This is a genomic window from Paenibacillus provencensis, from assembly GCF_042678545.1.
GTDB lineage: Bacteria > Bacillota > Bacilli > Paenibacillales > Paenibacillaceae > Paenibacillus > Paenibacillus provencensis.
Map to the genome: position 1 here is coordinate 57,672 of NZ_JBHTKX010000003.1, position 343,008 is coordinate 400,679.

306 protein-coding genes, 1 rRNA gene, 4 pseudogenes and 6 riboswitches are annotated in these 343,008 nt (G+C 47.3%); of the genes and pseudogenes, 213 read left to right on the forward strand and 98 right to left on the reverse strand.

Annotated elements, in window-relative coordinates; genetic code table 11:
* Positions 1-49: 49 nt before the first annotated feature.
* Together ACFQ3J_RS18980 and ACFQ3J_RS18985 are read left to right on the forward strand one after the other, a co-directional pair.
* On the forward strand, positions 50-2,422 hold the full coding sequence (locus ACFQ3J_RS18980; RefSeq protein WP_251583698.1) for an Ig-like domain-containing protein: 2,373 nt from the start codon (positions 50-52) through the stop codon (positions 2,420-2,422).
* A 250-nt stretch (positions 2,423-2,672) separates the two neighbouring features.
* A complete protein-coding gene (locus tag ACFQ3J_RS18985; protein WP_251583699.1) occupies positions 2,673-3,077 on the forward strand; it encodes a hypothetical protein in 405 nt (134 codons plus the stop codon).
* A gap of 137 nt (positions 3,078-3,214) precedes the next feature.
* Here the strand turns inward: ACFQ3J_RS18985 and ACFQ3J_RS18990 are convergent, their stop codons facing one another.
* From ACFQ3J_RS18990 to ACFQ3J_RS19000, 3 genes are read right to left on the reverse strand one after another with little or no spacing between them, the layout of a single operon-like run.
* Entirely contained in the window at positions 3,215-3,766 is a 552-nt protein-coding gene (locus tag ACFQ3J_RS18990; protein ID WP_091159337.1) for a chromate transporter, read from the reverse strand.
* 3 nt (positions 3,767-3,769) lie between these two features.
* Entirely contained in the window at positions 3,770-4,357 is a 588-nt protein-coding gene (locus ACFQ3J_RS18995) for a chromate transporter (protein ID WP_091159339.1), read from the reverse strand.
* 15 nt (positions 4,358-4,372) lie between these two features.
* Positions 4,373-4,873 carry an Lrp/AsnC family transcriptional regulator gene (locus ACFQ3J_RS19000; protein WP_251583700.1) on the reverse strand — a complete coding sequence of 167 codons (501 nt, stop codon included), beginning with the start codon at positions 4,871-4,873 and terminating at the stop codon, positions 4,373-4,375.
* Positions 4,874-5,216: 343 nt separating this feature from the next.
* On the opposite strand from ACFQ3J_RS19000, the gene ACFQ3J_RS19005 reads away from it, so the two are divergent.
* Both ACFQ3J_RS19005 and ACFQ3J_RS19010 read left to right on the forward strand, forming a co-directional pair.
* Positions 5,217-6,458: an MFS transporter gene (locus ACFQ3J_RS19005; RefSeq protein ID WP_251583701.1), complete on the forward strand. Its 1,242-nt coding sequence runs from the start codon at positions 5,217-5,219 to the stop codon at positions 6,456-6,458.
* Positions 6,459-6,710: 252 nt separating this feature from the next.
* On the forward strand, positions 6,711-6,845 hold the full coding sequence (locus tag ACFQ3J_RS19010; RefSeq protein WP_251583702.1) for a helix-turn-helix domain-containing protein: 135 nt from the start codon (positions 6,711-6,713) through the stop codon (positions 6,843-6,845).
* Between the two features lie 117 nt (positions 6,846-6,962).
* Here the strand turns inward: ACFQ3J_RS19010 and ACFQ3J_RS19015 are convergent, their stop codons facing one another.
* The 6 genes from ACFQ3J_RS19015 to ACFQ3J_RS19040 all read right to left on the reverse strand — a co-directional run bounded on the left by ACFQ3J_RS19015 (position 6,963) and on the right by ACFQ3J_RS19040 (position 10,915).
* Positions 6,963-7,118 carry a hypothetical protein gene (locus ACFQ3J_RS19015; protein ID WP_170862497.1) on the reverse strand — a complete coding sequence of 52 codons (156 nt, stop codon included), beginning with the start codon at positions 7,116-7,118 and terminating at the stop codon, positions 6,963-6,965.
* A 164-nt stretch (positions 7,119-7,282) separates the two neighbouring features.
* Positions 7,283-7,576, reverse strand: a complete 294-nt coding sequence (locus tag ACFQ3J_RS19020) for a hypothetical protein (protein ID WP_251583703.1) — start codon at positions 7,574-7,576, stop codon at positions 7,283-7,285.
* Between the two features lie 155 nt (positions 7,577-7,731).
* Complete coding sequence (locus ACFQ3J_RS19025) at positions 7,732-8,385, reverse strand: amino acid ABC transporter permease (protein WP_091159346.1); 654 nt, start codon at positions 8,383-8,385, stop codon at positions 7,732-7,734.
* 31 nt (positions 8,386-8,416) lie between these two features.
* On the reverse strand, positions 8,417-9,142 hold the full coding sequence (locus ACFQ3J_RS19030) for an amino acid ABC transporter permease (protein ID WP_091159347.1): 726 nt from the start codon (positions 9,140-9,142) through the stop codon (positions 8,417-8,419).
* A 136-nt stretch (positions 9,143-9,278) separates the two neighbouring features.
* On the reverse strand, positions 9,279-10,151 hold the full coding sequence (locus ACFQ3J_RS19035; protein ID WP_251583704.1) for a glutamate ABC transporter substrate-binding protein: 873 nt from the start codon (positions 10,149-10,151) through the stop codon (positions 9,279-9,281).
* Positions 10,152-10,186: 35 nt separating this feature from the next.
* Positions 10,187-10,915: an amino acid ABC transporter ATP-binding protein gene (locus ACFQ3J_RS19040; protein WP_139236994.1), complete on the reverse strand. Its 729-nt coding sequence runs from the start codon at positions 10,913-10,915 to the stop codon at positions 10,187-10,189.
* A 353-nt stretch (positions 10,916-11,268) separates the two neighbouring features.
* Here ACFQ3J_RS19040 and ACFQ3J_RS19045 point away from each other — a divergent pair, with 353 nt between their 5' ends.
* From ACFQ3J_RS19045 to ACFQ3J_RS19090, 10 genes are all read left to right on the forward strand, one after another.
* Positions 11,269-12,870 carry a glycoside hydrolase family 28 protein gene (locus ACFQ3J_RS19045; RefSeq protein ID WP_251583705.1) on the forward strand — a complete coding sequence of 534 codons (1,602 nt, stop codon included), beginning with the start codon at positions 11,269-11,271 and terminating at the stop codon, positions 12,868-12,870.
* A 94-nt stretch (positions 12,871-12,964) separates the two neighbouring features.
* Complete coding sequence (gene nikR / locus ACFQ3J_RS19050; RefSeq protein ID WP_251583867.1) at positions 12,965-13,405, forward strand: nickel-responsive transcriptional regulator NikR; 441 nt, start codon at positions 12,965-12,967, stop codon at positions 13,403-13,405.
* 112 nt (positions 13,406-13,517) lie between these two features.
* Positions 13,518-13,733 (forward strand): hypothetical protein, encoded by a 216-nt coding sequence (locus ACFQ3J_RS19055; RefSeq protein WP_251583706.1) that lies wholly within the window; start codon positions 13,518-13,520, stop codon positions 13,731-13,733.
* 249 nt (positions 13,734-13,982) lie between these two features.
* On the forward strand, positions 13,983-15,611 hold the full coding sequence (locus ACFQ3J_RS19060) for an ABC transporter substrate-binding protein (RefSeq protein ID WP_251583707.1): 1,629 nt from the start codon (positions 13,983-13,985) through the stop codon (positions 15,609-15,611).
* Complete coding sequence (locus ACFQ3J_RS19065) at positions 15,611-16,624, forward strand: ABC transporter permease (RefSeq protein WP_251583708.1); 1,014 nt, start codon at positions 15,611-15,613, stop codon at positions 16,622-16,624. The genes ACFQ3J_RS19060 and ACFQ3J_RS19065 overlap by 1 nt, the downstream gene beginning before the upstream one ends.
* Positions 16,624-17,484, forward strand: a complete 861-nt coding sequence (locus tag ACFQ3J_RS19070; RefSeq protein WP_251583709.1) for an ABC transporter permease — start codon at positions 16,624-16,626, stop codon at positions 17,482-17,484. The genes ACFQ3J_RS19065 and ACFQ3J_RS19070 overlap by 1 nt, the downstream gene beginning before the upstream one ends.
* Before the next feature lie 21 nt (positions 17,485-17,505).
* A complete protein-coding gene (locus tag ACFQ3J_RS19075; protein WP_251583710.1) occupies positions 17,506-18,501 on the forward strand; it encodes an ATP-binding cassette domain-containing protein in 996 nt (331 codons plus the stop codon).
* Positions 18,491-19,093, forward strand: coding sequence for an ABC transporter ATP-binding protein (locus ACFQ3J_RS19080; RefSeq protein WP_251583711.1), 603 nt, complete (start codon positions 18,491-18,493; stop codon positions 19,091-19,093). Before ACFQ3J_RS19075 ends, ACFQ3J_RS19080 begins: the two co-directional genes overlap by 11 nt.
* 113 nt (positions 19,094-19,206) lie before the next feature.
* Entirely contained in the window at positions 19,207-19,671 is a 465-nt protein-coding gene (locus ACFQ3J_RS19085) for a cupin domain-containing protein (RefSeq protein WP_091159364.1), read from the forward strand.
* A gap of 238 nt (positions 19,672-19,909) precedes the next feature.
* Positions 19,910-21,160 carry a DUF445 domain-containing protein gene (locus ACFQ3J_RS19090; RefSeq protein ID WP_251583712.1) on the forward strand — a complete coding sequence of 417 codons (1,251 nt, stop codon included), beginning with the start codon at positions 19,910-19,912 and terminating at the stop codon, positions 21,158-21,160.
* A gap of 154 nt (positions 21,161-21,314) precedes the next feature.
* Here ACFQ3J_RS19090 and ACFQ3J_RS19095 read toward each other — a convergent pair whose 3' ends face one another.
* Both ACFQ3J_RS19095 and ACFQ3J_RS19100 read right to left on the reverse strand, forming a co-directional pair.
* Positions 21,315-21,971, reverse strand: a complete 657-nt coding sequence (locus ACFQ3J_RS19095) for a response regulator (protein ID WP_091159367.1) — start codon at positions 21,969-21,971, stop codon at positions 21,315-21,317.
* Positions 21,968-22,810: a sensor histidine kinase gene (locus ACFQ3J_RS19100; RefSeq protein ID WP_251583713.1), complete on the reverse strand. Its 843-nt coding sequence runs from the start codon at positions 22,808-22,810 to the stop codon at positions 21,968-21,970. Before ACFQ3J_RS19100 ends, ACFQ3J_RS19095 begins: the two co-directional genes overlap by 4 nt.
* Before the next feature lie 269 nt (positions 22,811-23,079).
* Between ACFQ3J_RS19100 and ACFQ3J_RS19105 the strand changes: the two genes are divergently transcribed.
* Positions 23,080-23,250, forward strand: coding sequence for a hypothetical protein (locus tag ACFQ3J_RS19105; RefSeq protein WP_170862498.1), 171 nt, complete (start codon positions 23,080-23,082; stop codon positions 23,248-23,250).
* A gap of 93 nt (positions 23,251-23,343) precedes the next feature.
* Here the strand turns inward: ACFQ3J_RS19105 and ACFQ3J_RS19110 are convergent, their stop codons facing one another.
* The gene (locus tag ACFQ3J_RS19110) at positions 23,344-25,206 is read right to left on the reverse strand and encodes a bifunctional diguanylate cyclase/phosphohydrolase (protein WP_251583714.1); all 1,863 of its coding nucleotides are present in this window, start codon (positions 25,204-25,206) and stop codon (positions 23,344-23,346) included.
* Between the two features lie 243 nt (positions 25,207-25,449).
* A complete protein-coding gene (locus ACFQ3J_RS19115; protein ID WP_091159372.1) occupies positions 25,450-26,052 on the reverse strand; it encodes a DUF5317 domain-containing protein in 603 nt (200 codons plus the stop codon).
* Between the two features lie 334 nt (positions 26,053-26,386).
* On the opposite strand from ACFQ3J_RS19115, the gene ACFQ3J_RS19120 reads away from it, so the two are divergent.
* The 3 genes from ACFQ3J_RS19120 (at position 26,387) to ACFQ3J_RS19130 (ending at position 29,561) form a co-directional block, all read left to right on the forward strand.
* A complete protein-coding gene (locus tag ACFQ3J_RS19120) occupies positions 26,387-26,746 on the forward strand; it encodes a metal-sensitive transcriptional regulator (RefSeq protein ID WP_280142870.1) in 360 nt (119 codons plus the stop codon).
* A 71-nt stretch (positions 26,747-26,817) separates the two neighbouring features.
* Entirely contained in the window at positions 26,818-27,018 is a 201-nt protein-coding gene (locus ACFQ3J_RS19125; protein WP_091159373.1) for a copper ion binding protein, read from the forward strand.
* 113 nt (positions 27,019-27,131) lie between these two features.
* Entirely contained in the window at positions 27,132-29,561 is a 2,430-nt protein-coding gene (locus ACFQ3J_RS19130) for a heavy metal translocating P-type ATPase (RefSeq protein WP_251583715.1), read from the forward strand.
* Between the two features lie 162 nt (positions 29,562-29,723).
* Here the strand turns inward: ACFQ3J_RS19130 and ACFQ3J_RS19135 are convergent, their stop codons facing one another.
* Positions 29,724-30,692 (reverse strand): hypothetical protein, encoded by a 969-nt coding sequence (locus ACFQ3J_RS19135; RefSeq protein ID WP_251583716.1) that lies wholly within the window; start codon positions 30,690-30,692, stop codon positions 29,724-29,726.
* Positions 30,689-31,246, reverse strand: coding sequence for an RNA polymerase sigma factor (locus ACFQ3J_RS19140; protein ID WP_311287251.1), 558 nt, complete (start codon positions 31,244-31,246; stop codon positions 30,689-30,691). The genes ACFQ3J_RS19135 and ACFQ3J_RS19140 overlap by 4 nt, the downstream gene beginning before the upstream one ends.
* A 370-nt stretch (positions 31,247-31,616) precedes the next feature.
* Here ACFQ3J_RS19140 and nfsA point away from each other — a divergent pair, with 370 nt between their 5' ends.
* Positions 31,617-32,360 (forward strand): oxygen-insensitive NADPH nitroreductase, encoded by a 744-nt coding sequence (nfsA, locus tag ACFQ3J_RS19145; protein WP_251583717.1) that lies wholly within the window; start codon positions 31,617-31,619, stop codon positions 32,358-32,360.
* A gap of 182 nt (positions 32,361-32,542) precedes the next feature.
* Here nfsA and ACFQ3J_RS19150 read toward each other — a convergent pair whose 3' ends face one another.
* On the reverse strand, positions 32,543-33,487 hold the full coding sequence (locus tag ACFQ3J_RS19150; protein ID WP_251583718.1) for an AraC family transcriptional regulator: 945 nt from the start codon (positions 33,485-33,487) through the stop codon (positions 32,543-32,545).
* 215 nt (positions 33,488-33,702) lie between these two features.
* On the opposite strand from ACFQ3J_RS19150, the gene ACFQ3J_RS19155 reads away from it, so the two are divergent.
* On the forward strand, positions 33,703-35,316 hold the full coding sequence (locus tag ACFQ3J_RS19155; RefSeq protein WP_251583719.1) for a glycoside hydrolase family 43 protein: 1,614 nt from the start codon (positions 33,703-33,705) through the stop codon (positions 35,314-35,316).
* A 149-nt stretch (positions 35,317-35,465) separates the two neighbouring features.
* Here the strand turns inward: ACFQ3J_RS19155 and ACFQ3J_RS19160 are convergent, their stop codons facing one another.
* From ACFQ3J_RS19160 to ACFQ3J_RS19205, 10 genes are all read right to left on the reverse strand, one after another.
* Positions 35,466-36,344, reverse strand: a complete 879-nt coding sequence (locus ACFQ3J_RS19160) for a carbohydrate ABC transporter permease (protein ID WP_251583720.1) — start codon at positions 36,342-36,344, stop codon at positions 35,466-35,468.
* Positions 36,345-36,357: 13 nt separating this feature from the next.
* Entirely contained in the window at positions 36,358-37,239 is an 882-nt protein-coding gene (locus tag ACFQ3J_RS19165) for a carbohydrate ABC transporter permease (protein ID WP_047911374.1), read from the reverse strand.
* A gap of 93 nt (positions 37,240-37,332) precedes the next feature.
* Entirely contained in the window at positions 37,333-38,616 is a 1,284-nt protein-coding gene (locus ACFQ3J_RS19170) for an ABC transporter substrate-binding protein (protein ID WP_251583868.1), read from the reverse strand.
* 156 nt (positions 38,617-38,772) lie between these two features.
* Complete coding sequence (locus ACFQ3J_RS19175) at positions 38,773-39,564, reverse strand: response regulator (protein ID WP_251583721.1); 792 nt, start codon at positions 39,562-39,564, stop codon at positions 38,773-38,775.
* A complete protein-coding gene (locus ACFQ3J_RS19180) occupies positions 39,539-41,317 on the reverse strand; it encodes a cache domain-containing sensor histidine kinase (RefSeq protein WP_251583869.1) in 1,779 nt (592 codons plus the stop codon). The genes ACFQ3J_RS19175 and ACFQ3J_RS19180 overlap by 26 nt, the downstream gene beginning before the upstream one ends.
* Before the next feature lie 340 nt (positions 41,318-41,657).
* Positions 41,658-42,464, reverse strand: a complete 807-nt coding sequence (locus tag ACFQ3J_RS19185; protein WP_251583722.1) for a TatD family hydrolase — start codon at positions 42,462-42,464, stop codon at positions 41,658-41,660.
* Between the two features lie 25 nt (positions 42,465-42,489).
* A complete protein-coding gene (locus ACFQ3J_RS19190) occupies positions 42,490-43,308 on the reverse strand; it encodes an ABC transporter ATP-binding protein (protein ID WP_091159390.1) in 819 nt (272 codons plus the stop codon).
* A gap of 50 nt (positions 43,309-43,358) precedes the next feature.
* A complete protein-coding gene (locus tag ACFQ3J_RS19195) occupies positions 43,359-44,132 on the reverse strand; it encodes an ABC transporter permease (RefSeq protein WP_251583723.1) in 774 nt (257 codons plus the stop codon).
* Positions 44,129-44,422, reverse strand: a complete 294-nt coding sequence (locus ACFQ3J_RS19200) for an MTH1187 family thiamine-binding protein (protein WP_091159394.1) — start codon at positions 44,420-44,422, stop codon at positions 44,129-44,131. Before ACFQ3J_RS19200 ends, ACFQ3J_RS19195 begins: the two co-directional genes overlap by 4 nt.
* 28 nt (positions 44,423-44,450) lie before the next feature.
* Entirely contained in the window at positions 44,451-45,476 is a 1,026-nt protein-coding gene (locus tag ACFQ3J_RS19205) for an ABC transporter substrate-binding protein (RefSeq protein ID WP_091159396.1), read from the reverse strand.
* Between the two features lie 209 nt (positions 45,477-45,685).
* Positions 45,686-45,805: riboswitch (TPP riboswitch) on the reverse strand.
* A gap of 136 nt (positions 45,806-45,941) precedes the next feature.
* Here ACFQ3J_RS19205 and ACFQ3J_RS19210 point away from each other — a divergent pair.
* The 4 genes from ACFQ3J_RS19210 to ACFQ3J_RS19225 all read left to right on the forward strand — a co-directional run bounded on the left by ACFQ3J_RS19210 (position 45,942) and on the right by ACFQ3J_RS19225 (position 50,712).
* The gene (locus ACFQ3J_RS19210) at positions 45,942-46,106 is read left to right on the forward strand and encodes a hypothetical protein (RefSeq protein WP_251583724.1); all 165 of its coding nucleotides are present in this window, start codon (positions 45,942-45,944) and stop codon (positions 46,104-46,106) included.
* A 75-nt stretch (positions 46,107-46,181) separates the two neighbouring features.
* On the forward strand, positions 46,182-47,477 hold the full coding sequence (gene serS / locus ACFQ3J_RS19215; protein ID WP_091159397.1) for a serine--tRNA ligase: 1,296 nt from the start codon (positions 46,182-46,184) through the stop codon (positions 47,475-47,477).
* Between the two features lie 157 nt (positions 47,478-47,634).
* Positions 47,635-48,051, forward strand: a complete 417-nt coding sequence (locus ACFQ3J_RS19220; RefSeq protein ID WP_251583725.1) for a pyridoxamine 5'-phosphate oxidase family protein — start codon at positions 47,635-47,637, stop codon at positions 48,049-48,051.
* Positions 48,052-48,462: 411 nt separating this feature from the next.
* Complete coding sequence (locus tag ACFQ3J_RS19225; protein WP_379293652.1) at positions 48,463-50,712, forward strand: bifunctional 2',3'-cyclic-nucleotide 2'-phosphodiesterase/3'-nucleotidase; 2,250 nt, start codon at positions 48,463-48,465, stop codon at positions 50,710-50,712.
* A gap of 170 nt (positions 50,713-50,882) precedes the next feature.
* Here the strand turns inward: ACFQ3J_RS19225 and ACFQ3J_RS19230 are convergent, their stop codons facing one another.
* Positions 50,883-51,968: a hypothetical protein gene (locus ACFQ3J_RS19230; RefSeq protein WP_251583726.1), complete on the reverse strand. Its 1,086-nt coding sequence runs from the start codon at positions 51,966-51,968 to the stop codon at positions 50,883-50,885.
* A 407-nt stretch (positions 51,969-52,375) separates the two neighbouring features.
* On the opposite strand from ACFQ3J_RS19230, the gene ACFQ3J_RS19235 reads away from it, so the two are divergent.
* Entirely contained in the window at positions 52,376-52,714 is a 339-nt protein-coding gene (locus ACFQ3J_RS19235; protein WP_091159402.1) for an RNA polymerase sigma factor, read from the forward strand.
* Positions 52,666-52,929, forward strand: a complete 264-nt coding sequence (locus ACFQ3J_RS19240) for a hypothetical protein (RefSeq protein ID WP_251583727.1) — start codon at positions 52,666-52,668, stop codon at positions 52,927-52,929. The genes ACFQ3J_RS19235 and ACFQ3J_RS19240 overlap by 49 nt, the downstream gene beginning before the upstream one ends.
* A gap of 223 nt (positions 52,930-53,152) precedes the next feature.
* Here ACFQ3J_RS19240 and ACFQ3J_RS19245 read toward each other — a convergent pair whose 3' ends face one another.
* The gene (locus ACFQ3J_RS19245; protein ID WP_091159404.1) at positions 53,153-54,190 is read right to left on the reverse strand and encodes a LacI family DNA-binding transcriptional regulator; all 1,038 of its coding nucleotides are present in this window, start codon (positions 54,188-54,190) and stop codon (positions 53,153-53,155) included.
* Between the two features lie 591 nt (positions 54,191-54,781).
* Here ACFQ3J_RS19245 and ACFQ3J_RS19250 point away from each other — a divergent pair.
* The 4 genes from ACFQ3J_RS19250 to ACFQ3J_RS19265 all read left to right on the forward strand — a co-directional run bounded on the left by ACFQ3J_RS19250 (position 54,782) and on the right by ACFQ3J_RS19265 (position 60,139).
* Positions 54,782-56,074 carry a sugar ABC transporter substrate-binding protein gene (locus ACFQ3J_RS19250; RefSeq protein ID WP_244533398.1) on the forward strand — a complete coding sequence of 431 codons (1,293 nt, stop codon included), beginning with the start codon at positions 54,782-54,784 and terminating at the stop codon, positions 56,072-56,074.
* 149 nt (positions 56,075-56,223) lie between these two features.
* On the forward strand, positions 56,224-57,564 hold the full coding sequence (locus ACFQ3J_RS19255) for a carbohydrate ABC transporter permease (protein ID WP_091159779.1): 1,341 nt from the start codon (positions 56,224-56,226) through the stop codon (positions 57,562-57,564).
* Positions 57,561-58,403, forward strand: a complete 843-nt coding sequence (locus tag ACFQ3J_RS19260; RefSeq protein ID WP_091159406.1) for a sugar ABC transporter permease — start codon at positions 57,561-57,563, stop codon at positions 58,401-58,403. The genes ACFQ3J_RS19255 and ACFQ3J_RS19260 overlap by 4 nt, the downstream gene beginning before the upstream one ends.
* Before the next feature lie 5 nt (positions 58,404-58,408).
* Positions 58,409-60,139 carry an alpha-amylase family glycosyl hydrolase gene (locus ACFQ3J_RS19265; protein ID WP_251583871.1) on the forward strand — a complete coding sequence of 577 codons (1,731 nt, stop codon included), beginning with the start codon at positions 58,409-58,411 and terminating at the stop codon, positions 60,137-60,139.
* Positions 60,140-60,253: 114 nt separating this feature from the next.
* Here the strand turns inward: ACFQ3J_RS19265 and ACFQ3J_RS19270 are convergent, their stop codons facing one another.
* A complete protein-coding gene (locus tag ACFQ3J_RS19270) occupies positions 60,254-61,153 on the reverse strand; it encodes a LysR family transcriptional regulator (protein ID WP_251583728.1) in 900 nt (299 codons plus the stop codon).
* A gap of 322 nt (positions 61,154-61,475) precedes the next feature.
* On the opposite strand from ACFQ3J_RS19270, the gene ACFQ3J_RS19275 reads away from it, so the two are divergent.
* From ACFQ3J_RS19275 to sdaAA, 6 genes and pseudogenes are all read left to right on the forward strand, one after another.
* A complete protein-coding gene (locus ACFQ3J_RS19275; protein ID WP_091159409.1) occupies positions 61,476-62,423 on the forward strand; it encodes a phosphate ABC transporter substrate-binding protein in 948 nt (315 codons plus the stop codon).
* 159 nt (positions 62,424-62,582) lie between these two features.
* A complete protein-coding gene (gene pstC, locus ACFQ3J_RS19280; RefSeq protein WP_091159411.1) occupies positions 62,583-63,515 on the forward strand; it encodes a phosphate ABC transporter permease subunit PstC in 933 nt (310 codons plus the stop codon).
* Complete coding sequence (gene pstA, locus ACFQ3J_RS19285; protein ID WP_091159783.1) at positions 63,515-64,411, forward strand: phosphate ABC transporter permease PstA; 897 nt, start codon at positions 63,515-63,517, stop codon at positions 64,409-64,411. Before pstC ends, pstA begins: the two co-directional genes overlap by 1 nt.
* A gap of 39 nt (positions 64,412-64,450) precedes the next feature.
* Positions 64,451-65,209 (forward strand): phosphate ABC transporter ATP-binding protein PstB, encoded by a 759-nt coding sequence (gene pstB / locus ACFQ3J_RS19290; protein ID WP_091159412.1) that lies wholly within the window; start codon positions 64,451-64,453, stop codon positions 65,207-65,209.
* A 626-nt stretch (positions 65,210-65,835) separates the two neighbouring features.
* Positions 65,836-65,947: riboswitch (glycine riboswitch) on the forward strand.
* A 202-nt stretch (positions 65,948-66,149) separates the two neighbouring features.
* Positions 66,150-66,842 (forward strand): L-serine ammonia-lyase, iron-sulfur-dependent subunit beta, encoded by a 693-nt coding sequence (sdaAB, locus tag ACFQ3J_RS19295; protein ID WP_251583729.1) that lies wholly within the window; start codon positions 66,150-66,152, stop codon positions 66,840-66,842.
* Positions 66,832-67,729: pseudogene (gene sdaAA, locus ACFQ3J_RS19300) on the forward strand (L-serine ammonia-lyase, iron-sulfur-dependent, subunit alpha). The gene sdaAB and the pseudogene sdaAA overlap by 11 nt, the downstream one beginning before the upstream one ends.
* A 172-nt stretch (positions 67,730-67,901) precedes the next feature.
* Here sdaAA and ACFQ3J_RS19305 read toward each other — a convergent pair.
* From ACFQ3J_RS19305 to ACFQ3J_RS19320, 4 genes are all read right to left on the reverse strand, one after another.
* Positions 67,902-68,924, reverse strand: a complete 1,023-nt coding sequence (locus ACFQ3J_RS19305; protein WP_251583730.1) for an LLM class flavin-dependent oxidoreductase — start codon at positions 68,922-68,924, stop codon at positions 67,902-67,904.
* A gap of 337 nt (positions 68,925-69,261) precedes the next feature.
* Positions 69,262-71,844 (reverse strand): FAD-dependent oxidoreductase, encoded by a 2,583-nt coding sequence (locus ACFQ3J_RS19310; RefSeq protein WP_251583731.1) that lies wholly within the window; start codon positions 71,842-71,844, stop codon positions 69,262-69,264.
* The gene (locus tag ACFQ3J_RS19315; RefSeq protein WP_076314842.1) at positions 71,841-72,131 is read right to left on the reverse strand and encodes an ArsR/SmtB family transcription factor; all 291 of its coding nucleotides are present in this window, start codon (positions 72,129-72,131) and stop codon (positions 71,841-71,843) included. The genes ACFQ3J_RS19310 and ACFQ3J_RS19315 overlap by 4 nt, the downstream gene beginning before the upstream one ends.
* Positions 72,132-72,352: 221 nt before the next feature.
* Positions 72,353-74,095: an alpha-glycosidase gene (locus tag ACFQ3J_RS19320; RefSeq protein WP_251583732.1), complete on the reverse strand. Its 1,743-nt coding sequence runs from the start codon at positions 74,093-74,095 to the stop codon at positions 72,353-72,355.
* 321 nt (positions 74,096-74,416) lie between these two features.
* On the opposite strand from ACFQ3J_RS19320, the gene ACFQ3J_RS19325 reads away from it, so the two are divergent.
* The 5 genes from ACFQ3J_RS19325 (at position 74,417) to ACFQ3J_RS19345 (ending at position 78,948) form a co-directional block, all read left to right on the forward strand.
* Positions 74,417-75,094: a response regulator transcription factor gene (locus tag ACFQ3J_RS19325; RefSeq protein WP_091159422.1), complete on the forward strand. Its 678-nt coding sequence runs from the start codon at positions 74,417-74,419 to the stop codon at positions 75,092-75,094.
* Complete coding sequence (locus ACFQ3J_RS19330; protein WP_251583733.1) at positions 75,091-76,536, forward strand: sensor histidine kinase; 1,446 nt, start codon at positions 75,091-75,093, stop codon at positions 76,534-76,536. The genes ACFQ3J_RS19325 and ACFQ3J_RS19330 overlap by 4 nt, the downstream gene beginning before the upstream one ends.
* A 62-nt stretch (positions 76,537-76,598) precedes the next feature.
* A complete protein-coding gene (locus ACFQ3J_RS19335) occupies positions 76,599-77,510 on the forward strand; it encodes an ABC transporter ATP-binding protein (protein ID WP_091159426.1) in 912 nt (303 codons plus the stop codon).
* Complete coding sequence (locus tag ACFQ3J_RS19340; protein ID WP_251583734.1) at positions 77,507-78,223, forward strand: ABC transporter permease; 717 nt, start codon at positions 77,507-77,509, stop codon at positions 78,221-78,223. The genes ACFQ3J_RS19335 and ACFQ3J_RS19340 overlap by 4 nt, the downstream gene beginning before the upstream one ends.
* Positions 78,224-78,225: 2 nt before the next feature.
* On the forward strand, positions 78,226-78,948 hold the full coding sequence (locus ACFQ3J_RS19345; protein WP_251583735.1) for an ABC transporter permease: 723 nt from the start codon (positions 78,226-78,228) through the stop codon (positions 78,946-78,948).
* A 341-nt stretch (positions 78,949-79,289) separates the two neighbouring features.
* On the opposite strand, the gene ACFQ3J_RS19350 is transcribed toward ACFQ3J_RS19345, so the two are convergent.
* Complete coding sequence (locus ACFQ3J_RS19350) at positions 79,290-80,258, reverse strand: L-lactate dehydrogenase (protein ID WP_091159427.1); 969 nt, start codon at positions 80,256-80,258, stop codon at positions 79,290-79,292.
* Positions 80,259-80,739: 481 nt separating this feature from the next.
* Between ACFQ3J_RS19350 and ACFQ3J_RS19355 the strand changes: the two genes are divergently transcribed.
* Together ACFQ3J_RS19355 and map (ACFQ3J_RS19360) are read left to right on the forward strand one after the other, a co-directional pair.
* Positions 80,740-81,384 carry a hypothetical protein gene (locus ACFQ3J_RS19355; RefSeq protein ID WP_091159429.1) on the forward strand — a complete coding sequence of 215 codons (645 nt, stop codon included), beginning with the start codon at positions 80,740-80,742 and terminating at the stop codon, positions 81,382-81,384.
* A gap of 151 nt (positions 81,385-81,535) precedes the next feature.
* Positions 81,536-82,282, forward strand: a complete 747-nt coding sequence (map, locus tag ACFQ3J_RS19360) for a type I methionyl aminopeptidase (protein WP_076314834.1) — start codon at positions 81,536-81,538, stop codon at positions 82,280-82,282.
* Between the two features lie 259 nt (positions 82,283-82,541).
* On the opposite strand, the gene ACFQ3J_RS19365 is transcribed toward map (ACFQ3J_RS19360), so the two are convergent.
* The gene (locus ACFQ3J_RS19365) at positions 82,542-83,036 is read right to left on the reverse strand and encodes a CcdC family protein (RefSeq protein ID WP_251583872.1); all 495 of its coding nucleotides are present in this window, start codon (positions 83,034-83,036) and stop codon (positions 82,542-82,544) included.
* Between the two features lie 281 nt (positions 83,037-83,317).
* Between ACFQ3J_RS19365 and ACFQ3J_RS19370 the strand changes: the two genes are divergently transcribed.
* The 6 genes from ACFQ3J_RS19370 to ACFQ3J_RS19395 all read left to right on the forward strand — a co-directional run bounded on the left by ACFQ3J_RS19370 (position 83,318) and on the right by ACFQ3J_RS19395 (position 90,264).
* Positions 83,318-84,484: a hypothetical protein gene (locus ACFQ3J_RS19370; protein WP_091159431.1), complete on the forward strand. Its 1,167-nt coding sequence runs from the start codon at positions 83,318-83,320 to the stop codon at positions 84,482-84,484.
* Positions 84,485-84,789: 305 nt separating this feature from the next.
* Positions 84,790-85,227 carry an RrF2 family transcriptional regulator gene (locus tag ACFQ3J_RS19375; RefSeq protein WP_091159432.1) on the forward strand — a complete coding sequence of 146 codons (438 nt, stop codon included), beginning with the start codon at positions 84,790-84,792 and terminating at the stop codon, positions 85,225-85,227.
* A gap of 169 nt (positions 85,228-85,396) precedes the next feature.
* On the forward strand, positions 85,397-87,313 hold the full coding sequence (locus ACFQ3J_RS19380) for an RNA polymerase sigma factor (RefSeq protein ID WP_251583736.1): 1,917 nt from the start codon (positions 85,397-85,399) through the stop codon (positions 87,311-87,313).
* A 148-nt stretch (positions 87,314-87,461) separates the two neighbouring features.
* A complete protein-coding gene (locus ACFQ3J_RS19385) occupies positions 87,462-87,671 on the forward strand; it encodes a hypothetical protein (protein WP_091159435.1) in 210 nt (69 codons plus the stop codon).
* A gap of 101 nt (positions 87,672-87,772) precedes the next feature.
* Positions 87,773-88,243 carry a hypothetical protein gene (locus tag ACFQ3J_RS19390; protein ID WP_251583737.1) on the forward strand — a complete coding sequence of 157 codons (471 nt, stop codon included), beginning with the start codon at positions 87,773-87,775 and terminating at the stop codon, positions 88,241-88,243.
* A gap of 44 nt (positions 88,244-88,287) precedes the next feature.
* Positions 88,288-90,264 carry an RNA polymerase sigma factor gene (locus ACFQ3J_RS19395; RefSeq protein ID WP_251583738.1) on the forward strand — a complete coding sequence of 659 codons (1,977 nt, stop codon included), beginning with the start codon at positions 88,288-88,290 and terminating at the stop codon, positions 90,262-90,264.
* Here the strand turns inward: ACFQ3J_RS19395 and ACFQ3J_RS19400 are convergent.
* A complete protein-coding gene (locus ACFQ3J_RS19400) occupies positions 90,261-91,244 on the reverse strand; it encodes a LacI family DNA-binding transcriptional regulator (RefSeq protein WP_251583739.1) in 984 nt (327 codons plus the stop codon). The two genes, ACFQ3J_RS19395 and ACFQ3J_RS19400, sit on opposite strands and share 4 nt — an antisense overlap.
* 172 nt (positions 91,245-91,416) lie before the next feature.
* Entirely contained in the window at positions 91,417-92,856 is a 1,440-nt protein-coding gene (locus ACFQ3J_RS19405; protein WP_251583740.1) for a glycoside hydrolase family 1 protein, read from the reverse strand.
* Positions 92,857-93,073: 217 nt separating this feature from the next.
* Between ACFQ3J_RS19405 and ACFQ3J_RS19410 the strand changes: the two genes are divergently transcribed.
* Both ACFQ3J_RS19410 and ACFQ3J_RS19415 read left to right on the forward strand, forming a co-directional pair.
* Positions 93,074-94,144, forward strand: a complete 1,071-nt coding sequence (locus ACFQ3J_RS19410; protein WP_251583741.1) for a lactonase family protein — start codon at positions 93,074-93,076, stop codon at positions 94,142-94,144.
* Positions 94,145-94,369: 225 nt separating this feature from the next.
* Positions 94,370-102,220, forward strand: coding sequence for an Ig-like domain-containing protein (locus ACFQ3J_RS19415; RefSeq protein WP_251583742.1), 7,851 nt, complete (start codon positions 94,370-94,372; stop codon positions 102,218-102,220).
* A 46-nt stretch (positions 102,221-102,266) separates the two neighbouring features.
* Here ACFQ3J_RS19415 and ACFQ3J_RS19420 read toward each other — a convergent pair whose 3' ends face one another.
* Positions 102,267-103,196 (reverse strand): class I SAM-dependent methyltransferase, encoded by a 930-nt coding sequence (locus tag ACFQ3J_RS19420; RefSeq protein WP_170862501.1) that lies wholly within the window; start codon positions 103,194-103,196, stop codon positions 102,267-102,269.
* Between the two features lie 303 nt (positions 103,197-103,499).
* On the opposite strand from ACFQ3J_RS19420, the gene ACFQ3J_RS19425 reads away from it, so the two are divergent.
* From ACFQ3J_RS19425 to ACFQ3J_RS19450, 6 genes are all read left to right on the forward strand, one after another.
* Positions 103,500-105,362: a rhamnogalacturonan lyase gene (locus tag ACFQ3J_RS19425; protein WP_449290102.1), complete on the forward strand. Its 1,863-nt coding sequence runs from the start codon at positions 103,500-103,502 to the stop codon at positions 105,360-105,362.
* A gap of 203 nt (positions 105,363-105,565) precedes the next feature.
* Positions 105,566-105,709, forward strand: coding sequence for a hypothetical protein (locus tag ACFQ3J_RS19430; protein ID WP_170862503.1), 144 nt, complete (start codon positions 105,566-105,568; stop codon positions 105,707-105,709).
* Between the two features lie 15 nt (positions 105,710-105,724).
* Positions 105,725-106,768 (forward strand): sulfate ABC transporter substrate-binding protein, encoded by a 1,044-nt coding sequence (locus ACFQ3J_RS19435; protein WP_251583743.1) that lies wholly within the window; start codon positions 105,725-105,727, stop codon positions 106,766-106,768.
* 101 nt (positions 106,769-106,869) lie between these two features.
* The gene (cysT, locus tag ACFQ3J_RS19440; RefSeq protein WP_091159452.1) at positions 106,870-107,706 is read left to right on the forward strand and encodes a sulfate ABC transporter permease subunit CysT; all 837 of its coding nucleotides are present in this window, start codon (positions 106,870-106,872) and stop codon (positions 107,704-107,706) included.
* Positions 107,707-107,718: 12 nt separating this feature from the next.
* On the forward strand, positions 107,719-108,582 hold the full coding sequence (gene cysW, locus ACFQ3J_RS19445) for a sulfate ABC transporter permease subunit CysW (RefSeq protein WP_251583744.1): 864 nt from the start codon (positions 107,719-107,721) through the stop codon (positions 108,580-108,582).
* Between the two features lie 101 nt (positions 108,583-108,683).
* Positions 108,684-108,938 carry a YezD family protein gene (locus tag ACFQ3J_RS19450; RefSeq protein WP_251583745.1) on the forward strand — a complete coding sequence of 85 codons (255 nt, stop codon included), beginning with the start codon at positions 108,684-108,686 and terminating at the stop codon, positions 108,936-108,938.
* An 85-nt stretch (positions 108,939-109,023) separates the two neighbouring features.
* Here ACFQ3J_RS19450 and ACFQ3J_RS19455 read toward each other — a convergent pair whose 3' ends face one another.
* The gene (locus ACFQ3J_RS19455) at positions 109,024-109,836 is read right to left on the reverse strand and encodes a hypothetical protein (RefSeq protein ID WP_139236998.1); all 813 of its coding nucleotides are present in this window, start codon (positions 109,834-109,836) and stop codon (positions 109,024-109,026) included.
* Positions 109,837-110,157: 321 nt separating this feature from the next.
* Here ACFQ3J_RS19455 and ACFQ3J_RS19460 point away from each other — a divergent pair, with 321 nt between their 5' ends.
* The 4 genes from ACFQ3J_RS19460 to ACFQ3J_RS19475 all read left to right on the forward strand — a co-directional run bounded on the left by ACFQ3J_RS19460 (position 110,158) and on the right by ACFQ3J_RS19475 (position 114,747).
* On the forward strand, positions 110,158-110,559 hold the full coding sequence (locus ACFQ3J_RS19460) for a GNAT family N-acetyltransferase (protein ID WP_091159459.1): 402 nt from the start codon (positions 110,158-110,160) through the stop codon (positions 110,557-110,559).
* A 316-nt stretch (positions 110,560-110,875) separates the two neighbouring features.
* On the forward strand, positions 110,876-112,108 hold the full coding sequence (locus ACFQ3J_RS19465; RefSeq protein WP_091159460.1) for a threonine synthase: 1,233 nt from the start codon (positions 110,876-110,878) through the stop codon (positions 112,106-112,108).
* Positions 112,109-112,356: 248 nt separating this feature from the next.
* Entirely contained in the window at positions 112,357-112,989 is a 633-nt protein-coding gene (locus ACFQ3J_RS19470) for an NAD(P)-dependent oxidoreductase (RefSeq protein ID WP_251583746.1), read from the forward strand.
* Positions 112,990-113,061: 72 nt separating this feature from the next.
* Positions 113,062-114,747 (forward strand): NAD(P)H-hydrate dehydratase, encoded by a 1,686-nt coding sequence (locus tag ACFQ3J_RS19475; RefSeq protein WP_251583747.1) that lies wholly within the window; start codon positions 113,062-113,064, stop codon positions 114,745-114,747.
* A 147-nt stretch (positions 114,748-114,894) separates the two neighbouring features.
* Here the strand turns inward: ACFQ3J_RS19475 and ACFQ3J_RS19480 are convergent, their stop codons facing one another.
* Positions 114,895-115,341: a hypothetical protein gene (locus tag ACFQ3J_RS19480; protein ID WP_091159465.1), complete on the reverse strand. Its 447-nt coding sequence runs from the start codon at positions 115,339-115,341 to the stop codon at positions 114,895-114,897.
* Between the two features lie 365 nt (positions 115,342-115,706).
* Positions 115,707-115,884: riboswitch (cyclic di-AMP (ydaO/yuaA leader) on the forward strand.
* A 135-nt stretch (positions 115,885-116,019) separates the two neighbouring features.
* On the opposite strand from ACFQ3J_RS19480, the gene ACFQ3J_RS19485 reads away from it, so the two are divergent.
* The 10 genes from ACFQ3J_RS19485 to ACFQ3J_RS19530 all read left to right on the forward strand — a co-directional run bounded on the left by ACFQ3J_RS19485 (position 116,020) and on the right by ACFQ3J_RS19530 (position 125,050).
* Positions 116,020-116,178 carry a hypothetical protein gene (locus ACFQ3J_RS19485; protein WP_251583748.1) on the forward strand — a complete coding sequence of 53 codons (159 nt, stop codon included), beginning with the start codon at positions 116,020-116,022 and terminating at the stop codon, positions 116,176-116,178.
* A complete protein-coding gene (locus tag ACFQ3J_RS19490) occupies positions 116,169-116,459 on the forward strand; it encodes a hypothetical protein (RefSeq protein ID WP_251583749.1) in 291 nt (96 codons plus the stop codon). Before ACFQ3J_RS19485 ends, ACFQ3J_RS19490 begins: the two co-directional genes overlap by 10 nt.
* Positions 116,460-116,547: 88 nt before the next feature.
* Positions 116,548-116,625, forward strand: a complete 78-nt coding sequence (gene kdpF, locus ACFQ3J_RS19495) for a K(+)-transporting ATPase subunit F (RefSeq protein ID WP_211753671.1) — start codon at positions 116,548-116,550, stop codon at positions 116,623-116,625.
* 68 nt (positions 116,626-116,693) lie between these two features.
* On the forward strand, positions 116,694-118,364 hold the full coding sequence (kdpA, locus tag ACFQ3J_RS19500) for a potassium-transporting ATPase subunit KdpA (protein ID WP_379293672.1): 1,671 nt from the start codon (positions 116,694-116,696) through the stop codon (positions 118,362-118,364).
* A 116-nt stretch (positions 118,365-118,480) separates the two neighbouring features.
* Positions 118,481-120,505 carry a potassium-transporting ATPase subunit KdpB gene (gene kdpB / locus ACFQ3J_RS19505; protein ID WP_251583751.1) on the forward strand — a complete coding sequence of 675 codons (2,025 nt, stop codon included), beginning with the start codon at positions 118,481-118,483 and terminating at the stop codon, positions 120,503-120,505.
* Between the two features lie 15 nt (positions 120,506-120,520).
* Entirely contained in the window at positions 120,521-121,096 is a 576-nt protein-coding gene (gene kdpC / locus ACFQ3J_RS19510; RefSeq protein WP_251583752.1) for a potassium-transporting ATPase subunit KdpC, read from the forward strand.
* A gap of 21 nt (positions 121,097-121,117) precedes the next feature.
* Complete coding sequence (locus ACFQ3J_RS19515) at positions 121,118-123,424, forward strand: histidine kinase (protein ID WP_251583874.1); 2,307 nt, start codon at positions 121,118-121,120, stop codon at positions 123,422-123,424.
* A 125-nt stretch (positions 123,425-123,549) separates the two neighbouring features.
* Positions 123,550-124,104: an NADPH-dependent FMN reductase gene (gene ssuE, locus ACFQ3J_RS19520; RefSeq protein WP_091159789.1), complete on the forward strand. Its 555-nt coding sequence runs from the start codon at positions 123,550-123,552 to the stop codon at positions 124,102-124,104.
* A 196-nt stretch (positions 124,105-124,300) separates the two neighbouring features.
* Complete coding sequence (fosB, locus tag ACFQ3J_RS19525; protein ID WP_091159476.1) at positions 124,301-124,717, forward strand: metallothiol transferase FosB; 417 nt, start codon at positions 124,301-124,303, stop codon at positions 124,715-124,717.
* Between the two features lie 165 nt (positions 124,718-124,882).
* A complete protein-coding gene (locus ACFQ3J_RS19530; protein ID WP_251583753.1) occupies positions 124,883-125,050 on the forward strand; it encodes a hypothetical protein in 168 nt (55 codons plus the stop codon).
* 17 nt (positions 125,051-125,067) lie between these two features.
* Here the strand turns inward: ACFQ3J_RS19530 and ACFQ3J_RS19535 are convergent, their stop codons facing one another.
* Positions 125,068-126,318, reverse strand: coding sequence for a helix-turn-helix domain-containing protein (locus ACFQ3J_RS19535; RefSeq protein ID WP_251583754.1), 1,251 nt, complete (start codon positions 126,316-126,318; stop codon positions 125,068-125,070).
* A 141-nt stretch (positions 126,319-126,459) separates the two neighbouring features.
* Between ACFQ3J_RS19535 and ACFQ3J_RS19540 the strand changes: the two genes are divergently transcribed.
* The 17 genes from ACFQ3J_RS19540 to ACFQ3J_RS19620 all read left to right on the forward strand — a co-directional run bounded on the left by ACFQ3J_RS19540 (position 126,460) and on the right by ACFQ3J_RS19620 (position 144,378).
* Positions 126,460-126,714 carry a hypothetical protein gene (locus ACFQ3J_RS19540; RefSeq protein WP_251583755.1) on the forward strand — a complete coding sequence of 85 codons (255 nt, stop codon included), beginning with the start codon at positions 126,460-126,462 and terminating at the stop codon, positions 126,712-126,714.
* A 205-nt stretch (positions 126,715-126,919) separates the two neighbouring features.
* Complete coding sequence (locus ACFQ3J_RS19545) at positions 126,920-127,915, forward strand: 3-oxoacyl-[acyl-carrier-protein] synthase III C-terminal domain-containing protein (RefSeq protein WP_091159481.1); 996 nt, start codon at positions 126,920-126,922, stop codon at positions 127,913-127,915.
* Complete coding sequence (locus tag ACFQ3J_RS19550; protein ID WP_170862504.1) at positions 127,872-129,269, forward strand: ATP-binding protein; 1,398 nt, start codon at positions 127,872-127,874, stop codon at positions 129,267-129,269. Before ACFQ3J_RS19545 ends, ACFQ3J_RS19550 begins: the two co-directional genes overlap by 44 nt.
* Positions 129,266-130,552 (forward strand): diaminopimelate decarboxylase, encoded by a 1,287-nt coding sequence (gene lysA, locus ACFQ3J_RS19555; protein WP_251583756.1) that lies wholly within the window; start codon positions 129,266-129,268, stop codon positions 130,550-130,552. The genes ACFQ3J_RS19550 and lysA overlap by 4 nt, the downstream gene beginning before the upstream one ends.
* A 29-nt stretch (positions 130,553-130,581) precedes the next feature.
* Positions 130,582-130,842: an acyl carrier protein gene (locus ACFQ3J_RS19560; RefSeq protein WP_251583757.1), complete on the forward strand. Its 261-nt coding sequence runs from the start codon at positions 130,582-130,584 to the stop codon at positions 130,840-130,842.
* A 4-nt stretch (positions 130,843-130,846) separates the two neighbouring features.
* Positions 130,847-131,677 (forward strand): hypothetical protein, encoded by an 831-nt coding sequence (locus ACFQ3J_RS19565; protein WP_251583758.1) that lies wholly within the window; start codon positions 130,847-130,849, stop codon positions 131,675-131,677.
* 28 nt (positions 131,678-131,705) lie between these two features.
* Entirely contained in the window at positions 131,706-132,644 is a 939-nt protein-coding gene (locus ACFQ3J_RS19570; protein WP_251583759.1) for a 3-oxoacyl-[acyl-carrier-protein] synthase III C-terminal domain-containing protein, read from the forward strand.
* 14 nt (positions 132,645-132,658) lie between these two features.
* Entirely contained in the window at positions 132,659-133,369 is a 711-nt protein-coding gene (locus ACFQ3J_RS19575; protein WP_251583760.1) for a hypothetical protein, read from the forward strand.
* Positions 133,370-133,385: 16 nt separating this feature from the next.
* Entirely contained in the window at positions 133,386-134,543 is a 1,158-nt protein-coding gene (locus tag ACFQ3J_RS19580) for an acyl-CoA dehydrogenase family protein (RefSeq protein ID WP_251583761.1), read from the forward strand.
* On the forward strand, positions 134,536-135,699 hold the full coding sequence (locus ACFQ3J_RS19585; protein ID WP_379293678.1) for a hypothetical protein: 1,164 nt from the start codon (positions 134,536-134,538) through the stop codon (positions 135,697-135,699). The genes ACFQ3J_RS19580 and ACFQ3J_RS19585 overlap by 8 nt, the downstream gene beginning before the upstream one ends.
* On the forward strand, positions 135,614-136,981 hold the full coding sequence (locus tag ACFQ3J_RS19590) for an MATE family efflux transporter (protein ID WP_251583763.1): 1,368 nt from the start codon (positions 135,614-135,616) through the stop codon (positions 136,979-136,981). The genes ACFQ3J_RS19585 and ACFQ3J_RS19590 overlap by 86 nt, the downstream gene beginning before the upstream one ends.
* Positions 136,982-136,992: 11 nt before the next feature.
* Positions 136,993-138,120, forward strand: a complete 1,128-nt coding sequence (locus ACFQ3J_RS19595; protein ID WP_251583764.1) for an arginase family protein — start codon at positions 136,993-136,995, stop codon at positions 138,118-138,120.
* Positions 138,110-139,090: an LpxL/LpxP family acyltransferase gene (locus ACFQ3J_RS19600; protein WP_251583765.1), complete on the forward strand. Its 981-nt coding sequence runs from the start codon at positions 138,110-138,112 to the stop codon at positions 139,088-139,090. Before ACFQ3J_RS19595 ends, ACFQ3J_RS19600 begins: the two co-directional genes overlap by 11 nt.
* Positions 139,091-139,124: 34 nt before the next feature.
* Positions 139,125-140,501, forward strand: coding sequence for an insulinase family protein (locus ACFQ3J_RS19605; protein ID WP_251583766.1), 1,377 nt, complete (start codon positions 139,125-139,127; stop codon positions 140,499-140,501).
* 4 nt (positions 140,502-140,505) lie between these two features.
* Entirely contained in the window at positions 140,506-141,771 is a 1,266-nt protein-coding gene (locus tag ACFQ3J_RS19610) for a M16 family metallopeptidase (protein WP_251583767.1), read from the forward strand.
* A gap of 26 nt (positions 141,772-141,797) precedes the next feature.
* Entirely contained in the window at positions 141,798-142,478 is a 681-nt protein-coding gene (locus tag ACFQ3J_RS19615; RefSeq protein ID WP_251583768.1) for a 4'-phosphopantetheinyl transferase family protein, read from the forward strand.
* A 91-nt stretch (positions 142,479-142,569) separates the two neighbouring features.
* Positions 142,570-144,378: a S9 family peptidase gene (locus ACFQ3J_RS19620; RefSeq protein WP_251583769.1), complete on the forward strand. Its 1,809-nt coding sequence runs from the start codon at positions 142,570-142,572 to the stop codon at positions 144,376-144,378.
* A gap of 111 nt (positions 144,379-144,489) precedes the next feature.
* Here ACFQ3J_RS19620 and ACFQ3J_RS19625 read toward each other — a convergent pair whose 3' ends face one another.
* Positions 144,490-145,521 (reverse strand): ribonucleotide-diphosphate reductase subunit beta, encoded by a 1,032-nt coding sequence (locus tag ACFQ3J_RS19625; RefSeq protein WP_091159506.1) that lies wholly within the window; start codon positions 145,519-145,521, stop codon positions 144,490-144,492.
* Between the two features lie 15 nt (positions 145,522-145,536).
* Positions 145,537-147,873: a ribonucleoside-diphosphate reductase subunit alpha gene (locus ACFQ3J_RS19630; protein ID WP_251583770.1), complete on the reverse strand. Its 2,337-nt coding sequence runs from the start codon at positions 147,871-147,873 to the stop codon at positions 145,537-145,539.
* A 694-nt stretch (positions 147,874-148,567) separates the two neighbouring features.
* Here ACFQ3J_RS19630 and ACFQ3J_RS19635 point away from each other — a divergent pair.
* From ACFQ3J_RS19635 to ACFQ3J_RS19650, 4 genes are all read left to right on the forward strand, one after another.
* Positions 148,568-148,867 (forward strand): MTH1187 family thiamine-binding protein, encoded by a 300-nt coding sequence (locus tag ACFQ3J_RS19635; protein ID WP_091159509.1) that lies wholly within the window; start codon positions 148,568-148,570, stop codon positions 148,865-148,867.
* Positions 148,868-149,004: 137 nt separating this feature from the next.
* Entirely contained in the window at positions 149,005-150,267 is a 1,263-nt protein-coding gene (locus ACFQ3J_RS19640; RefSeq protein WP_379293679.1) for a sulfatase family protein, read from the forward strand.
* Positions 150,268-150,330: 63 nt separating this feature from the next.
* The gene (locus ACFQ3J_RS19645) at positions 150,331-150,519 is read left to right on the forward strand and encodes a hypothetical protein (RefSeq protein WP_251583772.1); all 189 of its coding nucleotides are present in this window, start codon (positions 150,331-150,333) and stop codon (positions 150,517-150,519) included.
* 197 nt (positions 150,520-150,716) lie between these two features.
* Positions 150,717-150,941, forward strand: coding sequence for a hypothetical protein (locus ACFQ3J_RS19650; protein WP_251583773.1), 225 nt, complete (start codon positions 150,717-150,719; stop codon positions 150,939-150,941).
* Positions 150,942-151,028: 87 nt separating this feature from the next.
* Here ACFQ3J_RS19650 and ACFQ3J_RS19655 read toward each other — a convergent pair whose 3' ends face one another.
* The gene (locus ACFQ3J_RS19655) at positions 151,029-151,226 is read right to left on the reverse strand and encodes a hypothetical protein (RefSeq protein WP_091159514.1); all 198 of its coding nucleotides are present in this window, start codon (positions 151,224-151,226) and stop codon (positions 151,029-151,031) included.
* 292 nt (positions 151,227-151,518) lie between these two features.
* Positions 151,519-151,716, reverse strand: coding sequence for a hypothetical protein (locus tag ACFQ3J_RS19660; RefSeq protein WP_091159515.1), 198 nt, complete (start codon positions 151,714-151,716; stop codon positions 151,519-151,521).
* Between the two features lie 122 nt (positions 151,717-151,838).
* On the opposite strand from ACFQ3J_RS19660, the gene ACFQ3J_RS19665 reads away from it, so the two are divergent.
* The 6 genes from ACFQ3J_RS19665 to ACFQ3J_RS19690 all read left to right on the forward strand — a co-directional run bounded on the left by ACFQ3J_RS19665 (position 151,839) and on the right by ACFQ3J_RS19690 (position 156,381).
* Positions 151,839-152,435 carry a hypothetical protein gene (locus ACFQ3J_RS19665; RefSeq protein ID WP_251583774.1) on the forward strand — a complete coding sequence of 199 codons (597 nt, stop codon included), beginning with the start codon at positions 151,839-151,841 and terminating at the stop codon, positions 152,433-152,435.
* Positions 152,436-152,511: 76 nt separating this feature from the next.
* A complete protein-coding gene (locus ACFQ3J_RS19670) occupies positions 152,512-152,643 on the forward strand; it encodes a YjcZ family sporulation protein (RefSeq protein ID WP_211753669.1) in 132 nt (43 codons plus the stop codon).
* Positions 152,644-153,370: 727 nt separating this feature from the next.
* Positions 153,371-154,783 (forward strand): HD-GYP domain-containing protein, encoded by a 1,413-nt coding sequence (locus tag ACFQ3J_RS19675; protein ID WP_251583775.1) that lies wholly within the window; start codon positions 153,371-153,373, stop codon positions 154,781-154,783.
* Positions 154,784-154,908: 125 nt separating this feature from the next.
* Complete coding sequence (locus ACFQ3J_RS19680) at positions 154,909-155,109, forward strand: CsbD family protein (RefSeq protein WP_091159519.1); 201 nt, start codon at positions 154,909-154,911, stop codon at positions 155,107-155,109.
* Positions 155,110-155,248: 139 nt separating this feature from the next.
* Positions 155,249-155,926 (forward strand): oxidoreductase, encoded by a 678-nt coding sequence (locus ACFQ3J_RS19685; protein WP_251583776.1) that lies wholly within the window; start codon positions 155,249-155,251, stop codon positions 155,924-155,926.
* A gap of 74 nt (positions 155,927-156,000) precedes the next feature.
* Positions 156,001-156,381: a RidA family protein gene (locus ACFQ3J_RS19690; protein WP_091159522.1), complete on the forward strand. Its 381-nt coding sequence runs from the start codon at positions 156,001-156,003 to the stop codon at positions 156,379-156,381.
* Between the two features lie 80 nt (positions 156,382-156,461).
* Here ACFQ3J_RS19690 and ACFQ3J_RS19695 read toward each other — a convergent pair whose 3' ends face one another.
* The gene (locus tag ACFQ3J_RS19695) at positions 156,462-156,611 is read right to left on the reverse strand and encodes a hypothetical protein (RefSeq protein ID WP_251583777.1); all 150 of its coding nucleotides are present in this window, start codon (positions 156,609-156,611) and stop codon (positions 156,462-156,464) included.
* A gap of 264 nt (positions 156,612-156,875) precedes the next feature.
* On the opposite strand from ACFQ3J_RS19695, the gene ACFQ3J_RS19700 reads away from it, so the two are divergent.
* From ACFQ3J_RS19700 to ACFQ3J_RS19725, 6 genes are all read left to right on the forward strand, one after another.
* Entirely contained in the window at positions 156,876-157,757 is an 882-nt protein-coding gene (locus ACFQ3J_RS19700; protein ID WP_091159524.1) for a carbohydrate ABC transporter permease, read from the forward strand.
* A gap of 1 nt (position 157,758) precedes the next feature.
* Positions 157,759-158,595 carry a carbohydrate ABC transporter permease gene (locus ACFQ3J_RS19705; protein WP_251583778.1) on the forward strand — a complete coding sequence of 279 codons (837 nt, stop codon included), beginning with the start codon at positions 157,759-157,761 and terminating at the stop codon, positions 158,593-158,595.
* A gap of 51 nt (positions 158,596-158,646) precedes the next feature.
* Positions 158,647-159,912 (forward strand): ABC transporter substrate-binding protein, encoded by a 1,266-nt coding sequence (locus ACFQ3J_RS19710; protein ID WP_091159527.1) that lies wholly within the window; start codon positions 158,647-158,649, stop codon positions 159,910-159,912.
* Between the two features lie 209 nt (positions 159,913-160,121).
* Complete coding sequence (locus ACFQ3J_RS19715; protein WP_251583779.1) at positions 160,122-163,301, forward strand: DEAD/DEAH box helicase; 3,180 nt, start codon at positions 160,122-160,124, stop codon at positions 163,299-163,301.
* 30 nt (positions 163,302-163,331) lie between these two features.
* Positions 163,332-164,066 (forward strand): hypothetical protein, encoded by a 735-nt coding sequence (locus tag ACFQ3J_RS19720; protein ID WP_251583780.1) that lies wholly within the window; start codon positions 163,332-163,334, stop codon positions 164,064-164,066.
* A 106-nt stretch (positions 164,067-164,172) separates the two neighbouring features.
* Positions 164,173-165,159 carry a M15 family metallopeptidase gene (locus tag ACFQ3J_RS19725; protein WP_251583781.1) on the forward strand — a complete coding sequence of 329 codons (987 nt, stop codon included), beginning with the start codon at positions 164,173-164,175 and terminating at the stop codon, positions 165,157-165,159.
* Positions 165,160-165,223: 64 nt separating this feature from the next.
* Here the strand turns inward: ACFQ3J_RS19725 and ACFQ3J_RS19730 are convergent, their stop codons facing one another.
* The 3 genes from ACFQ3J_RS19730 to ACFQ3J_RS19740 all read right to left on the reverse strand — a co-directional run bounded on the left by ACFQ3J_RS19730 (position 165,224) and on the right by ACFQ3J_RS19740 (position 167,317).
* Positions 165,224-166,315: a copper amine oxidase N-terminal domain-containing protein gene (locus ACFQ3J_RS19730; protein WP_251583782.1), complete on the reverse strand. Its 1,092-nt coding sequence runs from the start codon at positions 166,313-166,315 to the stop codon at positions 165,224-165,226.
* Positions 166,312-166,482: a hypothetical protein gene (locus ACFQ3J_RS19735; RefSeq protein ID WP_251583783.1), complete on the reverse strand. Its 171-nt coding sequence runs from the start codon at positions 166,480-166,482 to the stop codon at positions 166,312-166,314. Before ACFQ3J_RS19735 ends, ACFQ3J_RS19730 begins: the two co-directional genes overlap by 4 nt.
* Before the next feature lie 538 nt (positions 166,483-167,020).
* Positions 167,021-167,317 carry a hypothetical protein gene (locus ACFQ3J_RS19740; protein ID WP_251583784.1) on the reverse strand — a complete coding sequence of 99 codons (297 nt, stop codon included), beginning with the start codon at positions 167,315-167,317 and terminating at the stop codon, positions 167,021-167,023.
* Positions 167,318-167,977: 660 nt separating this feature from the next.
* Here ACFQ3J_RS19740 and ACFQ3J_RS19745 point away from each other — a divergent pair.
* Complete coding sequence (locus ACFQ3J_RS19745) at positions 167,978-168,499, forward strand: hypothetical protein (protein WP_251583785.1); 522 nt, start codon at positions 167,978-167,980, stop codon at positions 168,497-168,499.
* Between the two features lie 284 nt (positions 168,500-168,783).
* On the opposite strand, the gene ACFQ3J_RS19750 is transcribed toward ACFQ3J_RS19745, so the two are convergent.
* The 4 genes from ACFQ3J_RS19750 to ACFQ3J_RS19765 all read right to left on the reverse strand — a co-directional run bounded on the left by ACFQ3J_RS19750 (position 168,784) and on the right by ACFQ3J_RS19765 (position 171,926).
* Positions 168,784-168,990, reverse strand: coding sequence for a hypothetical protein (locus ACFQ3J_RS19750; protein ID WP_091159538.1), 207 nt, complete (start codon positions 168,988-168,990; stop codon positions 168,784-168,786).
* A gap of 805 nt (positions 168,991-169,795) precedes the next feature.
* Positions 169,796-170,326 carry an SMI1/KNR4 family protein gene (locus ACFQ3J_RS19755; RefSeq protein ID WP_091159540.1) on the reverse strand — a complete coding sequence of 177 codons (531 nt, stop codon included), beginning with the start codon at positions 170,324-170,326 and terminating at the stop codon, positions 169,796-169,798.
* A gap of 31 nt (positions 170,327-170,357) precedes the next feature.
* On the reverse strand, positions 170,358-171,326 hold the full coding sequence (locus tag ACFQ3J_RS19760; RefSeq protein WP_091159541.1) for a hypothetical protein: 969 nt from the start codon (positions 171,324-171,326) through the stop codon (positions 170,358-170,360).
* Positions 171,327-171,773: 447 nt separating this feature from the next.
* Entirely contained in the window at positions 171,774-171,926 is a 153-nt protein-coding gene (locus ACFQ3J_RS19765; RefSeq protein WP_170862507.1) for a hypothetical protein, read from the reverse strand.
* A 46-nt stretch (positions 171,927-171,972) separates the two neighbouring features.
* Between ACFQ3J_RS19765 and ACFQ3J_RS19770 the strand changes: the two are divergent.
* Positions 171,973-172,611, forward strand: a pseudogene (locus ACFQ3J_RS19770) (alpha/beta hydrolase); the annotation flags it as partial.
* A 31-nt stretch (positions 172,612-172,642) separates the two neighbouring features.
* On the opposite strand, the gene ACFQ3J_RS19775 reads toward ACFQ3J_RS19770, so the two are convergent.
* The 3 genes from ACFQ3J_RS19775 to ACFQ3J_RS19785 form a co-directional block, all read right to left on the reverse strand.
* Positions 172,643-175,093, reverse strand: a complete 2,451-nt coding sequence (locus ACFQ3J_RS19775; RefSeq protein WP_251583786.1) for an Ig-like domain-containing protein — start codon at positions 175,091-175,093, stop codon at positions 172,643-172,645.
* Positions 175,094-175,354: 261 nt separating this feature from the next.
* Positions 175,355-175,717, reverse strand: coding sequence for a hypothetical protein (locus ACFQ3J_RS19780; protein ID WP_091159544.1), 363 nt, complete (start codon positions 175,715-175,717; stop codon positions 175,355-175,357).
* A gap of 113 nt (positions 175,718-175,830) precedes the next feature.
* Entirely contained in the window at positions 175,831-178,194 is a 2,364-nt protein-coding gene (locus ACFQ3J_RS19785) for a UvrD-helicase domain-containing protein (RefSeq protein ID WP_251583787.1), read from the reverse strand.
* 386 nt (positions 178,195-178,580) lie between these two features.
* Between ACFQ3J_RS19785 and ACFQ3J_RS19790 the strand changes: the two genes are divergently transcribed.
* A complete protein-coding gene (locus ACFQ3J_RS19790) occupies positions 178,581-179,333 on the forward strand; it encodes a zinc ribbon domain-containing protein (RefSeq protein ID WP_251583788.1) in 753 nt (250 codons plus the stop codon).
* Positions 179,334-179,385: 52 nt separating this feature from the next.
* A complete protein-coding gene (locus ACFQ3J_RS19795; protein WP_251583789.1) occupies positions 179,386-180,171 on the forward strand; it encodes a TrmB family transcriptional regulator in 786 nt (261 codons plus the stop codon).
* A 92-nt stretch (positions 180,172-180,263) separates the two neighbouring features.
* Here ACFQ3J_RS19795 and ACFQ3J_RS19800 read toward each other — a convergent pair whose 3' ends face one another.
* A complete protein-coding gene (locus ACFQ3J_RS19800) occupies positions 180,264-180,896 on the reverse strand; it encodes an NUDIX hydrolase (protein WP_091159550.1) in 633 nt (210 codons plus the stop codon).
* A gap of 186 nt (positions 180,897-181,082) precedes the next feature.
* Between ACFQ3J_RS19800 and ACFQ3J_RS19805 the strand changes: the two genes are divergently transcribed.
* Positions 181,083-181,370, forward strand: coding sequence for a hypothetical protein (locus ACFQ3J_RS19805; protein ID WP_091159552.1), 288 nt, complete (start codon positions 181,083-181,085; stop codon positions 181,368-181,370).
* On the opposite strand, the gene mscL is transcribed toward ACFQ3J_RS19805, so the two are convergent.
* Complete coding sequence (gene mscL / locus ACFQ3J_RS19810; RefSeq protein WP_251583790.1) at positions 181,367-181,852, reverse strand: large conductance mechanosensitive channel protein MscL; 486 nt, start codon at positions 181,850-181,852, stop codon at positions 181,367-181,369. The genes ACFQ3J_RS19805 and mscL overlap by 4 nt on opposite strands.
* Before the next feature lie 209 nt (positions 181,853-182,061).
* Positions 182,062-182,162, forward strand: a riboswitch (purine riboswitch).
* Between the two features lie 188 nt (positions 182,163-182,350).
* On the opposite strand from mscL, the gene ACFQ3J_RS19815 reads away from it, so the two are divergent.
* Both ACFQ3J_RS19815 and ACFQ3J_RS19820 read left to right on the forward strand, forming a co-directional pair.
* Positions 182,351-182,938, forward strand: coding sequence for a xanthine phosphoribosyltransferase (locus ACFQ3J_RS19815; RefSeq protein ID WP_251583791.1), 588 nt, complete (start codon positions 182,351-182,353; stop codon positions 182,936-182,938).
* Positions 182,938-184,284: a nucleobase:cation symporter-2 family protein gene (locus ACFQ3J_RS19820; RefSeq protein ID WP_251583792.1), complete on the forward strand. Its 1,347-nt coding sequence runs from the start codon at positions 182,938-182,940 to the stop codon at positions 184,282-184,284. The genes ACFQ3J_RS19815 and ACFQ3J_RS19820 overlap by 1 nt, the downstream gene beginning before the upstream one ends.
* A gap of 181 nt (positions 184,285-184,465) precedes the next feature.
* Here the strand turns inward: ACFQ3J_RS19820 and ACFQ3J_RS19825 are convergent, their stop codons facing one another.
* On the reverse strand, positions 184,466-184,804 hold the full coding sequence (locus tag ACFQ3J_RS19825; RefSeq protein ID WP_091159560.1) for a DUF4870 domain-containing protein: 339 nt from the start codon (positions 184,802-184,804) through the stop codon (positions 184,466-184,468).
* A gap of 225 nt (positions 184,805-185,029) precedes the next feature.
* Positions 185,030-185,308 (reverse strand): transposase, encoded by a 279-nt coding sequence (locus tag ACFQ3J_RS19830; protein WP_251583793.1) that lies wholly within the window; start codon positions 185,306-185,308, stop codon positions 185,030-185,032.
* Between the two features lie 506 nt (positions 185,309-185,814).
* On the opposite strand from ACFQ3J_RS19830, the gene ACFQ3J_RS19835 reads away from it, so the two are divergent.
* The 8 genes from ACFQ3J_RS19835 (at position 185,815) to ACFQ3J_RS19870 (ending at position 192,907) form a co-directional block, all read left to right on the forward strand.
* The gene (locus tag ACFQ3J_RS19835) at positions 185,815-186,003 is read left to right on the forward strand and encodes a hypothetical protein (RefSeq protein ID WP_091159567.1); all 189 of its coding nucleotides are present in this window, start codon (positions 185,815-185,817) and stop codon (positions 186,001-186,003) included.
* A 162-nt stretch (positions 186,004-186,165) separates the two neighbouring features.
* Entirely contained in the window at positions 186,166-186,915 is a 750-nt protein-coding gene (map, locus tag ACFQ3J_RS19840) for a type I methionyl aminopeptidase (protein ID WP_251583794.1), read from the forward strand.
* Positions 186,916-187,431: 516 nt separating this feature from the next.
* Positions 187,432-188,496, forward strand: a complete 1,065-nt coding sequence (coxB, locus tag ACFQ3J_RS19845) for a cytochrome c oxidase subunit II (protein WP_091159570.1) — start codon at positions 187,432-187,434, stop codon at positions 188,494-188,496.
* A 56-nt stretch (positions 188,497-188,552) separates the two neighbouring features.
* Positions 188,553-190,403, forward strand: coding sequence for a cytochrome c oxidase subunit I (ctaD, locus tag ACFQ3J_RS19850; RefSeq protein WP_379293745.1), 1,851 nt, complete (start codon positions 188,553-188,555; stop codon positions 190,401-190,403).
* A complete protein-coding gene (locus ACFQ3J_RS19855; protein WP_091159572.1) occupies positions 190,400-191,026 on the forward strand; it encodes a cytochrome (ubi)quinol oxidase subunit III in 627 nt (208 codons plus the stop codon). Before ctaD ends, ACFQ3J_RS19855 begins: the two co-directional genes overlap by 4 nt.
* Positions 191,027-191,029: 3 nt before the next feature.
* Positions 191,030-191,356 (forward strand): cytochrome C oxidase subunit IV family protein, encoded by a 327-nt coding sequence (locus ACFQ3J_RS19860; RefSeq protein ID WP_091159574.1) that lies wholly within the window; start codon positions 191,030-191,032, stop codon positions 191,354-191,356.
* Positions 191,357-191,457: 101 nt separating this feature from the next.
* Complete coding sequence (gene ctaG / locus ACFQ3J_RS19865) at positions 191,458-192,366, forward strand: cytochrome c oxidase assembly factor CtaG (RefSeq protein ID WP_251583795.1); 909 nt, start codon at positions 191,458-191,460, stop codon at positions 192,364-192,366.
* Between the two features lie 76 nt (positions 192,367-192,442).
* The gene (locus tag ACFQ3J_RS19870; RefSeq protein ID WP_091159577.1) at positions 192,443-192,907 is read left to right on the forward strand and encodes a DUF420 domain-containing protein; all 465 of its coding nucleotides are present in this window, start codon (positions 192,443-192,445) and stop codon (positions 192,905-192,907) included.
* Between the two features lie 213 nt (positions 192,908-193,120).
* Here the strand turns inward: ACFQ3J_RS19870 and ACFQ3J_RS19875 are convergent, their stop codons facing one another.
* The gene (locus tag ACFQ3J_RS19875; RefSeq protein WP_251583796.1) at positions 193,121-194,164 is read right to left on the reverse strand and encodes an aspartate-semialdehyde dehydrogenase; all 1,044 of its coding nucleotides are present in this window, start codon (positions 194,162-194,164) and stop codon (positions 193,121-193,123) included.
* Positions 194,165-194,302: 138 nt separating this feature from the next.
* Between ACFQ3J_RS19875 and ACFQ3J_RS19880 the strand changes: the two genes are divergently transcribed.
* The 6 genes from ACFQ3J_RS19880 (at position 194,303) to ACFQ3J_RS19905 (ending at position 199,681) form a co-directional block, all read left to right on the forward strand.
* Complete coding sequence (locus tag ACFQ3J_RS19880; protein ID WP_251583797.1) at positions 194,303-195,190, forward strand: LysR family transcriptional regulator; 888 nt, start codon at positions 194,303-194,305, stop codon at positions 195,188-195,190.
* A 161-nt stretch (positions 195,191-195,351) separates the two neighbouring features.
* Complete coding sequence (locus ACFQ3J_RS19885; RefSeq protein WP_091159583.1) at positions 195,352-196,071, forward strand: hypothetical protein; 720 nt, start codon at positions 195,352-195,354, stop codon at positions 196,069-196,071.
* 74 nt (positions 196,072-196,145) lie between these two features.
* Positions 196,146-196,553 carry a GntR family transcriptional regulator gene (locus ACFQ3J_RS19890; RefSeq protein WP_251583798.1) on the forward strand — a complete coding sequence of 136 codons (408 nt, stop codon included), beginning with the start codon at positions 196,146-196,148 and terminating at the stop codon, positions 196,551-196,553.
* Positions 196,550-197,470: an ATP-binding cassette domain-containing protein gene (locus tag ACFQ3J_RS19895; RefSeq protein ID WP_251583799.1), complete on the forward strand. Its 921-nt coding sequence runs from the start codon at positions 196,550-196,552 to the stop codon at positions 197,468-197,470. Before ACFQ3J_RS19890 ends, ACFQ3J_RS19895 begins: the two co-directional genes overlap by 4 nt.
* Positions 197,470-198,372 (forward strand): ABC transporter ATP-binding protein, encoded by a 903-nt coding sequence (locus tag ACFQ3J_RS19900; RefSeq protein ID WP_091159587.1) that lies wholly within the window; start codon positions 197,470-197,472, stop codon positions 198,370-198,372. Before ACFQ3J_RS19895 ends, ACFQ3J_RS19900 begins: the two co-directional genes overlap by 1 nt.
* Entirely contained in the window at positions 198,365-199,681 is a 1,317-nt protein-coding gene (locus ACFQ3J_RS19905) for an ABC transporter permease (RefSeq protein WP_251583800.1), read from the forward strand. Before ACFQ3J_RS19900 ends, ACFQ3J_RS19905 begins: the two co-directional genes overlap by 8 nt.
* An 816-nt stretch (positions 199,682-200,497) precedes the next feature.
* Here ACFQ3J_RS19905 and ACFQ3J_RS19910 read toward each other — a convergent pair.
* A complete protein-coding gene (locus ACFQ3J_RS19910; protein WP_251583801.1) occupies positions 200,498-201,586 on the reverse strand; it encodes an NAD(P)-dependent alcohol dehydrogenase in 1,089 nt (362 codons plus the stop codon).
* A 163-nt stretch (positions 201,587-201,749) separates the two neighbouring features.
* Here ACFQ3J_RS19910 and ACFQ3J_RS19915 point away from each other — a divergent pair.
* The 4 genes and pseudogenes from ACFQ3J_RS19915 to ACFQ3J_RS19930 all read left to right on the forward strand — a co-directional run.
* Positions 201,750-202,088: pseudogene (locus ACFQ3J_RS19915) on the forward strand (LysR substrate-binding domain-containing protein); the annotation flags it as partial.
* A gap of 95 nt (positions 202,089-202,183) precedes the next feature.
* Positions 202,184-203,173 carry a LacI family DNA-binding transcriptional regulator gene (locus tag ACFQ3J_RS19920; RefSeq protein WP_091159601.1) on the forward strand — a complete coding sequence of 330 codons (990 nt, stop codon included), beginning with the start codon at positions 202,184-202,186 and terminating at the stop codon, positions 203,171-203,173.
* 170 nt (positions 203,174-203,343) lie between these two features.
* Positions 203,344-204,840 carry a sucrose-6-phosphate hydrolase gene (locus tag ACFQ3J_RS19925; RefSeq protein WP_091159603.1) on the forward strand — a complete coding sequence of 499 codons (1,497 nt, stop codon included), beginning with the start codon at positions 203,344-203,346 and terminating at the stop codon, positions 204,838-204,840.
* A 2-nt stretch (positions 204,841-204,842) separates the two neighbouring features.
* Positions 204,843-206,258, forward strand: a complete 1,416-nt coding sequence (locus ACFQ3J_RS19930; RefSeq protein ID WP_170862510.1) for a sucrose-specific PTS transporter subunit IIBC — start codon at positions 204,843-204,845, stop codon at positions 206,256-206,258.
* 124 nt (positions 206,259-206,382) lie between these two features.
* On the opposite strand, the gene ACFQ3J_RS19935 is transcribed toward ACFQ3J_RS19930, so the two are convergent.
* From ACFQ3J_RS19935 to ACFQ3J_RS19945, 3 genes are all read right to left on the reverse strand, one after another.
* A complete protein-coding gene (locus tag ACFQ3J_RS19935) occupies positions 206,383-206,892 on the reverse strand; it encodes a DUF421 domain-containing protein (RefSeq protein WP_251583802.1) in 510 nt (169 codons plus the stop codon).
* A 186-nt stretch (positions 206,893-207,078) separates the two neighbouring features.
* Positions 207,079-208,704, reverse strand: coding sequence for an extracellular solute-binding protein (locus tag ACFQ3J_RS19940; protein ID WP_251583803.1), 1,626 nt, complete (start codon positions 208,702-208,704; stop codon positions 207,079-207,081).
* A gap of 52 nt (positions 208,705-208,756) precedes the next feature.
* On the reverse strand, positions 208,757-211,075 hold the full coding sequence (locus ACFQ3J_RS19945; RefSeq protein ID WP_251583804.1) for an AraC family transcriptional regulator: 2,319 nt from the start codon (positions 211,073-211,075) through the stop codon (positions 208,757-208,759).
* Positions 211,076-211,304: 229 nt separating this feature from the next.
* Here ACFQ3J_RS19945 and ACFQ3J_RS19950 point away from each other — a divergent pair, with 229 nt between their 5' ends.
* From ACFQ3J_RS19950 to ACFQ3J_RS19965, 4 genes are all read left to right on the forward strand, one after another.
* Entirely contained in the window at positions 211,305-211,430 is a 126-nt protein-coding gene (locus ACFQ3J_RS19950) for a hypothetical protein (RefSeq protein ID WP_285850263.1), read from the forward strand.
* A 39-nt stretch (positions 211,431-211,469) separates the two neighbouring features.
* The gene (locus ACFQ3J_RS19955; protein WP_251583805.1) at positions 211,470-212,819 is read left to right on the forward strand and encodes a jacalin-like lectin; all 1,350 of its coding nucleotides are present in this window, start codon (positions 211,470-211,472) and stop codon (positions 212,817-212,819) included.
* A gap of 152 nt (positions 212,820-212,971) precedes the next feature.
* A complete protein-coding gene (locus ACFQ3J_RS19960) occupies positions 212,972-213,232 on the forward strand; it encodes a hypothetical protein (protein WP_251583806.1) in 261 nt (86 codons plus the stop codon).
* Positions 213,233-213,630: 398 nt separating this feature from the next.
* Complete coding sequence (locus ACFQ3J_RS19965) at positions 213,631-214,173, forward strand: NADPH-dependent FMN reductase (RefSeq protein WP_244533425.1); 543 nt, start codon at positions 213,631-213,633, stop codon at positions 214,171-214,173.
* A gap of 523 nt (positions 214,174-214,696) precedes the next feature.
* On the opposite strand, the gene ACFQ3J_RS19970 is transcribed toward ACFQ3J_RS19965, so the two are convergent.
* Positions 214,697-215,968, reverse strand: coding sequence for a sensor histidine kinase (locus ACFQ3J_RS19970; protein ID WP_251583807.1), 1,272 nt, complete (start codon positions 215,966-215,968; stop codon positions 214,697-214,699).
* A complete protein-coding gene (locus tag ACFQ3J_RS19975; RefSeq protein ID WP_251583808.1) occupies positions 215,968-216,645 on the reverse strand; it encodes a response regulator transcription factor in 678 nt (225 codons plus the stop codon). Before ACFQ3J_RS19975 ends, ACFQ3J_RS19970 begins: the two co-directional genes overlap by 1 nt.
* A 295-nt stretch (positions 216,646-216,940) precedes the next feature.
* Here ACFQ3J_RS19975 and ACFQ3J_RS19980 point away from each other — a divergent pair, with 295 nt between their 5' ends.
* The 4 genes from ACFQ3J_RS19980 (at position 216,941) to ACFQ3J_RS19995 (ending at position 224,680) form a co-directional block, all read left to right on the forward strand.
* Positions 216,941-217,684 carry a polyphosphate polymerase domain-containing protein gene (locus ACFQ3J_RS19980; RefSeq protein WP_091159616.1) on the forward strand — a complete coding sequence of 248 codons (744 nt, stop codon included), beginning with the start codon at positions 216,941-216,943 and terminating at the stop codon, positions 217,682-217,684.
* The gene (locus ACFQ3J_RS19985; protein WP_091159618.1) at positions 217,677-218,363 is read left to right on the forward strand and encodes a DUF4956 domain-containing protein; all 687 of its coding nucleotides are present in this window, start codon (positions 217,677-217,679) and stop codon (positions 218,361-218,363) included. The genes ACFQ3J_RS19980 and ACFQ3J_RS19985 overlap by 8 nt, the downstream gene beginning before the upstream one ends.
* 252 nt (positions 218,364-218,615) lie before the next feature.
* The gene (locus ACFQ3J_RS19990; RefSeq protein ID WP_251583809.1) at positions 218,616-220,970 is read left to right on the forward strand and encodes a carbohydrate-binding domain-containing protein; all 2,355 of its coding nucleotides are present in this window, start codon (positions 218,616-218,618) and stop codon (positions 220,968-220,970) included.
* A gap of 503 nt (positions 220,971-221,473) precedes the next feature.
* A complete protein-coding gene (locus ACFQ3J_RS19995; RefSeq protein WP_251583810.1) occupies positions 221,474-224,680 on the forward strand; it encodes an Ig-like domain-containing protein in 3,207 nt (1,068 codons plus the stop codon).
* 46 nt (positions 224,681-224,726) lie between these two features.
* On the opposite strand, the gene ACFQ3J_RS20000 is transcribed toward ACFQ3J_RS19995, so the two are convergent.
* The gene (locus ACFQ3J_RS20000) at positions 224,727-225,488 is read right to left on the reverse strand and encodes an ABC transporter permease (RefSeq protein WP_251583811.1); all 762 of its coding nucleotides are present in this window, start codon (positions 225,486-225,488) and stop codon (positions 224,727-224,729) included.
* Positions 225,470-226,234: an ABC transporter ATP-binding protein gene (locus tag ACFQ3J_RS20005; protein ID WP_251583812.1), complete on the reverse strand. Its 765-nt coding sequence runs from the start codon at positions 226,232-226,234 to the stop codon at positions 225,470-225,472. Before ACFQ3J_RS20005 ends, ACFQ3J_RS20000 begins: the two co-directional genes overlap by 19 nt.
* A gap of 239 nt (positions 226,235-226,473) precedes the next feature.
* On the opposite strand from ACFQ3J_RS20005, the gene ACFQ3J_RS20010 reads away from it, so the two are divergent.
* The 3 genes from ACFQ3J_RS20010 (at position 226,474) to ACFQ3J_RS20020 (ending at position 229,123) form a co-directional block, all read left to right on the forward strand.
* Positions 226,474-226,941, forward strand: a complete 468-nt coding sequence (locus ACFQ3J_RS20010) for a macro domain-containing protein (RefSeq protein WP_251583813.1) — start codon at positions 226,474-226,476, stop codon at positions 226,939-226,941.
* A gap of 127 nt (positions 226,942-227,068) precedes the next feature.
* On the forward strand, positions 227,069-227,551 hold the full coding sequence (locus tag ACFQ3J_RS20015; protein WP_251583814.1) for a DUF456 domain-containing protein: 483 nt from the start codon (positions 227,069-227,071) through the stop codon (positions 227,549-227,551).
* 225 nt (positions 227,552-227,776) lie between these two features.
* Positions 227,777-229,123 (forward strand): amino acid permease, encoded by a 1,347-nt coding sequence (locus tag ACFQ3J_RS20020; protein WP_091159629.1) that lies wholly within the window; start codon positions 227,777-227,779, stop codon positions 229,121-229,123.
* Positions 229,124-229,219: 96 nt separating this feature from the next.
* Here ACFQ3J_RS20020 and ACFQ3J_RS20025 read toward each other — a convergent pair whose 3' ends face one another.
* Positions 229,220-230,080, reverse strand: a complete 861-nt coding sequence (locus ACFQ3J_RS20025) for a YitT family protein (protein ID WP_091159630.1) — start codon at positions 230,078-230,080, stop codon at positions 229,220-229,222.
* 382 nt (positions 230,081-230,462) lie between these two features.
* Here ACFQ3J_RS20025 and ACFQ3J_RS20030 point away from each other — a divergent pair, with 382 nt between their 5' ends.
* Positions 230,463-230,699 carry a DUF6953 family protein gene (locus tag ACFQ3J_RS20030; protein ID WP_251583815.1) on the forward strand — a complete coding sequence of 79 codons (237 nt, stop codon included), beginning with the start codon at positions 230,463-230,465 and terminating at the stop codon, positions 230,697-230,699.
* A gap of 73 nt (positions 230,700-230,772) precedes the next feature.
* Here the strand turns inward: ACFQ3J_RS20030 and ACFQ3J_RS20035 are convergent, their stop codons facing one another.
* The 3 genes from ACFQ3J_RS20035 to ACFQ3J_RS20045 all read right to left on the reverse strand — a co-directional run bounded on the left by ACFQ3J_RS20035 (position 230,773) and on the right by ACFQ3J_RS20045 (position 233,434).
* The gene (locus ACFQ3J_RS20035) at positions 230,773-231,897 is read right to left on the reverse strand and encodes a DUF4179 domain-containing protein (RefSeq protein WP_251583816.1); all 1,125 of its coding nucleotides are present in this window, start codon (positions 231,895-231,897) and stop codon (positions 230,773-230,775) included.
* Positions 231,878-232,420, reverse strand: coding sequence for an RNA polymerase sigma factor (locus ACFQ3J_RS20040; RefSeq protein ID WP_091159635.1), 543 nt, complete (start codon positions 232,418-232,420; stop codon positions 231,878-231,880). The genes ACFQ3J_RS20035 and ACFQ3J_RS20040 overlap by 20 nt, the downstream gene beginning before the upstream one ends.
* 144 nt (positions 232,421-232,564) lie before the next feature.
* Positions 232,565-233,434, reverse strand: coding sequence for a helix-turn-helix transcriptional regulator (locus tag ACFQ3J_RS20045; protein WP_251583817.1), 870 nt, complete (start codon positions 233,432-233,434; stop codon positions 232,565-232,567).
* A gap of 145 nt (positions 233,435-233,579) precedes the next feature.
* Here ACFQ3J_RS20045 and ACFQ3J_RS20050 point away from each other — a divergent pair, with 145 nt between their 5' ends.
* The 5 genes from ACFQ3J_RS20050 (at position 233,580) to ACFQ3J_RS20070 (ending at position 237,327) form a co-directional block, all read left to right on the forward strand.
* Positions 233,580-235,553, forward strand: a complete 1,974-nt coding sequence (locus ACFQ3J_RS20050) for a glycoside hydrolase family 127 protein (RefSeq protein WP_251583818.1) — start codon at positions 233,580-233,582, stop codon at positions 235,551-235,553.
* Positions 235,532-235,723 (forward strand): hypothetical protein, encoded by a 192-nt coding sequence (locus ACFQ3J_RS20055; protein WP_251583819.1) that lies wholly within the window; start codon positions 235,532-235,534, stop codon positions 235,721-235,723. The genes ACFQ3J_RS20050 and ACFQ3J_RS20055 overlap by 22 nt, the downstream gene beginning before the upstream one ends.
* Before the next feature lie 177 nt (positions 235,724-235,900).
* Positions 235,901-236,074: an Rrf2 family transcriptional regulator gene (locus ACFQ3J_RS20060; protein WP_311287385.1), complete on the forward strand. Its 174-nt coding sequence runs from the start codon at positions 235,901-235,903 to the stop codon at positions 236,072-236,074.
* 42 nt (positions 236,075-236,116) lie between these two features.
* On the forward strand, positions 236,117-236,359 hold the full coding sequence (locus ACFQ3J_RS20065) for an MFS transporter (protein ID WP_251583821.1): 243 nt from the start codon (positions 236,117-236,119) through the stop codon (positions 236,357-236,359).
* 56 nt (positions 236,360-236,415) lie between these two features.
* Positions 236,416-237,327 (forward strand): class I SAM-dependent methyltransferase, encoded by a 912-nt coding sequence (locus tag ACFQ3J_RS20070; protein WP_251583822.1) that lies wholly within the window; start codon positions 236,416-236,418, stop codon positions 237,325-237,327.
* A gap of 318 nt (positions 237,328-237,645) precedes the next feature.
* Here ACFQ3J_RS20070 and ACFQ3J_RS20075 read toward each other — a convergent pair whose 3' ends face one another.
* From ACFQ3J_RS20075 to ACFQ3J_RS20085, 3 genes are all read right to left on the reverse strand, one after another.
* Positions 237,646-238,692 carry an NAD(P)/FAD-dependent oxidoreductase gene (locus tag ACFQ3J_RS20075; protein WP_251583875.1) on the reverse strand — a complete coding sequence of 349 codons (1,047 nt, stop codon included), beginning with the start codon at positions 238,690-238,692 and terminating at the stop codon, positions 237,646-237,648.
* 172 nt (positions 238,693-238,864) lie between these two features.
* Positions 238,865-240,493, reverse strand: coding sequence for a response regulator transcription factor (locus tag ACFQ3J_RS20080; protein ID WP_251583823.1), 1,629 nt, complete (start codon positions 240,491-240,493; stop codon positions 238,865-238,867).
* A gap of 20 nt (positions 240,494-240,513) precedes the next feature.
* A complete protein-coding gene (locus tag ACFQ3J_RS20085; protein WP_251583824.1) occupies positions 240,514-242,247 on the reverse strand; it encodes a sensor histidine kinase in 1,734 nt (577 codons plus the stop codon).
* Positions 242,248-242,579: 332 nt separating this feature from the next.
* On the opposite strand from ACFQ3J_RS20085, the gene ACFQ3J_RS20090 reads away from it, so the two are divergent.
* The 4 genes and pseudogenes from ACFQ3J_RS20090 to ACFQ3J_RS20105 all read left to right on the forward strand — a co-directional run.
* Positions 242,580-243,524, forward strand: coding sequence for an ABC transporter permease (locus tag ACFQ3J_RS20090; RefSeq protein WP_251583825.1), 945 nt, complete (start codon positions 242,580-242,582; stop codon positions 243,522-243,524).
* A gap of 29 nt (positions 243,525-243,553) precedes the next feature.
* A complete protein-coding gene (locus tag ACFQ3J_RS20095) occupies positions 243,554-244,471 on the forward strand; it encodes a carbohydrate ABC transporter permease (protein ID WP_244533433.1) in 918 nt (305 codons plus the stop codon).
* Between the two features lie 74 nt (positions 244,472-244,545).
* Positions 244,546-246,162, forward strand: coding sequence for an extracellular solute-binding protein (locus ACFQ3J_RS20100; protein ID WP_379293748.1), 1,617 nt, complete (start codon positions 244,546-244,548; stop codon positions 246,160-246,162).
* Between the two features lie 274 nt (positions 246,163-246,436).
* Positions 246,437-246,595 (forward strand): annotated as a pseudogene (locus ACFQ3J_RS20105) (ArsB/NhaD family transporter); the annotation flags it as partial.
* Positions 246,596-247,071: 476 nt separating this feature from the next.
* Here the strand turns inward: ACFQ3J_RS20105 and ACFQ3J_RS20110 are convergent.
* Positions 247,072-248,622 (reverse strand): solute symporter family protein, encoded by a 1,551-nt coding sequence (locus ACFQ3J_RS20110; RefSeq protein ID WP_091159648.1) that lies wholly within the window; start codon positions 248,620-248,622, stop codon positions 247,072-247,074.
* Complete coding sequence (locus tag ACFQ3J_RS20115) at positions 248,619-248,969, reverse strand: DUF485 domain-containing protein (protein ID WP_091159649.1); 351 nt, start codon at positions 248,967-248,969, stop codon at positions 248,619-248,621. The genes ACFQ3J_RS20110 and ACFQ3J_RS20115 overlap by 4 nt, the downstream gene beginning before the upstream one ends.
* 284 nt (positions 248,970-249,253) lie before the next feature.
* Between ACFQ3J_RS20115 and ACFQ3J_RS20120 the strand changes: the two genes are divergently transcribed.
* Positions 249,254-250,153: an SDR family oxidoreductase gene (locus tag ACFQ3J_RS20120; protein ID WP_251583827.1), complete on the forward strand. Its 900-nt coding sequence runs from the start codon at positions 249,254-249,256 to the stop codon at positions 250,151-250,153.
* A gap of 432 nt (positions 250,154-250,585) precedes the next feature.
* On the forward strand, positions 250,586-251,047 hold the full coding sequence (locus ACFQ3J_RS20125) for an Lrp/AsnC family transcriptional regulator (RefSeq protein WP_091159653.1): 462 nt from the start codon (positions 250,586-250,588) through the stop codon (positions 251,045-251,047).
* 47 nt (positions 251,048-251,094) lie between these two features.
* Here the strand turns inward: ACFQ3J_RS20125 and ACFQ3J_RS20130 are convergent, their stop codons facing one another.
* Positions 251,095-251,526 (reverse strand): Rrf2 family transcriptional regulator, encoded by a 432-nt coding sequence (locus ACFQ3J_RS20130; RefSeq protein WP_091159654.1) that lies wholly within the window; start codon positions 251,524-251,526, stop codon positions 251,095-251,097.
* A gap of 173 nt (positions 251,527-251,699) precedes the next feature.
* Complete coding sequence (locus ACFQ3J_RS20135; RefSeq protein ID WP_091159656.1) at positions 251,700-252,332, reverse strand: NAD(P)-dependent oxidoreductase; 633 nt, start codon at positions 252,330-252,332, stop codon at positions 251,700-251,702.
* Between the two features lie 263 nt (positions 252,333-252,595).
* On the opposite strand from ACFQ3J_RS20135, the gene chrA reads away from it, so the two are divergent.
* The 14 genes from chrA (at position 252,596) to ACFQ3J_RS20205 (ending at position 267,980) form a co-directional block, all read left to right on the forward strand.
* Complete coding sequence (gene chrA / locus ACFQ3J_RS20140; protein WP_251583828.1) at positions 252,596-253,762, forward strand: chromate efflux transporter; 1,167 nt, start codon at positions 252,596-252,598, stop codon at positions 253,760-253,762.
* A 64-nt stretch (positions 253,763-253,826) separates the two neighbouring features.
* Positions 253,827-254,978 carry a metallophosphoesterase gene (locus ACFQ3J_RS20145; protein ID WP_251583829.1) on the forward strand — a complete coding sequence of 384 codons (1,152 nt, stop codon included), beginning with the start codon at positions 253,827-253,829 and terminating at the stop codon, positions 254,976-254,978.
* A gap of 421 nt (positions 254,979-255,399) precedes the next feature.
* Positions 255,400-255,879: an Lrp/AsnC family transcriptional regulator gene (locus ACFQ3J_RS20150; protein WP_244533436.1), complete on the forward strand. Its 480-nt coding sequence runs from the start codon at positions 255,400-255,402 to the stop codon at positions 255,877-255,879.
* A 111-nt stretch (positions 255,880-255,990) separates the two neighbouring features.
* Positions 255,991-257,547 carry an ABC transporter substrate-binding protein gene (locus tag ACFQ3J_RS20155; RefSeq protein WP_091159659.1) on the forward strand — a complete coding sequence of 519 codons (1,557 nt, stop codon included), beginning with the start codon at positions 255,991-255,993 and terminating at the stop codon, positions 257,545-257,547.
* A 176-nt stretch (positions 257,548-257,723) separates the two neighbouring features.
* Positions 257,724-258,674, forward strand: coding sequence for an ABC transporter permease (locus ACFQ3J_RS20160; protein ID WP_090725592.1), 951 nt, complete (start codon positions 257,724-257,726; stop codon positions 258,672-258,674).
* A 4-nt stretch (positions 258,675-258,678) separates the two neighbouring features.
* Complete coding sequence (locus ACFQ3J_RS20165) at positions 258,679-259,509, forward strand: ABC transporter permease (RefSeq protein ID WP_251583830.1); 831 nt, start codon at positions 258,679-258,681, stop codon at positions 259,507-259,509.
* Positions 259,510-259,528: 19 nt separating this feature from the next.
* On the forward strand, positions 259,529-260,497 hold the full coding sequence (locus ACFQ3J_RS20170) for an ABC transporter ATP-binding protein (RefSeq protein ID WP_091159663.1): 969 nt from the start codon (positions 259,529-259,531) through the stop codon (positions 260,495-260,497).
* A 1-nt stretch (position 260,498) separates the two neighbouring features.
* On the forward strand, positions 260,499-261,512 hold the full coding sequence (locus ACFQ3J_RS20175) for an ABC transporter ATP-binding protein (protein ID WP_251583831.1): 1,014 nt from the start codon (positions 260,499-260,501) through the stop codon (positions 261,510-261,512).
* A gap of 27 nt (positions 261,513-261,539) precedes the next feature.
* Positions 261,540-263,153 (forward strand): gamma-glutamyltransferase family protein, encoded by a 1,614-nt coding sequence (locus ACFQ3J_RS20180; protein ID WP_251583832.1) that lies wholly within the window; start codon positions 261,540-261,542, stop codon positions 263,151-263,153.
* A 330-nt stretch (positions 263,154-263,483) separates the two neighbouring features.
* Positions 263,484-264,098 (forward strand): copper resistance CopC family protein, encoded by a 615-nt coding sequence (locus ACFQ3J_RS20185; protein ID WP_251583833.1) that lies wholly within the window; start codon positions 263,484-263,486, stop codon positions 264,096-264,098.
* Positions 264,099-264,100: 2 nt separating this feature from the next.
* Positions 264,101-265,180: a copper resistance D family protein gene (locus ACFQ3J_RS20190; RefSeq protein ID WP_251583834.1), complete on the forward strand. Its 1,080-nt coding sequence runs from the start codon at positions 264,101-264,103 to the stop codon at positions 265,178-265,180.
* 159 nt (positions 265,181-265,339) lie between these two features.
* Complete coding sequence (locus ACFQ3J_RS20195) at positions 265,340-266,473, forward strand: phosphotransferase (RefSeq protein ID WP_251583835.1); 1,134 nt, start codon at positions 265,340-265,342, stop codon at positions 266,471-266,473.
* Positions 266,474-266,530: 57 nt separating this feature from the next.
* A complete protein-coding gene (locus ACFQ3J_RS20200; RefSeq protein WP_091159673.1) occupies positions 266,531-266,842 on the forward strand; it encodes an ArsR/SmtB family transcription factor in 312 nt (103 codons plus the stop codon).
* 154 nt (positions 266,843-266,996) lie between these two features.
* Positions 266,997-267,980, forward strand: coding sequence for a Gfo/Idh/MocA family protein (locus ACFQ3J_RS20205; RefSeq protein ID WP_251583836.1), 984 nt, complete (start codon positions 266,997-266,999; stop codon positions 267,978-267,980).
* Positions 267,981-268,041: 61 nt separating this feature from the next.
* Here the strand turns inward: ACFQ3J_RS20205 and ACFQ3J_RS20210 are convergent, their stop codons facing one another.
* Entirely contained in the window at positions 268,042-268,527 is a 486-nt protein-coding gene (locus ACFQ3J_RS20210) for a CarD family transcriptional regulator (RefSeq protein ID WP_251583837.1), read from the reverse strand.
* A 321-nt stretch (positions 268,528-268,848) separates the two neighbouring features.
* Positions 268,849-270,129, reverse strand: coding sequence for an ammonium transporter (locus tag ACFQ3J_RS20215; protein ID WP_091159677.1), 1,281 nt, complete (start codon positions 270,127-270,129; stop codon positions 268,849-268,851).
* Positions 270,130-270,811: 682 nt separating this feature from the next.
* Here ACFQ3J_RS20215 and ACFQ3J_RS20220 point away from each other — a divergent pair.
* Positions 270,812-271,972 (forward strand): AI-2E family transporter, encoded by a 1,161-nt coding sequence (locus ACFQ3J_RS20220; protein ID WP_251583838.1) that lies wholly within the window; start codon positions 270,812-270,814, stop codon positions 271,970-271,972.
* A 163-nt stretch (positions 271,973-272,135) separates the two neighbouring features.
* Here the strand turns inward: ACFQ3J_RS20220 and ACFQ3J_RS20225 are convergent, their stop codons facing one another.
* Positions 272,136-272,513, reverse strand: a complete 378-nt coding sequence (locus tag ACFQ3J_RS20225) for an ArsR/SmtB family transcription factor (RefSeq protein WP_091159680.1) — start codon at positions 272,511-272,513, stop codon at positions 272,136-272,138.
* 177 nt (positions 272,514-272,690) lie between these two features.
* Between ACFQ3J_RS20225 and ACFQ3J_RS20230 the strand changes: the two genes are divergently transcribed.
* Positions 272,691-274,880: a heavy metal translocating P-type ATPase gene (locus ACFQ3J_RS20230; RefSeq protein ID WP_251583839.1), complete on the forward strand. Its 2,190-nt coding sequence runs from the start codon at positions 272,691-272,693 to the stop codon at positions 274,878-274,880.
* A 119-nt stretch (positions 274,881-274,999) separates the two neighbouring features.
* Here ACFQ3J_RS20230 and ACFQ3J_RS20235 read toward each other — a convergent pair whose 3' ends face one another.
* Positions 275,000-275,308 carry a hypothetical protein gene (locus ACFQ3J_RS20235; protein ID WP_091159683.1) on the reverse strand — a complete coding sequence of 103 codons (309 nt, stop codon included), beginning with the start codon at positions 275,306-275,308 and terminating at the stop codon, positions 275,000-275,002.
* A 179-nt stretch (positions 275,309-275,487) separates the two neighbouring features.
* Between ACFQ3J_RS20235 and ACFQ3J_RS20240 the strand changes: the two genes are divergently transcribed.
* The gene (locus ACFQ3J_RS20240; RefSeq protein WP_091159685.1) at positions 275,488-276,918 is read left to right on the forward strand and encodes an aldehyde dehydrogenase family protein; all 1,431 of its coding nucleotides are present in this window, start codon (positions 275,488-275,490) and stop codon (positions 276,916-276,918) included.
* Positions 276,919-277,112: 194 nt separating this feature from the next.
* On the opposite strand, the gene ACFQ3J_RS20245 is transcribed toward ACFQ3J_RS20240, so the two are convergent.
* Positions 277,113-277,592: a GAF domain-containing protein gene (locus tag ACFQ3J_RS20245; protein WP_091159686.1), complete on the reverse strand. Its 480-nt coding sequence runs from the start codon at positions 277,590-277,592 to the stop codon at positions 277,113-277,115.
* A 139-nt stretch (positions 277,593-277,731) separates the two neighbouring features.
* Here ACFQ3J_RS20245 and ACFQ3J_RS20250 point away from each other — a divergent pair, with 139 nt between their 5' ends.
* Positions 277,732-278,016, forward strand: coding sequence for a hypothetical protein (locus ACFQ3J_RS20250; RefSeq protein WP_091159688.1), 285 nt, complete (start codon positions 277,732-277,734; stop codon positions 278,014-278,016).
* A gap of 147 nt (positions 278,017-278,163) precedes the next feature.
* Here the strand turns inward: ACFQ3J_RS20250 and ACFQ3J_RS20255 are convergent, their stop codons facing one another.
* Positions 278,164-279,156 (reverse strand): alpha/beta hydrolase, encoded by a 993-nt coding sequence (locus tag ACFQ3J_RS20255; RefSeq protein ID WP_251583840.1) that lies wholly within the window; start codon positions 279,154-279,156, stop codon positions 278,164-278,166.
* Positions 279,157-279,345: 189 nt separating this feature from the next.
* Between ACFQ3J_RS20255 and ACFQ3J_RS20260 the strand changes: the two genes are divergently transcribed.
* From ACFQ3J_RS20260 to ACFQ3J_RS20285, 6 genes are all read left to right on the forward strand, one after another.
* Positions 279,346-279,909: a GNAT family N-acetyltransferase gene (locus tag ACFQ3J_RS20260; RefSeq protein ID WP_091159691.1), complete on the forward strand. Its 564-nt coding sequence runs from the start codon at positions 279,346-279,348 to the stop codon at positions 279,907-279,909.
* A gap of 32 nt (positions 279,910-279,941) precedes the next feature.
* The gene (locus ACFQ3J_RS20265) at positions 279,942-280,709 is read left to right on the forward strand and encodes an energy-coupling factor transporter transmembrane component T family protein (protein WP_170862511.1); all 768 of its coding nucleotides are present in this window, start codon (positions 279,942-279,944) and stop codon (positions 280,707-280,709) included.
* 337 nt (positions 280,710-281,046) lie between these two features.
* Positions 281,047-281,583: an ECF transporter S component gene (locus ACFQ3J_RS20270; RefSeq protein ID WP_091159807.1), complete on the forward strand. Its 537-nt coding sequence runs from the start codon at positions 281,047-281,049 to the stop codon at positions 281,581-281,583.
* A gap of 13 nt (positions 281,584-281,596) precedes the next feature.
* Positions 281,597-283,090, forward strand: a complete 1,494-nt coding sequence (locus ACFQ3J_RS20275) for an ABC transporter ATP-binding protein (RefSeq protein WP_091159694.1) — start codon at positions 281,597-281,599, stop codon at positions 283,088-283,090.
* Positions 283,091-283,192: 102 nt separating this feature from the next.
* Positions 283,193-284,740 carry an MDR family MFS transporter gene (locus ACFQ3J_RS20280; RefSeq protein ID WP_285850264.1) on the forward strand — a complete coding sequence of 516 codons (1,548 nt, stop codon included), beginning with the start codon at positions 283,193-283,195 and terminating at the stop codon, positions 284,738-284,740.
* A 185-nt stretch (positions 284,741-284,925) separates the two neighbouring features.
* Positions 284,926-285,393: a hypothetical protein gene (locus ACFQ3J_RS20285; RefSeq protein WP_091159695.1), complete on the forward strand. Its 468-nt coding sequence runs from the start codon at positions 284,926-284,928 to the stop codon at positions 285,391-285,393.
* A 152-nt stretch (positions 285,394-285,545) separates the two neighbouring features.
* On the opposite strand, the gene ACFQ3J_RS20290 is transcribed toward ACFQ3J_RS20285, so the two are convergent.
* On the reverse strand, positions 285,546-286,808 hold the full coding sequence (locus ACFQ3J_RS20290) for a BaiN/RdsA family NAD(P)/FAD-dependent oxidoreductase (RefSeq protein WP_091159697.1): 1,263 nt from the start codon (positions 286,806-286,808) through the stop codon (positions 285,546-285,548).
* 241 nt (positions 286,809-287,049) lie between these two features.
* Here ACFQ3J_RS20290 and ACFQ3J_RS20295 point away from each other — a divergent pair, with 241 nt between their 5' ends.
* The 6 genes from ACFQ3J_RS20295 to ACFQ3J_RS20320 all read left to right on the forward strand — a co-directional run bounded on the left by ACFQ3J_RS20295 (position 287,050) and on the right by ACFQ3J_RS20320 (position 292,415).
* Positions 287,050-288,741 carry an ATP-binding protein gene (locus tag ACFQ3J_RS20295; RefSeq protein ID WP_251583841.1) on the forward strand — a complete coding sequence of 564 codons (1,692 nt, stop codon included), beginning with the start codon at positions 287,050-287,052 and terminating at the stop codon, positions 288,739-288,741.
* A 440-nt stretch (positions 288,742-289,181) separates the two neighbouring features.
* Positions 289,182-289,616 carry a BrxA/BrxB family bacilliredoxin gene (locus ACFQ3J_RS20300; RefSeq protein ID WP_251583842.1) on the forward strand — a complete coding sequence of 145 codons (435 nt, stop codon included), beginning with the start codon at positions 289,182-289,184 and terminating at the stop codon, positions 289,614-289,616.
* A 110-nt stretch (positions 289,617-289,726) separates the two neighbouring features.
* Positions 289,727-290,536 carry an ammonia-dependent NAD(+) synthetase gene (gene nadE / locus ACFQ3J_RS20305; RefSeq protein WP_091159701.1) on the forward strand — a complete coding sequence of 270 codons (810 nt, stop codon included), beginning with the start codon at positions 289,727-289,729 and terminating at the stop codon, positions 290,534-290,536.
* A gap of 123 nt (positions 290,537-290,659) precedes the next feature.
* A complete protein-coding gene (gene acpS, locus ACFQ3J_RS20310; protein ID WP_251583843.1) occupies positions 290,660-291,052 on the forward strand; it encodes a holo-ACP synthase in 393 nt (130 codons plus the stop codon).
* 29 nt (positions 291,053-291,081) lie between these two features.
* Entirely contained in the window at positions 291,082-292,236 is a 1,155-nt protein-coding gene (gene mutY, locus ACFQ3J_RS20315) for an A/G-specific adenine glycosylase (protein ID WP_251583844.1), read from the forward strand.
* 47 nt (positions 292,237-292,283) lie between these two features.
* On the forward strand, positions 292,284-292,415 hold the full coding sequence (locus ACFQ3J_RS20320; RefSeq protein WP_285850265.1) for a hypothetical protein: 132 nt from the start codon (positions 292,284-292,286) through the stop codon (positions 292,413-292,415).
* Positions 292,416-292,504: 89 nt separating this feature from the next.
* On the opposite strand, the gene ACFQ3J_RS20325 is transcribed toward ACFQ3J_RS20320, so the two are convergent.
* Positions 292,505-293,116 (reverse strand): superoxide dismutase, encoded by a 612-nt coding sequence (locus ACFQ3J_RS20325; protein WP_251583845.1) that lies wholly within the window; start codon positions 293,114-293,116, stop codon positions 292,505-292,507.
* Positions 293,117-293,632: 516 nt separating this feature from the next.
* Between ACFQ3J_RS20325 and ACFQ3J_RS20330 the strand changes: the two genes are divergently transcribed.
* The 7 genes from ACFQ3J_RS20330 (at position 293,633) to ACFQ3J_RS20360 (ending at position 299,028) form a co-directional block, all read left to right on the forward strand.
* Positions 293,633-294,058, forward strand: a complete 426-nt coding sequence (locus ACFQ3J_RS20330; RefSeq protein WP_091159708.1) for a GNAT family N-acetyltransferase — start codon at positions 293,633-293,635, stop codon at positions 294,056-294,058.
* A gap of 227 nt (positions 294,059-294,285) precedes the next feature.
* Complete coding sequence (lepB, locus tag ACFQ3J_RS20335; protein WP_091159709.1) at positions 294,286-294,870, forward strand: signal peptidase I; 585 nt, start codon at positions 294,286-294,288, stop codon at positions 294,868-294,870.
* A gap of 82 nt (positions 294,871-294,952) precedes the next feature.
* Positions 294,953-296,794 (forward strand): tRNA epoxyqueuosine(34) reductase QueG, encoded by a 1,842-nt coding sequence (queG, locus tag ACFQ3J_RS20340; protein ID WP_091159711.1) that lies wholly within the window; start codon positions 294,953-294,955, stop codon positions 296,792-296,794.
* A gap of 103 nt (positions 296,795-296,897) precedes the next feature.
* Entirely contained in the window at positions 296,898-297,158 is a 261-nt protein-coding gene (locus ACFQ3J_RS20345; RefSeq protein WP_076314651.1) for a YneF family protein, read from the forward strand.
* Positions 297,159-297,215: 57 nt separating this feature from the next.
* Positions 297,216-297,809: a GTP cyclohydrolase I FolE gene (gene folE, locus ACFQ3J_RS20350; RefSeq protein ID WP_091159712.1), complete on the forward strand. Its 594-nt coding sequence runs from the start codon at positions 297,216-297,218 to the stop codon at positions 297,807-297,809.
* A 139-nt stretch (positions 297,810-297,948) separates the two neighbouring features.
* Entirely contained in the window at positions 297,949-298,071 is a 123-nt protein-coding gene (locus ACFQ3J_RS20355) for a zinc ribbon domain-containing protein (RefSeq protein WP_285850266.1), read from the forward strand.
* 141 nt (positions 298,072-298,212) lie between these two features.
* Positions 298,213-299,028: a lipoate--protein ligase family protein gene (locus ACFQ3J_RS20360; RefSeq protein WP_091159714.1), complete on the forward strand. Its 816-nt coding sequence runs from the start codon at positions 298,213-298,215 to the stop codon at positions 299,026-299,028.
* A 137-nt stretch (positions 299,029-299,165) separates the two neighbouring features.
* On the opposite strand, the gene ACFQ3J_RS20365 is transcribed toward ACFQ3J_RS20360, so the two are convergent.
* Entirely contained in the window at positions 299,166-300,383 is a 1,218-nt protein-coding gene (locus tag ACFQ3J_RS20365) for a Fe-Mn family superoxide dismutase (protein WP_091159716.1), read from the reverse strand.
* A 183-nt stretch (positions 300,384-300,566) separates the two neighbouring features.
* The gene (locus ACFQ3J_RS20370) at positions 300,567-301,559 is read right to left on the reverse strand and encodes an alpha/beta hydrolase (protein WP_251583877.1); all 993 of its coding nucleotides are present in this window, start codon (positions 301,557-301,559) and stop codon (positions 300,567-300,569) included.
* A gap of 351 nt (positions 301,560-301,910) precedes the next feature.
* Here ACFQ3J_RS20370 and ACFQ3J_RS20375 point away from each other — a divergent pair, with 351 nt between their 5' ends.
* From ACFQ3J_RS20375 to ACFQ3J_RS20390, 4 genes are all read left to right on the forward strand, one after another.
* Positions 301,911-302,660 (forward strand): IclR family transcriptional regulator, encoded by a 750-nt coding sequence (locus ACFQ3J_RS20375; protein WP_091159719.1) that lies wholly within the window; start codon positions 301,911-301,913, stop codon positions 302,658-302,660.
* A gap of 115 nt (positions 302,661-302,775) precedes the next feature.
* Positions 302,776-302,886, forward strand: a riboswitch (TPP riboswitch).
* 250 nt (positions 302,887-303,136) lie between these two features.
* Positions 303,137-304,927, forward strand: a complete 1,791-nt coding sequence (gene thiC, locus ACFQ3J_RS20380; protein WP_091159810.1) for a phosphomethylpyrimidine synthase ThiC — start codon at positions 303,137-303,139, stop codon at positions 304,925-304,927.
* Between the two features lie 159 nt (positions 304,928-305,086).
* Positions 305,087-305,566, forward strand: a complete 480-nt coding sequence (locus ACFQ3J_RS20385; RefSeq protein ID WP_251583846.1) for a pyridoxamine 5'-phosphate oxidase family protein — start codon at positions 305,087-305,089, stop codon at positions 305,564-305,566.
* 236 nt (positions 305,567-305,802) lie between these two features.
* Entirely contained in the window at positions 305,803-306,657 is an 855-nt protein-coding gene (locus ACFQ3J_RS20390; RefSeq protein ID WP_091159720.1) for a manganese catalase family protein, read from the forward strand.
* A 149-nt stretch (positions 306,658-306,806) separates the two neighbouring features.
* Here ACFQ3J_RS20390 and ACFQ3J_RS20395 read toward each other — a convergent pair whose 3' ends face one another.
* Both ACFQ3J_RS20395 and ACFQ3J_RS20400 read right to left on the reverse strand, forming a co-directional pair.
* Complete coding sequence (locus ACFQ3J_RS20395; protein WP_251583847.1) at positions 306,807-308,237, reverse strand: amidohydrolase; 1,431 nt, start codon at positions 308,235-308,237, stop codon at positions 306,807-306,809.
* Positions 308,238-308,340: 103 nt separating this feature from the next.
* Complete coding sequence (locus tag ACFQ3J_RS20400) at positions 308,341-309,579, reverse strand: MFS transporter (RefSeq protein WP_251583848.1); 1,239 nt, start codon at positions 309,577-309,579, stop codon at positions 308,341-308,343.
* A gap of 194 nt (positions 309,580-309,773) precedes the next feature.
* On the opposite strand from ACFQ3J_RS20400, the gene ACFQ3J_RS20405 reads away from it, so the two are divergent.
* Complete coding sequence (locus tag ACFQ3J_RS20405) at positions 309,774-311,858, forward strand: helix-turn-helix domain-containing protein (protein ID WP_251583849.1); 2,085 nt, start codon at positions 309,774-309,776, stop codon at positions 311,856-311,858.
* A 158-nt stretch (positions 311,859-312,016) separates the two neighbouring features.
* Here ACFQ3J_RS20405 and acnA read toward each other — a convergent pair whose 3' ends face one another.
* On the reverse strand, positions 312,017-314,725 hold the full coding sequence (acnA, locus tag ACFQ3J_RS20410; protein WP_091159726.1) for an aconitate hydratase AcnA: 2,709 nt from the start codon (positions 314,723-314,725) through the stop codon (positions 312,017-312,019).
* 278 nt (positions 314,726-315,003) lie between these two features.
* Between acnA and ACFQ3J_RS20415 the strand changes: the two genes are divergently transcribed.
* The 10 genes from ACFQ3J_RS20415 to ACFQ3J_RS20460 all read left to right on the forward strand — a co-directional run bounded on the left by ACFQ3J_RS20415 (position 315,004) and on the right by ACFQ3J_RS20460 (position 323,924).
* Positions 315,004-316,035, forward strand: a complete 1,032-nt coding sequence (locus tag ACFQ3J_RS20415; RefSeq protein ID WP_091159728.1) for an amidase domain-containing protein — start codon at positions 315,004-315,006, stop codon at positions 316,033-316,035.
* Positions 316,036-316,162: 127 nt separating this feature from the next.
* On the forward strand, positions 316,163-317,269 hold the full coding sequence (locus tag ACFQ3J_RS20420) for a D-alanine--D-alanine ligase (RefSeq protein ID WP_251583850.1): 1,107 nt from the start codon (positions 316,163-316,165) through the stop codon (positions 317,267-317,269).
* A gap of 107 nt (positions 317,270-317,376) precedes the next feature.
* Positions 317,377-317,697 carry a hypothetical protein gene (locus ACFQ3J_RS20425; RefSeq protein WP_091159731.1) on the forward strand — a complete coding sequence of 107 codons (321 nt, stop codon included), beginning with the start codon at positions 317,377-317,379 and terminating at the stop codon, positions 317,695-317,697.
* A gap of 83 nt (positions 317,698-317,780) precedes the next feature.
* Positions 317,781-318,776, forward strand: a complete 996-nt coding sequence (gene uvsE / locus ACFQ3J_RS20430; RefSeq protein WP_251583851.1) for a UV DNA damage repair endonuclease UvsE — start codon at positions 317,781-317,783, stop codon at positions 318,774-318,776.
* Positions 318,777-318,986: 210 nt separating this feature from the next.
* Complete coding sequence (locus ACFQ3J_RS20435; protein WP_285850267.1) at positions 318,987-319,850, forward strand: inositol monophosphatase family protein; 864 nt, start codon at positions 318,987-318,989, stop codon at positions 319,848-319,850.
* A gap of 68 nt (positions 319,851-319,918) precedes the next feature.
* Positions 319,919-320,170 (forward strand): hypothetical protein, encoded by a 252-nt coding sequence (locus tag ACFQ3J_RS20440; protein WP_251583852.1) that lies wholly within the window; start codon positions 319,919-319,921, stop codon positions 320,168-320,170.
* A gap of 162 nt (positions 320,171-320,332) precedes the next feature.
* Positions 320,333-321,601, forward strand: a complete 1,269-nt coding sequence (locus tag ACFQ3J_RS20445; protein WP_251583853.1) for a GDSL-type esterase/lipase family protein — start codon at positions 320,333-320,335, stop codon at positions 321,599-321,601.
* Positions 321,602-321,831: 230 nt separating this feature from the next.
* The gene (locus ACFQ3J_RS20450; protein WP_091159737.1) at positions 321,832-322,275 is read left to right on the forward strand and encodes a helix-turn-helix domain-containing protein; all 444 of its coding nucleotides are present in this window, start codon (positions 321,832-321,834) and stop codon (positions 322,273-322,275) included.
* 115 nt (positions 322,276-322,390) lie between these two features.
* Positions 322,391-323,506 (forward strand): rhamnogalacturonan acetylesterase, encoded by a 1,116-nt coding sequence (locus ACFQ3J_RS20455; protein ID WP_379293753.1) that lies wholly within the window; start codon positions 322,391-322,393, stop codon positions 323,504-323,506.
* Positions 323,507-323,534: 28 nt separating this feature from the next.
* Positions 323,535-323,924, forward strand: coding sequence for a sensory rhodopsin transducer (locus tag ACFQ3J_RS20460; RefSeq protein ID WP_251583855.1), 390 nt, complete (start codon positions 323,535-323,537; stop codon positions 323,922-323,924).
* Positions 323,925-324,015: 91 nt separating this feature from the next.
* Here ACFQ3J_RS20460 and ACFQ3J_RS20465 read toward each other — a convergent pair whose 3' ends face one another.
* The 5 genes from ACFQ3J_RS20465 to ACFQ3J_RS20485 all read right to left on the reverse strand — a co-directional run bounded on the left by ACFQ3J_RS20465 (position 324,016) and on the right by ACFQ3J_RS20485 (position 330,461).
* Positions 324,016-325,173: a Ger(x)C family spore germination protein gene (locus ACFQ3J_RS20465; RefSeq protein ID WP_091159740.1), complete on the reverse strand. Its 1,158-nt coding sequence runs from the start codon at positions 325,171-325,173 to the stop codon at positions 324,016-324,018.
* On the reverse strand, positions 325,170-326,627 hold the full coding sequence (locus ACFQ3J_RS20470) for a spore germination protein (protein WP_091159742.1): 1,458 nt from the start codon (positions 326,625-326,627) through the stop codon (positions 325,170-325,172). The genes ACFQ3J_RS20465 and ACFQ3J_RS20470 overlap by 4 nt, the downstream gene beginning before the upstream one ends.
* Positions 326,596-327,711 carry a GerAB/ArcD/ProY family transporter gene (locus tag ACFQ3J_RS20475; RefSeq protein WP_251583856.1) on the reverse strand — a complete coding sequence of 372 codons (1,116 nt, stop codon included), beginning with the start codon at positions 327,709-327,711 and terminating at the stop codon, positions 326,596-326,598. The genes ACFQ3J_RS20470 and ACFQ3J_RS20475 overlap by 32 nt, the downstream gene beginning before the upstream one ends.
* A gap of 176 nt (positions 327,712-327,887) precedes the next feature.
* Positions 327,888-329,201: a glutamate-1-semialdehyde 2,1-aminomutase gene (locus ACFQ3J_RS20480; protein ID WP_091159745.1), complete on the reverse strand. Its 1,314-nt coding sequence runs from the start codon at positions 329,199-329,201 to the stop codon at positions 327,888-327,890.
* 240 nt (positions 329,202-329,441) lie between these two features.
* Positions 329,442-330,461, reverse strand: a complete 1,020-nt coding sequence (locus ACFQ3J_RS20485; protein WP_251583857.1) for an LCP family protein — start codon at positions 330,459-330,461, stop codon at positions 329,442-329,444.
* 165 nt (positions 330,462-330,626) lie between these two features.
* On the opposite strand from ACFQ3J_RS20485, the gene bcp reads away from it, so the two are divergent.
* The 9 genes from bcp to ACFQ3J_RS20530 all read left to right on the forward strand — a co-directional run.
* Complete coding sequence (gene bcp, locus ACFQ3J_RS20490; protein WP_251583858.1) at positions 330,627-331,100, forward strand: thioredoxin-dependent thiol peroxidase; 474 nt, start codon at positions 330,627-330,629, stop codon at positions 331,098-331,100.
* A 302-nt stretch (positions 331,101-331,402) separates the two neighbouring features.
* Entirely contained in the window at positions 331,403-332,818 is a 1,416-nt protein-coding gene (locus ACFQ3J_RS20495; protein ID WP_251583859.1) for a polysaccharide deacetylase, read from the forward strand.
* Positions 332,819-333,161: 343 nt separating this feature from the next.
* Positions 333,162-333,983, forward strand: coding sequence for a TerC family protein (locus tag ACFQ3J_RS20500; protein ID WP_091159750.1), 822 nt, complete (start codon positions 333,162-333,164; stop codon positions 333,981-333,983).
* Between the two features lie 191 nt (positions 333,984-334,174).
* Positions 334,175-335,146 (forward strand): AAA family ATPase, encoded by a 972-nt coding sequence (locus ACFQ3J_RS20505; protein WP_251583860.1) that lies wholly within the window; start codon positions 334,175-334,177, stop codon positions 335,144-335,146.
* A 6-nt stretch (positions 335,147-335,152) separates the two neighbouring features.
* Positions 335,153-336,367: a DUF58 domain-containing protein gene (locus ACFQ3J_RS20510; RefSeq protein WP_251583861.1), complete on the forward strand. Its 1,215-nt coding sequence runs from the start codon at positions 335,153-335,155 to the stop codon at positions 336,365-336,367.
* Between the two features lie 28 nt (positions 336,368-336,395).
* The gene (locus ACFQ3J_RS20515; RefSeq protein ID WP_251583862.1) at positions 336,396-338,696 is read left to right on the forward strand and encodes a transglutaminase-like domain-containing protein; all 2,301 of its coding nucleotides are present in this window, start codon (positions 336,396-336,398) and stop codon (positions 338,694-338,696) included.
* Between the two features lie 143 nt (positions 338,697-338,839).
* Positions 338,840-340,378 carry a glutamine-hydrolyzing GMP synthase gene (gene guaA, locus ACFQ3J_RS20520; protein WP_091159756.1) on the forward strand — a complete coding sequence of 513 codons (1,539 nt, stop codon included), beginning with the start codon at positions 338,840-338,842 and terminating at the stop codon, positions 340,376-340,378.
* A gap of 249 nt (positions 340,379-340,627) precedes the next feature.
* Positions 340,628-340,728, forward strand: a riboswitch (purine riboswitch).
* A 165-nt stretch (positions 340,729-340,893) separates the two neighbouring features.
* Complete coding sequence (locus ACFQ3J_RS20525; protein ID WP_251583863.1) at positions 340,894-342,261, forward strand: NCS2 family permease; 1,368 nt, start codon at positions 340,894-340,896, stop codon at positions 342,259-342,261.
* 642 nt (positions 342,262-342,903) lie between these two features.
* A 16S ribosomal RNA gene (locus ACFQ3J_RS20530) occupies positions 342,904-343,008 on the forward strand; the annotation flags it as partial.

Below are 343,008 nucleotides of genomic sequence, written 5' to 3' on the forward strand. Positions count from 1 at the left end.
ACCGAAATAAGAGAAGATAAAACTTTTATTCATAATATGGGGGGAAATCATGATAAAGCATAGCTATGCAAAAGTGTTTACGGTATTTATGGCACTGCTCCTGATTCTGACGACGACAGGGCTGACTTCCATGAAGAGCGTCTCTGCTGCAGATGCTGAATTAAGCAAACTTGTGCTATCGACGAATACAGTGAGTCTGGAAATGGAAGATTCCATTACGCTCACAGCGACAGCTGTATACAGCGACGGTAAATCGAGCAATGTGACTGTGAATACGGATTGGACGAGTGAGGACAGTACAGTAGCTTCGGTATATAACGGAACGATCACAGCTAAGGGAGAAGGAACGGCAACCATTGTTGCTGCCTATGAAGGAGAATCCCAGGCGGTTGAGGTCAAAGTAACGAAGAAAGTAAAGGCATTGACGAAGGATAAACAGAGCTTGGATCTTCGCATCGGAGACAATGAGAAGATTGAGCTTACGGCAATCTATAGCGATAATACTTCCGAAGCAGTATCGAGTAAGGCGGAGTGGACGTCCTCGGATGGCAAAGTAGCTACGGTTATTAACGGAACCATCAGAGGCTTGTCTGCAGGTACAGCCACGATTACAGCCAAGCTGGGCAAGCAAAGCGTGTCACTGGATGTAAATGTAGAAGTTGTAAGACGCATTGAAATTAAAGATTACGCCAAGCTATCCCTGCTTCTAACAGAGGAGCAGACCGTGGAGCTGATTGCTACCTATCCGGACGGATCAACTAAAGATGTGACCACAGAGGCCGTATGGTCCTCCAGCAACGAGAAGGTAGCGGATGCTTACCAGGGCAAAGTGGTTGCTTACAAGGCTGGAACGGCTACCATTACGGCCGAGTATGGAACCAAGACAACAACACTGGAAGTGGATGTCGACAAGACACGCAAGCTGACCGTGAACAAGCCTAGCCTGTTTATGAAGATTGGTGATACAGACAATCTGAGCTTGACGGCGGTATACCCGGATGAGAAGGAAACGGTCGTTACCAATAGTGCGACTTGGACATCCAGTAATGAAAAAGTAGCCGATGTCATTGGTGGCAAAGTGTATGCCAATGCTTCTGGCTCTGCAACGATTACAGCCAAGTATGGGGATCGCAGCATCGAAATCCCGGTTGACGTTGAAGTTGCGAGACATCTGGATCTGGAGGAAGAAGAGCTTGGGATGATGGTAGGAGGCACGCATGCGTTTAAGCTGAATGCGACTTACCTGGATGGTACGACAGAAGAGGTTACAGGCAAAGCAGACTGGACTTCCAGTGATGCGGATTTCGTATATGTGTCCAAAGGCAATGTACATGCTTATAAATCAGGAAAAGCAACCATCAAGGCATCTTATGGCGGCAAAACCGTTGAAGTTGCCATCAGTGTCGATATCCCGACCAAGGTAGAGCTGCAGAATAAGAAGGGTGTATTACCTGAAGCAGGTACACTGCAGGCGAACTTGATCGCTACTTATGCGCTCGATGGAGATAACCGCGAGGTTGTCATTAATGAGGAAGCAGAGTGGAGCTCGAGCAATGAGAAGGTAGCCGAGGTTTCGTCTGAGGGGATGATTACGGGTGTTTCAACAGGTAAGGCAAACATTACGGCAAAGTATGACGGCAAGTCGTACACGATGTCTGTAGAGGTGGGTCTTGCGAGTGGCTTGTCCGCCGATGTACCTGTTGTTGCTCTATTGTCCAAAGAGACTTATCAAATCAAGCTGACGGCATCCGATCAGTATGGGAACGAACAGGATGTAAGCAGCGATGCAACATGGAAATCAAGCAGCTCTCGTATTGCCGATGTGAAGCAAGGGCTCGTTACTGCGTATAGCAAAGGCAAGTCCACCATTACGGCTGAATACGGCGAGCAGAAGATCACGGTATCAGTAGAAGTGGATGATATTGATCGGATTGAAGCTTCGGTGGACTCCCTGTCAATGAAATCGGGAGACAAAGCGGAGATTACCCTCACGGTGTTCCTTAGCGATGGTTCCTCCCGTGATGTCACCGACATCGCTGAATGGAAGGCAAGCAGCTACAAAGTAGCTTCGGTCAGCAAGGGAGAAGTAACAGCCGTAGGATATGGCAAGACCAAAATTACAGGCAAATACGGAAGTAAACTCGTCAGTATTCCGCTTGATGTTGATACACTCAAGTATCTGCAGACCGATGAGGTTGTATTGGAGCTGAAAAAAGGCAAATCCGCCAGCGTGATCGCAACAGCTACTTACGCAGATGGTACGGAAGCCAATGTGTCCAAGCCTGCCCTCTGGAAATCCTCCCGCATCACCGTTGCTACGGTGAAGGATGGCGTGATTAAGGCAACGGGTAAAGGCAAGGCAACGATTACGGTGGATTTTGCAGGAGAGAAGACGAAGGTCAGCGTTATCGTTACAGAGTAATTCATAGAACCCTACCCTGCAATGAAATAAATTAATTGTAAAAAAAGAGGCGTCTGCCGGAGATCTGCCCCATAGGGAGCAGGAGACCGGAGCGCCTCTTTTTTTAATTGTAAGCTTCGTAGAGGAAGTGTATAGCGTCGGTTTATTTCTCTAATTTACATCGATTTTTATCCAGCTGAGGATCATTTTCTTGTCTGGTTTGGTCTAATTGTTCAAGCTGGTATCTCAAACACGAAAGGGAAGAACTCAATTGAACAAAATCTTGCTCAGTATAGCCGCCGTTATTTGTATAGCTGTGATTGTCTCGCCGTTGCATGCTGCAAACGATTCTGTAGGGATGAACGAGAATAAGCGCGAGGTGATTGATCTTGAAAATATCAAAGATGAAGCACTAGAAAGCACGCTTGAAGACTATCCGGGCTATCAAAGAGAGGGATTTGAGAGCAGATGGGTAGAAGTTCTGGACTTGAAATTAAGCAAGGAGGGGCGAATTACGGTTAAGGATATTGAAACCGAGGAAGTGTTGATCCTGAGAGAGGAGAGTGAAGATCTGAATGAACTGGGCAAAGGAGAGCGAATGATTATTGTGACTAGAGTAGTTTGGATGCAATCAGCACCCCCTCAAAACGATCTGCTGAACTATATTCGAATATAAATCGAAATAAGAAAACCGCGATTCCATTTTGTACTCTGTCAGAAGGAACATAGTTTAAGGGAATTCTCCATCTGAGCTCACAGAAACTTTAGGGTAACCGCGGTTTGTTAGTTGATTCAACAACCTAATTCGCTATGTTATATCGTATGCGATATTACGAGTGCGCCATATGCAAAGGACGCCAGAATGACAAGCGCCGGGTGAATCTTGGTCTTGGTCAGTACCCATAGCGCGATAGCAGCGATAGCGAGTGTCTGCCACAAGTTAATTACCTCGACAGAGACGACACCCATCTCCCAAGTCAGCAGGATCATCAGCACAGCGATGACGGGCTGCACGAGCAGTGTCATACCTTTTACGACATTAGAGGTGCGGTATTTATTCAGGAGACTGAGCAGAAGGATCAGGGCTGCAGCTGAAGGGACGATGGTTGCGAAAGTCGCAATAATGAATCCCGGCCAGCTGGCCACTTGGTAACCTACAAATGCCGCTATTTTCGTAGCGATTGGACCGGGAAGGGCATTTCCGATCGCAAGAACATCGCCGAATTGTTCATTCGTCATCCAGTTGTAGTGATTGACGATTTCCTCCTGCATGAGCGGAATGGAGGCAGGTCCTCCGCCGTAACCGAGCACATTCGCGACAAAGAAGCCCCAGAATAGTTCCCACCATGTTTGCAAACGTTCCATCGCTTAAGACACTCCTTTATCGTTCTGTTTATTCCGCTTGTATTTCTGCACAAGATTCAAATGGAACATGCCGTACCCGAGGAAGAGGATGACGACAATACCCGGGTGAACCTGAAGCAGCTGCAGCAGGACAAAAGCGAGCACGCCGAATAATATCGCAAACCCTTTTCCGAGCCCCTTCCAGGCCTTCATCGCAAATTCATAAGCCATAATTCCGAGCATCACGACGATAACAGGACGTACGGCGGCAATCATGCCAGCTATGTATTTAGAGTCTTTGAGAGTATACATGACACCGAGTAGAGCGACGATCGCGATGCTTGAAGGCAAAATATGAGCAAGTACAGAAATGATCGCACCAAGCACACCCTTCTTCTTGTATCCAAGATAGGCTGCCATCTTGGTGGCGATTGGCCCAGGAAGCGCATTGGCGAGCGCGAGTGTCTCACCAAACTCCTCATCTTCCATCCATTTGTACCTGGTCACTGCTTCATAGCGGATGAGCGGAATAACGGACGGGCCGCCTCCATAGCCAAGCACTCCTGTTCTGGCCATCCCAATTGCAAGTTCCTTATAAGGCTGTAAGTCCATCGTAGGTGTTCCCTCCTATAAACGCATGCCCATGCGGCTCTTGTAGCGTTTGAGCAGCAGCTGGGACTCGACTTTGACGATCCCGGGCATTTTGTATAATTTCTCAAGCAGAAATTGCTCCATCTCTTCCATATCCGCAAAAATACCATGCATATGCAGTGTGCTCGGACCCGTCATGTGGTACAAGCTCGTTACAGCGGGCTCCTGATCAAGCCGTTCAGCGACTTCATCCAGATACATTGGCTCAATGTCCACATTAAAGAAGGCAGACACGGACAACCCCACCTTGACCGGATTAATGACAACCGTAAAGCGTTCAATAATCTCCTTCTCGGCGAGTGCATTAATTCGAGCTTGGACCGCGACACGCGATAGTCCAATCTGCTGCCCCAGATCCGTGTAGGAAATCCGGCTGTTCTGATGCAATGCAAGTAATATTTTGCGATCTATCTCATCGAGACTGTGCATATGCGGAATCTCTGTTGAGTTCTTTTTCACGTAAAAATCTTCACTCATTAAAAAAACCACCTTTCTTACATGATGTAAGTTGAACCGTCATATTTCATTTCACAACGAACTTTATGTAACCCACATTGCTTATTTAAAAACTTTTCGAAAGATAAGTCAATTATTTTTATGCGAAACGTTAATTTAACATTCTTAATACTTTCAAAACGTTGTTGACTACAATGAAATGAGCATGCTATTCTTTCAACATGTTAGTTTAAATAACACAAAATACTCATTTTATCATTTTTATTTATACTATTTTAATGAATGGAGGTATTTTTACGTAAATAGCTTTAAATATCAAAATTTATGGCATGAAACCTCACATAAACTATAGGGAGTGATTGTGATGAAATCTTGGAAGACAAGCAATCCGGTGGTACTTATCATTTTGTTTGCATTAGGCTGGACTTTTATGTATGCAGATCGCAATATTTTATCTCCGGTTATGGGTGTCATTGGGGAGGATTGGGGACTAAACAACACGGAGCTTGGGCTAATGTCGACCGTGTTTTTTATTACCTATGCTGCAATGCAGATCCCATCGGGCTATTTAGCAGACCGCTTCGGAAGAGTGAAGGTGCTTGTTGCAGGCTACATCTTGTTTGGGATCGGCACCATTCTCAGCGGATTTGCTCCCGGCTTTATTGTATTCCTCGTTATACGGGCGATTACCGGACTTGGGGAAGGTACCTATTACGGCCCTCAGTACGGTATTTCAGCCAATGCCATTCCCCAAAAATATCGGGGGGTGTCCTCGGCGCTGATCAATAGCGGCATGGCGCTCGGGATCTCCCTTGGCTTTATCGCCTCCAGTTATTTTACCTTCGAGCTCGGCATGAGCTGGCAGTTCACTTTCTATCTATTCGGCGTGCTGACAATCTTTGTGGCTATCGCAATTGCTGTGTTCGTCAAAGATGACCGCAACAAGGAAGTGGCTCCATCAGAAGATTCCGCACCGGTAGAGAAGGGGAACATCCGCGATTTGTTCACCAGAAATCACATTTTAACGTATATCCTCATCTTCTGCTCGTTATACGGCTTCTTCGGAATGATGACCTGGCTGCCGTTCTACCTGCAGGAATCACGCGGTCTTGAAGGCTCGGAGACGGGCATTATTGCCTCCCTGGTTCCATGGGCCTCTATTCCGGGAGCGATCTTGTTCGGTTATTTGTCCGATCGGGCGAAGAACAAGAAGCCCCTTATCCTCATCCTCGTATTCTTCGGTGCAATATGCCAATTCGTCATTCCTTACGTTGAGAATTATTCACTTATGATTGTTGGACTGATCATTTATGGTTTCGTAGGCAAGCTGGCGTTGGACCCGATTCTGATCTCTTTTGTCGCAGATAATACGAAATCTCATATGTATTCCAAGGCGTACAGCTTTTTTAACTTTGCAGGAATGCTCTCCTCTATCTTTGCTCCGTATATCACGGGGTACTTGTCAGACGTCACGGGTAATATTGAGGTTGGATTTTATCTATCCGGCGTTCTGCTGCTCATCGGTGGGGTGCTCTTCTTGTTCGTCAAAGGCGATGCGGGTGTCAAGAGCAAGGTAACTGCTCCTCAAATAGCAGCAACCAAGTAGTGGGTGGTATATGGCTTCTTATCGGATAACTCAGGTAACAAGCTGACGGAGGAAGAAGACAGAATGATACAGAAGAAGGACATGCTGCAAGAAGCATGTCCTTCAATCGTTTTATTTATTTGGAAAAGACACCGTAATTCTCGTGCCCTCGCCTATACTCGTCTCAATAGATAAGGCTCCGCCCGCACTTCGGGCACCCAGCTCAAGCTTCGCGATTTGCTAATGAACGGCAAGGCAGGAGCACTGGCATCAATGCTGGTGAGAGCGGGCAATAGTTACGGTAAAGCGACTCCGGAAGGAATATTAATTATGAAAAAGCTGAACCATGCCGATCTGGCCGAAATGATTGGGGCAACACGTGAGAACGTGACAAAGACGCTCAGATGAACGAAGGAGTTCATGTCCTTCCATATTAAAAAGACACCCGCGGCTTTGGAACGGATGTCTTCGAATTGAATGAGAATCGTGGGCAAGCTCTCGATTCTATTATAAGTTAAGTATGTGTTACTTCATATGGGCAGCGGCTTTTGCAGGATAAGTATAAGACAATTTGCGAATAATTTCCTTCTGCCATTTCTCGTCGCCAATGGACACCGCCAGATTAAGCAGGTCCAGATAATCATCAAGCTGTAGTGAGGTTTTGGTTACCGATGCTTTCATTCTGTCTTAGAGTCCCCTTTATATAGAAATTTGAAGTTTGTCATGAAGACAACCTACAACAATGATAATCATTATCAATGAGTTTATTATGCATGTTTTTTAATCAAATTGCAATTGTTAATCTGTATTTTGTTGGATTATTTTTTTGTGAGCCGTTATATTCGTCATTTCTTTTTGGACAGGAGAAAGTACGTAATGATGAGGAATGGAATGTAGATTCCGAGATAGGCGGCAGGAATGACGAACAGTGGATCGAGCAAGATGTGATGAATCTGGGTCGTGAAGGTCATGCCGCTCATATTCGTGTGATATACAGAGATCAGCAGACAAATCCCTGCAGCATAGAAGCAGAACAAGGCAATGAAGTGCAGCGCCCTCTGTATCGGTTTGAAGAGCAGTGAGATGGCGCTCAGAATGAAGGGAAGAATAAGAAACAGAGCAATAAGCAAGGTGTTCATTTCAAGACAGCCTCCTTTTGATTCAAGTATCGACATCTTCAAGACGATGCATACAAATGAAGCTGGTAGTCCTTATGAATAGGGTATTCATGTTCTGCACGAAAATGAGAAAAAGAGGCCGGAGCTTATCCGGCCTCTTCCCATTCTTAAAATGATTAAGCGTCGACCCTTGTCTCCAGACGTCGGGCAAAGAGTGACAGTGAATAATTGACGATAAAGTAGAGCATTGCTGCGAAAACAATCATCGGAAGGTAGAAATCAGGATTTTGACCTCCGACAATGCGCACATGGTTCATCAGCTCCGGTAAGGAGATGGCGACAGCAAGTGAGGTATCCTTCAGCAAAGATATGGTTTGGCTGAGCAGGGGAGGCACCATTCGGCGCAGGGCCTGCGGGAGTGTAATTAGACGAAGTGTCTGAAAATAGCTGAGACCCGATGATCGCGCTGCTTCAATCTGTCCTTTATCAATGGAATTGAGCCCGCCGCGCAATATTTCGGCAATCATACAGCCTTCAAATACCGTCAGTCCAAATACGGCAGCCCAGAATACAGACATATTGATGCCGAACTGAGGAAGTATCAAATACGACACCAGAATGATGAGAAAGAGCGGGAGGTTGCGGATCGTATCCACGACCACGGCAACAATCTGCGAAATAACAGGGAACTTTGTATATCGAAGAGTGCCTAGGATGATGCCAACAATAAAGCTGAGCAGGATGGCAACACCAGCGACCTGCAATGTCAGCATGAAGCCTTCCAGAAGAAACCGTATATAGGGCCAGGTATAAGCACCTGCAAAATCCATTTCGTCCTCCTCCTTTCATGTCGGAAAAAAGCTAGTTAAGCGGCCTGTCCACTCCTCTTGACAGTTTTGGTGAACGTGATTTTTTAGTTGTATTCCGGATCTCGCGCTGGTTCAAGCGTTTCTCCAAGTAATGCACAAGGAAGTTTAATGGAAGTGTGATAACGAGATATAGAATAGCAACAACGGTATAGACGGAAAGCGTCTGGAAGGTAGCCGAATTGACGCTGTCTGCAAAATACATCAGATCTAGTCCGGCAACGACAGCTAGTATGGAAGAATTCTTCACCAGATTGATGGACTGGTTCCCCATGGCCGGAAGCACGATGCGAACAGCCTGGGGCATAACGACATGCACCATTGTCTGGATGTAGCTGAGTCCCGAAGAGCGGGCTGCCTCAAGTTGCCCCTTAGGTACGGATTGAATTCCTGCCCGGATGGATTCGGCCACAAAGGCAGAGGTATAGATGGTCAGACCGAGTGTCCCGGATACGAAGCCATCCAGGTTGAGTCCTACAGATGAGAGCCCGTAATAGAAAAAGAAGATCGTAACAAGCAGTGGAATATTCCGTATGAATTCCACATAGGCCGCACCAAACCAGTTCAGCGGTTTAATGGGTGCAATGCGAAAGACAGCGATAACGGCACCGATCAAAAAGCTGCCGATCAAAGCCATGAGACTGATCTTCAGCGTATTCAGAAAGCCTGCCGAGAAATCATCCCAGTATCGCCATAGCACACTAATGTCAATTTCTGGCATAGGATTCACTCCTTCTTAGATCCCTGCGAATACCATTGAGCATAATTAAAGTTAGGCTGACCGCAGAGAATGTAAAGGTTCATTGCAAATAAAGAAGGGCGGCCGAGCCGCCCTTACGAAAGTATGCTTATACTGGTTACTCCGCGCTTGGCGGACTTGTTCCCAGCCATTTTTCATAGAGCTCATCGTATTCTCCGCTGTCTTTCATCTCTTGAAGCATTTCGTTGACGGTATCGACCATTTGCTGATCGCCTTTGCGAATCGCCATGCCATAAGGCTCGTCAGTGAAGATGTCTCCAACCATCTCGTAATTAGGATCATCCTGCATCATACCGAGGAGGATGGAGTTGTCTGTTGTAAGCGCGTCTCCTTTGTTTGCTTTCAGCGCAGTGAAGGCTTCCTGGTAGTTCTCGAATTCGAGTACTTTGGCATCCGGTGCTTTTTCTTTGATGTTAGTAACGGAGGTTGAACCTTTAACAGCAAGCACAGTCGTATCTGCATTCAGGCTTTCGATACCCGTGATCGGACTGCCCTTGGCTACAAGCAGAGATTGACCTGCATTAAAATAAACATCACTGAAGTCCACTTCCTTCATACGATCCTCCGTAATCGTCATCGTCGCGATAATGATGTCGATCTCACCGTTCTGAAGAAGCGGTGTCCGGGTCTTGGAAGTGACCTCCTTCAGCTCCACCTTTGTTTCATCTCCGAGTATCTTTTTGGCGAGAGCCTTGGCCATATCAATATCAAAGCCTTCGACATTACCGGATATTGGATCCTTCAGTCCAAACAGCCGGGTGTCGTATTTAACACCTGCAATGACCTTGCCGCGTTCTTTGATCGCTGCGATGGTATCCATATTCTCCGATGCTTCCTGACCGCCTGAAGTTCCTGAAGAGCCTGTGGCTGGCGATGCTTCATCATTGCCGCAGCCGGCGAGAATGATGACAAACATAAGCATGAATAAGAGCGAGAGCTTTGGACCTTTAAATCTCTTTTTCGTTTTCATAAATAAGAACACCCCTTTTTTTTATCATATTTGAATTAATGATGGATTAAACGACTGAGAAATTGGCGTGCGCGCTCTTCTCCTGGGTTAGAGAAGAATTGTTCTGCGGATGCATCCTCCACGATTTGTCCCTCGTCCATAAAGATAACCCGATCCGCTACTTCGCGGGCGAAGCCCATCTCATGAGTGACAATCACCATCGTCATCCCCGACTTTGCCAATGTTCGCATGACATCGAGGACTTCGCCGATCATCTCGGGGTCTAGTGCCGAGGTGGGTTCGTCAAACAGCATGATCTTGGGATCCATGGCGAGTCCTCTCGCGATGGCTACACGCTGCTGCTGTCCTCCGGACAGCTGGCTCGGATAACTGTCCGCCTTCTCTGCAATGCCGACACGGGATAAATATTTCATCGCTGTCTCAGATGCCGCGGCCTTGGACTCCTTCTTTACTTTGATGGGAGCCAGTGTAATATTCTCAATAACCTTCTTGTGGGGGTATAGATTAAAATGCTGGAATACCATGCTGATGTCTTTGCGGAATTTGTTGATGTCGATCTTGCGCTGATGCAGAGGAACGCCGCTGACATGCAGCTCTCCGCCGGATATCGTCTCCAGACGATTGATGCAGCGCAGCAAGGTGCTCTTGCCTGAACCGGAAGGACCAATGATCACGACGACTTCGCCTTCCTTGATCTGAAGGTCGATATTTTTGAGTACATGAAAGCTGCCGTAATGTTTGTTAACATTTTTGAACTCGATCAATGAAAGATCACCGCCCTTTTCTATTTCTATACATCCATTTAAGGAATATCAAGGAAATATGATTATAATGATACTATAAGACCAAAGAGTAGAGCAATCTTTTTGTCACGAAACATTACATAAGTAGCAAATTATCTAGTTCTTTTGTTGTACAAATGTAAGTTTCTTGTTAGGATTAACGAAATTTAAGTTCTGGTTTTGTATATAAAATGGGACTTAAAACATAAATAGCAATATATTTCAAAAATATGATCTTTTTTGCAAGGAATATGATAGAGAAGCTGCGAATATATCACGGGAGGAAGATGGAATCTTGAACTTCACCATATAAGTACAAAGGAGTTTTGATGCCTGTGAAGGAACTGAATGTGCATGAGATCGATGGGACGGAAGCTTCTCTGTATAATGTCGAACCTCCAAATATCCCGCAGCGTGAATTTCGAATTGTTGATTTTGGTGCCCTTGGCAATGGGCTATATGATAATACAGATTGTATTAACTCAGCGCTGGAGGCCTGTGCTCAAGCGGGCGGGGGCAGAGTTGTAATCCCTGCCGGTGTATGGCTGACAGGGCCGATTCTGCTTCAGAGCAGAACGGAACTGCATTTAGAGCAGGGGGCGCTTGTTCGGTTTAGCCGGGAATATACGGATTATCCGCTCATCCTTTCAAGCTATGAAGGACGTGAGACGATTCGTTCAAGGTCTCCGCTCGACGGAGAGAATCTCACGGATGTTGCTATAACCGGTGAAGGTATATTTGATGGCAGCGGTGATGCATGGAGACCCGTCAAGCAGAACAAGCTTACTGCTTCAGCCTGGGAAGCGCTCGTAGCCTCCGGTGGAGTCGTTAACGAGCGTGAAGGCGGGGATTCTATATGGTGGCCGTCTGAACGAGCGATGACAGGAGCTTCTGTCTCGGAAGCCTTGCATATGTCAGGCGTTCGGGATAAGGCAGCCTATGAGCCTGCACATGAATTTCTGCGTCCTAATTTACTCAGTCTGCGCCGCTGTAAGCGTGTGCTCTTGGAAGGAGTCACATTTCAGAATTCTCCGGCATGGAACCTGCATCCATGGGCCTGTGAGCATGTCACGATTCGTAAGGTAAACGTAAGGAACCCGTGGTATGCGCAGAATGGGGACGGGCTGGACCTGGATTCAGTAAGGCATGCGCTCGTCGAGTATTGCTCCTTCGATGTCGGAGATGATGCCATCTGTCTTAAATCAGGCAAAGACGCAGAAGGTCGTGAGCTTGGGCTCCCTACGGAATATGTAACGATCCGCCATTCTACGGTGTATCATGGACACGGCGGCTTTGTCATCGGCAGTGAAATGTCCGGAGGCGTTCGGCATATCCGAGTCTCTGATTGCATGTTTATGGGAACCGATATCGGTCTGCGCTTTAAGAGTACGAGAGGCCGTGGCGGTATTGTTGAGGATATTGTCATTGAGCGAATCCAGATGCTCGATATAGCAAAGGAAGCGATTTTATTCTCGCTGTTCTATGAGGGGAAGGAAGGCTCGGGCCGCGGAGATGAGAAAATCTATGCCGTGGACGAGGGGACACCGGTTTTTCGTGATATATCCATTCGTGAGGTGGTATGCAGCGGAGCCCAAACTGCGTTGTACATGAGCGGCCTCGCTGAAATGCCTATGGAAGATATAAGTGTGGAGAATTACAGCGTACAAGCGGTTAATGGCTTTGTATGCGCTCAGGCCAAGCATCTGAAGCTGACGAATATTGCAGCAAAGGTCGATCAAGGCTCTCTTGTCAGCCTGCATCAATGCCGCGGTGTAGAGCTGTCTGAGATCGAAGGTCTCGGAGCCGATGGACGGCTGCTCGTCGTAACGGGATCAGAGAGCACCGGAATTGTATACGGGGTCTCCCATGAGCAGGAAGGATGCCAAATATCTGCTGGCCCAGGTGTACGAAGCGGCTCTCTGATACGCAGAAGATGATGTGGCGAAGATGATTCATTTCTATATTTCATGCCAGGTCCTGTGTTAAACTTCTGTTCATATTATGCTTAAGTGAAGAACAGGAGGGTTAATGATGAGTGATAAGGATGAGCTGACTCGTTTTGGCGTAGCATTTCCAACGCCGCTGATTGAGCAGTTTGATAAATATATACTGGATCAGGGCTATAAGAATCGTTCAGAAGCGATTCGTGATCTGGCCAGAAGAACGATGCTCGAACCTTCGAGACTGCATTCGGACGAGCAGGTAGCCGGTGTCATTGTCATGGTCTTTGACCATCATGCCAGTGAGCTGCCGAGTAAGCTTATGGAATTACAGCATCATTATCATCAAGACATTATTTCGAATATGCACGTTCATCTAAACCATCATCAGTGTCTTGAAGTCATTGCCGTCCGCGGATCCGTCAGCAGTCTTCGTTCATTGCATCAACAGATTCAGGTTCAGAAGGGCGTACACTATGCTGAACTGTCTGTAACGTTTAATGATGATGCTAAGACCCATTCGCATATTTAAGCTGTCATCCCTCTTTACAGACTATATATAGGGGTATACAATAGAGTTTACCACTATCTGTTGTATTATATTGGTATTTCTGTGCTGCGATATTGAAATGGAGGAATATAAGATGAACCGTTATCTATTCGAATATGAATTACAATCCACTGGCTTCCGCGGTGAATTCAGCTGGGTAGAAGAGACTGAGGAGAAGGCGAAAGAGGCTGTTCGTGAGCGGATCGCTGATCTTGAATTTACAGAGCTTGAGGATGTCATCGTTGGTAAATTGCTTAAGACGATGGACGCATCTAATCGTTATTTTGAATGTGAGAACTGTGCTTCTTAAGGTATAAGGTATAACTACAGTTTATATATCAACAGAGGATCTTCAATTTGCCTAGGGGTAAATGCAGATCCTCTTTTTTGTTTTTCAAGTTGACTGTTTCATTTGAAAGGTTCTTATGTCAACTTTCTTCACGTGAAACCACTGTTTAATCCAAAATATGGTTGATGCTTCATTAAATATCGTGCTACAATTAGTGAAATTTGTAGCACGATACCCTAAAAAGAGGGAAAAATGGGGGAGAACTGTCCAATGAAGCATCGGTTAATGCAATCCATGTTAATTATGGCAACATTTTTATCAATCATCATTCTTGCAGGCTGTACCAATGGGAAAGAGACAACAGTCACACAAGGCAAAGATACAGTTCCTGAAGTGAAGGACGAGCTGATTCTAGCTATAGGCACAGAGACTGAGGCCGGGTATGACCCAACAACAGGCTGGGGGCAATATGGTTCTCCTCTTTTTCAGAGCACGTTACTTAAACGGGATGCTGAGCTCAATGTGGTTAATGATCTGGCTACCGGCTATACAGTAAGCAAAGATGGCAAGACCTGGACGATTACTTTGAGAGAGGATGTCCGGTTCTCGGACGGTGAGGCACTGACTGCAGAAGATGTAACCTTTACCTTCGAGACTGCCGCAAGGAGCGCATCCATCATTGATCTAACCAACATGGAGAAAGTAGAGGCTGCTGATGATACCACGGTGGTATTCACATTAAAGGAAGCACAGTCGACATTTATATCTCTTCTGACTACACTCGGGATTGTTCCTGAGCATGCATATGATAAGAGCTACGCCGAGCATCCAATCGGTTCTGGTCCGTATAAGCTGGTGCAGTGGGACAAGGGCCAACAGGTCATCGTGGAGCGAAATCCTGAGTACTATGGTGAACAGCCGTATTTCAACCGCTTGACCTTCCTGTTCCTGGAGGAGGACGCAGCCTATGCTGCGGCACAAGCTGGCACGGTGGATGTAGCTGCGATTCCGGCAGCTTTTACCAGACAAGAGATTTCGGGCATGAAGATTGAAGCAGTGAAGACCGTAGACAATCGAGGAATCGTATTTCCTTACAATTCGGCAGGAGGGACAACCTCGGAAGGGGTTATGACCGGTAATGATGTAACCGCTGATGCTGCAATCCGGAAGGCTGTAAACGTGGCGATTGACCGAGACGCGCTGGTGGAAGGTGTGCTGGAGGGATATGGGCGTCCGGCATACTCTGTGGCTGATGATCTGCCATGGGGCAGTGAGGAAGCGCGGTTTGAGGATGGCGATCCGACAGAAGCAAAGCGGATCCTTGCAGACGCGGGATGGCTTGACACAGACAATGATGGAATTGTAGAGAAAGGTGGGCTTGAAGCCAGCTTCCACCTGTATTATTTTGCCGGAGATATGACCAGGCAGTCTATTGCTCTGACTGTAGCCGATATGGTGAAGGAGGCCGGTATTCATATTGAGGTCGAAGGTAAGAGCCGTGAAGAAGTACAGAAGCTGATGTATGCGAATCCGGTGCTATTCGGGTGGGGAAGTCATGATCCGCTTGAAACCTACAATTTATACTCCAGTACCAAAAATGGGGTGGGATATTACAACGCCGGACAATACAGCAACCTTGAGGTTGACGCATGGATGGACAAGGCGATGAGGGCAACCGATGAAGAGGAAGCGTGGGGGTTCTGGCAGAAGGCGTTATGGGATGGAACAACAGGCTTTGGCTTTCAAGGAGATGCCCCTTGGGCATGGCTAGTTAACGTCGATCATATCTATCTGGTGCGTGAGGGGCTTAATATCGGGGAGCAGCAAATTCACCCGCACGGTCACGGATGGCCGATTACCTCTAATATTGAAGAGTGGTCCTGGGAAGGATCTCAGTAATGCAGGGCAGAGGACAGCGAGTATCGTTTAACAGCTGGATGTTATATCTATTGAAAAAAGTGCTGCGGCTGGCTTCACTGCTGGCCGCAGTCAGTTTCATCGCCTTTATGCTGATTGAGTACTCACCGATAGATCCGGTGATGGCTTATGTAGGTGCTGATGCTATCAAGGTAAGCCATGAGCAGCTGGAGCAGATCAGAGAGCGCTGGGGATTAAACGATGAGCCGCTGGTCAGGTATGGCAAGTGGTTGTCATCCCTTTTGCAAGGGGATTTGGGAACTTCCATGATATATCGTGAGCCGGTTCTGGATTTGATCCAGGACCGGTTTATGGCTTCTCTTGCACTGATGGGAACAGCTTGGGCAATCTCGGGTGTGCTCGGATTTACTCTCGGCTCGCTCGCTGCAATGAACAAGGGAAGCTGGCTGGATCGTGTAGTGAAAGGATATTGTTACGTGCTGGCTTCCACGCCTGCATTCTGGATAGCCCTTCTTGCGCTGATGGTATTTGGTGTTTGGCTGGGCTGGTTTCCCATTGGGCTTGGTGTACCCGCAGGGGTGCTCAGCAGTGAGGTTACCGTCATAGAACGGCTGCGACATATGATTCTACCAGCACTAACACTGAGTGTAGCGGGAGTAGCGAATATCGCACTTCACACGCGTCAGAAGCTGATAGATGTGCTGGATTCAGATTACGTGCTCTATGCGCGTGCAAGAGGAGAACAGGGATTCACGCTGTTCCGGCGTCACGGCTTCCGCAATATTCTGCTGCCTGCAGTAACGCTTCAATTTGCTTCCTTTAGTGAACTGTTTGGCGGGGCCGTACTGGCGGAGCAGGTTTTCTCCTATCCAGGATTGGGACAAGCGACGGTTGAAGCAGGACTTCGCGGCGATGTGCCTCTGCTCCTGGGTCTCGTTCTGTGCAGCACGCTGTTTGTATTCACCGGCAATTTCATTGCCGATCTGCTATACCGATGGATTGATCCCCGGTTTGATCATAAGGAGGCGGCGTAATGCAGCAGCTAGAACGTTCTTCTTCAACTCCCGGAGTCAGACGCTCCTTGAATACCCGAGGCAAAAATCTGATTCGGATCTTAATAAGTGCCGGGTTCTTGGCTGCAATCCTGCTCTTGGGTTCGCTCCTGCCAGAGCAGGCGGCCCATACGTCGTTATCGGAACGGAATTTGGTGCCGGGTGCCGGACATTTCTTCGGTACGGACTGGCTTGGGCGCGACATGTTTAACCGCACTTTAAAAGGACTTGCTTACAGCATACAAGTTGGGCTTACAGCGGCAGTCTGCTCCAGTCTTATCGCATTGCTGGTTGGCCTGCTTGCAGCCGCGGGCAGAAGAATGGATCAGGCGTTGTCCTGGTTCATTGATTTGTTTATGAGTGTTCCGCATCTGGTATCGTTAATTCTGATCGCCTTTGCCTTTGGCGGCGGCGCCAAAGGGGTGATTGTTGCAATCGCATGCACACACTGGCCCCAGCTGGCACGAGTGATCCGTGCTGATATGCTTCAGCTAAAGTCGGCTGATTATATACAGGTATCTCGGAGACTGGGTAAGTCTCGAGGTTATATTGCTCTGCATCATATGCTTCCACATTTGGTTCCGCAGCTGCTAGTGGGTCTGCTGCTCGTGTTTCCCCATGCTATATTGCATGAGGCGGCCATTACGTTTCTTGGTCTTGGATTATCACCTCAGCAGCCTGCCATCGGCATTATCCTGTCAGAATCAATGAAATATTTATCTGCGGGCATGTGGTGGCTGGCCTTCTTCCCCGGACTGGCACTGATGCTTACGGTGCTTGCATTTGATACTCTGGGTCACGGAATCAGAAGCTATAGCGATCCGATTAGACTTGAACGATAAAGAGAGGGGGTAAAGGTTCATATGGCTTTGCTCGAAATAGATAACTTGTCGGTCTCATTTGCGCGCAGCAAGGGATTATTCAAGGTGGAGGAGACGGAGGTAATCCATGGACTCAGTATGACAGTTGAGGCAGGCAGAATTACGGCAGTGGTCGGTGCGAGCGGATCGGGCAAAAGTCTGCTGGCCCATGCGATTCTGGGCATACTTCCATCCAATGCGATCACTCGTGGTACGCTTCATTTTAACGGTACACTGATGAATAACGCGGCTAAAGAGGAGCTTCGAGGCAGCCGTCTTGCGCTTGTACCGCAATCCGTACAATATCTTGACCCTCTTATGAAGGTGGGCGCACAAGTAAGCTACAGCTTTGAACGAAGTAAAGATCGCTATGAATCCATGAAGATGACAGGGCCTAACATCGCTCGGAGACATGAACGAAAGAACCTTGAGCGCGAGAGGCTTGATGACATACTCAGCAAATACGGCTTGGCAATCGAGGTAACGGAGCGATATCCGTTTGAGCTGTCCGGTGGTATGGCCAGGCGAGTGCTGTTATCCATTGCAACTGCAGGAGAACCGGACCTGATCATTGCCGATGAGCCGACGCCAGGCATTCATGTCGAGGCACTGTCCGAGACGCTTAAACATTTTCGCTCCATTGCGAATCAAGGAGCAGGCATCCTATGGATAACCCATGACATTGAATCCGCGCTTCAAATTGCAGACGAACTCGTTGTTTTTTACGCAGGAACCAATGTGGAGAGCGCACGCCCGGGTGATTTTACAGGCAGAGGGGAGCAGCTGAGGCATCCTTATTCGAAGGCGCTCTGGAACGCGTTACCGCATAATGGCTTCAAGATGCCTCCAGGACCTCAGCTGACACTGGACAGCAACCATCGTTCAAGAGGGTGCATGTATGCCCACCGATGTCCGATGGCAACATGGGAATGTACAGAAGTGCTTCCGCTGCTCCGGGAGCTGCGAGGCGGAGAGGTGAGATGCATTCATGCAACTTGAAGCGGAGAACCTCGGTTACCGATACGATCGTCGTCAGGATTGGTGTATAAGAGACGTCCATATGTCCATTTCATCTGGAGAAATTGTCGGACTTCGCGGTCCGAGTGGTGCAGGCAAATCAACACTGGCCAGGCTGCTGGCAGGCTATGTGCAGCCTGTTGAAGGAGAGGTGCTTCTGGATGACTCGCCGCTGTTAATACATAACGGGTATGCTCCGGTTCAGCTGGTCTTCCAGCATCCAGAATCCGCGATTAATCCGAGATGGCGAATGCATAAAGTGCTGCAGGAAGCCGGTCAGCATGATGCGAAGCTGCTGCATTCGCTTGGAATTGATGAAGCATGGCTTGCACGAAGACCGGGCGAGCTGTCAGGAGGCGAGCTGCAGCGTTTTTGTGTGGCCCGTGCACTCGGAGCCGGCACGCGATTTCTCATCGCTGATGAGATGACCACGATGCTGGATGCCGTGACTCAGGCTCAGATCTGGAATGTCGTTAAGGCCATAGCTGTGGAGCGCGAAATGGGTATACTGGTCATTAGCCATGAGGAGAGCTTGTTGTCCCAGCTGAGCAGCCGAATCATTGAATGGAAATGAAGCGGATTGTGGATGCTGTTTGTTTGAGAGCACTTAGGTTTTCTAGTATGATACACTCTATAGGATTAAGAAAGCTGTAAGAAATTATTGTATAAAAGGCAGGGTTAACTTATATGACAGAACGTAATCTATCACCGCTTGTTGCTGCGCTCTCTATGGAGCCTCATCCGGAAGGTGGCTGGTACAAGGAGATCTGGAAGGCGACTTACCAAATTCCTCAATCCGTGCTGCCAGGCGTGTATTCCGGGGCCCGCCCAGCGGCCACCTCGATTTATTTCTTGCTGCACCCAGGTGAATTCTCAGATTGGCATGTCGTTCACTCAGATGAGCTGTGGATGTGGCACTCCGGCAGTCCGCTCGAGCTTATTATTGGCGGCAGCGGCGAAGGAGATCCGAGTCAGACGGAATCCTTCATTCTGGGCCCAGACGTTGTAGCGGGTCAGCATCCGCAGGCACTGGCGCCAGGCGGACAATGGCAGATGGCAAGGCCGCTCGGAGATGAGCCGGTGCTTGTATCCTGTGTAGTAGCCCCAGGGTTCCACTATGATGACTTCCGGCTGATCCAGCGTGGAGAGTAGTAAGATGGAGATTTAAGCTGAGCGGAGCCATGTGCAGCTGCATGCGGCGCAACAGGTTCATGTAAGGTTCAGCTCTTTATACGGGTCGACAATAGGTCGGCCCGTTTTTTTTGCTTATCCAGATCCAGAGTTTGGAATAATACAATTGTGGTGATAAGATGAATATTAAACATAGCCTATTCCGCATGAAATAAACATGTATTGTACATAGATTAAGCAATTGAAGGAGTCAACCCAAATGGTTAAACAGACGAAAAAAGCCGCAGCATGGTCGCTTGTTATTATGGGTGCGGGGTTCGCGGCGTCGCTGCCCTTTCAAGATAGTACGGTCGGTAAGATGCTTGTCGGTTCCTTCGAAGCCGGACTTGTTGGCGGACTTGCCGACTGGTTTGCGGTAACGGCACTCTTTCGCCATCCACTAGGACTCAAAATCCCGCATACAGCACTGCTCCCGAAGAACCGTAAGAAAATTACGGAGGCTCTCGTATCTGCAGTGGAGAATAACCTGCTGAACAAAGACAGTATTGCTGCCAAGATTGCCGAAATGCCAGTGTCACATATGATCCTGGAGATGGCTGAGAAGGAGCTTCACACAGCAACTACACATGAGGCGATTGATAAGCTTGCCAAACGCATCGTTTCGTCACTTCCCTTGGAGAAGATTGCACCGCTTGTTGCAGAAGAGATCAAGCGTCAGGCGGAACGTGTAGAGATTGAGCCGCTGCTGTCCAAGGCAGAGCAGTACATTACGAGTAAGGGATACGACCGAATGGCTCTGGATTATGGGCTTGATCAGGCAGAAGCGTGGCTCGTTAAACCGGATACCCAATATACACTCGGCGAGATTGGTATGAGAGCGATGAACTCCCTGCAGGTTAACGGTCTGATGCAGTTCGCCCTGAATGCACTCATGGGATATCTGAATGAGGAAAGGCTTGGAGGTATTCTTCAGCGTTTCCTGTATGATCAGGTACAGGACTTGAAATATGAGGGTCACCCTCGCAGACACAGTGCATTAAATGCCATTCGTGGGCAGGTCGAGCGTTTAGCGCACAGCAAGAAAGTAACAAGCGGTCTTGAAGAGTGGAAGGATTCAGTGCTTAAGAACTGGGATGCAGAATCAGCTGTGCTAAACAAGCTGGTGGAGTTCCGTGACAAGATGCTGAGTTATATGGAGGATGGAAGTTGCGTAGAGAAACAGCTCATTCCGATCATTTCATCTCTCGTTGCAGAGGTAAAAGAGGATGCTGAACTTCTGGAACGCATCAACCAGAAGATCGTGGACAGCGTAACGACCTTGCTAGAACGAAATCACTCCAAGATCGGCCAGTTAGTACGTGAAAATATCGAAAAAATGGATAACAAAACGCTCATTGCGATGATGGAGGATAAGCTGGGTGAGGATCTGCAGTGGATTCGGATTAACGGTGCAGTGACTGGTTTTATTATCGGGATTGCTCTGACCGCATTGCAGCTTGCACTGGCTTGATCGACTTCTCAGAATATAACGAAAGAGCTGATCCCTGTACTTTAGGAAGCAGCTCTTTTTAATGTTTATTTGTACTATGTTCGCGTTAAGAAGAATGGACCCCCTGTTTGGGGCTCTGATTCTAGCAGAGCGATGCACGAAGAGACCTAGGGGTTCAGTTATCAAAATCACGTTCAATCCAGCCTTGCTCCAGGGCATACCTCGTGAGCTGTACACGATTCTCCAGCTGGAGCTTCTGCAAAATATTTTTGAGATGATTCTTCACCGTCTGATCCGATATTCCCAGTCGATCGGCGATCTCCCGATTGGTCTTGCCGGAGGCAACCCAATTCAGAATTTCTCGTTCTCTGGTAGTCAGCGGTGTGCTGCCATCGTCTGCCTTCTTGGTCTTTGGAAACTCCTGCAATATGCGATAGGCAAGCTCCGGGTTAACAGGGGCTTCGTCACTGACAACGGCCTTCAGGTATTCCAGCCAGGTGGAGGGGGATAAGTTCTTGAAGAGGTATCCTTGCGCACCTTGTTTAAGTGCTTCAAACAGATGCGTCACATCATCGGAGACGGTAACCATCACAATGATGACATAGGGATAGCGCTGCTTGATCGCTCGTGTCGTCTCCAGTCCATCCATTCCTGGCATGCGGATATCCATGAGGATGAGATCCGGCATCCATTCCTCGGTCAGCACCAGTGCTTCTTCACCGCTTGACGCGGTAGCTACAATCTCAAACATCGGTTCCTCCGATAATATCGATTCCATGGCAGCTCTGGCATGGGCTGAATCGTCGACTATAAGTACTCGTGTCATATTCATGAGGGGTCCTCTCCTTTGATAATCAGCATGCAAGTTCCGCTGTTCTCCATGTTGCTGAAATGAAACCTCCAGCCCATCTCCTCCGCGCGTCCTCTTGTTATACGAAGCCCGTACCGGTCTTTCCGCTGCTCCGGGTCGCCAGTAAAGCCAGTTCCGTCATCTGTAATGGACACCTTCCAATGCACCTTATTTCCTGTTCCTGTTACAGAGATCGTGCTGGCATTGGCATGCTTGCGGATATTTAGAATTGCTTCCCGAATACAGGCAATGAGCTCAACATGTTCTTTTGTCGTGAGCGCTTCATCCGAGAGATTCCATTGAATACGTGAATCATATCTGCCGTCTGCAACCATATCCTCAATCTGTCTGAGCAGCTGCTGCGGAGAGTCCGGGCTGTTCTCTTCACTGTGAGGAACTTTCAGCTGAGCGATGGCTTGTCTGGCGTAATGATGCACTTCGTGTACGGTTTGTCTAACTTCCTGCAGTTCTCCTTCGTTAGGGGTGCCGGTCAGTTTACGCTCGGCTTTATCAAGCTGGACGGACAGCAGGAACAACGACTGGGCTATGCCATCATGCAATTCCCGTGCCAGGTGCTCCCTGGCCTCCAGTGCAGATTTCGCTGCCTTCTCACGTTCCAGCTCAGCCTGCGATTTCTCCATCATCGTAAACAATTTATTCAATAAAGTGACGCTAATGAAATATATAATAACGGGTGTCAGCCAGTTTCCTGCCTCCATGGAGAGATAGGGCATAAGGAATTGGTGACGTACATATTCCCATAGACCAACGGTGATGGTAGGGATGAATAGGATCATCCATTTCATTTGTTTATAGCTCATCGCCAGCTCAAGTCTCCTTCTAGGCAGGTTGTGAAGATGTATAATTCATTTTATTATAACCTTTAATTCAGAGACGAACGAACTCTTTGTATTAAGAAGCCCAAGCATTCAAGAGGAATTGTATGGCTGCAGAAGAAGGTGTACGAAAAATGCGGACTTAGCACTTCTCACTAGATATTATCACAGAGAATCAGCCTTCCTTAAGGTAAGGTTACTTCGATATACTTGTGTAGAGACAGAGAAATGGATTGAAGGAGTGTAGTAAAAGCATGAGTCAAGCCGTATTGGAGCGTCGAAGTGAAATACTCAAGAAGAATATCGAACGGATGCTGATTAGAGAGAATCAGCGGGGCATTACAAGACAGCAGAGTATGTTTTTACAACAAATGATTAAAGAGCTTCATCAAACCTCTCATGAACTGGATGTAAAGAAATCATAATCCAAGCAAGAGCATGTAAAAAAACCTATGCGATTTCTACGGGTATCCGTAGGAACACATAGGTTTTTTGATATGAATAGGGAAGTGCTGATGTTAATTGGATAAGACGGTGGTATGTCCTGTTTCCATATATTCCGATCTCGGCATCTGCACTTGGATATAAGAGATGAACAACTCCACCAGCTCAGGATCAAACTGCGTGCCTGCACAGGCGCGAAGCTCGACAATGGCTTCCTCGAAGGTCTTTGTCTTCTGATACGGTCTTTCCGAAGTCATGGCATCGAAGGAATCGATAACTGTAAGCATTCGGCATAGCTTAGGAATCTCCTTGCCTTTAAGTCCGTGAGGATAACCTTTGCCATCATACCGTTCATGATGAAGCTCGATATAGGGGATCAGGTCCTTGAACCGATGATCCGTCATGGCAATTTTTTTGCCCCAGGCGACATGCTGTTTGACGGTTTCCCATTCCTCTGAAGTCAGCTTGCCTTTTTTGTTGAGTACGCCCCAGGGGATTTCGAGCTTCCCGATGTCATGAATCAATGCGCCGAGTATAAAATTACGCCTCTCATCCTTCTCCAGACCAAGACTGGTGCTCATATCAAGCGCATACTTATATACCCGCTTCGAATGCTTGAATGTATCAATGTCCTTGTATATAAACAGATTAAGCTGCTGCTCGATATAATGAATTTCCTGATCCAGATCAATGTCAGCTTCCATCTCGACATTACACCCGTAAGTATGCACGGTATTCTTGCCTTGTTTCTTCGCATAGTAGAGCGCTTTATCCGCATAATCGACTAGCTGGGATTTGTCATACAGTTCAATTTCATATTCGGCAATACCGGCAGAGAAGGATAAGCATTTATGAGGAAAAACTTCTACACCATCAAAAGGAGTATCGTTTAGTTTTTTTCGAATTCGATCGACGAATGAACGTGCTTCTCCTATGGGATATCCAGGCATCAGCAGGGTGAATTCTTCTCCGCCATATCTCGAAGCTATAATTGGAGTGTCTTTCGTTTCCTCCTTAAGCAGAGCACCTAGAAAGCTGATAAGTGTATCCCCTTTGAGATGTCCGAAGCTGTCATTGTATTTCTTAAAGTCATCGATATCAATCATCGCTAAAGTGAGCGGCGATTCGTTCTTGCGTGCATCGTCGATGCTCGTCTCCAGGGAACTCTCAAAATAACTGTGATTGTATAATCCGGTACGCTGATCCAAATTCGAACGATTCAGAATCTGATGATACACCAAAAATAGCTGACGAAATGCATAAGATAATAAAATAGCTAAGCCTAAGAAGAGAATGAGACCAAAAACTCCGTTATGCACGATGAGAACAACTAGAACAAGAGAAAGAATAAGCATACACAAGTAAACAAGCATGGTTTCTTTGACGAAACCTTTTAGAGCTGTATAAAGATCCTTCCTGTACAACAGATAATAGTAGAGAAAAAGTCCTATCGTGTTGATTGCAAAGTAAACGGCAAGAGAGATCATATAAGATGGCAGGTTCTGATCATAAACCGAACCCAATCTGCCATCAAGCAAGATAAATACTTCGTAGGATACAGAGATCATGATCGAATAGAGTGCAAAATTCGTTACATGCTTCCAACGAGGAACGTTTCTCTTATATATCAGATAGCAAATTAAGCACAAAAGAGAGACAGATAAGGTAAACGAGTTGCCATATATAAAAATACAAGCGAGGTAAACGGATGAGTCAAAGGACATTACATTTCCTTCAGGTGGAAGTCGAAAGGTTAGGCTGTTTAGAATAAGAGTTGCCCCGACCATGATGTAGAGATTGACCCATTGTTCGCTGGTATAATTAAAAAACTCTCCCTTATTGACGTAGCAGAAAGTGAGGATACCGCCTATCCATAGCATAAGAATATACCATTGGCTAATATCTACTTTTTTTATTTTGATTAAAAGTGTTGTCATGAAATCTAGATTCTCCTATTAATTTCATCGTATATGTTCATATTTTATCATGACATTAAACTATTAAAAATAAAGAAAAAAACAGGCTATGAGGCCTGTTTTGAGAAAATGTGAGACGAGAATAGCTCCTAGCCAAGTGCAAATCCAGAAGTCAATGCCACAACGACAGAAGCAACAATTACCCCGTTCATGATGATGCGGGCGATGTTAGATTTTTTCATGGTATGTATCCTCCTTTTCGTTTTAATTTGATGTATGTAAACTTGGTGCGAGATCTTGATCTTCAGAATCCTTCTTCGGGGGCACCATAATACTCTGGATGTACAGGAATATACCCAGGTTCATGACAACGTCCCCGATACTAATGACTTGGGTTCGAGGGTAAGGACTTGAGAGTGGGATAATGTCTCCCAGAAAAGATAAGTGAGTGGAGGCATCTAGCATGTAATGCTTATACACAGCGTCACCGCTGGTCAGAAGCTCTGTATAGTAAGGCCCGAGAACTTGGGCAGCTTCTAATGAGACAGGCATACGGCCGCCGTTGACAGCCATAACGATAAAGTTCAGGAATACGCCAATGAGAATGATCAGAAATCCCTTGTTCTGCCTATTAACCCATAGGAAGAACATTCCTACAATGTAGAGGAACATAAAGAAATATCCTGAAACCGGTGCAAGCCAAGCTGCGTCGCCTTGAAAGCGGAAGATGATAAACTGGATAAGCAGTAATATCGGGAAAATCAATCCGCCTCGTAGCTTGATCTGTCCAAACTGCATGAGACCATGCTTAAAGCCGCCTCTGAAAAGCCCTACGATAAGTCCTAGAATTATACCATCATAGACCATGTATCAATCTCCGTTAGTTTCAAATTTTTATCGTAATACTATTATTCGACTTCAAATTGGTAAATCCTTCATGAATTTAAAATTTTTTTTGATATTTTTTAATTAATTTGTCTGATATCAATTTTCTTGTCTGATTCTGAATTATTATCAAATATATCTTTACGACGAGTTATGGAGTGAACTCTCTTGCTAATTAACTATAAATTTCGTTCAAATACTGATCAACAGGTATATCGACCTAAGAATGATCTCGAGCAGGTAAGTATACTTAAGCGTATTGACATACCCATGGGGGGTATAATATATTAGGATAGAGTGGAAGGAGGTCATGTGAGTGGATGATAAGAAGACAGCTGTTGAAGGTGAGAACAGAGTACATTGCCATGATTCTCATTCAGACCATCATCAAGATGGAGTAAGGCACAGCCATCACTCCGATGAGATGAAGAATATTCTGACGACCCGTCTGAACCGGATTGAAGGTCAAATTCGCGGTATAAAGGGCATGATTGAGAGAGATACCTATTGTGATGATGTGCTCACGCAAATTGCCGCTATTCAGTCTGCGCTTAACGGTGTCGGGAAGCTTCTCTTAGAGGGGCATATGAAGAGCTGTGTTATTGATCGAATCCAGGCGGGCGAGCATGAAGTGATTGACGAGCTGCTGGTGACGGTTAAGAAGCTAATGAAGTAGTGTTATTGAATCCGTGGTGTTGGAAGTCCAGACGTATAATATAAAAAACCATCTAATAGGAGGAAATGAATATGAGCAGCGTAACATTGAATGTACAAGGGATGTCCTGTAACCACTGTGTGAAGTCTGTTGAAGGAGCGCTGGAAAGCGTCGGAGCTAGAGGCAAAGTGGATTTGGCCTCCGGTACGGTTAATGTAGAATATGATGAGCAGAAGGTAACGGTAGATCAAGTAAAGCATGCGATCGAAGATCAGGGTTATGACGTGGTTTAATATAGCTGCGGATGGATCATATTAAGTTAACAATGAGCGAAGAGCAGCCTGTTCAGGTCTGCTTTTTTTCAGAACAATAGTATACCCCCAAGGGGTATTAGGGGATGATATAAATGAATTCGCCTTCCGTAAGCAGCGAGAAGCATGCAAAGTTAAACATCACAGGAATGACCTGTGCTGCTTGCTCTGCCCGCATCGAGAAAGGACTTTCACGCATGGAGGGTGTACGCAGCGCGAATGTTAATCTCGCATTAGAGCAAGCAACTGTGAGCTATGACCCGGCCGTCCTAGAGGTCAGTGACCTTAGGAGTAAGGTCGAAGCACTTGGGTATGGAACCGTAACGGAACGGGTGGATCTGGATATTACAGGGATGACCTGCGCGGCATGTGCTACACGGATTGAAAAAGGACTAAGCCGAATACCTGGAGTGGCTAGTGCCAGTGTTAATCTCGCATTGGAAACAGCCCACGTTGAATACGATGCGAGTGAGACCACTCCCCAGGATATGGTCCGTAAGGTAGAACAGCTGGGCTATGGCGCTCTGCTGCAGAGATCGAAGGAGGATATCACAGAAATCAGACAGAAGGAGATGGCTCGCAAGAAGTGGAAATGGATCATATCTGCTATATTATCAATTCCGTTATTGTGGGCTATGGTGGGCCACTTCTCGTTCACTTCATGGATGTATGTGCCGGAGCTGTTCATGAATCCTTGGTTTCAGCTCATCCTTGCGACACCGGTTCAGTTCATTATCGGTTTTCAGTTCTATAAGGGTGCTTATGCAGCTCTTCGCAGCAAGAGTGCGAACATGGATGTACTCGTTGCCCTCGGTACGTCGGCGGCCTACTTCTATAGCTTGTATCTGACGATCAACTGGACCATTGAAGGAGGACACCATGGGGCCGAGTTGTATTATGAGACAAGTGCAATTCTGATCACGCTGGTGCTGGTGGGCAAATGGTTTGAAAGTGTGGCCAAAGGCCGATCCTCCCAGGCCATCCGCAGTCTGATGGAGCTGGCACCGCAGTCGGCATCTGTTATTCGTGACGGGCAGGAGATGATCATTCCGGCTACAGATGTTGTCGTATCCGATCTGCTTATTGTAAAGCCCGGTGAGAAGTTTCCTGTGGATGGAATAGTTGAGAAAGGGAGCTCCTCTGTAGATGAATCTATGCTGAGCGGCGAGAGTCTGCCCGTAGATAAGCAAGTCGGCGATTCCGTTGCGGGGGCGACGATCAATATAAATGGAGTGCTGACAGTTAGAGCAACCCGGGTAGGCTCGGATACAGCGCTTGCACAGATTATCAAGGTGGTTGAAGAAGCGCAGGGGTCCAAGGCACCAATACAGCGAATCGCTGATGTCATCTCTGGGATCTTTGTTCCTATCGTTGTAGGAATTGCGATTGTGACGTTTGTCGTGTGGTTCTTCTTCGTGGAGCAGGGTCAATTCGCGGCGGCTATGGAAAAAGCGATTGCTGTACTCGTTATAGCTTGTCCTTGTGCCCTCGGCTTAGCGACTCCAACCTCCATTATGGCAGGCTCGGGTCGGGCAGCGGAATACGGCATTCTGTTTAAAGGCGGAGAGCACTTGGAGCATGCTCAGGAGATAGAGACAGTTGTGCTGGACAAGACCGGGACGGTTACAGAAGGGAAGCCTAAGCTGACGGATGTAATAATGGCTGAAGGCCGATCTGAAGAGGAGCTGTTATCCCTTGTAGGAGCTGCAGAAGCGGCATCGGAGCACCCATTGGCAGGTGCGATCGTTACAGGGATCGGAGAGCGAGGCATCGCTGTTCCGGAGGCTGAACGGTTTGAGAATGTGCCGGGCTATGGGGTCAAGGCTGTAGTACAAGGGCATGAGCTGCTGATCGGCACTCGGAGATTGCTTGATGCACACAAGGTGGATAGTTACTCTGCTGAGAAAGGTATGGAGGAGCTTGAAGCCTCTGGCAAAACGGCTATGCTCATCGCAGTGGATGGCGTCTATGCGGGAATCATTGCGGTAGCGGATACGATTAAGGACACATCTCGGGCTGCTGTTCAGCGGCTGAAGGCGATGGGGATTGAAGTCATCATGATGACCGGGGATAACCGGCGTACCGCAGAGGCGGTTGCTGCTGAGGCGGGTATTGACCATGTGCTTGCAGAGGTATTGCCAGAAGGAAAGGCGGAAGAAATCAAGAAGCTTCAAGCCTCTGGCCAAAAAGTAGCGATGGCAGGCGATGGGATCAACGACGCGCCGGCCCTGGCGACAGCAGATACCGGCATGGCAATGGGTACAGGTACGGATGTTGCCATGGAGGCAGCAGATGTTACCCTTATGCGTGGCGACCTGAACAGCATTCCTGATGCCATTCTAATGAGCCGCAAAACGATGGGCAATATTAAGCAGAATCTATTCTGGGCGCTTGGGTACAATGTCATTGGCATTCCCATTGCGGCAGCCGGATTTCTTGCTCCGTGGCTGGCAGGAGCGGCGATGGCGCTCAGCTCGATCTCTGTTGTGCTCAATGCCTTAAGGCTCCAGCGAATTAAGCTGTAAGTAAAGATAGAAGATACCTGGCATCTCGTTGTGGAGATGGCCAGGTATATTTTTTTTGTTCGCTTAATTGTCACTTTGGAATTTATTTCTCTCTATAGTTGCTGACGCTGAGAAGAAACCAATAGATAAGCGAATAGCGGATTCATACCATTTGATCAGTGTTCACTTCTTGGCAATGGTTCTGAGCATATCTTTGAACTCTGTTAATTCCATATCTATGACGAACCGTGAGGTGCCGCTGTCTTTCTGCACAAGCTCTAACTCCTCTGTGCTTGGTTGCGATCCGACAGAGGATACTTTACCCTGCTGGACCATGTAATTTCCTTGATAGACTCCAGCAATATAATATGGATCTGAATTCCCGCCTTTTTTTAAAAACAGTATGGCATGGTCACCGCTCGTTAGCGGTGGATTGTAGCTGTCTTCGGCATGAGCGTTCTCTTGTCCTTGTTTAACACCAGTATAATTCAGTTTAATCTCCTCGCCAGGTGTAACCCCGGTTGTTGAGTAAAGAACATCCTTGACTTCGACCTCATAAGGGTCTGATTGGGCATCTAGGACTTCAATCTCGGCCGCCAGCACGGAATCAGCTAAGAGGTCCTCGAAGCTGGAATAGGAGACAGCAATGCTCTCGGCAGAGCCAGTTGTGCCAGTTGTTGCTGAGCCTTGCTGTGTGATGAGCTGCTCTTCCACATCCTCTGATGCACTGCCGGAGCGGTCTTCTGTCTCGGCCGCCGCTTCCTCCTTATGGGTGGATTGCTCTGAAGATGAGGTGGGAGAAGAGGCTTCTGAGCTGGCATTATAGTTGTTTTTTTGATTTGGGGATGTATCGAACTCAGTATCCATGGATTCAGTTTGACTGGTCTCAACTGCTTGATCGGATAAGCTCGCTATATTCTCGGTAACGGCACCATTAGGTATAATCCACCATACGGAAGCGAGCACCGCTCCGCTGATACCAAGAGTGAGCAGCATACGTCTCCACTGCCAAGGGCGGGGTTTATGCTGAGAATGAGGAGTCAGATTCTGTATCGTTTGGATGACTCGCTGCTTGTGCTCTTCTGTAAAAGGTTCCTCCTTAAAAGGCCCCTTTTTCAATCGCTCCTGCCAGTGTTCATGTTGATCGGTCATTCTTCGAGCCTCCTTAATTCTTTTTGTGCCTTTTGCTTGGCGCGGGACAGCCTGGATTTAACGGTGCCTTCCGAGATGCTCAGCAGCTCTGCCATCTCTTTTATTTTCATATCGTACTTTAGTGACAGCACAAGAACCTCCCTGAATTTGTCAGGAAGCTCCATGATGATGTCCCATATCGCATCGGCATATTGCTGTTCCATAACCTCAGTCTCCGCAGAAGGCATGGTGCTTGTACTGAGCTTTGCGGCGCTGCTGCCTTCCGCCGAATAATCCAGTGAAGAGACCCGCCCTCCAAGCAGGCCTTGTTTGAAGAAGCGGGATCTTCGATAGGAAAAAGCGGTATTTCTCGTAATCGTAAATAGCCATGTCTTCGTAGAGGCGTCTCCGCGAAATGTATGCAGCCCCTGATAGACCTTAATAAAGACCTCTTGGGAGATATCATCTGCGTGATCCCGGTTCCTCGTTAAAAAATAGGCGTAATTCCAAACGTCGTTGCCATACTCGTCCATGAGTTTATATAAAATCTGATGATCTGACTCCAAGTGCGTCACCTCTCTTACCATTAGACTTAGGAACAGTGCAAAAAGTTCCTTGTGCTCCTGGGCGCTCCTGTATTGCCTTCCACGCTCCGGGTTGTTTTGGGATGCGAGGCATGTCCCTGAAGTGTAATCAGAGCATCCATAGCCAAAAGTCGCTCTGAATGCAAAACACTCACTGGGTATGGGGAGATCTCAAGGGCAATACTCGCTCCTGTTTATTTCATTTTATTATTGCAAGTGGGTAAGAATATAGGGAGATATATGGAAAAAGAAGATTACAAATGAATAGACAAGGATCAAGGAGTGATTGATAGAAGCTCAGTGAAAGAGTAGACTTAATCCGTAAAGTAATTGTTATTTTAGAGAACGGAGTGAAAGAAGCGTGAATGATACAATCAATCTCTTGATGAACCATCGTTCGATCCGTAAATACAAAAACGAACCTGTCACCGATGAGCAGCTAAATACGATCATCGCTGCGGCTCAGATGGCTTCTTCATCCAGTAATGTGCAAGCCTACAGCGTTATCGCAGTCACAGATCCAGGATTGAAAGATGAGCTTGCTTCCCTTGCCGGCAACCAGGCATATATTCAGGAGTGCCCGGTCTTCCTCGTCTGGTGTGCAGATCTGTACCGTCTTCGCGAAGCGGCCTCTTCGCAGGCAGCTGGCGAAGAGACCTATGAGGATACGACAGAGAATTATACAGTGGCGACCATTGACGTCGCGCTTGCTGCACAAAATGCTGCGATTGCAGCAGAGTCGCTCGGACTGGGTATCGTATATATTGGGGGCATTCGCAATCAAATTGGCGAGGTCGCAGAACGGCTGGGTCTTCCTGAGCTGGTCTACCCGGTATTCGGCATGTGTCTTGGTGTTCCGGATCAGGAGCCGCTGCTTCGGCCGCGTCTGCCACTGCCTGCGGTGCTTCACAGGAACGGATACGACCGTGAAGAGACGACGGCACAGGTCAAGGAATACGACAAGACTCTATCGTCTTATATGCAAGAACGTTCATCCGGTAAACAGACCGCAACTTGGTCTGAAATGATGGCGAAGCGTCTGACTCAGCCGGCGCGATTGCAGCTGAAGCCGTTTCTTGAAAGCAAGGGCTTCATGAAGCGTTAAGTGAACGATCGAGCGATTCATAATAATGAACTATTCTTATAACGAGCAATTCATAAAAGAAGCAAAGACACCGTCCAAATAAAAACTGGACGGTGTCTTTTATAATGGGAATTTCTTTAGTGGCTAGAGATATTTCCTTAGTAAATATGAGTGCACCAATAGCTCAATAACCGCTTACTGTGCTATTTATGAAATCTCCCCCGGAACTGGCTGGGTGATTCATCCGTCCAGCGCTTGTATTGCCTGCTGAAATGAGCAATGTTCTTATAACCCAGCTTCATGGAAATCTCCTCGATGGATAGATCGGGGTCCATCAGCAGCAGCTTGGCTTTTTTTAGAATTAACATGGACATATACTGTCTCGGTGATAAGCCAAAAGCACGGGAGAACATTCGATTTACCGAAGATGTGCTATAGCCGACCTCCTGAGCAATGGACTCTACGGTCTCATGAGCGAGTGTCTCCCCATCCTCATTTTCAATATCTCCCACCATCTGTTCCAGCCTGGAGGCCACATAAGATGCAGTTGGGTTAATCTGCGAAGGCGTACTGTGTTCTTCCTGGGACAGCACATGACTGAGCGCTCCAAACAGCTCGAACAAGGCCGAGAGGATCATCATCCGTGATTGTACACGTACACCAGCTTCATCAAGGGTCAGCAGAATCAGTTTGTCCAGTGCAGGCCGGATCTGCTTGCTGAGTTCACTTCCCGCCTCAAAGAATGGCCTGCTTCTGGCACATAGCAGCTCTCTAAATGCGGGCTCATCCACATCAAAATGAATGCAGTAATAGGTCATCCCTTGAGGAGAAGCTGCGCAGCTCTCGTGCTCTTCACCGGGAATTAGCAGCATCAAGTCGCCAGGCTGCTGAAGGTAAGGCTGTCCATTTGCCCTCATCCGCTGAGATCCGGACAGGACGAGATTGACCTCGAAAAAGGGATGCGTATGAGCAGGGTAACTCCAATCGGAGTCTACGGTACGATAATGGGCGGCAAATACACGAAATGTAGAGTTCATATCAGGCAGCATAAATTCCGTGCGCTTGTGCTCGTCTTGATTAAGCTCTGTCCCAGGAAATTTCAACCGATGAATGGGCTGTTCATTTTTACGTTCGTTTCTATTGTTCACGATGGATTCACCTTCTTAACCCTTCTTATTGATCTGCTTTTTATTTGCTTGATTTGGATAAATTGTGACTTCTTCTGGATATGGGTAAACGCAATAAACCTTGCTATGATTATAGTATACTACTAAAAATATACGGGGTATATCATGCTGAATAAGTTGGGTAAATGATGGTCAAAGGAACAATAGCATGAACCGTAATGAGAAGGAGCATATTGATGGCTACGATTCAGAACCCGATCTTAACAGGATTTAACCCGGACCCAAGCATTTGCCGTGCCGGGGACGACTATTATATTGCAGTTTCGACGTTCGAGTGGTTCCCAGGTGTGGGAATCTATCATTCAAGAGATCTTAAGAATTGGAGACTTGTATCAAGACCCCTTAATCGCTTGAGTCAGCTGAATATGATGGGTAATCCCGACTCGGGCGGGATATGGGCGCCAGCTTTGTCCTATCATGATGACAAGTTCTGGCTCATTTATACGGATGTCAAAGTAACAGAGGGGCAATGGAAGGATTCCCACAACTATTTGGTAACCTGCGATACGATTGACGGGGAGTGGTCTGAGCCGATCCACTTGAACAGCTCCGGATTTGACCCGTCCTTGTTCCATGATGAGGATGGAAGGAAGTATCTGGTAAACATGGTGTGGGACCAGCGCGTCGGAAATCATCCGTTCTACGGCATTGCGCTTCAGGAATATGATCCTGAACAGCAGAAGCTTATCGGCACATCAGAGATCATTTTCAAGGGAACCGACATTAAGCTGACGGAAGCTCCGCATTTATACAAAATTGACGGCACTTACTTCCTGCTCACGGCAGAAGGCGGAACGAAGTATGATCACTGTTCAACGCTTGCCCGCTCGAAAGACCTGCGTGGTCCATATGAAGTACACCCGGAGAATCCGCTTATATCTTCCTTTGCTCATCCGCGGAATCCTTTGCAGAAGGCAGGACATTCCTCCATTGTGCATACCCATACGGATGAATGGTTCCTGATTCATCTAACCGGCAGACCACTCTCTAGAGAAGGACAGCCGCTGCTCGATCCAAGAGGATACTGTCCGCTCGGCCGCGAAACAGCGATACAGCGTTTGGAATGGAGAGATGGATGGCCTTATGTGGTCGGCGGTAACCATCCGTCGCTTCAAATTGAAGGGCCGAAGATGGAAGAAGTCGTTTGGGGTCCGGACTTCCCGGAGAAGGACGATTTTGTCAGCGAGGTGCTGAACCTGAATTTCCAGAGCCTGCGCATTCCGCTTGGAAGCGAGGTTATGTCACTCACAGATTGCCCGGGTCACTTGAGACTGTATGGCAAAGAGTCGTTCACGTCCAAGTTTACACAGGCATTTATCGCTAGACGCTGGCAGCACTTCCGGTTCACCGCAGAAACCAAGGTGGCATTTAACCCGACGACATTCCAGCAGTCTGCAGGCCTTAGCAATTACTACAACACACAGAACTGGACTTCCTGCCAGATCACTTGGCATGAAGAGAAGGGAAGAATACTGGAGCTGGTCGCTTGCGACAACTTCTCATTCTCCCAGCCTTTGCTGGGTAATGAAATTGTCATTCCAGATGAGGCAGAATACGTATACCTGCGTGTTGATGTGAAGTACGACATTTACGAGTATTCCTACTCTTGGGATGGACAGGACTGGACGACAATTCCGGTGCAATTCCAATCTCATAAGCTGTCCGATGATTATATCCAAGGGGGCGGCTTCTTCACGGGAGCATTTGTCGGTATGCGCAGTCAGGATACATCCGGACATAGCCTGCCGGCGGATTTTGATTACTTTATCTACAAGAGCAACGAAGCTTAATTCAAGATTCGAGCCATAGAAAAGCTCCGAACACCTCGCACGGGATGGACTCCCGTGCTGAAGGGTTCGGAGCTTTTTTCAATACAAGAGCACATTAGGCGACGGGTTAACTACGGAGAGCGTAGAATGATAATGGCTTATACAAGCTGTTACCCCTTAACTGCTCCTGCCGCCATCCCCTCAACGATTCGGTCGCTAAGGAACATGTAGGCAACGAGGATGGGCAGAATGCTGATCATCAGTGTTGCGCCGATGGCTCCCCAATCTGTCGTGTATTGTCCAATAAAGTTCTGGACTCCCACAGTAAGCGTTTTGTAATGATCTGAACTAATGAACGTATTTACGAATATGAACTCATTCCAGTTATAGATCATGTTAATAATGCCTGTCGTTGCAATGACCGAGCTTGTCATTGGCAGCACGATGCGGAAGAACATGCGGTTCACGCTGCAGCCGTCAATGATGGCCGCTTCTTCTACTTCCTTGGGAAGTGCATAGTAGAAGCCTAACAGAATCATGATGGTAATTGGCATATTGAATGCGACGTAGGAGAGAACCAGTGACAGCGGATGATCGGTTAAACCGACCTTGTTGAACATGCTGAACAACGGAATCAGCGTAGAGTGAACGGGAATCATCATGGCAACCATGAATAGGCCGAGCACGAGAGAGCTGCCTTTCCATTTCATCCGTGTAATGGCGAAGGTCACCAGGCTTCCAAGCACGACCGTGATGACTGTTGCCGCAACCGTTATCCATACACTGTTGAAGAAATAAACGTCGATATTGCCTGAATTCCATACCTTTGCGTAGTTTTCCCACTTCGGATTCGCCGGAAGGGATAGGGGAGGCAGGTTGAATACCTCCTGGTTATTTTTAAGCGAGAAGAGCAGCAGCCATAGCAGCGGAAACAGCTGAAATGCGGCCACGCCGATGAGAATAATGTACAGCAGCGCATAGCCGATTTTTCTCAGCATACTGGACCCGGACTTCGCGGCTCCGCCAATCTGAGCAGAAGTGTGCATCATGAAGGTTACCTCCTTATGAGTATTGAATCGTATCTTTCGTCGCTGTCAGTTTGCGAATGATCCAGGTTACGACAAGACAAATAATAAGCAGGAAGAAGCCGATGGCGCTGCCGTAGCCGAAGTCATAGGATTTGAACGCCTCACTGTACATATAGGAGGCCATAACTTCACTTGAACCATTGGGTCCGCCGCCTGTCATAACATAGATCAAATCGAAATATTTAAGTGAACCGACAAGAGAGAGCACGATGGTAACCTTGATGACTTCCATAATGAGTGGAAGCTTAATTCTCAGCGCAATCTGGATTCCTGTAGCACCGTCAATCTTGGCTGCTTCTTCAAGTGACGTGGGAATATTCTTCAGTGCAGAGTAGTAGATCAAAATATAGAAACCAGCATACTGCCACAGAATCGGGATGAAGAGCGCAATCAGTACAAGTGAAGGCTCTGCCAGCCATGCAGGAGGGTTATCAATGCCTATAGAGGTCAAGAAGCTGTTAATGACCCCGTTTGTTGGATGGTACATCCGAAGCCATAGCTGCGCGATTGCAACAGAGGACAGGAGCATCGGAACAAGATAAATTTTGCGGAACAGATTGGCTCCTTTGATGCGTCCTGCCACGACCATTGCTACTGCCAAATAGATAAGGAGGCTCAGGCCGGAGAATATCGCAAGCAGCAGGGAGTGCCAGGCGCTGTCCCAAAAAGTTTTATCCTGAAGGAGATTCGCATAATTATCGAATCCAATAAATTTCATGGCACCGATGCCGTTCCATTCATGCAGGCCGTAATAGCCGGTCAAGATGATCGGAATATATACAAGAGTCAAGATCAGCAGCAGGGCTGGAAGCACGTATAGTGCAATGATTTTCTTGTTAGACATCACTTTGTCCATAAGAATCAAACTCCTTTCCGTTATATAACGAGCTGACCCGGTACAGGACCGGGCCAGTTCACCTGTTATGTGATTATTCTGAGCTGTGTTTTGTTAGTTTCCGGAAATGGCTTTGTCATGCTCTTCCGCGAAGGCTTCAGGAGTCACCGCTTTGCCGAACAATGCCTGGATTTGATTTAGATGAGTCTCCGCAGCTGATGCCTGCATCTGCACATCGGCATACAAGGTGATGCTGGTTGCTTTGTTCATTTCATTGAACAGGTCGATGTACAGCTGAGGAAGCTCAAGTGATGCTGTATCTACCTTGGTTGCAGGAATAACGCCTGCGCCGGTTACCGATTGCTCTCCCCACTGGGATACAAAGTATTCAACGAACTTCTTCGCTTCATCCTTAACCCCGGAGTTCTCCGATACGAAGAGTCCAACCCCAGGACCTCCAACCCAGCTGTCGACATTTCCCTTACCGCCTTCGGCTTCAGGGAATTTGAAGAATCCAACGCTGTCGCGGAATTCCTGTGGTATTTCTTCATTGGTCGTAAAGTTAGGAAGCTCCCATGTGCTCATGATGTACATGGCTGCATTGCCGTTCAGGAACTCCGATTTGGCTTCTTCATTGGACAAGCCGTTAAAGCCTTTGATAAATGCATTGCTGTCTACAAGGGATTGTACTTCTGCCGCCGCTTTCGTCAGGCCTTCATCCGTGAAGGAGCCTTCTCCATTAATGGCGCTAGCGAGTGCCTCTTGTCCGCCAAAGCGTTCAGCGAGGAACATATAAATCAGTGACCCCGTCCATCGGTCCTTATTGCCCAGTGCGATCGGAGCTACACCGTTTTCTGTAAGGGTCGAGATTATAGCTTTTAGTTCTTCATAGGTCTGCGGAGTCTCGAGTCCATACTGTTCAAAGATCGCTTTATTATAGAAGACAGGTGTAATATTAAATTCCAGTGGAAGTCCGTACGTCTTGCCGTCAATGTTGAAGGCTTCGGTTGTTCCTTCGACGAACTTGCCGCTCAGCTCGCCGCCCAGCAGGTCATCAATAGGGGTGAACAATCCGCCTTCGACATAAGGAGTCATGAAGCCTGCTGCCCAAGTAATGCCGACATCGGGCAATTCATTGGAAGCAGAGAGGACCTTAAGCTTATTCTTGTATTGTTCGTTATCCAGAACCTCTGTCTTGATGGTGATATCAGGGTTCTCTGTTTGGTAATCTTCTATGATTTGATTAACGATCTTGTTCTGTCCGGCTGACACGCCTTCAGGCCACAGATGCATGAAATTGATCGTTGTTTTATCGCCGCCATCTGCTCCTTCGTCACTGCCTGATCCGCTGTTCCCACAGCCTGCAAGCGCAATGGCACAGCAGAGAGTCATGGTCATTAACGTCCACTTCTTTTTTGTTTTAAACACGTTTACATCCCCTTTGCTTTATGATCTAAGTCGGTTTTTTGAAACCGCTTTATTTGTCTCTATATTGAATTGTAGCAAAGCTTTTGTAAGCGCATAACGTAACAGGTTTTAGGTTAAATACCACTTTTATTGGATCTTTTCCTCTGAACCCTCCAGCATGTGCTGTCTATATCTCCCGGGGCTCACATTCTCGGCGGTTCGAAACACTTTTACAAAATATTTGGGGGTCTGGTATCCGACCATCTCCGATATTTCATTGATAGAGAGCCTGGTATTCAGCAGCAGCTCCTTGGCCCGTTGAAGCCTCTTGCGTGTCAGATAATCACTAAATGTAAGACCGGTCTGCTCCTTGAATAAGGCGCTTAGGTAGCTTGTGTTCATGTGTAGCACCTCAGATAGATCGCGCAGGGAGACAGGCTCATGCAAATGCTGCTCCAGATAATCGATCGCTTCCTGGACAGGGAGGCTATACTTGCGTTCTTCCTGCGAGGTAGCCATCAGTATCGGATCGACGAGCTTCTTCATCTTCTCAATCTGGTTCTGATCCTCATAACGCTGAAGAGCAAGCCCCACAGCAGAGACCAGCTTCTTCTTGTCGATGGGTTTGAGCAAATAGTCCACCACACCATATTTCAGCGCTCGCTGTGCATAGTCAAATTCAGCATGGCCTGAGATGACAATGACAATCGGAGAGAAGGGGGCGTTATGAATCTGCTCAATCAGATCAAGTCCGCTGATCTCGGGCATGCGAATATCAGTAATGACAAGATGCGCATTATTTATCTTAAGCCACTCAAGGGCTTCCACCGCACTGGCTGAGGTCTCAATCACATGCTGTCCGGATGACCAGGATTCCAGTGTTTTGCGAATCCCTTCTCTCGTTCTGGGCTCGTCATCCACGATAAGTATCTTTTTCATGATAAAAAGTACCTCCTGGTTCATTGGGTATCGTCATCGTAACAAGGGTACCTTTGCCTAAATCGCTGGCAATGTGAAGTCCGCTTCCTTCCCGGTTGTAGCTGAGCTTTAGTCTCCTGTAGATATTGGCAATACCGATGCCCGTTCCCTTAGAGGAAGGGGAATGGCCCTCCTCCATAGCCGTGTAGAGGGAGCGAATCTTCGCCTCACTCATGCCGGGTCCGCTGTCCTTGATGATGACATCGATATAACCCGAATGGCTGGAGGAAGTAACGAGCACTTCAATGCTTCCGGCACCGACTTGCTGTTCTAGCCCATGAAGAACGGCATTCTCCACGAGCGGCTGGATCAGCAGCTTGGGGATCGGCACCGACCTCATAGACGCATCACAAGCGATCTTCCAGGAGAGTCTGTCTCCCATGCGGATGTCCATAATCGTTAGATAGCGTTCTACATGGCTGAGCTCATCATCAATAGTTACCCACTCGTCATCATCGCCCCGGCTAATGACATATCGGAACAGACCGGACATCGCAATGACGACCTCACCAAGCTCTTCTTCTCCTTTTTCATCGAGAGCCCAGTACAGTGCCTCCAGCGTGTTAAACAAGAAGTGTGGATTAATTTGGGATTGCAGCGCTTTAAGCTCCGTGCGGCTCTGTAGAATCTCCTTCTGATATACGACCTCAACCAGCTCATTCATTCGATCCACCATTTGATTGTATGTGTTGCTGAGCTCTTGTATTTCAAGCGTAGCGGAAGTGACCTTGCTTGGTTTGAGCGTGCCGAATTTAGAGGTCCTCATCACCTTGATCATATTCAGAATAGGCTGCGTAATCATCGTCGACAGGAAGAAGGAGAGGATGACGAATAGCAGGGCCCCGCCGATAACGGAAATAATCATAACGGTGAGTAATAGGCTGATCCCCTCTGCCTGGTAATCGGCTGGAGACAATATGACCAAATTCCAGCCTGTCTTCTCGGATTGCCGTTCAACTGTGATGTACGGCTCGCCATCCAGCTCTACAGAGGACTGAAGCTCCCGTAGATGGATATCAGGACTTACACCAGGCATCGCTGCAAGGGAGATCGGCTTCCCCTCATCATCAAACAAATTCAAGAATTCGAGCGATGAACGGTTCCCGGAGTCGTTGTCTGTAAGCTGGAAAAAGTTCTTATCAATGCGAACAACGACATATCCTGCCGCCTGGTAGGACTGATTGATAATTCGAATATTACGAATCGCAACGACGCTTGCCGGATCCCTGGGATCTATGCCAAACCACACCAGCTGTCCTTCAGCCTCATCCGTCCTCGTAATCCAGCCTGCAGGCACACGATCATCAAGCTCCGCATCATCCAGAGGAAGCATTCTGCGATAATCGGCTGTGTATATTTCGATAGAACGAATCGATGTGGCATAAGCTTCAAGCTTGCGTACTTCCTCCTGCAGCTGTTGCCGCTGTGAGAAGCTGATGTGCTGTCCTGCTGCCTCTAGTGCCAGATCATGCTGAACTGTCGCATCGGTAGCGACCTGGGATGTCCAGTTCTCAATCTGATTCAGAAGGACATCCAGCTTGCCGGATGCCTGGACGGCGGTCTGCTGAATATGGCTCTCTGCGTTACTGCGCAGCAGTACAGATATTTGGTTATATACAATGAGTGCGATGGAGCCGAGAACGAGCAGCATAACGAGCAAAGAGCCAATAAATATTTGGTTGCGAAGTGTATTAAAGTAACGGGAACCAAACATATTATCCACGTTTCCTTTCATCCGTTGAAAGTGCTTACATTATTGAAGACAACAAATGGAATAGGGTCAGAATACGGTGACTGGAGCGCATTCTATACAGGGTTCCTTCCTTCGGCTGCCTCTGTGCCATTATCCTAGATGCTCTCAAATTTTAATTCTTTCCTGCGTATACGACAATAGTTCAAATAATGGCTGCATGAAAAGGGGAATTACGAGAACGAAATGGATAAAGAAACATATGAGATCATTGCGGCATTAAAGCTGAAAAAGCCCCTGAATCATCAGGGGCATCACTTGCGAAGCTGATATGTAAGATGCAAGGCTTATCTATACCTTGAAGTCAAATATCATAGAAGCATTTGGTATTGTTATAAAATAGCTCAAATGCTGCTTCCGGCTTGATTCCTGTAACATCACACCAGGCTCGGATCACGTCCTTCACCATTCGGGGATGCGTCTTATGCGCGGCAAAAGGGCCCTCAAAAGGCCACGGGCCATCGGTCTCCGCCATAATCTGATCGTGAGGATAGATACTGGCAAGATCCTGTATTTCTTTTTCATATACGATGTCGGGCGTAAAAGAAATATAGTATCCGTTTTTCGCCATGCGCAGGACCGTATGTTCTGCACCCTTGAACCAGTGGAAATGCGCTTTCTCATAGCGATGCTGCTCCAAGAGCTCGACCGCAATGTCTGCATCCTCATAAACTGCATGCAGAATGATGGGCTTATCGTGTTTCTTGGCAAATGCGATGAATTTGTCCAGCATATCGATGTAGGGCTTCATCTCCAGAGCTTTGCCTTCGACAGCTGTTTCCAATCTTGTGTAATAGGGCAGGCCAACTTCGCCTACGGCAATCATGCTGTCCAGATGCTCCTCCATCCACTCAAACAGCTCTGTCAGCTCCGGCTCAGAGGGGATAGCTTGCTCCGGATGATATCCATAAGCAGGATATATCAGCGAAGGAGAGGCAGCCGCCAATTTCTCCGTTCTCTGGCAGGAGGCAAGATGGGTAGATACAGCGATTACAGCCTCCACTTGATGCTGTGCAAACGACAGACGCAAGGGCTGCTTCTCGTCTTCATACTGGTCCAGGTGAATATGCGAGTCAATGACAGGCGCTAAATCCTCTTCAGACTGCTGCATTACGCTTATCACCTCCTAGCTTGGTTTACTTCATGTTCGGGTAAGGGCTGGAACTAACCGGCTGCTTGCGTCTTTCCTCCCGCATCCATTCGGATATTTCACGCTTCAAGCGAAGAAAATGAGGGTCCTCGGTCAACACTTCCTGTCTTGGACGAGCAAATGGGACCTTCACCTCATGGAGTACGGTCGCCGGTCGATTTGAAAATACATAGATCCGATCCGACAGCAGGAGTGCCTCTTCAATGTTATGCGTAATGAATAGCACCGATCGCTTCGATTGCTCCCAAATACCGAGCAGCCACTCCTGCATCTCGCTTCTCGTCAGTGCATCCAGCGCACTGAACGGCTCGTCGAGCAGCATAAGCTCCTGTGGACTCAAGAGTGCGCGCAAAAAGGCAGCCCGCTGCTGCATTCCGCCTGACAGCTTGTGTGGATACATATCTTCAAAGCCGCTCAGACCAGCCTTAGCCATCCATTGCTGAGTGGTTAGCTCGTAATCCGCTCCTTGCCTGCTGCGGAATCGAGCAGGCGCAACCTCGCTGCCGAGCTTGATGTTATCGGCTATTGTCCGCCATGGGAGCAGGGCTGGCTGCTGTGGCATATAGCTGATATTGCCACGGGTTCCTGTTACCACTTCTCCGTCCAGGCGGATTGTTCCTGCATGAGGCTGAAGAAGTCCGCCAATGATTTGAAATAAAGAGCTCTTTCCGCTGCCTGAGGGTCCGATGATGGAGACGAATTCACCTTGGCCGACCGTGAGTGATATGTGATCAAGGACATGAAGCTGCTGCTTTTTCTGACGAAATGATAAACGGATGTCAGACACTTCTAGTAAAGGATCCATAAGATTATCCTCCTCTCGTTACTGGATTCGATTCGATGGCTGCTGCCGTCTCATGAATTGGATTTTCTATGATCATCTGTCTTATAGCGGACGAGCGCTCTCTCCAGCATAGCGATGACGGCGAAGAGGAGCAGGCTCAAGAGGACGATGATGGCCATGGCGACGAATACCCGGTCTGTCCGATAGGCCGATTTTTGCAGCATCATATAATAGCCGATGCCTTTATCTGTGCCGATCCATTCGGCGATGACTGCGCCCATGACGCTGTAGGTTGCTGCGATTTTTAGACCAGAGAAAATGGACGGGAGCGCGTGAGGCACCTCCAGCTTGCGGAAGATTTGCCCTTTGCTGGCTCCGGCCATTCTCATGTAGCTCAGCATTGCGCGATCCGTTTGCATCAGTCCGTCCATGGCAGATACCGCGATCGGAAAGAAGCAGACGAGCGTAATAACGATGATCTTGGGCAGCAGGCCGAATCCGAACCAGATCATCAGAAGCGGCGCGAGCGCAATCGTCGGAATATTCTGGCTCAGGATGAGCAATGGATATAGGGCTGTTTTCATAAATGGAACCAGATGCAGCAGCATGGCCGTTAGAAGTCCGATCGCAGCGCCAATGCCGAAGCCGAGCAGGGTGAGCTGTACGGTCGCCCAAGTATGCTCCGTAAGACTTGCCGCCTGTGCAGCTGCTTCGCGGGTAATATCAACAGGACTTGGCAGAATCCACTTCTCAATGTGAAAAAGCGGCACGGCTATTTGCCATACCGCCAAAAAGAGGATGACCGCCGCGACAGGCGGCAGCACACTTCTTACAACACGTTTCATGATGGATACTTCTCCGTTAATCCTTCCATGCTGATTCCGCTTGGATAATGGGCAATCTTGATTTGTGAAATAATGCTCGGGCTGCCAGCCTCAATGAGTACCTCATGAACTCTTTGCACAATTTCGAGCAGTTCGGGAAGCTCGCCCTCCAGGGTCGTTTCGAGTGGATGAACCTGATATTTCACGCCGGATTGCTGTATCACTTCAATGGCACGGTCCACATAAGGAATCGAATCTTCTCCATTCGGTGTTTTTGGAATAACTTGAATGCTTAGTAATGTTTGAGCCATTTGGTTCACCAACGCTTTCCTTTAATAATTATTGATGTGGCAGAAATTCATTCGTAAAAGCCTTCTCGACATCCAGTGGCTGGTCTAGCAGCTCGTGCTCTACCATCCAGTCGGAGTAGTTTTGCCATACCTCTGCTTTTTGTTCGCCCCAGTGCGCAGCATCATCCTGATATTTCGGGCTGAGCCACTTCTGGCTCTCAAGCACAAGCTCTTTATCGAGGTCAGGTACGGCCTCGCTCAATATCCCTGCGGCTTCTTCCGGATGATCAATCGTATATTCATAGCCTTTGGTCGTTGCGCGCATGAAGGCTTTGACAAGCTCAGGATCCTCATCAATGGTTGCCTCATTCGTGATAAGTACAGGAGTGTAGTAATCAAGCTTCTCGGAATAGTCCTTAACGTAGAACATATCAATCGGCTCACCGCGGAGCTCGGCTTCAATACCCGTCCAGGCGTAGAATATCCATGCAAAATCAATGTCTCGCTTCGTTGCGGTAAAGAAGTCGGCATCGCCGATGTTCACATTATTCACTTTGCTTACATCCGCGCCTTCCATACCCATAATTGTATCCAGAACTGCCGAGTCGATGGGGTTGCCCCATCCTCCATAGGTTTTGCCTTCAAAGTCCTTCGGAGACTCGATGTTCCGGTCAGCAGGCGCTGCAAAGCCGGAGGTATTATGCTGAATGACGGCAGCAATGGATACGATCGGGACACCTTGTGTCCGAGCTTGGGTAACCCCTTCTTGGTAGCTTACGCCAAAAGGAACCTCACCAGAAGCGACCATTGTATCTGCACCGGCTTGGCCGGGCTGAATAATCTCTACATTCAGGCCCTCCTCCTCGTAGAAGCCTTGGCTGACTGCTGCGTATAAGCCCGTATGATTCGTATTTGGCGTCCAGTCCAGTACGACCTTGATGTCGCGGAGGCTTTCACTCGCTGCCGGTTCCTCCGAGCCTGCGCCAGAATCTTCATTCGCTGTGCCGCTGCTGCCGCAAGCAGTGACGATCGTCATGAGTGTAATGAGAAGCAGGATTCCTAACTTTTTGTACATGTTTCTCTCTCCTTTTAAATTACCCCTATTATTGACGAAATTTCCATTTCAACTTCTATAAGTTCAAGAGAGGCTTCCTTGAAAGCCATCCTGAAACGGGAGATCGTTAGAGTGGGAGTGCATTCTTGCGATCATAATAAAAAAAGCGTCCCAGATAAGGGACGCATGCAGACGTAAGGGCTAAGGGCTGTCTAAATATAGAACAGCACACTCGAAGTTCTCTCCATTCCTACGCTGGCATTACCCAGATCAGGTTTAAAGGGTACGTATCTAACACGCTTTCACGGATACTATCTCAGCCGGCTAACCCAGCACCCCTTGAGGTTAAATATGAAGTTTAGGACATTTCAGAAGCTAATTATAGCCCTCCTTGGCAGGAAAGTACAGCATATTCAGGAATAAAATCATTGTAATGTGGAAATGTCTAAACTATAATACCTTTAATTGAAAACGTGAAAAATGCCAATGAAGAGCATCCAACTCGGAGGTATTCTCGTCAAGGGAAAGTTTATACTGACCCCTAAGTTAATCGGAACCGCCCGTTATTGCGGAACCAAAGAGATTGAAGTGAGACTTAATGCTGACCGCATGAAGGCTGCTTCAATAAATTGGGTGGCACCGCGAGCATAGAGCGCTCCTCGTCCCAACGGATGAGGGCGCTCTATGCTTTTTTAGTATAACGAATTTAACTTAGGGGTGACGTGAATGCTGGATATGAAATGGATTAGGGAGCATGCAGAGCAGGTTCAGGAAGCAGCTAATTGGAAGAGAATAGACATATCCATAAATGAGCTGCTAATGTGTGATGATGCGCGTAGGGAGCTGATTACCGAAGTGGAGAAGCTCCGGCAACAGCGAAATGTCGAGTCGGAGAGAATAGGACAGCTGATAAGAGAGGCCAAACAGGAGGAGGCAGCGGCTGCCCGTGAAGCTGTGCGGCAGGTAAACGGACAACTAGAGGAAGCAGAAGCAAGGCTCGCCGAGGTGACGGAACGTTATAACAAGCTGCGGCTGCTTGTCCCGAATGTTGTATCCCCTGACACACCCCGAGGGCAGAGCGATAAGGATAATGTCATTGTAAGGAAGGTTGGAGAGGTCAGTTCGCCTCCATTCCCAGTCAAGGACCATATGGAACTCGGAGAGCTTCATGATCTCATTGACGCTCCACGCGGAGTCAAAGTTGGCGGCTCGCGCAGCTACTATCTGAAGGGCGACGGAGTTCTGCTGCACCGCGCCGTTCAGCAGCTTGCACTGGATATTGTGATGAAGCACGGCTTCGTACCGATGGAGGTGCCGATTATGGTCAGGGAAGAGGCGCTGGAGAACACCGGATTTTTCCCGAGCGGTCGTGACCAGACTTATGAGCTTGCAGGAGATGATAAGTTTCTGATCGGTACTTCAGAGGTTCCGCTCATCTCGTATTATGCTGGGGAAGTGATTGATGTGGCAGCACCGGTTCGTCTGGCGGCCGTATCGACAAGCTTCCGGAGCGAAGTCGGCTCTGCGGGACGTGACGTGCGCGGGCTCTACCGGGTGCATCAGTTTGCCAAAGTAGAGATGGTCGTCCTGACAGAGGCTGATCCGGAGGTGTCAGAAGAGATGCTCCAGGAAATTACGGGCTACGCTGAAGAGCTGCTACAGGCGCTAGAGCTTCCATACCAGGTGGTTGCAGTATGCACAGGTGATATGTCTCAAAAAACATATAAACAGTATGATATTGAGACTTGGATGCCTAGCCGGGGCAGCTATGGGGAGACGCATTCGTCGTCGAACCTGCATGATTTTCAGGCGCGCCGCTCCAATATCCGCTATAGGGGTACCGATGGTCAATTGAGGTATTGTCATACATTGAACAACACGGCCGTGGCCTCACCAAGAATCCTGATTCCTCTCCTTGAGAATCATCAGCAGGAGGATGGAATCGTTTATATACCGAAGGCGCTCCGCCCTTACATGGGAAATAGAGAGAGGCTGGTTCCTGTCCGGCAGAATGAGAATTAAAGAACCTGTTCGTTCTATCAGGCCAGCACTCAGATTCCTAGTGAATGACAAGCCCGGCAGGTATGGGGCGGTTTATGTTAAATATCCACGGGTTCAACTTTCAGGAGCAGGGTACACTAATAATAGAGTGTATTTTTGAAAGGAGACCTGAAGTGCTATGAATAAAACAGATCTTGAACAACATATTATACAAGCGATTGAGGACAATCCGTATTGCTCGCTGGCAACGGTGGAAGGCGGTAAGCCTAAGGTAAGATATATGGCTGTCTATAATGACGGTCTCAACATCTATATGGCGACCAACCGCTGCACCCACAAAGTGGAGGAGCTTGAGGATAATCCGAATGTCAGCCTGCTGCTCGGATACGAATCAGGCGGAACGAAGGACCTTCTGGAGATCGAGGGAACAGCAGAAGTGAGCCGTAATGGTGAACTCCGCAAGCAGCTGTGGAATGACCGTCTGGAGAAATGGTTTACAGGGCCCGATGATCCCAATTATGTCATCCTAGATATCACGCCTAAACGAATTGAGTATACAGGCAAGGGTCAGGAACTGCAGGTATGGGAAGCGTAATTTGTAGATCATAAGGATGATCAGATCAAGCAGTAGACGTCTAAGCTTAATGATGGAAGAGCAAGAGAGGCTTACCGAAGCTTCTCTTGCTCTTTTTTGTGTTTGATTGACGATGAAGGCCAGATGATTGCACAGACACATAATTCGAATAATCGACATCTAGATGTCAAATAACTTAACTTAATGGTTGTAAGGTAAAGTCATTTTTGTGTTTTTTCATAAAAATATGTTATAACGTTGTGCATTAATCAAAAACTTCTCTCTTTAACACTTCTAAATATTGATATAAAATAGCATTTAGAAATATATTTCTCCAAGGGAGGTCTTGGTGTCAGGCTAGATGACAGCGTAGATTCTACATACAAGGAACTGTGGCAAGGGAATGAAGGACCTAATACAGGAGGGGTACATTTGAAGAAGAGGAATACAATTTTGGCAGGAATGACAACGGCAGCACTGTTGTTTCAGCTCTTTGCAATTCCAGGACAGCCCGTGTCCGCAGAGGAAGCAGCCAAGGTTAAACTACGCATTCTCGAAACGACAGATATTCATGCCAATTTGGTAGACTACGACTACTATACGGATAAAGCGATTGAGACCTATGGTCTGGCACGAACAGCAACGCTGATCAAACAAGCACGCAGTGAGGCGAAGAACAGCATGCTGTTCGACAATGGCGATCTCATTCAGGGCAATCCGCTTGGGGATTATGTAGCCAAGGTTAAGCCGCTTAAGGGTGACGAAGTGCATCCGGTATATAAAGCAATGAATCTGCTTGATTATGATGCGGCAACGCCCGGGAATCATGAGTTCAACTATGGACTGGAGTTCTTTGACCAGGTATTAAAAGGGGCAGAATTCCCTTATGTGAATGCAAACATCTACAAGGATGACGGCGATGATGATGAGAGCAATGATGTGAACCATTATAAACCGTATGAGATTATCGAGAAGAAGGTAACGGACGAGTCGGGTAAGGAGCATACGCTTAAGGTCGGCGTTATCGGTCTCGTTACTCCTCAAATTATGCAATGGGACAGCGCATACTTGACAGGTAAAGTAATAACGAAGGATATCGTCAAAACAGCTGAGAAGTTCGTGCCCGAAATCGAAGCTGCAGGGGCGGATTTGATCGTAGCACTGGCGCACTCGGGTTATGATGAGAATCCACCAGCAGAAATGGCGGAGAACGCGGTTCTGCCACTTAGCCAGGTTGAAGGTATTGACGCAATCCTGTTCGGACATGCCCATAAGATTTTCCCTGGATCTGCTTTTGAAGGAATGAAGGGTGTTGACCTCGCGAAAGGAACCATTAATGGTGTTGCGGCTGTTGAGCCGGGAGCATGGGGAGATAATCTCGGAGTCATTGATCTGGAGCTTGCGCAGGTGGATGGAGAATGGGAGGTTGTCGACTCCACAGCAGTATCCCGCCCGATCTACGATTCAGCAAATGCCAAATCGATTGCAGCATTGGATGAAGAAATAGCGGCAGCGGTACAAGCGGAACATGAAGCAACCGTGGAATACGTGCGTGGTCCTGTAGGAGAAACTACAGCGCCAATTACGAGTTATTTTGCGCTTGTACAGGATGATCCATCCATTCAGATCGTGACCAATGCACAGAAATGGTATGTAGAGAACAAGTTGAAGGGCACAGAGTATGAAGGAATTCCAGTTCTGTCCGCGGGTGCTCCATTCAAGGCGGGCGGACGCATGGGTCCGGACTATTATACAGATATCCCGGCAGGTACAATCGCCATTAAAAACGTAGCAGATCTATATGTATATCCTAATACAGTTCATGCGGTTGAACTGACAGGAGCAGAAGTGAAGGAATGGCTGGAATGGTCCGCAGGACAATTCAATACCATTGATCCATCCAAGAGTGGAGAGCAGGAGCTCGTGAATGTTGACTTCCCGACGTACAATTATGATGTTATTGATGGTGTAACCTATGAGATTGATGTGACGGAGCCAGCGAAATATGACGGTAAAGGGAACGTCGTAAGTGCATCTTCCAACCGCATCAAGAACTTGAAGTATGATGGTAAGGCGATTGAGCCTGAGCAAAAATTTATTGTAGCTACCAATAACTATCGTGCAGGCTCCAATAAATTGGCGAATCCGGACGGCAAGCGCATCATTATGGCTGCTCCAGATGAGAGCCGTCAGGCCATTATTGATTATATCGCGCAAAATAAGACAATCAACCCAGCTGCGGATGGAAACTGGTCATTTGCCAAGATTTCCGGTACTCCGGAGATTATCTTCAATACCTCCCCTGCAGCCAGCAGTATTGTTACTGCCGATGCGGAGCTTAGCGGCGCGATGACCTATCTGGGTGAGAATGAGGATGGTTTTGGCAAGTATTCCTTAGACTTGTCCGGCGGCGCGGATACGGCAGCTCCAGAAGTCGAAGAACCGGAAGCAGAAGAGACGCCGACGGAACCAAAGCCGACAACTCCAGCAACGAAGCCGGACCCTAAGCCTGTCAAACCGGAGGCTGGCAAGGATCAGGTGTATGTCATCAAGAGAGGGGACAACCTGTACCGAATTGGCCTGAAGTACGGGGTTGATTGGAATGCGATTGCCAAGGCAAACAAAATAAGCAATGTACACAAGCTGCAAATAGGACAAAAAATCATCATCCCTGCATCCTAAGATGTAAGAACGAACAAAAGATCCGTACCCGCAAGGAGCCAAGAGGTGGCCAGCGGGTACGGATCTTTTGCCGTTTGCGGGGAAGATTTTTTAACGAGGAGAAGCAGGAGTTGAACGCTGCTCTGTTGATCGCTGTTCAGATGTGTCGATAGAGATGATCAGACAATGAACTAGACGATGGTGGTTACGTAGATGCCGAGCGGTGTGCTTGCACTGCCTGCAGTCATGTATTTGAAGCTATAGGAGCTCTCACCCGGTGGAACCGTAATATCCGCGATCGGGCTGAGCTGGGTGTTGTTGCGCAGAAGCGGAATTCCGTAGGTCTTGCCATCAATCAGGGCAGCTCCGGCAAAGGCTCCGCCTCTAGGATTGACGCGTATGCGCACGGCTGCTTCACTGTCGGTCTCATTCAGAATCGGAATCGTCACCTGATAGACTGCACCGAATTGTCCGCGGTTTGTCAGTGAGTTCGGCAGCGTACTGTTCTCGGCCGTAAATAGCAGGTCAACTGGCGGCTCCCCAGTGAGCTTGGTTCCTGCACATGTGCGGAAGTTTGCACTTTGTCCAACTCGGTATACAGGGGTAATGGCATCTGTTTCGGAGAAGGTCCAGCTGCCGCGAGGATGTGCTTGAGGTGCTGGGCGAGGCGGTACAGGCTCTGTCGTAATTTCACGCAGATCCTTGTCCAGCAGCTTCGATGCGACAGTACGAATTTCATAATCCTGACTTCCCTTTCCATCTGCATGCTCCACTGTAAACTCATAGATAAATCCTGCGAGTACATCCTCCTCTACAATAAATTCCTCGATAAGCGCCACACCAGTCCCGAATTTGTAATGATCAACAGGCTTGATCCGGTCAAGTGTTCCGCCAAGACAGGATTTGGCGATGCATTGACCGACATCAATAATCCAACTGACCGTAGACGGGCCGAGGATCAAATCTCTTTCGATATGACGTACTTCAATACGGTCCTTGTCTTTATTCTCAATCGTAACACCTAGCTTAACCGGAGCACCCGTGCGATTGTAATGCCAGCCAAAAATACGATGCTTCACGGAACGCTTCGATGTTTTGACGACGTCATGCCAGAGTGTTCCGTACTCGACCGGGAAGCTCTCAGCAGTCAGAGTCTCCGGGTTGTCGCTCACCATCAAGCGGCGTTCGTCTCCTCTTGAAGCAGAGGCCATATCGATATTGATGTTCCCCGGTACAGTTAAAGTTTCTACAGGCAGATTTGTTTGTTTGCAGCTCATTCAAGTTCATCCTCCTTGAATCGTTATTTTTTGTTGTTCACTTGAATCAATTTCATATTACCTTTAGCTGCTTAAATCAAGGGTATATATAGATCAAAACGATTTAATTTGTCTATATATAGTTTCGAAATCACCTTTTTAATGAGTTATGAAATTGATTCACTTATAAAGGAGTTTTAACCGTTCTTTTTACAACCTATTATCCAAAAAAAAATTTTAAAACATTTTTTCTACACCGAGGATTATGCGAAAAATCAAGAAAGAACAACCAAGCAGCTGTATGTTCTGGCGGTAGGAGATTAGAACTCTTTTTTTGGGACTTGGAAGAAAGAGGGGGATAGATTATAATGTGCATAAAAATAGGAACACACGTTCTTATTTTAATAAATATGAAAGGTGGAATGGGTATGGATCAGACAGTTCAGTATTATCAACAGGAGCTTAAACGTATCGCATGGCGTCTCGGGTATCGGGCCCGTTCGGAACGCCGCAGGGAGATTCCGATCATGCATGAGCATGTGCATTTGTCTGCAAGCTCTCTAGAGCAGGAGGTAGATTCTAAACTGTACGTTGAATATTTGCTGGGGCTGATTCCCTCAGAGACAGGAAAGCGAGTGGTTCGGCTCTTCTATATAGAAGGGCATAGTGAAGCAGAAATATCTAAACGAATGAATATAAGCCAGCAGGCGGTGAACAAATGGAAAAGAAAATCGATCCAGAGCATATCCCAGAGAATGAGTTCCTAAGGCTGGTAGCAGGCGTTAAGCAAGGAGACGAGGACAGTATGACCCGCATCATCGAAATGTTCGAAGAAGATATGCGGATTCTGAGCCGGTATATTCCGATGCCGAAGGAAGATGCGCTGCAGAGCATGAAGCTGGAATTAATTGAACTCATCAGGAACAGCACACTGTATAAAGAGGAGAATAACGAGAAGGAAGGGTCAGAAGAGAAGGAGTAGAAGAGGAAGTGTAGTCATTATGTTGGTTACAATGAAGCACGAACTACCCGCTGCCCGGGAGGACTGCGGGTACACTATTTTTTGCGCTACTACAGTAAAATAGTGCAAATGAGCATGCTAGCTCATAAGTTGATTTCAATATAGATCACAAGTTGTCAACACTAATGCAAACGTTTGAACTGATGTCGATTCCACGTGTAGAGGTTCATGTGTTTCGTAAAGCTTATGTGGTTCTCATCACGGTATGCATTGAAGATTGCCTAACCATTAAACGATGCGGAATGATGTGGCGCTTGCAGAATAGCGACTTATCATCTCCCTGAATGGCTTGGATGAGTGCCTGTGACGCTACATATCCAAGATGATATATTCCGATGTCTACACTGCTTAGTGGAGGACTGTACAGTTCTGAGACTGCATTATTGTTAAAACTGACAATACATAGGTCCTCGGGGACCTTATAGCCTAATTCATTTAACCCGCGAAGAACACCGAAGCTCACCACGTCATCAATGACGACAAGTGCTGTTGGGCGTTCGGGAAGCGTCATGTAAAATGACATGGCACGATACCCGCTCTCCTGCAGAAAATCATCTTCGACAATCCACTCAGATTTGGTAGAGAGACCGGCTTCATGCATGGCTTTTTTGTAACCCTTCATACGGTCTTTGGAGACAATCAGGTTCTTGGGACCGCTGACAAAGCCTATGCGTTCATGGCCGAAAGATATCAGATGCCGGGTTGCATCATAGGCGGCCTGTACATTGTCAGTATCCACAGATAATACATCCTGATACAGTTCATTCCGTCCCACAAGTACAAATGGGAAGTCTAGATTATGCAAATATTCTACAACGGGATCATTTTGCCTGGAGTGCAGCAGAACGGCGCCGTCAATTCGTCCACCATGGACCAGTCTTCCGACAGCTTCCACTTCCTCCTGCTCATTAGCTCCCGAGCTGATTACAATATCGTAGCCTGATTTGTTGGCCTGGGACACAATTCCACGAATAAGCTCCATAAAGAAGGTGTTAAGGAACAGCTCTTCAGCCGGTTTGGGCAAAATGACACCAATACTTTTGGTTGTCTTGGATACTAGGCTTTTCGCCATCATGTTCGGATGATAGCCCAGCTCCGTCATAATCGTACGAACCTTACTGGCTGTCTTCTGGCTGATTCTTGGATGCCCGGACAAAACACGGGATACCGTGGATGGTGAGACCCCTGCCATTTTTGCCACGTCTTTTATCGTTACCGCCATTTGTTTCACCTCCTCCGTGGAACCGTTTGCGTTTTACCGATTATGTTAATCCATGAATTGCATATTTGTAAATGAGATTTTTTGTCCGCTGATGAGAACTCCATCAAAAATGAGTTCATTTGGTTAAATGCCCTGAAAAAGGCTATAAATCACATTATATTCTTACCCTCGATCATAACTACATAAAAATTTTGGTATATAATACCTAGGATTTACAAGTGGCGAACTCAAAAACATGAGTAAATAGTAGCATAGAAACGGAAAACGGAGATATTAAGTGTTAATTTTATATAAATGGTCAATTATGGCTGAAAATGCTCTATGCAAACGTTTTAACAAATTTGAATTCTCGGTTATGATTAGCTTGCTGATAAAGCGCTTACTTAGCCTGATTTTTATCAATATCCTCTGTATTTTGATTCAAGTGCCTATCTAAAGAGGAAATACATCTAACTATTTGGACAAACGTTTGCACAATAGTTTCAAAAATATCATAAGCGCAAACATTTGTATGAAATCCAAATATTTCTGAACAGGAGCTTGATCGGGTTAAGCGCATGCAGAACAAAAAGGGGAAGGGATGATTTACACATGAAAAAAGGTAAAAAATTTAGTTTTATGACACTCTCGCTTGCCATGACGGTCTTTTTGGCTGCATGTGGTACGGGTAACAATGCACCGGCTGAAACTGAACCTGCACCTGGGGCAGAGACACCTCCTGCTGAAGTAGAGGAGCTGCTTCCTGAAGAAGGTGCTGAGCTTACCGTATGGGATGGCGGCGATCAGAAAGCATTTATTGAAGAAGTGGGCAAAGCATTTGAAGAGAAACATGGAGTCAAAGTAACCTTCACTGAGCTTGGAGCTGACAAGGCAATGAGCCAGATGGTAACGGATGGACCTGCCGGTGTAGGCGCTGACGTATTCGCAGGCGTGCATGACCAGATCGGTCAAGGGGTTACTGCAGGAGTTATTATGCCGAATGACTGGTTTGAAGAAGAAACCAAAGCGAGAAACAGCGAAGTTGCTGTTAATGCTCTGACATATGACGGAATTCTGTACGGTTATCCAAAATCGGTTGAAACAACGGCCGTATTCTATAACAAAGATCTGATTGAAGCTGTTCCTGCTGACTGGGACGGTGTGAAGGAATTCGCAAGCACCTTTAATGATACGAAGAGCAATAAATTTGCGATTATGTGGGATGTAGGTAATGGTTATAACGCATTCCCGTTCTTTGGCGGTTATGGCGCTTATGTATTTGGAAGTGACGGCACAGATCCTACAGATATCGGCTTGAACAATGAACAAGGTATCGAGGCAGCAACTTTTATGCAGAGCCTGAAAGAAATTCTGCCGCTCAATTCTTCCAACATTAACGGGGATATCCGCAAATCCTTGTTCACTGAAGGCAAGCTGGCTATGAACGTATCTGGTCCTTGGGATGTGGGTTCTCTGAAGGAAGGCGTAGCTAATCTCGGAGTTGGCGTGTATCCAAGCCTGCCTAATGGTGAGCCGATGAAGCCGTTCTCTGGCGTGAAGAGCTATTTTGTAAATGCAAATACGAAGTATCCGAATGCTGCTAAACTGTTCGCTGACTTTATTACGAATGCAGAGAACCAAACGAAGAACTTTGAAATGACAGGTGCACTTCCTGCAAATACAGAAGCTGCCGCAAGTGAAGCGGTGAAGAGCGATGAGATCGCTTCTGCCTTCCTTGCACAATTCGAGAATTCAATTCCGATGCCTTCCATCCCGGCTATGGCACAGTTCTGGTCCCCAATGGAAGCTGCTCTGTCCGAGCTGTGGAACAACGATAAAGATCCTAAAGCAGCTATGGACAGCATGGTAGAGCAAATGAAGAGCAACATTCAAACAGGTTCTTAATAGGTAGATTACGTAGATCAATATGTAGAAAAAGACAAGAGGCCATCGCGAGAGACTTTAGTAAAATAAGTTTCACGCGGTGGCTCCATACCATCTATCGGAAGGAAGGGCTGGGACCATACATGAGTAGAGGACAATCACCGGTAATGATGTCAACCGGGAAGCCGCAGTCGGCTTCGGGCAGCCATGCCCGCACAGGCGCTATTTTATCAGCTGTATTCATGGGGCTTGGGCAGTGGTATCACAGACAATGGGTAAAAGGCGCAATCTTTTTTCTAGTCGAAGTCATTAGTATATATTTGATTATTTCACAGCTGGGAGCCAATCTATGGGGGCTCGTAACACTGGGAGATTCACCTTCAAGAATGGAGAAGGTAGGACGTCTATATCAAAATGTGCCGGGTGATCATTCCATATTCATGATGATCTATGGGCTCGTGGCACTGATATACTTCGTGCTTCTTATTGCTTTTTACATTGGAAACATCAAGGATGCTCATCGTATCGGACAGCTCCGCGATCAAGGGAATCAGGCACCATCCTTCCGCCAAACGGTAAAGCAGCTGCTGGACAAAGGGTTCCCGTACCTGCTGCTGTCGCTCCCGACCATCGGTGTGCTCTTTTTTACTATATTACCGATCTTGTTCATGGTTCTGATGGCCTTCACGAATTATTCCGCTCCCGACCATATTCCGCCGAAGAACCTGGTGGATTGGGTCGGCTTCGATACCTTTAAGAATCTCTTTACGCTGACAGCTTGGAGCAATACCTTCTTTGGCGTATTGATCTGGACCATTATCTGGGCAATTGTTGCTACGGTAACGACTTATTTCGGAGGTATCCTGGTTGCGCTGCTTATTCAGCAGCATGGAATACGCTTCAAGACCATGTGGCGCACCATTTTTATTATTCCTTATGCGATACCGCAGTTCATCTCGCTGTTGATTATGAAGAACCTGTTCAATTCTCAATTTGGACCGATCAATCAGTATTTAGGCATGCTGGGACTCGGCGGGCTGCCGTGGCTCAATGACCCATTCATGGCCAAAGTCACCGTCATACTCGTCAATATGTGGATTGGTATTCCGGTATCGATGATTCTTGTGCTTGGTGTGCTTACAGCTATTCCGAAGGATTTGTATGAAGCGGCAGAGGTGGATGGTGCTTCCGCATTCCAGAAATTCCGCAACATTACAATGCCGTTTGTACTATTCCAGACTGCGCCAATTCTGATCATGCAGTTTGCGGGCAACATCAATAACTTTAACGTAATCTTCCTGTTGACCGGAGGTGCTCCGGCGAACGGTGACTATGCATTTGCGGGTAGTACAGACCTTCTCGTAACGTGGCTTTACAAGCTGACGCTGGATAATCAAAGGTACAACTTTGCATCTGCGATCGGTATTCTAATATTCATAATCATCGCCTCGTTCTCGATCTATAACTATCGCAGAAGCCGTTCGTTTAAAGAGGAGGATATGATTCAATGAAGAGAAAAAAACGGATTAAGCTCACCTTTAGTTATATTTTGCTGATTCTGATCGCCATCGTATGTATATATCCCGCCCTATGGATTATTATGTCTTCCTTTAAAGTCGGGGATTCCTTATACAGTGAAACGATCATACCTGAACAGTTTACATTGCAGCACTATATAGATCTGTTTATGCCGCAGGCAGACAAGGATATTCCTTTTCTCCAGTGGTACTGGAACACACTGAAGATTGCTGTCACGAGCATGGTGCTCGGAACGATTATCCAAGTGCTTACTGCATATGCGATGTCTCGCTTCCGGTTCAAAGGACGTCAGACGGCAATGTCAGTCATCTTGATTCTTGGGATGTTCCCAGGCTTCATGAGTATGATTGCTGTATACGTGATGCTGCTGCAAATGAATTTGCTCGATTCAGCATGGGCTCTTATCCTCGTATATACCTCGGGTGCAGCACTCGGTATGTTTGTAGCGAAGGGCTTCTTCGATACCATTCCGCGTGCACTTGAGGAATCGGCATTGCTCGATGGAGCGAGTCACATGAGAATTTTTGTTTCTATTATATTGCCGTTATCCAAACCGATTATTACGTATATTTCCCTGATGACATTCAGCGGAGCATGGGTTGATTTTATTTTTGCCAGACTGATCCTGCGCTCACGTGAAAACTGGACATTGGCTGTCGGCTTGTATGAGCTGGTAAACAGCTACACGAGTACCGAGTTTACACTGTTCGCGGCAGGTTCTGTTCTCGTAGCTCTGCCGATTACCCTCCTATACATGTTCCTGCAGCGCTTCCTGGTGGATGGCTTGACTGCAGGAGCAACGAAAGGGTGAGGCCTATGTCGCCGCGCTATCTGCAAGGGCTAAGCAAACGCTTTGCATATCCCGTCATTGTTCTCCTGATAGCTGGCATGCTGGGTGCGTGCAGTAGTGAAGGAGCCGGAATAGGACAGCAGCCGCATGGAGAAGAGCCCGTTACAGAAGATGCCGAAGCTGGGCAGAAGAATTCTGATGGGAGTGCTGCTGCCGAGGAAGCTGAAGCAGGAGGCCAAGGTAACGCTGAACTCGCCACCCTTGAACAGCCGTCAACCGTTTATTATGAGATCTTTGTTCGTTCCTTCTATGATTCAGATGGAGATGGGATCGGAGATTTGAACGGGATTACGCAGAAGCTGGACTACTTAAATGATGGTCAGCCTGGCGGACAGGATCTTGGCGTGGGAGGGATATGGCTGATGCCAATCAATCCCTCTCCCAGCTATCACGGATATGATGTGACGGATTATTACGATGTCCATCCCGATTATGGAACGAAGGATGACTTGAAGCGTCTGCTGGAAGAAGCACATAAAAGGGGCATCAAGGTCATCATGGATCTGGTTGTCAATCATACGAGTACAGAGCATCCATGGTTTAAAGAATCGAGTATATCTCCGGACAGTGAATACCGTGACTGGTACAGCTGGGCAGAGGACACGGGTGAGAATACTTCAGGGATGAGTGCCGCAGGCAGTGGGCCGGCTTGGCACGAACAGGAAGGCATGCATTATTTGGGGACTTTCTGGAGTGGAATGCCGGATCTTAACTTTGACAATGAAGAAGTTCGATCTGAGATGCTCAAGATCGGTCAGCACTGGCTGGAGTTTGGTTTTGACGGATTCCGGCTTGATGCAGCGAAGCATATTTACGAGGATGTGCAGAGTGACCGCAGCACAGAAACAACGGAGAAGAATGTCTCTTGGTGGCAGGAATTCAGAACGGCCATGAATCAGGTCAAGGAAGATGCTTATATTGTGGGAGAGGTATGGGAGAACTCCCCTGTCTCCGTAGCGCCTTACTTGGACAGTGCATTTGACTCGGGATTTAACTTTGGGTTGGCAGATCAAATCATTCGTACGGTGACCAGCGAGACGAACGGTGGGTTTACTGTACAGCTAGCCCGGAATTATGAGCTGTTTAATGAACAATCCGGAGGAGCATTTGTTGATGCAGTCTTTCTGGCCAATCACGATCAGAATCGCGTTATGAGTCAGCTAGGCGGATCGGAAGATCATGCAAAAATGGCGGCATCCATCCTATTGACCCTTCCCGGTAATCCGTTCATCTATTATGGTGAGGAGATCGGGATGGAGGGCGCTAAGCCGGATGAGCAGATTCGTGAGCCGATGCTATGGTATCAAGCGAAGGCTGGTGAGGGACAGACGACCTGGCAGACACCGAAGCATAATCTGGGCGAGGCTGCTGTAAGTGTCGAAGACCAGCTGCCGGACAGCTTATCCCTTCTGTCTCACTATCGTAAACTGATCGATTGGAGGAATGGAAGCCCAGCCCTCACAGATGGGACGATTGCCGATTTCGATCTGGATGACGATCAGCTGTTAGGGTATGTCAGGGCAGCAGAGGAAGAGCAAGTGCTGATCATTCATAACCTCTCTAAAGAGGAGAGACAGGTTGTCCTGAACGACTCAGAAGTGAAGTATACCGAGCTTGTACATGCTACAAATGCGGAGGCGAAGTGGGCAGATCAGACATTGACGCTGCCACCTTATACTTCAGCCATTTTAAAATAATTCACATATATTATGATGAAAGACCCTTTCTTGAGCGCTGAGTCAATCTCTCTGACCAGGTGCTAAGCAGAGGGCCTTTCTCATTGTAATGACGCCCATGTTCTTATATATGGATTAAAGAGCCTTTGGGTTCCTGTGGTTCTTACTTAGGAAAGACCAAAATTGTTGGCCTGCCGGTGTGAGCTCATTCATTTTAGATAATGTGATGTGCATAGTGACATCTTCCTTAGAGAGACCAGGGATCGAGAGCTTCACAACTCCTCTATTTTTCGAAAGTACAGCACTTGCCGGAAAAAAAGTAATCGCTTTGCCTGCAGCAACCATGTTTACAGCTGCTTCGGGTGTCGCAGCAAATACTCTCTCCCATAGATGGGCACCCGTGATCTGCGTAAAGCGCTCCATTCGATCGGATATCCATCCGCAGCTCTCATAATTAACAAACATATATTTGCTTAGGTCTCCAGGATGCAAAGTTGACTCGTGTGTAAAGGGATGGTTCTCGGGGACGAGGAGAATCAGCTCATCTGTATGGATCAAAACTTTGTCAGAAGACGCTTCTTCTAATGGTTTGCCCAGCTTGTCCAACCTGGCCGTAATAAAGTTCTCCTCGCTGCCTGGATCTATTACCTCATTAAACAAGCGGTTTGAAATACGAATACCAGGATATAGATCCGCGAATTCGGCGATAAGACCGGGAAGGTAATAGTTTGAGACCATGGGATCAGATTTGATCTGAAGACTTCCCTGATTCAGTTCACTGAACAGCTGTGCCGTTCGCCGTGCGGTCTGATCCAGATTTATCATTTGCTTGGCATAGGGCAGGATGGCTTTGCCCGCCTCTGTGAGCATGATTCTGCCCCTTGCTGCAATATATAGAGTGGTCCCCATATCCTTCTCAAGGCTCTTCATATGAAAAGAAACCGTCGGCTGCTTCATCTCAAGCTCCTTGGCGACATCCGTAACTTTGTTCCATTTATCTATTAACACGAGAATCTGAAATTTAATTAAATTCATTACGAGGTTCCTCCTTGCTTGAAGTTATCACTTTTGTAAACGAATTTTTAACATCTATATATAGTAATCTTGCAAAAATAGACGCAACATTTGGAATATAAGATCATAATTTAGTTCATTATAAGGAGGATTACAGGAAAAAAGGCGCACTTCTTTATATCTATCATAGATTTATTATATGCTTTAATAGATTTTGTGTATACATATTTAATACACATTTAACAAAGGATAAATTTTAAGATGATGCACCACCACTAAAATGAGTAATGTAAGTGGTGAACACAAATAAGACCACACACAAATTGGGGGAGGACAACCTAACATGTTCAAAAGAGTTAAGAAATTACCTTTAATGATGACTACACTAGCGATGACCGTCGTACTCGCTGCCTGCGGATCAGGTACAGATACGAGCGGATCTGGAAATACAGACCCAGCAGGGAGCTCTAATGGCAACACAGAAACAACACAGCTTAGCGGTTCCGTGCTTGCAGTAGGATCTACAGCGCTTCAGCCGCTTGTTGACCAAGCTGCACAAGATTTCATGACGATTGAAGGTAATGAGAACATTACAGTTCAAGTTCAAGGCGGCGGTAGCGGTACTGGACTTACACAAGTGGCTGATAAGCAAGCAGACATCGGTAACTCCGACGTATTTGCTGAAGAGAAGCTTGAGGCTGATCAAGCAGCACAACTCGTTGACCATCAAGTAGCAGTAGTTGGTATGGCAGCTGTAGTAAACAAAGAAGTAGGCGTGACAGATCTGACTAAGCAACAGCTGTCCGACATCTTCAATGGTAAAGTGACGAACTGGAGCGAAGTTGGTGGAGCGGATCAAGATATCGTGATTATTAACCGTCCTGCAAGCTCTGGTACTCGTGCTACATTTGAGAAATACGCGCTTGGCGCAGCGGCTCCTGACCTTGAAGGATCGATTCAAGAAGAATCTTCTGGTAACGTTAAGAAGCTTGTAACTGAAACTCCTGGTGCAATCGGCTACCTAGCATTGTCCTATCTGGATGATACACTGACTGCAGTTAAGTATGAAGGTATTGAAGCAACTGTAGAAAACATCGAGTCTGGTGAATATCCAGTGTGGGCTTATCAGCATATGTACACGAACGGTGAGCCAAATGAAGTAACAAAAGCATTCCTTGATTACATGGTTTCTGACGAAGTTCAGAACACTTATGTTGTAGAGCTTGGTTACATTCCAGTTAGCGGTATGCAAGTTGAGCGTGACGTAGAAGGTAACATCACTGAAAAATAATGCTGAATACGAATTAAGCGGTATGAAATCTAGGATTCCTCAATAATGATTTCATACATGACCTAATGAGAAGAGGCGGGCAAATTTGCCCGACCTCTTTCGTTCGGTTAACGGCAAGATATACAAATTATACTAAAATGATTCAAAAGGATGGTTTAGATGAGTCTAACGAAGAGGGAGCCGGTGCTAGAATCCGGTGAACAGTCTCGTCCCAAGCGGGAGAAGCATTTCTACGAGGATTGGATCGGTAAAATATATACTTCCATCTGTGTAGTTTTCCTTATCGTCGTCATTGTATCAATTGTTTTTTTTGTAGCCTCCAAAGGGCTTGCTACCTTCTTTGTTAACGGTGTAAGCGTCAAAGAATTTTTTACATCGGCAACATGGAACCCGACATCTGATCCGGCTTCTTACGGGGCTCTGCCATTCATTGTCGGCTCCTTCGCTGTTACAATTCTGGCAGCACTGATTGCAAGTCCATTAGCGCTCTGTGCGGCGCTGTTCATGACCGAAATAGTACCCGGTAAAGGCAAGCGAATTCTGCAGCCAGCCATTGAGCTCCTGTCCGGTATTCCATCGGTTGTCTATGGTTTTGTTGGTTTGAGTGTCATCGTTCCATTACTGCGTTCGATCTTTGGAGGTACAGGGGTTGGTATTCTTGCAGGATGCCTAGTCTTATCCGTCATGATTCTTCCGACAATTACAAGTATTATGGCAGATGCGATTACGTCTCTTCCTGGAGGACTCCGTGAATCCTCCTATGCTCTCGGAGCTACTCGCTGGCAAACGATTGCCCGTGTTGTCATTCCGACGATGCTTCCTGCGCTTCTGACGGGTGTCGTGCTCGGTATGGCGCGTGCATTTGGTGAAGCTCTGGCGGTACAGATGGTTATCGGTAACGCTCCATTTGTACCAACTTCATTACTGGAGTCAGCATCTACACTAACGAGTGTAATTACGCTTAGCATGGGTAACACTGCAATGGGTTCAGTTCACAACAATGCGTTGTGGAGTATGGCACTTGTGCTGCTGATCATGACCTTCTTGTTCGTCTTACTGGTGCGTTTGCTTGAAAGGAGAAACCAGGTATGATGAAACCAAAAACAGCCGATAAATTAGCCACTGGCATCATCATCGCTTTCGCTGTATTTATTATCGCGATCTTGGTGGGATTGATCGGTTATATTATACTTCGCGGCGTTAGCCATATCAGCTGGGACTTCCTTACCAGCCGGCCGCAAAATCTTCGGGGCGGAGGCGGAATTGGGCCGCAGCTCTTTAACTCCGTGTTCCTGCTTATCTTGACTCTAATCATTACCATTCCGCTCGGTTGGGGAGCCGGTATTTATATGGCGGAATATGCGAAACCAGGCAAGATTACTAACTTTATACGATTGGTTGTTGAAGTACTATCCTCTTTCCCTTCCATCGTTATCGGTTTGTTCGGTTTGCTATTACTTGTTAACACCTTTGGATTTGGCTTCTCACTCTTGTCCGGTGCACTTGCGCTCGCCGTATTTAATCTGCCGCTGATGGTACGTACGACAGAGCAGGCCTTCCGTTCCGTTCCGACGGCGCAGAAGGAGGCCGGTCTTGCACTCGGCTTGTCCAAGTGGAAGATCATTACTTCCATTTTGCTTCCGGTTGCGCTGCCTAGCATGATCACGGGTACGATTCTTGCTGCCGGACGGATCTTCGGTGAAGCCGCAGCGCTGATGTATACAGCCGGCATGAGTAGTCCGCCGCTTGACTTTACGGACTGGAATCCGTTCAGCGAAAGATCACCGCTGAATCCGATGCGTCCGGCAGAAACACTAGCCGTGCATATCTGGAAAGTCAACAGTGAGCAGCTTGCGCCTGATGCGCTTGAGATTGCGGCAGGAGCTTCGGCCGTTCTCGTTATCCTCGTTCTTATCTTTAACCTGCTTGCGCGCTGGCTTGGACGTGTTGTATATCGCAAGTTGACAGCGGCTAAGCGTATGAACTAGTAGAATCGGCTTTTTGTATATAGGGAGGTACTTTGAATAATGCCACAACAACCTTTTAGCACAGAGGATCTGAGTGTTTTTTACGGCGAGAAAGAAGCGGTGAAGGGAATCAGCATGGAGTTCCCCAAGAATACCGTAACTGCCTTGATTGGTCCTTCTGGATGCGGTAAATCCACGTTCCTGAGATCCTTGAACCGAATGAATGATGAGATTTCTGGGGCTCGCGTTACAGGTCATATATGGATGGACGGCAAAGACCTGAATGCGCCAGGCACAGATGTTATCAAGCTTCGGCAGAACATCGGAATGGTGTGGCAGAAGCCAAACCCGTTCCATAAATCGATCTATAACAATGTTGCGTTTGGTCCGAAATACCGCGGTGTCAAGAGGAAGAAGGATCTGGACGAAATCGTGGAAAAAAGCTTGCGTCGTGCCGCTCTGTGGGACGAGGTCAAAGATCGTCTTAACGATTCTGCCCTGGCCCTGTCGGGTGGACAGCAGCAGCGTCTATGCATCGCTCGCGCCCTGTCGGTAGAGCCGCAGATATTGCTGCTGGATGAGCCGGCTTCGGCACTAGACCCGGTATCCACAGGTAAGATTGAAGAGCTGATTACCGAGCTCAAAAAAGATCTGCGTATCGTTATCGTTACTCATAATATGCAGCAGGCAGCCCGGATTTCAGATTTTACAGCGTACTTCTACTTGGGTAATCTCATGGAACGTGATGTAACGGAGAAAATCTTCTCTAATCCGGAGAACCAATCGACTCAAGAATATATTATGGGACGTTTCGGCTGATCGGAGATTATCGAGAATTCATAATGATCAGATGAGCACAGCTTACGGCTTAAGAAGTCGAAGCTGTGCTTTTTTTGCATAGTGTCAGTTCTACAGGCTATTACAGAGTGGGATTCAGTAGATTCATACAGAAAAAGTATCGCTGTGCTCGGCGTATTTTACAGTATCGATCGTGCTTGTCCTCCTGTCGTTGGTGCTCTGGTTGATTAGTCTTCTCCGTTCGAGAAGTGGCTGTTTTGATGAAGCTAAGTCTATAGATCAGCCCAATGTAATTGCTCTATAATGACAGGTATAACAGGGTTAGATGTATAAGCGAATAACAAAGAATGCGCATAATATATCTTAAGAGAAGTGAATCAATTTTATATCATTTTGATCTATATATACTCTTGATTTAAGCAACTAAAGGTATTATGAAATTGATTCAACTCATTAGAAATAAATATAAATTGATTCAAGTAGTGAATAAATCTGAAAAAATCTTTATGGTGTGAGAAAAAGTAACATTATGCTGCTCTATATAAGGTTGGATCGTTACTTTTGTTGACATGTAGTCAGCTTATCGATTAATCTATTTATAGTGAGTTGGAAATTGATTCAGTACAAAAAAAGAATAGGACAGCGGATGAAGATCAATGGGAGAGATCACGTGGGAAACCATGTGACACCGAAGGAGCAAGCTGATAAGCACCCGGCTTATACAGCAGAATCTCTCAGGTAGAAGAACCTTGATTCGACGCAACTCTGGAGAGAGCCGATGCGCCGCCAAAGGGGTAAGTGAGAGTGAGGGCGATTGCTATGCGCCGGCCACTTCTGACGAAACTTTCAGGTACCAGGACAGAGAGAGGGGATGTACGCCCTTACTCTGTCCTTTTTTTGCGTGGAAGAACTGATATTTCTGCACAGAATAAGTTAGAACGATGAGAAATGGGGAGTTAAGATGACAAGGTTCAAGGATGTATTCTCAATTATCGGGCCGGCAATGACGGGACCGTCCAGCTCCCATACGGCAGGGGCCGTTAGACTTGGGCGTATCGCCCGGCAGTGGCTTGGGACGAGACCGGAGAAGGCGAAGATGATATTATACGGCTCTTTTGCCGACACTTATAGAGGACATGGAACAGATCTGGCGCTAATCAGCGGACTTATGAATATGGCTACCGATGATGAGCGAATTCCGGATGCAGAGGAGTGGGCTGAGAAGCTGGGAGTGGATTATGAATTCGTAACGAGCGGTCTTCCGGCGGCACATCCGAACACCGTGAAATTTGAGCTGTCAGCAGGAGAACGAACTTGCACGATGGTGGGAGCTTCCATTGGTGGAGGGAACGTTACCGTCTCTTTATTGGATGATTTTCGAGTGCAGCTGACAGGTGATTTTCCTGCGGTTGTGCTCAGGCATTCGGATAAAGCCGGAGTTATAGCTTCGGTAACAACAGCGATCAGTGAATCCGGCGTCAATATTGGGTTCATGCAAGTCGACCGCAAAGGCCGGGATGGTGAAGCGCTCACAGCGATGGAGACAGACACGGTACCGGCATCGGATGTACTCATGAGACTGAAGTCCCTGCCTCATATTTTTGATATCAAGGTCATTGATTTGAAGAAAGGGGACGATACGGATGCGGTTTAAGCATTTAAAGGATCTGAATGCGATCTGTACGGCTGGCTGAGCTGATGATTGAAGAGCAAGTGAAGGAGACCGGAACGCTAGAAATTGAGGTTGTGCAGCAGATGGCGGATTATTATCAGGTTATGAAGCAGGCTGTGCATAAAGGAATGAACGAGGATACAACATCGCGCAGTGGTCTGACAGGAGGAGACGGTCAGCGGGTGCGCCATTATTTGCAGAACAATCAGAGCTGTTCGGGTGATGCATCTACACTTGCTATGGCCTATGCACTTGGCGTGTCCGAAGTGAATGCTTCCATGGGAAGAATTGTAGCAACACCTACCGCGGGATCAGCAGGTATAATTCCGGGTGTATTCGTAAGTGCACAGGAGCGGTTTGGATGGGATGACGAGCATATGGTTAATGGTTTGTTCTCTGCAGGAGCGATTGGTTATGTCATTGCTAATAATTCCTTCATATCTGGAGCAGAAGGTGGATGCCAGGCAGAAGTCGGTTCAGCGATCGGGATGGCAGCGGGGGCAATGGTTGAGCTTCGCGGCGGAACACCGGAGCAGGTCGTGCATGCGGTCGGTTTAGCTCTTAAAAATACGCTTGGACTCATATGTGATCCAGTCGCAGGGCTGGTGGAGATTCCGTGCATTGTACGGAACGGACTCGGAGCGGTCACAGCGCTTGCAGCAGCAGATATGGCCCTCGCAGGAGTGCGGAGTGCGATTCCTTCTGACGAAGTGATCGATGTCATGCTCGAAGTGGGAAGCGCGATGCCAAGCCGTCATCGGGAGACGGCCCAGGGAGGACTCGCCCAGACGCCAACAGGCAAGAAGCTGACGAAACAGCTGGCAGACGCGAAGAAGGGGAAGACCGCGCCTAAGAAAGCAGCAGATTGAGAGCAATGCGGGGAACTGGCATAATGTGCGGTGTGCCAGAGGCATATGTTGAACTGCACAGTGGAATATCTCTTGTGTAACAATGAACGATGATTAAAGAAGCCAAGACGAATGCATAGGGAACTCGTGTGAATCCCTGTTTCGTCTTGGCTTCTTTATTGGGCGGGCGTTATTACGCTTGATTAAATATTTCACTAAGTAGTTTAATCGAGTGTAATCTTGCCTGATGGTCATAGATCGGGCTGGTTACAATGAACTCATTAGCGCCGGTTTGCTCCAGCATTTGATTCAGTTGATCACGAACACTTTTCTTGTCTCCCATAACGGAATAGCGGAGCTGCCCTTTCACAATCGCTTTCTCCTGCATATTCCAGTCCAGCTCGTCAACCGGAGGCTGCATGAGACCGAAGCGCCCACGGATCATATTCAAAAATTGTCTATGATGTGAAGTCGCAAGCTTGTGCGCTTCTGCATCTGTCTCTGCTACAAAAGCATTCAGAGCGACCATGGCATAAGGCTCCTCTAACACTTCAGAAGGCTGGAAGTTGTTATAGTAGTAATCCAGTGCAGGCAGCAGATAGTCTGGAGCGAAATGGCTGGCAAAAGAAAACGGCAGACCTTTGCGAGCCGCAAGCTCAGCGCTGAATCCGCTTGACCCAAGCAGCCAGATTGGTATATCCAGTCCACGCCCTGGATATGCATGCACCTGCATTGATGAGGTGGAAGTTGGTTTGAAAAAGTGCTGCAATTCTTCAAGGCGCTGCGGAAAGTCCTGACCGTCGCTTCCTGGTCCGCGGCGAAGGGCACGAGATGTCAGCTGGTCAGAGCCCGGAGCGCGTCCGAGACCGAGGTCAATTCTTCCGGGATACAGAGATTCGAGCGTGCCAAACTGTTCTGCAATGACAAGAGGAGCATGATTCGGCAGCATAATACCGCCAGAGCCGACGCGAATACGCTTCGTCCCGCCTGCAATATGGCCGATAACTACGGAAGTTGCAGAGCTTGCAATCCCCGGCATGTTATGATGCTCTGCCAGCCAGAAACGGTTATAACCAAGCTCGTCTGCATGCTGAGCCAGCTCAAGGGAGTTCTTCAGCGCACTGCTGATGTTAGAGCCTTCTGTTACCGTGGCCAGATCTAGAATGGAGAAGGGAATCTCCTGTAATTTCTTATGGGATGTAGATTCAGTAGTCATTGATTTGTAGTAAGCCTCCTTGTAGATAAAAATATATCGTTAATCTCTCGAGATGGGTACAAAAAAGAATAGCATTTTCATTATATCATAAATTATAGATATATGGATTTTGCATAAACCATAAAAAGAACAATCCATTGATTATTATGCAAAAATCCCGATACAGATGAACCAATATAGTAGCCTGGATTCATATTAGTTATGCGTAATTTAAGGTCATGGCATGCATGCAATAAAAAGCTGGCTCCATAGAGCGGAAAAAAGAGATGAAGTAGATAAAGAAAGGAGCAGATTTCTGGTTCTCTTCCCATGAATTCTGCTCCGGTTGTTGTATGATTTATATAAACAAATTGATGCCTGATTGATCGGCTTGTCCGAGATAGTATCCGACACCGCCGATCTTCACTCCATTAATCAGCTCTTCTTGCTGGATGCCCATTACATCCATCGACATCTGGCAAGCGACAAGCTCAACGCCCTGAGAGACTGCGGTGTCCATCAGCTCCTCAAGTGAGGAGATATTGTTATTCTTCATCACACCGCGAATCATCTTGGAGCCTGCACCCAGCATGTTCATACGGGAGAGTGGGAGCTTACGGCTTCCTCTTGGCATCATCATTCCGAACATACGGCCCATGAAATTCTTCTTCACATCAACCGGCTCGGTCTTCCGAAGAATATTTAGCCCCCAGAAGGTGAAGAACAGAGTAACCTTCTTGCCGCTCGCCGCAGCACCGTTTGCAATAATGAAGGAAGCGATCGCTTTATCCAGATCGCCGCTGAATACGACCATCGTTGTCCCTTCTGGTCTTGCGGCTGCCTGAGTCTCGGCTTGTTGTGAAGGCGAAGTGTTTGAATTCGCACCATCCTTCTGCAAACGAGCGCTAATTTCGCCGTTCGAGTGCTTGTCTACAGCGAGCACCGTATGACCTGACATGCGGGCAAAAGACTTCACATCCTCGTAAAATCCGGGATCGGTAGCGGTAATATGCAGGATTTGTCCTGCTTCCAATCGGTCCATCGCTTGCTTCGCTTCAATGAGCGGTCCAGGACAGGACAAGCCGCAGGCATCGAGCTTAATATCAGCATGGATGCGGCTTCCTTCTGGCAATGGACTTGTCTTATCAACAGACGGAACAGAGGCAGGGGATGATGTCACAGCGGATAACGAACCCGGTTCGGGTTCTAATCCAGTAGTCGAAGACTCAGTCTGCTGTCCAGTTGCGGTGAATGGCTCTTGTTCTTTTACTTCCTTTGCCCCTGATGACTCCGGCTTTTTGGGCTCAAATTTGCTCATCATATACGTCTTGTATCCTCCTGTCAGGTTACGTACCTTATATCCATGCTGCTGCAGGATGCGGGCTGATGTGTATCCCCGAAGTCCCACTTGGCAATACACCCAAATTTCTTTATTGCGGTCCAGCTCGGATAAACGATCTCTCAGCTCATCGACCGGAATATTAACGGAATCAGGGATGTGACCGTTCTGATGCTCAAGCTCCGATCTGACATCCACGAGAACTGTAGTCTCCGGATTTCGGTTCTGTAAATCTTCACTCACATATACCGCTGTATTCCCGGTTACTACATTCTCTGCGACGTATCCGAGCATATTGACAGGATCTTTGGCCGATGAGAAAGGCGGAGCATAAGCGAGATCTAGCTCGGTTAAATCGGTGACCGTGCCTCCAAAATGTAACACAGCCGCGATATCATCAATCCGTTTATCTACACCAGTACGGCCGATCGCTGAAGCACCCAGAATCTTGCCCTGCGGATCAAATAGCAGCTTCATGGTAAGGGGAGATGCCCCAGGGTAATATGCAGCATGAGCATTGGGATGGATATAAACAGCGTGATATTGTAGCCCGAGCGATTTCAATGTTTTCTCGCTTAACCCGGTTTGAGCTCCTGTCATATCAAACACTTTAATGATAGAGGTTCCTTGAGAAGCTCTATATGTCGTGCTTAAGCCTGCGATGCGGTCAGCCGCAATTCTTCCTTGCTTATTCGCCGGTCCGGCAAGAGGAATGGCCGTCTTCCCGTTACTCGAATGAATCTCGACAGCATCTCCTACGGCATAGACGCTTTCCACGTTGGTCTCAAGTGCTTCGTTCACCTGAATGTGACCCCGCTCACCCAGCTTGACGCCGCTTCCTGTCAGGAACCCTGTATCCGGTGCAACGCCTACGGCGAGAATGACGATATCGCTATGGAGCGTCTCGCCGCTGTCCAGTAGAGCCTCAACTTGAGTGCCGTGCTCCTTAAATGACTGCACCTTATCATTAACAATCAGCTGCACACCCTGCTCTTCCATTTCCTTTGCCAGCATACCCGCCATTTCCGGGTCAAAGGAATTCATGATCTGCGGCCCAGACTGCACGAGTGTCACTTCAAGACCAGCCAGCTTCAGGTTCTCAGCCATCTCCACACCGATATATCCTCCGCCTATAACTACTGCAGAGCGGGTGTCCGGGGAGATGACCTGCTGCTTAATCCGATCGGTATCCGGAATGTTGCGTACGGAATAGATATGCGGATGCTCTATGCCTGGAAGCTCCGGACGAATCGGTCTGGCACCTGGTGAGAGTACTAGTGCATCGTAGCTCTCCTCATAGGTTCCACGTTCTAAGCTTCTAACCGTTACCTTTTTGGCGGTCGGGTTTATCGAGATGACTTCACTTCGAGTGCGTATATCCAGATTAAACCGTTTGGTCATCGCTTCCGGTGTTTGTACAATCAGCTTGGAGCGGTCTTGAATCGTATTTCCGATATAGTAGGGGAGGCCGCAATTCGCAAATGAAATATACTCGTCCCGTTCGAACATGATGATATGTGCTGCTTCGTCCAGCCGCCGCAGCCGCGCAGCAGCCGAAGCGCCGCCAGCAACGCCACCAACGATAATTACCTTTTTATTCATTTCTCTTCCTCCTGAAAAAATACTTCAATAATCCCTTTAACTCTGGGATCTTTTACGGAATAAGTAACCTCGAGTCCATGACGTTCGGCCTCGACGATGCCAAGGCTCCGCAGCTTCTGCAGATGCTGGGAGACTGTCGATTGAGGCAGCTCCAGACACTCCTGCATGTAGCTGACGTTGCAGCTGCCCTTCTGAAGCAGTCCCCTTACAATACATAGCCGAACCGGATGGGCAAGCGCCTTCAGGCACTCGGCCATTTCGTTATATATTTTGATATTATTGTCCACTGATAACCGCCTCCTCGTAAGGTCTTCAAGATAATGACAATGTGTATACGAATATTTATATTTTCTGAGTCACTATATTGTTATATTACGATATATTGATATATAAATCAACCCTGAATTTAAATGCATAAAAAAGCCAGATGCTTCTCTCGAAGTGAAATTACTCAACAAGGAAAGAAACATCCGGCTATTTGACGGTTATTTAATTTTTTGAATAAAAATTATACAGATTTCAGAACCGCATAACCGAATGGAGGAAGCTCCAAGTTCAGCTTACCGTCCGTAACCGGCCATTCATTGCCGGACAGGAGATCAAGGTAAGAGGCTCCATCCACCTGAACAGCGAAGGATTCTGGATCCTCGGAAGTGCTGGTCAATATAACGATGGTTTCATTCTCGTCTGTCCGTGCGTATGCCAGCTTCTTGCCGTCCTGCTCGGCTTCAAGGAAGTGAATGCTGCCTGTACGAAGAGCAGGATGAGATTTGCGCAGTTCAATCAGATGCTGATAATAAGTGAACAGCTCACGGTCCTGTTTGGACTCATCCCATTCCATGCATTTGCGGCAGTCCGGATCTTGATCGCCATCCATTCCAATCTCATCCCCGTAATATATGCAAGGAGTGCCAATATAAGTGAACTGGAAGAGAGCAGCCAGCTTCATTTTGCGTTTGTCTCCCTTACTCAAGGTGAGCAGGCGAGGCGTATCATGACTGTCCAGCAGGTTGAAGGCCACCTCTGTCGCTTGAAGCGAGTAACGGGACAGCTGCCGCCCGATCGAATTGGCAAATTGATAGGCGTCGATCTCCTCCTTGATGAAAAAGTCGACGACAGCATTCGTGAACGGATAGTTCATCGCCGCATCGAATTGATCGCCTTGCAGCCAAGGTGAAGCATCATTCCACACTTCTCCAAGGATGTAGGCATCAGGGTTCACCTTCTTGACGGTGTGACGGAATTCTCTCCAGAATTCATGATCTACCTCATTCGCCACATCAAGACGCCAGCCGTCTACTCCGATCTCCTTAATCCAGTACTCTGCCACGTTTAGAAGATACTCCTTAACCTCAGGATTCTCGGTGTTCAGCTTCGGCATCAGCGGTTCAAAGGAGAACGTCTCATAGCTTGGAATGCCATCGACAACTTCAATCGGGAAGCTGCGAATATAGAACCAATCCTTGTATTTGGACTCTTCGCCATTCTTCTGCAGATCGAGGAAGGGTTTGAATGTACGGCCAGAGTGGTTAAAGACGGCATCAAGCAGCACTTTGATGCCGCGCTTATGGCACTGCTTCACCAGCCTCTTCAAGGTGTCGGCATCTCCAAAATGTGGGTCAATCCGCATGTAATCCTCTGTGTCATACTTGTGGTTGGTGGTCGCTTCAAAGATCGGAGTAAAATAGATGGCTGTTATTCCGAGCTCGCTCAAATAATCCAGGTGATCAATGACCCCTTGAAGATCGCCTCCAAAAAAGTTATCCCGCTCAGGCTTACCGCCCCAAGGCAGCACGCTCTCCGGATCATTGCTCTTGTCACCGTTGGCAAAACGCTCTGGGAAGATTTGATAAAATATAGCATCCTTAACCCAAGCCGGCGGCGTAAACACATCGACTCCATTAATATAAGGGAATTCAAACATACGGTCCGGGCTGTCCGGTTCTTCTTCAAGGAAGTTGTTCTCATCCATCCATATGCTTTCTTCCCCATCTTCCAGCAGGAAGGCATAGCGAAGTCGCCGGTAAGGCGGCTGTACTTCACAGCTGAAATAGTCGAACATGGAATCGGAGGTCATTTTGCTAAGGGGTATGTATTTTTTAGTTCGCTCCCAGTCGTATTTATCTCCGGTTAAGATGGAGACCTTATGAATGTCATCTCTCTTGGTGCGAATACGAATGATAATGGTATCCTTGTCATAAGCACAGGACCATTGCTGTTTAGGGTGATGGTAAATAGCTTCTAATTGCATCGTACTTCTCCTCCTTTGTATATTTGCCTCTATAGAAGATGAATTAATAAGAACCATGGAGCAAAGGTGTTTAGCCTGCTCGACCTGTCGTGATCATAAAAACAAAAGGCACAACCAAAGAGAGATAATATCCTCCGAGGTTGTACCTGTCCTTGATTCATCACAGATAACATGGCCTTTTAATTGTGAGTTAAAATGCTGGAAGTTATACTGAACTGTAGAACTTTACAGCAGATTAGCTTCGTTTTTGTTAATATACCATGCAGATCCTGGTTTCTGCAATGAAGCGCGTACATATATTATAAATGAGGTGTTACTGGAATGACAACGCTGCTCTATGTTGAGGATGATATCGAAATCGGAAATCTGGTGAGGTCGGATCTTGAGGACCGCGGCTATGATGTGCTCTGGTTAAAAAGCGGAGAGAATGCTGCCTCCATGGCACATGGAGCGCATCTTGCGATTCTCGATGTTATGCTGCCTGGACTTGATGGGTTCACCGTCGGCCAGCGGCTTAAAAAAGAACTTCCCGAATTGCCGATCTTAATGCTCTCTGCGCGAACGTCCATTGATGACAAGCTGCAGGGACTCGAATTTGCCGATGATTATTTGACCAAGCCCTTTCATCCGGATGAGCTTGCGGCAAGGGTAGAGGTACTGCTTCGGCGAAATGGACAGGCGCTGCCCCGTTCAGAGCACATCGTGCTCCATCATTTGAATGTCTATATGGACGAACAACGAATTGTTGATACGGCAACGAACGAAGAAATCGTGCTTACCGGCAAGCAGTTTCATATTTTTAATTATTTGCTGAGACATTTGGGTCAGATCAAGACGAAAGAGCAGATTTATGAATCCGTATGGGGTGAGCCTTATATGGAAGGAGACAAGACGCTTATGGTCCATATTCGTCATCTGCGAGAGAAATTGGAGAAGGATCCGGCTGAACCAAAAATTATTGAGACGATCAGGGGCGTAGGCTACCGGGTGAAGGCATGAGTTACAGAAGGAAGCTTCGAACAGACGAAGGAAGAATACGTTTCAAAAATTCGCTGATGTCGCGTTATCTGCTAATCGTCATTATCGCGATGGTGTTCCTGCCGATTGCCTTTATGTCGACGGGGCTTCTCTTCGGCATTCTATATCCAATTATAAATTCGGCTAATGACGATCATCTGCCTTACGGCAACTCCATTCAGATCGAATCAGACTGGCATGAAGAAGCGGAGAAGCTCAGCGGCTTGCCTGAAGACAGCGTCAGATCAAGGCTGGCAGAGCTCGGCGAGTATTATAAGGAATCAACCATTCTCTGGGTGGATAATTCAGGTGTGACAAGCTTCAAGAAGCCCGACACATTGCAGATTCAGTCCAGCTGGAAACCTTCCGATGCTGTAGAATACATGAAGAATGCACAAAACAATTTGCAAGTCTTTACTGTCGTTGCCTTTATTGGCGGTGGGCAGGAGGATCTGGGTGAAGGGTTTATCTCACTGGCACTGCCAAGGGAGGTTCTGAGCCGCTCTTCTGACACGGGAGGCTGGGCGTTCTATAACACACTTGCTATGATCATCATTCTCGGGCTGTTCATGCTCATTTCCTGGTCATTCTTTCGGCGCATCAGCAAGAGACTTACAAGGCTTGAGATTGCGGTGTCCACGCCTGGAGCTGATGGTATTCCGCTGCCGGTGGAAGTTAGACAGCCAGACGAAATTGGACAGCTGGAGAAATCTTTTAATGGAATGGTGCATCAGCTGAGAGACAGCCGGGGGAGACAGCAGGAGGAGGAACAGCTGCGTAAAAATCTGATTGCTGACCTGTCGCATGATTTGAGAACGCCGCTGACTGTCGTACGTGGGCATCTCCATGCGCTTCATAAAGAGCCGCTCACAGCTAATGGACGGGAATCGCTCCACCGAATAGAGGGAAAAATTGACGACCTTGGGGGATTGATCGACAACCTGCTGTCCTATAATTTACTGTCGAGCGGAAAGTATACTATGAAGCTGCAGAAGGCAGATGTAGTCCGGATTGTAAGAGAAAGCACAGCGGCTTGGTATCCGATATGGGAATCGGAAGACTTCATCATCGACATTGAGCTCAGCGAACAGCCATTGATATGGAACGTGGATATTCAAGGCTTCCATCGGGTACTGGACAACCTGTTTCAGAATATTGTGCGCCATGCCAAATCAGGCAGATATGTAAGAGTGGCAACAGAACAGTATCTTGGCGAGGCGTGCATTGTGATTGAAGATCATGGGCCCGGCATAAGCGGAGATTCCACGTCGGCCGGTGCAGGCATCGGACTTCGAATTGTGGATCTGCTGCTTGAAGGAATGGAGCTTACGCGCAAAGTTGAAAGCTCTGAACGGGGGGCGAGCATGATTATTGGGCCGCGTTCCGCCGATACCCGGAATAAGAGCAATTTAAACAAAACTTAAACTTCGTGCCTACTTCACCTTAAACCTGGAGCGTTATGATAGTTCCCGAGGTGATAAAACAAATGAATGAATGGATGATTGAAACAGCTGATGTCTGGAAGACTTACCGCGGCAAGGCAGCGGTAAAAGAGCTCAGCTTGCAAATAAAGAGAGGCGAAATTTACGGTTTCCTAGGACCGAACGGCGCTGGAAAAACAACGATGATCCGGATGCTGCTCGGACTTATTAAACCGACAAAAGGATATATTCGCATCTTCGGCAAGGATATCCGGAACCACCGCATGGAAATACTCCGAAAGGTTGGTTCCTTGGTCGAGTATCCATCCTATTACGGCCATTTGAATGCAGTTCAAAATTTGGAGACAAGCCGTCTACTGCTGGATGTCCCTAAATCGAGAATCGACGAGGTACTGAGTATTGTAGATCTGACGAAGGATGCCAAGCGTCCTGTAAAGGGGTACTCCCTCGGAATGAAGCAAAGGCTTGGTATTGCAAATGCGCTTCTTGGCAATCCTGAGCTGCTCATTCTGGATGAACCGACAAACGGTCTTGATCCTTCTGGAATTCAGGAGATTCGTGAGCTTATCAAACGAATGCCGCAGGAATACGGCATAACCGTGCTCGTCTCCAGCCACCTGCTCAGTGAAGTAGAACAGATGGCAAGCACCGTCGGTATTATCCGCGAAGGTCAGCTTGTATTTCAGAATACGATTGAGCGGCTGCACCAGGAGGCTGGAAGCACGATCCGCCTCACCGTATCTGATGCAGAAGATGCTCTTCAAATCGCCAGAGAGCTTGGACAATGGGGTCAGGTGGATGGGACAAGGCTGACTTTTAACCATATGGACGATCATATGATTGCCGCACTGGTCCGCCGATTGGTCGAGCAGGATCACAGCGTATACCGGGTTGAGGAACATAGACAATCTCTGGAGGACTTTTTCCTCGAAGTGGTTGGAGGGGTCGTTAAATGATGATGCGACTGTTAAATAGTGATCTTCTCAAAATACGAAAAAAAGGTTTATGGTTTCTCGTATTTCTTGCTCCTATTGGTCTGGTAGCGATGAATGCCCTCAATTTTGGCCTTCGCCTAGACTATTTGCAGGGGCTGTATGGTGAAGAGGGGATGTGGGATGGTCTGCTCTTCAACTTTGAACCGTTTGTGCCGCTTGCCGTTCTTCTTGGCGCTACCATACTGAGTTCGATGATGGCAGGGGTAGAGTATCAGCAGGGCTCCTGGAAGCAGCTGCTTGCCCTTCCGGTATCCAGATGGAAGGTGTATTTATCCAAATTCTCGGTGATATTGATGCTGCTTCTGAGCTCTTGTATATTGCTGTATATTGGCATTGTTCTGCTTGGGCTCACCCTTGGATTCAATATGCATATACCCTGGCTGGATCTGCTGAAGCTATGCTTCCTTCCTCTGGCCGCATCTTTGCCGATGATCGCGATTCTGTTTATGCTGACCATGACTCATGAGAATCAGGCATTGTCTGTGACCATTGGCATTACACTTGCTATCATGGGCTTGTTCAGTGCCCAGCTTCCAGAATTTGTTCCCCTATCCTGGCCGATGTTCAGCATCATGCTGCCGGATGGAGAGAAGCTGGCTTTGTTTGGTGTTGGTCTTGGCGCCGTACTGCTTCTAGCCGGAATGTCGTTATTCGGTAAAAAGGAGGTGGCTTGACCATGGGTGCCTACTTTCGTCTATTATCTGCGGAAAGACTTAAAATCATGAAATCGTGGGTGTGGCTGCTGGTGCTCGTCAGTCCAGCTATTGCTCTGCTGCTAGGCTTTATTGCGGAGCCAGCCGGTTATTGGGATCTGATGGCTTCCCAGGCTACTTTTCACGCGATGCTGTTTCTACCCATCTTCACAGGAATATTCGCTTCCTTTATCTGCAGGTTTGAGCATGCAGCGGGTGGCTGGAAGCAGGTATTGGTACTCCCGGTGAGCCGTTTCACATTCTATGCAGCCAAGCTGACGGTTATTATGGTGTTAATCCTGGTAATCCAGCTGCTTCTATTGCTTAGTTTGCTTGCAGCAGGTGCTTATCATGGAATGCATAGCGATATTCCTTGGGGGATGCTCCTCCAGAGTATCGGAGCGGGATGGCTCGCAACATTGCCCCTTGCAGCACTCCAGCTGCTCGTATCCTTGATGTGGAGCAGCTTCGGTGCTCCGCTCGGCATTAATTTTATGCTGACGATACCAAACCTGCTGATCGTAAACTCTAGCGACGTTGCTCCGTATTATCCGTGGGCACAGCCCTTCCTGCTCATGATGCCGAGGGAGGAATTCAGTTTTGGGGCATTTATGGTGCCAATGTCGACCATATTGCCTGTCGTTCTGGGTAGTGCGCTTCTGTTTATACTCCTCGGCGCCGTGTACTTTAGACAGAAGGAAATTTGACTGTGCTATGTTGTGCTCCTCCTCATAAAGGAGTGAGGAAGGGAAATCCCAATCGGCTTTTCTCAAAACTCAACTGACAGACCATGCTTCAAGTGCGATAATTCCTTTAAAAGGGCATCATTATCTTCATTGGACGAATTATTTAGAGATAAGCGAAGCGTTGCTGGAATTTGTAGAAAAGATTTAGAACGGTGACTTATAAAATGAACTATGTTCAGATGACCTTATAATAAGATATCAAGAATAAAACAAGCAGGGCTGCCTTTCGCTAATCAGCGATTAAGGGCAGCCCTGTATTTAATATATATAGATGTACATGTACACATCTTCAGAACGAGGTCTTAATGCAATGCAATATCGTCAATCTTTAGATTGTTGATATTATTTCTGAGAATTTGGCAAGAGTGCTTGAACTTGACCATTTCTTCCTGGCTAAGGTTTAATTCAAGCAGCTCCTTAATCCCGTCGCTCCCGATAATGGCCGGAACGCCGATGCACATGTCGGTCTCGCCGTACTCACCGTCAAGAATGGCGGACACCGCTATAATCTTATGATCATCCGTTAGAATGGAACGGGTGATAAAAGCGATGGCGCTGCCAATGCCAAACTGCGTAGAGCCTTTGCGGGTGAAGATCTCCCAGCCTGCGTCCCGGGTCTTTCGTGCAATATCCTCAAGATCCAGTGTTTTGAATCTCTCTTTATGCTGATCAAGAATATGTAGGATCGGCTTTCCTCCAATCGTGACATGGGACCAGGCGACAAATTGGGACTCTCCATGCTCGCCCAGCGCATAGCCGTGGACACTGCGCGGATCGATGGAGAACACTTCGGACAGAATCGTCTTGAGTCTTGAGGAGTCAATGGATGTGCCTGTGCCGATGACCTGATTCCGCGGCAGTCCTGACAGCTTCCATACCAAGTACGTAATAATATCCACAGGATTTGCCGCAACGACAAATACACCATTAAAGCCGCTCTCCATGATTGGCTGAACGATATCTTTAGTAATAATTTCTGCTTCTCCCAGAATATCAAGCCGGGTCTGGCCTGGCTTCACACTGGCTCCTGCCGTCAGGACGATGACATCCATATCCTTGCAGTCGGCATAAGTTCCGGCATGGACCTTGGTGCGCTGATACGTAAAATCCATGCTGTGGGACAAGTCGAGTGCCTGCCCAAGCGCCTTCTCATAAGTGCGGCCAATAAGCATGATTTCTCCTGCAATCGCCTGATTGATCATGGAATAAGCTGCGCTAGATCCGACAAGACCCGCCCCGACAATCGCCACTTTTCCTGTTCTATTTCGCATAACCTGCTTTCCTCCTGTCTCCATGTAGTTATCTGCCTAGCATCTATATTTGTATTGTATGCATATGCCTATTCAACGTTACATAAGATAACATAATTTTCTCTTGAATAGCAATGGGGATTCAGATCATACGGTAAATTAAGTGAACAATTATTACAAATAGATGACGTGCAATGAAACTCTTGTTCATTATCCCACGTGAAATCCGGCATAAAGTGTCGAACGGACGGGGAGGGGCGTCGTAATTCCACCCTGACAAAACTTCTTACGATCCCACATTCTTAGAAGAAATATGCCAAAGGATTTGAAGGGGAGAGAGGCGAATTGCTTATCTCACAGACAACTATTTCGCTGTTCCGCCCTGATCAAGCGGAAGAAATAGCGCTGTTTCCTAACAGGCAAGTGCATGGTATGAAGTTTGATTAATGTCGGCATACGTTAATGATTTATTAGACCCTAAAAAATTCGGGAGGGAATGATAATGAATATGCATTTGAATATGAATGAAGCAGGAGCTACCACGGAAACGGCTAAGGAATTGGGGATCGGCGCAAGCACACTCCGCAAATACGCGGCTGCGCTGGAGGAGCAAGGGCATCGTTTTGAACGGGCTGCGAATAAATCGAGACTATTTGGAACGCTTGAAATTGAGCGGATCAAGGAAATGATGAATTTGATGAGAGAGCAGAATCTGCCGCTGAATGATGCAGCCGTGCTCGTTATGGAGCTGAATCATGATATGGCTGCAGCGGCCAAGGATGACTCTGATATACAACAGGCAAGTGCACATTCACCACTAATTGAGCAGGAGAAGGTTCTTCAGAAGGCAGGAGTGGAGCAGGAGCAAGTCAAGCAGCTCAATATGGAATGGAAAATACTACAGGAACGCATGGCTGAGCTCGAACGTGAGCAAACGAAGCTGATGAAGCAAAATGAACAGCTGCAGGAGCAGGTAGAAGAACAGCGCTTATGGATTAAGGAGAAGCTTGATGAGGATCGTGACCGTCAGCTGATCACGAATTTGCGAAGCTATCAGGGGCGAAATCAGAAGCCAAAATCCAAGCAGAGGGGGCACTCACTGAGGATGCTGTTCGGATTGCTCCCAAAGAGTAGGAGGGAGGCGTGATGATGCGAAAATTCATCCGCTCCACTCTTCATCAAAAAGTGACGAATCAAGATACAGGACCGCCTAAAGCATAGGAATTTGTTTTTATTTTTACAGTATTAGAGTTACAATAGAAAGGAGTGATTGATAAAAGCGACAAGGAGAGCCACAAATGATTATTTTGAAGAGCAAAGATGAAATACAGTATATGAAGAAGGCTGGCGAGATTCTCGCCGCTTGCCATAGAGAGATTGCCGGGCTCATTCGCCCTGGCATTCAGACGCAAGAGATTGATGCTTTTGCAGAGAGCTTCATGAAGAAGCATGGAGCGACTCCAGAGCAAAAAGGCTACAACGGTTATCCATATGCCACCTGTGCTTCGGTAAATGACGTGATCTGCCACGGGTTCCCTGGAAAATACGCGCTGAAGGACGGGGATATCGTAACGGTGGATATGGTCGTTAATCTGGACGGCTGGCTGGCGGATTCCGCTTGGTCTTATGCGGTTGGTAATGTATCCGAGCAGGCTCAGAAGCTGCTGGATGTGACCAAAGAATCCCTGTATAAGGGTATCGAAAAAGCCGTTATTGGCAACCGGATCGGGGATATTTCCAACGCAATCCAGGTGTATGCTGAAGGCGAAGGATTCTCGGTCGTTCGGGAATTCATTGGGCATGGTATCGGTCAGGATATGCATGAAGAGCCGCAAGTGCCTCATTACGGACCAGCCGGACGCGGACCGCGTCTGAAGGAAGGCATGGTCATTACGATTGAGCCGATGCTGAATGTCGGTACCTTCCGCAGCAAGCTGGACAGCGACGGGTGGACAGCCCGTACACAGGACGGCGAATTGTCTGCACAGTATGAACATACCATCGCCATTACGGCAGATGGCCCGGTCATTCTAACCGAGCAATAATAGGAATGATCCTGCAGCATAGGACGCTTGCTGATCCAGGATCATTCAAGGCCACGGCCGCAATATAGAGAGCAGCATTCCTTCTATCCTCCATATGAAGGGATGCTGCTCTTTATTACTTGAAGGGAGCATATATCCCAAAAAAGCTCAGTACATGTGGGAGGAATTCATCCCGTGTACTGAGCCTTTTATATGAAATGGTGTTTATTATTGTAGCTTCTGAGCGAGCTTCATAGATCACGGTGTCTTACAGAAATCGTTATTGCTTAGCAGAAGGTTCAAATGCTGAACCATAAGTTTCGTTGTAGTGCTTCAGCATATATAGTCTCCAGTGGAGGAGCATGCCGAAGGCGAGAATGAAGAAGACGGCACCTGTCTGCACTACGGAAATATACTGATGAACGACTTCATGCAGCACAAGTCTGACGATCAGAAGACCGACCAGTATGAACATGAAGCTCTTGGAGCTGGTAACAAAGACCTTTCCGTCTCTAACTTCAAACTTGGTGCTCTTGATCAGCGGATATGAGAAGATAAACCAGCCGACCAGAAACGCAAGGAGTGCCCACAGCCACGGAATATGCGTGTCCGGCACAACAAACATAAGAAACCCCGTGCTCATGCCGAGCGGAGGGATGATGATTCTTTTCTTATTAATTGGCCGATTGGCTGCCTTCATACGAATGATGATAGCGCTCACAGCAATAAAGATCATGCCGATCGTTGCGGCGATCTGGAGAAATGAGGAGTTCATTGCCACGTAAAGGACCTCTCTCTAATAGAAAATCATTTTTCTTTAGTATATCATAGTTCCCTAGAAATACTGTAAGTATATCCCGTGAAATATGAAGTGTTATATAGAATGAGTTAAGCTCGAGTATGCATTGTTGTAGGAATTTGTAGAAAATTATCGAATGATCAAGAACTTTTCTTCCAATTTGCGGAAACAGGTCATATACTAGGAATGTACTTCTATATTTTTATGAAATAGTCATCTAAGTTATATAAATATTGAAGTGAAGGGGGAAGAGAGAAGTGAGGCCAAGGGAATGGAAGTTCAAGGCAGGACTTGCGATACTGGTTGGTGCATTGCTGCTTCTCACTTTCCCTTGGATTCAATGGAGAGCGGCGCCGAGCCGGGTTATTGATGTTGTGATTGTAGATAAAACTGTTCCTGACATTTCATACCGTGAGCATAAAGGGCTGATCTGGCTGCTCAATCAGCAGAAGATTGTGGATCAGAGTGGAGCGGGATATCAATATGATAAATCTTACTATGGATACCATCCGCACAAGACCGGAGATGAACGGATGAGGCGCTTGCCTGCTACGCTTCGTGGAGCCGATCTGATCTATCTTGCAGATTCTTACGGTATCTATAATTCTGTACATTCGAAGGAAGAAAGGGAGGAGCAAATCGAGGAATTGGTGTATGGCGGAATGAATTTGACAGATGTCCAGAAGATTCAGGCTGCTGCTATGACAGGAACAACAATTATTGCCGAACATAGTATATTGGCAGCTCCGACGGCACAATCGGTTAGCAGGCAGCTTCAGAAGATGCTGGGTGTGGAATGGAAGGGCTGGGCCGGGAAATACTATGAGAATTTATCAACAGAAGTTCCCCTACATATTATGGAGAAGTATACAGAACAGACTGGCAAGGAATGGTCTTATAGCGGGATAGGGATTGTACTTATACATCATGAAGGTGAAGTAATTGTGCTCGACAGACAAGACCTAAGGGAGTCCGGTATGTCCATCTCATTTTCCAAAGAGAACAGTGATAAATACAATGTCGAAAGATCAGCCCGCTATAATCAATGGTTTGAGGTTGTTGCTCCCAAGTCTGGTGCGGAGACTGTAGCGAATTATAAGCTTGAATTAACGAGCTCTGGCTCAGCTAAGCTGAGAAGGGCGGGAGTTCCTGCACAGTTCCCAGCCATTATTCAGTATGAGCAGAAGTCGCATCAATCATATTATTTTGCCGGTGATTTTGCAGAACGAACGGTCTCGCCCTTAATGGTTCAATATAAAGGCTGGGACAAGTTTGTCGGCAGCTTCATACCTGATTCCAGTCCAAATGCTTTTTACTGGAATATCTATATTCCTATGATGAAAACCATTTTGTCATATATTGAGAGCAGACAGGTTTATATATATGAGAGTGACGAAGAAGAGTCTATACAGAAGAGGGTGTAGGCTTTTTTTGTACAATTAAGCGAAGATCTCTCTTAACTTAACAAACGGAATTATGCAAAATCCTAGATGGATATAATAAAGAACACTCAGCCAATTCTGCTGAAGGAAAGTTATGGATTCGAGGGAAACTTGACAAACAAAACTGTTATCAATAGAATAACAGTTGCTAGGAAGTGAGTTTATCATACATGTAGATATATACGAATGATGAGAGTCAGAGATTAATAGACGATTTCAGGGCATAACTAATTTATAAGGTTACTGGAGACAGGAAGCTTTGAGCGCTAATACAGGAGGTCAAGGTAATGAACAGTGAGTTCACGATTGCAGTGCATTGCCTATTGTTTTTGGGTATCCGTGAAGGACGCATCGCAAATAGCGAGGACATTGCAGAGAGTGTATCGACGCATCCTGCCAGAGTACGGAAAGTGCTTAGTGTGCTGCGCAAGCATCAGTATGTAATGACAAAGGAAGGGGCTCACGGTGGTTATATGCTGAACAGCAAGCCAAATGAAGTGAGACTTGGTGATTTGTACCGCTTGTTTGCGTTAGGATCCTTTGGACCTCATTGGCGTTCGGGGGATGAGAGCTCCAGCTGCTTGGTATCCTCTAATATCAAGGATGTGATGGGTACCATTTATCATGATGGAGAGCATGTGGTGGAACAATACCTGGACAGTATTACCCTTGCAGAAGTGAAGCACCGTCTGGAGGATAAGTGGAAGAATAGGGATTTAACATAAAAGGCTTAACATAAGTAATATCATTGATTTAAAGATCTGGCATGATGGCTGGATCTTTTTTTGGTTTCCAGTAATAGTTAATAAAAGGATTATATTACCTTATTATGGTTTTTAATATACAATGAGTATGTCTTTAATTATTGAAATATTTACCGAGAGGGGGTGGACTATGAGAACAGGCATGGACTTATACGTACATTTGGATGATTCTGAATTGTCGATTGCTGCCTGCCAAGGTGATTTTGAAGCGTATGAGGAGCTGGTTCGGCGATATGGCAAAGAGCTCTATGCTTGGTCATATGTATACAGCGGTGGAGGCGAGGGTGCGAAGCGTTTACTCGCAGAATCGATCGCGAAGAGCTGGCAGCTGCGCAATCAGCTTTGGGACCAAGCTCAGCTTGTGAATTATATATTTAAGACGATGTATGCTGTTGCGAAGAAGCGACGATATGGAGCCGCAGCATGGGATGCAACACTTCCCCCTGTTCCGGCGGAATACGAGACCCCATTCCAAATGATAAGGGATACCGACCGATTGCTGTCACAGAAACTGAATAGTCTGCCGTTTGAAGAGCTTGCGATGCTATTAGCCACATACATACTAGACAAAACGCCTGCCGAGATTGGAGAGTATACGGGAATAGGGGAGAGGCTGGCCACCGCCAGTTTACAGCAAGCCAAGCAGGCAATGGATGGTTCACGAGCTGTGCTTGACGCGTTGTTCGAGAAGGATCGAAGGACCGTTTATTCAGATGAGTACTCTTTAGAAGACGCTGTTCAACAAGGGCTAACAGATGCTCGAGCAGGCAAATACGCCAAGCGGCTTCGAAGAAGATGGGGTATAGGTGCTGCTATATTCAGTTTCACAATGATATTGCTGGTGATTGGCCTGAATCCTTGGGAAGAGAAGGGGACTCATGACCCGCTTAACCGGGCGGGAACCCGAGTCGTGCCGGATGACAGCTACTGGCTTGGCACCATAAGTTCGAATCGCGTCGCCGAGAGAAGGCTGCAGGAAGGGAACGCTCAATATCTCGGCTATGTGGTTGAACAGAACGGACTAAAGCTGATTATTGATGGGATGATGACGCAAGGCGAATCAACCATGATCTGGTATACCTTAAGTACGAAGAACGGGCAAGTGATGCCGGATAAGTTAAGCGGCTATATGTACGGATACAGCAGCCCTATATCGCGTGATACGATGAGAAATTGGTCAGAAAATGAAATCTTGCAGACAGAAGATCCTTCAACTATACAGGGGATGATGGTATTTGATAGCCTGCATGATATCGTCAATCAGAGAGTCCCGGAAGAATGGATTGTAATCTTTAACGCAGCGGCTTCGGAGCAGCCTGAGTCGGTGACCTCTTTAAGTCTTACGGTTCCGTCCGTGCCAGCACAGGAGCCTGAGCTTATTGCAGTCAACCAGGAATTTGAGCTAAACAATCGTTCATTTGTGATTAAGGAGGTCGAGCTGGCAGAGAACTATACCAAGGTTAGGATTGTACCGGAAACCAGACACGAGGAGGATGCGGCACTTTTACACAATTTGAGGCTGAGGCTTGGTTCTGACGACCAGAGCTATTTGGGCTTGAACGGGCAGTCTATGAATTATGAGATTGACGAAGAAGGGCATACCACTCTGATATATCCTCCGGTGCACTACCTTGATTACAGTGGATTGTCGCTGGTGAAGGAAGGTGGACTTGTGACGATAACCGAAGAGTTTAAAGTGGATCTAGATAAGGGAAGGTTAGTTGGTTATCCAGATCATTTCAACGGTGATTTTAAAATGGAGAGATTAAGGGATGGTTCAGAGATCAAGCTGTACTTTAAGGATGCGGGATATATCAATGAAGAGGTGCTGAGCTCTCTAGAGGAAGTGCCGAACGGGCAGCTCTCATTTGAGTTCTATGATGCGGAGAACAATGTACATATGTCCAGCGGGACAAGTTACGAGGGAGAATGGCGCACTTATGCAATCCCAAACCTGGATTATAAGCAGCCGATTACTATACCTGTGAGTTATGAAAGAGTGGATAAGGAGACGTTAAATATTCCTCTCTTACTACAAAATAATTGAAAAGAGTTGAAGCTATGAGACCCTATATTGATCCTAATGATTCCGAATTGTCGATTGCTTTGCCAAGGAGATTTTGATCTATTGGGAAAGGACACTTAGGCAAGATCCCATATCCCGGCAAAGGCTGAAGGAAGGAGATTACGTCAAGATGGGGAAGGTGCTGCCTGAACAGAACGGCCTTCGCCTGTATGTAGACGGTGCGATGCAGACGAATGAAGGACTAATATTGTGGTACAGGCTTGAGAATACAGAAGGAACTGAAGCTCCAATCGCAGATCGAGTCATGCTGTGGAGTGATGTGTATCAGGTGTTTGGTTCTGAATTCGATCGGGACAACATGCGAATGAGGGGAGCCTGACGACCGATGCGACAATTGTTCAGTTGGAGGCAGATCCACCAATTATCATAACTATGGATCAATTAAACCCACCTATTCTGTTTGTGACAGAAGAGAGCTTTATGAGTTCAACGATTGAAGGAAAGGACTGGATTGAAGGACTCGGGAGTGCATCCGAATGGTATTTAGATTCGATGTATTATGATGATTATTCTGAGATCAGGCTAAGCATTCATAGTATAAGTGGAATGGAGTTGAACACAGACACAGGCGAGATCTTAGAAGCACCGGAAGTGTTTAACGGACATATTGAGCTTACGGATGTTGCTAGTGACTCTTTTTTCTACATCTTCTTCCCTTCATCAGAGGAGTCGGGATATACCATCAACAATCAATATTCGGATGCGGAGGGCGTACCCTACTTTACTCAAGGCATTGATCAAATTGATGGGAGACTTGCATATAAGGTGGCTGATTTTGACTACGCACAGCCTTTAACCTTCCAAATCGACACTATTGAGCAATTATCTGGAGGTGGGGATGAGATATTAGATAACGGCGACGTCATCAACTTGGCCCTGGTAAAAAAATAGGGGCAGAAGACCTCCACAATCTGATTTGAAAAAGAGGTGATTCGGTGCACGGTTTTGATGAGATGAACGATCGGGATTTAGAGACAACGGCGTTAAGTGGAAATTTCGATGCTTATGAGCATTTGACGAAACGTCATGCTGCTCATCTGTTTGTCACGGCCTATGCCCTATCCCGGAATAAGAATACCGCAGGTGTACTCGTAACAACCACGGTGTCCATCACCTGGCATCAGGTCAAAGCAGGGAAGCGGCGAGAGGATCTCGTGACTGCCTTGTTTCGTAATATGGTGCTCTACGCTAAACGGTTGAGGTTGGCGAATGGAGCGAGTGTTGCAGTAGAAGCAGCATTTGCAGTGAGTAAACCTGATGGGACTGCGGCAAGTTTAAAAAAGGTAGCTTACCCGGCTGCTGCATCTGGTGAGTATGTTCAGATGATGCGCAGCAACCAAACAGACCTGGTGGAGACACTCATCAGCCGGATGAGCTTTGAACAGAGTGTCATATTTCTGCTGACTTATATTGCAGAACAACCTATAGCTGAGATTGCCGAATACATATCAAGAACGGAGAAGACGGCTTCAAATCGGCTTGATGAGATGTTGGATGCTATGGCGAAAGAGATGGGGGAAGGCGAAGCGGCGGCGGTCTCGTCTTATATTCGCAGGCACTTCTCCAAGGAAAAAGAATACTTGAAGTCGGTGGAATTGAGTAACGACGCGGATGCAGCAGTGCAGAAGGGACTGCTCAATGCTCGAGAGGGCATCCTCCCTAAATGCAGTAACAAGAAGGTATGGAGCTGGGCGCTGGGTGTATCGCTTGGTGTAGTTGTCCTGGTTATCATTGTTCTAAACCCTTTCCGCGAGAAGGAGATTCATGCGTCTCTAAACTTCTCCGGCACAAGAGTCGTCCCGGATGAAAGCTTGATTCATCGTGATCCAACCAGCAATGAGTATCTCAGATCGCGAGTGGAAGATGGGGATTACAAGACGCTCGGATATGCGATGGAACTGAACGGTGGTTCGCGGCTTATTATTGATGGGGCTATAGATAATGGCAATGAAACTATCCTGTGGTATACGTTGGAGAAGGATGACGCGAAGATTACGAACTCAATCGTGGACGGATCTATTTTGGATCGATCAACTTTGCTGCTGTTAGGGTATTTACAGGATCAAGTCGTTCTGGAATCGACGGAGGACCACGAGAAGGGGATTGTCATATTTAATAGAACCAATTCGACGGTTACTACTGAAGGCGCATTGCTCCAATTTAATATTGAGGTGCAGGGGGATGAGCCTCATACAGTAACGCTGGAAACAGATTACCCTCATGAGGTTGAGCAGCCGGCCAAAGAGATTACACTGGATGAGAGCTTTACAATTGAAGGCCAGATATACTATATTACCGGGTTAGAGATCAGCTCGGATTATACGCGAGTGAAGATTAAGCCTGATATAAACAATGAAAAAGGGATAGAGAGCCTGAAGGATATTCAATTGGACCGGGTAAGAGAGAATTCGAGTTCTGGCAGCAGAGTCGCTGAAATTTCAGGTACGGACCTGATCTTTCCATCTATCTATTATGAAGATGATTATGAAGAGATCCAGCTAACGTTAGCTGAGGAGCTGTTCAACCTGGATACTCCTCTTGTAATTGATATAAATAATCCTGCGCTCGTCCAGTATCCTGCAGGGATGAAGCCTGAATCCTTCGGGATCACCTATGCAGAGCAGTCAAACCATCGTTATCATACGATTCAATTTCCTGTTTGGGAAGGGGTCCAATACAAAATTTCTGATCTTTATACAGATGCAGGAGGAAATGTTTATACAGCAGTAGCTAAAATAGCGGAAGCCGATAATCTTAACATGCTCATTCCCGATCTAAATTACGTGCAGCCCCTTACATTCTACTTTTCTGTTCATGATCAAGATAATCTAAACGATATCAAGGATCTGTCGAACTATGATCCGCGAGAAGGCCGTATCTCAATTACCCTCATGAAGAAACCACAGAATTAGACGCTGGATCTTTCAATCAATTCAAAGGGAATTGCAGTCTTGGGGCTGCGCCCGTTGTCCTTCACATCCGTATTCCTGCTATGGTAAAACGTGCGAAAGGCTTCTCTTCCAATCTCCTGCAAATGCTGGTCAATCGTCGTAAGACCGAGTGCCTCGGAGATCGGAAGATTGTCGAAGCCGATAATCGCAATATCCTCTGGAATACGTAGTCCGATGGCCTGAGCTCTCAGGATGACCCCGGCCGCGGCCTCATCGCCTGTAACGAGCAGGGCGGTCGGACGTTCCTCCATCGTCATGAGGGTATCAATGACGCGGATGCCGTCTTTAATCTCTGTACAATTGGTAAATATCCATTCCGGTCGTAAGACCTCCCCATGCTCGTGAAGCAGGGTCTTATAAGCAAGATATCGAGCCTGGCTGCTTGCACTGTCAGGTCGCCCTACACAATAACCGATAGCCGTATGACCGTGCTGAATCAGATACTGTATTCCCGTCTGAAAGGCTTCATAGTGATCGGTATAAACAGCTGCGATGCGCTCATGCTCTGTATACTCACAAGTAACGACTGGACCATACTTGGCGTAAGCGGCAATGGCTTCAAGCTCAAGTGCACGGGAGCAGAAGATGAGACCGTCAATCTGTTTGGTGGACAACAGCTGTAGTGCCTTATGTTCTTCATGCGTCTCATAACGAGATTGATAGAGCAGTGCACCGTAACCGGATTTAGCCGCTTCATCCATAATGCCCGACAATATCGTTTGAAAATAGGGATGGCTGCTCGGGACGATGACACCAACACTGTTTGTCTGCCCCTTGATCAAATGCACCGCACTCGAATTCGGCTGATATCCTTCCTTCTCCATAATACGCTGTACTTTCTGACGAGTGGCTTCATTGACGTATGGATGATTGTTCAGCACTCGGGACACCGTAGTTACAGATACGCCGGCCAGCTTGGCAATTGTTTTAATGTTGGCCAATGATGTAGCACCTCCTGATCTAACGACATTATACCCTTGTATACGGTTTATCGCGAAATGCATGTACAAAAAAAGCCCCTCGGAAGGGGCTTAGTAGAAGCGCAGTTACATTTAGGACACTTAGAGAATCCAGTGAATTGAGTAAACTCAGAAGATCCAGAGGAGGGAAAATCTAGATGTTTTCTCCGTTGGTCTGAATGACATCCTGGTACCAGAAAAAGCTGTCTTTCTTGATACGGCGTAGATCCTTGCCGCCTTCCTCATCCTGATTGACGTAGACGAAGCCATATCGCTTCTGATAGCCGTTCAGCCAGCTCAGCAGGTCAGTAAAGGACCAGCTGCAATAGCCAATCAGCTCCACACCGTCAGCGATCGCCTGCTTGCACTGATGAAGATGGGATTTAAGGTAGGCGATCCGGTATTCATCATGAATCCGGTCATCTGATTCGAGCTTGTCAAACTCGCCAAGTCCGTTCTCTGTAATAAAGATAGGGAGATCATAGCGGCTTGTGATCCGGCGCATGCCGATACGAAGTCCGATCGGGTCGATGTTCCAATCCCAGTTCGATTTCTCAATGTGAGGATTGTTCGCTGTCTTATACAGTCCTGGGACCCCGGTCGATTCATTGCTGCCTTTTTTGCCTGTGTTGTTCATTTTACCCGAAGAAACACCGCCTTGCAGCGGATTGTGCTCGTACGTGATGGTCTGATAATAGTTTACGCCTACGAAGTCCGGCATGCCTTGCTTAAGCAATTCCTGATCTCCTTCCTCAAATACGGGAGCGAGCCCCTGCTGCTTCAGATGGCGATACGGAATGCTGGGATATTCACCCCGGCAATATACGTCCAGCCACCAATAGCTTGTGAACTCCTCGGCATTCTCATATGCCAGCATGTCTTGCGGTGAGCTGGAAGCCGGATAGGATGGGGTATAGGCAAAGCTTGGTCCAATCTTCCCGTCGGGAACATATTTGCGGAAGGAGGCGATTGCCTGCGCGTTCGCAAGGAACATGATGTGGTTGGCTTCGTAGAACCGCTTGCGGTTCTTGACTCCCGGTGGATGCATGCCAAGCATGTAGGCGTGATTGGTATTATGATTCTGTTCGTTAAGTGACACCCAGTATTTCACCCGGTCTCCGAATCTTTTGTACAAGGTGATGCAGTACTGATTGAAGTCTTCGATGATTTCACGTGATTCCCAAGCACCGTATCGCTCTTGAAGTGCCTGAGGCACGTCCCAATGATACAGGGTCAGCACAGGCTCAATATTGTGGGCAACCAGCTCATTAATCAGGTTGTCATAAAATGTGAGTCCCTCCTCGTTCACCTCACCTGAACCATGGGGATAAATTCTTGGCCAGCTGACCGAGAATCGGTACGATTTAAGACCCATTTCAGCCATGAGCTGTACGTCTTCCTTGTATCTGTGATAGTGATCGACCGCGATATCGCCGTTGGTATCCTTATATGTGGTGCCTGGAACTTTGGTATACAAATCCCAGACAGAAGGTCCCTTGCCGTCTTCATTCCAAGCTCCTTCAATCTGATAGGCAGCAGAAGCAGAGCCCCAGAGAAAGCCCGCGGGGAATGGCGGCAATTTTTCATGTATCATTTTTATGTCCTCCTTGCAAGTTAAATCCATAATCACAGCTGACAATAGTTTTTACATAAGCATCTTAAGTTATGAAATGCATTTCAGAGCAATAGTCCTTTCGTGAAATTTTTGTAAACAGCCTTGTTTTTGAAGGGATGGACGTCATTTGTGGTTAATAGATTATTATCAATTCCAGTAGTCTATCCAGTGATTATTTGAATATAAGGAGCGATCGATGATGAACCCACAAGCGAAGAAATCAGACGAAGTTTGTTTTTATACGGGAACTTATTCCGCAGCCGCAGAGCCTAGTATCTATTTGGTGGCCGTGAACAAAGAAAGCGGAGAAATGCGAATCGTGAACCAAGCGACAGGAATAGAGCGCCCCTCCTTCTTGGCACTGCATCCGAATGGTGAAGTATTGTATGCTGTCAGCGAGACAGGGGAAGGCGAACTGTTTACTTATAAGATAGATCCGACGACGAGCGAGCTGCACCTTCTGGATCGCAAACCGACGGAAGGCGCCGACCCTTGTTATGTTTCGGTGGATCACAGCGGAAGTTATGTGCTTGTGGCTAACTATTCAAGTGGAAGTGTCAATGTATATAAGCTGGATGAATCCTCCATTCCTGCAGAAATGTCTGCGAAGATTGGGCATGTGGGCAAGGGCTTCCGAGAAGATCGGCAGGAAGGTCCGCATGCGCATTCCATCGTGCCGGATCCTGCAGGGGAGTATGCCATTGTATGCGACCTTGGACTAGATCAGATTATTGTGTACCGCATGCAGGAAGGCAAGCTGTCGACCCATTATGAACTGAAGCTGCCTGCCGGTTCGGGACCGAGGCACTTGGTGATCCACCCTAATGAGAAATTTGCTTATGTTGTTAATGAACTGAACAATACGGTTACGGCATTAACCTTCAACAAGAATCGCGGAGAATTCCAGATTACGCATCATATCTCAACACGGGGTGAAAAAGAACAGTCGGAAAATACAGGTGCGGATATTCGCATATCCTCCTGCGGCCGTTTCCTATATGTATCCAACCGTGGCGATGATTCGATCGCGCTGTTCCAAATTAATGAGGAGAGCGGTGAGCTGACAGCCGTGGAGTGCGTACCTACGGAGGGTAAGACGCCTAGAAACTTCAATCTGCTGGATGGTGGACTCCTGATCGCGGCAAACCAGGACAGTGACAACCTTGTTTCCTTCAAAATGAACAGTGAGACCGGACATCTCACGCCGACTGGGTATGAGCTTGAAATCCCTGCTCCTGTATGCATTGAACCATGTAAGAAGGGATAGTATTTATTCCGCGGAATTAATTTCATAACTCATTAAGGGGATTATGAAACTTGATTCATTCCATTATATAAATATTAAATGCCATGAATTATATAGATCTTGCGAGACATGATCCATAGCCCGGATCATGTCTTTTTGCTATTCCCGAAATTAATCTGCATAGTACAAGGCCGTGAACAATATATTGTATGGGATTTTATGCTTTTGGGAGGTGAAACGAGCAGAATGCCTTTTATATTAAGATTTAATACAACAATGAATGGCGGTATGACTTTTACAGGAAATACACTTGGGCTCAACAAGGTAACCAATCAGAATAATCAGGGAAATACAGGTTCAATCGGTGCTTTCAGCACTTTGAATACATCGGTTCGGGTCGGCAACTTCCCGCTTGGGACAACATTGGATTATACACAAAATGCTTCAACCGCTATTTTGGATTTGCCGAGTGGATCGACGGTGCAGTATGCCGAATTGATCTGGGCAGCCAGCTATAATACGGGGGGGAATAACGTCATTGGGCAGATCGGCAATCCTGTGTTATTCACTACGCCGGCAGGAACCTTCTCGGTTGCTCCTGATCCGGCAACAGCACGGAATACTGCGCCTACAGCGAATGATTATGTCAATTCGGCCAATGTAACGGCTCTTGTACGGCAAGGGGGAGCAGGTACCTATATAACAGGAGCCGTGCCCGGAACGGTAACAGCATCTAACAACAATGATAACTTCGCCGGATGGACACTTGCCGTCGTGTATGAGAATCCATTCCTCCCGTCAAGGAATATGAGCGTATTTGTTGGTGCAGAGGTCGTGAATCAGGCCCTCGGTACGGCAACAGCCACGATTACCGGATTCGCTACACCGGTTACCGGAGTCGTGAGCGGAAGACTGATGGTCAGCGCAGGAGAGGGTGATCCTCAGCTACTAGGAGATCAGCTGAGGTTTGGACCCACAGCAGCGACGCTTGTAGCGATTTCAGGTCCGAACAATCCGGTCAGCAACTTTTTCGGTTCACAGATTAACAATAATCTGGGACTCTTGGATACAAGAGGGACGTTCGGCAGTCTGAATAGTACACCAGGTAATGCGGTCATTGGTGCAAGACAAGGCTGGGATATTACCAATGTAGATGTCTCTTCCAGGCTCGTCAATTCACAGACTTCTGCTGTCATTCAGGCTACATCCCAAGGAGACGCTTATCTTGTAAATGCGTTAGGGCTTCAAGTCGATGTGAATGCACCTTTTTTTGTGTTCAATAAGAGCTCGAATGTGAGCAGTGCACTGGTCGGAGATGTGGTTCAGTATACACTCACCGCTGCCAATACAGGTACAGCCTCTGCTAATTTAGTGCTGCTGCAGGATACATTTCCTGCTTCCGGCGTGTTCGTCCCTGGCTCCTTCTCCGTGAATGGTGTTGTACAACCTGGCGCAGACCCCACTGTCGGTGTCAATCTGGGCACTGTGGCTCCAGAGCAGACGCTGACGATTATATATTCTGTTCAGATCGTATCCAGGCCACCTGGATCTGCTCAAACGAATGTAGCAAACCTGAACTACAATTATCAAAGTCTTCCGGGTGGACCGACTTTCCAAGGGATGTCGCAATCGAACGGTAACAGCATCGCGATCGGCAATCGGCCGCCGACGACACAGAGCTATTCCCTTGTCACCAATGAAAATATTCCAGTCGGCGGTCAGGTTACAGGTACCGATCCGGACGGAGACGCGCTGACCTTCTCTCTAAATGCGGTACCGACAAGCGGGACAGCAATCGTCAATCCAGATGGAACATATCAGTATACGCCTAACACAGGATTCGTAGGGAACGACTCCTTTACCGTCCTGGTCAGCGATGGCTTCGGAGGGACAGCGGTTTCGACAATCGCGATAACAGTGCTTAATCAGCCGCCAATTGCCAACAACCTGGATGTGTCCACCACGAAGAATGCTCCTGCAACAGGTCAAGTTACAGCGACAGATCCGAATGGAGATGTGCTCACGTTCAGTCTTAATTCATCACCGGCAAACGGTACGGTTGTACTCAATCCAGACGGAACCTTTCAGTATAATCCGAATCCTGGCTTTGCGGGCAACGATTCGTTCACCTATCTTGTAAGCGATCCGAATGGAGGCACAGCCATCGGAATTGTAACGGTTCATGTTCTTAATCAGCCGCCCGTGGCACAGAATTTAAATCTGATAACTCCAGAGAATTTGTTCATTACGGGTCAGGTCATTGCGACCGATCCGGATGGAGATTCACTGACGTTTACATTAAACGCATCTCCAGTAAATGGAACCGTAGTGGTGAACGCGGACGGAACGTTCCAGTATAATCCGAATCCTGGATTTATCGGGACAGATACCTTCACGGTTCTGGTCACTGATCCGAGCGGCGGCACTGCCATCTCTACCGTGACCATACAGGTAATCAATCTGCCGCCGGTGACAAGTAATCTGAGTGTGGCAACTACACTCGGCGTGCCTGCCGGAGGTCAAGTCGTTGCGACCGATCCGAATGGAGATCCGCTGACCTTCACACTGCAGACTGCCCCATCCAATGGTACAGCGGTGGTCAACCCGGATGGCACATTCACATATACACCGAATCCTGGCTTTATTGGAGTGGATAACTTTAATGTGCTGGTAAGTGATCCGAATGGGGGGACAGCGGTATCCGTTGTCACCGTTACCGTTATTAATCAGCCGCCAATTGTTCAGAATTTATCACTGTCTACCTTGGGCAATACACCAGCTGGAGGGCAGGTGATCGCGACCGATCCAGATGGGAATCCGCTGACGTTCAGCCTGAATTCGCCACCGCTGAATGGAACGGTAGCTCTCAACCCTGATGGAACATTCACGTATACACCGAACCCTGGCTTTGCTGGAGTGGATTCCTTTACCGTTCTCGTATCAGATGGCTTCGGCGGCACGGCGATTGGTACGGTAACGGTTAGCGTGCAAAACCTGCCCCCGGTAACCAGCGATGTATTGCTATCAACGCTTCAGAACCTCCCTGCCGGAGGTCAAGTCGTTGCAACGGATCCGAATGGAGATCCGCTGACCTTTTCTTTGTTGTCTATACCAGCTAACGGGAGCGTGGTGGTGAATCCGGATGGAACATTTACCTATACACCGAATACGGGATATGTCGGCCCTGATAGCTTTACGGTGCTTGTATCAGATGGGCTTGGCGGCACGGCAATATCCACGGTATTCATCACAGTGATAGATCAGCCGCCGATCGGGCAGACCCAGAATTTCAGCACGCTGCAAAATACACCGCTGCCGGGACAGCTGCTTGCAACCGATCCGGACGGTGATCCGCTGACCTTTACTCTTCAATCACTACCAGCGAATGGAACAGCAGTGGTGAATCCGGATGGGACATTCACATACACACCGGCAGTCGGATTTGTCGGTACAGATTCGTTCACAGCCCTAATCAGCGATGGCAAAGGCGGTACAGCTATAGGAACAGCCATCATCACCGTCATTGATCAGCCTCCGGTAGCACAGGATCTGACACTGACGACAAATGTCAATACACCGGTGGCAGGTCAAATCCCGGCGACAGATCCGGACGGAGATACACTGACCTATACCTTATCAATACCACCAGCAAACGGCACGGTGGTACTGAATCCGGACGGCAGCTTCACGTATACCCCAAATCTGAATTTCGTGGGTACAGATACATTTTCAGTGCTCGTCAGTGATGGCAAGGGAGGTACTGCGACCTCTAATGTTACGATCGGTGTGCCTGTCGATGGGCCGGTAACCTCAGATGTTACCTTGAATACGACCACAGATGTCCCGGTTGGGGGTCAGGTCATTGCGACCGATCCACAAGGCCAGACGCTGACCTATGCCGTGCTGGTTCCGCCAGCGAATGGTACGGTGCTGCTGAATCCTGCGGATGGAACGTTTACCTATTCACCAAATGTAGGCTTTATCGGTACAGATAACTTCACGGTCCGGGTTACCAACACAAGCGGCGTATTCTCTGATTCACTGGTTACCGTCAACGTCAGCAATATCCCGCCGATTGCAGGCAACCTGACGCTGGATACGTTCCAAAATACGCCGGTTGCCGGCCAAATTCCAGCGAGCGACCCTGACGGCAATCCTTTGAACTATACCTTGTCTGTACCGCCTTCACTTGGTTCCGTATTGCTAAACCCTGCTGACGGTACGTTTACGTATACACCTAATGCAGGCGTAGTCGGATTGGATACCTTCTCCGTGCTTGTCGATGACGGACGGGGCGGAACAGCGACTTCTGTCGTTACTGTAAACATATTGGATCGTCCGCCTGTAACCCAGGATGTAAGTCTAAGTACGCCGAACAGCACGCCAGTTGCTGGCGCTGTGACCGCAACAGATCCTGATGGTGACCCGCTTACCTTCAGTCTAAATGCCGCGCCGGTTTTTGGCACGGCTGTAGTCAATCTGGACGGTACATTCACCTATACGCCAAATTCGGGCTATGTGGGACCGGACAGCTTCACAGTTCTATTGGATGATGGCAAGGGCGGCACTGCCATTTCTACCGTGAGTATTTCAGTTACCAATGCTCCGCCTGTAGCAACAGGGACGAGTGTGACTACGCCGCAGAATACGCCAGTCAATGGTGCGGTCACTGCGGTGGACCCAGAAGGCAATCTGCTGACCTTCTCACAGCTCAGTTCACCGGTGAATGGAACGGTTGTTGTTAATACCGACGGTACATTTACTTATTTCCCGAATACCGGTTATGTAGGGCCAGACAGCTTCACCGTTCTTGTCAGTGATGGATTGGGAGGAACGGCTATTGCCTCGGTTGATGTTACCGTCACAAATAATCCACCGGTGACTTCGGATCTAAGTCTGTCCACCAATATTAACACGCCGGTATCCGGTCAAGTGACAGCTACAGATCCAGACGGGGATGCACTGACATTCAGCATCCTGTCACTTGCAGCAAATGGAATTGCAGATGTTAATCCGGATGGAACGTTTATCTATACGCCAAACACAGGTTATAGCGGAATAGACAGCTTCACCGTACTGGTGAGCGATGGGAAGGGCGGAAATGCAGTATCGACGGTCACGATCCAAGTCGTGAATCGTCCGCCCGTTGTATCGAACACGACATACGGTACCGTGCAGCCGGCACCCGTCTCGGGTGTTGTAACGGCAAGCGATCCGGATGGAGACCCTCTTAGTTATGTAGTAGATACACCTCCAGTGAGTGGAACGGTATTGCTTAACCCGGATGGTACATTTACCTATACACCGAATCCAGCCTTCTTCGGGACAGATTTCTTCACAGTGATGGTCAATGACGGACGGGGTGGAATCACCTTCGGGGTAATCACGATCGATGTTGCGATTAATCCACCGGTTGTCCAGGATTTGAGCATAAGTACGGGAGGCAATATACCTGTATCTTCGCAGGTTACAGTTACAGATCCCAATGGATTACCTGTGACGGTGACGATTCTGTCGCCGCCTCTGAACGGTACAGTTATTGTCAATCCGGACGGAACATTCACCTATACGCCGAATACTGGATTTATTGGCACGGACAGCTTCACGGTTCAGGCTGTGAATTCAGCAGGCGGATCGGGGGTGGGTACCGTGACAGTGACTGTATTGAACTTGCCTCCGACAGCCGATGGTGCGAGCTTGGCAACGATCCAAAATACACCTGTGTCAGGAGCAGTGACAGCCAGTGATCCGGACGGTAATCCACTGACTTTCACTTTGAATTCGACGCCTTCAAGTGGAACGGTAATCTTGAATGCGGATGGTTCATTTACGTACACACCGAACACCGGCTTTGTCGGCGCAGATTCCTTCACCGTTCTGGTCAGTGACGGGCTGGGAGGTACGGCAATTGCCCTGGTGACGATTACCGTTACGAGTCGCCCGCCCATTACACAGGATCAATCTATTGAAACGGGACCAAACACAAGTGTAGATGGACAGATTATTGCTTCTGATCCGGATGGCGATCCGCTGACTTATGTGATAGGATCTTTCCCTACGAACGGCACCGTTGTACTAAACGCAGATGGCAGCTTCACGTATACGCCGAATACCGGCTTTGTCGGTACAGATTCCTTTACCGTATGGGTGCTGGATGGAACAGGAGGGTCTGCCGTATCTACCGTCAGTATTACGATACCGAACCTGCCGCCAATTGTATCTGACTTTGCAACAAGCACACTTGTAGGCACACCTGTAACATCTCAAATTCCAGCCGTAGATCCGGAGGGCAATCCACTTACTTATGCGCTCGGCACTGCACCTTTGAGCGGTACGGTTATAGTTAACCCGGATGGAACGTTTACGTATACGCCGGATGTCGCATTTATTGGAACAGATACCTTCACAGTGGTTGTAACAGATCCATTTGGGGCTTCAACAACCGGTAGGGTGACCATTACGGTGTTCTCTGCTCCACCGGTGGCACCAGATATTTTCTTGACCACACCGATTAACACGCCGGTAAGCGGAGTAGTGCTTGCATCCGATCCGCAAGCAAGCACTTTGATCTACACCCAATACGTACCTCTACCGAGCAATGGTACGGTCGTGGTCAATGCGGATGGGACCTTTACGTATACGCCAAACCCGGGCTTTACGGGTGTTGATACCTTCCCGATCATTGTGTCTGACTTGTACGGGGAGAACGCGATTTCTCGGGTGACCATCGTTGTAGGTGAAGATGTGCCAATCGCCACCCCGGTGAATGTGGGAACCGCAGCGGGGCAGCCAGTAACCGGGTTTGTACCGGCAGAGGATCCAGCTGGATTGCCGCTGACCTTTACACTCGGGAATCCGCCGACGAACGGGACGGCTGTTGTGGGCCCGGACGGTACTTTTACGTATACACCGAATCCTGGCTTTACCGGTACAGATACGTTTAGTGTGATCGTTACCAACAGTGCAGGAATATCGGCAGTTGCACCTGTTACGATCATTGTAGGCGGCAATTCGCCGGTTGCATCTCCAGTGAATGTGAGAACAACAGAGGGTCAGCCTGTCAGCGGTAGGGTCATCGCGAACGACCCGAATGGACTCGCGCTGACGTTCTCGCTGGGGATACCACCAACAAACGGCATGGTGGTCGTCAATCCGGACGGCACGTTTACGTACACGCCAAATCCGGGCTTTGTCGGAACCGATACCTTTACTGTGATCGTGACCAACAGCGCAGGACTGTTTGCAGTGGCCTTCGCTACGGTAACGGTGTTTCAGGGAAGCTCTCCTTTCACAGCGGGACCAATCACGACAGATATCGGTATTGGAACAAATCAGGGTCAGCCGGTCACCGGGCAGATCCTGGCCAGCAGTCCAGCAGGGCTTGCATTAACTTACATGATCCTGCAATCGCAAGCTAACGGATCACTGGAGCTGAATCCGGATGGAAGCTTTATTTATACACCAAATCCAGGCTTTAATGGCACGGATACTTTTTCGGTTACAGTAACAGACAGCCAGGGGCGTACAGCCGTTTCAACAGTTACAGTCGTTGTATATCCTCCGGCAAATACGGGAGGAGAGACGACCATTCGAGTTCAGCTGACGACACCTAGGGGCAGACCTGTAAGCGGGGCAGCAGATGGTGGACCTGGAGCTGTATATCAGGTGTATACTCAGCCCGAGAATGGAAATCTGAGACTTCGTTCTGACGGCACCTATACGTATACGCCAAATCCAGGCTTTATCGGCAGCGATACGTTTACAATCCGATATACCGATTCCAGAGGAGCTGTCTATCTATATGTAGTTACCGTGAATGTAGTTGCGTTATCCAACACGGTGCTCATTGATCTAAGAACAGAGGAGAATACTTCCGTATCCGGGGATCTGAACTCTTTTGGACGATTGTCTACAGCACAGCTCGTGGATGCGCCGAATAACGGACGGGTCACACTAAATGCCAATGGCACCTTCACTTATATACCGGACCTCGATTATATTGGACCTGATCAGATTACGTTCATCGTTACTCTTGCTTCGGGCGAGACCTATACGGTCATCGTCAATATCAGGGTCGTTCCGGGTGGAGAGGAATAAGATGAAACAATAAAAAAAGCACAGATGAGAAAGCCCGGGGAATCAATTACTTTTTCCCGGGCTTCTTCTTGTGCGTCCTTGGTTTGTTTTTTGTAGTCCACTCATTTGATTTACTATGTGTGGAAACGTGAGATTTATTTGCCCTGATACTCCTTCTGGCTGCACGGGGACGTTTGGTATCTGAATGAATGGGATCAGGAGAAGGCTCAGCACCGTCCGGATGAGGGTCATGGGCGGAAGCAGCAGTGCTTCCTTCAAGTGAATGATGTGAATCTGCCGCGTCTAATATAGCAGAGAGGTGCTCTGTCTCTACCCATCGATCTCCATAGCGTAGATTTCGGAATGAGGCCCTCTGTTCCTTAACGTACAGCGGCTCTTCCAACTCGCAGGATCTCCACATTTCAAGATCCTGTGATAATTCGGGTTCTTTGATGACAAGAAAATGATACATAATTTGATAAGCTACATTTAATTGGCTCTGTCGAAGCAGCACGAGCTCCAGATCATCATACGCTCCGTATTCGGGGAAATAAAAAAATTCCATACGGATCAGTCTCAAGTCAATCGGAACAGCTCCCGGGAGGGGTTCAGCGAGGGACCATGTGTGCGGCCAGGAGAAGAAATGCTCCTCATCACCAATCAGCTTGTGGTTGTCTTGTGTCCAGTAGCGGGGGGAATGCTCGTTGAATTGCTGTTTATACAGCGGATTCACCATATTGGCGGTTACATGAGCATAAGGAGCAACGATACAAATCATTGCTTTGTGCTTGCATACCCGGTAAATCTCACGCATGACGGAGTCCAAATCATGAACATACTGGAGGCTGTGTGAGGCAATAAGAAATTCAGCGCTGTTGTCACTAAACGGAAGAGGATCATTTAAATTATGGACCAGATCGACCCCATCATAAGGAATGATGTCGATACCGATGCATCCGGGAAATTTCTGCTGTCCACAGCCTAGATCGATTCTCAAGAAAAATCCCCTCTTTTCTAACAGCCCTGCACAGGTCACAGGTCTTTGTTGGCTCTTCTTTTAGTTGTATTCCGGGCAAGGCAATCTCGTATAAGCATTCATCCCCTAATAGCTAAACTTGTGTCCTTCAATGGCCAAATAAATTTGTCTGCCAGAAAAGAAGTCGGATTTTTAAATATGATTTATGCTGAAGGACCTATTTATGGAAATCATTGTATAAAATATAATTCTACTCACAATATAAAGCGCTTACAATCAAATGCATTCGAAGCGAATAGTTATCTAATTAGAGGAGGCTATGTCATGTTAACCAACAAACGAAGCTGGCGGACCACGGGGCTGGCTATGCTCAGCGCAGCGATGATAGGTTGTTGCTTTGGCGTTTCGCCAGATAAGGCTGAAGCGGCGAATCCCAGACAAATGGAGTACCTGGATCGCGGCGTTGTTGCTGTAAAAACAGGCACAGGTGTATTCGTAAGCTGGCGGCTGCTCGGAACCGAAGGCTCTAGCATCGGATTCAATGTGTATCGTGATGGGACGAAGGTGAATTCATCGCCAATTACGAATAGTACGAATCTGCAGGACAATGCCGGTACAGCGAGTTCGAAATATACGGTAAGAGCCGTCGTGAATGGTACGGAGCAGACCGCATCTCCGGCTGCAAGCGTATGGGGAACCAACTATCTGAATGTGCCTCTAATGAAGCCTGCTGGCGGGACAACCCCTGACGGTGTAGCGTATACGTATAGTGCCAATGACGCGAGCGCAGGCGATCTGGATGGCGACGGCAACTATGAGCTGATCGTAAAATGGGACCCGTCGAACTCCAAAGACAATTCGCAGAGCGGCTATACGGGTGAAGTATTCATTGATGCGTACAGGCTCGACGGAACAAGACTCTGGCGGATTAGTCTCGGCAAAAATATTCGTGCAGGGGCGCATTATACTCAGTTCATGGTCTATGATCTGGATGGCGATGGCAAGGCTGAAGTTGCAATGAAAACGGCCGACGGTACCAAAGACGCTGCGGGCACGGTCATCGGTGATGGAAGCAAGGATTATCGGAACAGCAGCGGATATATCCTATCAGGGCCCGAGTATCTGACCGTATTTAACGGCCAGACGGGCAGAGCGCTCACGACAGTCAATTACGAACCGCCGCGTGGAACCGTAAGCAATTGGGGAGATAATTACGGCAATCGGGTCGATCGCTTCCTTGCAGGCATCGCCTATCTCGATGGGGAGAGACCGAGTCTGGTTATGGCAAGAGGATATTATACCCGGTCTGTTCTTGTAGCCTATGATTTCAGAAATGGTCAGCTCACCAAGCGATGGACCTTTGATTCGAATACGTCCGGGAATTCGGGGTATGCCGGTCAAGGGAATCATAATTTAAGTGTTGGCGACGTGGATAACGATGGACGGGATGAAATAATATATGGCGCAATGGCGGTTGACGATAATGGCAAGGGCTTGTATACGACAGGACTTGGCCATGGCGATGCCATGCACTTGAGCGACCTGGATCCGGATCGGGCTGGGCTTGAGGTATTTCAGGTTCATGAGGTCCCTTCGAATGCGGGTATCGAATTCAGAGATGCGGATACAGGTGCCTTAATCTGGGGAGTTCCCACGACCAAGGATATAGGCAGGGGAATGGCCTCAGATATTGATCCTCGTTACAAAGGCGCGGAGGTCTGGGCCAACGGAGTACTGTACACGGCGAAGGGGCAGGTTATTGTTAACAAGGTACCGTCTACGAATTTTGGAATCTGGTGGGACGGAGATCTGAGCAGAGAGCTGCTGGATAATAATCGGATCGACAAATGGAACCATGAGACATCCACAACAACGAATCTGCTGACCGCCACAGGAGCAGCGAGCAACAATGGAACGAAGGCGACTCCAAGCCTTCAGGCTGATCTGCTGGGAGACTGGCGAGAGGAAGCCGTCTGGCGGACAGATGACAGTACAGCCCTTCGGATCTATACAACGACCGCAGTTACAGATCAGCGGATCTACACCTTGATGCACGACCCAATCTATCGCCTTGGCATCGCATGGCAAAATGTGGCCTACAATCAGCCGCCGCATACCAGCTTCTACTTGGGCACGGGGATGAGCACGCCGCCTTCGCCGAATATCCGAGTGGTCGGAGGACCTTAATGAAGAACTAAATATCAGGTATCGAGGGACCGCATATTTTATGCGGTTCTTTTTTGCTTTTCCAATAAAATAGAGGGGATTACAACGGGATTTGGAAAAAAGAGAGCAGGTATCTTTTCTTAGTTATAATTGTTAAAAAATGTTTGACAGCGCTGGTCTGCGTTATTAAAATGTAACATAACATACTAAACAGGTAGGAATAAATGATTTATTATGAACCTACCGTAGGGCAGCGGATGAGCAGCGGCAGCATAGAACAGCAGACACGGACGATAACCGGTTTGACCCTTCTATCGCTGACCTGTCTCCTCCGTTTTTACTATTTAAGGGATGGGCAGCTTCTATAAGAAAGGATGTCTTCTATGAAAAAAGGTGTTCGTAACCGTCTGAAAATAGGTATTGGGGTATTGCTTGCTGCTTCACTTGCTGCGTCACTGACAGCTTGCGGAAGCGGAAATGCCGACAGCGGTTCTCTGAAGCTGCTGAACGTATCCTATGATCCTACTCGTGAGCTATATGAACAATACAATGCGGCGTTTGCTGCTTACTGGGAGAAGGAGAAGGGACAGAAGGTCACAATCAATGAGTCACACGGGGGTTCAGGGAAGCAGAGCCGGTCGGTTATCGACGGATTGAAAGCCGATGTGGTTACCCTTGCTCTAGGCTATGATATTGATGCCATTGAAGAAGCGGGACTCATTGATGCAGGCTGGCAGGATGAATACGAGCTCAACAGTTCTCCTTACACATCAACCATTGTGTTTCTCGTTAGAAAAGGGAATCCGAAGGATATTCAGGATTGGGATGATCTCATTAAGGAGGGTGTCGAGGTCATAACCCCCAATCCACAGACGTCGGGAGGAGCACGCTGGAATTATCTGGCTGCATGGGGATACGCACTGAAGCAGAATAACAATGATGAAGCTAAGGCTAAGGAATTTATCACCGAGCTGTTTAAGCACACACCAGTACTTGATACAGGAGCCCGGGGATCGACGACGACCTTCGTGGAGCGGGGAATAGGCGATGTTCTGCTCGCATGGGAGAACGAGGCTTTGCTGTCGATCAAGGAACAAGGTGCAGATAAATTCGATATTGTCTACCCATCGATCAGTATTCTGGCTGAGCCACCTGTAGCCGTGGTAGATAAAAACGTCGATAGGAATGGAACACGTGAAGCAGCGGAGGCTTATCTTGAATACTTGTACAGTGAAGAAGGACAGAAGATCGCTGCTGAGAACTTTTACCGTCCGACACTTCCTTCTGTAGCTGAACAATATACTGAGAGTTTCCCAGAGCTGGAGCTATTCACATTGAACGATGTATTTGGTACATGGAAAGAAACACAAGAGAAGCATTTTAGTGAAGAGGGAATATTCTCTCAGATCTATGTTCCAAGCAATTAAGCATTGGATTCACATTGCCATTCATATGGACACGGCATTGCAGCCATACAAGACTAGAGATGCCGACCGGGACGACTGGAGGCATGAAGGGATGAGTAAGCATGAGCAGGGCAGGAGCAGCTCGGATCAGAGTACTTCCGGGTTTTGGAATAAATATGGGATTTACGGTGCTGTATTTAAGTTTGGTTGTCTTAATTCCACTTGCAGCGCTGCTGTTTAATTCAACAGGGCTTACTTGGGCAAAGTTTGCGGATATGGCTACAGATCCACGAATTCTCGCTTCCTTCAGAGTCAGCTTTATGACCGCAGGCTTTGCTGCATTTGCCAACCTGTTTCTGGGGCTGCTGTTAGCCTGGGTGCTGGTCCGATACGAGTTCCCCGGCAAGAAAATATTTGATGCCATCATTGATCTGCCCTTTGCACTTCCCACGGCAGTTGCGGGAGTTGCGCTCACAGCGCTCTATGCTCCAAATGGGTGGATTGGTTCCATTTTTGAACCGCTGGGGATTCAGATTGCATTCTCGCAGCTTGGGATTACGCTTGCCCTGATGTTCATCGGCATTCCGTTTGTGGTACGCACAGTCCAGCCGGTACTGGCTGAACTGGAGAAGGATGTAGAAGAAGCGGCAGCTACGCTGGGAGCTGGACGCTGGCTTACTTTTCGGAAGGTTGTTCTGCCAGAGCTTATTCCTCCTTTGCTTACCGGATTTGCTCTTGCATTCGCGAGAGGAATCGGTGAATACGGCTCGGTTGTGTTCATTTCAGGCAATATGCCGATGAAGACGGAGATTGCTCCGCTCCTCATCATGACCCAGCTTGAGCGGTTTGATTATGCAGGGGCAACAGCCGTCGCACTGCTGCTGCTCATCGTCTCCTTTGTCCTGTTATTTCTTATTAATACATTACAGCGCTGGAGCCGGAAGACATCCCGCACATAGGAGGAATGCATTATGGCAGGAACAATACCTTTAGGAGCAAGTACGCGGACGAATGCGAGACAGTCACGGGCGACGACAGAAGCGCCCTGGGTGAAGTGGGTGCTCATAGGAGCGGCCATACTCGTTATGGGCTGGCTGCTTATTCTGCCGCTTGTTATTGTTATTGCAGAAGCGCTGAAGCAGGGGGTGGGAGTGTTTTTTGCTGCACTCTCGGAACCAGATGCATTGTCCGCGCTTAGACTTACGCTGCTGGTCGCTGTGATTACGGTACCGCTGAATACAGTTTTCGGGATCGCGGCCGCTTGGGTTATTACGAAATTCCAATTTCGCGGGAAGGGTCTGCTCATTACCTTAATCGATCTGCCCTTCTCCATTTCACCTGTTGTGGCCGGTCTGATGCTTGTCCTCGTATTCGGATCCCACGGCTGGCTGGGACCTTTATTAGAATCATGGAATGTGAGCATTATTTTTGCCGTTCCAGGTATTGTACTCGCGACCTTGTTTATCACGTTCCCTTTTGTAGCACGTGAGCTTATCCCGCTGATGGAGGATCAAGGAACACAGGAGGAAGAAGCGGCTGTGATGCTTGGGGCCAAGGGCTGGAGAGTATTCTTCCAAGTGACGCTTCCTAACATTAAATGGGGGCTGCTGTACGGTGTCATCTTGTGTAATGCCAGAGCGATGGGGGAATTCGGAGCGGTGTCCGTCGTATCAGGTCATATTCGCGGACTGACGAATACACTGCCGCTCCATGTAGAGATTTTGTATAACGAGTATCAGTTTGCTGCTTCATTTGCTGTTGCATCCTTACTGCTCGTGCTTGCCCTGATTACGCTTCTATTAAAGAGCTGGTTCACAAGAAAGGGTACGCATTAGAGCTTTCTGAAGTCAGGGTGTGTTCCTGCAAATTCGAGCTATAGGTTTGAATAAATAAGCAGGGTACGCTAATAGGCCCGATTTAATAGGAGGCGTTAATAATGACTAAACCGCTTAAAGTCGATGAAGTGTGGATGGATCGTATCGCCAGTTTGTTGAATGAAATGGAATTTGGTTCACTGTCCATCATTGTCCATGAAGGACAGATTGTACAGATGGAACGGACCGAGCGCAAACGTTATGAGAACACATCTTCAAATACCTCTAAATCGGGCAAATCTCGCAGTGCAGCGGCAGGAGTCGCTGATTCCCTATCAAGTGGTTCGCGCGCATTGCGCAAATCGGGGTCTTCATAAACATTCATAGCTTGTACGTTGAAATGAAAATAAGCAGCCCCTTTGTCTTCTATAGAAGCGTGAGGAACTGCTTATTTATGTTGTACTAACGATAGAGCTGTGAATCTTGATTATCCACGGCTGCGAATTGCCCAGCATAAGGCCGTTCTTTGCGGGAAGGTGGTTTACTCCATTTGAATCCGAGCAGGAACAAGATCAGCTGTCCTGCAAGAACGTAAGGTGCAGCAGCAAGCCCGATCAGATGGAACAATGCTGCCAAAATAATGGCCGAGGACAGAAGGTTGGTGATCACGCTTGCGGCTGTATGCGGCTTCATCAAGATGAGGATGTATACGTATGCGATCGATATCATTCCGGATACAAGTCTTGCGCTCAGCAATACCCATTCCCACACCGAGCTGCCCTCGGTGATATCTCTTGCTCCTGTCATGAATTGATACAACAGTACAGCGATACCTACCGCTGCAAGGGGAGCGAACAGAGGCTGGATAATCTGCCACAATGCTTGTCCCCATCTTGGGGAGTGCACGGAAGAGAACAATCGGTCTCGTTCGGCAGCCAGCCGGGTCATTTCCCTTTCAAGAGAACGTGAGAGTAATCGGAGTCCAGCTTCGTCTCCTTCTGCAAGGCAGGCCTGTATCTGTTCTCTCAGATGCGGCGTGAGGCAGGGCGCGGACTTGCTCTCTTGAAGCGCGAGGATAAGTGCCCCGTGCAGAGGCTCCCCGGGAAGACCGTCATTCTTCAGACCAAGGGTTAAATGTCCCGCAAGCTTGGAGTAGGTATAGAGCGTATCCTGAAGATCATCCATTCGTCGGTACTTGCCCTGTCGCAAGCTGGATGCATGATATATGTAGAGCCACAGCAGCAGCACGATCATGAAGGCGGCAATAGCAATCACCTGTGGGGACAGCGAGATGCCGTCAATTTGTACAATATAATTCAGGCTTCTCCCTCCTTTACACTAAAGCGGCGATACCTTCTCTCACTATTGCATAGGAACCGGGGGTTTTCAAGTCGAAAAGGGGGCGAAGAGAAAATTAAAGCGGAGAAGTGTGAAGGAATGGAACATGTGTTTTCTTTATTGCTATAAATATCGTAAACTAGTTCCATGGAAAGAGATCGAGTTAAGCAGCCATCTGAAATAATTAAGTCCCAATTGGGCAAATCTAGAAAGGAAGTATACTTGAATTAATTTCATCATACGGGGTGGACTATAAACATGGAAATTACATATCAAATTCCTTCGCCACAAGACTATTTAGACCTTCGAAAAGCTGCGGGTCTGTCCTTGATGAGTCTTGACGGAGCTCAAAAGGGGCTGCCGAATACGCTGTTCGCAGTGAGTTTAATAGAAGAGGGCGAGCTTATCGGCATGGGCAGAGTTGTTGGCGACGGAGGATTACAGTTTTTTATAACGGATATTGCTGTCAATCCCGAGTATCAGGGCAATGGATATGGCAAGACCATTATGCAAGAGATCCGCAAGTATCTGGATGAGCATGTCCCTGAGAAGGGCCTGGTGTCACTGCTGGCCGATATCCCGGCTGACCGATTATATGAGCAGTTTGGCTTTAGGCATTCGGCACCGGAATCCCAAGGCATGCATTGGAAACAAAAATAGAAATTATTGGAGATAAATTGTTGGTCGAATTGACAAATAAGTTCCACTATGAAAAGATTATAGATATATATTTTAACCGCGAAGGATTGCAAGTGGCCCCTGGTATTCTGAGATGGTTCAGAAGCAATAGGTGGCCATTTTTTCGGTCATCGGAACAATTTCAGATGGAAAGCTTCAATTGGAGTAGAGCAATAAACAGGCTGCATTAAGATATCGCTGGGTCCTCCTCTGAAACAGAAGGGTGAACACTTATTTACTGTTATAGTACCATTCACATCACTTAGGTCGTTAATAAAGTGAGGAGATGTATGCTTATATGGGACAGTACAGCTATTTGAGTCATTTGGAATGTCCAAAGTGCGGACTGATTTATCATACAACAGGCGTTCAACAGTTGTGCACTTGCGGATCTCCGTTAAATGCCCGATACGATCTGGATAGTCTTAAGAAAGAATGGAACCCTGAATCTTTAAAAGGCAGGGAAATGAACCTGTGGAGATACCATGAGCTGCTCCCTGTAAGGGAACCGGAGCATGTAATCACATTGGGTGAAGGGATGACACCGCTGCTTCGTATGCCAGGTCTGGGGATCGATATGGCGATCCCTCAGCTGTATATGAAGGATGAAGGCTTGACGCCGAGCGGATCTTTTAAGTCACGCGGTGCGGCCGTTGGTGTTTCCAAGGCCAAAGAACTTGGCGTTTCCAAATTTGCGATGCCGACTAACGGAAATGCAGGCGCGGCCTGGTCCTTATATGCTGCTCGCGCGGGTATTCAGGCAACCATAGTAATGCCTGTTGACGCTCCGCTGATTACACGCAATGAATGTATTGCGGCAGGTGCTGATTTGTACCTTGTGAATGGCTTAATCAGTGATGCGGGCAAGATTGTTACGGATAAGGTGAGATCAGAGGGGATTTACGATGCATCTACTCTCAAGGAGCCTTATCGAATTGAGGGCAAGAAGACGATGGGACTGGAGATTGCCGAACAGCTAGGTTGGCAGTTACCCGACGTTATTCTGTATCCGACAGGCGGCGGTGTGGGCTTGATCGGGATCTATAAAGGTCTGCTGGAGCTTCAGGAGCTGGGCTTTATAACCGGTCGTCTGCCGAAGCTGGTCGCTGTACAGGCGGCAGGCTGCGCTCCAATCGTTAAAGCATGGGAGCAGAATGCGACCGAATCGGAATTCTGGTCTGACTCGGAGACGATTGCCTTCGGCATTAATGTGCCCAAAGCGATCGGAGATTTCCTTGTACTGGACGCCATATATGAGACTGACGGAGCTGCCATTGCTGTAACGGAAGCGGAAATCCTGGCCGAACAGCGACTGGCAGCCCGGCTGGAAGGATCATTCATTTGTCCGGAAGGCGCAGCTGCTTTTGCTGCAGCACGCATACTTCGGGCGAACGGATGGATTCAAGATAATGAGAAGGTGATTGTACTCAATACGGGCTCGGGTATTAAGTATCCGGAAACGATATCCGGCGAAGTTCCACTGCTGAATCCGGGAGATACGATTCCCAATGCGCTACGTAATAGCACTTAAGGATAATATAAATCGTAGATAGCCATCTCGCTCCAGCTGGGCAGGATGGCTTTTCTTGTGAATATGGAATAGTGTATGGTGAGTAGGGGGGCGTCTCTAACATGCCTGGAGTATCTTTTTTGAATGAGAGATGCATAACTAAGCGATGAAGCATGAGATGTAAACAATTGACGTTTTAAGAGGGAGCGTACCTGATTAATATAGAGTGGGCACACGCTAGTATAGTACAGAAACGGGGACTGAATGATATGAATATAGCTTTATTTGGTGCAACAGGAACCATTGGACAAGCGATCTTGGAAGAAGCATTGGGAAGAAAAATGACGGTAACTGCGATTGTGCGGAATCGGTTTAAATTTAATGAGAAGCGCGAGGGGCTCACCATTGTAGAGGGTGACATTCTGAGACCTGAATCTGTTGCTGAAGCAGTGAAGGGACATGATGTGGTAATTAGTGCGTACGGTCCTGAATTCGGTAAGGAAGAGGAACTGGTCGAGGCAGCCCGGTCGCTCGTTGAGGGCATTCGAAACAGTGGAGTCCAGCGCTTCCTTGTCGTTGGCGGAGCAGGCAGTCTTCTGACAGATAGCGGAGTGCCGCTGATGGAGACTCCGGAATTTCCGGAAGAAGTTAGACCCCTGGCGCTCGCACATCGGGATGCATTTCATATTTACGAGGAGTCCGATCTGGACTGGACTTATTTGAGTCCGGCAGCAACCATTGAACCCGGTCGCCGTACAGGCAATTTTCGAATTGGCACAGATCGTCTTATTCTGGATGAAGCCGGGCAAAGCCGTATATCTGTCGAAGATTATGCAGCGGCTATGGTGGATGAAGCGGATGATCCGTATTTCAGCGGATCCCGATTTACTGTGGCTTATTAGAAGAGGGTTTATGGTTTATTTTAGCGAGCGAGGTATATATCCCTCGCTCTTTTTGATAGGAGGGGCTGGAAGATGTATGTTGTAACCGCGAAGCAGATGCGTGAGCTCGATAACATCGTAATCGAGAAGATCGGGGTTCCTTCGGCGAGTCTGATGGAGAATGCAGGCAAGGTGCTCGCTGAAGAAGTGGTGAAGCTATGTCATGAAGAGCAGAATTGCCGGATAGAACTGAGAACGCCGCGAAGAACGCCGCGAAACCCATTACAGGAAGATGAGGATGACAATCGCCGGATATTTGAAGACTGGCGTGGTGTGAGAGGTACGCTTCGTGCCGAGGAGATGTTACGTATCAATGACCGAAGCCAGGAGCACTGGTACATACTCATTGGAAAAGGAAATAACGGCGGCGATGGACTCGTGTGCGCCCGGCATTTGCAGGAGGCTGGCATGCAAGTAACGATTGTTTATGCTGTTCCGCCTTCAGTGCTTGAACAGGATGCTGCACTTCAAAGGGACGCGGCAGCAGCTTATGGGATCCCAGCGATTGTATATAAAGAGAATGAGCAGCTGTCATTTCAAGGCGTTACCGGCATCGTGGATGCGCTGCTGGGTACGGGAAGCAATGGGGCGCCGCGCAAAGCTTATGCAGCCTTGATCCGTGAGGCCAATGAGAGCGGACTCCCTATTGTCTCTGCTGATATTCCAAGCGGGTTAAATACGGATACAGGAGAACTCTTCGAGCCTCATATCCGGGCGAAGGTGACCGTGTGCTTCGCCTTGTTGAAACGAGGGCTGACCCAATATCCCGGGGCAGAGGCAGCAGGCCGCATCGTTGTGAGATCCATTGGGATTCCGCCTAAGCTCGCAGCGGATCGGGGCATTTCTGTTCGAGTCCTTACAGAAGAGGTATTGGAGGGGACGCTTGGCATGGATCTGGCGCTCCGAAGATCAGGCGAAGGGCATAAGGGGACCTATGGACATGTGCTGCTTACCGCCGGGACGCTTGCAATGAGCGGGGCAGGGCTTCTGAGTGCGCGTGCTTCGCTCAGATCAGGCTGCGGTCTGACCACATGGGCGCTGCCTTATGAGCTGATGCCGCATGTCATCGGCAAGGTGCCTGAGCTGATGCTCGCAGAGGCGGTGAGAGGGAATGACGGATCGTGGACGAAGGAATCAGCGAAGCGAGTTATACAGCTCGCGGAGGGCAAGGATGTGCTGGCCATTGGACCGGGGCTTGGCCGCTTTGAAGGAGATACACAGTGGCTTCGCCGGATTGTTGAAGCATGCGATTTGCCCATTGTAATTGATGCCGATGCGCTTAATATGGCTGCAGCAGGAGGCGAAGATTTCTTCCTGGGGATGTCCCGAACTGCACCGCTCATTATGACGCCTCATCCAGGAGAAATGGCCCGTTTGATCGATATATCCACTAAAGAGGTCCAGCGAGATCGAATCGCTCATGCGGCAGAATATGCAGAGAAAACAGGCGTTACCCTTGTGCTCAAGGGCTCGCGTACGGTCATCGCTGCACCTTCAGGCAGCATCTTTATTAATCTGACCGGACATCCTGGTATGGGAACCGGCGGGGCAGGGGACGTGCTGACCGGTATGATTGCGGGTCTATTGGCACAAGGATGGAGTGCAGAGCAGGCAGCAGCATATGGTGTGTATCTGCACGGACTCGCTGGAGAACGTGCTGCTTACAAGCGGCATAATCCTGGAGGAATTACCGCCGGAGACATTGTTGACGCATTGTAATATAGAGTATCAACAGGAAGCCTCTGGTAAGAAGGCGGCCAGATATCCAGTCAAGTTTAAGGACACAGGACACGCAGAAGCGTGTCCTTTTACAGTTTACAACTGAAGCTGAATCTCATCCATTCGCAGAATTTAGATAGACGGAATCTAGAAGGAATAATACGTTAGTCCATACTCCATCAAAAAGGAACGAACGAGCGACCTGGAGCTGATGATGCTATGCAGCTCTTCGTCCGCCTCCTGCATCAACTGCAGATCTGCGAGTGCTTCCTCGGCTATTCGGGTGCGTTCCATTCCCCAATCCTGTTCATGATCTGCAATGCAGGTCTTTGCCTGCTCTACTGTCAGCTCCTTAAGGACAGTAAACACAGAGATCCAGGTGATCAGATCTTCCGGAGCGCTCTCCTGTGGAAGGTCAAATTCGGCAAAACCGTGTGCCGTCCCACAAGTGATTTTAAACAATCCGCAGTAATGACGATTCTCCTCTGTCAGATAAGGAAGCCGGCGAGAATCATAACGTATGATTTCCATAGAGCTGATCGCTTCTGTCTGGTAAGCAGGTTCTGAATTGTTACCCATATAGGCGAGTGCCACGAGCCTTCATCCTCCATTATTCAACCTCGTTATTATGTTGATCATCATATAGCAAATGTCACAGACGAGTAAAATGACTCATTTTCTAAAAAAACCGGATTTTCAGCAAATAAGGCTGAATTGATGAAAGTAAGCGGTTAATTAAGAGATGATCTTCGCTTATTGGACCTTTATCTATCATTGTCAGCTTCTTACTCATAATTAAAGAGAATTGAATTAATAGAGAGAAACAAAGAGGAATTTGAAGATAATAAACATCTCCGTGAAGTCAATGATTTGAAATCCGCCTTATATGAGGAACGGACTTTCTTTACAGCAGAACCCGTCAGGATTATGATTCATTGCATAAAAGCTTTGCGCCATACAATTTCATATCGCTTAATCCTTTGATGAACTCAAGGGAGCGGGGGAACCAGTGAGGCCTGCATAAGCAGGCTACGAGGGGTGAATCCTAAAGAGCACAGGATATGTGCTTAGACAGGTAGGGCGACTCTCACGCCCGAATCCGACAGCTAACCTCGTCAGCGTATCTAGAGAGACTTTCTTATATCCGAGTTCTTATGTGGCAGCGGTCTATTTCCGTCTGCCCAAATAAGAAGCTGGGCGGAAGAGATTTCTCTTGCCTAGCTTCTTTTTTTTATGCTGGATGGAAGGGAGAAACGGAAGGGGAATGCACAGATGTCCGTTGATGACGATGACGTCATAATCGTTGCAGCCGGGAACAAGCCGGGCAGGTCCTTTATAGAGACATTGAAATCGAAGGGTTTGTCGTTTGCCATCATAGAGTCAGCTCTGAGCATGAGCGTAAAGAAATACAAGGGCTATACATGGAGCTGATCATTCAAGTGGACTTTGCCGAACAATCACCCGAGCTGCCTGAATTTCATGTGGGCAATGTCTATCTGTTCGAGGAAAGTCTGCTGCTCTGCTGCAAGTATATCCAGACCTGCCGGTCATGGACCTGTAATCCGATCTATGTCATTACAGAGCGAAGCAAGCCGCGGCTCATCTATAGAGGGCTTGGTGCGACACATGTTATCTACAGCCGCGGCAGCGACTTTTCTTCTTACTCTAAACCGGATAGGGAGGTGCTTAGCAAATGCTGGATTTCATCATGATCATATTAATCAGCCTGTTGACGCTTATATCAATTGGAGTTATCAAGGGCTCGGACAAAATCACTTCGGAAGGGAGTGAAGAAAAGTGATGTGGGTGCTGCTTGTTATTGCCGCTGCTGTATTCATATATTTGGTCTACGCGCTGCTTAACCCAGAGAAATTTTAAAGTCGTAATTAGGAACTAATTCTTGTAACAACAGATTCATGATATTCATAGGAGGATGATAAGTAGATATGTTAACCGTTATTTCCATCGGTGTGACCCTTGCGGTCGTGCTCCTGCTTGCTCGTCCGGCAGGTCTGTATATTGCAAGTGCATTTCGTTATGAACCCACCCGAATTGATCCTTGGTTCAAATGGATAGAGAGACCCATCTATGCTGTCAGCGGCATCAAGGAGACGAATCAGACCTGGAAGCAGTACGCGGCTTCCTTTGTACTCAGCAATACAGTCATGATCGTTCTCGTCTATCTGATCTTCCGGATACAGGCTCATCTGCCGCTGAATCCAAGCGGTGCTGCAAGTATGGAGCCGACACTCGCTTTTAATACCGCAATCAGCTTCATGACCAATACGAATTTGCAGCATTACAGCGGGGAATCCGGTCTCAGCTATTTATCACAGATGATCGCTGTTGTTTTTATGATGTTTACCGCACCGGCTTCTGCCTTCGCGGTGGCGATCGCTTTTATTAGAGGACTTATCGGCAAGCCGCTCGGAAACTTCTTTGTGGATGTCGTTCGAAGCATAACAAGAGTATTGCTTCCGGTTGCCTTCGTAGCTGCCATACTATTTGTAGCGGCAGGCGTTCCGCAGACGTTAAAAGCAACAGCAGCGGTAACGACGCTCGAGGGCGGTGTGCAGGAAATCGCAAGAGGCCCGGTAGGTTCCTTCTTGTCCATTAAGCAGGTAGGAAACAACGGCGGTGGTTTCTTCGGAGTAAACTCGGCTCATCCGTTCGAGAATCCTAACGGATTTACGAACTTTCTGCAGCTCGTACTGATGCTTCTGTTCCCGGTGTCCCTGCCATTCGCTTATGGCAAGATGGTGGGGAACAAGAAGCAGGGACGTGTCCTGTTTGTCTCGATGGCAATCATGTTTCTCGTGCTGATGGGGGTATCCCTCGGAGCGGAAGCAAACGGCAATCCAAATATCGAGGCCATGGGTATTCAGCAGGAAGGAGGCAGCATGGAGGGGAAGGAAGCCCGCTTCGGTGTGGCCTTGTCTTCTCTGTATTTGGTCGTGACGACAGCTTCCGAGACAGGGGCAGTCAATACCATGCATGATACACTGACACCGCTTGGTGGATTTGTCACACTGGCCAATATGATGCTGAATACGGTATTCGGCGGTATGGGTGCCGGATTCCTGAATGTGCTGATGTACGCACTTATTGCCGTCTTTTTGTCCGGTCTTATGGTGGGACGCACCCCGGAATTTCTCGGCAAGAAGCTGGAAGGCAAAGAAATCAAGCTGATTGCGATCAGCCTGCTGATTCAGCCCCTGCTCATTCTGGCTCCTACAGCACTGGCACTGCTCACCAATGCGGACACGATATCGAATCCCGGGTATCATGGTCTGTCGCAGGTGCTGTATGAGTACACTTCATCGGCTGCCAATAATGGTTCCGGATTCGAAGGATTGGGAGATGCAACACCGTTCTGGAACATTTCTACCGGAATTGTCATGTACTTGGGCAGATATCTCTCAATAGTGCTGCTGCTTGCTGTTGCAGGATCACTGGCTGGGAAGAAGAGCACACCTGTGACCTCGGGAACGTTTCGGACGGACACCTATCTATTTGCCGCGGTCTTTGTCGGTACGGTACTGATTGTAGGGGCACTGACTTATTTCCCGGCGATGGTGCTTGGACCGATTGCAGAGCATTTGACGCTGAACTGGTAGTCTTCGAACTATTATAGTAAGTTTCAATTTCATAACTCATTAAAAAGGTGAATTCGAATCTATATAGACAAACTAAATCAGTTGAAGTTCTTATTTGAATGGAGGAACATTCGTCAATGGGACAAAAAAAATCAATGCTGAACAAGAAGCTCGTGCAGCAAGCGATGCTTGAAGCCGTCTATAAATTGAATCCAAAAGTGATGCTGCAAAATCCAATTATGTTCGTCGTCGAAGTGGGCATGGTTATCACGTTACTGCTGACCCTGTTTCCGAATCTGCTCGGTACAGAGGGCTCACGGGGATTTAATCTGACGGTCACGGTTATCCTGCTTATAACCGTCTGGTTCGCCAATTTTGCAGAGGCGCTTGCAGAGGGGCGGGGGAAGGCGCAGGCCGACAGTCTGAAGCAGACCAAGCAGGACATTACAGCTAACAAGGTAGCTGGTGATCATATTAAGGTCGTATCCTCTTCAGAACTCCGCAAAGGCGATGTCGTATTTGTGAGAGAAGGTGAGCTGATACCGGGTGATGGTGAAGTGATTGAAGGGCTTGCTTCTGTCGATGAATCGGCGATTACGGGAGAGTCGGCACCAGTCATTAAGGAGGCTGGCGGAGATTTCAGCTCGGTGACGGGCGGAACAAGGGTTGTCAGCGACCGGATTAAGGTCCGGATTACGAGTGATCCGGGAGAGTCGTTCCTCGACCGAATGATTTCTCTGGTGGAAGGAGCCAAACGGCAGAAGACACCGAATGAGATTGCATTAAACACGGTACTCATGAGTCTCACGATCATCTTCCTGCTCGTTGTTGTCGCGCTTCCGTTCTATGCGGACTATCTGGAAATTCAGCTTGAAATTCCAATTCTTATCGCCTTACTGGTGTGTCTAATCCCGACAACCATCGGCGGCTTGCTGTCTGCTATCGGGATTGCAGGAATGGACCGGGTTACTCAGTTTAATGTGCTGGCGATGTCTGGTAAGGCTGTTGAAGCTTCGGGGGATGTGAGCACCATTATATTGGATAAGACAGGTACAATAACTTACGGTAACCGAATGGCAAGTGAATTTGTGCCGGTTGGGGATGAGACGCAGCAAGCGCTCGTTTACTGGTCGGCCGTCAGCTCGGTGAAAGACGAGACCCCGGAAGGACGATCTGTGCTGGAGCTAATGAGGAAGATGTCGATCGATATGGATGAAAGTGGGGCGGAAGGGGAGTTTGTGCCTTTTAAGGCGGAGACAAGAATGAGCGGAATGGATCTTCCCGATGGAAGACAGGTACGCAAGGGCGCAGTGGACTCCATCAAAAAATGGGTGAAGCAGCAAGGTGGGAGCATTCCGCATAACCTTGATGCGAACAGTGATGCCTTTGCAACTGCCGGGGGAACGCCGCTCGCGGTTGCGGTAGACAGCAAAATCTACGGACTGATCTACTTGAAGGATACCGTCAAGCCCGGAATGAAGCAGCGTTTTGATCAGCTGCGCGAGATGGGAATCAAGACGATCATGTGTACAGGTGACAATCCGCTGACTGCAGCGACCATTGCAAGAGAGGCGGGCGTTGATGATTACATCGCGGAAAGTACGCCAGAGGATAAGATTGCTGTGATTCGACGAGAGCAGTCGGAAGGCAAACTTGTAGCGATGACGGGGGACGGTACGAATGACGCACCGGCTCTGGCCCAAGCGGATGTAGGGATTGCGATGAACAGCGGTACTGTTGCTGCCAAGGAAGCAGCCAATATGGTCGATCTCGATTCCGATCCCTCCAAGATTATTGAGGTGGTCGCGATCGGGAAGCAGCTGCTGATGACACGCGGAGCGCTGACAACGTTCAGTATCGCGAATGATATCGCCAAGTATTTTGCCATTATCCCGGCGATGTTCATGCTGGCTATTCCTCAGCTTGAAATACTGAATGTCATGAAGCTGGGATCTCCGGCATCTGCTATCCTGTCTGCGCTTATATTTAATGCAATTATTATTCCGCTGCTGATTCCGCTGGCGATGCGGGGTATCCGGTATAAACCGATGAGCACGGCAGGCCTGCTTCGCCAGAACCTGCTTATCTATGGCGTCGGCGGCGTCATTGCCCCGTTTATTGGCATCAAAATCATTGACTTGATTGTACACATTTGGGTATAGGAGGAAGATACAGATATGCAAGTATGGACGATATCACTTAGGGTAAGCCTCGCACTGATGCTGCTCCTGGGACTGGGCTATAATCTGCTGGTCACCGGTATTGCACAGCTGATCATGCCCCATCAGGCAGATGGCAGTCTGATCTACGATGAGCAGCAAGAGCCAATTGGTTCAGAGCTGATTGGGCAGAATTTTACAGCACCAGCGTTTTTCCATGGAAGAATATCCAGCATCGAGTATAATGCTGCAGGCTCGGGATCGGGCAACTATGCCCCTTCGAATCCCGATATGCTTGCTCGTACGGAAGCCTTCATTCAAAAGTGGCAGACGGAGAACCCGGAAGTACCTATAAGCCAGCTGCCTGCAGATCTTGTCACCAATTCAGGCTCAGGACTTGATCCGCATATCAGCCCTGAGGCAGCAAGGGTACAGATTCCACGAATCAGTGCTGAAACAGGCATCTCTGAAGAAGAGCTTGCTCAAATGGTCGAACAGCATACGACGGGCAGACAATTCGGTTTCCTGGGGGAGCCGGTCGTTAGTGTCCTTGAGCTTAATCTTGAGCTTCAGTCGAAGCCTTCATACCAGTAAAGGAAGCGGGAGGGGAGCTGAATAGATACCTATCGCAGAAAAAAACCGGAAGAAATATTGGCAGCCATTCAGAAGCAGGGCTGTGGCAGATTGCACATACTGATCGGTGCGGCCAGCGGCACAGGGAAGACGTATCATATGCTGCTGGAGGGCAGATCGCTAAGTGAACAGGGAGTGCGTGTAGTGATCGGCTCCATTACAGCTTCCGACCGGGCAGAGACGTCCCAGCTCATGAACGGGCTGGATCGAGTTCCTGGAATCATCTGGAGCATAGGGGGGACAGAGACGGAAGATCTGGATGTCGAGGCGATTCTGTGCCGCCGTCCGGAATGGGTACTGGTCGATGAACTGGCCCATCGCAACCGTCCAGGTGCTGCCGCAAGAACACGGCTGGAGGAAGTTGAGCAGCTCCTTGCGCACGGCATCAGTGTGGTCACGACTGTCAATGTCTATGAACTGGAGGGAGTTCAGCACACAGCCAGTCAGCTGACAGGAATTAAAGCGGCGGAGGTTCTGCCTGGTCATGTGCTGCAGATGGCGGATGAGGTAAGGCTTGTAGATGTGACGCCCGAGAAGCTGCTCAGCCGGGTGGAGCAGCACAAGCTCCAGGTCGATCAGCACTCATCCGTCGTAAAAGAGGGGAATCTCTCGGTTCTGCGCGAGCTTGCCTTGCGGCTGGTAGCCGAAGGTGTGGGCGAATCCCTAATCAAGCTGCGGGAAGAACAGGGATATACAGGACCTTCCGGTACGGGGGAACGGATTCTCGTCTCGGTACAGTACCATTTTAACGGCTCCATCTATATCCGCAGAGGGCAGCAAATTGCAAGAAGGCTGAATGGTGATTTGCGTATTATTACGTTTGTTAACTCTAACCGGAAACGGACCAAGGAGGAGGCAGCATTTCGCAAAGCGATGATACAGCTTGCTGATAAAGTCGGGGCCAAAATTGAAGAACTGCCGATTCGGTCAAGACGAAGACTCTCGGATCAGCTGGTTGACTACGCCTTGAGAAATGGAGTGACACGCATCGTCATGGGTCATTCCAAGCAGAGCTTCATCCAGGAACTGCTGCAGGGCTCAGTCGTTAAGGACGTGCTTCGCAGGATCCGTCATGTGGATTTGTTTCTGGTCGCCGACCGGGCTGATCATGACGGGGAACGGATTCTGCCTACGAAATCCCTAAATTCAGCCGGGAGCTCGTCCGTAGTAGAGATGAAAGAACGGGACAGCAGCATCATCAGAGGACACTTCAAAGTATATATTGGAGCTGCACCTGGCGTGGGCAAGACATACACCATGCTGCGGGAAGGCAATGAGCTCCTGCACAGTGGTCTCGATGTCCGGATTGGCCTGCTCGAAACACATGGACGCCAGGAGACAGAGGACCAGATAGGACAGCTTCCGCTTATCAATCGGAAGAGAATAGCCTATCGGGGGACGGAGCTGACAGAGATGGACACAGAGGCCATTCTGCGGGAAGCACCGGATGTGGTGCTGGTGGATGAGCTTGCTCATACCAATGTCCCGGGCAGCCGGCTGAGAAAAAGGTACGAGGATATCCTTGAAATTCTTGAGGCTGGGATTTCTGTAATCTCGACTATGAATGTTCAGCATCTCGAGAGCTTGAATGATACGGTAGAGCACATCACTGGAGTTAGAGTACGAGAGACCGTCCCGGATTCCATCCTTCACCTCGCCGATGAGGTACAGATTGTGGATGTCGCGCCAAGGACGCTAAAGAAGCGGATGCGTGATGGAAAGATCTACGCTCAGGAGAAGGTCGATCAGGCTTTGCAGCATTTTTTCAAAGAGGCCAATCTGATTGCGCTAAGAGAGCTTGCACTTCGTGAACTGGCGGACGATGTGGATGAACGGCTGGAAGCCTGGGAGCGAAACAACTCCCTACGTGGACCATGGCGCCGGGAGGAGGTTATTCATGTCTGTGTGGATGTACAAGAAGATGCGGATCGTCTCATCAGGCGAGGATTTCGAATTGCACACCGGCTCAAAGCGACCTGGTATGTCAATCATGTACAGGTTACGGATCGGGAGGCCATGATGCGCAAGGAGTATAAGCATAGGCTGGATCAGTTGAAATTAATGACAGAGCGGCTTGGAGGGACCTTTCGCATCGTTCAGACAGATCACCGAAACCAGGTGCCGGAGCTGCTGATTCAATTGGCAGACCAGGATGCTGCGACTCAGATCATTACAGGCCAGTCCAAGTATCGCTACCGATTTGCATCATGCGGTAGAAGAGCGGTCATTCATCGTTTGGTGCGTGATGCCCGGCATATTGATATATTGATCGTGGCAAAGGATATGTAAGATACAGGATGCTTCATGTAAAGCAGGTTGACAGCGGAAAGGGGAATTATGTTACAATATACCAAGAAAATAAGTAGGAATTAACAATAGATATGGAATACAAATACTTGTCAGAGGTGAAGAACGTGGCCAAAATCGCTTTCATTAACGGAAGCCCTTCCCTGACTTCCCGAATCAACGCTGTCATTGAATTTGCAGAAAGCAGTCTTAGGGGAGCAGGATTTGAAGTAGAGCGTATTAATGTTGCTGAGCTCCCGCCAGGAGACCTGATTCATACGAAATTTGAAAGCGAGCCGATCGTGAAGGCTAACGGTATTGTGGCCGAAGCTGATGCGGTTATTATTGCGAGCCCGGTATATAAGGCGTCATACACAGGCGTACTCAAGACTTTCCTGGATCTTATTCCGGAACGAGGTCTTGCCGGCAAAACGATCCTTCCGCTCTTTATTGGAGGGAGCCTGGCCCACCTTCTGACCATGGATTACGCACTCAAACCCGTACTGTCCGTACTCGGGGCACGTCATATTTTGGCTGGCGTTTATACGGTGGATGCACAGGTTGCACGTAATGATCAAGGGGGCCTGGATATTGCTCCAGAGCTGGCTGAGCGTCTGCAAGCCGGAATCCAGGAATTTACCGAGGAAATCCATATTCGAGAGAACCAGAAGAGCCTTAAATAAGCTGATATTAACAGAGAAGTCCGGCTGAATGACATTCGCTGGATTTTTTTTGTAAAGAATTTCTATGCGCATGTGCGAAAGGGAGCAGTACCAGAAGCGTGATATTGAACGTTTTTGTCCTTAGGGTTAAGAGATAAGGCATGGTTAAATATGGTATTATAGAAGCATATCCTTTTTAACGGAGGTGAGCCATAGCTTGAATATCCAAGGTATTAATCATCTTTGTTTTTCAGTATCCAATCTGAGTCAGTCGATCAGGTTCTATGAAACTGTATTTGGGGCCAAAATTCTTCTTGAAGGACGCACGCTTGCCTATTTTGACCTGAATGGAATATGGATTGCATTGAACCAGGAGAATGTCCCACGCAATTATACGACACCGACCTACACTCATATCGCTTTTACCGTAAATGAACAGGATTTGAATGAGCTGCGGCAACGGCTTGCAGAGGTGAATGCCAAAGTATTGCCAGGCAGAGAACGGGATGCAAGGGATCAACAGTCCATTTATTTTCTTGACCCTGACGGGCATATGTTTGAGTTCCATACGGGGACGCTGCAGGACCGAATGAATTACTATAGGGAAGATAAGCCGCATATCAAGTTTTTTTGAAGCAGGCCTTCACGTTGAAAGAGACTTCTGAATGAACAGAAGTCTCTTTTTAGTCTCTTTATTTTCATTTTGCATCAGGTAAGAGGGGGTAAATCATCAATTACAACTTCATCACATCCACACTGCGTAATAAACTTAAGAAAAAAGAACAGGGAGCGATGAAAAATGAAAAAGATGAGATCACCTCTTTATTCTGTGGTATTAACCCTTATTATTGGATTAACTGCAAATACGGGCGCTGTGTTCGCTGATATAGAGGGTAGTTCAAAGGATCAGACGAATCCTCCCGGGACTGTAGAGCCGCAGGATCTGAACTCTCCAATGCCTAAATAACGAATTGAAGTGATTCTTCACTTAAGATACATCCGGTAATCATTATAATCCATACCGTCTTTACGCTCGCTGAGTGTCAGGAGCTTGTAGCTGGATTCGGCCTCACTGCCTGCATTCAGTCTTTTGAGCAGATCATAGCTCATTCTCAGGAAAAAATAGGCCTGTTCTGGGTTAGCCTGCTCATGGTAGACAGCGCCCATCAGCCTGTATAGGCGAGCTCGCTGTACGCCGTCGTCCGTTAGATCCAGCAATCGGATGGCTGTTTTGCAGGCCTTCTCTGCTTCGTCGAGATTGCCTTCCTCTAAATAGAGCTTACTCATTTCTTCAAATATAGAAGCTTTTTTGTCCGGCATGTTGCGTTCGTCGTAGATGGATGCACACTCATGCAGAAGGGGGAGAGCTTCTTTCTTTTTGTCTGTATGCAGCATGATGACGGCAAGATTATGGAGAGCAAAGATATAAGATTCGCTGTTCCCTTGTTTTAAGCAGTCTACAGACTTCTGAGTCCAGTAGAGACTTTCCTGCGAGTGAGGATCTGCCTTGTAATAGGCTTTGCCCAGTCCCATGGCAATTTCGCCATAAGACTCAGGGTTGCCCGCCATTCTTGCTTCATCCTCCGCTTTTAGGTAGGTATCGATGGCTTCCTGAATTTCACCGAGGAACATATGGGAGGTCGCGAGAAAGGTGAGGGCGGTAATATACTCATCCTGTAAATGCTTAAGCTTGCTGCTATAAGTGTAGGCTTGCTGATACTGCTTCCTCGCATGGATGTAGGATTCCATATAAATAGCCGCTTTGCCCATTTCTAAATAGAACTGTGTAATGAGCTTGCGATCTCCTGAACGGATAAACAAAAATTCGGAGGACTCCCCATATTCGGCTGCCCTGGAATACTGCTTCATCCGGTTGCAGCTTCTAATTATGAGCAAGTAGGCTTCTGCCTGTACGGGCTCAGGTATGGCAAGTGTCAGAAGATGTGTAGCGATTCGGATACAGGAATCGTCGTCTTCTGCCTTGAATCTCATGTATGCCTTGTCAAGTAAGGCTTCGGATACATCCTCGTGAATCTCTTTCTCTGTCTCGGTACCTAAGAAATATTCAATAGGCTTGCCCAGCCGCTTGGCAATAACTCGCAGCATACGTGAAGAAGGAACAGCCCTTCCTTTTTCAATCAGACTGATGTAAGCCCTTGTCATTTCCTCACCTGCAAGTTGTTTTTGTGACAATCCCTTCTGTTCTCTGGTTTCTCTAATTTTTTGTCCCAGCATGGCAGTCGAATAAGCTCCTTTCAACAAAAAGTAACTGTCAATTCATTTACATCGGATTAACGACGTTTACCCCCATTTACCGTTTAAAAAGGAAAATTAAGGTTGTAGAATGGGCTTATCACACGAAAGGAGGGATTGAAAATGGAAATCAAAGCGACACCGATTACACTGGAGCAATTAAAAGCTAAGGAGCAGGAGGTCGAAGCTCGCGCAGTTGAAGCTCGCGCAGTAGCAGCTCGCGCAGTTGAAGCTCGTGCAGTAGCAGCTCGCGCAGTAGCAGCTCGCGCAGTTGAAGCTCGCGCAGTTGAAGCTCGTGCAGTAGCAGCTCGCGCAGTTGAAGCTCGCGCAGTAGCAGCTCGTGCAGTAGCAGCTCGTGCAGTAGCTGCTCGCGCGTAAGCTCCTTACACGGACTAATCATTCTTATATTTTGAAATGGATAGATGAACAAAGGATGCTAGAAGGGATTACATAATTGACGAGAAACTTTAGTTCTTCTATCCGCCAGTTCTTTATTGCAGAGGAGGAGAGCGGGTGTGAACCAGAAGCTCTCCTGATCCTCCGCAATACATCCAGCCTTATGCTGCCGAGGTGATGACCTGTTATGCTTCACTTAAAGAACATTTGGACCTACATTCCGGGCAAAACATTAGAAGTCCAGCAGCTTAATACACATCTAGGATTAAAATCAGCACAGATCAAAGTGCTTGAAAAGATACACGGATTAAAAAAGATTCGACAGGAAGAGCAAGGAAATCTGTTCAATCTGCTTGGCAATCTGCTCGAGCAAGTAAGTAATGACCCTAATATCGATAGCTCGAAAATCAAGTACATCATCTACTGTCATACAATTCAGGATGTATCGCCGTATAATGTTAAAATTATCCATAAATTAAAAAATAAATATCATTTTGAGCATAGCATCGTGTTCTCGTTAACCCAGCAAAACTGTGCAACGGGAATTGTAGCTTTAGATATCGCAAAACGTCTGTTGCGGGCAATGTCAGATGATGAGTATGTACTGCTGCTCACGGGGGAGAAGACGTTCAGCCCAATCGTGCAGCTCATACCCAATACAACGGTTATGGGTGAAGCATCAACTGCCGTATTGCTCGGTACACATGGTGAAGGAAGCCAAATGGTGCATAGCAAGCATCATACCATCGGAAAGTTCTGCAACGTGCTTACGGGTGAAGAAGAGACACTGAAGGAGTTCCAAGAAATTTATGTCCCAACGTTATGCACAGTCATACAAGATACCTTGAAGGAGGCTGGAATGACTCTTCAGGACATTTCCTGGATTATTCCGCACAATGTCAACATTTCTTCCTGGAAAAAGGTTGCTGCGTCACTCGAATATCCTCTTGAACAGATTTACATACACAATATTGCTGAATTAGGGCACTGCTTCTGCTCAGATCCCTTCATTAATCTGCAAAAGGCAATATCCGAAAACAGGCTGAAGCCGAAAGAATATTATTTACTGGTTTCCGTTGGGCTTGGTGCAACATTCAGTGCAGCAGTTATGAAATATGAAAGTAAAGGTGGAAATGCAGATGAGTACAATGTCTCAAGCGTTAACGAACGACTTCTCGGTTAAGCTGAAGCAAGCGTTGACCGGCAGCTCTGAGTCCACTTTCATTTATATCAACAATTTTGAAGTGGAAGAGCAATGGAAGCAGGAGCATACACTAAAGCTGCCATCTCTCACTGTCGGTTCCTCTGTAGAGCTTGTGAATCGAATGGAGGAATTGGGTGTCTTTCTTGCAGGGAAGGGTGACTATGTATTGTTAAAAGAAAGTCCTGACCCAGAGATGATGACAGATGCCAAGTCGCTTGGATTCGGAAATTCACTGCTTCTAACAATGAGTAATAACGCACCTAAACTTAATATAACAGAAAATGTATTGGACTGCGAGTCCACGTTAAACCGACTTCGAGAAATCGCCCGGCAAAATAGCGTATATCTCGTTCCTTTTGGCGTCTCGACCAAGGAGGAGGAGCTATCGAAGCTTGTGGGTATTCCTCTTGCTGTTCCAAGTGCGGGGATTTTCCAAAAAGTGAATGATAAAGTTTATTCCCGCAGGCTGAATAGAGAGCTTGGAATACGTCAGATCAATGGCAGGGAATGCAGTACGATTGAGGAGCTGAAGCAAGGATTTGAAGAGATGTCATATTTGCTTGAAGCAGGCGGCACTCTGGTCCTGAAGGACGCGCTGGGCGTGTCGGGCAAGGGGATCACGGTAATCAATGACAGACAGCGGTTTGATAAAGTGCTTAAAATGCTGGAGCAGCAGTCTCGAAAAAGAGAGACCCGCAGTATCAACTATGTGCTTGAGCAGTGGATTAATAAAATCTGTGACTTGAATTATCAGTTTCTTATTGATCGAAATGGACAGGTTGAGTTTCTCTGTGTCAAAGAATCCTTGGTCGAGCAAGGTGTGCATCAGGGACATATGATGCCTTCGAGACTTACTGACGCTCAGATCGAAATGCTCAAGGACGCAGCAGAGTCGATCGGCAAGGCCATGTTTACAGACGGATATTATGGGATGGTCGGCATCGATGCCATTCTTGATCAAGAAGGACAGCTGTATCCCAATCTTGAGATCAATGCCAGATTTAACATGTCTACGTACCAGACCAATCTACAGGACCGGCTCATTGGACAAGAGCAGTGTGGACTTGCGAAGAAATATACCCTTACACTGAAACGCTATTTCCCATACTCGGAGCTCAAAGAACTGCTCTCAGAACTCATCTATAGTCCGCAGAACGGACAGGGTCTTATTATTAATAACTTTGCTACAGTAAACGCGGCTTATAAGGAGCCGGGCGTTCTATTTACAGGGCGGCTGTATGGTCTGCTTGTGGCAGATTCACGAGAAGCACTGCTCGAGCTGGATGTATCTATTGATAATAAGCTGAGGGAATGGGAGGCAGGAGTGAAATGAGCCAGGAATATGCCATTCAGAACTATGCAGTATCAAGTCTGACACGCGAGTATGGAACTCCGCTGTATATCTATGACGGAGACATCCTTGAGGAGGTTTACTCGGAACTCCGCCGGGTGCTCCATCAGGAGGTGGATATTTTTTATTCCCTGAAGGCCAACCCGAACATCTCAATCTATAACTATCTTAGAAACCTAGGGGCTCACGCCGAAGTCTGCTCCCTCTCTGAACTGATAACAAGTATAAGAGCCGGGACAGATCCAGACAACATTATTTTTCTAGGCCCGGGAAAAAGCGAAGAAGAAATCAAGGCTTGTCTTCATTACAACATTTACGCCATCGTTTGCGAGTCCTTTCAGGAGCTGGAGACGATTGATCGGCTGGCTGGAGAGCTCCATATTAAGGCGAAGGTTGCACTGCGGATTAATCCTGCTTTTTCGGTGAAGGGCTCTCGTCTTACCATGGGCGGCAAGCCGCGCCAATTCGGGATAGATGAGGCGGCTGTACTGAGCAGCACAGCATGGATGAATCAGTATGCTCACATTACAATCAGGGGCATCCATGTCTATATGGGCACACGCATGCTGGACATTGATCCGATTGTTCAGAACACCGGACACATTCTGGATCTCGCAATAAGGATCGAAGACACTCTTGGCATACGGCTTGATATGGTCGATGTTGGAGGAGGGCTGGGTGTACCTTATTTCGAAGGAGAGTCCTCCCTTGACGTGCATGGTCTTGCAGAGCAGCTGAATCCCTTGTTTGCGGCATTTAAAGAAGAGCATCCTGAGACACGGCTAATCATGGAGCTGGGGAGATATCTGGTGGGCCGTTCAGGATTATTAGTGAGCAAGGCGCTGTACGTAAAAGAATCGTATGATGAGACCTTTGTTGTGACAGACGGGGGAACCAATTGTCATATGGCAGCCGTAGGCGTCGGTTCCTATGTCAAACGGAACTTTCCAATCGCTCTGTTAAGCCGCTACGGTGAGCAAGCGGAAGGAGAGTATAACATCACAGGGCCTTTGTGTACTCCAAACGATGTTGTGGGCAAGAAAGTAGCTCTCCCCAAAGTGTTTCCGGGAGACTTGATTGGCATATTTAACTCTGGAGCCTATGGGCCGACAGCTTCACCAACGCACTTTTTAAGTCATGGATATCCCGCTGAAGTGCTCGTTGCTATGGGAGAAGCTCATTTGATCCGAGACAGGGATACACCGCAGGATCTTCTTGGCAAGCAGCATCTAATTGAAGTCAAGCCGATGATTCCGGCTCTATAAAAAATGAAATTCTAAAGGAGGAAATAGATATGACAACAAATATGCTATTGGAAGAAATCAAGGGTGCACTAGAAGAAGTGCTGAACACAAAAGAGGAGCGTCCAATTGGGCTGGAGACGTCCCTGTTCGAAGAGCTGCATCTGGATTCTACCTCGGTGCTTGAGCTGCTGATGACATTGGAGGATCGGATTGAAGGCTTGGAGATTGATCCTGATGAACTGGAGCCTGATGTGTTCAGTACTGTCGGGTCTTTGGCTGAATATATCGAAAGACAGCTTGTAGCGGTGTAAGCGGATGGCACTCGGAATCCAGCAGTTATTCGTAAAGGAATTCACGCAGAAGAGCCCTCCTTTTGAGCATCCGCAGTTAGAGCGGTATCATCATGATTTATTATCCGGCTTCGACATGATTCCAGACTATGAATGGCTTGAGAAGGGGAATAACAACTCCTACCACAATATGGCTGCAGAAATACTGGATGATGAGCGATGGAAGTATGAAATATCGAGGACAGATCTATTCATTCTGGCGTACAGCTTTCCGAATATTAGGCCGGATATTTCAATCGTCAATTATGTAATGGACCGTTATGGGGCAGGCTTTTTGAGTTTTGCCATTAATGATATGGGCTTTGCTGCTCCCTTTATGGGCCTTCATATCATCAATCAGTATTTGAAGGACCCGGGCTTCAGCCGGGCAATGCTGCTTGTAATGGATCAGACCTCACTGCCGTATAAGACAAAAGAGCTGCAGGAAGCCGTATGTGTGGACACCGGAGCTCTTCTGCTCATGGACAGGGTGCATGGAAGCTCGGGAAATATTGTAAACATCCGTATGAATTATATGCCATCGCTGAACGCGCAAGAGCTGAATGATCAGATGGATGAATTGTTAGACGAGAAGAGGGTGAAGCCGCAAAGGCTGCTCATCCTGGCCCACCCTTCACTTTGCGGCCTGCTTGATCCATCTCATGAAATCAGGAGCTATGACACATGTCGATGGAGTGCAGCTCCCTTCATGGCCTTGTCTTCTCTTCTAAGTGAGGGTCATTCCTATACCCATGTATGCGTGCTCCATTACGAGGAAGCGGAGGAGTACCTGTATCAATTGCTGCTGGAAATGTAAGAAGGACGCTTGAAGGGAGAGGGGATCGATGGGTCTTGGCATTAAGGATATCAGTGTAAGCATTCCGGAACGGATCGAGTCTCCCGCTGCCCTCCTCGAAGGACTTGGCTACAGTAAGGGAGAACTGCAGCTTCTAAGCAAATACCATAAGCTCAAAGGGACACCGGTATGGGACAACGACCAGATGCTGGATGAAGCTCTGATCCAGTGCATTCAGAGCTTGAAGGAGAAGCAGTCTCTGGATGAAGTCGACGTTGTGCTGTATGCCCACTCTGCCCATGTGCAGGTTCCAGGGGATTATGGCTTGCTGCACAAGGTGCTCAGTCCTTTCTCCATGGAGCTCATTCCGTGCTATGGCATTTCTCAGCTGAACTGTGCTTCGTCTATTGCAGCGCTGAATCTGGCGAAGCAGATGATAGAGCGTGATCCAGAGCTTCGTCAAATTCTGCTGCTCTGTGCGGACCAGTTCAACTTTTTACCCAATTCCTGGCGCTATATCCGCAAGTCTACAATGCTGGGGGATTCGGCCGTAGCACTGCTTCTGGAAAATGGCGGAGAGAGTCATGTTATTCAGTCGGTCTATCTATTTAACGATACGAGGTTCCATACGGGATATTATGCTACTGAGAAAGAGATGGGCATGTTTAACCAAACCTATGTAAGTCATATTATCAGTGGCATCGAGAAGGTGCTAAGCTCCTCAGGCATGGAGCTGTCGGATCTGGATTATATCTTGCCGCATAATGTGAACTGGACGACGTGGAAGGAATTCCTGCATCGGACCGGGTTCGCCCAGGAGCAGATATACCTAGATATGATTCCGAGCATTGGTCATACCTTCTCAAATGACGCGTTCATCAACTTATCGGAAGCCATGGCGAAGGGCTGGATGCGGAAAGGGAGCCATTATCTGATGACCAGCATTGGTCTTGGCAGCTTTTTTGGATTTGTGTTAATGAGACATTGAAGGGAGCCAGTAGAATGAACAGAGACGAGGAGAATCAAAGTGTCGCAACTGCTGACAACGGAATTGCGAGTGCCTCTGCTGATCTGGGAGCGGAGCGTCTTCTGGAGAAGTCTTTATTTCAGATTAAGGACAAAATGATCGTTCCGATCAATAGTAACGGCTATATTATGATAACTCAGCGGCTGCTTCAAGAGCTGGACTGCTTCCTGTACGACGGTAATGAGCTGTTTTCTATTGCAGAGCTGGAGAATCTCAATCTGATTCAAGATCCGATTCTGCATCTTGAGGGCCTTCAATTGCTGCGGCTTCCACAGCCGAAGAGCCTCCAGGAAGGCAAACAGGAGGATCCGCTCTACAGCGAGCTGCTTGAGAGAATGCTGCTGTATCGGGCAGATCTGTGTGCCGCAGGGCTTGAGCTTGTAAGACAACACCTCTCCTTGCGTATATCCGGAAACGGGCCGACGCTGCAGAATCAGCTGGTTAAAGGTAATTTCACAGATATATTGACGATTTTGGAGATGATCAAGAGCACGAGTAATGACAGGATTGAGTATAGCTGCAGCCCCGTGGACCGGGCATCACTGCGAGCTATGCTTCATCAAGAGCTGGACCGTGCTTTTGGTCTCCTTCAAAAGCTGGGTGGAGGACATGGCTACGTGAAAGGACCAATAATGTATAGCTTCTACATATCTCAGGCTGTTAAGAACATCTATTACATGCCCTAAAGGAGGGAGTATGAGCATGATTACCACCGATAAATTACGGGTCTTCGAGCAGGAAATGAAAGAGATCGGCAGTGATTTGAGGGAGGTGGGACTGTTGGTAGACGAGCAGCCTGAACGCTTGTCCCTATACACCAGCCGTCCTTCTCTGCAGCTTGCCAATCGGATGATGATTCCTCCTGAATATGGAGGAGAACCGATCGTGACGATCGGTTCGGAGAAATATTATGGACTTAGCTGTATCGAACGGGTAACAGCCATTGAGCAGCTGGCATATGGCGATGCAGGCACATTCTTGGGCTGTCCGGGCGCATCCATGTCCGGCATTATCATCAATGAGCTTGCGGATTCTGAGCAGAAGGAACGGTTCTACTCCCGATTTCTTAAGGCTCCCTCCTGGACATTCTTTGCTCTGTCTGAACCCAAGAAAGGTTCTGATGCGACCGGAATTGAGACGAGAGTTTATCCTGATCCGGATGGAGGCATGATTCTGAGTGGCGAGAAATATTTTATCGGTAATGGCTGCCGTGCAGATATGGGGCTTGTATTTGCGCAGACCAGCCATACACCGCTAGGCATCCAGGTCCTGTTGATGGATACCTCGATGGAGGGGTTTGGTGCTGTTCCGCTCGATACGATGGGCGTACGGGAAGTACAGCTTAGTCATCTTACCTTCAGCGGCTGCAAGATTGAAGAAGAGCAGGTACTCGGCAGACATTTGAGTAAATCCAGAAGGGGCTTCTGGGGAGCACTGCAAACCTTCCATCAGATGCGCCCCGGTGTAGCCGCGCTTGGTCTTGGTGTTGCCCAGGCAGCCTACGATTATCTGCTCGCAGAGCGCAAGCAATATAAGGAGAAGGAGCATCAGGAGCTGGAGCGGCTGTGGCTTCGGCTGGCAGCGACACGTTCGCTTATCCGCTATGCAGCAATGGAAATCGATGCAGACGGGCATAAGGGGTATCTTGCTTCACTGGGTAAGATCCGAGCGACCCAGCTTGCAGAGGAAGCGACTCAGCTGGCGGCAGATTATTTGGGTCCCGGATCGCTGTATGAGCATCCGCTATTGAATAAATGGTATAGGGATGCAAGAGCATTTGAGTTCATGGAGGGAACGACCAACATACAGAAGGTCAATGTGTTCCAGGCTTATATTACGGGGAAAATGAACTATGCATAACAGCTTAAGGATCCCCCCGTTGTTCGTCGACAGTATCCACTGGCTTACTCTGCCTGATCAAGATTATGTATTGGAAGCATCACCGGAAGACTATCATGCCCTCTCCCCCTACCTGTACGCGGAGAAAGCGTATCTAGGCACCCCCATGGATTCTGAAATTCGTGCATATATTCGAAACGGCAAGCGCGTGACCAGCGGGGATATGGCTTGTAAAGTACTGGAGCCCTTTCAGCAGGACAGCTGCTGGGATGCTATCGTACTCGCGCAGTCTTACCCTGACAGGTATGCTCTTAATCCTCCTCTGGCGCGGTTGCTTCATGAGGTTCCCCTTCACTTCGGAACGTATCTCGGTTTATCTCACCTAGGTCCGCTAGCCGCAGTAGAATTCATCCCTCTCATGCATTGGACCATGCAGCGTCAGGCACTCGTTGTCTTCTCCGAACAGCGGATTCTCCCTTGGAAGGAAGAAGACGTTGGCTTCTCAGAACAAGGGCTCTTCCTTCCTCGGAAGGAAGAAGACGTTGGCTTCTCAGAACAAGGGCTCTTCCTTCCTCGGAAGGAAGAAGACGTTGATTTCTCAGAACAAGGGCTCTTCCTTCCTCGGAAGGAAGAAGACGTTGATTTCTCAGAACAAGGGCTCTTCCTTCCTAGGAAGGAAGAAGGACCATATCCTCGAACGGATATGGCCGTGGCTATGGAGGTTAGACCGGCAGGAGGAGCGCTTGAGCTTCATTACGAGGGTAAGCATGAGTGGTCTCACTCAAACGCGGAGACGATCTTAGCATCACTCATTCGGAAGTACAGTCCGGATCAGATCTTTATCCAGTCTGCACTCCATCATGTGTTTGATTCTGATTCAGCGCCGGCTGTTCACCGCAGGGCAGAAGACGCACATAGCGGGGATGTCTGGATACAGCTTGCCGAATGGCTCAGCTTGAACCAGCCTGAACCCGGAACCAGAGTACTGCTCGCGGCAGGAGATGATCATCATCAGATGTCCGTCTGCTCTGTGACGGTGCATTCGATGCCTGCACTAAATTTGCTGACGTTTAGCGAAGGAGAGATATGTCATGAAGAGTCTGGATTATACGACAGGAAAGATCAGCGGACTGTTGCTCAAGACAGCAGTACCTATGCTTCTAGCCTCTCTCGTTAATATGATTACTCAGATGGCAAATGTGTTCTTTATGGGACATACAGGGCAGGATGTGCTGTATGTACTGTCTTTATATATTCCGATCTCGTTCCTCTTGATTGCACTCGTCGAAGCTCTCCAACTATCTACTCAGGTTACGATTTCTCGTAATCGCGGGAAGAACCAGACAGAAATTTCAAGCCTGCTGGCTCATTATGCTGCAGGCGGCCTTCTGCTGACGATAGCTGTCGGTCTGATCGTCATTCTGTGCGTACCGCTATTCCGCTACTATTATGGCATTGCAGACTCAGTCCATCCTCTCTTCTCAGGTTACGTAAGGGGGATGATGATTGCTGCCATCCCAACGGTTCTTGGGGCCATCGCGAGTGCTGCCCTGCGTGGACTTGGGATGGCGCAGCAGGCTTCCATCATAGCGGTGGGGACAGCGGCAGTGAATGTACTGCTTGTATACCTTCTGGTCCGTGTTATTGGCCTTAGCCTAAGTGGAATTGTCTACGCCAATATGATCAGCGGTCTGTTATCCCTTGCTGCTGCGGTTATTTATCTGATCCGCACGGGTCATCTCAAGCTTCCTCCACGTGTATGGAGGATGTCACAGTTAATTCTTTTACGGCATGTAGGTGTGCCTGTCTTTGTATCTTATTGTCTTATCTTCTTAAGCACGCTCTTCTACAACGGGATTATCAGCCCCTATGGTGAGAGTGTCATTGCCGGTTTCGGGGTAGGCTATCGAATTCAGACCATGGCCATCCTGCCAGGCATCGTGATCGGTTCAGCCATCGGAATTATCATTAATCAGAATATGGCTGAGAAGAAAGGCGAGAGAGCATACGAAGGCTTCAAGACAGGAATGCAGCACTCATATGCTGCCTATGTGCTGATCGCAGCCGGAGTATGGCTGTTCAAGGATTCAATCGTTTCCTTTCTTATTGTAGAGGAAGCAGCCCGGCAGGAAGCGGCACAGTATTTGAGCATAGTGGCACCATCTTACATACTGTTGGGTCCGTTAATGACGGCACTTCTGACGATGGAACAGACAGGTCAGGGGTATAGAGCGCTTCTGCTGAACTCAGTTTATTTTATCCTTATCGTAACGGCCGGTTTTGGCATGACTTCTCTCTTAGATCAGCCAGAAGCCTTCTATTGGTGTATATTCTTCGCTAATCTGGCGGGAGCCAGTGTCATAATTCCCACGTTTCGAATGTATAAGAAACGCTATGTCCAAGCAGCATCGGATCCAGATCACAGAGCTCAAGAGAAAGTATTCTCACCACAAGCTTAAGGAGGTGCGTCATGAATCCATACTACCTGATGCAGCGTTTGGGAGAATCATGGGTTGCTGCGGATGAAGGCTTTACACAGTTTTACGAAGTGCAGCCTGATTCCTGGAATAAGGATAGAGATACGCCGATTCTTCCGGGTGTTCGTCATCCGCCCATTCCCTATTTTAAATTCAGGCCGCTGCTTGGTCAGCCGAAGCCAAACTTTTATTTGCTGGGTATCCCTTATGCAGGAGGGACCAGCATTCATGATTCATCCGTCGGTTTATTCGAGGACAGCCTTAGGGCCGAATCCTGGAAAAGAACCGTGTACCCTGCCTTTGTATCACCATACACTTCTGGACTATATGACATTGGAACGGACCGGCGTCTTATGCAGGGGGTGATTCTGCAGGATTTAGGCTCATGCGTGAAAGAGCACTTTATCAGTGATGAATCGGGTGTGAGCTCGCCAGGAGTCTCAGAGGCAGTAAAGCTCTCGGTTACAGAGCAGGCAGGGCTATACAGTATAGGTGGAGATCATTCCATCACACACTCGCTCTTATCTGCATTTGTGGAGCAGATGAACAAGCCGATTATTTTGATAGAGTTTGATGCGCACCATGATTGCGGCATCGATGCGCTTCATCATGATCGAATCCATCATGCAAATTTTGTACGCCATCTGCTGGCACGGGATGAAATTGCAGCGGTCGTACAGCTGGGACTTAGAGGCATCCGATCCGTGGATCAAATGTACACCCATGATAAGCTCATTCAAATTTCAGGAGAACGTATGGAGCCGCAGACGATCCAGCGAATATTATCTGAACTGCGGATGAATTATCCGGAGGCAGTGGCCTATCTTTCCTTTGACATGGATTGTTTGGACCCCGGCACCTTTCCCTATGTTGACTTTCCGCTGAGCGGAGGCCCTTCCTGGCACGTCGTGCTGCAAGCGGTGGAAACGGTGCTTCGTTCCGACCTGTATTTTATTGGCGGCGATTTGGTTGAAGGTCAAGGTGTTGCCGCTTCTGATAGGGTGCCAGGACAGATGGAGCTTGCCTTGCGGCTGATGGTCCACATGCTCGAGGGACTGCATCAGAACCGAATGTCTCAGGATTGCAGTCTACATATAGGGGAGATCTGTCATGAATCTTAAAGAATCGTTTGAGCTTCACCGAAATGCAGTGCAGGTCGAGCTTGAGCAGCAGAGGGACGCCGGCATCAAGCTGGGCTACTTCTATGCTCTTATGAATATTGCGAAGGAAATGAGCCCGCTTGGCGGGCCAAGAACGGCTGAGGAGACATGGATTGATTATTTGTCCTTCTTGCGAACGGTGGAGGAGCATAAGAGATCACCGTACTCCTTTTTGGAATGGGATGAGGTTCATGGACGAGAGCACCTGCAGCACACCCTTCAGGAAGGAGGCGCTTTCCTCACTTTTCACTATGGGTTTGTCAGACACAATATGGTGACGATCGGACAAGAAATCCGGAAGGGTCATTACCGCGAAGGACTTCCTTTTTATTTGGTTGCGGAGAGGGATACCGTTATTCAGGAGAAGCAGCTCGATAAGTGGGAGTCTATTCGTAAATATTCCAGAGCCGAGATGCTGAACTCCCAGGATGAGCTGATCGGCATCAAGCTGTATTCTCATTTGAAAAAGGGCGGCTGCTTCAGCCTGTTCGTGGACGGGCAGACGGGTTATAACACAGACAATTATCAGCTGCAGCTGCCGTTTCTGACATCAAATATACGAACAAGAAGCGGGATATTCCGTATATTGTCCAAAGCCAAGAAGCCGGTGTGTCTGTATTTTATGACCATGACAACCGATTATAGGAGCCGTATCGTATTTCTTCCTCCGTTTCAGCCGAGTGAGGATGTACAGCAGATTGCAGAGCAGATCTATGAGCCTTTTCGATCTCAGCTGCTGCAGCAGCCGGAGCAGTGGCGATTCTGGGATCGTCATCATGAGCAGGTTCTATCCTGGAAGAGCGAGGATGAGACGACACATCATTCTTCTCATATCGAACTTCCCCGGCTTGATTGGATCAGCCGTCCTGTTGAAGGATTCGGTCAGCTTGGGGTGAATCTGCAGCAAGCTCAAATATATAACCTGGGCTAAGGTTCTTGGATTTTCATATTAGGGAGGTGACATCATGTCCCATCGTTTCATATCAACAAAGCGCGGTAACGTATCTCTTCATTTATTGCCTACGACCAAATACTATAACGCCTATCTAACAGTATCTATTGTAAATAACGGAGAAATTAATGAACAAATGTATTCCTTGCTCGGAAGATTACTCTGGACAGCAGGAGGCGCAGGCCTGAGCGAATCAGCGAAAAGAGAACGGTTATGTCAGCTGTACGGTGCAAGCTGTACTTATAACATTGAGCAGAAGGGATCGAATCAGATCCTTTCTTATACCATTAAGGTCCTGCAGCCCAGTGATTCAGAGGTAGGGAGCTCGCCTTCAAGGGAGGCGCTTAAGCTTCTATCCGAAATGATCATTAGACCTTCTGGGCTGAATTGTTTTGATTCAGAGCGACTGAGGGAGGAAGTAGATGGACTTAGGTATGCTGTAAATCAAGAGGCACATGATCCGAGCTCCTTATTAAAGAGCCGCTGTCTCTCCTATATCGGGTATGAATCACACTCAGCCGATAACTGTAAAGATGGTGAAGAGGCACCGTGGACCATAGAAGAGCACCATATATATGAAGCTTATGAAAAAGCCATTCGTTTACCCATGCACATTCACATTGTTGGCAATGTACTGCCCTCTCATTATAGGGATGATGTACTCTCCTGGTTTACACCTCCATCGCCCGCCGTACAAGAGCAAGGGGATGCGATTCTTATGCCTTCTGGGAACAATATAGCTTCCGGGAGCAGCATATCCTCCGAGAATCGTATACCTTCTGCAAGCAGCACACCTTACGCCCCTCTTTCAAGCGGGAAAGAGCATTCCCTCATGATCGAGCATGGGAATTTCAACCAATGTAAATTAAATATTACTTATATGACCCATGTGCCTTATGGTTCGCCAGCCTATGCAGCCCTCTTCGTATTTCATAAGCTGTTTGCCGCCGGTCCCATGTCCCGGCTCAATCGGGAACTGCGAAGACGGAACCAGCTTGTATATCAAGTCATGAGCGAGCTGGATCGTTTCCGAAGACTTATGCATATAAATACGGGCACTACGGTCGGAAATATGAGTGATATTCTCTCCATTATTGACAGAGAGCTGGAGCAGATCGCCGCAGGGAAGCTGGATGCGGCCGAAATCACGCAGGCCATTGAGGGAGTGCTTCATTTCATGAAAGTTGGCATTGATCTGCCCGAACAAGAGATTGATATCCATCTGGATCAATGCCTCACGGGAACAACGATGGATACGACAGACTTCCTTGCACATATCACAGCTGTAACGGCAGATGATATTGTACAAATTGCATTAAATCTTGAAAAAGCCGTAACATGGGTTCTTTTTCCGAATGAAACCCTGGACAGAAGCGGGAAGGGGGCATAGAAGCATGAAACTGACACTCGATCAGGATGTAATAATAGAGCACTGTCTGCAAGGAGGCATGCTTATTCGCATTCTCCCTAGACCTCAGCATACCCACACTTTCACTTCGCTCAGCGTATCCTACGGGGCTATTCATGATGGAACGGAAGTCTCTGATTTACAGATCAAATCCGCTTCTATTGATGCTCCTTATGGAACGGCACACTTCTTGGAGCACATGATGTTTTGCCAGCCGGGACCCTCAGTCAATCAGCGCCTGCGTTCTCAAGGTGCATCGACTTCGGCTCTCACGAGGTATGATGTAACAACCTATCAGATGGCCTCTACGGATCAGTATTACAGCAACTTGGCTTTGTTTATAAATCTTATCCTCACGCCTTATTTTCCCGAAGAACGAATTCAATTAGAGAGGTCGATCATCAGGCAGGAATTATCCGGTTATACAGATGAGACCGTATGGTTATGTATGCAGCAGCTCCTCTCCATGCTATATGGGGAGAACCATCCATTGGCAATGGATGTCGCGGGTACACCGGACAGTATTGAAGGGATTAATGCATCCGTGCTGCATGAGGTATATGGGCAGCATTATACACAGAACCGGATGGCGCTGACGGTAGCAGGCCCAGTTGAAGCAGACGCTGTCATTGATTATCTGGAGAGTGCAATACCTGCACCGGCTGCCATTTCTCCTGCTTCTTGTGAACAAGTCACATTATCCAGGAATCCCTCCACAGACATGTACCGCGAAACACAGAGGTTTCAGCCGATTCCGGTCGTTCAATTCGGCTTTGCAGCGGACCCTTGTGGTATGTCGGCAAGAGAGCACGTCATGCTAATGGTTGGACTAGAGGCTCTCTTTGGCGAAGCATCTCCGTTTTTTCAAGTGGCGGTTCACAACGGCTTGATCAATAAAAATGCAGGATGGGAGCATTATTATCGATCCTCATTTTCATTTTCCATTATGAGCGGGTTCTCGATTGATCCCAAGCAGCTGTATAACCAGGTTGTCTCTTGCCTCAAGGAGCTGCCGAATCAAGGCATCAGCGAGAAGGTGCTGCAGATGAGCCGAATGAAATGCATTGGCCGCCATTATGCGGAGCTTGATTCGCTCAAGCAGGCCTGCATGTATGTATCGGAGTCAGCACTGATGGATCTGAATTATATGAAGATGGGAGAAATGTTCCTCTTGCCTTCAGATGAGGATATTATGCACGTCTTGTTTGAATATGCAGTCCCTGAGAAGCTGCGGATGTCGGTCATTACCTAGCTGCTTATAGTGATGGGGGTGAATGTATGAGCTGCACGTTAGAGGTGTGGATTCATTACGCTTCCGCCCAGGGGCAGTATATACTGGGGCCTGAACTGCGGAATGCCTTGAACGACAGTGAAGTAAGAAGAATGCTTGGATACAGAACTGTGAGAGACAGGGCCCAGTTTGCCGCTTCAAGAGCTTTCTTGAAATACGTGCTCAGCCAGCACCTCGGATGTTCTCCTCAGTCTGTACAGCTGGATTATCATGCGAGTGGGAAGCCGTTCGTCCGCCAAGGCATTGAATTCAACCTGGCACATACTGATAACTTGACATGCGTTGCTATTTCAGGCAGCTGCCCGGTCGGTGTAGATGTGGAACGCATTCGGGACATGCTGAGAACAGAACGAATCGCTTCCCGGTTTCTGACTCCATCGGAACAGAAGTACTGTCTTGCAGCGGGTAATGAACGCGATCGAACAAGAATACTACTACAGATTCTGACGCGGAAGGAGGCGCTCGCCAAAGCGACGGGGTCCGGAATCGGAGGCCAGTGGCTTAAACTGAACACGCTCGCGGACGACCATACCTGGATTCGGCATTCACAATCGGAATCAGGGGAGTCCTATACGACTCGTCCGCTGTATCTCTCGAATGATTACATAGGATCGGTCTGTTATCAAGGCAAAGGCCCGATGAGCCTTAAATATCGTACAATACGTTAGAGTTAGCCCATTCCTTGTCTTGATTGAGAAGGGTGCGTAAATTATGATGTAGAGGAAGTGAGCAAACGAATATAAAGGAGGCTTTATCGCAATGATTAACTTTCCTGTCCCCGACGCGGCTCAATTTTTCCAAACGAGTGTGATTCGATACTTTACGATCACCAAGGATGAATCCAGACTACTGTTTAACAGCAACTTGAACAGTCAGCCGAACCTCTGGGCTATGGACCTGCCTGGCGGATTTCCTTATCCGCTTACATACGAGAATCAGTCAGGAAGCTTTATCAAGACAGACCCGCATGGCGAATATATATTGGCTGATTTTGACAAAGACGGCGATGAGAATCTGCATTTATATCTGCTGAAGCCTAGCGGCGGCAAGCCTGTTAAGATTGTGCCCGGCGAAGCGGACGAGAAGTTCTACTTCGTTAAGCTGTCGGAGGATGGTAAAAGAATATATTATGACACCTCCAAGGATAATCCGGTTTACTTGAATTCCAGATGTCTTGACCTTGAATCAGGGAAGGACGAGCTGCTTCATGAAGGAGTGGATAGACCGACTTATCATGCGGCCATAAGCCCGGATGAGAGACGCAGAGCCTATCTCAAGATGTTCTCTAACACCCATCAGTCCCTGTTCATTCAATCGGATGGGGAGGCTGAGGTGAAGTACGTATTCCCAGAAGATGAGGTTCAAGTCATTCGAAGCGTTACTTTTATCGATAACGATACTATGCTGTTTGTCACCAATCAAGGGAAGGAATTTGCTTACGTTGCTGAATATAACATCTCAACAGGTGAAATGAGAACAATTCAAGCCTTTGATCAGGAAGAAGTTACCGCTACCCAGTGGCATAAAGAGTCACAGACCATATATATCGGTACGAGTGTGGGAATTGAGAATCGAATGTATGCCGTCCGTTATGGAGACGAAGGGTATACCGAAGTCCCTCTGCCCGTCGATTTCGTAGAGCAGATATCGGTGGCCGAATCGGGTAATCTATATATTCTTGGCCGCGGGGCAGTGAAGCCCTTCAACATCTACCGCTATGTGAATGGAGCATGGGAGCAGCTTACGCATAACGTCGTTGTTGGTCTGACAGAAGAGGATTTGTGTTATCCGGATGTCATTAGATATAATTCCTTCGACGGGATGGAGATTGAAGCCTTGCTGTTCAAGGCAAAGCCGGAGGCCGCTAACGGCTATACGGTCTTCTGGCCGCACGGGGGACCACAGGCTTCGGAAGGCAAGTTTTTTAGACCGATGTTCCAGTTCCTGCTTGCCCGGGGATACAACATCTTCGCGCCAAACTTCCGCGGAAGCACAGGGTACGGGGCTACCTTCGTCAAGCTGGTCGAAGGAGACTGGGGCGAAGGGCCGCGACTGGACTGTGTAGCAGGTATCGAATGGCTGTTTGAACAGGGCATTAGCTCACCGGATCGTCTATTTATCGTGGGAGGCAGCTATGGCGGCTATATGACACTGCTGCTTGCCGGGCGTCATCCGGAGCTGTTCCGCGCAGCAGTGGACATCTTCGGACCGTCCAATCTGTTCACCTTCATTGAATCGGTTCCGGATTCCTGGAAGCCGATCATGGAGCAGTGGCTGGGAGATCCGGTAAAAGACCGTGAACGGCTGATCAAGGATTCGCCGATCACTTATCTGAAACAAATGGTGAAGCCGATGCTCGTCATCCAGGGGGCTAATGATCCACGTGTAGTTCAGGCAGAATCGGATCAGATCGTTGCGGCATTGAAGGAGCAGGGGACAGAAGTGGAATATATTGTTTTGGAAGATGAGGGCCATGGCTTCTCCCGGAAGGCGAACGAAATTCTTGTATATACCGCGATGGCCGATTTCCTCGATAAGCATCAAGCCAGTGTAGAGGTGCACGCCTAGCAGTCTGTTACCAAAATGTGTGTGAAATAGAACATTCAGATTTATAGCAAAAAAGCGATCTTCCCGTCGAGACAGGGAGATCGCTTTTTTATTACAGTTTATTCGTCGATATTACAGATCGTCAAATCCGTTATCATCTCCGACTTTGCCGTAGTTACGGGATTTGGCTTCGAAGAAGTCGGTCTTCGTTGCATTCAGCGCATCATCGGAGAACGGCTTGATCCAAGGCATACTGTTCACATCAACGCCTTCGTATGCTTTGTCCATGCCCATCAGGCGAAGACGCTTGTTCGCTGTGAACTTGATGTAGTCTTCAAGCTCTGGGAGATTGATGCCGCGTACTTTTTCCAGTGTGTAGTGTGCCCAATTGGTTTCCAGCTCTACTGCACGGTTGATCGTACGATAGACATAGTCCATGTTCTCTTTCGTGTTCAGCTCTGGATAGTCAGCCAGCAGCTGCTTGTAAACTTCAGCGAAGAAGTAGCAATGCTGGTTCTCATCCCGCTGAATGTAAGATATCATCTGTGCCGTACCCATCATCTTCTGATCCCGTGCCAGATTGTAGAAGAAGGCAAATGTACTGTAGAAGAAGATACCTTCAAGAATCATATCGGCAACAAGTGCTTCAAAGAACGTTTGCGGCGTAGCTTCGTCACGGAAGTTCTGATAAATATCCGCAATGAACCGATTCCGCTCCAGCAGGACTGGATCATGCTTCCAGTATTCAAAGATCTCCTTCTGCTCATCCCAGGAAACGAGAGAAGAGAGCACATAAGAATAGGATTGATTGTGCACGACTTCTTGCTGGGCAATGATAGCGGAGATCGCCTCAAGCGAGGAGTCGGTCAAATATTCTCTGACGTCACCGACAAACATCGTCTGCATGGAATCAAGCACGGCCAGCAGGCCAATGTTGATCTTAAACGTGCGCTGCTCTTCTGCATCCAGATGCGGGAACTGCTGTGCATCCTTGGACATTGGAATTTCGTCGGCGATCCAGTAATTCAGCAGCAGTACTTTGTACAATTTATACATATGAGGCATGCGAATGTCGTTCCAGTTCAGAATCCCGGAGTTCTCACCATTAATGATACGGGTGGATTTATTCGGTGCCGCAGTATTAAAAATCTTTTGCTCATTCATTCGGGTATTGCCTCCTTAAGATTCACATGATTCACATTCGTTCTCAATCGTAAGCGCACGGCTGCGTACGTAGTAAGTGGACTTGATGCCCGCCTTCCAAGCATGCAGGTGAAGATCAAGGAAATCTTTTGCACGGATATCAGGACGCACGTACAGGTTAAAGCTCTGTGCCTGGTCAATATGACGCTGGCGCGCAGCAGCCATATCAATGGACGCATGCTGATCGATATTAAATGCTGTCTTGTAGTACCAGATTGTCTTCTCGGACAGGTCCGGTGCCGGATTCGCAATCTTGTAAGTGGTCTTCTCTTCGTAAGACAGCAGCTCATAGAGCGGATCAATACTTGCGGTGGAACCGGCAATGATGGAAGTCGATGCGTTTGGCGCGATCGCCATCATCCATCCGTTGCGTACGCCATGTTCACTTACTTCTGCTGCAAGCTCTTTCCACTGCTCTGTGCTGACAAATTTGCCTTCACGGCTTCCGTCCATGTAGCCGCGGGATGCGAAGTAGTTGCCGTTCTCCCAGTCTGATCCAGCAAATTTAGGGAATCTTCCTTTTTCTTTTGCCAGCTCCATGCTGGATTTGATAGCAATATAGCTGATCTTCTCATACAAGTTGTCGTTGTAGGTTACCGCTTCTTCGGATTCCCAGCGAATGCCCTCAAGCGCAAGCAGGTGATGGAGACCGAAGGTTCCAAGACCGACAGCACGGTACTGGCTGTTTGTATATTGTGCTTGAAGTACTTCAATATTATTAATGTCGATTACGTTATCGAGCATGCGCATTTGAATCGGAACAAGACGATCTAGAACGCCATGTGGTACGGCGCGGGCAAGATGGATAGAGTTCAGGTTGCAGACTACGAAATCGCCCGGCTTCTTAGTAATGATGATGCGAGTTTCGCCGTCCTTGGTCACAAGCTCTTCCTGCTCAATCGTTGTAGCAGACTGGTTCTGCATAATTTCTGTACACAAGTTGGAAGAGTAGATCATTCCCTTGTGGCGGTTCGGGTTCGCACGGTTTACCGTATCACGGTAGAACATGTACGGTGTGCCTGTCTCCAGCTGGGATTTCATGACACGCTTCATGATATCGATCGCTTGTACAGTGATGCGGGACAGGTCAGGATGATTGGTCGCTTCCTCATATTTTTCACGGAAAGTGCCTTTGCCGAATTCTTCATCATAGAAGTCTTCAAGACCCAGCGCACGGCCATTCTCGTCCTTCCAGCCCATCACTTTCTTCACTTCATGCGGATCGAACAGATTCCACTCTCCGCGTCCCTCTACACGCTCAAGGAACAAGTCAGGCAGGCAGATGCCATGGAAGATGTCATGGGCACGCATGCGCTCGTCACCGTTGTTCAGCTTAAGATCAAGGAATGCCAAGATGTCTTTATGGAAGACGTCAAGGTATACCGCAATGGCGCCTTTGCGCGTACCAAGCTGGTCTACGCTGACTGCCGTATTGTTCAGCTGGCGAATCCAAGGGATAACACCGGAGCTTGTGTTCTTGTGTCCACGGATATCGGAGCCTCTGGAACGCACTTTTCCAAGGTATACACCGATCCCGCCGCCCATTTTGCTGAGGCGTGCTACATCTGTATTGGAATCAAAGATACCTTCAAGAGAGTCGTCAACTGTATCAATAAAGCAGCTGGACAGCTGGCCTGCTACCTTCTTGCCTGCATTGGACATCGTTGGGGTAGCTGCTGTCATGTAGAGATTACTCATCGCCCAGTAGGCTTCCTTGACGAGCTCAAGACGTCTGTCTTCAGGTTCTTTGTGCATCAGGTACATCGCGATAATCATGTAGCGCTCCTGTGGAAGCTCCATGACTCTACCGTCGAAGTCATTCGCAAGATAACGCTCAGCGAGCGTCAAGAGTCCGATGTAATCGAACAGAAGGTCATTCTTCGCTTCAATGGCGGCGCCGAGTTCTTCAATTTGCTCTTTTGTATAGCAATCGAGCAGCTCTTCGCGGTAGATCCCTTTTTTAACAAGTGTCGTGATCAGTGGATAGAATGCACCGTATGGCTCTTCCGGATATGCTTTGTAACGGCGGTTGTTAGCCGCTTTTTTATATAGAGAAGTGAGCAGTGAACGAGCTGCCGCAAATTTCCAGTTTGGCTCCTCTTTGGTAACCAGCTCAAGGGCAGACATGGAGAATGCATTGCTGATTTCTTCACTGGATACTTCGTCACGGCGCAGTTTAGAGGTTACACCACGAACGAGTTTTTCTTTATCAAGCATAGGCAGATCAGCAAGAATACGGTCTGCATATACAGAAATACGGATCTCGTCAAAAGCAAGCTGACGATTGTTAGGTTTATTAACCACTTGTGGCATGAAGAGCCCTCGCTTTCTTTGTGATAGTGATAGATAAATGGAGTGAAGCATTAAAAAAAGTAAGATCATCCTGCTGTGAATTTCGCTTCAAAAAAGTGGATTTTCGGGCTAGAGAATCGTACTTGAAGTAATCGTACATAGAAAAAGCATTTTCCGGCTTTCTCGCGGCCAGATAAATGCCATTTGCGTCCCCGCTTGCTGCTATGGTTATACTGTACGCCGGGGGAAACGCGAGTAAGGTGTGAAAATATAGGATTAATGGATAGCCCATATGTACCTGCTCAGTTCATTATCCCGTGACTTGGAGCTCTTAAATCTCTAGAATTGCCTATTGCCGGGCTAGATTAATTTCTACTAAAAAAAGCTTGACAGTTATAGAGATTCGTACAATGGTCGATTCTGTATCAACACTACATTTGGTTGATGTATTACAAGATTACCCCAATATGTTGTGTTTGTAAACACCACCTTCATGTTGAAACGCATTTGCGATTATAGCAAATATCCCAACATACCGCAAAGGAAAAGGGCTGGAAGAAGTAGTAGAATCTCTTAAATATTTTTTTTCTGTGAACATGGTCATGCTACAATGAGTATATCGTCAATAAAAGTCAGAATGCTGAATCATGTGCGGAGCCTATAGAGGCACAATTTATTAAAAATAGGAATTAAAACTTACTAGGAGGGGATATAAATGGCCATAGCTGAGGTCACGATTATTCCGATTGGAACAGGAAGCACAAGTCTAAGTCCTTATGTGGCAGAGCTGCAGCGTACGCTTGCTAAACAGCCTGGAATTCAATTTGAGCTTACATCCATGAGCACCATTATCGAGGGGGAACTGGACGATATATTTGCAGCCATTCGAGCGCTGCACGAGACCCCATTCGGTGCAGGAGCCCAGCGCGTCTCTACCTCGGTCAAGATTGACGATCGCCGAGACAAGCCTTCTTCTAGTGCTCAGAAGCTGGCATCGGTCAGGGAGAAGCTGTAGATTTGATATCTCATCTTTGAATTTGAACGTTCTGCCTGACTCAAGTCCGTATGTGGTATATATAATGACTGGGCTGTCTAAATGTTCCGTTTTTTGCCTTGAAGTTCTCGAAAAGATGAAGAGAGGATGAAGGGGAAATGCCGCAGAATAAACCCAATATTATCTTTTTTATGACGGATCAGCAGCGCTGGGATTGCATAGGGAAATTCAACGAGCATATACACACGCCTAATCTAGATCGTTTGGCTGACGAAGGCATTACTTACAGTCAGGCGGTTTGTCAGTCTCCGATGTGCGTACCGAGCCGGACCTCCATGATGTTTGGATATTATTCATCCCAGACGGGGGTGAGAACCAATTACGGCGGCATTTACGATGAGGACAGGCTGCCCTCTGATCCGCTCCCCGAATTGATGCGTAAGGCAGGATATCAGACAGCCGGATTCGGGAAAACGCACTGGAATCACAGCGAGCGGACGGAGATTCCTTCTGCCCGCGGGTTTGAAGTGAGGGCCGTAGGACTTGCACGGGACAGCGGTCATTATGAGGAAAATGCGATCATGATGGGAGATACCCACCCAGAGTATCTGGAAGCATACAGCAGAGAAACGATTCACTTTGGCAGTGGTGAGGAGAATATTCACGGATATATTGGTATGACCAGCCAGGTACCGATGGAGCAGCATCGCGACGGATGGGTTGCTGAACAAAGTCTCAAGTTCCTGGATGAGGGTGTAGATCCGGATCGTCCGCTTTTCTTCTATTTATCCTTCCTTAAGCCGCATGCGGGCTTTAACGTCCCCAAGGCATTCGAGGATTTGTACTCAATTGAGGATATCCCGGATATTCCCCAGCCTCCATGGCTCGACGAAGCGGATACTCACCTAGCCGCGTCAGATGAACTTAACAACCGAAGCAGGGAGTCCTATGTGGATAAGAAGAAGGCATTCCTTGCGATGAGTGAAGAGGAGCGCAGACGCACAACCCTCCGGTATTTTGCCAATTGTTCCTGGCTGGATCATTACTTTGGGTTGGCTCTTGAGAAGCTTGAACGGCTGGGAAGGCTGGAAGATGCGCTGATTGTCTTTGTTTCGGATCATGGAGAAATGCTCGGTGAACGGCAATTCAGGTTCTCGAAATATAATTTGTATGATGCGAGCGTCCGGGTACCGTTGATCTTATCGGGTTCGTGGATTGCAGAAGAAAAGCGGGGGACCATCGACGACCGCCCGGCAGAGCTTGTCGATCTCGTTCCTACGCTCAGCGAAGCTGCTGGATTGCCACGTAACCCCATGCTTCCCGGATTCGATCTGCTGGATGACTTGAGGCGACAAGGAACGTTCTGCGAGTTTCATGGAAAAGGAGTCAGTGCACCGCATTCCGCACCGGCCTACATGTAGCGGACGAAGGAATGGAAGCTGATCTTGTATATAGAGGGCTCAGCTCGGGATGCTGCCACGAGAGTGCAGCACACAAAGGGAGAGCTGTATGACCTTACAGCTGATCCTGGTGAGTGGGTCAACCTGTATGAAGAGGCGAAGCATGCGAGGATCAGAGAAGCACTAAAGACCGAGCTATTGATGCATCTTGCTGTTGCGTGGTCCAAGGGCCCGGTGTTATATGATAGGGGCGGCTTGGCGCCACTATCGTAAAATTGGGCTCTATTTTGGGCAGGTGCGGATTCACTTCGCCCGGACCATGGGCATATATCGTGTATAGATCATTTACTTACACGAAAGGATGTATCGTTCATGACCGTATATCTTTTACCTTCGAATTTCTTTCAGGATGAAATCAACAGAGGCCGAGTAGGGCATTATTATCGGTCGGTATCACAGGATATGGTCAGGTGACCTGGCAGCTCCTCGGCTACGCACCTCCTGTTCCTCCAGATACCAGCGGCATTGTAAGCTTGAACCTGGTTCTTCCGAACGGCTCTGTACAATTTATGCAGGTGAGCAATGTGGATATTATCGGCGCTCAGTATCTTGGACCGACTCCCCCTGCACCGGGTCCCGTATCATGCCAACCTATTATGGCTGCTAGCCTGCACATAAAGAGGCGAACGCTGTGATAGCGTTCGCCTCTTTGGTCGTATGAATTTGGAAGCTGTATGTAAATATCTTGTTGTAAAATTTTGTACAAAGATGTGAATCGAAACTTAGAAGTGAGCAGCAACGATGGTAGAGGAGTGTTTAATATCATGTATATTAGCTGATATTCGTCCTTGGTCACAGATAATGACCAGGTTCTCTGAATCAGGGCAGATTTCGATTTCACCAAAGTAGGATGTGCCGTTCTGCATAACCAAGCATACGCTGTATCCTTTATCTTCTGCGTATTTCAGTGTGTCAAGCATGAGAATCCCTCCATTCCAAAAATATTACATACTCTATGTATCGACTAGATGGTCGCAAATGATAATAATGGAACAAAAAAACAGTTAAGTAATTTGATTATACTTAAATTTAAGACAAAAAACATCCTCACTCTTCCTAAGGGCGAAAATGCGGGATAAGCTCGAGCCATATAGAACGAACTATAAAAACCTCGAAACTTTCCCGCTATTATTCGCTTTATAGTGAAATGACTGCCCATATCAATTGCTGAGGGTTCGCATAAGCTACTCTAGGTACTGTGAATACTCTACATCATGTGATAACCTCTGTCACGTACGGCAGGTACAGATCTTTCATTGCTATATACAGTCCAATGCCTGCGGCAATGAATGCAAGGATAGCGGCGATAAGGGCTAAGTGCTCGATTTTAGTTGTTTCAGCTTCCATATTGTTGCCATTATTGTTGCCATTATTGATTCTATTCTTGCTTGATGTGCTGCTTTTTTTCATCCATCTCACCCTCTTTACTCAAGATGCCTCCGTTCTTTCTTCTAGTTTATGAATACTCATAGGGAGGCGTTCTAAAAAAGGGTGCTTTCCCAAGTGATATGTGCCCGAAAGGAGAGAAGCCCATGAATAAACAACGAAACGGTACAAGAAAGAAAGTGTCTAAGGCTCCGATTCGAAAAAGGACAAAGAAGTCAGCAAAGAGCGAAGCTGCTTCTAATGCATTTTCTCTTTTGTCGCCAAAGCTGCTGGAAAATATGTCTTCAGAGCAATTCTTGGCCCTATGCAATACGTTATTGGAGATGAAGGATGGAGTTATCGACATCTTCAAAGATGTGAAGCCTGAGAAGAAGCACAAAATGCATAGTCTTATCGTGCAGTTTCTTGATCAATCCGACCAGCTCAATCTGCCGAAGAATTATAAGTCCGCATTGGGGGAGCTTGGGCAGAGATTGAAGCAAATGAATCTGGGTCATACCGCTCCTGCTGATATGAATCAAACAGTGCAAGCTTTGCCGCCGGGTCCCAATGACAAGACTGGCTCGCCTCCCGCGCAAGGTGTTGATACGAAATCCGGCCTACCTCATCCACATCACCCGAATGGACCAAATCCCCAAGCAGGACCTCAGCATCCACCGCATCCGCAGCACCCGCCTCACTGGCCCCGTCCTGGTTACAGGCCACCATCGCATTCTGGTTCAATGACAGTGGACAATAAATAAAAGACAATTAGCCCGGTCGCAATGCAGCCGAGCAACATATGGTATGAATGTAGTACACAGTAAAGGAGGAGTTACAATGAGCGAAGTAGGATACGGATATGGCGGCCAAGTAGGCGGCTTCGGCGGTTACGAAAGTGGCAAATCCATCGGTGCAATCTTGGTATTGTTTATTCTCTTGGTTATTATCGTTAAAGCTTTCTGCTGGTAATGATTTGACCATGATATAAACTTTGGGTCTGCCTGCTTGTATGGGCAGGCCTGAAGTTTTAGCAGAGATTACAACAAAGGGATCTAACTTCTCGAATTGTCGTACATCGTCATCTCTAAATAGCAGAGAGCGCAGCTCATAACAATGTGACTTCGATCAGTGCGAGTTATACATTCCATGAACGTTGGACAGCCCCCGTGCGACAAATGCTCGGGGGCTTAATGTTTGTGCTCCCAAGGTCGCCCTCGTTTCAATAATCAAAAGCGGCTTGGTTGAGCAATATATATTTAACCTAATATAATGCTGCTATTCGTAGTTAGCGTAGAAACTACAGCTGCACCTTATTCCTCTACTTAAATTTCATACAACAAAAGCCCTACCTCTCTTTTGTCCTTACGGCTCCGATGACCGCGCCAGTTTGAATGAAAACATAAATTCTCGTGTTTGGGTTATAACGCGATTACTCCATGGGGTTAAATAAGAGTTATCATGGTCAGGGTCAGATGCATTATTCTTATGTCAGCCGCGAATATATGCATGACCTACAAGAGGAATGTAATGGGGTTAAATATTCATAATATAATCTACTATATCATATATTACAGCAATTTACAAACACAGAGCTAATACAGGGAAAACAGGAAAAAGCTTATTCTCGAAATTGGGACTCCTCGGCTATAATATATATTGAGAACAAGCTTCTACGGAAAGCGAGGTTGTATTCATCTTGCAACGGTATCGAGCGCTGCGCAAAAGATTAGCTATAAACTACATCGTAGGCTGGGCTGCAACTTCTGTACTGGCGCTTCTGTCTATACTGTCTTCAACGCTTCATATGCGTGCAGCAGAGTCCTGTCTTTTGGCAGTGATCTTGACTGCAACATTACTTTTTACGCTGCTGATCGGAATATACCTTATCTTCAAACAGGTTAGACCGTACAGAGATATACAGCTTCAAGCTGAATCGGGCACTGATCTTCAACAAGCGTATGATTTCCTCCACAATCTGCCGACTTACGCCTTCTGTCGGATGCTGTTTCCGCATTATATTTGTTTGTCTTTGCCGGTCGTGCTGCTAACCACGATTCTGAAGCGATCAGATCTTCTCCATCTGTCATTTATACATACTTTATATATTGTAATAAGCCTTTTTTTTGTTTCTTACCTTCATGCAATCATTGAATTTATCACAACAACGAGAGTGATTGGACCTTACATATCAGCAGTTAGAAATAAAGCGGCAGCAAGCGGAACCAAGCTGTCTCACATCGGAAAGCTGCCGGCGTCTCTTGGTACCAAAATCGGAATGAGTATGATCTTTATCGCCATGTTTCCTTTATTGCTTGTGTTCCTTATAACTGAATTTCGTCTATTTTATTTCTCTGAAACGGTTATGATAGACTGCACCGGAATTGGAGCATGGTATCTGCTGCTTGGCATCGGCTTGTCTATGTTTGCAGCTCGCCTTCTTATACGAGATACGGCTCAGCCTGCAGAACAGCTGAATGCGAGCCTAACGAACTTAAGTCTTGAGCTGAAGCAAAGAGATGAGCTGGTGAAGCAGCTGCAGGACAGCTACTTTAGTACATTATCGGCAGCGCTGGACGCCAGAGATCCTTATACAGCAGGTCATTCCATGCGTGTAGCAGAATACTCGGTTATGATTGGCCGCAAGCTGGGGCTTGCGGAGGATGAGCTTGATATTCTCTACAAAACCGCGCTTATCCATGACATCGGCAAAGTAGGCATTCCCGATATGGTGCTGCTTAAGGAAGGTAAGCTGAGTGAAGAGGAATATCTGACGATTCAGCGTCATCCGGTGCTTGGCGAACATATACTTCAGCATGTACAGCCGGCGCAGTCCATTAAGCCTTTTCTGTCCGGAGTACGTTCCCATCATGAGCGTTATGATGGCAAGGGTTATCCGGATCAGCTGGCGGGAGAGAGGATTCCTCTATTTGGCCGGATTATCGCAGTGGCAGATGCCTTTGATGCCATGACCTCAGATAGACCTTACCGTAAAGGAATGAAGGATGAGGAGGCTATTTCTATCCTGGAGCAGGGCAGAGGAACGCAGTGGGACCCAATTATTGCAGGCATATTTGTAGATCAGTATCGTTGCAGACCATCCTGCTGTTAAGAACTTCATCTCATACCCTATCGATTCAACGACCCGAAATCGGGTTAAGAATATAACACGCTGGTGACATACTTTCTAGTCTCTAGGAGCTTGGGAATCACCATACAGACAAGGAGATGAGAAGAATGGATAACAACGTATTTAAAGGAAAATGGAATCAAGTGAAGGGCGAGGCCAAGAAGCAATGGGGTAAGCTGACAGATGATGATCTGGATGTCATCGCTGGTGAGAAGGATAAGCTGGTCGGCAAGCTTCAGGAGCGATATGGTCATTCCCGCGACGAAGCCGAGAAGGAATATGATAACTGGAGCAGAACGTACCGTTAATCATATATTTATTCTGTCATTTTATAATGAAGCTTTAATCGTTTTTTTCAAAATAAGAGAGCGCAGATCCGATAGAGGATTTGTGCTCTCTTTGCATGTTATGATAGGGAAAAGTAAGTTTGTCAGGAGGTAATAGCTCGTGGGACGACGAAAAGGATTAGTCATTGGGGCAACTGGATTGGTTGGCAAGCAGCTCGTATCACAGCTGCTTGGGCATGATGAATATGAACAGGTTACCGCGCTCGTGAGACAGGAGCTTCCGATATCCCACCCTAAACTGTCTCAGGTGATGGTCAATTGGGATGAGCTTGAACAGCATGAAGAGGCCTTCATCGGAGTGGACGAATTGTTCTGCTGTATGGGCACCACCATCAAGAAGGCGGGCTCACAGGCGGCGTTTCGCAAGGTTGATCTGGAATATCCCGTTACTGCCGCCAGGCTTGCGCTGTCTCATGGGGCGCGGCAGATGATTGCCGTCACATCCATGGGAGCCGACAGCACCTCACGTGTCTTCTACACCCGAACCAAGGGAGAGTTTGAGGACGACATCGCGAGACTGGGCTATCGCGGCATTCATTTTCTTAGACCCTCCTTGCTGCTTGGCGACAGAGAAGAGAAGCGTACAGGGGAGAAGATAGGTGAATGGGTACTGACGCTTGCCGATCCACTGCTTCGCAAAGGAAGAGGACGGGAGTACCGAGCTGTCCCGTGCGCTCATGTTGCAAAAGCAATGATTAGAGCTGCACTGCGAGATCAGAGCGGGGTGTACCGCCACTCGAACAAGGACATCTGGAAGCTGGCAGAACAACAAAAATAGACAAGCCTGCGTGCTTTGACTACAATGACTATAGAAATGCTTGGATAAACAAACATATAGAGGAGGAGATACATATGAGTAAGAACCCGATTTCCACAGAAAATGCACCTGGAGCCATTGGGCCATACAGCCAAGCGGTTGAAGCGGGCGGTTTTATATTTACGTCCGGACAGCTTGGAATTAATGCACAGACAGGTGAATTTGGTGATACGGTTGAGGAACAGGCGCGTCTGTCCCTTGAGAATGTGAAGGCCATTCTTGAAGCTGCAGGCGCAAGCTTGGACCAAGTGGTGAAGACGACGGTATTCCTGAAGGACATGAATGATTTCGCCCGTGTAAATGAGGTGTACAGCTCGTTCTTCAACCAGCCTTATCCTGCACGCAGTGCGGTTGAGGTAGCTCGTCTGCCGAAGGATGCATTGGTCGAAATCGAGACGATTACGCTGAAGAAATAACAAGCGTTTATACGTGAATATGGAAGCAAAATAAGAGAAGGACCACTTGCCCTGATTTGACATGGCAGACGGTCCTTCTCTTATTTGTGCCTGCTGTTAGCCCATACGAAGACAAGCAGAAGTACGGCGTCACGATAAGAGAAGCAGACCGCCAGCGCCACAATGGCTCTGATGATCAAGAGAAGGATCGCCCGCGTCTCATCACCAAGGCCAAACCCATCCGAGTACAACTCCGATCACGTTAAGCCATTTATAAGGATTCCGGTTAGTAGTGAGCAGCATGAAATCCCTCCTCGCAAGTATGATACTTGACTGTGGGGTTAATTAATATTCTTACCCAATAATTTCACATTCAAAATAAGTGTATGCAAATGAGCAGACATGTAATGACCTGCATCGAAAGTTTTAATTTTCCGTAATGTTCATTCATTTCCATTCATATGGGTTAAAGATAGTTAGAGATACAATAAAGCACTGAAAGGGGGCTGGCCAGCGTGATTAGCAAAAGGTCTTCACAGTGGCTGCAGCAGCTTGTCTTTGTAGGTCCTTCACTCGTGTTTTTCCTCCTCATTATTGTGGCTCCGTTCCTGCTGGGAATGTACTATTCCTTCACGAATTGGAATGGTGCAGCAAGCGAGCCCACATGGGCAGGCTTATCCAATTTTCAAAAGATATTTACGGATGATCCCGCCTTTCTAAAATCCTTTACGTTTACAGCTTGGTTCACACTTGCTGGTGTACTGCTGACGAACGTGCTCGGCTTTTTCCTTGCTTATTTCCTGACAAGGCCGCTCAAGACCAAAAATGTCCTGCGTACGATCTTCTTCATGCCGAATGTTATCGGCGGACTGCTTCTCGGATTTATCTGGCAGTTCATTTTTGTCCGCGGATTCGCATCCGTTGGGGAAGCGACGGGACTCGCCTTCTTTAATCTCCCTTGGCTTGGGGATGAGGCGACGGCCTTCTGGGCGATTGTCATCGTCTTTGTATGGCAGACGGCCGGATATCTGATGGTAATCTACATATCTTCGCTGAATAACATACCGCATGAAGTAATTGAGGCGGCTCAAATCGATGGCGCGAGCAAGGGACAGATTCTGAAGAGTATTATCGTGCCGCTCATTATGCCAGGGGTTACTGTATGTTTGTTCCTCGCCATCTCCTGGTCCTTCAAAATGTTTGACCTGAACCTGTCTCTCACGAAGGGAGGGCCATTCCGTTCAACCGAATCGGTGGCACTGAACATTTACAACGAGGCGTTCGTGAACGGCAGGTACGGACTCGGTACGGCAAAAGCTTTGATCTTCTTCATTATCGTGGCCATGATCACGTTCATCCAGGTTCGGTTGACGAAGAGCAAGGAGGTTGAAGCATAAGATGGAATCTGCAAAAAGCTATCGGATAAGTACCTTAATCACCGAAATTATAATGATTCTACTGGCTCTCGTGTTTCTTGTTCCTTTCTATTTCTTGTTTGTGAATTCTGTCAAAACCTTCGGCGATCTGCTGACCAACGCAGCCTCCTGGCCGCAAGCGTTCGAGTGGGGTAATTATCAAAGAGCATGGGAGATAACCAACTTTCCCAAGGTGCTCACGAATTCTCTAATTGTAACCGTTATCAGTAATTTGCTGCTTGTGCTGATCAGCTCGATGACTGCATATCGGATGGTTAGGCACAATACCCGATTCAATCGCGTGTTGTTTACACTGTTCGTTGCAGCGATGGTCATTCCGTTTCAATCGATCATGATCCCACTCGTCAAAGTGACAAGCATGGTCGGGATTATGAACAGCCATTGGGGGCTTATCATTTGCTACCTCGGCTTCGGGGTTCCGATGTCGGTATTCCTATTCCACGGATTTGTCAAATCGGTGCCTGTCGAGATCGAGGAGGCAGCAAGAGTGGATGGCAGCAACGCTTACGGCGTATTTTTCCGAATTGTCTATCCGCTCATGCGGCCGATGTATGTCACGATTATCATCTTGAATACACTGTGGATTTGGAATGACTACTTGCTGCCCTCCATTGTGCTGCAGGACGCTGAGCTGCATACGATCCCGATTGCAACCTACGCCTTCTTCGGTCAATACACCAAGCAATGGGATCTCGCGCTGCCTGCACTGGTCCTGGGGATCACACCGATCATCCTGTTCTTCCTCCTGATGCAGAAGCACATTATTCAGGGGATTACGGCAGGCTCGGTCAAAGGTTAGGCTTCGATTTCGTGAATCAATCACGTTAATTCATATGAGGAGGAATTCGTCTTGAAGAAAAAGGGACTGTTCTTGTTTACGTTGGTATTTGTATGTGCTGTCGTTCTATCCGGCTGCGGCGGAGGGTCAGGCAGCGGTGCTGAGGATGGAAAGACGACGATTAAGATTTTTCAATACAAGGTGGAAATTGCGGAGGCCTTCGATCGGCTTATTGCTGAATATGAGGAGGAGCATCCGGATATCAATATTGAAATTGAGACAGTCGGCGGAGGTAGTGACTATAGTGCGGCGCTGAAGACCAAGTTTGCAGGTACAGAGCATCCGGATATTTTCAACGTTGCCGGATATCGTGAGCTGGACACATGGATTGATTCTCTTGAGGATCTGTCAAATGAGCCCTGGGTAGATGATATCATCGAAGTGGCCAAAGAGCCGATGACAAAGGATGGGAAGCTGTATGGTCAGCCGCTCGGGCTTGAAGGCTATGGATTTATTTATAACAAGGATTTGTTCGAGCAGGCAGGCATTACCGAGCTTCCGAAGACGCTGACCGAGCTTGAAGCGGTGGCACAGCAGCTGCAGGATGCCGGCATCGTGCCATTCTCGAATGGCTATCAGGAATGGTGGGTGCTCGGGAATCACAATGCCAACGTTCCATTTGCACATCAGCCGGACCCGGTTGCTTTTATTGATGGTCTGAATGAAGGGACAGAGACGATTCCGGGCAACCCTATTTTTGAAGATTGGGTTAAGCTGCTGGATCTGACCCTTGCCTATGGGAATAAGAACCCGCTGACGACGGACTATAATACCCAGGTCACCCTGTTTGCTACTGGTGAGGCTGCAATGATGCAGCAGGGGAACTGGACACAAGTGCAGATTGACGGCATCAACCCGGATCTGAATCTCGGTATTCTTCCAATGCCAATCGGAGATGATGCCGAGGTGTATGATAAACTGTTTGTCGGCGTGCCGAACAACTATGTTATTAACAAGAACTCTGAGGTGAAGGAAGAGGCGAAGGACTTTTTGGAATGGCTCGTAACCTCGGATGCGGGTAAGCGGTATATGACAGAGGAATTCAAATTTATTCCTGCCTTTAAGAGTGTGACTGCGGATGGTGAGGTACTTGGAGATTTGGCTGCTGATATTATAGATTACAGTGATCAGGATAAGGTACTGAGCTGGAACTTCAACCGTTTTCCAGAAGGTGTACCGCAGGAGTATGGTGCTGTGATGCAGGCCTACATTGCAAATCCGGACCCAGCAAAGCTGCTGGAGGATATGCAGAAGAGCTGGGACAGCCTCAAAGAGTAAATGAAGCAAAGGTGTGGTTATTAAGATATAGAGAGATAGTAAGAGATAGCTTTGAGACGGCTCCGTAATTGAAGGGCTGTCTCTTTTTTTCTGGTATGAGTCAAGCAAACCAAGGGATCGCCCTTGAATTCGACTTAACAATTTTAAAAAGAGCGATTTTCGTATATGATGGAGAGTAACAATCTAAAGGGGCTAACGGGTGACTTACGATGAATCAACCACTTTATGGAATATGGCTCGGAGATGTGTTTTTTTGTTTTTCAGGGGAAACATCGGAACCAAAAGTCGATGCTTGGAGTCATTTAATAAGAAAAATGAAGATGAAGGACGGAACCTACCGTCCATTTCAACATGCCGCTCTGCGTCTTGCTGAGCTGAGATGGCAGAAGAAATCGGTTCAGCAGGAAGCAAGTGCAGGTTCGAGGAAGAAGCGGCCCGCATTTGGCCGGACGCTGGAAGGCTTGGCGCTTGCTCCGAGAGATGCGTTTGAGCTGCTGATTCGCTGGAACAAGGAAGAGGCAGAGCAGGCAGGCTTCGCTCCTGGCAGTGAGATGGAGTACTGGGCTAAAGCGGCTAGATTTGCAATGGAGCTGCTGATTCGAGGGCAAATTACCCCAGGCACAGCGCCTGTGAGCTCGGCCGGTGGAAGGCGCAGAGGCAATCAGTCTGCTGTAACAGCTGTGTGGCTTCCCAAAATAACAGACCCTATCGATACAGAACGATTCCTGAAGCTGGCTGAAACCATCCCTGCGATCTGTCTGACCGCATCCGGTGCGTACGCAGAATCCGAAGTCGGTACAGTGAAGGAAGCAGGAGCAGCTGTCTTATACTCTTTCCTCAGACAAACGATTCATGCAGCGGTATCTGCCGAGATTGCCTCTGTGGAGAGCAGTCTGTCTCGTTATCGGGCTAATTACAGAAGAGGGTATTCTCCGCTCACTGAATTGTGGTGGAACAGTCTGCTCACAGGCTCGCGTGAGCTGAGTGTGCAGGCTACTGTGCAAGAGATCGAGGAATTGACAGACAGCGTGGCTAAGGCTTCAGACAGCGCTCCCCCAGTGATCATAGGAGAATCCTCCGGTCCTGAGGATGGAATACTAAAGCTGAGCTTACGGCTGGAGCCGTCTGAATTGGAGCGCTCTTCTGCATGGAAAGTGAGCTTCTGGGCAGAGAGTGAGAACGAAGCTGATTTTCGGGTGCCAATTGAGGCCATATGGGCCTATCCTTCACCAGATGTGGATCGGGGGACGGTAAAATACAGCCGGGTCCAGGAGCAGATGCTCCTCGCCTTAGGCAAAGCATGTGAAGCTGCGCCTAGTTTGCGGCCGGCTATGGGGGCGTCTCCACATGAGATCGAGATGGATACGCAGCAATTTTATGAATTTATGTCTTCTTCTGTCCCCAAGCTGCAGCAGCTGGGAATTACCGTGCTAATGCCTTCCCGCTGGAGTCGGGAAGGGAAGCGGAAGACAGGGCTTCGGCTGAGAATGCTGCAGAATGGCGAGGCACCGGGTACACAGAAGGCGCCGACCCTTGGGATGGAGCAGCTGGTCAAGTTTGAGGCAGAGGCTGTCCTGAACGGGATGCCGGTAACGAAGGAAGAGCTTGCACAGCTTGCGGCATCTGCGATTCCGCTCGTGGAGTTCCGGGGAGAATGGATCGAGATTGATCCGAAAGAAATTCGCCAGGTGCTGCGCTTTATGAAAAAAAATGAGGAAGGCTCCATGGCGCTGTCCGAATGGATTCATCTGGCCGTTGATGAAGATGAGGAAACGAGCTGGAAAGGGATGTCCATTTTTGGCGCTGAATCGTTTGGCATGCTGTCCTTTCTTCTGGATGGCCAGGTGCTGAGTCGAACCCAAATCAGAGATACGCCGGCTTCACTTCATGGCAATCTGCGGCCTTATCAACAGCGGGGCTATCAGTGGCTTGCTGCCATGCGTGATCTTGGCTTCGGTGTATGCCTTGCCGATGATATGGGCCTCGGGAAGACCATACAGGTTATTACCTGTCTGCTGGATTCCAAGCTCGCGGCACGAGAAGCGAGGGAAGCAGAGCGAGAGCTGGACAGTCGTCAAGGCGATATACTGGAGGAGGATGAATTCGATATGGAGCATCCGGCCCTGATCATCTGTCCGACCTCACTGCTTGGAAATTGGCAGCGGGAAATTAAGCGTTTTGCACCCGACTTTAATCTATACATTCATCATGGTACACAGAGACTGCATGGAGAAGCATTTCGGAAGCAGGCTGGGGAGCATGATATTATTCTGACGACGTATCATCTGGCAGGCAGAGATGGGGCCGATCTGGCCTCGATCGAGTGGTCCTCTGTCGTGCTGGATGAAGCGCAATATATTAAGAATTATCGAACGAAGCAGGCGCAAAGCGTCATGAAGCTGTCTGCACCGCACCGGATTGCCATGACAGGAACGCCTGTAGAGAACAGGCTCAGTGAGCTGTGGTCCATTTTTCAATTTCTAAATCCCGGCTATCTGGGTACGGCTGCGTCGTTTAGACAGCGATATACGATAGGCGCTCAGGAAGAGACCGGGTCTTTGCGAGAGCTTCATCGTTTGGTATCTCCATTTATGCTGAGAAGGCTGAAGAGTGATCCGGATATTCGCAAGGATTTGCCAGAGAAGCTGGAGCTTAAATCCTACTGTTCACTTACAGTGGAGCAGGCGGCTATATACAAAGGTGTAGTAGATCAGCTGTTGACGGGCATTGAAGGACAAACTGGGTTTACACGCAAAGGCGTTGTATTATCCTCCTTGACCAAGCTGAAGCAAATATGCGACCATCCTGTACTGGTTGATCACAGCCGTAAGGATGCGGGGCGCGTAGAGGCGTCAGGCAAGCTTGAACGCCTGATGGAGCTGACAGATGCGATTCGTGATAACGGCGAGGCAGCCCTTATTTTTACCCAGTATGTGTCGATGGGAGAGGTTCTGGTTCAGCAATTATCTCAGCGGTATGATGAGAAGCCCTTCTTCCTTCACGGGGGCGTTTCGAAGGCGGAACGAGACGAAATGGTGGAGCAATTTCAGAATGGGAATGGCCCTTCCCTTTTCGTTCTCTCCTTGCGGGCAGGCGGGGTAGGATTGAACCTGACTCATGCGAGCCATGTCATCCATTATGATCGCTGGTGGAATCCTGCGGTGGAGAATCAGGCGACGGATCGCGTATTCCGCATTGGACAGAAACGAAATGTCCAGGTGCATAAGCTGATATGCCAAGGGACGCTCGAGGAACGGATTGACGAGCTGATCGAGAGCAAGAAGCAACTATCGGAGCAGGTGGTCGGTTCAGGCGAGACCTGGATTACAGAAATGTCCGATGATGAGCTGAAGGGCCTCGTCAGTCTTCAAGGTGAGATGTGGGTATAGAACACGGATTAAACAGGAGGTGAGGCTGCAGTGACCTATCAAGTAAACCATTTTGAACCGGAGCCTCACGGCTGGAAGGCAATGATTCAGAGCAGAGCGGAAGATGATCAACAAGCACGAGAACAACAGGTAGAGGTCAGAGGAATATATACGTTAACTAATGAAGAGCTAAAGTCAGAAATCCTTGAAGAGCTGGAAGAAAACGCCTATACCTTGTACTGCCTTCTTGCAGGAGGTAAGGCTGATATGATCAATTCGGGGCTGATTTCCTGGGTGAAAAATGCAGATGTAAGCTGCTCCTGTAATCACATCGTATGCCCTCATATCGAAGCAGCGAAGCAATCGGCGGTAGAATGGGCTGCTGCAAATACGCTGAAGCTGCTTGATATGCTTGGCCTAACACGCGAAGAGCTGCTTACTGAGGTGTTTCGTGGCTGGTCTCTTGAGTCGGTATCCACCAGCGCTTCTCAGGCAGCGTCGCTGCTGGAACGCAAGACTCAGCGTGCAGGCGGCAATACATCTGCTATTCTAGATTATATCGGCGAGGCAGCTGCGAATGGTTCACTTCACATGCCTGGTTATGAATTCGAAGGGATCAAAGTGAAGTTAACTCCACCTGAAGAGCTGACTCCTCCATCTTCAGGCATTGCTCAGCTTGTGCCGGCTGTTCCTGTGGAGGCAGCTTTAGAGGATATCCGCAAGCAAGTTTCGGAGAGAGCGTCCAAGTGGGCAGAGGGATTAGATCTTAAGGCCGTCAAGAAGTAACTTGGATATGTACCAGGATGAGGATTTGAAGCTCAATGTCGATAGGTCTATAATGAATGGGAGGAGATTTTAATAGCAATAACTTTGGGATAGGGGAAATAACAAGATGACAACTTCAACAACCAAGAAACCACGCTGGACCATTGTTCTGTTGACGGTTATGCTGCTGTCCGCCTTCGCGCTTGCAGGCTGCGGGAACGGGGAAGATCCGCAGGAAGATCAGAAGCAGACAACGCCGGAAACACCGGAGAATCCTTCACAGGAGGAAACGCCAGATGCGCCTGCGGACAACTCAGATGAGGATGCACCTGCGGATAACGATGCGAACGAGAACGGTGAAGAGAATAACGGCAATGAAGATAACAATGACGATAACGCCGAGGAGCCTTCGGAAGGTGCAGGGCAGGATGACGGTACAGGAAGTGCAGAGGAAGACAGCATTATGGCGCTTCGCGCTGCGAGCTCCCTGCAGAGCACGGTTGAAGTCGTTGGAGACAAGAATGTTGTTACTAACCCGGATGCGATTACGGTCATCGTTAACAAAGAACGGAGTCTGCCCGATGGATACGAGCCGACAGATCTCGTTGAGCCAGACGTTCCATTCTCATTCGATGAGCCTCATGAGAAGCGGCATCTGCGCCAAGAAGCTGCAGATGCGCTGGAGGAGCTGTTTGCCGCAGCAGAAGAGGATAATATCGAGCTTCGTGCGGTATCAGGATATCGCTCTTATGATCGTCAGGTTGCCGTATTCAACAGCAGTGTAGAGCGCAACGGCGAAGAATATGCGCTCCGTGTAAGCGCACAGCCGGGGAAGAGTGAGCATCAGACCGGACTGTCTATTGATGTATCCAGCCCAAGCGTAGGAAATGTATTGGAAGAAATCCTTGGCGACACCAAGGAAGGTAAATGGCTTGCAGAGCACGCACCTGAATTTGGATTCATTATTCGTTATCTGGAAGGACGAGAAGAAACGACAGGCTATATATACGAGCCTTGGCACATCCGTTATGTGGGTAAAGAACTGGCACCGGATATCGCTGCCAGCGGACTTACGCTAGAGGAGTACTTTGACGAAGCGAATATTAAGCTGTAAATAACATAAGCTGGAGATCCATAAAGATCTCCAGCTTATTTTTTCGTCATGTGTCTGTTGTAAATTATTCAGCTGGGAATGGCTTGATTGTCTCTGTCGTATCCGCTGAAGCGTCGGCTTCTGCAGTTTCTTCAGCAGGCTCTTCAGCTGACTGGCTGACGTCTACCGAATCAACAACAATCTTGATTGCATTGCCGATTGGAGGCAGGCTGCGGGTTAGAACGCCATTGTGGAAGCCGATTACATAATCCTCGTCCGTAATGGATGCAGGATCAACCTTCTCGCCTTTTGTATTCACGACCTGAGTATCCTCATTAATCTGCAGTACAATTTCAGACTGTGGGTTCGCTGCAAGCATTCCGCTTTGGATGAGGAGACTGTGGTCACCGTCATCATTTATACGAATATCACCGATTGTACCTTCAACGCTGTGGAGGTTATCTTCAGCCTGCTCTGTAACTGTAATTTTGTAGACGGCAGATTGAGGAGGCATGCTGAGTGCCATTGCGATGGAATGCTGTGCTTCCACCTGATCTCCGACTTGTAGATCTGTGATGCTTAGGCTGGTTCCACCCGCAAGCAGGTATTCTGTGTCCTCATTTGCATTCAGGATTAAGCTTTCTGGTCCGACTCCGTTAATATGAATTCTGGAATCGTCAGCATAAGTAACTACACCAACCGATGTTGTAAATTCCTGCACTTCTTCTGTTGTAATCGTTACTGAGGCTCCTTCCGTCTTGACATTGGCATGCAGTACTTCACTTGCGAAGTTTAAAGGAACGTATTGTTTGCCCTGGGCGATGACCGGTACTTGTCCAAGCTCGACGTACATGCGGTTCACATTATACTGATCTTTACCTGTTGCTATGGCAGTCCATACATTGCCTTTTGTTAATTCCGCTGTTTTGCTATCCTTCACCCATGTGAGCTCCATGCCAAGCGCCTCTGCAAGGGCACGAACAGGAATCATTGGATGCTCGGCATCAGCCAGAACATACCCTGCGTCAATAGCTTGTCCGTTGACTGTAATGCTTACCTTGCTTGCTGCTGAGCTTGAGACAGATACGGGGGCGTCGGCGTTAGCGTATACATATCCGCTGCTCAGGGCTGCGGTCAGTGCTAGTGCAGCTGCGCCGGTTTTCATTTTCTTGTTCATAAGATCTTAATCTCTCCTTCGTCTTGATGTAAGTGTTTACTCAGCCGTGAGAACATGCGATAGCTTCGGTAGTGATCATGGTGAAGCAGCATATTCGATCCAGCTGTCGACAAGTTCTTAGACGAAGTCATCGGAATGGAAGTTGCAATTCGCTCTAAATTGGTCACTTTGCCCCATCCACAACCCTCTTTATCTTCCGTGCATAGTCCATGGATGTTGCTGCCGCTTAAAAATACAATTAGAGGATATATGAATCCATTTCATTAATTTCATAATACCCTGTTTTAAGATAGCGAGGAGAATAGAGACAGATGAGAGAAACCTTCAAGCAAGAAAAAATCGGAGGGAGGGACGTGGACATATATCTGCCTCCATCCTATCGTCAAGGCGAAGGTACTTATGCTTTGCAAATAAACAATATTGGAACTACAACTGCTAGTGGATATGGATCAATCAATAATTAAGTAAAACAAGAAGGCCAAGAAGGAGCCATTGTCGAAAACAATGGCTCCTTCTTTATGAAATTACTATTTTGATAAACTTAACTTGATGGAACATCAGTATCAGTCGGGTTTTCATCTGTTTCATTTAAGAGTAACGAATTGGGGTACGATTCAAGAAATGTTGATTCATCTACTTTTAAAAGAAACTCGGCTTCAAAAATTAGTTGATTCGTATTAGGTCCGATTTGATCTAACTTTCTTGCTATCTCAGATTCTTTAAAGATACTCTGTTCATCTGCTCGCAAGAACATGCCATGAGGTGTATATAGTTGACTAAAATACCTTTTTGCGAGTTTTCTACGGATTCTACGCTTTTTACTGATTCTTCGGATTTTATGGATTTTACGTTATTTATTGAAAAATTAGTGTTAACAGGATTTTCAACTGTCTTATTTACGGTTTCCATTTCTGGATAGGTGTCTGCTTTTGAATTCGATATTAATGCCACTCCTGAAATAATAGTCACTGAAAAGGCTATTAAATATATTTTTTTAAACATAATATCGCCTCCCTTTCTAACAATTATTTCCTACTTTAAAACATTATATTCACCAAAATGTTGAACGAATCGATAAGGTGTAAAGGAAAAGATTAAACTATAAATTCACAAATCAAGCAAGTGGACCTGGAAATGTAGGCGGTTACGAAGGTTTCACTCTAGGTTTAAACAGACAAATTCTTACACATTCAACTAATGCATACGTTTATGATTACTGGGAAGGTGAGATTCAAGATGTTCAATTCTATGAAAATTATAGTAACTATGGACGTGCGTTTCGCTGGCAAGACCGATTATTTGCAGGAAGTGTAGAAAATTATAACTCCCATTATGGTGAGTTCTCTGTCTATTTTGAGTTTGTAACTGAACCAGGTTCTGGTGCAAAAACACAGCATTATGGTACGTATGCTCATACCTGGGACAAAACATCTATTAATAGCATCGGGATCGGTCCTTACTCTGCTTCAGTTGGATGGACAAATGCCGGTAGTCAGTGGACAGACGCTGACCAATGGATCTATACACACTAAAATTTTATTTTAATGATAAACAAAGCCTCTCTTTCAAAGAGGGCTTTGTTATCTTAAAATGATTTACAATAAGATTATTTGAATCGGTGGTGTGATTAGTTTTTAAATTCAATAAAAAGAAGGTGATTTCTTGAAACTAAAAAAAATAATCCCACTGATATTCATTGCATTCGCAGTCGGTTTTACTCTCCAGATAATCATTCAGCAAAATGAAACCATTGAAACTAAAATAGAGAGAAAGATAAAAATTCAGGACAGTACTTTACAAAAGTTAATTCACTATGAGATAAAAAACAATATTATTTATGCTTTCTATACCAACACAGTATATAATACTTCATCTGGACTTGGATTAAGTGTAATAGAAAATAATAAAGGCATGTCAACACATATAATAGGTGCAATAGAATTAGATTCAAAAAAAGGGCTTACATATGAAATATCTGAATCTAAACAACTAAATTTAAATGTTGTGTACGGTAGTATTAACAACTCTGAAATAAAAACAATTCAAATTAATGGTCATGATTGTAATATAGTTAATGCTACTGATTTAACTTTTTGGTATTATATTTCGGAGAATCCTATGCAAAGCACTCTAATTGAAGCTAAAGATCAAACAGGCAAGGTTATAATAAATGAGACTTTCTAACGTTTTATTGTCTATTATTTCCCTATTAAATCCGAGTCTGGCCAATCGGAATTAAAAAACCTGGCATTAATCATGCCAGGCTTCTTCAGGTTCAAAAATAAGTTCATTTTCGTTTTCATCCAAGTAATCACATTCTGAGATACAAGCAAATAAGTTGGGTTCGATTTCTACAAGCTCGTGACCACAGCCCGGGCAGACTCTTTGCAAGGGATACCATCTCCTTATACTCTATGAATCTATTTTTCCCGGATCCGGAATAACGTATACTTGTGTCACTCGAATAATTAAACTTTTTCCAGTTCCGACCAGGTATCGTTTATGGCTTTAACCGCTTTGTCCTCATCGTCACACACTTTGGTGTAGTGATGGTTGAAACCACCTGCAGCTGTAGCTACTGCCGCGAGAGATGCCATCCACTTTCCATTATCCAGTTCCCCAATTGCCCCTATAAATTCGCTACCTTTGATGATCCCTGTCCTTACAACTTTCATGTCGTCTTCACTCCTCATTTCATGATGGCTTGCCTTTTTACATTTTCGCCAAAAATGAATTTCGTATACTTTATTTAAAGAAGAAGTCCGAAATAGCTCCGCAATCTGTCCAGAGGAATCAATTAAATATCGTTAAAATTTTTTTCTTACATATTATATACCGGACAGATGAATTCTAACTTGTGAATCTGAACTAACTTGGAACAACTGAGTTGTTCTGTAGTGACAAAATTTTTTTATAAAATTTCAAACTGTGTTCATAGTGATGGTGTTCTTAGTATAAAGGGGATCCAAGTGTACATAACTCTATTTTTATAGCGTTCCCCGAGATGAAGCAAGGCAGTTTAACTCAAAAAAAATTTTAAGGAGTGAACTTACAGGTACAAAAATGGACAGATATAATAAGATTATTATTGTTTTATTATTGATAATTGCTATTCTTTTAGGATTAATCTACTTTGAGCTTAATGAAATAAATCGGCTACAAGAAATACAAATTACTTCTTAGATTTCTGACATGGAGCCTATATACATAGGCTCTTTTTATTAGGGGTATCCTCATTCAGCAGCTCACAGCAGCTCACTTTGGCCCGCTTCCCTGGATGCAGTCTAGCTGCAAATCATATTATCCATATACTCATGATTTGTTCAATAGCTGCATGCACGTGGATCCGGACCATTGAGACACCCTCGGGATTGAGCGATGACGACGGAAGATCGTCCGTTTCAGGGGCAATTTAAGGGGCTGTAAGTTCCTTCTTAACAACAAAAGAGCAGCCAATGATGGCTGCTCTAAGTTCATTTCTTATAACCAATCCCAATATTTATTTCCTTGGCAAACGATAAAGCGATCTAACCATGTTTGAAAGTCGCAATTTAAACTTCTCATATATTCTATAGGCGAATAACAATCATTAACATACATGTAGGTTGGTTTGCCCTCAGACACTTCTTTAAGATTAATGAAGATATAATCCTGTAGAATATAAGCAACATTTAGTAGTTCAGGTTTCTCATAGGTTGAGTCAATAATTTCTTTCTGTGTTAACACTTCATTTAAGCCATATATACCATCTTCAGATCCATATTGAGGTTGTTCAAAAAGACGACAACCATCAGTAGTACTTAGAAAATCCTCGTAATCAAGCGGTAGCTTAAATTCTAAGTTAACTAAAAGCTTTGAAGCGAGTATGTCAGTACTTACAGGGCTATTGAACTTAAAAGTGTACGTTTCTTCAATACCATCAATATTATAGATACTTTGACTATAATTGTTATTTTTTGTTCGAGTAATCAAACCTTTAAGCCCTTGGTTGAGAGTATTGTTTGTACTCATTAAGTCAACACCCTTTACATATTTAATAGATTTAATAAGCCACAAACCATGGGCTAACTACCGAAGTATGATGAGTATTTAAAATTGGTATTAAATTTGAATAGTCATTGGTACCGCCTAAGTTTCTAGGTCTCATATGATGGACATGATTCAAGGTCCAATCATAATTATTGGGATATTCCTTATTATACCAATCAATGTATTTGTTGCGATCACTAGTAGTCCATGAGATAGGAGTTGTTCTAGCCCAATCAGCCCTTGCTGGTTCTTTCATTACTTTAGCAGAAGCAACATCAGTGTATATAGGGTATAAATTCCCTTTTGTATTTAGCAAGATAGTTGAAGTATTAGTAGTATCTGTCCCAAGTACAACACCGAGTATATTTTTGGCCGTTATATCTGACACCACAGTGTAGAAACCGGTAACGGTTGCATCAAAGGAATGAGTGACTGTAGCTCCAACTTTAATTCCTAGTACTCCGGACAAAGTATAAGTAACAGATGATACTATGTTAGTGGTTGTTGATCGGGTCATTGATCTTCCGAGATTAAGTTTAAAATCTAATTTATTTGGTTTTGAACCGGTAATCGACATGATGGTAGCTTTGAAATTAGCTTTTCTTGCATCTTTTGCTCCCGCGTCAACTCTAGTGGAAACAGTGATACCATTCAAAGATGAAGGAGTTACAGCAGAAGAAGTTTCACTAGCAGCAGCATTTTGAAAGGCTTGTTGTTCACTTATTTCAGTAGTTACACTAGATCCATTCTCTTTATATTCGATAAAATAATAACGATCTTCTATTTCGTTCGGATTTTCATATTCTGTATACTCTTTAACAAAGTTCAATTTCACTTCTTGGCCAATATCTTCTTTGTTCTCTCCCAAAAACTGAATGGATGGTCCATTTTCTTCTGCATTTATTGTTGATCCCACAGGTGTCAGCGTTAGAATTAGAGCTACTACCATAAACATTGATAACAACCATTTAATTTTTTTCAACTCTTTCTTCCTCCTCTAGTATCAAGCATAAACCAAATTTGTACTACTGGTGGTGAAATTATGAACTTTGATATTTCTGGTTTAATCATTGCTTTCCTTCTCTGTTTGCCGATCATAGCTATAGTTGTTGTGGTGCGTAACATAAAGAGAAAATAGTTTACTAATCAAGTCAAAATCGTTTGATCTTAGTCAATCACACTCCTCTCCTTCTTCAATAAGAACACCTTAAACTTGTAAAAGGTTGCAAATTATTTTTATTTTTTAACTATACAAAAACAACATCCCTGAAGTATATCTCAGGGATGTTACTAAGATTTTTTATAAATCCAAGCGTGGCCAATAGGAATTAAAAAAACTGGCTACCTTGTTCTAAACTTTATAAAATCAAAAAGGCATAGATCCTCGTCATCTACACCTTTTTCAAAACTCAAAGTTCTTAGTATCATTCTATTTACTTACCTTTCGTGCTTGTCCAAACATTTTCCTCTCTATTTCTAAAGCTTTATCTGTTTCTTTTTTTGCCTTGTTCCATATACTGGGCAATACTTTTACAAATTGGGTTTCAATATTTTTATCTCGATCTGAATCATACGCATTCAATTGCAACACCTCCACAATATTGGTGTAATAAGCACGTTTCCCCGTTGTTTATATACCAGATGGATTAACAATGGTAAGAAATTGCTTGAATCTGCTTGAGCACATGCTTCGGGTCAAGGAGCTTCCCGAGATTATATTTGTGGGCATCGTACCTCTTCATCGGAATGATGAGTATACACCATGGCCTGCTCCGTCGTTAAATGGGAAGTCGGCGGATTTTGGCGGCATGGGGAAGGATTATATTGCGTACATTGCAGACATGCTGAAGCCTCATATAGACCATAGCTACCGTACCCTTTCCAGTCCGGAGAATACAGCAATGGTAGGAGCTTCTCTGGGTGGGATGATCTCGATCTATGCGGCATACCAGCGTCCGGATCTATTCGGAAGAATCGGCGCCATATCTGCCTCCATGTGGTATGAGGGGATGCTGGCTTTTATTCAAGATACGGAAGTGGCTTCTTGCGATCAGAGGCTGTATATGTCTGTAGGCAGCCTGGAAGGCGTATATAAGGAAAGTATCCAGCGAAATATGGTAGAGAATACGCACGAAGCCTACAGAGCACTGATCGACAAGGGCTTTCCTGAGGATAAGCTGAAGTTCACGGTAGAAGAAGGCGGAACACATGATGCCTTGTTTTTTGCCAAACATTTTCCCGAAGCGCTAAAGTGGCTGTTCACATAGCTGGCTCCGCCTTCTTCTTATTTGGCCCGATTTACGGTCCCCATGTGACACTCAGATAAGGCAGTTCATCATACCCGCTTGCCCAGTAATAGCCGGATGCCATAATGCGGCGGGGCAGGAAGCTGATCTCGCCGTCCGCCGCGGTAATGCTCTCAGATACTGCTTGAAAAAGTCCGTTCTCGTCCGTAGCGGCGGTAACATACTTGCCTGCCATGAGTGTAAATCTGCCACTGACCTTGGCAGGCACTGGTTCCCCGGTATCGCGGTCGATGACGCTGAAGGAGACGGCTGCTTTGCCGCCAGCAAATTCGATGTGCATATCACTGATGATCATTGGCTTTAATGCGGAAGAGCCGGTCGTTGCAGAACCGATGCTGCTCGGCGGACCTTCGTTGCCTTGAATATCCACAGCTGTCACTTGATAGTAATAGGTCGTATCCGGCAGCAGCCCTTTGTCTTCGAACGACAACCCCTTGGCTGTGCCTGCATACGTATCTGGACCGATATTAAATATGGCATCTGTGCTTCGATATATCCGATAGTCGTTGATGGCGGTATTATCATGTGCCATCCCGTAAGAGAGGTCGATCCGCTGGTGATCAAAAGTTACAGCCTGCACCTGCCCGGCAGGAGCAGTAGGTGGTTCGCTATCGGCTGGCGGTGACCATCTATATCCTCCCGGCCCCCATTGGCTAGGGAAATCAGTCAGTGAGGAATAATGATGGAGCGCAACACCGCCGAAGGCGGGATCATTCGTAAAGGCAGTGTAGACCTTGGCAAGCTCCTGTTCCATGTATGTCCTTCCTTCTTCATTAAAGCTAATCGTTTCCGGGTCACCACCATCGGCAATATCTTTCGTTTCTACTCCGATAATGACGGATTTGGGTTTGCCAATCGTATTCGCATAAGCAGCTTCCCCGAGAGCATGATTAATGATGCCTGCGCTTCCTTCCGCCTGATCACGGTAGTTCATAATAGAGATATAATCTGCTGTATCCTGAATATGCTCTGACATCCACTTGGTTGCTCCGTTCCAAGGAATATTGCTGGCATCCGCAGAGGTATCGTACCATCTCGGGATTGCTGCTCCGACGGGGAAGGTGAGGCCAGAAGCTGCCTTGCGTTCCATAAGTGCGGCGAGCATATCGAGATACTGAACCTGGACAGACGGTTTAGCTGTCTTAAAATCCGGAAGAATATAAGGCTCTGTATCGAGGTTAATTCCGTCAAACTGCGCTTCGGCTTCAGAAGCAATATTGTAATTCAGCACTTTTTCAAATTCCTGCACCGCTTGTGTACGGTATCTTGTATAGGCTCCAAAATAAGGCGGTTTGGTTCCGCCGGCAATAAGAGCTTCCACTCGAAACCCTGCTCCATGTGCCCAAGTAATAAACTGCCGGACTTCACTGCGGTAATCCTCCAGCATAGAGGCTCCATCATATTGGCCAACGCCTAAGTACAATGTAGTAATGGGCCGCTGATTGAAAGTCGTTGTATCTGATGCAAGCGAGGACAAGACAGGCCAGGAATTCGGATTCCGTACAAGATGATAGGAAGCGGTCTCCCATATCCATATCGCCCGATCCTGATCAGGAAGTGGAGCGGGCTCGGTCAGCAATTCCCCTAAATCATCCATGGATGAGTCTGGTTCATAAACACTGTCTGCCACCGAGTCCGATTCATATACACTGTCTACTACCGAATCAACCGAATCAACCGAATCAAGGGCCCTCTGTAATGACACATCGTCCTCTGCTTCAATCTCCATATCATTCTCCATATCATTCACCGAGTCGTTTAATTCCCCGGCACTTGAAATCTTCCTCGTGTCTGCATAAATCGTTGGACTGTATCCTGTATTCCCGTTCGCATCGGTCGCTCTTGCTTCAAGACTGTGAACCTTCTTCGCTTCCTTTCGAGTACTCCACGTATAGGAGTACCCGTCACGGCTGGATTCAACCGGAATCCACTCTTTGCCATCAATACGAAGCTCAACCTCTGTAATGTTGTTCTTGCTGTTAACCGTAATCTTGACCTCCTCTTTGGCTTTTAGCATCGTACGCTCGACCGGATCTGTAATAAGAACCTCAGGGATATGTGCTGCAGGGTTATCAACGACGAGCGTCATAAATGAGGACCAAATCCCATATCGGGTTCCGGTATCCTTCGACTTCAGGACAACCTCAATTGGACCATCCCACTGTGAAGTGTTGAGGGAATAAGACCAATCTCCGCTATCGTTGCCGTCAGGATCATCCATCTGAACATCAGTGACCATCTCGCCGTTCACAATCAGCTCCACTTCATAGACATCGGTATACGTTCCGTAGAGCAGGGTCAGGTCTGGGGAAATCGTCTGTCCATCATGATGCGAGTCAATCGTAATTCGGGCTGCTGCTGTAACAGATAAGGGAGGGACATGAATCAAGGCGAGTACCCATACGAGGCTCAAAAACCCACACGTTCGCAGAAAAGAAATCATGATCATCTCACATCCTTGTCAATATGATGTAAACATATTTGACGAGAAACGCTGCTGTGATCACTACAAAAACCGATCTACAAAATTTGGTGTCAGCTTGAAGCGGTTACTTTTAAATATTACGAAAAAACGGTGAATAGAACTGCTGCAGGGTTCATGTCAGGTTATTTTTGCTTAAATACGAAAAAACCAAATTCATTGATGCGAATTTGGTCTTTTCGAAGATGAAGCTTCCGTTACGGCGCTTCTTTTTCTACGATTTCACTTGTTCAAGGGTGAATTCTCATAGCCTTTATTGTCATAGTCGGTATGGTCCAGCTTGCCCAAAATTCGAAGCCTGCGGATCTCGGAACGGGTGTCATCCGTTCCCGCGTCGTAAATAAACTGGTACAGCTCTTTTAATTGAACTGTAAACTCATCGTTTGCATCATCGTGATCGGCTGATTTGTAAGGCACAGGGGTCCGCTGCAAAGTGTATCTGTCCTCTTGATCCATGGTTGTGAGCATATCCTGAAGAATACTTAGCTGTTCTTCATCTAAGTGTACTTCATAATCACTCGATTCTGAGGAATCTTGATGAATCAACTTTTGAGTGATGGATACATAATAGGGTTGTTTTCCCATTAGAGCACCTCCTCTTAAGCTGTCTACGGCATACCCAAATTTAGCTGTTTCGATAAATTCGCGTGACGCAGCACTTAAGAGTTCTTACACGGTTATCACCATGAATGAATCAATCATCTGTAATGCTTGGGTATGGCAGGGACCTCACGCATCGACTTCTCCATCGCCGACTTGCACAGCGGACAGGACGGTGGTTTGTTAGACGTCTTGTTTGTTCCTTGAGCAGGATGCTGTCTAATCCAGGCAGGACAGGAGCTGGAAGTACAGGACCATACGGGCACCGTTTCCATGCGCTGATGCGTTGCCCGTTCTGAACGGCTATGCTCCTTCTCCTTTGAACGAGGATGGTCTCTTGTATAAGATTTGCGCTCGCTCACCTTGCCTCGCTGATCTTGCGAATCATTGATGCCGAACGCCTCCAGCAGAAATCTCGACACGGGAGCCGGCTTGCCGTGCTGACTTGCCGGTGATGTGATATAGAGCTGCTTCTTGGCTCTTGTAACCGCGACATAGGCGAGTCTGCGTTCCTCTTCAAGCAGAGCCTCTTCGACCTCAGTGGTGGAAGAGGCTGAATTCAGGGCTGCCCTTCGATCCTCAGGCGCTTCCCTCGTGAGAGCAGAGCTGTGTGGCAGGATTCCTTCGCTTGCTCCGATTAAGTAGACGATAGGAAATTCAAGCCCTTTGGCACGATGGATGGTCATGAGTTGAACGGCATCGCTGTCGCTTGCTGCCTGCAGGCTTTCCATTTCCTTATGCCGCCTTGTAAGCTCATCTGCAAAAGCAACAAAGCTCTCGACCGTCTCAAAACGCTTGACTGCCGCTTCAAGCTCATCGAGTGTTTCGAGAATCGTCTCGCGATAATGGGTGTAGATGCTCGGATCTCCACTTTCCATGTAGGTATCGTAGAATTGTCTTCTCATCTCCTGAATGGCAGCAAGCGGCGTCATGGACTTTAGCATTTTGATCAGCTTAATTCGTTCCTTCACGGCCTCCTGCTGAAACGGCTTAAGCTGTTCCCAACGGGTAAAATGGATCAGTGGATACTTCTTGGGCTGCTGTTTCTCCTGTTGATCCAGATAGAGCAGTCCTGTATCCCTGGAAATGTAGAGAGGACCAAGTGTACTTGGAATGGCCTCAAAATTCCTGGGATTGAGAGACAGTCTGAGATGATCCATAAGCGGCTTGACCAAGCTCTGATCGTAGAAGACCGGCCCTGCACCGTGCTGTATAAAGGGCACATCCTTCAGTACAAGCTGTTCAAAAATCGCACGACTGCTGCTCGCGGTGCGATGCAGTATGGCAATATCCTTATAAGAATGCTGTCCGTTCTCAATCTGTTCCTGCAGATGTCCTACGATCCAGGAGGCTTCCTCTTCTGCTCCGGAAGGAGTCGCGTATAGGGGCTGAGAGCCTTGCTTGCCGGCAGAGACGAGCCGTTTATATCTGCGTTTCTTATTGTGCTTGATGATTTCGGTACCCAGCCCCAGGATGTGGGAGTCAGAGCGATAATTAATATCGAGCGTAATGACCGATGCGCCAGGGTACAGCTTATCGAACTCCAATATGACCTCCTGTTTAGCCCCGTTGAAGGTGTAGATTGTCTGGTCATCATCTCCTACAACCATCAAATTCCGGTGCGCTGCGGCCAGCTTGCGTACAATTTCGTACTGCAGTCCGTTCGTATCCTGAAATTCATCGACCATAATATATTGAAAGCGCTGCTGGAGCGGACGAAGGATGTCAGGGTCTGACAGCAGTCGGTTTGCGTGAAGCAGAATGTCATCAAAATCCATTTTGCGGCGTTCCTTTTTCCATGCCTCATAGCCGAGTAATATTTGCTTAGCTTCCCGTTCTTCACGGCTGGCATCTGGAAGCTCGTCTGCAGTCTTGCCCTCCATCTTCCAGGCGGATAGGGAGGAGAGCAGGCTCTCGGGCTGAAAGGCATCACTAAGTCCGTGCTTGCGTTGAATCATTTTGATGATTGTATGCTGGGCTTTGGTATCGCCAAAAATATCCTCCGTCATGCCGTAGTGACGAAGCAGCATCAGCGCAAAGGAATGGAACGTCCGTGCCTGGACAGCGCGTGCGGCTGCCGGACGAATGCCGGGAATGGCTGCAATTCTCGATTTCATCTCGCCGGCTGCCTTGCTTGTAAAAGTGACGAGCAGGATGCTCCCTGCCGGGACGTTAGCGACCTGAATGAGATAGCCTGTCCGGGAAGTAAGCACGGTTGTCTTGCCGCAGCCTGCGCCCGCAAGTGTCAGGAGTGGCCCCTTGCCGTGACGTACCGCCTTGATCTGAGGAGCATTCAGAAGGATGCCTGCCTGCTCAAGTGACCTGAAGAAGTCAGCATCCTTCTCCTTGTCAGAAACAAGCTCAATACTTGTTTGATCGGGAGCCGGTTTGGCTCGCGGAAGTCTCGAATTTCCGGTAACACCAAGCGGACGCAGATGAAAAATAGGGTTCACACTATACATAAAAACCGTACACCTCATCTAATTTCAAAGTAAATCATTGCCCTTTTCACAAGAGGGCTGTAAATTTGGTATGATAGAGTCACCTTAGCTACTGCAGCAGTACTAAGGAGCATCAGAGCATTATTATAATCACGCCTGAACCATCACAAAAATGGAAGCAAATAAGTATAAACAAACCGCTCTCTATTATACCTAAACGAACAGACTTCTGCGATGCATTCGGTATAATTTATCGGTAGACGAATCAATTTCATAATACCTTTTTAACGAGTTATGAAATTGATTCAGTTTTATCTTTTTGGGTCTTGGCTAAGTAATGAGTGAAGGCTTAGCTGCAAGTGAGTATACTTTCAGCTTGTCATGGGAAAGAGGAGGAAGAACCTAAGATGAATTTTTTACAGCGAATTAAAGACGGGGCAGGCCGTGCAACGGAGAAGGCACAGCATGCTGTGGAAATCAACAAACTAAACTCACAAATTGCGAATATCAAACACGAAATGTCCGTGAACTATACAGAAATGGGCCGTATCTTCTATGAAGGTTACCGTGCACAGGACATGTCGATCGCCGAACAAAAAATGATGGAGCTGTCAGAAGCTTGTGATGAGCTGCAGGAAGAGATCAATGAGCTTCGCGAGAAGATCGCATTACTTAAGAATGAACGGGTCTGTGTGTGTGGACATGTATCCGATCTGGATGCGAATTTCTGTCCGAAATGCGGTCGTTCGTTAACAGCTGCGAACGCGGAGACTTATACCCCTCCAGCTAAACCGGAAGCAGCAGCTGCGGAAGAAGTTGTGGTTGAAGAGGAGAAGGAGGAGCTCTTCCCTGATCTGATGCTGGATAACGATGAGCTGCCGCTGGATGAGGATGATTACGATCTGAAGGATTTCCTCCCCGAAGAGAAGGAAGAGTTTGACGCGGAGTGGGAACGCAGACGTCAGGAGGAACTGCAGCGGGAGCGGGAGAGACAGCAGGAGCTGGACGAGCGAATCCGTTATTGGAAAGAGAATAATGAGCACATGGATGAGCCTGTCAAAGCTGAGGTTCCGCGTGAAAGCGTGAAATGTCAAATTTGCGCCTCCGAGCTGCCAAAAGGATCGAAATGGTGTCCGCATTGTGGTGCAGAGCAGATCTAATTAAAGATAAAGGTACGCATGGGTTCCTTAACAGCATGGGAGGATAGTGACGATGGAGCAGTTGCTTGCGCATCTTAAGAATCTGGGCTTTACAGAGATGGAATCCAAAATTATGGTTGATCTGTCCAGACAAGGGGCTTCATCAGGATATGAGGTAGCTAAGCGTCTTGGCGCTTCACGTTCGAATATCTATGCCATGCTCCAGCGTCTGAATGCGGAGGGTTATCTTCATTGCAGCAAGGGGGAGCCGGCCAGATATAGCATGCTTACACCGGAGGAGCTGACAAGCAAGATTTCGGACAATGTGAGACAGTCCCTTCATTTCGTTGAGAGGTCCATGCCGAGGCACAATCCGGGTTCTCCCGGCTTCTATAACATGGAGGGAGAACGCCGGGTGCTGGACACATTACTATTCCAGGTTGCTCAGGCGCAGAAGGAGATCGTCATTGACATGTGTGCAGAGGAGGCTGCTCTGTTTCACGAGGAGCTGAGAGCTGCAGAGGAGCGGGGAGTTAGACTGCTCTGGTCTTACGATGGTGATTCAGGAGAGCAGTATTCTATGCTCCCATGGGATCCCTTCGAGCCATCAGCCGAGCTATGCGGACGGAAGTTTTCTTTTGTCATAGATCGGCAATGGTGCATGCTGGGAATTCGAGGGGAAGAATGCATGACGCAGGCTCTCGTAACAGAGCATCCGCTGATGGTCAAGCTGCTGCTTGAATTCTTTGCTCAGGAGTTAATACTGTACGAATTAGAGGAAGATATGGGCGAGGAGCTGGTGAGACGTTATGGCCGGCGCTTTGAGCATATGATGAACAAATATGTTGTAGAGAGGTAACATTGTACTGTATGTAGATTAAAGGTTCTCTGCCCGCGATGGTTTGCCTTGGTGCATTGTCGCGGCAGAGATCCTTTTTTTATATGGCTGCGTTATAGCTGCTGTAACTTTTTGAAGGCAGAAACGTAGTAGGAATAAGGCCTTGCAACAAACTGGGCTGGAAGAACATGCTCTGTAACCTTGATGTAACGGCCTTCTTCTGCGTGAAAAAGGATGCCTGTAGCTGTCACTTCACTTAGGCCGCCGAGGAACATATTGAGCATCTGTTCTAGGTCTGCTTCATACAATCCCGCAACTTCACTTGCTTGCAGCTTGTACTGAGTTAGCTCCCATGAACTAAGATAACCGTACACATGGCTGATCTCCCGATCGATGAAGGGCACACCGGAAACTTTGCCTCTCATTTCTTCTGTCACTTCAAACAGAGGGGTGAGCTGCTCGAATTCGGTACGAAGGCCAAGCTCTTCTTCAAGCTCTCTTGCCGCCTCTCGAACCGTTTCTCCCGCAGTAAGGTGGCCCGCAGCAGTGATGTCAAAACACGATGGGAAGGTATCCTTGCTGCTTGTCCGCTTCTGGAACAGAAGCGTTCTCCCCTCCGGGGTGTCGCGCACCAGCCAGCAATGAAAGGATTTGTGCCAGTAGCCTTCCTGGTGAACCTCAGAACGAGGTGCTGTACCGATGTGTGTCCCTGATGGATCGTAGATATCAAACATTTCTTCACTCATTGGGTATGACCTCCTGACAGCAGACGGGGCTGCTTAATACTTATCATATATTGTGATGATCTTATGTCAGCATCATTACATCTTTTTCAGGGGAAAATAGCTGTAATGAAGCTGTAAGGTTAAATTCAATCCTCGCACATTACATCAATGATGGATGTTGAGATAGAGAAAGGAGTTTTATAAACTATGGAATGCATTGTGAAATTTCAAGTGATCTACCAAAAAGATGAGCCTAAACCGTTAAGAGGACTTCTGCTCATGGATAATAATACCCCTCCCGGACCGGAGCAGCTTATCCCGATGTTTAAACGATTGGGTTATGAGGTTGCCACCGAGAATCCCGACGACCTGACCTTCAAACCGGTGAATCCTGGCGCAGATTACATTAGACTTCGTGTGACAGAGCTCGATACAGGTAAGGAAATCTATAAGGAAGATGCGAACCTGCGCAGAATTCTGGAGAATCTTCTCTAGGAAGATCTCTCCACTTCCAGCACGGAGGTGCAATGAGCGCAGCGCGTAGCGGCAAGCGGGATGTCCGAGAGACAGTAAGGACATGCCTTGGTCGTCAGCTCCGGCTGTGCGGGCTCCTCTTTTTTTCGTTTCAGCCGATTGATCCCCTTGATGAACAGGAAGATACAGAATGCCACGATCAGAAAGTCCAGTACGACGTTGATGAATTGTCCGTATCTCAGTACTGGAATGCCGGCTTCCTCAGCCATGGCGAGTGTCGCGTACTTGCTGCCTTCTGAAGTCAGAACGCCTCTCTCCAGCGGAACAAACAATTGCTCGAAGCTCCGGTTGCCCATCAGAAGTCCAATTGGCGGCATGAGGATATCATTGACGAACGAGGTTACGATTTTGCCAAATGCCCCTCCGATAATGACACCGACCGCCAGATCAATGACGTTTCCGCGAACGGCAAATTCCTTGAATTCATTCATGATTTTCTTCATATTAACTCTCCCAACATTAGCTCATATAAACGGTCAGCACTAGAACCATCCCCTCCATTTAAACATTGGCTCAGCCTCTTGAAAAGATCTTTGGAAAAGTTTCTTGAAAATAACACTTTATTTTGCAGCATCAATTCGTTATACTTCTAACATTGTCCTAACATGGGCGGAGGAGAGCACTAACAGGTGATTCGCTTACTTCGCTCAAGTCGTAATATATATTATTAACTCGTATATGTGCTGGAATGGGCCGGCATGTCTCTACCCGATCACCGGAAATGATTGGACTACGGGGGGAATATAAAGTGTGCACGTTAATGTGAAGGCCTCTGCTATACTGCTGCATGTGAGCTCGATAATTTTTACTGCCTCTTTATTCTAACCAGTACCCGTTCTAATCCATCCGTGTTCTTCGGCGGTTGATTTGGAATGGGTTATTTGCATTTTGCCCAGGTCAGACGTAATTAAGGAATATCGATACAGGAGGAGAGATACCACTTGAAGCTGCTTAAGGAAAAAGTGTTGAATGAAGGAATTGTGTTGTCAGATCAGGTACTCAAGGTGGATTCATTCCTGAACCATCAGATGGACCCGGTTCTAATGAAGGCAGTGGGCCGCGAGTTTGTAAGAAGGTTTGAGGGAGAGGACATTAACCGTGTGCTCACTATTGAATCCTCCGGGATTGCGCCAGGGATTATGACAGCACTTGAGCTGGAAGCTCCGCTGATCTTTGCCCGTAAACAGAAGTCTTTGACACTGCGTGATGATATTTTTGTTGAGAAGGTGTATTCCTTCACCAAGCAGGAGTCCAACGAAATTACCGTGGCTAAGAAGTTTATGAAGCCGGGGGACCGCGTACTGATTATTGATGATTTTCTTGCCAATGGGGAAGCGGCTTTTGGTCTTGCGCGGATTGTAGAGCAGGCAGGTGCCGAGGTCGTCGGCATTGGTATCGTCATTGAAAAAGCATTCCAGCCTGGCGGCCGTCTGCTTCAAGAACAAGGCTACCGTGTTGAATCACTGGTGCGAATTGCATCACTTGAGAATGGACAAGTTACATTTGCAGATGAAGAGGATGGAATCTAATGTCACGTGAACGCATATTTAACCGCAATCGTCACCCTTTAAAAACATTTTCACTCGGCATTCAGCACGTCCTCGCCATGTATGCGGGAGCGGTCATCGTTCCGCTGATCGTCGGAGGACCGAGCGGTCTGAATCTGCCGCCGGATCAAATCACGTATCTGATTGCGATTGACCTGCTGGCCTGCGGCCTGGCTACACTGCTCCAAGTATGGGGCGGGAAATACTTCGGTATCGGTCTTCCGGTTATGCTTGGCTGTGCCTTCCAGGCGGTTTCTCCGATGATACTGATCGGTAATCAATATGGTATTAGCGCCATTTATGGGGCCATTATTGCTTCTGGTCTATTCGTCATGATCTTTGGCGGTCTGTTCGGCAAGCTGATTCGTTTCTTCCCGCCTGTCGTTACAGGCTCGGTCGTTACCATCATTGGACTGACGCTCATTCCCGTAGCGTTAAATGATCTTGGCGGAGGTAACGGAGCAGCGGATTTCGGTGATCCTGTGAACCTCATGTTGGGCTTCGGTGTACTGTTATTCATTATTATATTAAACCGTTTGACCAAGGGATTTATCCAATCGATTTCGATCCTGCTTGGTCTTGTTGTCGGGACGTTTATTGCGGGACTGTTCTTTGGTAAAGTCGACTTGTCTCCTATGCTTGAAGCAAGCTGGTTCCGTGCACCGGAGCCGTTCCATTTCGGACAGCCTACCTTTAACTTGTCTGCTATCCTGACGATGATCCTTGTTGCGATCGTTAGTATCGCAGAATCGACAGGGGTATTTATGGCTCTGGGTAAAATTCTCGACAAAGAGATCGACTCCAAGGACCTGTCAAGAGGATACAGAGCAGAAGGGCTTGCTATTGTGCTTGGGGGGATCTTTAACTCCTTCCCCTATACAACATACTCTCAGAACGTAGGTCTGCTGCAAATGAGTCGTGTGAAGACACGGGATGTCATTGCAGTTGCTGGTCTGCTGCTCATTCTGATTGGATTTGTACCGAAGATTGCAGCAACGGCTCAAATGATTCCTCCATCCGTGCTTGGCGGCGCTACCGTAGCCTTATTTGGAATGGTTGTATCCTCAGGTATCCGGATGCTTGCTGATCAGGTAGACTTTAATCGTTACGAGAACCTGCTGATCATCGCGGTGTCCGTAGGGATGGGTCTCGGAGTTACAGTTGTGCCGAACCTGTTCTCACAGCTTCCTTCCGAGATCGGTATTCTGCTAAATAACGGAATCGTAGTCGGCAGCTTTACAGCAATCTTGCTGAATCTGATCTTTAATGGATTAGGTCCTAAACCGCAGAAGAAGGCTGAGCCGAGCAGGGCGAATGAATTGGTCTAATATTCTCATATAAAAAATAAATAAGCCGCTGGTTTTCCTGTCTAGGGGAATCAGCGGCTTATTGTATGCTGAGAAGTTGTGTAGGTGACCCGGTACCTGCAGCACAACACCCTAGAAGAGTAATCAAATCAAACACCGTAGGTGTAGCAAGCAGGTGCGGCTTTTAAGTGTGTGTGGAGTCTCAGAGCTTACGCATTTGCTTCTCCGCAAGGTCGCCTACCACAGGCAGCTTGAGCCATTTACCCTGCAGTGTTGCCGCGAGCATAATAACCCATATTGCCACACCGAGAAGAGATAGCAGCGAAGCGAGCAGGGGACCAAGCAAAGGGATTAAGCCACTGAGCACGTGACCAACGACAATAGCTCCGAAGGCAAACAAGGATTGAAGGGCATGAAACATAACGAAGCGGCTTCGCTTCTCAAGCGCAAGCAGCAATATGGCTCCGATAAAACCGAAGAAGTAGCACAGCGCACCTGCAATATTCTCATCTAGACCGGTCGATGATTTAAATGGGGACATCAAGTTCTTCCTCCTTTTGTCCAGCTCTCTTAAGCATCATATGAGGAAGATGTCCGGATTTGAACAACCTATCTAAATAAAAAAATCACTCTTCCTCGTGAAGGAACAGTGATAGGTATGCTGTGAATATTTTGCTGGAACGGGATCTGTGCGTTAACTGCAATCGGTTAAGCAGTAGTTAGGAGTAGTTTAGCAGCAATTAAGCAGCAATTAAGCAGAGTACCGTCAGCTCCCGCCTTGAAATTGGCGTCTTGGGCTTGTGATTTTGCCTTTTTTATTCTCGTCATCCTCTTTAGGAACCAGGCGCTCATCCGTTCTGCCTTCATGATGGTTCTCAAAAGCAAACTCCGTCAGCTCCCATTCTGTGGCTCCGTGTACCGGGTCCGGCGGAAAATGCTGTCCTCTGTACAGATGCTCTGTCAGCCCCCGTTCATTGGTATATACACCGTCTACCTCGACTTTTTCCCGCGTTATCGGGAGCATGTCCTTATCCTTACTGCTCATATCTTGAGCCTCCTTGAACTTATTTTAGTGAAAGAAATCAATGGATCTTAGGGAGTACAGCAACCATTGTATAAATTGCTTAAGCTCTAACTTCAGTAAGTTAGGTTATCCGTTTCAGCGTATAACTATCCGTGTTTACGGCATAATAAAGGTAATGTAAACGATTGGTACTCGCAAAAAGGACTAAAGCCGGGCTAAACCTCTGCCGATAAATTATATGGATGAATCATATTCATCATCGAAAGTGTTTTGAATTTGATTCTGATTTTACAAAATTGATATTTCTGGAAAGCTGTACGCATGCTTTGAATATGATACAATAGAAGTGTGGTTCAAAAAGAATCATTTCGGGTATTCAAAATGACAGGTACCTGTTTAAGTCAGGGTTTCCCGGCCTGAAGCTAATTATAGCTGCACACACTTCTTCATGGTATCACTTAGATCTTTTTTTCTACGGATTCTCTAAACGGAGCATTTACTTTTGAACGTTTTGGGAGGGAGTTATCATGGCAACAAAAGGTCATAATGAGGTCAAAGAAAGTTTACGAGAAATGACTCGGATTTTCAGGCCGAAGGATCCTAAAAAATTCGTGAAGGAGTATGTGAAAAAATACCGGATAACAGGAGGGTATGAAGAGGAGCTTACACTCGTTGTCGAGCGTGAACTGACAAGACTGGATTCCTCAGTCTCCTGATTCTTCTTTAAGTCACTACTGTAATCAAGCATCTGAATATACTGTTCTTATTTGAATAGAACCGCCCGCCTGTGAATGGAATGCAGGAGAGGCGGTTTTTTTTGTGCTCTATTATGCATATACATGGTGTTAGCGCCACAGCGGGAAGGGGCTGACCTGTAGATGTCTGTGATCCTGAAGTCGAAAGAGGAAATCGGGTACATGCGGGAGGCAGGGAGGATACTTAAAGCTTGCCATCGAAAGATCGAATCCATGCTTACGCCAGGAATAACGACCAAAGCAATCGATAACTTTGTAGAGGGTTTCCTTGCCGAACAGGGTGCAACGCCGGAACAGAAGGGATATAAAGGCTATCCCTATGCGATATGCGCTTCAGTGAATGAAGTTGTATGTCACGGCTTCCCTTCCAATAAGGCACTAGTGAATGGAGATGTAGTGACAATTGATATGGTGGTCAACAAGGATGGCTGGCTTGCAGACTCCGCCTGGACTTATGCGGTAGGGAAGACGGATTCCAAGACAGCGAGATTTCTGAAACGGACGGAAAAAGCAATGCACCGAGGGATTGCTGCAGCAATGCCGGGTAAGACCGTAGGCGACATCGGTTATGCCATCGAAAAATGCGTGAAGCCTTGGCGCTATGGGATTGTTAAGCCGCTCGTCGGGCATGGGATTGGACGCATCATCCATGAGCAGCCTGATATTTTTCCTTATGGCAAGCCAGGTCAAGGCATCCGGCTTGAAGAGGGGATGGTGATCACGGTAGAGCCTGTTCTGACCATGGGACCGACGGGTGCCGTGCACTGGGAGGACGACGGCTGGACAATTCGATCTGCAGATGGCAGTATCGGGGCCCAGTATGAGCATACCGTGGCAATTACGAAGGATGGTCCGCTTCTGTTGACCGACTGAGCGACACATCGCTTATCCTGTCATGGCAAGATAGCTTCTGCTTCTTAGAAACCCGCTTCTGTAGAGGAACGGGTTTTCTTTTGTGGTAAATGATGGATGGAATTAGAAATGAGATGGGATTTCATGTGCTGAGGTGGCAAAAAAGAGAGATGCATTCTATAAATGGATTGCTAGAGTTGTCAGTAATTTATTTGCACTAAAATACATAAAAAAGCAGATTGCCAAACTTGCTCGAAACCTCCCGTATTATCCGTAATTTGGAAGAAAACAATGAGATAACTCCCAACAATTTAGTCGTGTAATCGTTAACAAACATAATAATGACGCGGGTTCTTAGACTTTTTGAACAATTTGTGAACATATGTCTAAAGATTGACAAAAACAGGGGGGCGACTTATATTTAATAAGTGATTGTATTAATTTACAGGATTACAACAAAGGTGCTAGAGCAGGTAGAATACTCGCTTTTTGGAACCGGATGGTAATCAGCGAAATTGGGAAAAGTGGGGTAGATAGGTGATGAAAAGGTGGCGGCACGGAAAAAGAATCCTCCTATTGCTGGCAGCATTCTCATTGTTATTGTCCGCTTGCGGCCGTGAGGATTTGTCTGTATTGAGACCGCAGGGTCCCGTAGCACAGGGGCAGCTAGATTTAATGAAGCTTGCCATAACGATCATGGTCGTCGTGCTCCTTGTGGTGTTTGCGATTGCGGCCTTTGTATTGATCAAGTTCCGGCGGAAGCCAGGACAGAATGAAATTCCTGAACAGGTGGAAGGTAATCACAAGCTGGAAATTATATGGACCGTTATTCCTCTCGTGCTTGTCATTATACTGGCTGTTCCGACCGTTCAGCAGCTCTCCGCATTAGGCAAGGACTACACCAAAGACGAAAACGCCCTTCAGGTTAAAGTGACCGCTCACCAGTACTGGTGGGAATTCAGCTACCCTGATCTCGGTGTGACGACCGCACAAGACCTCATTATTCCAACCGATAAGACGATTTCATTTGTACTTGAAAGTAATGATGTAATTCACTCCTTCTGGGTACCGTCCCTGGCAGGCAAGATTGACACGAACTTTGACGGAACCCTGAACAAATTCCATTTTTCTGCACCGAATGAAGGCGTTTACCGCGGGAAGTGCGCTGAGCTGTGCGGACCCTCCCATGCATATATGGAGTTCAAGGTTAAGGCTGTCAGCCAAGAAGAATTTGATAATTGGGTGACCGCGATGCAGGCGCCGGCTGTTCTGCCTGAAGATGAGCAGCTTGCCGAGAAATTTAAGTCTGCCTGCCTTAGCTGTCATGCAGTGGGCGATCAAGGTGGTCCTCTGGGTCCGAATCTTACAGGGATCGGCGGCAGGGAATCCATTGCCAGCATGCTTCTGAATGAACGTGAAGGTCAGGAGGGAGCACCTGTAGAGGAGAACCTCAAAGAATGGCTTCATGATCCGCAGGCAATCAAACCGGGCAATGAGATGCCGTCTCCGGCAGAGCTCGGTCTCACCACCGAAGAGGTCGATGCTATAGCCGAGTATTTGGCTGATTATAAGCTGGATTATGAAACGAACAGTGCGGATTGAGAAGGAGGTACTTGAACTTGGCTCACGCTCATACGGTTAAACGGTATACAGGTATTATGGATTGGCTGACTACCGTTGACCATAAAAAAATCGCGATTCTTTACTTGACAGCAGGCGGCTTGTTCTTCGGAATCGGCGGGATTGAAGCCATTCTGATTCGTCTTCAACTGATCATTCCCTATAATGGAATGCTGTCTACCCAGACATTTAATGAAATGATTACGATGCATGGGACGACAATGATCTTCCTCGGCGTTATGCCGATCATATTCGCACTGATGAATGCAGTGCTTCCGCTGCAGATTGGGGCAAGGGACGTTGCGTTTCCATTCCTGAACTCGCTCGGCTTCTGGACGTTTCTGTTCGGGGGATTGCTTCTTAATCTGAGCTGGGTCATGGGCGGTGCTCCGGACGCAGGCTGGACCTCCTATGTTCCGCTCGCAAGCACGGAGTACAGCGGCACGCACGGTGTTGATTTCTACACCATCGGCCTCCAGATTGCTGGTCTTGGTACGCTGATCGGGGGAATCAACTTCCTTGCCACCATTATTACGATGCGTGCACCGGGGATGTCATTTATGAGAATGCCGATGTTTGCCTGGACGACATTTATAACATCTGCAATTATCCTGTTTGCCTTCCCAGCCATTACGGTGGGTCTTGTTCTATTAACCTTTGACCGTATTCTCGGAGCTAACTTCTTCGATGTTGCAGGCGGAGGTAACCCGGTATTATGGCAGCATATTTTCTGGATCTTCGGTCACCCTGAAGTATATATCCTGATTCTGCCGGCATTCGGTATCATTTCCGAAGTCATTCCGACCTTCTCCAGAAAGAGATTGTTCGGCTACAGCTCCATGGTATTTGCGACAATTCTAATTGCGTTCCTTGGCTTCATGGTATGGGCGCATCATATGTTCACCACAGGGATGGGGACAGTAGCGAATGCCCTGTTCTCGATCTCGACAATGCTGATTGCGGTGCCTACAGGAATCAAAATATTTAACTGGCTGTTTACGATGTGGGGCGGACAGATCCGGTTCACAGCAGCGAATATGTACGCTATTGGCTTTGTACCTACCTTCGTTATGGGTGGGGTAACCGGCGTCATGCTGGCCTCTGCACCTGCAGATTTTCAATTCCATGATACATATTTCGTTGTAGCGCATTTTCACTATGTCATTGTGGGTGGACTTGTACTCGGCCTGTTCTCCGGTCTGCACTACTGGTGGCCGAAGATGTTCGGACGGGTACTTGCTGAGGGACTCGGCAAGATCACATTCTGGATCTTCATTATCGGCTTCCATCTCACGTTCTTCGTTCAGCACTTCCTCGGTCTGATGGGGATGCAGCGCCGGGTTGCAACCTATGCACCGAATCAAGGCTTTGACATGCTGAACCTGATCAGTACCGTTGGTGCACTCATGATGGGTGTAGGCGTGATATTGTTCCTGGTCAATATTGTTAAGACTTCGCTCAAGCCAGCCGATGCTGGGAATGATCCTTGGGAGGATGGACGAACACTGGAATGGAGCATTCCTTCTCCTCCGCCGGAATACAACTTTAAACAGACTCCGCTCGTACGCGGGATTGATGCCTACTGGAAAGAGAAGATGGCAGGTCATTCAGAGATGACTCCGGCAGAACCGGTGGGACCGATTCATATGCCTTCAGCGACAATATTACCGTTCCTTATGTCCGTCGGTATCTTCATCGCGGGTCTCGGTCTGATGTTTACGAATGATGATTTCGGTAATGGAATTATGAATTTTATGTTCAATAACTATATTGTCGTCATTATTGGTCTGGGGATCACCTTTGGTTGTATGATTGTCCGCTCACTCTATGATGACCATGGATGGCATATTGAGCCTGAGGAACTGGAAGATAAGGGGGCAAAAGCATGACAAACCCACACGCAGAAACTGTAAATGGTCAGCTGCCTCATGAACCGGAAAAAGCAACGCTCGAGGGCCGCAACAAGATACTCGGCTTTTGGCTGTTCATGGGTGGGGAAGCGGTTCTGTTCGGTACGTTATTCGCGACCTTCCTGGCGCTTCGCAACCAGACATTGGATGGACCGACGGCAAATGATCTGTTTCATCTTCCTTTGGTTGCAGCGGCAACCTTCACTCTGCTGGTGAGCAGTTTGACGAGCGTATTTGCGATTCAGGCGATGCATAAGCATAACGTTAAGGCGCTCATTAGCTGGCTCGGCGTTACCATTCTGCTCGGACTTGTCTTTCTTGGTATCGAAATTTATGAGTTCTATGAATATGTGGTTCATAAGGAATTTGGCATGACAACGAGCGCGTTCAGTTCGGCATTCTACACGCTGGTCGGCTTTCACGGGGCGCACGTTGCCTTTGGTCTAGGCTGGATCGGACTTCTCATTGGACAGCTGTACAAAAAAGGATTAACGGTCGTAACTGCACCGAAGATTTACGTGTCAGCCATCTACTGGCACTTTATCGATGTGGTCTGGGTCTTCATCTTTACGGTCGTGTATCTGCTTGGGAAGGTGGTTTAATCCATGGCGGGTAATGGTCAATCAAGCTCGGGCTCGGAGGGTGTTAAGCATCGCCATCGTCCGGAGGGGCCGGAGAAGCATATTGTTGCCTTTATCTTCTCTATCGCGCTTACTTTAATTGCATTTGCTGCAGTGGCCGCTGGCGGCGTGAATAACACATTTACAATTATTATTTTGCTGGTCATGGCTGTGCTTCAGGTCATTATTCAGATGGCATATTGGATGCATATGAAGGATAAAGGGCATCTGATCCCGCTCATCTTTATGGCATTCGGATTCTTCGTGGCCTTTACGGCCATTATTACCGCCTTATTGTGGATGTGGTGGTAAGTAAGGCAAGAAGGCGGCGAATCTTTCGCCGCCTTTTCGAATTTTCGTAAAGCCAATCATTACCATTCTTCTACGCGGAGTAAGGCAAGGGGAGGAGAAGCATGCTCGGTCTACAATATTTCAGCTTTAATGATCTGTGGAGCCCGCTGTTCTTGGCTATTATGATTATGATGACAGCACTATACTTTGTTGTTATCGGCCCGATGGCCGAGAAGGCAAAGCTAAGCGAGAAGGCAACGACACAGCAACAAGTGATGTTTCTATGCGGGATGTTCATCTTGTATATGGCGCAGGGCGGCCCAATAAGCTTGTTTGGTCATACGATGTTTACTTTCCATATGCTAAGCATGGCGTTATCCTATATTGCAGCACCACCTCTAATTATGAGAGGAATTCCGGCATGGGTCTGGCGTAAATTGCTGGATTATCGTCCTGTCCGGTGGTTTTCTTTTCTCGCGAATCCGATTGTGGCGGCACTGCTGTTTAATGGATTATTCTCCTTCTACCACATTCCGGTGATCCATGATTATGTCATGCTGAATTTCGCTGTGCACCGGCTGTATTATGTCGTTTTGTTCGTCACAGCCATGCTAATGTGGGGATCGCTCGTGCATCCGATACCGGAGCGGGACAGGGGGTCGGGATTACACAAGATCGGCTATATCTTCCTCAACATGGTGCTGCTTACACCTGCTTGTGGACTGATCATCTTCGCCTCCGAATCCATCTATGAGACCTACAGCAATCCAAATGCTTGGGTGGCCGCGATGGGATACTGCGTATCACCAGAAACGCAGCTTCGTCTGCAGGGTCTCGGAGGACCTTCGTTCTTTAATTTTCTATCGACAGCACAGCAGGATCAGCAGGTCGGCGGCATTGTAATGAAGATGATTCAAGAGCTGATATTCGGCGTCATGCTGGCGTATGTGTTCTTTCAATGGTATCGGAAGGAAAGTCAGGAGGATGACGAGAATATTCCTTTACAAGTATCTGGCAGGACTGAAGTATAAAGGTATATAGGGCAGATTGATCACTGAGCATTTAAGTAACGACGACAAGCAGGTGAAGACTCGAGGGGGAAGAGACATGGACTTAGATTTCATACTGCCAACACTAAGCACCGCCTTTATAGTCATCAGCGCGGTGCTGGTAGGGATTGGCTGGTATCTCATCGTAAAGGGAAGAAGGCACGCACATAAGAACATGATGATTGCCGGGGCATGGGCAGCGATCCTGTTTTTTATCATCTATTCATCCCGTACCTTTATTGTTGGTAACACCTCTTGGGGTGGGCCAGATGATTTGAAGCTGTTCTATCATGTATTTTTGATTTTTCATATTATTTTAGCCACAGTGGCTGCTGTATTCGGGATCACAACCCTTGTCTGGGGCTTCAAGGAGAAATATGCGAAGCATCGTAAGCTGGGGAGAGTGACCTCGGTGGTCTGGTTTTTTACAGCCATTACCGGAGTTGTCGTCTATACGCTGCTCTATGTGATGTATCCGGGCGGTCATACGAAGCCTGTGTGGGAAGTCATTATAGGTGCTTAATGAAGAAATTAACTAGATTAAATATTCATATCTTATAGTATTTATCAGGTTAAACTTATACTTGTGATAGAACAGCATACCAATAACGTAAAGACGCTGTTGGTATGCTTTTTCTATAGTCGGATATTAAGAAGTTAGAAGTATGGATCATGCCAAAATCAACATTGTTTTATGGAGAAAATACTTATCGCATAAAATGCGAAGTGCATGCAATTATACAAAATCCTGATCCATCAAACTGTGGGCGATTTGAAGTGAATTCCACGCAGCCCCCTTCAGCAGGTTATCAGAAACAATCCACAGATGAAATCCATTAGATATATCGGGGTCCTTGCGGATTCGGCCGACGAATACATCGGGGCTTCCAGCCGCTTGTAATGGTGTGGGATACAGCTGCTCTGCAGGGTTATCCTGTACGACAACACCCGGTGATTGGGACAAGAGCTCACGCAGTTCGCTCACAGACGCAGGAGCTGCAAGTTCAATGTATACAGACTCCGAGTGGCCGGTGACGACAGGAACGCGGACGCAGGTTGCAGCCATTTTTAAGAAGGGCAGCTCCATGATTTTTTTCGTCTCATCCATCATCTTCTGCTCTTCGAAGCTGTAGTCATTGTCCGTAAATACATCGACTTGGGGCAGAACATTAAATGCAATTGGATAATGCTTCTGATCCTTCTTAGCAGGCAGGAGGTTGGCTTCAACAGGCTCTCCATGGAGAGAGGCTTGGGCTTGTGACAGCAGCTCCGTTATTGCCCCGACGCCTGAACCGGAAACGGCCTGATAGGTGGAAACGATAATGCGTTCGAGACCGTAATTACGAGCAATGGGTGCAAGAGCAGTTACCATCTGCAAGGCTGAGCAGTTCGGCACGGATACGATGCCTCGGTGGGTCTTCAGTACATGCGGATTGACCTCGGGAACAACTAACGGAACTTCCTTATGCATACGGAATTCACTTGTATTATCGATAACGATCGCTCCGCTTCTAACCGCAATAGGCACAAATACTCGCGACACCTCACCACCTGCACTAAAGAAGGCAATATCGACATCTTCAAAACTGGACTCTGTCAGCTCCTCGCATTGAAGTTCTTCCCCACGAAATGAAACAAGTTTGCCTGCAGATCTCCGAGAGGAGAGCAGCTTCAATTGGCTGATTGCAAAATGTATGTCTTGTTCAAGCAGTTCTTTAATTTTGGTTCCGACAGCTCCGGTTGCGCCGACGATGGCTACATGATACTCGGTTTTTTTCATGGATAAGTGGTCCTCCTCATCTCTTGATTTCATTCATTGTAATACAGCGGATGGTATAATGATCATCAGAAGATCCGATAAGGTTGTTCGTAAAGGATGAATAATCATCGTAAAGCTCGATAGATAAGGAGCACCACTATGGATATCAAGCATGTCAAAACATTTTGTGCCGTGGTCAAGCATGGTGGCTTCTCCAAAGCGGCAGAAGCGCTTAGTTATGCGCAATCCACCGTTACGATGCATATTCAGTCCCTGGAGCATGATTTGGATCTGCGTCTGTTTGACCGACTTGGCAAGAAGACGATTCTTACTGAGCCGGGGGAACGATTTTACCAGTATGCGATAGAGCTGCTTGTCATATATGAGAAGGCGAAGGAGATATCCAGAGAGAAGCATGAAGTAGCCGGAAGCCTGAGCATTACAGCTAATGAGTCGGTTGCTGTATATCTACTGCCCGGGATCCTAAAGAAGTTCAAAGAACGTTATCCGAAAGTGAACATCACCATCGAAGCTTCATCTGGCGTTAATGAGCTGCAAAGGCTGAGAGAAGGCGAGACAGATATTGTTTTTCGAATTGGAGAGCAGCTGGAATATGATGGGGTGAGGACCGTATTGCTTCGTCAGGAGGAATTTGGCTGGATCCTGCCTGAGGGTCATAATGACCAGAATTACAATCAATTGCTGCAGCAATATCCTTTTATATATACAGAGCCGGAGTGCAGCTACCGTAAGCTGGTTCACGGGGTTCTGATGGAAAATGGAGCCGCTCCTGAACGCACATTGGAGAGCTCGAGCATCGAGGTCATTAAACAATCCGTTATGGCTCATCTGGGAATAGCTATACTGCCGCATATGGTCGTGAAGGATGCAGAAGATAAAGGACAGCTTATCTACCGGGAGATCCAAATGCCAACGAATATATACAGTCAGGCCTATTATCATGGAAGCAGGTGGCAGTCACCAGTGCAGAGAGCATTTGTTGATGTGCTGCTGAGGGAATTTGCTGTGCTTGTGAGTGATGAGTAATATTGGCCGTAAACAAATGTAAAGAATGTGACGGGAGAGGCGTGCACATTCTTTTTCTTTTTTTCTATAAAAGAGGTTGACTTGGCATGAGTTTAGTTTGTATAGTGTGTATAAAGATATATACAGTAATCACACCTGTAATGGTGAGGGGGATATACAGCATGAGTACGAGAGTATGGAAGCAAGCTTGGTGGATGACGAGGAAGGAATTAGGACGTGATTGGTCTCATTGGATCTGGACTCTCTTGTTCACAGCTTATGCGGCAATCATGTGCGTCGCCTCCATGCATGAGGCTATGAAGGATAAAGGCTATACGTTAATGGGAGATAACTTTTTCCTTATTTTCGTCCCATTCTTAGGCTTTTTCTTCTCAAGAAGGTCCTTTCGTTATTTACAGGAGGATTCCTATACACAGATGCTGGCTTATATGAGACGGATACCTGTACCGGCGGACGCCATTCTCTTGAATCGAATCATTCAAATGCTGATTACGTTTGTTATTAATGGGACGGCATTCTTCAGCCTGATCTATGTGGCGGCACTTCGAGGAGAGGAATTTGGACTATCCGGGGTCCTGGCTTTTGCAATGATGTGGATTGGGTATGGGCTGTTTATTAACTCGATCTACATCTACTGGGAATTTAATGTTAGTGGCAAGCGATATTTTGTTCAAACGATGGCTCTAATGCTCTTCACTCTGCTTGTATCATTGGTTGCTGCGATGTTCGACTACAATTTGATTAAAATTACACTTCAGCAAAGTGCTGCTTATGGTTTATTATCGCCGATGATGTGGGGAATACTGCTCATCGCTGCAGCCAGTCTCACGATTAGCTTCAAGTTGACTCGCAGACGAATGTTAATACGGGATTTGAGTTAAGGAAGCAGGACGGAGAACGAACAAATGAGAACAATGATGAATGAATCTATACAGGCTGAGGGGGTGCGCCACCTGTGAATATACCAATTCAAATTAATGAAAACAGCGCGGAGCCCTTGTACCATCAGATTGAGAGTCAGTTACGTTCACTGATTATTTCCGGTCAGGTTAAGGAGGGAACACTATTGCCGTCTATTCGTGAATTTGCGGGCAGTCTTAGCTGCAGCGTGATTACGGTGCGAAGAGTGTATCAGGATTTGGAGAATGAAGGACTTCTCCGCACGAAGCAAGGCACCGGTACCTTCGTAGCTGAAGTCGGGATGAAGGAGCGGGATGAGTTCAAGCTGACAGCAGTCAAGGATGCGCTTGTCCAAGCGGCGAAGGTGGGCATCTCTGTTGGCAGTACGAAGGAAGAGATGACCGCATGGTTCAATGAGGTCCTCAGTGAGCTCTACGATAACAAGGAGGAGAAGCAGCCATGACCGAAGCTCCGGTAATATCGATGCAAGAGGTGTATAAGTCCCGCAAAGAGAAGACGATCGGCCCCATTAACCTGGAGCTGGAAGAGGGTTATATCTATGCCTTAGTAGGACATAACGGTTCGGGCAAGAGCACCCTGCTTAACATGCTGCAAAAGGTGGTCCTTCCCGATACGGGACGAATTCTCTGGTATGGAAGTGAAGTAGAAGGTGAGCTTCCGACAGAATTACGGGAGAAGATGAGTTCAGTAACCGAGCAGTCCATTCTGGATGAAGATCATATGACGGCCATGGAAGCGGCTGAATTTCGAGCTTATTGGTACCCCGATTGGAATCAAGCCCTGTTTGAAGAGCTGCTCAGTAAATTCGAGGTTCCTCGTAAATCCAAGCTGAAGAAGATGTCAAAGGGAGAGCGCAGGAAGTATGAATTAGCAGCGGCGCTTGCAGTACAGCCTAGACTGCTTATTCTGGATGAACCTTCTTCAGGACTGGACCCTTTTTCCTGGAAGCTAATGATTGCAGAGCTTCAGCGTTATATGGATCGAGGGAATACGACGGTTATTATAGCGACACATATTCTGGACGAAATTCGGCGTCTCGCTGACTATATTATTCTCATGCATAAAGGGCAGACACTCGGCATGGTGGAGAAGGATCTGCTGCTGGATAGCTGGAGAGAAATCTGGTACGAGGGTGATATAAAGCCAGGGCATCTGCCAGGCATTGTGGATTGGTCAGAGGAAACCAGTCGCCTGAGGAGAATTGTTACAACGCATACAAGCGATGTACTGGAGATTCTAGCGGAAACGGGGATATCACCGGTGAAGACCCGAATTCTCGAGCTGGATGAAATATTGGCTTACTGGATCGAAGGATACGGACCAGCAGGCTGGGAAACGAAAAAGGGGGAGGAAATATAATGAATCGACTTGAACTAAGCCAGGTAGTGAAGCAGTACGGTGACAAAACAGCTGTAAACAGGGTAACGCTGAACGTAGCAGAGGGAGAGATTTACGGGTTGCTCGGCGCCAACGGTGCTGGCAAGACAACAACCATGCGCATGGTGCTGGGGCTGATCTATCCGGATGACGGAGATATTCTGTACAACGGTAAGAAATACAATCCTGAATTGCAGCACATCATGGGTTATCTCCCGGAAGAGAGAGGGATGTATCCGAAGGTCAAGGTTAGTGAACAGATTAACTATCTGGGCAGACTGCGCGGTATGAATGCGAAGGATGCAGATCAGAGCCTGCGGTACTGGCTGGAGCGGTTTGAAGTCCCTGAGTACTACGATAAACGGATAGAAGAGTTGTCCAAAGGGAATCAGCAGAAGATGGGCTTTATCGCAGCAGTCGTTCACCGTCCGCAAATTCTGATTCTGGATGAAGCGTTCAGCGGACTTGATCCGGTTAACGTAGAGCTTCTCAAGGCGACGGTCAAGGAGCTTCGGGACGAGGGGACCTCGATTCTGTTCTCAACTCACCGGATGGAGCATGTAGAGGAGCTGTGCAAGAATATTACGATTCTTCATCGTTCCAACACCGTCGTGCAGGGGAATATACAGGAGGTCAAATCACGGTATCCGCGCGAGCATGTGCGTCTTGTAACAACGGATAGAGTGACTGGACTTGAGAACGTGGCAGGCGTAACTCGTGTTGAAGAAATGGAGAAGGGATATCTGATCACGATTGCATCCCCGGATGCGGCTCAGCTGATCCTGCAAAAGGCGCTTCAGGAATCGACGGTAGAGCACTTTGAGATTAAAGAACCTACGCTAAACCAAATCTTTATCAAGGAGGTAGGAACCGGACATGAATAAACTCGGGACGATTATCGGTTTTACATACAAGCAGAAGGCCAAGACGAAGGCTTTTAAAATAACGACATTGGTTCTAGCTATCCTGATGACCATCGGGATGAATATCCCTTATGTGATCGATATGTTTTCAGGTAATGATGGGGACAGTAGTGGAGGGAATGCTCCAGCCGATATCCCGGCTATTGGACTTGTCGTTGGTGAACAGCAGGAGTCGGCTCAGGCACTTGAGGAGTTTGTGGCCAGTCAGCAGGTTCCGGCTCTTCGCTTCCTATCCTATGAGCAGGCGGATGCGCCGGAACTGAAGACGGACCTCGCGGATGAAGTGATTGAGGGATATGTTGAGCTGCATGCTGCAGGAGACGGTACGTCACCAATGGCTACCTATTATTCAGAAGATGCGAATCCGTCCCCGGCAGTAATGACAACCATTCAAACCGGATTGCAAAATGCTAAGACGAAATCGATCGTGCAGGATGCGCTGAGTCCTGAGCAGATTGAGGCGATTAGCGTACCGGCTGTCGTTGATATTCAGGAAGTAAATGTGGAAGACGATACTGCAGCTGGTGCTGGAGCAGGTGCGGATGCAGAGAGTGCAGCTGTCGATTATGTATTCGTCTATGTTCTAATGATTCTGTTCTTCTTCTCTATTATTATGACCGGGAACATGATTGCATCTGAAATTACGGCAGAGAAGAGCTCGCGCATTATGGAAATTCTGATTACGAGTGTAGCCCCGCTGACCCAAATGTTCGGTAAAATCATCGGGATCTTCCTGTTAAGCTTGACTCAGATCGGAATCTTCGGGCTTGTGATCTTCGGAAATCTGATGCTGCCACACAATATCGAGCTGCTTCGCAGTATTGATATTGACTTGTCTGCCATGAATCTGGATGTACTGATCTACGGATTCTTGTTCTATATTCTTGGCTTCTTCCTGTACGCGGTTCTGTTCGCGGCGATCGGTTCCATCGTCAGCCGTACAGAGGAGCTGGGTCAAGCGCTAACGCCAATGACGATGCTATCTCTAGTCGCATTTTATATCGGAATCTTCAGCCTTGGAACGCCGAACAGCCTGCTGGTTCAGATCTCAAGCTTCGTTCCATTCACTTCACCTACGGTTATGATTCTGCGTATTGGAATGGGAGAAATTGCGGTATGGGAAATCTGGGTATCGCTCATCCTGCTGGTTGCCTCCATTCTGGTCTTCGGCTGGTTGTCGGCCAAGATCTATCGTACCGGGGTGCTGATGTACGGCAAACGCCCAAGCATCAAGGAGCTTAGAAAAGCAATGAAGGCATATAAGATTTAGTGGTGTCATAAGCAGAAGGCATAGATCCTAGATTGTCACCGTAAGTAAAGGTATGTTGAATGCAGCTAATAATTATTCAGACAGAGAATTTTCATTTGATGCTATCTCACAATATGAAGCCATAAATTCAAAGAATTTAATGGATTACTTAAATAACAAGATTAAGACTGTCAGGGATTTAAGTGAGAGGAAGTTAGAAGATGTTGCTGTAACTATTACATTTGATTCTCCTGTTGATTTTTCCATAAATAAAATAACTTATAGATACTAACAATTTGAATGTTTGCTCGTTGAGATCGAAGCCGTCGCAGTGAAGTAATGTTCTATTACTTCTTTTATGTCAAAGTAGTAACAGGGAAGAAAGATAACCAGGGAGCAGACTGCCGCGGGTAGCCTGTTCCCTTTTTTATTGAAGTAGGCGCCATATCGTGGATGTCGTTAAGTTAAACATTCCTGTTAAGGCTAAGAAATCGTCTTTGCCAAAAAGGAGCGCCCCGGTATGATGGATTTGTCCAAAGGTTCAAAATGCAACACCATTAAGGAGAGGAGCTCTTATCATGAAGTTTAAACAATCGCAAAAGCAAAATTAACGAATTGAACGAATCAGTACCTCTCATCTTGTCATAAGTATTGATATGGCAAAAGAGAGTTGTATTGGTTGGTTATCAAATGAATATGAGAGATGGCATAATAACAATTACATCCATCCTGGAAACAACGAATGACGCTCAAGCTTGAGCGTCATTCGTTGTTTCCAGAGTATTAATGGCGGCTATGGATACTCGGCACTCTGGGAGGCATAGGAGCCGCTCCGAGTTACTGAATTTTTAAAATCGGTTTAAGAACTTCGCCAGATTTTGAAGCGGCAAATGCTTCATTAATTTGATTAAAATCATAGAATTTAACTAATTTGTCGAAAGGAAATAATCCTTTTTTGTAGTATTCGATAAGTTGTGGGATAAAGATTTGAGGAACTGAATCACCTTCTATTACACCTATCATCGTTTTACCTTCAGCCATTAGATCATTATGAATATCAATATTCATTTCAGGTGTAACACCTACAATCGCTGCAATACCCAGTGAACGTAATGCTTTCAAAGATTGACGGATTACAGGCGGAACACCTGTTGTATCAACAGCATATTCTGTTCCTCCTTTTGTTATCTCTTTAATTTCTTTTACTATATCAACTTTTTTACCATTCAATAAATGAGTTGCACCGAGTTCTTTTGCCAGTTCAAGTCGATTATCGTACACATCTACAGCTATTATGTTTTTACATCCAGCAATTTTTGCGGCCATGATAGCACTTAATCCGACTGCGCCAGCGCCATAAATTGCAATAGACGCGCCAAATTTAGGTTGAAGTTTGTTTAGGACTGTACCAGCACCAGTTTGGATACCGCAGCCTAATGGACCTAATAAGACTAAATCAACATCCTCATCCACTTTTACTACATTTCGTTCGTGCGAGACGGCAAATGTTCCGAATGATGATTGACCAAAGAATGTTGATAATTCAGTACCATCTTTAGATAAGCGATGAGTATAGTCATCGTTAACGCCACCAAAATTAAGTTCATTAAATGTTTCACAAACTGACGGATGTCCGGTTAAACAGTTTTGACAATGACCACAGTGCGCGAATGATAATACTACATGATCACCGGGCTTGACATTTTTAACGTTATCTCCAATTTTTTCAACAATACCAGCTCCTTCATGACCTAAAACAGCTGGAAGCGGCGCGATTGCAGCATCACGAGCAACGGCGTCTGTATGACAAACACCGGTTGCAATGATTTTCACTAATACTTCATTAGACTTTGGTTCAGCAAGATCTATATCTTCTATAACAAACTCTTGACCTTGACCTTGTGTAACTGCAGCTCTTATCTTCATGAAGATACCTCCTTCAAATATTTATTTATATCCAATTTAGTATCTTCAACCCTAATTCATTTATTCAAGCAACTCATTTGTGTGTTATTCATACTTTAAACTGTCTATAAATGAGGTTACTCTTTTTACCACCAACAGCTGTTTCTATTGTCTGTGCTTTCCTGTTACGCTGTCAGAAGGGACGATATTCCGGGAGATTGTGCTGCAAGCGTGCAGTGAGATCGGGTTTACTCCCCATATTGCCTTCGAAGGGAATGATATTGACGCCTTAAAAGGATTGGTGTCCGCAGGACTTGGTGTTGCGCTAATGCCCGAGGTCACCTTGGTTGACAATATCCCGCATTCCACGGTAAAAATTTCTCTCGTCGATCCTGAGGTGACTCGGACTGTAGGTGTTATCATTCCAACACAGCGCAAGTTGCTGCCAACGGAGCAGTTGTTCTATCGTTTTCTTTCGGAATTTTTCGCATCAGCCGACCAATCGGGACACGATGATTGTTGAATGAACTAAGCAGGATTACCCGTCAAGTTCCCGTTTTTGTTCGTTCTTCTACACGTGTTATATTTAGAAGAAGATAAAGTGAAGGGGGGAATCACATGAAGAACACCATTGCAGATATTGCCAAAATTGTTGGAGTGGCTAAAAGCACGGTGTCCCGGTATCTAAACGGAGGGTCAGTCAGTGATGTGACCCGCCGAAAAATAGAGCAGGTCATCAAGGACACCGGCTATATTCCAAACTCTTTTGCCCAAAGCCTGAAAGCGAAGAAGACAAGCATGATTGGTGCCATTGTGCCGCGCCTCGACTCCTTTTCGGCTTCGCAAACCGTGACCGGTATGGATGAAGAGCTGAGACAGAACGGGTACCAGCTCCTGATTGTTAACACCAACCAGAATCTCTCCCGGGAAATCGAAGCATTATATGATCTGGCACGACAAAAAATATCTGGCATTATTCTATTTGCAACCGAAATTACGCAAGCCCATTTGACGGCGGTTGAAGAAATCGGAATTCCAGTTATATTTCTTGGACAGCAGCACCAGAAGGTATACAGCATTATATACAACGATTTCGCCGCAGGCTATGACATCGGACAGTATATTTTAACCAAGGGCCATCGTAAGATAGCGTACTTAGGTGTAACTGAAAAGGACGAAGCTGTAGGGCTTCAGCGGAAGCTCGGTTTCCAAAAAGCAGTGAAGGAACAGGAGAAGGCCGAGGTCGATTTTTTCGAGAGTGGATTCAGGATGTCGGCAGCTGTGGAGGCCGCTTCTGGCATATTGGATGGCTTGGACCGCCCGTCAGCAATCGTGTGTGCAACGGACAATATTGCCCTAGGCGTTATGAAGGCAGCCCATATGAGAGGGATTCAAATCCCCAAAGACCTTTCTGTAACAGGCTTTGGCGGCTATGAAGTAACTGAGATGATTCATCCCGGCCTTACGACCGTAAAATATGGGTATTGGGATGGAGGATGCTTGGCAGCGCGCCAAATTATAAGGCTTGTTCATGAGGAATCAGTCGACAGCCTCACCGTCCTGCATTATGAATTTATGGAGCGTGAAAGCGTTGACAACGTAGAGTAGCATCCCTTATACTGAAGATATAGGAACCGGTTCCAAAGAAAGTTTGACATGACTTTGGAACTGAGTTCATTATTTTCACTCTCAATTGGAACCGGTTCCAACATTTTTTAGCTGCAGCACAGATCTTCAGGTTGACAGGAAACAGATAGATTGAAAGGAAGGAGAGAGATATGGACAGAGAGCTGAAATACCGCCGTCTGGAACAGGCCCCCCCAGAAGAAATAGCAGAATTGCGAAAACGGGTTAAGGAGAGCGACTGGAGGCAGACATATCATATACAGCCCCTGACCGGACTATTAAACGATCCCAACGGATTTACCTATTATGCAGGGGAATATCACCTCTTTTATCAGTGGTTTCCGCTGGGAACCTATCATGGTCTCAAATATTGGTACCACACAGCCTCAAAGGATTTGGCATATTGGCGCAACGCTGGAATTGCTATTGAGCCAAATGAACCCTATGATTCGCTGGGAGCTTACTCGGGGAGCGGAATAGTGAAGGACGGAAAGCTTCATTTGATGTATACGGGAAACACCCGGGATGAGGACTGGAACAGACGTCCTTATCAGTGTATGGCTGTCATGGACGCAGACGGATATATTACAAAGCTCGATAAGCCCCTGATCGACCATGTGCCCGAAGGATACACAGAGCATTTTCGGGATCCGAAGGTGTGGAAAGTCGAGGATGGCTATCGATGCATTATTGGTGCCCAGAGGAAGGATCTCGCGGGAACTGCTGTTTTATATAAATCTACGGATCTAATAAATTGGCTGTTTGCAGGAGAGCTGAAGACAGAACTGAAGGATTTTGGTTACATGTGGGAATGCCCCGATTATTTTGAGCTGAATGGTCAGGGGGTCTTCATCTTTTGCCCGCAGGGACTGGAGGCAGAGGGAGACCATTTTCGAAACATTTACCAGTCCGGTTATATTTCAGGCATGCCCCTGAACTGGGAGACCCTTGAGTTTGAGCATGGCGTCTTTCAGGAGCTGGACCGAGGGTTTGATTATTATGCTCCCCAGACGATGGAAGATGAGCAGGGACGTCGAATTCTGGTTGCCTGGATGGGGCAGCCGGAAATCGGATATCCCACCGATACGCATGGATGGGCGCACTGCCTGACTTTGCCAAGAACACTAGAGCTTCGAAACGGCAAGCTCATTCAGAAGCCTGTAGAAGAGTTGAGGAAACTTCGGGGGGAACAAGCCGGAGTACAGGACACTTTAATCAGTGAGACCAAATCCTACAACGGGATAGAAGGAACTGCTTACGAAATGATATGTGAGTTTGAAGCTATTGATGCTGAAGCGGTCGGTTTAGAAATCCGCGCAGGTCACACTGAGCGCACTGTGATCAGATATGATGCGGCGCTTGGCAAGATAACGATGGATCGCTCAGCATCTGGTGAAAGGATTGACAGCGATTATGGAACCGTGCGTTCCTGCAGATTAGATGGAGAGAACGTCAAATTTCATCTGTTCGTAGACACCTCCTCAGTCGAGCTGTTTATAAATGATGGTGAAGAAGTGTTTACAAGCCGTATTTTTCCTCAGTCTGGCAGCAGAGGAATCTATTTTTTTGCAAATAATGGTAGTTCCGGCTTGAAGGTCGCTAAATGGGATTTGGCCCATGCCGTAAACGATAGAGAAGGGAAGGATTGAGTATGGCAGCAGATAACCGCGAAATCGCTAAGCAGGTAGTAGAAGCCATCGGTGGCAGGGAGAACATTGCTTCCTTTGCTCACTGTGCGACACGGCTTCGCATTATGGTTCATGACCAACAGAAGATCGACCAGAACAAAGTAGAGAACATTAACAAGGTTAAAGGTGCGTTCTTCAATTCCGGTCAGTATCAGATCATTTTCGGCACGGGCACCGTAAATCAGATTTTTGAAGCAGTGGAAAGTCTGGGACTGGAGAGTACAAGCAAGGAAGAGCTGAAATCAGAATCGAAAAAATCCGGAAATATGTTTCAGCGGGCCATCCGCACCTTTGGAGATGTATTCGTTCCGATTATTCCAGTATTGGTCGCAACCGGTCTGTTCATGGGTCTTCGCGGTCTGCTGACACAAGAGACAATCCTCGCCTGGTTCGGCATGACCCCGGATGATATCTCGGCAAATTTCCTCATGCTCACACAGGTGCTGACCGATACGGCCTTTGCGTTCTTGCCTGCACTTGTGGCCTGGTCCTCGTTCAAAGTGTTTGGTGGAAGTCCGGTGCTGGGTATCGTTCTCGGTCTGATGCTCGTCAACCCGGCGCTGCCGAATGCGTACAGCGTAGCGAACGGCTCAGCGGAGGCATTAGAAATATTCGGATTTATTCCGGTGGTGGGATACCAGGGCTCCGTTCTGCCAGCCTTCTTCATCGGCCTTCTCGGGGCAAAGTTTGAGCGATATTTAAGAAAGAGGATTCCAGAAGCGATAGACTTGATTGTTACCCCATTCTTAACGCTGCTAGTCATGATTATTCTCGGCCTGTTTGCAATTGGACCGATCTTCCATTCACTTGAAGAGGTCGTTCTTAATGCTACCACATTCTTGCTCGGCCTTCCGTTAGGCATTGCCGGCCTAATGATCGGTTTCTTCAACCAGATTATTGTGGTAACTGGTGTACATCATATCTTTAACTTTCTTGAGATTCAGCTGCTGGAGCAGACGGGAAGCAACCCGTTCAACGCCATTGTGACAAGCGCTATGGCCGCTCAAGGCGCGGCTTGTCTGGCCGTTGGTCTGAAGACCAAGAACAACAAGCTGAAGGCTTTGTCTTTGCCTTCCTCCTTTTCCGCCTTTCTCGGCATATCGGAGCCAGCTATTTTTGGAGTAAACCTGCGTTATGTGAAGCCCTTCATCATGGGTCTCATCGGAGGGGGAATCGGCGGCTTCATGGCATCCCTTTTCCAGCTGGAGGCAACGGGCATGGCCATCACTGTTATTCCAGGCACACTCCTGTATTTGAACAGCCAGCTTCCATGGTACATTGTGTGTAATCTAACAGCAATGGCGATTACCTTTTTGTTGACCTGGATGTTCGGATTTAACGACAAAATGCTGGATCAATTGAAGTCACAAGCCCAATAAAAACGAGGCGCCTATTACGAGGAATCCCGTGAGAGGCGCCTTTTTAAGCTGCTGCGAAATATCTTGGTTGGAGATCCTCGTTTTGTATTGCTTATCGGGACTAAGGAGAAGGGCAGGCGGAGTGTTACGGCTCGTGGACAGGCTGTAACGTTTCTGCTGATTCTCTCTCAGTGGCTTTCACAATGGATAGACTGCCGTTTGGTTCCAAAACAACAACAGCAACGGAGTCCATGCTGTCTAGTCCTTCGCTTCTCGCAGCCTGATATATATCATCTTTCTGGATACGGGTCTTCTTCAAGGCTTTACTCAAAAATTGCCCGTGGTAGAACAATAAATGAGGCTCCGACTTGATGAGTTTATTCACGGAGGGAAATTTCATAGACAGCCAGCTCACGACAAACTGTAGTCCAAGAAGGAGAAGGAAAGCGGCTAATCCTTCTGCCAAAGAGATGTTCGCATCCAAAATTACAGTAGCAAGAACTGAACCAACGGCAACCGATACAGTGAAATCGAAAGCATTCATCTGGGAAAGTGTTCGGTTGCTGGATGTGCGGAGCATCAGAATGAGCGCGAAATAGCTGAGCATGCCGACGATGAAGATACGGAATAGGGAATACCAGTTGTCAAAAAGCATAGCGGCCTCCTTTAGGAATCTAATATTCCTTACCCGTATTTTGCCCGTATCCAGCATCAACAGGAATATCTTCAATTCCAATGCGTTTTAGGAATACACTATAATAATGCCGAAAGCAATCCTCCTGCAGGGATTGCTTCCCTTTCTATGCACAGTTCACACAATGATTTTGATCACGATCATCAATCAACTCTCTGCATCCAGCTTCACCGCATGCTTGGAATACCAGTCATTGGCTTCCAGAATCACCTCTGTTCCGCCGGCTGCCATAAATTCTTTAACGAAGTCGTCAAAGTAATGGAGTGGCTTCTCTCCCGTAATAATTGAAATATAGGCCTTGTTTTTTAATTGAATCAGATCGGGTCCTTTAGCAGTCAGAGAAGGTGTTGCAACTTCCAATGCATTGTATATGCCATCCTGATCCAAGCCCAGCGTAGAGGCCCATTGCTCTCTTCGTGCTGAAGGCATGAGGGGCACGGTCATTCCGATGTTAGCGCCGATACTATTTTGATAGCTGAACATCTTGTCATAAGGAGGAAGCACAATGACATCCTCCTGTGTGGTTCCCGCCCAATTCCAATGCTTCCCCTGAACACCATGGATCATGGAAGTGTACTCATCCACATCAGGATTTGCGCTGACGTAGTCCAGAATCTTCAAAATCTCCTCCATTTTGCCGGGCTCTTTTGCAGCATCTGCACCAATAGCTGTGAAGCTCATCAGCATATCGTAGGCCTGGGAGCCACGCTTCCCATCCGGTCCGCTGAAGGGACGGCCGAAGACAATTCGAGCCTGCGGATTTTTGACGATTAATTCCTTCGCGTTAAATGCGGCCCCTACAGGCGTTTCCTCACCATATGCATTCAGTGTCATATAATCGCCGTCTTGAATCCAGTGATAATAATTGCCCATGGAGGTCATGCCGATTCTCCCATCAATAAAGGCATGAGAGAGATGCTTATAGCCCCCTTTATTCTCACCTGTAATAAACTCAGGATCAATGACACCGTCCTGGTACCATTTGCGAAGATACTGCAACGCTTCTTTCATCTCCGGCTCCAGTGCACCGACGACGAGCTGTCCATCCTTCTTGCCGAAGTAGAGCTGATCCGCGAAGACGATCTGACCGAAGGCACCGAAGACCACATTCATTCCTTGTCTGGACAAGCCGTAGGTATCCTTCAGGCCATTGCCATCCGGATCTCCGTTCGTAAACGCGTAGATGACCTGTTCGAATTCTTCCAGCGTATCCGGTACCGACAGCCCAAGCTTGTCAAGCCAGTCCTGACGGTAGACGACAGGCATGCGATAAATATTGGTGGGATTGATACCGGGAATACCGTAATATTTGCCATCAATCATACCATCATCCTGATAGTCCGGGGCATAGTCCTCGAGAGCCTTCATAATGTTTGGTGCATATTCATTCAGCATCTCCTCGGGAATTTCCGCGAGCAGTCCTTGCTGTTGATACCTTAGCAGGTCCTGCGGCTGTCTAACCCTGAACAGATCCGGAATTTCGTCTTCCGCTATCCTTTTATCGAGCAGTGCTTCATAGCGGTTGTTCTCTATATTCCAGATGTTCAAATCCACGTTGAACCGATCCTCCACCTGCTGAACCATCTCGGCATCCTCCGGCACCGGCAGATTCAGATGCATGGTCCATGAAATCTGGTAACGCGGTGTACTTGTGGAGGTGGAGGCTTGCTGATCTGCTGGGCCGGATCCTGCATCCGGCTTGATGTCACAGCCGCTGATTATGCTAAGCAGGGCAATAAGGAGGGCAAGAGACGGAATTGTCTTCATCATCATGTGAAAAACCTACCTTAAGCGAAGTTTGATCCTGAACTGGCTGCGTAGAGCATTATGCCTGCTCCGCCATGCTGCGCATGTAATTGCGCGGCGTACAGCCGTAAGTTTCCTTGAATTTCTTGATAAAATAGGCGGAGGTTCCATAGCCGACCGTACTTGCAACCTGCTCGATCGTCATATGGCTGCTTTCAATCAGCGTTTTCGCCTTTTCGAGACGCTGGGTGGTGACATATTCGGTATATGTGACCCCGAGCTCCTCTTTAAAGAGCCTGCTCAAATACTTAGGACTGATAAACACTTTCGCCGCCACGGCATCAAGGGACAGATCCTTCGATAGATGAAGGTCGATATACTGCCTGGCCAGCTCAATGCTGGATACGGCTCTTTCGCTGCTTCTTTTTTCCATCTGGGCAGTAAATGTGGCGATGGACTCGGTGAGCCATGCTCGAAACTTATGAATATCGCTTAGCTGAAGGTACTGCTGATATAGATCCACTTGCTCATCGACAGGAGGCTTATAGCGGATGCTCTTCAGATAATCAGAGTACATAAATACGATATTTGCCAGAATGAAATGGCAATAGTGAGCAGGATATGTTCCTTCCTGCAAAGTTCTGATCAATGTATCCACGGCGCCGATCATTTCTTCAGACTGCCGGGTCTGCAGCTTATCTCTAAACCTGCTCAGCATGGACTGTGGAATCTCTTCAAGACTATGCTCACGTGTGAGAATAAGACGGTCCTTCAGAATCGTCCGCTCCGGCAGGAAATATCCATATTTCATCAGCGTCACTGCCTCGCTATAGCTAAGGTGTATATCCTTCATCTCCTGCACCCAGCAGCCCCAGGATAATTGAATACTCAAATGGAACTGACTTCTGCCCGAAGACAGCAGCAGAGCTGCGATTTCCTCCAGCAAGGAATCAGCCGCTTGATTAGCGCACACGATTACCGCCATCTTATTGTCCGGGAGCTCCTCGGCAATTATATAATGCTCATGCAAGGAGCCGGCATTCAACTCGTTCATCATATGATGGGCAAACGATTCCTTGGCCTGATCAGACTCAGTGTCAGCTTCCCCTAGACTCAGCAGCAGGCAGCAGTAATACGTATATGGCCGCGGAATGCCGAGGAAGGACAGTTCTTCTGTCAATTCATCAGGGGTGTATGCGTTACGAAGCATGTTCAGCACCACATTATGCTTAATGACGGAGCTGTTCGCCATTAGTGTCTCTTCCAAGCTGCTCACCTTGTTGCTCAGCTTACTAAAAGCCGTATCAATAAGCCCGTATTCATTCTGAACCTGATCAGGTGCATGATCTGTAGAATCCTTGATCTTGTTCACGATGCGTTTGATCGGGTTGTAGCTGGCCATTGCCAATATGCCGGATAAAATGGTGCCGAGCAGAATGGCAAACAGGCAGATGCCGACAATCAGCTTCTGAATAAAGTCTGACTGCTCATAAAAGGTGCTGGCAGGCACTTCGCTGTAGATCTTCCAGCCGGTTGTCTCAAGCGTATGATAAGAAACGACATAGTCGGTATGATGAATTGTCTCCATAAACCTTCCCGATGAGGCGTCGGACATGAGCGCCCTGCGTACGCCGGAATCATAATCCCGGTAGACACCGATGCTTCCCTTGCTTGCATCACTTACCGTAATTCCGGACGAATCCAGAGTGTAGGTGTCCTTGTACTGAGACGGCATCATGCTCTGAATGATAGAGCTGACGGCGCTCTCCTTGACGTCGATAGCAATCAGTAGATCGCTCGCTTGTCCAGAGGACTGAACGGGATAGCTGTGTACATATGTAAATAGGGCATTAGCATTGCTATCCGGTAGACTGGAGTAGATATCCTGTGGGACCAGCCGGGTCGTAGTCCATAGGCTGCTGTCCTTGCTCACTCGCATGGCGTTGATCCAGTCTGCAAAATAGACAGAGCCGTTTCCCTGATCGGCGTTATAATTCAGCCCGTGGTTTGAAGATAGCATGATCCGTTCTTCCGGATAGTAGAGATGAACCGCATGCACAAGATCCGAATTATTCGTTACTTTGGACTTGATCAGCTCCTGCAGGTCTATGACCTTGCTGAGCTGGCCGGTGTAAGAAGGATCGGCAAATAAACGAAGATCTGCGCTCTTATCCAGAGAGATGTCGAGATAGATCTGTTCCACTCTCTTAAGCACGGTAGATTCAATCGTTTGGGCTGTGTTTTCCATCATAATCCTGTTCTTGTTATGAAGCTGCTCCTTGTAATTGTTCGTGAAAAATACATAGAAGGCAGAGCACAGCAACAGAACGATGACGAGAACGATGGATATATGAGAAATGGCCAGGTTTGCTAATACAGAATTCCACTTTTTCAACATCGACTCTCCTCCCACTCTTGAGCATAACCTATGCAATGGACAAGCTTCGACCTAATCATTCACGATTTTTATTAACACAATGTAAAATTACAGCTTCAAAAACACAAAAGTATCCAATTCCGCTTGGAAATATCCCATTTTTATAGAAGGTGGTAATTGTCATATTGCTGCGTGTTAGACCCCGATGCTAGATTTAGATCGATTCATATACGAACAGGAGAAGGAGGGTATGAGGAAAAATGACTTCAGGACACTGCTGATTCTGCCATTAAAGAAAGGATCGGCCCAAACGAACGTTGAAACAAACGCTGCGCTTTTCGGATTTTGTTTAGCCCATCAGCTTGTGGAAGGTTGAATCCCCAATTCAAAAAGGTATCTATTAGGAGGGTAAATAATGAATTCTAAATCCAAATGGCTGCGCAGCCTGCTGCCGGCACTTGTATTGTTCACTTCGGTTCCATTGGCTTCACAGCCCGCCGCTGCGGCGGAGGCTCAGATCAAGACAGGCTCCTTCGATGTGCTCAGCTATAACGTAGGCGGCCTGCCCGATATCTTCTCAAGCTCCAATCCAGAGGAATATACGGTGCAGATCTCACCGAAACTGAATGCATATGACATCATCAACGTTCAGGAGGATTTCAACTATCACGCAGAGCTGATCTCGGAGGTTACGCATCCGTACCTTACACCAAGCAGCGGGGTTGCGGGCTTTGGAAGTGGGCTTAACAGCCTGTCGAGATATCCCTATCGGGATCTGCAGCGCATCACTTGGAATGATCGGTATGGACTGTTTGACAGTGGAAGTGACGAGCTGACGCCAAAAGGATTTACATTCATGATTTATGAGATTGAGCCTGGCGTCAAGGTTGACGTGTATAATCTGCACGCCGATGCTGGCTCGGACGAACAGTCTCTTGCTGCACGGCGCAGTAATATAGAGCAGCTGTCGAGTTACATAGAGCAGCACTCGGAAGGCAATGCCGTCATCGTCTTCGGTGATACCAATACGCGGTACACCCGTGCTGATGATAATATCGAAATGCTGATGACGCGTAACGGGTTGAACGATCCGTGGGTAGATCTTGTACGGGGAGGCCAGATTCCGGCAGACGGAGAAGCATTGATGGATGAGTCCGATGTGAACGGACCTAATTTCGAGATCGTGGACAAAATATTGTACCGTGGAAGCAGCGCGCTTCAATTAAATGCAGAGTCCTTCCGGATCGAGGACAGTTACTTCCTGACGAATACGGGAGAGCAGCTGTCTGACCACTATCCGATTACTGCTGAGTTCGCCTATTCCACTTCTCCAGATGTGCAGATCAGCTCAAGCATTGGAGGACCGGGAGGAAGTGGATTTAATGACCTGGATCAGATCCCGGATTCCCGAATGAGCGCTGTTACGATCGACAGCGGCAGCAGAGTGGATGGACTATCTACCGTGTACGAGGATGGGACCGTGCTTGCTCATGGCGGAACTGCAACGCAGAATACACTCCAACTGGCGGAGAACGAATATTTGACCCAGGCTGTCATTGGTCAAGGCACGTATAATGATGGAAAGCGAATTTTCAATGTGCAGCTTACAACGAATCTTGGGAATACAGTATCTGGTGGGCAGGCGACCTCAGAACAGATGGTGCTAAATGCTCCAGAAGGATGGTACATTGCCGGATTCTATGGCAGAGCAGGGGATGAGCTGGATCAGCTTGGGGTTATTTATAAACCTTTGTCCTCAAGATAAAGGCAAGGCTAGTAATCTGCTGAGCATATAAATATATAAGCAGCAGCAAGGCCCCTCGTCATTCAAGGCGAGGGGTATTATTATTTGAGCTTTTTTTGCCGAAATATTGCTTAGAGATTGTAACTTAATTCACAATAGAAGCGTTGATCATATTGAATTTAAATTTTGAAAATAGTAGCTGTCATCGGTATCTGATTAAAGTCATTCACGCCAAAAGGTTGCTTGCCATCCAGAACGGTAAAAAGACGATCAGTTTAAGGGACCAGCAATTTCTCAAAGAAGCCAAGAAGCTGCTCTATGTTGAAATTGCCGTAGTCATGGTTTCTACCAAGGATGCAGTAAAGCATAAAATAGACAGCAGACTGGAGAAGGAATTCTCCGCTCATCTTGATGAGCATGAATTGGGAAGCTAGTCACGAGCTACAATTTATAAAAAAATATAGTTAGCAGCCTGGAGGGTCAGCAATGAATCTTTCAGGCTTTTTTTGAGCAATATAAAAGGGCAGCAGGAATGTTTCCTAACATCGACTACATACAATGGATAGAATGGTCAGATCCAAAATGCTTAATGAAACTGCTCATTAACAATGTGTGAGAACACATCCTTTTTATCTTATTTATTTTCTTACTTGACAATACATAATATAATTAATACAATAACTTACATAAAGTAACCTAGTGTTACTTAGTACAGCAGAACAAACGAAACAACTACAGAATAGATCATAGCAAGCGAAGGGTGGTGTGGGAGATGGGATTTTGGGATAAGTTCATTAACAAAAAAATGGAAGAAACCAAGGAGGAAGAGACAATGACAAAATTGAACATCGGAATTATTTTGGGAAGTACACGTGAAGGCCGCGTAAGTCCACAGGTTGGAGAATGGGTGAAAGGCATTGCAGAGAAACGCGGTGACGCGAACTATGAGATCGTCGATATTGCAGATTATAACCTGCCGTTCATAGGTACAACAGATGGCTCTGAGCCGGGTATTGCAGCATGGAACGATAAGCTGAACAGTCTGGACGGGTTTGTGTTCATCGTGCAGGAGTACAATCACGGCCTTTCTGGAGCGCTGAAGAACGCAATTGATTCCGCGCGTGAAGCGTGGAATAACAAGGCTGCTGGTATTGTAAGTTATGGTTCAACTGGCGGAGCGCGTGCAGCAGAGCATCTGCGCGGCATCTGTGGTGAACTATTGATTGCAGACGTCCGCATACACCCAACATTGTCCCTGTTCACTGATTTCGAGAACGGATCGGTGTTCAAGCCGCAAGAGCTGCATTTGGCGAACGTGAATGCCATGCTGGACCAAACGGTGGCTTGGAGCGGAGCACTAAAAACTCTGAGATAAGCAGCTACAATCGTTCTGCCTTACGACGGGGCGAGCTTCTCTAGGAAACAATTAATTGAAGAAGACGATCATACGGCATCACAATAACGCAGATATTTTCTATATGCAATCTCCCTCATAAGGGATGGCATCAGAAGATATCTGCGTTATTTTAGTTGCTCCTTCATAGAGGGGAGGAGAAAACATTATTCTCGAACCTGTACTGCTCGATCTTCTGAAGAACTTGCAATGGTCGCAGCTCCCCGCAGGCTTGTGTTGAACTACGTTCTGTTTAGGGGCGTGTTCGGTATCGTCGCATCACTGGGACCCTGGAAATTCTTGTATATGTCAAAGAGCCATGAGTTGAGGCTCTCCTGAATTCGCTGATCCATAGGTATGGCCTCCTTATTCTCCACATTTCAAGTTCGCTACAATAATCTCATTCCATTATATAAGGATTATTTTCTCAAGGAAAGATATCGGTTACTTACGTGATGAAACGTTAAGCAAGTTAAATGTTAATTTGCTAAGCCAAGCAGTAATGCTATGAGAGATGCACATAAAATGTGGTGGATTCCCCTACGGTGCTCTTGGCATAGATCTTGCCTTTATGCTGCTCCACAATCGACTTGGCAATAGCAAGTCCTAGTCCGTACCCGCCCTGCTTGCGGGCTCTCCCGGAATCCGTCCGGTAGAAACGGTCGAATATTCGCGACAAATGCTCTGGAGCAATACCTTCACCGGTATTTGTGACGGACAAAATGACCTCATGCTGTTGTTTTTTCAGAGAGAGAGTAACCGTACCACCTTCATTCGTGTATTTTATGGCATTATCGAGCAGAATCATGACCACTTGCTTGATCTGTTCACTCGCGCCGGTCACCTGGAGACCCGGTTCGATCTCATAGATGAGATGAACCTGCTTCTCGAACATGACCGCTTCCATCGTTAATAGTATATTTTCGACCGCCTCGCTCATATCAAATCTCGCATACAGGATGTTCGCACGGGAATCATCCATTTCAGTTAGGTACAGGAGATCATTGGTCAGTCTTGTCATCCGCTCGGTTTCGGACTTGATGTAATACAGCCACTTTTCCTGATTGCGAATCTGATCCTCACTGTTGGCCAGAAGTACATCCGTATTCGTATTGATAATGGTCAGAGGTGTCTTTAATTCATGAGAGGCATCGGCGATGAACTGCTTCTGCTTGTCAAAGGCTTCCTGAATCGGTGTAATGGACCGGTTGGCAAAGAAACGGCTCGTAAAAAAGATCACGATCAGCATCACGAGCGCAACAATCGCGAAGGTATAGATCAAATTCGTCAGGATGACCTGCTGTGAGCTGATGTCAAGAAATACGAGCATGTAGCCCGAGCTTGTCTGAAGGATCTCATAAGTCCAGTGGCTCCCGTCCAGTGTAAATTGTCCAGTCGCGCTGTTCTCAGCAACCGCTGCCTCCAGTGCAAGCGGATAGAACTCCTCCTCCAGTTCAAGCGTGGTCTCACGACCTGTAAGCGTAAGGTTACTATCTGTCTCCAGCATGAAGGAGATCGAACGTTTGGGCGGTGCTCCTTCGAATCCTAACCCATCATCGTCCGGTCCTCCCAAATTCAGATCTGCACCCGGACGATCTCCGTGCGGCAGATTGAAGTCCCGGGTATAGGATTCCGTTACTTTATTCAGCTCCATATGAATATTCCGCTGTACATCCCGATAAGTAATCGTATATATGGTGGTGAAGGCAACCAGCATAATGATCGAAATGATGACAAGGTTTAAGATCAGGAACCGGTTTCTAAGCTTCTTAAACATCAAGTATTCACCTCTAGCACATACCCAACGCCTCGAACGGTGCTGATGCGGACGGCAGAATTCAGGAAGTTCAGCTTCTTACGCAAAAAAGAGATATAAACCTCCACATTGTTGTGCTCGACATCAGAGTCAAAGCCCCAAAGCTTCTCAATAATCTGCTCCTTGGAGGTAATCGACTGCTTCCTCACCATCAGCAGCTCGAGGAGCTCATTCTCCTTTAAATTCAGCTTCATTTCCTTCCCGTTAACGGAAAGCTTCAGAGTCGAAGTGTTGAGCTCCATGTCCCCGAATTTAAGACCCTCCTCTGGCATGACCTCGCTTTTGCGCCGCAGCACGGCTCTGATTCGGGCCAGCAGTTCTCCGGAGGAAAAGGGCTTGGCAACGTAGTCGTCGGCACCATAATCCAGCCCGGTAATCTTGTCGTCGATTTCGCCTTTGGCCGTCAGCAGGATGACGGGGGTGGAAAGTCCTTCTCTGCGGATTTCTTTCAGGACGCTGATCCCGTCCATTTCCGGCATCATAATATCGAGCAGCAACAGATCATAGATCCCGCTGAGTGCATAATCAAGTCCGCTTCTGCCGTCATGGACCATATCTACGGAATAGTTCTGTTTTTTTAAGATTTGGGAGAGGGCCTCCGCGAGATGAAGCTCATCCTCCACAATTAATATTCTCATCGCTGTTCATCCTCTGTTTGGTATCTGTTGGTTTGCAGATTCTAATAGGCCTAGTATAGCAGGATTACCTTTAATCAACCTTAAGCTGTTTATTCTACCATCATACGAATGGATAACTTTCAGATCAATAATTAATGCCTATTATAGGAAGCTTCTTAATTAAAGATCAGAATTGTAAACGCAATGTAAATAATATTCTCGAAATGTAAAAGCATTTAAGATTCATTAAAGGTTTGGAGCTTACGATACATACATCACCACATGAGACCTACCAAACAGAAAGGATCTGAAGCACATGGCTATAGAGGTATTCAACCGCTATGAGAGCAAATATTTGCTCGACAGCAATTCGTACCGGAGGCTGTATCTCGATCTCATGGAATATATGGAACCCGATGAATATAACAAGCAGCATGAATTTTATTCCATAAGCAATCTGTATTTCGACACAGCGCATGATTCATTGATCAGAGCGAGCCTGGCGAAGCCCAAGTATAAGGAAAAGCTGAGGCTCCGAGCCTACGGCGTCCCGAACAAGGATGCGAAGGTATATCTCGAGATCAAGAAGAAGGTGTTCGGCCTGGTCAACAAGCGGAGAACAGCGCTGAAGCTGGACGAGGCTTATGAATTTGTCCGTACAGGACAGGCGCCGGAGCTGAAGGATTACATGAATGCTCAAGTTGTGAACGAAATCAGCTATTTCCTGCGGATGTACGATCTGGCACCCAAGCTGTACTTGTCGTATGACAGAAAAGCACTCTTTTGCAAAGACAGCCGGGATCTCCGAATTACGTTTGATACCAACATTCGCACAAGACGTTATGACTTGAAATTGGAAAAGGGAGATTACGGCGAGCAGCTGCTGGACGAAGGGCAGTGGCTTATGGAAGTGAAGGCCGAAAAAACTGTGCCCATGTGGCTGTCGGTCCTGCTCTCAGAGCATCAGCTGTATCGGACGAGTTTCTCCAAATACGGCAATGAATACAAAAAAATGATAAAAAACGAAAAACAGAAACAGGAGAGTATGCTTTATGCTTGATTCCCTATTAAATGCAGCCACAGACACAACTACAGAACTTACATTCATGAGCACAGTGCTCAGTATTCTCATCGCCATTTTATTAGGCGGTATGATCAGTCTTACCTATATGAAGACCAACACAAACGGGTATACCCAGAGCTTTTCCTTGACCATGGTCATCTTGCCGGCCATTGTAGCCATTATTATTCTGCTGATTGGCAGCAACATTGCACGAGCGTTTAGCTTGGCAGGAGCTTTTTCCATCATCCGGTTTAGAAGTGCGCCTGGTGACCCGAAGGATATTGCTTTTGTTCTGTTTACGATGGCAGCAGGTCTCGCCTGTGGCGTGGGCGCATTCGGATATGCGGTTTTATTCACCCTGATACTATGTATCCTGATGTTTGTCTTGAGTAAGTTCAACTTCGGTGCGAGAAAAACATTGCAAAGAACGCTGAAGATCACCATTCCTGAGAATTTGAGCTACGATGATGCCTTCGACGAGGTGTTCAAGAAATATAACGTACAATATGAGCTGAAAAAAATCAGAACAACCGAGCTGGGCAGCTTGTATGAACTCGTGTACGGCGTGACGATGAACCAGCTTACCAATCAAAAAGAATTCCTGGACGAAATCCGTTGTCGTAATGGCAACCTGGACCTGTCGCTTACGATGACCCCGAGCGTGGCAGAGTACTAATTCGTGATTGTATGAGCTTGATTATATGACTTAATTGTATGAACTTCATCGTTTGAACTATGGTTTTCGAACCGCAGTTTAAGAGCTTATTCACTCAATTTTGAAGGATCTTATGTACTCAGTGAAAATTTTAAACGAAGAAAAATTTGAGCCAAACATACTTAGCGAGGAATTTGGACGACGAACGACTTTTGGCGAAGCCAACCGGAGAGAGGCAGTCAAATTGCGAGCGCCTTGAAAGGAATGATAAAAATGAAAAAGGCAAGCATAGCGAACAGACTTAGCGTCGTATTCTTATGTGCAGCGCTGATGACGGCATGCAGCGATACATCTGCCGTAGACGATACAGGAACAGCCGAAGCTGGTACGGCGAATGAGGCCACAGCCGAGCTGGCGAGCTTAAAAATGGAGGATATGATTACATTCGACGAGGAGGACCGCAACACCGAATGGAGCGCGGAGAGCGCAGTTACGATTGAGCTGGATGGAGCAAACGCTCAGATTAACGGAACGGGTGCAGAAGCTGCCGACGGATCCGTGATCATTACGAGCCCAGGTACCTATGTCCTCAGCGGAACGCTCAGCGATGGACAAATCCTCGTGGATACCGCAGAAGAGGAGCTGGTGCATCTGGTTCTGAACGGTGTCGATATTACAGACAGCGACAGTGCAGCTATTTATAGCAAAGGTGCGGGGAAGACCGTCATTACACTGGCAGATGGTACCCAAAATAAAGTGACCGACGGCAAAACTTACGTATATGAGGACGAAGCAAGTGATGAGCCAAGTGCAGCCGTATTTGCCAAAAATGATCTGAGCATTAACGGTACAGGCAGCTTATCCATCACAGCAAATTATAAAGATGGGATCACGAGTAAGGACGACTTGAAAATAGTAGGAGGCACCATCAATATCGATGCAGAAGATGACGGTATCGTAGGTCGTGACCGGCTGGCTGCTGAGAACGGTACCGTTACAATCAAGGCCGGTGGAGACGGCATGAAATCGACCAATGATGAAGATGAGGATAAAGGGATCATTGCGATCACTGGCGGTACATTTGACATAGAAGCCGAGAATGATGGGATTCAATCGGAGAAATCGCTGCTGATTGATGGAGGTACGTATAACCTTGTAACCGGCGGAGGCAGCGCGAACGCTGAGGTGAAGACCGAGAACAATCCGATGGGACAGGGAAGAATGAATGGTAACGGCGGCATGATGCGAGGGGAGTGGAACGGAGAGTCTGCACCTACAGCGCCTTCGGGTACAGCTAATCCATCAGATGAAGCGAGCAACGATGAGGCAGCAGGCACAGCGAATACAACAAGTGCGAATATGACCAGTACTGTTGTCACAGCAGCAGTAACCAGCACGTCGGCAAGTACAACAACAGATACAGCCGCTTCCACTTCGGATGCTGACAATGCAGAGGACACAGCAGCTGCTGAGGATGAATCAACGAGTGCAAAAGGGATTAAAGCAGGCGGAGATATGGTCATTACTGGCGGTACGTTTACGATCGACTCAGCCGATGATGCGGTTCACAGCAACCAAAATATTTCGATTACAGGTGGAGAGATCGGCATTGCCTCTGGTGATGATGCGGTTCATGCCGATCTCCTGCTATCCATCTCTGGCGGAACAATGGACATTACCGCAAGCTATGAAGGACTCGAAGGAGCCGATATTACGATCTCCGGCGGTAAGACGCATGTCATCTCATCCGATGACGGTGTGAATGCATCGGGTACGGATACGACGAGCGGGACAACAGACACAGCTGCCGAAACAACAGAAACACCAGAAGCGACAGGAACAACAGCAGGGGAAGCGGGTGCTTCGGCATCAGGAACACCGGAAGCATCTTCTGCACAAGCTCCTGAAACGGGTGAAGCCCAAGGTACGGCAAGTGGAGAAGCGCCCGCAGCGGGCGAACGGCCGGCAGCTCCTGCCTATGGAGAAATGCCAAGCGGTCCCCCTCCGCAAGGCGGCTTTGGCGGCGGCGGCTTCGGTGGAGGAATGGAAGGTAATCAGAATGCGAAGCTGACCATCACTGGCGGACTTCTCACAGTCGATGCTGGTGGTGACGGTATTGACGCCAATGGTTCCATTACAATGACGGATGGCACGGTGATCGTTAATGGTCCAACGAATAGCGGAAATGGCACACTGGATTATGGCAGCACATTTGACATGAGCGGGGGTTATTTGATCGGAGCCGGCACATCAGGAATGGCACAAGCTTTATCCGATGATTCCACCCAGCTCTCGATCGCGATGACTTACCCAGAGACACAGGCTGCAGGAACTTTGGTGCATCTGGAAGATAGTGAAGGCAACACGATCGTTACTTTTGAACCATCCAAGGATTATCAATTTGTTGTGATCAGCTCACCGGATCTGGCAAAAGGAAAATCCTACACGCTCTATTCCGGAGGCACCTCGAGTGAGGATGTATCCGGCGGATGGTATAAGACAGGCAATTACGAAGGCGGAACAGAGGTCGTATCGTTTGAGCTTGGTGAGACAGCCACAACATGGCTGAATGAATCAGGCGTAACCACCGGAAATACGAACGGCGGCTTTGGTGGCGGCAGAAGGTAGGACGATCTTTAAGTAGGGCGATAGCCAAAGGAATACGGCTAGTTTAAACAGCCCAGGCAACTCCTGACATAATGGAGATGCCTGGGCTTCTGCATGGAGAGCGAAAGAGTTACTTATTAGATAAATTAAATTAGATATATTTAAGAAGACGGTCAAATACTTACCTTGACCGTTTCCACCCTGTGAGTACCCACAGGCTTATTTCGATTTACGATCAGTGAGCTGACTAAAGCTGGATGCTTATTTTTTTAATTGTGAAAGATAAATCCAAAGCACTAAATATCCAAGGTGTTAATTAAAACGGTACTATCAGCCTATTTTTTAAAGTTTACAAAATTATACATCCATATTTACATGAGGTTGATAGCATAACTGTGAAGTGAAGTTCGTTACATACTTACATGTTACATATAAAAGGGGGGAGAACCCGAAATTTCGTCTAGACTGGCAGTCAAATAATCGAATGGACCATTTGGACAATCTGATTAGAGGAGAGAATTTAAATGATCAAGCGGATGTACCTTCTTTTATCCATCAGTATCTTTCTATTATTTAATTTATTCTCAGATAATATCATTAACGCTACCGCGAGTGCAGATACGGTTAATGAAGCAGTTTATCAAAATGAAGAAGCAGATCAAGAAAGTGGGGAAGCAGGCGTACAGTCTTTAGCACATGAAGTTGGTTATGTATTAGGGACAAGCGGAGAGGCTATTTCCTTGAACGATATTGTATTGAATGCAGCCTACAATGACTTGACCGAAGGGCAAATTACAGGTGATAAGCTAACCTGGACTTCTAATAATGAGGCAATTGAGATGACAGAGGATACGATTACTGCTATACAAAAAGGAGTTTATCCATTAACTGCTGCATTAGATGGTGCTTCTGCCAATATACTTCTGGTAGTTAAAGGAGAAGAAGAGGAAGAATATGTCCTCTATGAAGAGGACTTTAATGATCTTTCAGATGGCAGTCTTCCTGAAGACTGGTCACAGCTTAGCAGTACAACGGATGAAGAGATTGGTGTTAAGTCCGGAGCCTTTGAGATTGATGGAAGAGGTAATAATAGTGGTGGCAAGGGCGTACTTCTTCCGGAATACTTGGGATTGTTCGGTAATTATAAAATAGAAGCAGATGTTACCCATTTAGCTGCAAATGATAGCAGCCGTTGGAATTCAATTATGTACAGAGTTCAGAACAATAGCTATCCTTACTATCAAATGGCTGTCCGTCAAAATGCAACAGCAGCGAACGGGATCGAATTCGCAGAAAGAACACCAGGTAATGCATGGAATGTAGCTGCCAAAAATTCATACAGTGAGGCAATCAGTGCGGATAAAATGTACCACTATACAGTGATTGCTCATGGTAATAGAGTTCAGGAAATGATAAATGATAATTTACTCATCGATACAGATCTTGCAACCAATTATTCAGAAGGAAGAATTGGATTTCAATCTGCAGGTAGTTTAACGAAGGTTGATAATATCAAAGTAACGCTTCACACAGAGGAGTTACCAGAGGTAGTCAAACCTGGTGATAACTTCACTCATGTAGAAGTACCGGAAACGAGCATCTCCCTTGCACCAACAATAGTTACAGAAGTAGACTCAAGCGAGGACCTGCAATCTATAGTGGAAGGCGCACGTCCGGCCACAGCAATTCTCCATGTCAACAGCAGCCTGCAAGTAACGGATGAAGCAGGAAACGTAATTGATGAGCTGCAATCGGTTATAGAAACGTTGGATCAGAAAGTAATTCCGGCCTTCGCGATTGAAGAAGAAGCGGTGATTGCTCCTCTAACAGCTTACCTAAGGAGTATCGACCTGGAGGATGCCTTTGTACTCTCCGAACATCCGGAGCTGGTGAAAAAGACAAGAGAAGCGTATCCTATTATTCGTGGTATTATTGAATATTCCGTCTCGGGTAAACTCAGCGAAGAACAATTAATGGACATTCGCAGGACAACGAACAGCCATTTGGCGAAAATTGTAATATTGCCGGAAAGTGCAGCAAGTATCCAAAATATTTCCTACTTACAGAAAAAGTTAATGACTGTATGGATAGAAGAAGATCGTAAGAAAGTTTCAACAAATGTAGATATTCATCGCATGATTACATCGGGTACGAACGGGATTGTTACGGATCAGTATAAAGAAGCTATTGATGCTCTATCATTCTATGATGAGAATATAACCCTTGTTCGTACACCTTATATTTTTGCACACCGTGGAATACCGGGACTTGCACCGGAAAATACATTAGAAGGTGCCCTTCTTTCTTATGAAAAAGGGGCAGATCATATTGAAAATGATATTTATCTGACCAAGGATGGTCAGATCGTCATCATGCATGATGAAACCATTGATCGGACAACGAATGGAACTGGAAGTGTGGAAAGTTATACTCTTGCAGAATTAAAGCAATTTCTTGCGAATGATCAGTTTCCGGAAGCATATCCTGACGCAAGGATTCCAACGCTAAGACAATTTTTTGAAGAATTTAAAGGCAAAGATGTCGAGCATATTGTTGAAATCAAAACTAGTAATCCAGCAATTATCGATAAATTGATTGCCCTTATTGAAGAAATGGGTGTGGAGAATCAAGTATCCGTTATTTCATTTCATGCATCGCAATTACAATTGCTGGCTGAGCAGATGCCGGGGATGTCCATCGGCTATTTAACGAGCGGATTTGCGAATGAAACAGACGTGTATCCATCTTTACGTTCTACTTTAAACACTATACAAAATCTGAATTCTACCTTTAATACAAGCTATGGTGGATTAGGTGTAAACTTTTTGGAAGCAGCAAAGCATCGAGGCGTAACCGTATGGCCTTGGACATATCGAGACGAGGCTCTATTTATAGACCACTTTCTACTGGGTATCTATGGCTTAACAACGGACTATGCTCATTGGGCCTCTGACTGGGCATCCCATGTTACGCCGGAACAAGCCGAGTATAAACTAACTGCAGGAGAGAGCATCGAAGTCAAGGCAATGATTGAAACCTATGATCGTCAAATAAAGGATATCACTCCTGACATCGTATTCATTGATGGAGAAGATAAAGTTGAAGTTAATGGAAATGTTGTAACCGCCCAAGCGGAAGGAACAGTTCATGCCATGCTGCGCTACACACAGCAAGTATCAACAGATAAATCATATGACATTTATACACAACCAATTACGATCACTGTTAAAGCGGATAAAAAGCCTCCTGCGAAACCTAGGGTTAACACAGTTGGAGACAATTCAACTCATGTGAGTGGTACAGCAGAGGCAGGCTCTACAGTTTATGTAAAAGCGGGTAGAACGTTATTAGGTCAAGCAATCACAGCTCCTGATGGCAGCTATTCCGTGGAATTAAACGAGAAGCAGCAGGCGGGGACCGTGTTAACCGTTTACGCAGTTGACCAAGCTGGTAATCATAGTTCGTCTGAGAGAACCAAGGTTACTGATAATACACCACCGCAAATGCCGGAGGTTAAGAGAGTAACATCAAAAATGATGAGTGGAAAAGCGGAGTCAGATTCTACCGTCTATGTGTACAATGGCAAAATATATCTTGGCAAAGCTTCTGTGGATAGAAAAGGGGATTTTTCGGTATCGATCAAGAAGGCGAAAAAGGGCGATGTGTTAACCGTCTATGCGAAAGATAAAGCGGGCAACGTTAGCCCGAAAAACAACGTAAAAGTTAGTTGATTCCAGAAAAAATAAGGCTTTTCGCCAGGTTTAACGGCGAAAAGCCTTATTTTTGTGAGAACAGATCACGAAGACGCATATCCTTCGTAAACCATTCACGATAAGTCAGCTGACTGAGCAAGATGCTGGTCATTGCCGCCGAGCTTGTGAAGGCAAACACGATCAGAATCTGATAGCGCACAGCCTCGATCGGATCTGCACCCGCGATGATCATTCCTGTCATCATGCCTGGGAGCTGGACGATTCCCACCGTCTTCATACCATCGATGGTTGGAATCATGCTGGATTTAACAGAACGCTTAAGGGCATCCTGGATTGCTCGCTTGGGCGCAGCGCCAAGGGCAAGCAGGGTTTCGATCTCGCCTTTGGACGTCTCCATTTCCCGTTTCATATGGTTAAGGAACAAGCCGGATACCACCATGGCATTGCCAATCGTCATCCCGCTGATTGGAATAATGTACCTTGGCGTCGGCTCAATGATGTTCAGTCCGAGCAGCAGTCCCATCATGAGCAGCTCCGTTGTCAGAATGGACAAGGCGATCTTCCGGCGGACACCCCGAATGCCTTGCCCACGCTTACCTGCATTCATTGAAGCGACGGTGATCATAATAGTAACGATGAGCAGAATCAGAGCAGGATGCTCGGAATGAAAGATGAACTGCAGGATGTAGCCGACAGCAAGCAGCTGTATGGCTGATCGAATGGTTCCAATGGCGATTTCCTTCTCCAAATCGAGCTTTTGCCAGACGGAGATCAGCATTGTTACCATGACAAATATAATGGTGAAGCTTAGAGCGAGGAAAGACATGGCTTCTCCTTATCTGAATCCATAGATTTGGTAATGAAACGGCGGGCTGCTTCAGTATCAGGCCGAGAGAAAAACAGCTCGGTCGGCTGGCGTTCGAGCAGGGTATGGCTGTCCATATACCAGGTCGTAGAGCTGAATGAGCGGGCTTGCTCCAAATCATGTGTCACCCAGATCAGCGTTGTACCTTCTTGATCATTCCATTCCCTTAGCAGCTGTTCCACAAGACCCGCATTTGTCGGATCCAAGGATGCAGTGACTTCATCGAGCAGCAAGGCTTCCGGTCGCAGCATCATAGAACGAATGAGTGCGACCCGCTGTTTCTCGCCGCCTGACAGATCAGATGCCCGTTTTTGGGTATCCAGTGTAGACAGGCCGCTGCTCTCCAGCAGTCGCTGTGCAAGTGCTTTGTCATATGGGAAATTATGAAGGGAATGGACCATTCTCAAGTTATCTTCAACACTGCCGGGCAGCATCACGGGATGCTGTGCGACATAAGTGATCTTCATTCTCCACAGTCGCGGATCGCATCTGCGATACGATACACCCTTCCACTCCATTTCACCTTCATCCGGACGATCCAGCAAAGACAGTATTCGGAGCAGTGTGCTCTTGCCTTGTCCCGAAGCACCGATGACAGCGATGCGTTCGCCTTGATCCGCCTGTGCTTCGACGTCCGAGAACAGCATTGTTTTGGTTGTTGTGCCGATATATTTGGTCAAACGCTGTAAGTTCAATAAATGAGACATGACCCAGAGACTCCTTTCAGTTGTTCGCGTTCCTAATTTATATTAGCAGATACATTAAGATGATAGGGAGCTTTTCCCGATATATATATAGCACTTGAATCAATTTCATAATACACTTTAGCTGCTTTAATCAAGACTATATAGTTTAGAATTCACCTTTTTAATGAGTTGTGAAATGGATTCACCTGGTTTCATTTGAATCAAACCACGTTTATTATTCTAAATAGGAGAGTAGAAGGATGATTACATTCGAGAAAGGCGAGCTCCTTAAGGCTGCAGAAGACATTATTGGTCACCAGGTAAACTGTATGGGGGTCATGCGCAGCGGAATATCCAAACAGATCAGAGAAGAATACCCTGAGGCTTACGCTGCCTATATTTCACTGACGAACAGTGAGATTTCTCCGCTTGGGCAGATGCAGATTGTGAAGACGAAGGATAAGTATATCGCAAACCTGTTTGGACAGAAGCATTATAAGAAGAGCTTCTTTCGAAAACAGCTGACAAGCATCAAGGCTCTTGAACAGGCGTTGATTGAGCTTCGTACATATGCAGAAGCCCGCGATCTCTCTATTGCATTGCCTTACAGAATAGGTGCGGACCGTAATGGGACGGATTGGAGTGAGGTATACAGAAGGCTGCAGAAGGTGTTTGTGAGCTACCCCGTCACCTTGTACTCTATCGTTGATATGGAGGAGAAGGGTTAGCTTTAGAACTAAGTTATTATTCATCCTAGACGGAGGTCCAGGTTGAGAAACCGTCTTAAGACTATTTTTAAAATAGACATAAATGGCATAAACTAAAATGAACATAGGTTCTAAGGGAGGTACATAGATGGATTTTTTGTGGTGGACCTTAATAATTGTGTTATTCTTGCTCAGCTTTGTCGGAATTGTGTATCCCATCATTCCGTCCGTTCTTGCCATATGGGGAGGCTTCGCCATCTATCAATTCCTCATTAATTCAGAGGAGCTGTCCTGGTGGTTCTGGATCAGTATGGCGATCCTTACGGTTGTTATTATTGCCGCCGATATTATAGCGAACAGCTATTTTGTTAAGAAATATGGAGGATCAAAGACCTCAGAGACAATCGCAGCGATTGCGACCATCGTAGGCTCGTTCATCTTTCCGCCATTCGGGATTCTGCTCGTGCCGTTCCTTGCCGTACTGGTAACCGAGTTTATCATTCACAAGGATGCATCGAAATCGGTAAAGGTCGGCTTTGCGACAATCATTGGATTCCTCGGGGGCAGCATTGCCAAAATCCTGATTCAGCTGCTGATGATTGTATGGTTCATTCTGGATACCATCATTTAGGGCGATTAGCAAAATGATATTGGTACTCTCAAGCAAGGGGCGCTCAAGTCGTCTCTTGCTTTTTTGAGGTTGCAGGCGGCTAGGCACCTGGATGTATATTATGGTAAGCAGCGGATTTTTAAGTGCTTCCTGTTGAAGAATAGGATATACTGAAAAATACATTTGTAAGAAGACAGATATAAACGAACAAGATGACTAGCATGGAATGCATCAGGGAGGATACGAATGGGAAACACAGAAGGATCATTACAGAAGAAGTTGAAGCCTAGACATATCAGCCTGATGGCGATGGGTGGTGTCATTGGTACCGGCATCTTCAAAGGAAGCTCGGAAACAATTGGTCTTGCAGGACCGGGGGTAATCTTCACCTATATCATCGCTGGCTTGCTGCTTCTCGTCGTGATGACGGCCATGGCCGAAATGGCTACAGTATATCCGAATCGCAACATGAGGGATTTTGTAAGGGAAGCTTTTGGTGAGCGAATCTCGTTTATCATGGGCTGGATGTACTGCTTCATGTGGCTGGCTGTATGCGTGATCGAGATTATTGCGGCAGGGAGCTTTTTACAATATTGGTTTGCGGATGTGCCGCTATGGATGCTCAGCTTGGGATGCGCAGCCATCGTAATATTGATTAATTTACTAAGTGTCGGTACTTTTGGAGAGTTTGAATTTTGGTTTGCGGGGATCAAGGTAACGATGATCATCATCTTTATTGTCCTTGGTGTGTCGCTGATCTTTGGCATCATTCCTAGCGGCGAAGCCCCATTCCTTAGCAATTACATGAACCATGGCGGGTTTTTGCCGAACGGCTGGACCTCTATATTCTCTGCACTGCTCGTCGTGATGTTCTCCTATGGAGGATCAGAAATGATCGGTCTGACGCTTACAGAGACAGAGAATGCAGAGCGGGTTCTGCCGAAGGTGGTACGTAACTTTATTTTGCGGATCATCCTGTTCTTCACACTGCCGATTCTCATTATCTGTGGCCTCATTCCTTGGAATGAACTTGGTCCGGAGAACAGTCCCTTCGTACAGGTACTTAGCTCCACAGGACTTACGGGTGCGGCTCACATTATGAACTTCGTACTGATTACGGCGGTGCTCTCTGCAGCGAATTCTGGAATATACGGGGCATCCCGGATGCTCTATTCAATGGCAGCAGCAGGAGAAGCGCCCAAGGCGCTGACCAAAACAAGCCGCAAGGGCAGCCCTTATAATACGCTGCTGCTCTGTGCCTTCATTTTGATCGGGGGCTCGATGCTGGGTCTGATTGCACAGGATCAGCTGTTCCGGATTCTCATGGCTGTTCCAGGCTTCGCTGTACTGCTGGTGTGGATCTGTATTGCCGCATCCCAGCTTAAGCTGCGGAAGCAGTATCCTATACAGCCGTCCTTCAAAGTGTGGGGATATCCTTACATTACGACATTCACCATCATCTGTCTGTCGGTGATTGCGTGCGGCTTCCTCGTGGATGATCAGAACCGCTTCAGCATCAGTATCTGTTTAGCTGTCCTGGTGGTGCTTATCATCACATCGATCGTGAAGTTCCGTAAACCGGTCACGAAATAACAACAAAAAGCAAAGCCTGTCCATTAGCTGAAGGGCTGAATGGACAGGCTTTTTTATTTTGTAATGCAAGCTTGTAATTCATCTGCTCAAATTGAACTAGTGAATGTCTCGTTTCTTGAAGTTACCGCCGCGGACCTCTGATACATCGGAGATGACAACAAAGGCACTATCATCAATGTCTTTCACGATGGTTAGCAGCTTGTTCTCTTCCATTCGGTTAATGACACAGTTGAGGATCTCGGATTGTTCATTGGAGAAGCCGCCCCGGCCAGGCGTATAGGTTACGTTACGCCCCAGACGGGATTGAATCGTATCCCCAATCTCCACCGATTTTTGACTGACGATACGTACCGATTTGGATTTTTCCAGACCGACCTGTATGATATCGATCACATTCTTCGCAATGTAATAGGTCAGAGCAGAGTACAGCGCACTTTCCAGACTGTAAACGAAGCTGGCAGCGATAAAGACGAAGGCGTTAAGGAATAGAATAATATCTCCGACAGAGAAAGGAATCTTGCGGGAGACGAGCACGGCCAGTACTTCAGAGCCATCCAGCGCACCGCCGTTACGAAGCACGATCCCGATCCCGATCCCAAGCAGCATGCCGCCGGACAAGACAATGAGGAGCGGGTCCTCTGGTCCCAGGATGGTATCCACATGATGCAGAACAACAGTGGATACGGACAGAGCGACAATACCAACAACGCTCATAATGGCGAAAGTCCTGCCGACCTGCTTATAGCCTAGATATACAAAAGGAATATTCAAGACAAAGAGAAATACCCCTAATGGAAGCCCGAATAGAGAGGACCCCATAATACTGAGTCCTGTCACACCTCCGTCGATGACATCGTTTGGAATGAGTACGGCTTCCAGCCCGTAAGCGGTGATGACTGCCCCGATAATAATCATAATGATCTTGCGAATGTGTTCCAGCAACCCGTTTTTTTTCATATAACTCTCCTTTACCATTGATTTTGCATGGGCAGCGATCCAGCCGGATATATGCTCAATGCTAAATCTTTTTTATATGTATTTAAGGACTTTGCATCATGCAATTTCATCTTAGGAGATCTAAGCTCCTTATTGGATTTGTGCAAAATCTTTATTTATAAGTGATGATAGATTAAAATAGGAGCATCCTATATCATCCACTTTTAAATAGGTATCAAATGGCACATCTTTTAATTTATCATGAATCTATACGCAAAAGAAAGTTCATCCTATGAAATATGCATGGCATTGGATAATTAAAGTAGTGAAGTTAAAGATCATGTATGGGTATGAGACCGTATGGGATAAAATAAGCTATAGCTCAAGGAGAGTACAAAAATATATGGAATATACACCACAGCAGGTTGCGGAATGGATGGTAGAGACGATTCGGTTCAAAGGGAATCTCTATCAGTCAGAGGCGATTGCATATGTACGTGAGCATTTTGGAGAAGAGTTTGTATATGTGAATGAGAATGGAAATGCCTCCTTAGAGAAGGAAGTGAAGAAGGCATTTCGTAAGCTTCATAAAGGGAGAATTGCCTGGGATCGAGATGGATTTCTATGGGCTTGGACTTGAGAAAATACAGAACTTAAAGAGAACAGACTGCATACCGCAGTCTGTTTTTTTTATCTCTTTTTAAATTACATCCTTAGTTCCCTGACAGGTCAATCTTGGTTTCCAATTCTGCAATAAACTGATCTTCCTGCACTTCCTCTGCAAAATCATCCTTAATTATAAATGGCTTTATAACAAGGTATTTACTCTCACCCGACATAGAAGCATAGCGTCGGTCAAAAATAAGACGGTTACCCTCGTAAACCCCATCCCCAGACAATGCCGTCAGTCTTCTGCCTTGATCATCATAGACCGCAACTCCAACCTTACGTAAGCGCTCTTCCTCCTGCTGAGTCAATGAGCTGGTACGATTCAGTGCGATAGAAGTCGTCAGTCGGGTCGTAATAGGTGACACGGAGACACTTGCGACGCTAAAGGTAAGATCCTCCTTCGTCACGGACGTATTCGAATTTAGTGTGATTGCTTCTGTATTGTTCTTCTCAAATGGGACATCGACGGTGAACTCCTGATCTATTCCGTCCAGCTTGATGCTGACCTTCGAGGTGAAGCGGTCTGGCAAGGTGTTCGTATCCGAGGAGTCCAGCACCTGCTCGAACACAAGTGTATTAGGATGGGCTTCACCCGCACCTCCATAGAAGATTCCGCCCTGCAAGACAGCTGCCTGTTCACCCTCTGTCTGCCCTTTAATGGTTAGAGCTACGTTCTCAATAGCACTGCTGAGCTTCATCTTCTTACTGCCAGTATCATAGGTTCCGTTAACCAAATTCGGTGCAGTCACATTCACAATAAATGCTGCTCGTGTGCCATCATACAGTGTCTCTGTTACTTCGAGCTTCACATCCTTGTAGGAGATCTCATTGTTTACACTAGTGGCGAATCCCAGCTCGCCGCCGGCACGCAGGCCGCTGTCTGTCTCAATAATGCTGAAGATGCTTCCGATGATTGGAATGCTCTTAATTGAAGCTGCCATAACCGGAGATACGAAGCCGGAAGCAAATATGCCGATTCCCAAAATGCCTGCCGCTGCTGCGGTTAAGCCTGCCCGGCGTAATGTGGAGGATCTTCTCCGGGTTGTATCCTGCTTCTGGGAAGACAGAGAGGCATAGGTCTCATCAAGTCTTGCCCGGACTAGGGGTGACATCTCTGTACTGCTCACATCGACCTTATTTAATTCCTTCTCAATATCCAATGCTGCCATAGCTTATCTTCCCTTCATGTATATTGGGTAAACTGCGCTGCAGAGCCTCACGTGCTCTTGACAGCCGCATCTTAACGGCGCTTTCTGAAATGCTGAGTACCTTAGCTACCTGACGGAGCGGAAGGTCTTCAAAATAATGAAGAATGACTACGATGCGCTGGGACTCCTCCAGCCGTTCAACGGATTCTCTTAGATCTACCATCTCGTAGCCGCCCATCGAAGAGGCTGTTGTTGGGATTTCGGCGTAAGTGATCGTACGGGAACGCTTGGATCCGATATTGTTACATTCATTGATGAGAATTCGATAGATCCATGTCTTGAAAAATTTCGGCTCCCGTAAAGTGTGAATCGATTTAAAGGCTTTTAATATCGTCTCCTGCATAGCATCTGCGACATCTTCATCCTTGCCCAGCATGGATCTCGCCATATAATACAGTGATCCTTCCAGCTGCTGTACAAGCTTTACAAATGCATCGGAATCGCCTTCTGCTGCTTTTGCGGCTAATGCTTCTATCTCCACCATGTGTGCTCCTTTCATTTTTTTGTCTTGATATTATTTAGACTGGTGACGATCATCCGTGGTCACATGATAAATTTATTTATCTCTGACCAAGTCTGGAATAAGGAAAAGACGTGCGACATGGCACGTCTGATGGACGATAGCAGCTTATTTCGTATATTGCTTGCGAAACTTGGTAGGGGACACACCGATATGTCGGCTGAAGCAGGCCGAGAAATAGGGGATATTCTCGAATCCGACCTGGACGGCAATTTCGGCGATCGGCCATTCGGTTTGCAGCAGAAGCAGCTTCGCTTGCTCCAGGCGGTATTTCATCAAATACTCTCCAGGAGTTACTCCATATACCTGCTTCATGCAGCGCGTGATGTAGTTGTAGTGAAAATTGAAGGCATCCGTCAGCGTAGTGCTCGTGATTTCGGAACGGTAATGATTCTTAATGTAGGATTCCACTTGCTCTGCAAGGGCGATAACCGGGCCTGCAAAGGCATCGTTCTGCCGTATATCCATGATGCGGAGAAGCTCCTCGAAGGTCTGCTGCTGAGTCCAAAATGCACGGGACTGACGCTCTGTTGCTGCTGCATTCAGCTTCTTCATGAGCCGATACGCTTGCTCGGGATAGGGCAGGGTCCAGGATTTGTGCAGATGCAGCATATAGGGATTGGTCTGATAACGCTCATAGTGTGCGTTCTGATTCATGAGAAACCCTTCCTGTTCCGATTGCATCCATTCTCCTACAGCCTGGAAGTGTACCCAGTAGAATCGGGTATTCCCGGTTGACGGCTGTACAGGATAATGATGCCTGTCCGGCAGGAGCAGCAGGGTCTGCCCTGATGTAAGTGCCCAGGAAGCTCCTTCTTCCCCGATATAGAGACACCCCGACTCTACGAGGATCAGATCAAAGATCCCGAGGTTGTTACGGTTCGGATGCTGATCTCCAGCTTCATATACCGTCACACCACTTTCCAAATAATAGGGCAGGGGAGGGGCAGCAAAATAAATATGTCCATTCCCTTGCATGTACATGAACTCCTTATCTATATGTTTGTGTGATATTTTATTAAAATCAGGTTGGTATCAGCTATATTCTTGTTCCATTGTAACGCATAAAATGAAGTCGAACAGTAAATGGAATCAACTTCTGATGAAAAGGAGCAAAATACATATGGGACAAACTGCAGGTATGAACAAAATAAAGCCGGTATCCATGAAGCAAGTAAGCATTAAGGACGACTTCTGGAGCTATTACATAGATTTAGTCAGGGACGTGGTGGTGCCCTATCAATGGGAAGCGATTAATGACCAGGTGGAAGGTGCAGAGCGAAGTGGAGCGGTGAGCAATTTTAAGATTGCCGCAGGTCTACAGGAAGGGGAATTCTACGGCTATGTGTTTCAGGATACAGATGTGGCGAAATGGCTGGAGGCTGTGGCTTATCTGCTGATAAACGAGCGGGATGCGGATCTGGAGCAGATTGCAGACGGCATGATTGATATCATCGGGGATGCTCAGCAGTCCAGCGGTTATCTGAACACATACTTTACGATTAAAGAACCGGATAAGAAGTGGACGAATCTGACGGAATGCCATGAGCTGTACACAGCGGGTCACATGATCGAAGCAGGTGTTGCTTACTATCAGGCAACAGGCAAGCGCAAGCTGCTCGATATTTGCTGCCGAATGGCGGATGACATCCAGCGTGTGTTCGGGTATGGTCCGGATCAGATTCAAGGTTATGATGGTCATCAGGAGATTGAGCTTGCACTGGTTAAGCTGTATGAAGTGACAGGCGAGAAGAAGTATTTGGAATTAAGCCAATATTTCATTGATGAGAGAGGGCAGAAGCCAAGCTTCTTTGAGGCAGAAGCAGAGCGCAGGGGCTGGACCACCATATGGAGTAATAACAAATTGCAGCTCAATGAAGCCTATTATCAGGCTCATAAACCGGTGAGGGAGCAGGATGTGGCTGTCGGCCATGCCGTGCGTGTCGTATATATGCTCGCCGGTATGGCGGATGTAGCGCGTGAAACAGGGGATGCAGCACTATTTGAGGCTTGCCGGAGGCTGTGGGATAATATCGTCTCCAAGCAAATGTACGTTACGGGCGGTATCGGTTCCATGGCTCAGGGTGAGGCTTTCTCGGTGGACTATGATCTGCCGAATGATACGGTGTATTCCGAGACTTGTGCTTCGATTGGTCTTGTATTCAGCGCGCAGCGCATGCTGCAGCTTGAGCCTGACAGTGCTTACGCAGAAGTGATGGAGCGTGCCCTGTACAACACCGTCATTGCGGGGATGTCCAGAGACGGCAAGCACTTCTTCTATGTCAACCCGCTGGAGGTAAACCCTAAGGTGTGCAACGGTGCAAACCACAATTACAACCATATCAAGCCTGTTCGTCAGGAGTGGTTTGGCTGTGCCTGCTGTCCGCCGAATATTGCAAGACTGCTGGCTTCCCTTGGTGAATATATCTATTCGGTGCAGGACAAGACAGTATATACCCATCTATATATCGGTGGTGAAGCTGCGATCGAAGTTGCCGGTACGAAGATGGTGCTGAAGCAGGATTCCAGCATGCCTTGGGAAGGTAAGGCCCGCTTCGAGGTGGAAGTAGAGAGGTCTGCAGAATTTGGAATCGCACTCCGTATGCCGCAGTGGGCAGCAAACGTGCAGGTGACTGTTAATGGCGAGGCTTACGATGTGACGAATAAGATCGCGAGTGGTTATGCCGTCATTGAACGCGTATGGGAATCAGGTGACCAGATTGAGCTTGTGATGGAGATGCCGATTAAACGCGTCAGAAGTCATCCTCTCGTCAAAGGAAACGCAGGCAAGGTTGCCTTGCAGCGCGGTCCGCTCGTGTACTGCATTGAGGAAGCAGATAATGGGGCGCAGCTTCAGCAGCTGATCCTCCCGCAGGATACCGAACTGAATGTATTAGATGAACCGGCGATTGCTGGGGGAATCAAAGCGATCTCGGGAGAAGCACTGCGGATGAATATGGACGATTGGGATCAAGCGCTGTATCAATTTGATGTGGAGGTACCCCTTAAGCAGGCGCAGGTTAAATTTATCCCGTATTATGCCTGGGCGAACCGGGATATGGGCGAAATGTCCGTATGGGTAAAAGAACGATTGTAAGGGAAGCCATTCATGGTACAGCTATAAAATATAGAAAGAAGCCTGATCATTTATTTGATCAGGCTTCTTTGCTCGCGGTAAATGTACAATTTGTACCTCACTCTCACAGAAGCTATGTTGCTGATATATCCAATAACTCAACTCCATACGGAGGCAGTGTTAACGGTTGAGAGAGAAAAGTTTCGTTTACGATAACTTATATAGTTACGGGTTCACTGGATGTTACTACATATGAACTTGAGGTATATTTTCTTGCAATGCTATGCAAGTTGACAAAAGGATTAATACAGATATTATAGATAGATATAGTCCATGAAGGTGAGAGGAATTAAAGTAATTGGGCAGATATTTCGTTCCTGGATGTCATTCAGGCAATTGAAGGTACTGCTTCATTGTTTGATTGCAGCTTTGACCATGGTCCCCAATGCCCCATTCAAAGGATAATATTGCAAGGAGAAAATAAGATGGAGAATTATTTTAGAAATATGACCTTGGCTGATCTTGCCAAAGAGATTCAATAATTTTTTTACTATAATTACAGACAAAAGAAGTCCTTAAACTCCATGATTATGCTGCCGTTGATGTACAGTACCGTACTTATAATTATTAGCCCAGAGAAGAGAGGGGGAGCATACGGCTTAATAGGAATGGTTTTGGTTGTTGCTCCAGCTATTGGACCGACGATTTCAGGTCTATTACTGGAGAAATTGGGGTGGAACTGGATATTTGCGTTAACTCTTCCTGTTCTAGTGCTCTCTCTGGTGATTGGACTACGATATTTGCATAACTTTTCAACCATATTTTAACGCTTTAAAAAACTGCCGCCGCTAATAATAATTACGGGAAATGGAGGAGCTTTATTATGTTGAACAGCATTTTTGATGAATTGAATTGGGAAAAAGCTTGGAGAGAGGATTCAATGACAGGCGTAAATATGATGAAAGCAGCTGGAATTGTTCCAGAACGCAGCTTTGATGCTACTGCTCAAAAGTACAATGATCAATGCTTTAACGAAGAGGGAAGGCAGCGCACAGAACGGATTATAGGCTGGTTGGAAGAACAAGGGGTAACGCTTGAAGGAGCTTCTGTTTTAGATATTGGAGCCGCATCCGGAGGCTTTTCTATTCCCTTTGCAGAAAGAGGTGCACAAGTGACAGCTGTTGAGCCCTCTCTGCCCTTTGTGAAACTGCTGGAGGAAAACAGTCAAAAGTGGGCCAAGGGCAAAATAGACATTGTGAAGGACGTATTTGAAAATATTGATATTGAGAAGGAGGGCTGGGAGAAGGCCTTTGATTTTGTGTTTGTGTCCATGTGCCCTGCTGTAACAGATTGGGAAAGTGTGGAGAGAATTTTGAGCTGCGCCAGCAAATTTTGTTATATCAGCTTATCCGCAGGACCAAGGGAACACAGCCTCACTAACGAAATATTATCGAATCTGAAACATCCATATACAAAGCCTCATAATTCAGAAATGATTTACTTGATGCAACTGCTTTATCTGAAGGGGTATGCCTTTCACTCACTCGTAACTAAAGAAATGAAAACAGCTGAAGTATCCCGGGAAACGGCTATACAAGAGGTTTTAAATTGGTTGAAAATCTATCAATATCCTGTAGATATAGAAACGCATCGCATTATTGAAGACTACCTTGATAAAAATTATCCCTCCGATCCAGTAACGGTTTATCAGGGCGGGCGTTTCGGTAAAGTGCTTGTTAAATTGGAAGATCAAAACATGTATTTCTCAAAAAAACACGGAAAGATGAATTCGTAGAGAATTACCCTTGTAACAGCATGCATTAATTACATATTCGAAAGGAGGTTCACTATGAGCTTGAAAAAAAGTATCTAAACTTAATCATTTTATTTATAATAGCAACCACTGTCTCCGGGTGTAGCGTTGAGAAGGCTGTAGTTGATTGCGTCATAAGACCATTCCTCATTTCATTTTTGAGATCACGTATTCTTATATACTAAAGGCTGTACAGGTTTAGGCTTTTGCAGCATTTTAGCACGAAATATCAATATCTTGTCCTCAAGTTCTGCGAATAAAAAAAGCCGGTGCCTTCTTCACAGAAGGACCGGTCTTATCTTAGTGTTCATGTTGTTCTACGACACCCAGTTGCTTGTTTTTCTCTTTGAACTTCGCGTTATGGGAGGAGACGTAGGCGTATTTATCGGCTTCAGGCTCTATGTACAGCTTCGCACCATTCAGTGCACTCACGGCATCGGTGAATGTACCTGCGATGAGACGCACCTTGCCTTCAAAATCAACAAAATCACCTGCAGCAAATACACCCGGAATGCTTGTGTTCATGCTGCTTCCTACCTTGCATGTCCAATCTCCCATTTCAATGCCCCATTCCCTAATCGGGCCGAAATTGTACCGCATCCCATGGTTAACGATCACGGCATCGACTTCGATACGTTCCTGTTCACCCGTCTCCACATGGCGGATGCTCACTTCGTTAATATCCGTTCCGTTCGCGCTGTGCAGTGAATCAATGGCATAAGGCGTACGTACCTTACAAGAGGATTCCTTCATCTTGACGACGTTGCGTTCATGACCGCCGAATTGATCCCGCCGATGAACGACGATCAGGCTCTCTGCAATCGGCTCCAGTGCATTCGCCCAATCCACGGCAGAGTCACCGCCGCCGGAGATGAGTACACGTTTGCCGCGGAATACTTCCAGCTCCTGTACCGTATAATGCAGATTGCTTACTTCATAGCGGTCTGCACCTTCAATTTCGAGCTTCGCCATCTCGAGAATACCGTAGCCGATGGCCATAACAACGGTCTTGGTCCAGTGACGCTCACCTGTTGCTGATGTCAGTATCATCGTTCCATCCGTCTGACGCTCCAGCCCAGTAATATGCTGTCCAAGTACAATCGTAGGATCGAAGGTCATGGCCTGCTGGGTAAGCTGCTTGATCAGATCCTTACCGAGAGTAGGGGTTAGTCCGCCCACATCCCAGATCATCTTCTCGGGATAGATAAGAATTCGGCCGCCCAGTTCTTCTCTGGCTTCAATCAGCTTGGTCTTCAAATCTCTCATTCCGCTGTAAAAAGCGGTATACATACCGGCAGGCCCGCCGCCGATGATCGTTACATCATATAATTCAAGCTCTTCGCTCATCATTTACGTTCCTTCTTTCCGCATAGTCAGTTGTACAATTGCCGATCGGGTTTATCTTCGCCTATTATAGTTGATAACGATTATCATCGTCAATTGATATCTGGTATGTGAACAGCAGGCCCGCGATCCACTATGGATCTGCGGGCCTTAGCGATTTCGCGGATGAAGCAATTTACATGCTGGTGGCAGCTTCCTGCCTCAGCTTGCGATATTCGGTTGGAGTGCAGCCCACATCCTGCTTGAACAGCTTGGAGAAATAGGGGTAATTGGCATAGCCGACTTTTCCGGCGATGGAATAGACGGATAACGATGTGCTCTCAAGCAGCTGGCGTGCGCTTCTAATCCGGGCCTGAATAATGTAAGCGCCAAGCGATATGCCGGTCTCCTTCTTGAAGATGCGTGCCAAATAATCGGGGTTTAGATACACCATTTCCCCCAAACTGTTCCTTGTCAGCTCATCACCGCAGTGCTTATGAATATGCTGCTTGATCTCCTCGACGACAGAGTCCTGCTGCGCCGCATAACGGCGGTATTCCGCGGCCGTCTTGACAAGGTACTCGATATACTTCTCCATATCCTCTATTGAATAGAGGGATGCTGCGTATAACTGATCATGGAGCTTTCCCGTGTACAGCTTATGGGCCTGAATTTCCTTGCTTTTCAGATAGGAATAGACGATCTGGATCATGTCCAATCGGAACAGACGGAGTACGGAAGCATTTAAGATTTGATCTTGTCCGTGTGCAATGAGGTCATACAGACAACGCTTTGCCTCGTTCAAGAACGAAGCCGGATCATCTTTACTCAGCCACTCTTCGAGATGCGACAGGTCCGGTGCTGCATAGACGACAGCCTTGATTGCTTCTGTCTGAGGATACTGTTCCAGATATAGCGTTTGATTACGGTGCTTGATAATCTCCTCGTTCATCCGCAGTAAATTTTGTATTCCCTGATATAGCTGTGACAGGGAGGAAGTGATTCCGATACAGCACGAGGCATCGGATTTCAAGAAGCGGTTTGCTTTTTGGATAAAGGAGGCACTGGCCGATTCAATGAGAGCAGCTTCTTCTGCTGAAGTCCATCTTAGGATGACGAAATAGTGATTGTCTTTGACCTCAATCATGGATTCTACTGCGAAGGAGGGGTGATGAAATAGCTCCGTGAGTACGTTGTGAAGAGCATAATTGAATAGGTCTTTGTCTTCCTTACCGAGGCTCTGGTCATAGGCGTAGATGGATATTAGCAAAGGAAGGAACAGATCAGACAACTGGTAAGGAAGATTCTGCTCTATGATCGCTTCAGCAAGCGATGCCGTGCTCGGGGCATTTTTCTTCTCGGTACTGAGCTGTCGCCAGAAATGCTCAACCATCTTGCGCTGATTTTTCTGCCAGAGCAGCCCTTCCTTGATCGCTGCTTCATTCCTTCGCTGTTCCCTCACCTTGTATATCGCTTTGGACAGGATCAGGGTCAGCTTATCGAAGGCGATCGGCTTCAGAAAATAGTCGAAGCTCTGCAGCTCAATCGCTTTTTGCGCGTAATTAAAGTCGGCATAGTTCGTTAGGAAGATCGTCTGGACTGCATAGTTCTCCTCCCGAATCCAGGCGAGAAGCTCGAGTCCGCTGCCCTGCGGCATCTCTATATCGCATATCATAATTTCAATATCATGCTGCACGAAGATCTCTCGAGCCTGGGCTATATTGTAGGCGGTGTAGACCTGATCAATGGATAGAGCACTCCAGTCAATCTTCTGCTCCAGTGCAGCAACGACAAAATAATCATCATCCACAAGCAATACATTCATGTGTGCACCTTCCTTCTTCTTCAAGTTAGGCTTTGCAAAGGCTGTGGCAGAAATAATTGGATACAGGCACCGCCATTCCTCTGATTAGAAAAATGAACCCTTGCTTCTCCCTCATACAGCGACTCCAGCCGCTTCAGCGTGTTCATAATCCCGATTCTATGACCTTGGAGCATCTCAAGCGGCAGACCGGCTTGAAGCTGCTCCAGAATCTCTGACGGAAATCCGGGGCCTGAATCTTCAATGACAATCTTGAGCACACGTCGGTTAATATAAATCTCCTGCTCCAATCGAAGCTGAATCTGCAGCTTGTTATCTCTGGAAACAGCATATTTAACGGCATTCTCAATGAAGGTCTGAAGCACAAGAGGAGGAAGCATCAGCTCCCGGACGTTGTCGCTCCCGCTAATGTCATAGCTGAAGGCATTCCGATACCGGTGCTTCTGTATTTCAAGATAAGTTGTGACATGTTCAATCTCGTCTCCAAGTCGTACAAAATGATCGTTATTCTGAAAAATATACCGGAAGTACGAGGAGGTGGAGAGGGTCATGTATTCAATCTCCTTATGCATTTGCATCTGGGCCATACTGTAGATGTTGGTGAGACAGTTTAGAAAAAAGTGCGGTCTGATCTGCATCTTCATATAATCCAGCTGAATCTGCTGCTTGGAGAGCTCCTGTTCATACATATCAATCTTGATCTGTTTAATTTGCTCGATGAGCTTCCTGTACTGCAAGCCCGCCTCTGACAGCTCAATGATAGGGCTGCTGGTGAACTCCAGCGGCTCACTGGACTCTGCCATCTTCGAGAGATTCCTGGAAAATTGCTGGATCGGCTTCAGCACCCTGCCCTTCAAATACAGGACGACAACGATCAGGGAGGACGCAACGATCACGAACAGGAGCAGGATCAAGAGCTGGGCCACCATGATCTTCTCAAAGGCGCCGAACTCAATGATCATCTTCACATTAATGGTAGAATCCGTGAACGCCTTGCTTACGGTCGTCCGTGGACCCGAGATGAAAGGGAAGGTGAACCCGGCTCCCTGGCTCGGTTCCATATCTGCTGCCGGACTGGATAAGATCCTGCCGTCCTGATCAACCAGGGTAGAGAACCCGTTCTTTCCTAAATTAATCTGTCTTAGAGGTGCGATAAGATCATCCGCAGAAATAAGGCACATCAGGTACTGCTCATGATAAGGCACGATATTGATAATGTAGTATTTATCCTGGATGAGGATGGGTGTCCAGTTGGAATAGAACTTGTCATAGACATTGGGATCGCTTGTATAGCTGACCATTTGCTGCCCGAGCTCCTGGTATTCGGGATAAGTGATGCTCATGGGCGCATAATTGCGGAGCAGCTTCTCTTCCTTGGAATAATAGAAGAAATTGTACGCGGGTCCGTAATTTTTTTGCAGCTCTGTATATCGCTTGCGCAGATTATCACTCGCTTCGAGGAAATCGTCGTAGTTACCGTTCTGTCGCTTCGGCAGCAAGGCTTCGATGTTGTCGTCGTTGGCCAGCGTCCAGCCCATATAATGATTGATATAATCAAAGTCATGATTAATTCTGGTGAGATAGAGATCCGCGGTATCCTGGAGGTAACGTGTGGACTGCTGTTTGACGATCGAGATGGAGGCCATGCTGATGGCGAGATCAAGCAGAAGCGCGGAGATCGTGATCAGAAGCGTGATTTTGACATAATGCCGGATGGGATGTGACCTGCGGTGCGCATGCTTGATAACCCTATCCATCGTCAAGCTTCCTTTCCTGACGCTTAAGTATGTAAGCGTTTTATTATATGGTATTGATATTATAATTCCTCTCCCGTCAAAAGAACATGGCTGTCAGAGCAAATATGAACAAAGTCTGGATCGTCGCATGAAAAAGTCTGTAATACCCTATAGTGCACAAGCTTCACCTGGACAGTATATGGCAGCAAGATACAAGAAAAGTCCGAATCCTCTCGGTTACAAGTCCAGTACCTACCCTTCACGCAGAGTATACTCAAGACATGGAAGAGGGAATCACCGGTCTGCTTATGAAAGCGCTTTGATGAGTGGGCTGGCGTGAAAGGGGAGCGGATGTGAGAACAGCGGATTTAAGTGTTAAACCGAGTCATCGAAAAAGAGCACCTGCGCTGCTGCAGATTAAACGGAACTGGGGTCTATACTTGTTACTGCTGCCTGCTGTAGTCTTGCTGCTGCTATTTGCTTACATTCCAATGTATGGCATCGTCATTGCCTTCAAAGACTACAGTCCGGCTCTTGGCATCGGCGGCAGTCCTTGGGCAGGACTGAAGTACTTCGAGAAATTTTTTAATTCTTATCAATTTGATACGACCATCAAGAACACGCTGATCCTTAGCTTGTACAGTCTGGCTACGTTTCCGATTCCCATCATGCTGGCATTGATGATCAATCAGATGAGGGAGAACCGGTTCAAGCGGTTTTTTCAGACCGTAACTTATATGCCGCATTTTATTTCGACCGTCGTTATGGTGGGATTACTGCTGATCCTTTTGTCACCAAGCACAGGGCTCATCGGTCACATTTATCGTTTGTTCGGCGCGGACGCTCCTAACCTGATGGGATCACCAGGGTTGTTCAGCAGCGTATATGTATGGTCGGATGTATGGCAGCATACCGGCTGGGACAGCATTATCTTCATTGCGGCATTGTCCGCCGTGAGCCCGAGTCTGTACGAAGCGGCCACGATGGACGGAGCAAGCCGCTGGCAAAAAATATGGTATATCGACCTTCCGATGCTCATGCCGACGGCTGTCACACTGCTCATCCTGAGAGTGGGGAGCCTGCTGGGTGTCGGATTCGAGAAGGTCTACCTGATGCAGAACAATCTGAATATCTCCTCAAGTGAAGTGATCTCCACTTATGTATATAAGATAGGGATGCTCAGCAGCCAGTACAGCTTCTCGTCCGCTATTAACCTCGCGAATACGATCATTAATTTCATCTTGCTCATCATGGTAAATGAGATTTCCAAAAAATACAGCAAAAACAGCCTGTGGTAGGAAGTTTACAGGGAGAGGAGGGATGAAGAGTGGACAATGTGGAATCGCCCCGGCAAGCTGCCCGGCCTGTTAACAATCGTTCCTCGGATCGAGTGCTGGAGATTGCCTTGTATGTGTTTGCCGTCATGCTGCTCATTCTGCTTATGTATCCAATATATTTTATTATCATTGCATCATTCAGTGATCCGGCAGCCGTGGCGAACGGCCAGGTGTGGCTGTTCCCCAAAGGGTTCACACTGGCAGGCTATCAGGAGCTGCTGAAGCATGAGAATATATGGATTGGTTACCGGAACACGATACTATATACCGTCATTGGTACAGTTATCAGCCTTGTGGTAAACATATCCGCAGCCTATGCATTGTCGCGTAAGGATCTGTTTGGCCGCAGAGCCATCTCGCTCTTTTTTATCTTCACGATGTTTTTTAATGGCGGGCTCATTCCCACCTTCCTTACGATCAGGGACTTCCATATGTATGATACCTTTCTCGTAATGGTGCTCCCGTTCTCGGTTGCGGTGTATAACATTATTGTTGCCCGGACTTTTTTTCAGCACAGTATCCCTGAAGATCTGTGGGAAGCGGCACAGCTGGATGGCTGCGGCAATTTGCGGTACTACCTGCAGATTGTGATTCCGCTCTCTAAGGCGGTTATTTCGGTTATTGCGTTATGGACGGCGGTGGGCCACTGGAATTCCTATTTTAATGCACTCATTTATTTGAAAGATCCGAATTTGTATCCGCTGCAGCTTATCTTGCGAAATATCCTGATTACCAACCAGATGCAGTCCAGTATGGGAACCGGAGAAGCAGCGGCTGTCGCGCTGCGACTTGCCAATCTGATGCGCTATGCGGTCATTATTGTGGCGACGGTGCCGATCATGTGCATTTACCCATTCGTACAGAAGTATTTCAATCAGGGGGTGATGATTGGCGCCGTGAAGCAATAGAATAGCTGTCATGACTTATGTAATGCGCTGATATCTGGTCTGGATCTTATATGAGGGGATCGATGAATATGCGAATGAAGTATAGGAATAGAGAATACCGTATGAAAATGCTGACCTCCGTTGTCCTGGCGTCAACACTGCTCCTTGGACTGATCGGCTGCAGCAGCAGTGAAACGGGAGAAGAGAAGCAGGCAGTGGATGAAGCAATTTTTAATAAAGAAGGACTGCCTATCGTTAACGAACCGATTACGCTGGATGTGCTGACTGTGCGGTGGGGGAATATGGGGGATACATTTACGCAGAATCAATGGATTAAGGACTTGGAGCAGCAGACCAATGTCAAGATCAACTGGCAGGTCATGTCCTCCAATGATTGGGGAGAGCAGAAGTCGATCATGCTGGCGAGCGGCACGCTCCCCGACGTGATTTTAGGCGATGCGGTATTCTCGGATTCGGATATTGTGAACAACTTGGCTTATTTCCGCCCGCTGGATGAGTATATCGATCAGTATATGCCGAATTTGAAGGCCGCGATGGAAGAGACTCCCGAGCTGAAGAAGATCAGTACCTTCCCGGACGGGCAAATCTACTCGCTGCCGGCAAGGCTGCCTTCGAGACCGAAGTCCATGAATCAGCCGATTATTAACAAGGTATGGCTGGACCGTTTGGGACTTGAAGTCCCTGAAACGACGGATGAGCTGTATCAGGTGCTCAAAGCCTTCAAGGAGCAGGACCCGAACGGAAATGGCAAGCAGGATGAAATTCCGATCAGCGGCTCGGGCGATATCAGCAGCGATCTGCTGAGTCCATTTGGCATTACCGATATTAATGCCAGCAGCATGATGATTCAGGATGGCAAACCGGTGTTCTATCCGATAACCGAACAATATAAAGAAGCGATTAAATGGGCGCATCAGCTGTATGCAGAAGGCTTGATCGATCCTGAATTGTTCACGCAGGATAACACGATGTCTACAGCGAAGCATCAGAATCCGGATGCTGCTCTTATCGGGTTCACGAACCAGTGGATACCGGATGCGGTGTTCGGCAAATGGAAGGATGAATATGAGGCCATCCCGACCCTGGCCGGTCCGGATGGGAAGCGTTATCAGGCAGGAGACCCTGTGGGGCTCAGCTTCAGACGCAACGAGCTGCTGATCACAACCTCCAGCAAATATCCTGAGGTCGTCGCCCGCTGGGCAGATCAGTTCTATACGAATGAAGCCAGTATTCAGAACTTCTGGGGAGCGATCGGTACTGTCATTGAGAAGAAGGACGATGGTACGTATGCACTGATGAGCCCTCCGGAAGGAACGAGCGCAGATGCGTGGTATTGGGAGCAATCCCTGCGAGATTTTGGCCCGAAATATGTCAGTCCGAGCTTTGAACAGAACATCATTCTGGATGAAACGGTCGGCGACGGTCTGAAGCTGGTTATTGATAAGTTGGGAGCTGACTATGTGACGACACCATTCCCGAATGTCATGTACAGCAGCGAGGAGTTTCAGGAGCTGCCGACGCTGACGACGGATATTGATGGTTATGTCCGTACCAACCGTGCCAAATGGATCACAGAAGGCACGATTGATGCAGAGTGGGAGGGTTACCTTAAGCAGCTGAATGATATGGGACTGGAACGATTGGTTCAGATCCGGACGGAAGCGTATGCGAGGTATACGAGCGTGCAGTAATTGAATTCTTTCCTAAGACTAGGGAAGAGCACTCCAAAGAGCACTCCGATGAGGGGTGCTTTTCTTCGTCTGACTATGGCATTTCAGAAATGATTGTGAACATGAGCCAATACTTATATAATGATGTTCGGCATATCGAACATGATTCGAGAAGTGAAATGAGGATGAATCAAATTCGTTCGTCTTTTTGGTGAGTCAAGTTGTTGATTAATACATAATATATTTTGTAGTTTGTGTGTATGGGGGTTGTCATTTGTGGCTTCAGCAATATTAGCTGAAGGCACCGTCTGAAGCGATCAAGGACCCGAAGTTGTTCCATATTTCGTGGTATGTGCTGGGTCTGCTGCTCATTGGATATTTTGTGTGTGAATTTGTAGGTGTTCCGGTATCAGTGGTAGCAGGAATCATTGCAATTCTGTTCCTTGTGCTCGCGCTGATGAAGCGAAGCGGAGTTAATGTGCGCTGATTTTTGATATAAGGGGTAATTTCGGAATTTTCTTTATCAATGAATTTTGCTTCCCCAAATGACAGACTGTTCGGACTTCCAATTGACAAGGCCACGCTGTCCTTCAAGAGGGTGTTGAGATCTGGACTTGCATTCGCCTCCGCTGCAATGGCTTGTCCCGAAAAGGTTTGGGTTGTCGCTATGCCAAGCACGGCACAACCAATTAGAACGGCTTGCTTCCATTTGTGTTTCATCTGCTTAAGTCTCCTTCTTGGATGTCTGAAATGATCTGTTTACGGACAAGTGGGCTAACACATTGCCACACATAAAACGCAGGATTCAACGCGAAGTTTCGCTCCGAATTGAAAAACAGCGTAGGTCGCAGTTAGTTGAAGTGAACAAATTAAAGATGCCTCCGGCTGCAACCGGAGGACATCTAAAGTAGTACTATGAGATTGTTTCAGCTAAACCGTATTATCCAGTCCGGTATTGGACCTGACCAGAATTTCGTCATAGCTCGTTTGGTTGTCTTCCTCTATTGTTTTCTTGCGGGAGAGCAGCGTTCCAACATAGCCGGCTAGGAATCCAAGCGGGATTGAGATCAGCCCTGGGGTAGAGAAAGGATAGAGGGGTTCACCCGTGAAGATCGCTTTGCCTGCATCTGGATGAATCACATTCGGACTGACGAGCACAAGGCCCACCGATGTGACGAGTCCGACCACCATGGCCCATATGGCGCCGTTGGTGTTGAATCTTTTCCAATAGATCGTGTATAAAATGACCGGCAGATTGGCGCTGGCAGCGACGGCGAAGGCAAGGGAGACGAGGAAGGCAACGTTCAAATTCCGCGCGACGAGTGCAAGCAGGATGGATAGAATGGAGATTCCGATAGAAGCATAACGAGCCATGTTCATCTGCTCCTTCTCCGTCGCCTGACCCTTGCGTAATATCTGATTGTAAAAATCATGCGAGAACGCCGTAGCCGCGGTGAGCACGAGCCCCGCAACGACCGCAAGGATGGTGGCGAACGCGACAGCGGAGATGAAAGCAAACATCATGTCCCCCCCGAGGGCCTGTGCCAGCAGCGGTGCTGCCATGTTGCCTGCCTGATCTTGGGCAATGATGGCGCTGTTGCCTACGAATGCGGCAGCACCGAAGCCAAGGAAGATCGTCATGACATAGAAGATACCGATAACCCAGGTTGCATATACGACTGAGCTGCGGGCAGTTTTGGCATCTTTTACAGTGAAGAAACGGACCAGAATGTGCGGCAATCCGGCCGTTCCAAGCACCAGACCCATGGTCAAGGAGAGTGTATCCAGACCGTCTTTGTATTTGATTCCTGGATTCAGGAAGCTCTCGTTATGCGGCGTGGCAGTAGTCATATGTGAGAACATGCCGGTAATGCTGAAATCGAATTTGTAGAGTACCAGGATGGATATTACGAAGGTTCCGCCCATCAGCAGAAAGGCCTTAACAATCTGTACCCAGCTCGTTGCATGCATCCCGCCAAAAATAACGTAAACCGTCATCAGAATGCCGACGATAATGACAGAGGTCGTAAATTCAATCCCGAGCAGCAGCTTGATCAGGGCGCCCGCTCCGACCAGCTGCGCAATCATATAGAAGATGGATATGGCAATCGTATTAAAGGCGGCGAAGCCCCGGATCTTCTTCATGTGGAAACGAACGGCAATCATGTCGGCAAAGGTGTACTTGCCCAGGTTCCGCAGCGGCTCAGCCACCAGAAAGAGGACAACCAGATAAGCGACGAGAAAGCCGATACTGTAGAAGAATCCATCGAAACCGGATAGAGCAATCATGCCGGCGATGCCTAGGAAGGAGGCAGCAGACATATAGTCTCCGGCGATAGCGAGTCCGTTCTGCCAGCCGGTCAGGCCCCCGCCAGCCGTGTAGAAATCACTTGCGGATGTCGTTTTTTTCGAAGCCCAGTACGTAATGAGCAGTGTGGCGGCGACGATAACGAGAAACATGATAAAAGCAGCTGTATTCATAGGTTACCTCTCTTTTCCTCATCAATGATTTGACTTGACAGCTGATCGAATTTGGAAGCTTTTTTGTAGTAGATCATGCAGAAAGCCCATGTCATGATAAATTGAAGAAAGGCCAGTACCCAAGCCCAGGTGATGCTTCCTATAAACGGTGTATTCAGAATCGTCGTGTAGGAGGTGAGAATTGGCAGAGCAAAATAGAAGCAGAAGAAGAAGATCGTGAAAGGAAGAATAAAGCGTTTCTTGTCTCGAAGCAGCTGTTGAAAATAAGTAGACTTAGCAATGTTAGAATATTCCTCGGGAGAACGTTTTGACTTGGCAGGCTCACGTTGCTGCAAGTTACTTTCCATATGCAATCCCTCGCATTCTATTAGTGTAAGCGCTTTAAAACAGTGAAAGCTCAAAGCTCAATCATTCACCCCCATTTTAATATTGGTGAATCAATTTCATTAAAGAAACGAAGAGGTATTAGGAAATTGATTCTAGTAATAAAGGTTTTTCTGTAAAACAATGTTATTATACTACACGCTTGTATAGGGTAATACAACTTTTTCTTATTAAAAAGCAAGTTTCCAATAGGCGGATGTGTACATATAATGCTCCGAGAGAAAACGGCTAAATAGGAGGCTTATATATGATTCCCATGTATCCATACTATGGTAAGGAAGTGAAGTGCGAAAAAGTTCCCATTACGTTCCCACCTCAGCACCAGGACCGCCAGCCCGGGTTCGAATACATTATGAACCCGCTGCCGATTGCGGACAATCCAGGGTATGTAGGGAGTGGCAAGCTCAAAGGGAAGATTGCGATCATTACCGGAGGGGATAGTGGAATCGGCAGAGCGGTGGCGATTGCCTTTGCCAAGGAAGGCGCAAGCGTCTCGATTCCGTATCTGGATGAACATCGGGATGCAGAAGATACGTTGCGAATGGTTGAGGCGTACGGAGGGAGCTGTCTTCTGCTTCCTGGCGATCTTCGAGATGAAGGGCACTGCCGGGCTGTTGTGAATGAAACGGCGAATTGCTTCGGTAGACTGGATATTCTCGTTATTAATCAAGCAGTGCAGTTTCCGCAGGAGTTTATCACATCGATTACAGCACAGCAGCTGGACGATACGTTCCGGACGAACATTTACCCGAGCTTTTTTCTGACACAGGAAGCGCTGAAGTACTTGAAGCCTGGGAGCTCGATCATCTCGACAACCTCGGTTACCGCATATGCGGGGAATCCGCTTCTCATTGATTATTCCTCCACCAAGGGAGCGATGGTATCCTTCACGCGGTCCTTGTCCGAGCAGTTGGTCGGCTGTGGAATTCGCGTAAATGCGGTTGCCCCGGGTCCGATATGGACGCCGCTTCAGCCTGCGAGCTACCCGGCAGAGTACATCAAGACGCTGGGAGCAAATACGCCGATGAAGCGTGCCGGTCAGCCCTTTGAGCTGGCACCGACTTACGTCTATTTGGCTTCCGACGATTCCAGCTATGTTACAGGCCAGGTTCTGCATGTAAACGGGGGAACCATGGTGGGTTCCTAGTCTTGTAACCAATTTTCAATCAGCATCAGCGCCCCGTGTTATAATGGGCTCAAAAAATGGGGAGTTGATCACGTTGGTCGAGCTCGGATGATGAGATCCGGTGCTTTTTAATATAAATTACCCGTTGTTACTTGAATACAGCTATTCCTTTCAGGATCTCATGAAGGTAGTGTTTCCAGGTTTTTCCCCGCTTTGTTTGATCTTGAGGTGTTGTATAGACTTCTGTTTCAGAGATTTCAGCTGGCTTGCCATGAATATTTCTTGAGGGAGTTTGCTCGCTGCAGCTGTTTTTTACGTTGTTTATCAGTTGGATCACGCCCTTTCATAGTATCTATTTTATCGGGATAATTGCATTGTTTGCATAAAAGTATTAAGGTATAAACAGTGTAATGCTTTATAAATGGAATGAAATATGAAGGGTTTGACTTACAAATGAAAATAGATCATATCGACATGTCTATTCTGACCGAACTTCAGAAGGATGCGCGTCTCTCTATGAGAGAGCTGGGAAGGCTGGTTAATTTGTCAGCACCCTCGGTGACGGAAAGGGTCAAGCGACTGGAGGAGCAAGGGCTCATTGAGGGATATACCATACAGGTCAATCGCAAGAAGCTCGGCTTTACGATGGACTGCCTGATTGAAGTGACGCTGCAGCATGGAGACCATAAGCGCTTTAAGCCATTTATTGAGAGTTATCCCACGGTGTTATCCTGTTACCGGATCGCAGGCAAGTCATGCTATATGGTACTGCTTACCGTCAGCCAGCTGGATGAGATTGAAGAGTTTATTGACGCGATTTCGACGTATGCCAATACGATGACGCATGTTATTTTCTCAGAAGTAAAAGTGAATACAGCGCTTGAGCAGCATACACCCTTGCTGCCTAATGCATAACAAAAAAAAGGACAATCCGATTACCATTCGGGTTGTCCTATCAATGTTTATTTTTGAGCTGCTTGTTGTACTACATCATTTACGATATCACTGAGCTTGACCTGTGCAAGCTGATCCTCCATGGCCTTTTGTGCAGCAGTAAAGATGGGCTCAATACTTCCTTGAATACTGCGCCCTACTTCGCAGGCAGGATTGGGTGAGTCATGAAGTGAGAACAGCGCATTCTCGTTAACGGCGTGAACGGCATGATAGATATCAAGCAGCGTAATGTCGGAAATGTCTCTTTTAAGCTTTGCGCCCGCCACCCCGGGTCTAGCTTCCACAAGTCCGGCTCTATTCAGCATCCCCATAATTCTGCGGATTACGACCGGGTTCGTTCCCACACTTGCGGCAATAAATTCTGATGTATTTACGCCTTCCTTATTGTAGTACAGCAGTGTCAATATATGAATGCCTACAGAGAATCGGCTGGTAATCATAAACGGATAACTCCTTTGTACGTCTTATATACGCAGTATACATCAGTATATTATAACCGCAAGCCGCAGAATCAATATCTTAACTAATCAAAACAAAGAATCGATCAGGTAAGTAAACGAAAAGAATGGAGATGTCTATCTTAGACTTCTCCATTCTCAATATATAGAAACTATTAATTTCGTTCAGATACGACTGTAAAACGCTGATGCTTATGGTTTGCTGCTTCAATCTCATCAACGAGTGCCACCGCATAATCTGCATAACTGATATAGCTGTTACCTTGCTGGTTCAGGATCAGATGGTCTTGTCCTAACTGATAGGAACCAGTGCGTGAACCTTCGGGATCAAAGAATGCAGCAGGGCTCATATAGGTCCAATCCAAATCTTCAGATGCCTTCAGATCTTCAAGGTTCTTCGCTGCGTTGAATGCGGTGGGCTTAATCGCTGCCGGGAATTCGGGTGTATCGACCAGTCGTGTGGTGTTCTGATCATCTACATATAGGCTTCCTGCGCCGCCAACCACAATAAGACGAATGTCTGTATTGCTTAGCAGCCGGATAAGAGCCTGCCCTGCCTCCACATACAGATGCTCTTGCCCTAGAGCTGCGCCAAAAGCGTTAACGATGACGTCTAGGCCTTGGATATCTTCTTCTGTAATTTGAAACACGTCCTTCTCAATGACAGGAAATTCAGAGACTTTACTCGCATCACGGACAATAGCGGTGACGCTGTGACCACGGCTTGCCGCTTCTCTTGCGATGAGCCGGCCTGCTTTGCCACTTGCTCCAATAACTCCAATATTCATGTGCCATTCTCCTCCTATGCTTACTCAATTGTTATTCAAAGTCTCACCACCTGTAACTATGGTGATTACAACTTGTAATCATTATAGTTACAAGTCTAAGGTGTTGTCAACAACAGCAATAATTTTAATTTAACATTGCCCTAACACTTCACTGCTATAATTTCTACGGTTTGCTTAGAACCTAGATGAATTAGAGATTGCCGAAGCTGTACATCTTTGTAGGCATAGATTAGATCATTAAGGAGGAGATTCATATATCTAACATGGGAACACGGCTATGGGAGGTATTTACAACTGCACTGAAGCTCGGACTCACCTCATTTGGAGGACCGGTTGCCCACCTCGGTTACTTTCACAATGAATATGTAATGCGGCGAAAATGGATTGATGAACGTACCTATGCAGATCTGGTTGCGTTAAGTCACTTCCTGCCGGGCCCGGCGAGCAGCCAGGTCGGAATGGGTGTAGGTATGATGAGGGCAGGCGTGCTTGGAGGGATCATTGCCTGGCTTGGGTTTACGCTGCCTTCTGTACTAGCCTTGTTTATTGCGGCTTCATTATTACAGCAGTCAGGCATCGTTGAAATCGGCTGGATGCATGGACTTAAGATCGTTGCTGTCGCTATTGTGGCACATGCCGTCTGGAGTATGGGAAAGAACCTTGCACCAGACCGGAGCCGAATGACCATTGCGGCTCTTGCATGTGTCCTGGTCGTAATATGGCCATCTGCGATTACACAGGTCTCGCTCATCATTGCAGCAGGCCTCGCAGGCGTCTATCTGTATCGAGGGAAGCAGGAGAGCGCCCCATCAGCGGAGAAGGCGCCGATACAGAAGGGATTGGGCATCTTCTGTCTTGTTCTGTTCTTTCTGCTTCTTTTCTGCTTGCCACTGCTGAGTGAAATTTCCGGTTCTGCCTGGATTGCTTATTTTGACAGCTTCTACCGGGCGGGAGCTCTCGTCTTCGGCGGGGGGCATGTCGTTCTGCCCATGCTGGAGAGGGAACTCGTCCCGCAAGGATTGATTGATGCAGATGCCTTCCTGGCTGGTTATGGCCTGACACAGGCGGTACCGGGTCCGCTCTTTACGTTTGCTTCTTATCTGGGAACAATAATGGAGGGAGCGCTCGGAGCTGTAATTTTCACCGTAGCGATATTTCTCCCAGGTGCCCTGCTGATCATAGGGGCGATTCCTTTCTGGCAGCAGCTTAGAGGAAGAAGTGGAATACAAGGCGCGCTGAAAGGCGTGAATGCCGCAGTTGTCGGACTATTGCTCGCAGCCTTTTATGATCCGGTATTCACTTCTGCTGTACGCGGTCCTTATGATTTCGCACTTGCGCTCGTCCTGTTCGTCATGCTGGTCTGGTGGAAGCTGCCCCCATGGATCATCGTGCTGATCGGATTATTTGGAGGAATGGCTTTAAATCCATAGATATAATACAATCGAGATAGATTGATATGATCGTATTATGGGATAAAGGAGCTTTTGGATCAGGATGAGGATTACGGGACGAATGGTAATTAATATTTTGCTCTTTGTGGTCGTTTTTGCAGGCATCAATACGTATATCGGCTGGAACATCTATCTGTTCCTTACACAGTATTTCGAGACCGTTTCACCGTTATGGCTGGGGATCATCATGACAATTATTGCACTTGGCTATGGGATCGGTCGGATTAAATGGCTCGGGCATGCAGGGCGCTTTATGAAGGTCCTCGGTTCCTTTTACTTCGCGCTGCTGGAGTTCTTCATTATCGTGCTTCCGATCGCAGACATTGCTGGATGGATCAGTCATACGGCAGGCGTAGAAGAGGCATTATATATTCCGGTTATCGGCTGGCTGGCTATAGGGCTGCTTGTTCTGTTCCTTGTAGCAGGCTCCTATAACGCTTGGAGTCCTATTGTACGGCAGCATGAAATTTCGATTCACAAAAAGAAACCGGAAGGTCAGCCTGGAACATATCGCATTGCTGTCGCTTCGGATATCCACTTGGGAAACATCGTCGGTAACCGTCACCTCGGCAGACTTGTATCCATTATGAATGAAATGAAGCCTGACCTTATTCTGCTTGCCGGAGATGTGCTGGACGATTCGATCGAACCCTTTCTCAGGAATAAGATGTCGGAAGGGATGAAGAAGCTTACGGCGAAGCATGGTGTGTATGCTGTTCTTGGAAACCATGAATATTATGGGGGTCACATTGATCAGTATGTAGAGGAAATGGGGCTGCTCGGCATTCGGGTTCTGCAGGACGAGACGGTGACGACGGCGGGAGGAGTCCTCCAGATTGCCGGAAGAAAGGATCTTACTGCGGAGAAGACAGATCCGAAGAGACGTCTCCCTGTAGCCGAGCTGCTGGAGCCGCTGGATCATGAACAGCCCATTATCCTGCTGGATCATCAGCCGTATGCTTTTGAGAAGGCGGCTGAAGCGGGAGCTGATTTACTGCTGTGCGGTCACACCCACCGAGGACAATTTGCCCCGAATCACTGGATTACCAAGCGATTGTTTGAGCTGGACTGGGGTTATATGCTGAAGGATAAGATGCATGTGATCGTATCCTCCGGCTTCGGCTCCTGGGGACCTCCTATTCGGATCGCCAGCCGTTCCGAGGTCATTCAGATAGAGCTCAAATTAGAAGGTTAATGGGTTCGCTTCATCATCAAAGCAGGCGTCATGGTAATCATGACGCCTGTTTTTTTGTTTGCCGCTTTCCAAATTAAAGAAGAAATTAACATCTACATCACATCGTTATGTAAAAGGTGCAATGCGATACCGCTTTAACATAATAAATAAATAAATCGAGATTGAAAGAGATAAATGGGTGAATTCGATAGAAAATAAAAGAGATAAATTAAATTTATTTATATAATAAATTTCATCTATGTGAGATCTGTCGATTTTTGTTGGAAAAACGCTTGATTTTAATGTCATCCTGCTTTAATATCAGAAAAACTAAATTCGTACCAATTCACACAAAAAGTATCGTAAATAGACTCGGAAATAACTAATTATTATGTAATTAGGAAATGAGACGAGGAAATGAGTCGAAGAAGGAGCACTAAAAGTGACTGAAGAAGAACATCAGCGGGCAATGTATTCCGGTCTCGATGATCTGGACCGAGGTATTGTTGGATTCTTGCAAGAGAATGCCCGTATACCCTTTACCCAAATTGCCAAAGAGTTAAACGTAACAGAGAAGACCGTTCGGCTCCGGGTTCAGCAGATGCAGGATGAAGGTGTTCTCAGCCTGGTAGGAATCGTCAATCCGGTAAAAGCCGGTATTCGTTCTGAAACGCTGATCTTTATCGCTGTAGAGAATCAAATGATGGAGGAAGTCACGGAAGCAATTCACGAAATGCCCGAGGTCAGGCTGATGCTCCTGATTAGTGGTGAATATCAGCTTATGCTTCAAGTATTCACGAAGGATACCGATGAATTCTCCGAATTTCTAATGAAAAAGTTGAATAAAGTCAAAGGCATTACACGTACCAATGTCATCATGGAGCTCAAGGTTCTCAAATCAAAGTTGAAGTTCGTCCGCTAGAGCTTCATCTTTTTATTACCAATGTATATTTATGCACATTATTCATTCCAATCTGTTCCTAATCAAGGGACTGGTTATAAATTTATTCTATAGAAAAGTGAGGTCATGAAGATGTTTACAAAAAAAATGAACAAGCTTTTGTCATCTGCAGTACTGAGCAGCTTGCTTGTATTAACTGCATGCGGTGGAGGCGGTGGAGAAACAGCAACGGATACAGGGGGAGCTGAAGGATCAACTACAGGTCCTAAGGTACTTAACATTGGTCTGAAGGCTGACCCTCCAAGTCTAGATCCGATGTCATCGTCTTCCCTCTATGATCGCCAGGTACAGAACAGTATCTATGACAAGCTGTTTGATGTAAATGCGGATGGCGAGGTAGTGCCGATGCTCGTATCGGAATATACCGTTTCTGAAGATGGTCTTACGTATACTTTAACGCTTCATGACGGTATCACTTTCCAGGATGGAAGCGAGTTTAATGCAGAGGCAGTTAAATTTAATCTGGAGCGCTATAAGCAGGAAGGCTCGAAGCGGATCAGTGAGCTGAGTTCGATTGATACCGTGGAAGCAACGGATGAGTTGACGGTAGTGATTACGCTCAAGGAGCCATTTGCTCCATTCCTGTCCGTTCTGGCTGATCGTTCCGGCATGATGGTATCTCCGGCAGCAGTTGAGGAGCATGGAGATAACTATGTTAAGAATCCGGTAGGAACAGGTCCATTTGCCTTCGTTGAGCAGGTAAGCGGCGACCACGTGACTTTGAAGAAGAACGAGAACTATTGGAAGAATGAAGTGAAGATCGACGAAGTGAACTACAAAGTGTTCACCAACACGAGTGCGGCGGTACAGAATCTTCGCTCCGGCGTTGTCGATATTATTGATGAAATTCCGGTGAAGGAAATTCCTACTGTTGAGAATGACGCGAACCTGACTGTGGTTGCACAAGCGAACATGGGCTTCCAAGGGATTCATTTGAATAACACGGTAGGGGACCTGCAGAACAAATACCTGCGTCAGGCGGTCGATCTGGCTCTTGATCGTGAAGCGATTGTCAAAGTATTGTTCGACGGTTACGGTGCACCGGCACATACTCCATTTGCACCAGGCAGCCTTGCTTACAATGAAGAGCAGGACAAGTCTCCTGCAGTAGATGCAGCTAAAGTTCAAGAATTGCTTGAAAAAGGCGGCAAGCCGGATGGCTTCAGCTTCAAAATGCAAATTTCTACAACGACTGAGAACGAGCAGTTTGCTGCCGTTGTTCAGAACATGCTGAAGGCACACAAGATCAACGTTGAACTTGAAAAAGTCGAGTACGGTACGATGCTGGAGAATGGCGACAGCGGTAACTTCGAAGCGATGCAATTGGGATGGTCCGGCAGGATTGACCCGGATCAGAACGTATATGACTTCCTGGTAACTGGCATGCCGAACAACCAAGGCCGCATTTCCGAGCCGGAGCTTGATGAAGCACTGATTGCCGCACGTGCGGAGCAGGATACAGCAAAGCGTGCAGAGCTGTACCAGCAGGCGATGGATATCGTTCATGAGAACGGAAGCTATGTCTACATCTATCACAACTACGATAAATTTGGTGTATCAAACAAGGTTCAGAACTTTACTTATATTCCTGACGGCATCATCCGTACAGCGAACTTGGATATTCAATAACAGCCCAAAGAAAAGGAATTTAGGATGTTTAGCATCTCACCTCTAAAGCCTATAATCCCTTTCTAAGCCTGCAAAATAACACTCTAACACAACAAGAAAGCGGAATTCAAATTTCGCTTTCTTGTGTCATTGATAATGATTTTTTGCCAAATAAACAAAATTGGGAGAGAGAGCTCATGATGTTTGTATTAAAGCGTATTTTACTCGCGATCCCCATTCTGTTCCTGGTGTCGATCATGACCTTCTCCTTGATCCATCTGATACCAGGTGATCCTGCCCGGGTCATTCTGGGTCAAGAGGCTACACCGGAGGCGCTCGCCAGCCTAAGAGCAGAGCTTGGCCTCGACAAGCCGATTGTACAGCAGTATTTTACTTGGCTTGGCAATGTACTTCAGGGAGATTTGGGGACATCGATTACAGACCATGTACCGGTAAGTGAACTCATCGCACAGCGGCTGCCTGCAACGATACAGCTGACGATCGGAAGCTTTATTGTCGCACTGCTGATCGCAGTACCCGCAGGGATACTTGCCGCAGTCAAACGCAATACCTGGCTTGACTATCTTAGTTCCTTTGGAGCGCTTGGCGGCATGAGTATTCCGAGTTTCTGGCTCGCCATGATGCTCATTATTTATTTTACCGTCGAAAACAACTGGCTTCCGTCATCGGGCTACGTTCCTTTTTCCGTCGACTGGAAGGCCAATCTATTAGCACTTATTCTTCCTTGTATTGCAACAGGGCTCAGGGAATCAGCTGAACTAATGAGGATGCTTCGTTCCTCGCTCGTTGAGGTTGTTAATATGGATTTTGTCCGTACAGCCAAAGCAAAAGGACTCAATGAATGGGCGACCATATTCAAGCATGTGCTGCGAAACGCCTTGATTCCTGTCGTTACAAGCTCGGGTATTCTCATTGCTGGTCTCATCGGCGGTCTTGTCATCACGGAGTCCATCTTCTCGATTCCTGGCTTCGGCCGTCTGATCGTCGAATCTGTATTCAAACGTGACTATGTAACGGTGCAGGGCGCTATTCTTGTATCGGCGCTTCTTGTGGTCGTGATCAACATCATCGTGGATCTTCTCTATGCGGTCATTGATCCGCGCATCAAATCAGGTAAGGGGGCATAGACGGATGAAAAAGTTCAAAAAGTTCTTTAAATCCGGACTTGGTGTCCTAGGTACAGTCATTATCCTTATTCTTATCCTAACAGCCTTATTTGCGAGCTCTATTGCTCCTTACGATCCAAATATGCAGGACTATAACAAAATTCTGCAAGAGCCAAGCAGTGAGCATCTGTTCGGTACGGATGATCTTGGCCGGGACATCTTCTCCCGCGTCGTATACGGAGCGCAAATCTCCATCAAAGCAGCGCTGATGTCTGTAGCGATTGCCGTCTGCATCGGGGTACCGATCGGACTGCTCACCGGTTATTACCGGGGGTTCTGGGACGAGTGGGTCGTGATGCGGATTGTCGATTCGTTTCAAGCCTTTCCGTTTCTCATTCTGGCACTTGCACTCTCGGCGGTCCTTGGAGCTGGCTTCGGTAATGCGATGCTGGCGATTGGTATCGGCTTTGCCCCTACCTTTGTACGGATCACAAGAGGACAGGTGCTTAGCCTCCGCAACATGGAGTATGTGCATGCAGCCAAATCGGTGGGTGCGAAGGACGGGCGGATCATCTTCGGTCATATTTTACCCAATGCGCTGGGACCCATCATTATTCAGGCGACCTTGACGATGGCGAGCGGAATTCTGGCCGAAGCTTCCCTGTCTTATCTGGGACTGGGTGTGCAGCCGCCGACGCCATCATGGGGAAGTATGTTGAATCAGGCGCAAAGCCTGATGAGTGTAGCGCCTTACGCAACATTGTATCCGGGTCTGGCGATCTTCGTTGTTGTACTTGGATTTAACTTGCTTGGCGATGGATTGCAGCAGTTCCTTAATCCGCGCGCAAGGAAATAGAAAGGGGGGTCCGTAAACCATGACAACTATATTAGATGTACAACAGCTAAGAACGCGGTTTAAGACTGATTATGGACAAGTCGCGGTCGTTGATGGCGTGGACTTCTCCATAAATGAAGGAGAAACGCTTGGCGTCGTGGGCGAATCCGGCTGCGGCAAGAGCGTGACGAGCTTGTCCATCATGCGGCTCCTGGCAGGTAATGGAGCCTCAGAAGGACAAATTTTATTCAAAGGAAACAACCTGCTGGATATTTCGGAGAAACAAATGCAGAAGATCCGGGGTAACGATATCGCGATGATTTTTCAGGAGCCGATGACATCGCTTAATCCGCTTCAAACTGTCGGTCATCAGATCGAGGAGGCCGTGCTGCTGCACCGGAAGGTATCGAAGAAGGAAGCCAAAGAACGGGCAATTGAAATGCTGAAGGCCGTCGGTATGCCGCGTGCAGAAGAAATCTACGGCGAGTACCCTCATCAGCTCTCGGGCGGGATGCGGCAGCGGGTGATGATTGCCATGGCGATGTCCTGTGAGCCGAAGCTGATTATTGCGGACGAGCCTACGACGGCGCTTGACGTAACGATTCAGGCACAGATCCTGGAGCTGATGCAGAAAGTGAAGACAGAAACGAATACCTCCATCATGCTTATCACACATGATCTAGGTGTGGTAGCTGAGATGTGCGACCGGGTTATCGTCATGTATGCGGGACAGGTCGTGGAAGAAGCGGAGAAATTTGAGCTGTTCGAGAATCCGAAGCATCCGTACACGATTGGTCTGATGAATTCTATTCCAGAACTGACGGAAGAGGTGGAGTTCCTGGAGACCATTCCGGGCTCAGTTCCGCTGGCACATGAGATGCCGAAGGGCTGCCGCTTTGCTCCAAGATGCAGCAAGGTGATGCCGATCTGTCAGGAGCAGGAGCCTTCACTGTTCAAGCTGGACGGACAGAAGTGCCGCTGCTGGCTGTATGCGGAAGGGGATGAGTAAGATGGAACCAATATTACGTGTGAAAGGTCTCAAGCAGCACTTTCCAATTCATGCAGGAGCCTTCAATAAAGTCGTCGGACATGTCCGCGCCGTTGATGGAATAGACCTTGAAGTCTATCCCGGGGAAACGCTTGGCATCGTAGGGGAATCCGGCTGCGGTAAATCAACGACCGGCAGAACCATTATGAGATTGAACGAGCCGACAGAAGGGGAAGTTATCTTCGGCGGCAAGGACCTCGCGAAGCTGGGCAAAGAAGAGATGCGTAAGACAAGACGGGATATCCAGATGGTGTTCCAGGACCCGTTCGCCTCGCTCAATCCGCGAAAGACGATCCGTAAAATTTTGCTCGAATCCTTAGCGGTCCACAAGATAGGTACAGCAAAGGAACGGAATGAGACGGTGGAGAAGATTATTGAGATCGTCGGTTTGAAAAAGGAACACCTGGACCGTCATCCGCATGACTTCTCCGGCGGACAGCGCCAGCGGATCGGGATCGCTCGGGCACTTGTGCTGAATCCGAAGCTGATTATTGCCGATGAGCCGGTATCGGCTCTGGACGTTTCCATTCAATCACAGGTGCTGAATCTGCTCAAGAGCTTGAAACAGGATTTTGACCTTACCCTGATGTTTATCTCTCACGATCTGTCCGTCGTCAAGCATTTATGCGACCGGGTCGCCGTTATGTATCTTGGCCGAATTGTAGAGATTGCAGATAAGCGGAGCTTGTTTGCAAATCCGAGCCATCCGTATACCCAGGCACTCTTATCTGCGGTGCCACAGGCGAATCCAAGGCTGAAGAGAGAGCGTATCCTGCTGACTGGCGACTTGCCGAGTCCGGCAAATCCGCCGTCAGGCTGTACGTTCCATCCGCGCTGCCGCTTTTCGACAGAAGAATGTAAGACAACAGCGCCACAGCTAAGAGATATTGGCGCAGGGCATCAGGTGTCCTGTCATTATGCAGAGCAAATACTCGAGAGCCTGCGGGCCAAGGAGTCTCAAGGTGTTGTACACTAGTTCAATCTATCAAGGGGGAAATCATCCATGAAGACGTTCGACCCATTATCCTACCCATATACATCCCAGCGCAATGCAACCTACGCAAAGAACGGAATGGTGGCTACCTCACAGCCGCTCGCCGCACAGGCAGGGCTCGACATCCTGAAGCGTGGAGGCAATGCGATTGATGCAGCTATTGCAACAGCAGCCTGTCTTACCGTTGTTGAACCCACTTCGAATGGAATCGGCGGAGATGCATTTGCCATTGTCTGGACCAAAGGCGAGCTGCATGGCTTGAATGCAAGCGGACCTTCACCTGCGGGTATTTCCATTGAGGCAGTGAAGGAACAGGGACATGACAAGATGCCGACCTACGGCTGGCTTCCGGTCACCGTCCCTGGTACGCCATCGGCATGGAAGGCATTATCTGACCGTTTCGGCAAGCTGCCGCTGGCCGAAGTGCTGCAGCCTGCCATTGATTATGCGGAGAACGGATTTCCGCTGTCACCAACACTCGGATATTATTGGAATTTAGCTTATACCAAGTTCAAGGAGAAGCTGACTGGTTCTGAATATGCAGGGTGGTTTGAGACCTTTGCGCCGGAAGGAAGAGCTCCAGAGATCGGAGAGATCTGGAAATCGCCTGGACATGCGAAGACCCTTCGCGCTATTGCGGAGACAGGAGCAGAATCCTTCTACCGGGGAGAAATTGCCGATCAGATCGATGCCTTCTCCCGCGAGCATGGCGGTTTCCTTCGTAAAGAGGATTTGGCTGCTTATTATCCAGAATGGGTAGATCCGATCTCTGTGAACTACAAAGGCTATGACGTATGGGAGATTCCGCCGAACGGCCAAGGGCTTGTCGCTTTGCTTGCGCTTAACATGCTGAAGAAGGATGAGTTCACTGCACGTGATACCGTGGACACTCATCATCTGCAGATGGAGGCGATGAAGCTGGCCTTTACGGATGGGCTGAACTACATTACCCAGCCCGACAAAATGAGCGTGACCATAGAGGAGCTGCTGTCCGATGCTTATGCTGCAGACAGGAGAGCGCTGATCGGTGAAGAGGCGATTCAGCCGGAGCCGGGTAATCCAGCGAGAAGCGGTACCGTCTATCTGGCCGCTGCGGATGGCGAAGGCAATATGATCTCCTTCATCCAGAGCAACTACATGGGCTTCGGCTCCGGTGTTGTAGTTCCAGGTACAGGAATCGGTCTGCAGAACCGCGGACATTCCTTCTCACTGGATGAGACGCATGCCAACCGGCTCGAAGGCGGCAAAAAATCCTACCATACCATTATTCCAGGCTTCCTGACGAAAGATGGCAAGCCGGTCGGACCGTTTGGTGTCATGGGTGGATTCATGCAGCCGCAGGGTCATTTGCAGGTTGTGATGAACATGATTGACTTTAATCTGAACCCGCAGTCTGCACTGGATGCACCTCGCTGGCAGTGGATCGAAGGCAAGACGGTGGAGGTTGAACCAAACTTCCCGGATCATATTGCGCTCAGTCTGGCTAGAAAAGGTCATGATATCCGACGGGCGAACAGTACAGGCGGCTTTGGCCGAGGACAAATTATTGTGCGGGACAACGAAAATGGAGTGCTTGTAGGAGGTACGGATTACCGTACAGATGGCACCATTGCAGCTTGGTAATTATTTTTTCTTCTATATATAGAACTGCTGTATATATTTAATATTTGAATCCATTTCATAAATCATTTTACTGAATTAAACCTTAACCCGATGAATACTTCATTCGGTTAAGGTTTTTTTGGCGAGTAAAGGATGGGTATAGGTTAAACTTGTCTAATATATATCAGTAGGATGAATCTGTTGCATTTTGTTCAAATTTTGAGATAATTGGTCCCACATTGCTGTCTTGAATGGCCCGAGTGGGCTATTCAACATTTCAAGTCATTTAAGTTATGCTGATGTACATAAGGTCCATCCATTGAATACTCAACACAGAAAGGAACGATAATTATGAAAAAAGTCGTTTTAATGCTAGTCCTATTCCTACTGCTGATGCCAGGAGCGGCGTTTGCGCATACGCATCTTGAAAGCTCATTGCCTGCCGATGGGGAAGAAGTCACTGCAGAGCTGACAGAGGTTCAGCTGACATTCGAAGGACCGATTGAGCAGCTGAGTACGGTAGAAGTCGTAAGTGAGAATGGTGACAAGGTAGAACTGGCTTCTACTGAAGTCGAAGGGAATGTGCTTACAGGAGCAGCTAGTGCTCCATTTGCGAATGGCAATTACACAGCGAACTGGACGATAATCGGGGAAGATGGCCATGAGGTCAAAGGCAGCGTTGCTTTTACCGTAAATACACCTGAGACAGCGCCGGAAGCAGACACACCGCCTGCAGATGAGAATAACGGAGATACTCCTGTATCTAACGATGAACAAGGTACAGAGGAGCCTGCAGCGGATACAAGTACGGAGGCTCCCGCAGGGGAAGCAGCTGAGAATACTACAGAGGCAGCACAGCCTGAGACCGCATCCGGTGGAAACAATACAGGCATCTGGATCGCTATCGTAGTGGTCATCGTTATTGCGGGCGTTTATGTAGCGATGCGTAAGAGAGGTAAAAAATAAACATGTCTTTCCTGAGCGATGGACTATTATATATCTGCTATGCATTTCTAATGGGGAGCCTACTGGTGCAGCTTGCACCGGCAGGCTCTAAGCCGCTGGTAGAGATTCCGCGCTGGACAGTAAATTTGAGTATCGTTGGCATCATCCTGCTCGCGTCTGCTCCTCTCCTGCAGATTATTGTAAGATTTGGGCCAAGCATCGGTTATGGTCAAGCGATATCGACTGTATTGTTTACTTTCAAAGAGGGCAGAGCCTATTTAATTGTCGTCGGATTATGTATCCTGCTTCTGCTTCAATTTCTGTTGTTCAAGAACTCGCTGCAGGAGAATAAGGTGCTGTATCCATCGGTACTGATTACGATTTGTATCATTGCCATCTTCGGATGGTCCAGCCATCTGGGAGCGATTGCGGGGCTAGCAGGAGCGGCAATACAGTTTCTGCATATGCTCGGTGTAGCGGTATGGGTTGGTGTTCTGCTTGTGATCGCCTGGTTTACGCAAGAGGCGAGGAACTGGACGGCATTCCTGAAGTGGTACACACCTGTAGCCATTGGCGGTGTGCTCATGATCCTGGTCTCCGGTCTCATGACCATGTCATACACGACGCCGGAGTATGTGAACTCCTGGATGCTATCCTATGGTCAAGCGCTGCTAATGAAGCATCTGCTGTTCATTCCGCTGATCGTGTTCGGTTTTTGCAACGGATTCATCTATAAGCACAAATTAAAGTCGAACCCTGGCTTTAATCCAATCCCTTGGCTTAGAGCGGAAGCCATTATTGTGCTTCTCGTCTTTGGCTTCACGGCATTTATGAAGCTGCAGGCACCTCCGCATGAAGTGGCGGAGACGCTTAAATACAATGAGCCGTCAGCTATGTTTACACTGCTGCATCCGGAGGCGAGTCTTCCTCTATCCATGAGCTTTACCGCTTGGGCCATCATCCCCGTGGTAATCGCGCTGCTCAGCCTTGGATACATCGTATACTCGTTCCGAGGGAATAGATTAAGACCGGGCAGCTCCCTGATTGCAGGACTTGTATTTGTATTGAGCGGCTATGCCGCAGTTATGCTATGTGTGCAATAAAAATCAAAAGAAACAATCAGCAGCCCTTTTCGTCAGAAACAGGTGTACATCCATGAGATGAATAACACTGTTGAACGAAAGGGGTTTTTTTATGAAGGAATTGAGGAGGAACAGAAGAATATAATGCTTCAACGCTCGACAAAGAGGAGGCAGTTAGGGTTGCAAAGATCAATCAATATACATAATGATACCGTCTTGCCGATAGAGGACAAGCTTGAACAGCTGCATATGTGCCTGATCCGCAGCTACGCAAACGAACAAATTGAAATTGCTTCTGTTAGATGTGAAGAGTTCGGTTATAAGACTCCGAATTTCACGACGGGTGGAATATATCATTTGCATGGTTCAGCTATGATTAATCACACTGTGCATGCATGGTCACTCGTATTAAAGGTGATTCAGCAAGCCAGCTCGGAAAAGGATAATCCCCAGCATCACAATTACTGGCGCAGAGAAGCTCTCATCTATGAAGCGGAGCTGCTCAGCTCACTTCCTGATGAGATCTATGCCCCCAAAGGATACTTCGTTGAAGAACAGAAGGATGGAACCATATGGATCTGGATGGAATACCTCGAAGGCACACCGCCTTCATCCCAAGCCCAGTTTGAATACGTTGCCAGGCTGCTGGGCAGATTTAATGCAGCTTACTTGGCGGGATCAAGAGAATTGCCAGATCAGTCATGGCTATGCAGAAGCTGGCTTGGATCATGGACAACAGCCAGCAGGCAGTATGCACCAGCACCTGATACATATAGGCAGTACATTCAGACAGCTCGTCAGAAGCAGATTTGGACTTGGTTTCAGAAGCTTACAGATCATCTCGATTACCATCTAGATTCCTTGAAGCGCCTGCCGCGTGTGTTAGCTCATCAAGATTTAAGCCCTATGAATATGTTCTTAACTGATCATCATCTCTCACTGATCGATTGGCAATTCATGAGTATTTCCGGAACAGGAGAGGACCTCGGTAAGATGTTTGGCGTTAGTATGAGCCTGGGTGCTATTCCAGTGAAGGAATATAGGGTATATCGAGAGTTTCTATTTGATGCGTACCTGGGTGGTATGCGTGATGTAGACTGGCAGGGAGATGAACGATGGGCGAGGTATGGTTATTGTTTAAGTACATCCTTAAGAAGCTTGTGGGAGGTGCCTCAGTACTTCTCCTTAATTGCTCGTCAGAAGTCAGGTTTGGATTCCGAGACATATCAGAGAATATTCCAGCTTGGGGAGATCATTACGATTCATATGGAAATGGCTAGTGAGGCAGAATCACTCAGAGGTTACATACCGTAATATTAGACAACCTCTCCTCTTGTTTACAAATGAATGAGAGCAGATATAATTATATTCATGGAACCTATAACGATTCATAAAGTGTTATCGAATGAGACGCGTCGGGAGATTCTGGAGTGGCTTAAGAACCCGGAAATGCATTTCGGTGAGAAGTATCATCGTCCGCCTAACGGAGATGTATCAAAGGGTGTATGTGTTGGCGATATTCAAGCGAAGGCCGGACTTGCGCAATCTGTTATATCAAGCTATCTCCTTGCAATGCAGAAGGCCGGGCTGCTCATATCGGAACGAGTGGGACAGTGGACGTATTATAGACGCAATGAAGATGTCATTAAACAATTTTGTGAAGAGCTGACAAACAACTTATAAAGAAAGGAGTTCTTCGTTCTATATAATCTAGAATTTTCGATATATAGATTTCTGCGGTTGCATTTTTAATATGGAGAATTACGAAAATGACGAATTCTATCCTTTCACGAAAATATGTTATAATGGGCCGGATAAAGAGAGGATGTGAGGTAACATGGTGCGTTTTGGAATTATCGGAACGAATAAGATCACGGTTCAATTTATTGAAGCGGCATCGACTCTTCCTGATTTTAAGCTGACAGCAGTCTATTCGCGTACAGAGGAGAGAGGACGGGAATTCGCTGAACAGTATGGTGCGGAGCATATATTTACCGATCTTGAAGAAATGGCTCAAAGCGACGTGCTGGATGCGGTATACATAGCAAGTCCGAATTCGTATCACAGTAAGCAGGCGGTTCTCTTGATGCAGCACGGTAAGCATATTTTGTGTGAGAAGCCGGTGGCATCAAACAGCAAAGAGCTTGCAGATATGATTACTGCGGCTAAGGCCAACAAGGTTGTGCTTATGGAAGCTATGAAATCAACGCTTATGCCAGGGTTCAAGGCGATGCAGGAGCATATTCTCAAGCTTGGACAAGTACGTAAATATATAGTGAACTACTGTCAGTATTCATCTCGCTATGATGCCTACAAGCAAGGGGATATTCAGAATGCATTCAAGCCTGAGTTCTCAAATGGCTCACTAATGGATATTGGGATCTACTGCATCTATCCCATGGTGGTATTGTTCGGACAGCCGGAGAATGTCAAAGCGACGAGTGTTATGCTGGAATCGGGAGTAGATGGCGAAGGCAGCATCGTGCTTCAATACAAAGACATGGAGGGTGTGATCAGCTATTCGAAGATCACCAATTCCTATTTGCCCTCGGAGATCCAAGGTGAAGAGGGCAGCATGATCATTGATCATATTAATGTACCCGGAGCGGTAACCGTACGATATAGAAATGGTGACTCCTTGCAAATATCGGGTCCAGATGATGCACCCGCCATGAAGTATGAAGCGGCAGAGTTTATCAGGCTCATTCGCAGCGGTGAACTGGAATCGGCGAATAATTCTCACCAGCATTCCAGCATAACAATGGAGATTATGGATACAGTCCGCAAGCAGATTGGACTCGTTTATCCCGCTGATCGCTGAGGATAGACTGTTAAACCAAAAAACCCGGAACGCGAGCATCCTCTGCGTTGCCGGGTTAATCTTAATTTAGAGCAACAAGAGAATCGTTAAGTAACTCCGTTGCTTGCTCTGGTGAAACATTCCGAGCATAAATGAGCTCGCTGATCACGAGCTTTCGGGCATTGTTCAGCATGTTTTTGTCCGTCCATCCCAAAGTTTTGCGAGTCATCAGTTTGCTTAGATCACGGATAACTTGAATCTCCATACAAATGTCTCCGGTTTTCAGTTTGCCGAGCATCATTTGTTGCCTTGTGTTCGGATTCGAGGGGATCTCTTCGCATTCTTCTTGGAAAATAGCTTTAGCCAGCATCAATGTTGCTTCATCACTGATGCAGCGAATTCCGAGTGAATCTATTTTCGCTACAGGTATGCTTACATTCATTAAAGGGTGGTCAATGTGAACCTCAAAATACCACTGTTTCTCACCGAGAAATTCTTTCTCTTCTAAAGAATGAATAAAACCTGCGCCGTACATTGGATAAAAAACAATATCTCCCACTTGATACATAAATAAAGGCCCCTTTTCTCTAAGATCTAAAGATGTTAACTTTTAATGGAGTGAAAGCATCAACAATCATAATCGTAACGGCAGCTAGGCGCGATTAAGATCGATGATTATCTTATCCTCCAACAACTTTGCTTGAGACTTGGAGCTTAATTTAAAGAATACCGAGGCATCTCTGTTTCTATTATAGCATAGCTATGTTTTCTTGATGGCGCAGGAAAATGACGGGAGACTATAGCTGAGCATATTTAACTTAATAAAAATCCGGGCCCAGGTCATATTCGACCTGGGCCCGGATTGGATACTGCTATAACTTATCTAAATTTAAAGTGTTGCGTTTGTTTTGTTGTTCTCTACGGACAACTGCTCTGGATAACCGTAAGTTCCGTGCTCACTCATATCCAGACCGATCAATTCTTCCTCTTCCGATACACGAATTCCGATCGTTTTCTTCATTACCCAGAGAATTGCATAGGATACGATGAAAGCGTATAGTCCACAAGCGATAACGCCCATAGCTTGAACGCCTAGCTGACCGAAGCCGCCGCCGTAGAAGAGACCCGCATTACCAACACCCAGCTTCTCAACGAGCTCTGGCGTTGCGAAGAAACCAGTGGAGAGTGTTCCCCAGATCCCTGCCGTACCATGAGCGGAAAGTGCTGCAATGGGATCGTCGATGCCAAGGTTCTCAAACATACGGATACTGAAGAATACGAGGACACCAGCGATAAGACCGATCACAATCGCTGCCCAAGAATCTACATAAGCACAAGATGCAGTAATAGCAACGAGACCAGCAAGAGTACCGTTCAGCATCATGGATACATCCGCTTTACCCATAACAGCCCAAGCGATCAGAAGAGCGGCTACCGCACCGGCTGCTGCGCCGAGCTGAGTATTGATAGCGACATAACCGAAGAAGTTTCCATCTTCAACTGTAATCGTACTGCCTGCGTTAAATCCAAACCAGCCTACCCACAGAATCATAACACCGAGTGTAGTGAAGACTTGGTTATGACCAGGCATATTGAGAGGTTTGCGATCTTTATTATATTTACCGATACGTGGTTTGAGCAGAAGTGTGGCTGCAAGCGCCGCACAAGCACCCGTCAAATGGACAACGGTAGATCCGGCGAAGTCTTGATCCCCGTGATCTGCGAGCCAGCCGCCGCCCCAGATCCAGTGAGCGATAACCGGATATACAAGGATTGAGAACAGTGCTGCAAAGATCAAGTAAGCGGAAAGCTTAGCTCTCTCTGCGAAGCCGCCCCATGCGATGGACATTGAGACTGCTGCAAAAGCCAATTGGAAGATGAACATAACGGTTGGTGCTACGGTGCTGTCAGCCGGAACCTCCGGTTCATTAAAGAAGAAGTAATCTCCCCAGCCGATTAAAGAATTACCTTGACCACCAAAAATAAGTGCATATCCTACTGCCCAGAATACTACGGACACAATACCTACTGTAAAGATCGTTTTACCTGCGACGTGCCCGGCATTCTTCATCCGAGTCGATCCTGCTTCGAGCAAGATAAATCCGCCTTGCATGAACAGTACAAGAATAGCTCCTAGCATTACCCATATGCTGTTAATTCCGATTTCCATCTGATTCACTCCTTGTGTATGATGTGTGATGCGCCCCTTCTTACTTCTTAACATCCGTTACTTCAACCTTAATCTGTAAATCACAACCTTCGAAATAGCCTAGTCGCTTCAGAATAGAGCTGAGTGTCGAAATAACCTTGTTTCGTGAAATCACTCTATTCAGCTGCAAAGGTAATGACTTGGCCGTTGAGACACGGACAACCTGTACTCGCCTGGATCAGAACGTTTACGTATTCTACAAAAAGATGAAGCAGAGTATGAAACATTATTGATCAACCAGCCAGTTAGTTACCAATGAATCTCAGAAGATTTAAGGTTCCTTATTTAAAGGCTCTGACCGTATTTTAGGTGCAAAAGCACTTGTTGTCAATATATCTAACATAAGATCTTTTGAATTTTCTTCTTTTTTCATAAAATTTGCATATTCATTTGCACTTTATCACCTAGTTAGTAAGAATGACATGCGAATACACTGTATAATCCCTACTTTGGTTAGCGTTTATAGAATGGTATTGAAGTAGTAATGAGGAGGAGTAATTGATAGAATAGTTAACATGAAGCAGGGCTTAAAGAATTATTGAAACGAAAATTGGAGATGACCGTATTATTGTTACGTTATTTTCAGTAGAATGTATGTAGGAAGGGTTGGAGCTTTTATACAGTTAGAGAGGGATGCGGCTGCATGGAACAAGAGAAGGTGTGGCCAGACAGGTTCAAGAGATTTTTTCTTAACAATAAATTCGTGTTGTTCCTGCTGGTTGTTTTATTAGTTGGGCTGAATGTCATGGTGTTCAGCAAAATATCTTTTATTTTTCTCCCGATTGAAGTTTTGCTCAAGACGATTATACTGCCCATCATATTAACGGGTGTTGTATATTATCTGCTTAATCCTATTGTGGATATTCTTGAGAGACGCAGAGTGAAGCGCGTATACTCTATACTTATTTTATATCTGCTGATCGCCGCAATTATTACTATTGTTGTTCTGGCGGTCATACCGGTCGTTCGTCAGCAGATCACAGATCTGGTTAGAAACTTCCCTGTTTATTACGAGAATGTTGTGCTTCAATTTGAACAATTTATAGGTACAGGTTACTTAACGCAGGTTGAGCAGACCCTCCGCATTAATTTCAATGATATTGTGGGAAGTCTGTCCGAGCGAGTGAGCACCATTGTAGATTCGACGGTTACGGGGATTGGAGGCTTCCTGGGTGTATTGACAGAAACCATTCTCGCGATCATCACGGTACCTTTCATTCTGTTCTACTTGCTGAAGGACGGGAAGAAGCTCCCTAGCTATTTGCTGTCTTTCTTGCCTACGAATATCCGCGGAAGCACTTCCCGAGTGCTCTCTGAATCTAATCATCAGATCAGCTCTTATATCCGCGGTCAGATTATTGTCAGCTTCTGTATCGGTGTTCTGCTATACATCGGCTACATCATCATCGGACTTGATTATGCATTGATACTCGCGGTCATTGCTGCTTGTACCGCAATTGTACCTTATCTCGGTCCAGCTATTGCCATCACGCCTGCTCTGATCGTAGCGGCGGTGACTTCGCCGATCATGCTGCTCAAGATGATTGCGGTATGGACGATTGTACAGCTCGTTGAAGGTAAATTTATTTCACCTCAGATTATGGGTAAATCGCTTAAGGTTCATCCGATTACGATTATCTTCGTTATTCTGACAGCAGGCAATCTGTTTGGAGTGGTCGGCATTCTGCTAGCGGTACCAGGTTACGCCGTGCTGAAGGTGGTCTTCACCCATCTCTTTAACTGGTTTAAGGACCAATCGGGCCTGTATGATCCGGAGAATCGAGAAGACAGCTCCAAACGATAACGAATTGAGAAAATGGGAAATACGTTTTATAAAACGTAAAGCGCTCAGGATATCAGGGCTATGCAGCCTGATTCCACTGAGCGCTTTTTTTGCTGTGTTCTTTTTACATACTATTGAATCAATTTCATAACACATCGCAGCTAAAGGCGTGATGAAATTAACTTTATTCATGTTTAATATGCTGAAGTGTCTGGATAAAAATTTGCTCGATATGTCCGTCATCCAGGGAATAGTAAACCGTCTTGCCCTCCTTGCGACGCTTGACAATACGCATGTTGCGCAGAGAACGCAGCTGATGAGAGATAGCAGATTGGCCCATCTCAAGCAGTACAGTCAGGTCATGAACGCATAATTCGCGCTGTAGAAGTGCATCTATTATCCGAAGACGTGTTGGGTCACTGAAAGCCTTGAACCAATCCGCCATTTGAACAGAAGTTGGTTTATCTATCAGGGACATCTTCGTCAGATCAAGCTGTGCCTCGGTTCCGAAGCAGGTAGGCTCGCATTCCTCGACGACAGGGATTGCTTTTTGTTCTTTCATGTATATCACCGCCTCTTTAATAGCTCTATTATAGCCAAAATGAGGTGGTGTGCATAAAGATAAATTTTAAGAACACAAAAGATTGACTTCTTTTTGGCTCGTTGCATATAATGGATTCATAACATATGAATGATTGCTCATATATTGATGTTGTTTGACGGGAAGAGGAGATGACACATGGTGAGTACTAATACAAGTCAAATAAAGAAAGATCTGCTTCTGGAAGGACTGGACTGTGCCAATTGTGCCCGTAAGATCGAAGAGGGTGTAGGCAAGATCGGTGGAGTATCTTCCGTTGCTGTCAATTTTGCAACGACGAGAATGAGCATTACTGCCGATGCGGACAGATCAGAGGAAGTGCTCGCTGAAGCTGCCAAGAAAGTAAAGCGAATTGAGCCGCATATTCGTGTGTCGGTTATCGAACCGGCAGATGCAGCAGCTCATCGTCATAAAGAGGGTCATGACCATGGTGCTTCCCATTCACATGCAGGACATCATCATGACACAGGAGCTGCTAAGCTGTGGAAACGGGGTGCACGCCTTGCCGTCGGCACAGGGCTTGCAGTAGCTGCTGCTCTCGTACCCATGTCAGGCTATGCTGAGATTGGTTTGTTCATCCTTGCGTATTTGCTGGTCGGCGGTGATGTTGTATGGCAGGCGGTTCGCAATATCGCAAGGGGACAGGTGTTTGACGAATATTTCCTAATGACCATAGCGACGATTGGAGCCTTTGCTATCCAGGAATATCCTGAAGCCGTTGCTGTAATGCTGTTCTACCAGGTCGGTGAGATGTTCCAAAGTCTTGCGGTAAACCGTTCACGCAAGTCGATCCAGTCATTAATGGATATACGTCCTGACTATGCTAACCTCGAGACAGCGGAGGGTGTAGTCAGAGTGTCCCCAGAGCAGGTAAGAATTGGCGAACGCATAGTTGTAAAGCCTGGAGAGCGTGTACCACTCGACGGCAAGGTGATCAGCGGAACCTCAATGATGGACACTTCCGCACTTACAGGGGAATCTTCTCCAAGAGAAGCTGCGCCAGACAGTGAAGTGCTGAGCGGCTTCGTGAATCTAAATGGTGTGCTTACCATGGAAGTATCCAAGGATTACAGTGAATCGACGGTGTCTAAAATTTTGGAGCTCGTTCAAAATGCAACAAGCAAAAAGGCACCTACAGAGACGTTTATTAACAAATTCGCTCGTGTTTACACGCCAATTGTCGTCATTGTTGCAGCCTTGCTGGCTGTAATCCCGCCACTAGTGATCAGTGGGGCGGAATTCTCTGATTGGCTCTACCGTGCACTTGTCTTTCTAGTCATATCTTGTCCATGTGCGCTTGTGGTGTCCATTCCACTGGGTTTCTTCGGAGGGATTGGGGCAGCCTCGAGAGCGGGGGTGCTGGTCAAAGGCGGCAATTACTTGGAGGCGTTAGGTGATGTTACAACGATCGTCTTCGATAAGACGGGAACGCTGACAGAAGGTGTATTTCAGGTTACGGGAATATATCCGGCAGAAACCGCGCAGCAGGATCAAGAAGAACTGCTCAAGTACGCAGCCTATGCAGAGTATCATTCCAATCATCCCATTGCTGAATCCATCCGAATCGCATATGGTCATGATCTGAACCAAGATCTGCTCGGAAGCTATGAAGAATTAAGCGGATATGGGATCAGAGCGCTGCTTGACGGTACTGAGGTGCTTGCGGGAAATAAGAAGCTTATGGAGCAGCAAGGGATTCCATATACAGAGCCAGTGCAGCACGGTACTGTAGTTCATATTGCGATAGGCGGAAGCTATGCAGGGCATATCGTTATCTCTGATAAGGTGAAGCAGGATGCCGTAAGAGCTATTAAGGAACTAAAGGCACTGAATATAACGAAGACGGTTATGCTGACCGGAGATGCACGTTCCGTCGCGGAGACGGTGGGAGAGAAGCTCGGTATAGATGAGATTCATGCAGAGCTGCTCCCCGCTGACAAGGTGGAGCAATTGGAACGGCTGGTAGAGAACAAGCCGGCCAAGGAGAAGGTAATGTTCGTTGGAGACGGTATTAATGATACACCAGTGCTTGCACGCGCTGATGTCGGTGCGGCCATGGGTGGGCTCGGCTCGGATGCTGCAATTGAGGCCGCTGATATCGTCATTATGACAGATGAACCTTCGAAGATTGCCACGGCGATCCGTATCGCGAAACGGACGAGAGTGATCATCTGGCAGAACATCATCTTTGCTCTTGTGGTGAAGGGGCTGTTTCTCATCCTTGGGGCCTTTGGGATTGCAGAGATGTGGGAGGCAGTATTCTCCGACGTAGGCGTTACGGTGCTTGCCGTGCTCAATTCCATGCGGATCTTGAAATATAAAGGCTAGACCCTTTGCATACAGGTTCAAAAAAGCTTATTCTCTCACTGTGAGAGAATAAGCTTTTTTGGTTTCATCCGGTAATTTCTTATAGCAGTTTATGCTGTCCAAGGAATAAGATTTACACTTTATGCTCCCGCTTTTCGCAAGGCTTTCAGCTTGTTTGCTTTTCTCCGGTTGCTGCTGATCGTAAGCTGGCGGTGCCTCGGGGAGCGTATAACCCAGCGTTTGAAAGCAGCGGTACCGGCAATGCTGGTCAGCATTGGGGAAGGGGCATGAATATAACTGAGTGCTGCATACAAGCATGAATTGACCAGAATTTCGGTAAATACAAAATAAGCAATATCTGAGCTATTGACGATGATGACAGTGTATTTTGGCCTGGAAGGATTGGAGATGGCATCTGATCCATATACACCTATAACACGGTATTTCATGGTGCTGCCCCTTTCGTGTCTAGGACCCATCGTCCTCACATTAGTTTGTTTATTTTATGTCCTTCTGGCTTGACCCTATGTATGCTGCTAGAGCTGGGCGTAAGCTCGCTGGGTAATAGAGATGGAGACGAAGAGCCAGAACATTATCAATAGATTTTTGTCAATGAGGAGGAAATAATATGCACAAACAACGGTTATATATCGGAGGAGAATGGATAGAAGGAGCCTCGTGGAAGACACTGTATTCCCCCTATTCCGGGGAGGCTATTGCAGAGATCGCTGTGGCTGAGGAGAAGCAGGTAGAAGCTGCAATTGCGAGTGCCGAAGAAGCTTATGCGGTGACCCGGCGTATGCCGGCGCATGAACGCTCTGCAATACTTAATAAGGTTGTGGACCTGCTCCATCATCGGCTTGAGGAAGCAGCCGTTCTTATAGCAAGAGAGGCGGCTAAGCCAATGAAGGCAGCAAGAGCCGAGGTCAAGAGAACAATAGAAACGTACCGTTTTGCAGCAGAGGAAGCTCGCCGGATCCAAGGAGAGTCTCTGCCGATGGATGCCGCACCCGGAGGGGAGGGGAGAGTCGCTTATACTATGAGAGAGCCGGTCGGTGTGGTCGGGGCTATCACCCCGTTCAACTTCCCGATGAATCTGGTTGCACACAAGCTGGGTCCGGCTTTGGCCGCAGGGAATACGGTTGTACTTAAGCCAGCGGGTCAGACGCCGTTATCCGCTTATTTCATAGCTGAACTGTTTGAGGAGGCGGGACTGCCCAAGGGGGCTCTCAATGTAGTGAGCGGGAGCGGCAAAACGATTGGAGATATATTGGTGACTGATGAACGGGTCAAGCATATTACTTTTACTGGCAGTCCTGGTGTAGGTAAGGGGATTCGAGCGAAGGCCGGGCTCAAAGGGGTGACGCTGGAGCTGGGCTCGAATTCAGCTGTCATTGTGGATGAGGAGATCAACAATCTGGAGGCTGCTGCTGAACGTATTGCACAAGGCTCATTTGCTTATCAGGGACAAGTCTGTATTTCGGTCCAGCGGATCTATGTGCACGAGTCGGCAGCTTCATCATTTATCGAGCTGCTTAGAGAGAAGACAGAGGCGCTGAATGCGGGCGATCCGCTAGACTCATCTACGGATGTGTCAGCCTTGATCTCGGAGGAGGATACGAGCAGAGTACTGGAGTGGATCCGGGAAGCTGTCAGTGAAGGTGCTGAGCTCATTACCGGTGGTGAGGTCTCACAACGAGTACTTGCGCCAACGATAATGACGAATGTTCCGCATTCGGCGAAGCTGTCCAGTCAGGAAGTGTTTGGACCCGTTGTTGTGGTCCATGAAGTGAGCTCCATTGATGAAGCAATTGAGAAGGTGAATGATTCGGTATACGGGCTTCAAGCAGGGATCTATACGAATAATATTCATCACGCGCTGAAGGCGGCTGATTTATTGGAAGTAGGAGGAGTGATCATCAACGATATCCCGACATTCCGGCTGGATCATATGCCATACGGCGGCGTCAAGCAGAGCGGATATGGACGTGAGGGTATCAAATATGCCGTAGAAGCAATGACAGAGCTGAAGCTCGTTGTCATGAATCGTAACTTATAGGACCTTGAACATTAATATAAGGCAAGCCATATTTAATAAAAAGAAACCCGCGCTCTTTAGCAAAAAAAGAGGCCGGGTTTCTAGATAAGTTGAGCATGGCATGAGAACATCATGCCATGCTATTGGTGTTGAACAATAGGCTATTGTTTATCATGAACGCCTTCGGTTCTATAATTCTATAACAACCAAGTGTTCTACAGCTGCTCTGCCAGAATACTAACAAAGTTCTCCAGGAACGCCTGATCTTCTTCGTCGAAACGGTTAAGCAGCGGGCTGTCGATATCAAGCACGCCAAACAGTTCGCCATTCTTCACAATCGGCACGACAATCTCGCTGTTCGTCGCTGCATCACAAGCAATGTGTCCAGGGAAGTCATGAACATTACGAACAAGCTGAGTTTTGCGCTCCCCTGCAGCTGTTCCGCACACGCCGCGTCCAAGCGCAATACGAATGCAGGCAGGCAGTCCTTGGAAGGGACCTAGTACAAGCTCTGTGCCATCGTATACATAGAATCCGACCCAGTTAATGTCCTTAAGGAATACATTCAGCAGAGCGGAGGCATTGGCCATATTAGCTACTGCATCAGGTTCTTCATAAATTAAGCCCTTCAATTGATCAAGAACAGCTTGGTACTGCTCGCTTCGGGTACCTTCATAAGTCATCGTGTGGAACATTTCTTATCACCTTCCGGTATAAATAGCGTAGCTATAATTTTAAGTGGATATCCTTGTCATTGTAAGGGATTGACGTTTCTTAAGCAAGAGGATTGGTGAAGTAAATACTGTAAGCGAAGTCGGAAAGGGGTTATGAACTATGCTCGCAGATGTGCAAAATTTATTCATTCGTATTCATATGCTTCATCTCGCTCAAACGGAGGATCTGACGGTTTCAGACGTCCTGACACGGCTGGAGGCGTTAGACTACCGAGTCGGTGAACGGGAAGTGAAACAGGAGCTGGAGAGACTGACGCAGGAGAACTTTCTGACTTCCCATAACGAACAATTCAGCATTACAGGTGCGGGAATTGATGAATTCAAGGAAATTCAGACGGTTCTGAACACCGTGTGCTCTGAAGTGGGAGAAACGAATAAAGTGTAGTTTACTCCGGTGGCTTATTCATTTGGGTCATCAGCAAAAAAAGTCCGTCACCTCTAAAATGATGCTCCCTCGCTGTCATTACTGACACGCTTACAGGAAGTTCACTTCAGGGGTATCGGACTTTTTTCGTTTACATCATCATCTTCTTCATCCCCATTGGGTCCGCAGCGGCTGTTCCACCGAAGCAGAGGAGGATTGAAGAGAGGATGAAGGATATAGCTGAATATGCTCACGCTCTAGTACTTCGTCAATAAACTCAAGAACCTGTGTACGATATAATTGCGGGTTGACCATATAAGCGTTAGCATGGACAGCACCTTCGATCATGAGCAGCCTTTTGAACCCTTTTTTAACTGTATATAAATCCTCGCTCATCTTCGTAGGTACGAAGCGATCCTCTGTACCGTGAATAAACAGGGTGGGAATGTCGCTGATTTGTACAGCCTTCGTCGGAGATACCTGCTCGAAACGGAAGCCTGCTTTTTTCATAACACGCCGGCTAACCAAATAGTAGAAGCAGGATACAGGATAGAGACGAACTCTTCTCAGCTGATATTTCATCAGCTCGGTCAGATCGGAATAGGGGCAGTCCGCAACAATGAACCTGACATTAGAAGCAGCCATTGCGCTGTATTCCAGTACAGTGCCTCCGCCAAAGGATTGACCGTGCAGACCAATAACACAGTTCTCGCCAGCACGTTGATTTACAAATTCCACCCAGTCTTCAATATCGTATTTTTCCTTATAGCCGAACGTCGTGTAGATTCCCTCGCTCTTGCCATGTCTGCGCTGATCTACAAGCAGGAGATTAAAGCCGGACTCCTGAAACATTTGGATATACTGGGTTGAAATAAAGTGCGAGGCCGTATAGCCGTGAACGATAATCATCCAGCGCTTGGAGGAGGGATTCGGCTCGATCATTACCCCATGTAGCTTAAGTCCATCTCGGCTTCGTATCCATACATCCTCCTTCTGAAGCTTCTTGAAATCGGAGCGATGATACACACCGGCTTTTTCAAGGAGTGAAAATAGATAATCTTCGCTGCGTACTTTCATCCGTATCATCTGTCTGAATCCAAACGAAACGATGCCTTCAATGAGGAAATAGACCGAGAGGAGCAAAAAAGCGATTTGATACATATGTGAGAAGACCCTCCTTTCAACATCGGCAATAGTATTTGTTAAAATGACAGTGGTCATTCGTGTCCACTTCAATTCAGTTACCTATTATTAAACGCTTGCCACCATTTCAATCCTGTGATTAGATAAACTACAATTGGAGATATCCATTCCAGTACATTAGTACATTAGCTGAAGGAGTATGAAGTGATGTATGTATGCGGCGGTTACATTCCTGAGCTGAAGACGGAGCGTTTGCTGCTACGCAAGCTTACGCGAACAGATAGCAAAGAGATCTACACCATTTGGTCCGATCCTAAGGTTACAACCTATATGAACATCGCAGCGATGCACAGCGTTCAGGAAGCAGAGGATATGATTGATTTACTGGATCAGGCATCCAAGACGGAGGATGGCTTCCGTTGGGCCATTATCCTCAGAGAGAGCGGTGCTGTAATCGGCAGCTGCGGATATAATTATTGGCAGCTTCAAGGTGCATTTCGTGGCGAGATTGGCTATGAGCTGGCTTCCTCCCATTGGCGCAAGGGTTATATGACAGAGGCGCTCCAAGCTGTACTGCAATATGGATTTGAGACGATGGGACTCAATCGGATTGAAGCGCTGGTTGATCCAAGAAATACAGCTTCACAGCAGCTGCTTCATGCTCTGTCATTTCAGTGTGAAGGCCTGCTTAGGCAGCTGCACTATACATCGACTGGATATAAGGATATGCAAATGCACTCCATTTTGTTTGAGGAATGGAAATATAGATAGAAATCTGAAAAATGAAGGAGGAATTTGGAGTCATGCTGCTTCAATATCGGAGGGGGACCTCTCTGCTGCATCAGATCAGCCCTATGAGCAAATTGGTGATGCTTGCGGCGTGGACCGTGGCCGTTCTGAACTCGGAGCATTTGCTGGTGCAAGGACTGATGTTCCTGATACTGCTGGCTGTAGGTAGATTAGGAGCAGGGCTGCCCTTCTCTCAGCTGAGGAAAGCGGTCTTCTTCGTGCTTAGCTTTGGTCTCCCGTATTTTGTCTTAACCACACTCGCGGTGCCTGGGAAGGAAACGTTATGGGAGCTGGGTCCAATTCATATAGCAGAGGACAGCATGTTGCTGGCAGGTGCACTTTCCTTGCGTATGTTTAATTTGTTTCTCTCATCTCTGCTGTTTATTACAACAACCGATCCGCGTGATTTTGTTCATTCGCTGACGCTGCGATTGAAGGTTCCATACCGGTTTGCGTTTGGCGTCTCGATTGCCCTCACGTTTCTGCCTTTACTGGAAGAGGAGGGAAGAGTTATTGCTCAGGCGCACAAGGTGAGAGGAAGCGAAGCGAGAGCAGGAATCAGCAACAAGCTTCGTTATTATCGGAATTATGGTGTATCTATTCTGGTGAACTGTATACGGCGAGTGCAGCAAACGGCCGGAGCCATGGAGGCAAAAGGGTTTGGAGCCTATCCGGAGCGTACGTACTTAAGGGTTCGCGTGTTCTCGCGTTATGGTCCGTGGATGGCGGGTGGCAGTGTACTTCTGCTGGTACTGATTGGCGTGATGGGGGAAGTGAAGTGAGTGCATTACATCATCTTTTTAAAAGCGTGGAAATGAGTTCAAGTTAATCGAGATATGGGTATGGGGATGTCAATTTAAGTGTGATATAGACGGGGAGCGGGTTATTCCGGTCTTATTGTTAACCTTCAATAACAATATTTATGTTGACAATTAAACTGCATGTCTATAAATTAATTACAGTAGAAGCATGCTCAGGATCAGTTCAACGGAGTGTTGCTCATCAGTATGAGTATATCGTCATATCACATCTGAACAGAATGGAGAGAGGATCGTGTCTAAAAAAGAATTTCGAATTAAACGACATTTTGCAGCGTTTACTACCCTGGACATTGTACTTATGGCTATGCTGGCGACAGCAAATGGGGCAATGACCTTCTATATGTCCGTCGTGAACAAAATGCTGAACAATCTCGGAGGTCCCATTGCAACATCAACGATTGTCGGACTATATATGATCTATGGATTACTTGCCTATTATATTATTCGCAAGCCGGGGACGGCAGTCATTACATACAGTATAGGAGCACTAGTGCAGAGCTTTATAGGCTCCGCCTACGGTCTGGCTTCCATCATCGTCGCTGCACTATGCTATATGGTTGTCCTGGAGGGACTATGCTGGATAACCCGGTATAAGAAATGGAATCTGACATTCATGCTGACTGCAGGTGCGGCGCTAGTACCGTTATGGTTTGTCTTTGCAGCGCAAATGTTCGGATATACCGCATGGGGCTGGCCGGTATTAATCAGTGCCTTCGTTACCCGTGTTATCAGCGGGGCCGTGCTGTGCGGGTGGCTGACGAAAGTGCTTGGGGATGGATTGATTCGCACGGGTCTCTTAAAGAGGTATCAACCATCTGAACCGTTAGAAGTGTAAGGGAGCGGAAATGATGGATGATATACGCATTAATCATACGATTCATAAGCCCATAATTGAATTCATAAATGTCAGCTATCAATACGAAGGAGAGGCCAGCCCGGTGCTGCACGGCCTCTCTTTTTCCATTCTCCAAGGGGAGTGGGTTGCCCTGATTGGAGGCAGCGGAAGCGGTAAATCTACGGTGTGTCAGCTGCTTAATGGGTATTTGCCTCGATCAGGTGGGGGGAAACGCTCGGGAGAGGTCGGGGTTAGTGGGATGGACCCGGCAGTCGCTTCTATTGCCGATATTGCGGCGGTCTGCGGCTTGGTCTTTCAGGACCCGGATGCACAGCTCGTTCAGGGCATTGTCGAAGACGAGGTTGCCTTTGGCCCGGAGAATTTATGCCTGGCTCCTTCGATGCTGGAACAGCGGGTGAATGAAGCGCTCCGCGCCGTGTCCCTTGAGGAGAAGCGGTTCGATGAAGTGTCCAAGCTGTCCGGCGGGCAGAAGCAGCGTACAGCGATCAGCAGCATTCTGGCGCTGGCACCGGAGGTGATCGTCTTCGACGATGCGGCGGCAAGCCTCGACCCGCCGGCGCAGCAGAGACTCGTGCAGCTGTGCCGTGCGCTGCACGAGCAGGGCCGGACGCTCATCACCGCGTCCGGCCGGTTTGACGATCACGCGCTGCAGGCAACGCGCGTGATCGTGCTGGATGGCGGTGCCGTGCGCTTCGACGGCACGCCGCAAGAGCTGCTCCGCGATCACACCGCGGAGCTTACGGCCTTGGGCCTGCTGCCGCCGCCCGCAAGCGATGCTGCGGGGCGGGAGGCGCGGGCCCAAGGCCAGCCCCCGCTGCTTGAGGCACGGTGGCTCTCGTTCACCTATCCTGCTGGCCGAAGGGCGCTGCAGGAGGTGAACTGTATGCTGTCAGCAGGTCAGTGGACCCTGCTGACCGGCGAGAACGGCTCAGGCAAGACGACCCTGAGCCGCCTCATGATGGGCTTGCTTCCGGTGCCGAAGCGGAGCCTGTATTTTCAAGGCAGGGATATAGCTGCTCTCAAGGTTCATCAGCTGTCCAGAGAGATGGGATATGTATTTCAGCAGCCTGAGCATCAATTCGTCGCGAGTACCGTGTGGGAGGAATGCATCTACGGAATTCGGGGAGCCCTCTCGTTGAAGAAGGATGACAAGATTCCAGAAGCTCACGCTGCAGCAGCGACGTCTCTGCTTAAGGAAACCGGATTGGCTCACAAAAAGGACGCTTCTCCTTACTTGCTCAGCGGCGGCGAGAAGAAGCTGCTCAGCGTAATCGCCCAGTTGGTGGTCCCGAAGCAGCTCTACATCTTCGATGAGCCGACAGCAGGTCTTGATTACATCGGCATTCAGGCTCTTATACATCTGTGCAGACATAAGTTGAATGACGGTGCAGCTGTCCTGATGGTTACACATGATGTCGAGCTATTAGCCGCTTATGCCGATCAAATATGGCAGCTTGCAGACGGTCGTCTGGAAGTGCAGAGGTAAGTATCACCTTTTCTCGAAACTTTACTTCATTATTTCATGGCAAGTAAGCTCATGTTATGATGGAATAAGCGATGTAAATTATAGAGAGAAGGTACAAAGATTTTGAATATAAGGACGAGTATTCCGAATCGGGGCTTTATTCTGGCGGGTGTGCTGCTCGCTACGTTCTTGTCCGCGATTGAAGGAACGGTGATCGGTCCGGCAGGTCCAACCATCGTCAGTGATCTGGGTGATGTATCGCTTCTTAGTTGGATCTTCACCTCGTATCTGCTGACGATGGCGGTCAGTACGCCGATTTTTGGGAAGATCAGTGATCTGTTCGGGCGTAAGCCCGTCTTTTTAATTGGAGTAGGACTATTTTTGATCGGAAGCCTGCTCTGCTGTTACGCAGAGAATATGCAGAGCTTGATTCTGTTTAGGGCGATTCAAGGGATTGGCGCAGGTGCTGTCGTCCCGGTTACATTTACGATTATCGGGGATATATACAGTATTGAGGAGCGCGGCAAGGTTCAGGGCATGATCAGCTCTGTCTGGGGTATCTCGTCACTCTTGGGACCGCTGATTGGCGGATATTTTGTAGATTACCTGGGCTGGCCGTGGATATTCGGCTTCAATATTCCGTTTGGTCTGCTGGCGTTGTGGTTTGTGGGTACATATTTGAAGGAAGATATTGTGAAGCAAAAAGTGCACATTGACTACTTGGGAGCTATTACTTTTACAGTGGGCATTACTTCCCTGCTCATTGCATTGTCCCTTGGAGGACATTCCTATCCTTGGGGATCACCCTTTATCGTGACACTGTTTCTGGCTGCGGTGGTGTTTCTGGCTGCTTTTTTAATCGTGGAAAGGAAGGCAAAAGAGCCGATTGTGCCGCTGGAGCTATTTAAAATACGGAATGTTACACTGTCCAACATTGCGGGCCTGCTGACAAGCGCACTGATGATCGGTCTAACGAGTTATCTTCCATTATGGATACAAGGGGTGCAGGGCGGAAACGCCACGACATCAGGATTGGCGCTTGCACCGATGTCTATCGGGTGGCTGATTGGCGGTATATTTGCAGGAAGGCTGCTGATGCGACTTGGATCACGCTATACATCGCTGATCGGGTTGACCGGAATTGTTGCCGGCTCGTCCGGGCTGATCTTCCTCAGCGGGGATTCGCCGAGCTGGCTGCTGCTCTTCTATATGTTCGTTTATGGATTGGGCTTCGGCTTCTCCTTCACTGTATTTACGATTATTGCCCAATCCTCTGTCGGGTACCGGCAGAGAGGAGCGTCGACCGCACTCAATACATTTATGCGTACACTAGGACAAACAATTGGGGCAGCGGCATTTGGAACATGGCTGAACTCGCGAATCTCAGCACATACGGAAGCGATGAATTTATCAGAGCAGGGCGTAACACAGAAGGATATCAATACCATTCTGGCTCCGCACGGAACGCTTGAGCTGCCAGAGAGGATTCAGGCATTACTTCAGCATGTACTCGAACTGAGCCTGCATTCTTTGTTCCTCATCATGTTTATCATTGGAATTTGCGGATTTATAGTGACAGCGGGACTGCGTAAGCAGCCCCCGTCACCGGTCGAGTCAGGAGTGGCTGGACAGGTGCAGATTGCAGGCAAGCGGGATGAAGAGCATTCATGATAAGAAGATCATGTATTTTGTTCTTATTCAATTCGTGAAGATGAACTGCTATATATCAGTCTTTATATGGGTATTTTTAAATGGATTGTTTACTATAATTTACTGCTCCTTGTGGAATATTAACCTATGCGTGATGGGCACAGTTAACAGTAGCTTAAAAAATAGATGGAAAGGGTGAAGCACAGGTGAATGATGCGGCATTTCTCGTTCAATTTGAGAATGAGCAGAAGGCCCGCGGGGCATTTGATATGCTCGTGGAGCTAGGTTATAAGCCGAATATGATCGGCGGAGGCATGATGGATGTCAACATTGAGCGTCAGGATGTAACCTCAGCACTTGAAATTATAGAAGCCTATGGCGGAGAGGTTCAGGATGACAGCAATCAGCAGGTGCACGAGGCCTTGACTCCAGAGATGAATCAGATGAGCGATACGGAGTTTGCCTATACGCCGATTCCTGCGCATACGGTGAATGAGGATTTGGACGAATCCTATATGGCGGGCTACTCGGACTCGCCTTATGGAATGGAGTCATCGGGCTACGACTTAGAATCTCAGGATGATGGCGCAGAGCTTGCGGAAGAGCATAACAGAACCGAGGACACCGAATTCGGCGGTTCGTTTGGCGGATTCTCCGGAAGCGTGAAGGCGTAATTTTGACCTTGTTAGATGCTTAAATTACACACAGGTTCCATTACATGAAATAGGACCGTACACCCAAAAAGCGCCCCCCATTAATCGTATCTGAAGATGCGGATTAATGGGGGGCGCTTTTTATCGCTTATCTAAAGTGTTACTTTACGACCCTAATAGGTGTCTTCCATAGCAGCGTGCTTGCCCGCCGTATAGCCTGTAGAGAAGGCGGAGGTAATGTTATAACCCCCGGTGTAGCCGTGAATGTCCAGGATCTCACCGCAGAAATAGAGGCCAGGCATGAGCTTAGATTCCATCGTCTTGGGATAGATCTCCTTCAAATGCACCCCACCGCCGGTGACGAATGCTTCTGCAAGCGAACGTGTTCCGTTGACTTGAATGGGCATTCCTTTTATGACGGCAGCCAGTGTCTCTGCAGCGCCTTTAGGAAGATGATGATAGGTTGTCTCACCGTCCAGTTCTGCCTTTGTCAATACCACAGGAATCAGCCGCTCCGGTACAATCCCCTTCAGTGCGTTTTTGATGGCTTTCTTAGGCTCCGATTCGAGCTTGTGCTTCAGATCCTGCTCCATCTTGGATAATGAGTAAGCTGGGTACAGGTCCAGTTTCATGATGACGTTCTTCGTGCCTGTCTTCTTCTGCACCTTGCGAATGAACTGGCTGCATCTCAGCGCAATGGGACCGGACAGCCCGAAATGGGTAAAGATCATATCACCCTCGTGCCGAATGACCGTCTTGTCCTTCGCGTCGTGAACAGACAGTGCGACATCGCTTAAACTCAGACCTTGAAGCTCCCGTGAACCGATAAACGCTTCATTAGAGGTAATAGGAACCTCTGTTGGATACAGCTCGGTTATGGTGTGGCCAGCGGCCTCCGCCCAAGGATATCCATCACCCGTTGAGCCGGTTTGCGGCACGGACTTGCCTCCTGTAGCTATAATCACTGCTTCAGCTGCAAGAACTTTCCCCGAAGATAATTTCACACCAGCAACTCGGGCCTCCTCGTAGATAACCTCAGCTACAGGAGAGTCTGTCAGCATCTTCACACCAAGCGAGCTTGCTTTGCCGATCAATGCATCGACGACTGTCTTGGCTTTGTCAGACACAGGAAACATTCTTCCGTTGTCTTCTTCCTTCAAGGGGATGCCGAGATCTTCAAAAAAACGCATAATTCCTTGATTATCCATATGCTGAAATGCGCTGTATAGAAACTTTCCATTACCGGGAATATGCTTGATCAGCTCATCCTGATCTTTGGCATTGGTTACATTGCAGCGTCCTCCGCCGGATATTCCGAGCTTGCGCCCCAGCTTATTGCCTTTGTCAACGAGAACAACCGATGCACCATGCTCAGCAGCGGCAACGGAAGCCATAAGGCCGGAAGGTCCTCCACCGATGACAATTACTTTTTTCATATTTAAGAAAACTCCTCTTCATTACAAATTCCTTCAAACATCGTACCAGATTAGCCGATCGTTGTCGTTTTTTGTTTATATTTTGTTTATTAGAAACAAGTTCATCGTTTTAATGTTTGATGAAATGATCCAATAGCATAACTGTACATAGAAAATATTGTAATATACTGTCGCCTATGTTTTAATCAGGTTACATAAGCTCGATTGTCAGTGAACGAAATGAGAGGAGAGATAAACGCCTGTGTTTGCTGTCAAGAATATTCTGCTGCAGATCCTGCTTGCAGGAATTACCCCACTTCTCTTTTCGTTATTTATTGGGCACATGAGCAGTCAGGTTAATAATATTAATCTCTCTCATAGGTCAAGGGCTACAGAGAGGCATTTACTGCTGGCATGCATGATATCCGTTGTGTTTTGTGTTATTTTCTCTACGACTTTATTTGATTCCCTGTATTTGAATTTAGATACGCTCGCTGTTACGTTGGCAATTCTTTATGGAAGCACTTTCGCGGGTCTAATTGTGTCGATTTTTAGCGCGTTATTGTTTGTATTTACAACAGATTTGTGGAATGACCTTTTGATCTTTCTTCAATCGGGCATCTTGTTATATCCAATTATGCTGTTGTTGGCAAAACGCTTCAAGCAAGAGAGACTGGAAGGCAAAAGAAAGCGGTTCCTGATCCCATTTGCACTCTTCGCAATGATCAGCATGGCTGCTGCATATGCTTCTTATTTCTCCAAGGTGGATTCGGTTCAAATTGATTTTATCCTATATTCTCTCGTCTACTCGATATTGTCTCTGATTACAGGACTCGCCATTATTCAATTCGTAGAGCTGCAGTTCGTGCAGCAAGCGCTTGCCTCCGAGATGGAAGCTAAACGCAGGCAGTTCATACACCATTCCAATCTAAATACGCAGCTGTTGAACACAATTCCTGTCTCAGTCGTCGCTTTTGATGTCGATGGGCGAATTGTGAATATGAATGAACGAATGCTTGATGTGCTGCGCAGAAGAAATCCGGGCATGAATAGTGAGTCTGATATAATCGGCAAGCGCATTGAATCGATCGTCGGACAAGAGCACGGGTCACGGGTAACAGAAAGAATCCGGATTGCATCGAAGAGTGGAGAAATCTCATCAGAGTACTTGAATGTTGGACCATACATCTTCCATACCTTGATTTCACCGGTAAGAGATCCCTATGAAGGAACCCTGATTGGAACCTCGCTCGTGCTTCAGGATATTACTGAGCTTGAGAATCTCCGTAACGAGCTTGCGCATATAGAGAGGCTCAGCCTTGTTGGACAAATGGCTGCGAGCATCACACATGAAGTCAGGAATCCAATGGCTGTCGTAAGAGGATTCCTGCAATTAATGCATGAGAGAAGTCCCCGGTCGCTTGATCACTATTATCGGATTGTTATGGAAGAATTAGACCGGGCCAACGGAATTATAACTGATTTTTTATCCCTTGCTCAAAATCGGATCGTCGAGAAGGAAGAAGTTCATTTACATGATATTATCCACGATATGCTCCCGCTGCTAAAGGCTGATGCGAACATGAGGGGGCAGACGGTTAAGCTTAACTTGAGTGAAAGGATACCTAAATATCATCTGAACTCGAAGGAAATGAAGCAACTGATCTTGAATTTGGCGCGTAACGGTATGGAGGCCATGGATAACAAGGGAACACTCTATATCGAGACATCATGTGAGCAGAATCGAATTCTGCTTAAGGTTATAGACGAAGGTCCGGGAATTCCGCCGGCAGTTCAAGAGAAGCTGTTCGAACCTTTCTATACGACCAAATCGAAGGGCACGGGTCTCGGGCTTGCGTTATGCCGGGGTATTGCGGAAAGGCACAATGCAGCCATCCAGGTGGACTCTGGTGATGGACGAGGCACGATATTCACGGTTGTTTTTAAACTGTAGAGATACAGTTTTACACATACGCCGCTTATTCTTCTTAGGGACAATGGAGGCGTATGTATAGAGTAGGGACTATGGCTGTATAAAGGATAGAAACGAACGTCTGGAGTCATAATAAACATGGCCATCTGTTAGTTAACGGATGGGAATCCTAATCTTGAAACGAAAAAGGAGAGTTTCCCATGGCAAAAAATGATTCCAAACAACAGGAAATCCAGAAGCAGTCCAACAAGAAAAACCAGAGAGGGCAAGGTCAAGTCGTTGACAAGAAGCTCGACGGTGACAACTTCCCGGCAACGTAGGGTTAATGCATGATATTCATGGCCATTCTTGGTCATACAGATCTGAGATGTCGCAATTACATCTTCATGTTTGACATGTTCATCCCTTGCGTTCACAACATAGGAATGTATAATAAAAGTTAGTGAAGGAGTGAATAGAACATGTCAATGTCTTTTGACCAATACATGAAAGATATGGTTCAACCGATGAGGGATGAACTGACACGCCTCGGTATTGAAGAGCTTCGTACCGTAGAAGAAGTAGAAGCTAAACTACCGGGTGTTGAAGGAACTGCGCTTGTTGTTGTCAACTCGGTTTGCGGCTGCGCAGCAGGTCAAGCACGTCCTGGTGTAGCCAGAGCACTTGAGAATGAAGTAACCCCTGACCACTTGTTTACAGTGTTTGCAGGTCAGGATAAAGAAGCCACTGCACAGGCTCGTGAATATTTTGCTCCATATCCGCCATCTTCCCCTTCCATTGCTTTGATGAAGGATGGAGAGCTGGTGCACTTTATCGAGCGTCATCAGATCGAGAATCGTTCCGCTGAAGAAATTGCGGCTGATCTGGTGGGAGCATTTAATCAGTATTGCAAATAAGTTAGTTACATAACGCCCCGATTCTTTCGGATTAGCCCCGAAATTACGGGGCGTTTTGGCTTTTTCCATTATCTATACTTACTAATCTATTAGAGGCGGGGTGCGTAAACATGAGTTTACAAGAGCAAATCATCGCAGAATTACGAGTGAAACCAGAGATCAACGTGGAAGAAGAAGTTCGGAAACGAGTCAATTTTCTGAAGGAGTACGTCCTTAAGTCCGGCACAAAAGGGCTGCTTATTGCGATCAGCGGCGGTATTGATAGTGCGGTCGCGACAGCGCTGTGCAAACAAGCTACGGATGAACTGACAGAGGAGAAGGGTGAAGAATTCAAGACACTGGGTGTGTTCCAGCCATACGGAGAACAAGTGGATATTGCTCACAGCTATGCTGTAGCGAAGGCATTTGACCTGAAATATACGGTGGAGACGAATATTGAAGAAGCGGTTAACGAGATTGCTCTTGAAGTAGAGCACGGCTTCAAATCTCTTGGAACTCCGCGTCATATGACGCCGCAAGGCAAAGGGAATGTAAAAGCCAGAACCCGTATGGTTGTACAGTATGCACTATCGTTCGAAATGAATCTGCTCGTTGTGGGAACAGATCATGCATCGGAAGCAATTACGGGCTTCTACACCAAATGGGGCGATGGCGCTGTAGATATCACGCCGCTGACTAGCCTTAATAAACGTCAGGTCCGACAAATTGCAGCCTATGTTGGCGTGCCGCAGGAGGTACTGGACAAGGCGCCGACAGCAGGACTATGGGAAGGTCAGACCGATGAGAAGGAACTTGGCATTACATATGATGACAACAGTGACTACTTAGAAGGCAAGGAGATTAATGCGGAAGCAAGAGAGAAGCTTGAGGCAGCATACCTTCGCACAGCACACAAACGGAATGCCATTCCGGGTATCTAATTAACGGCTGCCTATAAGCAAGAGAACCCTCGTAATATGGGACAATTTACTGCCCTGACGAGGGTTTTTGATTTGTCCATACAACTGATACAATAGATAAGGATATTAAAGGTGGTGAAGTGCTTGATCTATGGGATTGGTAACGATGTGCTTGAAACCGAACGGGTTGTTCGAATTATGAAGGGTGATCATAGTTCCCGATTTCTCAGTCGTGTGCTGACAGAAGAGGAGAGAGCGGTACTCGGTTCGCGTATGCAGAGTGAGGTTCAATATGTATCCGGAAGGTTTGCGGCGAAGGAAGCCATATCCAAAGCGTTTGGCTGTGGAATCGGGGAGCTGCTGGGCTTCCAGGATATTGAGATTTTGCCGAATGAGCTGGGCAAGCCGACTGTGACGATCTCTGGGGCAGCTTGGAAACGGCTTGGACTTGGCGGCGAGCCTGCTTACATGGTTCATCTCAGCATCTCGCATCAGCCAAGCGTCGCAGCCGCGTTCGCCATCGTTGAACGGATCTGAGTAATACAGAATAGGAGATTTATAATCGAATGAATTATAGTCATGCAAAAAAGTTCTTTAGTACGGAGCTGCTTCATTGGTATATGCAAAATAAGCGCGATCTTCCGTGGCGGCGGCATCGGGACCCTTACTATATATGGGTATCGGAGATCATGCTGCAGCAGACAAGGGTGGATACGGTGATTCCGTATTTTCAGCGTTTTATTGAACGGTTTCCGACGATTCAGGATTTGGCAGAGGCACCTGAGGAAGACGTGTTGAAGCTCTGGGAGGGGCTGGGATATTATTCTCGTGCTCGTAATTTACAGGCAGCTGCAAGACAGGTTATGGAGCAGCATGGCGGAGAAGTACCGAATCAGAAGGATGCAGTATTTAATCTGAAGGGCGTCGGTCCTTACACGGCAGGCGCGATTCTCAGCATCGCGTTTAATCAAGCCCAGCCTGCTGTGGATGGAAATGTAATGCGAGTGCTGTCACGTTATTTCCTGATTGAAGATGACATTATGAAGGGCAGCACTAGAGTCAAGATGGAGACGCTGGCGGAGGAGCTCATTCCAGAGGGACGAGCGTCAGATTTCAATCAGGCGTTAATGGAGCTTGGAGCGCTCGTATGTACGCCTAAATCTCCACATTGCCTGACTTGTCCGGTGATGGAGATGTGTACGGGACGGATTGAGGGACGGGAAGAGACACTACCTGTGAAGAAAAAGGCTAAGCCCCCTCGTCCTGAACAGCGAATTGCTGCCCTCGTTGTCGGCACGGGTGGGAATGAAGGCAAGGTGCTGGTTCGTCAGCGTCCTGCGACCGGCTTGCTGGCCAAGATGTGGGAGCTGCCTCATATGCAGGCATCTGCACCCGGCGAGCTTGCCCATCTGGTTCCCCATGAGCCTGCGATGGATCGGATCGCCGGACATTTGCTTGAGGAGGGCTATCACGTACAGCCTAACTCGTTCTGGAGAATGGCCGAGCATACATTTAGCCATATACATTGGAACCTGCAGGTATATCATTGTACGGAGGCGGAAGCTGTGCTGACATCCTCCCGGGTGGCAGAGCAGGTTGAAGCATACACTGATGAGGGACATTTGTACCGCTGGATCGAGCCGAAGGATATGGATACCATGGCATTTCCGAATGTGTTTCTGAAATTATTACGAGATTATTTTAATATAGTGAATGAATAATAGATGGAAGAGCATCGCCGAGGACCTGGGAGAACCGGATTAACCTTATGGCAGATGCTCTTTTTTGTGGTACGAACCTGGATCTCGGTCTCAAGTGCAGGGGAAGAAACAGTCCTAAGACGGTTCTTGGATATATCCTGATTAGCGTAACCGAGTATGAGAAAAAAAAGCAGTCTTAGAGTAAAACGGCGATTGCCGCTTTATTCTAGACTGCTTCTTTAGAAAGTAAACAGCGGGTACCGCTGTTTAACTGCAGAGGAATTAATTCTTATTTCGCTGCAGCGTAACGTTTATTTACTTCATCCCAGTTGATTACATTCCAGAATGCACCGATGTAGTCAGGGCGTTTGTTTTGATATTTCAGGTAGTAAGCATGCTCCCATACATCCAGACCAAGAACTGGAGTCAAGCCTTCGAATACAGGGCTGTCTTGGTTAGGTGTGCTAGTGATTGCCAGTTTGCCGTCTTTACCGACAACAAGCCATGCCCAGCCGCTGCCGAAACGAGTTGTTGCTGCTTTTGCAAAGTCTTCTTTGAATTTGTCATAGCCGCCCAGCTCGCTGTCAATTGCTGCAGCGATTTCGCCAGTAGGAGCACCGCCGCCGTTAGGACCGATGATTTCCCAGAACAGGCTGTGGTTGTAATGACCGCCGCCGTTGTTACGGACTGCCGTACGGATGCTCTCAGGTACGCTGTTGAGGTCCGCAAGCAGGTCTTCAAGGGATTTCTCTTGAAGCTCAGGAGCGCTTTCCAGAGCCGCGTTCAGGTTCGTTACATAAGTATTGTGATGGCGATCGTGGTGGATTTCCATCGTTTGAGCGTCGATATGTGGTTCTAATGCATCGTTTGCATAAGGAAGTGCTGGTAATTTAAATGCCATAATTGAAATTCCTCCTAAAAAATAAATTAAAGGTTAAATCTTTATCTAGATTTCCCCTCGACACTTATATTAAACCTTATTCAGCCTATTTAATCAACATTTTTGTTTGTTAAGTTGTCATAGAAGGTTTTTAACATAACATGAAATTAACAAAACTATCTTGAAACTATATTACTGTGTTAACTAGTTTAACACCAAATATACAAAGTTTAGCAATTAAAATGTAAGCGCTTGATATTAAGCGTTTACAGAAGAAAAAGCGTGTTTTCTGGAGCAAAGTGTGGTTTAATGGACGATGAAGAAGATATATCTCGTTTTTTGTCATATTATCATTTCCTGAACATTTCTGGCTCTCCTTAATAGGCGTGGCAGATGTTTCGGCCGGCTTTTGCCGGTTTTTCCGTCTGTACATATCATTCTAATATATTCAGATGGATCATCATCGGGTTTTTGGTAAAAAGGGCGTGCCTTTTTTGTAAAACCTCACTAAAGATAACGAAAAGGGAGATTTAGCAGATGAACGTTCGTTCCTTTCAGTTGAGTGACGCAAATGGTGTGACAGAGCTCCTTGCGGCTGCTTTGTCGGAAGATTGCTTTGAGAACACGATGGGTCCTTTCGCTCGCCAGTTGTCCTGGGATTCAGACCTTATTATGGTTGCTGAGCAGGGTGGGGAGCTGATCGGTGCTTTAATCGGTACTATTGATCAGAACCATGGTTGTATTTATCGTATTGCAGTTCACCCTGATTTCAGACGTCAAGGTGTTGGAAAAGCCCTGGTTAAGGCGCTTGAACAACGTTTCCAACAGCGCAAGGTTAGAGGGGTGTGGGTCGCCGGTGACGAGCATAACAAAGCCGCGATGCCGCTGTATGAAGCAATGGGTTACGGAGCTAGTCAGGTCATGAAGGCATTTCAGAATCTTAGTATTTTGGCACACAGCTAACAAGGCATTTTGAATGCAGTGTATAGGTTTGCTAGATTGGCGTCTCATGTTCAAGCAATGAACGAGATCAGATATAGAGAGAGAACACGGTTTTATTCTATTTTTCAGTCTAATTTATTTTCAATCCATAATAGGCATATCTTGGCTTCCAATTGCAAATGGAACCGAGATATGCTTTTCTATTCATATGGCATTTTTATATTTTAACCTTGAGGTGATAGAAGCAAATGAGCCGCGAAATACCGCCAGACATAGAGAATACGGCGACAACATCCTCTTCAGGCTCAACTCTGTCCGGAGAGCTTCTAGATTGGCTTAAGACTATTTTGATTGCTATCGTACTGATGCTGCTTCTTAATTTGTTTGTCTTCAATATTTCGATTGTTAAGGGCGAATCGATGCAGCCAACCCTTGCTGAACTAGATCGTTTGTTCATTAATAAGATTGTATATGAATTTGATAAGCCTAAGCGTTACGACGTCGTAGTGCTGCATGATCCAAGCCATACACCTGATCGTAAGGAGTTTCTTGTCAAAAGAGTTATTGGTATTCCCGGGGAAACGGTAGAAATTCGGGAACACGTACTATATATCAACGAAGAGCCCCAGACGGAACCTTATACAAATACACTAATAGAGGATCCGGATTTTGGTCCAGTCAAGCTTGAAGAAGGCCGTTACTTTGTAATGGGAGATAACAGGCATGCAGGTAAGAGCAAGGATAGTCGTTCATTTGGGAGTGTTTCGGCTGAAGAAATTGTCGGGAAAGCCGAATTTATTTTTTGGCCGATGAGCGATATGAAGAAGCTGTGAATTAGAAGGAAAGATTAGGCTATACAGTTATATATGTGAGAGCTAAAGGTATTATGAAATTGATTTGATTAGAGGTGATAATATGATTAGTCGAGACTCGCTCGTAAGCCCTGGAGTACATTATGAGTGGCTGAAGCAGGAAATAATTAAGGCAGCGCCGTCTTTTGGAATTGATGATATTGGATTTGCCTCAGCGGAACCCTTTGAATCCTTGCGTTCCATATTGCTGGAGCATCGCGCCAAAGGCTATGAGTCAGGATTTGAAGAGCCTGATATTGAGAAACGGGTCAATCCCGCGCTCGAATCGGGTAAGCCTGCTTCTCTCATCGCCATTGCCATTGCCTACTCTTCCAAGATGAAGGATCCGCCAAAGTCGGAGCCTGGCAGCTATAGAGGGATATTGGCCCGCTCAGCGTGGGGACAGGATTACCATCATGTTCTGAGGGCAGCGATGGACAAGCTCACCGCCTTTATCCAGGAGAAGGTTCCGGAGGCGCGCATTGAGAATATGGTGGACACAGGTGTCCTAGTGGACCGGGCCGTTTCAGAGCGGGCGGGAATCGGCTTTAGCGGCAAGAACTGCGCGATCATATCACCCAAGTTCGGTTCATGGATATTTCTCGGGGAACTCATAACAGACATTCCTTTTACACCGGATGCACCAGTGACGGAGGGATGCGGTGAATGCACGAAGTGCATTGATGCCTGTCCTACAGGAGCGCTTGTTGGCCCGGGACAGCTGAATGCCCAGAAGTGCATTTCTTTTTTGACGCAAACCAAAGGCTTTTTGGACGAAGAATATATGAAGAAGATCGGGAATCGGCTGTACGGCTGTGATACATGCCAGATTGTATGCCCGAAGAATAGAGGGAAAAATTGGGATCATCATCCTGAATTCGCACCAGACCCGGAGATTGTCAAGCCTTTGCTTAAACCGCTGCTCTCCCTGAGCAACAAGGAATTCAAGGAACGGTTTGGACACAGCTCTGCCGCTTGGCGAGGTAAAAAACCAATACAACGCAATGCCGTCATCGCGCTTGGTAATTTTAAAGATCAAAGCGCCGTACCAGAGCTGAGCGAAGTATTACTGCGGGATCCTCGTCCCGAACTGAGAGGAACCGCTGCTTGGTCGCTCAGCCAAATAGGAGGAGAAGAAGCAATGAATGTGATATCGGAAGCTGCTGCAAGAGAACAAGATGGGAACGTGCTGAACATGCTGCAGAGAGCCCAAGAGAAGCTATTGATGGGGCCTCTATCCGAGAAGAAGAAGTCCGAAGTAGAATTTGCGGCTGAATTTGGTTCATCTGAAACCAATTCATCTGAAGGCAGTAACAATGAATCGAATATGGCTCTATATCGCAGTGACAACAAGGCAGCCTGGAAGCCTACTCCTGTTACCAAGCTTACGGGTGAGCCGGTCTATTATCATGAAATATCAACTGAGGCCGGAGAGCTTACACTTTGTGCTACGGAGCAGGGACTTGCAAGGCTTGATTTTGGTAACTATACCGTAAGAGAGGCGCACCTGCAGCAATGGGCTCGAACTTGGCTGGGTGAATATCACTTTGTACATGACCCATCCCGTTTCCAGGAAGCGACATGGCAGCTTCAGGAATATTTGTCTGGAGAGCGTACAGAGTTCCAGCTTCAGCTGGATCTTAGAGGAACTCCGTTTGAGCTGCAGGTATGGCAGGCACTCACAGAAATTCCATATGGTCAGCATGTCTCAAGTCTCGGATTAGCGGAAAAGATAGGAAGACCGAAAGCTGTCCGTTCGGTTGTGGCGGCTGTATCCAAAAATCCGCTTCCAATTATTATTCCTCATCACCGCTTGACGGGCAGTGAGGGAGGAGTAACGATATACCCTGGAGGACTTCATGTGAAGGAACGCCTGCTCTCATTGGAAGGGCAGTCTTCGAATTGACTCTAACACCAAATTGCGTTTGCTAGCCGCGTTTCTACATGCTATGATATCGTGTATGATGCGTTAAAAATAGCAATCAAGCGAAAAACAGGGGTGTATAAGTATGGATATCGTTATTCCCATTATTACACTAATTGTGGGCCTCGTTGGGGGATTCTTTATCGGTGCATTTTATCTGCGCAAGCAGCTTGAGAAGATGCAGAGTGATCCTGAAGCTCTACAAAAAATGGCAAAACAAATGGGCTACAATTTGAACAGCAAGCAGATGCAGCGTGCTCAACAGATGATGAAATCCCAGCAAGGCGGAAACGGTGCAGGCAAGATGCAGCCGCCTATGCGCAAGAATCAGGGAAGAAAAAGATAATGCTGCAATCTTGCCTGCCAGGTACAGGTGTATGCCGCTTGGGAGGAGGAAGAAGGAATGGCTGGAGTTAAAGATTACATGAACTCATCTGTCGGCGCGAATCGCGAGAAGATTGAGTATCATGTTGAACAGATATTGAAGCTGATCGGTGAGGACACAGAACGTGAAGGTCTGCTGGAAACACCGGCTAGAGTTACCCGCATGTACGAAGAAATTTTTGCGGGCTATGAAGTAGATCCTAGAGATGTACTTGGTGTAACTTTTGATGAGAACCATGAGGAGCTCGTCATTGTGAAGGATATTGTGTACTACAGTCAATGCGAGCATCATATGGCTCCTTTCTTCGGCAAGGTCCATATCGGATATGTGCCAAGTGGACAAATTGTCGGACTTAGCAAGCTTGCAAGATTGGTTGAGGCCGTAACTCGCCGTTTGCAGGTGCAGGAGCGGATTACTTCTCAAATTGCAGACATCCTTGAGGACGCGCTTAAACCGAACGGTGTTATGGTTGTTGTAGAAGGAGAGCATCTGTGTATGTGTGCTCGTGGTGTGAAGAAGCCGGGCAGCAAGACGGTAACTTCTGCTACGCGTGGTACATTCCGGGATAATGCCGCTTCTCGGGCGGAGTTTTTGTCTCTTGTTAAAGGTTAATTTCGAATACCGAAAGTCTTGATCGTATTGATCAAGGCTTTTTTATCATACCCTAGCGAGAATCCCCCCGCTTCAAGCAATTCCTAGACAAGTGGAATACAACTTATGCGGAAACCGGCATAGGGTTGTTGTACAACAAATGTGCCACACAACTGGTGAGGTCAAACTTCTATCTATACGGGAATGGAGTTGTCCATCCTGCAGGACGTGCCATGATCGGGATGACAATGCCGCTCAAAATATTAAGCGAGTCGCTGTATAGCCGCTAAGCTCAACAAGTTATGGGAACCACAGCTTCTCTTGGGGTACTGACAAGTAGACAACTTCAAACCGATGGGTTTGACAAAAAGAATCCCCCGCCTCTTTAGGTGGTGGGAGTGTTCAATAGGGGGAGAGGGCTCATATGTCAACGGAAGATACACTGCTTCGCAAATTCAAGGAGATCCAGATCTGGGAATCACCGCTCATGAAGAAGGATGAGGACGTGCTTGAAGCCTTTGCATGGGAAGAGGTCATGTGCAGGCAAGTGGGGCTGGGGCATCGCCCTGTCGCTCATCTCTGGCGTCATGAGAATGCACTTGTCATCGGTCTCAGAGACCGTAGGCTGAAGAAGGCCGAGGAAGCGATGCAGCGATTTCAGAACAAAGGTATAAGCTCCTGTGTGCGTCCTTCCGGAGGTGCAGCGGTCAGACTGACAAGAGGAGTGGTTAATTTCAGTCTCATTCTACCGAATCCTGGACAAGCAATTAACATCCATGATGATTTTAAATCCATGGTTGATTATATTCGGAAGGCTATTCTTCCCTGGGGCGGTCAAGCAGTAGCAGGAGAAATCGAAGGGGCATATTGCCCGGGAGATTATGATATCGCTATAGAGGGACGGAAATTTTGCGGAATTGCCCAGCGCCGGTTGGCCAAAGCCTATCTTGTTACCGGCTTTATCATCATAGAAGGAAAAGGGGATGAGCTGACAGAGGACATCATCCAGTTCTATGATCAGGCAGCTGGAGATGCGGAAGAGGGCTATCCTCAAGTGAAGTACGGAAGCATGGGAAGTCTAAACGAGCTGTCAGGCGTACCCTCTGCTGAGGCGTATATGCAGTCATTAATAGAAGTCATTAGTGCCTCGGCAGAGAAGGTATATACCGGAGTTCGGCCATCGGTTCCTCGATCTGACGTGGAACGCACGGTCGCCGTATTAAAAGAGCGTTACGATTAAGCTCCTCAAAAAAGGTGCAGTGACAATAAAAGACCTCGGAGCGAGGTCTTTTACTTTGAGAATAGGGATGCGATTATATCGTTCGTTCTGATTATTGTCAGAATCTATGTGGGGTTGACTCTATGTTTTCTTTACTGTCAATAAGGAGTCCATTTCAGCTTGCGTGCTTCCTGGAATCGCTCCGCAACGGCAGGCCAATATACGACGTTCCACCAATCCATAATGTATTTCTTGCGCTCATTCTGATGCTTCAAATAATAGGCATGCTCCCACACATCCAGTGGAAGCAGAGGAACAATATCATACTGGGATAAATTTTGATGCTTCTCCGCTTGTAATATTTCTAGCCGGTGCGCTCTTGGACTCCACACCAATACAGCCCAGCCACCGCCTTCTACTTTGTTCGCTGCTTCTGTGAAGTGCTTCTTAAATGCGTCAAAGCTCCCGAAATCCTTTCTGATCTGTTCTCCGAGTGACCCGACAGGCTTTCCACCGCCATTCGGGTTCATTGTGTTCCAGAAGATGGTATGGAGATAATGTCCTGCTCCGTTAAAGGCCAACTCTCGTTCCCAATGCTTCACAAGATCAAAATTTCCGGTTTGCCGTGCTTCCTGAAGCTTCTTCTCAGCGATGTTAAGATCATCTACATAGGTCTTGTGATGCTTGTCATGGTGGATGCGCATCGTTTTCTCATCAATATAGGGCTCTAGCGCATTATAGGGATAAGGCAGTGGCGGCAGCTTGTGCCCCCCAATCGGAACAGGAGATGTAGGAGGAGAGGCGTCTTCTGCGGCGATATCGGATACAGTGAGAGCTTTAGATAATTCCTGAACCAATTCTTCAGAAGCTCCGGTTCGCGGTGCTGTTACGTCCGGGTAAGGGAAGGGCTCTTCGTTCCAGGTGCTTCCAGGTCTTACTCTCTGGGAGATGGCAGCCGGATGGTCCAGTCCCCGGAGTTTATTCACAGTCTGCTCTGATTGGTCCTGGATGTATCGAAATACAACCTCCGCAGCAGGGTTACCTGATAGAGCTGCGCTATGCTCAAGAATGTGCCCGAGGTGACGATGGAATTCCTTCGATTGGTTAAACGAAGCGGCAAGCAGCACATCCAGCTGACCAAGCGCATAATCATCCGGCGGCTGCACGCCCGTTCTTACCCTCTGCAGCAGATCATCTGCTGCAGAGGCAGATCGTTGGAATACGCTTCCCCATTCATTGAGAAGCTTCACATAGGCATCCTCCAGCTCCGGTGCAATCGATGTGATCATATTTGTGCATCCCATTTCAGTATCCTTCCAAGACCGAATTTCTTCTAACGCGCGCAGCGGTAAATAGGGTCCATAACTGAGCTCCATAAGCTCGGCACCTCCCAAGATGGATTCTTATTCAAACAAATACTGTGCATAGCAGCAGACGGCGTAATGATCTAACGTATACTTATTCTCATTAGAGCTTGTACTATGATGACTTGTCAAAATAAGAGAGGATATAAAAAAGGATATGAAAAAGGCACCTTTTTAAAGGTGCCTCAGCTTGATCTATTTTTGAGCGAGACTTATACCGCCAAGGAATGAAGAAACCTTGTTCAAGTACTCTCTGGGATGCTCTCTATATATGAGCTCATGACGTGCTTCCTCTACGATCCACACATCAGAGTTCGGATTGGTCTGGTTGCTCGCAAAGAGCTCTGCCATTGGATAAGGGGCCTTCTCATCCTGGGTTCCGTGGATGAAGAAGATAGGAATATCATAAGCTTTCGAACTTACCTCCTGATAAGGAATGGAGTTTAGGCTGGTGCCATTCAGAATCGGGAACAGCATCGTTAGAATTTGTAGGGTAGGCTGCTTCGGCAAATCAATCTGATTCTGTATATTATGATACAGCGTATCCGGCTCCAGCAGGAACGTGCTGTCTAGAATCATGGCATCAATGTCCTCTGTTTGAAGGGCGGCCTGAAGAGCTGTCCCTGCTCCCATAGAGAAGCCCCATACGACAACTTCTTGAGCTCCTTTTTGCTTAGCGAGCTGAACTGCGCCAAGAAGCTGCTTCGATTCTGCCTTTCCTCCGGTAGCAACGACTCTTGTGTTTTGGGAAGCGAAGCCGTAATCAAACATAATGACATTAAAATTTTGCTGATGAGCGTAATGGGCCAGATCATACATGGGAATCCATGATTCTTCCCGGTTAGCTCCATAGCCGTGACTGAACACGATCGTTTTGCTGCTGTTCTCCTCTGCAGGGATGTACCATCCACTAACGTTCCGGCTTCCGTCTGAGGCAGGGAAAGTCACCTCTTCATACTCCATCCCCTTGGACAGCATGGGGTTTGAATACACCGGAGCTACCGCCGGGTAGGATAACACCCATGCGATATAGGCATGAAGAGCAATAAAGCAAAATACGAGAAAGAATATGATCGATAATATTAGGGCAACCACGATATGCTTAAAACGGATGAGCCGAGTGGAAAGTGCGGGAGGAGCACTTGATACGTTCTGCTTAAGAGATCTATTCTCGGATATAGGAAACATCATACTCCTCCTTCCAGAAGAATGTTAAATAGGACTAATTTACTAAATCCAACCTGTGAACAAAGATGAGGTTGGTATAACTTTATTCTTTATCCTATGATGCGTCCTGTCTAAAGTCAATTGATTGGGACTAATTGTTACACACTTGTAATGTAAGTGAAATTAATGGTGAAAAATGTTTGTCAAGTGAAGGAAGACTTATTCCAAAATCTCTCCATTATGATCGATTGTTGAGAGAAATGAGCTTGTTTAATTGAGATTAATTCTCAATTAAATCTTTACTTTGGTCATCAATTCTCTTATAATTTATGTAACCAGGTTTCACGTGATGAAACAGAGAGGGGATTATGCATGGAAGAGCAAGATCGCAAATTAACGGTACGAGCGGTCGAGAGGGCGTTGGACATTTTGTTATGCTTTACAGAGCAATCAGATCTGGGTCTTACCGAAATTTCTGGCAAGATCGGTTTACATAAAAGTACGGTGCATCGTTTGCTGACAACACTTGAGGACAGGGGATTTGTTGTGCGTAATCCTTTGACGGAGAAGTATCGGCTTGGCATTCGAATTTGGGAGCTTGCGGCACATATGTCCCAGAGTGATGACCCGGCCATCCTCTTGCTGCCTGCAATGGAGCGCCTTCGTGATCGCTTGGGAGAAACGGTTAGCTTGTATTTGAAGGATGGCAATGAACGGATACGCGTTCAGGCCGTGCAGAGCAATCAAGCGATTCGAAGGGTAGCACCTGTAGGTGTAAGGCTGCCATTGTCGGTTGGAGCATCGAGTAAAGTGTTGGTTGCGTTTGCAGCAAGAGAAGAGCAGGAGCAGCTGATACGCAATTTTGATACCCCCTTGTCAGTTGATCAAGATATTTATTTGAGTCAGCTGCAAGAAATCAGGGAATTGGGATATGCAACGAGCTATGAAGAGAGAGAGCCTGGAGCAGCAGCCGTATCAGCGCCGATCTTTGATCGCAAGGGCAATGTGGCAGCGGCCTTGTCTTTATCCGGACCGATAAGCAGGCTGTCGGAAGAGACGCTTCGGGAATACGCACCTATTGTTATGGAGACAGCCGCGCAAATGGGATTTATGCTGAGGTAGCTCTCCTTTGTAATGAACGAATGGAGAATAAAGGTTGAAAATGTGCTGTGAATGAGATAATCTTGTATGGACCTCAATTTAGACGAAGGATAGGGGTCAAACATGAATAACAATAACAATTTACTAGGGGAGCCCGAAATGCCGGGCTGAGATGGTACTGCAAGGTGCCGGACTCTTTGTACCTGATCTGGATCATACCAGCGTAGGGAAGTAATTGGCGATAAATATCGATAAGATCCGTGATATATGGTGAAGGTTCTGCTATTAACCTATGCAGCTCCATTAGCCTGTACACAACACAAGATCTTATATGGATTAGAGCTGATTCCCCCTGTGGGAATCAGCTCTTTTTGTTGCTGCAGCTTCTATATAACTGGCTATCGTTTGTATAGCTTCTGTCTTTCAAACACAGCTCAGGAGAGGGCTTCCCAACTCGAACAAAGGAGGAAGCACGTATGAATCATTCAAACACAGGAATGAACACAGAGGCATCGGCTTTAAGAGAAGAGCATTTGAAGGGTGAATCTGGAAGGCTCCAGCCATTCCCCTCGAGCAAGAAGGTATACATTCAAGGATCGCGCCCGGACATTGCTGTACCTGAGCGCGAAATTGAACTTCATCCCACCAGTACGCCCCAAGGAGTAGAGCAGAATGAGCCATTTCGGGTGTACGATACAAGCGGACCGATGGGAGATTTGAACGGTGAAGTCGATATCCGTCAGGGTCTTCCTTTGCTGCGCCGGAATTGGATACTTGAGCGTGAAGATGTTGAGTTTTATGAAGGAAGAGCAATCCGTCCAGAGGATAATGGGATTCGGTCCGATAGAAGTGCGCAGCAGGAGATAGAGGTGTTCCCGGGCGTCAGAAGGCAGCCGCTTCGAGCCAAGTCAGGACGCTGTGTGACTCAGATGCATTATGCCAAAAAAGGGATCGTGACCCCTGAGATGGAGTTTGCCGCAATCCGGGAGGGGCTTGAAGCGGAGTTTGTAAGGAGTGAAATTGCCAGAGGAAGAGCAATCCTGCCTTCTAACATCAACCATCCGGAGAGTGAGCCGATGCTGATCGGAAGCCGATTCCATGTCAAGATCAATGCGAATATCGGGAACTCTGCAGTTTCCTCTTCTATTGAGGAGGAAGTGGAGAAGATGAGCTGGGCCGTTCACTGGGGAGCGGATACGGTCATGGACCTGTCGACCGGCCGTCATATTCATACGACGAGAGAATGGATTATCCGCAATTCTCCTGTGCCGATAGGCACAGTTCCACTGTATCAAGCGCTGGAGAAGGTAAACGGGGAGGCGGAGAAACTCTCTTGGGAGATTTACAGAGATACGCTGATTGAGCAAGCGGAGCAGGGAGTTGATTATTTTACGATCCATGCGGGAGTACTGCTCAGATATATTCCAATGACAGCAGAGCGAATGACCGGAATTGTGTCACGGGGCGGCTCTATTATGGCAGCATGGTGCCTGGCGCATCATCAGGAGAACTTTTTGTATACTCATTTTGAAGAGATCTGTGAAATTATGAGCAGATATGATGTTGCTTTTTCACTTGGAGATGGACTGAGACCCGGCAGTATCTATGATGCCAATGATGAGGCTCAAATGGCTGAGCTGGCAACACTCGGGGAGCTGACGCAGATCGCCTGGAAGCATGATGTACAGGTGATGATCGAAGGTCCGGGACACGTGCCTATGCACAAGATCAAAGAGAACGTTGATCTGCAGATGGAGATCTGCCAGGAAGCCCCATTTTACACGCTGGGTCCACTTACAACAGATATTGCTCCCGGATATGATCACATTACGTCTGCCATTGGAGCGGCGATGATCGGTTGGTTTGGTACCTCCATGCTATGTTATGTTACGCCGAAGGAGCATTTGGGACTACCTGATAAGAACGATGTGAGGGAGGGGGTCATTGCCTATAAAATCGCTGCCCATGCAGCCGATCTGGCCAAGGGTCACCCAAGAGCACAAAAAAGAGACGATGCCCTCTCCAAGGCAAGATTTGAGTTCCGCTGGAAGGACCAGTTCAATCTGTCTCTTGATCCGGAGCGTGCTCTATCCTACCACGATGAGACTCTTCCAGCCGAAGGTGCAAAAACAGCGCATTTTTGTTCCATGTGTGGTCCGAAATTTTGCAGTATGCGCATCACTCAGGATATTCGGAATATGGCATCCGCCAAAGGAGTTAGTGAGAAGGAAGCGATTCATGCAGGCATGCAGGAGAAGGCGGAGGAATATCGTGGTCAGAACAGGTGATTAGATCCTTACCGTTTACATTAGGAAAATAATGAGAGAGGTCGTTTCACAGATTGCAGATTCTCTAGTTGGGTAAAATAAATGTGAGAGCCATAGGAATGTGAGAGCGATATGACAGCTGTCAAAATTTCATATGATGCCAAGGAGGGAATCGCATTTATGAATACTCCAGTAGCGAATCAAGAAGCAATTGAGACGGTGAGAGATTTGATCAAAGGTATAGATACAGCGATGCTGACAACTGTAACAACAGAAGGGCTTGTCTCCCGTCCGATGAAGACTCAGGAGGTTGAATTCGACGGAGATCTTTGGTTCTTGACGAAAAAGGACACAAACAAATATCAGGAATTGATTCAGAATCCGTTGGTCAATGTAGCCTATGTCGGTAAATCCTATGTTTCCATTCGGGGGGAAGTGGAGCTGATTCAGGATCCGGCGAAAGTGAAGGAATTTTGGAACAAAGCCTATGAGATGCTGCTTGATGTTTCCTATGATGATCCTTCGCTGGTGCTCATTAAGATTCAGGCAGATACCGCCGAGTATTGGGAAACAGGCAGCAAAACCAAGCTGGTCAAGAATCTTATTAACAAAATGACAGGTAATAGTGAGATGGATTTGAACAAGACCGTAGATCTGTAACGGAGCTTGTATATGATCATACTTACCAGGGGGTCCTCATATGGGGGCCCCCACTTTTTTGTGTGCTTCATATTTAATGCAGTGAATCAACTTCATATTTGAGAACCGATATTCATAAATTACACTCCTTCTTAGGGGGCTGTAAGATTTCGTGATTTCCTCATTTTGCATAAAGCAGGAACTCTTGAAACAAAATAGGATGACTTCAAAATTTTCCAGTAAAGAAGGTGTTCCCTGTGTATTTTTATAAAGAGGATCTCATCAACATTATCGTGCCAGACAAGCCAGATCCAGCTGCGGCTAAGGTGCTGCAAGAAGCTTTGGGTGGAAGGTTCGGTGAAATGCGTACGATGATGCAGTATTTTTTTCAGAGCAGTAATTTCCGCGGGAATAAGACCCAATATCGTGATTTGATGCGAGGTGTATTTCTGGAGGAGATCAGCCATGTCGAGCTGGTGCAGACGACGATTAATCAGCTCCTGAACGGATCAGGTGAGGAGACGCCTGGCGACGCGGGTGTTGATGGTGCTCCGCTAGATGAGGCTGTTAGACATGCGAATCCGCATCACTTCATCGTTGGTGCGCAAGGGTCTCTGCCTGTAGATGCAGCCGGAAATCCGTGGATGGGCAATTATGTATACAACCATGGCAATCTCGTGGCTGACCTTATGGATAATCTGGTGCTTGAATCGACGGGTGTTCTGCAAAAGTCCCGTATTTATGAGATGAGCTCCAATAAGACGTTCAGAGAAACCTTAGCCTTTCTCATCGTGCGGGACAATGCGCATCAGAACGCGTTCGCCAAAGCGCTTGAGACGCTTGGTGTAGAGTGGGGCAAGCTGTTCCCGGTGCCTAATTATGATATCCACAAGTATCCGGAGTGCAGAAAATATGTAGACATGGGCTTCCATAACGCACAATTTAACTTTAGGCTGGACGATACCCGGATTGGGGAGATTTTCAGCGGAAAATCCCCTAGCCGTAATGGCGGGGAGCTTGAGGTAACGGCCCCTCCAATCGGACATCCGGTACCTATGCTGCCAGACATGCCGAACGAGCATGCTCCAGGTCTTAACGACTTAAACAGATAACAGCCTGGTTTCTATGTGAAAATAATGCGAAGCTAAATAGAAAAACTCCAGTTCTCCTCGCTTCCTGGCAGCGAGGATCTGGAGTTTTTCTAATGGAAACGAAATCTGCCAGGCATCCACCTGTAAGTTCTCAGCCTGCGGCCGTAAGATTATCCTGCCGGTACTGTCAATTTGATATGCGCCGGCACCGGAGGCTTCACTTCAGCAGGAATTCCTGCCTTAAAAGTGATGCCATTCACTCTTTCCTTGAATTCGGCTTTGGCCTGTTCAATTACTCCGTCTGTATTAAGAAGCAGATCATAAGCAGATAGAGCCATCAGCTTCGCGGCATAATGCATCCCCTTCATTCCAATGGAAGAGCCGAAGGAGGCGGTGGCCTGCCAAGTGTGGACTTGAACCCCCAGTGGAGCGCAAGTCGTCATGACCTGACCCATCGGTGCGATCCAGGACACATCACCTACATCAGAGGAGCCGCCCATCGTTATACCAAAGAATTGTTTATTATTGATAAATTCTGTCGGTAGAATGGATTTGTCAGAGCGCATCGCAGCTTCTGGATTGGCTGCCAGGACATCTGGATGAATGCTTTTAAGCAGCTGTTCGGCGAACACTTCTTCTTCTGGAGTATAAAGGATAGGATCTGCAATTTCGGTTTGAGCATGCATGAGATCATTCAGCGTGGCATTCGGCAGTGTATCATAACAGCCAGCCTTGATGTCCCAGTGTACACTCGTTTCTGTCATCATTGCTGCACCTTGGGCGATTTTGATGAGACGGTCGAGCAAATGATCTACTGCTGTTCGGTCTTTTCCACGTAAAAAGTAGTATACGCTTGCCGCATCTGGTACGATATTCGGCGCCTGGCCGCCGTTTGTAATCTGATAGTGAATTCGGCTGCCGTCCGGCACATGCTCACGAAGGTAATTGGCGCCGACATTCATCAGCTCAACCGCATCCAAGGCACTGCGGCCCAGGTGAGGGGCGGCTCCGGCGTGTGCCGTACGCCCTGAGAAGAAGAACTCGACACCGGTCAGCGCCTGCATGCTGTAGTTGGCCGCCATATTGGAGCTGCCTGGATGCCAGGTAAGTACACAGTCGAGATCATCGAACACGCCATCTCTGGCCATAAAGGTCTTGCCGGATAACAGTTCTTCAGCAGGGCAGCCATAATAACGAATTGTACCGGGGAGCGCTCCTTCGTGAATGAGCTGCTTAAGCGCAGTGACAGCTTCTACTCCAGCGGTTCCTAGCAGATTATGACCACATCCATGTCCAGGACCACCGGGATTGATTGGAGTCTGATCGGGACTCACGGACTGTGACAGACCAGGGAGTGCGTCAAACTCGCCGAGGATGCCGATCACCGGACTTCCCTGACCGTATTCGGCTACAAAGGCGGTAGGAATTTCACCCACACCTGCAGTGATTCTAAACCCCTCTTTTTCAAGAAAACCAGCCTGAAGAGAGGAGGCGTAGGATTCTGTATAGCCGACCTCGGGATGATCCCATATATCCTTAGCCATTTTTGTAAAATGCGGTTCACCTGCGTTAAGGGCTTGTATCAGATTTGTTTTGCTCATGCTTCATACCTCCGGTTTTGTGAATTTTATAGGCTTCCATGGCCGATTAACATAGAACTGTATAACATTGAGTGAGACTACAGAAGCAAAGCTCAGGAAAAAATCAATGTCTTGCCGGCAAAGCACCTGCTGGTTGATCTGTAATGTGATCATCAGGCTGATTGTTTAATCTAGGGATGGTTAACGAAATGATTGCAGCGACGAGGCAGGATGCCGTTAGGAATAAAAAGGCGCTGTTGTAAGAGTTCGTAGATAATATAAGAAAACCCATAATAGCTGGAGATAGGATACCTGCTGCCTGTCCGCCAAAATTGATCATGCCAAAGGCTGTACCGACCACTCTTTGCTTCATCAGTCGATGGGGCAGCGTAAATACAAAGGACAGTGTGAAGGAGCCAAATGCCATGGCAAGACTCATACACAGCATAATTTCGGCGAGTCCGCCGGCACGAGTAACGAGGAACAAGAATAGAGCATACATGAACAGGCAGGCTGTCACTACATACTTCGCTCTGGCTCCGATGCGATCGATAATCCGTCCGCTGACCAGCATACCAAGAGCGGCGATCACTGCTGGAATCGCGGATACAAGACCTGCTGCCTTCAGGTCAATCCCTTGAGCCTCAATCAGATAGGTAGGCATCCACGAGGATAGTCCCCAGCTGGCAATGTTGGCAAAGAAGAAGAGTGCCATTACTTTCCATAGGGTTCTGTTGCGAAGCAGCTCCTTGTATACACCCTTTTCAGCTTTGGGTAAAGAAGAAGCACCTTTCTTGTGTGAAGATCCTCTAGTGATGTAGAGGAACCATATAACGAGTACAACGCCAAGCAGGGAAATCGCGAGAAATGTATGTCTCCACCCTAACCACAGGAGGAGCGGTGTACAAATAATAGGGGCGATCGCTCCTCCGAGTGCATTGGAGGACATCATGGTCGTTTGGGCTTTGGTACGTTTTTCTGTGGAAAAATAATCAGAGATGGCTTTGGTGCTGGCAGAAGGATAGGCTCCTTCCCCAATCCCGAAGAGGAAACGAATCACGAGTAGAGAGGCTAGGGACCAAGCGGCGCCGGATAAACCGGTGAATAGGGACCAGAACAGGATAGCGACGACGATGACTTTGCGTGAACCGAACTTGTCAGCGAGCCATCCACCGGGAATTTGCATGAGCGCATAACCGACGAAAAAGCTGCTCAGTACAATGCCGAGTGCCGAAGCATCCAGACTCATGTCTTGCCCCATTTGGCTGAGAGCCAAAGTGATTACCCCTCGGTCAATATAGGAGACAATCCAGGCTGCAAATAAGGCGGTAAGTATCAATTTACTGTTGGGCTCTTTTTTCATAGCAACTCACCTCCAAACGATTGTGTTAAGTATGGTAACATTTTATAATGTGAGTTAACGAATATCATTGTTCATATGACTAATGTTTTATATAGAACATTGTAGGTATCTCCAATGACAATACAATTTCAGTTAAATTGCATTTATTTATGTTATGTTAATTGACATCGTGTGGTTGTGAAGGGGTGTTGAGAGTGGATCTGTCTCAATTTTTGGAGAAGAGATTTGGAAACGCGGATTATGGCGCATGGTTTTATACGGAGGATGACGGAAGCTTATACCCGTGGCTGGGAACGGCCAGGGCCAATAGGCTCATGATGCATTTTAAGGCCGCAATGCTATTGCCGTTTCAACTGGACAGGGAAGAAATCATATGCCGTACCTTGCAAGTACAAGAATCTGAGCTCTTATGCATCTACTTTTCACCGAATTATGCTTCAGAACAGAGACATATGCTGATGCTGATCGAAGCCGAAGGCGGGATGGCAGACAGTGAGCTTGAGCAGCTGGTGATGCTGACGCGAATTGAGCTGCTGACGCGAAGGCTGGAGAAGCAAAAGCTTGATCATGAACGATGGCTAGAAGGTCTCCGGGCACTAACCTCTTCCCTTGACCTGAATGAATTACTCCTGCACATTATGCAGAATGCGCTGAAGGTTATCCCTGCTGCGGATTGCGGCTTCTTCATGATGTATGACGAGGTGGAGAAGAGACTGGTACCCAAGGCGAGCATTGGGATCAAAGATACGATTTATCAGTTTCAGACAAGGCACACCCAGGGGATTACAGGTAAAGTATTCAGCAGCGGAATGGGGAAGATTTACAACTCTAAAACGGCCCTGGATGCGATGGACGATGTTCCGAAGGATACGCTGAGCTATCTTGTTAACGCTTTTGGCGGAGATGTGGTGCAGGTGATATCTGTCATTGCGGTCCCAGTCACGATGAATCGGGATCGGATTGGAGTTATGCTGGTGCATCAGCTGCAGGATGGAAGGAGACCTTTTCATGATCAGGACCTGCTGCATCTTCAGGGCTTTGCAGATCAAGCAGCCATTGCGATATCCAATGCCAGAATGTACTCAGAGCTGCGGGAAGCGAACCAATATCTCGTTAAACGAAGCGACATTCACAATGTGTTTACCAAGCTTTCTGTCCGGCAAGAAAGTGTGGAGGTGCTGGTGGATCAAGTGCTGGGTATGCTGAAGCTGCCACTACGTTTTGTTGACCTGCTGTTGAACAACTGGCATCCTGCATCTGTCGATAAGCATGAGCTCTCACATCTGGACCTGTTTCAGTTGTTTGAATCCAATAAAGCTCCTGTTACGATAACGGGCAGTCATGATCATGCGTATTATTTGTACCCTGTGGTGAATGGCCCGGTGCTGCTGGGCGTATTCGTTATTCCGCTGCTTCGTCCGATGGAGCCGCTGGATCACATTGTACTGGAGCAGGGAGGGGCTATCGTCGCACTGCAGCTAATGAACACTCACTCCGCTACAGAAATGTATTACAAACGGAGCCATGAGTTTTTTAACGAGCTGGTGCAGTATCGTGAGCCTGAACGTGTAGCGGCCAAGATGAGTAATTTTGGACTGCCTAAGGATGCTCCTCTGTTCGTTAGTGTCCTTCACCTTCTGGGGGAGCATGGGGATCTGAAGCAGCGCGAAATTGATTTGCGCAAATTGATACTTGATTTAGAAAAAGAGCTCGGCCATAGTGACAAGCTGCTGTTTGGCTCCCATGATAAAGTGACGATTATTGCAGCAGCGCTGAATATCGCTCAGCAAAAGCAAATGGTGGATCGGATGAGAGCAGCTGCTGAGCGTTGGGCAAGAACAACGGGCAAATCCGTCAGCGGGGGGATTGGCGGCTTGTACAGTGGTCTTGACCAGGTGGCTAGGAGTAACGATGAGGCACTCGACGCCTTGTCCCTCCTGCTGCGCAGGCGAAAGACGGGGCTCACCCGTTATGAGGATATCGGGGTGAATCAGTTGTTTCTCAATCAGGAGCCTGCCAAGATTGAGCATTATATCGAGAGCGTGCTATCTCCACTGCATTCGAGGGGCAAGCAGCAGGGAGAAGATCTGGTACGTACGCTAAAAGCTTACATGGCTGCAAATCGCTCAGCTTCAGCAGCTGCCGAAGAGCTGCATATTCACATCAACACATTGTACCACCGGCTGCATAAGATTGAGGAGCTGATGCAGGTCAGTTTAAGGGATCCCGATGACTGGCTCAAGGTATATCTGGCTTGCCATCTCAGCGAGACCTATTGAACTGGCCCTGAAATTTAGAGATATGCATCTAATTATCAAGAGCCGATAAATCTATCATTCTTGCGGAGATGGCCGTTCGATAAACAAATATGAAATTTAAATAGGCCGTATCCAACTGCCCAAGGGCAGAGGATACGGCCTTACTATTGATTCGTGGATTATTTCATCAGCTGACGAAGCACAGTTTGCAGAATACCGCCATTGCGGTAGTAATCTACGTCAACCATACTGTCAAGACGCGCGATAACAGGGAACTCAAATGTAGTACCGTCCTCGCGTGTTGCAGTTACAGTCAATTCTTGACCTGGAGTCACCTCATTGGAGAGACCGACGATATCAAACGTTTCGCGGCCGTTCAGTCCAAGGCTGGACCAGCCATAACCTTCTTTGAACTGAAGCGGGAGCACGCCCATACCTACCAGGTTACTGCGGTGAATCCGCTCAAAGCTCTCAGCGATAACGGCTTTGACGCCAAGGAGAAGCGTACCTTTGGCTGCCCAGTCACGGGAGCTTCCTGTACCATACTCTTTACCAGCCAGTACGATGAGGTTTCTACCTTTCTCCTGATACTTCATGGAAGCATCGTAGATGGACATGACTTCATCGGTAGGGAGGTATTTCGTAACCCCGCCTTCCGTGCCTGGTGCCACTTGGTTACGAATACGGATGTTCGCAAAGGTACCACGCATCATAACTTCATGGTTACCGCGGCGAGAGCCGTAGGAGTTGAAGTCCTTGCGTTCTACACCATGCTCTTTGAGGTACAGACCAGCCGGGCTGGTTGGCGAAATATTACCTGCAGGCGAGATATGGTCTGTCGTTACAGAATCGCCCAGCAATGCAAGCACGCGTGCATCACGAATGTTCTGGATGTCGTTCAGATCGCCTTCAAGGCCTTCAAAGAACGGCGGATTCTGGATGTAGGTGGAATTCTCATCCCATTCATACAGCTCGCCTTCCGGAACATCAATCGCATTCCATCGTTCGTTAGCAGTGAAGACGTTCGCGTATTTATTGCGGAACATATCTGCGTTAAGCGAGGTATTGATCGCTTCTTGAATCTCTGCAGAAGTCGGCCAGATATCCTTGAGATATACAGGCTGATTGCTCTGATCGTAGCCGATCGGATCGTTCTGCAGATCGATGTTCACCGTACCAGCCAGTGCGTAAGCAACAACAAGCGGCGGAGAAGCCAGATAGTTTGCTTTGACCTGGGCATGGACACGGCCTTCAAAGTTACGGTTACCCGATAGTACTGCTGCAACGGTCAAATCGTTGTCAGCAATCGCCTGGCTTACTTCATCTGGAAGTGGGCCGGAGTTACCGATACAGGTTGCGCAACCGTAGCCTGCAACGTTGAAGCCCAGCTTCTCCAGCGGATCAAGCAGATTTGCCTTGGTCAGGTACTCTGTAACAACAAGAGAACCTGGAGTCAGCGAGGTCTTAACATAACCAGGCTTGGTCAGTCCGCGTTCTACCGCTTTCTTCGCAAGAAGTCCAGCGCCGACCATAACGCTTGGGTTGGAAGTGTTCGTACAGCTCGTAATTGCAGCAATAACAACTGAGCCTGGGCTCAGCTCGCTCTTGGAACCGTCAGGATGGGAGACAGGCACCTTCTCTGCGATCTTCTCATCGCTCAGTCCGTATCCGCCCTTGTCGATTGGTGTGCGGACAATGCCTTCCCAGTTCTCTTTCATATTAGACAGCTCAATCCGGTCTTGAGGACGTTTAGGTCCTGCAAGGCTCGGTACAACCGAGGCCAGATCAAGTTCAATGGTATCTGTAAAGACAGGATCTTCCGTATGGTTCGTACGGAACATGCCTTGAGATTTGTAATATGCTTCTACCAGCTCAATTTGCTCTTCAGAACGACCTGTATTACGCAGATAGTTCAGCGTCTCCTGATCGACAGGGAAGAAGCCTACCGTTGCGCCATATTCAGGAGCCATATTAGCCACTGTCGCACGATCAGCCAAGCTGATGTTGGACAGACCAGGACCATAGAATTCAACGAACTTGCCGACAACGCCCTTCTTACGAAGCATTTCGGTAACCGTCAGGGCAAGGTCAGTTGCCGTAGAACCTTCTGCAAGACTGCCTGTCAGCTTGAAGCCGATAACCTCAGGCGTTACGAAGTAGAGAGGTTGTCCTAGCATTCCGGCTTCTGCCTCGATACCGCCGACACCCCAGCCCACAACGCCGAGACCGTTGATCATCGTTGTATGGGAGTCCGTACCCACCAGAGAGTCCGGGAATACAACCGTTTCACCGTCGATCTCTTTGGTAGTGGCTACGGAAGCGAGATATTCAAGGTTAACCTGGTGAACAATCCCTGTAGAAGGAGGAACTGCACGGAAATTGTCAAAAGCGGTCTGTGCCCAGCGAAGGAAGCGATAACGCTCTTCATTGCGCTCAAATTCCACTTTAATGTTATAGTCTAGTGCGCTGTTCGTCCCGAATGCATCGACCATTACGGAGTGGTCAATGACGAGATCGACAGGAACGAGTGGATTGATCTTCTTCGGATCGCCGCCGGCTTTCTTCACCGTATCGCGCATGGCGGCAAGGTCAACGACCACTGGAACGCCAGTAAAGTCCTGCAGTACGATACGTGCAGGAATAAAAGGAATTTCTTTATTGTTATCTTTGCCTTCTGCCCAGCCTGTAAGCTGGCTTACATGATCTTCGGTAATGGCGCGTCCGTCGAACTGACGGATGGCTGCTTCGAGGAGCACCTTAATGGAGAAAGGCAGCTTGGAAATGTCGCCGCGTCCTTGCTCCTCAAGAGTTTTGAGGCTGTAATAGCGGTACGTTTTGCCTCCGACTTCAAGCGAGCTTGCAGCAGAGAAATGATTCTGTTGAGACATGGATGTACCTCCTTGATTAATAGTATTCCAGAAGTTCATTTTTTCCGATCAATGTCCATGGAGTTTCATAGTATGAAACGTAATTTCAAAAAATGAACTTTTGATTTTAGTATACCGTTTTCATCCATTGGCGTAAAGTTTTTTTTCTCGTAAAAACGCCTATTTTTGCAGGGGAGTGAATGCTTCAGCTCTCTCGGGATAGGCCCCGTACATACCAAGATAAACTTAATCATATAGTGGAAAGAGAATGTAAACATACGATCGAGAGGATAGACGGAATGGAAGAAAGGGGACATGGGCCGTTGGAGCGCGAATGGAAGAACATCTTGTATTCTTATGTGAAAGAGTATAATCGGAGCGAAGTTGATCACAAGGAGCAGGAGCAGTATGTCATTACAGATCTTGCTGTCCTGCTGGAAAGAGGCAAGCGGGCCGCCAAGCTGGATCAGTGGTATCGCGAGCGTCAGGCCGTACCCCTGCGCTGCGAGACAAGCGCTAAGCTGCTCCGGACACTGTCGGATCGCAAGGGTGAAGCTGTGGTTGATGTACAGCTGTACAGCCGGTTATTCTACTCCAAGGGGGGGATGACGCACCGGGAGGACCGCATTGAGAAGGAGCGGCTGACCTTCACCAAGGATGGTAATCATTGGGTCGTATCACGTGTTGTTAGAGATGTGCAGGAGCGAAAGCCCGTCGCTTATGAAACGTTGATCGCAGCAGAGAATGCGAAGCAGGCAGGCATACTGAGAAAGCCTCTGCTGAATAGAGAAGTGCTGTATCCAGGGATTCCTGCCAGACTGGTTCGATACCGTAGAGAGGATGCGGTAGCTTATGCAGATCAATGGTGGAATTCGGGTAATCCGGAGTTTGAAGAATTCGAAGTGAATTGCACCAATTATATATCTCAATGTCTCTTTGCAGGGGGAGCGCCGATCAACTATACTGGTAGGAGAGAAACAGGCTGGTGGTATAAAGGTTACGCTTCCGGAAAAGAGCAATGGAGCTATAGCTGGGCCGTATCTGATAGTTTGAATAATTATCTTACGCGGAATAATAACGGGCTGACAGCAACACTTGTTGACGGGCCGGAGCAGCTTCAGCTTGGCGATGTTATTTTCTATGATTGGAATGGGGACGGCAGGTATCAGCACAGTACGATTGTAACGGCTTTTGATGCAGGCGGAATGCCCCTTGTGAATGCGAACACCGTAAGCAGCAGGCATCGTTATTGGGACTACAAGGATTCTTATGCCTGGACAGAGAACACAACATACCGGTTATTCCACATCGCAGATACTTTTGGAGCCTAAAAAAAGCGTAACGCTCATCCTTAGGATGAATATACTACTGGCATAATTCGGTAGGCCTTGGCGGATACGATAATCTAAACGATTCTCTACCTTGGACCTGTAACCGTTAAGAAACCGGAGGTAAGTCATGGTACACAGTGAACACAACAAGATGACCGTAGGTGTGGTCTATGGAGGTAAGTCAGGAGAGCATGAGGTTTCATTGCAGACCGCATTTGCCGTCATCAGCGCATTTGATTTTGATAAATATGAAATCATTCCTTTCTTTATATCGAAGCAGGGAAGCTGGGCTAGGGGAAACAGGCTCACTTCGCCTCCTGCCAGTATAGATGAGCTTAAGCTCGGTGGAAGTGCCGAAGAAACAAAAGATGCACTGAATTTAGTGTTCGGACGCCTGTATGGTACCGAGGGTGAACTAGATGTCATGTTCCCGCTGCTGCACGGTACGAACGGCGAAGATGGCACAATTCAAGGCTTGTTTGAAATGGCTGATATCCCTTATGTCGGTGCAGGCGTGCTGCCTTCTGCAGCAGGCATGGATAAAGTCGTGATGAAGAAGCTGTTTGCACAGGCGGGTCTACCGCAATGTGAATTTGCGTATTTCAATCATATGCAGTGGAAACGCTCGAGTCATGATCTCATCGTGGGGATGGAAGACCAGCTGGGCTATCCGATGTTTGTTAAACCAGCGAATCTTGGATCAAGTGTAGGTATTTCCAAGGCGCGTAATCGCGATGAGCTCGTTCAAGCGGTAGAATTCGCATTCCGCTACGATATCAAAGTCATCGTTGAAGAGTTTGTAGATGCGAGAGAAGTAGAAGTGAGCGTACTCGGTAACGAGGAAGCGATCGCTTCTGTTCCGGGGGAGATTGTATCCTCCAGTGAATATTATGATTATGCGGCAAAATATATCGACGGCCAGTCACAGATGCTGATTCCCGCGCCGCTCGATGAGGAAGAGGCAGACCGTGTTCGTGAGGCTGCTCTGCAGGCATTTCGTGCCATTGAAGGCAACGGCATTACACGTGCGGATTTCTTCATTCGCAGATCTGACGGAGCACTTCTTATAAATGAAGTGAATACGATGCCGGGCTTTACACCATTCAGCATGTATCCATTGCTGTGGCGGGAGACGGGAGTATCTTACAAAGCGTTGCTGGATCGGATGATTGAGCTTGCCCTGGAGCGGTATGCCCTGAAACAAGCGCTGAATTACGAGAATGGTAACCGGTAGTCAATGAGGAAACAAAGGGGAGTGATATGCTCTCCTTTTTTCATATATACAGGAAGTTCACGACAATCTTGTGGACCCGGAATTTTGGATACAGGAGGTTATTGATGATGGGGTTTCAAACCGAGTTTAATTCTGTCTGTAAATTTAAGAGCGATCAGGAGCTGTACGAGCTGCTGGAATATGGCCGGGGCAAAATGGTGAAACAGGGATTTCGGGTGTTTCCCACTGGGCAGAAGGTCATTGCCTATACTCCTGAGAATACCGCGGTTGCCATTGTTAAGATTGTGGGCTGCATTGCCGAGATTAATTTTCAAGGACAAGAGGTCACCGAGGTGGAAATGGTGCTTGAACGCAAGCTGAACGAAGAGGAATCCCGGATTCAGACTGCGCTTGCTGATGAAATGTTTTTTGGAGATCAGAATAAGTAGCCTGGGTGAGGCTCCGAGAAGGTTTTAATCCGAACACATAGGGTATAACTGTACTATTATGACGAAGGGATTGAACCGCTTCCATGATTGTACGATTCGGATATGTCGCCATGTCAATGGTAGTAGCGAACGCGTCTCCGTCCAAGACGATGACGATGGCGAGTTTTAACAAAATAGAAGATCGGGAAGCAGCGATCCGCAAGCTCGAACGCATTGCTGCCGAGAACTTACATAACACCCTCAGGCTGCTGAGGCATAATCTTGCAAGTGATATTAAAGTCTATCGATTCTCATCCAAGCTCATACCGCTTGCTACACACGGAGATTTGGCAGATTGGGACCCATTTGCGGCATTAGCGCCCTCTTTTCAGGAGGTCGGTGATTTTGTGAAAAAGCATGGGATGCGCGTTTCGTTTCACCCCGATCATTTTACGGTGTTAAGTACACCTCGCGAGGAAGTGCTGAGAAGCTCCATTCGTGATCTAATGCACCATAAGGCGATGCTCGATGCGATGGGACTGGATGCAAGAGCGAAGAATAATATTCATATCGGCGGTGCATATGGGGACAAGAGGAAGGCAGCAGAACGATTCGTTGTCAATGCGGAATCCCTGCCTCCCGAGTTACTGCAGCGGATTACGCTTGAGAATGATGACAAGACCTTCACAGCGGTCGAAACGCTGGAGGTATGCAAGAAGACAGGCCTTCCGATGGTGCTTGATATCCATCATCAGTGGGTGAATAACGACGGGGAAGCACCTTGGGAGTTGTGGGATGAGATTCTAGAGACATGGAAGACGATTTATGCTCAGGCGGACACTTCTCCAGAGAGCCCTCTGCCTCCTAAAATTCATGTATCGAGTCCCAAGAATGAGAAGGATATCCGGAGCCATGCAGATGGTGTTGTACTGGAGCCGCTGCTCGACTTCTTGCGTCATATTGCAGACCGGACCCCTGCCATTGATGTCATGATTGAAGCGAAACGCAAAGACGAAGCGCTATTTAATTTAATGAAGGATTTTGGAGAGCTGGCGGGGAAAGGCCTTGAAATGATAGACGGAGCTACAATTCGCATGTAAGGGACAGCTCGCCAATCTCGCCAAGGCTGATATTAATATGGTTAATTGATTGTATTTGGCGGATTTATGTGAAATTCTAAAATGCACAAAATGGTGAAATAGGGCTTTTTACGTGTAACGAGAACGCGTTTTTGACGTTATTATTATAATAAGCTTAGCTATAGTTCATTCTGTATAGCTCAAAGATACAAAGAAAGTAGTGTGATCGCTTTGAACGACAATCAGAAGATTCCATATGTAGTTACTAGTAAGAGTTATACTGCTGTTGCAATTAATGCTGCTGCCAAAGCGGGAGAGTGGATTAAGAGCCGTGCCGGCTCTACCTTTAAAATGGCGACGAAATATTCAGCACAGGATTTGGTCACCGAGGTGGATAAAGGAGCAGAGCAGATGATTCGAAGGCTGATCCTCACTCATTTTCCTGACCATGCGATTCTGGGTGAAGAGGGGGTCGAGCCGGGAGCGGAAGCATCGGCGAAGGCGCTTGAGGCGGCACGCGAGGAAGAATTTTTGTGGATCGTGGACCCGGTAGATGGCACGACAAACTTCGTGCATGGCTTTCCTTTTTTCTCCGTATCCATTGCACTTGCCCATCGCGGTGAAGTTATCGTAGGTGTAATCTATGATCCTATTCGAGATGAGCTCTTTGTAGCTGAGAAGGGGAAAGGCGCGTATGTTCATGGAGATCGGATGAAGGTCTCTAGTGAAGCAAGCTTATCAGACAGCTTGGTAGCGATTGGGTTCCCTCCAGATCCCGAATTTGCGCTCCCTGCGAACATGAGTGTTGCTAAGACACTGGCACCCAAAGTGCGCAATCTGAGAGCAGGAGGCTCGGCTGCGCTTCACCTGGCCTATGTGGCAGCAGGCAGACTCAGCGCATACACCGAGATTGGGCTCAATCCTTGGGATATCGCTGCAGGGGCCCTGCTGGTTCAAGAATCTGGGGGAATCGTAACGGATACACAAGGCAACCCATATCATTTGGCTGTTCGGTATGTTGCAGCAAGCAACGGACGTATTCATGAGGAACTCATTCGTACACTTACAGAAGAGAATGCTACCGGCGTAAACTGATGCAGATCTTGCATAACAACCTCCTCTGCGGTGGAATAATGTATGCAAAAACAAAGGAGTGATGGACCGTGAAGGATTCAAGTGAACTGGAACGCCAGCTTAGCGAAATGCTGACTGAAGGAGAGCCTGAATTTGGAGACCGCAAGGAAAGAGAGCGGCAGAACATGTCTCCGAAGCACGAAATCCGCATTCAGACGCAGCTCGATCCGATTGTAGAAGAAACGAAGAAGTTTCGCCGTATAGCGAAGGAAGTAGATCATCGGTATGATGCTTATATGAAGAAGGCGGGTTTATCCGAGAAGGGTTCCGACGAGGAATAAAGATAGAATCACATTGCCCCCTATTCATTGATTAATACTGCAGAGATGCCCCGATATCGGGGCTCTTTTTTTCGTGTAAAGTTCGGAAATAGTAGTATCTCCCTCAATACGCTTGGTGGTAAAATAAGGAACATGGCATGAGAGAGGGGGATATTGTTACTTATGATGAAAATAGCAAGCTTCAGAAGAAGGATTAAGCAAGGATTTGTCTTACTATTTGCAGGGGGCCTCTTCTTGTACGCCTGGCATACGGCGGTGTATGCGCAGGAAGTGACTAGCAAAGAGCCGTTTAAGATTGTTGCACTCGGAGACTCGATAACGGTAGGTTATGAACCGGGAATGGAGGATTACTCTACGGCTCCTTACGGCTACGTCGAGCGTTTGCTTGAACAAGGTCTATTGCATGAGCGGACGGTGGTAACAAACTACGGAATCGGCGGATTAAAAAGCAATGGATTGAAGGAGTTTGCACAAGCGATATTTAACGAGGAGACAGTGACCCCTGAGGAAATACAGCCAGGACTTCCAGATGCTCGTGTGGCTTCTTATATGGTCAGCATCCGTCAGATTAAACAGGATGTGACTGAGGCAGATGTCATTACAATCACGATCGGCGGCAATGATGTATCTGAGCTGCTTGTGACAGCCGACGGAATGAATGATTCAGACTTGAATCAAAGAGTTGAGGAGATGCTTGCAAAATATACTTTAGAGGTGACGGCCGCTGTTCAGCAGCTTCACGCAATGAACAGTAATGCCATGATTGTACTGGCAGACCAGTATCAGCCGGTCCCCAAGGTGGGCAATGCAGGTCTCTATGCCAAGCTGATGGAAGCAAGCGCTGAGTTTACCCGCACAGTGGATGCGCTGGCTGCTGAACTCAGCACTCAAGGCGTTCCTATCAAGGTCGCACATATCGCCCAGGCGTTCGCCGGAGGCGAGGGGACGATGACCCATATGATCGGCAGCCGGGATTTTCATCCAAATCAGCTCGGCTATGAAGCGATTGCCAAGGTGTTTGCAGAATCCATATGGGGGCAATACGTCAAATTAAAGGCGGCAGAGACCGGGGAGCCGATGAACATCATCGTCAGCGGCAAGCTGCTGGATACTCCGTATAAGCCGGTGCTGCGAAACAATCAGAACTATGTGGCGATTCAGGATATTGTAAGTGCCGTAGGCGCAAAATCACAGTGGATTCATGAAGCGAAGGCGACGCTGATTACGTATAATGCAAATCGTGTTCAGATACAGATTAATAAACCGAACGTACTTGTAAATGGTCAGCTGATCCCTGTCAAGAATGCTCCTTTCCTTCATCAAGTAGGCAAGGAAGCGAAGACTTATGTTCCTCTTGCCCTTATCGCAGAAGGACTGGGTTATGATGTGCAGTACAATGCCAAGCTGAAGACTGTCTTTATCAATCCATAATTATTAAGTCGATGGCAGCTGTTCACACCTAGTCACGGCTGACTGAAGCTGCTCTATTAAGAGCAGCTTTTTTTACTGTACAATAATTATTGAAATGTAATATAATCAACAACAAAGACTTCTACAGAAAAACACAGAAGATTTAATGGTTTTTATTTCTGTATCACAGATTTTGTTCCGATTTACCGGCGTACAGAGGTCAGGCTTCTATAAAGGAGGCGTGCAAATGCATGAATAATTTGGAGCATGTTGTTAGCCGTGCTCGTGAGTCCGGCAGCAAAAGGTCCGCACCTGTAATCAGACTTCGTGTCTTCAGAGAGGAGAAGGACAGCGTCAAACAGTCCGCGATTGTCACCTCCATGCTGGAACTCGTGCATAACCACTATGCCGATGCCGATTTATCCCTGAATACGGTAGCAAGACATATGCTGTACATGAATCCGGATTATTTAGGTAAAATGTTCAAGAAGGATACAGGGCTTAATTTCTCCCAATATTTAAATCAATACCGGATACGACAAGCCTGCAGCTATATCCAGCAGGAAGATGAGGATGTCAAAATTTTTGAATTGGCGGAATGGTTTGGTTTTGGTGGAAATTCAGGTTACTTCAGCCAGGTATTTAAGAGATGGACAGGGATGACACCGTCTCATTACAAGAGAAGGGCAAGATGATGTTTTGTAGAATGTAAGGAGGATGAACTCTTTGAGCACAAGCACATTGTCCCATTTCAAATTTGACTTTGGTCCCGGCAATACTGCAAACGATTACATTGGAATCCGTCCTGGCATGATATACGATGAGGAGCTGGGATATGGGTTTGAATCCGTCGGCACAATATATGGAAGAGACCGTGCAGAAGAGCGAATAGTTCCGGACAATCAACAGAGCGTTGCTGTAAACTGGGGAGGCTCTGGTTCAGTCAGGAAGCGTTTGCAGGACAGCTTCTGCATTCCGCTGAACACTGTATTTCGTCTGGATGTCCCTGCAGGGAGTTACCGAATTCATTTGATTATCGGCGATGAGTTGGCAGAGACGAGGACGATTATAAAGGCAGGAGAAGGAAGGCTGATTCTCCCGGAGATTGAAACGCCGCCAGGACAATGGATCGAGGAGAAATGCACCGTTCATGTAAGGGAAGGAGATTCATTACGACTCTCCTTCTCGGGAGCTGCGCCGCGGATTAATGCGATGGAGATTATGCCTGCCGATCAAACACTGACGGTATTTATCGCCGGAGACTCAACGGTATGCGACCAGCCTGCAGCAGGCTACCCATACTCTGGCTGGGGACAGATGCTCCCTGCCTGCTTCAAGCACGATGTGGTTGTGGACAATCACGCGCATTCCGGTCGCAGCACTAAGAGCTTTATTGATGAGGGAAGACTTGCAGTGATTGAGCAACGTATCAAGCCTGGGGATTACCTATTAATTCAGTTCGGTCACAATGACGAGAAGTCGGATGCGCAGCGGGGGACACAGCCGTTTACAACCTTTAAAGAGTATCTGAAGCAATACATAGATACGGCAAGGCGCCATGAAGCTCACCCGATTCTTGTTACACCCGTGCACCGAAGATATTTTAATGAGGATGGAAGCCTGATTGACACGCATGGCGACTATATTACAGCGGTTAAGGAGCTTGCTGCGGAGGAAGGCGTTTCGATGATCGACCTTGCGGCACGAAGCAGAGAGCTGTTTGAAGCAGCAGGCATGGAAGGAAGCAAGCATGATTTTTTATGGGCGTATCCCGGTGAATACATGAATCACCCGGCAGGAGTTGAGGACAACACCCATTTCTCTGTCCGCGGAGCCACGCGGCTGGCCAAAGAGGTAGCAGCTGCCATTTCTGAACTTCAATTACAGCCGCTTCAAATGTATCTTCGTAATACCTATCTTTCTTGAAGCAGAGTAGAAAGGGGATATAAAGACAATGAGTCCATCAGAGGCAAAGGGATATGAGCCGCTTGGCCGTACTATGTGGATGATACCAGATGGCTACATCCCGCCTGACAGCAGCGGCAGCCTTGAGAGTCACGAAAGTATCTGTGTTCTGAATACCGGCAGTGAGGACGCCCATCTGGTTATGACCATTTATTTCGAAGACAGGGAGCCGCTGGAGGGGATAGAGGCTGTCATCCCTGCAAGAAGAACTCGCCATGTTCGAACCGCGGGACTTGAGTCAGAAGGACAGAAGATTCCTTCCGGTGTCCCTTATGCAATTACGGTTCACAGTGATGTTCCGATCATTGTGCAGTACAGCAGGCTGGATTCGACACAGCCGGAGTTGGCATTAATGAGTGTGATGGCTTATCCGGTCTAAATTTCCCCATCCATTTTCACTTGATGGAGACCTGTATAAAATTAAGAAGAGGAATGACAGATCACTAGTCATTCCTCTTCTTATATCCAATTTACTTGTAGGTGGTGGTATTCAGCAAATGGACATGCACCTTCACTTCCCCAAGCTCATAATTGGCGACTGGGTGCTCTTTATCCTTAGATAATTTCTTCCACAAGTCAAGATGCTTTCGATATAGATGCTCTTCCAAGCTGTATATATCCATTTGCTTGGCCTTGGTCTGTTCGAAAGTGTACCGGATTTTTTCTGCAATCCGACGCTGTACATCCTTTTGCAGCTGAGCGTCCGGTGCGAGCTGCTTGTCCTCGAGGACACTCGCTTCAGCATCGACGGAAATATTGAAGGTAACGGTATGCTGATCTCTTGATGCGACTGAGAGACTGGACTTCGCATTGCGAATGAGCATTACCTGAGAGTTGTTAGTTTCAGGCTGAAGATCCAGGGGATACTGCTGCATTTTGCGGTAGCTGACATACCTGGCTCCATCGGCTTCCTGTCCAGAGACTTTCCCGATATTCTTCTTCTTGGAGATCAGATAGATGCCATTGAAGTAAATCATCCGTGCCTTCTTGTTGCTCTCTTGCTTCCAGGTCTCCATATCTGTGGCAACTGAAGGGATCAGTACCGTGGAAGCAGGCTCACGAAAACCATCCAGCATAGAATGAATACGGATCGGCTCGTATTCCGAGCTCTGACGATATAGTGCAATAGGCTCGAACAATTCGATGCTCTGAACCGATTGGTTCAGCAAGGAGGAGGCAGTCAGCAGTGTTTGGAGGTCTTCGTTTGTACCATACATCCATGGCGTATAACGTAATTCACCGGAGTTAAGAAGGACATTGAGCGTTTCCTCCAGCTTCTCGTTCATTACACTTTCTGATAGAACGATGGCTTTTACATGCGTCCATAGTGTTTTCTGCTGTGCAGTGCGGTACAAATCATAGATTGCCAGCATCAGCGTCTTCCCTTTTCCTTCACCTACCCATATCGTTCCTTCATTTCTCTGGTTAGGTCCCTCCTGCTTCGCAATATTGGCAAAATCTACAATCTGGGCGTAAGCAATGAATTGCTTGTCCCGATAATCGACACCCAGCGTGGTAATGAAGTTGATGCTTTGAACTTCCTTCGAACTCCAGCATCCGCTAAGGAGAAGCATATGAGAGAGAAGAAAACATAGCAGTAGTATCCTCATTCTCATTTTCAGTTTCATGAGCCGTTACCGTTACGCGTATTATCCTGAGTTTGCAGTGATTCAGGTCGTTTCTTGCGCCCGTAGCTTGGCTTCATGAGAACGGTTTGTATCGCATCTCCGAGCTTTAACGGTGTGACGGGAGACAAGTAGCGAACGCCGTAGCTTTCAAGTGAGGCCAGATGAATGACAAGAATGAAAGCTGCAATAAAGAAGCCATACATCCCTAGAAAAGAAGCAAACGCCAGCACGAACAGCCGAATCAGTGAAGTTACGGAACTAAGGACCGTGTTGACCAGCATATAGGAAGAGATGACAGAGATAGCGACAGCGACAATAATGGTTGGAGAAGTAACTCCAGCGCGAATGGCAGCATCTCCGATGATCAGTCCACCCACGACAGTAACGGTTTGACCCAGTGCACGGGGAAGTCTTCTGCCTGCTTCGTTGAATAATTCGAACATGGCGATCATCATAAATGCTTCGAGTGGCGCGGGGAGTGGTAGTCCCACCCGCGTACCGGCGACCGTGGCGAGCAGCGGCAGCGGAATCTGTTCCAAATTAAAGGATGTCAAACCAATATAGAAACCAGGGAAGAGAGAAGCCACCACCAGACCGAAGATTCGAAGCAGCCGTTCCATAGCGACCATAAAAAAAGGGGTGCTAGCATCTTCTGGCGAATGGATCTGGTTAAATAGTGTTGTCGGTGCGATATTCGCGACAGGGGAGCCTTCCATCATGACGGCAAAACGGCCGTTAAGAAGTGACGTGACAACATAATCAGGACGCTGGGTCATATCCGTCAGCGGCAGAATGGATGGGATGCTGCCCATTATGGTTCGTTCAATAATAGAGGATCCGACGAGTCCGTCCACATCAATCTGATTCAGCCTTTGCTGAATGGTCTTTAAGATTTCGGGGTTGATCACATCTTCTACGTAGAACAGAGCAATCTTGGTGTGGGAGCGTTCGCCGAAAACAAATTGCTCATAGCAGAAGGATTTGGTACGGAGCCGCTTCCGGATTAATCCCACATTTACGGAAAGCTCCTCGGTAAATCCATCCCGTGCCCCTTTCACCGCCGATTCAAGGGCAGACTCCTCCGGCATTCTGCCCGGTATACTGGAGATGTCTAATGTGTATAGACGAGAATGATCGTCTTCTCCAGTTAAGATCAGCAGTTGTCCACTGAATATAGGTTCTTCCATTTGAATTGGATCAACAGGAAGGGCTAGTTCATTCAAGGTCAAAGCCAGCTTGGATGAGAGGCTGGAGTTGTCCGATAAATCCACGGAGATGAGCCGTGGCAATACAATTTCGTTAATCGTTTTCTGATCTGTTAGTCCGTCACAGTATACCAGAGTAATTGGCGTGGACATATCTGTGAATTGGCGAACGACCACGTCGGCACAGTTCTGGAACAAGGTGTTCAGCTTGTCGAAGTCAAGATGAGCTGTTTCCTCGTACGGCTGCATTGTTCCCCCTCCTTTTTTTCCTAAGCTTCCCGATGAGAATGGCCATGAGAGCAATAATGATTAAAAAGCTGAAGTAAGCAAAATTGACTGGGAAAATCAAGGTAATGAGCAGGTTCTGAAAAAGTGAGTCGTTCATGGGATAAATCAAACTTATACTCATCAAGACTCCCAAGATAATGAAGATCAGGTTGCGTTTCTTCTTAATGTCCCAAACCACAATGGCAATATACATGGCTAGACTAATTCGGGTGAAGGATCCAGCAAGCCACTGATAAATGGAGAAAAAGTCGGTCTGAGTTATGTATTTCCCAAGTGAGGCAATTCGCCATTCCTCGAAAGCTGGGTATCGCATGTGTTCTGCCTCATTCGGACCAAACTCTGTAATAGCTCCAGTCAGCGGGCCGGCTGTCAGCCCAATCATAATAAATAAGAGAAGTAGCAGCTGCCAGAGCTTGAATTTACTCGCGAGATAGGGCTGGATGAACAGGATTAGCGCAATTTCAAACCACCCTGCCAGACAATAAAATACTCCTGTAAACATTGGAGTATAGCCATGCTCGAATAAGGGCAGAAGTCGATTATAGTCTTTGTACTGCATGTTAACGGTAGCCACGTAGAATCCGAAAATGACGACCAGAGGCAGCAAAATACCAGAAGCAAAGGCTAGAGTACGCATTCCCAAGCAGGCTGTAAATACAGAAAGGAACGCCAGAATCAATCCAATTACAAACATGGGGGACTCCATCAAATACGATGACTTTGCCCACATGGCCGTGTCATAGAAGGTAAAGTAGCTGACCTGCAGAAAATATACCGAGCTGACCAGCTTGAACAGAAACCCTCCCGCCTTTCCCAGATTATTTGAGATCCATTCGGCCAGAGTATTCGTTTTCAGCTGCTTGGATATGAGAAATACGACCAGGATAAACAGGGTAATGGGCAGGGAAGAGACCAGAACAGATAGCCATGAATCCCGTCCTGCCACCTGCAGCAGAACAGGAATAATAAACACATGATTGCTTAAACCCACAGACAGCATAATCAGCATGGCCGCTTGTAGAAAGGAAGGTTTCACTGGATACATTAAACAGCCTCTTTCTTGTTTGGATACGATTGCCTTGAATATAACTCGAGAGACTTACTTAAGGTGCCCAGCTGTATACACTTCATTCATAAAGAAAAAATGGCGTATGTAAAAAAGCTGCGGCTTTCAGAAGTATCGTTCCCTGAAAGCCGCAGCTTCTATAATAGCTATATAGTTTAGGCGTCAGCCATTGCCTTAAAGGATTGTTCGGCTGCTTCGATGGTTGCATCAATATCTGCTTCTGTGTGCGCAGTTGTTAGAAACCATGCTTCATACTTGGAAGGAGCCAGATGGACACCGCGGTTCAGCATATGGCGGAAGAATGCTGCAAAAGCTTCTCCATCCGTATCCTGAGCCTCTTCATAATTCGTAACGGGATGATCGCAGAAATGAGTAGAGAACGAGCCGCGAATCCGGTTAATCGTAAGCGGAATGCCGTTTCGATCAGCAGCCGCTTTGATTCCATCTGTCAATTTGATCGTCAAGCGCTCCATTTCCTCATAGACGCCATCTTGACTCAGCACCTCGAGACAAGCAATTCCTGCGGAGATCGATGCTGGATTGCCTGCCATGGTTCCAGCCTGATAGGCGGGACCGAGCGGGGCAACCTGCTCCATAATTTCCTTCGAACCGCCGTAAGCTCCGATAGGGAGTCCTCCTCCGATAATTTTTCCGAGAGCGGTCAAGTCCGGTTTGATCAAATCATGGTTATATAGACCCGCATAGGTTTGCGTCGAACCGTAGTGGAATCGAAAAGCAGTAATAACCTCATCGTAAATAACAAGCGCGCCATGCTCGTGGGCAAGCTTCACCAGCCCTTCTAGAAATCCGGGCTTAGGCATCACCATACCGAAGTTACCGACAATCGGCTCAACCATTACAGCAGCAACATCATGGCCCCATGTCTGAAGTGCTTCTTCCAGACCGCCAAGATCGTTATAAGGCACAGTGATGACTTCTTGAGCAATGCTGGCAGGAATGCCGGCACTGTCCGGAATTCCGAGTGTCGCAGGTCCAGAGCCGGCAGCGACGAGCACCAGATCCGAGTGGCCATGATAATTGCCGGCAAACTTGATGATCTTGTTACGCTTCGTATAGGCACGGGCAACCCGAATCGTCGTCATGACTGCCTCCGTACCGGAGTTGACGAAGCGTACTTTATCCATAGAAGGGATGGCTTCCTTCAGCATTTTGGCAAGCTTGATCTCAAGTGTGGTTGGCGTACCGTATAATGTTCCGTTCACTGCTGCATCCGTAATAGCTTTCGTAATATGTGGATGGGCATGTCCCGTAATAATCGGACCGTAGGCTGCCAAGTAGTCTATGTAGCGGTTGTCATCGACATCATAGAAGTAAGCTCCTTCTCCGCGCTTCATAAATACAGGCGCACCGCCTCCAACTGCTTTAAAAGAACGTGAAGGGCTGTTGACGCCTCCAACAATATGCTCAAGAGCCTCAGCGTAATGATGCTCTGATTGTGTACGATTCATTTGTTTCATCCTTTCTGTATTCTATTAGATGTAACCCCTTAGGCAGACAACTCAAAAGGGCAGCTTACGCTGCCCTTGCTTGCATCCATTATAGTATAGCACTTTGCGATTTGTAATGGCAGGGAGGTCAGCAGGATTGAATGCTACGGCTAAGTCGCTGCCTTCTTCCACGGGTGCTGTTGACTTCTGTCTCTGTCTGCTACCATTCGTGTTTCTTGCTGCTGTTTCTATTACCGCAGCCTACTGGCTTTCACCACTGGCTGATTTGTCGATGGTCGATGTATCCTTGACCTTTTCAGTTTCCGTCGGATTAACAATCTCCTGAACATAGGTTTTTAATTCTTCTGAATCTCTTACGCTCAGAATAGCGGCCCCTCCAATTTTTTCTTCAACAAGCAGGCTCATCGGTGGAATCTGCTCACTACCCTGAAAATTGCTCTGATATCCAAGAGAAGCCAGCTTCCACATGTCGTTTAAGGTGAGATTCGTATCGATGTATGGATTCACTTCATTTAAAATGGTTGGCAGCTTGGCTATTGACGTTGTTGTCTGCATTTTATCGGCAATGGCGCCAATCAGCTCGCGCTGCCGTTCAGTTCTTGAGAAATCAGACATGGCATCATGCCGGAATCGGACATACATTAATGCCTTTTCACCATCCAGATGCTGCAGGCCTTGCTTAAGATCAATATCATATTCATGATTATCAGCCTTGCTGACATAGTGCATATCTTTTTCGACTTCGAATTCAATGCCGCCAATCGCATCGACCAGCGCAATAAAGCCTTGGAAGTCTGTATATACGTAATATTGAACAGGTATGCCAAGCAGGTCGCTTGCCGCCTGCATCGCTACATTAGGTCCGTGTGTAATCGCAGTATTGATGCGATCGCTGCCATAGCCGGGAATTATTGTGTATGTATCACGAAGGAGAGAGAACAGTGAAATTTTCTTGGTAACCGGGTTGAGGGATGCAACCATCATCGTATCTGATCTCGGAATTTCGCCTTCCTCCATGCCTCTGGCGTCAACGCCCATGAGCAGTATGTTCACAGGTTCTTCACCTTCCCACTTTGGAGGCTCAGGTGTCTTCTCCTGATCTATCTTCTCTACATTATAGAAAGGGGACTCCTCGCCTTCTTTCTGCAAATCTTGAAGTTCATTTACAACCGAAGTAAAATAATAAGCTGCAGGCAGTAGGACAGCAAGGATCACAACGGTAACGGCTGTCCACAGTATTCGTTTGGTCTTCTTGGTCATCTGAGCTCTTCCTTTCACAGTCACATGAATTATATAAAGGTCAAGAAGGCGTTGATTTACATTAATATACATATGATATCTTGTACATTATAAGTTCTTTTAAGGATACAAATCAATTCTGCCTGTACGGATTAGTTAACCTATAGAAGAAGGGACTGCTGTAACATGGAACTAACTATTGGCGCAAAAGCGCCTGATTTTGTGCTTGAAGGAAGTGGAGGACAGAAGGTGCGGTTGTCTGACTACCTTGGCAAACGCGTTGTGCTCTACTTTTATCCAAAGGATATGACCGCTTCCTGTACGGATGAAGCATGCCAGTTTCGAGATGCTCATGAATCGTTCAGCACACTGAATACGGTAATCTTAGGGGTAAGTACCGATCCTGCGAGCAGGCACGATAAATTTATTGCTAAGTATGAGCTTCCATTCACATTATTGTCAGACGAGGACCACCAGGTATCCGAATTGTATGGCGTCTGGCAGCTCAAAAAGATGTACGGCAAAGAGTATATGGGCATCGTTCGCTCCACTTTTTTAATTGATGAAGAAGGAATATTAGTGAAAGAGTGGCGCAAGGTTAGAGTGAAGGGCCATATTGATGACGCGCTTGCTTTTATCGAGTCAAATATGGAGAAGTAGTCGTTAGCTATGAAGTATTATATACTGCCGCCGGTCCAACAAGGATCGGCTTTTTTTATTGAGAACATACCCAATTAGTCAGGGATGAGGCATTGATTTATAAGGAAATAACCCAAAACGAACTTTATGAATCCGCTCCATATTTTATTTTGAAGGCTGAGTGAAATATAGCAGTCTCCTTAATCCAGGATATGAATCTAGCAATTTGAAATTTTATAGTCTTTTTTAGTTGCCCTTTTCATAAGATAGCATTGTGAATCTCAAAATCTACTTATTGAATATAAAAGATGGGGGCAATGAGAATGAAAGCGAAAATGAGTATTTTAGCAGGTATGGTTGTCTTGTTTGTGCTGGCAATAACAACGTACATAGTTCCCTCCCAAATCATTAGCTCGGCCAATTCGTCTGTGGAAAGCGAAAGCAATGTAGATGATCGTTCATCAATTGCTAAGGATAGCAATATGGAAAATGCCTCAAAAGCGGTAGTCACACAACGGACTCATACAGCTCACACCCGCATCAACCAGCTGGAGCCTGCAGAGGCGGCAGTGCTGGCAGCAACCAAACAGGAAGCAAATGTAACACAAGTGAGCGTAGCGAAAGAATCTAAAAGTCGGCTTAATGAAGCATCAGCAGAAACACCGGCGAAGTCCGATCTTCAAACTAGTAAAAAAACAGTTTATCTAACTTTTGATGACGGCCCAGGGAAGCACACCAGTGAAGTACTCGATATTTTGGAGAGTTACGAGGTGCCAGCTACTTTTTTTGTGCTCGGGAAATATGTAGAGACTTATCCTGAACTCGTCTATCGGATGCATGAAGAGGGGCACGCAATTGGCAATCATACGTATAATCACGATTACGATGAACTTTATGATAATTTTCCCGACTTTTGGTCACAGATTAAGACAACGGAAGAAGCAATTAGACTTATTACCGGCAGCAGACCGCAGCTGGTTCGTGCACCTGGAGGTACGTTTGGGCATTTTGACCAGAACTATTTTGATCTGATGAAGCAAGCGGGTTATTCCGTTGTGGATTGGAATGTGGACAGCGGTGATTCGAAGCGCAGCGGAGTCCCGGCTGCAGAAATCGCCCAGCAGGCAACAGAGGTTAGCACAGATAAGGATCTGGTCATTCTGCTGCATGACGGCGGAAACCATGCTGAGACCGTTAAAGCCTTGCCGGAAATTATTGAATACTATCAGAAACACCAGTATCATTTTGCGGTACTCGATCCTGCGAAGAAGCCGGTCCAGTTCCGTGTTAAGAATGAAGAATCGACGAAGAAAAGGTTTCAGCCTAGCAGCAAATGGATAAATAATGTTATCGCTCCTAACGCTGAACTCTTCGAGGAAGGACCATCGCTTGTCATTGAGGCAGGCAAACAGATGGCTGAACTGAATTACGGTGAATACCGGCTTCAGAATGGACAGTATATTGTACCTCTAAGAGATGTGATCGAAAAATTCGGAGGCTCAGTGAAGTGGAATGCAGCAGAGCGCAGTGCCGAGCTCGTGTTTGGACAAAATGCAATTACGGTAAGACCTGATGACCAGCTTGTCACTGCATCAGCAGAAGGATACGCGGCAGAGGCTGATATTTATATGGAAAACGGAGTCACGTGGCTTCCATTAAGAACCTTACTAAATGCTGCCAATTTTGAGGTGAAATCCCTGACTCATAGAACAGGCGAAGTTGTCGTCTATGCTATGTAAATAGTAGATCATTTCCAATTTTAAGCATACAAATACAGCGAACCGTTGATAGGACTTGGAATTCATGCATTGTCAAAAAATGCTTGACTTCAAGCTCTGATTTTAATATGTTTATATCACGGTTTAGCTGATCATCATATCAGTTAAGCAGGAACGTGATTAAAGGGGAGTAGCTGTACAGCAAAGTCGTCAGTTCGGGAATAGTCCCCGGCTTTGTTGGCAACCATTCGTTGTTAGCGAGACCTTTACCACAAGACTGTGGTAGAGGTCTCTTTTTTGTGAGACCTTTACCAGCCGGTGAAGGTTTTTTTGTAATTTATTTTTATTACTAGGAGGATGTTTCATGGAGCTGTTGTTAGAGTATGCATGGGTACTGCTTGTGCTCGTTGCTCTAGAGGGATTACTTGCGGCAGATAATGCCCTGGTTCTCGCAATCATGGTTAAGCACCTGCCTGAGGATCAGCGTAAAAAGGCGTTGTTCTACGGTTTGCTTGGTGCGTTCGTATTTCGTTTGGCATCGCTGTTCATCATTTCATTCTTGGTGGACGTGTGGCAGGTACAGGCCCTCGGAGCCCTTTACCTCTTGTATATTTCCATAAATCATGTGGTCAAGCATTTTGTTGGCAAGAGGCAGACAGAGGATGCGAAGCCTAAGCCAGAGAAGGCGAAGAAGCAGTCCGGCTTCTGGATGACCGTACTCAAAGTGGAAGTTGCTGATATCGCTTTTGCAGTTGACTCCATTCTTGCAGCGGTAGCACTTGCTGTTGCGCTGCCTCCAAGTGGAATTCGGGAGATCGGCGGCCTGGACGGCGGACAGTTCATCGTTATCTTCTTAGGCGGATTTATCGGTCTTGTCATTATGCGTTTCGCGGCAACCTTCTTCGTTAAATTGCTTCAGAAGCGTCCTGGACTCGAACTTGCGGCTTTTGTTATCGTAGGTTGGGTAGGGGTTAAGCTCGCTGTAATCACATTGGCTCACCCTGATGTAGGTTTAATTGATGAGCACTTCCCGCATAATGCTGTATGGAAAGCAAGCTTCTACATTGTACTTGTGTTGATCGCTGTCATTGGATGGTTCGCTTCTTCGAAGAGAGAAGTTGCCGACGAGGATGTTGCAACCAAGGAAGTCGAGGAAGTACAGCCGGGTAAAGACACATCTAATTAATATCGTAAGAAACTAATGGCTTGAAGTATGGATAAAGATCCGGAGTTCAATATGAACTCTGGGTCTTTTTTTTGTATTTATAAGGACTTTAGCCGTTCTAGTGTCTATATCATTTATGGATTGGAAATAATAGAAGTAAAACAAGGGAGAAACTGACGTTATTCTGCGTCAAATAAGGAGGGGGATAGTTAATGGAATTCTCAAAATCTAGCGATTATGCTGCAAGTTTGCTTGAAAGAGTGGTGCAGCGAGTTGAGACGGTTATGGTCGGCAAGAAAGAGGTAATTCGTTTGATCTTGATCGCGATGTTATCGGGAGGCCATATTTTGCTGGAGGATGTGCCCGGAACAGGCAAGACTAGGCTCATTAAGACGATCGCCTCATGTCTCGGCGCGAGCTTTGGAAGAATTCAATTCACTTCAGATGTGATGCCTTCTGATATTACAGGCACATCGGTGTTCAAGCCGAACACAGGAGACTTTGAATATAAATCAGGACCCATTATGGCGAATATTGTGCTTGGTGATGAGATTAATCGGGCTGCACCAAGAACTCAATCAGCTCTGCTTGAAGCTATGGAAGAGAAAAGTGTACCAGTGGACGGATCTACCTATGCGCTGCCTAAGCCCTTCCTGCTTATGGCTACACAGAATCCTTTGCAATTCGAAGGAACGTTTCGTCTTCCGGAGGCGCAGCTGGACCGCTTCATGATGAAGCTGAGCTTGGGTTATCCCACGGTGAATGAGGAAGTGGAAATGATGAACCGACAGGGAGGAGTGGGAGATTCATTAATCAGACCGGTTATGCTGGCAGAAGAGCTTGTCAGAATGCAAAGGGAAGCATCGGCTGTTTTTGTCGATCCGATTATCAAGGAATACATCGCTCAAACTGCAGCAAACTCGAGAATACATCCAGAGCTCATACTCGGCATTAGTCCAAGAGGAAGCATTGCCTGGATGTGTGCTGCACAAGCAGCGGCTTACATGAACGGTCGAATGTATGTAATTCCCGATGACGTTAAGGAAGTCGCTGTTCCCGTACTATCTCACCGTATTCGGAGTCGTGGAGAGCTATCCCGCAATCATCATTCAGACTCCATCGTTCGTTCCTTGCTACAGGATACTCCGATCCCAATTCAGCAGCCTGCGCGGGCAAGAGGCTGATGAAATATGTGGAGGACTTGTCGTAACTGGTTGTTCATGGTGATGCTGCTAGCTGGCTTGTCGCTTGCTTACCATATCCAAGGTGGAGGCACATTACTGTTTCTCTTGATTTGCTGTACAGCAATAGCTTGTTATGGATTAATCATTCTCGGGCTGAAGCCGCGGAATATACGAATCATGCGGACATTGGAAGCGGAAAGAGTAACAGCTGGAGATAAAGTGACCGTACGTATTTACCTTGAGGCGGATGTACCTTTGTTACTCCGCTGGCTGAGAATTGAAGAGGCCGCATCTTATTCTCAGCTTGAACATAAACAGCTGATTTTTACGGGACGATCACGCATCTATCAATACAACTATACGATTCGTGCGGTGCATAGAGGAGTGTATGCGTTTGACACCTGCAAGGTGATCTGGGGAGATGTGTTCGGTTGGTTTACAGGCAGCTGTCTGATTGAGGCACCCTGTACATTGATTGTTCATCCATCACTCCAGTCAGGCTCGGGTCATGTACGTTCTGGTTTGACGAGAACCTGGGAAGGTCAGGATTCCCACTCAAGCTATCATCAGATCTTATTAGGGACAGAAGTCAGAGAGTATGTCCAAGGAGATCCGCTCCGTCATATCCATTGGAAGAGCACGGCTCGCAGCGGGAAGCTGCAGGTCCGGGTTCCAGAGGAACAGAGCGGCGGGCAGGTCTATCTCCTGCTGGATAATAATATCAATGCCTATGTGTGTAAACGGGCAGAAGGCGGTAGTCAGTTTTCATGGGATGCCTATGAGAAAGCTGTTTCTACCTGTGCGGATCTTCTCCGTTCTTCATATGAGAAGGGGAGGGGTGCTCATTTGACCGTTTTTAATTTGGATAGGGCTGAGGGCAACAATAAATCCGAGCTACAATGGACCGCTTTACCTACCACCCTTGTCGGACAAGCGAAAGACTTTGAACAATTGGATTATTTGGCAGCTCTTGAACCGGCAGGGACATGGAATGATCGAGGAAGGGAGCTTGAGTCTCAGGAGAGGGGAAGCAGGCTCTCTACCCCTTCTTTTTATGGCAATCTTGCCCAAGGCTCCCAAATCTATATGATTACTGGCAGGTCAACGGAATTGAATAAAGCGATCTGTGAGCATTACAGCAGACAGCATATACAGGTTAATTTATATGAAGTGATCGGAAACGGCGATGATCGGATGAATTCAAGGACCGGTGCCGTGTAGTAGGACATAAGGGAGGAGGAATGACTACATGTACAATCAGAAAAGTCTTGATCAGAAAGAAGTGGGTACGGCAACAGCTTATCAGGAACCTTGGTATTTCCGCGCAGTGGCCTCAATTGCCTTATTTATTATGTTTCTAGAATGGCTAAGGCCGGGAGGGATAAGTGGGGATCTAAGGAGCCCGACCTCCGTTATTCTGATTGTGCTGACCCTTCTCTTGCTGCTGATCGGTACATGGAACTTGTCACTCGGCAGCTCCCTTTTGATCCGGTTTGTCATTTCATTCATAGGCTTGTGGTGGATGGTGAAGGAGGTATCAGGTGTAGACTGGATGCTTCAATATCCGTTGATTCTCAAGCAGGATATATCAATTTGGTTAAATAATGACGGCTTCTGGCTTATAAGTGATGAGACGAAGACGATATTGGTTATGCTGGGCTGGTCCTTGTTTGTGAGTGCTGTACAAATACTGGTCATCCAGCTAAGAACCGTCCTGTTATTTGGTGTGGTGACATCTTTGTATGTCTTCGGTGTTGAATTGATAAATGGTGAAAGTAAGACAGACGCAATGATTCGAATTATCAGCTGTTTTTTATTTTTACAAACACTCATGCAGCTTCCGAAGCTTAACAGTATGAGCTTCTCGATTCGTGGCAAGGACAAGAATCGCCATCTGATGTGGATAGGAATTGCTATGGGATCTGCGCTTCTGGTTGGAGGTGCGGCTGCCCTGTCTTCGGTTCTTCCTGCCAAATCCCCTGATCCAAATGTTCTGGCTGATGCAAGGGAACGTCTTATCGATTGGGCGGATGGACTGCAATCATCACCATCTGAATCCGCCTTGGCTAGGACGGGGTATGACAATGGAGGTAGTGACATGGGCGCGCCTCTTGTTTCCAACAATGAAGTGTTTTTTACGGCATACAGTCCTGTGGCGACTTACTGGAGAGGGCAGTCCCGCTCAATCTATGATGGACGAAGCTGGGAGGGTGAATATAATGATGAGGAATTCAAACATTACATCAGCACGACTGGCCGTATCCGGGAGGATGAGATTGAGGAGAATCCCTATTTTCGCCTGATCCAACAAACGGTCGAGCTGCAGACACCAGCTCAGGGTGGCACAGACATTTTTACAGGTGGAGTGCCTGTTCGTATAACCCTCCAACAATCTGAGAGTGTCGACTTTCCACAGAATGAGAAAGATTACGCTGGACAAAATAAAGGTAACCAGCAGTTTCCGTATATAGTGAGTGATTTTGCCTCAGGTAATTTAAGATTTGATGATATGCAGTCAGACGGCTACAAGTTTGTGACCAGCTACAGTACAGATGTTTTGGTTCCTGTCGACGATCTAAGCAGCCTCCGTAAAGTTTCGGGTGCCGATCCTGCAGAGATTAAACGCACGAATCTGCAGCTGCCGGAGACTCTGCCAAACCGGATTAGAGAGCTCGGAGCCCATATTACAGCCGGAACAACGAATAGATATGATGCTGTAAGTAAGGTAGCATCCTATTTGAGATCGAATTACTCCTACAGTCTGGATACTAGAGTACCCCAGGCTGGCAAGGATTTCGTAGATGATTTTTTGTTTACAACGAAAAAGGGTTATTGCAATCATTTCTCGACTTCAATGGTTGTGCTGCTTCGCAGTCAGGGAATTCCAGCGAGGTATGTGCAGGGTTTTGGCCCGGGGCAACGCAGTGATCAGCAATTAAACAAGTATACGGTGACTCATGGTGATGCTCATGCTTGGGCAGAGGTGTATTTTCCGAGTGTAGGGTGGATTCCATTTGAGGCAACTCCCGGATATGGCTTAGAAGAGCTTGGAGCTGCGGGATCCACCGAATCTAACGAAGCTGTGCAATCAGAGGCACAAGATGTAATGAGCATGGTGCACGAGTTTAGCAGAGCTTTAAAAAGCCGATTAACGGCCATTATGCACCCGTTGACGCTGTCTGTGGCAGCTGCCTGCGCACTGTTGCTTGCGGCAGCGGTGCATGCGGGGCGAAGCTACAGCCCCGCGATAAGGCTCAGGCTGCGGTTGATCTGGCCGCGCAGCCGTGCCTTCCCAGACCGTGAGCGCCTCCTGCGTGTGGGAGCACCGGTCTGGGATCGAATCGCGCAGCAATATGGTGTGCGCGAGCAGGGGGTTACGCTGCGTGAATACACCGCAGCCTTGCCTCTGGGCGGTACTCCCGTACACGATGAGGTACGGCAGTTCGCTGCAGATTGGGAGGCTCTGGTTTATGCATCAGAGCCGTTCTCTCGGGTAGCCAGCTTAGCATTTATGAAGCGGTGTCTGCGGATTTCGAAGTCACTTAGATAATAAACTGTTCACGATATATACATTTTGGATGTGGTGACTTTTTGATTTACATTATTTCTTAATGATGAAGAGGACGAGCTATCCTTGACGTTAGGTTTTGTCGTTCAGTATAATTAATCTCATTAATTGAGGGAGGCTCGGTAATGATAAAGCCAAATGAAATTGTTGTTGTTCTTGATTTCGGGGGACAATACAACCAACTAATTGCGAGAAGAATTCGTGATCTCGGAGTATACAGCGAACTGCTTCCATATAACACGCCTGTTGAGAAGATTCGTGAAATTGCACCTAAAGGGATTGTCTTCTCTGGTGGACCGTCCAGTGTTTACGCAGAAAATGCACCACATGTAGATCCAGCTATTTATGAACTGGGATTGCCGATCTTCGGTATTTGTTACGGTATGCAGCTCATGGCGCATCAGCTTGAAGGTAAAGTAGAGCGTGCCCATAAGCGTGAATACGGTAAAGCGGATGTGCTGTTTAATGAAGGCTCCCATCTTGCAAAAGGGCTTGAAGCGAACCAAACCGTGTGGATGAGTCATGGTGACCACGTGGTTACATTGCCTTCCGGCTTCCGTCTTGACGCAGGTACGGAAAGTGCGCCAATCGCGGCGATGAGTCATCCAGAACGCAACTTGTTTGCGGTTCAGTTCCACCCAGAAGTACGTCATTCTGTGAACGGTAACGATATGATTCGTAACTTCTTGTATGAAGTGTGCGGCTGTGAAGGCAACTGGAGCATGGAAACATTCATCGAGGACAAGATTCGTGATATTCGTGAAACGGTTGGCGACAAGAAGGTACTGTGCGCGCTAAGCGGCGGTGTTGATTCTTCTGTTGTAGCGATCCTGCTTCACAAAGCGATCGGTGATCAGCTGACTTGTATGTTTATTGACCACGGATTACTGCGCAAAGGTGAAGCAGAGAGCGTTATGGAGACCTTTGTCGGCAAGTTTGATATGAAAGTCGTTAAGATAGATGCACGTGATCGCTTTATGTCCAAGCTTGAAGGCGTTGATGATCCTGAGAAAAAACGTAAAATCATCGGTAATGAGTTCATTTATGTATTTGATGAAGAGTCCAGCAAGTTCGATGATTTTGATTTCTTGGCACAAGGTACGCTCTATACAGATATCGTAGAGAGCGGTACAGCTACAGCACAAACCATTAAATCTCACCATAATGTAGGCGGACTGCCTGAGGATATGAGATTTAAGCTGATCGAACCGCTTAATGCTCTATTCAAGGATGAAGTGCGTATCGTGGGATCTGAGTGCGGATTGCCGGATGAAATTGTTCATCGTCAGCCTTTCCCTGGTCCAGGTCTTGCAATTCGTGTGCTTGGTGAAGTCACAGAAGAGAAGCTGAAGATCGTTCGTGATTCGGATTACATCCTGCGTGAGGAGATTGCCAAAGCAGGTCTTGATCGTGAGATCTGGCAGTATTTCACTGCACTTCCAAACATGAAGAGTGTTGGTGTAATGGGGGATGCTCGTACGTATTCATATACTGTAGGCATACGTGCGGTAACGTCCATCGACGGTATGACGGCGGACTGGGCGCGTATCCCTTGGGATGTGCTTGAGAAAATCTCTGTCCGTATTGTCAACGAAGTAGATAACGTAAACCGTATCGTTTACGATGTGACGAGCAAACCGCCTGCTACAATCGAGTGGGAATAGGATTATCGAATTCGAATAGAATTATCGAGTAGGGTCAGACAACTCGGTATATAATGAGAAGAGTTTTCGGCATCGTGTCGAAGGCTCTTCATTTTCCTTTTTTAGAAAAAACATGAAAATTCATGTCATTCTTTTCTGTTAATTTTCATGTTTGTGAAATTGCCGAACATTGGTAGTATTTAAACTTTGTATTATTCGTATTTTTATATTGACAATTTTACATATCCCTCCTAGAATGAGACAAGGAAAACCAATAAACACATGCTTTTTCGTATAATCTCGGGGATTTGGCCCGGGAGTCTCTACGAGATCACCATAATGATCTGGCTACGAAAAGAAGAGAAGTGCAATTTCAGAAGGTGCTAACACTGTCCAATGATCGGAATCATGTGTAAGCTGCTTTTTGATTGCTTTAGTGTCTCTTTTTAGCGTAAGCCCATGAAGATCAGACATCTTTGCGGGCTTTTTGTCGTTTTAAGGTAACCGACTTATCTCTAAGGAGGAATATTCGGATTATGGAGCGGTTCTTTAAATTAAGGGATCACGGGACAAATGTCAGAACAGAAGTTATTGCAGGTTTAACCACATTCATGACCATGGCTTATATTTTGGTGGTCAACAATGTATTTCTTGGACCAGACGGAGCCGGGATGCCGGCTAACGGCGTATTCTTTGCCACAGCGGTAGGTGCAGGTCTTATAACCATATTGATGGGGCTTGTAGTAAACGTTCCGATTGCGCTCGCTCCCGGGATGGGTCTTAATGCATATTTCATGACGGTCGTACTTAGCTCGGGTGGCGCGATTACTTGGCAGGCTGCGCTCGGTGCGGTATTTATTTCAGGTTTGATTTTTATCTTACTTACGGTAACGAAAGTTCGTCAGATGCTGCTCGTGGCTGTACCGGAAAGTATTAAGATGGCAATAACCGTCGGGATTGGCTTGTTTGTCGCTGTGATCGGTCTTAAAATGGCTAATATCGTAGTAGCGAATGTGAATCCGGGTACTGACATTGCAGGTCCTGTTCCAGGCGGCAGCTTTAATCTAGCTTTTGGTAACCTGACACATGCTGACGTTATTTTGACACTGATCGGACTATTGATTATTGCAGTACTGATGGTTATCAAAGTGAAGGGTGCAATGCTCATCGGTATCGTTGCAACCACACTGATCGGTATCCCGATGGGGGTAACGGATGTAAGCGGATTGTCCTCCGCAAGCTGGCTTCCTAGCTTTGACGATTTGACATTTGGCCAACTGGATTTGGGAGCGGCACTCCAGGTTGGACTCTTTGAAATTATCTTTGTATTTACATTTGTCGAATTGTTCGATACCTTCGGCACTTTGGTTGGAACTACGACACGCATGGGACTGTTCAAGAATAAAGAAAAAGGCGAGAAAGTTGTCGGCAAAGCGATGCTCGTTGATGCTGTCGGCGTAAGTGCTGGTGCGGTTATTGGTACAAGTACAATTACTTCTTATGTAGAGAGTTCTTCTGGGGTAGAAGCGGGTGGACGTACAGGACTGACGGCGGTAACAACAGGGATTATGTTCCTGCTGGCATTGTTCATTGCTCCACTAGCGCTGATCGTGCCTTCTGCAGCGACATCTCCGGCGCTTATTATTGTAGGGGTTCTGATGATGAGTCAAGTCCGCAACATAGACTGGGATGATTTCCTTCATGCGTTCCCGGCGTTCTTGACAATCGTTATGATGCCGCTGACGAATAGTATTGCTAACGGTATATCGCTTGGTATTATTTCTTATGTAGTACTCGCAGCGTTCTCTAACATTGCAACAAGCCGCAAAGTGAAGATTCATTGGTTAATGTGGGTGTTGTTTATCATTGTATTGATTAGATATATCTTTATAGGTGCGGAGTAACATATATTATAGAAGATATAGCAGAGTGCTGTATTACGAATATGTTGAATGTAGAGAGAATCCTGTTCATGATGAATAGGGTTCTCTTTATTTTATACTGCGGTCTTGATAGTGACTGATCTGTGAGAGAACAATGGATTTTTGGTTCATTATATATAGATAATTATCAAGTTCATAAACGTTTGATGGAGTAGAGAAAGTTTTATATATTTTTTTTAAAAAAAGTGTTGCATAATTTTTATGAGCATGGTATATTCTAATTCCGGCCAAGAAATAAGCCGTTCAAACAAGAACACAGCAAGTAAGCTTCGATCAGAAGTTGAAAAACTTTTTAAAAAAGCTTGCATTTCGAAACCGGACATGATATGATATAAAAGTTGCTGACGACGAGAGTTGAAAAGCAACGAAGTTGATCTTTGAAAACTGAACAACGAGTGAGCAGCATTTTCTTTGAAAATGCTTAGCGAGATCATTCGGTACGCGTCGCAAGACCGTATGAATGATGGAGCAAAATAAAGAGAACATAATGTTCTCGTCAGTTTTTCTAAATGAGCTTATCGCTCTTTTCAATATTCGTTAAGATTCATCCGCTCTTACGAGATGGACCGAATCTTAACGGGTTGATGTTGCTAGACAACATCTTTATTGGAGAGTTTGATCCTGGCTCAGGACGAACGCTGGCGGCGTGCCTAATACATGCAAGTCGAGCGGAGTCGATGAGGAGCTTGCTTCTCTGAGACTTAGCGG

Bases quoted from the DNA above. Each gene is read 5' to 3' on its own strand.
- ACFQ3J_RS19985 (WP_091159618.1), top strand. From the start codon at position 217,677: ATGCTTGATTCCCTATTAAATGCAGCCACAGACACAACTACAGAACTT.
- ACFQ3J_RS20525 (WP_251583863.1), top strand. From the start codon at position 340,894: ATGGAGCGGTTCTTTAAATTAAGGGATCACGGGACAAATGTCAGAACA.
- ACFQ3J_RS20235 (WP_091159683.1), bottom strand. From the start codon at position 275,308: ATGAAATACCGTGTTATAGGTGTATATGGATCAGATGCCATCTCCAAT.
- ACFQ3J_RS20145 (WP_251583829.1), top strand. From the start codon at position 253,827: ATGAGGATTACGGGACGAATGGTAATTAATATTTTGCTCTTTGTGGTC.
- pstA (WP_091159783.1), top strand. From the start codon at position 63,515: ATGAAACCAAAAACAGCCGATAAATTAGCCACTGGCATCATCATCGCT.
- ACFQ3J_RS19825 (WP_091159560.1), bottom strand. From the start codon at position 184,804: ATGTCCCCATTTAAATCATCGACCGGTCTAGATGAGAATATTGCAGGT.
- ACFQ3J_RS20510 (WP_251583861.1), top strand. From the start codon at position 335,153: ATGTGGAGGACTTGTCGTAACTGGTTGTTCATGGTGATGCTGCTAGCT.
- ACFQ3J_RS19000 (WP_251583700.1), bottom strand. From the start codon at position 4,873: ATGAGTGAAGATTTTTACGTGAAAAAGAACTCAACAGAGATTCCGCAT.
- ACFQ3J_RS19990 (WP_251583809.1), top strand. From the start codon at position 218,616: ATGAAAAAGGCAAGCATAGCGAACAGACTTAGCGTCGTATTCTTATGT.
- ACFQ3J_RS19855 (WP_091159572.1), top strand. From the start codon at position 190,400: ATGACAAACCCACACGCAGAAACTGTAAATGGTCAGCTGCCTCATGAA.
- ACFQ3J_RS20190 (WP_251583834.1), top strand. From the start codon at position 264,101: ATGTCTTTCCTGAGCGATGGACTATTATATATCTGCTATGCATTTCTA.
- map (WP_251583794.1), top strand. From the start codon at position 186,166: ATGTCTGTGATCCTGAAGTCGAAAGAGGAAATCGGGTACATGCGGGAG.
- ACFQ3J_RS19190 (WP_091159390.1), bottom strand. From the start codon at position 43,308: ATGGATCCTTTACTAGAAGTGTCTGACATCCGTTTATCATTTCGTCAG.
- ACFQ3J_RS20180 (WP_251583832.1), top strand. From the start codon at position 261,540: ATGAAGACGTTCGACCCATTATCCTACCCATATACATCCCAGCGCAAT.
- ACFQ3J_RS19085 (WP_091159364.1), top strand. From the start codon at position 19,207: ATGACAGAACGTAATCTATCACCGCTTGTTGCTGCGCTCTCTATGGAG.
- ACFQ3J_RS19175 (WP_251583721.1), bottom strand. From the start codon at position 39,564: ATGAAAAAGATACTTATCGTGGATGACGAGCCCAGAACGAGAGAAGGG.
- ACFQ3J_RS19185 (WP_251583722.1), bottom strand. From the start codon at position 42,464: ATGCAGCAGTCTGAAGAGGATTTAGCGCCTGTCATTGACTCGCATATT.
- ACFQ3J_RS19105 (WP_170862498.1), top strand. From the start codon at position 23,080: ATGAGTCAAGCCGTATTGGAGCGTCGAAGTGAAATACTCAAGAAGAAT.
- ACFQ3J_RS20040 (WP_091159635.1), bottom strand. From the start codon at position 232,420: ATGGTGGAGATAGAAGCATTAGCCGCAAAAGCAGCAGAAGGCGATTCC.
- ACFQ3J_RS20075 (WP_251583875.1), bottom strand. From the start codon at position 238,692: ATGAGCGAAGAGCTTGAATTATATGATGTAACGATCATCGGCGGCGGG.
- ACFQ3J_RS20420 (WP_251583850.1), top strand. From the start codon at position 316,163: ATGGTACACAGTGAACACAACAAGATGACCGTAGGTGTGGTCTATGGA.
- ACFQ3J_RS20215 (WP_091159677.1), bottom strand. From the start codon at position 270,129: ATGGAAATCGGAATTAACAGCATATGGGTAATGCTAGGAGCTATTCTT.
- uvsE (WP_251583851.1), top strand. From the start codon at position 317,781: ATGATTGTACGATTCGGATATGTCGCCATGTCAATGGTAGTAGCGAAC.
- ACFQ3J_RS19010 (WP_251583702.1), top strand. From the start codon at position 6,711: ATGCTGGTGAGAGCGGGCAATAGTTACGGTAAAGCGACTCCGGAAGGA.
- ACFQ3J_RS19205 (WP_091159396.1), bottom strand. From the start codon at position 45,476: ATGTACAAAAAGTTAGGAATCCTGCTTCTCATTACACTCATGACGATC.
- ACFQ3J_RS19600 (WP_251583765.1), top strand. From the start codon at position 138,110: ATGAATCTTAAAGAATCGTTTGAGCTTCACCGAAATGCAGTGCAGGTC.
- ACFQ3J_RS19245 (WP_091159404.1), bottom strand. From the start codon at position 54,190: ATGGCGGTAACGATAAAAGACGTGGCAAAAATGGCAGGGGTCTCACCA.
- ACFQ3J_RS20460 (WP_251583855.1), top strand. From the start codon at position 323,535: ATGAGTCCATCAGAGGCAAAGGGATATGAGCCGCTTGGCCGTACTATG.
- ACFQ3J_RS19690 (WP_091159522.1), top strand. From the start codon at position 156,001: ATGAGTAAGAACCCGATTTCCACAGAAAATGCACCTGGAGCCATTGGG.
- ACFQ3J_RS20080 (WP_251583823.1), bottom strand. From the start codon at position 240,493: ATGAATGTATTGCTTGTGGATGATGATTATTTTGTCGTTGCTGCACTG.
- folE (WP_091159712.1), top strand. From the start codon at position 297,216: ATGGCTGGAGTTAAAGATTACATGAACTCATCTGTCGGCGCGAATCGC.
- ACFQ3J_RS19545 (WP_091159481.1), top strand. From the start codon at position 126,920: ATGCTTCACTTAAAGAACATTTGGACCTACATTCCGGGCAAAACATTA.
- ACFQ3J_RS19740 (WP_251583784.1), bottom strand. From the start codon at position 167,317: ATGTTTAAAAAAATATATTTAATAGCCTTTTCAGTGACTATTATTTCA.
- ACFQ3J_RS19465 (WP_091159460.1), top strand. From the start codon at position 110,876: ATGGGACAGTACAGCTATTTGAGTCATTTGGAATGTCCAAAGTGCGGA.
- ACFQ3J_RS19610 (WP_251583767.1), top strand. From the start codon at position 140,506: ATGAAACTGACACTCGATCAGGATGTAATAATAGAGCACTGTCTGCAA.
- ACFQ3J_RS20220 (WP_251583838.1), top strand. From the start codon at position 270,812: ATGGAACAAGAGAAGGTGTGGCCAGACAGGTTCAAGAGATTTTTTCTT.
- ACFQ3J_RS19605 (WP_251583766.1), top strand. From the start codon at position 139,125: ATGTCCCATCGTTTCATATCAACAAAGCGCGGTAACGTATCTCTTCAT.
- ACFQ3J_RS19200 (WP_091159394.1), bottom strand. From the start codon at position 44,422: ATGGCTCAAACATTACTAAGCATTCAAGTTATTCCAAAAACACCGAAT.
- ACFQ3J_RS19435 (WP_251583743.1), top strand. From the start codon at position 105,725: ATGAAAAAAGGTGTTCGTAACCGTCTGAAAATAGGTATTGGGGTATTG.
- kdpB (WP_251583751.1), top strand. From the start codon at position 118,481: ATGGGACAAAAAAAATCAATGCTGAACAAGAAGCTCGTGCAGCAAGCG.
- ACFQ3J_RS19235 (WP_091159402.1), top strand. From the start codon at position 52,376: ATGGATCAGACAGTTCAGTATTATCAACAGGAGCTTAAACGTATCGCA.
- ACFQ3J_RS19035 (WP_251583704.1), bottom strand. From the start codon at position 10,151: ATGAAAACGAAAAAGAGATTTAAAGGTCCAAAGCTCTCGCTCTTATTC.
- ACFQ3J_RS19665 (WP_251583774.1), top strand. From the start codon at position 151,839: ATGAATAAACAACGAAACGGTACAAGAAAGAAAGTGTCTAAGGCTCCG.
- ACFQ3J_RS19155 (WP_251583719.1), top strand. From the start codon at position 33,703: ATGGCTACGATTCAGAACCCGATCTTAACAGGATTTAACCCGGACCCA.
- cysW (WP_251583744.1), top strand. From the start codon at position 107,719: ATGGCAGGAACAATACCTTTAGGAGCAAGTACGCGGACGAATGCGAGA.
- ACFQ3J_RS19655 (WP_091159514.1), bottom strand. From the start codon at position 151,226: ATGCTTGACACACTGAAATACGCAGAAGATAAAGGATACAGCGTATGC.
- ACFQ3J_RS19130 (WP_251583715.1), top strand. From the start codon at position 27,132: ATGAATTCGCCTTCCGTAAGCAGCGAGAAGCATGCAAAGTTAAACATC.
- ACFQ3J_RS20470 (WP_091159742.1), bottom strand. From the start codon at position 326,627: ATGCAGCCGTACGAGGAAACAGCTCATCTTGACTTCGACAAGCTGAAC.
- ACFQ3J_RS20415 (WP_091159728.1), top strand. From the start codon at position 315,004: ATGGAAGAAAGGGGACATGGGCCGTTGGAGCGCGAATGGAAGAACATC.
- nadE (WP_091159701.1), top strand. From the start codon at position 289,727: ATGAGTTTACAAGAGCAAATCATCGCAGAATTACGAGTGAAACCAGAG.
- ACFQ3J_RS20345 (WP_076314651.1), top strand. From the start codon at position 296,898: ATGGATATCGTTATTCCCATTATTACACTAATTGTGGGCCTCGTTGGG.
- ACFQ3J_RS20025 (WP_091159630.1), bottom strand. From the start codon at position 230,080: ATGAAAAAAAACGGGTTGCTGGAACACATTCGCAAGATCATTATGATT.
- ACFQ3J_RS19790 (WP_251583788.1), top strand. From the start codon at position 178,581: ATGAATTTTTTACAGCGAATTAAAGACGGGGCAGGCCGTGCAACGGAG.
- ACFQ3J_RS20020 (WP_091159629.1), top strand. From the start codon at position 227,777: ATGGGAAACACAGAAGGATCATTACAGAAGAAGTTGAAGCCTAGACAT.
- ACFQ3J_RS19550 (WP_170862504.1), top strand. From the start codon at position 127,872: ATGAGTACAATGTCTCAAGCGTTAACGAACGACTTCTCGGTTAAGCTG.
- ACFQ3J_RS20300 (WP_251583842.1), top strand. From the start codon at position 289,182: ATGTCAATGTCTTTTGACCAATACATGAAAGATATGGTTCAACCGATG.
- ACFQ3J_RS19025 (WP_091159346.1), bottom strand. From the start codon at position 8,385: ATGGATTTTGCAGGTGCTTATACCTGGCCCTATATACGGTTTCTTCTG.
- ACFQ3J_RS19320 (WP_251583732.1), bottom strand. From the start codon at position 74,095: ATGCAATTAGAAGCTATTTACCATCACCCTAAACAGCAATGGTCCTGT.
- ACFQ3J_RS19390 (WP_251583737.1), top strand. From the start codon at position 87,773: ATGAGTTCAACGATTGAAGGAAAGGACTGGATTGAAGGACTCGGGAGT.
- bcp (WP_251583858.1), top strand. From the start codon at position 330,627: ATGGAACTAACTATTGGCGCAAAAGCGCCTGATTTTGTGCTTGAAGGA.
- ACFQ3J_RS20375 (WP_091159719.1), top strand. From the start codon at position 301,911: ATGGAAGAGCAAGATCGCAAATTAACGGTACGAGCGGTCGAGAGGGCG.
- ACFQ3J_RS19310 (WP_251583731.1), bottom strand. From the start codon at position 71,844: ATGAATAAAAAGGTAATTATCGTTGGTGGCGTTGCTGGCGGCGCTTCG.
- ACFQ3J_RS18995 (WP_091159339.1), bottom strand. From the start codon at position 4,357: ATGGACTTACAGCCTTATAAGGAACTTGCAATTGGGATGGCCAGAACA.
- ACFQ3J_RS19635 (WP_091159509.1), top strand. From the start codon at position 148,568: ATGGCCATAGCTGAGGTCACGATTATTCCGATTGGAACAGGAAGCACA.
- ACFQ3J_RS20000 (WP_251583811.1), bottom strand. From the start codon at position 225,488: ATGTCTTTCCTCGCTCTAAGCTTCACCATTATATTTGTCATGGTAACA.
- ACFQ3J_RS19830 (WP_251583793.1), bottom strand. From the start codon at position 185,308: ATGAGCAGTAAGGATAAGGACATGCTCCCGATAACGCGGGAAAAAGTC.
- ACFQ3J_RS19625 (WP_091159506.1), bottom strand. From the start codon at position 145,521: ATGAATGAGCAAAAGATTTTTAATACTGCGGCACCGAATAAATCCACC.
- ACFQ3J_RS19590 (WP_251583763.1), top strand. From the start codon at position 135,614: ATGAAGAGTCTGGATTATACGACAGGAAAGATCAGCGGACTGTTGCTC.
- ACFQ3J_RS19365 (WP_251583872.1), bottom strand. From the start codon at position 83,036: ATGAACTCCTCATTTCTCCAGATCGCCGCAACGATCGGCATGATCTTT.
- ACFQ3J_RS19560 (WP_251583757.1), top strand. From the start codon at position 130,582: ATGACAACAAATATGCTATTGGAAGAAATCAAGGGTGCACTAGAAGAA.
- ACFQ3J_RS20370 (WP_251583877.1), bottom strand. From the start codon at position 301,559: ATGTTTCCTATATCCGAGAATAGATCTCTTAAGCAGAACGTATCAAGT.
- ACFQ3J_RS20255 (WP_251583840.1), bottom strand. From the start codon at position 279,156: ATGTATCAAATCGCTTTTTTGCTCCTCTCGGTCTATTTCCTCATTGAA.
- ACFQ3J_RS20100 (WP_379293748.1), top strand. From the start codon at position 244,546: ATGAAGTATAGGAATAGAGAATACCGTATGAAAATGCTGACCTCCGTT.
- ACFQ3J_RS19875 (WP_251583796.1), bottom strand. From the start codon at position 194,164: ATGAAAAAAACCGAGTATCATGTAGCCATCGTCGGCGCAACCGGAGCT.
- ACFQ3J_RS19135 (WP_251583716.1), bottom strand. From the start codon at position 30,692: ATGACCGATCAACATGAACACTGGCAGGAGCGATTGAAAAAGGGGCCT.
- ACFQ3J_RS19895 (WP_251583799.1), top strand. From the start codon at position 196,550: ATGACCGAAGCTCCGGTAATATCGATGCAAGAGGTGTATAAGTCCCGC.
- ACFQ3J_RS19260 (WP_091159406.1), top strand. From the start codon at position 57,561: ATGAAGAGAAAAAAACGGATTAAGCTCACCTTTAGTTATATTTTGCTG.
- ACFQ3J_RS20515 (WP_251583862.1), top strand. From the start codon at position 336,396: ATGTACAATCAGAAAAGTCTTGATCAGAAAGAAGTGGGTACGGCAACA.
- ACFQ3J_RS20200 (WP_091159673.1), top strand. From the start codon at position 266,531: ATGGAACCTATAACGATTCATAAAGTGTTATCGAATGAGACGCGTCGG.
- ACFQ3J_RS20270 (WP_091159807.1), top strand. From the start codon at position 281,047: ATGGCTATGCTGGCGACAGCAAATGGGGCAATGACCTTCTATATGTCC.
- ACFQ3J_RS19805 (WP_091159552.1), top strand. From the start codon at position 181,083: ATGGAATGCATTGTGAAATTTCAAGTGATCTACCAAAAAGATGAGCCT.
- ACFQ3J_RS20160 (WP_090725592.1), top strand. From the start codon at position 257,724: ATGATGTTTGTATTAAAGCGTATTTTACTCGCGATCCCCATTCTGTTC.
- ACFQ3J_RS20275 (WP_091159694.1), top strand. From the start codon at position 281,597: ATGGATGATATACGCATTAATCATACGATTCATAAGCCCATAATTGAA.
- chrA (WP_251583828.1), top strand. From the start codon at position 252,596: ATGGGAACACGGCTATGGGAGGTATTTACAACTGCACTGAAGCTCGGA.
- ACFQ3J_RS20185 (WP_251583833.1), top strand. From the start codon at position 263,484: ATGAAAAAAGTCGTTTTAATGCTAGTCCTATTCCTACTGCTGATGCCA.
- ACFQ3J_RS19995 (WP_251583810.1), top strand. From the start codon at position 221,474: ATGATCAAGCGGATGTACCTTCTTTTATCCATCAGTATCTTTCTATTA.
- ACFQ3J_RS19170 (WP_251583868.1), bottom strand. From the start codon at position 38,616: ATGACCATGACTCTCTGCTGTGCCATTGCGCTTGCAGGCTGTGGGAAC.
- ACFQ3J_RS19880 (WP_251583797.1), top strand. From the start codon at position 194,303: ATGGATATCAAGCATGTCAAAACATTTTGTGCCGTGGTCAAGCATGGT.
- kdpA (WP_379293672.1), top strand. From the start codon at position 116,694: ATGTTAACCGTTATTTCCATCGGTGTGACCCTTGCGGTCGTGCTCCTG.
- ACFQ3J_RS19195 (WP_251583723.1), bottom strand. From the start codon at position 44,132: ATGAAACGTGTTGTAAGAAGTGTGCTGCCGCCTGTCGCGGCGGTCATC.
- ACFQ3J_RS19125 (WP_091159373.1), top strand. From the start codon at position 26,818: ATGAGCAGCGTAACATTGAATGTACAAGGGATGTCCTGTAACCACTGT.
- ACFQ3J_RS20240 (WP_091159685.1), top strand. From the start codon at position 275,488: ATGCACAAACAACGGTTATATATCGGAGGAGAATGGATAGAAGGAGCC.
- ACFQ3J_RS19340 (WP_251583734.1), top strand. From the start codon at position 77,507: ATGATGATGCGACTGTTAAATAGTGATCTTCTCAAAATACGAAAAAAA.
- ACFQ3J_RS20110 (WP_091159648.1), bottom strand. From the start codon at position 248,622: ATGAATACAGCTGCTTTTATCATGTTTCTCGTTATCGTCGCCGCCACA.
- ACFQ3J_RS19405 (WP_251583740.1), bottom strand. From the start codon at position 92,856: ATGATACATGAAAAATTGCCGCCATTCCCCGCGGGCTTTCTCTGGGGC.
- queG (WP_091159711.1), top strand. From the start codon at position 294,953: ATGATTAGTCGAGACTCGCTCGTAAGCCCTGGAGTACATTATGAGTGG.
- ACFQ3J_RS19730 (WP_251583782.1), bottom strand. From the start codon at position 166,315: ATGAACAAGAAAATGAAAACCGGCGCAGCTGCACTAGCACTGACCGCA.
- ACFQ3J_RS19785 (WP_251583787.1), bottom strand. From the start codon at position 178,194: ATGTATAGTGTGAACCCTATTTTTCATCTGCGTCCGCTTGGTGTTACC.
- ACFQ3J_RS19935 (WP_251583802.1), bottom strand. From the start codon at position 206,892: ATGCTTTTTGACAACTGGTATTCCCTATTCCGTATCTTCATCGTCGGC.
- ACFQ3J_RS19860 (WP_091159574.1), top strand. From the start codon at position 191,030: ATGGCGGGTAATGGTCAATCAAGCTCGGGCTCGGAGGGTGTTAAGCAT.
- ACFQ3J_RS19015 (WP_170862497.1), bottom strand. From the start codon at position 7,118: ATGAAAGCATCGGTAACCAAAACCTCACTACAGCTTGATGATTATCTG.
- ACFQ3J_RS20245 (WP_091159686.1), bottom strand. From the start codon at position 277,592: ATGTTCCACACGATGACTTATGAAGGTACCCGAAGCGAGCAGTACCAA.
- ACFQ3J_RS19475 (WP_251583747.1), top strand. From the start codon at position 113,062: ATGTATGTTGTAACCGCGAAGCAGATGCGTGAGCTCGATAACATCGTA.
- ACFQ3J_RS19795 (WP_251583789.1), top strand. From the start codon at position 179,386: ATGGAGCAGTTGCTTGCGCATCTTAAGAATCTGGGCTTTACAGAGATG.
- ACFQ3J_RS20475 (WP_251583856.1), bottom strand. From the start codon at position 327,711: ATGTATCCAGTGAAACCTTCCTTTCTACAAGCGGCCATGCTGATTATG.
- ACFQ3J_RS19415 (WP_251583742.1), top strand. From the start codon at position 94,370: ATGCCTTTTATATTAAGATTTAATACAACAATGAATGGCGGTATGACT.
- ACFQ3J_RS19725 (WP_251583781.1), top strand. From the start codon at position 164,173: ATGACAACTTCAACAACCAAGAAACCACGCTGGACCATTGTTCTGTTG.
- ACFQ3J_RS19005 (WP_251583701.1), top strand. From the start codon at position 5,217: ATGAAATCTTGGAAGACAAGCAATCCGGTGGTACTTATCATTTTGTTT.
- ACFQ3J_RS20055 (WP_251583819.1), top strand. From the start codon at position 235,532: ATGGGTAAAAGAACGATTGTAAGGGAAGCCATTCATGGTACAGCTATA.
- ACFQ3J_RS19350 (WP_091159427.1), bottom strand. From the start codon at position 80,258: ATGCGAAATAGAACAGGAAAAGTGGCGATTGTCGGGGCGGGTCTTGTC.
- ACFQ3J_RS19755 (WP_091159540.1), bottom strand. From the start codon at position 170,326: ATGAGTACAAACAATACTCTCAACCAAGGGCTTAAAGGTTTGATTACT.
- ACFQ3J_RS20395 (WP_251583847.1), bottom strand. From the start codon at position 308,237: ATGAGCAAAACAAATCTGATACAAGCCCTTAACGCAGGTGAACCGCAT.
- ACFQ3J_RS19330 (WP_251583733.1), top strand. From the start codon at position 75,091: ATGAGTTACAGAAGGAAGCTTCGAACAGACGAAGGAAGAATACGTTTC.
- ACFQ3J_RS19220 (WP_251583725.1), top strand. From the start codon at position 47,635: ATGAATAAAACAGATCTTGAACAACATATTATACAAGCGATTGAGGAC.
- mutY (WP_251583844.1), top strand. From the start codon at position 291,082: ATGAATTATAGTCATGCAAAAAAGTTCTTTAGTACGGAGCTGCTTCAT.
- ACFQ3J_RS20065 (WP_251583821.1), top strand. From the start codon at position 236,117: ATGATTATGCTGCCGTTGATGTACAGTACCGTACTTATAATTATTAGC.
- ACFQ3J_RS19595 (WP_251583764.1), top strand. From the start codon at position 136,993: ATGAATCCATACTACCTGATGCAGCGTTTGGGAGAATCATGGGTTGCT.
- ACFQ3J_RS20010 (WP_251583813.1), top strand. From the start codon at position 226,474: ATGATTACATTCGAGAAAGGCGAGCTCCTTAAGGCTGCAGAAGACATT.
- ACFQ3J_RS20505 (WP_251583860.1), top strand. From the start codon at position 334,175: ATGGAATTCTCAAAATCTAGCGATTATGCTGCAAGTTTGCTTGAAAGA.
- ACFQ3J_RS19075 (WP_251583710.1), top strand. From the start codon at position 17,506: ATGGCTTTGCTCGAAATAGATAACTTGTCGGTCTCATTTGCGCGCAGC.
- ACFQ3J_RS20225 (WP_091159680.1), bottom strand. From the start codon at position 272,513: ATGAAAGAACAAAAAGCAATCCCTGTCGTCGAGGAATGCGAGCCTACC.
- ctaG (WP_251583795.1), top strand. From the start codon at position 191,458: ATGCTCGGTCTACAATATTTCAGCTTTAATGATCTGTGGAGCCCGCTG.
- ACFQ3J_RS20485 (WP_251583857.1), bottom strand. From the start codon at position 330,461: ATGACCAAGAAGACCAAACGAATACTGTGGACAGCCGTTACCGTTGTG.
- ACFQ3J_RS19380 (WP_251583736.1), top strand. From the start codon at position 85,397: ATGAGAACAGGCATGGACTTATACGTACATTTGGATGATTCTGAATTG.
- pstB (WP_091159412.1), top strand. From the start codon at position 64,451: ATGCCACAACAACCTTTTAGCACAGAGGATCTGAGTGTTTTTTACGGC.
- ACFQ3J_RS19425 (WP_449290102.1), top strand. From the start codon at position 103,500: ATGTTAACCAACAAACGAAGCTGGCGGACCACGGGGCTGGCTATGCTC.
- ACFQ3J_RS19275 (WP_091159409.1), top strand. From the start codon at position 61,476: ATGTTCAAAAGAGTTAAGAAATTACCTTTAATGATGACTACACTAGCG.
- ACFQ3J_RS20265 (WP_170862511.1), top strand. From the start codon at position 279,942: ATGCTGCTTCAATATCGGAGGGGGACCTCTCTGCTGCATCAGATCAGC.
- ACFQ3J_RS19470 (WP_251583746.1), top strand. From the start codon at position 112,357: ATGAATATAGCTTTATTTGGTGCAACAGGAACCATTGGACAAGCGATC.
- ACFQ3J_RS19095 (WP_091159367.1), bottom strand. From the start codon at position 21,971: ATGAATATGACACGAGTACTTATAGTCGACGATTCAGCCCATGCCAGA.
- ACFQ3J_RS19835 (WP_091159567.1), top strand. From the start codon at position 185,815: ATGGCAACAAAAGGTCATAATGAGGTCAAAGAAAGTTTACGAGAAATG.
- ACFQ3J_RS20385 (WP_251583846.1), top strand. From the start codon at position 305,087: ATGAATACTCCAGTAGCGAATCAAGAAGCAATTGAGACGGTGAGAGAT.
- ACFQ3J_RS19940 (WP_251583803.1), bottom strand. From the start codon at position 208,704: ATGATGATGAAGACAATTCCGTCTCTTGCCCTCCTTATTGCCCTGCTT.
- ACFQ3J_RS19945 (WP_251583804.1), bottom strand. From the start codon at position 211,075: ATGTTGAAAAAGTGGAATTCTGTATTAGCAAACCTGGCCATTTCTCAT.
- ACFQ3J_RS19065 (WP_251583708.1), top strand. From the start codon at position 15,611: ATGCAGGGCAGAGGACAGCGAGTATCGTTTAACAGCTGGATGTTATAT.
- ACFQ3J_RS19165 (WP_047911374.1), bottom strand. From the start codon at position 37,239: ATGGACAAAGTGATGTCTAACAAGAAAATCATTGCACTATACGTGCTT.
- ACFQ3J_RS19090 (WP_251583712.1), top strand. From the start codon at position 19,910: ATGGTTAAACAGACGAAAAAAGCCGCAGCATGGTCGCTTGTTATTATG.
- kdpC (WP_251583752.1), top strand. From the start codon at position 120,521: ATGCAAGTATGGACGATATCACTTAGGGTAAGCCTCGCACTGATGCTG.
- ACFQ3J_RS19345 (WP_251583735.1), top strand. From the start codon at position 78,226: ATGGGTGCCTACTTTCGTCTATTATCTGCGGAAAGACTTAAAATCATG.
- ACFQ3J_RS20130 (WP_091159654.1), bottom strand. From the start codon at position 251,526: ATGATTACCAGCCGATTCTCTGTAGGCATTCATATATTGACACTGCTG.
- ACFQ3J_RS20175 (WP_251583831.1), top strand. From the start codon at position 260,499: ATGGAACCAATATTACGTGTGAAAGGTCTCAAGCAGCACTTTCCAATT.
- ACFQ3J_RS20230 (WP_251583839.1), top strand. From the start codon at position 272,691: ATGGTGAGTACTAATACAAGTCAAATAAAGAAAGATCTGCTTCTGGAA.
- ACFQ3J_RS19905 (WP_251583800.1), top strand. From the start codon at position 198,365: ATGAATAAACTCGGGACGATTATCGGTTTTACATACAAGCAGAAGGCC.
- ACFQ3J_RS19160 (WP_251583720.1), bottom strand. From the start codon at position 36,344: ATGATGCACACTTCTGCTCAGATTGGCGGAGCCGCGAAGTCCGGGTCC.
- serS (WP_091159397.1), top strand. From the start codon at position 46,182: ATGCTGGATATGAAATGGATTAGGGAGCATGCAGAGCAGGTTCAGGAA.
- ACFQ3J_RS20170 (WP_091159663.1), top strand. From the start codon at position 259,529: ATGACAACTATATTAGATGTACAACAGCTAAGAACGCGGTTTAAGACT.
- ACFQ3J_RS19055 (WP_251583706.1), top strand. From the start codon at position 13,518: ATGAACCGTTATCTATTCGAATATGAATTACAATCCACTGGCTTCCGC.
- ACFQ3J_RS18980 (WP_251583698.1), top strand. From the start codon at position 50: ATGATAAAGCATAGCTATGCAAAAGTGTTTACGGTATTTATGGCACTG.
- ACFQ3J_RS19410 (WP_251583741.1), top strand. From the start codon at position 93,074: ATGATGAACCCACAAGCGAAGAAATCAGACGAAGTTTGTTTTTATACG.
- lepB (WP_091159709.1), top strand. From the start codon at position 294,286: ATGAGCCGCGAAATACCGCCAGACATAGAGAATACGGCGACAACATCC.
- ACFQ3J_RS19970 (WP_251583807.1), bottom strand. From the start codon at position 215,968: ATGTTTAAGAAGCTTAGAAACCGGTTCCTGATCTTAAACCTTGTCATC.
- ACFQ3J_RS19535 (WP_251583754.1), bottom strand. From the start codon at position 126,318: ATGCTGGGACAAAAAATTAGAGAAACCAGAGAACAGAAGGGATTGTCA.
- cysT (WP_091159452.1), top strand. From the start codon at position 106,870: ATGAGCAGGGCAGGAGCAGCTCGGATCAGAGTACTTCCGGGTTTTGGA.
- ACFQ3J_RS20205 (WP_251583836.1), top strand. From the start codon at position 266,997: ATGGTGCGTTTTGGAATTATCGGAACGAATAAGATCACGGTTCAATTT.
- ACFQ3J_RS19975 (WP_251583808.1), bottom strand. From the start codon at position 216,645: ATGAGAATATTAATTGTGGAGGATGAGCTTCATCTCGCGGAGGCCCTC.
- ACFQ3J_RS20465 (WP_091159740.1), bottom strand. From the start codon at position 325,173: ATGAAACTGAAAATGAGAATGAGGATACTACTGCTATGTTTTCTTCTC.
- ACFQ3J_RS20500 (WP_091159750.1), top strand. From the start codon at position 333,162: ATGGAGCTGTTGTTAGAGTATGCATGGGTACTGCTTGTGCTCGTTGCT.
- ctaD (WP_379293745.1), top strand. From the start codon at position 188,553: ATGGATTGGCTGACTACCGTTGACCATAAAAAAATCGCGATTCTTTAC.
- ACFQ3J_RS19430 (WP_170862503.1), top strand. From the start codon at position 105,566: ATGATTTATTATGAACCTACCGTAGGGCAGCGGATGAGCAGCGGCAGC.
- ACFQ3J_RS19715 (WP_251583779.1), top strand. From the start codon at position 160,122: ATGAATCAACCACTTTATGGAATATGGCTCGGAGATGTGTTTTTTTGT.
- ACFQ3J_RS19705 (WP_251583778.1), top strand. From the start codon at position 157,759: ATGGAATCTGCAAAAAGCTATCGGATAAGTACCTTAATCACCGAAATT.
- ACFQ3J_RS20070 (WP_251583822.1), top strand. From the start codon at position 236,416: ATGTTGAACAGCATTTTTGATGAATTGAATTGGGAAAAAGCTTGGAGA.
- ACFQ3J_RS20165 (WP_251583830.1), top strand. From the start codon at position 258,679: ATGAAAAAGTTCAAAAAGTTCTTTAAATCCGGACTTGGTGTCCTAGGT.
- ACFQ3J_RS19980 (WP_091159616.1), top strand. From the start codon at position 216,941: ATGGCTATAGAGGTATTCAACCGCTATGAGAGCAAATATTTGCTCGAC.
- ACFQ3J_RS20495 (WP_251583859.1), top strand. From the start codon at position 331,403: ATGAAAGCGAAAATGAGTATTTTAGCAGGTATGGTTGTCTTGTTTGTG.
- ACFQ3J_RS19750 (WP_091159538.1), bottom strand. From the start codon at position 168,990: ATGAAAGTTGTAAGGACAGGGATCATCAAAGGTAGCGAATTTATAGGG.
- ACFQ3J_RS20115 (WP_091159649.1), bottom strand. From the start codon at position 248,969: ATGGAAAGTAACTTGCAGCAACGTGAGCCTGCCAAGTCAAAACGTTCT.
- ACFQ3J_RS19910 (WP_251583801.1), bottom strand. From the start codon at position 201,586: ATGAAGATAAGAGCTGCAGTTACACAAGGTCAAGGTCAAGAGTTTGTT.
- ACFQ3J_RS19660 (WP_091159515.1), bottom strand. From the start codon at position 151,716: ATGAAAAAAAGCAGCACATCAAGCAAGAATAGAATCAATAATGGCAAC.
- ACFQ3J_RS19580 (WP_251583761.1), top strand. From the start codon at position 133,386: ATGATTACCACCGATAAATTACGGGTCTTCGAGCAGGAAATGAAAGAG.
- ACFQ3J_RS19180 (WP_251583869.1), bottom strand. From the start codon at position 41,317: ATGTTTGGTTCCCGTTACTTTAATACACTTCGCAACCAAATATTTATT.
- ACFQ3J_RS19680 (WP_091159519.1), top strand. From the start codon at position 154,909: ATGGATAACAACGTATTTAAAGGAAAATGGAATCAAGTGAAGGGCGAG.
- ACFQ3J_RS19060 (WP_251583707.1), top strand. From the start codon at position 13,983: ATGAAGCATCGGTTAATGCAATCCATGTTAATTATGGCAACATTTTTA.
- sdaAB (WP_251583729.1), top strand. From the start codon at position 66,150: ATGACAAGGTTCAAGGATGTATTCTCAATTATCGGGCCGGCAATGACG.
- ACFQ3J_RS19780 (WP_091159544.1), bottom strand. From the start codon at position 175,717: ATGGGAAAACAACCCTATTATGTATCCATCACTCAAAAGTTGATTCAT.
- ACFQ3J_RS18990 (WP_091159337.1), bottom strand. From the start codon at position 3,766: ATGGAACGTTTGCAAACATGGTGGGAACTATTCTGGGGCTTCTTTGTC.
- ACFQ3J_RS19615 (WP_251583768.1), top strand. From the start codon at position 141,798: ATGAGCTGCACGTTAGAGGTGTGGATTCATTACGCTTCCGCCCAGGGG.
- ACFQ3J_RS19030 (WP_091159347.1), bottom strand. From the start codon at position 9,142: ATGCCAGAAATTGACATTAGTGTGCTATGGCGATACTGGGATGATTTC.
- ACFQ3J_RS19100 (WP_251583713.1), bottom strand. From the start codon at position 22,810: ATGAGCTATAAACAAATGAAATGGATGATCCTATTCATCCCTACCATC.
- ACFQ3J_RS19210 (WP_251583724.1), top strand. From the start codon at position 45,942: ATGAAGAGCATCCAACTCGGAGGTATTCTCGTCAAGGGAAAGTTTATA.
- lysA (WP_251583756.1), top strand. From the start codon at position 129,266: ATGAGCCAGGAATATGCCATTCAGAACTATGCAGTATCAAGTCTGACA.
- ACFQ3J_RS20120 (WP_251583827.1), top strand. From the start codon at position 249,254: ATGATTCCCATGTATCCATACTATGGTAAGGAAGTGAAGTGCGAAAAA.
- ACFQ3J_RS19020 (WP_251583703.1), bottom strand. From the start codon at position 7,576: ATGAACACCTTGCTTATTGCTCTGTTTCTTATTCTTCCCTTCATTCTG.
- ACFQ3J_RS19305 (WP_251583730.1), bottom strand. From the start codon at position 68,924: ATGACTACTGAATCTACATCCCATAAGAAATTACAGGAGATTCCCTTC.
- acnA (WP_091159726.1), bottom strand. From the start codon at position 314,725: ATGTCTCAACAGAATCATTTCTCTGCTGCAAGCTCGCTTGAAGTCGGA.
- ACFQ3J_RS19255 (WP_091159779.1), top strand. From the start codon at position 56,224: ATGTCAACCGGGAAGCCGCAGTCGGCTTCGGGCAGCCATGCCCGCACA.
- ACFQ3J_RS20250 (WP_091159688.1), top strand. From the start codon at position 277,732: ATGCTCGCAGATGTGCAAAATTTATTCATTCGTATTCATATGCTTCAT.
- ACFQ3J_RS19450 (WP_251583745.1), top strand. From the start codon at position 108,684: ATGACTAAACCGCTTAAAGTCGATGAAGTGTGGATGGATCGTATCGCC.
- ACFQ3J_RS19080 (WP_251583711.1), top strand. From the start codon at position 18,491: ATGCAACTTGAAGCGGAGAACCTCGGTTACCGATACGATCGTCGTCAG.
- ACFQ3J_RS20400 (WP_251583848.1), bottom strand. From the start codon at position 309,579: ATGAAAAAAGAGCCCAACAGTAAATTGATACTTACCGCCTTATTTGCA.
- ACFQ3J_RS20260 (WP_091159691.1), top strand. From the start codon at position 279,346: ATGTATGTATGCGGCGGTTACATTCCTGAGCTGAAGACGGAGCGTTTG.
- ACFQ3J_RS20325 (WP_251583845.1), bottom strand. From the start codon at position 293,116: ATGGCATTTAAATTACCAGCACTTCCTTATGCAAACGATGCATTAGAA.
- ACFQ3J_RS20445 (WP_251583853.1), top strand. From the start codon at position 320,333: ATGATGAAAATAGCAAGCTTCAGAAGAAGGATTAAGCAAGGATTTGTC.
- ACFQ3J_RS19490 (WP_251583749.1), top strand. From the start codon at position 116,169: ATGGAGCTGATCATTCAAGTGGACTTTGCCGAACAATCACCCGAGCTG.
- ACFQ3J_RS20360 (WP_091159714.1), top strand. From the start codon at position 298,213: ATGTCAACGGAAGATACACTGCTTCGCAAATTCAAGGAGATCCAGATC.
- ACFQ3J_RS20480 (WP_091159745.1), bottom strand. From the start codon at position 329,201: ATGAATCGTACACAATCAGAGCATCATTACGCTGAGGCTCTTGAGCAT.
- ACFQ3J_RS19670 (WP_211753669.1), top strand. From the start codon at position 152,512: ATGAGCGAAGTAGGATACGGATATGGCGGCCAAGTAGGCGGCTTCGGC.
- ACFQ3J_RS20210 (WP_251583837.1), bottom strand. From the start codon at position 268,527: ATGTATCAAGTGGGAGATATTGTTTTTTATCCAATGTACGGCGCAGGT.
- ACFQ3J_RS19620 (WP_251583769.1), top strand. From the start codon at position 142,570: ATGATTAACTTTCCTGTCCCCGACGCGGCTCAATTTTTCCAAACGAGT.
- kdpF (WP_211753671.1), top strand. From the start codon at position 116,548: ATGTGGGTGCTGCTTGTTATTGCCGCTGCTGTATTCATATATTTGGTC.
- ACFQ3J_RS19965 (WP_244533425.1), top strand. From the start codon at position 213,631: ATGACAAAATTGAACATCGGAATTATTTTGGGAAGTACACGTGAAGGC.
- ACFQ3J_RS20290 (WP_091159697.1), bottom strand. From the start codon at position 286,808: ATGAAAAAAGTAATTGTCATCGGTGGAGGACCTTCCGGCCTTATGGCT.
- ACFQ3J_RS19955 (WP_251583805.1), top strand. From the start codon at position 211,470: ATGAATTCTAAATCCAAATGGCTGCGCAGCCTGCTGCCGGCACTTGTA.
- ACFQ3J_RS20365 (WP_091159716.1), bottom strand. From the start codon at position 300,383: ATGGAGCTCAGTTATGGACCCTATTTACCGCTGCGCGCGTTAGAAGAA.
- ACFQ3J_RS19775 (WP_251583786.1), bottom strand. From the start codon at position 175,093: ATGATTTCTTTTCTGCGAACGTGTGGGTTTTTGAGCCTCGTATGGGTA.
- pstC (WP_091159411.1), top strand. From the start codon at position 62,583: ATGAGTCTAACGAAGAGGGAGCCGGTGCTAGAATCCGGTGAACAGTCT.
- ACFQ3J_RS19355 (WP_091159429.1), top strand. From the start codon at position 80,740: ATGAATATGCATTTGAATATGAATGAAGCAGGAGCTACCACGGAAACG.
- ACFQ3J_RS20050 (WP_251583818.1), top strand. From the start codon at position 233,580: ATGGGACAAACTGCAGGTATGAACAAAATAAAGCCGGTATCCATGAAG.
- ACFQ3J_RS19540 (WP_251583755.1), top strand. From the start codon at position 126,460: ATGGAAATCAAAGCGACACCGATTACACTGGAGCAATTAAAAGCTAAG.
- ACFQ3J_RS19115 (WP_091159372.1), bottom strand. From the start codon at position 26,052: ATGGTCTATGATGGTATAATTCTAGGACTTATCGTAGGGCTTTTCAGA.
- ACFQ3J_RS19460 (WP_091159459.1), top strand. From the start codon at position 110,158: ATGGAAATTACATATCAAATTCCTTCGCCACAAGACTATTTAGACCTT.
- ACFQ3J_RS19110 (WP_251583714.1), bottom strand. From the start codon at position 25,206: ATGACAACACTTTTAATCAAAATAAAAAAAGTAGATATTAGCCAATGG.
- ACFQ3J_RS19575 (WP_251583760.1), top strand. From the start codon at position 132,659: ATGAACAGAGACGAGGAGAATCAAAGTGTCGCAACTGCTGACAACGGA.
- ACFQ3J_RS20355 (WP_285850266.1), top strand. From the start codon at position 297,949: ATGTGCCACACAACTGGTGAGGTCAAACTTCTATCTATACGGGAATGG.
- ACFQ3J_RS19930 (WP_170862510.1), top strand. From the start codon at position 204,843: ATGGCAGCAGATAACCGCGAAATCGCTAAGCAGGTAGTAGAAGCCATC.
- ACFQ3J_RS19240 (WP_251583727.1), top strand. From the start codon at position 52,666: ATGGAAAAGAAAATCGATCCAGAGCATATCCCAGAGAATGAGTTCCTA.
- ACFQ3J_RS19530 (WP_251583753.1), top strand. From the start codon at position 124,883: ATGAAAAAGATGAGATCACCTCTTTATTCTGTGGTATTAACCCTTATT.
- ACFQ3J_RS19630 (WP_251583770.1), bottom strand. From the start codon at position 147,873: ATGCCACAAGTGGTTAATAAACCTAACAATCGTCAGCTTGCTTTTGAC.
- ACFQ3J_RS19820 (WP_251583792.1), top strand. From the start codon at position 182,938: ATGTCACGTGAACGCATATTTAACCGCAATCGTCACCCTTTAAAAACA.
- ACFQ3J_RS19950 (WP_285850263.1), top strand. From the start codon at position 211,305: ATGAGGAAAAATGACTTCAGGACACTGCTGATTCTGCCATTAAAGAAA.
- ACFQ3J_RS20450 (WP_091159737.1), top strand. From the start codon at position 321,832: ATGAATAATTTGGAGCATGTTGTTAGCCGTGCTCGTGAGTCCGGCAGC.
- ACFQ3J_RS19925 (WP_091159603.1), top strand. From the start codon at position 203,344: ATGGACAGAGAGCTGAAATACCGCCGTCTGGAACAGGCCCCCCCAGAA.
- ACFQ3J_RS20005 (WP_251583812.1), bottom strand. From the start codon at position 226,234: ATGTCTCATTTATTGAACTTACAGCGTTTGACCAAATATATCGGCACA.
- ACFQ3J_RS20125 (WP_091159653.1), top strand. From the start codon at position 250,586: ATGAAAATAGATCATATCGACATGTCTATTCTGACCGAACTTCAGAAG.
- ACFQ3J_RS19870 (WP_091159577.1), top strand. From the start codon at position 192,443: ATGGACTTAGATTTCATACTGCCAACACTAAGCACCGCCTTTATAGTC.
- map (WP_076314834.1), top strand. From the start codon at position 81,536: ATGATTATTTTGAAGAGCAAAGATGAAATACAGTATATGAAGAAGGCT.
- ACFQ3J_RS19070 (WP_251583709.1), top strand. From the start codon at position 16,624: ATGCAGCAGCTAGAACGTTCTTCTTCAACTCCCGGAGTCAGACGCTCC.
- ACFQ3J_RS19250 (WP_244533398.1), top strand. From the start codon at position 54,782: ATGAAAAAAGGTAAAAAATTTAGTTTTATGACACTCTCGCTTGCCATG.
- ACFQ3J_RS20030 (WP_251583815.1), top strand. From the start codon at position 230,463: ATGGAATATACACCACAGCAGGTTGCGGAATGGATGGTAGAGACGATT.
- ACFQ3J_RS19385 (WP_091159435.1), top strand. From the start codon at position 87,462: ATGGGGAAGGTGCTGCCTGAACAGAACGGCCTTCGCCTGTATGTAGAC.
- thiC (WP_091159810.1), top strand. From the start codon at position 303,137: ATGAACACAGAGGCATCGGCTTTAAGAGAAGAGCATTTGAAGGGTGAA.
- ACFQ3J_RS20035 (WP_251583816.1), bottom strand. From the start codon at position 231,897: ATGGCAGCATTGGATATTGAGAAGGAATTAAATAAGGTCGATGTGAGC.
- ACFQ3J_RS19800 (WP_091159550.1), bottom strand. From the start codon at position 180,896: ATGAGTGAAGAAATGTTTGATATCTACGATCCATCAGGGACACACATC.
- ACFQ3J_RS19265 (WP_251583871.1), top strand. From the start codon at position 58,409: ATGTCGCCGCGCTATCTGCAAGGGCTAAGCAAACGCTTTGCATATCCC.
- ACFQ3J_RS19270 (WP_251583728.1), bottom strand. From the start codon at position 61,153: ATGAATTTAATTAAATTTCAGATTCTCGTGTTAATAGATAAATGGAAC.
- guaA (WP_091159756.1), top strand. From the start codon at position 338,840: ATGATAAAGCCAAATGAAATTGTTGTTGTTCTTGATTTCGGGGGACAA.
- ACFQ3J_RS19375 (WP_091159432.1), top strand. From the start codon at position 84,790: ATGAACAGTGAGTTCACGATTGCAGTGCATTGCCTATTGTTTTTGGGT.
- ACFQ3J_RS19585 (WP_379293678.1), top strand. From the start codon at position 134,536: ATGCATAACAGCTTAAGGATCCCCCCGTTGTTCGTCGACAGTATCCAC.
- ACFQ3J_RS19485 (WP_251583748.1), top strand. From the start codon at position 116,020: ATGTCCGTTGATGACGATGACGTCATAATCGTTGCAGCCGGGAACAAG.
- nikR (WP_251583867.1), top strand. From the start codon at position 12,965: ATGAGTGATAAGGATGAGCTGACTCGTTTTGGCGTAGCATTTCCAACG.
- ACFQ3J_RS20045 (WP_251583817.1), bottom strand. From the start codon at position 233,434: ATGCAAGGGAATGGACATATTTATTTTGCTGCCCCTCCCCTGCCCTAT.
- ACFQ3J_RS20085 (WP_251583824.1), bottom strand. From the start codon at position 242,247: ATGGATAGGGTTATCAAGCATGCGCACCGCAGGTCACATCCCATCCGG.
- ACFQ3J_RS19920 (WP_091159601.1), top strand. From the start codon at position 202,184: ATGAAGAACACCATTGCAGATATTGCCAAAATTGTTGGAGTGGCTAAA.
- mscL (WP_251583790.1), bottom strand. From the start codon at position 181,852: ATGAAGAAAATCATGAATGAATTCAAGGAATTTGCCGTTCGCGGAAAC.
- ACFQ3J_RS19230 (WP_251583726.1), bottom strand. From the start codon at position 51,968: ATGAGCTGCAAACAAACAAATCTGCCTGTAGAAACTTTAACTGTACCG.
- ACFQ3J_RS19885 (WP_091159583.1), top strand. From the start codon at position 195,352: ATGAGTACGAGAGTATGGAAGCAAGCTTGGTGGATGACGAGGAAGGAA.
- ACFQ3J_RS19640 (WP_379293679.1), top strand. From the start codon at position 149,005: ATGCCGCAGAATAAACCCAATATTATCTTTTTTATGACGGATCAGCAG.
- ACFQ3J_RS19565 (WP_251583758.1), top strand. From the start codon at position 130,847: ATGGCACTCGGAATCCAGCAGTTATTCGTAAAGGAATTCACGCAGAAG.
- ACFQ3J_RS20455 (WP_379293753.1), top strand. From the start codon at position 322,391: ATGATATACGATGAGGAGCTGGGATATGGGTTTGAATCCGTCGGCACA.
- ACFQ3J_RS20015 (WP_251583814.1), top strand. From the start codon at position 227,069: ATGGATTTTTTGTGGTGGACCTTAATAATTGTGTTATTCTTGCTCAGC.
- ACFQ3J_RS19325 (WP_091159422.1), top strand. From the start codon at position 74,417: ATGACAACGCTGCTCTATGTTGAGGATGATATCGAAATCGGAAATCTG.
- ACFQ3J_RS20320 (WP_285850265.1), top strand. From the start codon at position 292,284: ATGGCAGATGCTCTTTTTTGTGGTACGAACCTGGATCTCGGTCTCAAG.
- ACFQ3J_RS20155 (WP_091159659.1), top strand. From the start codon at position 255,991: ATGTTTACAAAAAAAATGAACAAGCTTTTGTCATCTGCAGTACTGAGC.
- ACFQ3J_RS19335 (WP_091159426.1), top strand. From the start codon at position 76,599: ATGAATGAATGGATGATTGAAACAGCTGATGTCTGGAAGACTTACCGC.
- ACFQ3J_RS19570 (WP_251583759.1), top strand. From the start codon at position 131,706: ATGGGTCTTGGCATTAAGGATATCAGTGTAAGCATTCCGGAACGGATC.
- ACFQ3J_RS20425 (WP_091159731.1), top strand. From the start codon at position 317,377: ATGGGGTTTCAAACCGAGTTTAATTCTGTCTGTAAATTTAAGAGCGAT.
- ACFQ3J_RS20330 (WP_091159708.1), top strand. From the start codon at position 293,633: ATGAACGTTCGTTCCTTTCAGTTGAGTGACGCAAATGGTGTGACAGAG.
- ACFQ3J_RS20135 (WP_091159656.1), bottom strand. From the start codon at position 252,332: ATGAATATTGGAGTTATTGGAGCAAGTGGCAAAGCAGGCCGGCTCATC.
- ACFQ3J_RS19900 (WP_091159587.1), top strand. From the start codon at position 197,470: ATGAATCGACTTGAACTAAGCCAGGTAGTGAAGCAGTACGGTGACAAA.